Annotated in this window: 415 protein-coding genes, 13 tRNA genes, 9 rRNA genes, 5 pseudogenes and 2 riboswitches (2 of these 444 cut by a window edge); of the genes and pseudogenes, 288 read left to right on the top strand and 154 right to left on the bottom strand. The window is 63.4% G+C overall.

From position 1 onward, the window contains the following. Positions 1-878: the 5' portion of a 4-hydroxyphenylpyruvate dioxygenase gene (gene hppD, locus LDZ24_RS12660; RefSeq protein ID WP_248320651.1), read on the bottom strand. Its footprint begins 223 nt before the window's first position; 878 of the gene's 1,101 nt are visible here — the first part of the coding sequence; it begins with the start codon at positions 876-878; its stop codon lies off the left edge, out of view. Positions 879-1,024: 146 nt separating this feature from the next. On the opposite strand from hppD, the gene LDZ24_RS12655 reads away from it, so the two are divergent. Further along, entirely contained in the window at positions 1,025-1,528 is a 504-nt protein-coding gene (locus LDZ24_RS12655) for an Lrp/AsnC family transcriptional regulator (protein ID WP_175938279.1), read from the top strand. Between the two features lie 82 nt (positions 1,529-1,610). Here the strand turns inward: LDZ24_RS12655 and LDZ24_RS12650 are convergent, their stop codons facing one another. From LDZ24_RS12650 to LDZ24_RS12610, 9 genes are all read right to left on the bottom strand, one after another. Beyond that, the gene (locus LDZ24_RS12650) at positions 1,611-2,276 is read right to left on the bottom strand and encodes a GNAT family N-acetyltransferase (RefSeq protein ID WP_371747420.1); all 666 of its coding nucleotides are present in this window, start codon (positions 2,274-2,276) and stop codon (positions 1,611-1,613) included. Between the two features lie 179 nt (positions 2,277-2,455). Beyond that, the gene (locus LDZ24_RS12645; protein ID WP_206467158.1) at positions 2,456-3,058 is read right to left on the bottom strand and encodes a TetR/AcrR family transcriptional regulator; all 603 of its coding nucleotides are present in this window, start codon (positions 3,056-3,058) and stop codon (positions 2,456-2,458) included. A gap of 22 nt (positions 3,059-3,080) precedes the next feature. After that, entirely contained in the window at positions 3,081-3,899 is an 819-nt protein-coding gene (locus LDZ24_RS12640) for a DUF1835 domain-containing protein (RefSeq protein WP_248320650.1), read from the bottom strand. 96 nt (positions 3,900-3,995) lie between these two features. After that, positions 3,996-5,084 carry a 1,2-phenylacetyl-CoA epoxidase subunit PaaE gene (gene paaE / locus LDZ24_RS12635; RefSeq protein ID WP_248320649.1) on the bottom strand — a complete coding sequence of 363 codons (1,089 nt, stop codon included), beginning with the start codon at positions 5,082-5,084 and terminating at the stop codon, positions 3,996-3,998. A 21-nt stretch (positions 5,085-5,105) separates the two neighbouring features. Further along, positions 5,106-5,609: a 1,2-phenylacetyl-CoA epoxidase subunit PaaD gene (gene paaD, locus LDZ24_RS12630; RefSeq protein ID WP_248320648.1), complete on the bottom strand. Its 504-nt coding sequence runs from the start codon at positions 5,607-5,609 to the stop codon at positions 5,106-5,108. A 2-nt stretch (positions 5,610-5,611) separates the two neighbouring features. After that, on the bottom strand, positions 5,612-6,409 hold the full coding sequence (gene paaC / locus LDZ24_RS12625; protein WP_248320647.1) for a 1,2-phenylacetyl-CoA epoxidase subunit PaaC: 798 nt from the start codon (positions 6,407-6,409) through the stop codon (positions 5,612-5,614). 9 nt (positions 6,410-6,418) lie between these two features. Then, a complete protein-coding gene (paaB, locus tag LDZ24_RS12620; protein WP_159837210.1) occupies positions 6,419-6,703 on the bottom strand; it encodes a 1,2-phenylacetyl-CoA epoxidase subunit PaaB in 285 nt (94 codons plus the stop codon). Between the two features lie 16 nt (positions 6,704-6,719). Then, positions 6,720-7,721 (bottom strand): 1,2-phenylacetyl-CoA epoxidase subunit PaaA, encoded by a 1,002-nt coding sequence (gene paaA, locus LDZ24_RS12615; protein ID WP_248320646.1) that lies wholly within the window; start codon positions 7,719-7,721, stop codon positions 6,720-6,722. Positions 7,722-8,380: 659 nt separating this feature from the next. Continuing rightward, positions 8,381-9,862, bottom strand: a complete 1,482-nt coding sequence (locus LDZ24_RS12610; protein WP_248322353.1) for an MFS transporter — start codon at positions 9,860-9,862, stop codon at positions 8,381-8,383. Between the two features lie 185 nt (positions 9,863-10,047). Here LDZ24_RS12610 and LDZ24_RS12605 point away from each other — a divergent pair, with 185 nt between their 5' ends. Then, a complete protein-coding gene (locus LDZ24_RS12605) occupies positions 10,048-11,310 on the top strand; it encodes a TIGR03862 family flavoprotein (RefSeq protein WP_248320645.1) in 1,263 nt (420 codons plus the stop codon). Positions 11,311-11,567: 257 nt separating this feature from the next. Here LDZ24_RS12605 and LDZ24_RS12600 read toward each other — a convergent pair whose 3' ends face one another. Further along, on the bottom strand, positions 11,568-12,725 hold the full coding sequence (locus LDZ24_RS12600; RefSeq protein ID WP_248320644.1) for a class I SAM-dependent methyltransferase: 1,158 nt from the start codon (positions 12,723-12,725) through the stop codon (positions 11,568-11,570). 145 nt (positions 12,726-12,870) lie between these two features. Here LDZ24_RS12600 and LDZ24_RS12595 point away from each other — a divergent pair, with 145 nt between their 5' ends. The 55 genes from LDZ24_RS12595 to dsbD all read left to right on the top strand — a co-directional run bounded on the left by LDZ24_RS12595 (position 12,871) and on the right by dsbD (position 57,832). Beyond that, on the top strand, positions 12,871-14,157 hold the full coding sequence (locus LDZ24_RS12595; protein WP_248320643.1) for an SGNH/GDSL hydrolase family protein: 1,287 nt from the start codon (positions 12,871-12,873) through the stop codon (positions 14,155-14,157). A 476-nt stretch (positions 14,158-14,633) separates the two neighbouring features. Next, positions 14,634-16,165 (top strand): 16S ribosomal RNA (locus LDZ24_RS12590). 66 nt (positions 16,166-16,231) lie between these two features. Beyond that, positions 16,232-16,308, top strand: a tRNA-Ile gene (locus LDZ24_RS12585). Positions 16,309-16,352: 44 nt separating this feature from the next. Then, positions 16,353-16,428 (top strand) — tRNA-Ala (locus LDZ24_RS12580). A gap of 286 nt (positions 16,429-16,714) precedes the next feature. Beyond that, positions 16,715-19,596 (top strand): 23S ribosomal RNA (locus LDZ24_RS12575). Between the two features lie 178 nt (positions 19,597-19,774). Continuing rightward, positions 19,775-19,888, top strand: a 5S ribosomal RNA gene (gene rrf, locus LDZ24_RS12570). The 16S, 23S and 5S rRNA genes sit together here with 5 tRNA genes alongside, the layout of an rRNA operon. A gap of 149 nt (positions 19,889-20,037) precedes the next feature. Next, positions 20,038-20,123, top strand: a tRNA-Tyr gene (locus LDZ24_RS12565). 30 nt (positions 20,124-20,153) lie between these two features. After that, positions 20,154-20,227 (top strand) — tRNA-Gly (locus tag LDZ24_RS12560). Between the two features lie 16 nt (positions 20,228-20,243). Further along, a tRNA-Thr gene (locus tag LDZ24_RS12555) sits at positions 20,244-20,318 on the top strand. A 62-nt stretch (positions 20,319-20,380) separates the two neighbouring features. After that, positions 20,381-21,571: an elongation factor Tu gene (gene tuf / locus LDZ24_RS12550; RefSeq protein WP_248320639.1), complete on the top strand. Its 1,191-nt coding sequence runs from the start codon at positions 20,381-20,383 to the stop codon at positions 21,569-21,571. Positions 21,572-21,637: 66 nt separating this feature from the next. After that, positions 21,638-21,713, top strand: a tRNA-Trp gene (locus tag LDZ24_RS12545). Positions 21,714-21,747: 34 nt separating this feature from the next. Beyond that, positions 21,748-22,128, top strand: a complete 381-nt coding sequence (gene secE / locus LDZ24_RS12540) for a preprotein translocase subunit SecE (RefSeq protein WP_175946423.1) — start codon at positions 21,748-21,750, stop codon at positions 22,126-22,128. A gap of 1 nt (position 22,129) precedes the next feature. Next, positions 22,130-22,687: a transcription termination/antitermination protein NusG gene (nusG, locus tag LDZ24_RS12535; RefSeq protein ID WP_159837189.1), complete on the top strand. Its 558-nt coding sequence runs from the start codon at positions 22,130-22,132 to the stop codon at positions 22,685-22,687. A gap of 142 nt (positions 22,688-22,829) precedes the next feature. Next, positions 22,830-23,261: a 50S ribosomal protein L11 gene (rplK, locus tag LDZ24_RS12530; protein WP_008343796.1), complete on the top strand. Its 432-nt coding sequence runs from the start codon at positions 22,830-22,832 to the stop codon at positions 23,259-23,261. After that, positions 23,262-23,960, top strand: coding sequence for a 50S ribosomal protein L1 (gene rplA / locus LDZ24_RS12525; protein WP_175946425.1), 699 nt, complete (start codon positions 23,262-23,264; stop codon positions 23,958-23,960). 299 nt (positions 23,961-24,259) lie between these two features. Beyond that, entirely contained in the window at positions 24,260-24,754 is a 495-nt protein-coding gene (rplJ, locus tag LDZ24_RS12520; protein WP_159837187.1) for a 50S ribosomal protein L10, read from the top strand. Positions 24,755-24,831: 77 nt separating this feature from the next. After that, positions 24,832-25,206, top strand: a complete 375-nt coding sequence (gene rplL, locus LDZ24_RS12515; RefSeq protein WP_175946426.1) for a 50S ribosomal protein L7/L12 — start codon at positions 24,832-24,834, stop codon at positions 25,204-25,206. Positions 25,207-25,574: 368 nt separating this feature from the next. Further along, a complete protein-coding gene (rpoB, locus tag LDZ24_RS12510) occupies positions 25,575-29,681 on the top strand; it encodes a DNA-directed RNA polymerase subunit beta (protein ID WP_248320642.1) in 4,107 nt (1,368 codons plus the stop codon). Positions 29,682-29,702: 21 nt separating this feature from the next. Then, entirely contained in the window at positions 29,703-33,944 is a 4,242-nt protein-coding gene (gene rpoC, locus LDZ24_RS12505) for a DNA-directed RNA polymerase subunit beta' (RefSeq protein ID WP_248320641.1), read from the top strand. Positions 33,945-34,122: 178 nt separating this feature from the next. Beyond that, a complete protein-coding gene (gene recQ / locus LDZ24_RS12500; RefSeq protein WP_248320640.1) occupies positions 34,123-35,970 on the top strand; it encodes a DNA helicase RecQ in 1,848 nt (615 codons plus the stop codon). Positions 35,971-36,187: 217 nt separating this feature from the next. Continuing rightward, positions 36,188-36,568 carry a 30S ribosomal protein S12 gene (gene rpsL / locus LDZ24_RS12495; RefSeq protein ID WP_006998493.1) on the top strand — a complete coding sequence of 127 codons (381 nt, stop codon included), beginning with the start codon at positions 36,188-36,190 and terminating at the stop codon, positions 36,566-36,568. 187 nt (positions 36,569-36,755) lie between these two features. Continuing rightward, the gene (gene rpsG, locus LDZ24_RS12490) at positions 36,756-37,226 is read left to right on the top strand and encodes a 30S ribosomal protein S7 (protein WP_006053291.1); all 471 of its coding nucleotides are present in this window, start codon (positions 36,756-36,758) and stop codon (positions 37,224-37,226) included. A gap of 125 nt (positions 37,227-37,351) precedes the next feature. Next, on the top strand, positions 37,352-39,454 hold the full coding sequence (gene fusA / locus LDZ24_RS12485; protein ID WP_206467146.1) for an elongation factor G: 2,103 nt from the start codon (positions 37,352-37,354) through the stop codon (positions 39,452-39,454). 67 nt (positions 39,455-39,521) lie between these two features. Then, a complete protein-coding gene (tuf, locus tag LDZ24_RS12480) occupies positions 39,522-40,712 on the top strand; it encodes an elongation factor Tu (protein WP_248320639.1) in 1,191 nt (396 codons plus the stop codon). Positions 40,713-40,851: 139 nt separating this feature from the next. Further along, positions 40,852-41,163 (top strand): 30S ribosomal protein S10, encoded by a 312-nt coding sequence (gene rpsJ / locus LDZ24_RS12475; RefSeq protein WP_006998489.1) that lies wholly within the window; start codon positions 40,852-40,854, stop codon positions 41,161-41,163. A 185-nt stretch (positions 41,164-41,348) separates the two neighbouring features. After that, a complete protein-coding gene (gene rplC, locus LDZ24_RS12470) occupies positions 41,349-42,008 on the top strand; it encodes a 50S ribosomal protein L3 (protein ID WP_175946437.1) in 660 nt (219 codons plus the stop codon). Beyond that, positions 42,008-42,628 carry a 50S ribosomal protein L4 gene (gene rplD / locus LDZ24_RS12465; RefSeq protein WP_175946439.1) on the top strand — a complete coding sequence of 207 codons (621 nt, stop codon included), beginning with the start codon at positions 42,008-42,010 and terminating at the stop codon, positions 42,626-42,628. Before rplC ends, rplD begins: the two co-directional genes overlap by 1 nt. Beyond that, a complete protein-coding gene (gene rplW, locus LDZ24_RS12460; RefSeq protein ID WP_035967599.1) occupies positions 42,625-42,939 on the top strand; it encodes a 50S ribosomal protein L23 in 315 nt (104 codons plus the stop codon). Before rplD ends, rplW begins: the two co-directional genes overlap by 4 nt. A 2-nt stretch (positions 42,940-42,941) precedes the next feature. After that, positions 42,942-43,769, top strand: coding sequence for a 50S ribosomal protein L2 (rplB, locus tag LDZ24_RS12455; RefSeq protein WP_175946441.1), 828 nt, complete (start codon positions 42,942-42,944; stop codon positions 43,767-43,769). A 10-nt stretch (positions 43,770-43,779) separates the two neighbouring features. Beyond that, entirely contained in the window at positions 43,780-44,055 is a 276-nt protein-coding gene (gene rpsS / locus LDZ24_RS12450) for a 30S ribosomal protein S19 (RefSeq protein WP_008343850.1), read from the top strand. A 12-nt stretch (positions 44,056-44,067) separates the two neighbouring features. Further along, the gene (gene rplV / locus LDZ24_RS12445) at positions 44,068-44,397 is read left to right on the top strand and encodes a 50S ribosomal protein L22 (RefSeq protein ID WP_007730533.1); all 330 of its coding nucleotides are present in this window, start codon (positions 44,068-44,070) and stop codon (positions 44,395-44,397) included. An 11-nt stretch (positions 44,398-44,408) separates the two neighbouring features. Continuing rightward, on the top strand, positions 44,409-45,209 hold the full coding sequence (gene rpsC, locus LDZ24_RS12440) for a 30S ribosomal protein S3 (RefSeq protein ID WP_248320638.1): 801 nt from the start codon (positions 44,409-44,411) through the stop codon (positions 45,207-45,209). Between the two features lie 2 nt (positions 45,210-45,211). Continuing rightward, the gene (gene rplP, locus LDZ24_RS12435; protein WP_035967605.1) at positions 45,212-45,628 is read left to right on the top strand and encodes a 50S ribosomal protein L16; all 417 of its coding nucleotides are present in this window, start codon (positions 45,212-45,214) and stop codon (positions 45,626-45,628) included. Positions 45,629-45,638: 10 nt separating this feature from the next. Next, positions 45,639-45,833: a 50S ribosomal protein L29 gene (rpmC, locus tag LDZ24_RS12430; protein WP_007180130.1), complete on the top strand. Its 195-nt coding sequence runs from the start codon at positions 45,639-45,641 to the stop codon at positions 45,831-45,833. Next, complete coding sequence (gene rpsQ / locus LDZ24_RS12425; RefSeq protein WP_035933074.1) at positions 45,830-46,102, top strand: 30S ribosomal protein S17; 273 nt, start codon at positions 45,830-45,832, stop codon at positions 46,100-46,102. The genes rpmC and rpsQ overlap by 4 nt, the downstream gene beginning before the upstream one ends. Before the next feature lie 293 nt (positions 46,103-46,395). Further along, complete coding sequence (gene rplN / locus LDZ24_RS12420; RefSeq protein WP_006998478.1) at positions 46,396-46,764, top strand: 50S ribosomal protein L14; 369 nt, start codon at positions 46,396-46,398, stop codon at positions 46,762-46,764. 9 nt (positions 46,765-46,773) lie between these two features. Next, positions 46,774-47,082 (top strand): 50S ribosomal protein L24, encoded by a 309-nt coding sequence (rplX, locus tag LDZ24_RS12415; protein WP_175946446.1) that lies wholly within the window; start codon positions 46,774-46,776, stop codon positions 47,080-47,082. A 14-nt stretch (positions 47,083-47,096) separates the two neighbouring features. Further along, complete coding sequence (gene rplE, locus LDZ24_RS12410; protein ID WP_159837176.1) at positions 47,097-47,636, top strand: 50S ribosomal protein L5; 540 nt, start codon at positions 47,097-47,099, stop codon at positions 47,634-47,636. Between the two features lie 7 nt (positions 47,637-47,643). Beyond that, positions 47,644-47,949, top strand: a complete 306-nt coding sequence (gene rpsN, locus LDZ24_RS12405) for a 30S ribosomal protein S14 (RefSeq protein WP_175946448.1) — start codon at positions 47,644-47,646, stop codon at positions 47,947-47,949. A gap of 14 nt (positions 47,950-47,963) precedes the next feature. Further along, positions 47,964-48,359, top strand: a complete 396-nt coding sequence (gene rpsH / locus LDZ24_RS12400; protein ID WP_035967610.1) for a 30S ribosomal protein S8 — start codon at positions 47,964-47,966, stop codon at positions 48,357-48,359. 19 nt (positions 48,360-48,378) lie between these two features. Beyond that, a complete protein-coding gene (gene rplF, locus LDZ24_RS12395; RefSeq protein ID WP_175946450.1) occupies positions 48,379-48,912 on the top strand; it encodes a 50S ribosomal protein L6 in 534 nt (177 codons plus the stop codon). A gap of 12 nt (positions 48,913-48,924) precedes the next feature. Further along, a complete protein-coding gene (gene rplR / locus LDZ24_RS12390; protein WP_035967614.1) occupies positions 48,925-49,290 on the top strand; it encodes a 50S ribosomal protein L18 in 366 nt (121 codons plus the stop codon). A 14-nt stretch (positions 49,291-49,304) separates the two neighbouring features. After that, entirely contained in the window at positions 49,305-49,823 is a 519-nt protein-coding gene (rpsE, locus tag LDZ24_RS12385; protein WP_061170928.1) for a 30S ribosomal protein S5, read from the top strand. 10 nt (positions 49,824-49,833) lie between these two features. Beyond that, positions 49,834-50,016: a 50S ribosomal protein L30 gene (rpmD, locus tag LDZ24_RS12380; protein WP_006400644.1), complete on the top strand. Its 183-nt coding sequence runs from the start codon at positions 49,834-49,836 to the stop codon at positions 50,014-50,016. 30 nt (positions 50,017-50,046) lie between these two features. After that, positions 50,047-50,481: a 50S ribosomal protein L15 gene (gene rplO, locus LDZ24_RS12375; RefSeq protein ID WP_175946452.1), complete on the top strand. Its 435-nt coding sequence runs from the start codon at positions 50,047-50,049 to the stop codon at positions 50,479-50,481. 41 nt (positions 50,482-50,522) lie between these two features. Then, entirely contained in the window at positions 50,523-51,869 is a 1,347-nt protein-coding gene (gene secY / locus LDZ24_RS12370; protein ID WP_175946454.1) for a preprotein translocase subunit SecY, read from the top strand. 9 nt (positions 51,870-51,878) lie between these two features. Then, positions 51,879-52,097 (top strand): translation initiation factor IF-1, encoded by a 219-nt coding sequence (gene infA, locus LDZ24_RS12365; RefSeq protein ID WP_004521905.1) that lies wholly within the window; start codon positions 51,879-51,881, stop codon positions 52,095-52,097. 20 nt (positions 52,098-52,117) lie between these two features. Continuing rightward, complete coding sequence (gene rpmJ, locus LDZ24_RS12360) at positions 52,118-52,234, top strand: 50S ribosomal protein L36 (protein WP_004199844.1); 117 nt, start codon at positions 52,118-52,120, stop codon at positions 52,232-52,234. Between the two features lie 41 nt (positions 52,235-52,275). Beyond that, a complete protein-coding gene (rpsM, locus tag LDZ24_RS12355; RefSeq protein WP_175946456.1) occupies positions 52,276-52,641 on the top strand; it encodes a 30S ribosomal protein S13 in 366 nt (121 codons plus the stop codon). A gap of 28 nt (positions 52,642-52,669) precedes the next feature. Further along, positions 52,670-53,074 carry a 30S ribosomal protein S11 gene (rpsK, locus tag LDZ24_RS12350; protein ID WP_006052224.1) on the top strand — a complete coding sequence of 135 codons (405 nt, stop codon included), beginning with the start codon at positions 52,670-52,672 and terminating at the stop codon, positions 53,072-53,074. 145 nt (positions 53,075-53,219) lie between these two features. Then, the gene (gene rpsD, locus LDZ24_RS12345) at positions 53,220-53,843 is read left to right on the top strand and encodes a 30S ribosomal protein S4 (protein WP_159837171.1); all 624 of its coding nucleotides are present in this window, start codon (positions 53,220-53,222) and stop codon (positions 53,841-53,843) included. Between the two features lie 147 nt (positions 53,844-53,990). After that, positions 53,991-54,968: a DNA-directed RNA polymerase subunit alpha gene (gene rpoA, locus LDZ24_RS12340; protein WP_159837170.1), complete on the top strand. Its 978-nt coding sequence runs from the start codon at positions 53,991-53,993 to the stop codon at positions 54,966-54,968. A gap of 160 nt (positions 54,969-55,128) precedes the next feature. After that, positions 55,129-55,524, top strand: a complete 396-nt coding sequence (rplQ, locus tag LDZ24_RS12335) for a 50S ribosomal protein L17 (protein ID WP_248320637.1) — start codon at positions 55,129-55,131, stop codon at positions 55,522-55,524. Between the two features lie 168 nt (positions 55,525-55,692). Then, positions 55,693-56,004: a divalent-cation tolerance protein CutA gene (gene cutA, locus LDZ24_RS12330; RefSeq protein ID WP_248322352.1), complete on the top strand. Its 312-nt coding sequence runs from the start codon at positions 55,693-55,695 to the stop codon at positions 56,002-56,004. Then, positions 55,997-57,832 carry a protein-disulfide reductase DsbD gene (dsbD, locus tag LDZ24_RS12325; protein WP_248320636.1) on the top strand — a complete coding sequence of 612 codons (1,836 nt, stop codon included), beginning with the start codon at positions 55,997-55,999 and terminating at the stop codon, positions 57,830-57,832. Before cutA ends, dsbD begins: the two co-directional genes overlap by 8 nt. 53 nt (positions 57,833-57,885) lie before the next feature. Here dsbD and hemB read toward each other — a convergent pair whose 3' ends face one another. Next, on the bottom strand, positions 57,886-58,884 hold the full coding sequence (hemB, locus tag LDZ24_RS12320; RefSeq protein WP_248320635.1) for a porphobilinogen synthase: 999 nt from the start codon (positions 58,882-58,884) through the stop codon (positions 57,886-57,888). Between the two features lie 260 nt (positions 58,885-59,144). Then, on the bottom strand, positions 59,145-59,798 hold the full coding sequence (yihA, locus tag LDZ24_RS12315) for a ribosome biogenesis GTP-binding protein YihA/YsxC (RefSeq protein WP_248320634.1): 654 nt from the start codon (positions 59,796-59,798) through the stop codon (positions 59,145-59,147). 308 nt (positions 59,799-60,106) lie between these two features. Between yihA and LDZ24_RS12310 the strand changes: the two genes are divergently transcribed. The 5 genes from LDZ24_RS12310 to msrQ all read left to right on the top strand — a co-directional run bounded on the left by LDZ24_RS12310 (position 60,107) and on the right by msrQ (position 66,183). Beyond that, positions 60,107-60,769, top strand: coding sequence for a cytochrome c (locus LDZ24_RS12310; protein WP_248320633.1), 663 nt, complete (start codon positions 60,107-60,109; stop codon positions 60,767-60,769). Positions 60,770-60,944: 175 nt separating this feature from the next. Next, positions 60,945-63,188 carry a cytochrome c biogenesis protein ResB gene (locus LDZ24_RS12305; RefSeq protein WP_248320632.1) on the top strand — a complete coding sequence of 748 codons (2,244 nt, stop codon included), beginning with the start codon at positions 60,945-60,947 and terminating at the stop codon, positions 63,186-63,188. A gap of 4 nt (positions 63,189-63,192) precedes the next feature. Then, complete coding sequence (gene ccsB, locus LDZ24_RS12300) at positions 63,193-64,395, top strand: c-type cytochrome biogenesis protein CcsB (protein ID WP_248320631.1); 1,203 nt, start codon at positions 63,193-63,195, stop codon at positions 64,393-64,395. A gap of 127 nt (positions 64,396-64,522) precedes the next feature. Next, complete coding sequence (msrP, locus tag LDZ24_RS12295) at positions 64,523-65,512, top strand: protein-methionine-sulfoxide reductase catalytic subunit MsrP (RefSeq protein WP_248320630.1); 990 nt, start codon at positions 64,523-64,525, stop codon at positions 65,510-65,512. A gap of 2 nt (positions 65,513-65,514) precedes the next feature. Continuing rightward, on the top strand, positions 65,515-66,183 hold the full coding sequence (gene msrQ, locus LDZ24_RS12290) for a protein-methionine-sulfoxide reductase heme-binding subunit MsrQ (RefSeq protein WP_248320629.1): 669 nt from the start codon (positions 65,515-65,517) through the stop codon (positions 66,181-66,183). A gap of 49 nt (positions 66,184-66,232) precedes the next feature. On the opposite strand, the gene lysA is transcribed toward msrQ, so the two are convergent. Together lysA and LDZ24_RS12280 are read right to left on the bottom strand one after the other, a co-directional pair. Beyond that, the gene (lysA, locus tag LDZ24_RS12285) at positions 66,233-67,495 is read right to left on the bottom strand and encodes a diaminopimelate decarboxylase (protein WP_248320628.1); all 1,263 of its coding nucleotides are present in this window, start codon (positions 67,493-67,495) and stop codon (positions 66,233-66,235) included. Positions 67,496-67,540: 45 nt separating this feature from the next. Further along, entirely contained in the window at positions 67,541-67,864 is a 324-nt protein-coding gene (locus LDZ24_RS12280; RefSeq protein ID WP_248320627.1) for a lipoprotein, read from the bottom strand. A 35-nt stretch (positions 67,865-67,899) separates the two neighbouring features. Here LDZ24_RS12280 and cyaY point away from each other — a divergent pair, with 35 nt between their 5' ends. Beyond that, the gene (cyaY, locus tag LDZ24_RS12275; RefSeq protein WP_248320626.1) at positions 67,900-68,217 is read left to right on the top strand and encodes an iron donor protein CyaY; all 318 of its coding nucleotides are present in this window, start codon (positions 67,900-67,902) and stop codon (positions 68,215-68,217) included. A 21-nt stretch (positions 68,218-68,238) separates the two neighbouring features. Here the strand turns inward: cyaY and LDZ24_RS12270 are convergent, their stop codons facing one another. Then, positions 68,239-70,650: a penicillin-binding protein 1A gene (locus LDZ24_RS12270; RefSeq protein ID WP_248320625.1), complete on the bottom strand. Its 2,412-nt coding sequence runs from the start codon at positions 70,648-70,650 to the stop codon at positions 68,239-68,241. Positions 70,651-70,901: 251 nt separating this feature from the next. Here LDZ24_RS12270 and pilM point away from each other — a divergent pair, with 251 nt between their 5' ends. The 12 genes from pilM to ugpQ all read left to right on the top strand — a co-directional run bounded on the left by pilM (position 70,902) and on the right by ugpQ (position 83,005). After that, entirely contained in the window at positions 70,902-71,900 is a 999-nt protein-coding gene (pilM, locus tag LDZ24_RS12265) for a pilus assembly protein PilM (protein ID WP_248320624.1), read from the top strand. Next, positions 71,897-72,565 (top strand): fimbrial assembly family protein, encoded by a 669-nt coding sequence (locus tag LDZ24_RS12260; protein ID WP_248320623.1) that lies wholly within the window; start codon positions 71,897-71,899, stop codon positions 72,563-72,565. Before pilM ends, LDZ24_RS12260 begins: the two co-directional genes overlap by 4 nt. Continuing rightward, on the top strand, positions 72,562-73,425 hold the full coding sequence (pilO, locus tag LDZ24_RS12255; RefSeq protein WP_248320622.1) for a type 4a pilus biogenesis protein PilO: 864 nt from the start codon (positions 72,562-72,564) through the stop codon (positions 73,423-73,425). Before LDZ24_RS12260 ends, pilO begins: the two co-directional genes overlap by 4 nt. Further along, a complete protein-coding gene (locus tag LDZ24_RS12250; protein WP_248320621.1) occupies positions 73,422-74,951 on the top strand; it encodes a type IV pilus secretin PilQ in 1,530 nt (509 codons plus the stop codon). The genes pilO and LDZ24_RS12250 overlap by 4 nt, the downstream gene beginning before the upstream one ends. A gap of 161 nt (positions 74,952-75,112) precedes the next feature. Beyond that, positions 75,113-75,619 carry a shikimate kinase gene (locus tag LDZ24_RS12245; RefSeq protein ID WP_371747419.1) on the top strand — a complete coding sequence of 169 codons (507 nt, stop codon included), beginning with the start codon at positions 75,113-75,115 and terminating at the stop codon, positions 75,617-75,619. Further along, positions 75,619-76,716, top strand: coding sequence for a 3-dehydroquinate synthase (gene aroB, locus LDZ24_RS12240; protein ID WP_248320619.1), 1,098 nt, complete (start codon positions 75,619-75,621; stop codon positions 76,714-76,716). Before LDZ24_RS12245 ends, aroB begins: the two co-directional genes overlap by 1 nt. Positions 76,717-76,745: 29 nt before the next feature. Continuing rightward, complete coding sequence (locus tag LDZ24_RS12235; protein WP_284506554.1) at positions 76,746-77,984, top strand: deoxyguanosinetriphosphate triphosphohydrolase; 1,239 nt, start codon at positions 76,746-76,748, stop codon at positions 77,982-77,984. A gap of 47 nt (positions 77,985-78,031) precedes the next feature. After that, positions 78,032-79,357 carry a sn-glycerol-3-phosphate ABC transporter substrate-binding protein UgpB gene (gene ugpB / locus LDZ24_RS12230; RefSeq protein WP_206467133.1) on the top strand — a complete coding sequence of 442 codons (1,326 nt, stop codon included), beginning with the start codon at positions 78,032-78,034 and terminating at the stop codon, positions 79,355-79,357. A 59-nt stretch (positions 79,358-79,416) separates the two neighbouring features. Continuing rightward, positions 79,417-80,301, top strand: a complete 885-nt coding sequence (gene ugpA / locus LDZ24_RS12225; RefSeq protein WP_175946489.1) for a sn-glycerol-3-phosphate ABC transporter permease UgpA — start codon at positions 79,417-79,419, stop codon at positions 80,299-80,301. Beyond that, positions 80,298-81,143, top strand: a complete 846-nt coding sequence (gene ugpE, locus LDZ24_RS12220; protein WP_248320617.1) for a sn-glycerol-3-phosphate ABC transporter permease UgpE — start codon at positions 80,298-80,300, stop codon at positions 81,141-81,143. The genes ugpA and ugpE overlap by 4 nt, the downstream gene beginning before the upstream one ends. 18 nt (positions 81,144-81,161) lie before the next feature. After that, on the top strand, positions 81,162-82,247 hold the full coding sequence (locus tag LDZ24_RS12215; protein ID WP_248320616.1) for a sn-glycerol-3-phosphate import ATP-binding protein UgpC: 1,086 nt from the start codon (positions 81,162-81,164) through the stop codon (positions 82,245-82,247). Between the two features lie 11 nt (positions 82,248-82,258). Beyond that, the gene (gene ugpQ / locus LDZ24_RS12210) at positions 82,259-83,005 is read left to right on the top strand and encodes a glycerophosphodiester phosphodiesterase (RefSeq protein ID WP_248320615.1); all 747 of its coding nucleotides are present in this window, start codon (positions 82,259-82,261) and stop codon (positions 83,003-83,005) included. Between the two features lie 15 nt (positions 83,006-83,020). On the opposite strand, the gene LDZ24_RS12205 is transcribed toward ugpQ, so the two are convergent. Both LDZ24_RS12205 and LDZ24_RS12200 read right to left on the bottom strand, forming a co-directional pair. Further along, positions 83,021-83,398: a DUF883 family protein gene (locus LDZ24_RS12205; RefSeq protein WP_248320614.1), complete on the bottom strand. Its 378-nt coding sequence runs from the start codon at positions 83,396-83,398 to the stop codon at positions 83,021-83,023. A 237-nt stretch (positions 83,399-83,635) separates the two neighbouring features. Beyond that, entirely contained in the window at positions 83,636-84,361 is a 726-nt protein-coding gene (locus tag LDZ24_RS12200; protein ID WP_371747348.1) for an OmpW family protein, read from the bottom strand. Between the two features lie 207 nt (positions 84,362-84,568). Here LDZ24_RS12200 and LDZ24_RS12195 point away from each other — a divergent pair, with 207 nt between their 5' ends. From LDZ24_RS12195 to LDZ24_RS12185, 3 genes are all read left to right on the top strand, one after another. Beyond that, positions 84,569-85,276 (top strand): transposase, encoded by a 708-nt coding sequence (locus LDZ24_RS12195; protein ID WP_248320613.1) that lies wholly within the window; start codon positions 84,569-84,571, stop codon positions 85,274-85,276. A gap of 307 nt (positions 85,277-85,583) precedes the next feature. Beyond that, a complete protein-coding gene (locus LDZ24_RS12190; protein ID WP_248320612.1) occupies positions 85,584-90,287 on the top strand; it encodes a glutamate synthase-related protein in 4,704 nt (1,567 codons plus the stop codon). A gap of 78 nt (positions 90,288-90,365) precedes the next feature. Further along, complete coding sequence (locus LDZ24_RS12185) at positions 90,366-91,832, top strand: glutamate synthase subunit beta (RefSeq protein WP_248320611.1); 1,467 nt, start codon at positions 90,366-90,368, stop codon at positions 91,830-91,832. 68 nt (positions 91,833-91,900) lie between these two features. On the opposite strand, the gene LDZ24_RS12180 is transcribed toward LDZ24_RS12185, so the two are convergent. Then, entirely contained in the window at positions 91,901-93,643 is a 1,743-nt protein-coding gene (locus LDZ24_RS12180) for an ABC transporter ATP-binding protein/permease (RefSeq protein WP_248320610.1), read from the bottom strand. 311 nt (positions 93,644-93,954) lie between these two features. Continuing rightward, a riboswitch (TPP riboswitch) is annotated at positions 93,955-94,077 on the top strand. Positions 94,078-94,268: 191 nt separating this feature from the next. Here LDZ24_RS12180 and LDZ24_RS12175 point away from each other — a divergent pair. The 29 genes from LDZ24_RS12175 (at position 94,269) to tatC (ending at position 115,764) form a co-directional block, all read left to right on the top strand. Then, positions 94,269-95,399 (top strand): FAD-dependent oxidoreductase, encoded by a 1,131-nt coding sequence (locus tag LDZ24_RS12175; RefSeq protein WP_248322350.1) that lies wholly within the window; start codon positions 94,269-94,271, stop codon positions 95,397-95,399. Between the two features lie 20 nt (positions 95,400-95,419). Then, positions 95,420-95,617 carry a sulfur carrier protein ThiS gene (gene thiS / locus LDZ24_RS12170; RefSeq protein WP_159837137.1) on the top strand — a complete coding sequence of 66 codons (198 nt, stop codon included), beginning with the start codon at positions 95,420-95,422 and terminating at the stop codon, positions 95,615-95,617. 19 nt (positions 95,618-95,636) lie between these two features. Next, positions 95,637-96,443, top strand: a complete 807-nt coding sequence (locus LDZ24_RS12165; protein WP_248320609.1) for a thiazole synthase — start codon at positions 95,637-95,639, stop codon at positions 96,441-96,443. After that, positions 96,440-97,522, top strand: coding sequence for a thiamine phosphate synthase (thiE, locus tag LDZ24_RS12160; protein WP_248320608.1), 1,083 nt, complete (start codon positions 96,440-96,442; stop codon positions 97,520-97,522). The genes LDZ24_RS12165 and thiE overlap by 4 nt, the downstream gene beginning before the upstream one ends. 97 nt (positions 97,523-97,619) lie before the next feature. Further along, positions 97,620-98,435 carry an ABC transporter ATP-binding protein gene (locus tag LDZ24_RS12155; RefSeq protein WP_248320607.1) on the top strand — a complete coding sequence of 272 codons (816 nt, stop codon included), beginning with the start codon at positions 97,620-97,622 and terminating at the stop codon, positions 98,433-98,435. Continuing rightward, positions 98,432-99,199: a lipid asymmetry maintenance ABC transporter permease subunit MlaE gene (gene mlaE / locus LDZ24_RS12150; protein WP_248320606.1), complete on the top strand. Its 768-nt coding sequence runs from the start codon at positions 98,432-98,434 to the stop codon at positions 99,197-99,199. The genes LDZ24_RS12155 and mlaE overlap by 4 nt, the downstream gene beginning before the upstream one ends. 93 nt (positions 99,200-99,292) lie before the next feature. Further along, positions 99,293-99,901, top strand: a complete 609-nt coding sequence (gene mlaD, locus LDZ24_RS12145) for an outer membrane lipid asymmetry maintenance protein MlaD (protein WP_244847355.1) — start codon at positions 99,293-99,295, stop codon at positions 99,899-99,901. A gap of 9 nt (positions 99,902-99,910) precedes the next feature. Further along, the gene (locus tag LDZ24_RS12140; protein WP_248320605.1) at positions 99,911-100,864 is read left to right on the top strand and encodes a VacJ family lipoprotein; all 954 of its coding nucleotides are present in this window, start codon (positions 99,911-99,913) and stop codon (positions 100,862-100,864) included. A 124-nt stretch (positions 100,865-100,988) separates the two neighbouring features. Beyond that, entirely contained in the window at positions 100,989-101,621 is a 633-nt protein-coding gene (locus LDZ24_RS12135) for a phospholipid-binding protein MlaC (RefSeq protein ID WP_175946508.1), read from the top strand. Further along, positions 101,618-101,905 (top strand): lipid asymmetry maintenance protein MlaB, encoded by a 288-nt coding sequence (locus LDZ24_RS12130; protein ID WP_175946510.1) that lies wholly within the window; start codon positions 101,618-101,620, stop codon positions 101,903-101,905. Before LDZ24_RS12135 ends, LDZ24_RS12130 begins: the two co-directional genes overlap by 4 nt. Before the next feature lie 211 nt (positions 101,906-102,116). Then, positions 102,117-103,043: an ABC transporter ATP-binding protein gene (locus LDZ24_RS12125; protein WP_175946512.1), complete on the top strand. Its 927-nt coding sequence runs from the start codon at positions 102,117-102,119 to the stop codon at positions 103,041-103,043. Continuing rightward, positions 103,040-103,795: an ABC transporter permease gene (locus LDZ24_RS12120; RefSeq protein WP_244847352.1), complete on the top strand. Its 756-nt coding sequence runs from the start codon at positions 103,040-103,042 to the stop codon at positions 103,793-103,795. Before LDZ24_RS12125 ends, LDZ24_RS12120 begins: the two co-directional genes overlap by 4 nt. Positions 103,796-103,814: 19 nt before the next feature. Next, positions 103,815-104,054, top strand: a complete 240-nt coding sequence (locus tag LDZ24_RS12115) for a BolA family protein (protein ID WP_035506651.1) — start codon at positions 103,815-103,817, stop codon at positions 104,052-104,054. Positions 104,055-104,241: 187 nt separating this feature from the next. After that, on the top strand, positions 104,242-105,513 hold the full coding sequence (gene murA / locus LDZ24_RS12110) for a UDP-N-acetylglucosamine 1-carboxyvinyltransferase (RefSeq protein WP_248320604.1): 1,272 nt from the start codon (positions 104,242-104,244) through the stop codon (positions 105,511-105,513). Next, positions 105,510-106,202 carry an ATP phosphoribosyltransferase gene (gene hisG, locus LDZ24_RS12105; RefSeq protein WP_175946518.1) on the top strand — a complete coding sequence of 231 codons (693 nt, stop codon included), beginning with the start codon at positions 105,510-105,512 and terminating at the stop codon, positions 106,200-106,202. The genes murA and hisG overlap by 4 nt, the downstream gene beginning before the upstream one ends. Positions 106,203-106,248: 46 nt before the next feature. Continuing rightward, a complete protein-coding gene (hisD, locus tag LDZ24_RS12100) occupies positions 106,249-107,571 on the top strand; it encodes a histidinol dehydrogenase (RefSeq protein WP_248320603.1) in 1,323 nt (440 codons plus the stop codon). Between the two features lie 61 nt (positions 107,572-107,632). Continuing rightward, complete coding sequence (gene hisC / locus LDZ24_RS12095; protein ID WP_248320602.1) at positions 107,633-108,706, top strand: histidinol-phosphate transaminase; 1,074 nt, start codon at positions 107,633-107,635, stop codon at positions 108,704-108,706. A 31-nt stretch (positions 108,707-108,737) separates the two neighbouring features. Next, the gene (gene hisB, locus LDZ24_RS12090; protein WP_175946524.1) at positions 108,738-109,325 is read left to right on the top strand and encodes an imidazoleglycerol-phosphate dehydratase HisB; all 588 of its coding nucleotides are present in this window, start codon (positions 108,738-108,740) and stop codon (positions 109,323-109,325) included. Between the two features lie 55 nt (positions 109,326-109,380). Then, complete coding sequence (locus tag LDZ24_RS12085) at positions 109,381-110,001, top strand: YchE family NAAT transporter (RefSeq protein WP_248320601.1); 621 nt, start codon at positions 109,381-109,383, stop codon at positions 109,999-110,001. Beyond that, positions 109,998-110,639, top strand: coding sequence for an imidazole glycerol phosphate synthase subunit HisH (gene hisH, locus LDZ24_RS12080; RefSeq protein WP_206467117.1), 642 nt, complete (start codon positions 109,998-110,000; stop codon positions 110,637-110,639). Before LDZ24_RS12085 ends, hisH begins: the two co-directional genes overlap by 4 nt. A 127-nt stretch (positions 110,640-110,766) precedes the next feature. Next, the gene (hisA, locus tag LDZ24_RS12075; protein WP_175946530.1) at positions 110,767-111,519 is read left to right on the top strand and encodes a 1-(5-phosphoribosyl)-5-[(5-phosphoribosylamino)methylideneamino]imidazole-4-carboxamide isomerase; all 753 of its coding nucleotides are present in this window, start codon (positions 110,767-110,769) and stop codon (positions 111,517-111,519) included. A 91-nt stretch (positions 111,520-111,610) separates the two neighbouring features. Then, positions 111,611-112,384, top strand: a complete 774-nt coding sequence (gene hisF / locus LDZ24_RS12070) for an imidazole glycerol phosphate synthase subunit HisF (RefSeq protein WP_175946532.1) — start codon at positions 111,611-111,613, stop codon at positions 112,382-112,384. A 3-nt stretch (positions 112,385-112,387) separates the two neighbouring features. Next, positions 112,388-112,792 (top strand): phosphoribosyl-AMP cyclohydrolase, encoded by a 405-nt coding sequence (hisI, locus tag LDZ24_RS12065; RefSeq protein WP_248320600.1) that lies wholly within the window; start codon positions 112,388-112,390, stop codon positions 112,790-112,792. Continuing rightward, positions 112,789-113,157 (top strand): phosphoribosyl-ATP diphosphatase, encoded by a 369-nt coding sequence (locus tag LDZ24_RS12060; RefSeq protein ID WP_175946536.1) that lies wholly within the window; start codon positions 112,789-112,791, stop codon positions 113,155-113,157. The genes hisI and LDZ24_RS12060 overlap by 4 nt, the downstream gene beginning before the upstream one ends. 43 nt (positions 113,158-113,200) lie before the next feature. After that, positions 113,201-113,593 carry a hypothetical protein gene (locus LDZ24_RS12055; protein ID WP_175946538.1) on the top strand — a complete coding sequence of 131 codons (393 nt, stop codon included), beginning with the start codon at positions 113,201-113,203 and terminating at the stop codon, positions 113,591-113,593. A gap of 32 nt (positions 113,594-113,625) precedes the next feature. Then, the gene (locus tag LDZ24_RS12050) at positions 113,626-113,988 is read left to right on the top strand and encodes a histidine triad nucleotide-binding protein (protein WP_175946540.1); all 363 of its coding nucleotides are present in this window, start codon (positions 113,626-113,628) and stop codon (positions 113,986-113,988) included. Between the two features lie 151 nt (positions 113,989-114,139). Then, positions 114,140-114,373 carry a Sec-independent protein translocase subunit TatA gene (tatA, locus tag LDZ24_RS12045; RefSeq protein WP_248320599.1) on the top strand — a complete coding sequence of 78 codons (234 nt, stop codon included), beginning with the start codon at positions 114,140-114,142 and terminating at the stop codon, positions 114,371-114,373. 36 nt (positions 114,374-114,409) lie between these two features. Next, positions 114,410-114,943: a Sec-independent protein translocase protein TatB gene (tatB, locus tag LDZ24_RS12040; RefSeq protein WP_248320598.1), complete on the top strand. Its 534-nt coding sequence runs from the start codon at positions 114,410-114,412 to the stop codon at positions 114,941-114,943. Between the two features lie 44 nt (positions 114,944-114,987). Beyond that, positions 114,988-115,764: a twin-arginine translocase subunit TatC gene (gene tatC / locus LDZ24_RS12035; RefSeq protein WP_248320597.1), complete on the top strand. Its 777-nt coding sequence runs from the start codon at positions 114,988-114,990 to the stop codon at positions 115,762-115,764. A 98-nt stretch (positions 115,765-115,862) separates the two neighbouring features. Here the strand turns inward: tatC and LDZ24_RS12030 are convergent, their stop codons facing one another. Next, positions 115,863-117,080 carry a S1C family serine protease gene (locus LDZ24_RS12030; RefSeq protein ID WP_175946549.1) on the bottom strand — a complete coding sequence of 406 codons (1,218 nt, stop codon included), beginning with the start codon at positions 117,078-117,080 and terminating at the stop codon, positions 115,863-115,865. Positions 117,081-117,100: 20 nt separating this feature from the next. On the opposite strand from LDZ24_RS12030, the gene LDZ24_RS12025 reads away from it, so the two are divergent. The 13 genes from LDZ24_RS12025 (at position 117,101) to LDZ24_RS11965 (ending at position 129,661) form a co-directional block, all read left to right on the top strand. Beyond that, positions 117,101-117,847: a Nif3-like dinuclear metal center hexameric protein gene (locus tag LDZ24_RS12025; protein WP_248320596.1), complete on the top strand. Its 747-nt coding sequence runs from the start codon at positions 117,101-117,103 to the stop codon at positions 117,845-117,847. 208 nt (positions 117,848-118,055) lie between these two features. Continuing rightward, positions 118,056-118,676, top strand: coding sequence for a ubiquinol-cytochrome c reductase iron-sulfur subunit (gene petA, locus LDZ24_RS12020; protein WP_175946553.1), 621 nt, complete (start codon positions 118,056-118,058; stop codon positions 118,674-118,676). Beyond that, the gene (locus LDZ24_RS12015) at positions 118,677-120,059 is read left to right on the top strand and encodes a cytochrome bc complex cytochrome b subunit (protein ID WP_248320595.1); all 1,383 of its coding nucleotides are present in this window, start codon (positions 118,677-118,679) and stop codon (positions 120,057-120,059) included. 22 nt (positions 120,060-120,081) lie between these two features. After that, a complete protein-coding gene (locus tag LDZ24_RS12010; RefSeq protein WP_248320594.1) occupies positions 120,082-120,837 on the top strand; it encodes a cytochrome c1 in 756 nt (251 codons plus the stop codon). 90 nt (positions 120,838-120,927) lie between these two features. Further along, entirely contained in the window at positions 120,928-121,539 is a 612-nt protein-coding gene (locus LDZ24_RS12005) for a glutathione S-transferase N-terminal domain-containing protein (RefSeq protein WP_008344155.1), read from the top strand. Positions 121,540-121,602: 63 nt separating this feature from the next. Next, a complete protein-coding gene (locus LDZ24_RS12000) occupies positions 121,603-122,112 on the top strand; it encodes a ClpXP protease specificity-enhancing factor (RefSeq protein WP_248320593.1) in 510 nt (169 codons plus the stop codon). An 18-nt stretch (positions 122,113-122,130) separates the two neighbouring features. After that, positions 122,131-122,206: transfer RNA gene (locus tag LDZ24_RS11995), tRNA-Thr, on the top strand. Between the two features lie 434 nt (positions 122,207-122,640). Further along, positions 122,641-124,172: ribosomal RNA gene (locus LDZ24_RS11990) — 16S ribosomal RNA — on the top strand. Between the two features lie 66 nt (positions 124,173-124,238). Then, a tRNA-Ile gene (locus tag LDZ24_RS11985) sits at positions 124,239-124,315 on the top strand. 44 nt (positions 124,316-124,359) lie between these two features. After that, positions 124,360-124,435, top strand: a tRNA-Ala gene (locus tag LDZ24_RS11980). Between the two features lie 286 nt (positions 124,436-124,721). Then, positions 124,722-127,603: ribosomal RNA gene (locus LDZ24_RS11975) — 23S ribosomal RNA — on the top strand. A gap of 176 nt (positions 127,604-127,779) precedes the next feature. After that, a 5S ribosomal RNA gene (gene rrf, locus LDZ24_RS11970) occupies positions 127,780-127,893 on the top strand. Between the two features lie 133 nt (positions 127,894-128,026). After that, positions 128,027-129,661: an NAD(P)/FAD-dependent oxidoreductase gene (locus tag LDZ24_RS11965; protein WP_248320592.1), complete on the top strand. Its 1,635-nt coding sequence runs from the start codon at positions 128,027-128,029 to the stop codon at positions 129,659-129,661. A 190-nt stretch (positions 129,662-129,851) separates the two neighbouring features. On the opposite strand, the gene LDZ24_RS11960 is transcribed toward LDZ24_RS11965, so the two are convergent. From LDZ24_RS11960 to LDZ24_RS11950, 3 genes are all read right to left on the bottom strand, one after another. Beyond that, positions 129,852-131,393, bottom strand: a complete 1,542-nt coding sequence (locus LDZ24_RS11960) for a UxaA family hydrolase (RefSeq protein WP_248320591.1) — start codon at positions 131,391-131,393, stop codon at positions 129,852-129,854. A gap of 8 nt (positions 131,394-131,401) precedes the next feature. Continuing rightward, entirely contained in the window at positions 131,402-132,682 is a 1,281-nt protein-coding gene (locus tag LDZ24_RS11955) for an MFS transporter (RefSeq protein WP_175946573.1), read from the bottom strand. Positions 132,683-132,805: 123 nt separating this feature from the next. Beyond that, positions 132,806-133,936, bottom strand: a complete 1,131-nt coding sequence (locus LDZ24_RS11950; protein ID WP_248320590.1) for a mannitol dehydrogenase family protein — start codon at positions 133,934-133,936, stop codon at positions 132,806-132,808. A gap of 267 nt (positions 133,937-134,203) precedes the next feature. Here LDZ24_RS11950 and LDZ24_RS11945 point away from each other — a divergent pair, with 267 nt between their 5' ends. Further along, positions 134,204-134,902, top strand: coding sequence for a FadR/GntR family transcriptional regulator (locus LDZ24_RS11945; RefSeq protein WP_305854663.1), 699 nt, complete (start codon positions 134,204-134,206; stop codon positions 134,900-134,902). 48 nt (positions 134,903-134,950) lie between these two features. Here LDZ24_RS11945 and LDZ24_RS11940 read toward each other — a convergent pair whose 3' ends face one another. Further along, a complete protein-coding gene (locus LDZ24_RS11940) occupies positions 134,951-135,271 on the bottom strand; it encodes a hypothetical protein (protein ID WP_061125643.1) in 321 nt (106 codons plus the stop codon). 385 nt (positions 135,272-135,656) lie between these two features. Between LDZ24_RS11940 and LDZ24_RS11935 the strand changes: the two genes are divergently transcribed. Beyond that, positions 135,657-136,526: an SAM-dependent methyltransferase gene (locus LDZ24_RS11935; RefSeq protein ID WP_248320589.1), complete on the top strand. Its 870-nt coding sequence runs from the start codon at positions 135,657-135,659 to the stop codon at positions 136,524-136,526. Here the strand turns inward: LDZ24_RS11935 and LDZ24_RS11930 are convergent, their stop codons facing one another. Further along, complete coding sequence (locus tag LDZ24_RS11930; protein WP_248320588.1) at positions 136,527-137,081, bottom strand: DUF1415 domain-containing protein; 555 nt, start codon at positions 137,079-137,081, stop codon at positions 136,527-136,529. After that, positions 137,078-137,737: a TetR/AcrR family transcriptional regulator gene (locus LDZ24_RS11925; RefSeq protein ID WP_248320587.1), complete on the bottom strand. Its 660-nt coding sequence runs from the start codon at positions 137,735-137,737 to the stop codon at positions 137,078-137,080. Before LDZ24_RS11925 ends, LDZ24_RS11930 begins: the two co-directional genes overlap by 4 nt. A gap of 113 nt (positions 137,738-137,850) precedes the next feature. Between LDZ24_RS11925 and LDZ24_RS11920 the strand changes: the two genes are divergently transcribed. Next, the gene (locus tag LDZ24_RS11920; RefSeq protein ID WP_175946584.1) at positions 137,851-139,134 is read left to right on the top strand and encodes an MFS transporter; all 1,284 of its coding nucleotides are present in this window, start codon (positions 137,851-137,853) and stop codon (positions 139,132-139,134) included. 73 nt (positions 139,135-139,207) lie between these two features. Continuing rightward, on the top strand, positions 139,208-139,804 hold the full coding sequence (locus LDZ24_RS11915; protein WP_248320586.1) for a nitroreductase family protein: 597 nt from the start codon (positions 139,208-139,210) through the stop codon (positions 139,802-139,804). A gap of 247 nt (positions 139,805-140,051) precedes the next feature. Here the strand turns inward: LDZ24_RS11915 and LDZ24_RS11910 are convergent, their stop codons facing one another. Beyond that, complete coding sequence (locus LDZ24_RS11910) at positions 140,052-141,539, bottom strand: MFS transporter (RefSeq protein ID WP_248320585.1); 1,488 nt, start codon at positions 141,537-141,539, stop codon at positions 140,052-140,054. A gap of 186 nt (positions 141,540-141,725) precedes the next feature. Here LDZ24_RS11910 and LDZ24_RS11905 point away from each other — a divergent pair, with 186 nt between their 5' ends. Beyond that, the gene (locus tag LDZ24_RS11905) at positions 141,726-142,976 is read left to right on the top strand and encodes an Hsp70 family protein (protein WP_248320584.1); all 1,251 of its coding nucleotides are present in this window, start codon (positions 141,726-141,728) and stop codon (positions 142,974-142,976) included. Between the two features lie 87 nt (positions 142,977-143,063). Here the strand turns inward: LDZ24_RS11905 and LDZ24_RS11900 are convergent, their stop codons facing one another. Beyond that, a complete protein-coding gene (locus tag LDZ24_RS11900) occupies positions 143,064-143,267 on the bottom strand; it encodes a cold-shock protein (RefSeq protein WP_007000074.1) in 204 nt (67 codons plus the stop codon). A gap of 454 nt (positions 143,268-143,721) precedes the next feature. On the opposite strand from LDZ24_RS11900, the gene LDZ24_RS11895 reads away from it, so the two are divergent. After that, positions 143,722-145,314 (top strand): APC family permease, encoded by a 1,593-nt coding sequence (locus tag LDZ24_RS11895; RefSeq protein ID WP_248320583.1) that lies wholly within the window; start codon positions 143,722-143,724, stop codon positions 145,312-145,314. A 66-nt stretch (positions 145,315-145,380) separates the two neighbouring features. On the opposite strand, the gene LDZ24_RS11890 is transcribed toward LDZ24_RS11895, so the two are convergent. The 7 genes from LDZ24_RS11890 to LDZ24_RS11860 all read right to left on the bottom strand — a co-directional run bounded on the left by LDZ24_RS11890 (position 145,381) and on the right by LDZ24_RS11860 (position 151,574). Further along, a complete protein-coding gene (locus LDZ24_RS11890) occupies positions 145,381-146,166 on the bottom strand; it encodes a class III extradiol ring-cleavage dioxygenase (RefSeq protein ID WP_248320582.1) in 786 nt (261 codons plus the stop codon). Between the two features lie 99 nt (positions 146,167-146,265). Beyond that, positions 146,266-146,865: a UbiX family flavin prenyltransferase gene (locus tag LDZ24_RS11885; protein ID WP_248320581.1), complete on the bottom strand. Its 600-nt coding sequence runs from the start codon at positions 146,863-146,865 to the stop codon at positions 146,266-146,268. A 13-nt stretch (positions 146,866-146,878) separates the two neighbouring features. Continuing rightward, a complete protein-coding gene (gene grxD, locus LDZ24_RS11880) occupies positions 146,879-147,190 on the bottom strand; it encodes a Grx4 family monothiol glutaredoxin (protein WP_175946598.1) in 312 nt (103 codons plus the stop codon). An 87-nt stretch (positions 147,191-147,277) separates the two neighbouring features. Continuing rightward, the gene (gene prmC / locus LDZ24_RS11875; RefSeq protein WP_248320580.1) at positions 147,278-148,114 is read right to left on the bottom strand and encodes a peptide chain release factor N(5)-glutamine methyltransferase; all 837 of its coding nucleotides are present in this window, start codon (positions 148,112-148,114) and stop codon (positions 147,278-147,280) included. Next, positions 148,111-149,193: a peptide chain release factor 1 gene (gene prfA / locus LDZ24_RS11870; protein ID WP_206467097.1), complete on the bottom strand. Its 1,083-nt coding sequence runs from the start codon at positions 149,191-149,193 to the stop codon at positions 148,111-148,113. The genes prmC and prfA overlap by 4 nt, the downstream gene beginning before the upstream one ends. A gap of 99 nt (positions 149,194-149,292) precedes the next feature. Then, positions 149,293-150,591 carry a glutamyl-tRNA reductase gene (hemA, locus tag LDZ24_RS11865; protein WP_248320579.1) on the bottom strand — a complete coding sequence of 433 codons (1,299 nt, stop codon included), beginning with the start codon at positions 150,589-150,591 and terminating at the stop codon, positions 149,293-149,295. A 170-nt stretch (positions 150,592-150,761) separates the two neighbouring features. Next, the gene (locus LDZ24_RS11860; RefSeq protein ID WP_248320578.1) at positions 150,762-151,574 is read right to left on the bottom strand and encodes a galactosyltransferase-related protein; all 813 of its coding nucleotides are present in this window, start codon (positions 151,572-151,574) and stop codon (positions 150,762-150,764) included. A gap of 304 nt (positions 151,575-151,878) precedes the next feature. Between LDZ24_RS11860 and LDZ24_RS11855 the strand changes: the two genes are divergently transcribed. The 4 genes from LDZ24_RS11855 to LDZ24_RS11840 are packed head-to-tail and all read left to right on the top strand — an operon-like array spanning position 151,879 to position 155,197. Beyond that, the gene (locus tag LDZ24_RS11855; protein ID WP_248320577.1) at positions 151,879-152,151 is read left to right on the top strand and encodes a hypothetical protein; all 273 of its coding nucleotides are present in this window, start codon (positions 151,879-151,881) and stop codon (positions 152,149-152,151) included. Positions 152,152-152,191: 40 nt separating this feature from the next. Continuing rightward, positions 152,192-154,021, top strand: a complete 1,830-nt coding sequence (locus LDZ24_RS11850; RefSeq protein ID WP_248320576.1) for an aminopeptidase P family protein — start codon at positions 152,192-152,194, stop codon at positions 154,019-154,021. A gap of 1 nt (position 154,022) precedes the next feature. After that, positions 154,023-154,577 (top strand): cysteine hydrolase family protein, encoded by a 555-nt coding sequence (locus tag LDZ24_RS11845; protein WP_248320575.1) that lies wholly within the window; start codon positions 154,023-154,025, stop codon positions 154,575-154,577. Beyond that, positions 154,574-155,197 carry an HAD family hydrolase gene (locus tag LDZ24_RS11840; RefSeq protein WP_248320574.1) on the top strand — a complete coding sequence of 208 codons (624 nt, stop codon included), beginning with the start codon at positions 154,574-154,576 and terminating at the stop codon, positions 155,195-155,197. The genes LDZ24_RS11845 and LDZ24_RS11840 overlap by 4 nt, the downstream gene beginning before the upstream one ends. 36 nt (positions 155,198-155,233) lie before the next feature. Here LDZ24_RS11840 and LDZ24_RS11835 read toward each other — a convergent pair whose 3' ends face one another. Continuing rightward, a complete protein-coding gene (locus LDZ24_RS11835; protein ID WP_248322348.1) occupies positions 155,234-156,358 on the bottom strand; it encodes a DUF748 domain-containing protein in 1,125 nt (374 codons plus the stop codon). Positions 156,359-156,494: 136 nt separating this feature from the next. Further along, on the bottom strand, positions 156,495-158,162 hold the full coding sequence (ettA, locus tag LDZ24_RS11830) for an energy-dependent translational throttle protein EttA (protein ID WP_206467091.1): 1,668 nt from the start codon (positions 158,160-158,162) through the stop codon (positions 156,495-156,497). A 176-nt stretch (positions 158,163-158,338) separates the two neighbouring features. Here ettA and LDZ24_RS11825 point away from each other — a divergent pair, with 176 nt between their 5' ends. The 10 genes from LDZ24_RS11825 to LDZ24_RS11780 all read left to right on the top strand — a co-directional run bounded on the left by LDZ24_RS11825 (position 158,339) and on the right by LDZ24_RS11780 (position 168,508). Further along, the gene (locus LDZ24_RS11825; RefSeq protein ID WP_248320573.1) at positions 158,339-159,349 is read left to right on the top strand and encodes a LysR substrate-binding domain-containing protein; all 1,011 of its coding nucleotides are present in this window, start codon (positions 158,339-158,341) and stop codon (positions 159,347-159,349) included. A 175-nt stretch (positions 159,350-159,524) separates the two neighbouring features. Continuing rightward, positions 159,525-159,848 (top strand): 2Fe-2S iron-sulfur cluster-binding protein, encoded by a 324-nt coding sequence (locus LDZ24_RS11820; protein ID WP_248320572.1) that lies wholly within the window; start codon positions 159,525-159,527, stop codon positions 159,846-159,848. A gap of 81 nt (positions 159,849-159,929) precedes the next feature. Then, entirely contained in the window at positions 159,930-160,679 is a 750-nt protein-coding gene (locus LDZ24_RS11815) for a hypothetical protein (protein WP_248320571.1), read from the top strand. Positions 160,680-160,693: 14 nt separating this feature from the next. After that, the gene (locus LDZ24_RS11810; protein ID WP_248320570.1) at positions 160,694-162,043 is read left to right on the top strand and encodes an ATP-grasp domain-containing protein; all 1,350 of its coding nucleotides are present in this window, start codon (positions 160,694-160,696) and stop codon (positions 162,041-162,043) included. 25 nt (positions 162,044-162,068) lie between these two features. Beyond that, positions 162,069-163,424 carry an acetyl-CoA carboxylase biotin carboxylase subunit family protein gene (locus tag LDZ24_RS11805; RefSeq protein ID WP_248320569.1) on the top strand — a complete coding sequence of 452 codons (1,356 nt, stop codon included), beginning with the start codon at positions 162,069-162,071 and terminating at the stop codon, positions 163,422-163,424. Between the two features lie 16 nt (positions 163,425-163,440). Continuing rightward, positions 163,441-164,673: an acetyl-CoA carboxylase biotin carboxylase subunit family protein gene (locus tag LDZ24_RS11800; RefSeq protein ID WP_248320568.1), complete on the top strand. Its 1,233-nt coding sequence runs from the start codon at positions 163,441-163,443 to the stop codon at positions 164,671-164,673. Positions 164,674-164,714: 41 nt separating this feature from the next. Then, the gene (locus LDZ24_RS11795) at positions 164,715-165,239 is read left to right on the top strand and encodes a transposase (protein WP_248320380.1); all 525 of its coding nucleotides are present in this window, start codon (positions 164,715-164,717) and stop codon (positions 165,237-165,239) included. Beyond that, positions 165,215-165,568, top strand: coding sequence for an IS66 family insertion sequence element accessory protein TnpB (gene tnpB, locus LDZ24_RS11790; RefSeq protein ID WP_045463971.1), 354 nt, complete (start codon positions 165,215-165,217; stop codon positions 165,566-165,568). Before LDZ24_RS11795 ends, tnpB (LDZ24_RS11790) begins: the two co-directional genes overlap by 25 nt. Positions 165,569-165,598: 30 nt before the next feature. Next, entirely contained in the window at positions 165,599-167,179 is a 1,581-nt protein-coding gene (locus LDZ24_RS11785) for an IS66 family transposase (protein WP_248320381.1), read from the top strand. A 138-nt stretch (positions 167,180-167,317) separates the two neighbouring features. Then, positions 167,318-168,508: an MFS transporter gene (locus tag LDZ24_RS11780; protein WP_248320567.1), complete on the top strand. Its 1,191-nt coding sequence runs from the start codon at positions 167,318-167,320 to the stop codon at positions 168,506-168,508. A gap of 42 nt (positions 168,509-168,550) precedes the next feature. On the opposite strand, the gene LDZ24_RS11775 is transcribed toward LDZ24_RS11780, so the two are convergent. Both LDZ24_RS11775 and ychF read right to left on the bottom strand, forming a co-directional pair. Continuing rightward, positions 168,551-168,850, bottom strand: a complete 300-nt coding sequence (locus LDZ24_RS11775; RefSeq protein WP_371747347.1) for a DUF3761 domain-containing protein — start codon at positions 168,848-168,850, stop codon at positions 168,551-168,553. Positions 168,851-168,971: 121 nt separating this feature from the next. Beyond that, complete coding sequence (gene ychF, locus LDZ24_RS11770) at positions 168,972-170,066, bottom strand: redox-regulated ATPase YchF (protein ID WP_175946619.1); 1,095 nt, start codon at positions 170,064-170,066, stop codon at positions 168,972-168,974. 212 nt (positions 170,067-170,278) lie between these two features. On the opposite strand from ychF, the gene LDZ24_RS11765 reads away from it, so the two are divergent. The 4 genes from LDZ24_RS11765 (at position 170,279) to LDZ24_RS11750 (ending at position 174,935) form a co-directional block, all read left to right on the top strand. Continuing rightward, positions 170,279-171,451, top strand: a complete 1,173-nt coding sequence (locus tag LDZ24_RS11765; RefSeq protein WP_248320566.1) for a UbiH/UbiF family hydroxylase — start codon at positions 170,279-170,281, stop codon at positions 171,449-171,451. 79 nt (positions 171,452-171,530) lie between these two features. Then, positions 171,531-172,262, top strand: a complete 732-nt coding sequence (locus LDZ24_RS11760; protein WP_248320565.1) for a DsbC family protein — start codon at positions 171,531-171,533, stop codon at positions 172,260-172,262. Positions 172,263-172,374: 112 nt separating this feature from the next. Further along, positions 172,375-174,192 carry a PDZ domain-containing protein gene (locus LDZ24_RS11755; protein ID WP_248320564.1) on the top strand — a complete coding sequence of 606 codons (1,818 nt, stop codon included), beginning with the start codon at positions 172,375-172,377 and terminating at the stop codon, positions 174,190-174,192. A gap of 146 nt (positions 174,193-174,338) precedes the next feature. Next, positions 174,339-174,935 carry an FMN-dependent NADH-azoreductase gene (locus tag LDZ24_RS11750; RefSeq protein ID WP_248320563.1) on the top strand — a complete coding sequence of 199 codons (597 nt, stop codon included), beginning with the start codon at positions 174,339-174,341 and terminating at the stop codon, positions 174,933-174,935. A 60-nt stretch (positions 174,936-174,995) separates the two neighbouring features. Here LDZ24_RS11750 and LDZ24_RS11745 read toward each other — a convergent pair whose 3' ends face one another. The 8 genes from LDZ24_RS11745 to rpe all read right to left on the bottom strand — a co-directional run bounded on the left by LDZ24_RS11745 (position 174,996) and on the right by rpe (position 182,189). Beyond that, on the bottom strand, positions 174,996-175,763 hold the full coding sequence (locus LDZ24_RS11745) for a uracil-DNA glycosylase (protein WP_248320562.1): 768 nt from the start codon (positions 175,761-175,763) through the stop codon (positions 174,996-174,998). After that, on the bottom strand, positions 175,760-176,413 hold the full coding sequence (locus LDZ24_RS11740; protein WP_248320561.1) for a CYTH domain-containing protein: 654 nt from the start codon (positions 176,411-176,413) through the stop codon (positions 175,760-175,762). Before LDZ24_RS11740 ends, LDZ24_RS11745 begins: the two co-directional genes overlap by 4 nt. A 12-nt stretch (positions 176,414-176,425) precedes the next feature. Continuing rightward, positions 176,426-177,211 (bottom strand): indole-3-glycerol phosphate synthase TrpC, encoded by a 786-nt coding sequence (gene trpC / locus LDZ24_RS11735; RefSeq protein WP_248320560.1) that lies wholly within the window; start codon positions 177,209-177,211, stop codon positions 176,426-176,428. A gap of 11 nt (positions 177,212-177,222) precedes the next feature. Then, entirely contained in the window at positions 177,223-178,254 is a 1,032-nt protein-coding gene (gene trpD / locus LDZ24_RS11730) for an anthranilate phosphoribosyltransferase (protein WP_248320559.1), read from the bottom strand. Between the two features lie 4 nt (positions 178,255-178,258). After that, on the bottom strand, positions 178,259-178,843 hold the full coding sequence (locus LDZ24_RS11725) for an aminodeoxychorismate/anthranilate synthase component II (protein WP_159837057.1): 585 nt from the start codon (positions 178,841-178,843) through the stop codon (positions 178,259-178,261). A gap of 12 nt (positions 178,844-178,855) precedes the next feature. Continuing rightward, positions 178,856-180,352: an anthranilate synthase component I gene (trpE, locus tag LDZ24_RS11720; protein ID WP_175946637.1), complete on the bottom strand. Its 1,497-nt coding sequence runs from the start codon at positions 180,350-180,352 to the stop codon at positions 178,856-178,858. 410 nt (positions 180,353-180,762) lie between these two features. Further along, positions 180,763-181,503: a phosphoglycolate phosphatase gene (gene gph, locus LDZ24_RS11715; RefSeq protein WP_248320558.1), complete on the bottom strand. Its 741-nt coding sequence runs from the start codon at positions 181,501-181,503 to the stop codon at positions 180,763-180,765. Then, complete coding sequence (rpe, locus tag LDZ24_RS11710; RefSeq protein ID WP_206467084.1) at positions 181,500-182,189, bottom strand: ribulose-phosphate 3-epimerase; 690 nt, start codon at positions 182,187-182,189, stop codon at positions 181,500-181,502. The genes gph and rpe overlap by 4 nt, the downstream gene beginning before the upstream one ends. Positions 182,190-182,451: 262 nt before the next feature. Here rpe and apaG point away from each other — a divergent pair, with 262 nt between their 5' ends. Both apaG and LDZ24_RS11700 read left to right on the top strand, forming a co-directional pair. Continuing rightward, positions 182,452-182,826: a Co2+/Mg2+ efflux protein ApaG gene (gene apaG / locus LDZ24_RS11705; RefSeq protein ID WP_206467083.1), complete on the top strand. Its 375-nt coding sequence runs from the start codon at positions 182,452-182,454 to the stop codon at positions 182,824-182,826. 96 nt (positions 182,827-182,922) lie between these two features. Further along, positions 182,923-184,164 carry a murein transglycosylase A gene (locus LDZ24_RS11700; protein ID WP_248320557.1) on the top strand — a complete coding sequence of 414 codons (1,242 nt, stop codon included), beginning with the start codon at positions 182,923-182,925 and terminating at the stop codon, positions 184,162-184,164. Between the two features lie 12 nt (positions 184,165-184,176). On the opposite strand, the gene paaK is transcribed toward LDZ24_RS11700, so the two are convergent. The 4 genes from paaK to paaN form a co-directional block, all read right to left on the bottom strand. Then, on the bottom strand, positions 184,177-185,481 hold the full coding sequence (gene paaK, locus LDZ24_RS11695; protein ID WP_248320556.1) for a phenylacetate--CoA ligase PaaK: 1,305 nt from the start codon (positions 185,479-185,481) through the stop codon (positions 184,177-184,179). 45 nt (positions 185,482-185,526) lie between these two features. Beyond that, the gene (paaI, locus tag LDZ24_RS11690) at positions 185,527-185,913 is read right to left on the bottom strand and encodes a hydroxyphenylacetyl-CoA thioesterase PaaI (RefSeq protein WP_241269903.1); all 387 of its coding nucleotides are present in this window, start codon (positions 185,911-185,913) and stop codon (positions 185,527-185,529) included. A 66-nt stretch (positions 185,914-185,979) separates the two neighbouring features. Next, complete coding sequence (gene paaG / locus LDZ24_RS11685; RefSeq protein ID WP_248320555.1) at positions 185,980-186,771, bottom strand: 2-(1,2-epoxy-1,2-dihydrophenyl)acetyl-CoA isomerase PaaG; 792 nt, start codon at positions 186,769-186,771, stop codon at positions 185,980-185,982. Between the two features lie 129 nt (positions 186,772-186,900). Further along, a complete protein-coding gene (gene paaN / locus LDZ24_RS11680) occupies positions 186,901-188,610 on the bottom strand; it encodes a phenylacetic acid degradation protein PaaN (RefSeq protein WP_248320554.1) in 1,710 nt (569 codons plus the stop codon). 136 nt (positions 188,611-188,746) lie between these two features. Between paaN and LDZ24_RS11675 the strand changes: the two genes are divergently transcribed. The 6 genes from LDZ24_RS11675 to rrf (LDZ24_RS11650) all read left to right on the top strand — a co-directional run bounded on the left by LDZ24_RS11675 (position 188,747) and on the right by rrf (LDZ24_RS11650) (position 195,263). Next, positions 188,747-189,523 (top strand): enoyl-CoA hydratase, encoded by a 777-nt coding sequence (locus tag LDZ24_RS11675; RefSeq protein WP_248320553.1) that lies wholly within the window; start codon positions 188,747-188,749, stop codon positions 189,521-189,523. 485 nt (positions 189,524-190,008) lie between these two features. Beyond that, positions 190,009-191,540: ribosomal RNA gene (locus LDZ24_RS11670) — 16S ribosomal RNA — on the top strand. A 66-nt stretch (positions 191,541-191,606) separates the two neighbouring features. Further along, positions 191,607-191,683: transfer RNA gene (locus LDZ24_RS11665), tRNA-Ile, on the top strand. A 44-nt stretch (positions 191,684-191,727) separates the two neighbouring features. Then, positions 191,728-191,803 (top strand) — tRNA-Ala (locus LDZ24_RS11660). A gap of 286 nt (positions 191,804-192,089) precedes the next feature. Continuing rightward, positions 192,090-194,971 (top strand): 23S ribosomal RNA (locus tag LDZ24_RS11655). Positions 194,972-195,149: 178 nt separating this feature from the next. Continuing rightward, positions 195,150-195,263, top strand: a 5S ribosomal RNA gene (gene rrf, locus LDZ24_RS11650). A 95-nt stretch (positions 195,264-195,358) separates the two neighbouring features. On the opposite strand, the gene LDZ24_RS11645 is transcribed toward rrf (LDZ24_RS11650), so the two are convergent. Then, the gene (locus LDZ24_RS11645; protein ID WP_248320552.1) at positions 195,359-196,549 is read right to left on the bottom strand and encodes a M20 aminoacylase family protein; all 1,191 of its coding nucleotides are present in this window, start codon (positions 196,547-196,549) and stop codon (positions 195,359-195,361) included. 154 nt (positions 196,550-196,703) lie between these two features. Between LDZ24_RS11645 and LDZ24_RS11640 the strand changes: the two genes are divergently transcribed. Both LDZ24_RS11640 and LDZ24_RS11635 read left to right on the top strand, forming a co-directional pair. Further along, complete coding sequence (locus LDZ24_RS11640; protein ID WP_248320551.1) at positions 196,704-198,785, top strand: molybdopterin-dependent oxidoreductase; 2,082 nt, start codon at positions 196,704-196,706, stop codon at positions 198,783-198,785. Between the two features lie 127 nt (positions 198,786-198,912). Beyond that, positions 198,913-200,586: a long-chain fatty acid--CoA ligase gene (locus tag LDZ24_RS11635; protein ID WP_248320550.1), complete on the top strand. Its 1,674-nt coding sequence runs from the start codon at positions 198,913-198,915 to the stop codon at positions 200,584-200,586. Between the two features lie 137 nt (positions 200,587-200,723). Here the strand turns inward: LDZ24_RS11635 and LDZ24_RS11630 are convergent, their stop codons facing one another. Then, the gene (locus tag LDZ24_RS11630; protein WP_248320549.1) at positions 200,724-201,887 is read right to left on the bottom strand and encodes a porin; all 1,164 of its coding nucleotides are present in this window, start codon (positions 201,885-201,887) and stop codon (positions 200,724-200,726) included. A gap of 349 nt (positions 201,888-202,236) precedes the next feature. Between LDZ24_RS11630 and coq7 the strand changes: the two genes are divergently transcribed. The 18 genes from coq7 to lpxC all read left to right on the top strand — a co-directional run bounded on the left by coq7 (position 202,237) and on the right by lpxC (position 222,649). Further along, positions 202,237-202,890: a 2-polyprenyl-3-methyl-6-methoxy-1,4-benzoquinone monooxygenase gene (gene coq7, locus LDZ24_RS11625; RefSeq protein WP_248320548.1), complete on the top strand. Its 654-nt coding sequence runs from the start codon at positions 202,237-202,239 to the stop codon at positions 202,888-202,890. Between the two features lie 389 nt (positions 202,891-203,279). Continuing rightward, positions 203,280-203,708 (top strand): division/cell wall cluster transcriptional repressor MraZ, encoded by a 429-nt coding sequence (gene mraZ, locus LDZ24_RS11620; RefSeq protein ID WP_035966891.1) that lies wholly within the window; start codon positions 203,280-203,282, stop codon positions 203,706-203,708. Positions 203,709-203,724: 16 nt separating this feature from the next. Further along, a complete protein-coding gene (rsmH, locus tag LDZ24_RS11615) occupies positions 203,725-204,678 on the top strand; it encodes a 16S rRNA (cytosine(1402)-N(4))-methyltransferase RsmH (protein ID WP_244847293.1) in 954 nt (317 codons plus the stop codon). After that, positions 204,675-205,019, top strand: a complete 345-nt coding sequence (ftsL, locus tag LDZ24_RS11610) for a cell division protein FtsL (protein ID WP_175945199.1) — start codon at positions 204,675-204,677, stop codon at positions 205,017-205,019. Before rsmH ends, ftsL begins: the two co-directional genes overlap by 4 nt. Beyond that, positions 205,016-206,878, top strand: coding sequence for a penicillin-binding protein 2 (locus LDZ24_RS11605; protein WP_248320547.1), 1,863 nt, complete (start codon positions 205,016-205,018; stop codon positions 206,876-206,878). Before ftsL ends, LDZ24_RS11605 begins: the two co-directional genes overlap by 4 nt. Further along, positions 206,875-208,416: a UDP-N-acetylmuramoyl-L-alanyl-D-glutamate--2,6-diaminopimelate ligase gene (locus LDZ24_RS11600; RefSeq protein ID WP_248320546.1), complete on the top strand. Its 1,542-nt coding sequence runs from the start codon at positions 206,875-206,877 to the stop codon at positions 208,414-208,416. Before LDZ24_RS11605 ends, LDZ24_RS11600 begins: the two co-directional genes overlap by 4 nt. Continuing rightward, a complete protein-coding gene (gene murF / locus LDZ24_RS11595; protein WP_248320545.1) occupies positions 208,413-209,843 on the top strand; it encodes a UDP-N-acetylmuramoyl-tripeptide--D-alanyl-D-alanine ligase in 1,431 nt (476 codons plus the stop codon). The genes LDZ24_RS11600 and murF overlap by 4 nt, the downstream gene beginning before the upstream one ends. A 23-nt stretch (positions 209,844-209,866) precedes the next feature. Then, positions 209,867-211,036 (top strand): phospho-N-acetylmuramoyl-pentapeptide-transferase, encoded by a 1,170-nt coding sequence (mraY, locus tag LDZ24_RS11590; RefSeq protein WP_159837037.1) that lies wholly within the window; start codon positions 209,867-209,869, stop codon positions 211,034-211,036. Positions 211,037-211,081: 45 nt separating this feature from the next. Beyond that, positions 211,082-212,593, top strand: a complete 1,512-nt coding sequence (gene murD, locus LDZ24_RS11585) for a UDP-N-acetylmuramoyl-L-alanine--D-glutamate ligase (protein ID WP_248320544.1) — start codon at positions 211,082-211,084, stop codon at positions 212,591-212,593. Continuing rightward, the gene (gene ftsW / locus LDZ24_RS11580; protein WP_248320543.1) at positions 212,590-213,852 is read left to right on the top strand and encodes a putative lipid II flippase FtsW; all 1,263 of its coding nucleotides are present in this window, start codon (positions 212,590-212,592) and stop codon (positions 213,850-213,852) included. The genes murD and ftsW overlap by 4 nt, the downstream gene beginning before the upstream one ends. Next, entirely contained in the window at positions 213,849-214,964 is a 1,116-nt protein-coding gene (gene murG / locus LDZ24_RS11575; RefSeq protein WP_248320542.1) for an undecaprenyldiphospho-muramoylpentapeptide beta-N-acetylglucosaminyltransferase, read from the top strand. Before ftsW ends, murG begins: the two co-directional genes overlap by 4 nt. A gap of 3 nt (positions 214,965-214,967) precedes the next feature. Beyond that, positions 214,968-216,362 (top strand): UDP-N-acetylmuramate--L-alanine ligase, encoded by a 1,395-nt coding sequence (gene murC, locus LDZ24_RS11570; protein ID WP_248320541.1) that lies wholly within the window; start codon positions 214,968-214,970, stop codon positions 216,360-216,362. 32 nt (positions 216,363-216,394) lie between these two features. Further along, on the top strand, positions 216,395-217,336 hold the full coding sequence (locus LDZ24_RS11565; protein ID WP_248322346.1) for a D-alanine--D-alanine ligase: 942 nt from the start codon (positions 216,395-216,397) through the stop codon (positions 217,334-217,336). A gap of 12 nt (positions 217,337-217,348) precedes the next feature. Beyond that, complete coding sequence (locus LDZ24_RS11560; protein ID WP_244847283.1) at positions 217,349-218,101, top strand: cell division protein FtsQ/DivIB; 753 nt, start codon at positions 217,349-217,351, stop codon at positions 218,099-218,101. A gap of 26 nt (positions 218,102-218,127) precedes the next feature. Next, positions 218,128-219,360 (top strand): cell division protein FtsA, encoded by a 1,233-nt coding sequence (gene ftsA, locus LDZ24_RS11555; RefSeq protein WP_159837031.1) that lies wholly within the window; start codon positions 218,128-218,130, stop codon positions 219,358-219,360. Positions 219,361-219,503: 143 nt separating this feature from the next. Beyond that, positions 219,504-220,700, top strand: a complete 1,197-nt coding sequence (ftsZ, locus tag LDZ24_RS11550; protein ID WP_175945177.1) for a cell division protein FtsZ — start codon at positions 219,504-219,506, stop codon at positions 220,698-220,700. Between the two features lie 264 nt (positions 220,701-220,964). Beyond that, the gene (locus LDZ24_RS11545; RefSeq protein ID WP_206467070.1) at positions 220,965-221,468 is read left to right on the top strand and encodes a peroxiredoxin; all 504 of its coding nucleotides are present in this window, start codon (positions 220,965-220,967) and stop codon (positions 221,466-221,468) included. Positions 221,469-221,731: 263 nt separating this feature from the next. Beyond that, positions 221,732-222,649 (top strand): UDP-3-O-acyl-N-acetylglucosamine deacetylase, encoded by a 918-nt coding sequence (gene lpxC, locus LDZ24_RS11540; protein WP_175945173.1) that lies wholly within the window; start codon positions 221,732-221,734, stop codon positions 222,647-222,649. Between the two features lie 48 nt (positions 222,650-222,697). Here lpxC and LDZ24_RS11535 read toward each other — a convergent pair whose 3' ends face one another. Further along, positions 222,698-223,192: a DUF721 domain-containing protein gene (locus LDZ24_RS11535; RefSeq protein WP_248320540.1), complete on the bottom strand. Its 495-nt coding sequence runs from the start codon at positions 223,190-223,192 to the stop codon at positions 222,698-222,700. Positions 223,193-223,480: 288 nt separating this feature from the next. On the opposite strand from LDZ24_RS11535, the gene secA reads away from it, so the two are divergent. The 4 genes from secA (at position 223,481) to LDZ24_RS11510 (ending at position 229,064) form a co-directional block, all read left to right on the top strand. Then, positions 223,481-226,294 (top strand): preprotein translocase subunit SecA, encoded by a 2,814-nt coding sequence (gene secA / locus LDZ24_RS11530; RefSeq protein WP_175945169.1) that lies wholly within the window; start codon positions 223,481-223,483, stop codon positions 226,292-226,294. 186 nt (positions 226,295-226,480) lie between these two features. Further along, positions 226,481-227,722, top strand: a complete 1,242-nt coding sequence (argJ, locus tag LDZ24_RS11520) for a bifunctional glutamate N-acetyltransferase/amino-acid acetyltransferase ArgJ (RefSeq protein ID WP_305854662.1) — start codon at positions 226,481-226,483, stop codon at positions 227,720-227,722. Between the two features lie 32 nt (positions 227,723-227,754). Further along, positions 227,755-228,618 (top strand): ATP-binding protein, encoded by an 864-nt coding sequence (locus LDZ24_RS11515; RefSeq protein WP_248320538.1) that lies wholly within the window; start codon positions 227,755-227,757, stop codon positions 228,616-228,618. Then, positions 228,615-229,064 carry an NUDIX domain-containing protein gene (locus LDZ24_RS11510; protein ID WP_256465372.1) on the top strand — a complete coding sequence of 150 codons (450 nt, stop codon included), beginning with the start codon at positions 228,615-228,617 and terminating at the stop codon, positions 229,062-229,064. The genes LDZ24_RS11515 and LDZ24_RS11510 overlap by 4 nt, the downstream gene beginning before the upstream one ends. A gap of 6 nt (positions 229,065-229,070) precedes the next feature. On the opposite strand, the gene LDZ24_RS11505 is transcribed toward LDZ24_RS11510, so the two are convergent. The 9 genes from LDZ24_RS11505 to LDZ24_RS11465 form a co-directional block, all read right to left on the bottom strand. Next, positions 229,071-229,262: a DNA gyrase inhibitor YacG gene (locus LDZ24_RS11505; protein ID WP_175945160.1), complete on the bottom strand. Its 192-nt coding sequence runs from the start codon at positions 229,260-229,262 to the stop codon at positions 229,071-229,073. A 69-nt stretch (positions 229,263-229,331) separates the two neighbouring features. Then, complete coding sequence (gene zapD / locus LDZ24_RS11500; protein WP_175945315.1) at positions 229,332-230,087, bottom strand: cell division protein ZapD; 756 nt, start codon at positions 230,085-230,087, stop codon at positions 229,332-229,334. A 163-nt stretch (positions 230,088-230,250) separates the two neighbouring features. After that, positions 230,251-230,865, bottom strand: coding sequence for a dephospho-CoA kinase (gene coaE, locus LDZ24_RS11495; protein ID WP_248320537.1), 615 nt, complete (start codon positions 230,863-230,865; stop codon positions 230,251-230,253). 16 nt (positions 230,866-230,881) lie between these two features. Next, positions 230,882-231,793: an A24 family peptidase gene (locus LDZ24_RS11490; protein WP_248320536.1), complete on the bottom strand. Its 912-nt coding sequence runs from the start codon at positions 231,791-231,793 to the stop codon at positions 230,882-230,884. A gap of 31 nt (positions 231,794-231,824) precedes the next feature. After that, positions 231,825-233,045: a type II secretion system F family protein gene (locus tag LDZ24_RS11485; RefSeq protein ID WP_248320535.1), complete on the bottom strand. Its 1,221-nt coding sequence runs from the start codon at positions 233,043-233,045 to the stop codon at positions 231,825-231,827. Then, entirely contained in the window at positions 233,045-234,244 is a 1,200-nt protein-coding gene (locus LDZ24_RS11480; protein WP_248320534.1) for a GspE/PulE family protein, read from the bottom strand. Before LDZ24_RS11480 ends, LDZ24_RS11485 begins: the two co-directional genes overlap by 1 nt. A gap of 85 nt (positions 234,245-234,329) precedes the next feature. After that, entirely contained in the window at positions 234,330-235,616 is a 1,287-nt protein-coding gene (locus tag LDZ24_RS11475) for an HlyC/CorC family transporter (RefSeq protein ID WP_248320533.1), read from the bottom strand. A 146-nt stretch (positions 235,617-235,762) separates the two neighbouring features. After that, positions 235,763-235,839: transfer RNA gene (locus LDZ24_RS11470), tRNA-Pro, on the bottom strand. A 38-nt stretch (positions 235,840-235,877) separates the two neighbouring features. After that, entirely contained in the window at positions 235,878-236,870 is a 993-nt protein-coding gene (locus tag LDZ24_RS11465) for a polyprenyl synthetase family protein (protein WP_175945149.1), read from the bottom strand. Positions 236,871-237,105: 235 nt separating this feature from the next. Here LDZ24_RS11465 and rplU point away from each other — a divergent pair, with 235 nt between their 5' ends. From rplU to proB, 4 genes are all read left to right on the top strand, one after another. Beyond that, positions 237,106-237,417: a 50S ribosomal protein L21 gene (rplU, locus tag LDZ24_RS11460; protein ID WP_008342953.1), complete on the top strand. Its 312-nt coding sequence runs from the start codon at positions 237,106-237,108 to the stop codon at positions 237,415-237,417. A gap of 31 nt (positions 237,418-237,448) precedes the next feature. After that, complete coding sequence (gene rpmA / locus LDZ24_RS11455) at positions 237,449-237,712, top strand: 50S ribosomal protein L27 (RefSeq protein ID WP_175945147.1); 264 nt, start codon at positions 237,449-237,451, stop codon at positions 237,710-237,712. 205 nt (positions 237,713-237,917) lie between these two features. Continuing rightward, positions 237,918-239,024, top strand: a complete 1,107-nt coding sequence (gene cgtA / locus LDZ24_RS11450; RefSeq protein WP_248320532.1) for an Obg family GTPase CgtA — start codon at positions 237,918-237,920, stop codon at positions 239,022-239,024. Between the two features lie 19 nt (positions 239,025-239,043). Further along, positions 239,044-240,162, top strand: coding sequence for a glutamate 5-kinase (gene proB / locus LDZ24_RS11445; protein ID WP_248320531.1), 1,119 nt, complete (start codon positions 239,044-239,046; stop codon positions 240,160-240,162). 80 nt (positions 240,163-240,242) lie between these two features. On the opposite strand, the gene LDZ24_RS11440 is transcribed toward proB, so the two are convergent. Beyond that, complete coding sequence (locus tag LDZ24_RS11440; protein ID WP_248322343.1) at positions 240,243-240,767, bottom strand: CNP1-like family protein; 525 nt, start codon at positions 240,765-240,767, stop codon at positions 240,243-240,245. A 177-nt stretch (positions 240,768-240,944) separates the two neighbouring features. Next, positions 240,945-241,595, bottom strand: a complete 651-nt coding sequence (locus LDZ24_RS11435; RefSeq protein WP_175945142.1) for an RNA pyrophosphohydrolase — start codon at positions 241,593-241,595, stop codon at positions 240,945-240,947. A 315-nt stretch (positions 241,596-241,910) separates the two neighbouring features. Here LDZ24_RS11435 and LDZ24_RS11430 point away from each other — a divergent pair, with 315 nt between their 5' ends. Next, positions 241,911-243,647, top strand: a complete 1,737-nt coding sequence (locus tag LDZ24_RS11430; protein ID WP_248320530.1) for a proline--tRNA ligase — start codon at positions 241,911-241,913, stop codon at positions 243,645-243,647. Then, complete coding sequence (locus LDZ24_RS11425) at positions 243,648-244,247, top strand: MarC family protein (RefSeq protein ID WP_175945138.1); 600 nt, start codon at positions 243,648-243,650, stop codon at positions 244,245-244,247. A gap of 46 nt (positions 244,248-244,293) precedes the next feature. On the opposite strand, the gene LDZ24_RS11420 is transcribed toward LDZ24_RS11425, so the two are convergent. Together LDZ24_RS11420 and ffh are read right to left on the bottom strand one after the other, a co-directional pair. Next, positions 244,294-244,845: a hypoxanthine-guanine phosphoribosyltransferase gene (locus tag LDZ24_RS11420; RefSeq protein WP_244847266.1), complete on the bottom strand. Its 552-nt coding sequence runs from the start codon at positions 244,843-244,845 to the stop codon at positions 244,294-244,296. Between the two features lie 118 nt (positions 244,846-244,963). Then, on the bottom strand, positions 244,964-246,331 hold the full coding sequence (gene ffh / locus LDZ24_RS11415) for a signal recognition particle protein (RefSeq protein WP_175945134.1): 1,368 nt from the start codon (positions 246,329-246,331) through the stop codon (positions 244,964-244,966). A 120-nt stretch (positions 246,332-246,451) separates the two neighbouring features. On the opposite strand from ffh, the gene LDZ24_RS11410 reads away from it, so the two are divergent. The 3 genes from LDZ24_RS11410 (at position 246,452) to LDZ24_RS11400 (ending at position 252,192) form a co-directional block, all read left to right on the top strand. Beyond that, complete coding sequence (locus LDZ24_RS11410; RefSeq protein WP_248320529.1) at positions 246,452-247,366, top strand: inner membrane protein YpjD; 915 nt, start codon at positions 246,452-246,454, stop codon at positions 247,364-247,366. A gap of 24 nt (positions 247,367-247,390) precedes the next feature. Further along, positions 247,391-247,711 carry a PP0621 family protein gene (locus tag LDZ24_RS11405; RefSeq protein ID WP_248320528.1) on the top strand — a complete coding sequence of 107 codons (321 nt, stop codon included), beginning with the start codon at positions 247,391-247,393 and terminating at the stop codon, positions 247,709-247,711. Between the two features lie 1,469 nt (positions 247,712-249,180). Then, positions 249,181-252,192 carry a ribonucleoside-diphosphate reductase subunit alpha gene (locus LDZ24_RS11400; RefSeq protein WP_248320527.1) on the top strand — a complete coding sequence of 1,004 codons (3,012 nt, stop codon included), beginning with the start codon at positions 249,181-249,183 and terminating at the stop codon, positions 252,190-252,192. An 844-nt stretch (positions 252,193-253,036) separates the two neighbouring features. On the opposite strand, the gene LDZ24_RS11395 is transcribed toward LDZ24_RS11400, so the two are convergent. Beyond that, the gene (locus LDZ24_RS11395; protein ID WP_248320526.1) at positions 253,037-254,434 is read right to left on the bottom strand and encodes an MFS transporter; all 1,398 of its coding nucleotides are present in this window, start codon (positions 254,432-254,434) and stop codon (positions 253,037-253,039) included. A 118-nt stretch (positions 254,435-254,552) separates the two neighbouring features. Here LDZ24_RS11395 and LDZ24_RS11390 point away from each other — a divergent pair, with 118 nt between their 5' ends. The 4 genes and pseudogenes from LDZ24_RS11390 (at position 254,553) to LDZ24_RS11375 (ending at position 257,724) form a co-directional block, all read left to right on the top strand. Continuing rightward, positions 254,553-254,762, top strand: a complete 210-nt coding sequence (locus LDZ24_RS11390; protein WP_175945125.1) for a DUF3820 family protein — start codon at positions 254,553-254,555, stop codon at positions 254,760-254,762. Between the two features lie 541 nt (positions 254,763-255,303). Beyond that, on the top strand, positions 255,304-256,557 hold the full coding sequence (locus LDZ24_RS11385) for a ribonucleotide-diphosphate reductase subunit beta (protein WP_244847259.1): 1,254 nt from the start codon (positions 255,304-255,306) through the stop codon (positions 256,555-256,557). A gap of 105 nt (positions 256,558-256,662) precedes the next feature. After that, positions 256,663-256,988: pseudogene (locus LDZ24_RS11380) on the top strand (hypothetical protein). Between the two features lie 31 nt (positions 256,989-257,019). Next, entirely contained in the window at positions 257,020-257,724 is a 705-nt protein-coding gene (locus tag LDZ24_RS11375) for a histone H1-like DNA-binding protein (RefSeq protein ID WP_244847258.1), read from the top strand. A 250-nt stretch (positions 257,725-257,974) separates the two neighbouring features. Here the strand turns inward: LDZ24_RS11375 and LDZ24_RS11370 are convergent, their stop codons facing one another. From LDZ24_RS11370 to LDZ24_RS11330, 9 genes are all read right to left on the bottom strand, one after another. Further along, on the bottom strand, positions 257,975-258,454 hold the full coding sequence (locus tag LDZ24_RS11370) for a hypothetical protein (RefSeq protein ID WP_248320525.1): 480 nt from the start codon (positions 258,452-258,454) through the stop codon (positions 257,975-257,977). A gap of 25 nt (positions 258,455-258,479) precedes the next feature. Beyond that, positions 258,480-259,418, bottom strand: coding sequence for a carbohydrate kinase family protein (locus LDZ24_RS11365; protein ID WP_248320524.1), 939 nt, complete (start codon positions 259,416-259,418; stop codon positions 258,480-258,482). A 130-nt stretch (positions 259,419-259,548) separates the two neighbouring features. Then, complete coding sequence (gene tpx, locus LDZ24_RS11360; RefSeq protein WP_248320523.1) at positions 259,549-260,049, bottom strand: thiol peroxidase; 501 nt, start codon at positions 260,047-260,049, stop codon at positions 259,549-259,551. Between the two features lie 102 nt (positions 260,050-260,151). Further along, positions 260,152-261,480, bottom strand: coding sequence for a zinc-ribbon and DUF3426 domain-containing protein (locus tag LDZ24_RS11355; protein ID WP_248320522.1), 1,329 nt, complete (start codon positions 261,478-261,480; stop codon positions 260,152-260,154). A gap of 61 nt (positions 261,481-261,541) precedes the next feature. Then, positions 261,542-262,444 (bottom strand): 50S ribosomal protein L11 methyltransferase, encoded by a 903-nt coding sequence (gene prmA, locus LDZ24_RS11350; RefSeq protein WP_248320521.1) that lies wholly within the window; start codon positions 262,442-262,444, stop codon positions 261,542-261,544. Between the two features lie 23 nt (positions 262,445-262,467). Next, on the bottom strand, positions 262,468-263,835 hold the full coding sequence (accC, locus tag LDZ24_RS11345; RefSeq protein WP_248320520.1) for an acetyl-CoA carboxylase biotin carboxylase subunit: 1,368 nt from the start codon (positions 263,833-263,835) through the stop codon (positions 262,468-262,470). A 151-nt stretch (positions 263,836-263,986) separates the two neighbouring features. Continuing rightward, positions 263,987-264,460 carry an acetyl-CoA carboxylase biotin carboxyl carrier protein gene (gene accB, locus LDZ24_RS11340; RefSeq protein WP_175945107.1) on the bottom strand — a complete coding sequence of 158 codons (474 nt, stop codon included), beginning with the start codon at positions 264,458-264,460 and terminating at the stop codon, positions 263,987-263,989. Positions 264,461-264,909: 449 nt separating this feature from the next. Continuing rightward, positions 264,910-265,449 carry a TlpA disulfide reductase family protein gene (locus tag LDZ24_RS11335; RefSeq protein WP_248320519.1) on the bottom strand — a complete coding sequence of 180 codons (540 nt, stop codon included), beginning with the start codon at positions 265,447-265,449 and terminating at the stop codon, positions 264,910-264,912. A 27-nt stretch (positions 265,450-265,476) separates the two neighbouring features. Beyond that, a complete protein-coding gene (locus LDZ24_RS11330; protein WP_244847249.1) occupies positions 265,477-266,133 on the bottom strand; it encodes a UDP-N-acetylmuramate--alanine ligase in 657 nt (218 codons plus the stop codon). 185 nt (positions 266,134-266,318) lie between these two features. Here LDZ24_RS11330 and mpl point away from each other — a divergent pair, with 185 nt between their 5' ends. From mpl to pyrF, 16 genes are all read left to right on the top strand, one after another. Further along, positions 266,319-267,734, top strand: coding sequence for a UDP-N-acetylmuramate:L-alanyl-gamma-D-glutamyl-meso-diaminopimelate ligase (mpl, locus tag LDZ24_RS11325; RefSeq protein ID WP_248320518.1), 1,416 nt, complete (start codon positions 266,319-266,321; stop codon positions 267,732-267,734). Continuing rightward, on the top strand, positions 267,731-268,330 hold the full coding sequence (locus tag LDZ24_RS11320; RefSeq protein WP_248320517.1) for a YqiA/YcfP family alpha/beta fold hydrolase: 600 nt from the start codon (positions 267,731-267,733) through the stop codon (positions 268,328-268,330). Before mpl ends, LDZ24_RS11320 begins: the two co-directional genes overlap by 4 nt. A 59-nt stretch (positions 268,331-268,389) precedes the next feature. Continuing rightward, entirely contained in the window at positions 268,390-270,441 is a 2,052-nt protein-coding gene (locus LDZ24_RS11315; RefSeq protein ID WP_248320516.1) for a ribonuclease catalytic domain-containing protein, read from the top strand. Then, a complete protein-coding gene (gene aroE, locus LDZ24_RS11310; RefSeq protein ID WP_248320515.1) occupies positions 270,438-271,295 on the top strand; it encodes a shikimate dehydrogenase in 858 nt (285 codons plus the stop codon). Before LDZ24_RS11315 ends, aroE begins: the two co-directional genes overlap by 4 nt. Then, a complete protein-coding gene (gene mtgA, locus LDZ24_RS11305) occupies positions 271,295-272,056 on the top strand; it encodes a monofunctional biosynthetic peptidoglycan transglycosylase (RefSeq protein WP_371747346.1) in 762 nt (253 codons plus the stop codon). Before aroE ends, mtgA begins: the two co-directional genes overlap by 1 nt. A 335-nt stretch (positions 272,057-272,391) precedes the next feature. Continuing rightward, the gene (locus tag LDZ24_RS11300; RefSeq protein ID WP_248320514.1) at positions 272,392-273,306 is read left to right on the top strand and encodes an IclR family transcriptional regulator; all 915 of its coding nucleotides are present in this window, start codon (positions 272,392-272,394) and stop codon (positions 273,304-273,306) included. After that, positions 273,303-274,268, top strand: coding sequence for a 2-dehydro-3-deoxygalactonokinase (locus LDZ24_RS11295; RefSeq protein ID WP_248320513.1), 966 nt, complete (start codon positions 273,303-273,305; stop codon positions 274,266-274,268). Before LDZ24_RS11300 ends, LDZ24_RS11295 begins: the two co-directional genes overlap by 4 nt. A gap of 37 nt (positions 274,269-274,305) precedes the next feature. Further along, complete coding sequence (locus LDZ24_RS11290; RefSeq protein ID WP_248320512.1) at positions 274,306-274,983, top strand: 2-dehydro-3-deoxy-6-phosphogalactonate aldolase; 678 nt, start codon at positions 274,306-274,308, stop codon at positions 274,981-274,983. After that, positions 274,980-275,759 carry an SDR family oxidoreductase gene (locus LDZ24_RS11285; RefSeq protein WP_248320511.1) on the top strand — a complete coding sequence of 260 codons (780 nt, stop codon included), beginning with the start codon at positions 274,980-274,982 and terminating at the stop codon, positions 275,757-275,759. The genes LDZ24_RS11290 and LDZ24_RS11285 overlap by 4 nt, the downstream gene beginning before the upstream one ends. Before the next feature lie 141 nt (positions 275,760-275,900). Then, a complete protein-coding gene (locus tag LDZ24_RS11280) occupies positions 275,901-276,908 on the top strand; it encodes an arabinose ABC transporter substrate-binding protein (protein ID WP_206467033.1) in 1,008 nt (335 codons plus the stop codon). Between the two features lie 57 nt (positions 276,909-276,965). Continuing rightward, the gene (gene araG, locus LDZ24_RS11275) at positions 276,966-278,480 is read left to right on the top strand and encodes an L-arabinose ABC transporter ATP-binding protein AraG (RefSeq protein WP_248320510.1); all 1,515 of its coding nucleotides are present in this window, start codon (positions 276,966-276,968) and stop codon (positions 278,478-278,480) included. Positions 278,481-278,507: 27 nt separating this feature from the next. Continuing rightward, positions 278,508-279,524: an L-arabinose ABC transporter permease AraH gene (gene araH, locus LDZ24_RS11270; RefSeq protein WP_206467031.1), complete on the top strand. Its 1,017-nt coding sequence runs from the start codon at positions 278,508-278,510 to the stop codon at positions 279,522-279,524. A gap of 16 nt (positions 279,525-279,540) precedes the next feature. Beyond that, positions 279,541-280,329: an SDR family NAD(P)-dependent oxidoreductase gene (locus tag LDZ24_RS11265; RefSeq protein WP_248320509.1), complete on the top strand. Its 789-nt coding sequence runs from the start codon at positions 279,541-279,543 to the stop codon at positions 280,327-280,329. After that, the gene (locus tag LDZ24_RS11260; RefSeq protein ID WP_248320508.1) at positions 280,320-281,231 is read left to right on the top strand and encodes an SMP-30/gluconolactonase/LRE family protein; all 912 of its coding nucleotides are present in this window, start codon (positions 280,320-280,322) and stop codon (positions 281,229-281,231) included. Before LDZ24_RS11265 ends, LDZ24_RS11260 begins: the two co-directional genes overlap by 10 nt. Before the next feature lie 91 nt (positions 281,232-281,322). After that, positions 281,323-282,429, top strand: a complete 1,107-nt coding sequence (locus LDZ24_RS11255) for an aldose 1-epimerase (protein WP_248320507.1) — start codon at positions 281,323-281,325, stop codon at positions 282,427-282,429. 96 nt (positions 282,430-282,525) lie between these two features. Further along, positions 282,526-283,338 (top strand): orotidine-5'-phosphate decarboxylase, encoded by an 813-nt coding sequence (gene pyrF, locus LDZ24_RS11250; RefSeq protein WP_248320506.1) that lies wholly within the window; start codon positions 282,526-282,528, stop codon positions 283,336-283,338. A 16-nt stretch (positions 283,339-283,354) separates the two neighbouring features. Here pyrF and LDZ24_RS11245 read toward each other — a convergent pair whose 3' ends face one another. From LDZ24_RS11245 to thiL, 3 genes are read right to left on the bottom strand one after another with little or no spacing between them, the layout of a single operon-like run. Next, positions 283,355-283,855: a CinA family protein gene (locus LDZ24_RS11245; protein WP_175945071.1), complete on the bottom strand. Its 501-nt coding sequence runs from the start codon at positions 283,853-283,855 to the stop codon at positions 283,355-283,357. 31 nt (positions 283,856-283,886) lie between these two features. Further along, complete coding sequence (locus tag LDZ24_RS11240) at positions 283,887-284,432, bottom strand: phosphatidylglycerophosphatase A (protein WP_248320505.1); 546 nt, start codon at positions 284,430-284,432, stop codon at positions 283,887-283,889. Next, positions 284,422-285,411, bottom strand: a complete 990-nt coding sequence (gene thiL / locus LDZ24_RS11235) for a thiamine-phosphate kinase (RefSeq protein ID WP_248320504.1) — start codon at positions 285,409-285,411, stop codon at positions 284,422-284,424. Before thiL ends, LDZ24_RS11240 begins: the two co-directional genes overlap by 11 nt. Positions 285,412-285,661: 250 nt before the next feature. Here thiL and LDZ24_RS11230 point away from each other — a divergent pair, with 250 nt between their 5' ends. From LDZ24_RS11230 to LDZ24_RS11220, 4 genes and pseudogenes are all read left to right on the top strand, one after another. Then, entirely contained in the window at positions 285,662-287,956 is a 2,295-nt protein-coding gene (locus LDZ24_RS11230) for an NADP-dependent malic enzyme (RefSeq protein WP_248320503.1), read from the top strand. Positions 287,957-288,376: 420 nt separating this feature from the next. Continuing rightward, a complete protein-coding gene (locus LDZ24_RS11225; protein ID WP_206468282.1) occupies positions 288,377-288,859 on the top strand; it encodes a ribonuclease domain-containing protein in 483 nt (160 codons plus the stop codon). A 15-nt stretch (positions 288,860-288,874) separates the two neighbouring features. Beyond that, a pseudogene (locus LDZ24_RS28120) lies at positions 288,875-288,982 on the top strand (barnase inhibitor); the annotation flags it as partial. 69 nt (positions 288,983-289,051) lie between these two features. Further along, positions 289,052-289,447 (top strand): annotated as a pseudogene (locus LDZ24_RS11220) (barstar family protein); the annotation flags it as partial. A 77-nt stretch (positions 289,448-289,524) separates the two neighbouring features. Here LDZ24_RS11220 and LDZ24_RS11215 read toward each other — a convergent pair. Both LDZ24_RS11215 and LDZ24_RS11210 read right to left on the bottom strand, forming a co-directional pair. Further along, a complete protein-coding gene (locus tag LDZ24_RS11215) occupies positions 289,525-290,262 on the bottom strand; it encodes a 16S rRNA (uracil(1498)-N(3))-methyltransferase (protein ID WP_248320502.1) in 738 nt (245 codons plus the stop codon). 49 nt (positions 290,263-290,311) lie between these two features. Continuing rightward, the gene (locus LDZ24_RS11210) at positions 290,312-290,725 is read right to left on the bottom strand and encodes a glyoxalase/bleomycin resistance/extradiol dioxygenase family protein (protein WP_248320501.1); all 414 of its coding nucleotides are present in this window, start codon (positions 290,723-290,725) and stop codon (positions 290,312-290,314) included. A gap of 400 nt (positions 290,726-291,125) precedes the next feature. Between LDZ24_RS11210 and tkt the strand changes: the two genes are divergently transcribed. Both tkt and gap read left to right on the top strand, forming a co-directional pair. Beyond that, complete coding sequence (tkt, locus tag LDZ24_RS11205) at positions 291,126-293,177, top strand: transketolase (protein ID WP_248320500.1); 2,052 nt, start codon at positions 291,126-291,128, stop codon at positions 293,175-293,177. Positions 293,178-293,225: 48 nt separating this feature from the next. After that, on the top strand, positions 293,226-294,236 hold the full coding sequence (gap, locus tag LDZ24_RS11200) for a type I glyceraldehyde-3-phosphate dehydrogenase (protein ID WP_175945054.1): 1,011 nt from the start codon (positions 293,226-293,228) through the stop codon (positions 294,234-294,236). 60 nt (positions 294,237-294,296) lie between these two features. On the opposite strand, the gene LDZ24_RS11195 is transcribed toward gap, so the two are convergent. Both LDZ24_RS11195 and fur read right to left on the bottom strand, forming a co-directional pair. Then, positions 294,297-294,686, bottom strand: a complete 390-nt coding sequence (locus LDZ24_RS11195) for a hypothetical protein (protein WP_244847224.1) — start codon at positions 294,684-294,686, stop codon at positions 294,297-294,299. A 259-nt stretch (positions 294,687-294,945) separates the two neighbouring features. Beyond that, a complete protein-coding gene (gene fur, locus LDZ24_RS11190) occupies positions 294,946-295,374 on the bottom strand; it encodes a ferric iron uptake transcriptional regulator (RefSeq protein ID WP_159836963.1) in 429 nt (142 codons plus the stop codon). 239 nt (positions 295,375-295,613) lie between these two features. Here fur and LDZ24_RS11185 point away from each other — a divergent pair, with 239 nt between their 5' ends. The 9 genes from LDZ24_RS11185 to LDZ24_RS11145 all read left to right on the top strand — a co-directional run bounded on the left by LDZ24_RS11185 (position 295,614) and on the right by LDZ24_RS11145 (position 304,906). After that, positions 295,614-296,411, top strand: coding sequence for an outer membrane protein assembly factor BamE (locus LDZ24_RS11185; RefSeq protein WP_248320499.1), 798 nt, complete (start codon positions 295,614-295,616; stop codon positions 296,409-296,411). 126 nt (positions 296,412-296,537) lie between these two features. Continuing rightward, positions 296,538-297,335 carry a 4-hydroxy-tetrahydrodipicolinate reductase gene (gene dapB / locus LDZ24_RS11180; protein WP_248320498.1) on the top strand — a complete coding sequence of 266 codons (798 nt, stop codon included), beginning with the start codon at positions 296,538-296,540 and terminating at the stop codon, positions 297,333-297,335. A 14-nt stretch (positions 297,336-297,349) separates the two neighbouring features. After that, a complete protein-coding gene (locus LDZ24_RS11175; RefSeq protein ID WP_248320497.1) occupies positions 297,350-298,015 on the top strand; it encodes a MotA/TolQ/ExbB proton channel family protein in 666 nt (221 codons plus the stop codon). Between the two features lie 10 nt (positions 298,016-298,025). Then, complete coding sequence (locus tag LDZ24_RS11170; protein ID WP_248320496.1) at positions 298,026-298,448, top strand: biopolymer transporter ExbD; 423 nt, start codon at positions 298,026-298,028, stop codon at positions 298,446-298,448. Positions 298,449-298,779: 331 nt separating this feature from the next. Then, positions 298,780-301,374 carry a leucine--tRNA ligase gene (gene leuS / locus LDZ24_RS11165; protein WP_248320495.1) on the top strand — a complete coding sequence of 865 codons (2,595 nt, stop codon included), beginning with the start codon at positions 298,780-298,782 and terminating at the stop codon, positions 301,372-301,374. 59 nt (positions 301,375-301,433) lie between these two features. Further along, entirely contained in the window at positions 301,434-301,985 is a 552-nt protein-coding gene (gene lptE, locus LDZ24_RS11160) for an LPS assembly lipoprotein LptE (RefSeq protein ID WP_175945307.1), read from the top strand. Between the two features lie 21 nt (positions 301,986-302,006). Further along, a complete protein-coding gene (holA, locus tag LDZ24_RS11155; RefSeq protein WP_248320494.1) occupies positions 302,007-303,089 on the top strand; it encodes a DNA polymerase III subunit delta in 1,083 nt (360 codons plus the stop codon). A 108-nt stretch (positions 303,090-303,197) separates the two neighbouring features. Next, a complete protein-coding gene (locus LDZ24_RS11150; protein WP_248322341.1) occupies positions 303,198-304,469 on the top strand; it encodes a glutamate-5-semialdehyde dehydrogenase in 1,272 nt (423 codons plus the stop codon). A gap of 20 nt (positions 304,470-304,489) precedes the next feature. Continuing rightward, entirely contained in the window at positions 304,490-304,906 is a 417-nt protein-coding gene (locus tag LDZ24_RS11145; RefSeq protein ID WP_248320493.1) for a CopD family protein, read from the top strand. Between the two features lie 27 nt (positions 304,907-304,933). Here the strand turns inward: LDZ24_RS11145 and LDZ24_RS11140 are convergent, their stop codons facing one another. Next, positions 304,934-305,773: a MurR/RpiR family transcriptional regulator gene (locus LDZ24_RS11140; protein WP_248320492.1), complete on the bottom strand. Its 840-nt coding sequence runs from the start codon at positions 305,771-305,773 to the stop codon at positions 304,934-304,936. 299 nt (positions 305,774-306,072) lie between these two features. Between LDZ24_RS11140 and edd the strand changes: the two genes are divergently transcribed. From edd to LDZ24_RS11105, 7 genes are all read left to right on the top strand, one after another. Then, the gene (gene edd / locus LDZ24_RS11135; protein WP_248320491.1) at positions 306,073-307,980 is read left to right on the top strand and encodes a phosphogluconate dehydratase; all 1,908 of its coding nucleotides are present in this window, start codon (positions 306,073-306,075) and stop codon (positions 307,978-307,980) included. Positions 307,981-308,060: 80 nt separating this feature from the next. After that, positions 308,061-308,693 carry a bifunctional 4-hydroxy-2-oxoglutarate aldolase/2-dehydro-3-deoxy-phosphogluconate aldolase gene (gene eda, locus LDZ24_RS11130; RefSeq protein ID WP_248320490.1) on the top strand — a complete coding sequence of 211 codons (633 nt, stop codon included), beginning with the start codon at positions 308,061-308,063 and terminating at the stop codon, positions 308,691-308,693. 536 nt (positions 308,694-309,229) lie between these two features. Beyond that, positions 309,230-309,754 carry a transposase gene (locus tag LDZ24_RS11125; RefSeq protein WP_248320380.1) on the top strand — a complete coding sequence of 175 codons (525 nt, stop codon included), beginning with the start codon at positions 309,230-309,232 and terminating at the stop codon, positions 309,752-309,754. After that, a complete protein-coding gene (tnpB, locus tag LDZ24_RS11120) occupies positions 309,730-310,083 on the top strand; it encodes an IS66 family insertion sequence element accessory protein TnpB (protein WP_045463971.1) in 354 nt (117 codons plus the stop codon). The genes LDZ24_RS11125 and tnpB (LDZ24_RS11120) overlap by 25 nt, the downstream gene beginning before the upstream one ends. Positions 310,084-310,113: 30 nt before the next feature. Continuing rightward, positions 310,114-311,694 (top strand): IS66 family transposase, encoded by a 1,581-nt coding sequence (locus LDZ24_RS11115; protein WP_248320381.1) that lies wholly within the window; start codon positions 310,114-310,116, stop codon positions 311,692-311,694. A gap of 328 nt (positions 311,695-312,022) precedes the next feature. Further along, on the top strand, positions 312,023-313,387 hold the full coding sequence (locus tag LDZ24_RS11110; RefSeq protein ID WP_248320489.1) for a GntP family permease: 1,365 nt from the start codon (positions 312,023-312,025) through the stop codon (positions 313,385-313,387). Between the two features lie 10 nt (positions 313,388-313,397). Beyond that, entirely contained in the window at positions 313,398-313,892 is a 495-nt protein-coding gene (locus tag LDZ24_RS11105; RefSeq protein ID WP_248320488.1) for a gluconokinase, read from the top strand. 68 nt (positions 313,893-313,960) lie between these two features. Here LDZ24_RS11105 and purB read toward each other — a convergent pair whose 3' ends face one another. From purB to LDZ24_RS11090, 3 genes are all read right to left on the bottom strand, one after another. Next, the gene (purB, locus tag LDZ24_RS11100; RefSeq protein ID WP_175945015.1) at positions 313,961-315,349 is read right to left on the bottom strand and encodes an adenylosuccinate lyase; all 1,389 of its coding nucleotides are present in this window, start codon (positions 315,347-315,349) and stop codon (positions 313,961-313,963) included. A gap of 88 nt (positions 315,350-315,437) precedes the next feature. After that, the gene (gene murU, locus LDZ24_RS11095) at positions 315,438-316,139 is read right to left on the bottom strand and encodes an N-acetylmuramate alpha-1-phosphate uridylyltransferase MurU (RefSeq protein WP_248320487.1); all 702 of its coding nucleotides are present in this window, start codon (positions 316,137-316,139) and stop codon (positions 315,438-315,440) included. Between the two features lie 13 nt (positions 316,140-316,152). Continuing rightward, a complete protein-coding gene (locus LDZ24_RS11090; protein WP_248320486.1) occupies positions 316,153-317,178 on the bottom strand; it encodes an aminoglycoside phosphotransferase family protein in 1,026 nt (341 codons plus the stop codon). 246 nt (positions 317,179-317,424) lie between these two features. Between LDZ24_RS11090 and LDZ24_RS11085 the strand changes: the two genes are divergently transcribed. The 4 genes from LDZ24_RS11085 (at position 317,425) to rsmA (ending at position 323,075) form a co-directional block, all read left to right on the top strand. Next, the gene (locus LDZ24_RS11085; RefSeq protein WP_248320485.1) at positions 317,425-319,815 is read left to right on the top strand and encodes an LPS-assembly protein LptD; all 2,391 of its coding nucleotides are present in this window, start codon (positions 317,425-317,427) and stop codon (positions 319,813-319,815) included. Between the two features lie 71 nt (positions 319,816-319,886). Continuing rightward, positions 319,887-321,251, top strand: coding sequence for a peptidylprolyl isomerase (locus tag LDZ24_RS11080; protein WP_371747345.1), 1,365 nt, complete (start codon positions 319,887-319,889; stop codon positions 321,249-321,251). A gap of 5 nt (positions 321,252-321,256) precedes the next feature. Further along, positions 321,257-322,246 (top strand): 4-hydroxythreonine-4-phosphate dehydrogenase PdxA, encoded by a 990-nt coding sequence (pdxA, locus tag LDZ24_RS11075; RefSeq protein WP_248320483.1) that lies wholly within the window; start codon positions 321,257-321,259, stop codon positions 322,244-322,246. A 19-nt stretch (positions 322,247-322,265) separates the two neighbouring features. Then, entirely contained in the window at positions 322,266-323,075 is an 810-nt protein-coding gene (gene rsmA / locus LDZ24_RS11070; protein ID WP_248320482.1) for a 16S rRNA (adenine(1518)-N(6)/adenine(1519)-N(6))-dimethyltransferase RsmA, read from the top strand. Between the two features lie 12 nt (positions 323,076-323,087). Here the strand turns inward: rsmA and LDZ24_RS11065 are convergent, their stop codons facing one another. After that, complete coding sequence (locus LDZ24_RS11065) at positions 323,088-323,309, bottom strand: hypothetical protein (protein ID WP_175945001.1); 222 nt, start codon at positions 323,307-323,309, stop codon at positions 323,088-323,090. Between the two features lie 178 nt (positions 323,310-323,487). Between LDZ24_RS11065 and LDZ24_RS11060 the strand changes: the two genes are divergently transcribed. Both LDZ24_RS11060 and LDZ24_RS11055 read left to right on the top strand, forming a co-directional pair. Continuing rightward, positions 323,488-324,753, top strand: a complete 1,266-nt coding sequence (locus LDZ24_RS11060; protein WP_248320481.1) for a DNA repair exonuclease — start codon at positions 323,488-323,490, stop codon at positions 324,751-324,753. A gap of 4 nt (positions 324,754-324,757) precedes the next feature. Then, positions 324,758-328,222 (top strand): YhaN family protein, encoded by a 3,465-nt coding sequence (locus LDZ24_RS11055; protein ID WP_248320480.1) that lies wholly within the window; start codon positions 324,758-324,760, stop codon positions 328,220-328,222. Positions 328,223-328,236: 14 nt separating this feature from the next. Here the strand turns inward: LDZ24_RS11055 and LDZ24_RS11050 are convergent, their stop codons facing one another. The 3 genes from LDZ24_RS11050 to LDZ24_RS11040 form a co-directional block, all read right to left on the bottom strand. Then, the gene (locus LDZ24_RS11050) at positions 328,237-329,058 is read right to left on the bottom strand and encodes a Sir2 family NAD-dependent protein deacetylase (RefSeq protein WP_248320479.1); all 822 of its coding nucleotides are present in this window, start codon (positions 329,056-329,058) and stop codon (positions 328,237-328,239) included. Continuing rightward, the gene (locus tag LDZ24_RS11045; RefSeq protein ID WP_248320478.1) at positions 329,055-330,155 is read right to left on the bottom strand and encodes a YafY family protein; all 1,101 of its coding nucleotides are present in this window, start codon (positions 330,153-330,155) and stop codon (positions 329,055-329,057) included. Before LDZ24_RS11045 ends, LDZ24_RS11050 begins: the two co-directional genes overlap by 4 nt. An 84-nt stretch (positions 330,156-330,239) precedes the next feature. Continuing rightward, the gene (locus LDZ24_RS11040; protein WP_248320477.1) at positions 330,240-332,966 is read right to left on the bottom strand and encodes a LuxR C-terminal-related transcriptional regulator; all 2,727 of its coding nucleotides are present in this window, start codon (positions 332,964-332,966) and stop codon (positions 330,240-330,242) included. A gap of 15 nt (positions 332,967-332,981) precedes the next feature. Between LDZ24_RS11040 and LDZ24_RS11035 the strand changes: the two are divergent. The 4 genes and pseudogenes from LDZ24_RS11035 to LDZ24_RS11020 form a co-directional block, all read left to right on the top strand. Beyond that, positions 332,982-334,793: pseudogene (locus LDZ24_RS11035) on the top strand (3-hydroxyacyl-CoA dehydrogenase NAD-binding domain-containing protein); the annotation flags it as partial. Positions 334,794-334,803: 10 nt separating this feature from the next. Next, positions 334,804-335,982 carry an acetyl-CoA C-acyltransferase gene (locus tag LDZ24_RS11030; protein WP_248320476.1) on the top strand — a complete coding sequence of 393 codons (1,179 nt, stop codon included), beginning with the start codon at positions 334,804-334,806 and terminating at the stop codon, positions 335,980-335,982. A gap of 14 nt (positions 335,983-335,996) precedes the next feature. Continuing rightward, on the top strand, positions 335,997-337,859 hold the full coding sequence (locus LDZ24_RS11025) for an acyl-CoA dehydrogenase (RefSeq protein ID WP_248320475.1): 1,863 nt from the start codon (positions 335,997-335,999) through the stop codon (positions 337,857-337,859). 8 nt (positions 337,860-337,867) lie between these two features. Beyond that, positions 337,868-338,650, top strand: coding sequence for an SDR family oxidoreductase (locus LDZ24_RS11020; RefSeq protein ID WP_248320474.1), 783 nt, complete (start codon positions 337,868-337,870; stop codon positions 338,648-338,650). Between the two features lie 121 nt (positions 338,651-338,771). Here LDZ24_RS11020 and LDZ24_RS11015 read toward each other — a convergent pair. The 9 genes from LDZ24_RS11015 to LDZ24_RS10975 all read right to left on the bottom strand — a co-directional run bounded on the left by LDZ24_RS11015 (position 338,772) and on the right by LDZ24_RS10975 (position 345,429). Beyond that, positions 338,772-338,847, bottom strand: a tRNA-Lys gene (locus LDZ24_RS11015). 145 nt (positions 338,848-338,992) lie between these two features. Beyond that, positions 338,993-339,742, bottom strand: a complete 750-nt coding sequence (ybgF, locus tag LDZ24_RS11010) for a tol-pal system protein YbgF (RefSeq protein WP_248320473.1) — start codon at positions 339,740-339,742, stop codon at positions 338,993-338,995. A gap of 36 nt (positions 339,743-339,778) precedes the next feature. Then, positions 339,779-340,285, bottom strand: coding sequence for a peptidoglycan-associated lipoprotein Pal (pal, locus tag LDZ24_RS11005; RefSeq protein WP_244847193.1), 507 nt, complete (start codon positions 340,283-340,285; stop codon positions 339,779-339,781). 54 nt (positions 340,286-340,339) lie between these two features. Further along, entirely contained in the window at positions 340,340-341,632 is a 1,293-nt protein-coding gene (gene tolB / locus LDZ24_RS11000) for a Tol-Pal system beta propeller repeat protein TolB (RefSeq protein WP_244847192.1), read from the bottom strand. A 107-nt stretch (positions 341,633-341,739) separates the two neighbouring features. After that, positions 341,740-342,834, bottom strand: a complete 1,095-nt coding sequence (tolA, locus tag LDZ24_RS10995; protein WP_248320472.1) for a cell envelope integrity protein TolA — start codon at positions 342,832-342,834, stop codon at positions 341,740-341,742. Next, the gene (gene tolR, locus LDZ24_RS10990) at positions 342,831-343,274 is read right to left on the bottom strand and encodes a protein TolR (protein WP_175944941.1); all 444 of its coding nucleotides are present in this window, start codon (positions 343,272-343,274) and stop codon (positions 342,831-342,833) included. Before tolR ends, tolA begins: the two co-directional genes overlap by 4 nt. A 12-nt stretch (positions 343,275-343,286) precedes the next feature. Continuing rightward, positions 343,287-343,964, bottom strand: coding sequence for a protein TolQ (tolQ, locus tag LDZ24_RS10985; RefSeq protein WP_175944939.1), 678 nt, complete (start codon positions 343,962-343,964; stop codon positions 343,287-343,289). A 121-nt stretch (positions 343,965-344,085) separates the two neighbouring features. After that, a complete protein-coding gene (gene ybgC, locus LDZ24_RS10980) occupies positions 344,086-344,556 on the bottom strand; it encodes a tol-pal system-associated acyl-CoA thioesterase (RefSeq protein ID WP_175944937.1) in 471 nt (156 codons plus the stop codon). Positions 344,557-344,682: 126 nt separating this feature from the next. Then, positions 344,683-345,429: an SDR family NAD(P)-dependent oxidoreductase gene (locus LDZ24_RS10975; protein WP_248320471.1), complete on the bottom strand. Its 747-nt coding sequence runs from the start codon at positions 345,427-345,429 to the stop codon at positions 344,683-344,685. Positions 345,430-345,650: 221 nt separating this feature from the next. Continuing rightward, positions 345,651-345,749: riboswitch (ZMP/ZTP riboswitch) on the top strand. 148 nt (positions 345,750-345,897) lie between these two features. On the opposite strand from LDZ24_RS10975, the gene glyA reads away from it, so the two are divergent. From glyA to LDZ24_RS10940, 7 genes are all read left to right on the top strand, one after another. Then, on the top strand, positions 345,898-347,145 hold the full coding sequence (gene glyA / locus LDZ24_RS10970) for a serine hydroxymethyltransferase (protein ID WP_248320470.1): 1,248 nt from the start codon (positions 345,898-345,900) through the stop codon (positions 347,143-347,145). A 30-nt stretch (positions 347,146-347,175) separates the two neighbouring features. Next, entirely contained in the window at positions 347,176-347,658 is a 483-nt protein-coding gene (gene nrdR, locus LDZ24_RS10965; protein ID WP_175944931.1) for a transcriptional regulator NrdR, read from the top strand. Positions 347,659-347,810: 152 nt separating this feature from the next. Then, on the top strand, positions 347,811-348,368 hold the full coding sequence (locus tag LDZ24_RS10960) for a GspH/FimT family pseudopilin (protein WP_248320469.1): 558 nt from the start codon (positions 347,811-347,813) through the stop codon (positions 348,366-348,368). Then, positions 348,365-348,748, top strand: coding sequence for a prepilin-type cleavage/methylation domain-containing protein (locus LDZ24_RS10955; protein ID WP_248320468.1), 384 nt, complete (start codon positions 348,365-348,367; stop codon positions 348,746-348,748). Before LDZ24_RS10960 ends, LDZ24_RS10955 begins: the two co-directional genes overlap by 4 nt. Further along, positions 348,745-349,524 (top strand): PilW family protein, encoded by a 780-nt coding sequence (locus LDZ24_RS10950; protein WP_248320467.1) that lies wholly within the window; start codon positions 348,745-348,747, stop codon positions 349,522-349,524. Before LDZ24_RS10955 ends, LDZ24_RS10950 begins: the two co-directional genes overlap by 4 nt. Beyond that, the gene (locus LDZ24_RS10945; protein WP_248320466.1) at positions 349,521-350,021 is read left to right on the top strand and encodes a pilus assembly PilX N-terminal domain-containing protein; all 501 of its coding nucleotides are present in this window, start codon (positions 349,521-349,523) and stop codon (positions 350,019-350,021) included. The genes LDZ24_RS10950 and LDZ24_RS10945 overlap by 4 nt, the downstream gene beginning before the upstream one ends. Positions 350,022-350,033: 12 nt before the next feature. Further along, entirely contained in the window at positions 350,034-350,492 is a 459-nt protein-coding gene (locus LDZ24_RS10940; protein ID WP_248320465.1) for a type IV pilin protein, read from the top strand. A 13-nt stretch (positions 350,493-350,505) separates the two neighbouring features. Here the strand turns inward: LDZ24_RS10940 and LDZ24_RS10935 are convergent, their stop codons facing one another. The 4 genes from LDZ24_RS10935 to LDZ24_RS10920 form a co-directional block, all read right to left on the bottom strand. After that, positions 350,506-351,015 carry a DUF3318 domain-containing protein gene (locus tag LDZ24_RS10935; RefSeq protein ID WP_248320464.1) on the bottom strand — a complete coding sequence of 170 codons (510 nt, stop codon included), beginning with the start codon at positions 351,013-351,015 and terminating at the stop codon, positions 350,506-350,508. Positions 351,016-351,084: 69 nt separating this feature from the next. Next, complete coding sequence (locus tag LDZ24_RS10930; protein WP_175944917.1) at positions 351,085-351,465, bottom strand: phage holin family protein; 381 nt, start codon at positions 351,463-351,465, stop codon at positions 351,085-351,087. A 216-nt stretch (positions 351,466-351,681) separates the two neighbouring features. Then, positions 351,682-351,984, bottom strand: a complete 303-nt coding sequence (locus LDZ24_RS10925) for a YqjD family protein (protein WP_175944915.1) — start codon at positions 351,982-351,984, stop codon at positions 351,682-351,684. Positions 351,985-352,272: 288 nt separating this feature from the next. Beyond that, on the bottom strand, positions 352,273-353,463 hold the full coding sequence (locus tag LDZ24_RS10920; protein WP_248320463.1) for an acyl-CoA dehydrogenase: 1,191 nt from the start codon (positions 353,461-353,463) through the stop codon (positions 352,273-352,275). Positions 353,464-353,564: 101 nt separating this feature from the next. Here LDZ24_RS10920 and LDZ24_RS10915 point away from each other — a divergent pair, with 101 nt between their 5' ends. Next, a complete protein-coding gene (locus tag LDZ24_RS10915) occupies positions 353,565-354,353 on the top strand; it encodes an IclR family transcriptional regulator (protein WP_248320462.1) in 789 nt (262 codons plus the stop codon). 10 nt (positions 354,354-354,363) lie between these two features. On the opposite strand, the gene kynA is transcribed toward LDZ24_RS10915, so the two are convergent. From kynA to kynB, 3 genes are read right to left on the bottom strand one after another with little or no spacing between them, the layout of a single operon-like run. Then, on the bottom strand, positions 354,364-355,239 hold the full coding sequence (gene kynA, locus LDZ24_RS10910; RefSeq protein ID WP_248320461.1) for a tryptophan 2,3-dioxygenase: 876 nt from the start codon (positions 355,237-355,239) through the stop codon (positions 354,364-354,366). An 11-nt stretch (positions 355,240-355,250) separates the two neighbouring features. Continuing rightward, positions 355,251-356,501, bottom strand: coding sequence for a kynureninase (gene kynU, locus LDZ24_RS10905; protein ID WP_248320460.1), 1,251 nt, complete (start codon positions 356,499-356,501; stop codon positions 355,251-355,253). Positions 356,502-356,528: 27 nt separating this feature from the next. Next, complete coding sequence (gene kynB, locus LDZ24_RS10900; protein ID WP_248320459.1) at positions 356,529-357,155, bottom strand: arylformamidase; 627 nt, start codon at positions 357,153-357,155, stop codon at positions 356,529-356,531. A gap of 131 nt (positions 357,156-357,286) precedes the next feature. On the opposite strand from kynB, the gene LDZ24_RS10895 reads away from it, so the two are divergent. Beyond that, positions 357,287-357,784, top strand: a complete 498-nt coding sequence (locus LDZ24_RS10895) for an Lrp/AsnC family transcriptional regulator (protein WP_175944902.1) — start codon at positions 357,287-357,289, stop codon at positions 357,782-357,784. A gap of 7 nt (positions 357,785-357,791) precedes the next feature. Here LDZ24_RS10895 and LDZ24_RS10890 read toward each other — a convergent pair whose 3' ends face one another. Then, positions 357,792-358,304 carry a flavin reductase family protein gene (locus LDZ24_RS10890; RefSeq protein WP_248320458.1) on the bottom strand — a complete coding sequence of 171 codons (513 nt, stop codon included), beginning with the start codon at positions 358,302-358,304 and terminating at the stop codon, positions 357,792-357,794. 282 nt (positions 358,305-358,586) lie between these two features. Here LDZ24_RS10890 and msrA point away from each other — a divergent pair, with 282 nt between their 5' ends. Next, positions 358,587-359,138: a peptide-methionine (S)-S-oxide reductase MsrA gene (msrA, locus tag LDZ24_RS10885; RefSeq protein WP_248320457.1), complete on the top strand. Its 552-nt coding sequence runs from the start codon at positions 358,587-358,589 to the stop codon at positions 359,136-359,138. Here msrA and LDZ24_RS10880 read toward each other — a convergent pair. The 3 genes from LDZ24_RS10880 to pdxH all read right to left on the bottom strand — a co-directional run bounded on the left by LDZ24_RS10880 (position 359,128) and on the right by pdxH (position 362,227). Then, entirely contained in the window at positions 359,128-360,195 is a 1,068-nt protein-coding gene (locus LDZ24_RS10880) for a DUF72 domain-containing protein (protein ID WP_248320456.1), read from the bottom strand. The genes msrA and LDZ24_RS10880 overlap by 11 nt on opposite strands. 8 nt (positions 360,196-360,203) lie before the next feature. Next, entirely contained in the window at positions 360,204-361,418 is a 1,215-nt protein-coding gene (locus LDZ24_RS10875; protein WP_248320455.1) for a cyclopropane-fatty-acyl-phospholipid synthase family protein, read from the bottom strand. Between the two features lie 167 nt (positions 361,419-361,585). Continuing rightward, entirely contained in the window at positions 361,586-362,227 is a 642-nt protein-coding gene (gene pdxH / locus LDZ24_RS10870) for a pyridoxamine 5'-phosphate oxidase (protein WP_175944894.1), read from the bottom strand. A 288-nt stretch (positions 362,228-362,515) separates the two neighbouring features. Between pdxH and LDZ24_RS10865 the strand changes: the two genes are divergently transcribed. Beyond that, positions 362,516-363,355, top strand: coding sequence for a ThiF family adenylyltransferase (locus LDZ24_RS10865; RefSeq protein ID WP_248320454.1), 840 nt, complete (start codon positions 362,516-362,518; stop codon positions 363,353-363,355). 294 nt (positions 363,356-363,649) lie between these two features. On the opposite strand, the gene trxA is transcribed toward LDZ24_RS10865, so the two are convergent. Together trxA and LDZ24_RS10855 are read right to left on the bottom strand one after the other, a co-directional pair. Beyond that, a complete protein-coding gene (trxA, locus tag LDZ24_RS10860; RefSeq protein WP_248320453.1) occupies positions 363,650-364,498 on the bottom strand; it encodes a thioredoxin in 849 nt (282 codons plus the stop codon). A 95-nt stretch (positions 364,499-364,593) separates the two neighbouring features. Further along, complete coding sequence (locus tag LDZ24_RS10855) at positions 364,594-365,493, bottom strand: pirin family protein (RefSeq protein ID WP_248320452.1); 900 nt, start codon at positions 365,491-365,493, stop codon at positions 364,594-364,596. A gap of 195 nt (positions 365,494-365,688) precedes the next feature. Here LDZ24_RS10855 and LDZ24_RS10850 point away from each other — a divergent pair, with 195 nt between their 5' ends. Together LDZ24_RS10850 and LDZ24_RS10845 are read left to right on the top strand one after the other, a co-directional pair. Then, the gene (locus LDZ24_RS10850) at positions 365,689-365,988 is read left to right on the top strand and encodes a hypothetical protein (RefSeq protein WP_248320451.1); all 300 of its coding nucleotides are present in this window, start codon (positions 365,689-365,691) and stop codon (positions 365,986-365,988) included. 181 nt (positions 365,989-366,169) lie between these two features. After that, the gene (locus LDZ24_RS10845; RefSeq protein WP_248320450.1) at positions 366,170-367,051 is read left to right on the top strand and encodes an EamA family transporter; all 882 of its coding nucleotides are present in this window, start codon (positions 366,170-366,172) and stop codon (positions 367,049-367,051) included. 51 nt (positions 367,052-367,102) lie between these two features. On the opposite strand, the gene LDZ24_RS10840 is transcribed toward LDZ24_RS10845, so the two are convergent. After that, the gene (locus LDZ24_RS10840; protein ID WP_248320449.1) at positions 367,103-368,623 is read right to left on the bottom strand and encodes an N-acetylmuramoyl-L-alanine amidase; all 1,521 of its coding nucleotides are present in this window, start codon (positions 368,621-368,623) and stop codon (positions 367,103-367,105) included. Continuing rightward, the gene (tsaE, locus tag LDZ24_RS10835; protein WP_248320448.1) at positions 368,605-369,192 is read right to left on the bottom strand and encodes a tRNA (adenosine(37)-N6)-threonylcarbamoyltransferase complex ATPase subunit type 1 TsaE; all 588 of its coding nucleotides are present in this window, start codon (positions 369,190-369,192) and stop codon (positions 368,605-368,607) included. The genes LDZ24_RS10840 and tsaE overlap by 19 nt, the downstream gene beginning before the upstream one ends. 18 nt (positions 369,193-369,210) lie before the next feature. On the opposite strand from tsaE, the gene queG reads away from it, so the two are divergent. Genes queG through xerD form a run of 3 tightly spaced genes read left to right on the top strand, consistent with a single transcriptional unit; the run spans position 369,211 to position 371,934 of the window. Continuing rightward, on the top strand, positions 369,211-370,470 hold the full coding sequence (gene queG, locus LDZ24_RS10830; RefSeq protein ID WP_248320447.1) for a tRNA epoxyqueuosine(34) reductase QueG: 1,260 nt from the start codon (positions 369,211-369,213) through the stop codon (positions 370,468-370,470). Between the two features lie 46 nt (positions 370,471-370,516). Beyond that, complete coding sequence (locus LDZ24_RS10825; RefSeq protein WP_248322340.1) at positions 370,517-370,999, top strand: methylated-DNA--[protein]-cysteine S-methyltransferase; 483 nt, start codon at positions 370,517-370,519, stop codon at positions 370,997-370,999. Next, positions 370,996-371,934, top strand: a complete 939-nt coding sequence (gene xerD, locus LDZ24_RS10820) for a site-specific tyrosine recombinase XerD (protein ID WP_248320446.1) — start codon at positions 370,996-370,998, stop codon at positions 371,932-371,934. The genes LDZ24_RS10825 and xerD overlap by 4 nt, the downstream gene beginning before the upstream one ends. On the opposite strand, the gene LDZ24_RS10815 is transcribed toward xerD, so the two are convergent. After that, on the bottom strand, positions 371,931-373,082 hold the full coding sequence (locus LDZ24_RS10815; RefSeq protein ID WP_248320445.1) for an acyl-CoA dehydrogenase family protein: 1,152 nt from the start codon (positions 373,080-373,082) through the stop codon (positions 371,931-371,933). The genes xerD and LDZ24_RS10815 overlap by 4 nt on opposite strands. A 107-nt stretch (positions 373,083-373,189) precedes the next feature. Here LDZ24_RS10815 and ybaK point away from each other — a divergent pair, with 107 nt between their 5' ends. Both ybaK and plsY read left to right on the top strand, forming a co-directional pair. Then, positions 373,190-373,681 (top strand): Cys-tRNA(Pro) deacylase, encoded by a 492-nt coding sequence (gene ybaK / locus LDZ24_RS10810; protein ID WP_248320444.1) that lies wholly within the window; start codon positions 373,190-373,192, stop codon positions 373,679-373,681. 48 nt (positions 373,682-373,729) lie between these two features. Then, the gene (gene plsY / locus LDZ24_RS10805) at positions 373,730-374,356 is read left to right on the top strand and encodes a glycerol-3-phosphate 1-O-acyltransferase PlsY (RefSeq protein WP_248320443.1); all 627 of its coding nucleotides are present in this window, start codon (positions 373,730-373,732) and stop codon (positions 374,354-374,356) included. 61 nt (positions 374,357-374,417) lie between these two features. Here the strand turns inward: plsY and LDZ24_RS10800 are convergent, their stop codons facing one another. Then, positions 374,418-374,903, bottom strand: a complete 486-nt coding sequence (locus tag LDZ24_RS10800; protein ID WP_175944867.1) for a YajQ family cyclic di-GMP-binding protein — start codon at positions 374,901-374,903, stop codon at positions 374,418-374,420. A gap of 139 nt (positions 374,904-375,042) precedes the next feature. On the opposite strand from LDZ24_RS10800, the gene murB reads away from it, so the two are divergent. Continuing rightward, the gene (murB, locus tag LDZ24_RS10795) at positions 375,043-376,077 is read left to right on the top strand and encodes a UDP-N-acetylmuramate dehydrogenase (protein WP_248320442.1); all 1,035 of its coding nucleotides are present in this window, start codon (positions 375,043-375,045) and stop codon (positions 376,075-376,077) included. Between the two features lie 161 nt (positions 376,078-376,238). Here murB and argF read toward each other — a convergent pair whose 3' ends face one another. Further along, on the bottom strand, positions 376,239-377,168 hold the full coding sequence (gene argF / locus LDZ24_RS10790) for an ornithine carbamoyltransferase (protein ID WP_244847159.1): 930 nt from the start codon (positions 377,166-377,168) through the stop codon (positions 376,239-376,241). Between the two features lie 468 nt (positions 377,169-377,636). Here argF and LDZ24_RS10785 point away from each other — a divergent pair, with 468 nt between their 5' ends. Then, positions 377,637-377,972 carry a DUF3579 domain-containing protein gene (locus tag LDZ24_RS10785; protein WP_175944861.1) on the top strand — a complete coding sequence of 112 codons (336 nt, stop codon included), beginning with the start codon at positions 377,637-377,639 and terminating at the stop codon, positions 377,970-377,972. 141 nt (positions 377,973-378,113) lie between these two features. Here the strand turns inward: LDZ24_RS10785 and rpsT are convergent, their stop codons facing one another. Then, a complete protein-coding gene (gene rpsT, locus LDZ24_RS10780; protein ID WP_159836876.1) occupies positions 378,114-378,392 on the bottom strand; it encodes a 30S ribosomal protein S20 in 279 nt (92 codons plus the stop codon). Between the two features lie 453 nt (positions 378,393-378,845). On the opposite strand from rpsT, the gene murJ reads away from it, so the two are divergent. Both murJ and LDZ24_RS10770 read left to right on the top strand, forming a co-directional pair. Further along, on the top strand, positions 378,846-380,396 hold the full coding sequence (gene murJ, locus LDZ24_RS10775; protein WP_248320441.1) for a murein biosynthesis integral membrane protein MurJ: 1,551 nt from the start codon (positions 378,846-378,848) through the stop codon (positions 380,394-380,396). Then, positions 380,396-381,241 carry a SirB1 family protein gene (locus tag LDZ24_RS10770; RefSeq protein WP_175944856.1) on the top strand — a complete coding sequence of 282 codons (846 nt, stop codon included), beginning with the start codon at positions 380,396-380,398 and terminating at the stop codon, positions 381,239-381,241. Before murJ ends, LDZ24_RS10770 begins: the two co-directional genes overlap by 1 nt. 21 nt (positions 381,242-381,262) lie before the next feature. Here the strand turns inward: LDZ24_RS10770 and LDZ24_RS10765 are convergent, their stop codons facing one another. The 5 genes from LDZ24_RS10765 to lpxK form a co-directional block, all read right to left on the bottom strand. Then, on the bottom strand, positions 381,263-382,021 hold the full coding sequence (locus LDZ24_RS10765) for a 3-hydroxyacyl-CoA dehydrogenase (RefSeq protein WP_248320440.1): 759 nt from the start codon (positions 382,019-382,021) through the stop codon (positions 381,263-381,265). Positions 382,022-382,141: 120 nt separating this feature from the next. Then, complete coding sequence (gene adk, locus LDZ24_RS10760; RefSeq protein ID WP_175944852.1) at positions 382,142-382,807, bottom strand: adenylate kinase; 666 nt, start codon at positions 382,805-382,807, stop codon at positions 382,142-382,144. Between the two features lie 284 nt (positions 382,808-383,091). Continuing rightward, on the bottom strand, positions 383,092-383,883 hold the full coding sequence (gene kdsB, locus LDZ24_RS10755) for a 3-deoxy-manno-octulosonate cytidylyltransferase (RefSeq protein ID WP_248320439.1): 792 nt from the start codon (positions 383,881-383,883) through the stop codon (positions 383,092-383,094). A gap of 10 nt (positions 383,884-383,893) precedes the next feature. Next, on the bottom strand, positions 383,894-384,100 hold the full coding sequence (locus tag LDZ24_RS10750; protein ID WP_206466865.1) for a Trm112 family protein: 207 nt from the start codon (positions 384,098-384,100) through the stop codon (positions 383,894-383,896). Beyond that, on the bottom strand, positions 384,081-385,097 hold the full coding sequence (lpxK, locus tag LDZ24_RS10745) for a tetraacyldisaccharide 4'-kinase (RefSeq protein ID WP_248320438.1): 1,017 nt from the start codon (positions 385,095-385,097) through the stop codon (positions 384,081-384,083). The genes LDZ24_RS10750 and lpxK overlap by 20 nt, the downstream gene beginning before the upstream one ends. 490 nt (positions 385,098-385,587) lie before the next feature. Here lpxK and xseA point away from each other — a divergent pair, with 490 nt between their 5' ends. The 3 genes from xseA (at position 385,588) to LDZ24_RS10730 (ending at position 388,772) form a co-directional block, all read left to right on the top strand. Then, positions 385,588-386,955, top strand: coding sequence for an exodeoxyribonuclease VII large subunit (gene xseA / locus LDZ24_RS10740; protein ID WP_248320437.1), 1,368 nt, complete (start codon positions 385,588-385,590; stop codon positions 386,953-386,955). A gap of 208 nt (positions 386,956-387,163) precedes the next feature. Next, entirely contained in the window at positions 387,164-387,742 is a 579-nt protein-coding gene (locus LDZ24_RS10735) for a superoxide dismutase (RefSeq protein ID WP_248320436.1), read from the top strand. A 262-nt stretch (positions 387,743-388,004) separates the two neighbouring features. After that, positions 388,005-388,772: a hypothetical protein gene (locus LDZ24_RS10730; RefSeq protein ID WP_248320435.1), complete on the top strand. Its 768-nt coding sequence runs from the start codon at positions 388,005-388,007 to the stop codon at positions 388,770-388,772. Positions 388,773-389,012: 240 nt separating this feature from the next. Here the strand turns inward: LDZ24_RS10730 and LDZ24_RS10725 are convergent, their stop codons facing one another. From LDZ24_RS10725 to LDZ24_RS10695, 7 genes are all read right to left on the bottom strand, one after another. Continuing rightward, the gene (locus tag LDZ24_RS10725; RefSeq protein ID WP_248320434.1) at positions 389,013-390,326 is read right to left on the bottom strand and encodes a glycosyltransferase family 87 protein; all 1,314 of its coding nucleotides are present in this window, start codon (positions 390,324-390,326) and stop codon (positions 389,013-389,015) included. A 43-nt stretch (positions 390,327-390,369) separates the two neighbouring features. After that, positions 390,370-390,732 carry an SMR family transporter gene (locus LDZ24_RS10720; RefSeq protein ID WP_175944835.1) on the bottom strand — a complete coding sequence of 121 codons (363 nt, stop codon included), beginning with the start codon at positions 390,730-390,732 and terminating at the stop codon, positions 390,370-390,372. Between the two features lie 21 nt (positions 390,733-390,753). Next, a complete protein-coding gene (locus tag LDZ24_RS10715) occupies positions 390,754-392,175 on the bottom strand; it encodes a UbiA family prenyltransferase (protein WP_248320433.1) in 1,422 nt (473 codons plus the stop codon). A 230-nt stretch (positions 392,176-392,405) separates the two neighbouring features. Beyond that, positions 392,406-393,680: an EAL domain-containing protein gene (locus LDZ24_RS10710; RefSeq protein WP_248320432.1), complete on the bottom strand. Its 1,275-nt coding sequence runs from the start codon at positions 393,678-393,680 to the stop codon at positions 392,406-392,408. A gap of 224 nt (positions 393,681-393,904) precedes the next feature. Then, on the bottom strand, positions 393,905-395,338 hold the full coding sequence (mdtD, locus tag LDZ24_RS10705) for a multidrug transporter subunit MdtD (RefSeq protein ID WP_248320431.1): 1,434 nt from the start codon (positions 395,336-395,338) through the stop codon (positions 393,905-393,907). Positions 395,339-395,352: 14 nt separating this feature from the next. Further along, positions 395,353-396,099, bottom strand: coding sequence for a GntR family transcriptional regulator (locus LDZ24_RS10700; RefSeq protein ID WP_175944828.1), 747 nt, complete (start codon positions 396,097-396,099; stop codon positions 395,353-395,355). A 112-nt stretch (positions 396,100-396,211) separates the two neighbouring features. Then, positions 396,212-397,432: an MFS transporter gene (locus LDZ24_RS10695; RefSeq protein ID WP_248320430.1), complete on the bottom strand. Its 1,221-nt coding sequence runs from the start codon at positions 397,430-397,432 to the stop codon at positions 396,212-396,214. A 339-nt stretch (positions 397,433-397,771) separates the two neighbouring features. On the opposite strand from LDZ24_RS10695, the gene xdhA reads away from it, so the two are divergent. The 3 genes from xdhA to xdhC are packed head-to-tail and all read left to right on the top strand — an operon-like array spanning position 397,772 to position 402,167. Further along, positions 397,772-399,286: a xanthine dehydrogenase small subunit gene (gene xdhA, locus LDZ24_RS10690; protein WP_248320429.1), complete on the top strand. Its 1,515-nt coding sequence runs from the start codon at positions 397,772-397,774 to the stop codon at positions 399,284-399,286. Between the two features lie 14 nt (positions 399,287-399,300). Further along, positions 399,301-401,664, top strand: coding sequence for a xanthine dehydrogenase molybdopterin binding subunit (gene xdhB, locus LDZ24_RS10685; protein WP_248320428.1), 2,364 nt, complete (start codon positions 399,301-399,303; stop codon positions 401,662-401,664). After that, complete coding sequence (gene xdhC, locus LDZ24_RS10680; RefSeq protein WP_248320427.1) at positions 401,661-402,167, top strand: xanthine dehydrogenase accessory protein XdhC; 507 nt, start codon at positions 401,661-401,663, stop codon at positions 402,165-402,167. Before xdhB ends, xdhC begins: the two co-directional genes overlap by 4 nt. Positions 402,168-402,174: 7 nt before the next feature. Here xdhC and LDZ24_RS10675 read toward each other — a convergent pair whose 3' ends face one another. The 4 genes from LDZ24_RS10675 to LDZ24_RS10660 all read right to left on the bottom strand — a co-directional run bounded on the left by LDZ24_RS10675 (position 402,175) and on the right by LDZ24_RS10660 (position 406,560). After that, positions 402,175-403,092 (bottom strand): AraC family transcriptional regulator, encoded by a 918-nt coding sequence (locus LDZ24_RS10675; RefSeq protein WP_248320426.1) that lies wholly within the window; start codon positions 403,090-403,092, stop codon positions 402,175-402,177. A 12-nt stretch (positions 403,093-403,104) separates the two neighbouring features. After that, positions 403,105-404,073 carry a LysR family transcriptional regulator gene (locus LDZ24_RS10670; RefSeq protein WP_248320425.1) on the bottom strand — a complete coding sequence of 323 codons (969 nt, stop codon included), beginning with the start codon at positions 404,071-404,073 and terminating at the stop codon, positions 403,105-403,107. A 192-nt stretch (positions 404,074-404,265) separates the two neighbouring features. Then, entirely contained in the window at positions 404,266-404,946 is a 681-nt protein-coding gene (locus LDZ24_RS10665) for a 2-hydroxychromene-2-carboxylate isomerase (protein ID WP_248320424.1), read from the bottom strand. Positions 404,947-405,123: 177 nt separating this feature from the next. Further along, a complete protein-coding gene (locus LDZ24_RS10660) occupies positions 405,124-406,560 on the bottom strand; it encodes a TAXI family TRAP transporter solute-binding subunit (protein ID WP_248320423.1) in 1,437 nt (478 codons plus the stop codon). A gap of 534 nt (positions 406,561-407,094) precedes the next feature. On the opposite strand from LDZ24_RS10660, the gene LDZ24_RS10655 reads away from it, so the two are divergent. Continuing rightward, entirely contained in the window at positions 407,095-407,469 is a 375-nt protein-coding gene (locus LDZ24_RS10655; protein WP_248320422.1) for a BON domain-containing protein, read from the top strand. A gap of 363 nt (positions 407,470-407,832) precedes the next feature. Here LDZ24_RS10655 and LDZ24_RS10650 read toward each other — a convergent pair whose 3' ends face one another. Next, positions 407,833-408,603, bottom strand: a complete 771-nt coding sequence (locus LDZ24_RS10650) for a DUF2242 domain-containing protein (protein WP_248320421.1) — start codon at positions 408,601-408,603, stop codon at positions 407,833-407,835. Between the two features lie 211 nt (positions 408,604-408,814). Next, positions 408,815-409,132 (bottom strand): DUF4148 domain-containing protein, encoded by a 318-nt coding sequence (locus LDZ24_RS10645; RefSeq protein ID WP_248320420.1) that lies wholly within the window; start codon positions 409,130-409,132, stop codon positions 408,815-408,817. Between the two features lie 534 nt (positions 409,133-409,666). Here LDZ24_RS10645 and LDZ24_RS10640 point away from each other — a divergent pair. Next, a complete protein-coding gene (locus LDZ24_RS10640; RefSeq protein WP_248320419.1) occupies positions 409,667-411,301 on the top strand; it encodes a hypothetical protein in 1,635 nt (544 codons plus the stop codon). 374 nt (positions 411,302-411,675) lie between these two features. On the opposite strand, the gene LDZ24_RS10635 is transcribed toward LDZ24_RS10640, so the two are convergent. The 4 genes and pseudogenes from LDZ24_RS10635 to LDZ24_RS10620 form a co-directional block, all read right to left on the bottom strand. Beyond that, positions 411,676-412,719 carry a PHB depolymerase family esterase gene (locus LDZ24_RS10635; protein WP_248320418.1) on the bottom strand — a complete coding sequence of 348 codons (1,044 nt, stop codon included), beginning with the start codon at positions 412,717-412,719 and terminating at the stop codon, positions 411,676-411,678. A gap of 39 nt (positions 412,720-412,758) precedes the next feature. Further along, a complete protein-coding gene (locus LDZ24_RS10630; protein WP_248320417.1) occupies positions 412,759-413,181 on the bottom strand; it encodes a CopG family transcriptional regulator in 423 nt (140 codons plus the stop codon). Between the two features lie 73 nt (positions 413,182-413,254). Beyond that, positions 413,255-414,478: pseudogene (locus LDZ24_RS10625) on the bottom strand (ISL3 family transposase). 647 nt (positions 414,479-415,125) lie between these two features. Next, positions 415,126-416,301 carry a glycosyltransferase gene (locus LDZ24_RS10620; protein ID WP_248320416.1) on the bottom strand — a complete coding sequence of 392 codons (1,176 nt, stop codon included), beginning with the start codon at positions 416,299-416,301 and terminating at the stop codon, positions 415,126-415,128. 458 nt (positions 416,302-416,759) lie between these two features. Between LDZ24_RS10620 and groES the strand changes: the two genes are divergently transcribed. Both groES and groL read left to right on the top strand, forming a co-directional pair. Then, positions 416,760-417,053: a co-chaperone GroES gene (gene groES, locus LDZ24_RS10615; protein ID WP_159836846.1), complete on the top strand. Its 294-nt coding sequence runs from the start codon at positions 416,760-416,762 to the stop codon at positions 417,051-417,053. A 77-nt stretch (positions 417,054-417,130) separates the two neighbouring features. Beyond that, on the top strand, positions 417,131-418,771 hold the full coding sequence (gene groL, locus LDZ24_RS10610; protein ID WP_248320415.1) for a chaperonin GroEL: 1,641 nt from the start codon (positions 417,131-417,133) through the stop codon (positions 418,769-418,771). Between the two features lie 104 nt (positions 418,772-418,875). On the opposite strand, the gene LDZ24_RS10605 is transcribed toward groL, so the two are convergent. From LDZ24_RS10605 to LDZ24_RS10595, 3 genes are all read right to left on the bottom strand, one after another. Further along, positions 418,876-419,304: a hypothetical protein gene (locus LDZ24_RS10605; protein WP_371747344.1), complete on the bottom strand. Its 429-nt coding sequence runs from the start codon at positions 419,302-419,304 to the stop codon at positions 418,876-418,878. 43 nt (positions 419,305-419,347) lie between these two features. Beyond that, complete coding sequence (locus LDZ24_RS10600) at positions 419,348-420,130, bottom strand: DUF72 domain-containing protein (protein WP_248320414.1); 783 nt, start codon at positions 420,128-420,130, stop codon at positions 419,348-419,350. Between the two features lie 82 nt (positions 420,131-420,212). Further along, the gene (locus LDZ24_RS10595; protein ID WP_175945287.1) at positions 420,213-421,088 is read right to left on the bottom strand and encodes a hydroxymethylpyrimidine/phosphomethylpyrimidine kinase; all 876 of its coding nucleotides are present in this window, start codon (positions 421,086-421,088) and stop codon (positions 420,213-420,215) included. Between the two features lie 271 nt (positions 421,089-421,359). Between LDZ24_RS10595 and LDZ24_RS10590 the strand changes: the two genes are divergently transcribed. Both LDZ24_RS10590 and LDZ24_RS10585 read left to right on the top strand, forming a co-directional pair. Continuing rightward, a complete protein-coding gene (locus LDZ24_RS10590) occupies positions 421,360-421,530 on the top strand; it encodes a rubredoxin (RefSeq protein ID WP_025527884.1) in 171 nt (56 codons plus the stop codon). Positions 421,531-421,797: 267 nt separating this feature from the next. Then, positions 421,798-423,192 (top strand): hypothetical protein, encoded by a 1,395-nt coding sequence (locus LDZ24_RS10585; protein WP_248320413.1) that lies wholly within the window; start codon positions 421,798-421,800, stop codon positions 423,190-423,192. Here the strand turns inward: LDZ24_RS10585 and LDZ24_RS10580 are convergent. After that, positions 423,182-424,687 (bottom strand): deoxyribodipyrimidine photo-lyase, encoded by a 1,506-nt coding sequence (locus tag LDZ24_RS10580; protein WP_248320412.1) that lies wholly within the window; start codon positions 424,685-424,687, stop codon positions 423,182-423,184. The genes LDZ24_RS10585 and LDZ24_RS10580 overlap by 11 nt on opposite strands. 30 nt (positions 424,688-424,717) lie before the next feature. Between LDZ24_RS10580 and LDZ24_RS10575 the strand changes: the two genes are divergently transcribed. The 6 genes from LDZ24_RS10575 (at position 424,718) to LDZ24_RS10550 (ending at position 429,449) form a co-directional block, all read left to right on the top strand. Continuing rightward, positions 424,718-425,296: a YqgE/AlgH family protein gene (locus LDZ24_RS10575; RefSeq protein WP_175944792.1), complete on the top strand. Its 579-nt coding sequence runs from the start codon at positions 424,718-424,720 to the stop codon at positions 425,294-425,296. Continuing rightward, entirely contained in the window at positions 425,293-425,739 is a 447-nt protein-coding gene (ruvX, locus tag LDZ24_RS10570; protein WP_175944790.1) for a Holliday junction resolvase RuvX, read from the top strand. Before LDZ24_RS10575 ends, ruvX begins: the two co-directional genes overlap by 4 nt. Then, positions 425,726-426,241, top strand: a complete 516-nt coding sequence (gene pyrR / locus LDZ24_RS10565; RefSeq protein WP_248320411.1) for a bifunctional pyr operon transcriptional regulator/uracil phosphoribosyltransferase PyrR — start codon at positions 425,726-425,728, stop codon at positions 426,239-426,241. The genes ruvX and pyrR overlap by 14 nt, the downstream gene beginning before the upstream one ends. Before the next feature lie 75 nt (positions 426,242-426,316). Next, positions 426,317-427,354: an aspartate carbamoyltransferase catalytic subunit gene (locus tag LDZ24_RS10560; protein WP_248320410.1), complete on the top strand. Its 1,038-nt coding sequence runs from the start codon at positions 426,317-426,319 to the stop codon at positions 427,352-427,354. Between the two features lie 10 nt (positions 427,355-427,364). Further along, entirely contained in the window at positions 427,365-428,642 is a 1,278-nt protein-coding gene (locus LDZ24_RS10555) for a dihydroorotase (RefSeq protein ID WP_248320409.1), read from the top strand. 3 nt (positions 428,643-428,645) lie between these two features. Next, a complete protein-coding gene (locus tag LDZ24_RS10550) occupies positions 428,646-429,449 on the top strand; it encodes a 1-acyl-sn-glycerol-3-phosphate acyltransferase (protein WP_248320408.1) in 804 nt (267 codons plus the stop codon). Here LDZ24_RS10550 and LDZ24_RS10545 read toward each other — a convergent pair. Then, on the bottom strand, positions 429,418-430,272 hold the full coding sequence (locus LDZ24_RS10545; protein ID WP_248320407.1) for a symmetrical bis(5'-nucleosyl)-tetraphosphatase: 855 nt from the start codon (positions 430,270-430,272) through the stop codon (positions 429,418-429,420). The two genes, LDZ24_RS10550 and LDZ24_RS10545, sit on opposite strands and share 32 nt — an antisense overlap. A 361-nt stretch (positions 430,273-430,633) precedes the next feature. Between LDZ24_RS10545 and rfbB the strand changes: the two genes are divergently transcribed. The 5 genes from rfbB to LDZ24_RS10520 are packed head-to-tail and all read left to right on the top strand — an operon-like array spanning position 430,634 to position 434,993. After that, entirely contained in the window at positions 430,634-431,695 is a 1,062-nt protein-coding gene (rfbB, locus tag LDZ24_RS10540; RefSeq protein ID WP_248320406.1) for a dTDP-glucose 4,6-dehydratase, read from the top strand. A 10-nt stretch (positions 431,696-431,705) separates the two neighbouring features. Further along, entirely contained in the window at positions 431,706-432,599 is an 894-nt protein-coding gene (gene rfbA, locus LDZ24_RS10535) for a glucose-1-phosphate thymidylyltransferase RfbA (RefSeq protein WP_248320405.1), read from the top strand. Then, positions 432,584-433,135, top strand: coding sequence for a dTDP-4-dehydrorhamnose 3,5-epimerase (gene rfbC / locus LDZ24_RS10530; protein WP_248320404.1), 552 nt, complete (start codon positions 432,584-432,586; stop codon positions 433,133-433,135). The genes rfbA and rfbC overlap by 16 nt, the downstream gene beginning before the upstream one ends. A 29-nt stretch (positions 433,136-433,164) precedes the next feature. Continuing rightward, a complete protein-coding gene (rfbD, locus tag LDZ24_RS10525; protein ID WP_248320403.1) occupies positions 433,165-434,064 on the top strand; it encodes a dTDP-4-dehydrorhamnose reductase in 900 nt (299 codons plus the stop codon). A gap of 53 nt (positions 434,065-434,117) precedes the next feature. Continuing rightward, positions 434,118-434,993, top strand: a complete 876-nt coding sequence (locus LDZ24_RS10520; protein WP_248322338.1) for a glycosyltransferase family 2 protein — start codon at positions 434,118-434,120, stop codon at positions 434,991-434,993. 34 nt (positions 434,994-435,027) lie between these two features. Here the strand turns inward: LDZ24_RS10520 and LDZ24_RS10515 are convergent, their stop codons facing one another. Beyond that, positions 435,028-437,199: a glycosyltransferase gene (locus LDZ24_RS10515; protein ID WP_371747343.1), complete on the bottom strand. Its 2,172-nt coding sequence runs from the start codon at positions 437,197-437,199 to the stop codon at positions 435,028-435,030. Positions 437,200-437,589: 390 nt separating this feature from the next. Between LDZ24_RS10515 and LDZ24_RS10510 the strand changes: the two genes are divergently transcribed. The 6 genes from LDZ24_RS10510 to LDZ24_RS10485 all read left to right on the top strand — a co-directional run bounded on the left by LDZ24_RS10510 (position 437,590) and on the right by LDZ24_RS10485 (position 447,461). Then, complete coding sequence (locus LDZ24_RS10510) at positions 437,590-438,408, top strand: ABC transporter permease (protein ID WP_248320402.1); 819 nt, start codon at positions 437,590-437,592, stop codon at positions 438,406-438,408. A gap of 3 nt (positions 438,409-438,411) precedes the next feature. Next, positions 438,412-439,125: an ABC transporter ATP-binding protein gene (locus tag LDZ24_RS10505; RefSeq protein ID WP_248320401.1), complete on the top strand. Its 714-nt coding sequence runs from the start codon at positions 438,412-438,414 to the stop codon at positions 439,123-439,125. A gap of 141 nt (positions 439,126-439,266) precedes the next feature. Further along, the gene (locus LDZ24_RS10500) at positions 439,267-441,444 is read left to right on the top strand and encodes a glycosyltransferase (RefSeq protein ID WP_248320400.1); all 2,178 of its coding nucleotides are present in this window, start codon (positions 439,267-439,269) and stop codon (positions 441,442-441,444) included. 45 nt (positions 441,445-441,489) lie between these two features. Further along, entirely contained in the window at positions 441,490-443,604 is a 2,115-nt protein-coding gene (locus tag LDZ24_RS10495) for a class I SAM-dependent methyltransferase (RefSeq protein ID WP_248320399.1), read from the top strand. An 82-nt stretch (positions 443,605-443,686) separates the two neighbouring features. Continuing rightward, a complete protein-coding gene (locus LDZ24_RS10490) occupies positions 443,687-445,798 on the top strand; it encodes a glycosyltransferase (protein ID WP_248320398.1) in 2,112 nt (703 codons plus the stop codon). 73 nt (positions 445,799-445,871) lie between these two features. Continuing rightward, the gene (locus LDZ24_RS10485; protein WP_248320397.1) at positions 445,872-447,461 is read left to right on the top strand and encodes a hypothetical protein; all 1,590 of its coding nucleotides are present in this window, start codon (positions 445,872-445,874) and stop codon (positions 447,459-447,461) included. 60 nt (positions 447,462-447,521) lie between these two features. On the opposite strand, the gene LDZ24_RS10480 is transcribed toward LDZ24_RS10485, so the two are convergent. The 6 genes from LDZ24_RS10480 to LDZ24_RS10455 form a co-directional block, all read right to left on the bottom strand. Further along, complete coding sequence (locus tag LDZ24_RS10480) at positions 447,522-447,896, bottom strand: GtrA family protein (RefSeq protein WP_248320396.1); 375 nt, start codon at positions 447,894-447,896, stop codon at positions 447,522-447,524. Between the two features lie 130 nt (positions 447,897-448,026). Continuing rightward, a complete protein-coding gene (locus tag LDZ24_RS10475) occupies positions 448,027-448,764 on the bottom strand; it encodes a glycosyltransferase family 2 protein (RefSeq protein ID WP_248320395.1) in 738 nt (245 codons plus the stop codon). A gap of 2 nt (positions 448,765-448,766) precedes the next feature. Next, a complete protein-coding gene (locus LDZ24_RS10470) occupies positions 448,767-449,141 on the bottom strand; it encodes a capsular biosynthesis protein (protein ID WP_248320394.1) in 375 nt (124 codons plus the stop codon). Positions 449,142-449,175: 34 nt separating this feature from the next. Then, complete coding sequence (locus tag LDZ24_RS10465) at positions 449,176-450,651, bottom strand: capsular biosynthesis protein (protein ID WP_248320393.1); 1,476 nt, start codon at positions 450,649-450,651, stop codon at positions 449,176-449,178. Further along, positions 450,648-451,565: a lysylphosphatidylglycerol synthase domain-containing protein gene (locus LDZ24_RS10460; RefSeq protein WP_248320392.1), complete on the bottom strand. Its 918-nt coding sequence runs from the start codon at positions 451,563-451,565 to the stop codon at positions 450,648-450,650. Before LDZ24_RS10460 ends, LDZ24_RS10465 begins: the two co-directional genes overlap by 4 nt. After that, positions 451,552-451,575 carry the 3' end of a glycosyltransferase family 2 protein gene (locus tag LDZ24_RS10455; RefSeq protein ID WP_248320391.1) on the bottom strand. The gene runs 825 nt beyond the window's last position, so 24 of the gene's 849 nt are visible here — the last part of the coding sequence; its start codon lies off the right edge, out of view — the gene reads right to left on this strand; it ends in the stop codon at positions 451,552-451,554. The genes LDZ24_RS10460 and LDZ24_RS10455 overlap by 14 nt, the downstream gene beginning before the upstream one ends.

Raw genomic sequence — 451,575 nt, 5'->3', positions numbered from 1 at the left:
CCGTGATTCGGCACGCGCCGGTCGACGAGTTCGTAATACGTGTCGATGGTGTCCAGCAGCGCAATGTTCGACGCGCGCAGGCCGTCGACCGTCTCGTAAATGTTGTCCGTGCCGAGCGCGATGTGCTGAATGCCTTCGCCGCGATATGCGTCGAGATATTCCTGAATCTGGCCGGCGTTTTCCGAGCCTTCTTCATTGATCGGAATGCGAATCTTGCCGCACGGCGAGGTCATCGCTTTCGACTTCACCGCCGTCACCTTGCCTTCGATATCGAAATAGCGCACCTCGCGGAAATTGAAGAGGCGCTCGTAGAACTCAGCCCATTCGATCATCCGGCCGCGATGTACGTTGTGCGTCAAATGGTCGATGTAGGTCAGTCCGTGGCCGACCGGATTCGGATTCGCGCCGGGAATCGGCTCGAAGTCGACGTCGTAAATGCTGATATCGCCGATGCTGCCCGGCTCTGCGCCGTTTTTGCCGCGCCAGCGATCCACGAAATAGATCAGCGAATCACCGATGCCCTTGATCGCCGGAATGTTCAGTTCCATCGGGCCGGTCTTGTTGTCGAAGCCCCACGCGCCGAGTTCGAGCGCGCGCTTGTACGCTTTCGCCGCGTCCGCGACGCGAAACGCGATCGCGCAGATCGACGGTCCATGCAGGCGCGCGAAACGTTGCGCGAACGAATCCGGCTCCGCATTCACGATGAAGTTGATCTCGCCCTGCCGGTACAGCGTCACGTTCTTGTGCCGATGCCGCGCGATCGCCGTGAAGCCCATCTGCTCGAATAGCTTGCCGAGCGCCACCGGATCCGGCGCGGTGTATTCGATGAATTCGAAGCCGTCGGTGCCGACGGGGTTCTCCCAGGTGGTAGCGCTCATGCGTGTCTCCCGTTTTCTATGCGGCGCTTTGCCGCGACGTGGAGAGAAGTTTAGCCAGCGAACGGCGGCAAAAACTTGCGAAAGAAATCGCGCGTTCCTAAGATGGCGCACGAAACTGCCACCGATTCGCCGAATGGAGACCGAAAATGGCCGAGCCCGAACTCGATACGATCGACCGAAGAATCCTCGCGATTCTTCAGGAAAACGGGCGCCTGTCGAATCAGGAGATCGCGGATCGCGTGAATCTTTCGCCGAGTCCGTGTTTGCGGCGAATCCGGCGGCTGGAGGAGACGGGCGTGATTCGCGGCTACGTCGCGCTGCTGGACGCGAAGAAGCTCGGTCTCGGCTTGCTGGCTTATGTGAACGTGCGGCTGGAGAAGCGCGGCGGCATGCCCGCGTCGGCCGGCACGCCGAATCCCCCGACGCACGGCGATCTTTTCCGCGAAGCCGTGCGGTCGTGGCCGGAAGTGGTGGCCTGCGACGCGATGACCGGAGAGATGGATTTCCTGCTGCGCGTGCAGGTGCGCGACATGGACCACTTCTCGCGCTTCGTGCAGGATCAACTGCTGCATCACCCTTCGGTGATCGACGTGCGTTCGAGTTTCTCGCTGGAGCGCATCAAGGAGACGACCGCGTTGCCGCTGCGTTGAGCGCATCCGGACAACGAAAAGGGCGGCCTGAGCCGCCCTTCGCATGGTGTCGCTCGCGGCGCCAACCGCGCTGCCGATGAACTCAGGCCGCGTTGGCCGTCGGCATGAACGCCCGGAACACCTGCGACGCGCGATGCGCCTGGCGCTTGATCGCGTAGTCGAACACGGCGGCTTGCTCTTGCAGCATTTCCGCCATGATGCTCGTCTGATCCGCAGGCGGCAGCGAGAGATACGCGTCAGCTTCGCCGTAGGCGTATTCGATCTTCATGCCCGATTTGCGCGCGATGTGCATCATCCGCGCGTTGCGCGACAGGCAGTGCATGTACAGCACGGAAACCTGCGTATTGCGGCTGCGCATGGCGGCGCGCTCGAACAGCTTGCTGCCGATGCCGCGACCGCGCGCGCTTTCGAGCACCGAGACGCCGAATTCGGCAGTGCGCTTCTCGCCTTCCGCCGGCAGATACGCCAGATGACCGACGCCGAGCAGTTCCAGCGAATTGCCGAACACGCCGAACACCGTGTCGTTCGTGAAGTTCAGGTTCTGAACGTAGTTTTCGATGACGTGGTCCGGCACGATCTGCCCGAAGCGGAGCAGGCGGTCGTCTTCGTCAAGCGCGAGGAAATGGGTAAGCAGGCGCTCACGATCGGCGGAGGACAACTCGCGAACGAGAACCGGCAAGCGCGCGGCGTCCGGCAGCGGCCGATCAGCGGCGGCGGCAATCTGCGGCGCGGTGCGGTTGAAGGTCAGTTCCACGGTGTTCTCCTTGTTCGTATGCTGCAAAGCAAAACGAATTTTATCCCTTCCAAGGAAAACGCGTACGGGAAAACCCTTAAAAGTAGTGGAGGAGGCGTTCTAGGTTTGCCTTTTTGTCCGCAGAATCAGGCGGTTAGATGGCAGCGGACAGAGTGACGCAGCGCAGCACAGGCTTAATCGGCGGCGAGTCCGTGCTCGATCATCTCGACGACCTGTTCGGCGAAATCGCGATAGCCGAGCTTGCCGCCCGGCTTCAGCCAGGTGAACGTCCAGTTGATCATGCCGAAGACCATCATCGTGAGCGCGGTCTGGTTCTCTTTTGTCACGCGCTTCGGATAGGCCCGGGCGAGTTGGCGCGTGAACGCCGCGACGATATCCCGCTGACGGTCGAGGACCACTTCGCGCTGCGCGTCTTCGAGATACTTCACGTCGTTCAGTAGCGCCACGTGCCGGCTATGCGACGTCTCGTATTCCGCGAGAAACGCGCGCACGAGCTCCGCGAAGGCTTCGCGCTCGCCCAGGCCGCGCCGCTGGCTCGCGCCTTCCACTTCCGCGATGATCAGCATGAGCCGCTTCGTGTAGCGGTCGAGCAGGTCGAAGAGGATCGCTTCCTTGCTCTCGTAGTAGTGATAGAGCCGCGCCTTCGAGGTGCCGCTCGCGGCGGCGAGGTCCGACATCGACGTGCTCGGATAGCTGGTCTGCGCGAATTTGGCGGCGGCGAGTTCGAGAATCTGTTCGCGTTGCGTGTCGTGGTCAGGCGCTTTGGTGCGGGCCATGTGTCGGAAGCGTTCTTTCGGCTTATTCGGCTTGAGTCGATGAGCGTCGCAATTCGGCGTGAGCCATATCCGACGGCGTGCCGCGTATTTTAAGCCGGCCCGCCGTGACCAGTTCCCGACAGCGCCAGAACGCGACGGAATCGCTCACCAGAAAATCGAAGCGCCGCGCCATCGCGCCCGCGGCGATGCGCGTTGCCGGCTGCCAATCGGACGTGGCGAGTTCGAGCAGCGTTTCATCGACATCCAGCCACGTTCCGGACACCAGCATGTTGTCGCGCAGGCGACGGTTTTCCGCGCTGGAATGCTTCGCCTCCTGCCATTCGAGCGCGAGCCGGCTGATGCGCAGCACGGAGATAGGCGCGGCTGTCGGCAGCTTCGCGAGTAGTTGCCGCGGCGAAAACATGCCGACGGACGTCGCCCGGTCCGCCCGGCGCACGGTTTCGGCATGCGCGTCCGGCGCTTCGATGGCGAGGTCGTCGAAGGTCAGTTTCGCTTCGTTCAGGCGCTGCGGCGCATTGCGCAGGAAGTACGCCACGCGCCGAAGCGTGAGTTGATCCGCCGCGCTTTGGCCGTGCCAGACGACGACCTGTCCGTCGCCGCGCGCAAGCCGTCCGAGCAGCGCAAGCTGGCTCTGCAATTGATCTTCGATATCGGCAGGCGTGTTGGACACCTGACGCCAGAACGCCGCGCGCGCGACAGGCGATTCGTCGATGTCCTGCAACGGCCCGACAGCGAGATCGTCGCGCAGCGCGATCACCTGTTCCGTGCGTTCGGCGAGCCGCAGCGCATTGGTGAGAGCGTCGGCCGCGCAGTCGCCATTGGTGACGTGAATCGTATTCATGGTGTCGGCTTGCCGGAAAGACGAAGGACCGCTCGGGAGGAGCGATCCCCAGTTTAGCCAATCCGGGAACGCGCCGGTGTGGGTTGCCGCGCGGAATCAGCGTTCGTCGAAACTCACGACCACGCGCTCGCTCACCGGATGACACTGGCACGTCAGCACGAAGCCGTCGTCGATTTCGTGCTGCTCCAGCGTGTAGTTCTTGTCCATTTTGACTTCGCCTTCCAGCACTTTCGCGCGACACGTGCAGCAGACGCCGCCCTTGCACGCGTACGGCAGCGCGAGTCCCGCTTTCAGGCCGACGTCGAGCACGCTCACGCCTTCATACGGCAGCCGCAGCTTGCGCTTTTTCCCGTCGATGACAAGTTCCAGATCGGCCGCAGGCGTGTTCTCGGTGATCTCGATTTGCGGCGCGCCCGCCTGCGGCAACGGCGTGCCGAACCGTTCGACGTGAATGCGCTCCGGCGCGACGCCCGCTTCCTTCAGCGCGGCTTCGGCGGCGTCCATCATCGGGCCGGGGCCGCAAATGAACGCTTCGTCGATTTCGCCGGGCGGCAGGAGCGATTCGAGAAACGCCTTGCACTTGGCCTTGTCGAGCACGCCGTTAAAAAGCTCGACGTCCTGCAAATCGTCGGACAACACGTGATACAGCGAGAACCGGCTCATGTAGCGGTTCTTCAGGTCTTCCAGTTCCTCGGCGAACATGATCGCGTCCACGCTGCGGTTGCCGTAGACGAGCGTGAAGCGGCTCGTCGGCTCCATGTCGAGCGTGGTCTTGATGATCGCCAGCACCGGCGTGATGCCCGAGCCGCCGGAAAACGCGACATAATGCTTCGCATGATCCGCGTTCAGATGCGTGAAGAAGCGGCCGTCGGGCGTCATCACGTCGATTTCGTGGCCGGGCTTGAGCGTGTCGAACGCAAAGTTCGAGAAGCGCCCGCCGCGCACGCGCTTGATGCCGATGCGCAGTTCGCCGTCGCGGTCGTAATCTGTCACGCCGACGCAGATGGAATACGAGCGGCGCGTTTCTTCGCCGTCGATATGCGTCTTCAGCGTCACGAACTGGCCCTGCGTGAAACGAAACGCGTCGCGCAGTTCCGGTGGCACGTCGAAGGACACGGTGACCGCGTCGGCCGTCTCGGGGCGCACGTCGCGGATACGCAGCGGGTGAAATTGCGGAGTCGCCATAAGAGTCGTGTCGTGGAGAGGTCAGTACGGCTTGAAGTAATCGAACGGCTCGCGGCAATCGAGGCAGCGATAGAGCGCCTTGCACGCCGTCGAGCCGAATTGCGCGAGCGTCTCCGTGTGCGTGGAGCCGCAGCGCGGACAGGCGATGACTTCCTTCTTGTACGGCACGAACCGCATCGGCTTTTCCGTGCTGCTGCACGCGCCTGCCGGCGGCGCGATGCCGTAGCGGCGCAGCTTGTCGCGCGCTTCGTCCGTGATCCAGTCGGTGGTCCAGGCCGGCGCGAGCACCGTTTCCACGCGGTGCGCGCCGAGTTGCGCGCGCTCGATAGCCTCGGCGATGTCCTCAGCGATCTGCGACATCGCTGGGCAGCCGGAGTACGTCGGCGTGATGACGACTTCGAGCACGCCGTCGTCGCCGTGGCGCACGTCGCGCAGAATGCCGAGTTCGCGGATCGACACCACCGGAATTTCCGGGTCCGGCACGGCTTCGAGCACGGACCACGCGCGTTCTATCGTCGCGTCCATGATTACCAGCTCGCGCCCGGATGCTGCCGCGCGAGGCTTTGCATTTCCGCGAGCAAATAGCCCATGTGCTCGGAATGCTCGCCGAGCTTGCCCGTGCTGACGTGCTTGACCTCGGCGGGCGCTTGCAGCGTGGCTTCGTCGAGCGCGGCTTGCACGTCGTCGCGCCAGACGGCTTCGAAATCGCTCGCGAGCGGCGCGATGCCGGCTTCGGCCACTGCGCGCTCGATCGCGTCCGGGTGAAAGAACTCGCGCGTGTACGGCATCAGATAGTCGAGCGCCGCTTGCGCCCGGCGATGCGATTCCTCGGTGCCGTCGCCGAAACGCACGAGCCAGTCGCGGGCGTGATGCACGTGATACCGCGTTTCCTTGATCGACTTCGCCGCGATCGCCGCGAGCTGCGTGTCCGACGAAGCCTGAAGCGCAGTCCAGACGTGGGCCATGAAAGCCGAGTACAGGAAGTTGCGCACGATCGTCACGGCGTAATCGCGCTCGGTGCGCGCCGTGCCCGCGAGCGGGCCGAAGTGCGGCAACTCCACCAGCGTGTAGTTCGCGAATTCGCGTTCCGTGCGGAAATACGCGTAGTCGTCTTCGGTCTTCGCCTCGCCCGTCAACGCCGACTCGAGCGTCGCCGCATGCGAATACAGCAGCCGCGCCTGCCCGATCAGATCGAGACTGATGTTCGCCAGCGCAATGTCCTCTTCCAGCGCGGGCCCGTGGCTGCACCATTCGGCGTTGCGCTGACCGAGAATCAGCGCGTTATCGGCGAGGCGCAGCACATAAGCGAGGTGTTCGGTGCTCATGTCGCGCGCTCACATATGGTTGATTTCGTCGGGCAGCACGAAAAACGTCGGATGCCGGTAGATCTTGTCGCCTGCCGGTTCGAAGAATTCGCCCTTGTCCGCCGGGTCGGACGCCGTGATTGCCGACGACGGCACAACCCAAATGCTCACGCCTTCCTGGCGCCGCGTGTAGACGTCGCGCGCCATGCGCAGCGCGGTCGCGGCGTCGGCGGCGTGCAGGCTGCCGCAATGCTTGTGATCCAGTCCCTGCTTGCTGCGCACGAAGACTTCCCAGATCGGCCATTCCTTGCTCATATTCGATGTCTCCCGTTCAGGCGGCTTGCTTGTGCGCGCGCGCCTTCTGTTTTTCGGCGTAGGCGAGCGCGGCTTCGCGGACCCAAGCGCCCTCGTCGTGCGCCTTCACGCGCGTGGCGAGACGCTCTTTGTTGCACGGACCGTCGCCGTTGACGACGCGCCAGAATTCTTCCCAGTCGATCTCGCCGTAGTCGTGCGCGCCGCGCGCCGCGTTCCACTTGAGGTCGGGATCGGGCAGCGTGACGCCGAGAATCTTGGCCTGCTCGACGGTGGCATCCACGAACTTCTGGCGCAGGTCGTCGTTCGAAATGCGCTTGATGCCCCACGCGAACGACTGCCCGCTGTGGATCGAATCCTTGTCGCTCGGGCCGAACATCATCAGCACCGGCCACCACCAGCGGTTCACCGCCTGCTGCACGAGGTCCTTCTGCGCCTGCGTGCCTTTCATCATGGCGAGCAGCGCGTCGAAACCTTGGCGTTGGTGAAACGACTCCTCTTTGCAGATGCGGATCATCGCGCGGGCGTACGGTCCGTACGTGCAGCGGCAGAGCGGAATCTGGTTCATGATCGCGGCGCCGTCGACCAGCCAGCCGATCACGCCGACATCGGCCCACGTGGGCGTCGGATAGTTGAAAATGCTCGAATATTTGGCCTTGCCCGCGTGCAGCGCGGCGACGAGTTGGTCGCGCGAGACGCCGAGCGTTTCGGCGGCGCTATATAGATAGAGGCCGTGGCCGCCTTCGTCCTGCACCTTCGCGAGCAGAATCGCCTTGCGCTTGAGACTCGGCGCGCGGCTGATCCAGTTGCCCTCCGGCTGCATGCCGATGATTTCCGAATGCGCGTGCTGCGAAATCTGCCGGATGAGCGTTTTGCGGTAGGCCTCGGGCATCCAGTCCTGCGGCTCGATTTTGCCGTCGGCTTGCATGACCGCGTCGAAGCGTTGCTGCTGCGCGGAGGCGTCGACGGGCGCGTCGGGCGCGGTCGGCTGGCCGGGGAGGTCGAGAGATTGGGTGTACATGGCGGACACTCGCTCGTAGGAAAGTCGCTGTGCGCCGATTATAAACCGACCGGCCGGTCGGTGAATCGCATTTTTCGGGATAGGCGGGTTTTTCCTGAGGCGATCAAGCGGCGCGGCCGTTTTCGGGCGCACCGCTTCGTTGAATGTGGATTTATCCCGTGGTGTTCGCCATATCGGACGCCAACGCGGTTGGCCGATGCATCGAGGCGCGAAAAAAAAGCGGCGCGGCCGTTTCGGGGCGCACCGCTTCCTTATGGCCGGATTGCTCCGAGCGCGTTACTCGACGCGTTCTCCCTCGAAATCTTCGGCGTCCACGTCATAGCCCGACGGTTCCCAGCGCACCGCCATCTATGGGCGCGTTGTCCCTCGAAGCTAACGCGGTCAGCCGATGCATCGAGGCATTACAAAAAAGCGGCGCGGCCGTTTCCGGTCGCACCGCTTCTTAACGGCCAGATTGCTCCGAACGCGTCACTCGACGCGTTGTCCCTCGAAGTGTTCGGCGTCCACGTTATAGCCCGACGGTTCCCAGCGCATCGCCATCTATGGGCGCGTTGTCCCTTGAAGCTAACGCGGTTGGCCGATGCATCGATGCGCTAAAAAAAACGGCGCGGCCGTTCCCGGTCGCACCGCTTTTTCATAGCCAGATTGCTCCGAGCCCGTTACTCGACGCGTTGTCCCTCGAAGTCTTCGGCGTCCACGTCATAGCCCGACGGTTCCCAGCGCACCGCCATCAGCGCGACAAGCCCGGCGAGCGGCGCCACCGCGATGATCCAGAACACTTTCGTTCCGAGCGCCGCCGACAGCACCGGAAACAAGAAGAGCGAAACGGTCGAACTGGCGCGCATCAACGTCTGATTGAAGCCGACACCCACGCCGCGCAGCGACGTCGGATAGCTCAGCGAGGCGAACGTCATGCTGTGCGAGCCCGGCCCGACGCCTTGCCCGAGCAGGAAAGCGGCGAGCAGCGCGATCGCGATGACGACCTGCGCACCCGTCGCTGGTTTGCCGACCACCGCCAGCCCGACCAGCGCCACGAGCTGGAACGCGTAGCCGACGACCGTCAGCTTCCACGCGCCGAACTTCGGCACGGTGCGCACTGCGAACAGCCCGCCGGCAAACGCGAAGCAGAGATTCAGCGCGAGCGAGGCGAGAATCGTCGTGAGCATCGACTGCGCGAGGAAACTCGAGATGATGACCGGCAGACCGAACGCCACCGCGTTGTACGCGAAGGACGACGCAATCGCGATGACCGTCGCCAGCACTGTGCGCCGCAGATACACGCCGCGCAGCAGCGCGCCGTAGTTGCTCCACGTCGCGCCGCGCGGTTTCGCCGCTTTCGATTCCGCGAGCGCGTCCGGATCGACGCGTGCATCGACGCCATACGAGCGTTTCAGGATCGCGGCGGCGGCCGGCAGATCGCCCTGATTCGCGGCCCAGACGGGCGATTCGCTCATATAGCGGCTGCGAATGGCGATGATTGCGATGGCCGGCACCGCGCCGAAGCCGAGAATCAGCCGCCAGAGCCAGCCCGCGTTATGCGCGGGCAGCGCTGCGTACAGACCGAGCACGAGCAAGTACGAAATGCTGATGGCGGCGTACCACGTCGGGCACCACATCGCGACGCGAGCGGCCTTGTTCCCGCGCCCTTGCAGCCGCGAGAATTCCGCGAGGAACGCCATCGCGACGGGCAAGTCGATGCCGACGCCGAGCCCCATCACGAAGCGCGCTCCGCCCAACACCCAGGCGTTCGGCGCGAGCGCGCAGGCGATCGCGGCGACGACGAAAAAGAACATGTCGGCCATGAAGACGCGGTAGCGGCCGATCTTGTCAGTGAGATAGCCGCCGAAGAACGCGCCGATGATCGCGCCGAACGTGATCGCCGAGGCGACGAAACCGGTTCCGGTCGGCGTCAGCGAAAACTCGCGGGCGATGTCCTTGACGCCGAATGCCAGCGCGCCGAGGTCATAGGCATCGAGGAAGATGCCGCCGAGCGCGATGGCGACGACGATGCGCGCATCGCTGCCGATGGCCGCGCCGCGATTGACGAGATTCGAGACGTCGGCGGCGCTGCGAATGACGGGACGCGCATCGGCGGCGCCGGCCCGGGAAGGTGTTCGCTCGGGCGCGATAGATACGGACATGATCGACGGAATGTAGAAAATTTGTGGACGCAAGGAATCGCCGGATCGTATCCGGCTGGCGGGCGGCGACCAAATTCTTTTTTGTTATTTAATGACTTACGGCCGGGCGCACGCCTTCGTCCGCCAGCCAACGAACGCGATGCGACAATGTCGCTCCTCGTTTACTCGTTTCCTCGCGACCTGGCATGACCTCAGTTGAAAACATCGAATCCGTGCAAGTCGCGGTCGTCGGCGGCGGACCGGCCGGGCTCATGGCGGCGGAGGCGCTCGCGGCCGGCGGCGCGAGCGTCGATGTGTTCGACGCGATGCCGTCGGTCGGACGCAAGTTCCTGATGGCGGGCAAGGGCGGGATGAATCTGACGCATTCCGAGCCTGCCGACGCGTTCATCGCGCGCTACGGCAAGCGTCGCGCGGACATTGCGCCGCTGCTCGCGCGCTTCGACGCCGCCGCGTTGCGCGAGTGGGTGCACGGGCTGGGCGTGGAAACCTTCGTGGGAAGCTCGGGCCGCGTGTTTCCGACGGACATGAAAGCCGCGCCGATGCTGCGGGCGTGGCTGCATCGGCTGCGCGCGTCGGGTGTTCGGCTGCATATGCGGCATCGCTGGCTCGGCTGGACCGACGCGGGCGTGGGCGAATCGCGGTTCGCGACGCCCGATGGCGAAAAGCGCGTGCGCCACGATGCGCTCGTGCTGGCGGTCGGCGGCGCGAGCTGGCCGCAACTCGGCTCGGACGGCAGCGCGATGACGCATCTGGCGGCGCGGGGCGTCGACGTGCGGCCGTTTCTGCCGTCGAATTGCGGTTTCGACGTGGACTGGTCGCCGCATTTTCGCGAACGCTTCGCGGGCGAGCCGCTGAAGTCGGTCGCGATCGGGCTGGAACGGGCGGACGGCGCGGTGGACTGGCGGGTCGGGGAATGCTTGCTGACCGAGCATGGCATCGAAGGCAGTCTGATCTACGCGTTGTCGGCGCAGATCCGCGATCGTCTGATGGAGCAAGGCGACGCCGGCGCGCGCATTCTCGTCGATCTCCTTCCGCAGCTGTCGGCCGGGCGCGTCCGGGACGAGGTGCGGCATCCGCGCGGCGCTCGGTCTCTGTCGAGTCATTTGCAGAGCCGGCTGCATCTGGCGGGCGCGAAGGCCGGCCTGTTGCGCGAATGTCTGACGAAAGAGGAATTCGCCGACCTCGACACGCTCGCCGCGTGCATCAAGGCGCTGCCGCTGCGCGTGCGACGTCCGCGGCCGATTGCGGAAGTGATCAGCAGCGCAGGCGGCGTCGCGTTCGAATCGCTCGATCAGCGCTCGATGCTCACCGCGCTGCCCGGCGTATTCGCCGCGGGCGAAATGCTGGACTGGGAAGCGCCGACCGGCGGTTATCTGTTGACGGCGTGCTTTGCGAGCGGGCTCGTCGCGGGGAAGGGCGCGCTTGCGTGGCTTCGCGAGCGAGCGTGACTAGCGGACGCGAGCATGCGCTGCGAGGTGGACGATCAACGTTCGGGCGGTGAAGTGGCTTCTGACGCTCGTTCGGCAACGGCCGCAATGCGTCGAGCCACGTGCAAGAAGCTGCCGGATTTCTGGCGTCGAACCGTCGCGATTCGCCTCCGAGGAACGCAATCTAGCGTCGCGCAGGACCAAGCGCTCGCCGGATGCAACGAGGCCAAGCCGCAAGCGTCATTCAGTAACAAGCCGAATCCCGGCAACCCCGCGCCTCACGCCGCAACCAGCCGCCAAAGCGACGTCACTTCCGCCGATCGCGCCGCGTGCAGCGGGTCCGACTTATCCGTCGCGCGCGGATGATGCGGTTTCACGTCGATGCGGCCATCGACCTTCAACCCGGCAGCGTCAATCCATTCCTGAAGCTGAGCACGCGTGCGCAGCCCGAGATGCTCGGCAAAGTCGGACAAAATGAGCCAGCCTTCTCCGCCGGGCGTCAGATGCGCGGCGAGGCCGCCGAGAAAACCGCGCAGCATGCGGCTTTCCGGATCATAGATTGCGTGTTCGATTGCCGAACTCGGGCGCGCCGGCAGCCACGGCGGATTGCACACGACGAGCGGCGCGCGTCCTTCCGGGAAGAGATCGGCCTCGACGACCTGCACCTGCTTGCGCAGCCCGAGCCGGTCGATGTTCTCTCGAGCGCAGGCGAGAGCGCGCGCATCGACATCCGTGGCCACGACGCGCTCCACGCCGCGCCGCGCCAGCACCGCCGCGAGCACGCCGGTACCGGTGCCGACGTCGAACGCGAGCGATGTCGACGGCAACGGCTGATTCGCGATCAGATCGATGTACTCGCCGCGCACCGGCGAAAAGACGCCGTAGTACGGATGAATGCGGCCGCCCGTCGCCTTGATCTCGACGCCCTTCTTGCGCCACTCGTGCGCGCCGATCAGACCGAGGACCTCGCGCAACGAGACCACGGACGGCTCCTGCGGCGGGCCGTACGCTTCCTCGCACGCTTCGCGCACGTCCGGCGCGCGGCGCAGTGGGATGACGTACTGCTCGTCGAGCGGAAGCACGAGCATCGCGAGGGTGCGCGCCCGCTGCGACTGCGCGAGACGGTGCAGGTTGAAGGTATCGATCGGGGACAGCGGTTTGTCTTTGTCCGACGCCGCTTTCTTTGCCTTGCGCGGCTTGTTGTCGATGCGCCGGGCCATCGCCTGCAGGAGCTGCCGCGCGTTCTGGAAATCGCCGCGCCAGAGAATGGCCGTGCCCTCGCAGGCGAGGCGGTAGGCGTGATCCGCGGTCATTTGATCGTGACCGATGACGAGACGCTTCGGCGGCTGATTACCGCTTTCGGAGCGCCAGCGAGCAGAACGGCTTTCGCCGTCCTCTTCCCAATGGAGTCGGGGCGTGGAGCTTTCGGGTTGCATAGAGGTACGTCGTGAAAAGGATTGGCTGCATTGTGAGGCCAATCGATGCGGGCGGGTCGGTGACGCGCGTTTTCTTCCCGATTCGGCGGCGCGTTCGCTGTGACGATCGGGCACAATTTAGATCTTTTCCGAACGCCACCGCCGAATGAAGCCCAAGTATCTCGCCGCACTGTGCGCGGCCGCGCTTGCTTTCCCGTTCACCGCCGCGTCGCTTGCGGTTGCCGCCGAGACGGCCGGATCGCCCGCCAACGACCATTGGGTCAGCGCCTGGGGCACGGCGCTTCAATCGATTCCGCAACTCGCGAATCTGCCGCCGCTTTATCGCGCGCCGGAAGTCGGGGGCCGAACCGTCCGGCAAGTGATCTATCCGCAGCTTACCGGCAAGCAAATGCGCTTGCGCATCAGCAACGTGTATGGAACCGCGCCGCTCGTTGTCGAGTCGATGAGCGTTGCGCGTGCCGTCAGCGGTAGCAGCCCCGCGATACAGGGCGCCAGCGCCCGGCACGTGCTATTCGCCGGCAACAAGACGGTGACGGTCGCGCCGGGCGGGCAAGCCACGAGTGATCCGCTCGCGTTCGACGTGGCAGCCGGTCAGCCGCTCGCGGTCAGCATGTTCATCGGGAAAGAACAGAAACTCGTCGCGTGGCATCGCGTTGCAAGCCAGGTCAATTACGTTTCGACGCCCGGAGACCGCACGGACGACGCTTCTCCCGCAGCCTTCCGGACTCGCTTCACGCAGTATGCGTGGCTGACGAACGTGTCAGTGGAGAATCCGACGGCGCGGGCAGTCGTCGCGATCGGGGATTCCATTACCGACGGCATGCGCTCGACGCTGAACGCCAATCGGCGCTGGCCGGACGCTCTCGCACGCGAAATCGCTCAGAAAAACGGCGGGCAGGCGGCGGTCGTCAATGTGGGCATCAGCGGAAACCGGCTGCTCAGCAATTCGCCTTGCTATGGCGAGGCGCTGGTGAGCCGCTTCGATCGCGACGCGCTGCGGCAGCCGGGCGTGCGCGCGGTGATCGTGCTGATCGGCATCAACGACATTAATTTCGCTGCGATGCCGGCGCACGGCGGCCTCGACTGCGATGCGCCGCATACCGAGGTCAACGCCGACGCGCTGCTGCGGGGATATCAACGACTCATCGCGCAGGCGCACCAGCGCGGGCTGAAGATCTACGGCGCGACGCTCACGCCGGCGTCGCTGCCACCGGAGCGCGAGGCGATTCGCACGGCGGTCAATACGTCCCTCCGCGCGAGCCGGGCGTTCGATGGCGTCATCGACTTCGATCAGGCGCTGCGCGATCCGTCCCGGCCGAGCGCGCTGCAGCGGCGTTTCGACAGTGGCGATCACATTCACCCGAGCGACGCCGGATACGCCGCGATGGCGGCTGCGGTGCCCCTGGACGTCGTCCTCGGGACGGCGAAATAGGCGTCCGGGAATGGTCCGCAAAAAATCTCGCGTCATCACCTTGTCATTGGCGTTTGCTTGGCCTAGAATTCCGCTCCTCGTCGCAAGATGAGCGCCGCCAAAGAAACAGGCGGTCTCCGAAGTCCTCAGTTTTGAAAGCGAAAGCAGAAAAAAGCTGTTGACAAGGAGAAAAAGATTCTTCATAATCTCGTTTCTCTGCTGCTGATGCAGCGACGCAAGACGAAGCGGTGCCGAGCAAAGTGCTCGATGGCGAAGTGGAAAGTCTTGGCGGATTGCTCTTTAAAAACTAACAGCCGATAAGTGTGGGCGCTTGATGGTAAGTGCGGCCGGTTCTACGGAATTGGTCAAGCAAAAGTATCAAGAGTCTCACACGAAGTATCAGAGGAAGGTTTATCTGTCGAGAGACGGATTAATCATCGTCAGTACGTTGAGTGAGCGACCGGTTGGTAAAACAACCGAAAACAGTAACAGGCATTGAACTGAAGAGTTTGATCCTGGCTCAGATTGAACGCTGGCGGCATGCCTTACACATGCAAGTCGGACGGCAGCGCGGGCTTCGGCCTGGCGGCGAGTGGCGAACGGGTGAGTAATACATCGGAACGTGTCCTGTAGTGGGGGATAGCCCGGCGAAAGCCGGATTAATACCGCATACGATCTACGGAGGAAAGCGGGGGATCTTCGGACCTCGCGCTGTAGGGGCGGCCGATGGCAGATTAGCTAGTTGGTGGGGTAAAGGCCTACCAAGGCGACGATCTGTAGCTGGTCTGAGAGGACGACCAGCCACACTGGGACTGAGACACGGCCCAGACTCCTACGGGAGGCAGCAGTGGGGAATTTTGGACAATGGGGGCAACCCTGATCCAGCAATGCCGCGTGTGTGAAGAAGGCCTTCGGGTTGTAAAGCACTTTTGTCCGGAAAGAAAACTTCGGCCCTAATATGGCTGGAGGATGACGGTACCGGAAGAATAAGCACCGGCTAACTACGTGCCAGCAGCCGCGGTAATACGTAGGGTGCGAGCGTTAATCGGAATTACTGGGCGTAAAGCGTGCGCAGGCGGTCTGTTAAGACCGATGTGAAATCCCCGGGCTTAACCTGGGAACTGCATTGGTGACTGGCAGGCTTTGAGTGTGGCAGAGGGAGGTAGAATTCCACGTGTAGCAGTGAAATGCGTAGAGATGTGGAGGAATACCGATGGCGAAGGCAGCCTCCTGGGCCAACACTGACGCTCATGCACGAAAGCGTGGGGAGCAAACAGGATTAGATACCCTGGTAGTCCACGCCCTAAACGATGTCAACTAGTTGTTGGGGATTCATTTCCTTAGTAACGTAGCTAACGCGTGAAGTTGACCGCCTGGGGAGTACGGTCGCAAGATTAAAACTCAAAGGAATTGACGGGGACCCGCACAAGCGGTGGATGATGTGGATTAATTCGATGCAACGCGAAAAACCTTACCTACCCTTGACATGGTCGGAAGTCTGCTGAGAGGTGGACGTGCTCGAAAGAGAACCGGCGCACAGGTGCTGCATGGCTGTCGTCAGCTCGTGTCGTGAGATGTTGGGTTAAGTCCCGCAACGAGCGCAACCCTTGTCCTTAGTTGCTACGCAAGAGCACTCTAAGGAGACTGCCGGTGACAAACCGGAGGAAGGTGGGGATGACGTCAAGTCCTCATGGCCCTTATGGGTAGGGCTTCACACGTCATACAATGGTCGGAACAGAGGGTTGCCAAGCCGCGAGGTGGAGCCAATCCCAGAAAACCGATCGTAGTCCGGATCGCAGTCTGCAACTCGACTGCGTGAAGCTGGAATCGCTAGTAATCGCGGATCAGCATGCCGCGGTGAATACGTTCCCGGGTCTTGTACACACCGCCCGTCACACCATGGGAGTGGGTTTTACCAGAAGTGGCTAGTCTAACCGCAAGGAGGACGGTCACCACGGTAGGATTCATGACTGGGGTGAAGTCGTAACAAGGTAGCCGTATCGGAAGGTGCGGCTGGATCACCTCCTTTCTCGAGCTTGATGCACGAAGCATTGAAGCGCTCACGCTTATCGGCTGTGGTTTAGAAACAGGCTAAGGGTCTGTAGCTCAGTCGGTTAGAGCACCGTCTTGATAAGGCGGGGGTCGTTGGTTCGAATCCAACCAGACCCACCACCCTAACAAGTGCTGACCGAGCTTCGAACTCGAGTCAGGCACACGGGGGATTAGCTCAGCTGGGAGAGCACCTGCTTTGCAAGCAGGGGGTCGTCGGTTCGATCCCGTCATCCTCCACCATCAATCTTCAATGCAAAACGCTTCATCGCGAAGTTTTTTGCATTGGCGATTGCTAGCCAGTTGATGCTGTGGGTATTGCAAGACACCTATCGGCTAAACGTTCTTTAACAATCAGGAAGAAGTAGTAAAGAGATTATCTGAAAGCACTTAGAGATGGGTGCGAGTAGGGTAGTCAGGGTAGTGATTGTATCGAGTATGAAAAGTGATCTTAATTGATGACTTGGAATACGGCACAACGCGAATACTCAGCCTATGACAGAGGTGTCGCGAGACACACTCGTTATAGGGTCAAGCGAACAAGTGCATGTGGTGGATGCCTTGGCGATCACAGGCGATGAAGGACGCGGTAGCCTGCGAAAAGCTTCGGGGAGCTGGCAAACGAGCATTGATCCGAAGATGTCCGAATGGGGAAACCCACTCCGTATGGAGTATCCATAGCTGAATACATAGGCTATGCGAAGCGAACGCGGTGAACTGAAACATCTAAGTAACCGCAGGAAAAGAAATCAACCGAGATTCCCAAAGTAGTGGCGAGCGAAATGGGAAGAGCCTGTACTCTTTATTTGTATTGTTAGCTGAACGCTCTGGAAAGTGCGGCCATAGCAGGTGATAGCCCTGTAAGCGAAAACAGTATGAAAGAACTAGGGGTACGACAAGTAGGGCGGGACACGTGAAATCCTGTCTGAAGATGGGGGGACCATCCTCCAAGGCTAAATACTCGTGATCGACCGATAGTGAACCAGTACCGTGAGGGAAAGGCGAAAAGAACCCCGGGAGGGGAGTGAAATAGATCCTGAAACCGCATGCATACAAACAGTCGGAGCCTGGAAACGGGTGACGGCGTACCTTTTGTATAATGGGTCAGCGACTTACGTTCAGTAGCGAGCTTAACTGATTAAGGCAGGCGTAGCGAAAGCGAGTCCGAATAGGGCGATCAGTTGCTGGGCGTAGACCCGAAACCAAGTGATCTATCCATGGCCAGGTTGAAGGTGCGGTAACACGTACTGGAGGACCGAACCCACTAACGTTGAAAAGTTAGGGGATGAGCTGTGGATAGGGGTGAAAGGCTAAACAAACTTGGAAATAGCTGGTTCTCTCCGAAAACTATTTAGGTAGTGCCTCGTGTATCACCTTCGGGGGTAGAGCACTGTCATGGTTGTGGGGTCCATTGCGGATTACTACGCCATAGCAAACTCCGAATACCGAAGAGTGCAATCACGGGAGACAGACATCGGGTGCTAACGTCCGGTGTCAAGAGGGAAACAACCCAGACCGCCAGCTAAGGTCCCAAAGATTGGCTAAGTGGGAAACGAAGTGGGAAGGCTAAAACAGTCAGGAGGTTGGCTTAGAAGCAGCCACCCTTTAAAGAAAGCGTAATAGCTCACTGATCGAGTCGTCCTGCGCGGAAGATGTAACGGGGCTCAAGCCAGTCACCGAAGCTGCGGATGCGAGTTTTACTCGCATGGTAGGAGAGCGTTCCGTAAGCCTGCGAAGGTGCGTTGAAAAGCGTGCTGGAGGTATCGGAAGTGCGAATGCTGACATGAGTAGCGATAAAGGGGGTGAAAAGCCCCCTCGCCGTAAGCCCAAGGTTTCCTACGCAACGTTCATCGGCGTAGGGTGAGTCGGCCCCTAAGGCGAGGCAGAAATGCGTAGCTGATGGGAAGCAGGTCAATATTCCTGCACCATTGTTAGATGCGATGGGGGGACGGATCGCGGAAGGTTGTCCGGGTGTTGGACGTCCCGGTCGCTGCATTGGAGAAGGTGCTTAGGCAAATCCGGGCACGTAATTCAAGGGTGTGGCGCGAGTGACTTCGGTCACGAAGCAATTGGAAGTGGTTCCAAGAAAAGCCTCTAAGCTTCAGTCTAACGATGACCGTACCGCAAACCGACACAGGTGGGCGAGATGAGTATTCTAAGGCGCTTGAGAGAACTCGGGAGAAGGAACTCGGCAAATTGGTACCGTAACTTCGGGATAAGGTACGCCCTGGTAGCTTGACTGGCCTGCGCCAGGAGGGTGAAAGGGTTGCAATAAACTGGTGGCTGCGACTGTTTAATAAAAACACAGCACTCTGCAAACACGAAAGTGGACGTATAGGGTGTGACGCCTGCCCGGTGCCGGAAGATTAAATGATGGGGTGCAAGCTCTTGATTGAAGTCCCGGTAAACGGCGGCCGTAACTATAACGGTCCTAAGGTAGCGAAATTCCTTGTCGGGTAAGTTCCGACCTGCACGAATGGCGTAACGATGGCCACACTGTCTCCTCCCGAGACTCAGCGAAGTTGAAGTGTTTGTGATGATGCAATCTCCCCGCGGCTAGACGGAAAGACCCCATGAACCTTTACTGTAGCTTTGCATTGGACTTTGAACCGATCTGTGTAGGATAGGTGGGAGGCTATGAAACCGGAACGCCAGTTTCGGTGGAGCCGTCCTTGAAATACCACCCTGGTTTGTTTGAGGTTCTAACCTTGGTCCGTGATCCGGATCGGGGACAGTGCATGGTAGGCAGTTTGACTGGGGCGGTCTCCTCCCAAAGCGTAACGGAGGAGTACGAAGGTACGCTAGGTACGGTCGGAAATCGTGCTGATAGTGCAATGGCATAAGCGTGCTTAACTGCGAGACCGACAAGTCGAGCAGGTGCGAAAGCAGGTCATAGTGATCCGGTGGTTCTGTATGGAAGGGCCATCGCTCAACGGATAAAAGGTACTCTGGGGATAACAGGCTGATACCGCCCAAGAGTTCATATCGACGGCGGTGTTTGGCACCTCGATGTCGGCTCATCTCATCCTGGGGCTGTAGCCGGTCCCAAGGGTATGGCTGTTCGCCATTTAAAGAGGTACGTGAGCTGGGTTTAAAACGTCGTGAGACAGTTTGGTCCCTATCTGCCGTGGGCGTTGGATATTTGAAGGGGGCTGCTCCTAGTACGAGAGGACCGGAGTGGACGAACCTCTGGTGTACCGGTTGTCACGCCAGTGGCATCGCCGGGTAGCTATGTTCGGAAGAGATAACCGCTGAAAGCATCTAAGCGGGAAACTCGCCTTAAGATGAGATATCCCCGGGGCTTCGAGCCCCTTGAAGGGTCGTTCCAGACCAGGACGTTGATAGGTCAGGTGTGTAAGTGCAGTAATGCATTGAGCTAACTGATACTAATTGCCCGTAAGGCTTGATCCTATAACCAGTGTGTTTTGTCGGTCAAAGTTAGCGCTTCAGCGCTTACTTGGACCCCACCCTCGAAGAGGGCGCCACTGGTCGAGTCACAGCGTGTGCGACAATCGCCACCCGAATTCACTACTACTTCTTCCCCGATTGGTTGTAGCGCCCCCAATGGCGATACAACATCCCCTTAAAGCCTGATGACCATAGCGAGTCGGTCCCACCCCTTCCCATCCCGAACAGGACCGTGAAACGACTCCACGCCGATGATAGTGCGGATTGCCCGTGTGAAAGTAGGTAATCGTCAGGCTCCTCCTTGCCACAAACAAAAACCCCACCCCGCAAAGGTGGGGTTTTTGCGTTTGGGGCGACCGACTATAAGTGAGAGCCTTATCGATTTGCTTCGCAAGAAGCACTTGACAACCGCGTGTTGTTACCCCATAATCGATAGTTCTCTGCGGAGGGGTGCCCGAGTGGCTAAAGGGGGCAGACTGTAAATCTGTTGGCTTACGCCTACGTTGGTTCGAATCCAACCTCCTCCACCAGAATTCAAGCGGTAAGGGAATCCAACCCTCGCGGGTGTAGCTCAATGGTAGAGCAGAAGCCTTCCAAGCTTATGACGAGGGTTCGATTCCCTTCACCCGCTCCAGTGTCGGTTTTGTAGTGCCCATGTGGCTCAGTGGTAGAGCACTCCCTTGGTAAGGGAGAGGTCGGCAGTTCGATCCTGCCCATGGGCACCAGCTGTATCAGTCTAGAAAGTTGCGCGCGGCGCAAGGTGCGAAAATCCTGTTAGGAGTCGAAAATGGCCAAAGGTAAATTCGAGCGGACCAAGCCGCACGTGAACGTGGGCACGATCGGTCACGTTGACCACGGCAAGACCACGCTGACGGCAGCGATCACGACGGTGCTCACGCAGAAGTTCGGCGGCGAAGCCAAGGCGTACGACCAGATCGACGCGGCGCCGGAAGAAAAGGCACGCGGCATTACCATCAACACCGCGCACGTCGAGTACGAAACGGCTAACCGCCACTACGCACACGTCGATTGCCCGGGCCACGCCGACTACGTGAAGAACATGATCACGGGCGCCGCGCAGATGGACGGCGCGATCCTGGTGTGCTCGGCCGCTGACGGCCCGATGCCGCAAACGCGCGAGCACATCCTGCTGGCCCGTCAGGTCGGCGTGCCGTACATCATCGTGTTCCTGAACAAGTGCGACATGGTGGACGACGCCGAACTGCTCGAGCTCGTCGAAATGGAAGTGCGCGAGCTGCTCTCGAAGTACGACTTCCCGGGCGACGACACGCCGATCATCAAGGGTTCGGCCAAGCTCGCGCTGGAAGGCGACAAGGGCGAACTCGGCGAAGTGGCGATCATGAACCTGGCCGACGCGCTGGACACGTACATCCCGACGCCGGAGCGCGCAGTTGACGGCGCCTTCCTGATGCCGGTGGAAGACGTGTTCTCGATCTCGGGTCGTGGCACGGTGGTGACGGGCCGCGTCGAGCGCGGCGTCATCAAGGTCGGCGAGGAAATCGAAATCGTCGGTATCAAGCCGACGGTGAAGACCACCTGCACGGGCGTGGAAATGTTCCGCAAGCTGCTCGACCAGGGTCAGGCGGGCGACAACGTCGGTATCCTGCTGCGCGGCACGAAGCGTGAAGACGTCGAGCGCGGCCAAGTGCTGGCCAAGCCGGGTTCGATCACGCCGCACACGCACTTCACCGCTGAAGTGTACGTGCTGAGCAAGGACGAAGGCGGCCGTCACACGCCGTTCTTCAACAACTACCGTCCGCAGTTCTACTTCCGTACGACGGACGTGACGGGCTCGATCGAGCTGCCGAAGGACAAGGAAATGGTGATGCCGGGCGACAACGTGTCGATCACGGTCAAGCTGATCGCCCCGATCGCCATGGAAGAAGGTCTGCGCTTCGCAATCCGCGAAGGCGGCCGTACCGTCGGCGCAGGTGTCGTTGCGAAGATTATCGAGTAAGAGCCAGAGATCTCTCGGTAGTCTGTAGTTTTCGGGGTCGGCGAAACCGTCGGCCCCAAACGGTTTAGGGGTATAGCTCAACTGGCAGAGCGTCGGTCTCCAAAACCGAAGGTTGGGGGTTCGATTCCCTCTGCCCCTGCCACATTCTCGCGCCAGGTGGCGCTGCTTAAGGTGTTATGGCGAATCCTTCAGTCGAAACTGTAAATACTTCCAGCGATAAGTTGATGTTGGTGGCTGGGGTATTGTTGGTCTTGGCCGGGTTCGTGGGTTTCTTTCTGCTCAGCGGCCAAGAGTGGTATGTCCGCGGTGCGGCGCTTGCTGTCGGTTTGGTTGCTGGTGTCGCTGTCGGCCTTCTGTCTGCGCCTGGGAAGGGCTTCATCGCCTTCGCGAAGGACTCGTACAAAGAAGTGCGAAAGGTCGTTTGGCCTACGCGAAAAGAGGCGACGCAGACCACGCTGGTGGTCTTCGCATTCGTCCTCATCATGGCCATCTTCCTTTGGCTTAGCGACAAGTCAATCGAATGGGTAATTTTCTCGGCGATTCTGGGTTGGAAATGATATGAGCGATACTCCGACATCTCCGAGTGGAAAGCGTTGGTATGTAGTGCACGCCTACTCCGGCATGGAGAAGAGCGTGCAACGTGCGCTTCAGGAGCGCATCGAGCGGGCAGGAATGCAGGACCAATTCGGTCAGATTCTTGTTCCGACCGAGGAAGTAGTGGAAGTCAAGGGTGGCCACAAATCGGTCACCGAGCGTCGTTTCTTCCCGGGCTACGTCCTGGTCGAGATGGAAATGACGGATGAGACCTGGCACCTCGTGAAGAACACGGCGAAGGTCACGGGTTTCGTCGGCGGTGCACGCAATCGGCCGAGCCCGATTTCGCCGCGCGAGGTCGAGAAGATCATGTCGCAGATGCAGGAAGGTGTCGAGAAGCCGCGGCCAAAGACCCTTTTCGAAGTCGGCGAGATGGTGCGTGTGAAGGAAGGCCCGTTCACCGACTTCAACGGCAACGTCGAGGAAGTCAACTACGAGAAGTCCCGCGTTCGCGTTTCAGTCACGATCTTCGGGCGATCGACGCCGGTTGAGCTTGAGTTCGGCCAGGTCGAAAAGGTTTAAGAATACGTCGCGCGAGGTCATCGGCCTCGCGCGATTCGCGCTTACGGCCCGCGTAATGGCCGTTGAGGAGCGTCAGTAGTCGTCAAGTCGAACGCGCGCTATCACTCACCGAACGCTCACGCGTTCAGCAGAGGTTTTCAACATGGCAAAGAAAATCATCGGCTTTATCAAGCTGCAGATTCCTGCAGGTAAAGCCAATCCGTCGCCGCCGGTCGGTCCGGCGCTGGGCCAGCGCGGCCTGAACATCATGGAGTTCTGCAAGGCGTTCAACGCGCAGACTCAGGGCATGGAGCCGGGTCTGCCGGTGCCGGTCGTCATTACGGCATTCGCGGACAAGAGCTTCACGTTCATCATGAAGACGCCGCCGGCTACCGTTCTGATCAAGAAGGCAGCGGCAGTGCAAAAGGGTTCGAGCAAGCCGCACACCGACAAGGTCGGCAACATCACCCGCGCTCAAGCGGAAGAAATCGCGAAGACCAAGATGCCGGACCTTACGGCAGCTGATCTGGACGCAGCCGTGCGCACCATCGCCGGTAGCGCGCGTTCGATGGGTATCACTGTGGAGGGCGTGTAAATGGCTAAGCTTTCGAAGCGCCTTCAGGCATTTGCAAACAAGGTCGATCGTCAGAAGCTGTATCCGATCGACGACGCGCTGAACCTGATCAAGGAATGCGCAAACGCCAAGTTCGACGAGTCGATCGACGTTGCCGTTCAGCTCGGCATCGACGCGAAGAAGTCGGACCAAGTGGTTCGTGGTTCCGTCGTTCTGCCCGCCGGCACCGGCAAGTCGGTTCGCGTTGCAGTGTTCGCGCAAGGCGACAAGGCCGAGCAAGCACGTGCAGCTGGCGCGGACGTGGTCGGCATGGAAGACCTGGCTGAGCAAGTCAAGGCCGGCAATCTGAACTTCGACGTCGTGATCGCTTCGCCGGACACGATGCGCGTGGTCGGTACGTTGGGCCAGATCCTCGGTCCGCGCGGCCTCATGCCGAACCCGAAGGTCGGCACCGTGACACCGGACGTCGCTCAAGCGGTCAAGAATGCCAAGGCTGGTCAGGTGCAATTCCGTGTCGACAAAGCCGGTATCATTCACGGCACGATCGGCCGTGCTTCGTTCGAACCCGCTTCGCTGCGTCAGAACTTGTCGGCGCTGATCGATGCGCTGAACAAGGCTAAGCCGGCGACGAGCAAGGGCGTGTATCTGCGCAAGATCGCGCTGTCGAGCACGATGGGTGTTGGCGTTCGCGTGGACCAAGCCACGCTCGCGCAACAGTAAGAATCTAGACGCGGTCGCTAGACCGCGTTCTCAAGGGCTTTGGGCGGTTGCGCAACAGTCGTTTCGTTGAGCAGCCGGTTGTCAAAGACCGTTGGTGGCGGTGCAGCAGTTGGGCGGCGCCTTAATTCAAGCCAACGCAGATGGCGAACCCGAAACAGTTTTGCAGTGGTTGAAGCCGGTTGTCGATCGTTCTCAGATGGTCACCAACCGCTTGAAATACTCCTAACAGTCGGACGCCGTTGTCGAACGTGGTGCATGAAGGTTGGACACCTGAGTGCATCGAATCTGGAGGTTTAACCGTGCCACTGAACAAAGAAGATAAGCAGGCAGTCGTCGCTGAAGTCGCCGCGCAAGTCGCGAAGGCTCAGACGATGGTGCTCGCTGAGTATCGTGGGATCACGGTTGGCGATCTGACCAAGCTGCGCGCGAAAGCGCGTGAGCAACAGGTGTATCTGCGCGTGTTGAAGAACACGCTGGCGCGTCGCGCCGTCGAAGGTACCCCGTTCGCTCCGCTGGCTGAGCAGATGACCGGTCCTCTGATCTACGGCATCTCGGAAGATGCCATTGCCGCAGCCAAGGTCGTCAACGACTTCGGCAAGAGCAATGACAAGTTGATCATCAAGGCTGGTTCCTACGAAGGCAAGGTGATGGACAAGGCGGGCGTGCAAGCGCTGGCCAACATCCCGAGCCGCGAAGAGCTGCTCTCCAAGCTGTTGTTCGTCATGCAAGCACCTGTTTCCGGCTTCGCGCGCGCTCTCGCCGCGCTGGCAGAGAAGCAAGGCGAAGCTGCATAACGTCACGCTTGAGCCACAGTTGCTCAGTTAGGTAAAGATCGCTAGCTCGATCCGAATTCAATTTAGGAGTATTTCAAATGGCAATCGCAAAAGAAGACATCCTGGAAGCCGTTGGCGCGATGTCGGTTCTGGAACTGAACGAGCTGGTCAAGGCGTTCGAAGAGAAGTTTGGCGTGTCGGCAGCTGCTGTTGCGGTCGCTGGCCCGGCTGCTGGCGGTGCTGCCGCTGCTGCTGAAGAGCAAACCGAATTCACGGTGAACCTGCTCGAAGCCGGCGCGAACAAGGTCTCGGTCATTAAGGCTGTTCGTGAACTGACGGGTCTCGGCCTGAAGGAAGCGAAGGACCTGGTCGACGGCGCACCGAAGCCCATCAAGGAAGCGGTGCCCAAGGCTGCTGCTGAAGAAGCGAAGAAGAAGCTGGAAGACGCAGGCGCGAAGGCTGAAATCAAGTAAGTTTCATTGCGCTGTGCGAAGGCTGGCGGTTTTTCACCGCCGGCCTTTTTGTGCTTTGTGGGGTCCGAGTTTTTATGCGCGTTGGCAAGCATAAACGGCCCCGCAGAAGCCAAAGACAACGGTCGGATCGGCAATATATTCCGGCAGTTGTCTTTGTCTTCTGAAGCGACTGCAGAAGGCAAGTTTGGTCGGGTAGCGGGAAACACAGGCATCCGCTGCCGTCAGCCAGCGGTTGGTAGCGGCCAACCACCAAGCTTCTAGACTCGCGCGTCCTCCCCGGACAGCGGCGCGGGTCTCAGTCGGTGAACACCGGGCCGTGTCGTCGAGGTATCCCGCCTCGGTAACGCCCGCCGTGATTCGGAGATCGTATGCAATATTCCTTCACCGAGAAGAAGCGTATTCGCAAGAGTTTCGCGAAGCGCCCCATCGTTCACCAAGTTCCCTTTTTGCTGGCGACCCAGCTTGAATCATTCCAGACGTTTCTGCAAGCGGAGACGTCTTCTTCGCAGCGCAAGGCAGAAGGCTTGCAAGCTGCGTTCACCTCTGTTTTCCCGATCGTTTCGCACAATGGCTTTGCGCGGCTGGAATTCGTCAGCTACATGCTGTCGCCGCCCGCATTCAACATCAAGGAATGCCAGCAGCGCGGCCTGACCTATTGCTCCGCCCTGCGCGCGAAGGTTCGTCTCGTTCTGCTCGACAAAGAGTCGCCGAGCAAGCCTGTCGTGAAGGAAGTCAAGGAACAGGAAGTGTACATGGGCGAAATTCCGCTCATGACGCCGACTGGTTCTTTCGTCATCAACGGTACTGAGCGCGTGATCGTGTCGCAGCTCCACCGTTCGCCGGGCGTGTTCTTCGAGCACGACAAGGGCAAGACGCATAGCTCCGGCAAGCTGCTGTTCTCGGCGCGCATCATTCCTTACCGCGGTTCGTGGCTCGACTTCGAGTTCGACCCGAAGGACGTGCTGTACTTCCGCGTCGACCGTCGCCGCAAAATGCCGGTCACGATTCTGCTGAAGGCCATCGGCCTGACGCCGGAACAGATCCTCGCGAACTTCTTCGTATTCGACAACTTCGCGCTGATGAGCGAAGGCGCGCAGATGGAATTCGTGCCCGAGCGCCTGCGCGGTGAAGTTGCGCGCTTCGACATTCAGGATCGCGAAGGCAACGTCATCGTCACGAAGGACAAGCGGATCAACGCGAAACACATTCGCGACCTCGAAAACGCCAAGACGAAGTTCATCTCGGTGCCCGAGGAGTATCTGCTCGGCCGCGTGCTCGCGAAGAACGTGATCGATCCCGACACGGGCGAAGTCATTGCGAACGCCAACGAGGAAATCACCGAAACGGTCCTCGAGAAGCTGCGCGAAGCGAAGGTCAAGGAAATCCAGACGCTGTACACGAACGATCTCGACCAGGGTCCGTACATCTCGTCGACGCTGCGTATCGACGAAACCGCGGACAAGATGGCCGCGCGTATCGCGATCTACCGCATGATGCGTCCGGGCGAACCGCCGACCGAAGAAGCGGTCGAGGCGCTGTTTAATCGTCTGTTCTACAGCGAAGACGCGTACGACCTGTCGAAGGTCGGCCGCATGAAGTTCAACCGCCGCGTGGGCCGCGATGAAATCATCGGGCCGATGACGCTGCAGGACGACGACATCCTCGCGACCATCAAGATTCTCGTCGAGCTGCGTAACGGCAAGGGCGAAGTGGACGACATCGACCACTTGGGCAATCGTCGCGTGCGTTGCGTCGGCGAACTCGCGGAGAACCAGTTCCGCGCGGGTCTCGTGCGTGTCGAGCGTGCTGTGAAGGAACGCCTCGGCCAGGCCGAAAGCGAAAACCTGATGCCGCACGACTTGATCAACTCGAAGCCGATTTCGTCGGCGATTCGCGAGTTCTTCGGTTCGTCGCAGCTGTCGCAGTTCATGGACCAGACCAACCCGCTGTCGGAGATCACGCACAAGCGTCGCGTTTCCGCACTCGGCCCGGGCGGTCTGACGCGTGAACGCGCAGGCTTCGAAGTCCGCGACGTGCATCCGACGCACTACGGCCGCGTGTGCCCGATCGAAACGCCGGAAGGTCCGAACATCGGCCTGATCAACTCGCTCGCGCTGTACGCGCACCTGAACGAATACGGCTTCCTCGAAACGCCGTATCGCAAGGTCGTGGACGGCAAGGTGACGGACCAGATCGACTACCTGTCGGCGATCGAAGAAGGCCGTTACGTGATCGCGCAGGCGAACGCCGCAGTGGCCGTAGACGGCACGCTGACCGACGAACTCGTGTCGTCGCGAGAAGCCGGCGAAACGCTGATGGTCACGCCGGACCGCATTCAGTACATGGACGTGGCGCCGTCGCAGATCGTGTCGGTCGCGGCATCGCTGATTCCGTTCCTCGAGCACGACGACGCGAACCGCGCGTTGATGGGCTCGAACATGCAGCGTCAGGCCGTGCCGTGTCTGCGTCCGGAAAAGCCGGTCGTCGGTACGGGCATCGAGCGTACCGTGGCGGTCGACTCGGGCACGACGGTTCAGGCCATGCGTGGCGGTGTCGTGGATTACGTGGACGCGGGCCGTATCGTGATTCGCGTGAACGACGATGAAGCCGTCGCCGGCGATGTCGGCGTGGACATCTACAACCTGATCAAGTACACGCGTTCGAACCAGAACACGAACATCAACCAGCGTCCGATCGTGAAGATGGGCGACAAGGTCTCGCGCGGTGACGTGCTGGCCGACGGCGCCTCGACGGATCTGGGCGAGCTCGCGCTCGGCCAGAACATGCTGGTCGCGTTCATGCCGTGGAACGGCTACAACTTCGAAGACTCGATCCTGATCTCGGAAAAGGTCGTCGCGGACGATCGTTACACGTCGATCCACATCGAAGAACTGAACGTCGTGGCTCGCGACACGAAGCTCGGACCGGAAGAAATCACGCGCGACATTTCGAACCTCGCGGAAGTGCAGCTTGGCCGTCTCGACGAGTCGGGCATCGTGTACATCGGCGCGGAAGTCGAAGCGGGCGACGTGCTGGTCGGCAAGGTCACGCCGAAGGGCGAAACCCAGCTGACGCCGGAAGAAAAGCTGCTGCGCGCGATCTTCGGCGAGAAGGCATCGGACGTGAAGGACACGTCGCTGCGCGTGCCGTCGGGCATGAGCGGCACGGTCATCGACGTGCAGGTGTTCACGCGCGAAGGCATCACGCGCGACAAGCGCGCGCAACAGATCATCGACGATGAACTGAAGCGTTACCGCCTGGACCTGAACGACCAGCTTCGTATCGTGGAAGGCGACGCGTTCTCGCGTCTCGCGCGCATGCTGAACGGCAAGGTCGCGAACGGCGGTCCGAAGAAGCTCGCGAAGGGCACGAAGATCGACCTCGCGTACCTCGAAGACCTCGACCACTACCACTGGTTCGACATCCGCCTCGCGGACGAAGAAGCAGCGGCGCAGCTCGAAGCCATCAAGGACTCGATCGAGCAGAAGCGTCACCAATTCGACCTCGCGTTCGAAGAGAAGCGTAAGAAGCTCACGCAAGGCGACGAACTGCCGCCGGGCGTGCTGAAGATGGTCAAGGTGTATCTCGCCGTGAAGCGTCGCCTGCAGCCTGGCGACAAGATGGCGGGCCGTCACGGTAACAAGGGCGTCGTGTCGAAGATCGTGCCGATCGAAGACATGCCGTACATGGCCGATGGCCGTCCGGCCGACGTCGTGCTGAATCCGCTCGGCGTGCCGTCGCGGATGAACGTGGGTCAGATTCTCGAAGTGCATCTGGGCTGGGCCGCGAAGGGTCTCGGCTGGCGCATCGGCGAAATGATGCAGCGTCAGGCGAAGATCGAAGAACTGCGTCAGTTCCTCACGCAGATCTACAACGAGTCGGGCCGCAAGGAAGAGCTGGAAGGCTTCTCGGACGACGAAATCGTGGAACTGGCGAAGAACCTGCGCGAAGGCGTGCCGTTCGCGACGCCGGTGTTCGACGGCGCGACGGAAGACGAAATGTCGCGCGCGCTGGACCTCGCGTTCCCGGACGACGTGGCGCAGAACCTCGGCATGAACGCGTCGAAGAACCAGGTCACGCTGCACGACGGCCGCACCGGCGAGCCGTTCGAGCGCAAGGTGACGGTCGGCTACATGCATTACCTGAAGCTGCACCACCTGGTCGACGACAAGATGCACGCGCGTTCGACCGGTCCGTACTCGCTCGTCACGCAGCAGCCGCTGGGTGGTAAGGCGCAGTTCGGTGGCCAGCGTTTCGGTGAAATGGAAGTGTGGGCGCTCGAGGCGTATGGCGCATCGTATGTGCTGCAGGAAATGCTGACGGTCAAGTCGGACGACGTGACGGGCCGGACGAAGGTGTATGAGAACCTCGTCAAGGGCGATCACGTGATCGACGCCGGCATGCCGGAATCCTTCAACGTGTTGGTGAAGGAAATCCGCTCGCTCGGTATCGACATCGATCTCGACCGCAACTAATCGGACTACGGAGAGAAAGCAATGAAAGCTCTGCTCGATCTATTCAAGCAAGTCCAACAAGAAGAAGTTTTTGATGCGATCAAGATCGGCCTCGCGTCGCCCGACAAGATCCGTTCGTGGTCGTTCGGCGAAGTGAAGAAGCCGGAGACCATCAACTACCGCACGTTCAAGCCGGAGCGGGATGGTCTGTTTTGCGCGAAGATTTTCGGGCCGATCAAGGACTACGAGTGCCTGTGCGGCAAGTACAAGCGCCTCAAGCACCGTGGCGTGATCTGCGAGAAGTGCGGCGTCGAAGTGACGCTGGCCAAGGTGCGCCGCGAGCGCATGGGCCACATCGAACTCGCTTCGCCGGTCGCGCACATCTGGTTTTTGAAGTCGCTGCCGTCGCGTCTGGGCATGGTGCTCGACATGACGCTGCGCGACATCGAGCGCGTGCTGTACTTCGAAGCGTACGTGGTGATCGATCCGGGCATGACGCCGCTGAAAGCGCGGCAGATCATGACGGAAGAGGATTACTACAACAAGGTCGAAGAGTACGGTGACGAATTCCGTGCCGAAATGGGCGCGGAAGGCGTGCGCGAACTGCTGCGTTCGATCAACATCGACGAGCAGGTCGAACTGCTGCGCACCGAGCTCAAGAACACGGGTTCCGAAGCGAAGATCAAGAAGTACGCGAAGCGCCTGAAGGTGCTCGAGGCTTTCCAGCGTTCGGGCATCAAGCCTGACTGGATGGTGCTCGAAGTGCTGCCGGTGCTGCCGCCGGAACTGCGTCCGCTCGTGCCGCTCGACGGCGGCCGTTTCGCGACGTCGGACCTGAACGACCTGTATCGCCGCGTCATCAACCGTAACAACCGGTTGAAGCGTCTGCTCGAACTGAAGGCGCCTGAAATCATCGTCCGCAACGAAAAGCGGATGCTGCAGGAAGCCGTCGATTCGCTGCTCGACAACGGCCGTCGCGGTAAGGCGATGACCGGCGCGAACAAGCGTCCGCTGAAGTCGCTCGCTGACATGATCAAGGGCAAGGGCGGTCGTTTCCGTCAGAACCTGCTCGGTAAGCGCGTGGACTACTCGGGCCGTTCGGTGATCGTGGTCGGCCCGACGCTCAAGCTGCATCAGTGCGGCCTGCCGAAGCTGATGGCGCTCGAACTGTTCAAGCCGTTCATCTTCAACAAGCTGGAAGTGATGGGTGTCGCTACCACCATCAAGGCTGCGAAGAAGGAAGTCGAGAACCAGACGCCGGTGGTGTGGGACATCCTCGAAGAGGTGATCCGCGAGCATCCGGTCATGCTGAACCGCGCGCCGACGCTGCACCGTCTCGGCATTCAGGCTTTCGAGCCGGTGCTGATCGAAGGTAAGGCAATCCAGCTGCACCCGCTGGTTTGCGCGGCGTTCAACGCCGACTTCGACGGTGACCAGATGGCCGTTCACGTGCCGCTGTCGCTCGAAGCGCAGATGGAAGCGCGCACGCTGATGCTGGCGTCGAACAACGTCCTGTTCCCGGCCAACGGCGATCCGTCGATCGTGCCGTCGCAGGATATCGTGCTCGGCCTGTACTACGCATCGCGTGAAGCGATCAACGGCAAGGGCGAGGGACTCACGTTCACGGGCGTGTCGGAAGTGATCCGCGCGTACGAGAACAAGGAAGTCGAGCTGGCTTCGCGCGTCAACGTGCGTATCACCGAAATGGTGGCGAACGAAGACACGAGCGAAGGTGCGCCGAAGTTCGTGCCGAAGGTCACGCTGTACGCGACGACCGTCGGCCGTTCGATCCTGTCGGAGATTCTGCCGCCGGGCCTGCCGTTCTCGGTGCTGAACAAGCCGCTGAAGAAGAAGGAAATTTCGCGCCTGATCAACACGGCGTTCCGCAAGTGCGGTCTGCGCGAAACGGTGATCTTCGCCGACCAGCTGATGCAGATGGGCTTCCGCCTCGCGACGCGCGCCGGTATCTCGATTTGCGTGGACGACATGCTCGTGCCGCCGCAGAAAGAGACGATCGTCGGCGACGCCGCGAAGAAGGTGAAGGAATACGACCGTCAGTACATGTCGGGTCTCGTCACCGCGCAGGAGCGCTACAACAACGTGGTCGACATCTGGTCGGCAACGTCGGAAAGCGTCGGCAAGGCGATGATGGAGCAGCTCGCAACCGAACCGGTCATCGACCGTGACGGCAACGAGACGAAGCAGGAGTCGTTCAACTCCATCTACATGATGGCCGACTCGGGCGCGCGTGGTTCCGCGGTGCAGATTCGTCAGCTGGCCGGTATGCGCGGCCTGATGGCGAAGCCGGACGGCTCGATTATCGAGACGCCGATTACCGCGAACTTCCGCGAAGGCCTGAACGTGCTGCAGTACTTCATCTCGACGCACGGCGCGCGTAAGGGTCTGGCGGATACGGCACTGAAGACGGCGAACTCGGGTTACCTGACGCGTCGTCTCGTGGACGTGACGCAGGATCTGGTCGTGGTCGAAGACGATTGCGGTACGTCGAACGGCGTGGCGATGAAGGCGTTGGTCGAAGGCGGTGAAGTCGTCGAAGCGCTGCGTGACCGTATTCTCGGTCGCGTCGCGGTGGCGGACGTCGTCAATCCGGAAACGCAGGAAACGCTGTTCGCTTCCGGCGATCTGCTGGACGAAGACGCGGTGGAAGAGATCGAGCGTCTCGGCATCGACGAAGTGCGCGTGCGCACGCCGCTCACCTGCGAAACGCGCTACGGCCTGTGCGCCGCGTGCTACGGCCGCGACCTCGGCCGCGGCTCGCGCGTGAACGTGGGCGAAGCGGTCGGCGTGATCGCGGCGCAGTCGATCGGCGAGCCGGGCACGCAGCTGACCATGCGTACGTTCCACATCGGTGGTGCGGCATCGCGTGCGGCGGTTGCATCGACGGTGGAAGCGAAGAGCAACGGTACGGTGCGTTTCACGGCCACGATGCGCTACGTGACCAACGCGAAGGGCGAGCAGGTCGTCATTTCGCGTTCGGGCGAAGCGATCATCGCGGACGACCTCGGTCGCGAGCGTGAGCGTCACAAGATTCCATACGGCGCGACGCTGCTGCAACTCGACGGCGCAACGATCAAGGCCGGCTCGCAACTCGCGCAATGGGATCCGCTGACGCGTCCGATCATCACCGAGTGGGGCGGTACGGTGAAGTTCGAAAACGTCGAGGAAGGCGTGACGGTCGCCAAGCAGATCGACGACGTGACCGGTCTTTCGACGCTCGTCGTGATCGACGCGAAGCGCCGCGGCTCGCAGGCTGGCAAGAGCGTGCGTCCGCAGGTCAAGCTGCTCGACGCGAACGGCGAGGAAGTGAAGATCCCGAACACCGAGCATTCGGTGCAGATCGGCTTCCAGGTCGGCGCACTGATCACCGTGAAGGATGGTCAGCAAGTGCAGGTCGGTGAAGTGCTGGCGCGTATCCCGGTTGAAGCGCAGAAGACGCGTGACATTACCGGTGGTCTGCCGCGCGTGGCCGAACTGTTCGAAGCGCGCTCGCCGAAGGACGCCGGCATTCTGGCGGAAGTCACGGGTACGACGTCGTTCGGTAAGGACACGAAGGGCAAGCAGCGTCTCGTCATCACGGACCTCGAGGGCAATCAGCACGAGTTCCTGATCGCGAAGGAAAAGCAGGTGCTGGTGCACGATGGTCAGGTCGTCAACAAGGGCGAAATGATCGTCGACGGTCCTGCGGATCCGCACGACATCCTGCGTCTGCAGGGTATCGAGGCGTTGTCGCGCTACATCGTGGACGAAGTGCAGGACGTGTACCGTCTGCAAGGCGTGAAGATCAACGACAAGCACATTGAAGTGATCGTGCGTCAGATGCTGCGCCGCGTGCAGATCGTCGACAACGGCGATACGCGCTTCATTCCGGGCGAACAAGTCGAGCGGTCGGACATGCTCGACGAGAACGACCGCATGATCGCGGAAGACAAGCGTCCGGCGACGTACGAGAACGTGCTGCTCGGTATCACGAAGGCTTCGCTCTCGACCGATTCGTTCATCTCGGCGGCGTCGTTCCAGGAAACGACTCGCGTGCTGACCGAAGCGGCGATCATGGGCAAGCGCGACGATCTGCGCGGTCTGAAGGAAAACGTGATCGTCGGCCGTCTGATTCCGGCCGGTACGGGTCTCGCGTTCCACAAGGCGCGCAAGAGCAAGGAAATGTCGGATCGCGAACGCTTCGACCAGATCGCTGCCGAAGAGGCATTCGATTTCGGTACGCCGGAAGCCCCGGCAACGGAGCAGCAGCCGCATACCAACGAGTAAGCGTCTTTCGCTCGTAGCACCTAGAACCGCCCGGTTTTCGCCGGGCGGTTTTTTTTCGCCGCTTCTTTTCGTTCTCGCGCGTCGGCCGAACGGCTAACGTTGCGATTCACGCGTGGGCGCGCGCGCTCGCGTTGATAGAATTCGTTATCCTCCACGCCGCAGTCCGCGCTTCTTTCCTATGTCCCGTCCGCTCGAAATCCTCAACGAAGTATTCGGCTATCCGGCCTTTCGCGGACAGCAGGCGGAAATCGTCGAACATGTCGCGAACGGCGGCGATTCGCTCGTGTTGATGCCGACGGGCGGCGGAAAGTCGCTGTGCTATCAGATTCCGTCGCTGGTACGCAAAGAGGCTGGCTTCGGCGCGGGCATCGTCGTTTCGCCGCTGATTGCGCTAATGCAGGATCAGGTTGCCGCGCTCACCGAACTGGGCGTGCGCGCGGCGTATCTCAATTCCACGCTTTCGGGCGCGGAAGCCGCCGCGACCGAACGGGCGCTGCGCAACGGCAGCATCGATCTGCTGTACGTCGCGCCAGAGCGTCTCATGACGCCGCGGTTTCTCGACCTGCTCGAAAGCTCGCCTGTTGGACTTTTTGCGATCGACGAGGCGCACTGCGTCTCGCAATGGGGCCACGACTTCCGGCCTGAATACATTCAGCTGTCGGTGCTGCACGAGCGTTTCCCGAACGTGCCGCGCATCGCGCTCACCGCAACGGCGGACGCGATCACGCGCGATGAAATCGTGCACCGCCTTGCGCTCGACGACGCGCGCATCTTCGTGTCGAGCTTCGACCGGCCGAATATCCGCTATCGGATCGTCGAGAAGGACAACGCGCGCTCGCAACTGCTCGACTTCATTCGCGCCGAGCACACGAACAAGGACGGCACGACGGACGCGGGCGTGGTCTATTGCCTCTCGCGCCGGAAGGTGGAGGAAACCGCCGACTGGCTCAAGGGGCAGGGCGTTCGCGCGTTGCCGTACCACGCCGGCATGGAGTTCGAGACGCGCCAGAAGCATCAGGAGATGTTCCAGCGCGAGGAAGGCATCGTGATGTGCGCGACGATCGCGTTCGGCATGGGCATCGACAAGCCGGACGTGCGGTTCGTGGCGCACCTGGATTTGCCGAAGAGCGTCGAAGGCTATTACCAGGAAACCGGGCGCGCGGGCCGCGACGGCCTGCCCGCGAACGCGTGGATGGCGTACGGCCTGGGCGATGTCGTGCAGCAGCGCAAGATGATCGACGAATCCGTCGCTGACGACGCGCACAAGCGCGTGCAGACAGGCAAGCTCGACGCGCTCCTCGGCCTTTGTGAAGCCGCGACGTGCCGCCGCGTGCGCCTGCTCGCCTACTTCGGCGAGACGAGCACGCCGTGCGGCAACTGCGATACGTGTCTGGAACCGCCGGCGTCGTGGGACGCGACGCGCGAGGCGCAGATGGCGCTGTCGTGCGTGTATCGCGCGCAGAAGGCCAGTGGTTTCCATTTCGGCGCGGGGCATCTGATCGACATTCTGCGCGGCACGCGTAGCGAAAAGGTCTTGCAGCGCGGACACGACAAGCTGTCCACCTTCGGCGTCGGCGCGAGCCTGTCGGAGCCGGAGTGGCGCGCGGTTTTCCGGCAACTGGTCGCGTTCGGCTTTCTTGCCGTCGATCATGACGGGTTCGGCGCGCTCGTGCTGACCGACGCCAGCAAGCCCGTGCTGAAGGGCGAAGAGCGCGTCACGCTGCGCAAGTACGTGAAGCCGGTGCGCAACCGGCAGTCGTCAGGCCGAACCGGCGAGCGCGCCGACCCGACCGCAGGCATGTCGCCGCGCGAGAAAGCGCGATGGGATCGCTTGCGGACGTGGCGGGCCGAGACCGCGAAAACCGACGGCGTGCCGGCGTACGTCATCTTCCACGACGCGACGCTTGCCGAAATCGCGCGGAGCGATCCCGATACGATCGACGACTTGCGGCACATTCCGGGCATCGGCGTGCGCAAACTCGAGCGTTTCGGCGACGAACTGCTCGACGTGGTCGGCGCGGACTGACGTCGCGTCGGCGAGTGAGCCAGGATTTCACGCAACGTATTGACCGCATTGGTATTTTCAGAATATCATGCTAGGTTCTCGTTCTTGGCGAGTTTCGGGATCCTGCTTAACGCTGGGTCCGCGCAAGCAAGAGCCATTTACGAGAAGTCAGACGCGCGGTTTCTTCGCTTTGCCCGTTCGGAATCGCGCCGATTTTGTTCATTTTTAGGATTAAACGATGCCAACCATCAATCAACTGGTTCGCAAAGGCCGCGCGTCGGAAACGACGAAGAGCAAGTCGCCGGCCCTGCAGGACTGCCCGCAGCGTCGCGGCGTGTGCACCCGCGTGTACACGACGACGCCGAAGAAGCCGAACTCGGCACTTCGTAAAGTTGCAAAGGTTCGTCTCACGAACGGCTTCGAAGTCATTTCGTACATCGGTGGTGAAGGCCACAACCTGCAGGAACACTCGGTCGTGCTGATTCGCGGCGGTCGTGTGAAGGACTTGCCGGGTGTGCGTTACCACATGGTCCGCGGCTCGCTGGATACCCAGGGCGTCAAGGATCGTAAGCAGGCTCGCTCGAAGTACGGTGCGAAGCGTGCCAAGGCTGGCAAGTAATCGCCGGTTCGAGTAGTCGAAGTAGTTTCAGGTCGCCGCAAGGCGGTTAATGCGGTGGTGCCGGATGTGCCGGCGCTGTCGAGTAAGTGGTCACCCGGCCAAGCTGGTTTAGTCGAGAGATGGATCGGGTTAGTTGGTGGCCGCGGAGCGAAAGAAACGCTCCAACTGAAAAGGTAAAGGAAGAATCATGCCGCGTCGTCGCGAAGTCCCCAAGCGGGAAGTATTGCCGGATCCGAAGTTCGGCAACGTAGATGTAGCCAAGTTCATGAACGTGCTGATGTTGTCCGGCAAGAAGTCGGTTGCCGAACGCATCGTGTACGGCGCTTTTGAACAGATCCAGACCAAGGGTGGCAAGGACCCGCTGGAAGTGTTCACGGTCGCGCTCAACAACGTGAAGCCGGTGGTCGAAGTGAAGAGCCGTCGCGTTGGTGGTGCGAACTATCAAGTTCCGGTCGAAGTGCGTCCCTCGCGTCGTATGGCATTGGCGATGCGTTGGTTGCGCGAAGCCGCGAAGAAGCGCAGCGAAAAGTCGATGGCCCTGCGCCTGGCAGGTGAGCTCTCCGAAGCGGCCGAAGGCCGCGGCGGCGCGATGAAGAAGCGCGACGAAGTTCACCGCATGGCAGAGGCTAACAAGGCATTCTCGCATTTCCGTTTCTAAGCTCCCGCTCATAGGGCAACGGAAAAATCAGGGCGGGTGCGCTAGTTCGGCGCCTCGCCCGTTTGTGTTAGGGCGCTGCCGGCTCATTGACTGAGTCGGCGCGTCGACCGAATAAAGGATCCAAAGTGGCTCGCAAGACACCTATCGAGCGCTACCGCAACATCGGTATTAGCGCTCACATCGACGCCGGCAAAACGACGACGACCGAGCGCATCTTGTTTTACACGGGCGTGAACCACAAGATCGGTGAAGTTCACGACGGCGCAGCAACGATGGACTGGATGGAGCAGGAGCAGGAGCGCGGCATCACCATCACGTCGGCTGCTACCACGGCCTTCTGGAAGGGCATGGGCGGCAACTATCCCGAGCACCGCATCAACATCATCGACACGCCGGGACACGTCGACTTCACGATCGAAGTGGAACGCTCGATGCGCGTGCTCGACGGCGCGTGCATGGTTTACTGCGCAGTGGGCGGCGTGCAGCCGCAGTCGGAAACGGTGTGGCGTCAGGCGAACAAGTACAAGGTTCCCCGTCTCGCGTTCGTCAACAAGATGGACCGCACCGGCGCGAACTTCTTCAAGGTCTACGACCAGCTGAAGACGCGTCTGAAGGCGAATCCGGTGCCCGTCGTCGTGCCGATCGGCTCCGAAGAAAACTTCAAGGGCGTCGTCGATCTGCTGAAGATGAAGGCGATCATTTGGGACGAAGCGTCGCAAGGCACGAAATTCGACTACGTCGACATTCCGGCTGAACTCGTCGACACGTGCAACGAGTGGCGCGAGAAGATGATCGAGTCGGCTGCTGAAGCCAGCGAAGAGCTGATGGAAAAGTACCTCGGCGGCGAAGAACTGTCGGAAGCGGAAGTCGTGAAGGCGATCCGCGACCGGACCATCGCGTGCGAAATCCAGCCGATGCTGTGCGGCACCGCGTTCAAGAACAAGGGCGTGCAGCGCATGCTCGACGCCGTGATCGACTTCCTGCCGTCGCCGGTCGACATTCCGCCGGTTACGGGCGAACTCGAAAGCGGCGAGAAGGCCGAGCGGCGTGCTGCCGACGACGAGAAGTTCTCGGCACTCGCGTTCAAGATCATGACGGACCCGTTCGTCGGTCAGCTGATCTTCTTCCGCGTGTACTCGGGCGTCGTGAATTCGGGTGACACCGTGCTGAACGCGACCAAGGACAAGAAGGAACGTCTGGGTCGTATTCTGCAGATGCACGCGAACCAGCGCGAAGAAATCAAGGAAGTGCGCGCGGGCGACATCGCCGCGGCCGTCGGCCTGAAAGAAGCGACCACGGGCGACACGCTGTGCGATCCGCAGAACCCGATCGTGCTCGAACGCATGATTTTCCCGGAGCCGGTGATTTCGCAGGCTGTCGAGCCGAAGACCAAGGCTGACCAGGAAAAGATGGGCCTGGCGCTGAACCGTCTGGCGCAGGAAGACCCGTCGTTCCGCGTGCAAACGGACGAAGAATCGGGCCAGACCATCATTTCGGGCATGGGCGAGCTCCACCTCGAAATTCTGGTCGACCGCATGAAGCGCGAATTCGGCGTGGAAGCGACCGTCGGCAAGCCGCAGGTTGCTTACCGCGAAACCATTCGCACGACGGCGGCTGACGTCGACGGCAAGTTCGTCAAGCAGTCGGGTGGTCGCGGCCAGTACGGTCACGCGGTCATCACGCTGGAGCCGAACGAGCAGGGCAAGGGCTACGAGTTCCTGGACGAGATCAAGGGCGGCGTGATTCCGCGCGAATACATCCCGGCCGTGGACAAGGGTATCCAGGAAACGCTGAAGTCGGGCGTGCTGGCTGGCTTCCCGGTTGTGGACGTGAAGGTGCACCTGACGTTCGGTTCGTACCACGACGTCGACTCGAACGAAAACGCGTTCCGCATGGCCGGCTCGATGGCCTTCAAGGAAGCAATGCGCAAGGCAAGCCCGGTCATCCTCGAACCGATGATGGCTGTGGAAGTCGAAACGCCGGAAGACTACATGGGCAACGTGATGGGCGATTTGTCCGGCCGTCGCGGTATCGTCCAGGGCATGGAAGACATGGTTGGCGGCGGCAAGATCGTTCGCGCCGAAGTGCCGCTGTCGGAAATGTTTGGCTACTCGACGTCCCTGCGCTCGCTGACGCAAGGCCGTGCAACGTACACGATGGAATTCAAGCACTACGCTGAAGCTCCGCGTAACGTCGCCGACGCGATCATCAACGCCAAGGGTAAGTAATACCCGCAAGTCATTCGGCGCAAGCCACAAGCTTTAACCGATAACCAAACTTTGAAAGAAGGTAATCATGGCAAAAGGTAAATTCGAGCGGACCAAGCCGCACGTGAACGTGGGCACGATCGGTCACGTTGACCACGGCAAGACCACGCTGACGGCAGCGATCACGACGGTGCTCACGCAGAAGTTCGGCGGCGAAGCCAAGGCGTACGACCAGATCGACGCGGCGCCGGAAGAAAAGGCACGCGGCATTACCATCAACACCGCGCACGTCGAGTACGAAACGGCTAACCGCCACTACGCACACGTCGATTGCCCGGGCCACGCCGACTACGTGAAGAACATGATCACGGGCGCCGCGCAGATGGACGGCGCGATCCTGGTGTGCTCGGCCGCTGACGGCCCGATGCCGCAAACGCGCGAGCACATCCTGCTGGCCCGTCAGGTCGGCGTGCCGTACATCATCGTGTTCCTGAACAAGTGCGACATGGTGGACGACGCCGAACTGCTCGAGCTCGTCGAAATGGAAGTGCGCGAGCTGCTCTCGAAGTACGACTTCCCGGGCGACGACACGCCGATCATCAAGGGTTCGGCCAAGCTCGCGCTGGAAGGCGACAAGGGCGAACTCGGCGAAGTGGCGATCATGAACCTGGCCGACGCGCTGGACACGTACATCCCGACGCCGGAGCGCGCAGTTGACGGCGCCTTCCTGATGCCGGTGGAAGATGTGTTCTCGATCTCGGGTCGCGGCACGGTGGTGACGGGTCGCGTCGAGCGCGGCGTCATCAAGGTCGGCGAGGAAATCGAAATCGTCGGTATCAAGCCGACGGTGAAGACGACCTGCACGGGCGTGGAAATGTTCCGCAAGCTGCTCGACCAAGGTCAAGCGGGCGACAACGTCGGTATCCTGCTGCGCGGCACGAAGCGTGAAGACGTCGAGCGCGGCCAAGTGCTGGCCAAGCCGGGTTCGATCACGCCGCACACGCACTTCACCGCTGAAGTGTACGTGCTGAGCAAGGACGAAGGCGGCCGTCACACGCCGTTCTTCAACAACTACCGTCCGCAGTTCTACTTCCGTACGACGGACGTGACGGGCTCGATCGAGCTGCCGAAGGACAAGGAAATGGTGATGCCGGGCGACAACGTGTCGATCACGGTCAAGCTGATCGCCCCGATCGCCATGGAAGAAGGTCTGCGCTTCGCAATCCGCGAAGGCGGCCGTACCGTCGGCGCAGGTGTCGTTGCGAAGATTATCGAGTAAAATCTCGGTCTTCTTTGAAGTCGCTGTACTGAAGTAACGTGACCGGAACCGGGTGTTCGCCCTCAAGCGAATGCCCGGTTCCTCGCTCTTTTGCCCAATCGGCGGCGCAATACCGCCTCGCTCTTTTTAAGGAATCGTCATGCAGAACCAGAAAATCCGCATTCGTCTGAAGGCTTTCGACTATCGCCTGATCGACCAGTCGGCAGCCGAGATCGTCGATACGGCGAAGCGGACTGGCGCGATCGTCCGTGGCCCGGTGCCGCTGCCGACGCGTATTCAGCGTTTTGACATCCTGCGTTCGCCGCACGTCAACAAGACGTCGCGCGACCAGCTCGAAATCCGCACGCACCAGCGCCTGATGGACATCGTCGACCCGACGGACAAGACCGTCGACGCACTGATGAAGCTCGACCTGCCGGCTGGTGTCGACGTCGAAATCAAGCTGCAGTAAGCCTACAAAGCTCCGCCGGCGTCTCGGACGGAGCTAAGTCTTTGATTGCTTGCAGAAAACGAAAAGCCTTGTTATACTCCAAGGCTTTTCGCGCATTTGCGCAAAAAAGTGCGCCTTGTTTCTCGTAGCAGGGCGGACATTTTGAAATCAGCCCCGACCAATCGCAGTCGGGAATGGAGAAAACGATGAGCCTTGGACTCGTAGGTCGCAAGGTTGGCATGACCCGTATCTTCACGCCTGAGGGGGACTCGATCCCCGTCACCGTGCTGGACGTGTCGGACAACCGTGTGACGCAGATCAAGACCGTTGAAACGGATGGTTATACCGCCGTTCAGGTTGCATTCGGTACTCGCCGCGCTTCGCGCGTGACGAAGCCGTTGGCGGGTCACCTCGCCAAAGCCGGCGTTCAAGCTGGTGAAATCCTCCGCGAATTCCATATCGATACCGCCAAGGCAGGTGAACTGTCGAACGGCGCCGTCATCGGTACGGACATTTTCGAAGTCGGCCAGAAGGTCGACGTGCAAGGCACGTCGATCGGTAAGGGCTACGCCGGTACCATCAAGCGCTACAACTTCGCTTCGGGCCGCGCATCGCACGGTAACTCGCGTTCACACAACGTTCCGGGTTCGATCGGTATGGCGCAGGATCCGGGTCGCGTGTTCCCCGGCAAGCGCATGACGGGTCACCTCGGTGACGTGACCGTCACGGTCCAGAATCTCGAAATCGCCCGCATCGACGCTGAGCGCAATCTGCTGCTCGTCCGCGGTGCTGTTCCGGGTGCGAAGGGCGGCAAGGTCTTCGTGACCCCGGCCGTCAAGACCCGTGCTGCGAAAGGAGCGAAATAATGGAACTTAAGCTCCTGAATGCCAATGGTCAGGAAGGCGCTGGCGTGACCGCATCGGACGTCGTGTTCGGTCGCGATTACAACGAAGCCCTGATTCACCAAGTCGTCGTCGCTTATCAGGCGAACGCACGTAGCGGCAACCGCGCTCAGAAGGATCGTGAGCAGGTCAAGCACACCACGAAGAAGCCGTGGCGCCAGAAGGGTACGGGCCGCGCTCGTGCCGGTATGTCGTCGAGCCCGTTGTGGCGTGGCGGTGGTCGCATTTTCCCGAACTCGCCGGAAGAAAACTTCTCGCACAAGGTCAACAAGAAGATGCATCGCGCAGGCCTCTGCTCGATCTTCTCGCAGTTGGCTCGCGAAGGCCGCATCTCGGTGGTCGAGGATCTCGCGCTCGAAGCGCCGAAGACCAAGCTGTTGGCTGATAAATTCAAGGCGATGGGTCTCGATTCCGTGTTGGTCATCACCGATACGGTCGACGAAAACCTGTACCTCGCGTCGCGCAACCTGGCCCACGTGGCGGTTGTCGAGCCGCGTTACGCCGACCCGCTCTCGCTGATCTACTTCAAGAAAGTGCTGATCACGAAGGCTGCGGTCGCTCAGATCGAGGAGTTGCTGTCATGAGCGAAGTTCGCAAAAACGATCATCGTTTGATGCAAGTTCTGCTCGCGCCGGTGATCTCCGAAAAGGCGACGCTGGTTGCCGACAAGAACGAACAAGTCGTGTTCGAAGTCGCGCCGGACGCCACGAAGCAGGAAGTGAAGGCTGCTGTCGAGCTGCTGTTCAAGGTCGAAGTCAATTCCGTCAACGTGCTCGTCACGAAGGGCAAAGCCAAGCGCTTTGGCCGCTTCAACGGCAAGCGCAAGGACGTGAAGAAGGCGTACGTCTGCCTGAAGCCCGGCCAGGAAATCAACTTTGAAGCGGAGGCCAAGTAATCATGGCAATCGTGAAAGTTAAGCCGACCTCGCCGGGTCGCCGCGCGATGGTCAAGATCGTCAACAAGGATCTGCATAAGGGCAAGCCGCATGCTGCGCTGCTCGACTCGCAATCCAAGTCGGCGGGCCGTAACAACAACGGTCGCATCACCACGCGTCACCAAGGTGGCGGTCACAAGCAGCACTACCGTATCGTCGATTTCCGTCGCAACAAGGACGGCATTCCGGCAAAGGTCGAGCGTCTCGAGTACGACCCGAACCGTAGCGCGAACATCGCGCTGGTTCTGTACGCAGACGGCGAGCGTCGCTACATCATCGCGCCGAAGGGCGTGGCGGTCGGCGCGCAGCTGATGTCCGGTTCGGAAGCGCCGATTCGCGCAGGCAACACCCTGCCGATCCGCAACATTCCGGTCGGTACGACGATCCACTGCATCGAAATGCTGCCGGGCAAGGGCGCGCAGATCGCGCGTTCGGCTGGTACGTCGGCCATGCTGCTGGCACGTGAAGGCATCTACGCGCAGGTTCGTCTGCGTTCGGGTGAAATCCGCCGCGTGCACGTCGAGTGCCGTGCAACCATCGGTGAAGTCGGCAACGAAGAGCACAGCCTCCGTCAAATCGGTAAGGCCGGTGCAAACCGCTGGCGCGGTATCCGTCCGACGGTGCGTGGTGTTGCGATGAACCCGATCGATCACCCGCACGGTGGTGGTGAAGGCCGCACGGCTGCAGGTCGCGACCCGGTGAGCCCGTGGGGCACGCCGACGAAGGGCTATCGCACCCGCAGCAATAAGCGCACGACGACGATGATCGTCCAGCGCCGTCACAAGCGTTAAGGAGTAGGCAATGACACGTTCTGCTAAAAAAGGTCCGTTCTGCGACGCTCATTTGCTGAAGAAAGTTGAGGCGGCTGCGTCCACGCGTGACAAGAAGCCGATCAAGACCTGGTCGCGTCGTTCGACGATTCTGCCGGACTTCATCGGTCTGACGATCGCCGTCCACAACGGCCGTCAGCACGTTCCGGTGTACGTCACGGAAAACATGGTCGGCCATAAGCTTGGCGAGTTCGCACTGACCCGTACGTTCAAGGGTCACGCGGCCGACAAGAAGGCCAAGAAATAAGGGGCTATCAAGATGGAAGTGAAAGCAATTCATCGCGGTGCCCGCATCTCGGCGCAGAAAACGCGCCTTGTGGCTGACCAGATTCGTGGTTTGCCGGTCGACAAGGCGCTGAACGTCCTGACGTTCTCGCCGAAGAAGGCGGCGGGTATCGTCAAGAAGGTCGTGCTGTCTGCGATCGCGAATGCGGAACACAACGAAGGCGCCGATATCGACGAGCTCAAGATCACGAGCATCTACGTCGACAAGGCCGCTTCGCTGAAGCGTTTCACCGCACGCGCAAAGGGTCGCGGTAACCGCATCGAGAAGCAATCCTGTCACATCACTGTGACGGTCGGGAATTAAGGAGCCATACGATGGGACAGAAAATTCATCCGACTGGCTTCCGTTTGGCCGTCAGCCGCAATTGGGCTTCGCGCTGGTACGCGAACAACAACAATTTCGCGGCGATGTTGCAGGAAGACATCGGTGTTCGTGAATACCTGAAGAAGAAGCTGAAGAACGCGTCCGTCGGTCGCGTGGTGATCGAGCGTCCTGCAAAGAACGCACGCATCACGATTTTCAGCTCGCGTCCGGGTGTCGTGATCGGCAAGAAGGGCGAAGACATCGAGTCGCTCAAGTCCGAGCTGCAAAAGCGCATGGGCGTTCCGGTTCACGTCAACATCGAAGAAATCCGCAAGCCGGAAACCGACGCTCAACTGATCGCCGATTCCATCACGCAGCAGCTCGAGCGCCGGATCATGTTCCGCCGCGCGATGAAGCGCGCGATGCAAAACGCGATGCGTCTTGGCGCCCAGGGCATCAAGATCATGAGCGCGGGCCGTCTGAACGGTATTGAAATCGCTCGTACCGAGTGGTATCGCGAAGGTCGCGTGCCGCTCCATACGTTGCGGGCCGATATCGACTACGCGACGTCCGAAGCGAAGACCACGTACGGCATCATCGGCGTGAAGGTGTGGGTCTACAAGGGCGACACCCTCGGCCGTAACGAAGCGCCGGTAGTGGAAGAAGTCGCGGAAGAGAAGCGTCCGCGTCGCAACGCACGTCCGGGTGGCGATCGCCGTCCGCGTCGTGACGGTGAAGGTGCGCCGGGTGGTGCACGCCGCGGCGGCCCCCGTCGTGGCGGCGCCGGCGGTGACGCGAAGAGTGGAGAATAACGATGCTGCAACCGAAACGCAGAAAGTATCGCAAAGAGCAGAAGGGTCGTAACACCGGCAAGGCGACGCGCGGCAACGCGGTGTCGTTCGGTGAATATGGCCTGAAGGCTATCGGTCGCGGCCGTTTGACCGCGCGTCAAATCGAAGCGGCGCGTCGTGCCATGACGCGTCACATCAAGCGTGGCGGCCGGATCTGGATCCGCATTTTCCCGGACAAGCCGATTTCGCAAAAGCCGGCAGAAGTGCGTATGGGTAACGGTAAGGGTAACCCGGAGTACTACGTCGCTGAAATTCAACCGGGCAAGATGCTGTACGAAATGGACGGTGTCTCCGAAGAACTGGCGCGCGAAGCGTTCCGTCTGGCTGCAGCCAAGCTGCCGCTGAAGACGAACTTCGTCATCCGCCAGCTCGGCGCCTAAGGAGTAAACGATGAAGGCATCTGAACTTCACCAGAAGGACCAGGCGGCGCTCAACAAAGAGCTGTCGGACCTGCTTAAGGCGCAATTCGGCCTGCGCATGCAACTCGCGACCCAGCAGCTCACGAACACGAGCCAGCTGAAGAAGGTTCGTCGCGACATCGCACGTGTGCGGACTGTCCTGACTGAAAAGGCGAACCAGAAATGAACGATAGCGTAAAAACCTCGCTCAAGCGGACGCTGGTCGGCAAGGTCGTCAGCAACAAGATGGACAAGACGGTTACCGTGCTGGTCGAGCACCGTGTGAAGCACCCGATCTACGGCAAGTACGTCGTGCGCTCGAAGAAGTACCACGCGCACGATGACGCGAACACGTACAACGAGGGCGACCTCGTCGAAATCCAGGAAACCCGTCCGATTTCGAAGACGAAGGCCTGGGTTGTGTCGAAGCTGCTCGAAGCGGCTCGCGTGATCTAAAGCTGAAGTATCGCGATGCAGTAAGTAGTGTCGCAGTAAGTTTCGCTTGCAAGACCGAGATTATTTGTTATAATCTCGGTCTTCCCTCTTTGTGGGAGCCCCGTCGCGGGCGAAATTGGTGGGGGAAGCCGGTTCGGGCGCCAGCCTGTATCGACAGATTCACCGGATTGCGATGGCGGGTTTCGTCTGCCTTCGCTGCCTGTTCTAACCCAAGCAGCCGATTGGCTGACGGGACCAAGACTGACCGGATGTGCCATGGTGGTGCGACCGGATTAAGTTGGGAAAGATAAACCATGATCCAGACCGAAACTCGGCTTGAAGTGGCCGACAACACGGGTGCGCGTGAAGTCATGTGCATCAAGGTGCTCGGCGGCTCGAAGCGTCGTTACGCTAGCATTGGCGACATCATCAAGGTGACCGTCAAGGAAGCGACGCCGCGCGGACGCGTGAAAAAGGGCGAAATCTACAACGCCGTGGTCGTTCGCACGGCCAAGGGCGTGCGTCGCCAGGATGGCTCGCTGATCAAGTTCGACGGCAATGCCGCTGTCCTCTTGAATACCAAGCTCGAGCCGATCGGCACGCGTATTTTCGGGCCGGTGACGCGTGAACTGCGTAGCGAACGATTCATGAAGATCGTTTCGCTCGCGCCGGAAGTGCTGTAAGGAGTCGCGATGAACAAGATTCGCAAGGGTGACGAAGTCATCGTCATCACCGGCAAGGACAAGGGCAAGCGCGGCACCGTGCTGGCCGTTGCGGAAGATCGTGTGACCGTCGAGGGTATCAACCTCGTCAAGAAGCACGTGAAGCCGAACCCGATGAAGGGTACGACGGGCGGTGTGGAAGCCAAGTCGATGCCGCTGCACATTTCGAACGTCGCACTCGTCGACGCGAACGGCAAGGCATCGCGTGTTGGCATCAAGGTCGAAGACGGCAAGAAGGTTCGCTTCTTGAAGTCGACCGGCGCCACGCTCAACGCCTGATGCGGAGTTAAATAATGGCTCGTCTGCAAGAGATTTATAAAGAAACGGTTGTGCCGCAACTCGTCGAAAAGTTCGGCTACAAGTCCATCATGGAAGTGCCGCGCATCACCAAGATCACCCTGAACATGGGCCTTGGCGAAGCCGTCGCTGACAAGAAGATCATCGAAAACGCCGTCGGCGACCTGACGAAGATCGCCGGCCAGAAGCCGGTTATCACGAAGGCGCGTAAGGCAATCGCAGGCTTCAAGATTCGTCAGGGCTACCCGATCGGCGCGATGGTGACGCTGCGCGGTCAAGCGATGTACGAATTCCTGGACCGCTTCGTGACGGTTGCGCTGCCCCGCGTGCGCGACTTCCGCGGCGTGTCGGGCCGTGCATTCGACGGTCGTGGCAACTACAACATCGGTGTGAAAGAGCAGATTATTTTCCCCGAAATCGACTACGACAAGATCGACGCGCTGCGTGGGCTGAACATCAGCATCACGACCACCGCGAAGACTGACGACGAAGCAAAGGCGCTGCTCGCCGGCTTCAAGTTCCCGTTCAGAAACTGAGGTTACCGTGGCTAAACTGGCACTGATCGAACGTGAAAAGAAGCGCGCACGCCTGGCCGCGAAGTACGCTCCGAAGCGTGCTGAACTGAAGGCTGTGATCGAAGACTCGAGCAAGTCGGACGAAGAGCGTTACTTCGCTCGCCTCGCGCTGCAACAACTGCCGCGTAACTCGAACCCGACTCGCAAGCGTAACCGCTGCGCAATCACGGGTCGCCCGCGTGGCACGTTCCGCAAGTTCGGACTTGCGCGTAACAAGATCCGCGAAATCGCATTCCGCGGCGAAATCCCTGGCCTCACCAAGGCGAGCTGGTAATAGGAGAAACATAAATGAGCATGAGTGATCCTATCGCCGATATGCTGACTCGCATCCGCAATGCGCAGATGGTCGAGAAGGTTTCGGTGACTATGCCCTCGTCGAAAGTCAAGGTTGCGATTGCGCAGGTTTTGAAGGACGAAGGTTATATCGACGACTTCGCAGTGAAGGCTGAAGGTGCGAAGACGGAATTGAATATCGCGTTGAAGTACTACGCTGGCCGTCCGGTGATCGAGCGCCTCGAGCGCGTGTCGAAGCCCGGTCTGCGCGTGTACCGCGGTCGCAACGACATCCCGCAGGTCATGAACGGCCTGGGCGTTGCAATCGTGTCGACGCCGAAGGGTGTGATGACCGACCGCAAGGCGCGCCAGAACGGCGTCGGCGGCGAAGTCATCTGCTACGTCGCTTAACGCCGAAGGGAGAAGAAACATGTCTCGTGTAGGTAAAAGCCCGATCGCGCTGCCGCAAGGCGCGGAAGTGGCCGTCAAGGGCGACGTCATCACCGTCAAGGGGCCGCTCGGCACGATCTCGCAAGCGGGCAACCCGCTGGTGACCGTGGCGAACGACAACGGTACGCTGAACTTCGCGCCGGCCAACGAAAGCCGTGAAGCGAATGCGATGTCCGGCACGATGCGCGCCCTGGTGGCGAACATGGTGCACGGCGTCACCAAGGGTTTCGAGCGCAAGCTGACGCTGGTTGGCGTCGGTTATCGTGCGCAAGCGCAAGGCGACAAGCTGAACCTGTCGCTGGGTTTCTCGCACCCCGTGGTGCACCAGATGCCGGAAGGCATCAAGGCTGAAACCCCGTCGCAGACCGAAATCGTGATCAAGGGGATCGACAAGCAGAAAGTCGGACAAGTCGCGGCGGAAGTGCGCGGCTATCGTCCGCCGGAGCCCTACAAGGGCAAGGGCGTGCGCTATTCCGACGAGGTCGTGATCCTCAAAGAAACGAAGAAGAAGTAAGGGTGCGCAATCATGGATAAGACTCAATCTCGCCTGCGCCGCGCTCGTCAGACGCGTATCAAGATCGCCGAGCTGCAGGTCGCGCGTCTCGCCGTGCATCGCACGAATACGCACATCTACGCGCAAGTGTTCTCGGCGTGCGGCACCAAGGTGCTCGCAAGCGCCTCGACGCTCGAAGCCGAAGTGCGCGCAGAGCTGGCCGACAAGTCGGGCAAGGGCGGCAACATCAACGCTGCAACCCTGATCGGCAAGCGTATTGCCGAAAAGGCCAAGGCTGCCGGCATCGAATCCGTCGCCTTTGACCGCTCGGGTTTCCGCTACCACGGCCGCGTGAAGGCGCTGGCTGATGCGGCGCGCGAAGCCGGGCTCAAGTTCTAAGGGAAGAATTCGTCATGGCAAAGATGCAAGCGAAAGTTCAGGCTGACGAACGCGACGACGGCCTGCGCGAAAAGATGATTTCGGTCAACCGCGTGACCAAGGTCGTGAAGGGTGGCCGTATTCTCGGTTTCGCCGCACTGACCGTGGTTGGCGACGGCGATGGCCGCGTCGGCATGGGCAAGGGCAAGGCGAAGGAAGTTCCGGTTGCCGTTCAGAAGGCAATGGAACAAGCCCGCCGCAACATGTTCAAGGTGCCCCTGAAGAATGGCACGTTGCAACACGAAGTTCACGGCAAGCACGGCGCTTCGGCGGTCCTCCTCGCTCCGGCGAAGGACGGTACCGGCGTGATCGCAGGCGGTCCGATGCGCGCAGTGTTCGACGTGATGGGCGTGCAAAACGTTGTGGCCAAGAGCCACGGTTCGACGAACCCGTACAACCTCGTCCGTGCGACGCTGGATGGCCTGCGCAAGCAGTCGACTCCGGCCGACATCGCGGCGAAGCGTGGTAAGTCCGTCGAAGACATTCTGGGCTAAGGTGGGCACCATGTCTGAAAAAACTGTCAAGGTTCAGCTCGTCAAGAGCCTGATCGGGACCCGCGAATCGCACCGCGCAACGGTGCGTGGCCTCGGCCTGCGTCGCCTGAACTCGGTCTCCGAGCTGCAGGACACGCCGGCAGTGCGCGGGATGATCAACAAGGTCTCGTACCTCGTTAAGGTCATCGCCTAAGCGGCCGACCACGGATCCAAGGAGTTGAACATGGAATTGAATAACCTGAAGCCGGCGGAAGGCGCGAAGCACGCAAAGCGTCGCGTCGGTCGCGGGATCGGTTCGGGCCTCGGCAAGACCGCGGGCCGCGGCCACAAGGGTCAGAAATCGCGTTCGGGCGGCTTTCACAAGGTCGGCTTCGAAGGCGGTCAGATGCCTCTGCAGCGTCGTCTGCCGAAGCGCGGCTTTACCTCGCTGACGAAGGAATTCGTCGGTGAAGTGCGCCTCTCGGATCTCGAGAAGCTGCCGGTCGACGAAATCGATCTCTTGGCGCTGAAGCAAGCGGGTCTGGTCGGCGAGCTCATCAAGAGCGCGAAGATCATCAAGACCGGCGAGATCAGTCGCAAGGTCACGGTGAAGGGCCTGACGGCAACGAAGGGCGCCCGTGAGGCAATCGAAGCCGCTGGCGGCTCGTTCGCCGAGTAACGCGCTTTCGCCGTTACTAGCACTAGCATCGGAGAAGGTTCTTGGCTAACAGCCCGAGTCTCGCAAAACCCGGTCGAAGCGCGGCGAAATTCGGCGATCTGCGTCGGCGTGCAGTGTTCCTGCTGCTGGCGCTGATCGTCTACCGCATTGGTGCGCACATTCCGGTTCCCGGCATCGATCCGGATCAACTGGCCAAGCTGTTCCAGAGCCAGTCGGGCGGCATCCTTGGCATGTTCAACATGTTCTCGGGTGGCGCGCTGTCGCGATTCACGATCTTTGCGCTGGGCATCATGCCCTACATTTCGGCGTCGATCATCATGCAGTTGCTGTCGATCGTGTCGCCGCAGATGGAGGCGTTGAAGAAGGAAGGGCAGGCGGGGCAGCGGAAGATCACGCAGTACACGCGTATCTTCACCGTGGTGCTCGCGACCTTCCAGGCGTTCGGTATCGCGGTGGCGCTGGAGAACCAGCCCGCTTTGGTGCTGGACCCCGGCATGGTGTTCCGGCTGACGACGGTCGTCACGCTGGTGACGGGCACAATGTTCCTGATGTGGCTGGGTGAGCAGATCACGGAGCGCGGTCTCGGCAACGGTATCTCGATCATCATCTTCGGTGGTATCGCGGCGGGTTTCCCGAACGCGATCGGCGGTCTGTTCGAGTTGGTCCGCACCGGTTCGATGAGCATCATCTCGGCGATCATCATCGTCGTGCTGATTGCGGCGGTCACGTATCTGGTCGTGTTCATCGAACGCGGTCAGCGCAAGATCCTCGTGAACTACGCGAAGCGCCAGGTCGGTAACAAGATTTACGGCGGACAGTCGTCCCATCTGCCGCTGAAGCTCAACATGTCGGGTGTGATTCCGCCGATCTTCGCGTCGTCGATCATCCTCTTCCCGGCAACCATCCTGAACTGGTTCAGTTCGGGCACGCGCACCAACTGGTTCGCGAACACGCTGCACGGCGTGGCCGAGGCCCTCAAGCCCGGTCAACCGGTGTACGTGCTGCTGTATGCGTTGGCGATCGTTTTCTTCTGCTTCTTCTACACCGCACTGGTGTTCAACAGCCGGGAAACCGCCGACAACTTGAAGAAGAGCGGTGCATTCGTTCCGGGTATCCGTCCGGGCGATCAGACTGCACGGTATATCGACCGCATCCTCACGCGTTTGACGCTGGCCGGTGCGATCTACATTGTGTTCGTGTGCCTGTTGCCTGAGTTCTTGGTGTTGCGCTGGAACGTGCCGTTTTATTTTGGTGGAACGTCGCTGCTGATCATTGTCGTCGTCACGATGGACTTCATGGCTCAGGTGCAGTCGTACGTTATGTCGCAACAATATGAATCGCTGCTCAAGAAGGCAAACTTCAAGGGCGGCAATGTCCCGATGCGTTAATTAAGGACTATGGCCAAAGACGATGTAATCCAGATGCAGGGCGAGGTGATCGAAAACCTGCCCAACGCTACTTTCCGGGTGAAATTGGAAAATGGCCATGTCGTCCTGGGACACATTTCTGGAAAGATGCGGATGCACTACATCCGCATCCTGCCAGGCGACAAGGTTACGGTTGAATTGACGCCTTACGATCTGTCTCGTGCACGGATCGTGTTCCGGGCGAAGTGATTTGAAAAAAGGGTAATATCATGAAAGTGATGGCATCGGTTAAGCGCATTTGCCGCAATTGCAAGATCATCAAGCGCAAGGGCGTTGTGCGCGTGATTTGCAGCTCTGATCCGCGCCACAAACAGCGTCAAGGCTGAACGCCGCGCTTTTGCTTGCGCTTTTTGTTTGAGGAAAAACAATGGCTCGTATCGCAGGGGTTAACATCCCGAATCACCAGCATACCGAGATCGGCCTGACGGCAATCTTCGGCATCGGTCGCACGCGCGCTCGCGGCATTTGCACCGCAGCTGGTGTGGAATTTTCGAAGAAGGTCAAGGACCTCACTGACGCAGACCTCGAAAAGCTGCGTGACGAAGTGGGCAAGTTCATCGTCGAAGGCGACCTGCGCCGTGAAGTGACGATGAACATCAAGCGCCTGATGGACTTGGGTTGCTACCGCGGCATGCGTCACCGCAAGGGCCTGCCCCTGCGTGGCCAGCGCACCCGCACGAATGCCCGTACGCGCAAGGGTCCGCGTCGTGCAGCGCAATCGCTGAAGAAGTAAGCGGAACTGACAGTTACAGGAAAACGTAATGGCTAAGGCTTCGAACAACTCCGCGGCGCAACGCGTTCGCAAGAAGGTTAAGAAGAACGTCGCCGAGGGCGTGGTTCACGTTCACGCGTCGTTCAACAACACCATCATCACGATCACCGATCGTCAAGGTAACGCTCTCGCGTGGGCGACGTCGGGCGGTCAGGGTTTCAAGGGCTCGCGTAAGTCGACGCCGTTTGCAGCTCAGGTCGCAGCCGAATCGGCTGGCCGCGTGGCGATGGAATACGGCGTGAAGAACCTCGAAGTGCGGATCAAGGGCCCCGGTCCTGGCCGTGAATCGGCGGTGCGCGCGCTGCATGGTCTTGGCATCAAGATCACCGCGATCTCCGACGTGACGCCGGTCCCGCACAACGGTTGCCGTCCGCCGAAGCGCCGTCGCATCTAACGCGATGACGCAAACGCATGCTCCTGCTGATGCGAAAGTATCGGCGGGATTCGTGCGTCATGAATTGACTAAGCCCACCGTTCGGCCCAAAGGGTTCGGACTAGCGCGGACGGAAGTTCGCGTGATCAATTTTTAAGGATTCAACGTGGCACGCTATACCGGTCCCAAAGCCAAGCTGTCCCGCCGTGAAGGCACCGATCTGTTCCTGAAGAGCGCGCGTCGCTCGCTCGCCGACAAGTGCAAGCTCGACAGCAAGCCCGGCCAGCACGGCCGCACCTCGGGCGCGCGTACGTCCGACTACGGCACCCAGTTGCGCGAAAAGCAGAAAGTGAAGCGTATCTACGGCGTTCTCGAGCGTCAGTTCCGCCGCTACTTCGCTGAAGCCGACCGCCGCAAGGGCCCGACGGGCGAAAACCTGCTGCAACTGCTCGAGTCGCGTCTCGACAACGTCGTGTATCGCATGGGCTTCGGCTCGACCCGCGCTGAAGCGCGTCAGCTCGTGAGCCACAAGTCGATCATGGTGAACGGCCAGGTCGCCAACATCCCGTCGCTGCAAGTGAAGGCTGGCGATGTCGTCTCCGTGCGCGAACAGTCGCGCAAGCAGGCGCGTATCGTCGAAGCACTGTCGCTGGCAGAGCAAGGCGGCATGCCGAGCTGGGTGTCGGTCGATGCGAAGAAGTTCGAAGGTACGTTCAAGTCGATGCCGGAGCGCAGCGATATCGCTGGCGACATCAACGAAAGCCTGATCGTCGAATTGTATTCGCGTTAATCGCGCGGCCTTCGCGCAGTAACCGGATCTGCAGCCGGGGAGCCTGATTGCTCGTGGCAAAAGGGGCATCCCCGGCTGTGTATTTTCAGGTTGTTACCGGTCAGCCTTATCGGTGTAACGAGCCGAGGGTATTGAAAAGGAAAACCTATGCAAACCAGTTTGTTGAAGCCCAAGATCATTGCAGTTGAATCGCTTGGCGAAAGCCACGCGAAAGTGGTTATGGAGCCGTTCGAACGCGGCTATGGCCACACCTTGGGTAACGCGCTTCGGCGCGTGCTGCTGTCGTCGATGGTGGGCTACGCGCCGACCGAAGTGACGATCGCAGGCGTCGTGCACGAATACTCGACGCTCGATGGTGTGCAAGAGGATGTGGTCAACCTGCTGTTGAACCTGAAGGGCGTCGTCTTCAAGCTGCACAACCGCGACGAAGTCACGGTCACGCTGCGCAAGGAAGGCGAAGGCGTGGTCACTGCCGGCGATATCGAACTCGCGCACGACTGCGAGGTCATCAATCCGGAACACGTGATCGCTCATCTGTCGAAGGGCGGCAAGCTCGACGTTCAGATCAAGATCGAGAAGGGCCGCGGCTACGTGCCGGGCAACGTGCGTCGCTACGGCGAAGATTCGGCGAAGATCATCGGCCGCATCGTGCTGGACGCGTCGTTCTCGCCGGTGCGTCGCGTGAGCTACGCCGTGGAAAGCGCGCGTGTCGAACAGCGTACCGACCTCGACAAGCTCGTGATGAACATCGAAACCAACGGTGTCATCTCGCCGGAAGAAGCGATCCGTCAATCGGCGCGCATTCTGGTGGACCAGTTGTCGGTGTTCGCAGCCCTGGAAGGCACGGAAGCGGCAGCGGAAGCGCCGTCGCGCGCGCCGCAGATCGATCCGATCCTGCTGCGTCCGGTGGACGACCTCGAACTCACGGTTCGCTCCGCGAACTGCCTGAAGGCCGAGAACATCTACTACATCGGCGATCTGATCCAGCGCACGGAAAACGAGCTGCTGAAGACGCCGAACCTGGGCCGCAAGTCGCTGAACGAAATCAAGGAAGTCCTGGCTTCGCGTGGCCTGACGCTCGGCATGAAGCTCGAAAACTGGCCGCCGGCCGGGTTGGACAAGTAAGTCTGCAAGTCATCGCGGACGTCGCGGTGTAACTGGCAAAGACGCGGATTTTGCTTTAAAATCCGCGTCTTGCTTTTTTCTTCGACCGGCCCGTGCGCCTTTTCCGTGAAAGCGGAGCGCAATAGAAGAGCTGGATCAAAACTCGTTAAAGGAACTGAAGATGCGTCACAAGCATGGTCTGCGGAAACTGAACCGCACGAGCAGCCACCGTCTGGCAATGCTCCGTAACATGTCGAACTCGCTGATCGAGCACGAAGTCATCAAGACGACGCTGCCGAAGGCCAAGGAACTGCGCAAGGTTGTCGAGCCGCTGATCACGCTCGGCAAGAAGCCGTCGCTGGCAAATCGCCGTCTCGCGTTCAACCGCCTGCGCGATCGTGATTCCGTCGCGAAGCTGTTCGACGTGCTCGGCCCGCGCTACGCGAACCGTCCGGGTGGCTACCTGAGCATCCTGAAGTTCGGTTTCCGCGTCGGCGACAACGCCCCGATGGCGCTGGTCCAACTGATGGATCGCCCGGAAGTCGGAGAGACCGAAGAAGTTCAGGAAGCTGAATAAGTTTTCGGTAGCAGTCAGCAAAAAGGCCAAGCTCAGCTTGGCCTTTTTGTTTTCGGCGGTACCTTTCCGTAGGCTGGTTCGGTAGTGAGGCGGCGCAGTCCGCGAATGCTACGATATTGGTCGTTACCTGCTTCTTTGGAGCCGCGAGTGAACGTTCCCGTCGTCCTGATGCTGACCACGTTGCCCGACGCCGAATCGGCGAACGCGCTCGTTGAGGGCATTCTCGAAGCGCGTATCGCCGCGTGCGTCACCAAGCTCGGCGCGGTCGAATCGCACTATCACTGGAAGGGCGCGGTGGAGTCGTCGCAGGAAGTGCAGGTGCTGATCAAAACGAGCGTCGCGCGGGCAGATGAGCTTCAGCAATTCGTCGCGCAACGGCATCCGTACGAAACGCCCGAGATCCTTGTCTGGCAGGCGGACGCTTCGTCGGCTTACGGTCAGTGGGTCAATGCAGAAACCCAGCGTTCTATTCATGTTTGAGCTTTTTCGACTCTTCGGGCGTCGCGCGTGGGGAGCCTTGCTGCTGCTGGCCGTGTTCTCCGGTGCGATGGGCGTGGCGCGCGCTGCCGACGATTTCCTTGACCCGGCTGTCGCGTTCAAATTCAGCGCGTCCGAGCAGCCGGGCGAAGTCGACGTGCGATACAAGATCGCCGACGGCTACTACATGTACCGCGAGCGGTTCGCTTTTGCCGTCAAAACCGGCGAGGCGACTATCGGCGCCGCGCAATTGCCGGCCGGCAAAGTCCACTTTGATCAGACGTTCAATAAGGACGTCGAGACGTATCGCGGCGAGTTGCTGATCCGCATTCCCGTCGCGCAGGCCAAGGGCCCGTTCGAACTGGCCGTAACATCGCAAGGTTGCGCCGATCAGGGCATCTGCTACCCGCCGATGGAGCGCACGTACCGCGTGAAAGGCGCCGCGTTGCAGCCTGCGGGCGCTCGGGCGCCGGCTCCGTCCGCGACGGATGCATCGCAATCCTTCTTCGAGCGCGCGACGAGCGCCGACTACGCGCAGTCGATGCTCGAAGGCGGCGGATTCTTCGCCGTCGTCGGTCTGTACTTTCTGGCGGGCATGGTGCTGAGTCTGCTGCCCTGCTCGTATCCCATGATCCCGATTCTCTCGGCAATCATTGTCGGCGAGGGCGCCCGGGTGACGCGGGCGCGCGGCTTCGCGCTGTCCGTTTCTTATGTCGTCGGCATGGCGCTCGTGTACACCGCGCTCGGCGTGGCGGCCGCGCTAATCGGGCAAAGTCTCGGCGCGTGGCTCCAAAACCCGTGGGTGCTCGGCGCGTTCGGCGTCTTGCTCACCGTGTTCGCTGTCACGCTGATCTCGGGCGTCGATATCGCGCTGCCCGAGCGGTGGCAGAGCAGCGTTAATGAGGCATCGCAGAAGCGCAGCGGCGGCAAGTTCGCGGCGGTCGCCGTGATGGGCGCGTTGTCCGCGCTGGTCGTCGGCGCGTGCATGACGGCACCGCTTTTCGCCGTGCTGGCGTTCATCGCGCACACCGGCAACGCGCTGCTCGGCGGTGCGGCGCTGTTCGCAATGGGCATCGGTCTCGGCGTGCCGTTGCTCGTCATCGGGCTCGGCGCCGGTTCAATCCTGCCGAGAGCGGGCGCGTGGATGGACGGTGTGAAAGTCTTTTTCGGCGTCGTGCTGCTGGCGGCGGCGTTGTGGATCGTGTGGCCGGTGATCGGCGGCGTCGCACGCATGCTGCTCGGCGCGCTGTGGCTGTTGATTGCAGCAGCGTCGCTAGGCGTATTCGGCGCGGTCACCGCAGCGCCGGCAACGGTGTGGAAGCGCCTCGGGCGCGGGCTCGGCGCGGTTTGCGTCGTCTGGGCGGCCGCGCTTATCGTCGGTCTCGCGGCGGGATCGACCGATCCGTTGCAGCCGCTCGCCGTTCTGACATCTCGCGCCGATCCGGCCGCTTCTGCCGCCGCGCGGAATCAATCGCCGACTTTTGCGCCGGTGCGGTCCTCGACGGAACTGGACTCGGCCGTCAAAGCCGCCGCCCGCCCCGCGATGCTGGACTTCTACGCGGACTGGTGCGTCTCCTGCAAGGAGATGGAAAACCTGACCTTCTCCGATGCCCGCGTTCAGGCGCGGCTCGCCCAACTGAACCTGCTGCGCGCCGACGTCACCGCGAACAATGCGGACGATCAGGCGCTGCTGAAGCGTTTCAAGCTGTTCGGGCCACCGGGCATCATTTTCTTCGACGCTCAGGGCAATGAGGTCTTGCGGGTCGTCGGCTATGAATCGGCGGACACGTTCCTGAAGCGCCTCGACAAGCTCGGGCCTTCGAACGGCTAAAAGAAAAGGGCGATGCCCGAACGCATCGCCCTTGTTTCGCGTGATCGCGAAGTTTACTTCGACGCGCGCAGAATCCGCGCAGCGTCCAGCGCGAAGTACGTCAGCACGCCATCCGCGCCCGCGCGCTTGAACGCGAGCAGCGATTCCATCATCGCCTTGTCGTGATCGAGCCAGCCGTTCTGCGTCGCGGCCTTGATCATCGCGTATTCGCCGCTGACCTGATACGCATACGTCGGAAAGCGGAACTCGTCCTTCACGCGCCAGACGATATCGAGATACGGCATGCCGGGCTTGACCATCACCATGTCCGCGCCTTCCTCGATATCCATGCGCACTTCGCGCATGGCTTCGTCCGAGTTCGACGGGTCCATCTGATACGTCATCTTGTTACCCTTGCCGAGATTGGCGGCGGAGCCGACCGCGTCGCGGAACGGGCCGTAGAACGCCGACGCGTACTTCGCGGCATACGCCATGATGCGCGTGTGAATGTGGCCGTCGCTTTCCAGCATTTCGCGGATCGCGCCGATACGCCCGTCCATCATGTCCGACGGCGCGACGATATCCACGCCCGCTTCCGCCTGCGTGCGCGCCTGATCGACGAGAATTTCGCTGGTTTCGTCGTTCTTGACGTAGCCTTCTTCGTCGAGCACGCCGTCCTGACCGTGGCTCGTGTACGGGTCGAGCGCGACGTCGGTCAGCACGCCGAGCATCGGGAAGTTCTTCTTCAGTTCACGCACCGCGCGCGGAATCAGACCATCGGGATTGGTCGCCTCGCGGCCGTCGGGCGTCTTGAGCGACGGCTCGATCGCCGGGAAAAGCGAAATCACCGGCACGCCCAACTCGACGCATTGCTCGGCGACCTTCATCAGCAGATCGACCGACGTGCGCTCGACGCCCGGCATCGACGGCACCGCCTGACGCACGTTCGCGCCTTCGACGATGAACACCGGATAAATGAGGTCGTTGGTGGTGAGAATGTTCTCGCGCATCAGACGGCGCGAGAAGTCATCGCGGCGCATGCGGCGCGGGCGATGACGCGGATAAAAACTCATGACTCGACTCGAATTGACGTGCTTCAGGAGGAGATCCAAAACGTGCGCTATATGGCGCAAAGCCATGCTGGACAAGCCGGCGAGCGTTTTGGAGGCGTTTTGAGACAATGGTATATCATAGCCAGCGAGCAAGGCGCTCGCGCCGCGCTCCCCGCTTCTCCTCCCTGAGCGGGTGCCTGTCGTTATTCGATAAGGCTGTTCACCCGCCGTCATGCGGCGGGTTTTTTTATCCCGCTCGCAACTCCGCTGCCACTACGAGATCACTCGGCCGCGTCTTCGGATGCCGCTTCGGCCGGCAGCAGCCAGCTTTCGATCAGTTCGTGCGCCTCTTCGAGGCCCGTGCGCTTGAGCGCGGAAAACAACTGCACGCTCAACTCCCCGCGATACCCCGCCGCCTTGTATTCACCAAACGACTTCTGCGTCGCGCGCAGCGCGTTGGTCATCTCTTGTCGCGTCAATTTGTCGCACTTCGTGAGGAGCGCGTGGATCGGCTTGCCGGTCGGCGCGAACCAGTCGACCATGATGCGGTCGAGTTCCGTCAGCGGACGGCGCGAATCCATCATCAGAATCATGCCGCGTAGTTGCGCGCGGCTCTGAAGGTAGGTCGAGAGCAACTGCTGCCAATGCGCCTTCGCCGCGCCGGGCACTTCGGCGTAGCCATAGCCGGGCAAGTCGACCAGGTGTCCGACCGGCGCGGCTTCCGGCCCGACCGAGAAGTAGTTGATGTGCTGCGTGCGTCCCGGCGTCTTACTGGCGAACGCGAGACGTTTCTGATTGCAGAGCACGTTGATCGCCGTCGACTTTCCGGCGTTCGAGCGACCCGCGAATGCGATTTCCGGCTGCGGCGTCGGCGGAAGGTCGCGCAGGTGATTGACCGTGGTGAAGAAGCGGGCTTGATGGAGCAGAAATGGCATTGGCGGGAGGACAAGAGAGCGCGAAAGAGCGCGAGAGAGAGGCGTCGACTCGAAGCCTAGAGAACCCCGGCGATACTGGGCATGCCCCGACTGGCGTCTTTGCGTGTAGCGGGTTATTGTACAATACGACGGATTTTTAAAGACCCGCATGGGCGCAAGACCCAGGCTGCAGGCGTCACCCATAAAGGAGCGAGACAGTTTCAGGGCATCTTTTGAGCCCTTTCGTTCGGGTACTTGCGGCCATGTCCGGCTGCCGTCGTTTTTTGCAGAACCTAACATTCTCACAAGACGAAAAACAGGGTACGCGAATGAACCGACTGTACAGGTCTCTGGTGGTGCTTCAGGCAGCGGCGGCTCTCGGTGGATTGGCGGTATCGGTTTCAGTGAATGCGGCGGAGGCGGCCCAGCCGGCCAAGCCGGATGCGGCAAGGGGGCAGGCCATCGCGACCCAGGTTTGCGCGGCGTGTCACGCGGCGGACGGCAACAGCGCCGGCGCCGCGTTTCCCAAGCTCGCAGGGCAGCACGCCGACTACATCGTCAAGCAGTTGAAGGATTACAAGACGCAGCCGGGCGCAAAGGCGCCGGCGCGCAACAATCCGATCATGACGGGCATCGCCGGGGCGCTGTCGGATCAGGACATGGTGAACGTGGCGGCGTACTTCGCGTCTCAGCAGATCAAGCCGAATTACGCTCGCGACAAGACCGACGTCGCGCTCGGCCAGAAGATCTATCGCGGCGGGATTGCCGACAAAGGCGTGCCGGCGTGCGCCGCGTGCCACGGCGCAACGGGCATGGGCATTCCGGTGCAGTATCCGCGGCTGTCGTGGCAGTGGGGCGATTACACCGTCGCGCAGCTCAATGCCTTCGCCCAGGGCACGCGCAACAACAGCGAACCGATGCACGCCATCGCGTCGCGCCTGAACGAAGCGGAAATGAAAGCGGTAGCGGATTACGTCGCCGGATTGCATTAAACGCAGCACGAGAGCGTCCAGCGGTTCCCGGCGAAGAGCAAGAACGCGGGGAATCGCCCATACTACGCACGAAGCCGGCCCACAGAGGCGGGCGCGAAAACAAGAAAAAGGGTGGGACGTCGGTCGGTCAGACCGCTTACGTCTCCACCCTTTTTTGCTGTCAGCCGGAGTTTGAATGAGCATCACCACATCGGGATTGCAGTCGAAGTCGAGCCGTCGCGCCATGAAGCATTTCGTCGAGCTCGTGAGTTCGATGCGCTTTGCCATCGCCTTGCTGGTCGTGCTGGCGATCGCGAGCATCATCGGCACGGTGCTGACGCAGGAAGACCCGTATCCCAACTACGTCAACCAGTTCGGCCCGTTCTGGGCGGACATCTTCCGCGGCCTGAGCCTCTACAACGTGTACAGCGCGTGGTGGTTCATGCTGATTCTCGTGTTTCTCGTGATTTCGGTGTCGCTGTGCGTCGTGCGCAATGGCCCGAAGATGGTCGCGGATATCAAGAACTGGAAGGATCGCGTGCACGAGGGCAGTCTGCGCGCGTTCCATCACAAGGGCGAGTTCGTGGTCGGCGCGGACCGCGCTCAAACTGCCGCGGCGCTCGAACGCCTCAGCGCGAAGATGGGCTATCGCTTCGTCCGGCGCGAGACCGACACGGGTGCGACGCTGATCGCCGGCAAGCGCGGCGCGCTCACGAAGCTCGGCTATATCTCGGCGCACCTCGCGATCGTCGTGATCTGCATTGGCGGGCTGCTCGACAGCAATCTGCCGATCAAGCTGCAGATGTGGCTCTTCAACAAGACGCCGGTCGCCACGAACGCGGTCATCAACGACATTCCCGCCGAGCATCGCCTTTCCACGTCGAATCCGACGTTTCGCGGCTACGCGTGGGTGCCGGAAGGGCAGTACGTCGGCACGGCCATTCTGAATCAGCAGGACGGCTCGATCATTCAAGACCTGCCGTTCTCCATTCAGCTCGACAAGTTCATCGTCGATTACTACTCGACCGGCATGCCGAAGCTCTTCGCGAGCGATATCGTCGTGATCGATCACAAGACGGGCAAGCGCATTCCGGCGCGTGTCGAGGTGAACAAGCCGTTCACGTACGACGGCGTGTCGATTTATCAATCGAGCTTTCAGGACGGCGGCTCTAAACTCGAAATGACCGCCTGGCCGATGACGGGCGGCAGCGCCAAGACCGCGCCGTTCAACGGGACGATCGGCGGCACCTCGCCGGTTGCATCGCAGTTCGCGGGCGCGCAGGGCGAAACGGTCGAATTCACGGATTTCCGCGCGATCAACGTCGAGAACATGACGGACGGCAGCGGCGCGCCTGACGCGCGCGGCGTCGGCAAGAAGGAAACACTGCGCGACGCGTTCGACGAGCGCCTCGGTTCCGGCGCGAAGACATCGCGGCCGACGGACCTGCGCAATATCGGCCCGTCGGTGCAGTACAAGGTGCGAGGCACGGACGGCCAGGCGCGCGAATACAGCAACTACATGCTGCCGGTGGATGTCGGCGGTCAGCGAATGTTCCTCGCCGGCATGCGCGTGAGCCCGAACGATCCGTTCCGCTATCTGCGCATTCCTGCCGACGAGCAAGGCTCCGTCAAGCAGTGGATGAACTTGCGCGCTGCGCTGCAAACGCCCGCGACCCGCGCCGCGGCTGCTCACCGATTCGCCATGCGCTCGGTGCCGCAGGAGAACGCCGAGTTGCAGAAGCATCTCGAAGAAAGCGCGTTGCGCGTGCTGAACCTGTTCGCCGGCGCGGACGCAAACGGCGCGACGAGCGCGAATGGTCAGATGAACGGCGGTTTCCAGAGCATCGCCGCATTTATCGACAAATCCGTGCCGAAGGGCGAGCAGGAAAAAGCCGCGGGCCTGCTGATGCGCATGCTGGAAGGCGCGATGTGGGACGTTTGGCAAATGTCGCGCGAGCAGAACGGCGAGCCGGACGCGAAGATCGACGAAAAGAGCACGGCGTTCGTTCAGGCATCCATCAACGCGCTTTCTGACAGCTTTCTGTACGGTTCTCCCGTCTTTCTGCAACTGGATTCGTTCAAGCAGGTGCAAGCCTCGGTATTCCAGTTGACGCGCGCGCCGGGTAAAAAAGTGGTGTATCTTGGCAGCCTTCTGCTGGTCGTCGGCATCTTCTCGATGTTCTATGTTCGTGAACGCCGGCTCTGGTTCTGGCTCAAAGATTCAGAGCAGGGCGGCGCGAGCGTGCTGATGGCCATGTCCACCGCACGCCGGACGCTGGATTTCGAGAAGGAATTCGAGCGCACGCGGGCGTCGGTCGGCGCGACGCTGGGCGCTTCGCCGATCGACCCGGCCGCGCCGCCGACCGCTCAGAATGCGCCGGCGTCCGCCGCGCCGCAATCGCAATCCGAAGCCGCGAGCTCGGAAGTTTCATCACGGTAAGATCATGGACCTCACACAGACTTCCTCCCACGCCTCCGCCAAGACGGAACGTCCGGCATCGAGCCTTCCCGATGTCGCCGTGTTCGACGACCGTCCGTTCTTCCGCAGGCTCGGCGCGCTCGATTGGCTGTTCGCCCTCGCGATGGTCGCGGGCGCGGGTTTCGCGCTCAACCGCTATCACGCGTACATGGACGTGTACGACACGGCGGTGCTGGTCGGCGCGGTGCCGACCTTCGTCGTGCTCGGCTGGCGCTGGAAGCCGGTGCGCTTGCTGATCGCGCTGATCGCGGTCATGTCGCTGCTGTCGATTCAACTTTACCAGCACGATCTGACGCGCGCTGACACCAATTTCTTCCTCAAGTACTTCCTGTCGAGCCAGTCCGCGATTCTGTGGATGAGCGCGCTCTTCGTTCTCGCGACGCTGTTCTACTGGATCGGGCTCGTCACGCGGTCGCAGACGGGCGGCGCGATCGGTTCCCGCATGACGTGGGTCGCGGTGCTGATGGGCTTCACCGGCATGATGGTGCGCTGGTACGAGTCGTACATGATCGGCAGCGACGTCGGCCACATTCCCATTTCGAATCTGTACGAAGTCTTCGTGCTGTTCTGCCTCATCACGTCGCTGTTCTATCTCTACTACGAACAGCATTACGCGACGCGGCAAATGGGCGCGTTTGTGCTGCTCGTGATCAGCGCGGCCGTCGGCTTCCTGATGTGGTATTCGATTGCGCGCGACGCGCAGCAGATTCAGCCGCTCGTGCCTGCGCTGCAAAGCTGGTGGATGAAGATTCACGTGCCGGCGAACTTCATCGGTTACGGCAGTTTCGCGCTATCCGCGATGGTGTCGGTCGCGTATCTCGCCAAGCAGCGCGGCGTGCTGGCGGATCGCCTGCCGTCGCTCGAAGTGCTCGACGACGTCATGTACAAGTCGATCGCGGTCGGTTTCGCGTTCTTCACCATCGCGACGATTCTCGGCGCGCTCTGGGCGGCGGAAGCGTGGGGCGGCTACTGGAGCTGGGACCCGAAGGAAACGTGGGCGCTGATCGTCTGGCTGAACTACGCGGCGTGGCTGCATATGCGGCTGATGAAGGGCTTGCGCGGCGCGGCGGCGGCGTGGTGGGCGCTGACGGGTCTGATCGTGACGACGTTCGCGTTCCTCGGCGTGAACATGTTCCTGTCGGGCTTGCACAGTTACGGCAAGCTGTGAGCCGGCCGGCATAGAAAAAGGAGAAACCGCCATGCGTCGCGCTGGCGGTTTTTTTCGTTTCGGCGTGGAATACGGGCGCTGGTTCTGCTGTTTGCCTGTGTATCGCGAAAGCAAAGGAGTCGGCTCCATGTGGATCAAACGTAATGGCGTGCTTTATGGCGACGACATCCCCAGTCACGAGATCACGCCGCGCGACGTGTTCGAAAACCGCCGCCGCGCGCTGCGTTCGTTGGCCGCGCTCGCGGCCACGGGGCTCGCGGGCGCGAGCAGTCTCGCCCAAGCGACGCTGACTTCGCCCGATGCGAAGGGGCAGAAGCTCGCCGCGAAGACCAACGCGAAGTTCGTCGCGCTCGACAAGCCGACGCCGCTTAAAGACGTCACCACGTACAACAACTTCTACGAGTTCGGCACCGACAAGGGCGATCCGGCCGAGCACGCGGGCACGCTGCGTCCGAGGCCGTGGAAAGTGTCGGTGGAAGGCGAGATCAAGAATCCGAAGGTCTACGACATTGACGAGATCCTGAAGCTCGCGCCGCTGGAAGAGCGCGTCTACCGGCTGCGATGCGTCGAAGGCTGGTCGATGGTCATTCCGTGGATCGGCGTATCGCTGTCCGAGCTGATCAAGCGCGCGGAGCCGACGGGCAACGCGAAGTACGTGCAGTTCATCACGCTCGCGGACCGTTCGCAGATGCCGGGTCTCTCCACGCCGATCCTCGACTGGCCGTATTCCGAAGGCCTGCGCATGGATGAAGCGATGAACCCGCTCACGCTCCTGACTGTCGGCCTTTACGGCGAAGTGCTGCCGAACCAGAACGGCGCGCCGGTGCGTATCGTCGTGCCGTGGAAGTACGGCTTCAAGAGCGCGAAGTCGCTGGTCAAGATCCGCTTCGTGGAAAAGCAGCCGCCGACGAGCTGGAACACCTACGCCCCGAACGAATACGGCTTCTATTCGAACGTGAATCCGAACGTGGACCACCCGCGCTGGAGTCAGGCGACGGAGCGGCGCATCGGCGAGGACGGATTTTTCACGCCCAAACGCAAGACGCTGATGTTCAACGGCTACGGCGATCAGGTGGCGTCGCTGTATCAGGGCATGGACCTCAAGAAGAACTTCTGACCATGCCGACTGCAACCGATATCAAGACGGCGCAGCCGCGGGCGCGCGCGCAGACGGGGCCGCGCTGGATCGTGCCTGCCAAGGTCGCGGTGTTCATTGCCGCGCTGTATCCGCTCGCGCGCCTCGTGCTGCTCGGCGTGACGGGCGTGCATGGCGGGCTGGGCGCGAACCCCATCGAGTTCATCACGCGCTCGACCGGGCTCTGGACGCTCGTCTTCGTGTGCATCACGCTCGCGATCACGCCCGCGAGACGCCTGACCGGCGTGACCGCGCTCGTGCGCTTTCGCCGCATGATCGGGCTCTATGCGTTCTTTTACGCCGCGCTGCATATCACGACGTACTTCTGGTTCGACAAGTGGTTCGACGTCGCCGAGATTCTGAAGGACATCGGCAAACGGCCGTTCATCACAGTCGGATTCGCGGCGTTCGTGTTGCTGATTCCGCTCGCCGTCACATCGCCCAGAGCGATGGTGCGCAAGCTCGGCCGCCGCTGGCAGACGCTGCATCGCGCGATCTATGGCATCGCCGCGCTCGCCATCCTGCATTTCTGGTGGATGAAGGCGGGCAAGCACGATCTGATACTGCCGAAGATCTACGGCGCGATCGTGATTGCGCTGCTCGGCTGGCGTCTGGTTGTGTGGCTGAAGTCGAAAGCCGCGACGCGCGCATAAAAAAAGCGATGCCTCGGCATCGCTTTTTCGGTGTGAGTTCGAGCGAGCGTCAGTCCGGCAGGATCGACTCGCCGGCGAACAACTGCCGTACCTCTTCGCGTTGGCGCACGAGGCGCGCGCGCTCCCCGTCGACCATGATTTCGGCAGCGCGCGGGCGCGTGTTGTAGTTCGAGCTCATCACGAAGCCGTACGCGCCGGCCGAGCAGATGGCGAGCAAGTCGCCCGGCTCGACAGCCAGATCGCGATCGCGCCCGAGCCAGTCGCCGCTTTCGCAGACGGGGCCGACCACGTCGTACTTGTGCGCGGGTGTTTCGCGCTCCACGACCGGCACGATGCGATGAAACGCCTCGTACATCGCGGGGCGCGCGAGGTCGTTCATCGCGGCATCCACGATGGCGAAGCTCTTCTCCTCGCCCGGTTTCAGATACTCGACGCGCGTGAGCAGCACGCCCGCATTACCGACGAGCGAGCGCCCCGGCTCGAAATACACTTCGCGCTGACCGTGGCCGCGCTTTTCGATATGCGCGAGCAGCGCGCGCACGAAATCGCCGATATCGGGCGGCGTCTCGTCGTCGTAAGTGATGCCGAGACCGCCGCCGACGTCCACATGACGAATGGACATGCCGTCCGACTCGATCTGCTCGACGAGATCGAGCAACTTGTCGAGCGCGTCGAGATACGGGCTGATCTCGGTGATCTGCGAGCCGATATGGCAGTCGATGCCGACGACATCGAGATTAGGCATCGCGTGCGCCTCGCGATACGTCGCGCGCGCGTCGCTGAACGCCACGCCGAACTTGTTCGATTTGAGGCCCGTGGAAATGTACGGATGCGTCTTCGCGTCCACGTCCGGGTTCACGCGCAACGAAACCGGCGCGTGCTTGCCGAGCGACTTCGCCACTTCGTTGAGCGCGTGCAGCTCGGGAATCGACTCGACGTTGAAGCACTTGACGCCCGCTTCCAGCGCCTCGCGCATCTCCGCCGCCGACTTCCCGACGCCCGAAAACACCGTGTTCTCCGCCTTGCCGCCCGCTGCGAGCACGCGCGCCAGTTCGCCCGACGACACGATGTCGAAGCCCGCGCCCATGCGCGCGAACACGTTGAGCACCGCGAGATTGCTGTTGGCCTTCACGGCGACGTGCACGACCGCGCGGCGTCCGGCGCACGCATCGGCGTAAGCACGATAGGCGCGCGTCAAGGCATCGCGGGAATAGACGTAGAGCGGCGTGCCGAACTGCTGCGCGAGCGACGCGGTGGAGACGCCTTCGGCGTGCAGCACGCCGTCGACATAATGGAATGCGGAATCACTCATGCGTGCTTGGAATGGAAGATGCGCGGTGCGCGAAGAGCTTGCCGGTCACTCGGCCGACGACGCGGCTTTCGGCGCTGTGGGCGTCGATTTCAGGCTGGTCTCGGGAGCGAGCGAAAGGGGTGCGCCGGACGTGTCGGGCACGTCGCCTGCCGCGTTCGCTCCGGTCTTGCCGGCGCGCGACGCGGTTTCGTCGCTGGGAGTTACGTCGGAAGGCGGCGTATCCTGAAGGTTCTCAGGGCGCTGCGGCATGGGAGGCACGACGGGGAGATAAAGCGGACCGCGTTGCCCGCAACCGCCGAGCGTGAGCGTGGTCGCGGCACAAACGCTGACAGCCGCTACAATCGCGCTCATCCTGAAAACAGCTCGCATGACCGTCCCTGTACATAGAATCGATGGAGTTTAGCATGACAGACCAGGAATACCTGACCTTGGCGGAGGCCGTGCTGACGGCGATCGAGCGGTCCGTCGACGAGGCTGAAGCCGATATCGAATTCGAGCGAAGCGGCAACGTGTTGACGCTCGAATTCGAGAACCGGACGAAGGTGATCGTGAACCTCCAGCCGCCCAAGCACGAGATCTGGCTCGCGGCGAAGGCGGGCGGATTCCACTACAAGTACGTCGACGGCCAGTGGCGCGATACCCGCGACAACAGCGAGTTTTTCGCGGCGCTTTCGCAGCATTCCACCACGCAGGCAGGCGAGCCGGTCAGCTTCAAAGCGTGACCGGCGCGGGGCGCGCAACGCTCATTGCCCCTTGAACAGATTCATGATGTCCTGCTTTTCCTGCTCGCCGACATCCGGCGCGGGCGCGGTCACGCCCGACACGCCGCCTTCCTGCGGCGGCGCCTGACTGACGCCGATGGTCGCGATGAAGCCGTGGCCCGGCGTCATGTCGTCGTAGTACAGCTCGCCGCCGAGCGATTTCACGTCGGGCGGCATCAGCGGCTTGTACTCGGGCACGCCTTGCAGCGCGCGGCTCATGTAGTCCATCCAGACCGGCAGCGCGAGCCCGCCGCCGGTTTCCTTGTCGCCGAGGCTGCGCGGATTGTCGTAGCCGACCCACGCGATGGCCACGAGCGAACGCTGATAGCCGGCGAACCACGCGTCGCGCGAATCGTTGGTCGTGCCGGTCTTCCCGGCCAGATCACTACGCTTGAGCTGATTCGTCTTCGCGGCCGTGCCGTGCTGCGCGACGCTTTGAAGCAGGCTGTTCATCACATACGCGTTGCGCGGCGTGATGGCGAGCGGCGCGGTCTGCTGCGCGACGAGCGGTTGCGGATGCGACACGACCGCGCCGTACGGATCGGTGATATCGGCAATCAGATACGGATTCACGCGATATCCGCCGTTCGCGAACACCGCGTAGCCCGCCGCCATTTGCAGCGGCGTGACGAGACCTGCGCCGAGCGCCATCGGCAGATAGGCGGGATGGCGGTCGGCGTCGAAGCCGAAGCGCGTGATGTACTGCTGTCCGTACTTCGTGCCGATGGTGTTCAGAATGCGGATCGACACCATGTTCTTCGACTTCTGTAGCGCGGTGCGCATGGTCATCGGGCCGTCGAAGCCGCCGCCGTAGTTCTTCGGCTCCCACGCCTGGCCGCCGGTTTCCGCGGCGCTGAAGAAGAGCGGTCCGTCGTTGATGATCGTCGCCGGCGACAAGCCCTTCTCCAGCGACGCCGAGTAAATGAACGGCTTGAAGCTCGAACCCGGCTGACGCCATGCCTGCGTGACGTGGTTGAACTTGTTCTTGTTGAAGTCGAATCCGCCGACGAGCGCGCGAATCGCGCCGTCCTGCGGCACCATCGAAATGAGCGCGCCTTCCACTTGGGGCAGTTGCGTGATGGTCCAGTCGCCGTCGTCGTTCTTCACGAGCCGCACGATGGCGCCCGGACGAATGCGCTGGTTCGGCTGCGCGCGCGGCGAAAGCGCGTTCGCGACGAAGCGCAGATTGCTGCCGCTCACGGTGGCCACGTTACCGTCGATGAAGCTAGCCTTGACTTCCTTCGTGCTCGCCGCCGTCACCACGGCCGCGACGATCTCGCCGTTGTCCGGATGCTCGGCGAGCGCGTCGTCGATAGCCTGTTCGCGGTCGTCCGCGTTCGACGGCAGATCGATGAAACCTTCCGGCCCGCGATAGCCGTGACGCCGCTCGTAGTCCATCAACCCTTTGCGCACGGCGTGGTACGCGGCGTCCTGATCGGCGGAATCGATCGTCGTCACGACGTTGAGGCCGCGCGTGTACGCTTCCTCGCGATACTGCGCGTACATCATCTGGCGCACCATTTCCGCGACGTATTCGGCGTGGACGCTGAACTCGCGCCCCTGGCCCTTCACGACGAGCGGCTGCTTGGCCGCTTTTTCGTACTCGTCCTCGGTGATGAAGCCGAGTTCGCGCATGCGCTGAAGGATGTACTCCTGGCGCACTTTCGCGCGCTTCGGATTGACCACCGGGTTATACGCCGACGGCGCTTTCGGCAGACCGGCGAGCATGGCGGCTTCCGCGAGCGTGATGTCCTTGAGATCCTTGCCGAAATAGACGCGCGCCGCGCTCGCGAACCCGTAGGCGCGCTGCCCGAGATAGATCTGATTCATGTACACCTCGAGAATCTGATCTTTCGTCAACGCGCGCTCGATCTTGTACGCGAGCAGCATTTCGTAAATCTTGCGCGTATAGGTCTTCTCGCTCGACAGGAAGAAGTTGCGCGCGACCTGCATGGTGATCGTGCTCGCGCCCTGCGATGCGTGGCCGTTCGTCAGCGCGACGCTGCCCGCGCGCAGAATGCCCGTCAGGTCGACGCCGCCGTGGTCATAGAAACGCGCGTCCTCGATGGCGAGCACGGCCTTTTTCAGATGATCGGGCACGTCCCGAATGCGCACGACGCTGCGGCGCTCTTCGCCGAATTCGCCGATCAGCACGTGATCCGCCGTATAGATGCGCAGCGGCACCTTCGGACGATAGTCGGTGAGTGCTTCGAGCGACGGCAGGTTTGGCATCGCGACGACGAGCGCATAGCCCAGCACCAGTCCAGCACAGACGATCAGCGCGAAAACGCTGACGAGAAAACCGAGAAACAGCCGTGTGTACCAGGGGCGTGATGCCTTCTTGGGCCGTTCGGGCGGCGTGGCAGGCGGATTGGTCGGGGAAGAGGATTGCATAGCACCACCAAAAACAGTCCCGCGATTATAGCCGTCCGGGTTTCGGGTTTTTCCTAGGGACTCCAGACACCTGACCGATGCATCGCGCTGGCTTTTCCAACTCCAACAATACCCGCGATAGCCCGGCAAAACATCCTGCCACCGCACGCGTTAGCCATTCGGCCGAATGTTCGCCGTGCGCCGCCGTCCCGACAATTCCTTTATTGCATGCGCACGAACGGTTCGGAGCGCGAGTAAGAGAAGGAGTGGTCATGAGAAACGAACATGCCTTGCGCGGCACGATGCTGACGGTCACGCGCCGGTTCGCGGCGGGCATCGACGTGAGCGAGGACGCGGTGCGTATCGCCGTGTTGAGCCGGCGTCTGAAAAGGGACTCGACGGTGTGCGTCGAGCATCTGGATAAAGTGCCGCTCGCGCCGGGCGCGGTGGTGGGCAGCGACTTCATCGACCGTGCCGCCGTCGTCGCCGCGCTGCGAGAAGTGGTCGCGCGCCTGCCGCAGAACGGCGCGTGGCGAGCGCTGCGTTGCGCCATGGGACTGCCGGCGTCCGCGACGCACACCACGCGCGTGCCGCTCGCGCGCCTGATCGAATTGCGCGAGCCCGACATGGCGACCCTCGGCGCGGACCCGTGCGGACTGCTCGAACCTGCGGTGCTCGCCGAAGCCGAGCGCGTGTCGGGCATCGAGCGCAGCGCGCTGGCGGTCGACTGGTCAGTGAGATCGCGCGAGGGCGGCGAGCCGGACGTCGCCATTTCCGCGACGGCGCGTCAGCACGTCGAGGCACGCGTGGAAACGGCGGCGGCGGCGGGCATCGCGTTGTGCGCCATCGACGGCGAGCCCGCCGCCGCGCTGCGCGCGATGCGCCATTCCGGCAGAACCGAGCTGGGTTCCGAGGCGCGCTACGTGGCGTGCTGGCTCGAAGGCGGGGGCTTGCACGGTTGGCTCGTGAACGCGGGCGATGTCGAGCGCGATTTGCTCTATCCGGCGCCGGAGTACGGCAGCGCCCTGGACGCGCTGCGCGATCTGGCGGGCGCCGCGCCGCTCGGCGGCATCTTCGTGGGCGGGCAAGAGCAGTTGCTGAAACAGGCCGGGCTTTCCCTCGAGGCGTTGACCGAGGTCTTCGGCTGTCCGGCGCTGCCGTTCGAGTCCGCGCCGTATTGCCACGGCGCATCCGAAATCGCGGGCGCGCTGAAACATTCGCCGGTCTTCGCGGTGGCCTTCGGTCTCGCACTGCGCGAGGTGCTGCAATGACGAGCGCCGCCATTGTCGAAGGATTCAACCTGCTTCCACATCGAGCGCTGAAACGTCGCTCGGTGCGGCGTCAGCGGATCGCGATTCTCGCTGCTGCCGGACTGGCGGGATGCGCGGCGGTCGGCGGGGTCGTCGGCTGGGACGCGTTCGAGCGGGCGCGTCTCGACCACCGCCGCATTGCGCTCGAAGCGAAGCTGCGCGCATCGAGCGCGCAAATCGACGAGCACGCGCGGCTGCTGCGCGTCGAAGGCGAACGGCGTCGCGCGCGCGAGGCCGCGCAGCCGCTCGCTGCCCCGCGCGATCGCTTTCTCGCGCTTCTCGATGCGCTCGCGGACGGACCGGCTTCGAACGACGTCGCGCTGCAACGCGTCTCGCAACGCGCGGAAGAAGTGGAACTGGCGGCGCTCGCGCCCGACTCGCAGACGGCGGCGCGCTGGCTCAAGCGTCTGGAAGGGCTGCGCGGCGTGCAATCGGTGGAAGTCGTAGAGATGAAGCGGCGCGCCGAAACCGTGTCGCCGGGCAGGCGCGAAGCCGTCGCGCACGCTTCGCCCGTTGCGCCCGCTACCGACCGTTACGAGTTCACGGCGCTCGTGCGCTATGCGCCGGCGGCCGGCAAGCCGATACCGGCGAGCACGAAAGCGTCGATCACGAGGAGGACCCGATGAGCACGATAAGCATGAATTTCCCCACGCGCCTGCGCCAGCCGATTCTTCAGCCGCTCGACCAGTGGTCGAAACGCAGGACCGCGATCACGGCGGTGACGCTTGCATTCGTCGTATTCGCGCTGGCTCTGCAAGGCTGGCGGAACGCCGGCTTGAGTCAGCGCGATGCGAGCCGCGCCGCGCTCGCCGCGACGCAGCGCAAGCTGGACGACGCAGGGCGCGTGGCTGCCGAACTGCCCGATCTGCGAACGCGCGTGGCGGCCAGCGCGATGAAGCCCGAAAACTGGACCGCCAGCGATGCGCTGCACGCCGTCGCCGCGCTCGCCGCCCAGAACGGGCTGCGCGTGACCGAGATCGATCCGCAAGCATCGAAAAGCGGCGTGCCGAAACCGGCGCCGGCGCCCTCCGAACGCGCATTGACGATTCGCGCGGAAGGCGCGTTTCCCGAGATCCGACGCTTTCTGGAGGCGCTTTCGGGACTGCCGCGCCTGGTCGTGCCCGAGGCGGTTCAGATTCGGCGGCAGGCGGGCGCGCTGACCCTCGACGCGACGCTGCGCATCCACGACACATTGCCCGCCGTGCCGCTCGCCGAGCCGCCGCGCATGGATGCGTTTATCGTCGATCCTTTCGCGAAGGACAGCGCCGCCGGCTTTTCGCGCGGCGCGGGCATGCTGCTCGTCGGCACGCTCGTCGGACGGCATCGCGCGATGGCGCTCGTGCAGAGCGCCAAGAGCGTCGAGCATGTCGAGCCGGGCCAGGCAATCGGCGATGAGCGGCTCCAGCGCGTGCAGCCGCGTGTCATCGAACTCGTGAGCGGCGAAGGCGCGTTGCGCAAGTTGACCTTTGCGGAGGATGGCAAGTGAGCGCGGCCGTTTCGATCCTCCGCGCGATCGGCGTCGCTGCGCTCGTCGTCGCAGGCGCGGTGAACGCAGCGGAAATTGGCGATGCCCCGGTTGCGCCGTTGCCGCCGCTGCCCGCATCGTTCGATAACTTGCCGACCGACCAGTTCGCCATCGATACGAGCGTGCCGGCCGCGTCGGCGTCGCCCGTGATCGTGCCGTCGCCGCCTGCGGCCACGTCCGCGCAGCCAGCCGCCACCGCCGACGAGCCGCTCGAAGGCCCGCCGGTGCCGCTGCCGAAGCTGCAACGGCTGAGCGCATCGAATAACGCACGGCCCGCCGACGACGGCAAGCCGATCACGCTCGACCTCAAGAACGCGGACCTGAGCGCCGCGCTGCAGAGCTTCGCGCGCTTCACCGGGCTCAACATCATCGCGAGCGAAAAGGTGCGCGGTCAGGTGTCGATCAACCTGGCCGCAGTGCCGTGGCGGCGCGCGTTCGATACGCTCCTCGACGTCAACGGGCTTGCCATGGAGCAGCACGGCAACGTGATCTGGGTCGCGCCGCTCGCCGAGCTCGCCGCCCGCGAGAAGCTGCGATACGAAGCGCATGCGCGCGCCGCCGATCTCGAACCGCTCGCGAGCCGCACGTTCCTGCTGCGCTATCCGCGCGCCGAAGACGTTCGCAAGCTGCTCACCGGCTCCGGCACGCAGCGCGTGCTGTCCAAGCGCGGTTCCGCGATGGCCGATGCCCGCACCAACCTGCTCTTCGTCACCGACCTCGACGCACGCGTGCAGCAAATCGCCGATCTGATCGCCTCGATCGACAAACCGACGCCGCAAGTCATGATCGAAGCGCGGATCGTGGAGGGCGAGACAGGGTTGTCGCGCAATCTCGGGGTGAAACTGGGCGTCGCGCCGACGGGCGATGCGGCGCGCGGCATCGCGGGCGGCAAGGACGGCGTGGTATACGATCTGTCGGCGCAGCCTCTCAATGGCTTCGACGCGGCGACGGCGGGCCTCACGCTCTTCGCCGCGCAAGCCACGCGGCTGCTGGATATCCAGCTGAGCGCGCTGGAGGCCGAAGGGCGCGGGCAGGTCGTTTCGCGCCCGCGCGTGGTGACGGCGGACCGCGCGAAGGCCATCGTCGAGCAAGGCACGGAGCTGCCGTATCAGGCGAAAGTCGGCAATGGCGTCTCCGGCGTGCAGTTTCGCCGCGCTGCGCTCAAACTGGAGGTCGAGCCGCAGATCACGCCGCACGGTCATGTCGTGCTGGATCTGGATGTGGCTAAGGACAGCGTCGGCGACCAGACGGTGTCGGGGCCCGCCATCAACACGAAGCACGTGCAGACGCGCGTCGAAGTGGAGGATGGCGGCACCGTGGCGATCGGCGGCATCTATTCGGACGACGACCGCGAGGACGTGACGGGCGTGCCGGGACTGATGAGGCTGCCGCTCATCGGCTGGCTTTTTCGTCACGACGGGCGTCGCAGGTCGCACAGCGAGCTCGTCATCCTGATCACGCCGCATGTAATTGCGTCGGACGGATAGGGGCTCGCAGATGGCCGGGTGCGGGGCAAATCGGCGCGGCGGGCGCGACTCGACAAAGCGGGCGGTTTGCCCTTAAGCTGCCGCACGAACAAATTCGATACCGTAAAGGATTGACGTTGCAGGAAGGGCACGCGAACGCGAACATTTTTTTCGTCGGACTCATGGGGGCGGGTAAAACCACCGTGGGCCGCGCGGTTGCGCGCCGTTTGCAGCGCGATTTCATCGACTCGGACCTGGAAATCGAGGCGCGCACGGGCGCGCGTATTCCGGTGATCTGGGAACTGGAAGGCGAGAGCGGGTTTCGTCAGCGCGAAGCCAATGTCATCGACGAGCTGTCGCGAAAGAGCGGCATCGTGCTCGCAACGGGCGGCGGCGCGGTGCTGCGGCCCGAGAACCGGGAACATCTGAAGAATCGCGGCATCGTCATCTATTTGCGCGCCAATCCGCACGATTTGTGGCAGCGCACGCGCCGCGACAAAAACCGGCCGCTTCTGCAGACCGACGACCCGCGCGGCAAGCTCGAAACGCTCTTCCGAACACGCGACCCGCTCTATCACGAGTGCGCGCACTTCGTCGTGGAAACCGGCCGGCCGACCGTCAACGCGCTCGTCAACATGGTCCTGATGCAACTGGAGGTGGCCGGCGTCATCAAGTCGGCTGAGTCATAATGTCCGCCATGATTACCCCAACGATCACCGTCAACGTCGAACTGGGCGAGCGCGCCTATCCCATTCATATCGGCGCGGGTCTGATCGGCCGCACCGAGCTTTTCGCGCCGCATATCAAGGGTTCGTCGGTCGCGATCGTCAGCAATTCCACGGTCGATCCGATCTATGGCGACACCTTGCGCGCCGCGCTCGAACCGCTCGGCAAGAAGGTGACGACGGTGGTTCTGCCCGACGGCGAAGCCCACAAGAACTGGGAAACGCTCAACACCATCTTTGACGCGTTGCTGTCGAATCGCGCCGACCGCAAGACCACGCTGATCGCGTTGGGCGGCGGCGTCGTCGGCGACATGACCGGCTTCGCGGCGGCATGCTACATGCGCGGCGTGCCGTTCATTCAGGTGCCGACCACGCTGCTGGCGCAAGTAGATTCGTCGGTGGGCGGCAAGACCGGCATCAATCATCCGCTCGGCAAGAACATGATCGGCGCGTTTTATCAGCCGCAAGCGGTCATCGCGGATATCGGCGCGCTGCATACGCTGCCCGAGCGCGAACTGGCGGCGGGCATCGCGGAAGTCATCAAGACGGGCGCAATCGCCGACGCCGAATTCTTCGACTGGATCGAAGCGAACATCGGCGCTTTGAACGACCGCGACGAGCGGGCGCTCGCCCACGCCGTCAAGCGGTCGTGCGAGATCAAGGCTTCGGTGGTGGCGTCGGACGAGCGCGAGGGCGGACAGCGCGCCATCCTCAATTTCGGTCACACGTTCGGCCACGCGATCGAAGCCGGCCTCGGCTACGGCGAATGGCTGCACGGCGAGGCCGTCGGCTGCGGCATGGTGATGGCGGCGGATCTTTCCGTGCGCCTCGGCAGGCTCGACGACGCCGCGCGCAAGCGGCTCGTGCGCGTGATCGAAGCGGCGAAGCTGCCCGTCCGCGCGCCGAAGCTCGGCGACGACCGTTACATCGACCTGATGAAGGTCGACAAGAAAGCCGAAGCCGGCGAGATCAAATTCATTCTGCTGACCCGCTTCGGCGCGACGGAAATCACCGGCGCGCCCGATCAGGCCGTGCGCGAGACGCTCGCTGCCAGCGTCTGACCAATCGGGCATCAGCCGGGACCACGACGATGCACGACGAAGCGGAGCCGCCGGTGAGCGAAACAGAAGCTGAATTTGGAGTGCCTTCGTCGCTTGCGCTGGAAGCGCATCTCGCGCCGTACGCGGCGCGGTCGGCGTTGTCGCGCGGGCGCCGGCATGCGGAGCCGCCGCCCGCCGCACGCACGGAGTTTCAGCGCGACCGCGACCGTATCGTGCATTCGACCGCCTTTCGACGGCTCGAATACAAGACGCAGGTCTTCGTCAATCACGAAGGCGATCTCTTTCGCACGCGTCTCACGCATAGTCTGGAAGTCGCGCAGATCGCGCGGTCGGTCGCGCGCAATCTGCGGCTCAACGAAGATCTGGTCGAAGCGATTTCGCTCGCGCACGACCTCGGCCATACGCCGTTCGGTCACGCCGGCCAGGACGCGCTCAACGAATGCATGCGCGATCACGGCGGCTTTGAACACAATCTGCAGAGCCTCGCGGTCGTGGATCAACTCGAAGAGCACTACGGCGCGTTCAATGGCCTGAACCTGTGCTTCGAAACGCGCGAAGGCATTCTCAAGCATTGCTCGCGCGAGAATGCGCGGCAACTCGGTGATCTCGGCGAGCGGTTCCTCACGGGCAAACAGCCTTCGCTCGAAGCACAGATCGCGAATGTCGCCGATGAAATCGCATACAACAATCACGACGTGGACGATGGCCTGCGCTCCGGCCTCATCACGCTCGACCAGCTCGCGGAAGTGAGCTTGTGGCACACGCATTTCGAAGCGGCTCGCGCGGAGTTTCCCGCCATCGAAGGGCGCAGGCTGATCCACGAGACCATTCGGCGGATCATCAACACGCTGATCGTCGATCTGATCGAAGCCACGAGCCGCAATCTCGCGCGCGCCGCGCCCGCCTCGCTCGAGGACGTGCGCAATGCGCCGCCGCTCGTCGCCCATAGCGACGAAGTCGCCGCGCAAGCCGCCACGCTGAAGCGTTTTCTGTTCAAGAACCTCTACCGGCATTATCGCGTCATGCGCATGGCCAATAAGGCAAGGCGCGTCGTGACCGGTCTCTTCGACGCCTTCACCGACGATCCGCGCCTTCTGCCGCCGGCGTATCAGGCGCGCATTGCGGCAGCGGAAGAGTCGGCGAACGATCCCGCCGCGCCCAGTCACAACAGCACGCAGGCGCGGCTCATCGCGCATTACATCGCGGGCATGACGGATCGGTACGCGCTAAAAGAATATCAACGCCTGTTTGTCATCGACAACAACTAACATCGCGCGATTCACGCGCAGACGTTCGACAACCGGAGACTCACTCGATGCGATGCATGCCCTCGTTCCGTTCCCTCTCGGCCGCGGCCATTCTGGCTTTCGGCGCTAGCACGGCGGCTCAGGCCGCGACGGAAATCCAATTCTGGCACGCGATGGAAGCCGCCCTCGGCGAGCGCGTGAACGACATCGCGAACGACTTCAATGCATCGCAGAGCGATTACAAGATCGTGCCGGTATTCAAGGGCACGTATGACCAGACGCTCGCGGCGGGCATCGCGGCGTATCGCAGCGGCAATGCGCCCGCGATCCTGCAAGTCTATGAAGTCGGCACCGCGACGATGATGCAGGCGAAGAAGGCCGTGCTTCCGGTCTACGACGTCTTCAAGCAGGCGGGCGTTCCGCTCGACGAGAAAGCGTTCGTGCCGACCATCTCCGGCTACTACAGCGACGCGAAGACCGGGCATCTGATCTCGATGCCGTTCAACAGTTCCACGCCGGTCCTCTACTACAACAAGGACGCGTTCAAGAAGGCGGGCCTCGATCCGAACCAGCCGCCGAAGACCTGGGCCGATGTCGAAGCCGATGCGAAAAAGCTGAAGGCCGCAGGCTACTCGTGCGGGTATTCGTCGGGCTGGCAGAGCTGGATTCATCTCGAGAACTACAGCGCGTGGCACGCCGCGCCATTCGCATCCAAGAACAACGGCTTCGATGGCCTCGACGCCACGCTCGAATTCAACAAGCCGCTACAGGTCGCGCACATCCAGTTCCTTCAGAACATGGCGAAGGACGGCACGTTCACGTATGTCGGCCGCAAAGACGAACCCGTCTCGAAGTTCTATAGCGGCGACTGCGGGATCATCACGAACTCGTCGGGATCGCGGGCGACCATCCAGAAGTATGCGAAGTTCGAGTACGGCGTCGGCATGATGCCGTACGACGCAAGCGTGAAGGGCGCGCCGCAGAACGCGATCATCGGCGGCGCGAGTCTGTGGGTGCTCTCGGGCAAGGACCCGGCGGTGTACAAGGGCGTCGCGAAGTTCCTCGCGTATCTGTCGTCGCCGAAGGTGGCGGCGAAGTGGCATCAGGACACGGGTTATCTGCCGGTGACGACTGCCGCCTACGAACTCACGCAGAAGCAGGGCTTCTACGACAAGAACCCCGGCGCGGACATCGCCATCAAGCAGATGTTGAACAAGCCGCCGCTTGCCTACACGAAGGGCTTGCGCCTCGGCAACATGCCGCAGATCCGCACGGTCGTCGATGAGGAACTGGAGCAGGTCTGGGCCGGCAAGAAGACGCCGCAGCAGGCGCTCGATTCTTCCGTTCAGCGCGGCGACGAACTTCTGCGCCGCTTCGAAAAGAGCGGCGGCTGAACGAGACGCTCGACGCTTAAGCGCCCGCGACTCGCGCGGGCGCGCTTAAGGACATGTCAATGGAAAAACGGTCTCGTTTCGACGCGAGCGTCTTGCCGTATCTGCTGGTCGCGCCGCAGCTCGCCATTACCGCGCTCTTCTTTCTGTGGCCGGCGGGCGAGGCGCTCTGGCAGGCCACGCAAAGTCAGGACGCATTCGGCACATCGAGCGAATTTGTGGGCTTCGCGAACTTCCGGCAGCTTTTCGCTGACCCGCTCTATCTTTCGTCGTTCAGTACGACGATGATTTTCTGCGCGCTCGTCACCGTGTCGGGCCTCGTGATATCGCTCGTGCTCGCCGCCTGCGCGGATCGCGTGACGCGCGGCGCAAAGGCGTATCAAACGCTGCTCATCTGGCCGTATGCGGTCGCGCCCGCCATCGCTGCGGTGCTGTGGTCGTTTCTGTTCAATCCGAGCATCGGCCTCGTGACGTATGCGCTCGCCAAAGAGGGCATCGTCTGGAATCACGCGCTCAATGGCACGCAGGCGATGTTTCTCGTCGTGCTCGCGTCCGTGTGGAAGCAGGTCAGCTACAACTTCCTGTTCTTCTACGCCGGGCTTCAGGCGATCCCGCAATCGCTGATCGAAGCCGCCGCCATCGACGGCGCCGGTCCCGTGCGACGTTTCTTCGGCATTGCGCTGCCGCTCCTTTCGCCGACGACCTTCTTCCTGCTCGTCGTCAATCTGGTGTACGCGTTCTTCGATACCTTCCCCGTGATCGACGCCGCGACCGGCGGCGGCCCCGCGCAATCGACCAAGACGCTCATCTACAAGATCTTCGCGGAAGGGTTTCAGGGCCTCGACATCGGCAGTTCGGGCGCGCAGTCCGTCGTGCTGATGGTGATCGTCGTGGCGCTGACCATCGTGCAGTTCCGCTTCGTCGAACGCAGGGTGCAATATTCATGATCGAGAATCGCCGCAGCTTCGATATCTTCTGTCATGCGGTGCTGATACTCGGCGTCGCGCTGGTCGTGTTTCCGGTCTACGTCGCGTTCTGCGCGGCCTCGATGAACGCGAAGGAAGTCTTCACCGTGCCGCTTTCGCTCATCCCGAGCACGCATCTGTTCGAGAACGTCGCCCACATCTGGACGCACGGCAGCGGCAACGCCGCCGCGCCTTTCGGGCGCATGCTCGTCAACAGTCTCGTGATGGCGCTCGTCATCTCCATCGGCAAGATCGCGGTGTCCATCATCTCGGCGTATGCCATCGTGTTCTTCCGCTTTCCATTGAAGAACCTCGCGTTCTGGCTGATCTTCGTCACGCTGATGCTGCCAGTCGAAGTGCGCATCTTCCCGACGGTGCAGGTCGTTTCGTCGATGCATCTCGCGAACACGTATGCGGGGCTCACGCTGCCGCTCATCGCCTCGGCGACGGCCACGTTCCTGTTCCGCCAGTTCTTCATGACGCTGCCCGACGAACTGATGGAAGCGGCGCGCATCGACGGCGCGGGGCCGCTGCGCTTCTTCTGGGACGTGGTGCTGCCGCTTTCGAAGACGAACATCGCGGCGCTGTTCGTCATCACGTTCATCTATGGCTGGAATCAGTATCTCTGGCCCATTCTCATCACCAACGAGCAGTCGCTGCAAACGGCGGTGGTCGGCATCAAGAGCATGATCGCCTCGGGCGATACGGCGACCGAGTGGCATCTCGTGATGAGCGCGACGCTGCTCGCGATGCTGCCGCCGCTCGCGGTCGTGTTGACGATGCAGCGGTGGTTCGTGCGCGGCCTCGTCGATGCGGAAAAATAATAAGGAGAACCGGGTTCAATGGCTGCACTGACACTCCAGGGCGTCAAGAAGACTTACGACGGCAAGCAGTACGTACTGCATGGCATCGACGTGGCGGTGAACGACGGCGAGTTCGTCGTGATGGTCGGGCCTTCGGGCTGCGGCAAGTCGACGCTTCTGCGCATGGTCGCGGGCCTCGAAAGCGTGTCGGAAGGCACGATCGAGATCGGCGGGCGCGTGGTGAACAAGCTGGAGCCGAAGGATCGCGATATCGCGATGGTCTTTCAGAATTACGCACTTTATCCGCACATGAGCGTCGCGCAGAATATGGCGTATGCGCTCAAGATCGGCGGCGCGGACCGCGCGACCATCGAGAGCCGCGTCGCGAATGCCGCGCGTATTCTCGAACTCGAACACCTGCTCGCGCGCAAGCCGCGCGAGTTGTCGGGCGGGCAACGTCAGCGCGTGGCAATGGGGCGCGCGATCGTTCGCGAGCCGGCCGTCTTTCTCTTCGACGAGCCGCTCTCGAATCTCGACGCCAAGCTGCGCGTGCAAATGCGCCTCGAAATCCAGCGCCTGCATGCGCGTCTCGCCACCACGAGCCTGTATGTGACGCACGATCAGATCGAAGCCATGACGCTCGCGCAGCGCGTCATCGTGATGAACAAGGGCCGCGCGGAGCAGATCGGCGCGCCGACGGACGTGTACGAGCGTCCCGCGTCGGTGTTCGTCGCAAGCTTCATCGGTTCGCCCGCGATGAATCTGCTCGAAGGCCGCTTGTCGGAAGATGCTTCGGTGTTCGAAGTGGCGCGCGGCGGACCGAAGCTCCCGGTTGCGGGCGCGCAGGGATTGACGCGCGAGATGTGCGGGCGCGAGTGGATCATGGGCATTCGCCCGGAACACATGACGCCCGGCTATATCGAAACGGCTAGCGCCACGCTCGACGTCGATTCAGCCGAATTGCTCGGCGCGGACAATCTGGCGCATGGCAAGTGGGGCAAGCATGACGTGGCGGCGCGCTTGCCGCATGCGCATCGGCCGCAGCGGGGCGAGAAGCTGCTGGTTTCGGTGCCGGCGCGGCAACTGCACTTTTTCGATCCGGCTACCGGATTGCGCGCCAACTGAGGAGAACCGCGATGAGAATCTGGCCGTATCCCGCTATCGTCGCGCATCGCGGCGGCGGCAAGCTCGCGCCGGAGAACACGCTCGAAGGCATCCGGACGGGCGCGCGTCTCGGCCTGAAGATGATTGAATTCGATGCGAAGCTGTCGGCGGACAACGTCGTGTTCTTGCTGCATGACGACGACGTGGACCGCACGTCCAACGGCCACGGCGCGGCGAAGTCGATGACCTACGCGCAGTTGTGCGCGCTCGACGCCGGGTCGTGGTTCAGCGAGGCATTCGCCGGCGCGCACATGCCGACGCTCGCGGAAGTGCGCGAGCTATGCGCGTCGCTGAATCTCGCGGCGAACGTGGAGATCAAGCCGTGTCCGGGGCGCGAAGTCGAAACAGGCGAGCTCGTCGCGCGTGAGGCGGCGCGTCTTTGGAATGGCGCCGAGCCCGCGCCGCTGCTGTCATCGTTTTCTTTCGAGGCGCTGGAAGCCGCGCGCGACGCCGCGCCCGATCTGCCGCGCGGCGTGCTGTACGAGCGCGTGCCGGCGGAGTGGCGCGAGCAGACCGCGGCGCTCGCGTGCGTCTCGCTGCATGCGGACCATCGTTCGCTCGACGAGACGCTCGTGCGCGACATCCGCGACGCGGGCCTGCGCGTGCTCGCCTACACCGTGAACGATCCCGAGCGGGCGCGCCTGCTCGCGCGATGGGGCGTCGATGCGATCTGCACGGACCGCATCGACATCATCGGCGCGGACTTTCTCGACAGCTAGCCGGGCAAAGAAGCCTCAGCGGGCGCGCGCCAGCAGCACGCCCGCGAGCAACGCGAGACCGCCGACCAGCGCGATGGTTCGCCACGGCCGGTCGCGCAAGTAGGCGTCGGCGTCGTCCATGACCGCGGCGGCGCGCTCGCGCACTGCCGCTTGCGAGTCGTTCAGACGGGCGCGGGCCGCGTCCACTTGATCGCTGATGCGCGCGCGCAGCCTTGCGGCATCGGCGGATGCGCCTTCGCCCAAGAGCTCTTCGAGTTCGGAAAGCAGCGCGCGCAGTTCGGTGCCGATATCTTCGGCAGCCTCGCGGCCGTGGCGCGCCATGCGGCGTGCGCGGCGGCTCGTGCTGTTCCATGAATCTCCGATGGCGTCTCGCGTGTTAGGCAGTGCGTTCATGATCGCTCCGTCGATGGATGAATCGTGGATGGATGACACTCCGCTTTCGCGGCGGAAAGTGCCATTGAGCAAGTTGGATGCCGGTGCCAGCGCGCGACGCGCAGGCCGTCGACGCGTAATTACTGCGTGGCACACGCCGCCGCGCAAGTCACATTTACAAGGCGCGTGTAAAAGAAAACGCCGTCATGCTGACTGCACGACGGCGTTCGGACTGCATAGTGAATGCTGCTCACGCGATCAGAATCGATAGCCGACGCGCAGATACGTCACGATCGGATTGATGGTGATCTTCGCCTGCGACTGCACGTTGAGCGTGCCGACCGGCGTTTGCGCCTGCGTGCTCAACTTGGCGGTCGCCTTCAACGGAATGAAGGACACGGAGAACGCCGCGAACCAGTGTTGTGTGAAATTGTACTGAGCGCCCAGATTGAAGACGGGTGCCCACGAACTATCCGTATCGACGGTGGTCGGACCATGCAGCACGGTGCTCTCGAATGCGCTGTTCGTGATGTGCGCGTCGGTGAACCAGGTGCGCGTCACGCCGATGCCGGCGAACGGGCGGAATTTTGCGTCAGGAGCGTTGAAGAAGTATTTGAACAGCAGCGTGGGACTCCACTGCTTGGCGCTGCCGATCTTGCCGTACTGCGAGAGCGTTCCGGTTCCATTGAGGTCGAAGGAGGGCGGAATGCCTATCTCGAACTCGCTGGCAATGTGGTCGGTGATGAAGTAGCCCAGCGTGAAGCCGGCGGTATCAGCGCTTCCGATGCCGGCGCCCGTGCCGGGTACGCTGATATTAACGGGAGATCCGCCTACACTTGTTTCTTTGAGCGGACCGCTGCTGTCTTGCGGTGCAAAGTGAAACCAGCCTGCAGTTGCGTAAATGGATCCAGCCGATTGCGCATGTGCCGCGGTGGACACGCATGCGAGTGCTGCGATCCCCGCCATGACTTGTTTTATTTTCAATTTGTGCTCCTCCTGAAAGCACGCTCATTATGAACACATCATTTCAAAGTCACCATAGCGGCACGGTAGAGCATTTTCCCTAGGGCGAAAGACCGCTTCGGAGTCCCGTTGCACGGCCCTTGCATGCGTCTTGTGTCCCCGCTGCAGCAGCGTCTCCAGTCAGCCCCCGCTTGGGGTAACACAAACGCGACCCATGGAATATCCAGAATGGCACGGCTTGCACGACTCTACGTCCCCGAACAGCCGCAGCATGTCATCCTGCGCGGTCTCGACCAGCAGCCCGCCTTCGTCGACGACCAGGACTACGAGCTTTTCATCGAATGCCTGAGGACGGCCTCACGCGATCATCACCTCGCCATCCACGCTTATGCGCTGATGCCGCAAGCCGTTCATCTGCTCGTCACGCCCCGCGACGAAGCCAGCTTGCCCAAGGCGATGCAGGCGGTCGGCCGGCGTTACGTCGCGCACTTCAACCGGCGTTACACGCGGCGCGGCACATTGTGGGAAGGTCGGTATCGCGCGACGGTCATCGAGGGAGAGCGGTACTTTCTGCTTGCCACGCGCGTCGTGGAGATGGCGCCGGTGCGCGCGCAGCTCGTGGCGTCGCCGCAGGACTACAAGTGGTCGAGCTACCGGCATCACATCGGGCTGACGGTGGATTCGCTGATCACGGACCACTCGCTCTTCTGGCTGCTCGGCAACACGCCGTTCGAGCGCCAGCACGCGTACAAGGAACTGAGCGAGCAACCGCTCGACGAGCGCGAGACGACCCGTCTGCTTCAGGCGACGCTCAAAGGCTGGGTGCTCGGCAGCGATACGTATCGCGAGTGGGCGGCGCGTGCCGCGAACCGCCGCGTGTCGCCGCTGCCGCGCGGCCGGCCGCGCAAGATTCGGGAAACGCCCCAGACGCAGTAAGAGCGCGCCGCGCTGAACCAAACGGTGGCCCGATTTGCGGGACGCCGTTTATTTTCGCTGCTTCGCGATATGGCACCAAATAAATATGGCAGCGATGCACCATTTCGATAATAGGTGACAGACCATCGAATTTAATTTGCCATCTTTTTGATTCGTCGCGTATATTTCGATTTCCGGCGTTTATTGCGATGCAGCGCAAGCTGCGCTATCGGCTCCGCGCCTTGCAGCGCAGCCGAAAGCGCCCGGGCGAGAGATAACAAAACGGTTCAACGGCCGAGTCGGCCCCCACAGTAGAGACGGTGTCCCCATGAACGATCATCAGCAGCCGGCAGTCGGTTCGCTTCCCGCCGCGCAGGGCATGTACGACCCCGCGAATGAACACGACGCGTGCGGCGTCGGCTTCGTCGCCCATATCAAGGGCAAGAAGAGCCACGAGATCATTCAGCAGGGTCTCAAGATTCTCGAGAATCTGGATCACCGGGGCGCGGTCGGCGCAGACCCGCTGATGGGCGACGGCGCGGGCATCCTCATTCAGGTGCCGGACGGTTTCTATCGCGAGGAAATGGCCAAGCAGGGCGTGACGCTGCCGCCGGCTGGCGAATACGGCGTCGGCATGATCTTCCTGCCGAAGGAACACGCGTCGCGCCTCGCGTGCGAGCAGGAACTCGAACGCACCGTGAAGGCCGAGGGACAAGTCGTGCTCGGCTGGCGCGACGTGCCGGTCGACGCCAACATGCCCATTTCGCCCGCCGTGAAGGCGAGCGAGCCGCTGATCCGCCAGATTTTCATCGGACGCGGCAAGGATATCGTCGTGACGGATGCGCTTGAGCGCAAGCTCTACATCATCCGCAAGACGGCGAGCCATCGCATTCAGGCGCTCAAGCTCAAGCACGGCAAGGAATACTTCGTGCCGTCCATGTCGTCGCGCACGGTCGTCTACAAGGGGCTGCTGCTGGCCGGTCAGGTCGGCGTGTACTACCGCGACCTGCAAGACGAGCGCGTCGTGTCCGCGCTCGCGCTCGTGCACCAGCGTTTCTCGACGAACACGTTCCCCGCGTGGGAACTGGCGCACCCGTACCGCATGATCGCGCACAACGGCGAGATCAACACCGTGAAGGGCAACGTCAACTGGCTGAACGCGCGCACCGGCGCGATCGCCTCGTACGTGCTCGGCGACGATCTGCCGAAGCTCTGGCCGCTGATCTATCCGGGCCAGTCGGACACCGCTTCGTTCGACAACTGTCTGGAACTGCTGGTGATGGCCGGCTATCCGCTCGTCCACGCGATGATGATGATGATTCCCGAAGCATGGGAACAGCACACGCTGATGGACGACAACCGCCGCGCGTTCTACGAATACCACGCCGCTATGATGGAGCCGTGGGACGGCCCGGCCGCGATTGCGTTCACGGACGGCCGCCAGATCGGCGCGACGCTCGACCGTAACGGCCTGCGCCCGGCGCGCTACATCGTGACGGACGACGACCTCGTGATCCTCGCGTCGGAATCCGGCGTGCTGCCCATTCCCGAATCGAAGATCGTCAAGAAGTGGCGTCTTCAGCCGGGCAAGATGTTCCTGATCGACATGGAGCAGGGCCGCATCATCGAGGACAAGGAGCTCAAGGACAACCTCGCGAACGCGAAGCCGTACAAGAGCTGGATCGACGCCGTGCGTATCAAGCTCGACGAGATCGAGCCGAAGGCCGAGGACGTGGAAGCGCAGCGCCGCGAGGCCGCCGCGCTGCTCGATCGCCAGCAGGCGTTCGGCTATACGCAAGAAGACCTCAAGTTCCTGATGGCGCCGATGGCGCAATCGGGCGAGGAGGCCGTCGGCTCCATGGGCAACGATTCGCCGCTCGCGGTCATGTCCAGCAAGAACAAGACGCTCTATCACTACTTCAAGCAGTTGTTCGCGCAGGTGACGAACCCGCCGATCGACCCGATCCGCGAGAACATGGTGATGTCGCTCGTCTCGTTCATCGGGCCGAAGCCGAACCTGCTCGACACTATCAACATCAACCCGACGATGCGCCTGGAAGTGTCGCAGCCCGTGCTCGACTTCAAGGACATCGCGAAGATCCGCGCCATCGACACGTACACCGGCGGCAAATTCCGCTCGTACGAACTGAGCATTTGCTATCCGGTCGCGTGGGGCAAGGAAGGCGTGGAAGCGCGCATTGCCTCGCTGTGCGCTGAAGCCGTCGATGCCGTGAAGTCCGGCTACAACATCCTGATCGTGTCGGACCGCAAGATGGACCGCGACAACGTCGCGATTCCGGCGCTGCTCGCCACGTCCGCCATTCACACGCACCTCGTGCAGCACGGCTTGCGCACGAGCACCGGTCTCGTCGTGGAAACGGGTTCGGCGCGCGAGACGCATCACTTCGCGCTGCTCGCGGGCTACGGCGCGGAAGCCGTGCATCCGTATCTCGCGCTGGAAACGCTCGCCAACATGGCCGAAGGGCTGAAGGGCGACCTGTCGGCGGACAAGGCCATCTACAACTTCACGAAGGCAGTCGGCAAGGGCCTGCACAAGGTCATGTCGAAGATGGGCATTTCGACGTACATGTCCTACACCGGCGCGCAGATCTTCGAAGCAGTCGGTCTGTCGTCGGATCTCGTGGAAAAGTATTTCAAGGGCACGGCGTCGAAGGTCGGCGGCATCGGCATCTTCGAAGTGGCCGAGGAAGCCATTCGCCTGCATCGCGATGCGTTCGGCGACAACCCCGTGCTCGCGACCATGCTGGATGCGGGCGGCGAGTACGCGTACCGCGTGCGTGGCGAAGAGCATATGTGGACGCCGGATGCCATCGCCAAGCTGCAACATTCGGCGCGCAGCAATTCGTACCAGACGTACAAGGAATACGCGCACCTTATTAACGACCAGACCAAGCGCCACATGACGTTCCGCGGCCTGTTCGAGTTCAGGCTTGACCCGGCTAAGGCCATTCCGCTCGATGAAGTGGAACCGGCGAAGGAAATCGTCAAGCGTTTTGCGACGGGCGCGATGTCGCTCGGCTCGATCAGCACGGAAGCGCACGCCACACTGGCGGTCGCGATGAACCGCATCGGCGGCAAGTCGAACACGGGCGAAGGCGGCGAAGACGAAACGCGCTATCGCAACGAACTGCGCGGCATTCCGATCAAGAGCGGCGACTCGCTGCAATCGATCATCGGCAAGGAAGTCGTCACCGACATTCCGCTGAAGGACGGCGATTCGCTGCGCTCGAAGATCAAGCAGGTCGCGTCCGGGCGCTTCGGCGTGACGGCGGAATATCTGTCGTCGGCGGATCAGATCCAGATCAAGATGGCGCAGGGCGCGAAGCCCGGCGAAGGCGGCCAGCTGCCCGGCCACAAGGTGTCGGACTACATCGGCAAGCTGCGTTATTCGGTGCCGGGCGTGGGCCTCATCTCGCCGCCGCCGCACCATGACATCTATTCGATCGAAGACCTGGCGCAGCTCATCCACGATCTGAAGAACGTGAATTCGTCGTCGAGCATTTCGGTGAAGCTGGTTTCCGAAGTGGGCGTCGGCACCGTGGCGGCGGGCGTCGCGAAGGCGAAGGCCGATCACGTCGTGATCGCGGGCCATGACGGCGGCACGGGCGCGTCCCCGCTGTCGTCGCTGAAGCATGCCGGCACGCCGTGGGAACTCGGCCTCGCCGAAACGCAGCAGACGCTCGTGCTCAACCGTCTGCGCGGCCGTATCCGCGTTCAGGCCGACGGCCAGATGAAGACCGGCCGCGATGTCGTGATCGGCGCGCTGCTCGGCGCGGACGAGTTCGGCTTCGCGACGGCGCCGCTCGTCGTCGAAGGCTGCATCATGATGCGCAAGTGCCACCTGAACACGTGCCCGGTCGGCGTCGCGACGCAGGATCCGGTGCTGCGAGCGAAGTTCACGGGCCAGCCGGAACACGTCGTCAACTTCTTCTTCTTCGTTGCGGAAGAAGTGCGCGAGATCATGGCGCAGCTCGGCCTGCGCAAGTTCGACGACCTGATCGGCCGCGTCGATCTGCTCGACACGAAGAAGGGCGTCGAGCACTGGAAGGCGAAGGGACTCGACTTCTCGCGCATCTTCTATCAGGTGCCGGTCAGCGAAGAAGTGGCGCGCAAGCATGTGGACGTGCAGGACCACGGTCTCGACAAGGCGCTGGATCACGTGCTGATCGAGAAGTCGAAGGCGGCGATCGAGAAGGGCGAGCACGTCTCGTTCATTCAGCCGGTGCGCAACGTGAATCGCACGGTCGGCGCCATGCTGTCCGGTCTGATCGCGAAGAAGTACGGCCACGACGGCTTGCCGGACGACACCATCCACATTCAGCTGAAGGGCACGGCGGGCCAGAGCTTCGGCGCGTTCCTCGCGAAGGGCGTGACGCTCGATCTCGTCGGCGACGGCAACGACTACGTCGGCAAGGGCTTGTCAGGCGGGCGCATCATCATTCGCCCGACCAACGACTTCCGCGGCAAGTCCGAGGAAAACATCATCTGCGGCAACACGGTGATGTACGGCGCAATCGAAGGCGAATCGTACTTCCGCGGCGTCGCGGGCGAGCGGTTCTGCGTGCGTAACTCGGGCGCGACGGCGGTTGTCGAAGGCACCGGCGACCACGGCTGCGAATACATGACGGGCGGCACGGTGATCGTGCTCGGCGAAACGGGCCGCAACTTCGCGGCGGGTATGTCGGGCGGCATCGCGTTCGTGTACGACCCGGACGGCACGTTCGCCGCAAAGTGCAACAAGTCGATGGTCGCGCTCGATCCGGTGCTGCAACAAGCCGAACAGGAGCGCACGGTGGATCGCGCGCTGTGGCACGCGGGCCAGACCGACGAAGCGCTGCTCAAGGGCCTCGTCGAGCGCCACTTTCAGTTCACCGGCTCGCCGCGTGCGAAGGCGCTGCTCGAAAACTGGGATGCGTCGCGTCGTCAGTTCGTGAAGGTGTTCCCGACCGAATACAAGCGCGCGCTCGGCGAAATCGGCGCGAGAAAGGCGAAGGAAGCACTGGCGGCTTAAGCCCGAAACACAACAAGTCAGGGCTCTCCGATGAAAAGGCATCGGAGAGCGCGATCCTCACTCAATACAGAGAAAGATATGGGCAAGGCAACCGGTTTTCTCGAATTCGAACGCCGCCATGAGGCGTACGAAGCACCGCTGACCCGCGTCAAGCATTACAAGGAATTCGTCGCTGCGCTGACTGACGACGACGCCAAGGTTCAAGGCGCGCGCTGCATGGATTGCGGTATTCCGTTCTGCAACAACGGCTGTCCGGTCAACAACATCATTCCGGACTTCAACGATCTCGTGTTCCGCCAGGACTGGAAGAGCGCGATCGAAGTGCTGCATTCGACCAACAACTTCCCGGAGTTCACGGGCCGCATCTGCCCGGCGCCTTGCGAGGCGGCGTGCACGCTCGGCATCAACGAAGATCCGGTCGGCATCAAGTCGATCGAGCGCAAGATCATCGACAAGGCGTGGGAAGAAGGCTGGGTCGCCCCACAGCCGCCGAAGCACAAGACGGGCAAGAAAGTCGCCGTCGTGGGTTCGGGTCCGGCGGGGCTCGCGGTCGCGCAGCAACTGGCGCGCGCGGGACATGACGTGGTCGTGTTCGAAAAGAATGATCGCATCGGCGGACTGCTGCGCTATGGCATCCCCGACTTCAAGCTGGAGAAGTGGCTGATCGACCGCCGCATGCGCCAGATGGAAGCGGAAGGCGTGTCGTTCCGCACGAACGTGTTCGTCGGCCGCGATGCGATCCCGTCGCACATCGGCAATACGGCGAAGGAAAGCATCACGCCGGAAGAACTGAAAGAGCAGTTCGACGCGGTGGTGGTCGCGGGCGGCTCGGAAACGCCGCGCGACTTGCCGGTGCCGGGGCGCGAGCTGCAAGGCATCCACTTCGCGATGGAGTTTCTCCCGCAGCAGAACAAGGTCAACGCGGGCGACAAGGTCGCGGATCAACTCGTCGCGAAGGGCAAGCATGTCGTCGTGATCGGCGGCGGCGATACGGGCTCGGACTGCGTCGGCACGTCGAACCGTCATGGCGCGAAGAGCGTCACGCAATTTGAACTGCTCGCGCAGCCGCCTGAAGAAGAGAACAAGCCGCTCGTGTGGCCGTACTGGCCGATCAAGCTGCGCACGTCGTCATCGCATGAGGAAGGTTGCGAGCGCGACTGGTCGGTTGCGACCAAGCGCTTTGAAGGCAAGAACGGCAAGGTGGAGAAGCTGATCGCGGCGCGCGTCGAATGGAAGAACGGCAAGATGCAAGAAGTGCCGAATTCCGAATTCGAGATGAAGGCGGATCTGGTTCTGCTCGCGATGGGTTTCACGCAGCCGCTTTCGCCGGTGCTCGAAGCGTTCGGCGTCGACAAGGACGCGCGCGGCAACGTGCGGGCAACGACTGAAGGCGAGAAGGCGTATTACACGTCGGTGGACAAGGTGTTCACGGCGGGCGATATGCGGCGCGGGCAGTCGCTCGTCGTCTGGGCGATTCGCGAAGGGCGTCAGTGCGCGCGGTCGGTGGATGCGTATTTGATGGGGTCGAGTGAGTTGCCGCGGTAATCGTTCGACGCATCGTGAAGCAAAAAGGCCACGCGTTCCGTGGCCTTTTTGCTATCTACGCGAAGAAATCAAGCCTCCACCATCGCCCTTTCGATCTCGATCTTGTAGTCATGGAACATCGCGACCGACTCCCGATGCGCGACGCTTAAGATGGCCGCTTTCGGCAACCGCTCGACCAGCGTGTTGTAGATGTGCAGCTCGTTCTCCGCATCGAGCGCGCTCGTCGCTTCGTCGAGGAACACGAAGTCCGGCTTGTGCAGCAGCACGCGCGCCGCAGCCAGCCGCTGCTGCTCGCCCGGCGACAAGCTGCGCGCCCAGTGCGCGCTTTCATCGAGCCGGTCCGCGTACGCTTCGAGGTTGCAGGCGCGCAAGGCTTCGCGCGATTCTTCGTCGGTGAACGTCGTGGCCGGCGACGGATACGACAGCGCCGCGCGCAACGTCCCGATCGGCAGATAACTCTGCTGCGGCACGAACATCAGCTTCGCATCGACGGGCGCGTCGATGGTGCCGTCGCCGAACGGCCACAGGCCCGCCAGCGCGCGCATCAGCGTGCTCTTGCCCGAACCCGACGGTCCGACGACGAGCCAGCGCGAACCGGGCTCGATCGACACGTCCGCCACGCGCGAAAGCGGCGTGCCATTCGGAAGCGCGAGTGTGAGGCCGGTCGTCGTCAGCGACGGCGTGCTCGTGTAATGCAGATTGATGCCGCCGCGTTCCGTCGCAGGCGACGTTTCCTCGCGGATATGCGTCGAGCGCATCACGCGCTTGAACTCGCGCAGACGGTTGACGGTGGCGCGCCATTCGACCAGCGTCGAATAACTGTTGATGAACCACGAGAAGGAATCGCTGACCGTGCCGAACGCCGATGAAATCTGCATCAGCACGCCGAATGAGAACGCGCCCGCGAAGTAGCGCGGCGCGGCGACCATGATCGGAAAAATGATCGCAATCTGCCCGTAGAAGGACAGCACGAAGGTCATGCGCTTCGTGTACTTCATGATGAGCCACCAGTTGTCGCGAATGCGCTGGAAGATGCTCTTCGCGTTGGCGGTTTCGGTGGCGATGCCGTCGTAGAACGCAATCTGCTCGGCGTTTTCGCGCACGCGAATCAGGCCGAAGCGGAAGTCCGCCTCCACTTTCTGCTGCTGATAGTTGATCGACACGAGCGGATGCCCGACCTTCTGGATGATGAGCGAGCCGAGGATCGCGTAGAGGGCGGCGGCCCACACCATGTAGCCCGGAACGACGAGCGGCTTGCCGAAGAGCGTCAGCGTCAGAGCGCCCGCGAGCGTCCACAAGATAGTGATGAAGGTGACGAGCGTGACGAGCGTCGACAGCAGGTCGAGCGACAGCGTAAGCGTGGTGGTCGCGAAGGATTGCAGGTCGTCGCTGATACGCTGGTCGGGGTTGTCGGCGAGGCGGTCGCGTTCGATGCGGTAGAACGCCTTGTCGCCGAACCATTGTTCGAGATACCGGTTCGTGAGCCATTGCCGCCAGCGGAACGCGAGCATTTGCCGGAGATAGCGGCCGTAGACGGCAAGCAGGATGTACGCGAACGCGAGACCCGTGAAGATCAGCAGCAAGTGCGGAAAGTCGCGCACGTTCTTGTTTTGCAGCGCGTTATAAAAGTCTGCGTTCCAGCTGTTGAGCCGCACGTTGATCCAGACGACCGTCATATTGATCGCGATGATCGCGACCAGAAGGCCCCACGCGATGCCGCGTTCTTCCGAGACCCAGTAAGGTTTGATGAGGCTCCACGCCGATACGTCATCCGCCTTCTGCTGCGTGCTTTCGAGATTCGTGTTGACCATGACCTTGTGTTCGGGTGCGCCGGATCGCCGGCGGGTTGAGACGGTGTCGCTTGCCGTTCGGCGCGCGGCATCGACGTGCGCGCAGCCAGTTCCGGGTTCGCAGATTGTTGTGATGCTGCCTTAACTGTCGCTTAATTCGGCCCGATCGTCCGATGAACCGGTGTTCGGGGCATTGTGCCAGAGTGCCGCCGGCCGCGACCGAAGCGGCACGACGCGGCACGACGCGGCACGACGCGGCACGACGGGAGCGCCACGGCCGCAGCGGGCAATCCCGGTTTGCAGCGGCTTTGCCTTTTATGCTCTAATGATCTGCGACGAAACAGGGGTGCTTCGCGCGACGTCACTGGCAACGGTGGCCGGCGCGGCGAGGCTGAGAGAGACCCTTTGCACCCGATCCGGGTAATACCGGCGAGGGAAGTTTCCGGAGAACGCGCGTTCGCCGCGCCATTCCTCCAGTCTCTTCCGGTCTTCCTTTTCCGCTCGGTGCGTCTGACGGCCGCCGTGCAGGTCTCTCCTCCGCTGATTCGTCACGTTAGTCAATCGGTATGCCGCTTCCTGCGGCGACGCTCGCGTACGTCGAGGCGACGCACGCGACCGGATGAGGAGACATCGGATTGTGAACAGCATGGAACAGGGCGACGCCCGCCGGCCGGATTTCGCCGTGATCGGCGGCGGGCTCGTCGGGCGGCTCGTCGCCTGGCAGCTTGCGGGCGCGGGGCACGGCGTCGCGCTCTACGAGCGTGGCGACGAAGCCGGCTCGCAGTCGGCCGCGTGGGTCGCCGCGGCCATGCTCGCGCCGCTCGCGGAGGCAACGAGCGCGGAGCCGCTCGTCGTCGAACTCGGCGCGGCGTCGCTCGCGCGCTGGCCGGATGTGCTCGCGGCATTGCCCGAGCCGGTCTTCTTTCAGCGCAACGGGACGCTCGTCGTCTGGCACGGCGCGGATCGCGCGGAAGCGCCGCTTTTCGAGCGCCGGCTGCGCGCGAACGCCCCGGTATCGCTACTCGACGGCGGTTTCGTCAAGCTCGCGGGCGCGCAGGTCGCCGAGGCGGAACCGGCGCTCGGGACGCGCTTCGCGCAGGGCTGGCTGCTGCCGCACGAAGGCCAGCTCGACAACCGGCAGGCGCTCAAGGCGCTCGCGGCGGGGCTGGCGGCGCGCGGCGTGCGCACGCACTGGAACACGCCGGTCGATGCCATGCCCGATGCGCGCTGGATCATCGATTGCCGCGGTCTCGGCGCGAAGGCCGCGTGGCCCGCGCTGCGCGGCATTCGCGGCGAAGTGGCGCGGGTGCATGCGCCGGGCATCGGGCTCACGCGGCCGGTGCGCTTGCTGCATCCGCGCTATCCGCTTTACATCGCGCCGAAGCAGAACGACGTCTACGTGATCGGCGCGACGGAAGTCGAGGGCGAGGACATGTCGCCCGTCAGCGTGCGCTCGGCGCTCGAATTGCTGAGCGCGGCCTTCGCCGTGCATCCGGGATTCGGCGAAGCGCGCATTCTCGAACTCAATTCGCAATGCCGGCCGACGCTGCCGGATCATCGTCCGGCCATTGCCTGGGATGGCGCGCAGACGCTGCGCGTGAACGGGCTGTATCGGCACGGCTTCATGATCGCGCCCGAAGTGGCCGATGCCGCGTGCGCGCTCGCCGATGCGCTCATCGGAGGAGCGGTGCGCGACGCCGCTTCGTTCGCGCAGTTCCGCGGCGATGCCGCATGGCCCGAGCTGCTGCACGGCGCGTTCGCGGCCGTGCCCGCGTGACACGATTCAGAGACAGAACCATGAACATCCACATCAATCAGCGCGAGTTCACCTTGCCCGATGCCGCGACCGTGACTGACGCGCTCGCCGCGTTCGGCGCGAAGCCGCCGTTCGCAGTCGCGCTCAACGGCCAGTTCGTCGCGCGCGGCGAGCATGGCACGAAGACGCTCGCGCCGGGCGACAAGCTCGACGTCGTTTCGCCCGTCGCGGGCGGTTGAACACACGAAGGATTCCATCATGACCACACAGACCGCCGATGTGCTCACGCTCTACGGCCAGGCATTTCCGAGCCGCGTGCTGCTCGGCACGTCGCGCTATCCGTCGCTGCAATCGCTGTCCGATTCCATCGATGCCGCGCGCCCCGGCATGGTGACGGTCGCGCTGCGCCGCCAGTCGGAGACGGGCGAAGCCGGCTTCTTCGACGTGCTCAAGCGTCACGGCGTCGCGCTGTTGCCGAACACCGCGGGCTGCCAGAGCGTCGACGAAGCGCTGACAACTGCCTACATGGCGCGGGAAGTCTTCGACACGCCGTGGATCAAGCTCGAACTGATCGGCGACGATTACACGCTCCAGCCCGACCCGATCGGCCTGGTCGAAGCGGCGGCGAAGCTCGTGCGCGACGGCTTCAAGGTGCTGCCGTACTGCACCGAAGATCTGGTGATCGGCCGGCGCCTGCTCGATGCCGGCTGCGAAGCGCTGATGCCGTGGGGCGCGCCCATCGGCACGGGCAAGGGCGTGACGAACCCGTACGGCCTGCGCACGCTGCGCGAGCGGCTGCCGGACGTGCCACTGATCGTCGATGCGGGTCTGGGCGTGCCGTCGCACGCGTGTCAGGTGATGGAGTGGGGCTTCGACGGCGTGCTGCTCAACACGGCGGTGTCGCAGGCCACGTTTCCGCCGCAGATGGCGCGTGCATTTGCGCTGGGCGTCGAAGCGGGCCGCAGCGCGTTCCTCGCCGGTCCGATGGCCGAGCGCGACAGCGCGCAGGCAAGCACGCCGGTCGTCGGCATGCCGTTCTGGCATCAGGACGGAGGTGCGGCATGAGCCTGCTCGGTCGCGAAGTGTTCTGGCCGCCGGCGGACGAACTCCTGGAAGTCGCGGAGCGCATCCGCGCGCGTCTGGGCGACTGGCCCGCCGCGTCGACGCGCTGGCGCATCTGCCTGACCGCGCCCGAATCGGCCGGCGCGCAGGATTTGATCGTGCTCACGGGCCCGCGTGAATCCGATCCCGGCGCGCTTGCCGGCGACGCCGCCCTGCTCGAAGCGCACGGCTCGCGCGTGACGCTGACGCGCAACGGCGCGCGTTTCGTGCTCGACGGCGAGCGCTCCGACGACTGGCTCGCCGCGCTCGCCGCGTTTCTCGACTGCAACTTCGAGCCGCACGATGCACTCGTTCTGGCGCTGGCCTGGCGCACCGGCGACGAGTCGAAAGACGACGCCTGGCCCGTCGATTTCGCGACGTTTCCGCGCGTGAGCGACCTTCCGCCCGCGCCGGAGCCCGCATTCCCCGCATGCCCCGACGCGCTCGGCCTCTATCCCGTTCTGCCGAGCGCGGAATGGGTGGAGCGCGTGCTCGAGCTGGGCGTCGCCACGGCGCAACTGCGCCGCAAAAGCGCGGACGCCGACGATCTTCGACGCGAGATCGAGCGGTCCGTGGCGGCGGGGCGTCGTCATCAGGCGCGGCTCTTCATCAACGATCACTGGCGCGAGGCGATAGCGGCGGGCGCTTACGGCGTGCACCTCGGCCAGGAAGACGTCGAGACCGCCGACCTGAGCGCGATTGCGGGCGCCGGCCTGCGCCTCGGCCTCTCGACGCACGGCTACTATGAAATGCTGCGCGCGCTGCATTTCCGGCCGAGCTATCTCGCGCTCGGCGCCGTCTTCCCGACGACGACGAAGGTCATGCCGACCAAGCCGCAGGGGCTTGCCCGCCTGCGCCGCTACGTGCAGCTTCTGCGCGGCCGGGTGCCGCTCGTCGCGATCGGCGGAATCGACGGCAAAGTGATCGGCGACGTGCTCGCGACGGGCGTGGGCAGCGCGGCGGTCGTGCGCGCGGTGACCGAAGCGCCGGATACTGCTCAGGCGGTCACATTGCTGCAACAAAACTTTGCAGGTCAATGCTGACAGTTCCGAAAAAATTAGGCACCGCGCACTAGGCAAAGCACCGATTGCACGCAGGCCCTATAATGCGGCGTTTTGCGTCAACGGAATTTCTTACCCAGTGCCAGCCTCTTCTGAGACTCTGCTCGAGCTACGCGACGTCGACTTCGGTTACGGCGACCGGCTCGTCCTGTCGAACCTGAACATGCGCTTCACGCGCGGTCAGGTCGTCGCGGTCATGGGCGGCTCGGGCTGCGGCAAGACCACGACGCTTCGGCTGATCGGCGGTCTCGTCAAGGCGAGCCGCGGCCAGGTGCTGTACGGCGGGCAGGACGTGGGCGCGCAGACCCGCGACGGCCTCTACGCGCTGCGCCGGAAGATGGGCATGCTGTTCCAGTTCGGCGCGCTCTTCACGGATCAGACGGTCTTCGAGAACGTCGCGTTTCCGCTGCGCGAGCACACGGATCTGCCCGAAGCGCTTATCCGCGATCTCGTTCTGATGAAGCTCAACGCCGTCGGCCTGCGCGGCGCGCGCGATCTCGCGCCGTCGGAAATCTCGGGCGGCATGGCGCGTCGCGTGGCGCTCGCGCGCGCCATCGCGCTCGATCCCGAACTCATGATGTACGACGAGCCGTTCGCCGGCCTCGATCCCATTTCGCTCGGCATCACCGCGAAGCTCATTCGCACGCTGAACGACGCGCTCGGCGCCACGTCCATTCTCGTCTCGCACGACGTGCCGGAGTCGTTCGCCATCGCCGACTACGTGTACTTCGTGGCCAACGGCGGCATCCATGCGGAAGGCACGCCGGCGCAACTGCGCGCGTCGCAGGACCCGACCGTGCGCCAGTTCATCGACGGCACGCCCGACGGCCCCTTCAAGTTCCACTACGCGAGCCAGAACCTCGCGGCGGATTTCGGCATCGGAGGCAAGGCATGATCAGCGCACTCGGACGCTGGGTGCTCGACGGCTTCGGCACCGCTGGTTACGCGACGCGCATGCTCGTGCGTCTCGTGCTCGAATTCTTCCCGCTGCTGCGCCGCCCGCGGCTTGTCACGAAACAAATCCACTTCGTCGGCAATTATTCGCTCGTGATCATCGCGGTGTCGGGCCTGTTCGTCGGCTTCGTGCTCGGCTTGCAGGGCTACTACACGCTCAACCGCTATGGCTCGGAGCAGGCGCTCGGGCTGCTCGTCGCGCTGTCGCTCGTGCGCGAACTCGGGCCCGTGGTCACGGCGCTGCTCTTCGCCGGGCGCGCTGGCACGTCGCTGACGGCGGAAATCGGCCTCATGAAGGCGGGCGAGCAACTCACGGCAATGGAAATGATGGCCGTCGATCCCATCAAGGTGGTCGTCGCGCCGCGCATGTGGGCGGGCATCATCTCGATGCCGGTGCTCGCGGCCATCTTCAGCGCGGTCGGCGTGATCGGCGGCTATGTGGTCGGCGTGCTGCTGATCGGCGTGGATTCGGGCGCGTTCTGGTCGCAGATGCAGGGCGGCGTGGATGTCTGGCGCGATGTCGGCAACGGCGTCGTGAAAAGCGTTGTGTTCGGTTTCGCGGTGACGTTCATCGCGCTGTTCCAGGGCTATGAAGCCCGGCCGACGCCCGAAGGCGTGTCGCGCGCGACGACGAAAACGGTCGTGTACGCGTCGCTCGCCGTGCTCGGCCTCGACTTCCTGCTGACCGCGTTGATGTTCAGCTAATGGACCACTCGCGGACGCTCGCGAGGGCGTGGGCGTTGTGAAGGGCACAGACCATCACGCGCAACCCGCGACAAGATTCTCTTTGGAAAGACGATGAAAAAGACTGCTCTCGACTTTTGGGTCGGCCTCTTCGTGGTGCTCGGTTTCGTGGCGCTGCTGTTTCTCGCGCTGAAGGCCGGCAACATGAGTTCCCTGTCGTTCCAGCAAACCTACGCCGTTCGGCTCAAGTTCGACAACATCGGCGGCCTGAAGCCGCGCGCGCCCGTTAAAAGCGCGGGCGTGACGGTCGGGCGCGTCGGCTCCATCGGCTTCGACCCGAACGCGTATCAGGCGGTCGTGACCATCGACATCGACAAGCAGTACCAGTTTCCGAAGGATTCGTCCGCGAAGATCCTGACCTCGGGTCTGCTCGGCGAGCAGTACATCGGCCTCGAGCCGGGCGGCGACGATCAGATGCTCAAGAACGGCGACACCATCACGATGACGCAATCGGCTGTCGTGCTCGAAAACCTGATCGGACAGTTCCTCTACAACAAGGCGGCGGATTCGGGCGCGTCGAAGGCAGCAACGCCGGCCGCGCCGGCCGCTGCCGCGCCGGCGTTCCCGGGCGCGGCCAGCGCCATGGGCGCTGCACCCGCACCCGCCGCACCCGCGGCGTCGGGCGCGGCGGCAGCGAGCGCGGCATCGGGCTCGGCTCAATAAGGAGAAGCTATGTACGCGATGGGGCTGCGGCGCGTGCTTGTCTCGGCGGCGGCGGTGACGCTCGCCGGTTGCGCGACGGTGACGACGCCCACGAAGGGCGATCCGTTCGAGAGTTACAACCGGACGATGTTCACCATCAACGACAAGGTGGACCAGTTCGCGCTGAAGCCGGTCGCGAAGGCGTACGTGTGGAGCGTGCCGGAGCCGGTGCGCAACAGCGTCACGAACTTCTTCTCGAATATCGGCGATGTGTACATCGCGGCGAACAATCTGCTGCAGTTGAAGATAGCGGATGGCGTCTCCGACATCATGCGCGTCGCGATCAACACGGTGTTCGGCGTCGGCGGCCTCTTCGACGTGGCGACCGTCGCCAAGTTGCCGAAGCACTCCGGCGACTTCGGCCTAACGCTCGGTCATTACGGCGTGCCGTCGGGTCCGTATCTCGTGCTGCCGCTGCTCGGGCCGAGCACGGTGCGCGATACGAGCGGTCTGGTGGTCGACTATTTCGGCAGTCCGCTGACATACGTGAGTCCGGATTCCGTGAGTTGGGCGCTGTATGGCGTGAACCTCGTCAATACGCGGGCGAATCTGCTCGGCGCGACGGACGTACTCGCCGATGCCGCGCTCGACAAATACTCGTTCGTGCGTAACGCGTACTTGCAGCGTCGGCAGTATCTGATTCACGGCGACACCGACGGCGATACCGGCAGCATGCCGAACTACGACGAAGCGCCGCTGCCGACGTACGCCGAACCGGGCGGCGCGAGCGGCGCGGTGGGCGCATCGGCAACGGCGGTGCCGCCCGCTGCGGCGTCGGCGGCGGAAGGCGCGTCGGGCGCGGCGCCTGCTTCGGGAACCGCAGCCACGCCGAACGCCGCGAGTTCTAGCGGCGCGACCGTGCCGGGCAATCAGTACGTGCCGCCGCGTGCGCCGCCCGGCTTCCCTTCGTTCCGCCTGCGTTGAGCGCATCCACGCTAACGCGCGGTAACATGATTGACAGCGTTTATTACAGATTGGCCGGTGCGCGGCCTGAACTTGGTTCAAGCGGCGCACTCCAATCCAAGCCACTTCTTTTGCAGGGTCTGCGATGAAAAAACTCTTCTTGCTTCCTTTGTTTGCCATGCTGATGGCGTTCTGCGGCGCGGCGTCGGCGCAAACGGTCGATACCAGCTCGCCCGACGGCATGATCAAGACCGTCACGCAGCAGGTTCTCGATCAGATCAAGTCGGACCCGAAGCTTCAGTCGGGCGACGTGCAGCACATCACCGAACTCGTCAACCAGAAGATCCTGCCGTACACGGACTTCACGCGCACCACGCGTCTCGTGATGGGCCGCAACTGGAATTCGGCCACGCCCGAGCAGCAAAAGCAGATCGTCGAGCAATTCAAGATGCTGCTGATCCGCACGTATTCGGGCGCGCTCAGCCAGGTGCGCAATCAGACCATTCAGTACAAGCCGTTCCGCGCATCGCCGGAAGACACCGATGTCGTCGTTCGCTCGGTGGTGATGAACAACGGCCAGCCGGTCGAGCTCGACTATCGCCTGTACAAGACGCCGCAAGGCTGGCGCGTGTATGACATCAACGTGCTCGGCGCATGGTTGATTCAGGCGTATCAGCAGCAGTTCAGCGAGCAGATCTCGCAACACGGCGTCGACGGCCTGCTGCAGTTCCTCACGCAGCGCAACCAGCAACTCGCGAGCGGCAAGGCTTCGTCGTGAGCGCAGTCGGCACCGGCGGCCGTTTCCAGACGGCCGCGTCCTTGACTCACGAAAGCGCGAAGGCCGCGCTCGAAGCCGGCCTTTCGCGCATCGCCGCGGGCGCGACGGAAGTCGATTGCGCGCCGCTTCGGCAGTTCGATTCGTCCGCGCTCGCCGTGCTGCTCGCATGGCAGCGCGCGGCCACTGCGCGCGGCGCCGCGCTCGGTATCGTCAACATTCCCTCCGGGCTTGCCAGTCTTGCGCAAGCCTATGGCGTCGACACGCTGCTCACCTTCCGACATTGATCCTGTCCTGACTCATATGCTCAGGCGCGGCGGCGTTCATCAGCGTGAGCACCGCCGCAAACAGGATCGCTCCGACGTCGGCTCTACCGGCTTTGCCCTATAATCAAACGTTTTTTCGGGCCCGAACCCGGCCCCTTTTGAAGCGAGCCCGGGTCCGTCACGCGTAATCCGCACAATCGAGGCGCGGCCGCACGAGGCGCGCGCACTGTTCATGTCAGCCATAGAAATCCGAAACGTCCGAAAGCGCTACAAGGATCTGCAGGCGCTCAAGGGCGTGAGCCTCACGGTGGAAGAGGGCGAGTTCTTCGGCCTGCTCGGCCCGAACGGCGCGGGCAAGACCACGTTGATCAGCATTCTCGCGGGACTCGCGCGGGCCGATAGCGGCACGATCAGCGTGCGCGGTCATGATGTCGTCAGCGATTTTCGCGCGGCGCGTCGGGCGCTCGGCGTCGTCCCGCAGGAGCTCGTGTTCGATCCGTTCTTTACGGTGCGCGAGTCGCTGCGCATCCAGTCGGGCTATTTCGGCCTGCGGAACAACGACGACTGGATCGACGAGGTCATGGCGAACCTCGATCTCACCGAGAAAGCCGACGTCAACACACGCGCGCTGTCCGGTGGCATGAAGCGCCGCGTGCTGGTGGCGCAGGCGCTGGTGCATCGGCCGCCTGTGATCGTGCTCGACGAACCCACGGCCGGCGTCGACGTCGAGCTTCGGCAGACGCTCTGGAAGTTCATCTCGCGCCTGAATCGCGAGGGACATACCATCGTGCTGACGACGCATTACCTCGAAGAAGCCGAATCGCTGTGCGACCGCCTGGCGATGCTTCGCCGCGGTGAGATCGTCGCGCTTGAGCGCACGAGCGCGCTGTTGCAGCGTTTCGCTGGCATGCAGCTCTATCTGCGCTTTTCGAGCGGCGTGCTGCCCGCCGACCTGCGCTCGTTGGAAGTCGATCCTCAAGCGGTATCCGGCGCGCAGCACCTCCTGCGCTTGTCGAGCTACGACGAAGTCGAGCCGATCCTCGCGAAATGTCGCGCGGCGGGCTGCACGTTCGACGAAATCGAAGTGCGCAAAGCCGATCTCGAAGACGTGTTCCTTCAGGTCATGAACGAGCCGGAAATGGTCGAGGGGCTTTCATGAGCGGTTTCCAGACGTTGTTCTACAAGGAGTTACTGCGCTTCTGGAAGGTGTCGTTTCAGACGGTGCTCGCGCCTATCGTCACCGCGCTGCTTTATCTCACCATCTTCGGTCACGCGCTGACCGGGCATGTGCAGGTCTATCCGGGTGTCGGGTACACGAGCTTTCTCGTGCCCGGCCTCGTGATGATGAGCGTGTTGCAGAACGCATTCGCGAACAGTTCGTCGTCGCTGATTCAGTCGAAGATCACGGGCAATCTCGTGTTCGTGCTGCTGCCGCCCATCGCGCATTGGGAGATGTTCTTCGCGTATGTGCTCGCGTCGGTCGTGCGCGGGTTGTGCGTCGGCTTCGGCGTCTTCATCGTGACGATATGGTTCATCCCGATGTCATTTTCCGCGCCGCTCTACATTATTGCGTTCGCGATGCTCGGCTCGGCGATTCTCGGCACGCTCGGTCTGATCGCCGGCATCTGGGCCGACAAGTTCGATCAATTGGCCGCGTTCCAGAACTTCCTGATCATGCCGCTCACGTTCCTGTCGGGCGTCTTCTATTCGACGCATTCGCTGCCGCCCGTCTGGCGCGCGGTGTCGCATCTGAATCCGTTCTTCTACATGATCGACGGTTTCCGCTACGGCTTTTTCGGCTCGTCGGACGTGAACCCGCTCTTGAGCCTGTGCATCGTCGGCGGCTTTCTGGTCGTGCTCGCGCTCATCGCGGTGCGGCTGCTCGCGAGCGGCTACAAGCTGCGTCACTAAATCTCAAGGAGACAATCCCATGTTGCCGACTCCCGAGCAAGTGAAGGACTACATCGCTGGCGGTCTGTCGTGCCAGCATCTCGAAGTGGAAGGCGACGGCCAGCATTTTTTCGCGACCATCGTGAGCGATGCGTTCGTCGGCAAACGCCTGATCGCGCGTCATCAACTGGTCTACGCGGCGCTCGGCGAGCGCATGCGCGAGGAGATTCATGCGCTCAGCATGAAGACCCTCACTCCCGACGAATGGAAATCGGCCTGAATCCATCCGGCGAAGCCAAACAAGTCACACGCAGGCCACACGCCCAACCCTCAGCAACAGCTAGCAACACCCGGCACGACCGGTAGAAGCAGGCAGAACCAGGCAGCACAGAGTGCGGAACATTCAAGATAACCGCGGCGCCGAATCCGGCTCCGCAGCAGGACGCTCGGTCGAAGGACAAGCAATCATGGACAAACTCGTCATTACGGGGGGCGCGAAGCTCTCCGGCGAAATCACCGTATCGGGCGCCAAGAACGCGGCTTTGCCGATTCTGTGCGCGAGCCTTCTCACCGCCGACGACGTCCATCTGTCGAACGTGCCGAACCTGAAGGACGTGCGCACCACGCTCGAACTGTTGCGTCAGATGGGCGTGCAGTCCGAAGCCATGACCGACGGCCGCGTGACGCTCAACGCGTCGAAGGTGGATAACCTCGTCGCGCCGTACGAGATGGTGAAGACCATGCGCGCGTCGATCCTCGTGCTCGGGCCGCTCGTCGCGCGTTTCGGCGAAGCGAAGGTGTCGCTGCCGGGCGGCTGCGCCATCGGCGCGCGTCCGGTCGATCAGCACATCAAGGGCCTTCAGGCGATGGGCGCCGAGATCAACATCGAGCACGGCTTCATCGAGGCGCGCGCGAAGCGTCTGAAGGGCGCGCGCATCATCACGGACATGATCACTGTGACCGGCACCGAGAATCTGCTGATGGCGGCGGTGCTGGCCGATGGCGAAACGATCATCGAAAACGCGGCGCGCGAGCCGGAAGTGAGCGACCTCGCGAATCTGCTCGTCGCGATGGGCGCGAAGATCGAAGGCATCGGCACGGACCGGCTGGTGATTCAGGGCGTCGAAAAGCTGCATGGCGCGCGTCATGCCGTGGTGCCGGACCGCATCGAAGCGGGTACGTTCCTGTGCGCGGTCGCGGCGGCGGGCGGCGATGTCACGCTGCGTCACGTGAGCCCGTCGCTGCTCGACGCCGTGACGGCCAAGCTGCGCGAAGCGGGCGTTTCCATCGAGGAAGGCGAAGACTGGATGCGCGTGCGCATGAGCAAGCGGCCGGAAGCCGTGAACATTCGCACGTCCGAATATCCCGCGTTCCCGACCGACATGCAGGCGCAGTTCATGGCGCTGAACGCGATTGCAAGCGGCACGTCGCAAGTGGTCGAGACCATCTTCGAGAACCGCTTCATGCACGTGCAGGAGCTGAACCGCCTGGGCGCGAGCATCACGGTCGATGGCAACACGGCGCTCGTGAGCGGCGTCGCGCAACTGTCGGGCGCGAAGGTCATGGCGACCGATCTGCGCGCGTCGGCGAGCCTCGTCATCGCGGCGATGTGCGCGGACGGCGAAACGCTGATCGACCGCATCTACCATCTGGATCGCGGCTATGACCGCATGGAGTCGAAGCTGACGGCGGTCGGCGCGAACGTTCGCCGCATCAAGGGTAGCGGGAGCGAGCAATGAGCTCGTTGCCGCAGACGTCGTCGTCGGTCGAGGCCAGCGCGCCGCTCACGCTCGCGCTCTCGAAAGGGCGTATCTTCGAGGAAACGGTGCCGCTACTCGCGGCAGCCGGCGTGCAGGTCGCCGAAGATCCGGAAAGCTCGCGCAAGCTGATTCTTCCGACCACGAACCCGAACCTGCGCGTGATCATCGTGCGCGCGACCGACGTGCCGACGTACGTCGAATACGGCGCGGCGGATTTCGGCGTGGCGGGCAAGGACGTGCTGATCGAGCATGGCGGCGGCGGTCTGTATCAGCCGGTGGATCTGAACATTGCGCGCTGCCGGATGTCGGTGGCCGTGAAGGCAGGCTTCGACTACGCCAACGCGGTGCGCCAGGGCGCGCGGCTGCGTGTCGCGACGAAGTACACGGAAACGGCGCGCGAACACTTCGCGGCGAAGGGCGTTCACGTCGATCTGATCAAGCTGTACGGATCGATGGAACTCGCGCCGCTCGTCGGCCTCGCGGATGCGATCGTCGATCTGGTGAGCTCCGGCGGCACGCTGCGCGCGAACAACCTGGTCGAGGTCGAAGAAATCATGCAGATTTCGTCGCGACTGGTGGTGAATCAGGCGGCGCTCAAGTTGAAGCGCGCGGCGCTGAAGCCCTATCTCGACGCGTTCGAGCGCGCCTCGGCAGCAACGAACAACTAGGGCGGCCGCTTCGCGCGGGCCGTCCACAGCACAATCGGAAACCAGCATGTCTATCAAGATTCGTAAGCTCGATTCCAGCACCGATGGTTTTCAAAAGGCGCTGCGCGCGGTGCTCGCGTTCGAAGCGAGCGAGGACGAAGCCATCGAGCGCGCCGTCGCGCATATTCTCGCCGACGTGAAAGCGCGCGGCGACGAAGCCGTGCTCGAATACACGAACAAGTTCGATCGCCTGAAAGCGGACAGCGTCGCGGCGCTCGAATTGCCAGCGTCCGAGATGGAAGCCGCGCTGGAAGGTCTCGAGCCGAAGCGCCGTGCGGCGCTCGAAGCGGCGGCGGCGCGCGTGCGCGGCTATCACGAAAAGCAGCGCATCGAATGCGGCAGCCATAGCTGGCAATACACCGAAGCCGACGGCACCGTTCTCGGCCAGAAGGTGACGCCGCTCGACCGCGCGGGCATCTACGTGCCGGGCGGCAAGGCGGCGTATCCGTCGTCGGTGCTGATGAACGCCATTCCGGCGCGCGTCGCGGGCGTGAAGGAAATCGTGATGGTCGTGCCCACGCCCGATGGCGTGAAGAATCCGCTCGTGCTCGCGGCCGCGCTGCTCGGCGGCGTCGATCGCGTGTTCACCATCGGCGGCGCGCAAGCCGTCGGCGCGCTCGCGTACGGCACGCAGACCGTGCCAGCTGTCGACAAGATTTGCGGTCCCGGCAACGCATATGTGGCGTCGGCGAAGCGTCGCGTGTTCGGAACCGTCGGTATCGACATGATCGCGGGGCCATCCGAGATTCTCGTGATCTGCGATGCGACCACCGATCCGCGCTGGGTTGCGATGGACCTGTTCTCGCAAGCCGAACACGACGAACTCGCGCAATCCATTCTGCTGTGCCCGGACGCGGCGTTCATCCAGCGCGTCGAGGACGCTATCGTCGAACTGCTTCCCGCGATGCCGCGGCGCGACGTCATCCAGCGCTCGCTCGAAGACCGCGGCGCGCTCATCAAGGTGAAGGACATGGCCGAAGCCTGCGCCATCGCCAACGACATCGCGCCGGAGCATCTGGAGATTTCCGCGCTCGATCCGCATCAGTGGGCCGCGCAGATTCACAACGCGGGCGCGATGTTCCTCGGCCGCTACACGAGCGAAAGCCTCGGCGACTACTGCGCCGGGCCGAACCACGTGCTGCCGACTTCGCGGACCGCGCGCTTTTCGTCGCCGCTCGGCGTCTACGACTTCATGAAGCGTTCGAGCGTCATCGAAGTGAGTTCGGACGGCGCGCAGACATTGGGCGAAATCGCGGCGGAACTCGCGTATGGCGAGGGGTTGCAGGCGCACGCGAAGAGCGCCGAATACCGGATGAAAAACGTCGGCTGAAGCGGGCCGTTGAACCGAACGAGGCGGCCTCAGAGCCGCCGCCAGCGCCAACAGCGCCACCATGAACACACCGAACGACATCATTCGTCCCGACGTCCTCGCGATGACGAGCTATCCCGTGCCGGAATCCACGGGCCTCATCAAGCTCGACGCGATGGAAAATCCCTACACGCTGCCCGACGCGCTCGCGCAACGGCTCGGCGCGCATCTCGCGGGCGTCGCGCTGAACCGTTATCCGGCGCCGCGCCCGGCTGAACTCATCGCGAAGCTCAAGCGCGCCATGCACGTTCCGCCCGCTTGCGACGTTCTACTCGGCAACGGCTCCGACGAGTTGATCAGCATGATGTCGGTCGCGTGTTCGAAGCCGGGCGCGAAAGTCGTCGCGCCGGTGCCGGGCTTCGTCATGTACCAACTGTCGGCGGCGTTCGCGCATCTCGAATTCATCGGCGTGCCGCTCAATGCCGATTTCACCCTGAACGCCGACGCGCTCATCGCCGCCATCAAGGAACACGCGCCCGCGCTCGTCTATCTCGCGTATCCGAACAATCCGACCGGCACGCTCTACGACGACGCCGATATCGAACGCGTGATCGCAGCGGCGACGAAGAGCCTCGTCGTCATCGACGAGGCGTACCAGCCGTTCGCCGAGAAAACGTGGATGCCGCGCGCCGCGGAGTTCGATAACGTCGTCGTGATGCGCACGGTGTCGAAGCTCGGTCTCGCGGGCATCCGCCTCGGTTACATGGCCGGTTCGCCCGCGTGGATCACGCAATTCGACAAGGTGCGCCCGCCGTACAACATCAACGTGCTGACGCAGGCCACCGCCGACTTCCTGCTCGATCATCTCGACGTGCTGGACGCGCAAGCCGCCGCGCTGCGCGAGGCGCGGGCCGACCTGGCGCGGGAAGTGGCCGCACTGCCGGGCATGACCGTTTATCCGAGCGCGGGCAACTTCCTGCTCGTGCGCGTGCCCGACGCGGCGCTCGCGTTCGAAACCCTGCTGACTTCGCGGGTTTTGGTGAAAAACGTGAGTAAAATGCATCCGTTGCTTACGAATTGCGTGCGTTTGACGGTCGGAACGGCCGACGAGAACGCGCAGATGCTCGCGGCGCTGAGAAAGCTCGCGCCCAACTGAACCCTTCTTCGAAAAGTCTCAAGGAAACACCATGCGCATTGCGGAAGTCGTTCGCAACACCAGCGAAACGCAGATCCGTGTGAAGCTCGATCTGGACGGCACCGGCAAGCAGAAGCTCGCCACCGGCGTGCCGTTTCTCGATCACATGCTCGACCAGATTGCCCGTCACGGCCTGTTCGACCTCGAAATCGAAGCGCATGGCGACCTCCATATCGACGATCACCATACCGTCGAAGACACCGGCATCACGCTCGGGCAAGCGGTGGCGAAGGCCATCGGCGATCGCAAGGGCATTCGCCGCTATGGTCATTCGTACGTGCCGCTCGACGAGGCGCTGTCGCGCGTCGTGATCGACTTTTCGGGGCGGCCGGGGCTCGAATTCCATGTGCCGTTCACGCGTGCGCGCATCGGCACGTTCGATGTCGATCTCACCATCGAATTCTTCCGCGGCTTCGTGAACCACGCGGGCGTGACGCTGCATATCGACAACCTGCGCGGCATCAACGCGCATCATCAGGTCGAGACCGTGTTCAAGGCCTTCGGCCGCGCGCTGCGCATGGCCGTCGAAGTCGACGAACGCGCGGCGGGACAGATTCCATCGACCAAAGGCAGTCTCTGATCAGCCGTTTGCCGATTCGGCGCCGCACAGCGTTCAACTCGGCCGACCATTCGCGATGGATCTTTTCAAGTCGTTCATATCCTTGCTCGCGCTGATCAACCCGATCGGCGCGATACCGTTTTTTCTGAGCCTCACCTCGCAGCAATCGGACGTGGAGAAGCGCAACACCATCCGCGTCGCGTGTATTTCGGTGTTCTGCGTGATCGCCGTAACGGCGCTGCTCGGGCAGCAGATCATCGCGTTCTTCGGTATTTCGGTCGGATCGTTCGAAGTAAGCGGCGGCATCATCATGCTGCTCATGGCGATCAGCATGCTGAACGCGCAAGTGGGCAACGCGCGCTCGACGCCCGAAGAGCGTATGGAAGCGGAAGAGCGCCACAGCATCGCAGTCGTGCCGCTCGCCATTCCGCTGCTCACGGGCCCGGGATCGATCAGCACGGTGATCGTCTATGCTGCAAGTGCGCAGCACTGGTACGACCGCTTCGGGCTCGTCGTGCTGGGCGCGATCATCGCGGCGTTGTGCTTCGGCGCGCTGAATCTCGCGGAGCCGATCGCGCGCTGGGTCGGGCGCACCGGAATCAATATCGGCACGCGTCTCATGGGATTGATGCTGTCCGCGCTGGCGGTGGAATTCATCGTCAACGGCTTGAAGGCCCTGATGCCTACCTTGAAATGAAAACTTCGATTGCGATTGTTGATTACGGAATGGGCAACCTGCGCTCGGTGTATCAGGCGCTGAAGAAGGCCGCGCCCGACGCGGACGTGGCGATCGTCGATCAGCCGCAGGCCATTCACGCGGCCGATCGCATCGTGCTGCCGGGACAGGGCGCGATGCGCGACTGCATGGCGCACCTCGGGCAGTCCGGCCTGCAGGAAGCGGTGATGCAGGCGTCGCGCGAAAAGCCGATGCTCGGCGTGTGCGTCGGCGAGCAGATGCTCTTCGACTGGAGCGAGGAAGGCGACACGCGCGGTCTCGGGCTGTTCCCGGGCAAAGTGGTGCGTTTTCAGCTCGAAGGCCGCGTGCAGGACGACGGCTCGCGCTTCAAAGTGCCGCAGATGGGATGGAACCGCGTGCGTCAGACGCAGGCGCATCCGGTCTGGGACGGCATCGCGGACGGCGCGTTCTTCTACTTCGTGCACAGCTATCACGTCGCGCCGGAGAACCCGGCGCACACATCGGGCGAAACCGTCTACGGCGATGCGTTCACGTCGGCGGTTGCGCGCGACAACATCTTCGCGACCCAGTTTCACCCGGAAAAGAGCGCCGACGCGGGCTTGCGCCTGTACCGCAACTTCGTTCACTGGAACCCGTGAGCGGCGTCGCGCGTTAGCCTGGCGGCCGCGCCTCCGCACGATTGAGTGCCGCGAGACTTGTACTACACTAGCGAGACGGCCCGCGCGGCCGTTTCAATCACTTTCACCCAGAAGATACGCGATACCTATGCTGCTCATTCCGGCCATCGATCTCAAAGACGGTCAGTGCGTGCGCCTGAAGCAAGGCGATATGGACCAGGCGACCATTTTTTCAGAAGATCCGGCGGCGATGGCCCGGCATTGGGTCGACAAGGGCGCGCGCAGACTCCACCTCGTCGATCTGAACGGCGCGTTCGCGGGCAAGCCGAAGAACGGCGACGCCATTCGGGCGATCATCGAAGAAGTGGGCAGCGAGATTCCGGTGCAGCTCGGCGGCGGCATCCGCGACCTGAACACCATCGAACGCTATCTGGACGACGGCCTTTCGTACGTGATCATCGGCACGGCGGCGGTGAAGAATCCCGGTTTCCTGCAAGACGCGTGCAGCGCGTTCGGCGGGCACATCATCGTCGGACTGGACGCGAAAGACGGCAAGGTCGCCACCGACGGCTGGAGCAAGCTGACCGGCCACGAAGTCGTGGACCTCGGCCGCAAGTTCGAGGACTACGGCTGCGAGTCGATCATCTACACGGACATCGGCCGCGACGGCATGCTTCAGGGCATCAACATCGACGCGACCGTCCGGCTCGCGCAAGCGGTCAAGATTCCGGTGATCGCAAGCGGCGGGTTGTCGAGCATCGCGGACATCGAATCGCTCTGCGAAGTCGAGGACGAAGGCATCGAAGGCGTGATCTGCGGTCGCGCGATCTATTCGGGCGACCTCGACTTCAAGGCGGCGCAAACCCGCGCCGACGCGCTGCGCGAAGCAGACGACGCCTGAGCCGCATTTCCGGCTTCTCGCGCGAGCACACTGAAGCGCGCCGGGCGGCGCTGGCCGCCCTCAACCGTACCGAACCGGCAGTAGCTAGAACATGGCTCTCGCAAAACGCATCATCCCCTGTCTCGACGTGACCGCTGGCCGCGTGGTGAAGGGCGTCAACTTCGTCGAACTGCGCGACGCGGGCGATCCCGTCGAAATCGCGCGACGCTACGACGATCAGGGCGCCGACGAACTCACGTTCCTCGACATCACCGCGACGTCCGACCAGCGCGATCTCATTTTGCCGATCATCGAGGCGGTGGCCTCGCAGGTCTTCATTCCGCTCACCGTCGGCGGTGGCGTGCGCGCGGTCGAGGACGTCCGGCGTTTGCTGAACGCGGGCGCGGACAAGATCAGCATGAATTCGTCGGCGGTCGCGAATCCGCAACTCGTGCGCGACGCGTCGGACAAGCACGGCTCGCAGTGCATCGTCGTCGCGATCGACGCGAAGCGCGTGTCGGGCGAAGGCGAGCCGCCGCGCTGGGAAGTGTTCACGCACGGCGGGCGCAAGGCGACCGGCATCGACGCAGTGGAATGGGCGCGCAAGATGGCCGAACTCGGCGCGGGCGAAATCCTGCTGACCAGCATGGATCGCGATGGCACGAAAGCCGGCTTCGATCTGGCGCTGACGCGGGCCGTGTCGGATGCCGTGCCCGTGCCGGTGATCGCGTCGGGCGGCGTCGGGTCGCTGAAGCATCTGGCGGACGGCATCGTCGAAGGGCACGCCGACGCCGTGCTCGCCGCAAGCATCTTCCACTACGGCGAGCATACGGTCGGCGAAGCGAAGCGTTTCATGGCCGATCAAGGCATTTCGGTGAGGATCTGAACCGTGAGCGACCCGACGAATTGGCTCGACAAGGTGAAGTGGGACGCGAACGGCCTCGTGCCCGTCATCGCGCAGGAAGCATCGACCAACGACGTGCTGATGTTCGCGTGGATGAACCGCGAAGCGTTGGCGAAAACCATCGAACTGAAGCGCGCCGTGTACTTCTCGCGCTCGCGACAGCGCCTGTGGTTCAAGGGCGAAGAGTCGGGGCACGTCCAGCACGTGCACGAAGTGCGGCTGGATTGCGATGAAGACGTCGTGCTGCTCAAGGTCGAGCAGGTGTCGGGCATCGCGTGCCATACGGGCCGCCATTCCTGCTTCTTCCAGAAATTCGAGGGAACGGCCGAGGGCGGCGAGTGGGTCGCCGTCGAGCCGGTCCTAAAAGACCCAGAAAGCATCTACAAATGACGCAAGCCACCACGCTGGACACGCTGCTTCGCCTTGCCGCCGTTATCGACAGCCGGAAAGGCGGCGATCCGGAACAATCCTACGTTTCGCGACTCTTTCATAAAGGTGACGACGCGGTCCTGAAGAAGATCGGCGAGGAAGCGACCGAAGTCGTGCTCGCCGCGAAGGACGCGCGCCACGGCGGCGCGCCGAAGGCGCTCGTCGGCGAGGTCGCCGATTTGTGGTTTCATTGTCTCGTGATGTTGTCGCACTTCGACCTGAGTCCCGCCGACGTAGTCGCCGAACTGGAACGGCGCGAAGGCTTGTCGGGCATCGAGGAGAAGGCGCTGCGCAAGTCGCGCGAGCGCGAACAAAACGGCGGCTGACGAGGCGTTCGCCCACTTTCTCGCGCGAGCGAAGGAGGCAAGCATGGCCGGGCTCGATGGACCGTACCCGCCGCCTGTGTATCAGACGCCGGCGGAAGACGAGCGGCTGCGCAGCCTGCGCACGCTCACGCACATCCTTTACGCGCTGTACGCGCTCTATTGGCTGACGGGCGGGCTGACCGTGCTCGTCGCGATCATCATCAATTATCTGAAGCGCGGCGACACGGTGGGCACGCCGTATCAGGCGCACTTTTCCTGGCAAATCCGCACGTTCTGGTGGGCGGTGCTCGGCCATGTGATCGGCGTCGCGTTGTTGTTCGTGGGCGTCGGCTTTCTCATTTTGTCCGCAGTCGGCATCTGGACGCTGTATCGCGTCATCAAGGGCTGGCTGTTTCTCTACGAAAACAAACCGATCGACCCGCAGACGTGGTTCTAGCGGCGATGCCTGGCAACGGAGTACGCACATTCATGAGCCAAGACAACTGCATCTTCTGCAAGATTGCCTCCGGGCAGATTCCCAGCACGAAAGTCTACGAGGACGACGAATTCGTCGCGTTCAACGACATCAACCCGGCCGCGCCGGTTCATGTGCTCGTGATTCCGCGTCAGCACATCGAGACGCTTTCGGACTGTTCCGAAAGCGATGCGCCGCTGCTTGGTAGAATGTTAAGTCTCGTTGGCCGTCTCGCGAAAGATTTGGGCGTTTCCTACACGGGTGGGGATACCGGGTTCCGGACGGTCATCAATACCGGGCCAGGCGGCGGGCAGGAGGTGTATCACATTCATGCGCATCTTCTGGCTGGGGCGCGTCCGTGGCGGCGAATGGGCTGACGCCGGTTTCATCGGCGTTTTGCTTTCCAATGCCATATTGGGCGCGCAAAATCGATACTGATAGCCGAGGCGGCATTGCTTCGGCTCGAGCTGCAGGCCAGCCTTCCGTCGCGGAAAGGCTTTTGCGGCGGAATAAGGAGAGTTTTCATTCATGGGTTCGTTAAGCATTTGGCATTGGTTGATCGTTCTGCTGATCGTGGCGCTCGTCTTCGGCACGAAGAAATTGCGCAATATCGGCGGTGATCTTGGCGGCGCGGTTCGCGGCTTCAAGGAAGGCATGCGTGAGGAAGAGAACCCCGCGTCGACCGATAAGCGCGATCAACTGCCGCGCGACACGGTGGACGTGGAAGCGAAGGACAAGACGCGTTCGGGCGACTACCGCTAATCGAACGGGCGAACGTAACCCTGCACAGTTCCTTCAATGCTCGATCTTGGTCTGACCAAAATGGCGCTCATCGGCGTCGTCGCGCTGGTGGTGCTCGGGCCGGAGCGCTTGCCCGGCGTCGCTCGCACGGCGGGCGCGCTCTTCGGGCGCGCTCAGCGTTACATCAACGACGTGAAGTCGGAGGTGGCGCGCGAGATGGAACTCGACGAACTCAAAAAGATGCGCACGCAGTTCGAGACGGCGGCGTCGAACGTCGAATCGACGATTCACGACAACCTGCGACGCCACGAGTCCGAACTGAACGATGCGTGGAGGGAAGGCACGTCGGTCGAGCCGAGCATCGCGGGAGGCGCTGCGGCGTCGCCTGAAGATGAAAGCGGCGCTTCCGACAAGCCTTGGGTGAACTCGACGTTCGCGCCGGCGAAGCGCAAGAACTGGCGCGTCAAGCAGACGGCGGTTCCTAACTGGTACAAGCGCACCACCGCGCGCCGCACGCGCGTGCAGTCGGGCGCGGCCCGCGTCGCGCGTCATACGCCTGCAAGCTTGCGCCGTCCGACGAAATTCTTCTGACACGGCCGCATTTCTTCCATCGATGATCCAAACCGAGGGCCGGCGTGAGCGACCCGCAATTCAATAAAGACGAGCCCGTCGAAGAGACGTTTATCTCCCATTTGGTGGAACTGCGCGATCGCATCATCCGCGCGGGGGCTTCGGTCATCGTCGTTTTCGTCGGGCTGGTGTATTGGGCGCCGGACATCTTCAAACTGCTCGCGCGTCCGCTGATGCAGAACTTGCCGCGCGACGGCAAGATGATCGTCACCGACGTCACCGGCTCGTTCTTCGTGCCGATGAAAGTGACGATGCTCGTCGCCTTCGTCATCGCGTTGCCGTTCGTGCTGTATCAGATCTGGGCGTTCGTCGCGCCGGGGCTCTATCAGCATGAGAAGAAGCTGGTCGCGCCGCTGGTGTCGAGCAGCTACGCGCTGTTTCTCTGCGGCATGGCGTTCGCGTATTTCGTCGTGTTCCCGACCATTTTCCGCGTGATGGCGCATTACAACGCGCCGCTCGGCGCGGAAATGACGACGGATATCGACAATTACCTGAGTTTCGTGCTCACCATGTTCCTTGCGTTCGGCGTCACATTCGAGGTGCCGATCGTCGTCGTGCTGCTCGCGCGCATGGGCGTGGTGTCGATTCAGAAGCTCAAGCAGATCCGGCCGTATGTAATCGTCGGCGCGTTCATCATCTCGGCGGTGGTGACGCCGCCGGATGTCTTCTCGCAGCTCATTCTGGCGATTCCGCTCATCATCTTGTACGAAGCGGGAATCGTGGCGGCGCGGCTGGTTGTCGGGAAAGAGGCGATCAAGAGCGAAGAGCTCACCGTGAAATAAGAAGCTGCGGCCGATTGTCGCAGCGTCCGTCGGACCGAACGCGTGTTCTCCGCAATAAAAAAGGCAGCCGAGGCTGCCTTTTTTGAGCGCTCGGCGCGTTATTCGTCGCCCTGATCGCCCTGATCTTCGTCCGGCGTCTGCGGCGCCTTGGGCTGCGCGGGCCGTTTGCCGATCATCACGTTCACGTCCAGTTCCTTGTTCTTGCGCATCAGATGCACTTTCACGGACGTACCCGGCTTGATCTGAGCAACCACGTTCAAGAGGCGCGTGGTGTCGGTGATCGTGTCCTCGTTGATGCTGACGAGAATATCGCCGGGCTTGATGCCGGCTTTATCCGCCGGGCCGCCTTGCAGCACGCCCGCGACGATCGCGCCGGATTTCTGATCGAGCCCGAACGATTCCGCGATCTCCGGCGTCACGTCCTGCGGTTCGACGCCGATCCAGCCGCGCGTGACCGTGCCCGTCGTGATGATGCTCTCCAGCACGCTGCGCGCCGTCGACACCGGAATGGCGAAGCCGATGCCCAGCGAGCCGCCGCTACGTGAATAAATGGCGGTGTTGATGCCGAGCAGGTTGCCGTTCACGTCGACGAGCGCACCGCCCGAATTGCCGGGGTTGATCGCCGCGTCGGTCTGAATGAAGTTCTCGAACGTATTGATGCCCAGGTGATTGCGCCCGAGCGCGCTCACGATGCCCATCGTCACCGTCTGGCCGACGCCGAACGGATTGCCGATCGCCAGCACGACATCGCCGACGTGCGTTTGGTCCATTCGCCCGAGCGTGATGCTCGGCAGGTTCGTCAGCGCGATCTTCAGCACGGCGAGGTCCGTTTCGGGATCGACGCCGATCACCTTCGCGCTCGACGTGCGCCCGTCCGCGAGCGCGACTTCGATCTGGTCCGCACCGTCCACGACGTGCTGGTTCGTTAGAATGTAACCTTCCGAGCTGACGATGACGCCTGACCCGAGATTCGACGCGGGAGGCTCGTCGTTCTTGCGTCTGTTCTTGTCGCCGAAGAAGTAGCGGAAAAGCGGGTCTTTGGCTCGCGGGTCCGCCGGCAGATTGCCGTCCTTGCTGGAGAACACGTTCACCACCGCGGGCATCGCCTTTTGCGCGCCGTCCGCATACGACGACTGGAGCGGGCGCGAGCCGATGCTCGGCGCCACTTCCTGTAACGCGACGATCGGCTCGGCGAGTTGCTTGCCGAATTGGCCCTGACGTTGAAGCCACTGCGGTTTCAGGGTCGCGATGATGAACATCAGAGCCAAAAGCACGGTGACCGCTTGGGCAAAAAACAGCCAGAAGCGTCTAAGCATTTGAAGGGATAGAGGATTTCATGGATCGGATCGAACTCGAATTGTATCTGAACAACCTGCTGGAAATCGGCCGCTTCAAGGACTATTGCCCGAACGGCCTACAGGTGGAAGGCACGCGCCGCGTTCAGAAAATCGCGACCGGCGTGACGGCATCGCTCGCCTTCCTGGAAGCCGCGCTGGAGTGGGGCGCGGACACGGTGCTCGTCCATCACGGCTACTTCTGGCGCAACGAGGCGCCGCAGATCACGGGGCGCAAGCATCGGCGGCTGCGCACGCTGGTCGCCAACGACATCAATCTATTCGCGTATCACCTGCCGCTCGACGCGCATCCGGAACTCGGCAACAACGCGCAGATCGGCGCGCGGCTCGGCCTCATTGCCGACGGCCGTTTCGGCGATCAGGACATCGGCTGGGTCGCGCCGATCACCATGCCGCTTTCGCTCGAGCACTTCACCGCGACGGTCGAGAATGCGCTCGGTCGCAAGCCGCTCGTGTTCGGCGACGCCGACCGCGAACTGCGGCGCGTCGCGTGGTGCACGGGCGGCGCGCAGGGCTATTTCGAACAGGCCATCGACGCGGGCGCCGACGTGTATCTGAGCGGCGAGGTGTCCGAGCAGACGATGCACATCGCGGCGGAATCCGGCGTGGCGTATATCGCGGCGGGGCATCACGCGACGGAGCGTTATGGCGTGCAGGCCGTCGGCGCGCACCTGTCCGAAGAGTTCGACATCGAGCATGTGTTTATCGATATCGATAATCCGGTCTGAAGTGGCGATTCTTCGTCGCTCAAGCCCGGCTGGAGCGATGAAAAGACGCTTCACGCGAACGCACGAAAACGTGGGGAAAACCCGGAAGGTTCGTTAAATCCGGGTAATTTTCCCCGAACGGCCCTTGTAAATGGCAACTCCATTCGCGCACACTAGCGGCGGAACACTGATGTGACGGTATAAATCCAACTCAGAAGTGGGGCGTGTGATGCGAGACAAGGACGATAAGCGCGTCGATGGCGGCCGCCGTACCTGGCTGATTACGACGACCGTGGCGGGTGGTGTCGGAGGTGTGGCAACGCTGGTTCCCTTTGTTGGTTCGTTCGCTCCGTCGGAGAAGGCCAAGGCGGCGGGCGCACCCGTCGAGGTCGATATCAGCGGACTCAAGCCGGGCGAAATGATGACGGTCGCCTGGCGCGGCAAGCCGGTGTGGATCGTGAATCGCACGGACGAAATGCTGTCCGACGTGAAGAAGGCCGACAACGAAGTGGCCGATCCGAAGTCCAAAATGGAATTCTCGATGCCGTTGCCGGAGTACTGCAACAACGAGTTCCGCTCCCGCGCCGATCACAAGAACATATTCGTGGCCGTCGCCGTCTGTACGCACCTCGGCTGCACGCCGACGCCGCGCTTCACCGAAGGTCCGCAACCCAATCTTCCCGATAACTGGCCCGGCGGCTTTCTTTGCCCGTGCCACGGCTCGACCTACGACATGGCCGGCCGCGTCTTCAAGAACAAGCCCGCGCCGCAGAATCTGGACGTGCCGCCGTACATGTTCACTTCCGCGACGCAACTCGTGATCGGCAAGGACGAAAAGGGAGAGGCTTAAATGGCGACCGCAGACAAGGATGTGGAAACGACGGGCTTCTTGGGCTGGATAGATCGCCGGTTTCCTTTGACTTCCACCTGGAAGAAACACGTCACCGAATACTACGCGCCGAAGAACTTCAACTTCTGGTATTTCTTCGGCTCGCTTTCAATGCTCGTGCTGGTCATTCAGATCGTCACGGGCATTTTTCTCGTCATGAATTACAAGCCCGATGCGACGCTGGCTTTTGCATCGGTCGAGTACATCATGCGCGAAGTGCCGTGGGGCTGGCTCATTCGGTATATGCATTCCACGGGCGCGTCGATGTTTTTCGTCGTCGTTTATCTGCACATGTTCCGCAGCCTGATGTACGGGTCGTACCGCAAGCCGCGCGAGCTCGTGTGGATTTTCGGTTGCGCCATTTTCCTGTGTCTGATGGCGGAAGCGTTCTTCGGCTATCTGCTGCCCTGGGGGCAGATGTCGTTCTGGGGCGCGCAGGTTATCGTGAATCTGTTCTCGGCGATTCCATTCATTGGCCCGGATCTGTCGCTGTGGATTCGCGGCGATTATGTCGTGTCGGATGTCACGTTGAATCGCTTCTTCTCGTTTCATGTGATCGCGATTCCGCTCGTACTGATCGGGCTCGTTGTTGCGCATCTGGTCGCGCTGCACGAAGTGGGATCGAATAATCCCGATGGCATCGAAATCAAGGCAAAGAAGGACGCGAACGGCATTCCGCTCGACGGTATTCCGTTTCACCCGTATTACTCGGTGCACGACTTCATGGGCGTCTGCATCTTCTTGCTGATTTTCGCGGCGATCATTTTCTTCGCGCCGGAAATGGGCGGCTACTTCCTCGAAGCGAATAACTTCGTGCCGGCCAATCCGCTGCAGACGCCGTCCGAAATCGCGCCCGTCTGGTACTTCACCGCGTTCTACGCGATGCTGCGCGCGACCACGGATCCGTTCAAGATCGTGCTGATGATCATCATCGCGCTGCTCGGGGCGTTCGCGCTTTTGCGCGCGCGCGGAAAATGGCGCATTGGGCTGCCCGTGCTCGCGCTCTTGGTGATCGTGTTCATGGCGCTCACCGAATCCAAGTTCTGGGGCGTGGTCGTGATGGGCACGGCGGTCGTTTCGCTGTTCTTCGTGCCGTGGCTGGATCGCAGTCCGGTGAAGTCGATCCGCTACCGGCCGCTCTTTCACAAAGTCTTCTACGCGATCTTCGTCTTCGCGTTCCTGGTGCTCGGCTTCCTGGGAACGCGTCCGCCATCGCCGGCGGGGACGCTCATCGCGCAAATCTGCGCGCTCATTTATTTCGCGTTTTTCCTCGGCATGCCTTTCTGGACGCCGCGCGGCCGATTCAAGACGCCGCCCGAGCGAGTGAACTACAAATTCCACTAAGCGCCCGTCCGGAGAAGACACAATGAAAAAATGGCTCTCGACTCTCGCGATGATCGGCGCGGCGATGTTTTTGTTCAGCGCGGCGCCAGCGCACGCGGCGGAAGAAGCGGTGCTGGACCGTGCGCCCGATAACGCGGACAATTTTGCGTCCTTGCAGCACGGCGCCCAAATATTTGTAAACTACTGCCTGAACTGCCATAGCGCGAGCCTGATGCGCTACAACCGTCTGACGGACCTCGGGCTCACGCAGAAGCAGATTCAGGACAATCTGCTGTTCACGACGGAGAAGATTGGCAACACCATGAGCATCGCGATGCGCCCGGACGACGCCAAAGCGTGGTTCGGCGCCTCGCCGCCGGATTTGTCGGTGGAGGCGCGAGCGCGCGGCAAGGACTGGCTCTATACGTACTTGCGCAGCTTCTACCGTGATCCGACCCGCCCGACGGGCTGGAATAATCGCGTGTTCGAGAACGTGGGCATGCCGCATGTGCTGTGGACGCTGCAAGGCATCCGCGATGCGCGATTCGAGACGGATACGGACGAGAAAACCGGCGAAAAGACAAAAAGATTCGTGGGTTACACTCAGGTGACGCCTGGCACCATGTCGAACGTGGATTATGATTCAGCTGTGGCCGATCTGGTTTCGTACCTTTCGTGGATGTCCGAACCCGCCCAGCAGACCCGCAAGCGCCTCGGCGTCTGGGTCTTGCTGTTCCTGGCGCTCCTGAGCTTCCTCGCATGGCGTCTGAACGCGGCATACTGGCGAGATATCAAATAGCACGCCATCGACGGCGTGGGTCGGCTCGGCGGCGCTCCCGGAAGGGAGCCCCGCGGCCGGCCTTCGAGTTTACTGAAGGGACTTAAAAACATGATGGTTCTGTATTCCGGCACTACTTGCCCGTTCTCCCAGCGCTGCCGGCTGGTGTTGTTCGAAAAGGGCATGGATTTCGAGATCCGCGACGTCGATCTGTTCAACAAGCCGGAAGACATCGCGGTGATGAACCCGTACGGTCAAGTGCCGATTCTCGTCGAGCGCGACCTGATCCTGTACGAGTCGAACATCATCAACGAGTATATCGACGAGCGTTTCCCGCACCCGCAGCTGATGCCGGCTGATCCGGTGCAGCGTGCGCGCGCGCGTCTGTTCCTGCTGAATTTCGAGAAAGAACTGTTCGTGCACGTCGGCACGCTCGAGAACGAAAAGGGCAAGGCGGCCGAGAAGAACCACGAAAAGGCGCGCAGCGCGATTCGCGACCGCCTCACGCAACTCGCGCCGATCTTCCTGAAGAACAAGTACATGCTGGGCGAGGAATTCTCGATGCTCGACGTCGCGATCGCGCCGCTCTTGTGGCGTCTGGATCACTATGGCATCGAGCTGTCGAAGAACGCCGCGCCGCTGATGAAGTACGCCGAGCGCATTTTCAGCCGCCCGGCTTATATTGAAGCGCTGACGCCTTCCGAAAAGGTGATGCGTCGATAGTTTGCGAGAACGGGGCGCGCCGGGCGCGAGTTCGCGCGACCGTGCTCCGGCAGAGGAAAGTTGATGCAAGAAATTTCCACCAAGCCGTATCTGTTGCGCGCGCTGTACGAATGGTGCACCGATAACGGTTTTACGCCCCATATCGCTGTGCGAGTCGACGGCGCGACGCGCGTGCCGCGGCAGTTCGTGCGCAATGACGAGATCGTGCTCAACATCAGCTTCGAGGCGACGAGCCAGTTGCAGATGGGGAACGAATGGATCGAGTTCAGCGCGCGCTTCTCCGGGAAGTCGCACAAGATCGAGGTCCAGGTCGCCAACGTGCTCGCCATTTACGCTCGCGAAAACGGGCAGGGAATGGCGTTCCCCGTCGAGCCGTCGTCCCATTCCGCGAGCGAGCCCAGTGTATCGGCTGCGCCCCGCTCGGCCGACCGGGAGACTCGTCACGTCGAGTCCCAGGCGGAGGATCAGTCGGGCGCTGGGGCCGCTTCGTCGAGCGAAGATGCGCCGTCAGGTTTGTCGGATGACGACGCTTCGAAATCCTCTGGCCGGTCGCACCTGAAAGTCGTTAAATGAAGTAGAATCTCGTCCTTCGCCGGCTTAGCTCATCTGGTAGAGCAGTTGATTTGTAATCATCAGGTGGCGGGTTCGAGTCCTGCAGCCGGCACCAAGATTTGAGCGTCGACGGGTCGTGCGATGTCCGCACGACCCGTTTGCTTTAAGCGAGCCGATTCGTTCGCAGGTCAGAGTCGAAAGGCGAGTCAAAAAGAAGCTTCAAAAACTTGTTGACACTGACCGAAACGACGTACATAATCTCGTTTCTCTGCTGCTGATGCAGCGACGCAAGACGAAGCGGTTGAGCTAAGTGCTTGATGCGGCGAAGTGAAAGGTCTTGGCGGATTGCTCTTTAAAAACTAACAGCCGATAAGTGTGGGCGCTTGATGGTAAGTGCGGCCGGTTCTACGGAATTGGTCAAGCAAAAGTATCAAGAGTCTCACACGAAGTATCAGAGGAAGGTTTATCTGTCGAGAGACGGATTAATCATCGTCAGTACGTTGAGTGAGCGACCGGTTGGTAAAACAACCGAAAACAGTAACAGGCATTGAACTGAAGAGTTTGATCCTGGCTCAGATTGAACGCTGGCGGCATGCCTTACACATGCAAGTCGGACGGCAGCGCGGGCTTCGGCCTGGCGGCGAGTGGCGAACGGGTGAGTAATACATCGGAACGTGTCCTGTAGTGGGGGATAGCCCGGCGAAAGCCGGATTAATACCGCATACGATCTACGGAGGAAAGCGGGGGATCTTCGGACCTCGCGCTGTAGGGGCGGCCGATGGCAGATTAGCTAGTTGGTGGGGTAAAGGCCTACCAAGGCGACGATCTGTAGCTGGTCTGAGAGGACGACCAGCCACACTGGGACTGAGACACGGCCCAGACTCCTACGGGAGGCAGCAGTGGGGAATTTTGGACAATGGGGGCAACCCTGATCCAGCAATGCCGCGTGTGTGAAGAAGGCCTTCGGGTTGTAAAGCACTTTTGTCCGGAAAGAAAACTTCGGCCCTAATATGGCTGGAGGATGACGGTACCGGAAGAATAAGCACCGGCTAACTACGTGCCAGCAGCCGCGGTAATACGTAGGGTGCGAGCGTTAATCGGAATTACTGGGCGTAAAGCGTGCGCAGGCGGTCTGTTAAGACCGATGTGAAATCCCCGGGCTTAACCTGGGAACTGCATTGGTGACTGGCAGGCTTTGAGTGTGGCAGAGGGAGGTAGAATTCCACGTGTAGCAGTGAAATGCGTAGAGATGTGGAGGAATACCGATGGCGAAGGCAGCCTCCTGGGCCAACACTGACGCTCATGCACGAAAGCGTGGGGAGCAAACAGGATTAGATACCCTGGTAGTCCACGCCCTAAACGATGTCAACTAGTTGTTGGGGATTCATTTCCTTAGTAACGTAGCTAACGCGTGAAGTTGACCGCCTGGGGAGTACGGTCGCAAGATTAAAACTCAAAGGAATTGACGGGGACCCGCACAAGCGGTGGATGATGTGGATTAATTCGATGCAACGCGAAAAACCTTACCTACCCTTGACATGGTCGGAAGTCTGCTGAGAGGTGGACGTGCTCGAAAGAGAACCGGCGCACAGGTGCTGCATGGCTGTCGTCAGCTCGTGTCGTGAGATGTTGGGTTAAGTCCCGCAACGAGCGCAACCCTTGTCCTTAGTTGCTACGCAAGAGCACTCTAAGGAGACTGCCGGTGACAAACCGGAGGAAGGTGGGGATGACGTCAAGTCCTCATGGCCCTTATGGGTAGGGCTTCACACGTCATACAATGGTCGGAACAGAGGGTTGCCAAGCCGCGAGGTGGAGCCAATCCCAGAAAACCGATCGTAGTCCGGATCGCAGTCTGCAACTCGACTGCGTGAAGCTGGAATCGCTAGTAATCGCGGATCAGCATGCCGCGGTGAATACGTTCCCGGGTCTTGTACACACCGCCCGTCACACCATGGGAGTGGGTTTTACCAGAAGTGGCTAGTCTAACCGCAAGGAGGACGGTCACCACGGTAGGATTCATGACTGGGGTGAAGTCGTAACAAGGTAGCCGTATCGGAAGGTGCGGCTGGATCACCTCCTTTCTCGAGCTTGATGCACGAAGCATTGAAGCGCTCACGCTTATCGGCTGTGGTTTAGAAACAGGCTAAGGGTCTGTAGCTCAGTCGGTTAGAGCACCGTCTTGATAAGGCGGGGGTCGTTGGTTCGAATCCAACCAGACCCACCACCCTAACAAGTGCTGACCGAGCTTCGAACTCGAGTCAGGCACACGGGGGATTAGCTCAGCTGGGAGAGCACCTGCTTTGCAAGCAGGGGGTCGTCGGTTCGATCCCGTCATCCTCCACCATCAATCTTCAATGCAAAACGCTTCATCGCGAAGTTTTTTGCATTGGCGATTGCTAGCCAGTTGATGCTGTGGGTATTGCAAGACACCTATCGGCTAAACGTTCTTTAACAATCAGGAAGAAGTAGTAAAGAGATTATCTGAAAGCACTTAGAGATGGGTGCGAGTAGGGTAGTCAGGGTAGTGATTGTATCGAGTATGAAAAGTGATCTTAATTGATGACTTGGAATACGGCACAACGCGAATACTCAGCCTATGACAGAGGTGTCGCGAGACACACTCGTTATAGGGTCAAGCGAACAAGTGCATGTGGTGGATGCCTTGGCGATCACAGGCGATGAAGGACGCGGTAGCCTGCGAAAAGCTTCGGGGAGCTGGCAAACGAGCATTGATCCGAAGATGTCCGAATGGGGAAACCCACTCCGTATGGAGTATCCATAGCTGAATACATAGGCTATGCGAAGCGAACGCGGTGAACTGAAACATCTAAGTAACCGCAGGAAAAGAAATCAACCGAGATTCCCAAAGTAGTGGCGAGCGAAATGGGAAGAGCCTGTACTCTTTATTTGTATTGTTAGCTGAACGCTCTGGAAAGTGCGGCCATAGCAGGTGATAGCCCTGTAAGCGAAAACAGTATGAAAGAACTAGGGGTACGACAAGTAGGGCGGGACACGTGAAATCCTGTCTGAAGATGGGGGGACCATCCTCCAAGGCTAAATACTCGTGATCGACCGATAGTGAACCAGTACCGTGAGGGAAAGGCGAAAAGAACCCCGGGAGGGGAGTGAAATAGATCCTGAAACCGCATGCATACAAACAGTCGGAGCCTGGAAACGGGTGACGGCGTACCTTTTGTATAATGGGTCAGCGACTTACGTTCAGTAGCGAGCTTAACTGATTAAGGCAGGCGTAGCGAAAGCGAGTCCGAATAGGGCGATCAGTTGCTGGGCGTAGACCCGAAACCAAGTGATCTATCCATGGCCAGGTTGAAGGTGCGGTAACACGTACTGGAGGACCGAACCCACTAACGTTGAAAAGTTAGGGGATGAGCTGTGGATAGGGGTGAAAGGCTAAACAAACTTGGAAATAGCTGGTTCTCTCCGAAAACTATTTAGGTAGTGCCTCGTGTATCACCTTCGGGGGTAGAGCACTGTCATGGTTGTGGGGTCCATTGCGGATTACTACGCCATAGCAAACTCCGAATACCGAAGAGTGCAATCACGGGAGACAGACATCGGGTGCTAACGTCCGGTGTCAAGAGGGAAACAACCCAGACCGCCAGCTAAGGTCCCAAAGATTGGCTAAGTGGGAAACGAAGTGGGAAGGCTAAAACAGTCAGGAGGTTGGCTTAGAAGCAGCCACCCTTTAAAGAAAGCGTAATAGCTCACTGATCGAGTCGTCCTGCGCGGAAGATGTAACGGGGCTCAAGCCAGTCACCGAAGCTGCGGATGCGTGTTTTACACGCATGGTAGGAGAGCGTTCCGTAAGCCTGCGAAGGTGCGTTGAAAAGCGTGCTGGAGGTATCGGAAGTGCGAATGCTGACATGAGTAGCGATAAAGGGGGTGAAAAGCCCCCTCGCCGTAAGCCCAAGGTTTCCTACGCAACGTTCATCGGCGTAGGGTGAGTCGGCCCCTAAGGCGAGGCAGAAATGCGTAGCTGATGGGAAGCAGGTCAATATTCCTGCACCATTGTTAGATGCGATGGGGGGACGGATCGCGGAAGGTTGTCCGGGTGTTGGACGTCCCGGTCGCTGCATTGGAGAAGGTGCTTAGGCAAATCCGGGCACGCAATTCAAGGGTGTGGCGCGAGTGACTTCGGTCACGAAGCAATTGGAAGTGGTTCCAAGAAAAGCCTCTAAGCTTCAGTCTAACGATGACCGTACCGCAAACCGACACAGGTGGGCGAGATGAGTATTCTAAGGCGCTTGAGAGAACTCGGGAGAAGGAACTCGGCAAATTGGTACCGTAACTTCGGGATAAGGTACGCCCTGGTAGCTTGACTGGCCTGCGCCAGGAGGGTGAAAGGGTTGCAATAAACTGGTGGCTGCGACTGTTTAATAAAAACACAGCACTCTGCAAACACGAAAGTGGACGTATAGGGTGTGACGCCTGCCCGGTGCCGGAAGATTAAATGATGGGGTGCAAGCTCTTGATTGAAGTCCCGGTAAACGGCGGCCGTAACTATAACGGTCCTAAGGTAGCGAAATTCCTTGTCGGGTAAGTTCCGACCTGCACGAATGGCGTAACGATGGCCACACTGTCTCCTCCCGAGACTCAGCGAAGTTGAAGTGTTTGTGATGATGCAATCTCCCCGCGGCTAGACGGAAAGACCCCATGAACCTTTACTGTAGCTTTGCATTGGACTTTGAACCGATCTGTGTAGGATAGGTGGGAGGCTATGAAACCGGAACGCCAGTTTCGGTGGAGCCGTCCTTGAAATACCACCCTGGTTTGTTTGAGGTTCTAACCTTGGTCCGTGATCCGGATCGGGGACAGTGCATGGTAGGCAGTTTGACTGGGGCGGTCTCCTCCCAAAGCGTAACGGAGGAGTACGAAGGTACGCTAGGTACGGTCGGAAATCGTGCTGATAGTGCAATGGCATAAGCGTGCTTAACTGCGAGACCGACAAGTCGAGCAGGTGCGAAAGCAGGTCATAGTGATCCGGTGGTTCTGTATGGAAGGGCCATCGCTCAACGGATAAAAGGTACTCTGGGGATAACAGGCTGATACCGCCCAAGAGTTCATATCGACGGCGGTGTTTGGCACCTCGATGTCGGCTCATCTCATCCTGGGGCTGTAGCCGGTCCCAAGGGTATGGCTGTTCGCCATTTAAAGAGGTACGTGAGCTGGGTTTAAAACGTCGTGAGACAGTTTGGTCCCTATCTGCCGTGGGCGTTGGATATTTGAAGGGGGCTGCTCCTAGTACGAGAGGACCGGAGTGGACGAACCTCTGGTGTACCGGTTGTCACGCCAGTGGCATCGCCGGGTAGCTATGTTCGGAAGAGATAACCGCTGAAAGCATCTAAGCGGGAAACTCGCCTTAAGATGAGATATCCCCGGGGCTTCGAGCCCCTTGAAGGGTCGTTCCAGACCAGGACGTTGATAGGTCAGGTGTGTAAGTGCAGTAATGCATTGAGCTAACTGATACTAATTGCCCGTAAGGCTTGATCCTATAACCAGTGTGTTTTGTCGGTCAAAGTTAGCGCTTCAGCGCTTACTTGGACCCCACCCTCGAAGAGGGCGCCATTGGTCGAGTCACAGCGTGTGCGACAATCGCCACCCGAATTCACTACTACTTCTTCCCCGATTGGTTGTAGCGCCCAAAGGCGATACAACATCCCCTTAAAGCCTGATGACCATAGCGAGTCGGTCCCACCCCTTCCCATCCCGAACAGGACCGTGAAACGACTCCACGCCGATGATAGTGCGGATTGCCCGTGTGAAAGTAGGTAATCGTCAGGCTCCCCTTGCTCTAAACAAAAACCCCACCCCGCAAAGGTGGGGTTTTTGCGTTTTCTGGCGCTCGCGCGGCGAACCGATGCTGGCGCGCTAAAATCTCCGTCGTATCCCGCATCGTCGTTGTCATCGAGTTCTCATGCTACGTTTAAGCGAAATCAAACTCCCGCTGGATCATCCTGATTCCGCTATCAGGCCGGCCGTCATCGCGCGTCTGGGCGAAGTTGGAATCGCGGCGGAGGAACTCATCGACTTCCATGTTTTCCGTCGCGCACATGATGCTCGCAAACGCGCCGACATCAAGTTGACCTACATCATCGATGTCACGGTGACGGACGAAGCGTCCGCGCTCGATCGCCTCAAAGCACATCCGCATCCCCACTGCGGCGTGACGCCCGACATGACGTACCACTTCGTGACGCGAGCGCCCGAGCGGTCCTCGATGCTGCGACCGGTGGTCATCGGCATGGGGCCTTGCGGGCTATTCGCCGGGCTGATTCTCGCGCAAATGGGTTTTCGGCCGATCATCCTCGAGCGCGGCAAGGCCGTGCGTGAAAGAACGAAGGATACATGGGGACTTTGGCGGCGGAACGAACTCCAGCCGGAGTCCAACGTGCAGTTCGGAGAAGGCGGTGCCGGTACGTTTTCGGACGGAAAACTCTATAGCCAGATCAAGGATCCGAAGCACTACGGCCGCAAGGTTCTCGACGAGTTCGTCAAAGCAGGCGCGCCAGAAGACATTCTCTATCTGAGCCGCCCGCATATCGGCACTTTTAGACTCGTTAGCATGGTCGAGAAGATGCGCGCGACGATCCACCAACTCGGCGGCGAAGTGCGTTTTCAGCAGCGCGTCGAAGACATCGACATCGATAACGGCAAGGTGCGCGGCCTGCGCCTGTCGACCGGTGAAACGCTTCGCTGTGACCATGTCGTGCTGGCCGTCGGCCATAGCGCGCGCGATACCTTCGAGATGCTGCACAAACGCGGCGTTTTCATGGAAGCCAAGCCGTTTTCGCTAGGGTTTCGCATCGAGCATCCGCAGGGCGTCATCGATCGTAGTCGCTTCGGCAAGTTCGCCGGGCATGAGCGCCTGGGCGCTGCCGACTACAAAGTGGTGCATCACTGCAGCAACGGGCGCTCGGTCTACAGCTTTTGCATGTGCCCGGGCGGTACGGTCGTCGCGGCGACCTCCGAGCCGGGGCGTGTCGTCACGAACGGCATGAGCCAGTATTCGCGCGCGGAGCGGAATGCAAACGCGGGCATCGTCGTCGGCATCACGCCGGAGGATTATCCCGGCGGTCCCTTGGCGGGAATCGCGTTTCAGCGAAAGTGGGAAGAGCGAGCTTTCGAACTCGGCGGCGGCGATTACTGCGCGCCTGCACAGCTCGTCGGCGACTTCATTGCCGGCCGTCCGTCGACGTCGCTCGGTTCGGTGATTCCGTCATATAAGCCGGGCGTCAAGCCCACCGATCTGAGCACGGTTTTGCCCGATTACGTCATCGAGGCGATTCGCGAAGCCTTGCCGCAGATCGACAAGAAGCTCCCCGGCTTCGCCATGCACGATGCTGTGCTGACCGGCGTCGAGACGCGCACGTCTTCGCCGTTGCGCGTGCGTCGAAGGGGTGACTATCAGAGCGTGAATGTCGAAGGCTTATACCCGGCAGGCGAGGGCGCGGGCTACGCGGGCGGAATCTACTCGGCGGCGATCGACGGTATTGAAGTCGCCGAGGCCGTTGCTCTGCAGATGATGGCCGAGCATTCCGCGACTGTATAGGCCAACGTTAGCATGGACGTCATCCTGACGCCGAATGCGCCGTTCCGCCCGACGCATTCGGATGAGGTCTCACGAAACCCGACCGCTTCCGCCGAACGATGGCGGAAGCGCAATCAGCGCCCGATCTCAGAGCATTGACGCCCAGGCGGGCGCCGATTGCCCCGCATCAGCTACCCTGCGCTTCAATAAATCAAGTCACCACGCCAACCTGCCACGGCACAAATTCACTCTGCCCGTAGCCATGCTGCTCGCTCTTAGACGGCACGCCTGACGCGCAGTCCAGCATCATCTGGAAAATCTCGTCGCCGAGCTGGTCGATCGTCGCGGTGCCGTCGATCACGCCGCCACAGTTGATATCCATGTCGTCTTCCTGCCGCTCCCACAGCGCCGTGTTGGTCGCGAGCTTGAGCGATGGCGACGGCGCGCAGCCGTAAGCCGAACCGCGGCCCGTGGTGAAGCAGATCAGGTTCGCGCCGGATGCCACCTGGCCGGTCGCGGACATCGGATCGTAGCCGGGCGAATCCATGAAAACGAAGCCCTTCGCGTCGATACGCTGCGCGTACTCGTACACCTCGACAAGATTGGTCGTGCCGCCCTTGGCGACAGCGCCGAGCGACTTTTCGAGAATCGTGGTCAGCCCGCCGACCTTGTTGCCCGCCGACGGGTTGTTGTCCATTGCCGCGCCGTTGCGCTCGCAGTAGCTCTCCCACCACTTGATGCGCGCAAGCAGCTTTTCGCCGACTTCGCGGCTCACCGCGCGCCGCGTCAGCAAGTGCTCCGCGCCGTACACCTCGGGCGTTTCGGAAAGAATCGCCGTGCCGCCGTGCGCAACGAGCTTGTCGACTGCCGCGCCGAGCGCCGGATTCGCCGAGATGCCGGAATAGCCGTCCGAGCCGCCGCACTGCAAGCCGACGATCAGATGCGAAGCAGGCAACGGCTCGCGCTGCACGCGGTTGGCGTCCGCGAGCATCTCCTTCACCATCGCGATGCCGCGTTCGATGGTTTTCCGCGTGCCGCCGCTATCCTGAATGGTGAAGCTGCGCAGCCGCTCGCCGTCCTTCAATCCGGCCGATTCCAGCACGCCGCCGATCTGGTTCGTCTCGCAGCCCAAGCCGACGAACAGCACCGAATGAAAGTTCGGATGCACCGCGTAGCCGGCGAGCGTCCGGCGCAGAATGCCGAGCCCTTCGCCTTGCATGTCAATGCCGCATCCCAGACCGTGCGTGAGCGCGATCACGCCATCGACGTTCGGATAATCCGCCAGCACTTCCGGATGCACGTCGCGCCGGAAATGGTCCGCGATCGCGCGCGCGACCGTCGCCGAGCAGTTCACGCTCGTCAGCACGCCGACGAAATTGCGCGTGGCGACGCGCCCGTCGTCGCGGCGAATACCCATGAACGTGGCCGGCGAGTCGACGAACGGCGTCGGATGCTTGTCGACGCCGAACTCGTGTTCGCGCGCGAAATCGGCCATCGAGAGATTGTGCGTGTGCACGTGCTGGCCGCGCGCAATCGCCTCTTTCGCCACGCCGATGATCTGGTTGTAGCGTTTGACGGGCTCGCCCGCCGCGATCGCGCGGGTGGCGATCTTGTGGCCCGGCGGAATCAGCCCGGTGACGACGAGATCCTCCGACGCAATGCGCGCGCCGGAGAGCAATTGACGTGTCGCGATCACGACGTCGTCTTTCGGATGCAGCCGGATGACCGCATGGTCGTTGGATACGGTGGACATGATCTTTCTTAGATGGTGGAGGGTGCGCGCTTGTCGGCGACGGCGCGTTTGTCCGCTTCATCGAGCGGCTCGATCTTGCCGACGATCACAAGATAGCTGAACGCGCCAAGGAAGCAAAAGCCGCCCGCGACGCACAACGGAATAACGAAGGAGCCCTTGGTGATGGAAAGCATCACGCCGGTGAACGTCGTGATGACGATGCCCGCCAGATTCGACGCGAAGTTCTGAATGCCGCCGATCGACGCAACGTGGTCCGGCGTCGGCGCGACGTCGCTCGGAAGCGACCAGATGCTGGCCGCGGCGAACGCGAGGCTCGCGTAAGCAATGCCGAAGAACGCAAGCATCAGATAGATGTTCGACGTGAACGCCGACAGCGTGATGACCGACGAGAGCAGCATGCCGCCGACCATGCAGGTCTTGCGAGCAGCGGTCAGGCTCCAGCCGCGCTTGAACAGCGAGTCGGAGACGAAGCCGCCGAGCCAGCCGCCCGGAATCGACATCAGCGCGGGGATCGTGCCGAGCGTGCCGAGCGATTTCAGCGAGAAGCCGTGCGCCTGAACGAGATAGCTCGGGAACCACGTGATGAAGAAGTAGATCACGAAGTTCAGGCAGAAGAAGCCGAGCATCATGCCCCACAGCGTGCGGTACTTGAAAAGCGAGGCCCACGACACTTTGTTCTTCGGGGCAACCGGTTGCGGCGGCACATCGACCTCGCCGGTGAGGTCGCCCTTCGACTTGTTCCGGTAGATCGCGAACCAGCCGACAATCCACACGAAGCCGAGCAGGCCGGTGATCACGAACGACGCTTCCCAGCCGAACGAACTGATGATGAGCGCGACGACAGGAATCGACAGCGCCGAGCCGACGCGCGAGCCGCTATCGAAGATGCTGGTCGCGAAGGCGCGCTGCTCTTTCGTGAACCATTGCGACACGAGTTTCGCGCACGACGGATACGCGCCCGCTTCGCCGATGCCGAGCATGAGCCGGCAGCCGAACATGCCGGCGACGCTCGTGGTCACCGCGGTCAGCGCCGTGAACACCGACCACCAGCCGACCGCCAGCGGGAGCGCGATGCGCGCGCCGACGCGATCGACGAACCAGCCGAACGGCATCTGCATGAGCGCGTAAGTCCAGAAGAAGCCGCTCAGGATGAAGCCCATCTCCGCGGGCCCGATGCCGAGCGCCTTCTCGATCTGAGGCGCTGCGACCGCGAGATTGGCCCGGTCGATGTAATTGATGGCGATGGCCAGAAAGGCCAGAAAAATCACTACCCAACGCATCTTGCGCATTTGTTGTCTCCTGCTGGAAGCGGCACTACGTTCGTGTCGGCCGGTCCGCCTTATGCCGTGCGGCGGGCCGTGTTTATGAAATTCATGGCGCTGTCCGCTTCTGCGGCGGACTGGCGTGGTAGATCAGTGTGTCGTCGTTTCCAAGGCCTCGCGCAGTCGTTTTTGCTCGACATCGAGCTTGAGCTCGCGAGCGAGCTCGATGACCGGCTGAAAGCGCCGGGCCTTCTTCTCTTCATGATTCCGGGCGATGTCCGCGAGCCGATGCACGAGAAACGGGTTCTCGAACCGGTCGCGCACGCTCGCGAGATATTCCGTCGCCACGTCGTGCTGGCCGAGCGCGTTGAACACCGGTAACACTTCGTCGCGCCAAACTGTCTCTAGCGGATCGCGGTACGCCGGGTCGCGCATGGCGTCGAGCACGGTCATGTTCGGCGCGCCGTCGCGCGTACGCCAGATTTCAGCAAGCATGGTGTGGCCGAGGTTGAGCAGCAGCAATTTGAGCCGTTCGTAGTGCGCAAGATCGTCGGTCACCACGATATCTTCGTGCTCGCACGGAAGGACCATGCGCGGCTGCCGCTCGATGGCCCACAGCGCGTAAGGCTCGGCAATCGCGCCAACCGGAACGATCGGCTCCGACACGATACGGTCCACCAGCGAGTTGACCCAGATGCAGTCGTTCGTCAGATAGCGGATGAAAGCGTCGTCCAGGCTCCACCCGCGCGCGACGCCGCACACGAGGTCGCGCAGCGTGTCGCCATTGCGGGAAACGAGTTCGCACGGCAGCAGGGTGATCGGCTCGGCGCCCGCGCGGAAGCGCGCATGCAGCAGCACCGCGAGCTTCGCGGCGAAGCCGCGCGGCGTGCGGCGGCCGTCAAGCAGGTCGGCGGTGTCTTCATCGAAAAGTGCGTAGCCGGCATCGGCGGTATTCGAGACGATGACTTTCACGTCGCGCTCGATGCGTTGCAGAAGCAGCGGCCAGTCTTCGTTTGCGTGCAGCGCCTCGGTGATCGAATCGCTCTCGATGGTGACGTCCACAGTCTCGTCGCCGCGACGTCCGCGAATGCGTACCGGATAGCGTCCCGTCGCGCGCAGCGCATCGGTGCGGGCGCGGCTATCCGCGCTCGACGTCGTCTGCACGACCGTGATCTTGCCGAGCGCCTTCGACGGATCGCGCCGCGCCGCTTCGGCGACGAAGAAATCCACGTGCGCTTGCAGAAAGCGGCTCGTGCCGAACTGAAGAATCGGATTGCTCATGATTGCGTCGCTCGCGTCGTGCGGTGCATTCGCCGTGCCCGCGACGGATGACGCATTGGGCTCGGTCGTGTCCGTCTGGAAACGGTTCCAGCGGGATCGAAAAAAAGGTGGCCACGTGGCCTTACCAGATCGCATACTAGTGGCTTGAATCGTGATTGGTCAAGCCACTTGTAAGCAGCGAATGTTCGGTGAACCGCCCGCCTACGGTGCTTCAGCGCCTCGCCTGATTACAATCCACGTTTTCCCCGAGCTTTCAGGAGTCAGCACGTGAGTGTGAAACCACCGGAGACGCGGCGTCTTTATTTGCAGATCGCCGACAAGCTGCGCGGGTTGATCGAACAGAAGGACTTCGCGCCTAACGGCCGACTGCCGTCCGAGCGCGAACTGGCGCAGACGCTCGGCGTGTCGCGGCCGTCCGTGCGCGAGGCGCTGGTTGCGCTCGAACTGGAAGGGCGCGTCGAAATCCGCATGGGTTCGGGCGTCTATACCTGCGCGACGCCGGCTGCGAAGCCGCCGCGCGCCGAAGCCGAGCTCGGCGAGAGTCCCATCGAGATCATGAATGCGCGCAGCGTGATAGAAGGCGCGATTGCCGCGAGCGTCGCGCCGTTCGCGCGGCCCAAGGCGCTGAAGGCGCTGCGTACGGTGTACGAAACGATGGCGCGCGAAGTGGAGAACGGCCTCATCCCAATGAGCGCGGATCGCGCGTTTCATGTCGCGATCGCGCAGATGTCCGGCAACGACGTGCTCGTGCGGACCGTCGGCGCGCTCTACGACGAGCGGCATAGCCCGCTGTCATCGACGCTTCGGGGGCATTTCGAGGGAGAAGAAACGTGGGCGGCCGCGCTGACGGAACATCGCGACATCCTTGAGGCGCTCGAGGCGCGCGACGCGGTTCAGGCTCAGGCCGCGATGCAGCGGCACATGCGCAATTCCGCGGCGCGGCTCATGACAAAACGCAAGGCGTGAAGCCGGCGCGTCCTCGAAGGGCGGGCCGGCTCGGGGCGCAGCGGCGCGTCAGCCCGGGTAGGCTTCATCGACCTTCAAGCCGGCTAGCTTGAAGATCACGCGCAGCGTCTGCGGGGCGATGTCCCGGCGCGACGCGAGCGTCGTCAGCACGAAATCCATCACCTTGGCGTACTTGAGCATGGTCAGGCACGTTTCGATATCGGTGGAGCCGTCGCGCATCGATTCTGCAAGGCGCAGCATCTCCACGGAAATCTCTCGTGCCATTTCCAGTTCGAGCTGCTGCTTTTCGCTCCACGCCGGCATCGCGGTCAGTGCCGCAAGCATCTCCTGAAACTGCTTCTCTGCTTTCTTGTCCGGGATCGCATCCATCGCCGTCCTCTCTTGATCATGGCGCCGGCGAGTCGCATTCGCCGCGCTGTGCGTTAGGTGTTACGTAACAGAGCCACACGCGGCGACAACGTAAGCGTTGCGAAACGCGGCTTTGCTACCCAGCTTGTTGCTCCTGCCTTGTTGCATCGTCGTGCGATCTTCCGGGTCGCATCGTGTGCTGTCTGTATCAATGGCCTCATTGTCAGACGATGCACGATCCGTTCCACGGGCCTCTTCGGGCCGCGTTTGCCCTCCAACCGTCAGGCGGAACAAGAGCGTCTTTGCGCTTTTGGGTAAACTTCCTCTTTTGAGACGGCAGAACCAGCGGTTAGCGCACATTCAGCGCGAACATGCTCCGCTTTTCACACTCCAGTCACTGATTACGATGGCCAAGAAGTCCACTGCCGCGTCGCCCGGCGCGTCCGATTTGCAAACCAAGCACGAAATCCGCCCAGGACAGTCCATCGAGCTGCTGAAGGAACTGCATATCCTCACGCGCGACGGCAAGATGAATCAGGACAGCCGTCGCAAACTGAAGCAGGTCTATCACTTGTTTCAGTTCATCGAACCGCTTCTGGCCGATGTGCATCAGCGGCAAGGATCCGTGTCGCTTGTCGATCACGGAGCAGGGAAGTCTTACCTGGGCTTCATTCTCTACGATCTCTTCTTCAAGACTCTGCGCGATCGGTCACACATCTATGGCATAGAGACGCGCGAGGAGCTGGTAAAAAAGTCGGAAGAATTGGCAGAACGGCTCGGCTTCGATCGCATGTCGTTTCTGAATCTGTCGGTGGCCGAATCGATTCATTCGCAGCAATTGCCGGACTCGGTCGATATCGTCACCGCATTGCATGCATGTAATACCGCAACGGACGACGCCATCCATTTCGCTCTGCAGAAGAAGGCGAAGTACATCGTGGTCGTGCCGTGCTGTCAGGCGGAAGTCGCGTCGGTGTTGCGCAAGAACAAGGGACACGCGCTGTCGAAGAATGTGCTGACCGAAATGTGGCGGCATCCGCTGCACACGCGCGAATTCGGGAGCCAGATCACCAATGTGCTGCGTTGCCTGCAACTCGAATCGCACGGTTATCAGGTCAGCGTGACCGAGCTCGTGGGCTGGGAACATTCGATGAAAAACGAACTGATCATTGCGCAGTTCAAGGACTTGCCGCGCGGCCGTCCGGCGCAGCGGCTTTCGGATGTGCTCGAAACGCTCGGGCTCGACGAGCTTCGCGAGCGTTTCTTTACGCAGTAGTTACCGTTTGTTCATCCACGCCTTGAAGCCGTCGTGCCCGAGGCGGCGCAGTGTTTCGATGTTGCGCTCGTAGATGTCGGAGGCGTCCGGGAACGCGGCGACCGCGCGATCGATGCTCGCTTCGCGCAACAGATGGAAGATGGGAAACGGGGCGCGATTCGTATAGTTGTCGATATCGTCCGGCTCGGTGCCATCGAACTGATACTGCGGATGAAAGCTCGCAATCTGCAACTCGCCCGCCAGCTTGAGTTCGCCGAGCAGACGTTCGGCAAAAAAGAGCGCGTCGTTGTAATCGGTGAAGTCGGCGAAGGCGTCGGGCGTGATGAAAAGCGTCGTGTCGATGGCGTTCGGATCGCTCTCGTGCAACAGGCGCAATTCGTCCGCGAGTTCGACGACCACGTCTTCCACGGTTCGCGCTTCGCTCACCACATAACGAATCTGTCCCTTCACGTGCACGCTCTTGGCGAACGGGCACAAATTGAGGCCGATGACCGCTCGTGTGAGCCAGTGCTCGGTGGCCGCGATGACATCTTCGCGGGTGCTTCGGTGCTTCATGAGCTTTCCTGATTTCCTTGCCGGTGATTGCGCTTCTCGCATGCTGCATCGACTAACGCGCGCGCCACGCGCGACGCCGCGCGCAGCGGCCCCGAGCCGGGACCATAAGTCTGACTGGTTGCGTACACGCCATCCAGAAGCAGCGCCAGCGATTCTGCCAGTTCCACCGGCTGTTCCGCGCCGGCTGCCTGACATTTTTCGATGAAGCGCGTCATCACATAGCGTTTGTTTCGCTCGACCAGTTGCCGCGCCGGATGCGCTGGGTCGCCGAACTCGCACGACACGTTCACGAACGGGCAGCCGCGATAGTCCGGCGCGGACGCGCGCTCGACCAAATCGTCGAACGCCTGCACCAGTTGTTTCGCCGGATCGCCCGGATGCTTGTCGAAGCTCGCTTCTAGCCGTTGCCGGAAGCGGTCGTCCATGCGCTCCAGATACGCGACGACGAGTTCGTCCTTCGACGCGAACCGCCGATACAGACTCATCTTGTTGACGCCGGCCCGCTCCACGACGGCATCGACGCCGACCGCCCGAATGCCTTCGCGATAAAAAAGTGCCTGCGCCGCGTCGAGCAGTTGCTCCTGCGCGGTTGCGCCGTCGGTACGAACCTGACGGCGGGCAGGGGTTTTCGCCGGGGCGGCGGGTGATCGTGTCAAAGTCGGATCCTCGAAAACTGGATTGGTCTTGACATGTTACCGATCAGTAACTAAGCTCGCAACTCCAATGTGACTGATCAGTAACGAAGAACAATCAACCGAGCGGAGCGGCGATGAATTGGGTAGCGAAACGGCTTGACGGCCGCATGCACTACGGATGGGTGACGGTGGGCGTCGTGTTTCTGGTGCTGCTGGCCGCAGCCGGCACGCGCGCCACGCCGAGCGTGATGATGCTGCCGCTCGAAAAGCAACTCGGCTGGTCACGCGGCACGATTTCACTCGCGATTTCCATCAATCTGGCGCTGTACGGCTTGACCGGACCGTTCGCCGCCGCCGCGATGCAGCGTTTCGGCGTGCGTCCGACCTTGCTCGCCGCGCTGGCGACGCTCGCGGCGGGCGTCGGCGCGTCTTCGATGATGACCGCGCCGTGGCAAATGGTGCTGGTCTGGGGCGTGGTGGTCGGCGGTGCGACGGGCGTCGCCGCCCTGACGCTTTCGGCGACGGTCGTGAATCGCTGGTTCACGACGCATCGCGGCCTCGCGATGGGCATTCTCACCGCCAGTTCGGCCACCGGTCAGCTCGTGTTCCTGCCGTTCCTCGCGTCGATTTCCGAACACCACGGCTGGCGGCCGGTCGTGTTCGTGGTCGCTGCTGCCGCGGCCGTGGTGCTGCCGCTCGTCGCGTGGCTGCTCCCCGAGCGTCCGGCCGATGTCGCGCTGCGGCCCGTCGGAGAGGCCGCCGGCACGCCGCCCGCCGCCGCTGCGGCGCATAAGAATCCGATCAAGGTGGCGTTCGGCGCGCTGTCGTCGGCAAGCCGGACGCGGGATTTCTGGCTGCTCTTTTTCAGCTTCTTCGTCTGCGGCGCGAGCACGAACGGCTATGTTGGCACGCATCTGATCGCCATGTGCGCGGATTACGGCATGACGCAGGTGCAGGGCGCGACGCTGCTCGCCGCGATGGGCATCTTCGATCTCTTCGGCACCACGCTTTCGGGCTGGCTTTCCGACCGCTTCAACGCGCGCGTGCTGCTCTTCTGGTACTACGGGCTGCGCGGGCTGTCGCTGATGTATTTGCCGTATGCGTTCGGCATCGACTTTTTCGGCTTGCCGGTCTTCGCGGTGTTTTACGGCCTCGACTGGATTGCCACCGTTCCGCCGACCGTGCGTCTCGCCACCGACGTGTACGGCAAGGAATCCGCGCCGATCGTGTTCGGCTGGATCGTCGCGGGGCACCAGCTCGGCGCGGCGTTCGCGGCGCTCGGCGGCGGCATGCTGCGCTCGAGCCTCGGCAGCTACACCGTCGCGACGATGATCTCCGGCGGACTTTGCCTCGTCGCGGCGGTGGCGGTGCTGCGCATCAACCGGGCGCGGCGTGCTGCCGGCGTGGCCGCGACTTGACGCGAGAGCGGTGTCTGCGTGCTGCGGCGTCCTTGTTTATGCTTGCTCTTTCTCACTGACAAGGAGTCACGCCATGAGTGCAAAGCCCGCTCCGACCGACATCGACATCCACGATCTGCTGGCCGGCCGCTGGAGCCCGCGCGCGTATTCGAACGAGCCGGTCGACCGCGCGCAGTTGCATCGGTTGCTGGAAGCGGCCCGCTGGGCGCCGTCGTCGAGTAATTTGCAGCCGTGGCGATTCCTCGTGTTCGATCGTCATCGCGACGAGGCGGTGTTTCAGCGGGCGTTCGAGACGCTCGTGCCGTTCAACCAGAAGTGGAACGCGAACGTGCCGTTGCTGATCTGCGTGGCGGCGTCCACGCTGACGCCGAAGGGCGAGCCGAATCAGGCAGCCGCCTACGACACCGGCGCGGCGGCGATGGCGCTCGTGCTTCAGGCGCACGCGCTGGACCTCGCGGCGCATCAGATGGGCGGCTTCGATCGCGACGCCTTCCGCGCTGCGTTCTCCGTGCCTGACGATGTCCAGTTGATCGCGATGATTTCGGTCGGGCATCACGGCGACGCGAGTCTGCTGGACGAGACCCTGCGAGAGAGGGAAACCGCGCCGCGCTCGCGTCGGCCGTTGGGCGAAACGGCGTTCGAGGGCGCGTGGGGGAAGGCGTTTGGTTGAGCGAGGGTGTGGGCGCCGGTGAGCGTCGGGCGTCGCGGGGACGCCGGTTCGATTGGCGAAATCCTATTGCGAAGGCGAAACCGCCGCGCGCGCCCGCCGACTCTGCGGCGCGTGTGGCAAGGCGTCCGGCCGAGAATGCGGAGTCAGTGATCGTCGGGCATCACGGCGATGCGAGTCTCCTGGACGAAACGCTGCGCGAGACAGCTTCCGCAAGCGCACCAAACAAGCGTCCGACTGCAGCGAAAACTCAATGATCATTCGCAGCCGACAGCGGCCGAGCCACGTCCTCGAGCGACTTCCGTTCCGCCGCGACGCCCCAGATGCCCGCGACCACCGCCGCCGCGACCATCAGCGCCGAGCCGATCAGATAGCCGATGAACACCGCGCTGCGCTCGTGCGTGTCGATCAAATGCCCGAAAAGCGCCGGTCCGATGATTCCGCCGAGCGCGGTCCCGAACGCATAAAACACGGCGATCGCGAGCGCGCGGATTTCGAGCGGGAACGTCTCGCTCACCGTCAGATACGCCGAACTCGCCGCCGCCGACGCGAAGAAGAAAATGATCATCCACGCGACGGTCTGCGTGGTGACGGTGAGCATGCCTTGCGTGAACATCCACCCGCTGATCGTCAGCAGCACGCCCGAGGTCGCGTACGTGAACGCGATCATCCGGCGGCGGCCGAGCACGTCGAACAGCTTGCCGAGCAGCACGGGCCCCAGAAAATTGCCGGCGGCGAACGGCAGCACGTACCAGCCGATGTGATCGCCCGGTACGTGATAGAAGTCCGTCAGCACCAGCGCGTAGGTGAAAAAGATCGCGTTGTAGAAAAACGCCTGCGCGGTCATCAGCATCAGCCCGACGAGCGAGCGCCGCCGATGCACCTTGAAAAGCGTATCGGCGACTTCGCGCAGCGGCGTGTGTTCGCGGGCGTGCAGCCGCAGCGGCTTGACGGGCGTGTCGGGCACGGTCACGCCGTGCTCGCGGAAATGCGCTTCGATGTCCTCGACCACCTGCCGCGCTTCGTCTTCGCGGTTGTGCGTGATGAGCCAGCGCGGGCTCTCCGGCACCCACATCCGCATGAACAGAATCGTGAGCCCGAGCGCCGCGCCGATCAGAAAGCACCCGCGCCAGCCCCAATCGGGCGGCAGCACGCCCGGATCGAGCAGCACCAGCGACCCCGCCGCGCCGATGCCCGCGCCGACCCAGAACGTGCCGTTGATCGCAAGGTCGGTCCAGCCGCGCAGCCGGGCGGGCGTGAACTCCTGAATCGTCGAATTGATGGCCGTGTATTCCCCGCCGATGCCCGCGCCCGTCAGGAAACGAAAGAGCACGAACGAAGCGAGATTCCACGAAAACGCGGTCGCGGCGGTGGCGGCCACGTAGAGAAACAGCGTGATGAAGAACAGCTTGCGCCGTCCGAGCCGGTCCGTGAGCCAGCCGAATCCGAGCGCGCCCACCACGGCGCCTGCGATATACGCGCTGCCGCCGAAGCCGACGTCCGCGTTCGAGAAGCGCAACACCGGACTGGTTTTTAGCGCGCTCGCGACCGCGCCGGCGAGCGTCACTTCGAGCCCATCCAGCAGCCACGTAATGCCGAGCGCGAAGACGATGAGCGTATGAAAGCGTCCCCACGGCAGACGGTCGAGCCGACCGGGCAAATCGGTTTCGATGATGCCGGATCGCTCGCCTGAGCCGGCTGTCGAACGGGTGTCTTCGGGTGCGGTGGTTTCGTTCATGACGTCCGGCCGTCGGCGGTTGAGCGACGAAAAGGCCGGAGCAAGCTCCATTCCGCTTTTCTCGGGCTAACCGAGCAGGCTAAATTTAGCCCACGAGAGATTGATGATCCTCGCGTCGCCGTGGTACAAACCCCGTCCAAGTTTTTTTGATACGCGGCGTTGCCTCGTAACGCCGCCGCGAATCCCATGACCTATTGCGCGATCGATTTTGGCACGTCGAACTCTGCCGTCGCCCTGCCCGATGGCCTGCGCATGCGGCTCGCGCCCGTCGAGGGCGACGCGACCACGCTGCCGACCGCCGTCTTCTTCAACACCGACGAAAACGAGCAGTCGTACGGCCGAGCGGCGCTGGAGGCGTACATCGACGGCTTCGACGGCCGTCTGATGCGCTCGATGAAGAGCATCCTCGGCTCGCCGCTCGGGGACAACGTCACCGATCTCGGCGACGGCTCGGCGATCAAATACACCGACGTCATCACGCTGTTCCTCCAGCACCTCAAGCAGAAGGCGCAGGCGGTGGCGCCCGAGCCGCTGACCCGCGCCGTGCTGGGCCGGCCGGTATTTTTCGTCGACGACGACCCGCGCGCCGACCGCATGGCGCAGCAGCAACTCGAAGCGTGCGCGCACGCGGTCGGTTTCCGCGAGATCCACTTTCAGTTCGAACCGATTGCCGCGGCCTTCGACTATGAGGCGCGTCTCACGCAAGAAGGACTCGTGCTCGTCGCGGACATCGGCGGCGGCACGTCGGACTTTTCGCTGGTGCGCGTGGGGCCGGAGCGGGCGCGTCATCTGGATCGCAAGAGCGATGTGCTCGCGCATCACGGCGTTCACGTGGCCGGCACGGATTTCGACCGTCGCGTCGAACTCGCGACGATTCTCCGGCAGCTCGGCTATCAGGCGCTCGATCCGCAGGGCCGCGAAGTGCCGAACCGCGTCTACTTCGACCTCGCGACGTGGCATCTCATCAACACCGTCTACACGCCGAAGCGCGTCGGCGAATTGCAGCTGATGCGCCATCTGTACGTCGATCCGCGTCATCACGACCGGCTGATGCGCGTGGTCGATCGCCGGCTGGGGCACGCGCTCACCGCGCACGCCGAAGAAGCGAAGATCGACGTGTCGGCGGGCGGCGCGACCGAGATCGACATGGAGGAAATCGAGGAGGCGCTGCGCGTGCCGTTCGACGAGCAGCAGTTGATCGAGGCGGGAAAAGACGAAACGCGGCGCATCGTGGAAGCGGCGCTGGAGACGGTGAAGCGCGCGGGCGTCGCCGCCGCGGATGTCGGCGCGGTCTATTTCACCGGGGGCACGACCGGCTTGCGCTTTCTCTCGGACGCGCTCGCGGCGGCGTTCCCGGCCGCGCAGCCGGTGTTCGGCGATCGGCTGGCGAGCGTGGCGACCGGTCTGGGCATTTACGCGCAGCGCGTGTTCGGCTGACGCTCAACCGTTACATTTCGCCTGATGTTTTGCACGGCCCAAAGCAAAAACCCCGCGAATGCGGGGTTTTTTTCGATCGAGCGGGTCTTAGACCGGCTTGATGTTTGCAGCTTGCTTGCCCTTCGGGCCGGTCTTGACTTCGTAGCTGACCTTCTGGTTTTCCTGAAGCGTCTTGAAGCCTTCGATGCGGATTTCCGAGAAGTGCGCGAACAGATCTTCGCCGCCGCCATCCGGGGTGATGAAGCCAAAGCCCTTTGCGTCATTGAACCACTTGACGGTACCGGTTTCCATATTACTTATTCCAAAAAATTTGATGATTAAGGCCGAAGCCAGGGGTGCATGAAAATCAAGGAAGGGGCAATGGGACCAACCGGAGTACCGTGATGGCGAACTACGAAAGAACCACTTCACTCGCCACTTGAAATCCTGCAAGAAGGTTTATACGGCGAAACCATTTCGCGGTCAAATAATATCCGACCAGTCTGAAGGGATTTTTTTGAGACACGATCCGGGCGCGTTCGCCCGCGAGTTTCTCCACTGCCAGCAACCCGCCACGCCGCGCAGAAATGCTGAATTCTGCGCCACCCGGCTGCAATCGAAAGGTGCAACCGTTAAACTACGCGCCTCGTCAAGAGGGGTTGCACCAGCGTCGCCGTGTCGCCGGCATTTCATTCCGGCACCCCGGCGAATGCGGCCGCTTAGCCGTGTTCGACCTCGCGTGCGACGCGAGACATTGGAGAAGATCGTGAAGAGTTCGATACAAAGAAATATCGGGCCGTTGGCGTTGATGCTGACCGGCCTGGGATCCATCATCGGTTCGGGCTGGCTGTTCGGGGCGTGGAAAGCGTCGCAGATCGCCGGGCCGGCCGCCATCTGCGCGTGGGTGATCGGCGCGGTCGTCATTCTGGCCATCGCGCTGACGTACGCCGAACTGGGCGCCATGTTCCCGGAATCGGGCGGCATGGTGCGCTACGCGCGCTACTCGCATGGCGCGCTCGTCGGGTTCATCGCGGCGTGGGCCAACTGGATCGCCATCGTTTCGGTGATTCCCATCGAGGCCGAAGCGTCCATTCAGTACATGAGCACGTGGCCGTACGACTGGGCGCACGCGCTCTTCGTCAACGAGACGCTCACCACGAGCGGGCTCGCGCTGTCCGCGCTGCTCGTCATCATCTACTTCATGCTGAATTACTGGGGCGTGAAGGTGTTCGCGCGGGCGAACACGGCCATCACCATCTTCAAGTTCCTGATTCCCGGCGCGACCATCGCGGGCCTCATCTTCGCCGGCTTTCACTCGGAGAACTTCGGCACCACGTCGAGCTTTGCGCCCTACGGCTGGCCTGCCGTGCTGACGGCGGTTGCGACAAGCGGCATCGTGTTCAGCTTCAACGGTTTCCAGAGCCCGGTGAATCTGGCCGGCGAAGCGCGCAATCCCGCGCGCAGCGTGCCGTTCGCCGTGGTCGGGTCCATTCTGATCGCGCTCGTGATCTACGTGCTGCTTCAGATCGCGTACATCGGCGCGGTGAACCCGAGCGACGTGATGCAGGGCTGGAAGCACTTCCACTTCGCGTCGCCGTTCGCGGAACTGGCGATTGCGCTGAACCTGAACTGGCTCGCCGTGTTGCTGTACATCGACGCATTCGTGAGCCCGAGCGGCACCGGCACCACGTACATGGCGACGACCACGCGCATGATCTACGCGATGGAGCGCAACAACACGATGCCGAAGATGTTCGGCAACGTGCATCCGTTCTACGGCGTGCCGCGTCCGGCCATGTGGTTCAACCTGATCGTCGCGTTCATCTTCATGTTTTTCTTCCGCGGCTGGGGCACGCTCGCGGCGGTCATCTCGGTGGCGACGGTCATTTCATATCTCACCGGTCCGATCAGCCTGATGGCGCTGCGCCGTTCCGCGCCGGATCTCGAACGCCCGCTCAAGCTGCCGATGATGGGCGTGATCGCGCCGTTCGCGTTCGTCTGCGCGTCGCTCGTGCTGTATTGGGCGAAGTGGCCGCTGACGGGCCACATCATTCTGCTGATGGTCGTTGCCTTGCCGGTGTATTTCTACTTTCAGGGCAAGACGGGCTTTGCCGGCTGGGGCCGCGATCTGAAGGCGGCGTGGTGGCTGATCGGCTATCTGCCGTCGATGGCCGTGATGTCGCTCATCGGCAGCAAGCAGTTCGGCGGCAGCGGCCTGTTGCCGTATGGCTGGGATATGGCCGTGGTCGCCGTCATGTCGCTGCTGTATTACTACTGGGGCGTGCACACCGGTTATCGCTCGGACTACCTGGACGAGCGCGAAAGCCGCGACGACATCCTGCACGAAATCGGCGCCTAAAGCGTCACCCGCCGCATTGAAACGAAGCCCGCCTGAACAGGCGGGCTTTGTCGTTTCTAGGCCGGATCAAGCGTCCGCGAAAACGTAGTTGGTCATCGCCAGCGCGCGCTGGAAGGTGCCGAGCGACTGGATGCGCAAGTCGTAATCGTCCGCCGCCGCGCCGAGCGCGCCGAACACGGGCAGCAGATGCTCGTCGGTCGGATGCATCAGCGCGGCGTGCGGCGCGCGGGCGCGATAGTCGAGCAGCGCGTCGATGTCCCGCGCTTTCAGCCGCGACTCGAACCAGTCGGTGAACTCGACCACGCGCGGATCGGCGTCTTCCGGCCGCGCGCCGAAATCGGCCATACGCAGATTGTGCGTGATCTGCCCGGAACCGACGATCATCACGCCGTCATCACGCAGATCGCGCAGCGCCCGGCCGACGCGAAAGTGATGCGCGGCGTCGAGGCGCGGCTGGATGGAGAGTTGCGCGACCGGCACGTCGGCGTCCGGAAACATCAGCAGCAGCGGCACCCACGCGCCGTGGTCGAGTCCGTGGACCGTCGTTGCGCTCGGCACGCCGTGAGCGCCGAGCAACGCGGCGGCGCGCTCGGCGACATCCGGCGCGCCGGGCGCTGGATAGCGCAGCTCGTACAGCGCGGGCGGAAAGCCGTAGAAATCGTGGATGGTGTCGGGCCGCGCGGCGACGCTCGCCACGGGCTGCGCCGTGCCCCAATGCGCGGACAGTACGAGAATCGCGCGAGGCTTCGGCAGCGTGGCGGCGAGCGCGGCGAACTCGGCGGAAGGCATGGCCGGGTCGATCGGCAGCGTGGGCGCTCCGTGGGAGATGAAGACAGTCGGGAGTCGGCTCATGGCAGCAGCCTCGGAAGATGTGATGCCACGAATGTATAGCCAACCGCAAGGAAGATAAACGGCGGCCGAGGCAACGGATTATGTCCGCGCCGTTGGCAATCAGTCGCTTGCGCCGCCCATGCCCGACCACGCGGCCGCGCTCGGCTGCGCCATCCCGAACAGGTCGATGACGCGCGCCACGGTGTAATCGACCATTTCGTCGATGCTCGCGGGCTTGTGATAAAACGCCGGCAGCGGCGGAAAGACGATGCCGCCCATCTCGGTGACGGCCGTCATGTTGCGCAGATGCGCGAGATTGAACGGCGTTTCGCGCACGAGCAGCACGAGCCGGCGGCGCTCTTTGAGCACGACATCGGCGGCGCGGGTGACGAGATTGTCGGAGAGACCGTGCGCGATGCTCGCGAGCGTGCGCATCGAGCAGGGCGCGACGATCATGCCGTCCGTCGCGAACGAACCGGAGGCGATGCTCGCGCCGACATCGCGCACGCTATGCACGACGTCCGCGAGCGCGTTGACGGCGGCTTTGTCGAGATCGAGTTCGTGCTGGACGTTGAGCCAGCCCGCGCTCGACACGAGCAAATGCGTCTCGACGCCGCCCAGCCGGCGCAGCGTCTCGAGCAGACGCACGCCGTAGATGGCGCCCGTTGCTCCGGTAATCGCGACGATCAGCCGTCGCTTGGCGGCAGCGGGCGCACTCACTTGCGATACGGCTTTAAGCGGCGGCGAAAAGCTGCTGCAATTCGCCCGACTGATACATCTCCATCATGATGTCCGAGCCGCCGATGAACTCGCCCTTCACGTAAAGCTGCGGAATGGTCGGCCAGTTGGAAAATTCCTTGATGCCCTGGCGGATGGCGTCGTCTTCGAGGACGTTCACCGTCATGATCTGGTCGACGCCGCACGCCTTCAGCACCTGAATGGCGCGGCCCGAGAAGCCGCACATCGGGAATTGCGCGGTGCCTTTCATGAAAAGGACCACCGGATGTTGATCGACGATCTGCTTGATGCGTTCTTGCGTTTCCATGGCGTTCCTGCGCGTGAATGTCGGATGTTTCGGAAGAAGCTGATGAGTCTTGAAATGATAGCGGATTTCGCCTGGCCGGGCTTTCACTCAGGCCGGCGCGAGACCGCCGCTAATTCGTTCGATGTCCGCGAGATCGCGCAACGAACGCACGGCGGTGAAGCCGCGTTCGGACAATAACTGGCGCACGGCTTCGGCCTGATCGTAGCCGTGCTCGATCCACAGGGCGCCGGTGGGCGCGAGCAGCAAAGGCGCTGTCTCGACGATGACGCGGATCGCCGAAAGTCCGTCGGCCTCGTCGGTGAGCGCGCCGCGCGGCTCGAAGCGCAGGTCGCCTTGCGCGAGATGCGGGTCGTCACATGCGATATACGGCGGATTACTGACGATCGCGTCGAAGCGCACCGATGCATCGACGCTCGCAGTCCAGTCGCTTTCGATGAACGTGATCGCGCCGCCCGCGCGTGCCGAATCCAGCAGCCGATCGGCGTTGCGCCGGGCGACATCGAGCGCGGCGGGCGACCGATCCACGGCAAAGACGCGCGCATCGGGCCGCGCGTGGGCGATCGCGATGGCGATGGCGCCGGTTCCGGTGCCGAGATCGAGCACGCGGGCATTCGGCGTCCCGGCGATGGCATCGAGCGCCGTTTCGACGAGCAATTCGGTTTCCGGGCGCGGAATGAGCACGTCGGGCGTCACGTCGAAGTCGAGTCCGAAGAACTCGCGCTTGCCGGTCAGTTGTGCGATCGGTTCGCCCGCGCCGCGCCGCGCCGCGAGCGCTTCGAACCGCGCGACGGCCGTAGCATCGAGCGTATCCGTATCGCGCGTAATCAGCTCGGTGCGCCGCCAGCCCAGCACATGCGTCAGCAGCACGCGCGTCTCCAGCGCCGGCAGCGGCGAGGCGCGCAGCAAGTCCGCCGCGGTCGTCACTCCGCTTCCCCGAGCGCCGCGAGCAGTTCCGCCTGATGCTCGGACACGAGCGCGCCGATCAGTTCGTCCAGATCGCCGTCCATGATGTATTCGAGCTTGTAGAGCGTCAAATTGATGCGGTGATCCGTCATGCGCCCTTGCGGGAAGTTGTACGTGCGAATGCGCTCCGAGCGGTCGCCCGAACCGATCAGGCTCTTGCGCGTCGCGGCTTCCTTCGCGTGCTGCTCGTGATACTGCTTGTCCTTGATGCGCGCGGCGAGCACCTTCAGCGCGCGATCCTTGTTCTTGTGCTGCGAGCGGTCGTCCTGACATTCGACGACGATGCCCGTCGGCAAGTGCGTGACGCGCACGGCCGAATCCGTCTTGTTGATGTGCTGCCCGCCCGCGCCCGACGCGCGGAAGGTGTCGATACGCAAATCCGCAGGATTGATGACGACTTCGCTGATTTCATCGGCTTCGGGCATGACCGCGACCGTGCAGGCGGACGTGTGAATGCGCCCCTGCGTTTCGGTCGCCGGAACGCGCTGCACGCGATGCCCGCCCGATTCGAACTTGAGCCGCGAATACGCGCCTTGTCCCGCGATCCGCACGATCACTTCCTTGTAGCCGCCGAGATCGGAAACGCTTTCCGACATCGTCTCGGCGGTCCAGCGGTTGCGCTCCGCGTAGCGCAGATACATGCGCAGCAGGTCGCCGGCGAAAAGCGCCGATTCGTCGCCGCCCGTGCCCGCGCGGATTTCGATGAAGATATTGCGTTCGTCGTTCGGATCCTTCGGCAGCAGCATCGTCTGCAGATCGCTTTCGATTTTCGCCATGCGCTCGCGAGCCTCGCCGATTTCCTCTTCGGCGAAATCGCGCATCGAAGGGTCGGCGAGCAGATCCTGCGCGGTGGCTTCGTCGGTGAGCGCCTGACGCCAGAGCGCGTACTGCTCGACGATCGGGCTGATTTCCGCGTGCTCACGCGTGAGCTTGCGGTACTGGTCCATGTCGGACGTCACGTCTTCACGGCTCAGCAGTTCGTTGAGATCGACCTGCCGTTTTGCAAGCTGGTCGAGCTTGCTTTGCATGCTGGTTTTCATCGGGCGGGAATGACGCGCTCGGGCGTCAGGAAAAACTGCAATCGGAGAAGCCGCCGCGCCTAAGACGCGGAGCATTTGAGAATAGCAAAGAGACGGCCGCTAACGGCCCGACGAATCGCTGCCGGCGCCGCCGTGTCGGTAGAAGCCGCTCATCAGGTCGATGAGCTGGTCGCGCTCTTCGCGGCTCGCGCGGTTGAGCGCGTGCGTGGGGCCGTGAATGAGCTTGTTCGTGAGGGCTTGCGACAGCGCTTCGAGCACGGCGGCGGGATCGTCGCCACGCGCGAGCATCTTGCGGGCGCGTTCGACTTCGGCGCGGCGCAGCGCGTCGGCCTGCGTGTGCATGTGGCGGATGACCGGCACGATGCTGCGCGCATCCAGCCACTGCATGAAATTGGCGACACGCGTTTCGATGATCGCTTCGGCCTGCGCGACCGCCGCTTGCCGCGACGCATTGCCTTCGCGGACGATGGCGCCGAGGTCATCGACGGTATAGAGGAAGACGTCCTGCAGATTGCCGACTTCCGGCTCGATATCGCGCGGCACGGCGAGATCGACCATAAAAATGGGCCGATGCCGCCGCGCGCGCACCGCGCGCTCGACCGCGCCGAGACCGATGATAGGCAGCGTGGACGCCGTGCACGACACGATGATGTCGAACTCGTGCATGCGCGTGGGCAGTTCCGAGAGCGGAATCGCGCGGCCGTTGAAACGCTCCGCGAGCTTTTCGCCGCGTTCGGCGGTGCGGTTCGCGACGACCAGTTCGCGCGGATTCTGCGCGGCGAAGTGTGTCGCGCAAAGCTCGATCATCTCGCCCGCGCCGATGAACAGCACGCGCTGGCTCGAGATGTCTTCGAAGATGCGCTCGGCGAGACGCACGGCGGCAGCGGCCATCGACACGGACTGCGCGCCGATTTCGGTCGTCGAGCGCACTTCCTTCGCGACCGCGAACGTCCGCTGGAAAAGCTGGTTCAGATACGTGCCGAGCGCGCCCGCTTCCGACGCGGTGCGCACGGCGTCCTTCATCTGGCCGACGATCTGCGTTTCGCCGAGCACCATCGAATCCAGCCCGGACGCGACGCGAAAGGCGTGGCGCACGGCTTCCGATTGCGGCAGCGCGTAGACGTGCGGCGCGAGCTCGGAGACCGGCAGATTGTGATACTTCGACAGCCACTGGATGGCGGCGTCGCGCGCGGCGGTGTCGTCCGTCGCGCAGTAGAGTTCGGTGCGGTTGCAGGTGGACAGAATGGCCGCTTCGGGCGACGCCTTCGCGAGCGGGCCGAGCCAGACGTCCTTCAGCGCGGAAAGGGCGGGCTTGAGCTGTTCGAGCGGAAACGCCACGCGTTCGCGCAAGGCGACAGGCGCAGTGTGGTGGTTGATTCCGATCGTGAGGAGCTGCATGTAGTTATGCGTTGGCCCTAAGCCGTTGGCCTTTCAGATAGCCCAATATTATAGCGTTTTAGGAATTCGTTCATTTATAGGCGGCATTCGGGGACGGACCGCGGACGGCAGCGCGAGGCTCGCGGAAAATGTCGGCGTTATCCGGCGCGACAATCGACCGCAGTGGACGCTTACTCGAAGTATTGCGCGAGTTCGGCGGCGCGCGCTTCTAGTTCGGGAAGCGGCATGGCGTGCGTCTCTGCGGCGGCTTGGCGATTGCGCTGGGCGGCAGCGATCGCGTCCTGGCGCGACGTGGCGTCGTGATGCAGATGGAACAACGCGGCCCGCGATTCGGGAATGGAATGCCAGCGCACGCCGAGGCGCGTCGCACGCGTGAGCAGGTCGTCGTCCTCGCCGCCCCAACCGGTGAAGCGCGGATCGTAACCGCCGACGCGCATGTATTCGGACCGCTTCATCAGCACGATGGCGCCCGGCGTATTTTCGTAGAGCACTTCCATTCCGTCGGGCAAATCCGATTCCAAATATTTTTCCAGTGCCGCGTAATTCCCGGACCGAATAAAGTCGCTTCGATAATCGCCGGTGATATTAATGACGCGAAGAAATGGACATAACGCATCGCTCGCGTTTCCGTCTTTCAATGAATTGAGGCTGAGCGGCAGGTATTCCGGATTGGCGATCATATCGGCGTCGTGGAAACAGATGATATTGCCGGTGCATAAACGCGCGCCGAGATTACACAGTTTTGCTTTCGGAAAAGGTCCGTCGTCGTGAATGAAGATATGGCGGATTTTCTCGTCGCCGAAACCCGACCAGTGAAAGGTTGGCGTCGCGTCCGCTTCGATCAGATAGAGCACGTAATCGCGGTAAGTCAGGTCGAGATGGCGCAGCACGCCGCGCAGGTTCTCCCGCCGCTCCTGCGTCGCGCCGCGGTAAGTCATAATTATTTCGAGACCACCGAGAGATATCGGCTTGTTTTCACTCATGATGCTTCTAACCGTTGATGACCAATCGGCCTTGCAATTCGCACGGCCGGACTGGTTGAAAGAAATGCCGGGCGTATTGATCGATGCAAAGTCGCTGAGTTGATCGCCCTGAATGTATTTCGGAGTTTAGCACTCGCGCGTCGTTTCATTTTTAGGCATATTCGCAGAAACAAATCGCGAAATTGAATGGATATGCGGCCGTCCGAGGGCGCTTGCCTTCGCCAACCCGGCCCCCTAAACTCGTTCGCTTACGTCCGGCGCCGCGCGCCGTTTTCCATCTTTAGAGCAGTGGAGCAGCGTCCCGATGAGCTGGATCGGCTTGGTTTTTCTCGGCGCGGTTATCGGCGTGGCAGGCTGGTGGCTGCATCCGCTGCGGCGGGCGGGGCGCGTCGGTCGGGGCGCGGCAGGTCGCGTGTGGGCCGCAATCGTCGCGGGCATCATTGCCACCGTGGTTGCGCGCATGTTCGGCAATGTCATCGATATTTATCACGATGGCGAGACGCTCGAATGGTTCGCGTGCACGCTCTTCGCGCTCATCGCCGTGACGGCGACCGTCGGACTGGCCGCGCGCCGCTAAAGCTTTCGCATCTTAATTCGCCACTTTCGGCAGGTGATTCATGAACGACCGCATCGCACATTCCGCTGTTCCCGATCCTTCGACATTCGCCGCGCGCGTCGAAACGCTTCGCAGCCGAATGGCAGCGGAGCGCATCGACGCCGTTCTCATTCCGTCCGCCGATCCTCACCTTTCCGAATATCTGCCCGAGCGCTGGCAGGGCCGCCAATGGCTGTCGGGTTTCACCGGCTCGGTCGGCACGCTCGTCGTGACGAAAGACTTCGCGGGCGTCTGGGTCGATAGCCGCTATTGGACGCAGGCGGAAGCGCAACTCGCCGGCACCGGCATCTTGCTCATGAAGATGATGGGCGGGCAGCAGACCGCGCCGCACGTCGAATGGCTCGCGGAGAACGTGCCGTCGGGCGGGGTCGTCGCGGTGGATGGCGCGGTGCTCGGCGTCGCGGCGGCGCGCACGCTGGCCGATGCGCTGACGGCGCGCGGCATCACGCTTCGGACGGACGTGGACGTGCTCGAATCCGTCTGGCCCGAGCGGCCCGGCCTGCCGGATGCGCCGGTGTACGAACACGCCGCGCCGCACGCGAGCGTCGGCCGCGCCGAAAAGCTCGCGCATATCCGCGAAGCCATGCGCGGCAAGGGCGCGCAGTGGCATTTCATTTCGACGCTCGACGATCTGGCGTGGCTCTTCAATCTGCGCGGCGCGGATGTCAGCTACAACCCGGTGTTCGTCGCGCATGCGCTGGTCGGTCTGGACGACGCCACGCTTTTCGTCGCCGAAGGCAAGGTGCCCGACGCGCTGAAGGCGGCGCTCGTCCGCGACAACGTGCGCGTCGCTCCGTACGCGGACGCAATGCAGGCGCTCGCCTCGTTGCCGGCCGGCTCGACGCTGCTCATCGATCCGCGCCGCATCACGCACGGCCTGCTGGAGAAGGTGCCGTCGGCGGTGAATATCGTCGAAGCGGTGAATCCGTCGACGTTTGCGAAATCGCGCAAGACGGCGGCGGAGGCCGAGCATATTCGCGCGACGATGGAGCAGGACGGCGCGGCGCTCGCCGAATTCTTCGCGTGGTTCGAAGACGCGCTGGGCCGCGAGCGCATCACGGAGTTGACCATCGACGAGAAGCTCACGGCGGCGCGCGCACGGCGGCCGGGCTTCGTCACGTTGAGCTTCGGCACGATCGCGGGTTTCAACGCGAATGGCGCGATGCCGCATTATCGCGCGACGGAGGCGTCGCATTCCGTGATCCAAGGCAACGGACTGCTGTTGATCGATTCCGGCGGTCAGTATGTAAGCGGCACGACGGACATCACGCGCGTGGTGCCCGTGGGCGAGATCACGCCCGAGCACAAGCGCGATTTCACGACGGTACTCAAAGGCACGATTGCGCTTTCGCGCGCGCGCTTTCCGCGCGGCATTCGCTCGCCGATGCTGGATTCGATCGCCCGCGCGCCGATCTGGGAAGCGGGCGCGGACTACGGCCACGGCACGGGCCACGGCGTCGGCTACTTCCTGAACGTGCACGAAGGACCGCAAGTCATCTCGCACTACGCGCCCGCCGAGCCGTGGACGGCCATGGAAGAGGGCATGATCACGTCGATCGAGCCGGGCATCTATCGGCCGGGCAAGTGGGGCATCCGCATCGAAAACCTCGTGCTGAACCAGAGCGCGGGCAAAACCGAATTCGGCGATTTCCTCTCGTTCGAAACACTGACGCTATGCCCGATCGACACGCGCTGCATCGACATGTCGCTCATGCGCGAAGACGAACGCGCGTGGCTCAACGCGTATCACGAGACGGTGCGGCGGCGCGTGTCGCCGCATGTGGAGGGCGCGGCGAAGGCGTGGCTCCTCAAACGGACCGAGGCCATTTGATATGGGCAAAGAAACCGCGGTGATCGTGATCGACGTGCAGAACATGTTTTTCGGCGGCGCGAAGCCTGCGCATCGCGCAGCCGAGGTGATCGATGGCATCAACCGGCTGACGGCGACGGCGCGCCGGTCGGAGGCGCCGGTCTTCATCGTGCAGCACGAGAGCGACGCAAACGGCCCGCTCGCGCGTGAGAGCGACGCGTGGCAGTTGCCTTTGTCGCTCGCGCGCGAAGCGGGTGACGCGTCAATCTACAAAACGGTCGGCGATTCGTTTCAGGGCACGCCGCTCGAACAGCGTCTTCGCGAGCGCGGCATCGAAAGCGTCGTGCTGTGCGGTTACGCGACGGAGTTCTGCGTGAACGCCACCGCGCGCCGCGCCGAATTGCTCGGTTTTCGCACGGTTGTCGCGGCGGATCTGCATACGACCGCGGACAAGCCGCATCTCGACGCCGCGAAGATCGTCGAGCATCAGAACTTCGTCTGGACACATTCGTCGATGTCCGGCAACGGCGTCAGCGTTCTGCCTTCCGCCGAGATCCTGCAAAAGGAGTTCGCATGACCATCAAAGCAGTCGTGTTCGATTTCGGCGGCGTGCTGATCGACTGGAATCGGGAATATCTGTACAAGCAGTTGATCCCCGACGAAGCCGAGCGCCGCTGGTTTCTGGACAACGTCTGCAAGATGGAATGGGTCGTGCAGCAGGACGGCGGGCAAAGCATGGAAGAGGGCACGGCCGAACTCGTCGCGCAGTACCCGGAGCACGAGCCGCTGATCCGCGCGTTCTATGCGCGCTGGCACGAAATGGTGGCGGGCGTGCTGGAAGAAGGCGTGGCGCTCGTCGACCGGCTCGATGCCGCAGGCGTGCCGCTTTTCGGGCTGACGAACTGGTCGGCGGAGACGTTCCCGTACGCGTGGGAACGCTTCGACGTGCTGCGGCGCTTCAAGGAAATCGTGGTGTCGGGGCGCGTGGGGCTGGTGAAGCCCGATCCGCAGATTTTCGCGTTGATGCGCGCGGAAATCGAAAAGCATCTGCCGGCCATCCAGCCGCATGAGCTCGTTTTCATCGACGACAACGCGGCCAACGCGCAAGCCGCGACGGATCTCGGCTGGCACGGCGTGCATCACACCGGCGCGCAGGAAACGGAAGCGAAGCTGCGCGCGCTGGGCGTTCCCGTCTAACCCAATCCCGCTCCGAGCGAAGCAAACGGCGGCGCGCTACTGCCCCAGCAGGTTCTTCAGCGCGTTGCCGATTCCCTTCACCGTTTCGCCCGCGCCCTTCGCCACGCCTTCGGCGCTCACGCCGAGCGCCTTCGCGAAGCCGGCCGCGAGCTTCTTCGACAGACTCTCTGAGAGCGAGAACTTCGGATCGCGCAAATCGCCTTCGAGCACGAAATCCAGCTTGATTTCCTGCTTGCGGTCCTTCAGCGCGGCGATCGCTGCTTTCGTCGGAATGGAGAGAAAAGTGTCGAGCGGACTGTCGCCGTCGCTGATCTGCAAGTGATTCAGCGTGAGCGTTCCCGGCGCGTGGATGCGGTAATCGCGGACGTTCGCGTCGATGGTCATGTCGATGGTCCCGCCCGTCACCGCGGCCTTCGCGCCGGCTTTCTTCAGCAGGTACGGATCGAGCGTCGAAATATCGACGCTGCGCAGCATTGCGTGCGTTTGCGAATCCTTGTTCGCGATGACCATCCAGCCGCCCCACGAAATGGCGCCGGTGTGCGACGGACCTTTGATCGAGCCGTTCATCGACAGCGCGGTGCGGTCGGTCAGCGCGGGCAGATGCAAATGGTCGATGGTCGCGCGCGCGTCGCTGATCAGCACGCGATACGGCGGCTGCCGAACGGAGGCATCGAAGAACTCCATCGCGCCGCGCTCGAACGACACGCGGTCGATCAGCTTCTCTTCCTCCGCGTGTTGGGCGGCTTTGTCGCCGGGCTTCGCGTCGGCTTCGCGCGCCGTTTCCTTGAGGCCCGGCAGCACGCGCACGCGGCCATCGGCGGAACGGGCGATCGAAAGGTAATAGTTGTCGACGCTGACATCGCGCAAATGAACGCGGTTCGACAGTGCCGCGCGCATGTCCACGTCGAGCACGATGCGCTCGGCGCGTAACGCGTCGCTTGTCGGCCAGTCATGCGGGCCGCGCAGCCGCACGCGCGAGAGCGTGATGTGTCCGAAGCCGACATCGATCTCATCGACGGAACCGTTCGGCCCGAGCGTCTCGCGAATGCGCTCCTTCATTTGATGCGCGACGAAGAACCAGCCGCCGACCGCCACGACGACGAGCGCCGCGACGATTCCCATTGCCCACCGCGCTCCCCGCTGCGCGCGCCGTCCCGCCATCTGATGCGTCTCCATTTTTGGGCGTTATCGTGCCGCCAAAAACAGAAATGGCGACGGTCGCTAGACGGTCGCCATTTTCGGAGCCGATGTCGGTGCGCGCGCCCGCATTAGGCGCGCTTTGCCGCTTATCGCATGATTAGCGCGTGATCGGCTTGTACCGCAGACGCTTCGGCTTCGCGGCTTCCTCGCCCAGACGCTTGCGCTTGTCGGCCTCGTATTCCTGATAGTTGCCGTCGAAGAATTCGACGTGCGATTCGCCTTCGAACGCGAGAATGTGCGTCGCGATGCGGTCCAGGAACCAGCGGTCGTGCGAGATGACCATGACCGAGCCGGCGAATTCGAGCAGCGCGTCTTCGAGCGCGCGCAGCGTTTCGACGTCGAGGTCGTTCGACGGCTCGTCCAGCAGCAGCACGTTGCCGCCCGCGATCAGCGTCTTGGCGAGATGCAGCCGCCCGCGCTCGCCGCCCGACAAGTTGCCGACCAGCTTCTGCTGATCGCTGCCTTTGAAGTTGAACCGGCCGATATACGCACGCGACGGCGTTTCGTACTTGCCGACCGTCAGCACATCCGCGCCGCCGGAGATTTCCTCGAAGACGGTCTTGTCGGCGGCGAGCGCGTCGCGGCTCTGATCGACATAGGCCAGCTTGACGGTCGGCCCCATGATGATTTCGCCCGAATCCGGCTGCTCGCGGCCGGTCAACATGCGGAACAGCGTCGATTTACCCGCGCCGTTCGGCCCGATGATGCCGACGATCGCGCCCGCCGGAATCTTCATGCTCAGGTTGTCGATGAGCAGACGATCGCCGTACGCCTTGCTCACGTTCTTGAACTCGATGACCTCGTTGCCGAGCCGGTCGCCGACCGGAATGAAGATTTCCTGCGTCTCGTTGCGCTTCTGGTATTCCTGGCTATTGAGTTCCTCGAACCGCGCGATACGCGCCTTCGACTTCGCCTGGCGTCCCTTCGGGTTCTGGCGCACCCACTCCAGTTCCTTCTTGATGGCCTTCTGGCGCGCGGATTCGCTCGCTTCTTCCTGCTTGAGGCGCTCTTCCTTCTGATCGAGCCAGCTCGAATAGTTGCCTTTCCACGGAATGCCGTGGCCGCGGTCGAGTTCGAGAATCCATTCGGCGGCGTTGTCGAGGAAGTAGCGATCGTGCGTGACGGCGACGACGGTGCCGGGATAGCGCGTGAGGAACTGTTCGAGCCATTCGACCGATTCCGCGTCGAGGTGGTTGGTCGGCTCGTCGAGCAGCAGCATGTCGGGCTTTTGCAGCAGGAGCTTGCACAGCGCGACGCGGCGCTTTTCGCCGCCCGACAGATGTTCGATCTTCGCGTCCCACGCGGGCAGGCGCAGCGCGTCGGCGGCGACTTCGAGCTGCTGCTCGGGACTGCCGCCGTCGCTCGTCGCGAGAATGGCTTCGTACTTCGCCTGCTCGGCGGCGAGCTTGTCGAAGTCGGCGTCGGGCTCGGCGTACGCGGCGTAGATTTCGTCGAGCTTCTTTTGTGCCTGGAACACATCGCCGAGACCTTCTTCCACGGCCTGACGCACCGTTTGCTGCGGATCGAGCTGCGGCTCCTGCGGCAGATAGCCGATGTTGAGATTGGGCATCGGCTGCGCTTCGCCTTCGATGTCCTTATCGACGCCCGCCATGATCCGGATGAGCGTGGACTTGCCCGAACCGTTCAGCCCGAGCAGACCGATCTTCGCGCCGGGAAAGAACGAGAGGGAGATGTCTTTCAGAATCTGACGCTTCGGCGGCACGATCTTGCCGACGCGGTTCATGGTGAAGACGTATTGGGCCATTTGGATGGGTGCGATGTATGTGTTGATCGAAGTTGGGGCGTCGCGCACGGGGCAATCGGCGCGTGCGCGATGCTTCCTTGCTCTGTGGCGATCCGGGCGTGAACAGGTTGTGATTGTACTGCGCGGGCGTTCGTCGAGCCGGGCCACTCACGTTCCGCGTGTTGGCGGCGGTTCTCTTGTCTGACGCAATGCAGGATGATATCGGCTCGGTCATGACCCAGCTCTTGACGGACGCCTTCATCGTTCTACTTCACATGCATCACTCCAACGAACCTCTCTCGCATGATCTACCACCTCTACTCACTTTGCGCGTTTTCGAGTCGGTGGCGCGGCATTTAAGCTTTGTTCGCGCCGCTAGCGAACTTGCTGTCTCGCAAAGCGCCGTAAGCCACCAGATCCACAAGCTGGAGCACCACCTGGGCGCGTCGCTTTTCGTGCGCCGGACACGCTCTATCGAATTGACGCCCGATGGCAGCATCTACTACTCGAAGATACGTCGGGCGCTCGAATGGATCGCCGAGGGAACGCGCGAGATGCGCAATAAGCGAGAGTCGCGCGCGCTTCTGCGGGTCAGTCTGCTGTCGTCATTTGCGACGCACTGGCTGGCTCCGCGGCTAGCGGACTTCAGCGCCATGTATCCAGAGATTAATCTTCAACTACTGCCGTCGATCGAGCTGGCAAACGTAGGCGAGGGGGGGCCGGATGTCGCAATCCGTTACGGTGAGGGCGACTGGAAGAACGTCACCGCATCGCTGCTCATGGCGGAGCGCTTGTCACCGGTCTGCAGTCCGGCTTTTCTCGCGGCGCACGGGCCGTTTCTAGATGCTTCGACCATCCGGAAGGGACCGCTGCTTCTGTCCTACGCACAACGTCACTTCGAATGGGAGGCATGGAGCGTCCGCTTTGGATGTGATCTGTCAGGGGTTCCGAGAATTATGCTGCACGATTACAACATTGTGCTTGAAGCTGCTGCTTCTGGGCACGGAATTGCGATGGGCCGCCACCGCTTGATTGAAAGGCGGCTCACTGCGCGGACGCTCGTCGAAGCGGTTCCCGGTTCAGTCTACGAAGGAAGGATCGGCTATTGGCTGGTCACGGCCGAACGTTCGGCGGATGCCACGATCGAGCGATTCGTCGACTGGATAAGGCACGCCGCTGCGGCAGCCGTGCAACGTCGTGACGGATGAGTTATTTCGATAGGTAGGCCGCAAACGTTTGATTGGTCAGCGGTGTAGATGTTAGATAGGATCACTACCAGTTTGGGATTGCAAGTTCGAACCTGACATGCTCTGGAGCGAAGGCGATCGGTGTCGAAGCGCGTCGCTCAATTGCAGGTGTCTGGCCTATCAGGAGAAGTGTCGAATGTTCAAGTTAACGTTGGTGCCGCAGGACGTGGAAGTTCTGCTACCCGCGAATAGCTCGCTGACGGAACTCGAGTTCGAGTTGCATGGTCAGGACGGCATTCCGTTCGGCTGTCGCTCTGGCGCGTGCGGCGCTTGTGTCATAGAGGTGTTGAATGGTCCCGGGGCACTTGGCGCGAAGCACGGCTGCGAGGCGGAGTTCCTCGACCACCTTGGCTTCAAGGGCGAGCGTTTCCGGCTGGCTTGCCAGTGCCGGCTGATCGGTGACGTCACCATCAGCACGGCGGCGCGTCCATATGCAGAAAGCATCGAAGTCGATCAATAAAGAATCGGCCAGTTCCCACCCTGACGAGACAAGTCCGGCGTTCGATCGGCATTTCGTCAAACGTTCCAAGAGGCAAAAGCAGTGAATCGCGTAAAAAACGTTGGACTTGAGCACAGGACGCCGTTCCTGAGCGCGGCAGCATCGATAAACCTTCGCAGCGAAATCGATACGATCATTGATCGTCAGATCGAGCAGTGGTACGAGACCGTCCCGTATGCTGCGCACCTCGAAGGTAAAGCGGTAGATTCGGAGTACTACAAGCGCCATCTCATCGAGACTGCATGGCGAATTCGGCTCCTGCGTGTTTCGGAGTCGAAAGCCCTTGCAGAAATTGCCAAGTGCAGCCCGGAGGCGGCGCAAGTCTGGGCGAACTATGAACGCGAGGAAATGCTCCACGACGAGCTCTTCATACAGGATCTGGCTCGCACGGGTGTGACACGCGAGCAGTTTCTTGCAACGGAGCCGTATCTGTCCACCAAGCTGCTGACCGGCTTCTTCTCGTATCTACTGGATCACGAAGGGCCTCTTGGCGTCGTGGCCTACTCGTACCTGGTCGAATATGTCAATGTGAAGCTCGAGCCGAAGAAGATCGAGGCGCTCAAGCAATCGGTCGGCGAGGCGAATATTGGCGGGCAGGTTTCGCATTCCCATACCGACATCAACGACGATCACCCGGGTGAAGTGTGGCAAACGATCCGCCATCTGATCCGCTCCGACGCTGACGTGCAAAACCTGAAACGTTACCTCGCCGAGCACCAAGCCATCCTTGCGATGTACTTCAAGGAACTCCACGACGACAAAATCCTGGGCGAACGGCGGCAAGCCGCGTGAAGAGGCGCACGACGATGACGAGAACCGGAGTATTGCTTCTTAGCCACCGCGGCTTTTCCTTCATGGAGGACCTGATCGCTGCGCTCGAAGCACGCGGCTTGTGCAGCTTCGTCTTGTCATCGTCGCCTTTGGCGCCTGGCCGGGCAAAGCGGCTACAGGAACTGTCGACGAAAGCGGACGCTCTCTTCTGCACCGAATGCGATGCACTGACGGCGGATGACGTCGAAGCCGCCTTGGATGAGTTGCGGGAACGGGGCGAGCGCGTCGTAGCTTGCGTATCGGTATGGGAAGGCTATCGAGGCCTGATGGCGCTCGGCAATGAAAAGCTCGGTGTCGCCGACTTGAGCTCGTCCCAAGTGAACTTCCTGAGAAACAAGCTCGCAGTTCGAAACCAACTCGCTGCGGCGGGCTTGAGTCATGCTCGCGCCGTAGCACTAACGCGGGACAACCTGGACGTGCTCAAGTGCGAGGCACGTCCTTACTTTATTAAGCCGATCTGTGGGATCGCATCCTATGGCGCCTTCGCGCTTCGTCCGGACACGTCATGGGATTCGATTGAACGCATCGCCCAAGAGGCGCGCATCGACGAAGTCTACCGTTCCGCGTTCGGCGAGGGCCTCGCTTTCATGGCCGAAGACTACATACCTGGACGGGAGTACAGCTTCGAACTGCTTTTGACGAGCGGGCGTGTTCACGTGTTGGCCATTCACGAGAAGTGCGCAGTCACCGAGATGGCGGGAACTGTTCTCGAGGACGCGTGCGCGAGTCCGCCGATATCGATCGACGCAGCGGCGTGTGCGGAAGGAATCGAATGGATCGACCGGGCTTTCCGGCAACTCGGCCTGAAGTGGGGATGCTTTCATGTCGAGGCGCGGCAGGACGGTGCGCGCTGGGATCTGATCGAAATCAATCCGCGCGTCGGCGGCTGTCTGATCTCGCCCAGCGTGAAGGCGCTGAACGGCGAGGACGGCATACTCGAGTTGTGGCTCGACTTGTTGCTCGCGTCGAGCGCACGAAACGAGAGTACGCTCGACGCCTTCGAGGCTCGCCTCGCGTCGCTCTCATTCACTGCGGACGGCGCGCCCCCCTACGAGCACGCGACATTTTTTCGGGCCTACTTCGGACGTACGGGCAAGCTGGACTACGTCGGTGTGCGTGACGTGGACCCGGCGCCGATCTTAAGTCAATTATTCGTCACGGTGGGAACCGAAATCACGCAGGCGTCCCGAGAGGTGTTCCTGGGACAATTGTTGTGGCGCGTCGCCCGTCGGGAACTTGAGGCTTCGTTGCCGAAGCTGATGCGGATCTCCGAACAGGCCGTCGAAGTCCGCTATACGGAGCCGAACGCGGTACGTGCCGCCTGAGAACCCAAGCTAACGAGAGAGCGCTATGACTATAAAGACCTCAGTGTTCCTAATAATCGACTACAACCTAGCTCGTGTCGCCGAAGTCGCGCATATGTCCGACTATGCGCGGCGCCGCTATCACGTCGATACGCTTCTGATTCGTGCGAATCCGGGCGAGCACGACAAACGCCTCTGCGACCATGTGATCGCGCTAGATCCACGTTCCCCCGGTTTTGTCGATGCCGCATTCGAGGCGCTTGCCCCGTGGCGCCACGCTCTGCGCGGCGCCATTGTGTTCTCGGACAATGCAGTATTCAACGGTGCGGCACTGCTGGAACGTCTCGGATTGCCCGCCGACTCCGCCGAACTTGCGCTCGGCGCATTCAGCAAGCTGGAATACCGACGCACGGAGACTCGGTTTCGCGACATATTGGCAGCGCAGCGCATCATGACTCCCGGGTGCCAGGCCGTGGCGACTCTCGAGGACCTGGAGCGCTTCGCCGCTGCCCATCCGGAGGGTTTCGTCATCAAACCATCCTGCGAGGGCAACAATCGTGGCGTCGTGATGCTTCGGTCGGGCGACGACCTGACGAGCGCGCTCAACGAGGTAATGCCCTATCTCGAAAGCGGCGTCATTTGCGAACAACTCATTCCCTATCACCGGGAATTCTCATACGACGGCGTAGGGAGGCTGTCGTTCGTCACTGAAAAAGTCAGTGCGTCAGGTCGTTATCCAGTCGAAGTGGCGCAGGTGGTGCCGGCGCGCCTCGAACAGCACGAAAATGAGACGCTGCGTCGCGCCGGAGAAGCGGCGAATTGGCTCGTGGGCCAGCGCGACGGGCCCTTCCATAATGAGATCAAGCTTAGCGACGACGGCCGGTCCGCCGCCGTAGTTGAGCCAAACCGCCGCCCCGCCGGCATGAAGATCTGGAAGCTCGCGGAGACAGTGTTTCACGTTGACTTTTATAAGTTGTGGATCGATTCAGTGCTCGGCGGCGGCTTCGAAGCATCGGTGCTCGCACCGACGTGTCAAGCAGCGAGCGTGATGCTCGGCGTGGCCGCGGATAGCTGGTTCGCACCGGAGGAGGTAAGACCCGGCGAGGAACTCCTGAATCGGGCGCTTGCAGCGACTCGCCAACGGCACGGCCTCGCCGAAAATGCACTGCGCATTATCGATTTCAACTGGCTTGGGCAAGATCGCAGGTTCGTGCCGGCAGTGCCCCGCGACAACGGCGATTTCGTCGCCTGCGTCTGTATTTCGCTGCACACAGATGCAGTTGATATTCGTGAAGTGGTGGCGAGCGTGCGCGATTGCTGGACGGAGTCGCTGGGGCGCATTACATCGGCCGACGACAAATCCGAGTCACTGGAGCAAGTCGGCGTGCAACTGGCATCCTGACCCCGATGGGACGCTCATGAGAATTCTAATCCTGCACCGCATCCCCTATCAAAAGATCGAGTATCACCGCGCCGTTGATCACGACGTGCACGAGGTGACGTATTTTGGCAAGCGTGAAGCGCTCGACACGCTTCCGGCATCGTTGCGCTGCGCCACCTTCGAACGGCCCGGTGTTGCTAGCGCATTCGAAGAAGCGCGCGTGTGGCTGACGCGCGAGCCGAAACGGTTCGACCGGATCATCTCGCTGTCGGAGTACGAACTTCTCGACGCGGCGCGTCTGCGCGAGTGGCTCGGCGTGCCCGGCCCGGCGCTCGAACAGGTGCGCCTCGCGCGCGACAAGACGCTGATGAAAACCGCGGTGACCGAGGCGGGACTGAGCGCGCCGCGCTTTCTTCTGCTTCCGGACTTCCTTTCGTCGGGGGGGAGGGCGGCGTGGCAGGGCGCCACGGTGCTGAAGCCGCACAGCGGCGCTTCGAGCGAAGAGGTGGTTGTGTTTCCGAGCGTCGCGGATGCGTACACGGCCATCAAAGCACACCGTTCGGGGGTGCCAGGGCTTGATAGCGGGCACCGTGACGCGGCGCAGTACGAGCTAGAAGAGTTCGTCACAGGCGCGATACTGCATTTCGATGGACTCGTGCAAGATGGGCACGTCCTCACAATGACTGCCAGTGAGTATGTTGGTGATTGCCTGCGATTTGCCAATGGCGAACCGCTAGGGTCATTTCACATTCCATTCGATGACACCGCCCGTGCCTGGGTATCAAGCGCACTGAGTGCTACCGGCATCTGCAATGGCAGCTTTCACCTGGAGGCGATCCGACGGCGCGACGAGTTGGTATTTCTCGAGGTTGGCAACCGAGTCGGCGGCGCTGATGTCGTGAGAACGTTTGAATTGGCGACAGGAATACATCTGCCGTCGCAGGAATTGCGCATTTTGCTCGGCGAAGGCGGTGACTTCTGCAGTTGCGAGAAGTCACGCACGAAGTGGCACGGGTGGTTCGTCTACCCGGGGCATCATCTCAGGAATGCGGCCAACTTTGGCGTCGCTGGCGCGGCTGCGTTCAGCCGAAGTCCATACGTCGTTCACTGGCACGAATTGCCTTTCGGTGCGACGTTGCCTCGAAACATCACTTACCAAGCGCACGAGACGCCGCTCGCGGGCGTCATTGCGACTGATTGCGCGAGCCACACCCGCGACTGGATAGAAGTAAGCGGTCCATCTTCGACGTCTGGCAGTGAGCGACAGTAGCGAGGACCATAGGTGTCCACCTATCTTGGAGGTGGACACCTATGACTGGCATGGACTCAGAGTTGGCAGTAGTGCGTCGCAGCAGCGATGGCCGTCGCCGCTATGACGAAAAAAGTAAACGCGCCTTGATTGAAGCAGCACTTCGTCCCGGAGTATCAGTCGCCGGTCTGGCTCAGCAGCACGGCATCAACGCCAATCTGCTGCGCAAGTGGATCGCGAAGTACCTGGTGGAGCGCGAGAATGGCATTTCGCCAGCGTCGCAGCATAATGGCAACGACGAATACAACCCGCCTCAGCCCGACAAGTCGATTAATGACGTGGCCGTCGATCTGCCAGGGTCGCACCAACCCGTCCCGGTCGCGGTAAAGCCGTCTGCGTTCGTGTCGGTCGTTTCAGCGTCGCCGACACAACCGTCCACACCGCCATCGATGACACTTGCCTTGCATGTGCGTCTGTCGAACGGCGTCGAGCTTGAACTTGGCGGGGCAATCGCGACCATCGACGAATTGACGACCATGGTTCAGATTCTGGGGAGGATGCCGTGTTCCGGTTCGACGACGATCTGAAGGTCTATCTGCACCGCGATCCCGTTGATTTCCGCTACGGCATGAATAGCCTGTCGATTCTCGTCGAGCAGTCGATGCGCCTGAATCCGATGGACACTTCCCTATACATCTTCGGAAACCGGCGTCGCGATCGGATAAAAATCCTTGGCTGGGATGGCAGTGGTTTCTGGCTTCTCATAAAGCGATTGGAGAGAAGCCACTTCATCTGGCCCGACAACAAGGCTGAGATCGTGACGATGACCACCAACGTGCTGCACGCGCTACTCGACGGCGATGACATCACCGCGATTCGACGGCATCCCAAGCAGGAATATCATCGCGTGAGCTGAACAGTGAGGCGGCGTGCAGGTCTAACCGCCATGCCGATCAACGTCACGATCACCGCCGAGGAACTGAAGGCGTTGCTTGCCGAGCGCGATGCTGCACGTGCATTGCGAGAGCAACAGGAGGCATTACGCGGCGCCTTGCGGCTCGTGACGGCCGAGCGCGATCTCGCTGAGGAGCGCCTTCGAGCCTATCGTCGCGAACTGTTCGGCGCGAAGAGTGAAGCACGAGATTCTGATCAACCTAGCTTGTTCAACGAAGCCGAGACGCTCGGCGCGAACAGCGCGCCCGCGCAGGAAGACACGCCGGAGACGACGGTCGCCGCGCACAAGCGCAAGAAGCGCGGTCATCGCAAGCCGCTTGATCCGAATCTGCCGCGCGAGGTCGTGCGACACGAACTGCCCGAAGCCGAACGCTTCTGCACGAACGATGGGCACGCGCTCGTCGAGATAGGCGCGGAGATCAGTGAGCAGCTCGATGTGATCCCCGAGCAGCTTCGGGTGATCCAACACCAGCGCATCAAATATGCGTGCCCATGCTGTGACCTCGGCATCAAGGTCACGCCGGCGCCGCCGCGCATCATCGCGCGCGGACTGTTCAGCGAATCAGCGCTTGCATGGATCGCCACCGGCAAGTATCAGTTCGGCATGCCGCTGTATCGTCAGGCTGGTTTGCTGTGTCGCTTCGGCGGTGACATCTCGTCGAACACGATCGCCGCCAGCATGGTTCGCGTTGGCCTCGCGACCCAGCCCGTGATCAACTTGATGCGCGATGCGTTGCTCGAGGCAGAGCTGATCTACTGCGACGAAACAACGTTCCAGGTACTGAAAGAGAAAGGGAGAAAACCACAAACGAAGAGCTACCTCTGGGCGCAGATGACCGGCTCGGGCGTCCCTATCCGCTGCTTCAGCTATACACCTGGACGCGGCGCCAAGCTGGCCGACAAGCTGTTCACGGGCATCCGCAAGGGCGCCGTTCTAGTAACTGACGGCTACGAGCCCTACAACGACATCGCTCAACGCTACGACCTCGTGCACCTCGGATGTTGGGCGCACCTGAGGCGGTACTTCATCAAAGCGGAGGACAACGTGCCCAAAGTCGCCCGTTCGCCCGATCTGCTCGCGACACGCTTCATCACGCTGATCGGCAAGCTGTTCGCTGCAGAGGCCCGCTCTAAGAAATGGAAGCCTGAGCGACGACAGCGATTGCGACGGCGATACAGCACGCGCATCCTCGACGCCATCTACGCCTTGGCGCTCGCGCAGTCGCCCGGCATCGTGCCAAAAAGTCTGCTTGGAAAGGCACTGACCTATCTACGCGAGCAGTGGCCGAAGCTGATCCGCTATGTCGAGAACGGCAGTTGGCCTATCTCGAACAACCCTTGTGAGAACGCGATTCGCCCCTTCGTCGTTGGGCGCCGTTCATGGCTTTTTAGCGACACGGTTGCAGGGGCAAACGCTAGTGCAAACCTCTACAGCCTCATCGAAACGTGCAAAGCCGGCGGCATCGATCCTTATCGTTACCTCCACTGGTTATTCCAGCGCCTTCCGCTGGCGAAGACCGTCGACGACTACGACGCGCTGCTTCCCTGGAAGATGCCCGCAGATCTCCGCTGACCCACTTCGCTATCACGTATCACGGCGCTCTACCACCTTACTCTGAGCGGCGTCGTTCGTGGATCGCTTACGGATAGAAAGCTTGTTTGCGTCTGCGTCGCACCAAACGGTGCCGCACCGTGCGTCCGCGGAGGGAAGATGAACCTCTTCTTACTGGCTACGTTCATCTATCGCTTCGCCAATGGCTTACTGTTTCTCGCAGTCGCCTGGAACCTCGTGACGTCTGCCCACGGCGGCGCGATGCCGCTCGCGGTTTCGGCCATCGGCGGATTTCTCCCCGCGGTCATCGCCGCACCGTTCGCGCGCCGCCTGCTTGAGCGCGTGGATGTCGGCAGACTGACACTTTGGGGCATGGTTGCGTTGTCCGTGTGCGCATTGGCATTCACGCTCTTCTTGCATCTTTCGGTCGCGCTGCTAGTCATCAACTTCGCGGTGTTGTCCATTTTTTTCGTACTTGAAGGCGCGTGGGATGCACTTCTAGCCACGATCGCGAGCAGTCTGACAGAGAGCGTGAGCGACAGACTCAACGCACGGCAAAGCGCCGCCACACAGGCCGGCCTCATGCTCGGCGGACTGCCGCTCGGTTGGCTCGTTCGTCTCGGCGGCAGCGCCACACCCTTCATCGCAGCAGCTGTGCTTTACGTGGCGGCGCTGCTCCTGTTCACTTTGCCCGCGCTACGGCGCATCGTATGGAATGAGCCGCGGCTCCTTGCGACCGAAGCGAACGCGGCGGCGATAACGAAGGCGACTGAGTCGATGCCCTTGACTGAGTGGAGCGTGAAGACGACGCTCGCGCTGGTGTGGCCATGTCTGACGCTCGTCAACATGGTGGTGCCGCTGGTCGCGAACTCGAAAGGGCATGGAACGGTGGAGCACGCGGCCGTTCTCGACGCGGCCATTGGCCTCGGCATGGCGTGCATTGGTGTGGCCTATGAGCGCGTGGCGCGGTTGCCTACCCCAATGCGGCGGGGCTTCGTTGCGGCGGCCGTGTGCTGCGTCCCCTTGCCATTCGTCGTGCTCTTAGCTGCCCCTTATCTGCTTCCCGTGTTGGCGCTTGCATTCTTCGTCTGTGGTATCGGCTTTGGGCTGCTCCGTGTGAGTCTGCGCAGGCAGCTCATCGCGACGCAACCCGCACATCGGGTCGGGCAGACGGTTGCATCGTGCAATGCATACGGATTTCCGGTGCTTACGGTTCTCGCGCTTCTGTACGCGCAGACTTGGGAGCGCGGTGCGTTCGTTCCGTTTGTCGCTTTCTCTGCGATGGCCGTCATCGGCGGAATCGCAACGTTCGATCTGCGACGGGCCACTGCTCGACGCGATGTGGCCTAGCCGCAAATCGGTTAGGCCAAGTGCGCACGACACGTCCCGCCGCTATTCCCAGCGCGCGACGCCCCCATGCCGCGAGCACGTCCCGCTGTGATGCTGGCTGAAGCTGTAGGTTCCGTCGCGGCATTGCGCGCTCGCGCCTTCGGGAACGGCGCCGGAGCGCGAGCGGGCGGGGGAGTGGATCACGTTGCCGTCGTGGTTGCGGTAGTGGCGGTGGGAATCGAGGTCGGATTCGTCGGGTTGCTGCGGGCTGTAGCCGTGGTGGTAGTACGCGTGAGCCGGTGCGCATGCGAGCGCGATCATGCAACCGACGACGAACGCGCCGATTCGTGGCTGTATCTTCATTTTCTGGTCTCTCGTTGTTGTACTCGACGGTCTTGGCCGCCGTCCGCTCATGAAAAAAGCGGAGCGCCATTTTTCAGGCACTCCGCTTTTCGAATCAAGCCGTTGTGACGACTTTTGACGCTCAGACGTTGAACAAGAAATTCATCACATCCCCGTCCTGCACGACGTATTCCTTCCCTTCCGCCCGCATCTTCCCGGCTTCCTTCGCCCCTTGCTCGCCCTTGAACGCGACGTAGTCATCGAACGAGATGGTCTGCGCACGGATGAAGCCGCGCTCGAAGTCCGTGTGGATCGCGCCGGCCGCCTGCGGCGCCGTATCGCCGATATGAATCGTCCACGCCCGGACTTCCTTCACGCCTGCCGTGAAGTACGTCTGCAAGCCGAGCAGCTTGAAACCGGCGCGGATGACGCGGTTCAGCCCCGGCTCATCCATGCCCATGTCGGCGAGGAAATCCTGCTTGTCGGCATCGTCCAGATCGGCGATTTCCGCTTCGATCGCCGCGCACACCGCGACCACCGGCGCGCCCTCGGCTTCCGCGTGCTTGCGCACGGCGTCGAGGTACGGATTGTTCTCGAAGCCGTCTTCCTTCACGTTTGCGACGTACATCGTCGGCTTCGACGTGATGAGGCAGAACGGCTTGATGAGCGCCTGCTCCTCGTCGGTCAGCGAAAGCGCGCGCACCGGCTTTGCCTGATCGAGCTGCGCGCGCACTTTGTCAAGCACCGCGACGAGCTTCGCCGCTTCCTTGTCGTTGCCCGATTTCGCCGCTTTCGAATAGCGGGTAAGCGCCTTTTCGACCGTGGCGAGGTCGGCGAGCGCGAGTTCCGTGTCGATGACTTCGATGTCCGCGAGCGGATCGACCTTGCCCGCGACGTGAATCACGTTTTCGTCTTCGAAGCAGCGCACGACGTGCGTGATGGCGTCCGTTTCGCGGATGTTCGCGAGAAACTGGTTGCCGAGGCCTTCGCCCTTGCTCGCGCCCGCGACGAGACCCGCGATATCGACGAACTCGACGACAGCCGGCAGGATGCGCTCGGGCTTCACGATCTCGGCAAGCGCCTGAAGGCGCGCGTCCGGCACTTCGACGACGCCGACGTTCGGCTCGATGGTGCAGAACGGATAGTTCTCGGCGGCAATCCCCGCCTTGGTCAGTGCATTGAAAAGCGTGGACTTGCCGACGTTAGGCAAGCCGACGATGCCGCATTGGAGGCTCATGGAATCCTTCGAACTGGTGAGACGGCGCTTCGCCGCGCGGGGTTCGTCAAACGATGCGCGCCGGGCGGCGACAAGGGCGTCCGCCAGCGCAGCGGCCGCTCGGGCGGCCGGGCAAACCGCTATTGTACCGCCGGGCCGGGCCGGCGTTTCCGCCGGCTTGTCCTTTGAGCAAGCGCCAAAACCAGCGCAACCCTCGCAGCTATAATGCCCGCATGACTTCGCATCCCCTGACCTTTCACGCGGTCGTCGTCGGTGGCGGGCTCGTCGGCAAGACCGCCGCGCTCGCGCTCGCCCAGTCCGGCCGGCGCGTCGCGCTGCTCGCGCCGCCCGCGGCCGGTTTGCCGCCCGGCGCCGTCTTCGATTCGCGCATCTACGCGCTGTCGTCCAGTTCGGAGACGCTGCTCGAACGGCTGCGCGTGTGGCAGGCGCTCGATCGTTCGCGGCTCGGCCCGGTGTTCGACATGCGCGTGTTCGGCGACACGCACGCGGAACTGCACTTTTCGGCGTTTCAGGCTTCGGTGCCGCAGCTCGCGTGGATCGTCGAATCGACGTTGATCGAACAGGCGCTCGACGCCGCCTTGCGCTTCCAGCCGAGCCTTTCGTGGTTCGAGGCGCGCGCGCAGGGCATGACGATCGACGACGATGCCGCGCACGTCGTGCTGTCGAGCGGCGAAACGCTGCAAACGGACCTGATCGTCGGCGCGGACGGCGCGCATTCGTGGGTGCGCGCGCAGATGGGCGCGAAGATGCATCGCCGCGATTACCGGCAAACGGGCGTCGTCGCGAACTTCAAGGCCGAGCGGCCGCACGGCGAAACTGCATACCAATGGTTCCGCGATACCGAAATCATCGCGCTGTTGCCGCTTCCGGGCGATCACGTGTCGCTCGTCTGGTCGGCGCGCACGGAGCACGCGGACGAACTGCTCGCGCTCGATCCGGCGCAACTGGCCGCGCAAGTCGAAGCGGCCACGCAGAACACGCTCGGCGCGCTGGAATGCGTGACGCCCGCGCAGGGCTTTCCGCTCGGGCTGCAGACGGTGGACCGGCTGATCGCGCCGCGCGTGGCGCTTGTCGGCGATGCCGCGCATCTCATTCATCCGCTGTGCGGGCAGGGCATGAATCTCGGCCTGCGCGACGTCGCCACGCTCGCCGATGTCATCGCGAACAAGGAAGCCTTCCGCGATCTCGGCGATCCGATTCTGCTGCGCCGCTACGAGCGCGCGCGCCGCGAAGACATTCAGAAGCTGACGCTCGTGACGGACGGCATGCAGCGCCTGTTCTCCGCGCCGGGCACCTTCGCGCAGGCCATTCGAAATACCGGCATGGCGCTCGTCGGCGCCCAGCCGCTCGCCAAACGCTGGCTCGTCTCGGCGGCGCTCGGGTGACGCGGCAAGTTCAACGGTCCAACTCACAACACCAAGGCGGGCGCGGTCGTCACGCGTCGCCCCATTATCGGGATACGGCATGAAAACCACTCTTCGCCTTGCTCTCGCCGCGGCAGCCACGCTCGCCGCGACGCTCGGCCTCGGCTGTTCGGCGCAGGCCGATCAAACCACCGACAAGCTCAAGTCCACGCTCGAAGCGCGCATGGGCGAAGTGACCATCAAGAGCATCGACAAGACGCCGATTCCGGGGCTCTACGAAGTGAACCTCGGCACGCAGATCGTCTATAGCGACGCGACCGGCAACTACGTGATGGTCGGCGATCTCGTCGACACGCGCAGCAACAAGAACCTGACCGAAGCGCGGCTCTCCGAGACCAACAAGATCGACTTCGCGAAGCTGCCGTTCGAGAACGCGGTGAAGGTCGTCAAAGGCAACGGCAGCCGCAAGATCGCGGTGTTCTCCGATCCGAACTGTCCGTACTGCAAGCAGCTCGAATCGTCGCTGAAGTCCATCGACAACGTGACCGTGTACACGTTCTTGTATCCGGTGCTTTCGCCGGATTCGACCGAGAAATCGAAGTCGATCTGGTGCTCGAAAGATCGCGCGATGAGCTGGGAGAGCTGGATGCTCGACCGCAAGCCGCCGACCACCGCCGGCACGTGCGACACCGCCGCGATCGACAAGAACCTGAAGCTCGGCCACGCGATGAACGTCTCGGGCACGCCGACCGTGTTTCTCGCGGACGGCCGCCGTCTGCCCGGCGCGGTGCCCGCCGACCGGCTGGAAAAGGAAATCTCGGCCGCGCACTGATCGCGGCCCGATCTGGCAAGAGGAGGCGTGAGGGCGCCTCCTTTCGTTTTACGGCTCGCCATTGCGCATCCGGCGCAATGAAGCAACGCCCAGAACAAGAACAAGGACGACTATGGCAATGACTCCGCTCACGCAACCGGTGCGCTACAGCATCGTTCCGAAGAACCCGGCGGCGCATCTGTTCGAAGTGACGCTGACCGTCGCGCAGCCCGATCCGGCTGGACAGCGGTTTTTGCTGCCGGTGTGGATTCCCGGCAGCTACATGATCCGCGAATTCGCCCGCAATATCGTCACGCTGCAGGCGTTCAACGCGGCCGGCCGGCGCGTCGCCATCGAAAAGACGGACAAGCACGCGTGGCAAGCCGCGCCGGTCGACGGCCCGATCACGCTGCGCTACGAAGTCTATGCGTGGGACATGTCGGTGCGTGCCGCGCATCTGGACGATACGGTCGGATTCTTCAACGGCACCAGCGTCTTTCTCGCGGTGGAAGGGCAGTCGAGCGCGCCGTGCGTCGTCGATATTCAGCCGCCACCGGGCGGCGCGCACCGCAACTGGCGCGTCGCGACGGCGCTCGCCGAATCGCGCGGAACGAAGCGCTACGGCTTCGGCAGCTACGAAGCCGCGAACTACGACGAACTGATCGACCATCCGGTTACGCTCGGCGAATTCGCGCTCGGCAACTTCACCGCGCACGGCGTGAGGCATGACATCGTGATCGCGGGGCGCGTCGTCGCGCTGGACATGCAACGGCTCGCGGCGGACCTGAAGCGCGTGTGCGAAGCGCAGATCGCGCTCTTCGAACCGCGCACGAAGAAAGCGCCGATGGACCGCTACGTGTTCATGACGGTCGCCGTCAGCGATGGTTACGGCGGGCTGGAGCATCGGGCATCGACGGCGCTGATCTGCAATCGCACCGACCTTCCGGTGCAGGGCCGCCCGGAGATGACGGACGGTTATCGCACGTATCTGGGCCTGTGCAGCCACGAGTACTTCCACACGTGGAACGTGAAGCGCATCAAGCCGGCGGCGTTCGCGCCGTACGATCTGTCGCAGGAAAATTACACGTCGCTGCTTTGGCTCTTCGAGGGCTTCACGTCGTATTACGACGATCTGATGCTCGTGCGCAGCGGTCTCATCAGCGCGGGCGATTATTTCTCGCTGCTCGGCAAGACCATCGGGGGCGTGCTGCGGGGCAGCGGGCGGCTCAAGCAATCGGTCGCGCAGAGTTCGTTCGATGCATGGGTCAAGTACTATCGCGCCGACGAGAATGCGGCCAACGCCATCGTCAGCTATTACCAGAAGGGATCGCTGCTCGCGCTGGCGTTCGATTTGTCGATCCGCGCGCAGACCGACAACCGCAGATCGCTCGATGACGTGATGCGGCTACTCTGGCAGCGATACGGCCGCGAGTTCTACAACGGCAAGCCGCGCGGCATCCGCGAAGAAGACGTCGAGGCGCTGTTCGCGGAGGCGACCGGCGCTGACCTGCGCGCGCTCTTTCGCGATGGCGTGCGCGGCACGCGCGATCTGCCGCTCGATGCGCTGCTCGAGCCGTTCGGCATCGCCCTCGCGCCCGACATGCCGACCAACGGCACGGCCGGCAAGCCGTCGCTCGGGGCGCGGGTGCGCGGCGGCGCGGAATGCACGCTCGCGGTCGTTCATGACGGCGGCGCGGCGCAGAAGGCGGGACTGTCGGCCGGCGACGTGCTGGTGGCCATCGACGGCCTGCGCGTCACCGGGTCGAATCTGGACGCGCTGCTGTCGCGCTATTTGCCGGGCGCGAGAATCGAGGTGCATGCGTTCCGCCGCGACGAACTGCGTCGCACCGAGGTCAGGCTCGACGCGCCCGAAGTGTCGCGCTACGTGCTGACCGCGATGGACGGCCGCGGTCCGTCGAAGCAGTGGCGCGAGCGCTGGCTGAAAGGCTGACCTGCAGCGCGGCCGTCGGAGGATTGTTCTACCGATGCAACGATCCTTCACGGCCGCGCCGCTTTTTCCCGAACGTCGAAAATTGAAGAATGCTTCCTAACGCGGGCGCGCTTGCCGTCCGCTCCTCACTCAGGAAGGAAGACATCATGACGACGATTCTGCAAATCAATTCCGCCGCGCGTTCGCAAGGCGCTCAGTCGACGCTGCTCGCCGACGAACTCACCGCGAAACTGCAACAAAGCAATCCGGGCGCGAAGGTCGTTGTGCGCAATCTGCTCGCCGACAACCTGCCGCACCTCGACGACGCCACGCTAGGCGCGTTCTTCACGCCCGCCGACAAGCGCACGCCCGAGCAGGCCGCCATCGATGCGAAGAGCATCGCGCTGATCGAAGAACTGCAAGCGGCGGATATCGTCGTGATCGCGGCGCCGCTGTACAACTTCGGCATTTCGTCGCAACTGAAGGCGTACTTCGACCAGATCGCGCGGTCCGGCATCACGTTCCGCTACACGGCGAACGGTCCAGAAGGTCTCGTGAAGGGCAAGAAGGTGTTCGTGGTGTCGGCGCGCGGCGGCAAGTATGTCGGCACGCCGCATGACTCGCAGACGCCGTATCTGAAGTCGTTCCTCGGCTTCCTCGGCATGACGGATGTCAACTTCATCTACGCCGAAGGCCTGAACATGGGCGCGGACGTGGCCGGCACGGCGCTGGCGCAAGCGCGCGAGGCGATTGCGGCGCTGTAAGCGGCTTCTAGAGCCGCCGATAGTTAAAGCCCGCTGCGTCGTTCGACGCAGCGGGCTTTTTTATGCAGGCGGCAAGCGCCAGTCGATCGGCGCTCGTCCGTGTTCGACGAGATACGCGTTCGCCCGCGCGAAATGCCCGCAGCCGAGAAATCCGCGATGCGCGGAGAGCGGCGACGGATGCGGCGCTTCCAGCACGCAGTGCGCTTTGCCGGTGCCCTCGATCAACCCGCGCTTGGCCTGCGCGTGCGCGCCCCACAACATGAACACGAGGCCGTCGTGCCGCAGCGCCATCTCGTGGATGAGCGTGTCGGTGCATTGCTCCCAGCCGCGCTTCGCGTGACTGCCGGCCTTGTCGCGCTCGACCGTCAAGGACGTGTTCAGAAGCAAGACGCCTTGCTTCGCCCAAGCATCGAGACAACCATGCGACGGCGCCGCGAACCCGAGACTCGCCTGAATCTCCTTGAAGATGTTGCGCAGCGACGGCGGCGGCCGCACCGGCGCGGGCACCGAAAACGCGAGACCGTGCGCTTGCGGCGCGCCCTTGTCTTCGCCGTGATACGGGTCCTGGCCGAGAATGATGACCTTGACGTCGCCGGGGCGCGTCAGACGCAGTGCGCGAAAAACGTCGGCGGGATAGACGGTCTTGCCGGCGGCGCGCTCGGCATCCACGAACGCGCAGAGCGTCGCATAGCGCGGGCTTTCGATGAACGGCATCAAATGCCGCCGCCAGTCGGCGGGCAGCGCATCGAACTGGCTTTCGAGCGTGGTGAACGCGGGCGCGTCCGTCGCGCCTTCCGGCTCCGCAAACAGGGAAGGCTGACGATTCATGCTTCGGCGTCTTGAATACCGCTTTGCGGCTGCTCGCGCAGCCGGTAGCCGCGCTGCGCCTTGCTCAGATCTTCGGGAACGAGTTCCGGAAAAGCGCCGCGCACTTCGGCGGAAAGCGTTTCCAGCGCGTGTTCGTTACCCGACTTCAACTCGAACTCCAGTTCGCTGATTTCCGCGCGACGCGTTTCGCCGTCGACATTTGCTGTCACTTCGCCGAGGTCGAGCGCCACTTCGATCTGCGCGCCCTCGTGCTCGACGTCCCACACGATGCGCCGGTAGTCCGTGCGAAACAGCGCAACCAGTTCCGGCGCGGCGGCTTTGAGCGCCTCGCGGGCGGTTTCGTCGTCGCAGGCGGCGAGCAGCGCGTCGATTTCGAGCGCCTCGCCTTTCACCGGCATTTCCCATTCGTGGCGGCTGTGCATGCCCGCGCGCGATTCGCCGAGCGTCTTGTAGGTTTGCAGCCATTCGTCCGGCGCGCGGCGCAGGCGCAGCGCGGCCTTGGCTTCGGCGAGCGCGAGCTGAGGCGTGTCGAAGTAGACGTTGCCCAGATCGAACGGCCTGCCCGCGCCGGCGCGCTCGTCGAAGAAACGCGCCACGTCGTCGTGTTGCGACGGCGGCAGCGCCAGCTTGATTTCGCGTTCGATTGCCACGATGCAGTCCAATTAGAAGAACATGCGGGCGAGTTCCGCGCCCGGGTCGTCGGCGCGCATGAACGCCTCGCCGACGAGGAAGGTGTTTACGCGCATCGCGCGCAGCCGCTCGACGTCGAGACGCGACAGGATGCCCGATTCCGTCACCACGATACGGTCGTCCGGCATCGATTCGAGCATGCCGATGGTCGTATCGATCGTCGTCTGAAACGTGCGCAGGTTGCGATTGTTGATGCCGATGAGCGGCGTCTTGAGCGTGAGCGCGTCGCGCAGTTCGTCGGTGTCGTGGACTTCGACGAGGACCGCGAGACCGAGCGAATGCGCGTACGCTTCCAGGTCCTGCATCTGCGAGAGCTCCAGTGCTGCTGCGATCAGCAAGATGCAGTCCGCCCCCATCGCGCGAGCTTCGATCACTTGATACGGATCGACGATGAAGTCCTTGCGCAGCACCGGCAGGCTGCACGCGGCGCGCGCCTCTTCCAGATACGCGACGCTGCCTTTGAAGAACTGCACGTCGGTGAGCACGGACAGGCACGCGGCGCCGCCTTTTTCGTACGAACGCGCGATGTCGGCGGGCACGAAGTCCTCGCGTATCACGCCTTTCGACGGGCTCGCCTTCTTGATTTCCGCGATCACCGCGGCTTGCCCGGCGGCGTGCTTCGCGCGCAATGCGCCGACGAAATCGCGCAGGTCCCGCGCGCTCGCTTCGAGCTTCAGCTCTTCGAGCGGCGCGCTCTGTTCGGCGGCGCGAACTTCCTCGCGCTTGACCGCGATGATGCGATCGAGAATGTCGCTCATGATGGGTTCCGTTATTTCGTGAATTGCTGCGTGAAGCGTACCAAGGCCTCGACCTTCTCGCGCGCCGCGCCGCTTTCGATCGCTTCGCGCGCGGCGGCCATGCCTTCGGCGATCGAATCGCACCTGTCGGCGGCATAGAGCGCCGCGCCCGCGTTCAGTATGACGATCTCGCGCGCGACGCCCGCCTTGTTGTTCAGCGCGCCGAGCAGCATGGCCTTCGACTCTTGCGCGTCCTGCACTTTGAGCGAGCGGTTCGAGACCATCTGCAAGCCGAAGTCTTCCGGATGAATCTCGTACTCGCGCACTTCGCCGTGCCTCAGTTCGCCGACTTTCGTCGCCGCGCCGAGCGACACTTCGTCCATGCCGTCCTTGCCATGCACGACGAGCACGTGTTTCGCGCCGAGCCGCTGCATCACGCGAACCTGAATGCCGACGAGGTCTTCGTGGAACACGCCCTGAAGCTGGTTCGGCGCGCTCGCCGGATTCGTGAGCGGCCCGAGGATATTGAAGATGGTTCGCACGCCGAGTTCGCGCCGCACGGCCGCGATGTTCTTCATGGCCGGATGATGATTTGGCGCGAACATGAAGCCCATGCCCGTTTCGGCGATGGAGGCGGCCACTTGCTCCGGCGTCAGGTCGATGTTGACGCCGAGTGCTTCGAGCACGTCCGCGCTGCCCGACTTGCTCGACACGCCGCGATTGCCGTGCTTCGCGACTTTCGCGCCGGCTGCTGCGGTGACGAACATCGACGCCGTGGAGATGTTGAACGTGTGCGAGCCGTCGCCGCCCGTGCCGACGATATCGACGAAATTGGAGTTGTCCGCCACCTCGACGTGATTGGCGAACTCGCGCATGACGGTCGCCGCCGCCGCGATCTCGCCGATGGTTTCCTTCTTCACGCGCAAGCCGGTGATGATCGCGGCGGCCATCACGGGCGACATCTCCGCGCGCATGATCTGGCGCATGAGATGCAGCATTTCGTCGTGGAAGATTTCGCGGTGCTCGATGGTGCGTTGCAGGGCTTCTTGTGCAGTGATCGTCATGTTCTTAAGCCCGCTTGCCGGACGCCGTGTTCTTCACGAAGTTTTCGAGCAGCGCGTGGCCGTGCTCGGAAAGAATGGATTCCGGGTGGAACTGCACGCCTTCGACGGCGAGTTCCTTGTGACGCACGCCCATGATTTCGCCGTCCGCCGTCCACGCCGACACTTCCAGACAGTCCGGCAACGACTCGCGCTCGATGGCGAGCGAGTGATAGCGCGTGACGTTGAAGTGCTTCGGCAGATCGGAGAAGACGCCCTTGCAGTCCGTCTCGATCTGGCTCACCTTGCCGTGCATGATGGTCTGCGCGCGCACGACGCGCCCGCCGAACGCCTCGCCGATCGCCTGATGGCCGAGGCAGACGCCGAGAATCGGCAGCTTGCCGGAGAATTCGCGCAGCACGTCGAGCGTGATGCCCGCGTGCTGCGGGTTGCTCGGCCCGGGCGAGAGACAGATGCGCTCGGGTTGCAGTTCCGCGATCTGGTCGAGCGTGATTTCGTCGTTGCGATACGTGCGCACGTCCTCGCCGAGCTCGCCGAAGTACTGGACCAGGTTATAGGTGAACGAATCGTAGTTGTCGATCATCAGCAGCATGGTCTTGTCTCCTCAGAAGTCGCTGTCGAGGCCGTCTTGCACTTGCTCGGCCGCGCGCAGCACGGCGCGCGCCTTGTTCTCCGTCTCTTGCCATTCGGATTCGGGCACGCTGTCCGCGACGACGCCTGCCGCCGCCTGCACATACAAATTGCCTTTGTGGATGAGGCCGGTGCGAATAGCGATGGCCAAATCCATCTCGCCGCTGAACGACAGATAGCCGACTGCGCCGCCGTACAGCCCGCGCTTGACGGGCTCGAGTTCGTCGATCAGTTCCATCGCGCGGACTTTCGGTGCGCCGGAAAGCGTGCCGGCGGGAAATGTCGCGCGCAGCACGTCGAAATTGTTCATGCCCGGCTTCAATCTGCCTTCGACCGAGCTCACGATATGCTGCACGTGCGAGTACTTCTCGATGACCATCTTGTCCGTCACCGCGACCGAGCCCGTCTCCGCGATACGGCCCACGTCGTTACGCGCGAGGTCGATCAACATGACGTGTTCGGCGATTTCCTTCGGATCGTTCAGCAACTCGGTGGCGAGTTCGGCGTCGCGCTCGGGCGTGTTGCCGCGCGGCCGCGTGCCGGCGAGCGGGCGAATGGTGACGATACGGTCTTCGGCGCGCTTTTCCTGACGCACGAGAATCTCGGGCGATGCGCCGACCACGTGAACGTCGCCGCCGAAGTTGTAGTAGTACATGTACGGCGACGGATTCAGCGACCGCAACGCGCGATACAGCGAAAGCGGATTGTCGCGGAACGGCTTGATCAGCCGCTGGCCGACTTGCACCTGCATGAGTTCGCCCGCCGCGATGTACTCCTTCGCGCGACGAACGGCCTTGAGATAGTCCTCTTTCGCGAACTCGCGATACGTCTCCGTGCGCACGCTCGCCGACGTCACCGGCGGCTGAACCGTGGCGCGCAGACGGCCGCGCAACTCGCGCAGACGGTGCTTCGCCTTCGCGTACGCTTCGGGCTTCGTCGGGTCTGCATAGACGATGAGGTAGAGCTTGCCCGCCAGATTGTCGATAACCGCGACTTCTTCAGTCAGCAGCAACTGGATGTCGGGCAGGTTGAGATCGTCGCGCGGGGCCGTGTCGGCGAGCTTCTTCTCGATGTAGCGGACCGCGTCGTAACCGAAGTACCCGGCGAGACCGCCGCAAAAGCGCGGCAGGCCGGGGCGCATGGCCACTTTGAAGCGTTTCTGGAAGCGTTCGATGAACGCGAGCGGATCGCCTTCGTCGGTCTCGGTGACCGTGCCGTCCGTGACCACTTGCGACACGCCGTTCTGCACGCGCACCGTCGTGCGGGCCGGCAAGCCGATGAACGAATAACGCCCGAACCGCTCGCCGCCGACGACCGATTCCAGCAGGAAAGAGTTCGCGCCATTGCGCTCGCTCTGGGCGAGCTTAAGGTAGAGCGAGAGCGGCGTTTCGAGGTCGGCGAGGGCTTCGGCGATCAGCGGAATGCGGTTGTAACCTTCGTTCGCCAGCGATTGGAATTCGAGTTCGGTCATCTTGCGGTCCTTGAGCGACGCGTTCGTTGTGTCAGGGCGCGTCAAAGGGGATGCTTACGGCGCTGCGAGCAGCCCGTTTGCCGGATTGACGGTCGATGCGGCTTGGCCGCGCGGCATCGAACGAGTTCGATGTCACGTGAGCGGCCTGCACGTACGGCACATGCCGCGCGCAACGCTAGACGGCGCATGCCGAAGCAAGGCTCGATGTACGACCGATGTACGACCAATCAACGGAAACGGCGCGGGAATGCGCAGCGAAACAAAAAACGGTTGCTGAAGCGAGTGAAGCGGAACGCAACGTCACTTCAGCGTACCTCGGGCGAGGTTAGCGCGACCAGCGACGCCAGGGCCAGGCTCCCCGGTCGATGCTGCTCAGACTCCGTTTTCTGTTGAGAAACATGAGAGATGGACTATTCAGTCAGTGTGGTATTCGGCGGCGCAAGCGTGGCGGCAATTGCCGAAGCGGCTGCGCGCAGCGAGGAAACTATACCATCGGATTTCACCGATTGCACGGCTTTCCCATGGTTGTAACCGTAGGGCACCGTGAGCGTCGCCATGCCGGCGGCGCGGCCCGCGAGCGCGTCGTTTTCGGAATCGCCAACGGCCACCGTCTCGCGCGGCAGCACGTCCAGCCGCTCGCATGCGGTGAGCATCGGCAGCGGATCGGGTTTCTTCAACGGCACGGAATCGCCGCCGAGAATGACCTTGAAGTATTGCGCGATGCCGAAGTGCGACAGCAATTCCACCGCGAAGCGATGCGGCTTGTTCGTGACACACGCGAGCGCGATGCCGAGCTCGCGCATGGCTTCGAGCCCTGCCTCGACCTCGGGGAAAAGCGTCGAATGCTTGCCGTTGATCTTCGCGTACTCGCTTTGATACGTGGCCAGGGCGTCGTCGAACTGAGCGGTGGCCTGCGGATGCGGCAGGCGCGCGCCGAGCACGCTGCGGATCAAATTTTCCGAACCCTTGCCGATGTAGCCGACGACTTCTTCGCGCGTGGCGGGCTGATCGATGCCGACGCGCGTCAGCATGCCGTTGAGCGCGGCGACGAAGTCGTCTGCGGTGTCGACCATCGTGCCGTCGAGGTCGATGATCGCGGCGCGGATCGGGCGGTTCGTGAAGGCCTGCGGCGGCGCGATGAGCTCGCTCATTGTTGCGCTCCCGATTTCGCCAGTTCGGCGCGCATGGCGTCGATGACCTGCTTGTAGTCGTGCTTGCCGAAGATGGCCGAGCCCGCGACGAACGTGTCCGCCCCGGCCGCCGCGATTTCCGCGATGTTGTCCACTTTCACGCCGCCGTCGATTTCCAGATGAATCTCGCGGCCCGTGCGCTCGCGGTAGGCGTCGATGCGCGCGCGCGCCTCGCGCAGCTTGTTGAGTGCTTCCGGAATGAACGACTGCCCGCCGAAGCCCGGATTCACCGACATGATCAGCACGAGATCGAGCCGGTCCATCACGTGATCGAGATAATTGAGCGGCGTTGCGGGATTGAAGACGAGACCGGCCTTGCAGCCGTGATCGCGAATGAGCGAAAGCGTGCGGTCGATGTGGTCCGAACCTTCTGGGTGAAAGCTGATCACATTCGCGCCGGCTTTCGCGAAATCGGGCACGATGCGATCCACCGGCCGCACCATCAGATGCACGTCGATAGGCACTTCCGTGTGCGGGCGAATGGCTTCGCACACCATCGGGCCGATCGTGAGATTCGGCACGTAATGGTTGTCCATCACGTCGAAGTGAATCCAGTCGGCTCCCGCGGCGACGACGTTGCGGACTTCCTCGCCGAGCCGGGAGAAGTCGGCGGAAAGGATGCTGGGAGCGATGTGAAATTGCGCCATGGACGTATCCGGTTGGGGCCGCAGGGACCACGAGACTCGATTCGCGCGGCCGAGCGTGCAGCCGACGGTCTGAAGCGCAATTCTAACCCGCGTTGTCTTTAGCGTAAGTCGGCCGGACGGCCAGCTTGACAGAGCCGAAAACGCCCGCGAGGTCCGCTCCGTGTTGCGGGCGCGGGCTGCATCAAGCAGAATGCCTGACCAGTAGCGGCGCACCCGCGCGCTGTTTTTGCGCAGCGCAGCGACGAATTGAATTGGAACGACGATGAGCCAGTACGAATTCACCGTGTCCGTCGAGACGCGATATATGCCCGAGCAGTCCGACCCGGACAGCCGTCAATACGCGTTCGCCTACACGCTGACGATCCGCAATACGGGCCAAGTGACGGCTCAGTTGATTTCGCGCCACTGGATCATCACGGATAGCGACAATCAGGTGCAGGAAGTGAAGGGGCTAGGCGTGGTCGGTCAGCAGCCGTTGCTTGCGCCGGGCGAGCAGTTCGAATATACGAGCTGGGCTGTGATCGCGACGCCGGTGGGCACCATGCGCGGCGAGTATTTCTGCGTGGCGGACGACGGCGAACGCTTCGAAGCGCCCATCGCGGAATTCGCGTTGCACGTGCCGCGCACGCTGCACTGAGCGCGCAGGCAGCGGCCGAGCGCAAATCAACGGCGTTTGGCCGGATCGTTCGCGCGGTTCTGGTGTTTCTTTTTGCCCGAAGCCGTCCACGCGACGATGAAAATCAAGAGCCCGAGCGCCACGAGCGCCTCGAGCGCGAAGATCAGCATTGGATATTCGTCGAACAGATCAGACATGGCGGTTCCCATCAAGAACGAGCATTGTATGCGGTTAGCGCTACGCGCCGCGCAAGGAGCGGCCTGGGCCGCGTCGATTGCAACGGCCGTGCTGCTCGCCTCGTGCGGCGGCGGCAGTTACGTGAAGCCGGGGCCGAGCACGGCGGGCGGCACGCCCATTACCACGGGCCAGCGCGCATCGTCGCGACTGACCGCGGTCAGTTGGCAGCAGGTTCCCGGCTGGCAGGACGATAGCCTGATCGGCGCGACGGCTGCGCTGCGACAAAACTGCAGCCGGCTCGCGCGCCAGCCCGGATGGCAGAAGGCATGCGCGGCGGCACAAAGCCTCGACGATCTGGACATGTCGGCGGCGCGCAGTTTCTTCGAAGCGTATTTCACGCCGTTCCAGCTCGCCAATACCGACGGCACCGTCGACGGCCTCGTGACCGGCTATTACGAGCCGTTGCTGCGCGGCTCGCGCACGCGCCACGGTGCTTATCAGTACGCGTTGTATCGGTGGCCGTATCGGTACAAGCCGGGCTCCGCGCTGCCGGCGCGCGCGCAACTCGAACGCTCCGGCGTGCTGAACGGCAACGAGCTCGTGTGGGTCGACGACCCCATCGAAGCGTTTTTCCTGCAAGTGCAGGGGTCGGGGCGCATCGTGATGGAAGACGGCAGCGTCATGCGCGTGGGTTTCGGCGGGACGAACAACCAGCCGTACCGATCCATCGGCAAGGAATTGCTCGATCGCGGCGAACTCACGCCCGCGCAGGCGACGATGCAGGGCATCAAGGCGTGGGCGAAGGCGAACCCGGCGCGCGTCGATGCGCTGCTCGACGTGAACCCGCGCTTCGTCTTCTTCCGCGAGATGCCCGCGAACGACGTGATGAACGCGAGTCTCGGCGATGGTCCCGTCGGCGCGCTCGGCGTACCGCTCACGCCCGAACGTTCGATTGCCGTCGATCCGTCCGCCATTCCGCTCGGCACGCCCGTATTCCTGCAGACCACGCGGCCGCTCAGCAACCAGCCGATGAACCGCCTCGTCTTCGCGCAGGACACCGGCACGGCGATCAAGGGCGGCGTGCGCGCCGATTATTTTTGGGGCCTCGGCGACGATGCCGGCGATCTCGCCGGACGCATGAAGCAAGGCGGCCGGATGTGGCTGCTAATGCCGAACTCCTGAGCGCAGAGACGCTTACGCGCCTAACTTGCGCTTGTCCACCACGCGCCGCGCCTTGCCGACCGACCGCTCTATGCCATTGACCGCAAGGACGTTCACGACCGCGCTCACGCCGATGAGCGCCTTGATGTCATAGGCGAGCGCGGTCTTCGCGCTTTCCAGCGCGGCTGTATCCGGCGCCGATTCCGGACACGGCTCGCAGTTGAGCGTGAGAACGTCGAGCGGGCCGTCCTTCGTCAGCACGATCTGATAATGCGGCGCGAGCACCGGACGCTTCAGCAACAATTCCTCGATCTGCGTCGGAAAGACGTTGACGCCCCGCACGATCATCATGTCGTCGGAGCGGCCGGTGATCTTCTCCATGCGGCGCATCGTCCGAGCGGTGCCGGGCAAAAGGCGGGTCAGATCGCGTGTGCGATAGCGGATGATCGGCAACGCTTCCTTCGTGAGCGATGTGAACACGAGTTCGCCGAATTCGCCATCGGGCAGGACTTCGCCCGTTTCGGGATCGATGATCTCGGGATAGAAGTGATCTTCCCAGATCGTCGGGCCGTCCTTGGTCTCGGCGCACTCGGACGCTACGCCCGGTCCCATGACCTCCGACAATCCGTAAATGTCCACGGCATCGATACCCATGCGTTGCTCGATGGCACGACGCATGTCGTTCGTCCACGGCTCCGCCCCGAAAATGCCGATTCTCAGTGACGAGTTCGACGGATCCAAGCCTTGCCGCTCCAGCTCGTCCGCAATCGACAGCATGTAGCTCGGCGTGACCATGATGATGTCGGGCCGGAAGTCCTGAATCAGTTGCACCTGCTTCTCGGTTTGCCCGCCGCCGAACGGAATCACGGTCAGCCCCGCGCGTTCGGCGCCGTAGTGCGCGCCGAGCCCGCCGGTGAAAAGGCCGTAGCCATAGCTCACGTGCACCTTGTCGCCGCGCCGCGCGCCCGCTGCGCGAATCGAACGCGCGACGAGATCCGCCCACGTGTCGATATCTTTCGCGGTGTAGCCGACGACCGTCGGCTTGCCCGTGGTTCCCGACGACGCGTGAATACGCGCGACCCGCTCTTGCGGCACGGCGAACATGCCGAACGGATAGTTGTCGCGCAGGTCCTTCTTGGTCGTGAACGGAAACCGCGCGAGATCGGCGAGTGACTGCACTTCGTCGGGATGCACGCCCGCTTCGTCGAACTTGCGCCGGTAGACCGGCGAGTTCTCGTAGGCGTGCTTCAGCGTCCATTTCAGGCGTTGCAGTTGCAACGCGACGAGCTCGTCGCGGCTCGCCTTTTCGATCGGATCGAGCGGCAATGCTGTGGTCATCAGTGTCTCCTTCATGCTCGCTGTCGTGGTGCGCTGGACGGCCCGTCAGACGGGAATCACAGTTCCCTTGATTTGCGCCGACTTGCCGCGAAACATCGCCACCGTTTCGCTGTCGCGGTTGGTCACGCGGATGTCGTAGATGCCCGCGCGTCCGCTCAACGTCTGTTCGACCGCCTCCGCAGTGAGCCGGTCGCCGCCTTGCACGGGCCGCAAAAACTCGATCGAGCAGCCCGCCGCGACCGTGCTGACGTTGTACGAATTGCACGCGAAGGCGAACGCGGAATCCGCGAGCGTGAAGATCAGACCGCCGTGGCAGATCGCGTGACCGTTCAGGAAGTCAGGACGGACGTTCATCTGCAGGCGGGCATAGCCCGGGCGCACTTCGATCAACTCGATACCCAGCGCGCGCGAGCAAGCGTCCGCTTCGTACATGGCCTTGGCGGTGGCTTCCGCAAGCTGTTGAGGCGTCACAGGTCTCTCCGGTAATCGGTAATGGTCTTAAAGGCCTTCGAAGCGCGGCGCGCGCTTCTCCTTGAACGCCGCGACGCCCTCGATATAGTCGCGCGACGCGCCGAGTTCGCGCTGAATGTCGCGTTCGAGGTCGAGCTGAGCGTCGAACGTGTTGTTCGCGCTCGGACGCATCAGTTGTTTGATCGCGGCCACTGCGCGCGCCGGCTGTTGCGCGAGTTGCGCCGCCAATTGCGCGGCGGCCTGCTGCAATCCACTGTCTTCGACGACCCGCCACACGATGCCCCAGGCTTCCGCCTTTTCCGCGCTCAACTTGTCGCCGGTGAGCGCGAGGGCGAGGGCACGCGCTTCGCCGACGCGGCGCGGCAGCAGCCACGTCCCGCCCGAATCGGGCACAAGGCCGATCTTCACGAATGCCTGAATGAAGCTCGCCGAGCGCGCGGCGATGACGAGGTCGCATGCCATCGCCAGATTCGCCCCCGCGCCGGCAGCCGTGCCGTTGACGGCAGCGATGACGGGCAGCGACATCGTCTGCAGGCGACGCACGAGCGGATTGAAGTGCGCGTCGATCAGCTCGCCGAGGTCGGACATCGAACCGGGCGTGAAGTCGAGGTCGGCCAAGTCCTGTCCCGCACAGAAGCCGCGCCCTGCGCCCGTGATGACGACCGCGCGCGCGTTGCTGGCCTCTATCTCCGTGAGCGCGTGGCTGAGATGGCCGTGCATTTCGCGCGTGAAACTGTTCAGCTTGTCCGGGCGGTTCAGCGTGATGGTCGCGACGCGCGTATCGCCGTCGATGTGATACAGGACAGACTTCTCCGACATGGCATCTCCTTGGACAGGTGCCGGCTGCGTTGCTCACTCACCCGCCGATACTAGACGTGCTGCGCGCCGCTTTCCATTCGGCCGAACGGCATAAGCCGATTGCGCACTTTCGCGCGTTGTCGTTTTCGCCTATGCCGTTTGGCCAGCTTCCGCGGGCGTTGCTTTCGGGGCAACATGGACCCGACTCTGAACAACCCGGAAGCGATTCGCGACGAAGGCGGCATCCGCGAGCGCGGCGTTGGCGGCCGGGTTGGCGCCGGTGCCGTGGAAGTCCGAAAACGCGGCCGACTGATTGACGAACACGCCACCGGTCAGATTGATCGAAAGCGCGACGCCGCCGCGTATCGCGGCCTCATGCGCGGAATGAATGACGGCGTCGTCGGTGCTGTAGACGGACAACGTGAGCGCGCCGTGCTCCTGAGCGATCGAGCCGGCGAGGTCGACGGAGTGCGCGGTCGAATCCGTCGCGATGACGAACGAGATAGGGCCGAACCATTCCTTCGTGAACTTCGCTTGGTCGGAGCGGGCGTCCATCTTGAGCAGGAGAGGCGTATGAATGCGCGCGTCGGGGAAGACCGGATGGGCGAGCGTCTGGCTATCGAGCAATACCTCGCCGGTTGCGCGGGCTTCGGCAATGCGCGCGACGACGCCTTCGTTCTGGATTGCGCCGATCAGTTCGACGGCGCGCGCTGCATCCGACGTCAGCTTCTCGACCGCGCCGGCGAGCGATTTCGCGACATCGTCGAAGCTCAAGTGACCGTCCGCGGTACGGATGCCGTCGCGCGGCACATAGATGTTCTGCGGCGCGGTGCACATCTGACCGGAGTAGAGCGCGAGCGAGAACGCGATGTTGCGGGCGGCGGCTTTCATGTCGTCGACGGAATCGATGACGATCTGGTTGACGCCCGCCTTCTCGGTGTAGACCTGAGCCTGATGCGCATTGCGCTCGAGCCAGGTGCCGTTTTGCGTGCTACCCGTGAAGTCGATGAGCTTGATCTCGGGGCGAACCGCGAGCTGCTGCACGAGCGGGCCGTCATTCGGCTCCGTTGCGAGCAGCGTGACGATGTTGGGATCGAAGCCCGCTTCGCGAAGCACCTCTCGGGCAATTCGGACGGTGATTGCCAGCGGCAGGATCGCTCCGGGGTGCGGTTTGACGATGACGGCATTGCCGGTGGCGAGATCGGCAAAGAGGCCGGGGTATCCATTCCACGTCGGAAACGTGCAGCAGCCGAGGACGAGCGCGGTGCCGCGAGGCACGACGGTGTAACGCTTCTTCATGGCGAGCGGCGGATTCTTGCCCTGCGGCTTTTCCCAGTGCGCTTCGGAAGGAATGCGGCGCAGCTGGTCCCAGGCGTAGACCACGGCCTCGAGCGCGCGGTCCTGCGCGTGCGGGCCGCCTGCCTGGAAGGCCATCATGAAAGCCTGTCCGGTGGTGTGCATCACGCTGTAGCCGATCTCGAAGCTCGCGCGATTCAGACGTGACAGGACCTCGAGGCTCACGCCGACCCACGCCTGCGGACCGGCGGCGCGCCATTCGGCTTGCGCTTTCGCAGCGGCGTGAATGAGCGCGTCCGGGTCCGCCTTCGGATAGCGAATATCAAGCGCGATGCCGAAAGGCGATTGCTCTTTGCCGACGGTTTCGCCCGTCGACGGTTGGTCCAGCTCGAACGTCTTGCCCAGGTGTGCCTTGAACGTCGCTTCTCCGTCCGCGTTGGCGGTTTCCCCGTACACTTTGGGACTGGGCATTTCGGCGAACGGGCTCCAGTAGCCGCGGGTTTCGATGGCAGCGAGAGCTTGGTCGAGCATCGCCTCATGCTTCGTGAATAGCGGATGTGTCATGGTCGCGAGAACGGAAGTAAAGGACGGTTCAGCCGATTAATTAACCGACCGGTTGGTTGGTGATGTTAGCATTATCGAGATGACGGACAAGAGGTCTTTTCATTAGGACTTACCTGAAGATCGCTAGGAGGAGCGCATGACTTACGAGAATCTGCTGGTCGAGACACGCGGGCGGGTCGGACTGATCACGCTGAATCGCCCGAAGGCGCTGAACGCGTTGAACGATGCGTTAATGGACGAGCTCGGCGCGGCCCTGAAGTCGTTCGACGCGGACGACGACATCGGTGCGATCGTGCTGACCGGCAGCGAGAAGGCCTTTGCGGCGGGCGCGGACATCGGCATGATGGCCAAGTATTCCTATATGGACGTCTACAAAGGCGACTACATCACGCGGAATTGGGAGACGATCCGGTCCATTCGGAAGCCGATTATCGCGGCGGTGGCGGGGTTCGCGCTCGGCGGCGGCTGCGAGTTGGCCATGATGTGCGACATCGTCATCGCGGCGGACACGGCGAAGTTCGGTCAGCCGGAAATTAAGCTCGGCGTGATTCCCGGCGCGGGCGGCACGCAGCGCCTGCCGCGCGCCGTATCCAAGGCGAAAGCGATGGACATGTGCCTTACGGCGCGAATGATGGACGCCGCCGAAGCCGAGCGTGCGGGACTGGTGTCGCGCGTGGTCGCAGCTGAGCGTCTGCTCGACGAGGCTGTGGAAGCCGCGACCATCATCGCGGGCTTCTCGTTGCCGGCGGTCATGATGGCGAAGGAGTCGGTGAACCGCGCCTATGAGACGACGCTTGCCGAAGGCGTCCACTTCGAGCGGCGCTTGTTCCATTCGCTGTTCGCGACCGAGGATCAGAAGGAGGGAATGTCGGCGTTCGTCGAAAAGCGCAAACCAGTGTTCAAACATCGATAATTTCTTGCGCGGAACCCTTGCGTATTGCCGTGCCGGTAACTAGAATTCCGTTCCTTCGCGATTCAACGAACGCGAAAGAAGCGGGAAGTAGTGGTGTCGTGGTTGCGGCTCGGAAGGTGAGCAGTGTTCCGAGCGTGGTTGACGAGTGAAATGCTTCAAAAAACTTGTTGACACTGACCGAAACGACGTACATAATCTCGTTTCTCTGCTGCTGATGCAGCGACGCAAGACCAAGCGGTTGAGCTAAGTGCTTGATGCGGCGAAGTGAAAGGTCTTGGCGGATTGCTCTTTAAAAACTAACAGCCGATAAGTGTGGGCGCTTGATGGTAAGTGCGGCCGGTTCTACGGAATTGGTCAAGCAAAAGTATCAAGAGTCTCACACGAAGTATCAGAGGAAGGTTTGTCTGTCGAGAGACGGATTAATCATCGTCAGTACGTTGAGTGAGCGACCGGTTTCTTAGAAACCGAAAACAGTAACAGGTATTGAACTGAAGAGTTTGATCCTGGCTCAGATTGAACGCTGGCGGCATGCCTTACACATGCAAGTCGGACGGCAGCGCGGGCTTCGGCCTGGCGGCGAGTGGCGAACGGGTGAGTAATACATCGGAACGTGTCCTGTAGTGGGGGATAGCCCGGCGAAAGCCGGATTAATACCGCATACGATCTACGGAGGAAAGCGGGGGATCTTCGGACCTCGCGCTGTAGGGGCGGCCGATGGCAGATTAGCTAGTTGGTGGGGTAAAGGCCTACCAAGGCGACGATCTGTAGCTGGTCTGAGAGGACGACCAGCCACACTGGGACTGAGACACGGCCCAGACTCCTACGGGAGGCAGCAGTGGGGAATTTTGGACAATGGGGGCAACCCTGATCCAGCAATGCCGCGTGTGTGAAGAAGGCCTTCGGGTTGTAAAGCACTTTTGTCCGGAAAGAAAACTTCGGCCCTAATATGGCTGGAGGATGACGGTACCGGAAGAATAAGCACCGGCTAACTACGTGCCAGCAGCCGCGGTAATACGTAGGGTGCGAGCGTTAATCGGAATTACTGGGCGTAAAGCGTGCGCAGGCGGTCTGTTAAGACCGATGTGAAATCCCCGGGCTTAACCTGGGAACTGCATTGGTGACTGGCAGGCTTTGAGTGTGGCAGAGGGAGGTAGAATTCCACGTGTAGCAGTGAAATGCGTAGAGATGTGGAGGAATACCGATGGCGAAGGCAGCCTCCTGGGCCAACACTGACGCTCATGCACGAAAGCGTGGGGAGCAAACAGGATTAGATACCCTGGTAGTCCACGCCCTAAACGATGTCAACTAGTTGTTGGGGATTCATTTCCTTAGTAACGTAGCTAACGCGTGAAGTTGACCGCCTGGGGAGTACGGTCGCAAGATTAAAACTCAAAGGAATTGACGGGGACCCGCACAAGCGGTGGATGATGTGGATTAATTCGATGCAACGCGAAAAACCTTACCTACCCTTGACATGGTCGGAAGTCTGCTGAGAGGTGGACGTGCTCGAAAGAGAACCGGCGCACAGGTGCTGCATGGCTGTCGTCAGCTCGTGTCGTGAGATGTTGGGTTAAGTCCCGCAACGAGCGCAACCCTTGTCCTTAGTTGCTACGCAAGAGCACTCTAAGGAGACTGCCGGTGACAAACCGGAGGAAGGTGGGGATGACGTCAAGTCCTCATGGCCCTTATGGGTAGGGCTTCACACGTCATACAATGGTCGGAACAGAGGGTTGCCAAGCCGCGAGGTGGAGCCAATCCCAGAAAACCGATCGTAGTCCGGATCGCAGTCTGCAACTCGACTGCGTGAAGCTGGAATCGCTAGTAATCGCGGATCAGCATGCCGCGGTGAATACGTTCCCGGGTCTTGTACACACCGCCCGTCACACCATGGGAGTGGGTTTTACCAGAAGTGGCTAGTCTAACCGCAAGGAGGACGGTCACCACGGTAGGATTCATGACTGGGGTGAAGTCGTAACAAGGTAGCCGTATCGGAAGGTGCGGCTGGATCACCTCCTTTCTCGAGCTTGATGCACGAAGCATTGAAGCGCTCACGCTTATCGGCTGTGGTTTAGAAACAGGCTAAGGGTCTGTAGCTCAGTCGGTTAGAGCACCGTCTTGATAAGGCGGGGGTCGTTGGTTCGAATCCAACCAGACCCACCACCCTAACAAGTGCTGACCGAGCTTCGAACTCGAGTCAGGCACACGGGGGATTAGCTCAGCTGGGAGAGCACCTGCTTTGCAAGCAGGGGGTCGTCGGTTCGATCCCGTCATCCTCCACCATCAATCTTCAATGCAAAACGCTTCATCGCGAAGTTTTTTGCATTGGCGATTGCTAGCCAGTTGATGCTGTGGGTATTGCAAGACACCTATCGGCTAAACGTTCTTTAACAATCAGGAAGAAGTAGTAAAGAGATTATCTGAAAGCACTTAGAGATGGGTGCGAGTAGGGTAGTCAGGGTAGTGATTGTATCGAGTATGAAAAGTGATCTTAATTGATGACTTGGAATACGGCACAACGCGAATACTCAGCCTATGACAGAGGTGTCGCGAGACACACTCGTTATAGGGTCAAGCGAACAAGTGCATGTGGTGGATGCCTTGGCGATCACAGGCGATGAAGGACGCGGTAGCCTGCGAAAAGCTTCGGGGAGCTGGCAAACGAGCATTGATCCGAAGATGTCCGAATGGGGAAACCCACTCCGTATGGAGTATCCATAGCTGAATACATAGGCTATGCGAAGCGAACGCGGTGAACTGAAACATCTAAGTAACCGCAGGAAAAGAAATCAACCGAGATTCCCAAAGTAGTGGCGAGCGAAATGGGAAGAGCCTGTACTCTTTATTTGTATTGTTAGCTGAACGCTCTGGAAAGTGCGGCCATAGCAGGTGATAGCCCTGTAAGCGAAAACAGTATGAAAGAACTAGGGGTACGACAAGTAGGGCGGGACACGTGAAATCCTGTCTGAAGATGGGGGGACCATCCTCCAAGGCTAAATACTCGTGATCGACCGATAGTGAACCAGTACCGTGAGGGAAAGGCGAAAAGAACCCCGGGAGGGGAGTGAAATAGATCCTGAAACCGCATGCATACAAACAGTCGGAGCCTGGAAACGGGTGACGGCGTACCTTTTGTATAATGGGTCAGCGACTTACGTTCAGTAGCGAGCTTAACTGATTAAGGCAGGCGTAGCGAAAGCGAGTCCGAATAGGGCGATCAGTTGCTGGGCGTAGACCCGAAACCAAGTGATCTATCCATGGCCAGGTTGAAGGTGCGGTAACACGTACTGGAGGACCGAACCCACTAACGTTGAAAAGTTAGGGGATGAGCTGTGGATAGGGGTGAAAGGCTAAACAAACTTGGAAATAGCTGGTTCTCTCCGAAAACTATTTAGGTAGTGCCTCGTGTATCACCTTCGGGGGTAGAGCACTGTCATGGTTGTGGGGTCCATTGCGGATTACTACGCCATAGCAAACTCCGAATACCGAAGAGTGCAATCACGGGAGACAGACATCGGGTGCTAACGTCCGGTGTCAAGAGGGAAACAACCCAGACCGCCAGCTAAGGTCCCAAAGATTGGCTAAGTGGGAAACGAAGTGGGAAGGCTAAAACAGTCAGGAGGTTGGCTTAGAAGCAGCCACCCTTTAAAGAAAGCGTAATAGCTCACTGATCGAGTCGTCCTGCGCGGAAGATGTAACGGGGCTCAAGCCAGTCACCGAAGCTGCGGATGCGAGTTTTACTCGCATGGTAGGAGAGCGTTCCGTAAGCCTGCGAAGGTGCGTTGAAAAGCGTGCTGGAGGTATCGGAAGTGCGAATGCTGACATGAGTAGCGATAAAGGGGGTGAAAAGCCCCCTCGCCGTAAGCCCAAGGTTTCCTACGCAACGTTCATCGGCGTAGGGTGAGTCGGCCCCTAAGGCGAGGCAGAAATGCGTAGCTGATGGGAAGCAGGTCAATATTCCTGCACCATTGTTAGATGCGATGGGGGGACGGATCGCGGAAGGTTGTCCGGGTGTTGGACGTCCCGGTCGCTGCATTGGAGAAGGTGCTTAGGCAAATCCGGGCACGTAATTCAAGGGTGTGGCGCGAGTGACTTCGGTCACGAAGCAATTGGAAGTGGTTCCAAGAAAAGCCTCTAAGCTTCAGTCTAACGATGACCGTACCGCAAACCGACACAGGTGGGCGAGATGAGTATTCTAAGGCGCTTGAGAGAACTCGGGAGAAGGAACTCGGCAAATTGGTACCGTAACTTCGGGATAAGGTACGCCCTGGTAGCTTGACTGGCCTGCGCCAGGAGGGTGAAAGGGTTGCAATAAACTGGTGGCTGCGACTGTTTAATAAAAACACAGCACTCTGCAAACACGAAAGTGGACGTATAGGGTGTGACGCCTGCCCGGTGCCGGAAGATTAAATGATGGGGTGCAAGCTCTTGATTGAAGTCCCGGTAAACGGCGGCCGTAACTATAACGGTCCTAAGGTAGCGAAATTCCTTGTCGGGTAAGTTCCGACCTGCACGAATGGCGTAACGATGGCCACACTGTCTCCTCCCGAGACTCAGCGAAGTTGAAGTGTTTGTGATGATGCAATCTCCCCGCGGCTAGACGGAAAGACCCCATGAACCTTTACTGTAGCTTTGCATTGGACTTTGAACCGATCTGTGTAGGATAGGTGGGAGGCTATGAAACCGGAACGCCAGTTTCGGTGGAGCCGTCCTTGAAATACCACCCTGGTTTGTTTGAGGTTCTAACCTTGGTCCGTGATCCGGATCGGGGACAGTGCATGGTAGGCAGTTTGACTGGGGCGGTCTCCTCCCAAAGCGTAACGGAGGAGTACGAAGGTACGCTAGGTACGGTCGGAAATCGTGCTGATAGTGCAATGGCATAAGCGTGCTTAACTGCGAGACCGACAAGTCGAGCAGGTGCGAAAGCAGGTCATAGTGATCCGGTGGTTCTGTATGGAAGGGCCATCGCTCAACGGATAAAAGGTACTCTGGGGATAACAGGCTGATACCGCCCAAGAGTTCATATCGACGGCGGTGTTTGGCACCTCGATGTCGGCTCATCTCATCCTGGGGCTGTAGCCGGTCCCAAGGGTATGGCTGTTCGCCATTTAAAGAGGTACGTGAGCTGGGTTTAAAACGTCGTGAGACAGTTTGGTCCCTATCTGCCGTGGGCGTTGGATATTTGAAGGGGGCTGCTCCTAGTACGAGAGGACCGGAGTGGACGAACCTCTGGTGTACCGGTTGTCACGCCAGTGGCATCGCCGGGTAGCTATGTTCGGAAGAGATAACCGCTGAAAGCATCTAAGCGGGAAACTCGCCTTAAGATGAGATATCCCCGGGGCTTCGAGCCCCTTGAAGGGTCGTTCCAGACCAGGACGTTGATAGGTCAGGTGTGTAAGTGCAGTAATGCATTGAGCTAACTGATACTAATTGCCCGTAAGGCTTGATCCTATAACCAGTGTGTTTTGTCGGTCAAAGTTAGCGCTTCAGCGCTTACTTGGACCCCACCCTCGAAGAGGGCGCCACTGGTCGAGTCACAGCGTGTGCGACAATCGCCACCCGAATTCACTACTACTTCTTCCCCGATTGGTTGTAGCGCCCCCAATGGCGATACAACATCCCCTTAAAGCCTGATGACCATAGCGAGTCGGTCCCACCCCTTCCCATCCCGAACAGGACCGTGAAACGACTCCACGCCGATGATAGTGCGGATTGCCCGTGTGAAAGTAGGTAATCGTCAGGCTCCTCCTTGCCACAAACAAAAACCCCACCCCTCAAAGGTGGGGTTTTTGCATTTGGGCGACTCAAAGCGTCACGTCGCTCGGCTGCGCCCCTAAATCATCGGGCTAAAAACCGCTCAGCGAGCCTAACCCAATACGACGAGCCGACAGACAGTAACGCGTCGTTGAAGTCGTAGCTCGCGTTGTGCAGCATGCACGGGCCTTCACCGTGTCCATGCTCGCGATGCCCTCCATCTCCATTACCCAGAAACGCGTAGCAGCCGGGCTTCTCGAGCAGCATGAAGGAGAAGTCTTCAGCGCCCATCGTCGGTTCGACGGAAGAATCGACGTTCTGCTCGCCGACCACTTCGGCCATTACCTCGGCTGCAAGCTTCGTCTGCGCGGGATCGTTAATCGTCGGCGGATAGTTTCGATGGAAGCAGACTTCGACTTCGCAGTCGTAAGCTGAAGCGGTCGATTCAGCGATTTTCCGCATACGCGCTTCGATCAGGTCGAGCGTTTCCACGGAGAAAGTACGCACCGTCCCGCCCAGCCACGCGTGATCGGGCACCACGTTGACCGCATCGCCCGCATGAATTTGCGTGATCGACAGCACGGCCGTATCGAGCGGCTTCTTGTTGCGCGTGATGATGCTCTGCAGCGCATTGGCGATTTGAACCGCGCTGAAGACGGGATCCCGTCCGTTATGCGGCAAAGCGGCGTGCGACCCAACTCCGCGGACGTTGATACGAAACGCATTGCTCGACGCCATGATCGGCCCTTCCGTCACGCCGAAGTGCCCTGCCGGAATGCCAGGCCAGTTGTGTATGCCGAAAACGGCGTCGACGGGGAAGCGGGTGAAAAGTCCATCGTCGATCATGGCCTTCGCGCCGGCGCCGCCTTCTTCGGCCGGTTGAAAGATGAAAACGACCGTTCCGTCGAACCTTCCGTGTTCCGCGAGATACTTGGCCGCGCCAAGCAACATGGCCGTGTGCCCGTCGTGACCGCACGCGTGCATGCGTCCGGCGTGAGTCGACTTATGGCCGAAGCTGTTGGTTTCCTGAATCGGCAAGGCGTCCATGTCTGCGCGCAGCCCGATAGACGCACCGCCCGTCCCACGCTTCAAAACGCCAACGACGCCTGTCTTCCCCAATCCTCGATGGACCTCGATCCCCCAGCGTTCGAGATTCTCCGCCACCAGTTTTGCAGTCCCTACCTCTTCATAGCGCAGTTCGGGATGAGCGTGGATCGTTCGTCGGAGAGCCTGGATTTCATCGTGAGATGCTTCGATTTCCGGAATCAGATTCATTGAACCGCTCGCTTGTTTGAATTCGGACCAACCGTGTGATGCAGCTCTGGTTCATTCTACGCCGCCACTATTTGAGTCATCGGACGGACGGTCGCATAGCCGGCGTAATAGAATTCTGGCATCTGCCGCCCTTGCCGATTGACCGGACTATCCGATGAACGCCCCAGCCGAGTTTGCCCGAGCCGTTTGCCCGCACGATTGCCCCGACACCTGCGCGATGCGCGTGACCGTAGAGAATGGCAAAGCAGTGAAGGTCAGTGGCGATCCGGATCATCCGCCGACGCAAGGCGTGCTCTGCACGAAAGTCACGCGATACGCCGAGCGGACGCATCACAAGGACCGCCTGCTCACGCCGCTGATTCGTGTCGGGCCGAAGGGCTCCAATCGTTTCGAACGGATCAGTTGGGACGCTGGGCTGCGAATAGCCGCCGAGCGCCTCGGTCCGATCGCGCGCCGTGCGCCGGAAGCGATCCTTCCGTACAGCTACGCCGGAACGATGGGTCTCGTCCAGGGCGAAAGCATTGCCGCGCGTCTTTTCAATGTGCTCGGCGCGTCACGACTCGATCGCACGATTTGCGCGGCAGCCGGTGCGGCGGGGCTGCGCTATACGTATGGCGCGGGCATCGGCATGCACGTCGAGTTCTTCGAGGAAAGCGAGCTGATTCTGATCTGGGGTTCGAACCCGATCGCGTCGAGCCTGCACTTCTGGACGCGCGCGCAGGAGGCGAAGCGGCGCGGCGCCAAATTGATCGCAATCGATCCGTACCGGTCGCTGACCGCCGAGAAATGTCATCAGCACATCGCGCTGCGGCCCGGCACGGATGCCGCGCTCGCGCTCGGCATGATCCACGTGCTGATCCGCGAAAACCTGGTGGATCACGCGTACATCGCAGATCACACCGTCGGTTTCGACGCACTCGCGGCGCGGGCCGCGCAGTATCCGCCGTCGCGCGTGGCGACGATTTGCGGCATCGAGGAACAGACCGTCGTCGATCTGGCGCGCGCATTCGGCTCGACCAAGAAAGCCGCCATCCGCCTGAACTACGGCATGCAACGTGTGCGCGGCGGTGGAAACGCGGTGCGCGCCGTCGCGTGTCTGCCGTCGCTGACGGGCGCGTGGCGCGAGCGGTCGGGCGGTCTATTGTTGTCGTCGTCGGGCTGGGCACCGGTCGACAATGCCGCGCTCGAACGCCCGGACTTGCTGCCGGGCTGGCCGCACAAGCTGCCGCGTAGCATCAATATGAACGCAATCGGCGACGCCTTGCTTCATCCGGGCGATGCCGCGTTCGGGCCCAAAATCGAAGCCTTGATCGTCTACAACTCGAACCCGGTCGCGGTTGCGCCGGACTCGGCGAAAGTTGCGGCTGGCTTCGCGCGTGAGGACTTGTTCACCATCGTGCTGGAGCACTTTCAGACCGATACCGCCGACTACGCCGACCTTATCTTTCCGGCGACCACGCAGCTCGAGCACCTGGACGTCCACAAGTCGTACGGTCACACGCACATCATGGCGAACCTGCCGGCCATACCGCCGGTGGGCGAGTCGCGTCCGAACACCGATTTCTTCCGCGGCCTTGCCCGCGCGATGCAGCTCACCGAGCCTGCCCTCTTCGAAACGGACGAGCAGATTGCGTCGAAAGCCTTTCGCTGGGACGACCCCACGCTGAACGGTCGCGGATGGGAGGCACTAAAGGCGTCGCGCTGGCTCGAACTCGACATTCCCGACGCGCCGCTCGCGCAGGGAGGATTTCGCACGCCATCAGGAAAGTGCGAATTCTTCAGCGAACGTCTCTCACGCGAAGGTCTCGACCCGCTGCCGGACTACCTTCCGCCGTACGAGTCGGCGGAAGCGGCGCCGGAACTCGCCGCGCGCTATCCGCTCGCGATGATCTCGCCGCCCGCGCGCAACTTCCTGAACAGCAGCTTCGTGAACATCGAGAGTCTGCGCGCGACCGAGGCGGAGCCGCATCTCGACATTCACCCGGCGGACGCCGACGCACGCGGTATCGCGGACGGCGCGCAGGTGCGGATCTTCAACGATCGTGGGTCGATGCAGGCGCGTGCGCGTGTCACCGATCGGGCGCGCGAAGGCGTGGTCGTCGGCTTGTCGATCTGGTGGAAGAAGTTGTCCCCCGATGGCTGCAACGCCAATCAAGTAACGAGCCAGGCTTTGACCGATCTGGGGGGATCGGCGACGTTCTACGATTGCCTGGTGGAAGTGGAGTCAGTGCATTGAGAAGTATGGAAAGACCCGACCCGAAGTGGTCTGGAATGCGGCGTCTAACCGGATTGTCGGAACGGAACGGAGCGGCTAGCATCCTGTTTTCGCACGACCATTCGAAAATTAAATAAGGAGACGCCGTATGGAGAAAATCTGGCTGAAATCGTATCCGGCCGGCGTACCTGCGGAGATCGACGTGTCGGCGTACCGGTCGGTCTCGCAGTTGCTTGAAGACAGTTTTCGCAACAACCGCGACCGTCGCGCCTTCCTCTGCATGGGGCAGGCGATCACCTATGGCGAGCTCGACGACATGTCGAAAAAGCTCGCTGCATGGCTGCAGCACAAGGGCTTGAAGCGCGGCGCGCGCGTCGCGCTGATGATGCCGAACGTCCTGCAATACCCGATCGCCATCGCGGCCGTGCTGCGCGCGGGCTATATCGTCGTGAACGTGAACCCGCTCTACACGCCGCGCGAGCTGGAACATCAGCTTCGCGACAGCGGCGCGGAAGCCATCGTCATTCTCGAGAATTTTGCGACCACGCTCGAGGCCGTGATCAAGAACACGGCGATCAAGCATGTCGTCGTCGCGGCAATGGGCGACCTGATGGGCATGAAGGGCCTGCTGGTCAATTTCGTCGTCCGAAAAGTGAAGAAGATGGTGCCTGCGTTCAACTTGCCGGGCAGCATTCGCTTCAACGATGCGATCAGCGAAGGCAGCCGCCACGCGCTGGAGCCGGTCGCGCAGACACCGGACGACGTCGCGTTCCTTCAATACACCGGCGGCACCACCGGCGTGGCGAAGGGCGCGACGCTGACACATCGGAATCTGATTGCCAATGTGCTGCAATCCGAAGTGTGGCTGGAGCCGGCGCGCAGACAGCGGCCCGACATCGACCAGTTCGTGTGCGTCGTCGCGCTCCCGCTGTATCACATCTTCGCGTTGACGGTGTGCGGCATGCTCACCATCCGCACGGGCGGGCTCGGCGTGCTGATTCCGAATCCGCGCGATATCGCGGGCACCATCAAGGAACTGAAGGGCATTCCCATCAACACGTTTCCGGCGGTGAACACGCTCTATAACGCGTTGCTGAATCATCCCGATTTCTCGAAGCTGGATTTTTCCAAGCTCATCGCGGCGAACGGCGGCGGCATGGCGGTCCAGGAGGCGGTCGCAAAGCGCTGGTTCGCGGTGACCGGCGTGCCGATCGTCGAAGGCTACGGGCTGTCGGAGACTTCACCCTGCGTCACGTGCAACCCGGTGACGGCCACCGAGTACACCGGCACCATCGGCTTGCCGTTGCCATCGACCGAAGTCTCCATCCGCGACGACGACAACAACGAAGTGCCGCTCGGGCAGGCCGGCGAGATCTGCATCAAGGGACCGCAGGTGATGGCCGGCTACTGGAATCGCCCGGACGAAACGGCGAAGGTGATGACGCCCGATGGTTTCTTCCGCTCAGGCGATGTCGGCGTGTTCGACGAGCGCGGTTATGTGAAGATTGTCGATCGCAAGAAGGACATGATTCTCGTCTCGGGCTTCAACGTGTATCCGAACGAAATCGAGGATGTCGTGGCGATGTTGCCGGGCGTGTTCGAAGTGGCTGCGGTCGGCGTGAAGGATCAGAATTCGGGCGAGGCGGTGAAGCTCTTCATCGTGCGTAAGGACGACAACCTGACCGAAGCGGACGTGATCGCGTTCTGCAAGGAACGGCTGACGGGCTATAAGCGGCCGCGCATCATCGAGTTTCGCAAGGACTTGCCGAAGAGCAATGTCGGCAAGATTCTTCGCCGCGAGTTGCGCGACGGTACGGTCTGAGCGGATCTCGCTCGCATCTATCGAAGCCTTCGCGTCGCAAGACGCGAGGGCTTTTTTCATGGCGCGTGGCGGGAGGTTGAGACAAAAAAAGGCGCCCGAAGGCGCCTTTCAACAGATCCCGCTTTATTACGAGCTTCTTAGAACTTGTGGCGGATACCGACCAGCGCTGCGACCTGGTTCGACGTCGACGACGGGGACAGGCCGTTGATGTTGGCGACTGCGGCGCCACGCGTCGAGTCCGTGCCCGAAGCGTGTTGATACACGCCGTCGATATACACGTCCGTGCGCTTCGACAGGAAGTAGTCCGCGCCAAGCATGCCTTGGTGGTACTTCGCATTGCCCAGGCCGTAACCCTTCGTGTAGTCGTAGGCAGCGCCAACCAGCAGGGCCGGGGTCAACTGATACTTGAAGTTGATTTCGGCGTTGTGGAACTTGCCCGTGCCGCCCGTGTATCCAGCCGGGTTCAGACCGGTGCCTGCTTCCGTGCCGACATCCTTGAATTGCGTGTTGCTATACGTCGCGCCGACCGTCGCCGCGCCGAACGTGTACGCCGCGCCTGCCGAGATCACTTGCTGCGTATGAGCCGAAGCGTAGCCCGAATACACGCGGCTGCCGGCCATGTTCGAGCCCGTCGTGCTCGACGCCGGCGTGTTGCCGAAGAACGAGTAGTTCGGGTCCTTGACGTTCAGGTAGCCCGCGCCCAATTGCAGCGGACCTTGCGAGTAGCCAAGGCCGACCGACCAAATCTGGTTGCGGTTGAACTGGCCAGCGTTGCCGCCGAGGCTATACAGACCGCCGAACGAGAAACCTGCGTAGTTGGCGCTCGTGAACTTGATCGCGTTGTTCACGCGATTCGAGTTGTTCATGTTGTCGAGGTCGCCCGGGTGCGCGCCGTAGTACGTCGCCCACTGGCTGCCGACTTCGAACGCGCCGGTGAAGTCGACCACGGAGTCATACTGGCGACCCAGCGTGACCGTGCCGAATTGCGCCGTCGACAGACCGACATACGCCTGACGGCCGAACTCCGAGCCGCCTTGACCGAGACGGCCGTTGAACACGTTGAAGCCGTTCTCCAACACGAACAGGGCCTTCAGACCGCCGCCCAGATCTTCCGTGCCACGCAGGCCCCAACGGCTGCCCTGCACGTTGCCGCTGCTCATGGAGTACAGCTTCTGACCGTTGACGTTATTGGAATAGGCGAAACCTGCGTCGATGATGCCGTACAGCGTCACGCTGCTCTGCGCATGTGCGGCGCCAGCGAAGACGCCCAATGCTGCAAGAGCGAGAAGCGACTTTTTCATTGTGTAGATCTCCAAGGAGTGTTTTGCGACTTGTTTGGCAAGGTCACTGTTCTAGCGCCAGTGTGTTGACGGTCCCTGCCGGGGTCTTCTTTGCGAAGTGACACGTAATGTAACAAACACGACTTTTCGCACAAAGGAAAAGGGACCGCGCCCGCGGCTACGTGTGACGTTTACGCAACATGCGCTAAAATCCTGGTTTTGCAGCAGTTTTGCGAGTCGTGTTTGCCCTAATTACAAAAAATGGCGCTCGTCGACGGCCGTTTTCGCATGTCTGACCGGGAGAATAGGGATTGCTAATCGTCCCGTGCGACATTGCGCGAAACGATGACATCAACAACGAGGTGAGAACATGACGCTCGATGAAATCATTGGCGAGTTCGATCGCGGCCTGCGTTCCATGACCGGAGTAAGCCGCATGTCGCGGCCTGTGCCGCAATCGAACATGCCGGTTCTCGTGGAGGGCGGCATGATCGCTGACGCGCCGCAGCTCACTGACGAGGAGAAGGCTCATTCAGCCGGTCTGATGCGCGTGAACCATGTCGGCGAAGTCTGCGCGCAGGCGCTTTATCAGGCGCAGAAGCTCGCGACTCAATCACCGGGCCTGAAGGCGAGCTTCGAGCAGGCCGCCCGCGAAGAGGAGGATCACCTCGCATGGACGTCGCAGCGTCTCAAAGACCTCGACTCGCGCCCGAGCCTTCTGAATCCGCTGTGGTATGCGGGCGCGCTCGCCATCGGTTTCGTCGCGGGCCGTTTTGGCGACCGCGCGAGCCTAGGCTTCATGGCGGAAACTGAACGCCAGGTCGAGCAGCATCTCGACGGCCACATGAAAACGCTGCCTGCCACCGACTACGCTTCTCGCGCGATCGTTGAACAGATGCGCCAGGACGAAAGCGCGCACGCCGCCGCCGCCATCGGCGCGGGTGGATTGGAGATGCCGTTTCCTGTACGTCTCATGATGCGAGCGGCGGCGAAGGTGATGACGCGCACCGCCTACTACGTATAGGCGTCCAAGTGCCGCCGCCAGTTGTTTGTATGAACAATGGAATCCGTCGAGCGCCCGGAGCGCTCGCGGAAACCGTTACATTTCACGCGTCTGCGGCGCAGATGTTCATACTTTACGTTCGCTTCCCTCACTAGTTCTCTAATTTCAAACGATTTTCCCCTTCCTGTCGGCAATAAGTCCCTTCGCTAAGTCCTTGTTCTAGCGAGTAAAAGCTCCCCGAAAAAAAGCCACGCGTCTTGACCGAGGAAATGCGTTCCTCTAAAGTGGGAGACAGTGTGAGAAAGTGGTTGTTTGTGTGATTCAGCGACTACTTTTCGGCAGTTTCAAGGCATGCGCGGCGTCTCGGTGGGCATCGACAGTCAGGCAGCGACAAACGGGGAGAAGGGCGAGTGTTCCAAGGGGCGTCGGCGCTGACGCTCGATGCGAAAGGGCGGATGTCGGTTCCGTCCCGCTATCGGGAGGCGCTGCAAGGGCAGGCAGAAGGCCGGGTGACGCTCACGAAGAGCCCGGATGGATGCCTGTTGCTGTTTCCTCGCCCGGAGTGGGAAGTCTTTCGCGCCAAGGTTGCCGCGCTTCCCATGGAAGCCATGTGGTGGCGGCGCATTTTCCTCGGCAACGCAATGGATGTCGAACTCGATACTGCCGGGCGCGTGCTGGTCTCGCCCGAGCTTCGTGCTGCCGCTTCGCTGGAAAAAGAAGTGACGCTGCTCGGCATGGGCGCTCACTTCGAATTATGGGACTCGCAGACGTACGCGGCGAAGGAAGCCGCAGCCATGGCGCAGGGCATGCCCGACGCGCTAAAGAATTTCACTTTCTGACGCGGCGCTGAAAAACATGGCACCTGCGATGGGAAATGACTTGCAGCATCGCACGGTGCTGTTGAAGGAAGCGGTAGACGGACTGATCACGCGCGCCGACGGTATCTATATAGATGGCACCTTCGGGCGCGGCGGTCATAGCCGGGCGGTATTGCAGCGGCTGGGCGAGGCAGGGCGGCTGATCGCGTTCGACAAGGACCCGCTCGCCATCGCCACGGCGCAACAGATTCAGGATCCGCGCTTTTCGATCGTGCATGACAGCTTCGCCGCGTTGCGAAGCGCGGCGACCGAGCGCGGGATAGAACGGGTGTCGGGCGTGTTGCTGGACCTCGGGGTGTCGTCGCCGCAGGTGGACGATCCCGAGCGCGGTTTCAGTTTCCGCGCGGAAGGTCCGCTCGACATGAGGATGGACCCGACGCGCGGCGAGTCGGCGGCCGAGTGGCTCGCGCGGGCCACGGTGCAGGAAATGACGGAGGTGATCAGAGATTATGGGGAAGAACGGTTTGCTTTTCAGATTGCAAAGGCGCTTGTTGCTCGCCGGGCAGAGTCCGACCGTCTTGGGCCTCTCGTCAGCACGCGCGAGCTTGCCGAAATCGTGGGTCACGTCGTCAAGACCCGTGAAAAGGGCAAGGACCCGGCAACTCGCACCTTTCAAGCTATACGGATTCACATCAATCAAGAGCTTGCGGAGCTGCAAGTAGTTCTTGAATCGGCACTTTCGCTGTTGGAGCAAGGGGGGCGGCTGGTCGTGATCAGCTTTCATTCGCTCGAAGACCGGATCGTCAAGCGGTTCATGCAGGCGCAATCGAGCGCGCCGGCGGTGGACCGTCGCTTGCCGATCCGCGCGGTCGATCTGCCGAGTCCGCCTCTGCGGATCGTCGGCCGCGTGTTTCCGAGCGATGCCGAAGTCGCCGACAACCCGCGCGCCCGGTCCGCGGTCATGCGTATCGCGGAGCGCATCGCGCCATGAACCGCCTCAACATTTTTCTCCTGATCGTCGTGCTCGGGTGCGCGTTGTCGGTCGTCAGCGCCACGAACAAGCAGCGGCAGGTGTTCATCGAATTGCAGCGGGCGCAGTCGCAGGAGCGCCAGCTTCAGCAGGATTACGCGCAGTTCCAGTATCAGCAGAGCGCATTGTCGAAGACTTCGCGCATCGAGCAGTTGGCCACTAACTCACTGAAGATGCAGCCCGTGACAACCGGCCGCACGCAATACCTGACCTACGACCCGGCGACCGCGAAGGCCGCCGAAGCACCCATGCCGCCGCCGTTGCCTGCCTCGGCGCCGTCCGCACGCGGAGTCAAACGATGAAGAAATCCGCGAAGCAGAAGGACGTCGCCTACACGCCCAATCCGATTCTCGCCGTGCGCCTGCCCATGTGGCGCTCGAAGCTCGTCGTGTTCCTGTTGTTCATGGCGTTCGTCGCGCTGGCGGCGCGCGCCTTCTGGATTCAGGGCCCGGGCAACGCTTTCTTCAAGAAACAGGGCGAAAGCCGCTATCAGCGCACGCTGGAAATGCCCGCGACTCGCGGCCAGATTCGCGACCGAAACGGCCTCGTGCTCGCCACGAGCCTGCCGGTTAAGGCAATTTGGGCGATTCCTGAAGCCGTCCCGAACGATCTCGGCGCGGACAAGCTCGCCGAACTCGCGAAGCTGCTCGACATGACGCAGAAAGACCTGCGCGCGAAGCTGTCGATGGACAAGACGTTCGTCTACGTGAAGCGTCAAGTTCCGCTCGAGGTCGCGCAGAAAGTCGCGGCGCTCGACATTCCGGGCATCTATTCGCGCGGCGAATACAAGCGCTTCTATCCGGAAGGCGAAATCACCGCGCACCTGATCGGCTTTACTAATATTGAAGACAAGGGCCAGGAAGGCGTCGAACTCGGCGACCAGAGCGTGCTGGCCGGCACGCCGGGCATGCGTCGCGTCATCAAGGACCGGATGGGGCATATCGTCGAGGACGTCGACGAACAGGTCGTGCCGCATAACGGCCAGGACGTCGAGCTTTCGATCGACAGCAAGATTCAGTACATCGCGTACACGGACCTGAAAGCGGCCGTCGAAAAGACGAAGGCGAAGGCCGGCGCGGCGATGGTGATCGACGTGAAGACGGGCGAAGTGCTCGCGCTCGTCAACTATCCCACCTACAACCCGAACGACCGCTCGCGCATGACCGGCGAGCAGTTGCGCAACCGCATTCTGACGGACACTTTCGAGCCGGGCTCGATCATGAAGCCGTTCACCGTTTCGCTCGCGCTCGATCTGCATCGCGTGACGCCGAATACGCTCGTCGAAACGGGCGGCGGCGTGTTCGTGCTGGACGGCGCGCGCATCACGGACGACTCCGGTTTCGGCACGCTCACCGTCGGCGGCGTGATTCAGAAGTCGAGCAATATCGGTGCGACCAAAATTGCGATGCAATTGCGGCCCGAGGAAATGTGGAACATGTACACGAGCCTGGGTCTCGGTCAGGCGCCGAAAGTCGGTTTTCCCGGCGCAGTCACCGGACGCCTGCGGCCGTGGAAGAGCTGGCGGCGCATCGAGCAGGCGACCATGTCTTATGGCTACGGCTTGTCGGCGTCGCTGTTCCAGCTGGCTCGCGCGTACACCGCCATCGCGCATGACGGCATGATTCTGCCTGTCTCGATTTTCCGCACGCCGGGCGATCAGCCGCCGGCGGGTCAGCAGGTCTTCTCGCCGACCACCGCGCGCGAGGTTCGCGCCATGCTCGAGACGGTCGTGTCGAAAAACGGCACGTCGCCGGATGCGGCGGTGCCGGGCTATCGCGTCGGCGGCAAGAGCGGCACGGCATACAAGCACGCGGGCCGCGGCTACGATCATTCGAAGTACCGCGCGTCGTTCGTCGGCATGGCGCCGATGCCGAATCCGCGCATCGTGGTGGCCGTATCCGTCGACGAACCGACGGCGGGCAGCCACTTCGGCGGGCAGGTATCGGGGCCGGTGTTCTCGGGCATCGTCGGCGACACGCTGCGCGCGCTGAACGTGCCGCCGGACATGCCGGTCAAGCAAATGGTCGTGACGGACGAATCGAATTCCGCCACGCAAGCGTCCGCGCAGCCCGCGAACGCGAACGGTTCGAACAATGCGAACACGGCGAAGAAGGTGGCCGTGTCGAGCAACACGAAGACACATCCGGGAGTCGTGCGATGAGCGCGCCCCGTCAGAGCAAGATGCAGAAGGACGTTTCACATGCCGTTCAATGGCTGCGCGCCCATGCGCGGCCCGAGGCCCATTTGCACGCCGACACGCGCTCGCTCAAAAGCGGCGACGTGTTCCTGGCGTACGCCGTCGATGGCGCGGACAACCGGCCGTATCTGGACGCGGCGCTCGGCGCGGGCGCGGCTGCCGCGCTGTATCAGCCGGAGAACTTCGCGGGCAAGCCGGACGCGTCGAAGGCGTTGGCCGTGCCCGCGCTCAACGAACTGGCGGGTCCGATTGCGTCCGCGTGGTACGGCGAGCCGAGCGCGTCGATGCTCACCGTCGGCGTGACGGGCACCAACGGCAAGACATCGTGCAGCCAGTGGATCGCCACCGCGCTGACCGCGCTCGGTCGGCCGTGCGCGATCATCGGCACGCTCGGCATCGGCATGCCGGGCAAGCTCGCGTCGACGGGCTTCACCACGCCGGATGCGCCGCAGCTTCAGCGCAGCCTCGCGCAACTGAAGGCGCAAGGCGCGGAGGCTGTCGCGATGGAAGTCTCGTCGCATGCGCTGCATCAGGGGCGCGTGAACGGCACGGACTTCGACATCGCCATCTTCACGAATCTCACGCAGGATCATCTCGACTATCACGGCACGTTCGAGGCTTATGAAGCCGCGAAAGCGCGTCTTTTCGCGTGGCCGTCGCTGAAAACGGCCATCGTCAATCGCGATGATGCCGCCGGTCAGCGCCTCATCGAATCGCTGCGCGGCAAGGTTCGCACGATTGCGTACGCCGTCGATATGCCGGCCGATGCCGCGCCGAGCGCCGACGCCGTGCTGCTCGCGAGCCGCGTGCGCGCAACCGCCACGGGCACCGCGTTTCATCTTTCGTCGGACTGGGGCGAGGCCGAAGTCGAAGTGAACACGCTCGGCACGTTCAACGTGAGCAATCTGCTCGCGGTGCTCGGCGTGCTGCTGGAAGTCGGCGTTCCGTTCGATGCCGCGCTCGCGCGCATCTCGAAGCTCGAATCGGTCAACGGTCGCATGGAGCGTCTCGGCGGCCGGCTGCAAAACGATGAACCGCTCGTCGTGATCGACTACGCGCACACGCCCGACGCGCTCGAAAAAACGCTCGCTGCGCTGCGCCCGATCGCTGCCGCGCGCGGCGGCGAGCTCGTCTGCATGTTCGGCTGCGGCGGTGACCGCGACGCGACCAAGCGTCCGCTGATGGGCGAAATCGCCGAACGTCTCGCGGATCAGGTCGTCATCACGAGCGACAATCCGCGCAGCGAAGATCCGCTTGCCATCATCGACCAGATTGCCGCCGGCATGAAGGACGCCTCGAAAGCGCGGCGCATCGAGGATCGCGCGAGCGCCATCCTGCAGGCGCTGCGCTCGGCTGCGCGCGAAGATGTCGTACTGCTCGCCGGAAAAGGACACGAGGCCACGCAGGAAATCATGGGCAAAAAGCGCGCGTTCTCGGATCAGGATCACGCGCGCCTCGCGCTTGCCGCACGCGCCACGCAACAACGCGGAGGCGGCGAATGACGATGTTCACCTTGCGCGAAGCCGCCGCGCTGATTCCCGGCGCGGTCTTTCAGGGCGACGAAGCTATCGCCATCGAACGCGTCGTGACCGACAGCCGCGCCGTGCAGGCGGGCGATCTGTTCGTCGCGGTGAAGGGCGATCGCTTCGATGCGCATGACTTCCTCGATCAGGTGGCGAAGAGTGGCGCGGCCGCCGCGCTCGTCTCGCGCGATGTGCGCAATTCCGATGCCTGGCCGCTGCCAGTCATCAAGGTAAAGGACACGCGTGCGGCGCTCGGTGCGTTGGCGCACGGCTGGCGCAAGCGCTTCACCATGCCGCTCGTGGCCGTCACCGGCAGCAACGGCAAGACGACGGTCAAGGAAATGATCGCGTCGATCTTCGCGGCGGCAGTCGGCGAAGACGCGCGTCTGGCGACCGCGGGCAACTTCAACAACGACATCGGCCTGCCGCTCACGCTGTTTCGACTGGGCGCGGCGCATCGGCTAGCGGTGGTCGAGCTGGGCATGAATCACGCCGGCGAGACGGACGCGCTCGGCAAGATCGCTGCGCCGACTGTGGCCGTCGTGAACAACGCGCAGCGCGAGCATCAGGAGTTCATGGCGACGGTCGAAGCCGTCGCGCTCGAACATGCGTCCGTCATTCACGCGCTCGGCGAGACGGGCACGGCCGTGTTCCCCGCCGACGACCACTACGCGAGCATCTGGCGCGTGGCGGCCACCGGCAATCCAATCATGGATTTCGCGCTGACGGACGACGAATCGAACGCGGCGGTCACGGGCACGGTCGACGGCGCGACGGTTCATGTCCGCACGCCGCACGGCCGCGTCGACATCGCGCTTAACGTGCTCGGCGAACACAACGCGCGCAATGCGCTTGCGGCCACGGCCGCCGCGCTGGCCGCGGGCGTTTCGCTGGACGTCATCAAGCGCGGGCTCGAAGCGTTTCAGCCGGTGAAGGGCCGCTTGCAGGTGAAGCGCGCGGTGACGGGCGCGCTCGCGGGCGCGACCATCATCGACGACACGTACAACTCCAATCCCGATTCCATGCGCGCCGCCATCGACGTGCTCGCGGCGCAGGCCGCGCCGCGCGTGCTCGTGATGGGCGACATGGGCGAAGTCGGTGAAGAAGGGCCGGCGTTTCATCGCGAAGTCGGCGCGTATGCGGCCGAGCGCGGCATCGACGCGTTGTTCGCGCTCGGCGAAGCGAGCCGCGATTCGGTGAACGCATTCCGCGCGGCGGCGTCGAAGCAGACCGCCGTTCATTTCGACGACGTGGCCGCACTCATCGACGCTCTTCAGCAAGCCGGGTTCGGACCCGGCGCAACGTATCTCGCGAAAGGGTCGCGCTTCATGAAGATGGAGCGCGTGGTCGACGCCCTGACGAGCCCACAACAACCCGCGGCGGGCAATGCGCCCGCTGCACACTGACTCACAGAAAGAGAAGGACCAGCATGCTACTCGCACTCGCGCAATGGCTTCAGAATGACGCCAGCTTCATGCGCGTGTTCACCTATATTACGTTCCGCGCGGTGGGCGCCACCGCGACGGCGCTTTTGATCGGTCTCGTCTGCGGCCCGTGGGTCATCCGCAAGCTGACCGCGATGAAAGTCGGTCAGGCGGTGCGCAAAGACGGCCCGCAAACGCACCTCGTCAAGTCGGGCACGCCGACGATGGGCGGTGTGCTGATTCTCATGGGCATTGCGGTTTCGACGCTTCTCTGGGCCGATCTCACGAACCGCTTCGTGTGGATCGTGATGCTCGTCACGTTCGGCTATGGCGTGATCGGCTGGGTGGACGACTATCGCAAGGTCGTGCACAAGGATCCGCGCGGCATGTCGTCGCGCGAGAAGTATTTCTGGCAGTCGGTCATCGGCCTGTTCGCGGCCGTATATCTCGCGTTCAGCGTGTCCGAGGCCAGCAACACGCGCGTGTTCGATCTCTTCATGGCGTGGGTGCGCAGCGGCCTCTCGATGGGCCTGCCCGCGCGCGCCGACCTCATGCTGCCGTTCCTTAAGTCGATCACGTATCCGCTCGGCGTGTGGGGCTTCATCGCGATGACGTACTTCGTGATCGTCGGATCGAGCAATGCGGTGAATCTCACCGATGGCCTCGACGGTCTCGTCATCATGCCGGTCGTGCTGGTCGGCGCGTCGCTCGGGGCGTTCGCCTACGTGATGGGCAGCTCGGTGTATTCGAAGTACCTGCTTTTTCCGCACATTCCCGGCGCGGGCGAACTGCTGATCTTCTGTTCGGCCATGGGCGGCGCGGGCCTCGCGTTCCTCTGGTACAACACGCACCCCGCGCAAGTCTTCATGGGCGATGTCGGCGCGCTCGCGCTCGGCGGCGCGCTCGGCACCATCGCGGTAATCGTTCGTCAGGAAATCGTGCTGTTCATCATGGGCGGCATCTTCGTGGCGGAAACGCTCTCCGTCATGCTGCAAGTCTTCTGGTTCAAGTTCACGAAGCGCCGTTACGGCGAAGGCCGGCGCTTCTTCAAGATGGCGCCGCTCCATCACCACTACGAACTGTCCGGCTGGACGGAAACGCAAGTGGTGGTGCGCTTCTGGATCATCACGTTGATGTTGTGTCTCTTCGGCTTGTCGACGCTCAAGCTGCGTTGATCGTGCACGTCTGCGGTTTCTTCGGTTTCAGGAAAGGGTAAAGCGATGTTTGGCGAGAAGTTTTCCGGTCGGCAAAGTCCGATGGTGCTCGTGCTGGGGCTCGGTGAATCCGGCCTCGCGATGGCGCGCTGGTGCGCCAGGCACGGGTGCCGGCTGCGGATCGCCGATACGCGCGAGAACCCGCCGAATCTGTCGGAACTGGTGATTCACAACATCGACGCGGAGTTCGTCGGCGGCGCGTTCACGACCAGACTGCTCGATGGCGGCATCGAACTGCTTGCCATCAGTCCCGGCCTTTCGCCGCTCGCGCCGGACCTCGCGCCCCTGATCGCGGCGGCGAAGGAGCGCGGCATTCCGGTGTGGGGCGAACTCGAACTTTTCGCGCAGGCGCTCGCCGGTCTTGCCGTGAACGGCTACGAGCCGAAGGTGCTCGCGATCACCGGCACCAACGGCAAGACGACGACCACGGCGCTCACCGGTCTTCTGTGCGAACGCGCGGGCAAGCGCGTGGCGGTCGCGGGCAACATCAGCCCGGCGATGCTCGACAAGCTCGCCGAAGCGATCGATCAAACCGCGCTGCCGGACGTCTGGGTGCTCGAACTCTCCAGCTTCCAGCTCGAAACGTCGCACAGCTTCGCGCCGGATGCGGCTGCCGTGCTGAACATCACGCAGGATCACCTCGACTGGCACGGCGGCCTGGACGCCTACGCCGCCGCGAAGGGCCGCATCTTCGGTCCGCGCACGGTGCGCGTGCTGAATCGCGACGACGCCCGCACGATGGCGCTCGCTGCGAACATCGCGCAGGACCGCGTGGTGACGTTCGGGCTGGATGAGCCGTCTAAGGTCGGCGACTACGGTCTGTTGCGCGACAACGGCATCGCGTGGCTTGCGCAAGGCATCGACCGCGACGCTGCCGACGAACCCGCGCCGTCGCGCCGCCGCAAGCAGGACGTTGCCGCGCCGAACGTCGTTGCCAAACGACTGATGCCTGCCGACGCGCTGCGCATTCGTGGCCTGCACAACGCGGCCAACGCGCTTGCCGCGCTCGCGCTGGCCCGCGCCATCGACTTGCCGCTCGCCGCGCTCTTGCACGGCTTGCGCGAGTATCGCGGCGAACCGCATCGCGTGGAAGTGATCGCGCAGATCGACGGCGTCGATTACGTGGACGACAGCAAGGGCACGAACGTCGGCGCGACGGTCGCCGCGCTGGATGGCCTCGCGCAACGCGTCGTGCTGATCGCGGGCGGCGACGGCAAAGGTCAGGACTTCTCGCCGCTGGAAGCGCCGGTTGCGCGCTGGGCGCGTGCCGTGATGCTGATCGGCCGCGACGCGCCGCGCATTCGGGAGACGCTCGCAGCCACCGGCGTCGCGCTCGAAGATCACGCGACGCTCGAAGCCGCGACGCAGGCGGCATCGCGCATCGCCGAGCCAGGCGACGCCGTGTTGCTGTCGCCCGCGTGCGCGAGCCTCGACATGTTCAAGAACTACGCACACCGCGCCGACGTGTTTCGCAGCGCGGTCGAAGATATCGCCGCCGCGCGGGGAGTGATGCTATGAGCTGGTCGGACCGCTTCGGATCGAAAATCACCGGGCAGCGGAACGCGGTTCCGAACGATTCGCTCGCCGGGCGCTCGGGCGGCATTTCGAGCGCAGTCAACGGCGTGCGTCCCGCGCGCTCGCGCATGCTCGACTACGATCACTCGCTCTTGTGGGTGACGATCGCTTTGCTCGGGCTCGGCATCGTGATGGTGTATTCCGCGTCCATCGCCATGCCGGATTCGCCGAAGTACGCACAGTACCGCGACTATCACTTCCTCGTGCGGCACCTCATTTCCGTCGCGACGGCGCTGGTCGGCGCGGTGATTGCGTTCAAGATTCCGGTGAAGACCTGGGACAAGCTCGCGCCGAAGCTCTTTCTGGTCGCGCTCGTGATGCTCGTCATCGTGCTGATTCCGCACATCGGCAAGGGCGTGAACGGCGCGCGCCGCTGGATTCCGCTCGGCATCACGAACATGCAGCCGTCCGAAATCATGAAGCTCGCGGTGACCATCTACGCCGCGAACTACACGGTGCGCAAGCAAGAGTTCATGCACAGTTTCGGCAAGGGCTTCTTGCCGATGGCCGTGGCGGTCGGCGCGGTCGGCGCGCTGCTGCTGCTCGAACCGGACATGGGCGCGTTCATGGTGATCGCGGCCATTGCAATGGGCGTGCTGTTCCTCGGCGGCGTGAATGGCAAGCTCTTCGGCGGTCTGGTGCTTACTGCGGTCGGCACGTTCACCATGCTCGTGTGGCTCTCGCCGTGGCGTCGCGAGCGGATCTTCGCTTATCTCGATCCGTGGGACGACCGCTACGCGCAGGGCAAGGCGTATCAGCTGACGCACTCGCTGATCGCATTCGGGCGCGGCGAGTGGTTCGGCGTCGGTCTCGGCGGCAGTGTCGAGAAGCTCAACTATCTGCCGGAAGCGCATACGGACTTCATCCTCGCGGTGATCGGCGAGGAACTCGGTTTCGTCGGCGTCATCTGCGTGATTCTGCTGTTTTACTGGATCGTGCGCCGCGCGTTCGAGATCGGCCGTCAGGCACTGGCGCTTGATCGCACGTTCGCGGGGCTGATGGCGAAGGGCGTCGGCATCTGGTTCGGCGCGCAGACGTTCATCAACATGGGCGTGAACCTCGGTCTTCTGCCGACCAAGGGCCTCACGCTGCCGCTCGTCAGCTACGGCGGCTCGGGCATCTTGCTGAACTGCGTCGCGCTCGCGGTGCTGCTGCGCGTCGATTACGAAAATCGCGTGCTCATGCGCGGAGGCAAAGTATGAGCGCGCAATGCCCCACGCTGATGGTCATGGCGGGCGGCACCGGCGGCCACGTGTTTCCGGGGCTCGCGGTCGCGCACTGGATGCAGGCGCGCGGGTGGCGCGTCGTCTGGCTCGGCAACGCGAGCGGCATGGAAGCGACGCTCGTCCCCAAGCACGGCATCCCGATGGAATGCGTGCGCTTCGGCGGCGTGCGCGGCAAGGGCATCAAGACGAAGCTGATGCTGCCGGTGAATCTCATGCGCGCGTGCTCGCAAAGCCTGCGCGTGCTGCGCCAGGTGAAACCCGACGTCGTGCTCGGCATGGGCGGCTACATCACGTTTCCGGCGGGCATCATGACGAAGCTCGCGGGCTGCCCGCTCGTGCTGCACGAACAGAACTCCATCGCGGGTCTCGCGAACAAGGTGCTCGCGCATCTCGCGAAGCGCGTGCTCGTCGCGTTTCCCAATGCTCTGCCAAATGCCGAATGGACCGGCAATCCCATTCGAGCGGAACTTACGTCGACATTGCCGCCCAAAGAACGCTACGCGTCGCGCGCGGGCAAGCTGAACGTCCTCGTCGTCGGCGGGAGTCTGGGCGCGGCCGCGCTGAACGAAACGGTGCCGAAGGCGCTCGCGCTGCTGTCGCCGGAAGAACGGCCGCGCATCGTGCATCAGGCGGGCGCGAAGCATATCGAAGCATTGCAGGCGAACTACGCGACGGCCGGTCTTTCGCGCGGCGAAGACTTGCAGCTCGTGCCGTTCATCGAGGACATGGCGAGCGCGTACGCATCCGCCGATCTCGTGATTTGCCGCTCGGGTGCGATGACGGTGTCCGAGATCGCGGCGGTCGGCGTGGCCGCGCTCTTCGTGCCGTTCCCGTTTGCCGTCGACGATCACCAGACGACCAACGGCGCGTTCCTCGCGAAGAACGGCGCAGCGGAATTGATACAACAGCGCGATTTGTCGGCGGAAAAGCTCGCCGGCTGGTTGCGTGCGCAGACGCGCGACACGCTGGCGGAGATGGCCGCGCGCTCACGCGCCCTGGCGAAACCGGACGCGACCGAACGGGTCGCGACCGTCTGCGCCGACGTCGCCGGCGCGCGTCTTACGGGCCAAGCTCGGGAGGCACATTAAGTCATGAAACACATCGTCAAGCACATTCACTTCGTCGGCATCGGCGGAGCAGGGATGAGCGGCATCGCGGAAGTGCTGCTGAATCTCGGCTATCAGGTCAGCGGCTCGGACCTCTCAAAGAACGCCGTCACCGAGCGGCTGAAGGCACTCGGCGCGCGCGTCGAGATCGGACACAACGAGCAGAACATCGAAGGCGCGAACGCGGTCGTCGTATCGACGGCCGTGCGTCCCGACAATCCCGAAGTGCTGGCCGCGCGCCATCGGCGCGTGCCGATCGTGCCGCGCGCCGTGATGCTCGCCGAGCTCATGCGGCTGAAGCAGGGCATCGCCATTGCCGGCACGCACGGCAAGACCACGACGACATCGCTCGTCGCAAGCGTGCTGGCCGCGGGCGGGCTCGATCCGACGTTCGTGATCGGCGGGCGTCTCATCAGCGCGGGCGCGAACGCGCGGCTCGGCACCGGCGATTTCATCGTCGCCGAAGCGGATGAATCGGACGCGTCGTTCCTCAATCTTTTCCCGGTGATCGAAGTCATCACGAACATCGACGCCGATCACATGGACACCTACGGCCACGACTTCGCGCGGCTCAAGCAGGCGTTCATCGAATTCACGCACCGGCTGCCTTTCTACGGCATCGCGGTGCTGTGCGTCGACGACCCGAACGTGCGCGAGATCCTGCCGTTCGTCTCGAAGCCCATCATCCGCTACGGCATCGGCGCCGACGCGCAGGTGCGCGCGGTGAACGTCGAAGCGCGCGACGGCCGCATGCATTTCACGGCCATGCGCGAAGACGCGCCGCCGCTCGACATCGTGCTGAATCTGCCGGGCCTGCATAACGTGCAGAACGCGCTCGCCGCCATTGCGATTGCGACTGAACTCGAAGTGGCGGATGCCGATATCCAGAGGGCGCTCGCCGAATTCAACGGTGTCGGCCGGCGCTTCCAGCGTTACGGCGACGTGAAGACGAACGACAACGAAGGCGCGTACACGCTGATCGACGACTACGGGCATCACCCGGTGGAAATGGCCGCGACCATCGCGGCGGCGCGCGGCGCATTCCCGGACCGGCGTCTCGTGCTCGCGTTCCAGCCGCATCGCTACACGCGCACGCGCGACTGTTTCGAAGATTTCGTGAAGGTGCTCTCCACCGTGGACGCACTGGTTCTCACCGATGTTTATGCCGCAGGCGAAGCGCCGATCGTCGCCGCCGACGGCCGCGCGCTCGCACGCGCGATCCGCGTGGCGGGCAAGGTGGAGCCGGTATTCGTCGAAACGGTGGATGAAGTGCCCGACGCCGTGACGACGCTCGCGCGCAACGGCGACGTGGTGATCACGATGGGCGCGGGCTCCATCGGCGGTGTATGCGGACGGCTCGCGCAGAGCCAGCCGCAGTGAAGACAGCAACAAACGACGTCATGAGTAACACAGTGAACAACATCGATCCGAAGGTCTTCGGCAAAGTGGCGGTGCTTCTCGGCGGGAATTCCGCCGAGCGCGAAGTCTCGCTCAATTCGGGCCGCCTCGTGCTGGAAGGGCTGCGAGAGGCGGGCGTCGACGCGCATCCGTTCGATCCCGCCGAACGCCCGTTGTCGGATCTGAAGGCGGAAGGCTTCGAGCGCGCGTTCATCGCGCTGCACGGCGGCTATGGCGAGAACGGCCAGTTGCAGGGCGCGCTGGATTTCTACGGCATTCGCTATACCGGCAGCGGCGTGCTCGGCTCGGCGCTCGGCATGGACAAGCTGCGCACCAAGCTCGTGTGGCAGCAGACCGGCATTCCGACGCCGCCGTTCGAAACCGTCTATCGCGGCGACGATTACGCCGGGCGCGCGCAGGAAATCATCGCGAAGCTGGGGCTGCCGCTGTTCGTCAAGCCGGCGAGCGAAGGCTCGAGCGTCGCGGTCATCAAGGTGAAGAGCGCGCAACGGCTCGTGCCGGCGCTGGAAGAAGCCGCGAAGTTCGACAAGATCGTGATCGTCGAGCAGAGCATCGAGGGCGGCGGCGAGTACACGTGCTGCATCGCGGGCGATCTCGATTTGCCGGTCATCAAGATCGTGCCGGCGGGCGAGTTCTACGACTACCACGCGAAGTACGTCGCCGACGACACGAAGTATCTGATTCCCTGCGGTCTGACGGACGCCGAAGAAGCGCGCATGAAGCAACTGACGCAGCGCGCGTTCGACATGCTCGGCTGCACGGACTGGGGCCGCGCCGATTTCATGCTGGACGCCGACGGCCACCCGTACTTCCTCGAAGTGAACACCGCGCCGGGCATGACGGATCACTCGCTGCCGCCGAAAGCGGCGCGTGCGGTCGGCATCAGCTACAAGGATCTGGTTGTGAAGGTGCTGTCTCTCACCCTCAAGAACTGACGAAGCGCAACCATGTGGAACAACGTTCGCCAGATGAATCTCGCCGCCAGCGCGCTCAACGCCATGCTCGTGTTGATGCTGCTGTGCGCGGCGGGCGTCTACGCGATCCAGCGTCCCGAGTTTCGTCTGCGCGAGATTCAGATCGACGGCGATACGACGCACATCAATTCGCCGACGGTGCGGGCGAGCGTCGTGGGACACCTGAAGGGCAACTTCTTCACCGTCGATCTCGACACCGCGCGCACCGCGTTCGAACAGATGCCGTGGGTGCGCCGCGCGAGCGTGCGTCGCGTGTGGCCGAACGCGATCGCCGTGACGCTGGAGGAGTACAAGCCGCTCGGCACGTGGGGCAGCGATCAGTTGGTCAGCGTGGACGGCGAGCTCTTCACCGCGAACCAGGGCGAACTGGACGACGACCTGCCCGCGTTCGATGGTCCGGAGGGCACCGCGAAGGAAGTGGTCGCGCGGTATCACGACTTCCAGAAGTGGTTCGCGCCGCTCGACGCGCAGCCCGAGGAAGTCACGCTGTCGCCGCGTTTCGCGTGGACCGTGAAGCTCTCGAACGGCACGCAGATCGAACTGGGCCGCGAGCGCAATCAGGACACGCTGGATGACCGTTGCAAGCGCTTCGTCGCGTCGTGGGCAGCGGTCACGGGGCGGTGGGGCAAGGACATCGAATATGCGGATTTGCGTTATCCCAACGGCTTCGCGATACGCGCCGCCGGCATGCGCTTCATCAACGACACCGACAAGGCCAAGAAGTAAGCAGACATCACAGGCATGAGCACGCTATGAGCAAAGACTACAAAGACCTGCTGGTTTCCCTCGACATAGGTACGTCGAAGGTGGTCGCGATCGTCGCCGAATTGAAGGGCGAAGGCCACTACGAGGTGATCGGACTCGGTCAGAGCGACTCGAAGGGGTTGAAGAAAGGCGTCGTGGTCAACATCGAGGCAACGGTGCAATCCATTCAGCGCGCGCTTGAAGAAGCCGAGCTGATGGCCGATTGCAAGATCACGAACGTCTTCACCGGCATCGCGGGCAGCCACATTCGCAGCTTCAATTCGAGCGGCATGGTCGCGATCAAGGACAAGGAAGTCACGCAGACGGACGTCGCCCGCGTGATCGAAACGGCCAAGGCGATCAACATTCCGACCGATCAGCAGGTGCTTCACATCCTGACGCAGGAATTCATCATCGACGGTCAGGAAGACGTGCGCGAGCCGATCGGCATGAGCGGCATTCGCCTCGAAGTGAAGGTGCATATCGTCACGGGCGCGGTGAGCGCGGCGCAGAACATCGTGAAGTGCGTGCGCCGCTGCGGGCTCGAAGTGAACGACCTCATCTTGCAGCCGCTCGCGTCGTCGCTGGCGGTGCTGACCGAGGACGAGAAGGAACTGGGCGTCGTGCTCGTCGATATCGGCGGCGGCACCACCGACATCGCCATCTTCAGCGAAGGCGCGATCCGTCATACGGCGGTGATTCCGATTGCCGGCGATCAGATCACGAGCGACGTCGCGATGGCGCTGCGCACGCCGACGCCCGACGCGGAAGACATCAAGGTGACGTACGGCATCGCGAAGCAGGCGCTCGCGGACCCCGACGAGATGATCGAAGTGCCGGGTCTCGGCGAACGCGGTCCGCGCACGCTGTCGCGTCAGGCGCTGGCGGCGGTGGTCGAGCCGCGCGTCGAGGAGCTGTTCTCGCTCGTGCAGCAGGTCGTGCGCGAATCCGGCTACGAAGAGTTGCTGTCGAGCGGCGTCGTGCTGACCGGCGGCGCGGCGATGATGCCCGGCATGGTCGAACTCGGCGAGGACATCTTCCTGAAGCCGGTGCGCATCGGCGTGCCCGAGTACGCCGGCGGTCTCGCGGATGTCGTGCGCAATCCGCGCTATTCGACCGCCATGGGCCTGCTCGCGGAAGGACGCTCGCAGCGCATGCGCGGTCGCAAGGTCGCGGTGCAGAACGGATCGATGGGGCAAGTGCTCACACGAATGAAAGACTGGTTCCTCGGAAACTTCTGAAGCTTGCGTGGAACAGAGCAGTACGAAACAAACGTATTTAAGTAATGAATATAATTCGCGCCGGTACCGGCGGCTAGCGCGCGGCGAGAGGTTGCCCGATCTCTCACCGGATAACGCCGATCTTCATTCTTGACGGAGGCAACATGGATTTCGAAATGCTGGAAACGGAAACCAACGGAACGATCATCAAGGTGGTCGGAGTTGGTGGTGCGGGCGGCAATGCCGTTCAGCACATGATCAACCGGGGTGTGCAGGGCGTCGACTTCATCGTGATGAACACCGACGCACAGGCGCTCGCACGTTCGCGCGCGCCGCAGGTGTTGCAGTTGGGCATGACCGGTCTGGGCGCGGGCGCCAAGCCGGAGAAGGGCAAGGAAGCGGCTGAAGATGCGCGCGAGCGTATCGCCGATGCACTGCGCGGCGCGCACATGGTGTTCATCACCGCGGGCATGGGTGGCGGCACGGGCACGGGCGCGGCGCCGGTGGTCGCGCAGATTGCGAAGGAAATGGGCATTCTGACGGTCGGCGTCGTGAGCAAGCCGTTCGAATTCGAAGGCGGCCGCCGCATGCGCGTGGCGGAAGCCGGCTCGCAGCAACTGGAGGATCACGTCGATTCGCTGATCGTCGTGCTGAACGACAAGCTCTTCGAGGTGATGGGCGACGACGCCGAGATGGACAAGTGCTTCCAGTGCGCGGATGACGTGCTGAACAACGCTGTCGCGGGCATCGCGGAAATCATCAACGTCGACGGTCTCGTGAACGTCGACTTCGAAGACGTGAAGACCGTGATGGGCGAGCAGGGCAAGGCGATGATGGGCACGGCGACCGTCGCCGGCGTCGATCGCGCGCGTCTTGCTGCGGAACAAGCCGTGGCGAGCCCGCTGCTCGAAGGCGTCGATCTGTCGGGTGCGCGTGGCGTGCTGGTCAACATCACGTCGAGCCGTTCGCTGCGTCTGTCGGAAACGCGCGAAGTGATGAACACCATCAAGAGCTACGCCGCCGACGACGCAACCGTGATCTTCGGCGCGGTGTACGACGATGCAATGGGCGACGCCCTGCGCGTGACGGTGGTCGCAACGGGCCTCGGCCGCGCGGCGAAGAAGCAGCAGCAAGCGCCGATGACGCTCCTGCGCACGGGCACCGATAACCAGCCGGTCGCGCACGCGTCGCACAACACGTACGCGCCGCAGCATGGTCAGGCAACGGATTACGGTTCGCTGGACACGCCGGCTGTGTGGCGTTCGTCGCGCGAAACGGCGGCATCGCACGTGCAGGCATTGCAGGAGAAGGGCGTCGATACGTACGACATCCCGGCGTTCCTGCGCAAGCAAGCGGACTGAAGTCGCGCTGTGCTCGTTGCTCGCTAGCTAGCAAGAGCAATGCAGCCACCGCAGGCACGCGCCGAGCATGAGAAGGCGGCGCAGGTTTCGCGTGGGGCGACTGTCCAAGGCCGCGTCAGCATCAGACGCCAGGCCGTGGCCAGCCGACCTCCACGAATTTGCCGACGAGCAAATGAAACCTGAATCGTCGATCAAGCGCGAGGCGAGACTGCGGGACGATGCAATCGCAAGGTGTTTCGAGCACTGACGAGGGAAGGACCGAGCATGATCGAAGTGGGTGAAACGTTGCCTGATGCGCGTCTCTTCGAGTTCATCGAAGTGGCGAGCGAGGGCTGTGCCGTGGGACCGAACGGGTTCGCGGTGCGCGAGCGGACCGCCGGCAAGCGCGTGGTGATCTTCGGATTGCCGGGCGCGTTCACGCCGACGTGTTCCGCCAGACACGTGCCGGGTTATGTCGAGGCGGCGGATGAGTTTCGGGCCGCCGGCATCGACGAAATCTGGTGCGTTTCCGTCAACGACGCGTTCGTCATGAACGCGTGGGGACGCGATCTCCAAGCCGCGGGCAAGGTGAGGATGATGGCGGACGGCAGTGCGCGTTTCACTCAGGCACTCGGACTGGATCAGGATTTATCCGAGCGTGGCATGGGAATCCGTTCCCAGCGTTACGCGATGGTGGTCGACAACGGCGTGGTCAAGACGCTCGCTGTCGAAGCGCCCGGAAAGTTCGAAGTCAGCGACGCTCGCAGCATTCTGGCGACGTTGCGCTGATCGCAGCGGCGTCGCGTTGTCTTTGTACAACGCGTAAAGACGCCCTCGCATTCGGCGACAACTTGGGGCCGATGACCGGAAATGCCTCCATTCCGGCCATCGGCCCGTTCTACTTGACTGGCCCTGCGTCGCGGCGTAACACAGGGAAACAGTTGATACCTCTTCGTTTGGGACGACTTACTCCGAATGGAGTATACTTCGATCTATTAGAATTCAATGAACGATTAATTCTCTTTATTGGGAATTGCTATCGGAAAAAAATCATGTTGAAGCAGCGAACAATCAAGACCGTCGTCAAAACCGTGGGAATCGGGCTTCATTCCGGCCGCAAGGTCGATCTGACGCTGCGCCCGGCACCGGTTGGAACCGGCATCGTGTTTTCTCGGATCGACCTGCCGCAGCCGGTCGACATTCCCGCGTCCGCCATGGCGATCGGCGATACGCGGCTCGCGTCCGTGCTGCAAAAGGACGGCGCGCGCGTGTCGACTATCGAGCACCTGATGTCGGCGTGCGCGGGACTGGGCATCGACAATCTGTACGTCGATGTCACTGCCGAGGAAATCCCGATCATGGACGGCAGCGCGTCTTCGTTCGTGTTTCTCATTCAGTCGGCGGGTATCGAAGAGCAGAACGCGCCGAAGAAATTCATCAAGGTGAAGAAGCCCGTCGAAGTGCGCGATGGCGATAAATTCGCGCGTCTCGAACCGTATTTCGGCTTCAAACTGAGCTTTACCATCGATTTCCGCCATCCGGCAGTCGACAAGACCGGGCAGGCGCTGGAAGTCGATTTCGCGACGACGTCGTATGTGCGCGAAATTGCTCGCGCTCGCACGTTCGGCTTTGCGCATGAAGTGGAAATGATGCGCGAGTTGGGTCTGGCGCGCGGCGGCAGCATGGACAACGCCATCGTGCTCGACGAGTACCGCATCTTGAACAACGACGGCCTGCGCTACGACGACGAGTTCGTGAAGCACAAGATGCTCGACGCCATCGGCGATCTGTACGTGGTGGGTCATCCGCTGCTCGCGTCTTACACCGCGTACAAGGGCGGTCACGCGATGAACAACATGCTGCTGCGCGAACTGCTGGCGAACGAAGAGGCGTTCGAAATCGTCACGTTCGAGGACACGCAGAAAGCGCCGCGCGGTTTCGCATTCGATACGCAGACGGCGTTTGCCTGATCATCGGCAAAAAGCAGGACGAAAGGTGAGCGGCAGCGAAAGCGCCGCTCATTTTTTTTGCCCGCGCCCCTGGTGACGCGCCGCCATGCGCGCGAGCGCTTCCTGTAGCGGCGAAGGCGCGAGCGTCTCGGCGAGGTCGTGCAGCGCGGACGCGCCCGCTGCGGACATGCGCGCCTGCTTCGGTGGCGGCGCTTCCTTCATCGACTGGGGACGCACGCGGATCTTGAGCGAATCCACCGCCCAGCCGCGCTGCTGGAGATCCGACAGAAGCCGCGGCTCGATATGCCGCAAGCGCGCGGCGAGCGCATTGTGCGCGGCGAAAAGCGCCAGCACGCCGTCCTTAATAAAGCCGGGCTCGACATTCGCCGCCAGATAGTCGGGCAGCAGCGCGGTCAGATCGCGCTGGAGCGCCGCCACTTGCTCGACGCCCGCGCGCAGCGCGCGGAACGCGTCGGTGCGATCCAGCACGTCGGCCAGGGCTTGCGGTCGGCGCGGATCGAACCGCCCCGGCGCAGACCTTGAATTTGTAGAAAAGCGGCTCATTTTTTAATCAGCGGACGCGTGATGCGACCGCTCGATTGTACCGCGAGCCTGCCTTCCACTTAGCGTGGACGCCCGCCGCGAAAGCCCGCGCGGCCAAGCTTTCAACGCGTTGACTGTCGCGTGGCGCAAACGCCCGAGCGCCCACGCTGACGCAAGATGTGCTTGACTCGCGTGCTAAAATTCCCGATTCGAATTTCACCCAATGGACTTAAGTCGCCGAGGTTTTCCGAGCCCGGACGCAGCATCGCGCTGCCGCCCATCCGAAGCCGCGACGCAGACACTGATCCAATGACGACCGGTTTCCTTCAGAAGATTTTTGGCAGCCGCAATCAGCGGCTGGTCAAGCAGTACCAAAAGACCGTTGTGGCGATCAATGCCCTCGAGCCGACCGTCGAGAAGTATACGGACGATCAGTTGCGCGCGAAGACGGACGAGTTCCGCAAGCGCGTCGCGGGCGGCGAGTCGCTGGACGTGATTCTTCCGGAGGCGTTCGCCGTCTGCCGCGAAGCGAGCCGGCGCGTGCTGAAAATGCGCCACTTCGACGTCCAGCTGATCGGCGGCATGGTTCTGCACTACGGCAAGATCGCGGAAATGCGCACGGGCGAGGGCAAGACGCTCGTCGCCACGCTCGCCGCGTATCTGAACGCGCTGTCGGGCCGCGGCGTGCATGTGGTGACGGTGAACGACTACCTCGCCCAGCGTGACGCCGAGTGGATGGCGCGCCTCTACAACTTTCTCGGGCTGTCGTGCGGCGTGAATCTGTCGCAGATGGAGCACTCGCAGAAACAGCAGGCGTACGCGGCGGACATCACCTACGGCACGAACAACGAGTTTGGCTTCGACTATCTGCGCGACAACATGGTCTACGAGACCGACGCGCGCGTGCAGCGGCCGCTCAACTTCGCCATCGTCGACGAAGTGGACTCCATCCTGATCGACGAAGCGCGTACACCGCTCATCATTTCCGGTCAGGCTGAAGATCACACCGATCTCTACGTGCGCATGAACGCGCTGCCGCCGCTGCTCGAACAGCAGATCGGCGAGGAAAAGGCGGACGGCACGGGCGTCGAAAAGCCGGGCGACTACACGCTCGACGAGAAAGCGCGTCAGGTTTTCCTCACCGAGTCGGGCCACGAGAAAGCCGAGCGCCTGCTCGCCGAGTGGGGCCTGATCGGCGAAGGCGAGAGCCTGTACGCGCCGCAGAACATCACGCTGATGCACCACATCTATGCCGCCCTGCGCGCGCATACGCTTTTCCATCGCGATCAGCATTACGTGGTGCAGAACGGCGAAGTCGTGATCGTCGACGAATTCACCGGCCGAATGATGACGGGCCGCCGCTGGTCGGACGGCCTGCATCAGGCAGTCGAGGCGAAAGAACACGTGCAGATTCAGGCCGAGAACCAGACGCTCGCCTCCATCACGCTGCAAAACTACTTCCGCATGTACGCGAAGCTGTCCGGCATGACCGGCACGGCGGATACCGAAGCGTACGAGTTCCAGGAAATTTACGGCCTGGAGACGGTCGTCATTCCGACGAACCGTCCGCCGAAGCGCGTCGACAAGCAGGACCAGATCTACAAGACATCGAAGGAACGTTACGACGCCGTCATCCGCGACATTCGCGATTGCGTCGAACGGGGCCAGCCGACGCTCGTCGGCACGACGTCGATCGAAGCGTCCGAACTGCTGTCCGGCATGCTGATGCAGGCCGGCATCAAGCACGAAGTGCTCAACGCGAAGCAGCACGCGCGCGAAGCGGCAATCGTCGCGGAAGCGGGGCGGCCGGGCGTCGTCACCATCGCGACCAACATGGCGGGTCGCGGCACGGACATCGTGCTCGGCGGCAATGTAGAGAAACAGGCGTCGTTCATCGAAGCCGATCTCTCCATTCCCGAGAACGAGAAAGCCGCGCGCATCCAGAAGCTGCATGACGAATGGCAGGCGCTGCACGACCACGTGAAGGCGGCGGGCGGGCTGCATATCATCGGCACCGAGCGTCACGAATCGCGCCGTATCGACAACCAGTTGCGCGGCCGCGCGGGCCGTCAGGGCGATCCGGGCTCGTCGCGCTTCTATCTGTCGCTGGATGATCCGCTTCTGCGCATCTTCGCGGGCGACCGCGTGCGCGCCATCATGGATCGCCTGAAGATGCCGGAAGGCGAGCCGATCGAAGCGGGCATGGTCACGCGGTCCATCGAAGGCGCGCAGCGCAAGGTGGAAGCGCGCAACTTCGACATTCGCAAGCAACTGCTCGAATACGACGACGTCGCGAACGATCAGCGCAAGGTGATCTACCAGCAGCGCAACGAACTGCTCGAAGCGAACGACGTGCAGGAAACGATCGCGGCCATGCGTCATAGCGTGATCACCGACCTCGTGCGCACGTTCGTTCCGGCGGGCAGCATCGAGGAGCAGTGGGACGCGCCCGAGTTGGAGGAAGTGCTGCGCAACGAGTGGTCGCTCGATCTCGCCATTCAGGAGATGATCAACGAGTCGAATTCGATCGACGCCGAGGAAATCTGCGAAGCCGTTCTCGCCGCCGCCGACGAGGCGTACGAGGCGAAGGTCGCGCTCGTGGGCCGCGAATCGTTCAGCGCGTTCGAGCGTTCGATCATGCTTCAGACGCTCGACAGCCGCTGGCGCGAGCATCTGGCGGCGCTGGATCATCTGCGTCAGGGCATCCATCTGCGCGGCTATGCGCAGAAGAACCCGAAGCAGGAATACAAGCGCGAGGCGTTCGAACTGTTCGCCGCCATGCTGGACGCGGTGAAGCAGGAAGTCACGCGCATCGTGATGAACGTGCAGATCCAGTCGCCGGAGCAACTGGAAGAAGCCGCCGAGCAGTACGAAGAAAAGGGCAGCCACGTCGAGAACGTGTCGTTCACGCATGCGGACTACAACGCGGCGGCCGCGCCCGCTGCGCCCGCAGCCGCGGCAGCCACGGCCACCGCGCAGATGATCAGCCAGGCAATGGCTGGCGGCGACGACATCAGCGTGGCCACGCGCCCGGCCGACGACGTGCCGAAGGTCGGCCGCAACGACCCGTGCCCGTGCGGCAGCGGCAAGAAGTACAAGAACTGTCACGGCAAACTCGTATAACGAACTGTCCGTCCGACAAATCTGGCAAGCGACGCAGCAATGCGTCGTTTGTTTTTGCGGGTTCGAGCACGCCTTGTGCTGCGCGCCCGGCGTTTCACGGCGCTCCCGGCCTGCCGGCGGCGTCAGTCTTTCACAGCGTGCCGGCGCATGCGAGCCGGCACTCGCCACCTTCAGCGAGTCGCGAACATGGCTGTCAACTTCCCCTCGATCGATCCCGCCGCGCTTCATCCGGTCACTGGCGTCACGCTAGGCTGGGCCGAAGCGAATATCCGCAAGCCGAATCGCAAGGACGTGCTCGTGATTCGCGTCGATGAAGGCGCGACGGTCGCGGGCGTGTTCACGCAGAACCGCTTCTGCGCGGCGCCCGTGACGGTGTGTCGCGAGCATCTGGACGCGGTGCGCGCGGGCGGCAAGGGCATTCGCGCGCTGGTGGTGAACACGGGCAACGCGAACGCGGGCACGGGGGAGCCCGGCATGGCGCACGCACGCGAGACCTGCGCGGAGCTCGCCCGTCTGGCGGGCGTCGAACCGCAGCAGATTCTGCCGTTCTCGACCGGCGTGATTCTGGAGCCGCTGCCGATCGATCGTCTGAAAGCGGGGCTGCCCGCCGCGCTCGCCAATCAACAGGCCGCGCACTGGTTCGATGCCGCGCAAGCCATCATGACCACCGACACGCTGCCGAAAGCCGCGTCGCGTCAGGTGCAGATCGACGGCCATACGGTGACGCTGTCGGGCATCAGCAAGGGCGCGGGCATGATCAAGCCGAACATGGCGACGATGCTCGGCTTTCTCGCGTTCGATGCCGCGGTCGCGCAGCCGGTCCTCGATGAGCTGGTGAAGCACGTGGCGGATCGCTCGTTCAACTGCATCACCATCGACGGCGATACGTCCACCAACGATTCGTTCATCCTGATCGCGTCGGGCAAGTCGAGCCTGCCCGCCATCACGTCCACGGATTCGCCCGCGTACGCCGCGTTGCGCGACGCGGTCACGTCCGTGGCGCAGGAACTCGCGCAGTTGATCGTGCGCGACGGCGAGGGCGCGACCAAGCTCATGACCATCACGGTCGAAGGCGGCAAGGACGTCGCGGAGTGCCGCCAGATTGCCTATGCAATCGGTCATTCGCCGCTCGTGAAGACGGCGTTTTACGCGTCGGACCCGAATCTCGGCCGCATTCTTGCCGCCATCGGCTATGCGGGCGTGACCGATCTGGACGTCGGCAAGATCGACCTGTATCTCGACGACGTGCTCGTCGCGAAGGCGGGCGGACGCAACCCCGACTACCGCGAAGAAGACGGCCAGCGCGTGATGAAAAAGAGCGAGATCGCCATTCGTGTGTTGCTTGGCCGCGGCCAGCAGCAGGCGACGATCTGGACCTGCGACCTCTCGCACGACTACGTGAGCATCAACGCGGATTACCGCTCGTAACGCGCGCCCGATCGGCGCGCACAGAAATGGACATGGACAAACTCGAACAATTTCTCACGCGCGCGGAGGCGGTTCTGGCGCGCATCGAAGGCATGCTGCCGCCCGCCGCGCCGGAAATCGACTGGGAATCGGCTGTGGCGTTTCGCTGGCGCAAGCGGCAAGGTCGCGGCTTTTTGCAGCCGGTGCCGGCCATCTCGCAGATTGCGCTCGGCGACCTGCAAAACATCGACCGTCAGAAGGCGCTCATCGAGCAGAACACGCGGCAGTTCGTCAACAAGCTGCCGGCCAACAACGTGCTGCTCACGGGCGCGCGCGGCACGGGCAAGTCGTCGCTCATCAAGGCGTGCCTCAATGCGTACGCGAAGGACGGCCTGCGCCTGATCGAAGTCGACAAGGACGATCTGCATGATCTCGGCGATATCGTCGATCTCATCTCGACGCGGCCCGAGCGTTTCATCGTGTTTTGCGACGATCTCTCGTTCGAAGAAGGCGAGTCCGGCTACAAGGCGCTGAAAGTGGCGCTGGACGGCTCGGTCGCGGCGCAGTCGGAAAACGTGCTGATCTACGCGACCTCGAACCGCCGGCATCTGCTGCCGGAGTACATGAGCGACAACGAGACCTACAAGCACACGCCCGATGGCGAGATTCACCCCGGCGAAGTGGTCGAGGAGAAGATTTCGCTGTCCGAACGCTTCGGGCTGTGGGTCAGCTTCTATCCGTTCAAACAGGACGACTATCTGTCGATCGTCGGGCACTGGCTGAAGCATTTCGGCTGCGACGCGAGCGAGATCGAAGCTGCTCGCGGCGATGCGCTCGTCTGGGCGCTGGAGCGTGGATCGCGCTCGGGCCGCGTGGCGTGGCAGTTCGCGCGGGACTGGTCGGGCCGCAAGCAATGAGCGGGGCGTCGGACGTTGTGAACGCTTCGGGTGATCTCGCTCCCGATGGCCGCAAGGTGACCGAAGTGGCCGTCGGCGTGATGGTGCAGCCGGACGGCCGTTATCTGCTCGCGCAGCGCCCCGAAGGCAAGCCGTACGAGGGCTACTGGGAATTCCCGGGCGGCAAGCTGGAGCCGGGCGAAAGCGTCGAAGCGGCGCTCGGGCGCGAATTGCACGAAGAGCTCGGCATCGACGTGACCGCGTGCGAGCTGTGGCGCACGCTCGAGCACGACTATCCGCACGCGTACGTGCGGCTTTTCTTCTGCAAGGTGATGGAGTGGACCGGCACGCCGCTCGGCCGCGAAGGGCAGGCTATCGCGTGGCAGACGCTGCCCGTGGAAGTCGGGCCGCTGTTGCCCGCCGCGATTCCGGTGCTGGAATGGCTCGCGGCGGAAGCGCAGCCATAGTGCGCGTTAGTTGAGGCCGCCGTGCGAGTCGTCGTCCGGCGGCGTTTCCTGGGAGTTACCGGAGATACGGTACTTTTCGGTCGCCCAGGCGCCCAGATCGATTTGCTTGCATCGCTCGGAGCAGAACGGACGAAAGCGGTTTTCCGGGACCCAGCGCACTTCCTTCGCGCAGGTCGGGCATTTGACGACAGTGGTCATGACGGTGAGACGTTTTGGATTGAGCCAGCGTTGATCGACATTCGATCATATAAGGCCGAAGCGCGTGGTTCAAAGACTGCAAAGCGTCAGATGAAAGGGCACGTCGACATCGACGGCGCGCGGTTTCAGGTCGCCGTCCTGCACGGTGAAGCGCACCCAGAGCATGTATTTGTTCGCGCTCGCCTCGGGAATGACGCGCACTTCCGGCGACACGCGCACCTGCATCAACTGATACGTACGCCCGGAAAGCATCTGCTGATAGCTGCCCTGCATGGCCATGACCTTCGACGCCTGACCGGATTCCCGCGCGAGCCGCAGCACGATAGCGGCGGCGTCGCGTAGCGCGAGCATCGGCATGACCCATTTGGCGATGTCCTGACGGCGATCTTCGACGGGCAACTGCTGCCACGCATAATACGACGGCAGATCGAACTTGCAGGTTCCACCGGGAATGATCGTGCGGCTGCGAATGCTCGCGAGCCATTCGTTGTCGGCCAGATGCTGCCCCGTCTTGCCGTGCATGTCGGTGAGCCCGGCAAGCGTCTGCTCGATCTCGCCGAGCACGGCTTCCAGCGCTTCCTGTTCGATGCCCGGATTGCCGCGAAACGGCGCCAGCGTCTGCCGCTGCCGTTCCAGTTCCTTCATCAGATCGGCTTTGAGGTCCGTACGGCCCGCGACTTCCGCGATCTCGAACAGCGTGGTGAGCGCAACGTGATGTTCCCGGGGATCTTCCTGCGTGAGGAAGAACGTGAAGCGCTCGAACAAGTCTTCGAGACGCAGCAGCGTCCGAATCCGCTCGTTGAAGGGATACTCGTAAAGAATCAAGCGCTCGCCTCGGCGTGGGTCGGTTGCTTCCATGAGCGGAAGTCAGGACATTCTAATGCCGCATCTTTACCCTAGCAAATCCGCTCACATTTACGGCGCTTTTGACGCGGTTCGCGGCAATAAATGGAACTTTTCCTGATGTTTCAGGCAAGCAATGCGCTGCTCACGGCTCGGTCCGCGCTGCGAGTTCGAGATATCGCCCGTGCAGCGCCTCGACGTCATGCGCCAGCGATTCGAGCGTGGCTGATTCGTCGTTGACCACGATGTCGTCTGCTGCGGCGAGGCGGGCTTCGCGCGCTGCCTGCTTTGCGATGATCGCCAGCACCTGCTCGCGGGAAAAGCCGTTGCGCCGCATGACGCGCGCGATCTGCGTCTCGACCGGGCAATCGACGACGAGCACCCGCGATACCCGCGACGCCCAGTTGCCCGACTCGACGAGCAGCGGCACCACGACGATGTGGTACGCGCCGCCGGCGGCCGCCCGCTGCCGCTCCGTTTCCGCGCGGATCAGCGGATGAAGGATGGCTTCGAGACGCGCGCGCGCGGTGTCATCGGAGAACACCAGCTCGCGCATCTTCGCGCGATCCAGCGAGCCGTCCGGCGCGACATACGCGCTGCCGAATTCGCTCGCGATCAGCGGCATCGCGACGCCGCCCGGCGCGCTCACCTGATGCGCGATGAGATCCGTATCGACTAGCGGCACGCCGCGCGCCGCGAAGAGGTCGGCGACCGTGCTCTTGCCGCTGCCGATGCCGCCCGTCAAGCCGATGCTGAACATCCGTTGCTCCCTTCGCTCATCCGAACAGTGAATAAAGCGGCGTCCCGATAAAAAGCGTGATCGCGCCGCCCGCCGCGAGAAACGGGCCGAACGGCAAGGGCTCCTCGAAGCGCATGCGTCCGCGCCATGTCGAGAGGATACCGAACAGCGCGCCCGCCACCGCCGAAATCAGCAGCACCTGCGCGAGCGCCGCCCAGCCGAGCCACGCTCCGATGGCCGCCAGCAGCTTGAAATCGCCGTAGCCCATGCCTTCCACGCCGCGCGCCAGTTTGAAGAGCCAGTACACGCACCAGAGAAACAGATAGCCCGCGATCGCGCCGATCACGCCGTCATGCAGCGTCGCAAAGCCGCCATCGCCGAAATTGACGATCAGCCCCGCCCACAGCAGCGGCAACGTGAGCACGTCGGGGAGGTAGCGCGTGTCGTAGTCGATCAGGCCCGCAGCCAACAGCGTTGCGCACAGGCCGAATGCGGCGAGCGCGGGCCAGTCCGGGCCGAACGCATAGAGCGAGAGCGCAGCGAAGGCGCCGGTCACCAGTTCGATCAGCGGATAGCGCGGACTCACGCGCGCGCCGCACGCGGAACAGCGCCCGCGAAGCGCGAGATAGCTGATGACCGGAATGTTCTCCCACGCGCGCAGGACGTGACCGCAATGCGGGCAGGCGCTGCGTGGAACGGCAAGATTGAACCGCGCCGGATAGCCGTCCGACGGTGGCTTCGGCGCATCGGGCAGCGCCGCGTCGAGTTCCGCACGCCACGCGCGTTCGAGCATGACCGGCAGGCGATGCACGACCACGCTCAGAAAGCTCCCGACGATCAGCCCGAACACGATCGCGAACGCGTATTGCGCGGCCACCGGCAACGCGGCGAACGTTGCCAGATATGGGCTCGCGTGATGCGCGGCGGACGTAGTGATCGGAGGCTGCATGGTCGTGGTGCGATGTCTTTGGCCCGCGATGCTACACCACGTTGCCGAGCTGAATGATGGGAAGATACATGGCGATGACGAGTCCGCCGACGAGCGCGCCCAACACCGCGATGACGAGCGGCTCGCACAGGCTCGCGAACGCGCCGATGCGCTCGTCCACCTGACGATCCGCGAGCGCAGCGAGATCGAGCAGCATGGAGTCGAGCGAGCCGGATTCTTCCGCGACGGCGATCGGCTGCACGACGTCTTGCGGAAAGCAGCCGAGCGCGCGCATCGCGGCGGCGAGTCGCTCGCCGTTGCGCAAGCGCGACGCGATCTCGACGGTGGCGCTATCGAACACCGGACTCCCGGTGGCCTGCGAGAGCGAATCGAACGCGTCGGAAAGCGGCGTGCCGGCCGCGAGCAGCGTGCCGAGCGCGCGGCTCCAGCGCGCGACGGCCAGTGACCGTAGCAAGGGACCGGCAATCGGCAACTTCAGTGCGATGCGGTCGGCCGTCTCGCGGGCGTGGGCCGATCGCTTGAGCCAGCGAGCCGCGACGAGCGTCATGCACGCGCATACCGCGATGAACGGCACGCCGTGTCGCGCGACCCCATCGGACAACGCGAGCACGAAGCGCGTCGGTGCGGGCAGCGCGGCGCCGAAGCCGTCGAAGATCGTCTTGAAAGTCGGCACGACGCCGATCAGCAGCCCTGCCGTGATCGCGAGCGACAGCAGCAGCACCATGACCGGATAGGCGAGCGCGGCGCGCAGCTTCGTGCGCTGGGCGCTGGCCCGCTCGCGATCGTCGGCCAGACGCGCGAGCACCGCAGGCAGCGCACCGGCTACTTCTCCGACGGCGACGAGTTGACAGTACAACGCGCCGAACGCCGGATGACGCGCGAGCGCCGCCGAGAACGGCACGCCGCGCGTGATGTCGCGCGCCAACGAACGGACGATGCGCGGCAAACCGCCGCGCCCGCCCGCGTTGCCGAGCAGTTCCAGCGCGCTCGCGAGCGGCAACCCGGCGCGAAGCAACCCGGCGAGTTGGCGCGTGAACACGCCGACTTCCGCCGACGATGCCTTCGGCGGCGGCGCTGCGCCCAACGCGTCGAGTTCCAGCACGGTCACGCCTTCCCGCCGCAACGAGGCGCGCGCCGAAGCGGAATCCGCCGCGATCAGCTTGCCGCGTTTGAACGCGCCTTGCCCGTCGATGCCGCGCCACGCGTAGCGCATCTCGCGCATCTCGCGCATCTCGGATAAGTCGGCGGCCATCACGCGATCTCCGTCGCGTCGGCGGCTTCCGCGACGCTCGTCACGCCTTCGCGCACGCGTGCGAAAGCGGCGTCGCGCAGGGCGGGCATGCCTTCGGATTGCGCAAGCCGCGCAACCGCGTGCGTCGCCGCGCGGCCGACGATCAACTCGCGGATACCATCCGACACCGGCATCAACTGATGCACACCGACGCGCCCGCGATATCCGATGCCGTGACACGCCGGGCAGCCGCGCGGCTCGAACGGACGAAAGCCGTCTGGAAGCGTCAGCGCGGACGGCGCGCGGCACGCGTCGCAGAGCTTGCGCACCAGCCGTTGCGCCGTCACCAGCCGCAACGCCGACGCGAGGTTGTACGGCGCGACGCCGATGTCGATCAGGCGCGCGATGGCGGCGGGCGCGTCGTTGGTGTGGAGCGTGGAGAGAACGAGGTGGCCGGTCTGCGCGGCTTTTACGGCGACGTCGGCGGTTTCGGCATCGCGAATCTCGCCGACCATGATGACGTCCGGGTCCTGCCGCATGAACGCACGCAGCGCGACGGCGAAAGTAAGCCCCGCCTTTTCGCGCACGCTGACCTGATTGATGCCCGCAAGCTGGATCTCGGCAGGATCTTCCACGGCGCAGATGTTGCGCGCTTCGGCGTTGAGCATCTGAAGGAAACAGTACAGCGACAGCGTCTTGCCGCTGCCGGTCGGACCCGTGACGAGCACGAGGCCATGTGGCGCGCGAATGGCGGATTCGACGACGCCGCTTTGCTCGTCGCTGAGGCCGAGCGCGCCGAGCGACAGGTCTCGCGGCAAGGCATCGAGCCGGCGCAGGACCAGCTTCTCGCCGAACAGCGTCGGCAGTGAACTCACGCGATAGTCGCCGGTCTGGCCGCCCGGCAAGGCGAGCCGCAGACGTCCGTCCTGCGGCACGCGACGCTCCGCGATATCCATGCGCGCGAGTACTTTGATTCGCGTGACGAAGGCATCGCGCAAATGCGGCGGCGGACGGCGCAAGACGTGCAGCGCGCCATCGACGCGCAGCCGAATGCGCCATTCGTGCTCGGATGGCTCGACGTGGATGTCCGACGCGCCGCGCTCGGCGGCTTCGCGCAAGGTGTCGGCGAGCAGCGAAACGGCGGGCGAGTGCCCGTCGGACGTTGTTTCGAAGGTGGAGTCGGCCGGGCGTGGGAACGCGGCGGAAGGAACGGAAGTCATCGGCGGTAGCGGATCGGGGGTCGGGATCGGAACGAGATGACCGATCATCCCGCCGTCCCGCGTGCCCGGCTACTCGTCCGAATGGCTAACGCAATGCGCGCTTCGTCGGCGGGGCCGGACGAAAGATCTTGACCGTGCGAACCGCCTGATCGTCGCTGCGCATGACTTCCAGATACACGCCGCCGATTCGCATCGCCACGTCGCCGTCCGGAATGTCTTCGAGCGTTTCGAGGATCAGGCCGTTGAGCGTCTTAGGACCGTCCGTCGGCAGCGTCAGCTTGAGCCAGCGGTTCAGTTCGCGCAGCGGCATGCTGCCCGGCACGATGCACTCGCCGTTCTCGTCCCAGCCGCGCGAGCCCGCGCCGCGCGGAATCGTCGACGTGAATTCGCCGATCAGTTCCTCGATGATGTCTTCCGGCGTGACGAGCCCTTGCAGCTCGCCGTATTCGTCGACGACGATCGCGATGCGGTGACCGCTCTCCTGGAAGTACTGCAACTGTTGGAAGACAGGCGTGCCGGCCGGCACAAAATAAGGCTCGGTCAGCAGTTCGCGCAGCGTGTCGCGCTCGAGTTCCTGGTTATGCAGCGCCGACAGCGTCTTGCGCACATGAAGGACGCCGAGCACGCGGTCGATATCGCCCTGATAAACGACGAGCTTGTTGTGATAGCACGTCTCGAGCTGATGCAGGATGTCGTCGAATGGCGCGTCGAAGTCCAGCGCCTCGATCCGGCGGCGCGGGATCATTACGTCATCGACGGAGATGTTTTCCAGATCGAACAGATTGAGCAGGATGCTGCGGTGCTTGGTCGGCATGAAGCTGCCGGTTTCCAGCACGATGGTGCGCAGTTCTTCGGGCGACAGACGCTGATCGCGGTTGCCCTTCAGGTTGATATGCAGCGCGGCGAGAATCGCGTTGGCGAAAAGGTTGACGAACCACACGAGCGGCCGCGCGATGCGCATGAGCGGCGCGAGCACGAGACTCGCCGGCAACGCGACCTTTTCGGGATACGTCGCGCCCACGATCTTCGGCGCGATTTCCGCGAACACGATGATGAGGAACGCGATCACGCCCGTCGTGACCGAAAGCACGACGTTGTCGTGCCCGAACGTGCGCAGCGCGATGGAGGTGGTCAGGACCGGGATGATCGTGTTGATCAGATTGTTGCCGATCAGGATGACCGAAAGCAGCTGATCCGTCTTGGCGAGCAAACCTTGCGTCGTCCGCGCGCCCAACGAGCCTTGGGTAGCCAGGAACTTCAGCCGATGGCGATTGAGCGCCATCATCGACGTTTCAGAGATGGAGAAAAAACCGGAAAGGAACAGCAGCAGAAAAATGGCGCAGATTTGCGCCCATAAGGGAAGGTTGTCCACGCGGTGATCGAGTAGGGGCGGTGATGGATGGACTATAGCAGACGGCTTTCCCGGGCCGCCGGGGCCCGCCCGCTGGGGCTCGCCCGCGGAGCATCGGCCGAAAAAGAAAAAACCCGCATGGCGAACCATGCGGGTTTTTGCAATTCTGGTCGGGGTGAGAGGATTCGAACCTCCGGCCTCTACGTCCCGAACGTAGCGCTCTACCAGGCTAAGCTACACCCCGAATTCGTTACTTGGACGCTTCCGGCTTGAAAGTCTCTTTCAAGACTGCCTCGACGTCGAGTAAGAGCATAATTCTAGCAGGCTCTCTTTGTAAATGGAAGCGGGGAATGCAGAAATCGCGTTCGCCGCTGCCTGCGCCTCTTTGCGCGCGCATTCGAGCGTATGGTCCAGCGCGCCCGAAGTCGTGATGGCGTGGAAAATCGTGTCGAAGCGATCCGTGCCGCCGTGCTCGATCGCCTCGCGCGCGAGCGCCGCCTGTTCCGCCGTGCCGTGCTCCATCAAGTAGATGAGCGGGAGAGTGGGCTTGCCTTCGCGCAGATCGTCGCCGGCGTTTTTGCCCATGGATTCGGGCGTGCCGGTGTAGTCGAGCCAGTCGTCCATGATCTGGAACGCCGTGCCGATGCGTCGGCCGAACTCCGCCGCCGCCGCTTCCGTGCGCGCGTCGGAACCTGAAAGCACCGCGCCCAGTTGCGCCGCCGCCTCGAAGAGCTTCGCGGTCTTGTAGCGGATGACCTGCATGTAGCGCGCTTCGTCCACATCCGGGTCGTGCATGTTGAGGAGCTGCAGCACTTCGCCTTCGGAGATAATGTTGGTCGCGACCGACAGAATCTCCATCACGCGCATCTTGCCGACGCTCACCATCATCTCGAACGAGCGCGAGTAGAGGAAATCGCCGACGAGCACGCTCGCCGCGTTGCCGAATAGCGCATTGGCCGTCTTGCGGCCGCGGCGCAGGTCGGATTCGTCGACGACGTCGTCGTGCAGAAGCGTGGCCGTGTGAATGAACTCGACCACGGCGGCCAGTTCGTGGCGATGCCCGGTCGTATCGCCCAGCGCGCCCGCCACGAGCAGCAAGAGCGCCGGGCGCAGCCGCTTGCCGCCCGCGCCGATGATGTACTCGGAAATCTGGTTGATGAGCATCACTTCTGATGCCAGGCGCTGCCGGATGACGCGATTGACCTGCTGCATGTCCTCGGCGATCGGGGCAAGCAGTGCGGCGGCGTCGGGGGAGGAAGTGGCGGTGGACGACATGATCGGCAAATGAGGTAATGCGGCGGATTATAAGGCGAATCGGACCCGCGACGAATCACCGGGCGCTTTGGGGCTTGATTCACGGGGCGCTTTGCGGTGGCGATGACGCACGGCGGGCTGCCAAAGCCGCTTGCGCGAAATGTCAATGCCTTTTGACGCGGCGTCTAAGCCTATGTATAATCTCGTGTTTTCCCCGCGCGGTGCGTGGAAAAACGAATTCTGAGTGAGGTTCTCAATGTACGCGGTCATAAAAACCGGCGGCAAGCAGTACAAAGTTGCCGTTGGCGAAAAATTGAAAGTAGAACAGATACCGGCAGACATTGACGCTGAAATCACGCTCGACCAGGTTCTCGCAGTAGGCGAAGGCGAATCGATTCAGTTCGGTACGCCGCTGGTCAGTGGGGCTTCCGTCAAGGCTACCGTCGTGTCGCAAGGTCGTCACAAGAAAGTGACGATCTTCAAGATGCGTCGCCGGAAGCACTACCAAAAGCACGCTGGCCATCGCCAGAACTACACCGAACTGCGCATCGACGCGATCAACGCTTAAGCGTCGCGCAACGGTCAAGGAGCTATAGCAAATGGCACACAAAAAAGCAGGCGGGTCTTCCCGCAACGGCCGCGATTCGGAATCGAAGCGCCTCGGCGTGAAGGTTTACGGCGGCCAGGCAATCAATGCAGGCGGCATCATCGTTCGCCAGCGCGGCACGCGCATGCACCCGGGTGAAAACGTCGGCATCGGCAAGGATCACACCTTGTTCGCGCTGACGGACGGCCACGTCCAGTTCACGACGAAGGGCGCAGCGAAGAAGCACACGGTCGTCGTCGTCCCGGCAGCAGCGTAAGGTTCACTGCACGGGCTTCAGGACCGCAAAAAAGGCCCCGCGAAGTTCGCGGGGCCTTTTTCATTGGCGCGCCGGAAAAAGCGGCGCCCACAGAATCGAAGCATATGAGTGCCCGGCACGCGCCGGTCACGGCAAAATAGCGTGTCGACTGAGCGAGTTCCAACTCGCGGCAGTCATCGCACGGAAACACGGGACGGAGCAACGCATGAAGTTCATTGACGAAGCGAGGATCGAAGTCATCGCCGGCGACGGGGGAGATGGCAGCGCGTCGATGCGCCGCGAAAAGTTCGTCCCCTTCGGCGGGCCGGACGGCGGCGACGGCGGCCGCGGCGGCAGCGTCTACGCGGTCGCGGACCGCAACATCAACACACTGATCGACTACCGGTTCGCGAAGAAGCACCAGGCGCGCAACGGCGAAAACGGGCGCGGTTCGGACTGCTACGGCAAAGGCGGCGACGACATCACGCTGCGCATGCCGGTCGGCACCATCATTTCGGACCAGGAAACGGGCGAGATCATCGCCGACCTGACCGAGCACAATCAACAAGTGCTGATCGCGCAAGGCGGCGCGGGCGGTCTCGGCAACCTGCACTTCAAATCGAGCACGAACCGCGCGCCGCGTCAGAAGACCGACGGCAAGCCGGGCGAGCGCCGCATGCTCAAGCTCGAACTGAAGGTGCTCGCGGATGTCGGCCTGCTCGGCATGCCGAACGCGGGAAAGTCGACGTTCATCGCGTCCGTTTCGAACGCGCGGCCGAAGATTGCCGACTATCCGTTCACGACGCTCGCGCCGAATCTCGGCGTCGTGCGCGTCGGGCCGAGCAAGAGCTTCGTGATCGCGGACATTCCGGGGCTGATCGAAGGCGCGGCGGAAGGCGCGGGCCTCGGTCACCGCTTCCTGCGCCATTTGCAGCGCACGGGCGTCTTGCTGCACCTCGTGGACCTCGCTCCGTTCGATGAAAACGTCGATCCGGTCGCGGAAGCGAAGGCGATCGTCAACGAACTGCGCAAGTACGACGAGTCGCTTTATGAGAAACCGCGCTGGCTCGTGCTGAACAAGCTCGACATGGTGCCGGAAGACGAGCGCGCGTCGCGCGTGAAGGACTTCCTCGACCGCTTCGAGTGGGACGGCCCGGTGTACGAAATTTCGGCGCTGACCGGCCAAGGCTGCGAGGCGCTGGTGTACGCCATCTACGACTACATCTCGGCGCATTCGGACGCGTCGCGTGCGGCGGAAGCGGAAGATCTCGCGGCCGACGTGCGTTTTCGCGATGACATCGCCGGGAATAAAGCGGACGACGAAGACAGATAACCGAGGAGAGAAGCGCACGATGCGTTCGGTCATTGCCGCTGCGAAGCGAATCGTAGTGAAAGTGGGGTCCAGCCTCGTCACCAACGACGGGCGCGGACTGGATCACGCGGCCATTGCCCGGTGGGCGGCGCAGATCGCGGCGCTGCGCGAACAGGGCAAGGAAGTCGTGCTCGTGAGCTCGGGCGCGATTGCAGAAGGCATTCACCGGCTCGGCTGGACCAAGCGCCCGAGCGAAATCGACGAATTGCAGGCCGCCGCCGCCGTCGGGCAAATGGGCCTCGCGCAAGTCTACGAGAGCAGCTTCGGCGCGCACGGCATCCGCACCGCGCAGATTCTGCTCACGCACGCCGACCTCGCCGACCGCGAGCGTTATCTCAACGCGCGCTCCACGCTGCTCACGCTGCTGCGTCTGGGCGCGGTGCCGGTCATCAACGAGAACGACACCGTCATCACCGACGAGATCAAGTTCGGCGACAACGACACGCTCGGCGCGCTCGTCGCCAATCTGATCGAAGGCGACGCGCTCGTCATTCTCACGGATCAGCGCGGGCTTTTTACCGCCGATCCGCGCAAAGATCCGAACGCGACGCTCGTCGAACAGGCCGATGCCGGCACGCCCGAACTCGAAGCAATGGCCGGCGGCGCGGGATCGAGCCTAGGCCGTGGCGGCATGCTGACCAAGATTCTGGCGGCCAAGCGCGCCGCACACAGCGGCGCGAACACGGTGATCGCGAGCGGCCGCGAGGCCGACGTGCTCACGCGCCTCGCGTCGGGCGAACTCATCGGCACGCAGCTTATCGCGCGCACCGCTCGCATGGCTGCGCGCAAGCAGTGGATGGCGGATCACCTGCAGGTGCGCGGGCACGTCGTGATCGACGATGGCGCGGTGCAGAAGCTCACCGCCGACGGCAAGAGCTTGCTGCCGATCGGCGTGGTCGATGTGAAAGGCGCCTTCGGTCGCGGGGAAGTGATCGCGTGCGTCAACGATAACGGGCAAGAAGTTGCGCGCGGCATCACGAATTACAGCAGCGCCGAGGCGCGGCTGATTCATCGGCGGCCGAGCGCGGAGATCGAAGCCGTGCTCGGGTATATGCTGGAGCCGGAACTCATCCATCGCGACAATCTGGTGCTGGTCTGAGGGCGCTCATCCCGCCGAATGAACGAAGCCCGCTGAGCCGAAAGGCCCGCGGGCTTTTTACTGCTACATCGCGAACGCAATCAGCGCAGGTTGATGGAGCGTTGCGTGCGCTCGTACTGAATGTTGTTGACGATCTGCTTCGCGGTGCCGACCGGCAGCTTGCTCGTGCAGAAGTAGTCCTGATACAGCGCTGCCTGATACGCGTTCAGTTCGCCGTTCTCGATGCGCCGGAAGTCGAACGCGACGCCGCGATCCCAGCCGGTGCCGTCTTCGTTGATGCTCGCGTAGCGGCGCCATTCGTACGTGTCGCAGCGAATGCCTTCGTAGTTGACGTTGCGCGCGCCGCTCGGGCTCGTCGCCACGACGACGTAGCGCACGACGCCGTCATCGCCGACCGTGAGCGAGGTCTTGTCGACCGCGAACGTCAGCGGTGTGTTCTGCGAAACATTGAACGGCAGCAGATTCGACGGCTGCGGCAGCGGCGGCAGCGTATCTACTTTGTTCTCCACCCATTCGGTCTTGCGGTCGAGCAGATAGGTGAAGACGCCGTCGTCCTGATTGGACGGGCCCTTGGAACTGGAACAGCCGGCAAGCGCGGCGAGCATGGCGACGAGTACCGCGGATGAGACGATGACTTTCAATTCGATGTTCCCGAATAACGAATGCGCGGACGGCGAATGCCCGGCGCAGCGAGCAGTGCTCGCCGCGCCGGGCTATGAAACGTGCCGAGTGTCAGATTGAACGAAGAATCGCCGCGCTCGACGCCAGGACCGAACGCGAAGTCAGTCGCACGATGAACGCCGCGCGATGATCTGCACTTCTTCGCTGACCGTACATTCTGCCTGAACCGCGGCGCCCGCGGCGGTTACGGCAGGTGTCTCGATCGTCATGGTCTGAATGACGCGCGGGTAACGCGGCCCATGATGCGCGGCGCGCTCACCGCGTTCGCCACGAGTATTGGTTCGCCGCAAGAAGCGGGAAAGCTCGGTGAGAGCCAGTTGATAAACGTCGCGCTTGAACTCGATCACCGCGTCGAGCGGCACCCAGTATTCGTTCCAGCGCCAAGCATCGAATTCCGGATGGTCCGTCGCGCGCAGGCAAATGTCGCAGTCGCGCCCGACCATGCGCAGCAGAAACCAGATCTGTTTCTGACCGCGATAATGACCGCGCACTTCGCGCTTGATGAACTTATCCGGCACCTCATAACGCAGCCAGTCGCGCGTGCGACCGACAACTTTCACGTGCTCAGGAAGCAGGCCGGTTTCTTCGTGTAACTCCCGATACATTGCTTGCACGGGGGTCTCGCCGTATTTGATACCCCCTTGCGGAAACTGCCAGGAATGTTCACGCAGCCGCTTGCCCCAAAACACTTCGTTGCGCGCGTTCAAGAGGATGATGCCGACGTTCGGGCGAAAGCCTTCACGATCCAGCATACAACCACCTTCGAATCCTTTAAAATTGCTTTGATTATAAACAGATAACGGCCCCGGCGCATCCGTTCCAACCCGTGTCGGAGCCCTAATTTCAGGGCTCGCGGTGCGCCTGCCCGCAAGGAATCTTTGCCAGGCAACCCGGAAGTCGGCAGAATCTTCTTTTCCGGCTTCATGCAGGGCAACCGGCCGCAAGTGGCGCGCGAGCGTTTCATTGCGGCCTCGTGCAGAGCCGTCGACCGTTTCGTCGTTCACCCGTTTCGCCAGCCTTCAACCACATGGTTTCGTGGGCGCGCGCCGCTTTTGGAAAATTTCTGAATGAAAGCAATCCGTTTCTTCATCGGCACCCTGAAGGAAGCTCCCGCCGACGCCGAGATCGTCAGCCACAAGCTGATGATGCGCGCCGGCATGATCCGCCGCGTCGCGGGCGGTATCTACGATTACATGCCGATCGGCCTGCGCTCCATCCGCAAGGTCGAAGCCATCGTGCGTGAAGAGATGAATCGCGCGGGCGCGCTCGAACTGCTGATGCCGGCCGTGCAGCCGGCCGAGTTGTGGCAGGAATCGGGACGCTGGGAGCAGTACGGCCCCGAACTGCTGCGCATCAAGGACCGTCACGAACGCGATTTCGTCGTCGGCCCGACGCACGAGGAAGTGGTCACGGACATCGCGCGGCGCGAGATCAAGAGCTACCGCCAGTTGCCGGTCAACTTCTATCAGATCCAGACGAAGTTCCGCGACGAGATTCGTCCGCGCTTCGGCGTCATGCGCGGCCGCGAGTTCATCATGAAGGACGCTTATTCCTTCGATAAGGACACCGCCGGCCTCGCCGAGTCGTACAAGAAGATGTACGACGCCTACGTGCGCATCTTCACGCGCATCGGGCTGGAGTTCCGCGCGGTCGCGGCGGACAACGGGTCGATTGGCGGCAGCGGATCGCACGAGTTTCACGTCATCGCGGAAACGGGCGAAGACGATATCGCGTACTGCCCGGATTCCGACTTCGCCGCGAACGTGGAAGCGGCCGACGCCTTGCCGCTGATCGCCGAGCGCGCCGCGCCCGCCGAGGAGATGAAGAAGACGCCGACGCCCGGCGCGGCCAAGTGCGAAGCCGTCGCGCAGTTGCTCGACATTCCGCTCGAACGCACGATCAAGTCGATCATTCTCGCGACCGACAACGAAGGCGCCGAGCCGACCATTTGGCTCCTGATGCTGCGCGGCGATCATTCGCTGAACGACATCAAGGTGAGCAAGCTGCCGGGGCTGAAGGGTTACCGCTTTGCGACGGAAGCCGAGATCGTCGAATGGTTCGGCACGCCGCCGGGCTATCTCGGTCCCATCGGCACGAAGAAGCCGGTGCGCGTGATCGCGGATCGCACGGTCGCGAACATGAGCGATTTCGTCGTCGGCTCGAACGAGGTCGACTACCACACGACTGGCGTGAACTGGGGCCGCGATCTGCCGGAACCGGAAGTCGCGGATATCCGCAACGTCGTGGCGGGCGATCCCTCGCCGGACGGCCGTGGCAAGCTCGAAATCTGCCGCGGCATTGAAGTGGGACACGTGTTCCAGCTCGGCACGAAGTACTCGGATTCGATGGGCGCCACGTTCCTCGACGAAGGCGGCAAGCCCGCGCCGATGCAGATGGGCTGCTACGGCATCGGCGTGACGCGCGTGCTGGGCGCGGCTATCGAACAGAATTTCGACGACAAGGGCATCATCTGGCCGGAAGCCATTGCGCCGTTCGAAGTCGTGATCTGCCCGATGGGCTACGACCGCAGCGACGCGGTGCGCGAGCAGGCCGACAAACTGTACGCGACGCTGCAGGACGCGGGCATCGACGTGATTCTCGACGATCGCGGCGAGCGCCCCGGCGTGATGTTCGCGGACTGGGAGTTGATCGGCGTGCCGCATCGCATTGTGATCGGCGATCGCGGGCTGAAAGAAGGCAAGCTCGAATATCAGGCGCGTCGCGACACCGAAGCCACGCTGCTGCCGCTGGACGAGGCGGCCGGCGTCGTGACGGCGAAGATTCGGGCCGCGCTCGGGAAGTAAATGCAGTACAACTTCCTGTCGGCGACGATCCTTCTGCTGCTGATCACCGATCCGCTCGGCAACATTCCGATCTTCATCAACGCGCTGCGCGGTGTCGCCACCGAGCGGCGCCGCGTGGTGATCTTGCGCGAAGTGGCGATCGCATTCGGCATTCTGCTCGTCTTCATGCTGGCCGGCGACCGCTTCCTGCGCGCGATGAATCTCACGGATGTGTCGCTGCGCATCGGCGGCGGGATCGTGCTCTTTCTGATCGCGCTTCGGATGATCTTCCCGCATCCGGATGGCCCGATGGGCGGCGACACGCGCGGCGGCGAACCGCTGATCGTGCCGCTCGCGATTCCGGCGCTCGCCGGCCCGTCCGCGCTTGCGACGGTGATGCTGCTAACGTCGCAGGCGCCGGGCAAGATGTTCGAGTGGATCGGCGCGCTCACGGTGACGATGGTCGTCTGCGCCGTCGTGCTGATTCTCGCGGAGAAGATCCAGCAATGGCTAGGCGAGCGCGCGGTCACGGCGTTCGAGCGGCTGATGGGACTGGTGCTCGTCGCGATTTCCGTCGAGATGATTCTCACGGGCATACGCGCGTTCGTGCATCAGTTGTGAAAAAAGCGGCCGAGGCCGCTTTTTCTTTTTCATCGTGCGTGAGCGCTCACGCGCCTTCGGTCAACGCCCGGATAGTCGGCAGATTGCGCCAGTAACCCTTTGCATCCATCCCACAGCCGAACACGTAACGGTCCGGCACTTCGAAGCCGCAGAAATCCGGGCGCAGCGGCTTCGCCTTCGGGATGAGCTTCTCGCACAGCACCGCCGACAGGAATTGCTTCGCGCCCATCGCCATGATGCGGTCGCGAATGGCGGCCATCGTTTCTCCTTCATCGAGGATGTCGTCGAGCACGAGCACCACGCGGTCCTTCACCGATTCGGCCGGCGCCACGCGCCATTGCATCTCGCTGCCGCCCTTAATCGCGTTGCGATAGCGCGTCAAATGGATGTAGTCGAACTCGAGCGGGAAATCGAGGTGCGGCAGCAGCATGCCGGTGAACACGGCCGCGCCGCCCATGACGGAGAGCAGCAACGGGAAGTCGTCCTGCGTCGCGGCCTTGATGTCCGCAGCCATGCGTTTGATCGACGCGTCGACCTGATCGGCACTGACGATCTCTTCGGAGTGGCTGAAAATGTGGAGAGCTTCTTCGCGATTCATAGAGGCAGGCGGGAGAGACGACGACTCAGTGTGGAAAAAACGGCGGCGTGCGCCATATGATAAACCCGCGTTCCTTTCGCGTCGGGCGAACGAAAGCGCGGGTTCCAAGCGGCGCGGATCAGCGCATGCCCGGCATCATGCCTTTCATGCCGCGCATCATCTTCTGCAGGTTGCCGCCTTTGAGCTTCTTCATCATGCCGCGCATCTGCTCGTACTGATTCAGCATGCGGTTGACTTCCTGCACGTGCACGCCCGCGCCCGCGGCGATGCGGCGTTTGCGTGCCGCCTTGATAAGCTCCGGCTTCGCGCGTTCCTGAAGCGTCATCGAATTGATGATGCCTTCCATGCGGCGCATCTGCTTCTCGGCATTGTTCATGTCCGCGCCTTGCGCCGCCTGCTGGAACTGCGCGGGCAGCTTGTCCATCAGAGACGACAGCCCGCCCATCTTCTTCATTTGCGAGAGTTGCGCCTTGAAGTCGTTCAGGTCGAAGTCGCCGCCTTTCTTGACCTTGTCGGCCAGCTTCTGCGCCGCTTGCGTATCGACGCCGCGCTGCGCTTCCTCGACGAGCGCAAGAATGTCGCCCATGCCGAGAATCCGGTTCGCCATGCGATCCGGGTGGAAGACTTCGAGGCCGTCCAGCTTTTCCGCGACGCCGACGAACTTGATCGGCTTGCCGGTGACGTGCCGCACCGAAAGCGCCGCGCCGCCGCGCGAATCGCCGTCGAGCTTCGTGAGCACGACGCCCGTGAGCGGCAGCGCGTCGTTGAACGCCTTCGCGGTGTTCACGGCGTCCTGGCCGAGCATCGCGTCGACGACGAAGAGCGTTTCAGCGGGCTTGAGCAGCGCGTGCAGCTCGCTGATCTCCTTCATCATCGCTTCGTCGATACCGAGGCGACCGGCCGTATCGACGATCACGACATCGTGATAATGACGCTTCGCCCAGTCGATGGCGGCGCGCGCGATGTCCGCCGGCTTCTGGTCGGGCTCGGACGGGAAGAAGTCCGCGCCGACCTGTTCCGTCACCGTTTGCAGTTGGCGGATAGCGGCGGGGCGGTACACGTCGACGGAAACCGTCAACACCTTCTTCTTCTGCTTTTCGCGAAGGAGCTTGGCGAGCTTGCCGGTGGTCGTGGTTTTACCCGCGCCCTGCAAGCCGGCCATGAGGATGACGGCGGGCGGCGTGACGGCGAGATTCAGCTCGGCGGCCTTGCCTTCGTAGTCGCCGCCGATCACGGCGGTCAGCTCGCGCTGCACGACGCCGACGAGCGCCTGACCCGGCGACAGGCTCGAAAGCACTTCTTCGCCGAGCGCCTTTTCCTTCACCTTGGCGATGAACTCGCGCACGACGGGCAGCGCCACGTCGGCTTCGAGCAGCGCGAGGCGCACTTCGCGCAGCATCTCCTGCGTGTTGGCCTCGGTGAGCCGGGCCTCGCCGCGCAGCGTCTTGACGACGCGCGCCATCCGTTGAGTGAGGTTGTCGAGCATGGGAATGTGAGAGTGCGGCCCTGGTTTCCGGCGACGCGCAGGCGGTTTCGCGGCGATGCGCCCTACTTTGGCGCAAGGGGGAAGACGTCGCGGGTTCGGGGCCTAGTGTAAACTTCGAACATGGATATTGTACTGTATGCCCTCACTGCGTTTCTCTACGGCGGACTGGCCGTGGCGGGCTGGCGCGCGCATCGTCATACGGCCGTGGAGCCGGTTCTGGCGGGCGTGCCATCGGGCATCGGCGCCGCGCCGGCGAATCCATCGAAGGCGTCGGGCATGAGCGGCATGGGACGCGCTCTATTATTAATAGCGTTGGTCGTGCACGGCGTTCTCCTGCACATGACCATCTTCCCGCAGAACGCGATGATCTTCGGCTTCGCGTTCGCGTTGTCCGCCATGTTCTGGCTCGGCGCGGGCATCTACTGGATCGAGAGCTTCTTCTTTCCGCTCGACGGCCTGCGCCTGCTCGTGCTGCCGCTCGCCTGCTTGGCTTCGCTGTTGCCGCTCGCGTTCGGCGGCGTGCGCGTGCTGTCGTACTCCGCCGCGCCGATGTTCAAGCTGCATTTTCTGATCGCGAATATCGCGTATGGCCTCTTTGCGATTGCGGCGCTGCATGCCGTGCTGATGCTGATGCTCGAACGACGCCTTCAGCGCATGCGCGGCCTCGCGATGCGTCACAGTGGCGGCAACGGCTGGCTCGCGAGCTGGCTCGACACCTTGCCGCCGCTGCTCACGCTCGAAAAGCTGTTGTTCCGCCTGATCGGCGCGGGCTTCGTGCTGCTGACGCTCACGCTCGTGTCGGGCATCGCGTTCAACGAGCAACTGGTCGATCGGGCGCTGCGTTTCGATCACAAGACCGTCTTCGCCATTCTGTCCTGGCTGATGTTCGGCGGGCTGTTGACTGCGCGCCGCATCTCCGGCTGGCGCGGACGCGCCGCGCTGCGCTGGGTGCTGGCTTCGTTCGTGGCGCTGCTGCTCGCGTATGTCGGCAGCCGCTTCGTGTTCGAAGTGCTGCTGCATCGCGCGGTCGTCTGAGCGCGGTTTTACTTCTTCAAGCCGATGCGAAATTTTCTTCTTCTTATCGTTCTCTTCTTCGTGACGCAATGGCTCCTGAAGAAGCTCCGCCGCGCCAACGAGCGCGAGCAGGCGGGGACGCGTGCTTCCACTAACCGCGCTTCCTCGACGACGGGCGGCGCGGGCGCCCGCAACGGCGCGGCTCGCCGCGATGCGCCGCAGCTTGCCGATCCGCTCATTCGCTGCGCGCAGTGCGGCGTGCATACGCCGACGAGCGAATCCATAGCGGTCGCAGGGCAGCGGTTCTGCTGCGCGGAGCACGCACGGCGTCATGCGGCGCGTCCGGGCGGTCGGGACGCGAGATGAGGGCGCTGGCTGCGGGTATCGAGGCGCACATGCGCTGACGAGTGAAGTAATAGTCGTCGCTTGACAGCACTCCGCTGCGGCACGCGCGCTCTGCGTCGCGCGGCCCGGCGTGTGAGCGATTTGCGACGCCAGGTGAACGCGCCAACTGCGCGATGGCTTCGTTGACGCCCACAGCCGGCTCAGAGGCCCGGCGCGAATGCCGTCCGCCGAGCTTCGAGGCGCGTGTCGACGGCACGACGTCCGAGCTCGTCGGGATCCATAGCTTCGGCCCGCCCGGCGTTTCAAGCACCGATTCGAGCGCGCGCTATTCGCCGACACGCGCGATCATGACGCGACCCCCCGCGCGCAGGCCATCGCTGATGTTCACCGGCCTGACGCTCGCCAACGTGCTTGGTCAGGCGGCGGGCTCGCGCTCGACGTTCTGATCGTGCGTCCGTAAGTTCAATCATCTGCGCCGCATGCGCGTGTCGGCGCATTCCATATTCACCGCGAAGGCGCGTTCGCGGCTGTTCGTCCCCACGATGAACCCGCGAGCCACGCGTTCGAGTCGTCGTTTCAGGAACGCGGGCGTTGCAACCACTAGGCGACAACCAGCGGTTCGACGAGTACGCGGAGCTTGCCGCTCATGTGAATCAACGCGAACCGATATTCGATCGACGCGTTCCCGCTCTTCGTCGCCAGCGATGAACCTGCGAGCCACGCGTTTGTGTGGCCTTTTCGGGAAGGCGAGCGTTGCATCCACTACTCTACAACCTGCGGTTCGACGAATACGTGGAGCTTGCCGCCCGTATGAACTCATCGCGAACCGTTATCCAATCGACGATCGCCCCGACGCCCCCGCTGCGACGACGCGCCGCCGCCACTTCAACGAGTCGCCCGAGCCGACACCTCGACGGTCTCCGACCTCCGCCTACGGTCATTCTCGCTGCGACGCAACAGCGTCGCGCGGGAGCCCTTGCCGCGCTTCGACGCCGCAAAAGTCAACCCCGCGAGGGCGCTTCCGAAGCAAATAAACCTTTTTGAGACCGTGCGAAGTTCCACTATACTTGGTGCCGAAGGACGTGATTTGCACTATATCTTGTGTTGTAGAGGCGGCGCCCGCTCCCACGAGCCGGCGCCGTCGGCTTTCCGGCGTATCTGAAGTTTGGCTGGCCCGGGGCGGTGCGCAAGCGGTTTCATCAAGAGACCCTCAGCGCATCGAGCGCCAGCGCAGCAGCACCGTGAAGAACGTATGCAAGTGAATGCGAGTCGCGTCGACCGACACCGCGCGCCAACGCGGGCACCGCACGCGACGCCATGACAGTGCGGGCCGCCATCGCCGCGACTCGTGTTCAGGGCCTGCTGTCTTCACAGCCCGCCTTACTGCCAAACACCGCGACGCGCGTCCGCGTTATTGACCGGCGACGCACGCGGCATAAGTGATAAATCCGCGGATCATCCGCACCATTCGAACACCAGGAGTTTTGCACATGCAAACCACCGACAACGCCACGACTTCCTACGAAGGCGCATCCGCGCAGCATGCTGGCGGGGCGCACGTTCAGGGCGCGCAATCGCCCGCGTCGAACACGACGTATGCCGACTACAAGGTCATTCGTCGCAACGGGAGCGTGGTGTCGTTCGAGCCGTCCAAGATCGCGATTGCCGTGACGAAGGCGTTCATCGCCGTGAACGGCGGTCAGGGCGCGGCGTCCGCTCGCGTGCGCGAGCAGGTCGAGCAACTGACGCAGGCGGTCGTGCGCGCGCTTCTGCGCAGCCGTCCGCACGGCGGCACGTTCCACATCGAAGACATTCAGGATCAGGTCGAACTGGCGCTCATGCGCGGCGGCGAGCACAACGTCGCGCGCGCCTACGTGCTGTACCGCGAGAAGCGCACGCAGCAGCGCGAGCAGGACCGCAGCCATGCGCAGAATGCGAAGACGCACGAAGGCGTCATCAACGTGACGGACAACGGCATCACGCGCCCGCTCGATCTCGACGCGCTGAAGGCGCTGATCGTCTCGGCCTGCGCGAATCTGGGCGATGCCGTCTCGGCTGATCCGATCGTCGCGGAAACGGTGAAGAATCTGTACGACGGCGTGCCGATGAATCAGGTCTACGATTCGGCCATTCTCGCCGCGCGCACGATGATCGAAAAAGATCCGGCGTACAGCCAGGTCACCGCGCGCATCTTGCTGCACACGATCCGCCGCGAGATTCTCGAAGGCGAAGTGACGCAAGCCGAGATGGGCGAGCGTTACGCCGAGTACTTCCCGCAGTTCATCAAGCGCGGCGTCGAAGCGGGCCTGCTCGACGACAAGCTGCAACAGTTCGACCTGAAGCGTCTCGGCGCCGCGCTCGACGCGAACCGCGACCTGCAGTTCGGCTATCTCGGCCTGCAAACGCTGTACGACCGCTACTTCCTGCACGTGGAGGGCACGCGCATCGAGTTGCCGCAGGCGTTCTTCATGCGCGTGGCGATGGGTCTGTCGCTGAACGAAATCGACCGCGAAGCGCGCGCCATCGAGTTCTACAACGTGCTGTCGTCGTTCGACTTCATGTCGTCGACGCCGACGCTCTTCAACTCGGGCACGCATCGCTCGCAGCTTTCGTCGTGCTATCTGACGACGGTGGCCGACGACCTCGACGGCATCTACGAGGCGCTCAAGGAAAACGCGCTGCTCTCGAAGTTCGCGGGCGGCCTCGGCAACGACTGGACGCGCGTGCGCGCGCTCGGCTCGCATATCAAGGGCACGAACGGCAAGTCGCAAGGCGTCGTGCCGTTCCTGAAGGTGGTGAACGACACGGCCGTCGCGGTGAACCAGGGCGGCAAGCGCAAGGGCGCGGTGTGCGCGTACCTGGAGACGTGGCACCTCGACATCGAAGAATTCCTGGAACTGCGCAAGAACACGGGCGACGACCGCCGCCGCACGCACGACATGAACACGGCGAACTGGATTCCCGACCTGTTCATGAAGCGCGTGATGGAAGGCGGCGAATGGACGCTGTTCTCGCCGTCGACGTGTCCGGACCTGCATGATCTGTTCGGCGCGGACTTCGAGAAGGCGTACGTCGCTTACGAAGAGAAAGCCGCGCGCGGCGAGATCAAGCTCTTCAAGAAGGTGCCGGCGCAGCACTTGTGGCGCAAGATGCTCGGCATGCTGTTCGAAACCGGCCATCCGTGGATCACGTTCAAGGACCCGTGCAACGTGCGTTCGCCGCAGCAGCACGTCGGCGTCGTGCATTCGTCGAACCTGTGCACGGAAATCACGCTGAATACGAGCGACACTGAAATCGCCGTGTGTAACCTCGGCTCGGTGAACCTCGTCGCGCACCTGACGAAGCAGGCCGACGGCACGCTCGCGCTCGACCACGCGAAGCTCAAGCGCACCATCAGCGTCGCGATGCGCATGCTCGACAACGTGATCGACATCAACTACTACGCGGTGCCGAAGGCGCGTAATTCGAACCTGAAGCATCGTCCGGTGGGCATGGGCATCATGGGCTTCCAAGACTGCCTGCACTTGCTGCGCACGCCGTACGCGTCGCAGGAAGCGGTGGAGTTCGCGGATCGTTCGATGGAAGCCGTCTGCTACTACGCGTACTACGCATCGACGGAACTGGCGGAAGAGCGCGGCCGTTATTCGAGCTATCGCGGCTCGCTGTGGGATCGCGGCATCCTCCCGCAAGACACGGTGAAGCTCTTGGCCGAAGCGCGCGGCGGTTATGTGGAAGTGGACACGTCCGAGTCGATGGACTGGTCGACGCTGCGTTCGCGCATCGCGACGCATGGCATGCGCAACTCGAACTGCGTGGCGATTGCGCCGACGGCGACGATCTCGAACATCATCGGCGTGTCGGCGTGTATCGAGCCGACGTTCCAGAACCTGTACGTGAAGTCGAATCTGTCTGGCGAATTCACGGTGGTCAACGACTACCTGGTGCGTGATCTGAAGGCGCGCGGCCTGTGGGACGAAGTGATGGTGTCGGACCTGAAGTACTTCGACGGCACGCTCTCGCGCATCGACCGCGTTCCGGCCGACCTGCGCGCGATCTACGCGACGGCATTCGAAGTGGATCCGAAGTGGCTGGTGGAAGCGGCGTCGCGCCGGCAGAAGTGGATCGATCAGGCGCAGTCGCTGAACATCTACATGGCGGGCGCATCGGGCAAGAAGCTCGACGAGGTGTACAAGCTCGCGTGGCTGCGTGGTCTGAAGACGACGTACTACCTCCGCACGATGGCGGCGACGCACGTCGAGAAGTCGACGGTGGCGCACGGCGCGCTGAACGCGGTGCCGTCGGGTGAGGGCGGTGCGGGTTCGGGCGGTGGCTTCGGTGTATCGTCGGGCGGTGCTGCTTCTGCTGCTGGCGGGGTCGGTGGTGGTTTCAATGCTGCCGCTGCTGCGCCTGCCGTCGAGGCGGCTGCGCCGGAAGCCGACGGTCCCGTCTGCATGATGCGTCCGGGCGATCCGGGGTTCGACGAGTGCGAGGCATGTCAGTGAGGCTTTTTGCTGGCGCCTGAGTAGGGTTCTGCTCGCGGCGAAGGCCGGTGCTGAGTTTCTCGGTGCCGGCTTTTTTGTTTTTGTTGTCTTGTCTTGTCGGTGAACTTGTTTTCGTGTCGGTCTATTGGCTTTGCGCTTGCCGGGCTGACGTATGGCCGTCGTTCCGCCTCTCTGCTTCGTTGTCTCGCGCGGGCGTGAAACTTGTATTCGTGTCGGTGTATTAGCGTTGCCCCTCCCCGGGGCGGGGGTCACTTTCTTTGCTGCTGCAAAGAAAGTAACCAAAGAAAGCAGCTTCTTCGCCCGTGGTATTGAGTGATGGTGCACTCCGCAATACGCCATTGGCACTCAGCTTGAATCAACCCTGAATCACCTTCCACGCCCGCTGACCGCCACGTCCTCCGAGCCCCTTGGCTCGTCAACACCGAGGGTTTGCATGCGTGGACGCCGTTTATCGACCTAAGTCGGGGCGCGAGGGGGCTAGATGTGCACCGGTGCGTGCAGAAACTTATCGATGAGCTACCGACTACCACTTGCCGGAGGCGAAGCGCAAAGCGCGCGCATGGTTTTATCGAGCCAAGGGGCTCGGAGGACGTGGCGCTCAGCGGGCGTGGAGAGCGATTCAAGGCTGCCAATTCACGTAGCGCCACCGCATGTCTGCGAAGTGACCACTCTCTTGCTGCTGCGGGCCAAAAAAAAGCTGCTTTCTTTGGTTACTTTCTTTGCAGCAGCAAAGAAAGTGACCCCCGCCCCGGGGAGGGGCAACACTAATAGACCGACACGAGAACAAGTTCAACGACAAGACAAGCCCAACGAACACCGCCGGCAGGCAACAAACAAGGAACCCTTACCCCCGCGTCCCACGCGAAATCTCAACGCCCGCATTCCGCGACAACCGAGCCGTAACCGGCATGGAAAGAAACGAGAACAGCCCGACGACAACAAACGCAGGCCAGAAGTCCGACCATCGCACGGTCGCATGACCATTCACGTACTGCGTGAGTTCGAGCGTAATGCCCGCCACCGTGACGCCAAGCCCGAGCGACACCTGCTGCACGAAGCTGGCAAGACTCGTCGCTCGTCCGACATCGCGGGTTTCGATCTCCGCGTAGGCGAGCGAATTGAGGCTCGTAAATTGCAGCGCCGGAAAGAAGCCGCCGAGCAGCACCACAGCCCAGATCACCCAGGTGGGCGTGCCGGGAAAGAACGTGCCGCATGCCGCAATCGCCAAGCCCGACAACGCCGCGTTGAAGAGTAGCGTCTGCCGAAAGCCGAATCGATGCAGCACGCGCGACGCAAGCGAGCGCATGAACATGCCGCCGAACGCCGATGCACACGTGATCGCGCCGGACTTGAACGCCGTCATGCCAAGACCTTCCTGCAACGCGAGCGGCAAGAGGAACGGCACCGCGCCGAGCCCGATGCGAAAGAGCGAGCCGCCCAGGACGCTCGCCTGAAACGTCGGCACGCGAAAGAAGCGCAAGTCGAGCAGCGGTCGCGCGGCCCGGCGCGCGTAGAGACAGTAGAGCGCGGCCATCAGCGCGCCGGCCGCGCACATCGCGAACGCAACGCTTTGCGGCACCAGCTCGCCGCCGACGAGCGAAAGCCCGAGCAGCAGCAACACGCCGGCGCCCGCCGAGAGAAAGAAGCCGAGCCAGTCGAGCCGGCCCGGATGTTCTTCGCGCGAGTCGGCGATGTAGCGATTGGTCAGGTAGATGCCCGCAATGCCAATCGGAATATTGATGAAGAAGATCAGCCGCCAGTGCAGATACGTCGTGATGAAGCCGCCGAGCAGCGGGCCGGCGGCCGGGCCGAGCATCGCGGGAACGGAGAGATAGTTCATCGCGCGAATGAACTCGGAGCGGCGCACCGAACGGAAGATGATGATGCGGCCGACCGGGACCATCATCGCGCCGCCCACGCCCTGTATGAACCGCGCGACGGTGAAGGGCCCGAGCGACGTCGATGCCGCGCACAGGATCGAACCGGCCACGAACACGCCGATGGCCGCGCGAAAGACGGCGCGTGCGCCGAAGCGGTCGGCCACCCAGCCGCAGATCGGAATGAAGACGCCTAAGCCGAGCACGTAGCTGGTGACGGCGACCTTGAGTGTGACGGGATCGCGTCCGAAGGCGCGCGCCATTTCAGGGATTGCAGTGACGATGACGTTGGCGTCGACGCTTTCCATGAACATCGCACACGCGACGATGAGAGGAGCGATGAAAGCTTTGACGGCGAGCGGCATCAGAGAATGCGATCGGTCATGGCGGCAAGAGCGGCGATTATGGCACCGATACCACGCGCATGCGATCGCGCGCCAGGCGCGATGCGATGCGATCAACATAACGAGGAGTGAAGACACGATGGACCCGCAAGACCTGCAGCGTCTCGTGACGCAGACCATGCCTTACGGCAAGTACAAGGACAGACTCATCGCCGACTTGCCCGGTCACTATCTCGCGTGGTTCGCGCGTGAGGGTTTTCCTCAAGGCAAGCTCGGTGCGTTGCTCGCGCTCATGCACGAGATCGATCACAACAATCTGCGCTCATTGCTAGACCCTTTGAGGCGTTGACTCCACGCGCTATAGGTAGTAGAGCAGCGCCACAGCGGACACAAGATATAGTGGTAAAGCGAGGCCGCGAATGCTAAACTTCGGCAACGAATTCGAAGCGCGCGAAGGCAACGAAGACACGTCGCTCGGCTGCTGGAGCGTCATCGGGCGAAGCCAGAACGAGCGCGCGCTTTCATCTTCGCTTGCATCGCATCGCATTCGATCAACGGCACTCGCGTCGCTCGCCTCGAACGATCATCGCGGGCTGTCGCCAAGCGTTCGCATGACAGCATCGAAGCATCGACCGAATCATCGATCGAAGCATTGAAGCCACGCAGCCCGATCACACATCGCAACGCTTGAAGAGAGTCGATGAGGACCGCTTCACACATGTCTCTCTCTTGCTCGCATCACGCATGAAAGACCATGCGCAGAGCCAAGTGTTGTATGCAGGTAGCAACGCTGAATCCAAATCGCTAGAAAACGAGAATTTTCATGAGCAAGCTCTTTTATCGCTCATGAAAAGATGGTACAAACCGATCTAAATTGATGGTGAGAATTTATGCTCAACTGGGATGACGAGACCACTGCCGTAACTCCGTCGAGCGGTTCGCAACACAACACGTTGCGCAACGCTCAAGGCACGGCTTTCGGTACGCAGAGCGCAGCGCATGCTGCCCAATCGTTCGATCATCAAGCCGCCCATCAGACTGCTCAGGCGCAGAACATCTTCTCGGATGGCTTCGTGCCTCCCGCAGCCGCCACGCCTTCCGCTGGCGCCATCGCCGCGCAGAGCGAAGCGCGCGTCAACGTCGCCGACAAGCGCATCATCAACGGCAAGACCGACGTCAACCAGCTCGTGCCGTTCAAGTACAAGTGGGCGTGGGAGAAGTACCTCGCCGGTTGCGCGAATCACTGGATGCCGCAGGAAGTGAACATGTCGCGCGACATCGCCCTGTGGAAAGACCCGAACGGTCTGTCCGACGACGAGCGCCGCATCGTCAAGCGCAACCTCGGCTTCTTCGTCACGGCCGACTCGCTCGCCGCGAACAACATCGTGCTCGGCACGTATCGTCATATCACCGCTCCGGAGTGCCGCCAGTTCCTGCTGCGCCAGGCGTTCGAAGAGGCGATCCACACGCATGCGTATCAGTACATCGTCGAATCGCTTGGCCTCGACGAAAGCGAGATCTTCAACGCGTATCACGAGGTCAAGTCGATCCGTGACAAGGACGAGTTCCTGATCCCGTTCATCCAGACGTTGACCGACCCGGCGTTCACCACCGGCACGCTGGAAGCGGACCAGAAATTGCTCAAGTCGTTGATCGTGTTCGCCTGCATCATGGAAGGGCTCTTCTTCTATGTCGGCTTCACGCAGATTCTGGCGCTCGGTCGCCAGAACAAGATGACGGGCGCGGCGGAGCAGTATCAGTACATCCTCCGCGATGAATCGATGCACTGCAACTTCGGCATCGACCTCATCAACCAGATCAAGCTGGAAGAGCCGCAACTGTGGACCGCCGAATTCAAGGCGGAGATTCGCGAACTCTTCAAGCAAGCTGTCGATCTTGAATATCGCTACGCTGAAGACACCATGCCGCGCGGGGTTCTCGGCCTGAACGCGTCGATGTTCAAGAGCTACTTGCGGTTCATCTGCAATCGGCGTTGCCAGCAGATCGGCCTGGACCCGCTCTACCCGAACGAGGAAAACCCGTTCCCGTGGATGAGCGAAATGATCGACTTGAAGAAGGAACGCAACTTCTTCGAGACACGCGTGATTGAGTATCAAACCGGCGGCGCGCTGACCTGGGAATAACAACAAGCCCAGGACGTGTTGCAGACGAAATCGATGGGACGGCTGGGCAGCAGCGTGCGTCATTGCGCGCGCCCCGCCGACAAGGTTTAGGAGAACGGTCGCCTGATGCAAAGTGCGCCTACTGACTTGACGGACCGTGTGGTTCGATTGAAAGACAGGCGTTTTGCGTTCCCTTCAATGGGATGGGCAAACTTCCCCCCGGAAAATGCCGGCGACAAGCTCGCTGGCTCGATCAAGCGATGGCCGGCGCCGTGTATGGGCGCTGACTCAATTTGGCGCGCGGTGCCTCGGGGCACGGCGCGCCTTGCCGTATTCATTAGCGTAAGCAGGTGGGATCAGCGTACGCCGATGAATAATCCGCTTCGTAGCGTGTGCCCTGAGAGCCTCCACGCGAAGAAGCGGGTTTTGACGAAGGGTGTTGTTTGAACTGACTCTCATCTGAAAACCTGAAGGAGAAAAACCATGGCAGTTGCCAAGAAGAAACCCGCCGCGAAAAAGGCTGCAGCAAAGAAAGCCCCCGCCAAAAAAGCCGCCGCTCCGGCGAAGAAGGTAGCCGCGAAGAAGGTCGCTGCGAAGAAGGTTGCAGCGAAGAAAGTCGCCGTGAAGAAGGTCGCGGCGAAGAAGGCTGCGCCGGCCAAGAAGGCAGCAGCAAAGAAGGTCGCAACGAAGAAGGTAGCGGCCAAGAAGGCGCCCGCGAAGAAAGCCGCTGCGAAGAAGGTTGCCACCAAGAAGGTAGCCACGAAGAAGGCCGCAGCCAAGAAGGCGCCTGCGAAGAAGGCCGCAGCGAAGAAGGCGCCTGCGAAGAAGGCCGCCGCCAAGAAGGCGCCCGCGAAGAAAGCGGCGGCGAAGAAGGCCGCTGCGAAGAAAGCGCCCGCGAAGAAGGCTGCCGCGAAGAAGGCTCCTGCGAAGAAGGCGTCGGCGAAAACTGCCGCTGCTCCCGCTGCGCCTGCTGCTTCCGCGCCTGCTCCCGCAGCGAAGAAAGCCGAGCCTGCCGCAAAGAAGGCGCCGGCCAAGAAGGCTGCTGCTGCAAAGAAGACGACGGCTGCGGCTCCCGCAACGACGGCTACCACGGTGTCGACGCCCGCTCCGGCGGCTCCGGCCACTGCGGTCAAGACGGCGCTGAACCCGGCGGCGGCATGGCCGTTCCCGACGGGCAGCCGTCCGTAAGTCGCGACAACAGCAGTCCGAAGCACCGCGGCACACGTCGATGTGCCTTAAGACCGGGTAGGCCTACCCGGCCTCGACCCGTCGCCGGTCAAGTCCGGCGGCGGGTTGTTCGCTTCGGCGCCCGAAGTAACTGCGCGCCGTTTCCAGCCAGCCGCGAACGAAAAAAAGCGCATGCCTCTTTCGATGCATGCGCTTCTTTGTGCCTACCGCAGACTGGCTGCGAATCCTCGGCGGAATAGCTCCGACGGACTTAGTGCGTCACGCGCGTCACGCCGCCGCTCGACAGCAGCCGTACGCGCTCGCCGGCCTGGAACACTTCGCCATTCGACGTCTGCGTGATGGCGCGCAGGTCGCCGTTGTCGAGACGCACGGTGATTTCCAGCCCGTTCTTAGTCGCGACGCTGTTCTCGACCGCGTTGCCCGCGACGGCGCCGGCTAGACCACCGATGATGCCCGCGATGATCGACCCGTTGCCGCCGCCGATTGCGCTGCCCGCCGCGACGCCGCCGAGCGCGCCGCCGCCGATGGCGCCGAGGCCGGTCGGCTGGCCGTTGTTCGAGCTGATCTTCACGCCGCGCACGCTTTCGACGGTCGCCATGCGCACCGTTTCCTCGCGCTGCGCCTGCGACGCCGTGTAGACGTCGGGCGAACTGCTGTTGTAGGCGCAGCCCGTCAGCGCGACTGAGCCGATGAGCGATGCTGCCAGCACGATGCGACTTACCGTTTTCATTCCTTCACTCCCTTCATCCACTCGATCACGACAGGCTGCTTCCGAATGCCTGCTTGAAACGCTCTTCGATTTCGGCGCGCGTCGGCGCATAAGTTTGCGGGCCCTGATGCTCGATCTTCAACGCACCCATCAGACTCGCGAGACGCCCCGTCTTTTCCCAGCCAAGCTTGTTCTCGATGCCGTACAACAGGCCGCCGCGAAATGCGTCGCCGCAGCCGGTCGGGTCCACCACTTGCCGCGCCTTCACGGCCGGCACGTCCATCACGCCGTCTTCATGATAGATCTGCGCGCCGTGTTCGCCGCGCGTGACGACCAGCGCCTCGACCCGGCTCTTGATGTCTTCGATCGACCAGCCGGTCTTGTTGCTCAACAACTTGGCTTCGTAATCGTTGACCGTCACGTATGTGGCAAGTTCAATCATGCGACAAAGCTCTACACCTTCAAGAATGGGCAAACCCTGACCCGGATCGAAGATGAACGGCACGCCCGCCGCCGCGAACTGCTTCGCGTGCTCGCGCATGCCGTCCGCGCCGTCCGGCGCCACGATGCCGAGCGTAATGCCCTGCGCTTCGTCGGCGCGATTCAGGTGCGATTCCATCATCGCGCCGGGGTGGAAGGCCGTGATCTGATTGTTCGCGAGGTCGGTCGTGATGAAGCATTGCGCCGAGTGCTGGCCGGGCAGCACGCGCACGTATTCCTTCGACAATCCGAGCGCGTCGAGCCGGTCGATGTAGAGCTGCGCGTCCGCTTCGCCGAGCGTCGCCATGATCTTCGCATCGCCGCCGAGCAGCTTCAGCGCATACGCGATGTTGCCTGCGCAGCCGCCAAAGTTGCGCCGCATCGTCGGCACCAGGAAGCTGATGTTCAGCATGTGCACCTGGTCCGGCAGGATGTGGTCGCCGAAGCGGCCCTGGAAGGTCATGATGTTGTCGTAGGCGAGCGAGCCGCAGATAAGCGTAGCCAAGGCGAACGTCCTTATTAGTTAGGCGCGAGGAAAGAGTAGCCCATACGGCGCGCGGCGGCGTTGGCATCGGCCGAACCGAAAGACCGCCGCGCCCCGTATGCGGACCGCCACAGCGGTCCGTCGATGCACTTTACTTCAGTGCGGCGAGCGCCGAATCATAGTTCGGCTCGTTTTTGATTTCCGGCACGAGTTCGGCGTGCAGCACCTTGTCGTTTTCGTCCAGCACGACGACCGCGCGCGCTGTCAGCCCTTTGAGCGGGCCGCTCGTCACATCGACGCCGTACGACTGCGCGAACTCGTGGCCGCGGAACGTCGAGGCCGTCACCACGTTGGCCAGGCCTTCGGTCGTGCAGAAACGCTTGGCCGCGAAGGGCAGGTCGCCGGAGACGACGAGCACCACGGTGTTGTCCAGCTTGCCGGCCGCTTCGTTGAACTTGCGCGTCGACGTGGCGCATGTGGGCGTGTCGAGGCTCGGCACGATGTTCAGCACCTTGCGCTTGCCCGCGAAGCTCGCGAGCGTGATATCGCCGAGATCCGCGCCGACGAGCGTGAACGCGGGCGCTTGCTGTCCTTCGCTCGGGAACGTGCCGCTGACTTCGATCGGGTTGCCGCCGAGGGTAACTTGACTCATGTTGCGCTCCAGAGGATGTGTCAGATGCTGACGGGAACTGTGCGACCGGCTCTTGCTGCCGGGTCGCGTCTTGGAAAGCCGGGCGCTCGCGCCGCTATCCGGTTACGGATAGAAGACTTGCACCCGGTAATTCGCGGCGACGGCATCGCCCGTATCGAGCCGGACGACGACCGGTTGCGCGCTTTGCGGCGGAAGGCCGATGGCGAATATCGTACCCGGTCGCGCGTAATCCTGCGGCCACAGCACGCGGCGAATGGCGACGTCGCTCTTGTCGTCGAGCAGGGTGAGTTCGAGCGCCGGATAGGCAAGCGTGACGTCCGAGCGGTTGCGCAGCATGAGCTTCAGTTCGAGCTTGTGCGGGCCGTCCACCTGACGCAAGCCGGAACTCTCGATCTGCAAACCGGAGATGTAACGCGGCGGCGAAATCGTGCAGCCGACCTGGTCGCAGATATTGACGTAGAACGCGTGCGAGCCGGGGACATTCACCATGATCGTTTCGCGTTGCCACCAGGCGAACTGGACCAGCAGCAGCAACGCGAGCAAGACGGCAATGACGATACCGAGCGCACGCAAGCCCTTGCGCGCGGGCTTGCTCGGTTGCGTCGTGTCGATAAGCGGTTCTCGCGAGACCGGAAACGCTTCGTTGGCGCTCGGCGGGTGCGCGGTGCCGAGACCGGCCGGCCGCGCGCCGAGGCCGGGTTCGTCCTCGTCCCATGCGGAAGCCGGCGTCGGTGTCGGAGTCGGGGTAGCGGCTGGGCGCGCGCGCGGCGGTTCGGGCCGGTTTTGCGCCGGGCCGATGAAAGGCTCCGCGCGGTCGTCGAGCGGATCGACGAAGCGCGAGGGCGGCGGCGCGGGTTCGGGACGCCTCGGCGCTTCGCTTCTGGCGGGCGGCGCGGGTGCGTCGTCGTTGAGCGGCGCGCCGGAGACGGCCACCGGCTTCACCCGGCCGAGCGGCACCGGTTCGACGACAGGCTCGGCGTCGGGTTCGTTCGCGGCGTCCTTGCGCGGCACGTTGCGGGGCACATTGCGTTGGGGCGGCGGCGGCATCGGCGCGCCAGCGAACGCCGGCGCGTTCGCATGCACGGTCGGATCGTTGTCTTCTTTCGCCGGGGGCGGCGAGAAGGGCTTCGCGGCCGACTTGTTGCCGAGATCGAGCTGACGCGGCACTGCCAGCGTAGGCGGCACGCTCGTGGCTTCCTTCTTCGACGACGAGAACGTCGAAGGTCCGACCGCGACTTCATCGTCGATCAGCGCGGCGTGCTGCGCTTCGTCGGCTTCGGCCGACTCGTCCGGCAACTCGAACCGATGATGCGCGGCGTCGAAAACTTCCTGGCAATGGCCGCAACGCACCCGCCCGTCATGCGGCGCGAGCAGATGCGGATCGAGCTTGAAGACGGTTTCGCAGTGTGGGCAGCGGGTAGCCAGCGCCATAGGAAGTGCCAGTGGAAAGTGCCAGCGGCCTCACGGCCGAAACGGTGATGATGGCGCTATTCTAAAGGCTTTCGCGCCGCGTTCCGGCAAGGCACACCCAGCCTTCGTGCTCGCGCCAGACGCCGATGTCGATCCACTTCGCGTAGACCGCCGCGACCTCGTCGGCCTGGCGCGCGAGGATGCCCGACAGCGCGATCCGCCCGCCCGGCTTCACCTTCGCGGCGAGCATCGAGGCCATGAGCTTGAGCGGATTCGAGAGGATATTGGCGACCACGATGTCGAACTCGCCGGCGGGGCAGTCGTCGGGGAGGCCGTAGGTGACGTCCGCGTGATTGCGCTCGCTGTTCTGGCGCGCGGACTCGACCGCTTGCGGGTCGATGTCGATGCCATACACCGGATTCGCGCCGCACTTCTTCGCGAGAATGGCGAGGATGCCGGAGCCGCAGCCGTAGTCGAGCAGCGACTGCCCCGGTTTCACCGATTGCTCCAGCCATTCCATGCACAGGCGCGTGGTCGGATGGCTGCCCGTGCCGAACGCGAGGCCCGGATCGAGTTCCAGCACGAGGGCGTCGGGATCGGGCGCGTCGTGCCATGACGGCACGACCCAGATGCGCTCGCCGATGGCGATCGGATCGAACTGCGCCTGCGTCAAACGCACCCAATCTTGCTCCTCGACTTCGCGCACGGAGAACGCGGGCGTCGCTGTCAGGCCGATGTCGTTGGACGCCGCGGCGAGCAGCACGGCCGGGTCCGCGTCCTGGCCGAGCAGCGCGACCACGCGCGAACGCTTCCACGCGCTGCGCTCGGGCGTGAGCCCGGGCTCGCCGAAGAGCGGCTGCTCGTCGGGCGTGTCGGCGTCGGCGTCCTCGACGGACACCGAAAGCGCGCCCATGTCCAGCAGCGCATCCGACAGCGCCTCCGCGTGCTCGCGGTCCAGCTCGGCGATCAGTTCCCGGTAACTCATGCTCGTTTCTCTGCCAAGGCGCTTCAGGACTCTTCGGCCACCGCCGCCTGACGCGCGGCGAGCTTGTTTTCGAGGTAGTGGATGCTCGTGCCGCCTTCGACGAACTTGGCGTCGATCATGAGTTCGCGGTGCAGCGGAATGTTGGTCGAGATGCCTTCCACGACCATTTCCGACAGCGCGATGCGCATGCGGTTGATCGCCTGTTCGCGCGTCGCGCCGTACGAGATCAGCTTGCCGATCATCGAATCGTAGTTCGGCGGGACGAAATAGCCGTTGTACGCGTGCGAGTCGACACGAATGCCCGGGCCGCCCGGCGCGTGCCACGACGTGATGCGTCCCGGCGACGGCGTGAACTTGAACGGATCTTCCGCGTTGATGCGGCATTCGATCGCGTGGCCGCGGAACTGGATGTCCTTCTGGCGCAGCGTGAGCTTCTCGCCAGCGGCAATGCGAATCTGTTCCTGCACGATATCGACGCCCGTGATCAGCTCCGTCACGGGATGCTCGACCTGCACGCGGGTGTTCATCTCGATGAAGTAGAACTCGTTGTTCTCGTACAGGAATTCGAACGTGCCCGCGCCGAGATAGCCCATCTTCTTGCATGCTTCGGCGCAGCGGTCGCCGATGCGGTCGATCAGACGCCGCGCGATGCCCGGCGCCGGCGCTTCTTCGATCACCTTCTGGTGGCGGCGCTGCATGGAGCAGTCGCGCTCGCCGAGCCACAGCGCATTGCGGAACGAATCCGACAGCACCTGAATTTCGATGTGCCGCGGGTTCTCCAGGAACTTCTCCATGTAGACCTGCGGATTGCCGAACGCGCGGCCCGCTTCTTCGCGCGTCATGTTCACCGCGTTGACCAGCGCCGCTTCGGTATGGACCACGCGCATGCCGCGACCGCCGCCGCCGCCCGCCGCCTTGATGATGACGGGATAGCCGACCGCGCGCGCAATTTTCACGATCTCTTTGGGATCTTCCGGCAACGCGCCTTCCGAACCCGGCACGCACGGCACGCCGGTCTTGATCATGGTCTGCTTGGCGGTGACCTTGTCGCCCATCAGGCGAATGGTCTCCGGGCGCGGCCCGATGAACGTGAATCCCGATTGCTCGACGCGCTCGGCGAAATCCGCGTTCTCGGAAAGAAAGCCGTAGCCGGGATGGATGGCTTCGGCGTCGGTGACTTCGGCCGCGCTAATGAGCGCAGGCATGTTCAGATACGACAGATTCGACGGCGCCGGTCCGATGCAGACGGCTTCGTCGGCGAGCTTCACGTACTTCGCTTCCTTGTCGGCCTCTGAATAGACGACGACTGTCTTGACGCCCAGTTCGCGGCACGCGCGCTGGATGCGAAGCGCGATTTCGCCGCGGTTCGCAATGAGAATTTTTTCAAACATGGCAGTGGGTCGGCTCATCAACGGGCACGCGCGAGCGGCCCTCGGGATTCGAATCGGCGGCGCGCGCGCCCGGATGCTTCCGGATCGCGTGCGCCGGCGCGGTGAAGCCGGGCGAACCGGAGCGAAGCGTCCGGCGCGCGGCCCGACGCGCTTAGTCGCCGATCACGAAGAGCGGCTGGCCGTACTCGACCGCCTGACCGTTCTCGACAAGAATTTCCTTCACGACGCCGGACTTGTCCGATTCGATTTCGTTCAGAAGCTTCATGGCTTCGATGATGCACAGCGTCTGGCCTTCCTTGACCGTATCGCCCACTTGCACGAAAGGATCGGCGCCCGGCGACGGCGCGCGGTAGAACGAGCCGACCATCGGCGAGGTCACGACGTGGCCCTGCGGCGCGGCGGCGCTCGCGGCGGCGCCAGCGCTCGCGCCGGCATCGCCCGATGCGGATGCGCTCGGCGCGGCTTGCGCCTGCACTTGCGGCGCGTATTGCTGCGGCGCCTGCATATAGACGGGCGCCGCGTTCTTGACGATGCGAACCTTGCCTTCGCCCTCCGTCACTTCCAGCTCCGAGATGCCGGATTCCGAGACGAGGTCGATCAGCGTTTTCAGTTTACGAAGGTCCATCGAAAAATCCCCTTTCAATACTTGGAGACCGGGACTGCCCGGTGCTTGACTTGATTTGTGGGTGTGTTCTGAGCGTCAGCCGCGCGCCGGCGCGGCCATCATCCGGTGCGCGCGGGCGTGCGGCGCAGCGCGCCCGCGGCGAAACTGGCGGCGGTGCGACCTGTCGTATGGGGCGCGGTGGCTCGGCCAGCGCCGCTTTCGCGGGCGGCTAAACGGGCGGCTACGTGGCCTTGCTGCACCGGCGGAATAGTCATGGTCGCTTCGGGTTGTGCGGAATTCGGCGCACTTTAGCGCCGTTTAGAGAATTTTGTCTAGTTTTACAGCGCGACAGACCGTGCTTGTTCGCGCGTGCGACCCGACATTATCGCAGCCAAACAGAGAAGTTACAGCAAACGTCCGGCAACTTGCTGATTAATTCGGCGAACGTCAGGCGAAGTCGCAGCGAATTTTTACAGCGCGTCGAGCGTGTGGCGCAGTTCCGCTTCGTTGACTTCGCCTAGCTTGGTCGAGTGAACCACGCCCTTGCTGTCGATGACGACGGTGAACGGCAGCCCGCCCGCGTTGTTGCCGAAGCTACGCGCAAGGTCCGCGCCACCGAAGCCGGTGACGTAGACGGGATAGTCGACCGGGACCTTCTTTAAGAAGTCGTTGACGTTCTTCTCGCTGTCGACGCCGAGCCCGATGAACGTGATGCCCTTCTTCTGATATTCGCGCTGTAAGGCCGAAAGCGTCGGCATTTCCTTGACGCACGGTCCACACCACGACGCCCAGAAGTTCACGACGACCGGCTTGCCCTTGTACGCCGCGAGCGGTTGCGATGTGCCGGACGCGGCGGGCGGCGTGATCTTCCAAAGTTGATCGACGGCGTTGCCGCTCGGCTGCGTCGCGGCTTCGGTGTCGCTGCCGGTAAACAGATGACCTGCGTAGAAGCCGCCGACCGTCGCGGCGATGGCGACCGCCAGGGCCGCAAAGATACGTGTGCTGTTCATGGGGTGAGATTGAAAGCGCCTTGCCGTTCACTCGCCGATGTAAAGCGGCGGGCGATCCGGATCGTCGGATTGATCGAGCAGCGCGCGCACGGCGGCGGCGTTCGCGCGGGCGAGCCGGCCGCGTCCGTCGGCGCGCACCGCGCCGCGCAGATCCACGGTGTTGTAGAGCGCGATGTGGACCCCGATCGGCTCCTCGCCGCGCAGGCGATGCAGAAAGCTCAATGTCTCCACATAACCGCGCCCCGCGAAGTGCCGCGTCTCCGAGACGTCGTATTGAATATTGGCGTTGAGCAGGTAGATCGCGACTTCCTTCGGGTTGTCGCAGAAGCATTGCAGATGGATATCCGAATGCTCGCCTGCCGTGCCGTTGAGCACCGCGCCCGTCAGATACGGATCGTAGGGCTTCAGGCGCTCCATCCATTCGAGCGCGGTTTCGCGCATGCGGCGCAGCACGGCGGGCTGGCTGTCGCTCTGGAAAATCGCCTGATATTCGCGGATTTCCTCTTCGATCTGATCGTTGTCGGGCAAAAACTCGCCGCCGATCTTGCTTTCGCCCACCACGAGCCGCGCCGCCTTGCGCTTGGCGGTGGAGTAGTCGAGACCGTCTTCGGCGATCATTCTCGCGGCTGCGATCGCGATTTCCTCGCGCACGCGCTGCGGATCGATATGTGATTTGCGAACCATGGGGGCATCATACTAGATAACGTCTGGGCGTCCGGCGGGGCGGCGGCCGTGGCAGCCTTGGCCTCAGGCCGGCGGGCGCGCTCGGTTACAATATGCGCCTCCGGGCGCACTCCCGCACGGCTTTTATCCGTGGTGCGCCGTTCCAGTTTTCCGCACTCCATCGCCCGCGCGGCGCGACACGCTTTATGCACATCCACATCCTCGGCATCTGCGGCACCTTCATGGGCGGTCTCGCCGTCCTGGCGCGCGAGGCCGGACACAAGGTCACCGGCTGCGACGCCGGCGTCTATCCGCCGATGAGCACCCAGCTCGAAGCACAAGGCATCGAACTGATCGAAGGGTTCGGGGCCGAGCAGATCGAGCTCGCGCCTGACCTCTTCGTCGTCGGCAATGTGGTGTCGCGTGGCAATCCGCTCATGGAAGCCATTCTCGACCGCGGGCTGCCGTACACGTCCGGTCCGCAATGGCTCGGCGAGCATGTGCTCGCGGGGAAATGGGTGCTGGCGGTCGCGGGCACGCACGGCAAGACCACGACGAGTTCCATGCTCGCGTGGCTGCTGGAAGACGCCGGCATGAATCCGGGCTTTCTGATCGGCGGCGTGCCGCTCAACTTCGGCATTTCCGCGCGCCTGACCGATTCCAGCTTCTTCGTGATCGAAGCCGACGAGTACGACACCGCCTTCTTCGACAAGCGTTCGAAGTTCGTCCACTACCGCCCGCGCACGGCGGTGCTCAATAATCTGGAATTCGATCACGCCGATATCTTCCCCGATCTCGCCGCTATCGAGACGCAATTTCATCACCTTGTTCGAACGGTGCCGGGCGTGGGCCGCATCGTCACGAACGGGCGCGAGGCGGCGCTCGAACGCGTGCTCACGCGCGGCTGCTGGTCGGGCGTCGAGCGTTTCGGCGTGGAGGGCGGCTGGCAGGCGCTGCCCGCCGAGGACGGCGCGACGGTCGACGAACAGTTCGCTGTCTACTGGCAAGGCGAGCGTCAGGGCGTGGTCGACTGGCAAGTGCAGGGCGAGCACAATCGCATGAACGCGCTGGCGGCCATCGCGGCGGCGCGCTCGGTCGGCGTGCCGGCGGCGCAGGCTGCGAAGTCGCTCGCGAGCTTTCGCAACGTGAAGCGGCGCATGGAAGTGAAGGGCAGCGTCGACGGCGTGACTGTCTACGACGACTTCGCGCACCATCCGACCGCCATCGAAACGACGGTGGCCGGATTGCGCACGCGCATCGGCGATTCGGGTCACGCGCGCATTCTCGCCGTGCTCGAACCGCGCTCGAACACCATGAAGCTCGGCACGATGAAGGCGCAATTGCCCGCGAGCCTCGCCGGCGCGGACCTCGTCTTCGGCTACGGCGCGCGCGAAGGCCGCGACAAGCTCGGGTGGAATCTTGCCGAGGCGCTGTCCCCGCTCGGCGACAAGGCGCACGCCTTCGACGAAATCGAACCGCTCGTGAAGGCGGTCACTGCCGCCGCGCGCCCCGGCGACCACGTGCTCGTGATGAGCAACGGCGGTTTCGGCGGCGTGCATCAGAAACTGCTCGACGCGCTTTCCGCGCGTCCGTCCGGCACCACGACACGAGGCCCCGCGTGATCCTCTACCTGCACGGCTTTCGCTCGTCTCCCCAATCGTTCAAGGCCCGCGCCATGCGCGCGCGCCTCGCGGAACTTGGCCGGTTGAGCGAATGGCAGTGCCCGGTGTTGCCCGTGTCGCCGTGCGACGCCATCGCGCTGGCGGAAACCATCGCGAGCACGGCGGCGTCGGACGATGTCACCGTCGTCGGCAGCTCGCTCGGCGGCTATTACGCGACCTATCTCGCGGAAAAGCACGGCTGGCGCGCGGTGCTGCTCAATCCCGCCGTGGTGCCGCAATCGGACCTGAGCGCGTACCTGGGCGAACAGCCGTTGTGGCACGGCGGCGGCAGCATCACCGTGTTGCCGCGCCATCTGGACGAACTGCGCGCGCTCGCCGTCGATGCCATCACGCGGCCCGAGCGCTACTTTCTGATTGCCGCGACCGGCGACGAAGTGATCGACTACCGCACGATGCTCGCGCGCTATCCCGGCGTGCGCACCACGTTGATTCAGGGCAGCAACCACGCGATCAGCGACTTCGCGGACTATCTCGGCGACGTGCTCGCGTTCTGCGATCAGTCGCCGCGCGCGGCCGTCGCGCCCGCGGCGGCATGACGCCTCATTCATCCACCGGCGCATGCCGCGTCCGGTCCACCGTCTTACGAGAGTATTGAGTGAACGTTTTCTTCGAGGAATCGGGTAGTTTCAAGGCCGGCTCGGTCTTGTCGAAACAAGGCGACGCGTTCCAGGTCGAGTTGCCGGGCGGACGCCGCGCAAAGGTGCGCGCGAAAGACGTGCTGATCGAATTCGAGAAGCCCGCCGCCGCCGATCTGATGCAGGAAGCCGACGCCATCGCGCAGGACATCGACCTCGATTTCCTGTGGGAATGCGCGCCCGAGGAAGAGTTTCCGTTCACCGCGCTCGGCGCGGACTATTTCGGCGACAAGTTCGGTCCGAGCGAGCGCGCCGCGCTGGTGCTGCGCATGCACGGCGCGCCGGTGTACTTCCGTCGCAAGGGGCGCGGGCAGTATCAGCGCGCGCCGCAGGAGCAGTTGCAAATGGCGCTCGCGTCGCTGGAGCGCAAGCGCCAGCAGGCGCTCGTGCAGGCGGGCTACGAGGAAGAACTGAAGGCGGGCAAGCTGCCCGAGGCGCTGAAGGACAAGGCCATCGGTCTCCTGACGAAGCCGGACAAGAATTCCATCGAATACAAGGCGCTCGAAGCGGCGGCGGCCGCGCGCGGCATTTCGCAGGCGCGGCTCATGCTGGAATGCGGCGGCATTGCGTCCGCGCGCCAGTTGCACGAAGCGCGTTTCCTCGCCGAGTACTTCCCGCACGGCGTCGGCTTCCCGTCCGTGCAGCCCGCGCCGCTGCCCGAAGATCTGCCCGAAGCGGACGTCGAAGCGTTCTCCATCGACGACGTGACGACCACCGAAATCGACGATGCCTTCTCCGTGCAGCATCTGGCGGACGGGCGCGTGCGCATCGGCGTGCATATCGCAGCGCCGGCGCTCGGCATCGCGCGGGGCGACACCATCGATTCGATCGCGCGCAGCCGTCTTTCGACGGTCTACATGCCCGGCGACAAGATCACGATGCTGCCAGACAACGTCGTCGATGTGTTCACGCTCGGCGAGGGCGGACTGCGGCCGGCGCTGTCGCTGTACATCATCGTGAATCGCGAGACGCAGGACATCGTCGCGAGCGAAACGCGCGCCGAGCGCGTGTTCATCAAGTCGAATCTGCGCCACAATCATCTCGACGAGCACGTCACCGAAGAAAGCCTCGCCGCCGGCACGGGCGATTATCCGCACAAGGAAGACATCGCCGTGTTGTGGCCGCTCGCGCAGGCGCTTTTCGAAAAGCGCCAGCAGGCACGCGCGACGTACGGCCTCAAGCGCGAGGTGCAGCGCAATAACGACTTCAACTTCTACGTCGAAGGCGAGCACATCACCATCACGCCGCGCCGCCGCGGATCGCCGCTCGACCTGATCGTGGCGGAACTCGCGATTCTCGCGAATTCGTCGTGGGGCGCGTTTCTCAACGATCACGGCGTGCCGGGCATCTACCGCTCGCAGCGCGGCTTCGGCGGTCCCGGCCCCAAGCGCACGCGCATGCAGACGACGCCCGCGCCGCACGAGGGCCTGGGCGTCGCGCAATATGCGTGGAGCACGTCGCCGCTGCGCCGTTACGTCGATCTGGTCAATCAGTGGCAACTGCTCGCGTGCGTGCAGCACGGCGTGACCGCGAAGCTGGCCGCGCCGTTCAAGCCGAAAGACGCCGACCTGTTCGCCGTCGTGCAAGGCTTCGACGATACGTACACCGCTTACGCGGATCATCAGCGCCGCATGGAGTACTTCTGGTGTCTGCGCTGGCTGAAGCAGGAGAACAAGCGGCAGGTTCCGGCGTCGGTGGTGAAGGACGACCTCGTGCGCTTCGAGGAGATTCCGCTGATCCTGCACGTGCCCGGCCTCGGCGTGCATGCGCGCGGCACGCGGGTCATGCTGGAAGTCGTGTCGATCGATGAACTGACCGTCGAGGCGTCGTGCCGTCTGCTGCACGTGATCGACGCGCCGTCGGCGGCCGCGCCGGTCGAAGAAGACGAAGCCGAGGAAGAACTCATCGAAGCCGACGACCTCAGCGCCGAAAGCGAAGCGGAAGCGCAGGCGGAGGCATCGGCGGATGAATCGGCGGAAGCGTCGCCGCAGCCACAGGAGCCGAACGCATGAACGCGCCGCAGCCGCGCGACCGGTACGCGGTGATCGGCAATCCGGTCGAGCACAGCAAGTCGCCGTGGATTCACGCGCGCTTCGCGGAACAGACCGGCGAAGCGGTCGAATACGGGCGCATTCTGGGACCGCTCGGCGGCTTCGAGCAGGCAGTCGAAGCGTTCATCGCGTCGGGCGGACGCGGCATGAACGTCACCGTGCCGTTCAAGCTCGACGCCCACGCGTTCGCCGACTCGCTGTCGCCGCGCGCGGCGGCAGCCGGCGCAGTCAACACGCTGTCGTTCACCGCAGACGGCGTGCGCGGCGACAACACCGACGGCGTCGGCCTCGTGCGCGACATCGAAGCGAATCTCGGCGTGAGTCTGGAAGGCGCGCGCGTGCTGCTGCTCGGCGCGGGCGGCGCGGCGCGTGGCGTCGTCTTGCCGATCTTCGACCGGCGGCCGGCGTCGCTCGTCATCGTCAATCGCACGGCGGCGAAGGCGCAGCAACTCGTCGGTCAATTCGCGCAGGCCGCGCAGGAGGCGAACGTGCGCCTGTCGGGCGGCGGCGCCCACAGCATCGAAAAGACGCGCTACGACGTGATCGTCAACGCGACGGCCGGCAGCCTCGACGCCGCGCTGCCCGAATGCGACGACGCGGCTTTCGGCGCCGGCACGCTCGCCTACGACATGATGTACGGCCCGAAGCCGACGGTCTTCATGCAGCACGCGGAGCGTCTCGGCGCGCGCGCGGCCGATGGTCTCGGCATGCTGGTCGAACAGGCCGCCGAATCGTTCTTCATCTGGCGCGGCGTACGCCCGGACGGCGGCGCGGTGCTGCGCGAACTGCGTCACACGCTGACGGCAAAAGCCTGATGACCACCGCGCCCGGCCACAGCCGCACGTCGCCGAGCGACCGCCCGATGCGTCGCGCGGTGCGGCTCGGTCCCGCGCGATGGATCGCGTACGGCGTATCCGTCTTCTTCATCGCGATTCTGGCGACGCAGCTTTACTTCTTCCTTCAGATCGGCGTGTGGACGGTGACGAATCCCGGTTCGACCGCCTTCATGCGCGCCGACGCGTGGACGCTCGCGAAGACGCATCCCGGCATCGCGCTGCAACGCACGTGGGTGCCGTACGACCAGATCTCGCGCAATTTGAAGCGCGCGATCATCGCGTCCGAAGATGCGAACTTCGTCAATAACAACGGCTACGAAACCGACGCCATCTTGCAGGCGTGGGAGAAGAACAAGTCGCGCGGAAAGATCGTCGCGGGCGGCTCGACTATCTCGCAGCAACTCGCGCGCAATCTGTTTCTGTCGCGCGAGAAGAGCTATATCCGCAAGGCGCAGGAGTTGGTGATTACGTGGATGCTCGAGTTCTGGTGGACCAAGGAACGCATCTTCGAGGTCTATCTGAATTCGGTGGAGTGGGGCAACGGCGTCTACGGCGCGGAAGCGGCGGCGCGCTACTACTACAAAACGTCGGCGGCCAAGTTGACGGCGGGACAGAGCGCGCGCCTCGCCGTGATGCTGCCGCGTCCGAAGTACTTCGACGACCATCGCAATTCGGCGTATCTGACGATGCGCGCGCGCGTCATCGCGCGGCGAATGGGCGCCGCCGAACTGCCGGAATAGAATTTAGCTCGCGTCGCTAAACTCGATAAAGCCCTGATCCGTCAGGGCTTTTTTGTTGGCGCGTCGCTTTCACTTGTCAGCTAGACTCCCATTATGTGAACAGCGCGGTCACATATTGAAGATTCGAGACAGCCGGAACTACAATCCGTCCAAGCCTTCGACGACACCGCCAGAAGGCACTGCAGAGGCCAAGACGCCTCGCGCCAACAAGAACAAAACCGGAGACACGTCATGCATTCGATCGCCTGCCCGCGCTCGCGGGTCGCGCCGCACGATTCATCCGCCTCACGCGAAAAGCGCGCGCCGTCTTGCTCGCTCATCGAGGGGTGATCGACATGAACAAGCTCCAGCCCGCCGATACGGACAACGGCCTGGCCGCCAACGACGCCCGCGCGCGCGAAACCGGCCGCCGCGACGCCGACGCCATCGCGCTACCGAGCGCGCTCGTCGATGTCACGCCGCAGCAGGCCGGCACGCAGACGCTGCTGCGCGGCCTCGCGATTCTCGAAGCGGCCGCGAACGGCGCGCGCGATCTGCGCTCGTTCAGCGCGGCGCTCGGCACGACGCGCAGCACCACGCACCGGCTCGTGAGCTCGCTCGTGCAGGCGCGGTATCTGCGGCAAGTGCAGGGCGGCTATCTGCTCGGGCCGAAGCTGATCGAACTCGGCACCATCGCGCTGGAACAGATGCCGCTGACGGCGGTCGCGCGTCCGCATCTTCAGGCGCTCGCGCAGCATACGCACGACACGATTCACTTGGGCGTGCGCGACGGCGACGACGTGCTCTACATCGACAAGATTCCCGGCACGCGCGGGCTCGAAATGCGTTCGCGCGTCGGGCACCGCATGCCGCTCGCATCGACGGGCATCGGCAAGGCGATGATGCTCGACCTCGAAGCGAACGCGTGGAAGAAGCTGCTCGACGCGTCGCACCGGGCGCTCGCCCGCACGAGCTTCAAGCCGGAGAACCGCCCGGACGTCGATACGTTTCTTCAGCGCATGACGCGCTATTCGCAAGGCGGTTACACCTTCGACCTCGAAGAGAACGAGGCGTCGATTCGCTGCGTCGCCGCGCCCGTGCGCGATGCGTCGGGCGCGATCGTCGCGGCGCTTTCTGTCGCGAGCACCATCCCTTATATGCCGGACGAACGCATGGAAGAACTGATCCCGGTCGTGCAGCGCGAAGCGCGCTCGATCTCCGAAGAACTCGGCTGGCGCGCGCCGCAGGCCAATCGCAGGATCAAGCGATGACCGCGCCCGCTCTCATTGCGCTCGACTGGGGCACCACGTCGCTGCGCGCCTATCTGCTCGGCGACGACGCTAAGGCGCTCGACACCCGCGCGTCGTCGGCAGGCATCATGAAGCTGCCCGCCGGCGGCTTCGACGAGGCGTTCGAGGAAACCTGCGGCGCGTGGCTCGACGCGCATCCGCGCTTGCCCGTGATCGCGGCGGGCATGATCGGCAGCGCGCAAGGCTGGATCGAAGCGCCGTATGTCGATACGCCCGCCGACGCCGACGCGCTCGTCGCGGGCATCGTCACGGTGACGGCGGCGCGCGGCGTGACCGTGCGCGTGGTGCCGGGCGTGCTCGAACGCGGCGTGCTGCCCAACGTGATGCGCGGCGAGGAAACGCAGATCGTCGGCGCGCTTTCGGCCGACGCGTCGCTGTCCGCGCCGGGCGGCGCGCTGATCGGCCTGCCCGGCACGCATGCGAAATGGGCGTTCGTCGAGGACGGCCGTATCGAGCGTTTCTACACCTTCATGACCGGCGAGACGTTCAGCGCGCTTCGCGACCACACGATTCTCGGCCGCACGATGCAGCACGGCGCGGCCCCCGATGCAGCGGCGTTCATCCGCGGTGTCGATACTGCGCGCGATGCCGGTCATCCCGGCCTGCTCGCGACCATCTTCAGCACGCGCACGCTGGGACTCACCGGGCAACTGACGCCCGAACAGCAGCCGGATTACTTGTCAGGGTTGCTCATCGGCCATGAACTGCGCGGACTGAACGAAGTGCTGGCGCGGGATGCGTCGTCGCTCGCGGGCAGGACGCTGCGCCTGATCGGCAACGATGCGCTCTGCGACCGCTATCGCGCAGCGCTCGCGCGTTTCGACTGCCAGGACGCGCAGACGGTCGCGCATGCCACCGAACACGGCCTTTATCGAATCGCCGCGCAAGCCGGGCTCGTCACCGCGCCCGCGAGCGCCGCCTGACGCAACGCATACGAACGCACACGCAAGGAGCACGACGATGCAACCTCACATCAATCTGCCGGGGCCGTACGAGATGCACGCCGGTCTCGCGAAGGCGTTCGCCCAGTGTCCGCTCATCGCGATCCTGCGCGGCGTCACGCCCGCCGATGCCGCCGAGCACGGCCGCGCGCTGTACGAAGCGGGCTTTCGCATCGTCGAGGTGCCGCTCAATTCGCCGCAGCCGTTCGACAGCATCGCCGCGATCCGGCAGGCGCTGCCGGACGACGCCATCGTCGGGGCGGGCACGGTGCTGCATCCGAGCTACGTGGATAACGTGAAGGACGCGGGCGGCGAACTTATCGTGATGCCGCACAGCGACGGCGATGTCGTGCGGGCCGCGAAGGCGCACGGACTCGCGTGCGCGCCGGGCGTCGCCACGCCGAACGAAGGTTTTCTCGCGCTGAAGAACGGCGCGGACGTGCTGAAAATGTTCCCCGCCGAGCAACTCGGCCCGACGGTGGTGAAGGCGTGGCGGGCGGTCATCGCGAAAGAAGTGCCGCTCGTGCCGGTCGGCGGCATCGCGCCGGACAACATGGGGCCGTTTCTCACGGCGGGCGCGAACGGCTTCGGCTTGGGCTCGGCGCTCTACAAGCCGGGGCAAAGCGTGAGCGTGACGGCATCGCACGCGAAGGCGTTTATCGCTGGGCTTGCTATCGCGAAGGGTGAGAAGCGATGAACCGGCTCGCCGGCAAAGTCGCGATGGTCACCGGCGCGGGCCGCGGCATCGGCGCGGCGATCGCGTTGGCGTTCGCGCGCGAAGGCGCGGCGGTCGCGCTCGCGGAACTGGACATCGAGACGGCGCGCGAGACGGCGAAGCGCATCGCCGACGAAACGCAGTCCGAGCGCGTCATCGCGGTGCAGACCGACGTGACGCAAAGCGCGTCGGTGAAAGACGCCGTCGCGCAAACGGAAGCGAAGTTCGGCGCGCTCGACGTGCTCGTGAACAACGCCGGCATCAACGTGTTCTGCGATCCGCTGACCATGACCGACGACGACTGGCGGCGCTGCTTCGCCGTCGATCTCGACGGCGTGTGGAACGGCTGCCGCGCGGTGCTGCCCGGCATGGTGGAACGCGGCCGGGGCAGCATCGTGAATATCGCCTCGACGCACAGCTTCAAGATCATCCCGGGCTGCTTTCCGTATCCGGTCGCGAAGCACGGCGTGATCGGGCTGACGCGCGCGCTCGGCATCGAATACGCGCCGAACAACGTGCGCGTGAATGCCATCGCGCCGGGTTACATCGAAACGCAACTGACGCTGGACTGGTGGGACTCGCAAGCCGATCCGAAGGCAGCGCGGCAGGCGACGCTCGATCTCCAGCCGATGAAGCGCATCGGCAAGCCGCAGGAAGTCGCGATGACGGCAGTGTTCCTCGCATCGGACGAAGCGCCGTTCATCAACGCAAGCTGTATCACGGTCGATGGAGGCCGTAGCGCGCTCTATCACGACTGAGACGACTGAAGACGTACGAACCAAAAGAAATGACGCACTGGCCGCGGTGCGGCATCCCACGCAGAAAGATACGCGGCCACACGCTTTTTACCGCCCGCACGCGGGTATTTTGAGACAACGGAAAAAGTCGGGAGACACAAGATGAAACGCAGACTGTTCCTCACGCTGATCGCCGCCGCCACGGCCACGAGCGCCACGATGATCGCCGCGCCCGTCGCGCAGGCCGCCGACGACATCAAGATCGGCTTTCTCGTGAAGCAGCCGGAAGAGCCGTGGTTCCAGGACGAATGGAAGTTCGCCGAGACCGCCGCCAAGGAGAAGGGCTTCACGCTCGTGAAGATCGGCGCGCCGTCGGGCGAAAAGGTGATGAGCGCGATCGACAACCTCGCCGCGCAAAAGGCGCAGGGTTTCATCATCTGCACGCCGGACGTGAAGCTCGGGCCGGGCATCGTCGCGAAGGCGAAGGCCGACAAGCTGAAGATGATGACGGTGGATGACCGCCTCGTCGATGGTTCCGGCAAGCCGATCGAGTCGGTGCCGCACATGGGCATTTCGGCCTACAACATCGGCAAGCAGGTGGGCGACGGCATCGCCGCCGAGATCAAGAAGCGCGGCTGGGACATGAAGGATGTCGGCGCGATCGACGTCACTTACGAGCAGTTGCCGACCGCGCATGACCGCACGAGCGGCGCGACGGACGCGCTTCTCGCCGCCGGTTTCCCGAAGGCGAACGTGATTGCCGCGCCGCAAGCGAAGACCGACACGGAGAACGCGTTCAACGCGGCGAACATCGCGCTCACGAAGAACCCGCAGTTCAAGCACTGGGTCGCCTACGGCCTGAACGACGAAGCCGTGCTCGGCGCGGTGCGCGCGGCGGAAGGCCGCGGCTTCAAGGCGGACAACATGATCGGCATCGGCATCGGCGGCTCGGATTCGGCGTTGAACGAGTTCAAGAAGCCGAACCCGACGGGCTTCTTCGGCACGGTCATCATCAGCCCGAAGCGTCACGGCGAAGAGACCTCCGAGCTGATGTACGCGTGGATCAAGGACGGCAAGGCGCCGCCGCCGCTCACGCTCACGACGGGCATGCTCGCCACGCGTGAGAACGTGTCGTCGGTGCGTCAGCAAATGGGCCTGGCGTCGAACTAAATCCATCGAGCAGGCGGGCCGCATGACAGCGCGGCCCGCAGAGAACAAGGAGGCGATGTGTCAGCGACGCTGCGTTTTGACAATATCGGCAAGGTGTTTCCAGGCGTGCGCGCGCTCGACGGCGTGTCGTTCGACGTCAATGCCGGCGAAGTTCACGGTTTGATGGGCGAGAACGGCGCGGGCAAATCGACCTTGCTCAAGATTCTCGGCGGCGAGTATCAGCCCGATTCGGGGCGCGTGCTCATCGACGACCGCGAAGTGCATTTCGGAAGCGCCGCGGCTTCGATTGCATCGGGTATCGCGGTGATTCACCAGGAATTGCAGTACGTGCCGGACCTGACGGTATCCGAGAACCTGCTGCTCGGCGCGCTGCCGAACCGGCTCGGCTGGGTCGACAAGCGCGCGGCGAAAAAGCACGTGCGCGAGCGGCTCACCGCGATGGGCGTCGATCTCGATCCCAACGCGAAGCTGCGCAAGCTCTCCATCGCGCAGCGGCAGATGGTCGAGATCTGCAAGGCGCTCTTGCGCAACGCGCGCGTGATCGCGCTCGACGAGCCGACTTCGTCGCTCTCGCACCGCGAAACCGAAGTCCTGTTCAAGCTCGTGCGCGACCTGAAAGCGGACAAGCGCGCGCTCATCTATATCTCGCACCGCATGGACGAGATCTACGAGCTATGCGACGCCTGCACCATTTTCCGCGACGGCCGCAAGATCGCGTCGCATACGCGCCTGGCCGAAGTGCCGCGCGACACGCTCGTGCAGGAAATGGTCGGCCGGGAGATCTCGGATATCTATAACTATCGTCCGCGCAAACTGGGCGACGTGCGCTTCGCGGTGCAGAACGTGCAGGGCGAGGCGCTTTCCGCGCCGGTGAGCTTCGAGGTGCGGCGCGGCGAGATCGTCGGGTTCTTCGGGTTGGTCGGCGCGGGGCGCAGCGAACTGATGCATCTGATCTACGGCGCGGACAAGAAGAAGGAAGGCACGATCCAGCTCGACGGCCAGCCGATCAAGATTCGCAGCACCGGCGAAGCGATTCGCCACGGCATCGTGCTGTGCCCGGAGGATCGCAAGGAAGAGGGCATCGTCGCGATGGCGACGGTGGCGGAGAACATCAACATTTCGTGCCGCCGTCATTTTCTGCGCGCGGGGCTTTTTCTCGACCGCAAGAAGGAAGCCGAGACGGCGGACCGCTTCATTCAGCTTCTGAAGATCAAGACGCCGAGCCGCCGTCAGCGCATCCGCTTTCTGTCGGGCGGCAATCAGCAGAAAGCGATTCTGTCGCGCTGGCTCGCGGAGCCGGATCTCAAGGTCGTGATTCTCGATGAACCGACGCGCGGCATCGACGTCGGCGCGAAGCATGAAATCTACAACGTGATCTATCAGCTCGCGGAGCGCGGCTGCGCGATCGTGATGATCTCGTCGGAACTGCCGGAAGTGCTCGGCGTGTCCGATCGCATCGTCGTGATGCGGCAAGGGCGCGTCGCGGGCGAATTGCCGCGCGGACAGGCGAACGAACAGTCGGTGCTGAGCCTCGCGCTGCCGCAATCGGAGACGGTCGCCGAAGCCGCGTAAGAGTTAAAGGGGACAAGGGAAGAAATCATGGAAGCCAGAGAAAACATCGTGGGACAGGCTAGCGAAACGGTCGCGAACGCGCTGATCCCGCAGAGAAGCGACAAGCAGAAGTGGTGGCAGCAGATCACGGAATACAGCCTGATCGTGATCTTCATCGTGATGTTCGTCACGATGTCGCTGACCGTCGATCACTTCTTCTCCATTGAGAACATGCTCGGGCTGGCGCTGTCGATCTCGCAGATCGGCATGGTCGCCTGCACGATGATGTTCTGCCTCGCCTCGCGCGACTTCGACTTGTCGGTGGGCTCGACCATCGCGTTCGCGGGCGTGCTCTGCGCGATGGTGCTGAACGCGACGAACAACACCTTCATCGCAATCATCGCGGCGGTGGCGGCAGGCTCGGTGATCGGCTTCGTGAACGGCGCGGTGATCGCGTATCTGCGCATCAACGCGCTGATCACCACGCTCGCGACCATGGAAATCGTGCGCGGGCTCGGCTTTATCGTGTCGCACGGGCAGGCGGTCGGCGTGTCGTCGGATACGTTCATCGAACTCGGCAGCCTCACCATGCTCGGCATTTCTCTGCCGATCTGGGTCACGCTCGCGTGTTTCATCGTGTTCGGCGTGTTGCTGAACCAGACGGTTTATGGCCGCAATACGCTTGCTATCGGCGGCAATCCGGAAGCGTCGCGGCTCGCGGGTATCAATGTCGAACGCACGCGCGTATGGATTTTCCTCGTGCAGGGCGCGGTAACGGCGCTCGCAGGCGTTATCCTTGCGTCTCGGATCACGTCGGGACAGCCGAACGCGGCGCAAGGCTTCGAGCTGAACGTGATTTCGGCGTGCGTGCTCGGCGGCGTCTCGCTGCTCGGCGGCCGCGCGACGATTTCCGGCGTGGTGATCGGCGTGCTCATCATGGGCACGGTCGAGAACGTGATGAACCTGTTGAACATCGACGCGTTCTATCAGTACCTCGTGCGCGGCGCGATTCTGCTCGCTGCCGTGTTGCTAGACCAGTTGAAAAATCGCGGATCGCGCGACTGAAAGGACGGCGAAACATATGACATCCATCGACAAATCCCTCGCGCGCTACCCGAGCCTCGCGGGCAAGACCGTGCTCGTCACGGGCGGCGCGACCGGCATCGGCGCGGCGTTCGTCGAGCATTTCTTCGACCAGGGCGCGAAAGTGGCGTTCTTCGATATCGACACCGAAGCCGGCGAGGCGCTGGCCGACCGGCTCGGCGCGGACCTTGGCGCGGACCGCACGCGCCCGATGTTCCTGCGCGTGGACCTGACGGACATCGACGCATTGCGCCAAGGCATCGCGGATGTGCGCGGCGCGCTCGGGCCGATCGGCGTGCTTGTGAACAACGCGGCCAACGACAAGCGTCATACCATTCAGGAAGTCACGCCCGAATCGTTCGATTGGGGCATCGCGGTGAATATCCGTCACCAGTTCTTCGCGGCGCAGGCGGTCGTCGACGACATGAAGCAACTCGGCGGCGGCTCGATCATCAATCTCGGCTCCGTCAGCTGGATGCTTAAGAACCCGAATCTGCCCGTGTACGTGACGGCAAAATCGGCGGTGCAGGGCTTGACGCGCGGTCTCGCGCGCGACCTCGGCAAGTTCGGCATCCGCGCGAATTCGCTGGTGCCCGGCTGGGTGATGACGGAAAAGCAGAAGCGCCTGTGGCTCGACGAGGCGGGCAAGCTCGCGATCAAGCAGGGACAGTGCATCGACGCCGAAGTGCTGCCGGAGCATCTGGCGCGCGCCGCGCTCTTTCTCGCATCGGACGATAGCAGCATGATGACGGCGCAGGAAATCATCATCGACGGAGGATGGGTCTAATGAATCAAAGCGGCGCAACCGATGCAACCGAGGCACGTCTTCTGATCGACAGCCGGTGCGCGCTCGGCGAGGGCGCGACGTGGTGCGCCGCGAGCGGGCGGTTCTACTGGACGGACATCGAAGGCAAGCGGTTCCTGCGATACGATCCGCGCGACGGATCGACCGAAGCCTTCGACATGCCGGAGCGCCTCGCGTGCTTCGCGCTCTGCGCGGACCCGGACTTCGTGCTGCTCGGGCTTGCGTCGCGGCTCGCGTTCTTCCAGTTTTCGACGGGCAAGATCGAGACGATCACGGAAGTGGAAGCCGGCCTGCCGACGCGCCTGAACGACGGCCGCTGCGACCGAGAAGGACGCTTCGTGTTCGGCACGAAGCACGACGTGGACGACGCAGAGCCGCTCGGCGGTTACTATCGGCTGAACCTGGATTTGTCGCTGGAGCGCCTGCCGCTCGGAAATTGCGCGATCAACAACAGCACCGCGTTCAGTCCGGACGGCACGACGCTCTACTACTGCGACACGCCGACGCGCCGCATTCGCGTCTGCGATTACCCGAGTCTCGCGAACGACCGCGTGTTCGTCGAATTGACGGACGATACCGGCGCGCCCGACGGCTCCACGGTCGACGCGGAAGGCGGCCTGTGGAACGCGCAGTGGGGCGGGCGGCGCGTGGTGCGCTACGCGCCGGACGGCCGCGAGACGGCGCGCATCGAGGTGCCGAGCGCGCAGCCGAGTTGCGTCGCGTTCGGCGGCGACTCGCTCGATACGCTCTTCGTGACGACGGCGCGCATCGGCTTGAGCGAGGACGCACTCAAGACCGACGCCCACGCAGGCGGCATCTTCACCGCGCAGCCCGGCGTGCGCGGCATCGCGGAGCCGGTTTTCGCCGGCAAGCCGCGAGCATAAAAAACCGAGGCGGCGCGCGATCCGACGCGCCGCCCGTTCAGTACCCGGCGCGGCCGCGCCGGGTTTTTCGCCTCTCGATGGAGCACAGGTCATGACGGTTGCGCGCAATGAGCAAAGGGTGAATCCGCCGTCCGCGTCCACGGCGCAGGCGAACGCGCGCCGCTCGCGGCTCGCCGCCGCCGCCGAACCGCCCATTCGCCCGGGGCCGAGCACGGCGGTCGTCGCCATTGGCGGCGCGGCCGTCGAAGGCTGCATCACGCTCGCGAACGCGCACTTGAGGCTCGATGTTGCGCCGGCGCTCGGCGGCGGCGTCACGCGCTTCGACTGGCGTCACGAAGGCGCGCTCGTGCCGATTTTCCGGCCGTGCGCCGAACCGGGCCCGGACACCGATCCGGACCAGCTCGCGTGTTATCCGCTCTTGCCGTATTCGAACCGCATCGGCAACGGGCATTTTCGATTCTCCGGACGCGCCATCGACGTGCCGCGCAATCGCCCGGATGAGCCGCTGCCGCTGCACGGCGACGGCTGGCTCGGCGCGTGGACCGTCGAGGAAGAAGACACGACGCGCGTGCGTCTTGCGTTCGAGCGCAGCGACGGCAAGCCGTACTCGTTTCGCGCGTCGCAGACGTATGCACTCGACGAAGCTACGCTCGTCGTCACGCTCGACGTGCAGAACACCGGCGACGAGGCGCTGCCCTTCGGTCTCGGCCTGCATCCGTTTCTGATGCGCGAAGCCGACACCGAGCTGTCGGCGGCGGCGGGCGGCCTGTGGCTCTGCGGCGACGACTGGCTTCCGGTGCGCCATGTGCCCGCGCCGCCTGCGTGGCAGTTCGGCGTCGCGTATCCGATGCCGTCCGAAATGGTGAACAACGCGTTCACCGGCTGGAGCGGACGCACGAGTGTGCTCTGGCCGAAGCGCCGTCTTTCGCTGACGATTGCCGCCGACACCGATTACTACGTGCTTTACGCGCCGCCCGGCGAAGACTACTTCTGCTTCGAGCCGGTCGATCATCCGATCAACGCGGTGAACCTGCCGGGCGGCGGCGAGGCGAACGGCATGACGGTGCTCGCCCCCGGCGAGCGGCTTTCGCGCGAGTTCCGCTTTACCGTCGAGCGCACCGGCGAGGCCGCGCGCCGTGGCCGGCCGCGCACGCGCGCGGGAGCGAAGGCGCGCGGCCGCGCGGCGCTCGCGCGCTGAACGCGCCAAACGCACCAAACGCACCAAACGCCCGAACCGGAAAGCGTAGTCGCGCACGTTAAAATGCATGGCATCCCTTTCCGCCGGTTTTTCCCCATGTCTTTCATCCAGTCGCTCAACGCCGCGTGGTCGCGCACGCAATCGCTCCTGTGCGTCGGCCTCGATCCCGAGCCGTCGAAGTTTCCCGGCGCGCTCGCGGGCCGCGCCGACGCGATCTTCGAATTCTGCAAGACCATCGTCGATGCCACCGCGCCGTACGCGTCGTCGTTCAAGCCGCAGATCGCGTACTTCGCCGCGCATCGCGCGGAAGATCAGCTCGAAGCGCTGATCGCGCATATCCATGAAAAGCACGCGGGGCTGCCGGTCATTCTCGATGCGAAGCGTGGCGATATCGGCAGCACGGCCGAGCAATACGCGAAGGAAGCGTTCGAGCGTTACAAAGCGGACGCCGTGACGGTGAATCCGTACATGGGTTTCGATTCCATCGAGCCGTATCTCGCGCATGAAGGCAAGGGCGTAATCGTGCTGTGCCGCACGTCGAACGCGGGCGGTTCCGACCTGCAATTCCTGACGACGGACGGCAAGCCGCTGTATCAGGTCGTCGCGCAGTTGGCGGCCGAGAAGTGGAACGCGAGCGGGCAACTGGGGCTCGTCGTCGGCGCGACGTTTCCGAAGGAGATCGAAGCGGTGCGTGGCATTGTCGGCGACATGCCGCTGCTGATTCCGGGCATCGGCGCGCAAGGCGGCGATGTCGAAGCGACCGTGCGCGCGGGCCGCACGGCGAACGGCTCGGGCATGCTGATCAACTCGTCGCGCGCCATCATCTACGCCGGCAAGGGCGACGATTACGCGAACGCGGCGGCCGAAGCCGCGAAGAAGACGCGGGATACGATCAACGCGTATCGGTGATGAGGGCGGCGCGGGCTCACCGCTCGCGCTGTTCCAGAAACTCTAGCAACTTCCTCAAAGCGTGCGCCGCTGCCTGCGTGCGCACCTGCTCGCGGTCGCCTTTGAAATGCTGCGTCTCGAACGCGGTATGCAGGCGATTGCTCCACGCAAAGCAAACGGTGCCGACCGGCTTCGCTTCGCTGCCGCCCGCGGGTCCGGCGACGCCCGTGATCGACACCGAAACCTGCGCGCGGCTGTTGCGCAGCGCGCCTTCGGCCATCGCTTTCGCGACCGGCTCGCTCACCGCGCCGTGCTGCTCGATCAGCGCGGCCGGCACGCCGATCATCTCCGTTTTCGCCAGATTCGAATACGTGACGAAGCCGCGCTCGAACCACGCGCTGCTGCCCGAAATGTCCGTGATCGCGGCCGCCACCATGCCGCCCGTGCACGATTCGGCGGCGGCGAGCATCAGCCGTTCGTCGCGCAGCTTGTTGCCGACGCGGATCGCAAGTTGATGAACGACGGTATCGGTTGGCATGGCGGTGTCTCGCAGACAAAGGAGTGAAACGTCACACGGTCATGCGCCACAGCGCAATCACGAGCAGGCTGAAGAACGCGGCGACGAGATCATCGAACATGATGCCAAAGCCGCCTTTCAGATGGCGGTCGAAATAGCGGATCGGCGGCGGCTTCACCATGTCGAAGAAGCGGAACACGATAAACGCCCACAACTGCCCGGTGAAGGTCGCGGGCGTGACGACCAGCAGCACGAGCCAGAACGCGACGATCTCGTCCCACACCACCGGCGACGGGTCCGCGACGCCCATCTTCTTCGCGGTGAAGCCGCAAAACCAGCATCCGGCGATGAAGCCGACGGCGATCAGCGCGCCCCATTCCGCCACGGTCAAATGCCGGTTGAGCGGCACGAACGACGCCCACGCGAAGAGCGTGCCGACCGTGCCGGGCGCAATGGGCGAAAGGCCGCTGCCGAAACCGAGCGACAGAATGTGCAGCGGATGCGTGAGCATGAAACGCGCGCTCGCCTTGCGCGGTTTGGCGGGGGTGGGCGAACGCGGCGGCGCGGATTCGCTCGCGGCGGTGTGGTCAGTCTGCATGAAAGTGGTCGAAGCCTTGCAACGTCAGGGAAAGCGGCGCGCCCGCGCCGTCGCGCCAGGCGATGGCGGGCGCGCCCGCGGAACCGATTGTACCGATGCGCGTGAGCGCCACGCCCACGCGCTCGCCGATGCGCGCCACCGCATCGCGCGCCTCGCGCGGCGCGGTAAAGCAGAGCTCGTAGTCGTCGCCGCCCGCGAGCGTGCACTGGCGGCGCGCGGTGTCGGGCAGCGCGCGCACCGCGTCGGAACACGGCACGGCGTCGGCATCGACGGTCGCGCTAACGCCCGAGCGCGTGAGGATGTGCATGAGGTCGCCCGCGAGGCCGTCGGAGATATCGAGCGCCGCGTGCGCCACGCCGGCGAGCGCGAGTCCCAGCGTCACGCGCGGCTCCGGCCGTTCGAGCGCCTGCTTCCATGCCGATGCGCTCGCTTCGTCCGGCGCGCGCCATTCGTCGCGCAAGACGCCGAGCCCCGCGCGCGCATCGCCGAGCGCACCCGACACGTAGATGTCGTCGCCCGGATTTGCTGCGTCGCGTCGCAGCGCCGCGCCGTGCGCCACATCGCCGAATACGGTGATGCAGATGTTGAGCGGCCCGCTCGTCGTGTCGCCGCCGACGAGCGCGCAGTCGAAGCGTTCGGCCAATGCGAACATGCCGTCGCTGAACGCGGCGAGCCACGCTTCATCGGCGCGCGGCAAGGCGAGCGCGAGCGTGAACGCGTGCGGCTTCGCGCCCATCGCGGCGAGATCCGACAGATTCACCGCGAGCGCCTTGTGACCGAGCGCGTACGCATCGACATCGGGGAAAAAGTGACGGCCGGCGACGAGCATGTCCGTCGAGATCGCAAGCTGATGGCCGGCGGGCGGCGCGATCAGCGCGCAGTCGTCGCCGATGCCGAGCGGCGCGTCGCCCTGTCTCGGCGAGGGCGCTTTCGCGCGGCGGGCGAAGTATCGATCGATCAGGGAGAACTCGGAAAGCATCGTCGGGGAAGCGGTTATTTGTGCGGTGCAAGAGAAAGACGGCGCGGCAACGGCTGCGCTTTCGAACGCCGCCGCACGTCTCGAAAAAACGGAATGATGTGTCGAAAGCCTTGCCCAGCCGGGCGATCAGGCGTTCTCCGGTCATGGCACTTGTAGCCGAATTGCATGGACTGCGCGTAAAAGCGGGGCTTGATTGGCGCTACAATGCGTTCGAGGTTCCATTCTAATTCCCGCACTGCTAGCCCGCCTTATGACGACTCCCGCCAATACGAAGTTGCGCGAAGCCGCGCTCGATTATCACGAGTTTCCGACGCCCGGCAAAATCGCGATCGCCCCGACCAAGCAGATGATCAACCAGCGCGACCTCGCGCTGGCGTACTCGCCGGGCGTGGCGTTCGCATGCGAAGCGATCGTCGAAGATCCGCTGAACGCCGCGCGCTTCACCGCGCGCAGCAACCTCGTCGGCGTCGTGTCGAACGGCACGGCGGTGCTCGGGCTCGGCAACATCGGGCCGCTCGCCTCCAAGCCGGTCATGGAAGGCAAGGCCGTGCTCTTCAAGAAGTTCGCCGGCATCGACGTGTTCGACATCGAGCTGAACGAAAGCGACCCGCACAAGCTCGTCGATGTAATCGCCGCGCTGGAGCCGACTTTCGGCGGCATCAATCTCGAAGACATCAAGGCGCCGGACTGCTTCATCGTCGAGCGCGAGGCGCGCAAGCGCATGAAGATTCCCGTCTTCCACGACGACCAGCACGGCACGGCCATCGTCGTCGCGGCGGCCATCACGAACGGCCTGAAGGTGGTCGGCAAGAACATCGGCGAAGTGAAGCTCGTCGCATCGGGCGCGGGCGCGGCGGCGCTCGCGTGTCTGGACCTGCTCGTCGATCTCGGCATGAAGCTCGAGAACATCTTCGTGACGGATCTGGCCGGCGTCGTGTACAAGGGTCGCGTCGAACTCATGGACCCGGACAAGGAACGCTTTGCCCGCGAAACTAGCGCGCGCACGCTTGCCGAAGTGATCGAAGGCGCGGACGTGTTCCTCGGCCTCTCGGCGGGCGGCGTGCTGAAGCAGGACATGGTGAAGGGCATGGCCGCGAAGCCGCTGATTCTCGCGCTCGCCAATCCCACGCCGGAAATCCTGCCAGAGCTCGCGCTGGAAGTGCGCCCGGACGCGGTGCTCGCCACGGGCCGCACGGACTACCCGAATCAGGTCAACAACGTGCTGTGCTTTCCGTTCATCTTCCGTGGCGCGCTGGATGCCGGCGCGACGACGATCACGAAGGAAATGGAGATCGCCGCGGTGAACGCGATCGCCGAACTCGCGCGTCAGGAGCAGAGCGATATCGTCGCGACGGCGTATGGGATTCAGGACTTGTCGTTCGGGCCGGAATATCTGATTCCGAAGCCGTTCGATCCGCGTCTCATCGTGAAGATCGCGCCGGCGGTGGCGAAAGCCGCGATGGAATCCGGCGTGGCGACGCGTCCTATCGAAGACATTGACGCGTACGAGCAGCACTTGCAGCAGTTCGTCTACCACAGCGGCACGACGATGAAGCCGGTGTTCCAGCTCGCGCGCAGCGTGGAGCCGGAGAAAAAGCGCATCGTGTTCGCGGAAGGCGAGGAAGAGCGCGTGCTGCGCGCGGTGCAGATCGCCGTGGACGAGAAGATCGCGAAGCCCATTCTCATCGGCCGTCCGGCAGTCATTCAGCAGCGCATCACGAAGTTCGGCCTGCGCCTCACGCCGGGCGTCGACTTCACCGTGGTCGACACGGACCACGACGAGCGTTATCGCGACTTCTGGCAGACCTATTACGCGATGATGGCGCGCAAGGGCATCAGCCAGCAGATGGCGAAGCTGGAAATGCGCCGCCGCACCACGCTGATCGGTTCCATGCTCGTGAAGAAGGGCGAAGCGGACGGCATGATCTGCGGCACGGTGAGCACCACGCATCGGCATCTGCACTTCATCGACCAGGTGATCGGCAAGAAGGACGGCTGCAATGTGTACGCGGCGATGAACGCGCTCGTGCTGCCGGGCCGCCAGATTTTTATCGTCGATACGCACGTGAACGTCGATCCGACGCCGGAGCAGCTCGCCGAAATCACGATCCTCGCGGCGGAAGAAGTGAAGCGCTTCGGCATCATGCCGAAGATCGCGCTTTTGTCGCATTCGAACTTCGGCACGAGCAACGCGCCGACCGCGCAGAAGATGCGCGACGTGCTCGCCATCCTGAAGGAGCGCGCGCCCGATCTCGACGTCGACGGCGAAATGCACGGCGACGTGGCGCTCGATGCCCGTTTGCGCAAGGAAGTGCTGCCCGAATCGACGCTCGAAGGCGACGCGAATCTGCTGATCCTGCCGAACATCGACGCGGCGAACATCTCGTACAACTTGCTGAAGACGGCGGCGGGCAACAACATCGCGATCGGGCCGATTCTGCTTGGCGCGGCGAAGCCGGTGCACGTGCTGACGGCTTCGGCGACCGTGCGGCGCATCGTGAACATGACGGCGTTGCTGGTGGCGGACGCATCGGCGGCGCGCTGATTCTCGCTCGATGTAATCCCGACGCGGCGGATCTTCCCGCCGCGTTTTTTTTTTTGCGCCCAAAAAAAACGTGCCGCGAAGGCGGCACGCCGGGGCAATAGCAAGGGGGAAGTTTGCTGTTCCCTAAAAGCGCAGGGCGTCCGGCATGGAGCGCATGCCGTGAAACTGGCGACAAGTGAGGCGGCTTGTCCAAGGGTTTCGATTCCCAGCGCGTGAAATTATTATCTTGCGCAGTTGAAATGTCTCTCAGATTTGGGCTAGATGTAGCTGCCTTTTCTCCGCAAAACGGTGCATGGGCCCGCGAAGTTGAGAAAAAATTTCCGAAATCCCGCCGAACGTTGCTTCGCTTTGGCATTAGCGATACCCTTACATCTTTCGGGGTTGTCGCATTTTTCGGTTCATCGCGGGGACAATCGTTTCGTGAAGCGCGCTACGGCACTTGCCTGCATCGTCGCACTCGGCGTCTTTCTGGGCGGCTGCGGCAAGGACGAATCCCGAAGCGCGGCAGACACGGTCATGCCCGCGAAGCCGGCGAATCAGGCCGATTCGGCGAAGATCCCGCCGGAGGCCAGCCGGTCGTCCGCAGCGCAGGCCGGCCAAGCGCGCAACGACGACTTCGCGACTGTGACCGTCGCGCAGTTGCCGAAACAGGCGGTCGAGACACTGCAGTTGATCCAGGCGGGCGGGCCTTTCCCTTACGAGAAAGACGGCGTCGTGTTCGGCAACCGCGAACGCTTGCTGCCACGGCGTGCGCGCGGCTACTACCACGAATACACAGTCCCCACGCCGCGAGCGCGGGATCGCGGCGCACGCCGGATCGTATGCGGCGGCCCCAAGCGGCAGATCGACGATTGTTACTACTCGGACGACCACTACGCCAGTTTTAAACGCATTGCGGGATAACGAGGGATTAACGGCATGAGCGACAACATCTACGCGCACGACAACGGCGTCGCGGGTGATTTTTTCGCAACCGGCGACGGCAACCTGTTCCAGCGAGTATTGCGGCTACGCATGACAGAACACGACAACAGACCCGATGACGAGCCGAATCCGAACCTGCATCCGGCGGCGCATCCGCAGGACGAGTCGGAGTCTCTGTTTGCGACGGTGCGGCCGAACATCGTGCAATCCATCCGCGCGTTTCGCGTGCAGGAACTCGCCGACGAGGCCAATCGCCTCGGCCAGCACTTTCTGTATGCGTATCTCGGCCAGGCGCAGAGCAAACAGGAAGTGCTGGAAACCATCGCGACCTCGTTCCTGTTTCCGAAGCACTTCGGCAAGAACTACGACGCGCTCTACGACTGCCTCACCGACCTCGTGCACCGCGCGGGTTCGCAGCCGGGCTTCGTGATCGTGCTGGAGCAATTGCCCATCGCGCAGAAGTTCGACAAAGAAGGGCGCGAAACGCTGCTCGATGTGTTCCGCGATGCCGCCGAATTCTGGGCCGAGCGGCGCGTGGCGTTCCGGGTGTTCTATTCTTTCGTCTGAGTTCGTTCGATCGCGTCAGCGGTTAGCAGGACAGCCCGTCATCGGGCTGTTTGCTTTTGTGGCGGCCGGGCGCGGACTCACCATCCGCCCCAGCGCGCGGCCAGCGCCGCGAGCACCGCGATTCCCGCCGTTTCCGTGCGCAACACGCGCGGTCCGAGACCGAGCGCCGCGAAACCCGCCGCGACGATCTCGCTCTCTTCTCTCGGCGAGAAGCCAGCTTCCGGACCGATCACCAGCGTGACGCAGCCGCGCGGCGGCTCTGCGGGCAGCGCGGCGAACGACACGTCGGCGCGAGGCGAAAGCAGTAGCCGCAGGTCGCCATCCGCAGCGGCTGGCAATGACGCCAGCCACGCGCTCAGGTCGCGCGGCGCGGCCACTTCCGGCACGCGATTGCGCCAGCATTGCTCGCACGCCGCGCGCGCGAGGGCCTGCCAGTGCGCCTGACGCCGCAACGCGCGCTCGCCCGCGAGCCGCACGACGCCGCGCTCGGCCGTGAGCGGCACAATCTGCGCGACGCCCAGTTCCACCGTCTTTTCGATGAGCCAGTCCATCTTGTCGCCGCCCGCGACGCCCTGCGCGAGCGTCACGCGATACGGCGGCTCGGCTTCGCGTTCGCTGTGTGCGTCGATGCGCGCGAGCGCCGCGCGTTTGCCGATTTCGACGAGCACGCCGTGATACTCGCCTCCGGTGCCGTCGAAGAGCGTGACGGCGTCGCCGTTCTGCAAGCGCAGCACGTGCACGTGGCGCACGACGTCGTCGGGAAGAGACATGGTCTGACCCGCCGCGAGCGGGCCGTCAACGAAAAAGCGTGGCATGGAGATCGATCACGGACGCTCGGTCCGCGGATAGCGCCTTGCGGCGAGTTCAACGAAGGTGGCGCGCAATCGCCCAGCGATAGCCGTCCGGGTCTTCGATCTGCGCGAAGCGGTCGCCCCAGAACTGGTCTTGCGGCTCGATGAGCGGCTTTGCGCCGACGGCGAGCGCCTGCGCGAAGGTGGCATCGACATCGTCGACATAGAGATAGAACGACTGCGGCGCCATCTGGCCCGCGCTCTTCGGCGTGCGCGCCTGCGATCCGTACGCGCCCTCCGGCGCGAACATCAGAATCAGTTGCCCGCGATACGTCATCTCGACGTGGATGATGGTGCCGTCGTCGTTCACGCTGTCGCGTACCGCGAAGCCGAACGCCTTCTCGTAGAACCCGATGCTCACGCGCGCATCGCGCACGGTGAGATAGGGCGTGAGCCAGGGGACGTCGGCGGGGCGAGGGTCAGTCATCGAAAGCACTCCTTGAAGCCTTTTGCTCGTACCAGTGAGGGGCATTTTGCCATGAGGCGCGAACCGCCCGCGGCGCGAGCCCGCGTGATGACGCGATGAACGGCTTCGCCCGGCTGCACGGAACATGCCCGCGAACGCCGGAAGCCGCACGTTCGGCGCCGTGTCGCACGCCTGTCGATCGGACCGGTCTGTTAGAATGACCGTCTCCCGATCCTCGTCGTTTCTCGTCGTTCCGGTACTGAAAACGCGGTGTGCCGCGGGTCCGGCGTCCGGTGCGAAGTACCGGTCAGACGCAGCGTCAAGAAGCACCGTGGATCGTTTCAGCACTGCCTCGACGCACTGACCCGACGTACTGCCTCGACGCACTGCCTCACTGCTTCCGTAGCCGCCGACACCCGACATGACGATCCCGACTTCCAGCCCGACCGCCCTCATGGCCAACGCAATTCGCGCGCTCGCCATGGATGCCGTGCAACAAGCCAACTCCGGTCACCCCGGCATGCCCATGGGCATGGCCGAGATCGGCGTCGCGCTGTGGTCGCGCCATCTGAAGCACAACCCGTCGAATCCGCACTGGTTCGACCGCGATCGTTTCGTCCTGTCGAACGGTCACGGCTCCATGTTGCTGTACGCGCTTTTGCACCTCACCGGCTACGACCTGCCGATGAGCGAGATCAAGAACTTCCGCCAGCTGCATTCGAAGACGCCGGGCCATCCCGAAGTGGGCATCACGCCGGGCGTCGAGACGACCACCGGCCCGCTCGGCCAGGGCGTCGCCAACGCGGTCGGCATGGCGCTCGCCGAAGCGCTGCTCGCCGCGGAGTTCAACAAGGCCGACGCGAAGATCGTCGACCACCACACGTACGTGTTCCTCGGCGACGGCTGCCTGATGGAAGGCATCTCCCACGAAGCGTGTTCGCTCGCGGGCACGCTGAAGCTTAACAAGCTGATCGCCCTGTACGACGACAACGGCATTTCCATCGACGGCCACGTCGAGCACTGGTTCCACGACGACACGCCGAAGCGCTTCGAAGCGTACGGCTGGAACGTGATTCGCGCCGTGGACGGCCACGACGTCAACGCAGTCGATGCCGCCATCGCCCAGGCGAAGCAATCCGACAAGCCGACGCTCATTTGCTGCCGCACGGTCATCGGCAAGGGCGCGCCGACGAAGGCGGGCGGCCACGACGCGCACGGCGCGCCGCTCGGCGGCGACGAGATCGCGGCCACGCGCGCGGCCATCGGCTGGCAGTACGAGCCGTTCGTGATTCCGCAGGAAGTCTATGCGGCGTGGGACGCGAAGGAGCAGGGCGCGCGCGTGGAAGGCGAGTGGAACAAGGCGTTCGACGCCTATCGCGCGAAGTACGCCGAACAGGCCGCCGAATTCACGCGCCGCATGAAGGGCGAACTGCCCGCCGACTGGAAAGCGAGCGCCGCGAAGATCATCGAGGACGCGAACCAGCGTGCGGAAACCGTCGCGACGCGCAAGGCATCGCAACAAGCCATTGAAGGCCTCGCCGCCGCGCTGCCGGAACTGCTCGGCGGTTCGGCCGACCTGACCGGCTCGAATCTCACGAACTGGAAGGCGTCGAAAGCCGTGCGCGCCGCCGGCGACGCGGAGAACGTCAACGCGGGCCACGCGGGCATCCAGTGGGGCAATCACATCAATTACGGCGTGCGCGAATTCGGCATGAGCGCGGCCATCAACGGCATTGCGCTGCATGGCGGCTTCCGTCCGTTCGGCGGCACCTTCCTGACGTTCTCCGACTACAGCCGCAACGCGCTGCGCGTCGCCGCGCTGATGAAAGCGCGCTCGATCTTCGTCTTCACGCACGATTCCATCGGCCTCGGCGAAGACGGTCCGACGCACCAGTCGGTCGAGCACGTCTCCAGCCTGCGTCTGATTCCGCAGTTGCAGACGTGGCGTCCGGCGGATACCGTGGAAACGGCCGTCGCGTGGACGCATGCGATCGAACACGAAGGCCCGTCGACGCTCATTTTCAGCCGCCAGAACTTGCAGTTCTCGCCGCGCAACGACATTCAGATCGCGAACATCGCGAAGGGCGGTTACGTGCTCGTCGACTGGAACGACGACATTCCCGCGCGCAAAATCATTCTGATCGCGACGGGTTCGGAAGTGCAGCTCGCGATGCAGGCGGTCGAGGCGCTCGCGAAAGAAGGCATCGGCGCGCGCGTCGTCTCGATGCCCTGCACGAACCTCTTCGACAAGCAAGACGCCGAATACCGTGAGCGCGTGCTGCCGAAGGGCGTGGCGCGCGTAGCGATCGAAGCGGGCGTGACGGATTTCTGGCGCAAGTACGTGGGCCTCGAAGGCGGCGTGGTCGGCATCGACACGTTCGGAGAGTCCGCGCCGGCCGGTGCGCTCTTCAAGCACTTCGGCTTCACGGTGGAGCACGTCGTCGAAACGGCGAAGGCCGTTCTGGCCGCGTAAGCATCCGCGTGCAGCGAAGCAGGTTTTTTTAAGCCAAGGAGATAGACCATGACGATTCGCGTTGCAATCAACGGCTACGGCCGGATCGGCCGCAACACGTTGCGCGCCTTCTACGAGAACGGCAAGAAGCACGACATCGAGATCGTCGCCATCAACGATCTCGGCGATGCCAAGACGAACGCGCACCTGACGCAGTACGACACCGCGCACGGCAAGTTCCCCGGCGACGTGTCCGTGGACGGCGACTACCTCGTCGTGAACGGCGACAAGATTCGCGTGCTGGCGAACCGCAACCCGGCTGAACTTCCGTGGGGCGAGCTGAACGTCGACGTGGTGATGGAGTGCACCGGCTTCTTCACGACGAAGGAAAAGGCGAGCGCGCACATCAAGGGCGGCGCGAAGAAGGTCATCATTTCCGCGCCGGGCGGCAAGGACGTGGACGCGACCATCGTGTACGGCGTGAACCACAACGTGCTGAAGGCATCGGACACGGTCATCTCGAACGCATCGTGCACGACGAACTGCCTCGCGCCGCTCGTCAAGCCGCTGAACGACAAGATCGGCCTCGTCAACGGCCTGATGACCACGATCCACGCCTACACGAACGACCAGGTTCTGACCGACGTGTATCACGAAGACCTGCGCCGCGCGCGCTCGGCCACGCATAGCCAGATTCCGACGAAGACCGGCGCTGCGTCGGCGGTCGGTCTCGTGCTGCCGGAGCTGAACGGCAAGCTGGACGGCTACGCGATCCGCGTGCCGACCATCAACGTGTCGGTGGTGGATCTGTCGTTCATCGCGGCGCGCGACACGACGGTCGAAGAAGTCAACAAGATCATGAAGGAAGCGTCGGAAGGCGAGCTGAAGGGCATTCTCGGCTACAACGACGCGCCGCTGGTGTCGGTCGACTTCAACCACAACCCGGCTTCGTCGACGTTCGACGCAACGCTCACGAAGGTGTCGGGCCGTCTCGTGAAGGTGTCGAGCTGGTACGACAACGAGTGGGGCTTCTCGAACCGCATGCTGGATACGGCGGTCGCGCTCGCGAACGCGAAGTAACGTTCGGTCCGCTGAAATGACAAAGCCGCTCCTCCGAGCGGCTTTGTTTTTTGCGCGGCGTTATGCGAACCGCTGGCGCAGGAACGATATGACGTACGGCGTCGCGGCGGCCGCAACGGTCGACGCAGTGCCCGGGTCCAGGCCCATGCGCGCGCCGATGGATTCCGCGATGCGTCCGGTCAGCACGCCTTCGCCGCCTTCTTCCAGCGACTTGAAGAAGCCGTCGCCGCGCACGAGTCCCGCCGCGAACGCCGCGAAGAAGCTCTTGCCGGGATGGTCGCCCAGCAAGCCCTGGCTCTGCTCTTCGGCGTGCGCGTGCGCCGTTTCCGCAGCCGTACTAAGCATTTGCTGACTGTCTTCCTGGCTGAAGCCCTGATCGGTCAACGCCTGCGTGGCTTGCGCCCCGTGCGACGAAGACAGAAATTCTGATACGAGTTGTTGCACGTCCATTGACGTTACTCCTTTTGACGTTCGCTGATTGCAGGTCCGCGGAAAGCTGATTGAAGCCACGGAGGGCTAGCGATCGCTCGCGGCCGGTGCTATGACCGCGGCTGTCGCGGGAAGTGCCTGCGTCGGCGGAGACGAGCGTCGTTATCGGAATTCGCCGCATAGGGACGAAATGGACGAAACAAAACCGCCGTCCATCGAAGCCGATGGACGGCGGCTCATTTTCGTCACTATGCGTTCGCGCCGCCCCGGGCGCGTTCGCTCAGTGCTTGCGGTGCGGGCAGTTTTCCTTCGTGCAGGCGCCGTAGAGCGCGAGCGCGTGCTCGTGCAGCTTGAAGCCGCGCTCCTTCGCGATGGACTGCTGGCGCCGTTCGATCTCGGCGTCGAAGAACTCTTCGACGCGCCCGCAGTCGATGCAGACGAGGTGATCGTGGTGCGAACCTTCGTTCAGCTCGAACACCGCTTTGCCCGATTCGAAATTGCTTCGCGACAGCAGGCCCGCTTGCTCGAACTGCGTGAGCACGCGGTACACGGTGGCGAGCCCGATATCGAGCTCTTCATTGAGCAGATTGCGATACACGTCTTCAGCGGTCAGGTGACGCACCGGACTATGCTGGAAGATTTCCAGAATCTTGAGGCGGGGCAGGGTCGCCTTGAGCCCGATATTTTTCAGATCGGAGGGATTGGTCATGGCTAGGCATCCCTAGAGTACAATTCAAGGTTCTCATAGTAATGCGTTTTTCCGAATCCTGACATCTCATGCGGAAAGTACGCAAAACCGCGCGGAAGCTACGCAGAAGCCACGCAGTAGTCACGCAGAAGCGCACTGAGAGCGGAACGAGAAGCGCGGCGTTGTCAGTGTCATCGGCGCTGTGCGCGAAAGGTGAAATGATCTCAAAATTTTTATCGAATTGCAGGGAGAGCCGTCGCATGCGGGGAACCATCATCGCAGCAACCCTCGCCGCGCTGCTCGCGGGTTGCTCGACGTACGACAGCGTCACGCAGAAGATCGCGCAGAGCATCACGCCATACCGCATCACGGTCGTGCAGGGCAACTTCGTTTCGCAGGAAGCGGCGAGCCAGATGCAGGTCGGCATGTCGCGCGATCAGGTCAGGCAACTGCTCGGCACGCCGCTGCTCACCGACATGTTCCACGCGGACCGCTGGGACTACGTGTTCTACTTCAAGCGCGGCTCCACCTCCGTCGTGCAGCAGCGCGACTTCATCGTGAACTTCGCGAGCGATCGCGTCGTGAGCTGGTCGGGCGGCGAGAATCTGCCGTCTAACCTCGAACTGCTCGCCGAGATCGACGGCGACCGGGGCCTGAAGGTCGCGAAGGCGCCAACGGCGCCCGCAGCGGTTGCGGCATCGGCATCGGCGGCGTCGGCAAGCACCGTGACCGCGCCGGTCGGCGAGCCGTCCACGCAGCCGAACACCGCGGCAGCCTTCGCGGGCGATGCGAACCAGCAGGCCGCGCAGGCAGCGAATCGCGCGACGGCGCAAGTCGAAATGCCGACTGGCCGCACGCAATCGTCCGTGCGCCCGAACGTGCCGCAAAGCGCGGGCGCGGCGCCCGGCGCGGCCAGCGTGGGCGGCAACTCGCAGATCCAGTTGCAGCGCAAGCCACAGACGATCACGATTCCGGACAGCAGCGCGGTCGGTCCCGCGAGCACGTCGCCGGCTCCGGCCAACGCGGGCGGGCAAGCGCAGTTCAGCATGCCGCAGTAACGCGGCGAAGCATCGTCGGGAAGGCGCGCCGTTCGCGCCTTGCCGGACAGACCGGCGTCGCGGGCGCTCCCGCGTGACGCCGTATCAATCAGCCGCGCTCGCCGCGCGGTTCAACACGAGACAGCCATGAAGATCGCCATCGCCGGGGCGTCAGGCCGCATGGGCCGGATGCTGATCGAAACCGTTCTCAACGACCCCGAGGCGCAACTCGTCGGCGCGCTCGACCGTCCGGGCGTGCCGCAACTCGGGCAGGACGCAGGCGCGTTTCTCGGCAAGACCACCGGCGTCGCGCTCACCGACGACATCGAGCGCGTGTTCGCCGACGCCGACTATCTGATCGACTTCACGCGCCCTGAAGGCACGCTCACGCATCTGGAAGCGGCGCTGCGTCACAACGTGAAGATGGTGATCGGCACCACCGGCTTCTTCGACGAGCAAAAGGCGCAGTTGAAGCAGGCGGGCGACAAGATCGGCGTGGTCTTCGCGCCGAACATGAGCGTCGGCGTGAACGTGACGCTCAAGCTGCTCGAATTCGCCGCGAAACAGTTCGCGCAGGGTTACGACATCGAGATTATCGAGGCGCATCATCGGCATAAGGTGGATGCGCCGTCCGGCACCGCGCTGGCGATGGGCGAAGTCGTGGCCCGCGCGCTCGGCCGGAATCTGAACGACTGCGCCGTCTATGCGCGTGAAGGCGTGACCGGCGAGCGCGATCCGTCGACCATCGGCTTCTCGGCGATACGCGGCGGCGATATCGTCGGCGATCATACGGTGCTGTTCGCGGGCATCGGCGAGCGCATCGAGATCACGCACAAGTCCGCGAGCCGTCTGTCGTACGCGCAGGGCGCGCTGCGCGCGGTGCGCTTCCTCGCCGCGCACGACAAGGGCTTCTTCGACATGCAAGACGTGCTCGGCCTGCGCTGAGGCGTTTACGGACGATGGCGGCAACGGGCGTTATCCACTATCTGCAAAGCGGCGATGCCGTCACGCATGCGGTCGCGGGCGTGCTGCTCGCCATGTCGCTCGCGAGCTGGTGCTTCCTGCTCGTGAAGGCGTGGGTGCTCGCACGCGCAAAATGGCAAGGGCCGCTCGCGCTGCAACGCTTCTGGCAGGCATCGACGCTGAAAGACGGCATCGCCGCGTTGCGCAGCGCGGACCGCGAGCGCGTGTATCTGCCGCTCGCCGAAGCGGCGTGGCGCGCCTCCGAAGCGGAAGTACCCGGCGCGCTGCTCGCCCGCGTCGAGCGCAACGAGCGCGTGTTGCGCGCGCTGCGCCAGGCGTTGCTGCGCTCGCAACGTCGGCTCGAATTCGGACAGGTGTTGCTCGCGTCGGTGGGCAGCACGGCGCCCTTCGTCGGCTTGCTCGGCACGGTCTGGGGCATCTATCACGCGCTCGGCAGCATTGCGGCGAGCGGGCAGGCGATGATCGAAAACGTCGCGGCGCCGGTCGGCGAGGCGCTCATCATGACCGCGTTCGGGCTCGTCGTCGCGATTCCGGCGGTGCTTGCGTACAACGTGCTCGGCCGCTACGTGCGGCAGATCTCTGAGGAACTCGACGGCTTCGCGCACGATCTGCACGCGTTCGTTTGCGGCGAGAAAGAATAGGGAGCGCGCGATGGCCTTCGGCGGACTCGACAACAAGCCCAACGGCTCGCCCATGGCCGACATCAACATGACGCCGCTCATCGACGTCATGCTCGTGTTGCTGGTGATCTTCATCATCACCGCGCCGCTTTTTACGCACGCTATCCGGCTGGATTTGCCGAAGGTCTCGTCGCAGCCTGCGCGCGAGACGCCGCAGACCATCACGCTTTCCATCGACGATACTGGCAAGCTCTATTGGAACGACGCGCCAATCAGCGCCGCTGACATGCGCGCGCGCTTCGCCGCAGCCGGCAAGGCGGCCGACAAGCCGGAACTGCATCTGAGGGCGTCGAGCGCCACGCGATACGAAATCGTCGCGCAGGTGATGGGCGCGGCGCAGCAGGCCGGAATCGAGCGGATCGGTTTCGTGACGCAGCCAGTGCCGGCGCGCTGACACGCTCGGATTCGGCCTATGCCGTTCGGCTGAATTGCCGGACGACCGCGCGCCGCGCAAACTTGCGGCGATTGTTCCAGTGAATGGCCCCGGAATTCGCGCGGCCAGCGGCTTTACGAATCCAGGACACGCGGGGAGCGGACGGTATAATCGCCCTTTGCCCGTCCAACGCGTCCCGCGTCAATCAGAGCAGGCCCGATTCCGCCGTTGCATCGCGCGGGTCGCGCCGGCCGGTCGACCACGCAGCGTCTGGATTCGCCACCGCAAGCCAGCGGCCAAGCCCAACGAAGCTCGCGCCCGTTCACAGCATCAAGCGTAAAGCCACCACACCATGCACGATAAATACGTACCCGCCGACGTCGAATCCGCCGCGCAGAGCAACTGGCGCGCGAACGACGTCTACCGGACGACCGAGACGTCGGCCAAGCCCAAGTTCTACTGCGTCTCGATGCTGCCGTATCCGTCGGGCAAGCTGCACATGGGGCACGTGCGCAACTACACCATCAACGACGTGATGTACCGTTATCTGCGCATGAACGGCCACAACACGCTGATGCCGATGGGCTGGGACGCGTTCGGCATGCCCGCCGAAAATGCCGCGATGGCCAATGGCGTGCCGCCCGCGAAGTGGACGTACGACAACATCGCGTACATGAAGAAGCAGATGCAGTCGATGGGCCTCGCCATCGACTGGTCGCGCGAAGTCGCCACGTGCTCGCCCGAGTACTACAAGTGGAACCAGTGGCTGTTCCTCAAGATGCTGGAAAAGGGCATCGCGTACAAGAAGACGGGCACGGTGAACTGGGACCCGGTCGATCAGACGGTGCTCGCGAACGAACAGGTCATCGACGGGCGCGGCTGGCGCTCGGGCGCGCTCGTGGAGAAGCGCGAGATTCCGATGTACTACCTGCGCATCACCGATTACGCCGATCAACTGCTCGACGATCTCGAAGGCCTCGGCTGGCCCGAGCGCGTGAAGATCATGCAGCAGAACTGGATCGGCAAGAGCTTCGGCGTCAACTTCGGCTTCCCGTATGAGATCGACGGCGAGGCGAAGCTCTTGCGCGTGTTCACGACGCGCGCCGACACCATCATGGGCGTGACGTTCGCGGCGATCGCGGCGGAGCATCCGCTCGCCACGCGCCTTGCGCGCGATAACGTCGGTTTGCAGGCGTTCATCGAGGAATGCAAGCGCGGCGGCGTCGCGGAAGCCGACGTCGCCACGATGGAAAAGAAGGGCATGGCGACCGGCTTTTTCATTACGCATCCGCTGACGGGCGAGAAGGTCGAAGTGTGGATCGGCAACTACGTGTTGATGTCCTACGGCGAAGGCGCCGTGATGGGCGTGCCGGCACACGATGAGCGCGACTTCGCGTTCGCGAAGAAATACGATCTGCCGATCAAGCCGGTGATCGCCGTCGAAGGCAAGACCTACTCCACCGCGGCGTGGGAAGAGTGGTACGGCGACAAGACGGCTGGCCGCCTCGTCAACAGCGGCAAGTACGACGGCTTGACCACCGAGGAAGCGATCGATGCGATCGCCGCCGACCTGAAAGCCAAGGACCTCGGCGACAAGCAGGTCACCTGGCGTCTGCGCGACTGGGGCATCTCGCGCCAGCGTTACTGGGGCACGCCGATCCCGATCATTCACTGCCCGAGCTGCGGCGACGTGCCGGTGCCGGAGAAGGATCTGCCGGTCGTGCTGCCTGAAGACCTCGTGCCGGACGGCACGGGCAATCCGCTCGCGAAGTCCGAAGCGTTCCTGAACTGCTCGTGCCCCAAGTGCGGCGCGGCGGCGAAGCGCGAAACGGACACCATGGACACCTTCGTCGATTCGTCGTGGTACTTCTCGCGCTACAGCGCGCCGGATGCCGCGACGATGGTCGACGAGCGCACCGATTACTGGATGCCGATGGATCAGTACATCGGCGGTATCGAGCACGCCATTCTTCACCTCTTGTATTCGCGCTTCTGGACCAAGGTCATGCGCGACATGGGCCTCGTGAAGTTCGGCGAGCCCGCCAAGAACCTGCTCACGCAGGGCATGGTGCTCAACGAGACGTTCTATCGGGAAGACGCGAGCGGCAAGAAGACCTGGTACAACCCGCTGGAAGTCACCGTGTCGCACGACGACAAGGGCCGTCCGACCGGCGCGACGCTGATCGCCGACGGCCAGCCGGTTGTGCTCGGCGGCGTCGAGAAGATGTCCAAGTCGAAGAATAACGGCGTGGATCCGCAGACGCTCATCGACCAGTACGGCGCTGACACGGCGCGTCTCTTCGTGATGTTCGCGGCGCCGCCGGAGCAATCGCTCGAATGGTCGGGCGCGGGCGTCGAAGGCGCGAGCCGCTTCCTGCGCCGCGTGTGGCACTTCGCGCACGACAACGCGGAGGCGCTGCGCCAGCACCGCAAGCTGAATGCGTCGAACTTGAGCGACGCCGACCGCGCCCTGCGTCGCGACATTTACACCGTGCTGAAGCAAGCCGATTTCGACTATGGCCGCCTGCAGTACAACACGGTCGTGTCTGCCGCGATGAAGATGCTCAACGCGCTCGACAGCGCGAAGAATGCAGGCGAAGGCGTGCTGAACGAGACCTTCGGCGTGCTGCTGCGCGTGCTGTATCCGGTCGTGCCGCACATCACGTTCCAATTGTGGTCGGAACTCGGTTATGCCGACGAGTTCGGCCCGCTGCTCGACGCGCCGTGGCCGAAGGTCGACGAAGCCGCGCTCGAACAAGCGGAAATCGAACTGGTGCTGCAGGTCAACGGCAAGGTGCGCGGCGCCCTGACCGTGGCGAAGGAAGCAACGCGGGAAGCCATCGAACAGGCGGCGCTCGCGCATGAAATGTTCGAAAAGTTCTCGGAAGGCCGCGCGCCGAAGAAGATCGTCGTGGTGCCGGGGCGTCTCGTCAACGTGGTGGTCTGATGGCCAAAACCTGGGGATTCGATGTGAGCGTCAAAGCCGTCGAAAATCGCGCGGCGCGCGTGAGCCGGCGTACTTTCCTCGCGCTCGTGGGCGGCGCGGTCGCGCTGTCCGCGTGCGGCTTTCAGTTGCGCGGCGAGCAGGACTACGCCTTTAAGCGCCTGGCGATCAGCGGCGGCGCGCCGCAGATGGTCGGGCGGCTCGAGCGCATGGTGCAGGGCGGAAGCGATACGGTCATCGTGAAGCCTTCCGAGAAGCCCGACGCGACGCTCTACCTCAACGAAGGCCAAGGTCTCAGCACACTCAGCCTCAATTCGCAGGGCGTGATCCAGGAATACGAGCTCGTCTACAACCTGAGCTATACGCTCGTCGGCGCGGACGGAACGGTGCTGATTCCGCCTAGCGCTATCGCGCTGAATCGCGCGATGACCTATAGCAACCAGTACACGCTCGCGAAGTCGCAGGAAGCCACGCTGCTCTACAACGACATGCGCAACGACGCCGTGGATCAACTGACGCGCCGGCTCGCGGTCGTGCGTTCGCTGCATCCGACGCCGGCCGAGCAGACGCCGGGTATCGCGCCGCGGGCCCCGTTGCCCACGCCGCCGCTGTAACGGGCTACGCGACCGTCCACCATGCAACTGAAGCTCGACGCGCTCGAAGCGCATCTCGCCAAAGGCCTGAAGGCGCTGTACGTCGTCTATGGCGACGAGCATCTGCTCGTGCAGGAGGCGTGCGACCGCATTCGGGCCGCCGCGCGCGCGGGCGGCTTCACGGATCGAACCGTGTTCACGGTGGAGCGCGGGTTCGACTGGAGCGCGCTCATCGGCGCGACGCAGTCGATGTCGCTTTTCGGCGACCGGCAGCTGATCGAGTTGCGGATTCCGACGGGCAAGCCCGGCAAGGAAGGCGGCGAGTCGCTGAAGATGCTCGCCACCGCCGACAATCCCGACGTCGTGACGTTGGTCACGCTGCCGCGCCTCGATTCGGCAGCGCAGAAGTCCGCGTGGTTCACGGCGTTGATCGGCGCGGGTGTCGCGCTGAAGGTCGATCCGGTCGACCGCGCGCAGCTGCCGATGTGGGTCGGCCAGCGGCTCGCGCAGCAAGGCCAGCGCGTCGCGCCGGGCGAAGAGGGGCGGCGCGCGCTCGTTTTCATCGCGGAACGCGTCGAGGGCAATCTGCTTGCCGCGCATCAGGAAATACAGAAGCTGGGGCTGCTTTATCCGCAAGGCGTGCTTACGTTCGAGCAGATTCACGACGCGGTGCTGAACGTCGCGCGCTACGACGTTTTCAAGCTGAACGAGGCGATGCTGATGGGCGACGTCGGCCGTCTTTCGCGCATGCTCGATGGTCTCAAAGGCGAAGGCGAAGCGGCGGTGCTCGTGCTGTGGGCGCTCGTCGACGAGGTGCGCACGCTCCTGCGCATCAAGCGCGGTGTGACGTCGGGCAAGCCGCTCGCCACGCTGCTGCGCGAAAACCGCGTGTGGGGACCGCGCGAGCGGTTGATCGGCCCGGCGCTTTCGCGCGTGACGGAAGACGCGCTCGAACGCGCGCTCTCGCTCGCGGCGCGGCTCGACCGGCAGGTCAAAGGGCTTTCGGGTAGTTCCGGCGCGGGTGCGCGCGGCAGCGAGCCGCCGCCCGATCCGTGGGCCGGCATGTTCGAACTGGCGATGGCCGTGGCGCAAGGCGCGTCGCCAGCGCCGCGACCGCGTCGCTAGTACGCGCCACGGCTTAGAATGATTCTTTGCGCGTCGGGCCATTCAGCCGGACGCGACTCCCATCTCACTGATGCCGCGCTTTCGCAGCCGGCATACGGAATGATCCAGATGAACATCGACCAGTACATGACCGATCTCGGCCGCCGCGCGCGCCTGGCGTCACGCGCGATGGCGCGGGCGTCCACGGCGGCGAAGAACGCGGCGCTCGTCGCGGTGGCGGATGCGATCGAGCGGGAACGCGACGCGCTCAAGGCCGCGAACGCGCGCGATCTGGATCGAGCTCGCGAGAAGGGCTACGACGCGGCGTTCATCGACCGTCTGACGCTCTCCGACAAGGCGCTCCGCACGATGGTCGAAGGGTTGCGGCAAGTCGCGTCGCTGGCCGATCCGATCGGGGAAATCAGCGGACTCAGGTTCCGTCCGACGGGCATTCAGGTCGGGCAGATGCGCGTGCCGCTCGGCGTGATCGGCATCATCTACGAATCGCGGCCGAACGTCACCATCGACGCCGCCGCGCTCTGCCTGAAATCCGGCAACGCGACGATTCTGCGCGGCGGTTCCGAGGCGCTCGATTGCAACACGGCGCTTGCCAGGCTCATCGGCGAGGGACTGCGGGCGGCGGGGCTGCCGCAGGACGCGGTGCAGGTGGTCGAGACGGCGGATCGCGCGGCGGTCGGCAAGCTCATCACCATGACGGAGTTCGTCGACGTGATCGTGCCGCGCGGCGGCAAAAGCCTCATCGCCCGGCTAATGGAAGAATCCCGCGTGCCGATGATCAAGCATCTCGACGGCATCTGCCACGTGTACGTGGACGACCGCGCCGATCTGGCGAAAGCGGCGGCGATCTGCGACAACGCGAAGACGCATCGCTACGGCACCTGCAACACGATGGAAACGCTGCTCGTCGCGCGCGCTGTCGCCGACGCCGCGCTGCCCATGCTCGCGCGTGCGTTTCAGGCGAAAGACGTCGAACTGCGTGTCGACGCGGCGGCGCGCAAGGTGCTCGAAGCGGCGAAAATTGGCGGGCTCGTCGATGCCACCGACGAAGACTGGAGCACCGAGTATCTCGCGCCAATTCTGGCGGTGAAGATTGTCGATGGTCTGGACGAGGCCATCGACCACATCAACACGTACGGCTCGCATCATACGGACGCGATCGTCACCGAAGATCACGACCGCGCCATGCGCTTTCTGCGCGAAGTGGATTCCGCGAGCGTCATGGTCAACGCGTCGACGCGCTTCGCGGATGGCTTCGAGTTCGGGCTCGGCGCGGAAATCGGCATCTCGAACGACAAGCTGCACGCGCGTGGCCCGGTGGGACTGGAAGGCCTGACATCGCTGAAATACGTCGTGCTCGGCCACGGCGAAGTGCGTCAATAAGAACGACCCAAAGACAAACGATGCTCTGGATCAAATCGCTGCATATCGTGCTGGTCGCCTCGTGGTTCGCGGGGCTGTTCTACTTGCCGCGCATTTACGTCAATCTCGCGATGGAGACGGACCCGGCAGCGACCGCGCGCCTGCTGCTGATGGCGCGCAAGCTCTTTCGCTTCATGACGTTCATCGCGGTGCCGGCGCTCGCGTGCGGGCTGTGGCTGTGGCTGGATGTCGGCATCGGGCGCGGACAGGGTTGGTTGCACGCGAAGCTCGGCATCGTCGTGTTGCTGATTGTGTATCACGCGTATTGCGGCGTTTTGCTGCGCACGTTCCAGCGCGGCGAGAACACGCGCACGGACAAGTGGTACCGCATGTACAACGAGCTGCCGGTGCTCGGCTTGCTCGGCGCGACGCTGCTGGTGGTCGTCAAACCGTTCTGATGTCTCTTCCGTGAGCCCGGCGCCGGCTCACGTTCCCACCCGGCGTCCTTCCAGTACGTCCTTCGCCTCGGCGAGCTTCTCCGCCAACTGCGGACCGCGCGCCAGCGCCAATCCCACCGCCAGAATATCGCCGATTGCGAGATGCGAGACGCGCGACGTCATCGGCGAAAAGATATCCGTGTCCTCATCGACATTCGCGAACAGGCCGACGCTCGCCAGTCGCGCGAGCGGCGAATTGCCGTGCGTGATCGCGATGACTTTCGCCCCGCCATTGAGCGCGGATTTGCACGCATCGAGAATGTCCTTCGTGCGGCCGGTGTTCGAGATGGCGACAACCACATCGCCGGGACCGAGCAGCGCCGCCGACGTCGTGTAGGTATGCGGATCGGCGTACGCGACTGACGGCACGCCGAGGCGGAAAAACTTGTGCTGCATGTCGAGCGCGGCGATGCCGGAGCCGCCCGCGCCATAGAACTCGATGCGCCGCGCATCCGAAAGAATCGCGATGGCCGCCGCCACGCTGTCCGACGACAAGCTGTTCCTCACCGCGATCAGCGCGCCGATGGTGCGGTCCAGCACTTTCGCCGCGACGCCGGCTGCGGGCTCGTCGCTGCGGACGTCGCGGTAGACCGTGGGCACATCCCCTGCGACGCTTTGCGCGAGCCGGATCTTGAACTCCCGGAACCCGGAGAAGCCGAGCGCCTGACAAAAACGCGCGATGGTCGGCTGGCTGACGCCGGCACGGGCTGCGAAATCAGTCATCGAAAGGTCGAGAACTTCGCGCGGCGCTTCCAGCACGTAATCGGCGAGCTTGCGCTCGGACGGGCGCAACTGCTCACGCATTGCTTCGACTTGGGAGAGCAACATCGGAAAACTCGCCTATGCTGGAATTTGCCTGCGACTATAGCCGATGAATCGGTTTGTACAAATACTACATGACGTCGACCGCGGTTCTTAGGGAAATCCCTGAGACATCGATCGGTAAAGGCATTGACTTAGGTGTTCGCTGAATTGGCGGGCGCATTCAGTGCATTGTCATCATGTAGTTTTTCTACTAATATGACGCCAAACGGCCAGCCATACAACAACGACGCAGCCGCCGTTCTTCGCGATTGTCCAATCCACAACTCGACGGCACGCGCGCCGCAGTGAGACAAGGAGCTTCGATGGTTTCCCCGCATTCACAACTCAAGAAGGTCACCGACCGCGTGATCGAGCGCAGCAAGTCCACGCGCGCGGCGTATCTCGCGCGCATCGACGCGGCGCACGGCAAGTTCCCGGCGCGCGGCGCGCTGTCCTGCGCAAACCTCGCGCACGGTTTCGCCGGACTCGAAGGCCAGGAGAAGATCGCGATCAAGGCGGTGCGCGAGCCGAACATCGGCATCGTGTCGTCGTACAACGAGATGCTTTCCGCGCACGCGCCGTACAAGAGCTTTCCGGACATCATCAAGCAGGCGGCGCGCGAACACGGCGGCATCGCGCAATTCGCGGGCGGCGTGCCGGCCATGTGCGACGGCATCACGCAGGGCAACGCGGGCATGGAGCTGTCGCTGTTTTCGCGCGAAGTCATCGCGATGAGCACGGCCGTCGCGCTCACGCACAACATGTTCGACGCGGCGCTGTGCCTCGGCGTCTGCGACAAGATCGTGCCGGGCCTGGCCATCGGCGCGCTGCAATTCGGCCATCTGCCGACCATCTTCGTCCCCGCCGGCCCGATGACGAGCGGCCTCACCAACGACGAGAAGGCGAAGGTTCGCCAGGAGTTCGCGACCGGCAAGTGCAATCGCGACGCGTTGCTCGAAGCGGAAGCCGCCGCGTATCACGGTCACGGCACGTGCACGTTCTACGGGACGGCCAACAGCAATCAGATGCTGATGGAAGTGATGGGCCTGCATCTGCCCAGCGCGGCGTTCGTGCACCCGCACACACCGCTGCGCGATGCGCTCACCGCGGAAGCCGCGCGCCGCGTGCTCGATCTCACGCTCGAGCGCGGGAACTACACGCCGATCGGCCATGTGGTCGATGAGAAGGCGATCGTCAACGGCATCGTCGCGCTGCTCGCGACGGGCGGTTCGACCAATCACACGCTGCACCTCGTGGCGATTGCGCGGGCGGCGGGCATCGTGATCGACTGGAACGACTTCGACGAGTTGTCGCAGGTCGTGCCGCTGCTCGCGAAGATCTATCCGAACGGCAAGGCCGACGTGAACCACTTCCACGCGGCGGGCGGCGTGGCGTTTCTCGTGCGCAATCTGCTGGAAGGCGGCTTGCTGCACGAGGACGTGCAGACGGTCGCGGGCCGCGGCTTGTCGCACTACACGAAGGAGCCGAAGCTCATCGACGGCAAGCTGCAATGGGTCGACGGCGCCGCCGAAAGTCACGACACGAAGGTGCTGCGCGGCATTCGCGAGCCGTTCCAGCCGGACGGCGGCTTGCGGCTCATGCAGGGCAAGCTCGGGCGCGGCGTCATCAAGATTTCGGCGGTGGCGCCGGAGCATCGCGTGGTGAAGGCGCCGGCCATCGTCTTCAATTCGCAGGAAGAAGTGCAGGAAGCGTTCGACAAGGGCGAACTGAAGCGCGATTTCGTCGCGGTCGTGCGCTTTCAGGGCGCGCGCGCGAACGGCATGCCGGAACTGCATCGGTTGACGCCGCTTCTCGGCGTGTTGCAGGATCAGGGCTTCCATGTGGCGCTGGTCACCGACGGGCGCATGTCGGGCGCATCGGGGAAGGTGCCCGCCGTGATCCACGTGTCGCCGGAGGCGCTGTTGCACGGGCCGCTCGGCAAGGTGCGCACCGGCGATATGCTCTTGATCGACGCGCCGGCTGGCGTGCTCGACATCGAGATCGATGCACGCGAGTGGGCGTCGCGCGAAGTCGAAGCGCCGGCGAATCAGGCGGAGAACGAGGTGGGCTTCGGGCGCGAGTTGTTCGGCGTGTTCCGCAGCGCGGCGTTGCCGGCCGAGGAGGGCGCGTCGGTGTTCGGGCCGCTGATCGGCGCGAAGGCCGCGTCGACGGATGGCGGCGCGACGGCGACTGCGGGGCAAGCAGATCGTCAGATGGTGCATGGACGCTAGCGAATCGAGCCACAGTTCGAACCTGAAGAAACCCGCGGTCGGACGACAGCGCCGCCGCACACAAGAAGGAGTCGCATCACATGAAGACGGTAAGCGAAATCGTGCGTCTGGGCCCGGTCATTCCGGTGCTCGCATTCGATTCGGTCGAGCAGGGCGAACATGTATCGCGGGCGCTGCATGCGGGCGGCGTGAAGGTGCTCGAAATCACGCTGCGCACGGCGGCGGGCATCGGAGCGATCGAACGCGCGAGTCAACTCGCGGAGGACATCGTCGTCGGCGTTGGCACGATCACGAAGCCGGAGCATTGCGAGCAGGCGAAGAAGGCTGGCGCACAGTTCGGCGTGTCGCCGGGCTTGACGAAAGACATGCACAAGGCCGCGCAGGACGCTGGATTGCCGCTGCTGCCGGGCGTGATGACGCCGAGCGACATCATTACCGCGATGGAACTGGGCTATGAGATCGTGAAGTTCTTCCCCGCGCAGCAGGCGGGCGGCGTTCCGATGTTGCAGGCGTTTTATGGGCCGTTCCCGAATCTGAAGTTCTGCCCGACTGGCGGCATTACTGCGGAGACGGCGTCACTGTTTCTCGCCCAGCCGAATGTGGTCTGTGTCGGGGGATCCTGGCTGACGCCGAAGGCGGCCCTCGCTGCACAGAATTGGGAGGAAGTGACGCGGCTGGCGCGAGCTGCGAGCACGCTCGCGCCGCAGAAGTGAGGTCTTGAAGCGCCGTGCAGAGTCTGGGCCTTTTCGGCGATCGACTGCGACGGGCTCGGGCTTTGAATCCGCGTGACAAGAGCCGAACCGCAGGCGCTGTTTCCCTGGTCAATGCGTTGATGAAAGTCGCCGCTGTAATAGAACAAGGTTCAGCGCCGTTGCGGAACTGGACCTTGTCTGCGGCCGGCCGAGTGCCTGCTGCCCTTGCGGAGGCAGATTTTCCGCGTTTCGATGTTCGCCGTTCGGCGAACCACGCAAAGCGGCCGAATCTGCTGCTTAGCCGCAGAACCTATCGCAAAGAACCGACCCTCCTCCGAGCGTCGGTTTTTGTTTTTGGGCGTCCACATCGCCGAACGTTAGGCCGTCAAAACGTCAACTACTCCCATGCTCGCCTGCGACGAGGCTTATCGAGCAGATCCCTGGACGTCTCGTGCACGCACTTGTTAGATAAACGTAAGCGGTCCATCTTCGACGTCTGGCAGTGAGCGACAGTAGCGAGGACCATAGGTGTCCACCTATCTTGGAGGTGGACACCTATGACTGGCATGGACTCAGAGTTGGCAGTAGTGCGTCGCAGCAGCGATGGCCGTCGCCGCTATGACGAAAAAAGTAAACGCGCCTTGATTGAAGCAGCACTTCGTCCCGGAGTATCAGTCGCCGGTCTGGCTCAGCAGCACGGCATCAACGCCAATCTGCTGCGCAAGTGGATCGCGAAGTACCTGGTGGAGCGCGAGAATGGCATTTCGCCAGCGTCGCAGCATAATGGCAACGACGAATACAACCCGCCTCAGCCCGACAAGTCGATTAATGACGTGGCCGTCGATCTGCCAGGGTCGCACCAACCCGTCCCGGTCGCGGTAAAGCCGTCTGCGTTCGTGTCGGTCGTTTCAGCGTCGCCGACACAACCGTCCACACCGCCATCGATGACACTTGCCTTGCATGTGCGTCTGTCGAACGGCGTCGAGCTTGAACTTGGCGGGGCAATCGCGACCATCGACGAATTGACGACCATGGTTCAGATTCTGGGGAGGATGCCGTGTTCCGGTTCGACGACGATCTGAAGGTCTATCTGCACCGCGATCCCGTTGATTTCCGCTACGGCATGAATAGCCTGTCGATTCTCGTCGAGCAGTCGATGCGCCTGAATCCGATGGACACTTCCCTATACATCTTCGGAAACCGGCGTCGCGATCGGATAAAAATCCTTGGCTGGGATGGCAGTGGTTTCTGGCTTCTCATAAAGCGATTGGAGAGAAGCCACTTCATCTGGCCCGACAACAAGGCTGAGATCGTGACGATGACCACCAACGTGCTGCACGCGCTACTCGACGGCGATGACATCACCGCGATTCGACGGCATCCCAAGCAGGAATATCATCGCGTGAGCTGAACAGTGAGGCGGCGTGCAGGTCTAACCGCCATGCCGATCAACGTCACGATCACCGCCGAGGAACTGAAGGCGTTGCTTGCCGAGCGCGATGCTGCACGTGCATTGCGAGAGCAACAGGAGGCATTACGCGGCGCCTTGCGGCTCGTGACGGCCGAGCGCGATCTCGCTGAGGAGCGCCTTCGAGCCTATCGTCGCGAACTGTTCGGCGCGAAGAGTGAAGCACGAGATTCTGATCAACCTAGCTTGTTCAACGAAGCCGAGACGCTCGGCGCGAACAGCGCGCCCGCGCAGGAAGACACGCCGGAGACGACGGTCGCCGCGCACAAGCGCAAGAAGCGCGGTCATCGCAAGCCGCTTGATCCGAATCTGCCGCGCGAGGTCGTGCGACACGAACTGCCCGAAGCCGAACGCTTCTGCACGAACGATGGGCACGCGCTCGTCGAGATAGGCGCGGAGATCAGTGAGCAGCTCGATGTGATCCCCGAGCAGCTTCGGGTGATCCAACACCAGCGCATCAAATATGCGTGCCCATGCTGTGACCTCGGCATCAAGGTCACGCCGGCGCCGCCGCGCATCATCGCGCGCGGACTGTTCAGCGAATCAGCGCTTGCATGGATCGCCACCGGCAAGTATCAGTTCGGCATGCCGCTGTATCGTCAGGCTGGTTTGCTGTGTCGCTTCGGCGGTGACATCTCGTCGAACACGATCGCCGCCAGCATGGTTCGCGTTGGCCTCGCGACCCAGCCCGTGATCAACTTGATGCGCGATGCGTTGCTCGAGGCAGAGCTGATCTACTGCGACGAAACAACGTTCCAGGTACTGAAAGAGAAAGGGAGAAAACCACAAACGAAGAGCTACCTCTGGGCGCAGATGACCGGCTCGGGCGTCCCTATCCGCTGCTTCAGCTATACACCTGGACGCGGCGCCAAGCTGGCCGACAAGCTGTTCACGGGCATCCGCAAGGGCGCCGTTCTAGTAACTGACGGCTACGAGCCCTACAACGACATCGCTCAACGCTACGACCTCGTGCACCTCGGATGTTGGGCGCACCTGAGGCGGTACTTCATCAAAGCGGAGGACAACGTGCCCAAAGTCGCCCGTTCGCCCGATCTGCTCGCGACACGCTTCATCACGCTGATCGGCAAGCTGTTCGCTGCAGAGGCCCGCTCTAAGAAATGGAAGCCTGAGCGACGACAGCGATTGCGACGGCGATACAGCACGCGCATCCTCGACGCCATCTACGCCTTGGCGCTCGCGCAGTCGCCCGGCATCGTGCCAAAAAGTCTGCTTGGAAAGGCACTGACCTATCTACGCGAGCAGTGGCCGAAGCTGATCCGCTATGTCGAGAACGGCAGTTGGCCTATCTCGAACAACCCTTGTGAGAACGCGATTCGCCCCTTCGTCGTTGGGCGCCGTTCATGGCTTTTTAGCGACACGGTTGCAGGGGCAAACGCTAGTGCAAACCTCTACAGCCTCATCGAAACGTGCAAAGCCGGCGGCATCGATCCTTATCGTTACCTCCACTGGTTATTCCAGCGCCTTCCGCTGGCGAAGACCGTCGACGACTACGACGCGCTGCTTCCCTGGAAGATGCCCGCAGATCTCCGCTGACCCACTTCGCTATCACGTATCACGGCGCTCTACCACCTTACTCTGAGCGGCGTCGTTCGTGGATCGCTTACAGATAAACTGCATATCAAGGTCCACCCTGGCGCTCGAGAACATGGCCATCTCCCGAACGTCGCGAAGGAGAGCAAGGCGACGTTCCACAAACGCAACATTGCGTCGGCTCGCCTCTGACGACGCAATCCTCGCTTACCAGTAGAATTCGGTTCGTCCGCGCCGTGCGTGCGCTTGCCGGACATTGCCCGACGAAGCAGGGCAGCGACGGCAAACGCACGGGCAGCGCAAATAATCTCAACAAAATCAAGGAGGCGTTATGCCAGCCGTCCACGGGAGCATGTTGCTGCTCTACGCGGTGATCGCGATCGCGGTTCTGATCCTGATGATCGCCCGTTTCAAGGTTTACCCATTTCTGGTGCTCATGATTGTGTCCGTGTTGCTGGCCCTCGCGGTCGGCATGCCGATGGACAAAATCGTCAAGTCGTTCGAAACGGGCAACGGCAATACGCTCGGCCATATTGCGGTCGTGGTCGGTCTCGGGACCATGCTCGGCAAGATGATGGCCGAATCCGGCGGCGCCGAGCGCATCGCGAATACGCTCATTAATCTCTTCGGCGAGAAGAACATTCACTGGGCGATGATGGTCGTCGCGATCATCGTCGGCTTGCCGGTTTTCTTCGAAGTCGGTTTCGTGCTGCTTATTCCCATCGCGTTCAACGTCGCGAGACGAACCGGCAAGTCACTGTTGCTGATCGGCCTGCCGATGGTCGCAGGTCTTTCTGTCGTGCACGGTCTGATTCCGCCGCACCCGGCCGCGCTGCTCGCCGTGCAGGCGTACCACGCGGATATCGGCAAGACCATCGCGTACGGCCTGATCGTCGGCGTGCCGACCGCGATCGTCGCCGGTCCGCTTTTCGCGCTCTTGATCCACAAGTACGTCAAGCTGCCGGATGCCAACGCGCTCGCCGATCAGTTCACGCAAAAGCATGGCGACACCGAGAAGAAGCGTGACCTGCCGAGCTTCGGCATCACGTTGTTCACCATTTTGCTGCCGGTCATTCTAATGCTGGTCGGAAGCTGGGCCGATCTGGTCTTCGCGCCGAAGACCTTGCCGAACAATTTGCTGCGCTTCATCGGTCAGTCGGACATGGCGCTCTTGATTGCCGTGCTGGTCAGCTTCTGGACTTTCGGCGCGAAACAGGGCTTCAATCGCGAGCAGATTCAGAAGTTCTGCGGCGAGTGTCTTGCTCCTATCGCGGGCATTACGCTGATCGTGGGCGCGGGCGGCGGTTTCGGCCAGGTTCTGCGCGATAGCGGCATCTCGCAGCAGATCGTTTCCACGGCGTCGTCGGCGAACCTGTCGCCGCTGTTGCTCGGCTGGTTCGTCGCTGCACTCATTCGTCTCGCGACGGGTTCGGCTACAGTTGCCATGACGACCGCGTGCGGCATCGTCGCACCGGTCGCGGCGGCAGCGGGCGGGCATGTCACGCCCGAATTGCTGGTGCTGGCCACGGGCTCGGGCTCGCTCATCTTCTCGCATGTGAACGATGGCGGCTTCTGGCTGATCAAAGAATATTTCGGGATGACGGTCGGACAGACGTTCAAGACCTGGTCGTTGCTGGAAACCATCATTTCCCTGATGGGACTCGGTTTGACCCTCGCACTCGCGACGGTCGTGTAAGGAGTTTTAGATGATTCTCATCGCGATGGGCGTGTCGGGCGCCGGTAAGACCCGAATCGGCGAATTGTTGGCGGAGCGCCTGCACTGTCCGTTCACGGACGGCGACGCTTTTCACAGCGCCGCCAACAAGGAAAAGATGCACCACGGCATTCCTCTGACCGACGAGGACCGCTGGCCCTGGCTCAAGACCATACGCGCGGCCATCGAAGAGAAGCAGCGGGCGGGCGAAACGGCGGTGTTCACGTGCTCGTCGCTCAAGCGCTCGTACCGCGACATCTTGCGCGACGGCGACAAGGACGTGTGCTTCGTCTATCTGCACGGCACCTTCGAGACGCTGCAGGAGCGCCTGCAAACGCGCACCGGGCATTTCTTCGATCCGTCGCTGCTGACGAGCCAGCTCAACACGCTCGAAGAACCGGGTGAGGACGAGGCGATCATCGAGAGCATCGAGAAGACGCCCGAGCAGATCGTCGATGACGTGATCGAGGAGCTCAAAACGCGCTGAACGTGTCGTAAAGAGAAAGCCCCGCGCTCGCGAGAGCGTGGGGCTTCTTTTATTGCGTAGCGGCCGCGTTACGCGATGCGCTTCGCCAGTTCCGCCGCCTTGCCGATATACGACGCCGGCGTCATGTCGAGCAGCAATTGCTTCGCGTCGGCAGGAATTGCGAGACCGCCGATGAACGCTTGCAGCGCCTCGCGCGTGATGCCTTTGCCGCGCGTCAGCTCCTTCAGTTGCTCGTACGGATTTTCGATGCCGTAACGGCGCATCACGGTCTGCACCGGCTCCGCGAGCACTTCCCAGCAGTTGTCGAGGTCTTCGTTCAGGCGCGCGGCGTTCACTTCGAGCTTGTCGAGCCCGCGGATCAGCGCGTCATACGCGAGCAGCGAATAGCCGAACGCGACGCCGATGTTGCGCAGCACGGTCGAATCGGTGAGATCGCGCTGCCAGCGCGAGATCGGCAGCTTGTCGGCGAGGTGGCGCAGCGTCGCGTTCGCGAGACCGAGATTGCCTTCCGAGTTCTCGAAGTCGATCGGATTGACCTTATGCGGCATCGTCGACGAACCGATTTCGCCCGCCTTCGTGCGCTGTTTGAAGTAGCCGAGCGAGATGTAGCCCCAGACGTCGCGGTCGAGGTCCAGCAGGATCGTGTTCGCGCGCGCGACGGCGTCGAACAGTTCGGCCATGTAATCGTGCGGTTCGATCTGGATCGTGTACGGATTGAACGTCAGCTTCAGCCGGTTCTCGACGACATCTTTCGAAAACGCTTCCCAGTCGAACTCCGGATACGCCGACAGATGCGCGTTGTAGTTGCCGACCGCGCCGTTCATCTTGCCGAGCAGCGGCACATGCGCGATACGCTCGATCGCACGCGACAGGCGCGCCGCGACGTTCGCGATTTCCTTGCCGAGCGTCGTCGGGCTGGCGGGCTGGCCGTGCGTGCGCGAGAGCATCGGCTGTTCGGCGTGCGTGTGCGCGAGCTTGACGAGGCGCTCATGCACCGAACGCAGCGCGGGCAGGATCACGTGTTCGCGAGCGCCCGCGAGCATCAGCCCGTGCGACGTGTTGTTGATGTCTTCCGACGTGCAAGCGAAATGGATGAACTCGCTTGCGCGCTCCAGTTCCGGCTGGCCCTTGACCGACTCTTTCAGCCAGTATTCGACCGCCTTCACGTCATGATTCGTGACGCGTTCGATATCCTTGATGCGCGCCGCATCGTGTGCGGTGAAGCGGCTGACGAGGCCCAGCAGAAACTGCTCGGCGGCTTCGGAGAAGCGCGGCACTTCGGCGAAACCCGCACGCGACAGCGCGATCAGCCAATGAATCTCGACCGTCACGCGATGACGCATGAAAGCCGCTTCGGAAAGCCAGTCGCGCAGGGCTTCGGTTTTGGCGGCGTAGCGGCCGTCGAGCGGCGAAAGCGCGGTGAGCGCAAAGAGGGTATCGGGGCGGGTATCGGACATGGTGACGTGTCGGCAGCGGCGTGCGGCTGGAGGGAAAAGACGGAAGAACCGCGCATTTTACCATCGGATGCGTCCCATTCCGGGACGCTCAGCGCGCGCGGAGCGCCTCGTCCAGCGACTGAAGCTGCTCCGGCGTGCCGACGTTCTCCCAGCGGCCTACGTACAGTTCACCGGTCGCGCGTCCTTGCGCGATGGTTTCGCGATAGTAGGGCGTCAGCGCGCGCCGCGTGCCGGGCGCGAGATCGCGGAACTTGCGGGTGTCGTAGAGCCCGATGTTGCCGAACGTGTAGCGCGGCGAGCCATCGAGCGCGAGCTTGCCGTCGATCAGCGCAAAGTCGCCGTTCGGATGAAACGGCGGATTCGGCGTCATCACGAGATGCAGGCCCGGCTGTTCGCTGCGCCGGAGTTCGTCGGCGCGGTCTCGCAGCGTCGCGTAGTCGAAATCGCAGAACACGTCGCCGCTCACCGCGATAAACACGCCTTCGCCGATCAACGGCAGCGCCTTCGCGATGCCGCCCGCCGTTTCCAGCGCCTCGCCCTCGGGCGAGAAACGCAACTCGACGCCCCAACGTGATCCGTCGCCGAGCGCCGCTTCGATCTGCCCGCCGAGCCACGCGTGATTGATGACGATAGTCTCGACCCCCGCCGCCGCGAGCCGCTCGATCTGCCAGACGATGAGCGGCTTGCCGCCCGCTTCGAGCAGGGGCTTCGGGCATGTATCGGTGAGCGGGCGCATGCGCTCGCCGCGGCCGGCGGCGAAGATCATCGCCGTCTTCAGGTGTTGGGTCATGCGGAATCGGGAATCAGAACGTGTAGCCGACTTCGACGGCGCGGCCTTCGAGCGAATCGAGCAGGCGCGCGAACGGCCACAGCGGCGCATAACGCTCCGCGACCTTACGGGCATAACCGATGAAACGCGGCAGATCCGCCAAATAGTGTGACTTGCCGTCGCGATAGTGAATGCGCGCGAAAAGACCGAGCACCTTGATGTGCCGTTGCAGGCCCATCCATTCGAGTTGACGGTAGAACTCGCCGAAGTCTAGATCGACGTCCAGTCCGGCCTTCTTCGCGCGCTCCCAGTAATACGCGATGCAATCCAGCTGAAACTCCTCGTCCCAGCTGATGAACGCGTCGCGCATGAGCGAGGCCACGTCGTACGTGATCGGCCCGTACACCGCGTCCTGAAAATCCAGCACGCCGGGGTTCGGCTCGCTCACGATCAGATTACGCGGCATGAAATCGCGCAGCATGAAGGTCTGCGGCTGCGCGAGCGCGCTTTGTGCGAGCAGCGTGAACGTGTCGTCGAGCGTCTTGCGTTCGTCCGCCGTCACTTCGCGGCCCAGATGGCGGCCGATGAACCACTCGGGCATCAGTTCCATCTCGCGGCGCAGGAACGCTTCGTCGAACGGCGGCAGCACGCCCTCGCGCGCCGTCTTCTGGAAGCGGATCAGGCTGTCGATGGCCGCGCGCATCAAGGGCCGCGCGTTCTTCTCGTCGAGCACGGACATATACGTGGTCGTGCCGAGATCGGTGACGAGCATGAAGCCCGCGTCGAAATCCGTTTGCAGGATCTTCGGCACATGCACGTTCGCCGCCTCCAGCAGGCCCGCGACCTGCACGAACTCGCGGCATTTCTCGGGCGGCGGAGCGTCGACGGCGATCAGCGTCTTGCCGTGCTCGGATTCGCAGTCGAGACGGAAATAGCGGCGGAAACTGGCGTCGGCGGAGGCAGGGGCGAGGCTGTCCAGATTCAGCCGATACGTTTCGGCGAAAGTCTGAAGCCAGGAACGGAGTTGCTCGAAGCGGGTGTCGGCGGGATTGTGCGTCATAAATTCGAGAGGCAAAACATCTTGCCATATAATACCCCACGACTTTTTTAAGCGATCCTTGAGCTATCTGTTCGCGCCTGGCGCCAGGCGCCGACGACCGTGCCGCGTCATCGTTCGATCGAGTGTCGTCCCTGCCTAGCCACGGACCGTCGAATTCACTCCGGCAATGATGCGGGCGAACCGCGGCCGCTCACTTGGCGGCATCGAGCGCGTCCGACGCGAAAGGGATCGAACCGCCACCCATACATGCCGCCACGACAGTTTCCCGCATCGAAGATTCAAGGCGACGCACAGCCACGCCGGCGGCGGCTCGTCGCCGCGCTGCTTTCCGTACCGGGCCTGATGCCCGCTCTCGCGCATGCGCAGCTCGCCGGTCCGGCCGCCGACGCGCAGCCGATCGACGGTCCCGGCAGCCTGCGTCTCGCGCCGCAGTTGCAGGAACGGCCGCTCAAGAGCGGTCAGCAGCCCACGACCTTCCTGCTCGGCGACAAGGCCACCGGCACGTCCGACGAGGACATGGCGGCGAAAGGCTCGGCCGAAGTGCGCCGCACGGTCACGGTCATCAAGGCCGACGCGCTGCATTACGACCAGGATACTGACATGGCCGATGCTTTCGGCCATGTCAGGCTCATCAACAACGGCGTGTCGTTCGTCGGCCCGGAAGCGCATCTGAAAGTGGATTCGAACGAAGGGTTCATGACGAACCCGAAGTACCACTTCAATCTGACGGGCGGCTCGGGCAGCGCGGAGCGCATCGATCTGATCGACAACGAGCGCGCGCGCGTCGATCACGGCACCTACACCGCATGCCAGTGCGACACGAATCCGGCGTGGTACATCAAAGGCTCGTCGTTCGATTTCGATACCGGCTCGGAAGAAGGCATCGCGCATAACGGCGTGCTGTTCTTCCAGGGCGTGCCCGTATTCGCGAGTCCGTGGCTCTCGTTCCCGCTGACGGGCGACCGCCGCAGCGGCTTTCTGCCGCCGACGTTCTCGCTCAGTTCGACGACGGGCTTCGAAGCCACGATTCCGTACTACTTCAACATCGCCCCGAACCGCGATCTGACCGTCACGCCGCGCATCATGTCGCGGCGCGGCGTGCTTGGCGAAGCGAATTATCGCTACCTGTCGCCGACGTACTCGGGCTCGCTCACGGTCGACTATCTGCCGAACGACCGCGAAACGCACACCAACCGTTATGCGATCTTTTGGCAGCATCGGCAGAACTTCGGCGGCGGCTTTGGCGGCTACGTCAATTACAACAAGGTCTCGGACGATCAGTATCCGGAAGACCTGGGCAACGCGTCGAATCAGTTCCTGAACGGCACGCAGTTGCTGTATCAGCAGGAAGCCGGGCTGACGTACAACAACGGGCCGTGGTCCGTGCTCGCCCGCGAGCAACGCTGGCAGACGCTGCAGCCGTCGATTCCGCCGTATGCGCGCGAGCCGCAGTTGAATGTGCAGTACAACAAGTACAACGTCGGCGGCTTCGATTACGGCGCGGAAGCGGACTTCACGCGCTTCACGATCACGCAGGAAGGCGCGACCGACGGTCAGCGCATGTATCTGAACCCGTACGTGAGCTACGGGATCAACGCGCCGGGCTATTTCTTCACGCCGAAGGTTCAGTGGCACTTCGCGTCGTACGACCTGAGCCACATCGCGACCGGCCCGATTCCGGGCCAGCCGCTGACGCCGGCCGGGCAGCCGAAGAATTTCACCGAGTCGATTCCCACGGTCAGTCTCGATACCGGGCTCGTGTTCGACCGTTCGGTCCGGCTCTTCGGGCAGGACTACATTCAGACGCTCGAGCCGCGGCTCTATTACGTCTACACGCCGTATCGCAACCAGAACTTCGCGCCGATCTTCGATACCGCCGAAGCCGACTTCGGGCTCGCGGAAATCTACACGCCGAACACGTTCGTCGGTAACGACCGCATCGCGGATGCGAACCGCCTGACGGCCGGGCTGACCACGCGCTTCATCAACCCGGCGACGGGTGACGAGCGCGCGCGTTTCGTGATCGCGCAGCAATACTATTTCACGAGCCAGCGCGTCACGATCAGCCAGGACCAGCCGATCAACGAGGCCAAGCACTCGGATCTGATCGCCGGCGCGGCCATCAAGCTGGGCGCTGGTTTCGCTTCGGAAACTGCGTTCCAATATAATGTCGACAATAACCAGCTCGTGCGCACGAGCGTCGGCTTCGCGTTCAGTCCGGCGGACCGCAAGGTCATCAACGTCGGCTACCGGTACACGCGCTCGAACCAGACCACGCTCGTCAACGAGCCGATCAACCAGTTGCTGGTGTCCGGCGAATGGCCGCTGACGAACCGTCTCTATGCCGTCGCGCGTGTCAATTATGATCTTGCCGGCCACCGGCTCGTCGACGGCCTCGTGGGCTTCCAGTACGATGCCGACTGCTGGGCGCTCGGCTTCGGCGCGCAGCGTTACGCCAACGGCGTGAACACGAGCGGCCAGCCTTCGTCGGGTACGCGCGTGCTTGCGCAGATCACGTTCAAGGGTTTGTCGAAGGTCGACAACGGTCTCGTCAGCGCGTTCCGCGCGAGCGTTCAGGGCTACCAGCCGCCGCCGCCGTCTGCTCCGCCGCTCGCCCGCTTCAGCGACTACGAGTGACGAGACGTACCACAACGCCAAAGAAGCGCACAGCGCACGAATGGGTCAAGTCAGGATTTGATGGAGTATCTGTGGCAAACATGAAACTGTTTCGATCGACGGCGATGGCCGCGAGCGCGCTGACAGCGGCGCTGATGATGAGTTCGCCGGCCGGTGCGCAGGCGTTGTCGAACCCGAATGTGCAGGTGGCGGATTCCGTCGTCGCGGTGGTGAACGACGGCGTCATCACGCAGCGCGAGCTGGAAGAGCGCACGAGCCTCATCGTGCAGCGGCTCAAGCAGCAGAACGCGCCTGTGCCGCCCATCGAACAGATGCGCCGGCAGGTGCTCGACCAGATGGTGCTCGAACGCATCCAGCTGCAAAAGGCGAAAGAGGACGGCATCGTGATCGACGACGCCACCGTCAATCGCACGCTGCAACGCCTCGCGCAGCAGAATCAAATGACGCTCGACGTCTACCGCTCGCGCATCGAGGCGCAAGGCGTGCCGTGGGCGACGTTCATGCGCGACGCGCGCACCGAACTGACGCTCTCGAAGCTGCGCGAGAAGGAAGTCGACAGCAAGATCACCGTGTCGGACGGCGAAGTGGCGAACTACATCGCCAGCCAGCGCGGGCCGGGCGCCCGTAACGCGAGCGACCTGCATCTGCAGCACATCATGTTCAAGCTCGCGTCGAACGCGCCGGATTCAGAGGTCGCGGCCGTGCAAGCCAAGGCCGACGCCGTGCTCAAACAGGCGCAGGCCGGCGAAGACTTCGCGAAGCTCGCCAAGCAGAACTCGCAGGACACCGACGCCAGCAAGGGCGGCGACCTCGGCTTTCGCGCGCCGGGCACGCTGCCGGCGGGCATCGTCTCGGCGGTGTCGGGGCTGCGTCCGGGCCAGGTCGTGCCGACGCTCCTGCGTACCGACGGCGGCTTCGAGATCGTGAAGCTGGTGGAACGTCGCGCGAGCGAGGGCACCGCGGCCGATGCGCCGAAGCTCGTGCAGACGCATGTGCGCCACATTTTGCTGCGCGTGTCGGACGGCATGTCGGAAGCCAGCGCGCGCCAGAAGCTGCTCGATATCAAGCAGCAAGTGGCCGCGGGCGGAGACTTCGCCAACTTCGCGCGCACGTACTCGCAGGACGGCTCGGCCTCGCAAGGCGGCGATCTCGGCTGGATCAGCCCCGGCGAAACCGTGCCCGAATTCGAACGCGCCATGAACAACCTGCAGGACGGCGCGGTGAGCGATCCGGTGCGCAGCGAATACGGCTATCACCTGATTCAGGTGCTCGGCCGCCGCGACGCGGAAGGGACCGCCACGCAGCAGCTCGACATCGCGCGTCAGGCAATCGGTCAGCGCAAGGCCGAGCAGGCGTACTCCGACTGGCTGCGCGAACTGCGCGACACGGCGTACGTGCAGTACAAGGGCATCGCTGCGCAAGAGGCGCAGCAGTAAGCCGCATGAGCACCGCCGCGCATCCGGACAGGCCGCTTACCGTCGCCATTACGACCGGCGAACCGGCTGGCGTCGGTCCGGAACTGACGGCTGCGGCGCTCGCTCAGGCGCACGCGCGCTGGCCGTCGGTGCGCTTTGTCGTGCTCGGCGACCGTGCGTTGCTCGAAGCGCGCTCGGGCGCCAAGTGGCCTACGAACGGCGACCTCACCGAGATCGAACATCACGCGCTCGCGGCGCCCGCCGAAGCCGGCAAGCTGGACGCGGCAAATGGGCGCTACGTGCTCGATCTGCTCGATGCCGCCATCGACGGCGCGGTGGCGGGCCGTTTCGATGCCATCGTCACCGCACCGCTGCAAAAGAGCACGATCAACGATGCCGGCGTGCCCTTCACCGGCCACACCGAATATCTCGCGGAGCGCACGCACACGCCGCGCGTCGTGATGATGCTCGCGGGCAGCGGCGAGCGCCCGTTGCGCGTCGCGCTCGCGACCACGCATTTGCCGCTGAAGGACGTATCGGCTGCGCTCAGCATCGACGGTATCGTGGAGACATTGCGCATCATCGATCACGATTTGCGCGCGCATTTCGGGCTCGCCGCGCCGCGCATTCTCGTGACCGGTCTCAATCCGCACGCGGGCGAAAACGGCTATCTGGGCCGCGAGGAAATCGATGTGATCGCGCCCGCGCTCGAACGCGCCCGCGCGCTCGGCATCGACGCGCCTGGTCCGTATCCCGCCGACACGCTGTTTCAGCCGCGTTATCTGGAAGACACCGACTGCGTGCTCGCCATGTTCCACGATCAGGGCCTGCCCGTGCTGAAATACGCGACCTTCGGCGAAGGTATCAACGTGACGCTCGGGCTGCCGATCATCCGCACCTCCGTCGATCACGGCACGGCGCTCGATCTCGCGGGCACGGGCCGCGCGGACCCCGGCAGCATGATCGCCGCCATCGACGCCGCCGTGACCATGGCGCGCCACAAACGCAGCGCCTGAGCGCATTCAACGAAAACGTATGTCCACACGACACCAGGGCCATCTGGCGCGCAAACGCTTCGGCCAGAACTTTCTCGTCGATCAGGGCGTGATCGATTCCATCGTCGACGCCATCGCGCCGCAGCGCGGCGAGCGCATGGTCGAGATCGGGCCGGGGCTCGCGGCGCTCACCGAGCCGTTGATCGAGCGGCTCGCCACCCCCGAGTCGCCGCTGCACGCCGTCGAACTGGATCGCGACCTGATCGGGCGGCTGGAAAAGCGCTTCGGCGAGCGGCTCGTCGTGCATTCGGCGGACGCGCTCGAATTCGATTTCGGCACGCTCGCGCTCGCGGGCGACAAGCCGTCGCTGCGCATCGTCGGCAATCTGCCGTACAACATTTCGAGTCCGCTGCTGTTCCATCTGACGACGTTCGCGCCGATGGTGATCGACCAGCACTTCATGCTTCAGGACGAAGTGGTCGAGCGCATGATCGCCGAGCCCGCGAGCAAGGAGTACGGGCGTTTGTCGGTAATGCTGCAATACCGCTACGTGATGGAGAAGCTGATCGACGTGCCGCCCGAATCATTCCAGCCGCCGCCGAAGGTGAACTCCGCGATCGTGCGCATGATTCCGTTCGCGCCGCATGAACTGCCGGCCGTCAATGAAACCGTGTTGAGCGATGTCGTCAAGGCCGCGTTCGCGCAGCGTCGCAAGGTCTTGCGCAACAATCTCGCGGCGTATCGCGACAAGGTCGATTTCGATGCGCTCGGATTCGATCTCGCGCGTCGCGCCGAAGAAGTGCCGGTGGCGGAGTTCGTCGCGCTGGCGCAGGCTCTCGAGCGCAGTTGATTCGTCGGTTCGTCATTGGCATGTCGCCTCGCACGCGTCGGTGGCGAGCAGTTTCATCAGTCGGTCGAGCCGCATGCGCTGATCGCGCTGCAAGCCGCGCGTCGCGCTGACCTGCTGCACGCGCTTGCGCCAGTAAGTCTGGCCGAATAGCGAATTCGCGCCTTCAGCCGACAAGACGCGCTCCAGATGCACGATCGCGGCGTCGACGTTATGAGCGGTGTAGGGACTGGTCATCGGGTTACCTCGCTGCGTGTTGACGTTGACGAATTCTGCGTGCCTGTCGGGACATTTCGCGTCTCTTCAGCGCGGCGAAGCACTGAGTCGAACGGGACGCGAAATGTCCCGAACGTCTGCAAGCATCGTCGTTCGAACACGCGAGAAGCGCGACCACTCATTCAAAGGAGACAGCGCCATGCGCTTCATTCACGCGGCCGATATCCATCTCGACAGCCCGCTGCACGGGCTTTCCGCCTACGCCGACGCGCCCGCCGACATGCTGCGCAACGCCACGCGCGAGGCGTTCTCGAAGCTCGTGTCGGTCGCCATCGACGAACAGGTGGACTTCATGGTCATCGCGGGCGACCTGTACGACGGCACCTGGCGCGATCACAACACCGGCATCTTCTTCTGCAAGGAGATGGGCAAGCTGCGGCGCGCGGGCATTCCCGTGTATCTGCTCTACGGCAATCACGACGCCGAAAGCGAAATGACGAGCCAGCTTCAGTTGCCGGACAACGTCCACACGTTTTCGACGAAGAAGCCGCAGACATATCGCATCGACGCGCTGAAGGTCGCGCTGCACGGCCACAGCTTCAAGGACAAGGCGGTGACGACGAATCTCGTGACCGCGTATCCGCCGCCTGTCGACGGTTATTTCAATATCGGCGTGCTGCACACGGCGCTGGAAGGCGCGGCGATGCATGCGAGCTACGCGCCGTGCACGGTCGCCGAACTGCATGCGCGCGAGTATCACTACTGGGCGCTCGGCCACGTGCATGAATTCGCGATCTGGCAGGAAGCATCGACCATCGTGTTTCCGGGCAACTTGCAGGGGCGCACCATTCGCGAGACGGGCCGGCGCGGCGCGGTGTTGGTCAGCGTGTCCGAGGCGGAGGAGGTTAGCGTCGAGCGGCTCTTCATCGACGTGTTGCGCTGGGAAGCCGTGAATGTCGATGCTTCCGGCCTCGACACGCTCGATGAGGTCGCCCGCGCGGCCGGCCGTGCGCTGGAGGCGCTCGTGGATGCCGCCGAGCGCCCCGTGCCGCACGCGGTGCGCGTGAGCATCACCGGCGCGACGAAGGCGCACGGCGAACTCTTCGCCAACGAGAAACAGCTACGCGCCGAAGTCCTCGCGCAGATCGCGGCGATCAGCCATGACCGCTTGTGGCTCGAAAAGGTGAAAGTCGCGACGCAGCCGATCACGCGCGAACGCACGGCAGCGGATCTTGCCGATGGCGGCGACGCGCTCGCCGATCTTCACGCGCTGCTGATCGAAGCCGAATCCGATCCCGAATTCCTCGCCATGCTCAAAGACAGGCTCATCACGCTCGCGACGCAAGCGCCGAGCGACTTGCAGAAGTCCGTGCCCGAACTCGACTACGTGCGCGACGGCGAACTGGCGAAGCTCGTGAGCGAAGCGCGCTCGGGCCTGATCGCGCAACTCGCGGACGCGGAGTAACGGGATGCGCATCAGCCAGCTCGATCTCATCCGCTTCGGCAAATTCACGGATCACGCCGTCGAGTTTCCGCTGGCGGAGCACGATTTCCATTTCGTCGTCGGCCCGAACGAGGCGGGCAAATCCACCATCAAGACGGCCATTTCCGAACTGCTTTTCGGCATGCCGCATAGCTCGTCGCTCGCGTTTTTGCATCCGCAGAGCGATCTGCGGCTGGGCGCGAAGCTGGAGAAAGACGGCGCGGCGCTCGCCTTTCATCGCACGAAGAGCCGCAAGTCGCCGCTCACGACGCCGAACGGCGACCCGCTCGCCGCCGATGCGCTCGCCCCGTTCCTCGGCACCGCCGACAAGAGCTTCTTCGAGCAGATGTATTGCCTCGATCACACGGCGCTGATTCGCGGCGGCCAGAGCATCCTCGACGCATCGAGCGATGTCGGGCAGGTGCTGTTTCAGTCGGCGGCGGGCATCGCGAGTCTGGGCCAAGTGCGCCAGCGTCTCGCCGATGAAGCCGACAGTCTTTGGGCCAAGCGCAAGTCGGGCGAGCGGGCGTACTACGTCGCGCTGAAGCATTACGAAGAAGCCACCGCCGAACTCAAGGCGGCGAGCGTGCGGACGGCGCAGTGGCGTCGGGCGCACGGCGCGGTGGAGGAGGCGCAGGAGCGCAGCCGCGAGCAGGAAGCGCGTCGCGCGGAACTGGAAGTCATGCGCGCAAAGCTCGAACGCATCCGCCGCGCCGCGCCGTATCTCAACGTCTGGCGGGCGAAGTCGGCGGAACTCGACGCGCTCGGCGATACCGCCGATCTGCCCGCCAACGCCGAAGCGACGCTCCAGAACGCGCTCACGCGGCTGGCGTCGGCGCAGACCGCGCTCGATCTGCACACTGGCGACGTCGAGCAGTTGCAGAAGGACTTGAGCGAGATTCGCATCGATCAGGCGCTGCTCGCGGTCGAAGCGGACATTCGCGCGCTCGAAGGGACGCGGCATCAATGCGCGAATCACGCGAACGAGATCGCGCGACTCGAACAGGAAGTCGCCGTGCGCGTGCGGCAGATTGCGCAGGATTGCGCGCAACTCGGCTGGCCGCAGGACGAAGCAAGCGCGCGGCAGTCGCTGCCCGGACCGCTCGTGCTGCAGACCGTGTCGAGCCTGATGCTGGATCGCGGCGAATTGGAACTTGCGGCCCGCAACGCCGAGCGCGCGGCGCACGAGAGCGTGGAGCGGATCGCGGCGTTGGAGACGCGGCTCGCCGCGCTGTCCGATTGCGACGTCGCGCCTGGCTTGCGCGTGGCGCTGCGGGCGGCGCAGAAGTCTCGCGATACCGCGACGACGCAACGCCGCCTCGACGACGCCCGCCGCGAAGCCGACCACGCCTTGCAGGCGGCGCTCGCGTCGCTCGGCAAGTGGACGCGGCCGCTGCCCGAACTGCGCGCGATGACGCTGCCCGCCGCCGAGCGCATCGCGGTGCTGCGCGACGAACGGCAGGCGCTGGCCTCACGGCTCGCGGTGGCCGGCGATCGGCTGAAGGAAGCGCAAGACGCGCTGCACGCGACACAAACCGAACTGGGCGATTTCGTGCAGACACACGATGTCGTGACGGCCGCCGATGTCCGCGAGGCCCGCGACGCGCGCAACGCCGCGTGGCACGCGATCCGCGCGGGCGAGACGCCGCTCGCGACAGCCGCGCCGCGCTTCGAAACGGCGATGCACGCCGCCGACGGGCTCGCGGATCGTCAACTCGGCTCGGTCGGTCAGGCGACGCAGCTCGTCGCGCTGAAGCGGCGCGTGGCGGTGGAACAGGAAGCCGTCGCACGCCGGGAGCAGGCCGCGCGCGATGCCGCGACGGCGCTCGCTGAATTCGACGCCGCGTGGGCCGCGCTGGCCGCCCAATCGCAGATTGCGGAGATGGCGCTCGACGACGCGCCGTCGTGGCTCGCGCGCCGCGATCAGGCGCTTGCCGCATCGCAGACGCTGGACCGCTACACCGAAGAACTGTCACGCGAATCCGCCGATGCAGACTCGCGTCGCGCCGAACTCGCGCGGCAACTCGCGCAGGCGGGCGTGGCTGCCGATCCGTCCGCCGACCTCGACGCGCTATGCGACATCGCCGAGCGCCATATCAGCGCCGTCGACGAGGCAGCGGTCACGCGGCGTCACGTGAGCGAACAGCTGGACGCAGCGCGTGCCGAGAGCGTCGCGCGCCAACGCGCCGCGAAGACCGCCCGCGACGCGTTCGAGCAGTGGCAGCGCGACTGGTCGGCAGCGGTCGGTCGCGCGGGCCTCGCGGTCGCGGCGGAGTCGCAGGCGGCGGCGGAAACGGCCATCGGCATCGTGAAGAAGATCGGCGATCAACTCGCGCAGATCGACGCCATTCGCTCGCAACAGATCGAACCGATGCGCGCGTCGCTCGCCGCGTTCCAAGCGGACGCGGCGCGGCTCGCCACGCACATCGACCGTGAGCTTGCCGCGCTCGAAGCAAGCGGCATTTCGGCGGAACTGTCGTCGCGGCTGGAGAGCGCGTGCGCGGCGCGCGGCGAAGCGGAGCGCATCCGCCGGGAACTGGCAACCGCCAACGAGCAAGCGAGCGCCGCGAAGGCTGCGCTCGACGAAGCCCGCGCGACGCTGCGCCCGCTCTACGAACTCGCGGGCGTCGATACGCCGGAACTGCTCGCCGCGCGCATCGCCGAGTCGCAACGCAAGCGCGACCTGACCGCCGCCGTGAACGAGGCGCGCGACGCATTCATCAAAGGCGGCGACGGACTCGCGCTCGACGCGCTGATCGCGGAAGTGGACGGCGCGGACATCGCGGACGTGCAGGCGCAACTATCGCTGACGAGCAGCGCGCTCAACGAATCGGTGAAAGTGTCGACAGCGCTGGCCGCCGAACTCGACGCCGCCGAACGCGAACTGAAGGCGATTTCAGGCGAAGCCAACGCGGCGCGCGCCGAGGCGAAGCGTCAGGAAGCGCTCGCCGCCATGGCCGATGCCGCCGAACGCTTTATCAAGGTGGAAACGGCATCGACGCTGCTGAAGTGGGCCATCGACCGTTACCGCGAGCGCCGCCAGGGCCCGATGCTTTCGCGTGCGAGCGCCATCTTCGCGGAATTGACGCTCGGGGCGTTTTCGCGGCTCGTCGTCGATTACGACCGCCAGCCGATGGCGCTCGCCGCCGTGCGCGCGACGAACGGCGCGCATGTCGAAATCGGCGGAATGAGCGAGGGCACGCGCGATCAGCTTTTTCTCGCGCTGCGGCTCGCGGCGCTGGAGGAGCATGGTGAGAAGGCATCGGCGCTGCCGTTCGTCGCGGACGACCTGTTCATCAATTTCGACGATGGCCGCGCGCGCGCCGGCCTGCGCGTGCTGGCGCAGATCGCCAGGCGCACGCAGGTGATCTTTCTGAGCCATCACGATCATCTCGTCGGCATGGTGGGCGAAGTGTTCGGGCCGCAGGTCAACGTGCGGTACATGGGCTGAAGCGCGAGGCGGCATCAGCCGTTCAGCCCGCGATCGAGCCGCAGCAGCGTCTCCTTCGCGCCGCCCGCGATGCCCACGCCCACGCCCGGCGCGATGCCGTGCTCGCGCGGATTGATGCGCACGACGCGCGGGCCGTGCCGTTCGCTGAAGCGCCGCACCGTCGGCAGCGCGCGGCCCGCGCCCAGTTCCACGACGACGAGCCGTTCGACGCTTTCAAGCCAAGCCGCGAGTCGCCGTTCTTCTCGCGCCGATTGCGTGTCGATCCAGCTCCAGTCACCGAACATCAGAATGTTCGGGCGCGCGAGACGGCCGCAATGCGGACAAAGCGGCAACGCGTTGACGAGCTCGCAGCGGCTTTCGTCGACGACCGGCTCGAACGCGTCGGCGGGCCAGATGTGGTTCGTGCAGGCGTCGATGCACTGCATCGCATGGATGGCGCCGTGGCACTGCGCGACGCGCTCGGCGGCGAAACCGGCGCGCTGGAATTGACCGTCGACGTTGCTCGTGAAAACGAACGCGCCGTGACGCAGGCGCGCGCCCCAGCGCCGCAGCACGTCGAAGCCTTCGTGCGGCTGCGTCGCGCGATACAGCGCCAGCCGATGCCCGTAGAAGCCCCACGCAAGGCGTGGATGCCGAACGAAGCCGTCCGGATTCGCCATGTCTTCGAACGAGAAGCCGTGATGCCGCAACGCCGGATACGCGCGCCAGAAGCCTTCCGGGCCGCGAAAGTCAGGGAGGCCCGAATCGACGCCCATGCCCGCGCCCGCGGTAATCAGGAGGCCATCGGCGTCGGCGATCCACGCAGCGGCTTGCTCAATGAGCGCTTCGTCACTCATGCCGCTTCTCCTGCGTGCGCGCTTGCCGTTGCATGCCGATAGCGGTTCGCGAGCTTCAGATAGTCCTGCGCGAACTCGTCGCGCAACGCTTGCGGCGCAAGAATCTCGACGCCCGCGCCGAGCGCGCGCAGCCACCAGCGCAGCTTGAGGCTCGGCGTGACGGTGCCGGTCACTTTCATGCGGCCATCGGGCAGGGTGTCGATTTGCTGATCCTTCGACATCGGCGATTCGCGCAACTGATTGCCCGCGCTGCCTTCGAACGCAAGCTCCAGCTTTACCGCCGGTTCGGGCAGAAAGTCGAATGCCTGCTGCGTCTCGATGTATTTGCGCAGCCGGAAGTCCGCCGGATAGCTGAACGATTCGCCGGACTCCGTCACGGACCGAATGCGGTCCAGCCGATACAGCGCGCGCGCCGATTCCGGCTCGCCTTCGCCGGCGGGAGGCGCGCGGCGCGGGTCCTGCGCGACCATGTACATGACGCCCGCCGATTCGACGAGCGCGAGCGGCCAGAGGCGCTTCGTCTTCGGCGCATCGCTCTTTTCCTTGCTTTCGCTGCGGTACGCGGCGCGATACTGCACCAGCAATTCGCGCTCGAAGAACGTCGCGGTCGCCACCGTGTTGAAAATCTCCGGCCGCAGCTTCGGGCGAATCAGCGTGAACGCGCCATCCACCGAATCGATCTTGTCGGCCCACGCGCGATACATGCGGCTGTCCGCTTTTTCCTGCGACAGCCGCGCTTCCGCCGCCTTGAACAGCGGATCGATGTCTTGCGTGACGGCGGCCGGCAGTTTGTTGCCCGCGAAGCGCTGAAGAATATGGAACGCGACGGCCTCCGACGCGCTCATCAGCCCGACGCCTTCCTGAAGGCCGTGCAGCCACGGCTTGCGCTGCCACAGCAACTCGCGGCCGTTGATCGTGGAGATGACGCGCGACTCGGCTTCCAATGCGGTGAGATGGCGCTGTACCTTCTTCGTGTATCCGACGCGATGCCCGCGCTCTTCGAGCCGGCGGCGCACTTCGGGCGTGGAGAGCCACGAGACGGCGTCCCGCTCCGTCGGCAGCACGCGGAGAATGGCTTCGTCGAGACTGGAGGTCATGGGGCGGTTCCTTGAGGCGTTATCGCCTCATTATAGGAATGACCGGGACATAACGTGTCTCGAACGACATGCCGTCAGCGACGCCTACTGAATCAGCTCCTGCTTACGCGCCCAGACCATCGCGTCGTAACGGCTCGATACGCCCAGCTTCGCGAAAATATTGCGCAGGTTCCATTTCACCGTTTCGAGCGTGATGTTCAGCGTGAGCGCGATGCGCTTGTTCGACATGGCCTGCGCGACGAGCCCGAGTATCTCGACTTCGCGTTGCGTGAGCACGGCGTCCGTCTTCGACGTGTTCGCGCGTCGCAGCATCGACGCGGCGTCGTCCGCGCTGGCGCTATCGGCGAGCTTCGCGACCAGCTCTTCGAGATAGCGCAGGCTGGATGCATCGAGCCGCTTCTCGCGCAACAGAGCGCCGAGCTGCTTGCCGACGATATGCGCTTCATCGACGAACGTCCGCACGAGGCCGAGCTCGCGTCCCGCCTGCACCGCGCGAAGCAGGCATGCGTTCGCGTCGTCCGTCCGCTTCATGTCCGCGAGCACCGCGCCCGACAGCAGATCGACGAGCGCAAGCAAGCGGCTGCGGTTGAAGCCGACGGCATGCGCCCGGACGACGTCGAGCGCGCGCAAGGCTTCGGCCGGATCGTCGTTGCGCAGCACGCGCGCGCGCGTGAGCGCCGCGTTCGCCGCGATTTCATCGGGAAGCTCAGCGCCGTCCGTGTCCTTATCCGTATTCGTATTCGTCTTGGCGCGCGCCAGTTCGTCCAGCAGCGCCGCCGTCTCGCTCGCGCCCGTACGATCGCCTTTGACGAGCAGAACCTTGACCTGTTCGGCGAGCATATAGCTGACGGCACGCCGCTGCCCGAGGCTTTGCAGATGCGAGGTCTGCTGCCGGATGAACGCGAGCGCGGCATCGGCGCCTTCCTGCAATAGATCGAGCCTCGCGCGGCACAGCGATGCCCAGATCGTGACGTCAGGTCCCGACGAATGCAGCAGGCCACGCCGGTTGGCGATCGTCTCGCGGGCGTCGTCGATGCGATCGAGCTCGTAGTACACCTCCACGAGCAGGCCGGCGCACACGTTCGCGCTGATCGAATGATGGCCCGCCGCCTTCACCGATCGCGCGAGCAACGCCGAGCCCAGACGCTCGGCATCGCGCATGCGGCCTTCGAACATGAGATTCGACACCAGCGTCGCCTCGACGACGAGCGCCATGTCGTTGTTGCGATCGGCGTGCGGGACATGATGCGTGTCGAAGAGACGCTTCGCTTCGGCGTAGCGACCGACCGAGCGGTACGCGACGCCCAGTTCCGCGATCAGCATGTAGCGCAGGAACGGGTTCTCGACGGCCGCGTCGCGCACCGGTTCCAGCAGTTCGATCATGCGCGCGGCGTCATCGTTCTGGAACGCGATGGCCGCCTCGACGAGCGGCAGACTGCGCTCGATTTCCGGCGGGACGGTGTGTGCGCCGCTGCGCAGTTGCGCGAGCCACGCCTTCGCCTTCGCGGGACGCGACGTCAGCGAAACCGTCAGGCACGCGAGGAACAACAGGCGCGGGTGACGGAACAGCACTTCTTCCGGCACGCGATCCAGCAGATGCAGCGTCGGGCTGAGATAGTCGAGATTCCACGTCGCGGGCGCGGCGCGCTCGATCATGCCGGTGGCGTATTCGATGTCGTTGCCGAGACTCGCGTGGCGCATGGCATCGGCGAGCAGGCCGTTTTCCGCGAACCAGCGCGCGCCGCGCCTGTGCAGTTCGTTCACGGCGTCGCGGCCGCGCCGCTCCAGACGCGTCGAAAGAAACTCGCCGAAGAGCCGATGCAGGCGATACCAGATCATTTTGTCGTCCGAATCGATTCGGATGGTGAGCAGGTTGTCGTCCTCCATCTTCTTGAGCAGATCCGCCGCGTTCGCCTGACCCGTCACGCTCTGCGCGAGGGACGCGTTGAAGCGCCGGAACACGCACATGCTCTCGGCGAACGCCGTCAGTTCCTCCGGCAGATGCGCGATGATCTCTTCGCTCAGATAGGTCTGCAGATCATTGGAACGCCACACGAGATCCTGCAGCATGCTCCGCGCTTCCGGGCGGTTGCGCAGCATCGTGACGATGAGTTGCAGGCACGACGGCCAGCCGCTCGTGAGCTCGTGAATCAGGCCGAGCTCGTCCGCATTGATCTTGCCGGTGCCGAGGTTTTCGTCGAGAAAATGCCGCGTTTCCGGCAGATCGAACGGCAATTCCGCGCTGTCCACTTCGACGATCTGACCCATCATCCGCAAGCGGCTGAGACTCAGCGGCGGCGTCACGCGCGACGAAATCACGAGGTGCAGATTGCCCGGCCCGTGATCGAGCAGCTTCTGCACGAACTTGTGCGCGGCGGGCGCTTCGACGTGGTGATAGTCGTCGATGATCAGATACACGTCCTTCGGCAGATCGACCGCGCCTTCGACGATGGCCGCGATCGCCGCGTACATTGCGCTCGCGCTCGTGTCGTCGGGCGGCATGTCGGTCTCCACCGAGATGCCCAGGCGCTGCATCGCCGCGAAGAGTTCGGCGCAGAAATCCGCGTAGCCGCCGTCGTCGGCGGTGAGCGAAAGCCATGCGACTTCCGCGCCGGACTTCAGGCAGTTCTGCCGCCATTGCGCGAGCAGCACGGTCTTGCCGTAGCCGGCGCTGCCGGACACGAGCGCGAGTTTCGCCTGATGCACGCGATCCAGTTGCGCGAGCAGGTTCGTGCGAGGGACATGCCGTGCGCCGATGCGCGGCGGCGAAAACTTGGTGGAAACCAGGTGTTTGGTGAAAGGCGTGGGCAAGTCGTCACCTAGTCGATGCTCGCGGCGATTCACTCGGTCGCGATGGGCGGCGGGCTCGAACTCGCGCTCGGCTGCCATTACCGGCTCGCCACGCGGCAAGCGAAGATCGCGCTGCCCGAAGTGAATCTCGGTCTGTTGCCGGGCGCGGGCGGCACGCAGCGCCTGCCGCGCGCAATCGGCCTCCAAGCAGCGCTCAACATGATCGTGTCGGGCAAGACCATGCTCGCCGAACAGTTCGCGGGCACGGGCCTCTTCAACGAGATCGTCGCCGATGATGTCGTCGCGGCCGCCGTGAAATTCGCGCGCGATGTCGCCGGGCGTGCCGGTTCGCATCCCAAGCTGCGCGACGCAAAAGTGCAGCACGCGCACGCCGAAGCGTATCTCGGCTTTGCGCGCAGCACGGTGGCAGCGAGCGCAGGGCCGTATCCCGCGCCGCTGGCCTGCGTGAATGCCGTCGCGGCGTCACTGAAGCCATTCGATGAAGGCCTGAAGGCCGAGCGCGACGGCTTCATGGCGTTGATGAACACGCCGGAATCTCGCGCGCTGCGCCACGCCTTCCTCGGCGAACGCGCGGCGAGCCGCATCCCCGACGTGCCCGCCGACACGCCGACGCGCGCCATCGCGAAGGTGGCCGTTATCGGCGCGGGCACGATGGGCGGCGGCATCGCGATGAACTTTCTGAACGCGGGCGTGCCGGTCACGCTGCTCGAGATGAAAGCGGACGCGCTGGAGCGCGGCGTCGGCGCGATTCGCCGCAACTACGACAACACCGCGAAGAAGGGCAAGCTCACGCAAGACGATGTGGACGCGCGCATGGCGCGGCTTGCGACCACGCTCTCGTACGACGACATCCGCGACGCCGATCTCGTGATCGAAGCCGTGTTCGAAGACCTCGAGGTCAAGAAGAGCGTGTTCCAGCGGCTCGACGAAGTGGCGAAGCGCGGCGCGATCCTCGCATCGAATACGTCGACGCTCGATATCGACGCCATCGCGTCCTTCACGAAGCGCCCGCAAGACGTGATCGGCATGCACTTCTTCAGCCCCGCGAACGTGATGAAGCTGCTGGAAGTGGTGCGCGGCGCGCGGACCGCGAAAGACGTGCTCGCCACGGTGATGCAGCTCGCGAAGAAGATCGGCAAGGTCGCGGTGGTGTCGGGCGTGTGCGACGGCTTCATCGGCAATCGCATGATCGAGCAGTACAGCCGTCAAGCCGGCTTTCTGCTCGACGAAGGCGCGCTGCCGCAGCAAGTGGACCGCGCGATCGAGCGCTTCGGCTTCGCAATGGGCCCGTTCCGCATGATCGACATGGCGGGCAACGACATCAGCTGGGCGATCCGCAAGCGCCGCGCCATCGAGCAGCCCGAGTTCAACTACTCGAAGACGGGCGACCTGCTGTGCGAGATGGGGCGCTTCGGCCAGAAAGCGCAGGCGGGCTGGTACGACTACAAGCCAGGCGATCGCCGGGCGTATCCGAGCGCGGTCGTCGACGAAATGATCGTGCAGCATTCGAAGGATCTCGGCATCGCGCGGCGCAGGATCAGCGACGAGGAAATCGTCGAGCGGCTCGTGTTCGCGCTCGTCAACGAAGGCGCGTTGATCTTGCAGGAAGGCATCGCGTCGAAGGCATCCGATATCGACATGGTCTATCTGCACGGCTACGGCTTTCCGAAGTTCCGCGGCGGGCCGATGCAGTACGCGGACGAGATCGGCCTGTACGCGGTGGCGCAGGCCATCCGCCGCTACGCCAACGGCTACCAGGGCCACGCGTGGACGGTCGCGCCGCTCCTGCAGCGGCTCGCCGATGCCGGCGCGAGCTTCAACGACTAAGGACCGAGACATGAACGAGGCAGTGATCGTATCGACGGCGCGTACCGCGCTGGCCAAAAGCTGGAAGGGCGCGTTCAACATGACGCACGGCGCGACGCTCGGCGCGCACGCGGTCCGGCACGCTATCGCGCGGGCGGGCATCGAGGCTGGCGAAGTCGAAGACGTGCTGATGGGCTGCGCGAACCCCGAAGGCGCGACGGGCGGCAACATCGGCCGTCAGATCGCGTTGCGGGCGGGCTGTCCGGTGACGGTGCCGGGCGCGACCATCAACCGCTTCTGCTCGTCCGGACTGCAAAGCATTGCGATGGCCGCGCAGCGCGTGATGACAGGCGAAGGCGAAATTTACGCGGCGGGCGGCGTCGAAAGCATCTCGTGGACGCAGCGCCAGATGAACATGGAGTACGCGAACGACCCGTGGCTCGCCGCGAACAAGCCCGAGATTTACTGGAGCATGTTGCAGACGGCGGAGCAGGTCGCCAGGCGCTACGGCATTTCGCGCGAGCGGCAGGACGAGTACGGCGTGCGCAGCCAGCAGCGCGCGGCGGCGGCGCGCGAGGCGGGACGCTTCGACGATGAAATCGTGCCGATGACCGTCACGGCGGGCGTCGTCGATCGCGCGACCGGTGATATCGTGAGCCGCGAAGTGACCATCGCCGCCGACGAAGGCATTCGCGCGGACACGACTTTGGAAGGCGTCGCGAAGATTCGCAGCGCGCTGCCGGGCGGCGTCATATCGGCGGGCAACGCGTCGCAGTTCTCCGATGGCGCGTCGGCATGCGTCGTGATGGACGCGCGCGTCGCCGCATCGAAGGGCATCGCGCCGCTCGGCGTGTTCCGCGGCTTCGCGGTGGCGGGCTGCGAGCCGGACGAAATGGGCATCGGACCGGTGTTTGCGGTGCCGAAGCTGTTGAAGAAAGCGGGGCTGACGGTTGACGACATCGGCTTGTGGGAGCTGAATGAGGCTTTCGCCGTGCAGGTCTTGTACTGCGCGGATACGCTCAGCATTCCGATTGAGCGGCTCAACGTGAACGGCGGCGCCATCGCGGTGGGGCATCCGTTCGGCGTGTCGGGCGCGCGGCTCGTCGGACACGCGCTGATCGAAGGCAAGCGCCGCGGCGTGAAGCACGTCGTGGTGACGATGTGCATCGGCGGCGGACAAGGCGCGGCCGGCCTCTTCGAAGTGCTTTGACAAGGACGAGAGACATGTCGTTGATCCTTTCCCGGCGCGATCTGAACTTTCTTCTGTACGAATGGCTGAAGGTCCAGGCGCTCACCGACAACCCGCGCTACGCCGACCATTCGCGCGAAACGTTCGACGCCGCGCTCGATACGTGCGAGAAGATCGCCACCGATCTCTTCGCCACGCATAGCAAGAAAAGCGATCAGCAGGAGCCGCATTTCGACGGCGAGCGCGTGCACGTCATCCCCGAAGTGAAGACGGCGCTCACGGCGTTCAGCGATGCCGGGTTGATGGCTGCCGGACAGGACTTCGATCTGGGCGGCATGCAGTTGCCGGTGGTCGTCGAGAAGGCGGGCTTCGCGTACTTCGTCGCCGCGAATATCGGCACGGCGGCGTTTCCGTTCCTGACCATCGGCAACGCGAACCTGCTGCTCGCGCACGGCACGCAGGAGCAGATCGACACCTTCGTGCGTCCTGAACTGGAAGGCCGCTTTTTCGGCACCATGTGTTTGTCCGAGCCGCAGGCGGGCTCGTCGTTGTCGGATATCACGACGCGCGCCGAGTACGAGGGCGAATCGCCGTTCGGGGCGCAGTATCGGCTGCGCGGCAACAAGATGTGGATCTCGGGCGGCGAGCATGAGCTGTCCGAGAACATCGTCCATCTGGTGCTCGCGAAGATTCCCGGTCCGGACGGCAAGCTGATTCCCGGCGTGAAGGGCATCTCGCTTTTCATCGTGCCCAAGTATCTGGTCGAAGAAGACGGCTCGCTCGGCGAACATAACGATGTAGTGCTCGCCGGGCTCAATCACAAGATGGGCTATCGCGGCGTGACCAACTGCCTGCTCAACTTCGGCGAAGGCGTGCGGCATCGGCCGCTGGGCAAGGCGGGCGCGGTGGGCTATCTCGTCGGCGAGGCGGGGCAGGGGCTCGCCTGCATGTTCCACATGATGAACGAGGCGCGCATCGGCGTCGGGCTCGGCGCGGCGGTGCTCGGTTACACGGGCTATCTGCATGCGCTCGACTATGCGCGCAACCGGCCTCAGGGACGCCCGACGGGACGCGCGGGCAAGGACCCGGCGAGCCCGCAGGTCAAGCTCGTGGAGCACGCCGACGTGCGCCGCATGCTGCTCGCGCAGAAGAGCTACGCGGAGGGCGGCCTCGCGTTGAACCTGTACTGCGCGAAGCTCGTGGACGAAGCGCGCGCCGCCGAAGCCGCCGACGACGCGCAAAAACACGAACGCCTCACGCTCTTGCTCGACATCCTGACGCCGATTGCGAAAAGCTGGCCGTCGCAATGGTGCCTGGAAGCGAACAATCTCGCGATTCAGGTGCACGGCGGCTACGGCTACACGCGCGAGTACAACGTCGAGCAGTTCTATCGCGACAACCGTCTCAACGCGATCCACGAAGGCACGCACGGCATTCAGGCGCTCGATCTGCTCGGCCGCAAGGTAACGATGAAGGACGGCGCGGCGCTGCGGCTGCTCGTGGACCGCATGCATGCGAGCGCGGCGCGCGCGTCCGCGACGGGCGATGCGGCGCTCGTCAAGCACGCTTCCACGTTCGACGAATCGGTGACGCGCCTCATGCACGTCACGCGCATGTTGTGGGCGGCGGGCGATCCGTCGGTCACGCTCGCGAACGCGTCGCTGTACATGGAGGCGTTCGGCCATGTGACCGTTGCGTGGATCTGGCTCGAACAGGCACTTGCGGCGCGCGCGGGGCTCGCCGCCGCCGGCAACGACGACGACGCGGCGTTCTATCGCGGCAAGCTCGCCGCCGCCGATTACTTCTTCAAATGGGAACTGCCGCGCGTCGGACCGCAGTTCGATCTGCTCGTGTCGCTGGACCGCACGACGCTCGACATGCAGGACGCGTGGTTCTAGGAGAGCGAATGCGCACCGTACAACAACTCATCGACCTGAGAGACAAGACCGCGCTCGTGACGGGCGGCTCACGCGGCCTCGGCCTGCAGATTGCCGAGGCATTGGGCGAACAGGGCGCGCGCATCGTGCTGTCCGCGCGCAAGCCGGATGAACTCGATGCCGCCGCGCAGCATCTGCGCTCGCGCGGCGTCGATGCGCGGTGGATCGCGGCGGACGGCGCGCGGGAGGACGAAATCGCCCGCCTCGCCGATGAAGCGCTGGCCGCGCTCGGCCGCGTCGACATTCTGGTGAACAACGCGGGCGCGACATGGGGCGCGCCCGCCGAGGATCATCCGATCGCGGGTTGGGACAAGGTAATGAATCTGAACGTTCGCGGGCTGTTCCTGCTGACGCAGCGCATCGGCAAGCTCTCGATGATTCCACGCCGCTATGGACGCATCATCAACGTGGCGTCCATTTCGGGGCTCGCGGGCAACGGGCCCGGCACGATGGAGACGATCGCCTACAACACGTCCAAAGGCGCGGTCGTGAATTTCACGCGGACGCTCGCGGGCGAGTGGGGCGAGCACGGCATCACGGTGAACGCGCTTGCGCCCGGCTTCTTTCCGTCGAGGATGACGCAGAGCTCGCTCGACCGCTGGGGCATCGAGCGCATGTGCGAGAGCATTCCGCTTCACCGTCTCGGCGACGACGAAGACCTGAAGGGCGCGGCTGTTCTCTTTGCGAGCGATGCGGGCAAGCACATAACCGGGCAGGTGCTGGCCGTGGATGGCGGGGTGACCGCGGTGTAGATTCGGTGTCTCGACTGCGCTGAGTGCCGAAGCGTCCGTTCGTCGAGCGAACTATCGAGCGAACTAATGAGCAGAAACGACAAAGGGTTACAGGCTTGCGCCTGTAACCCTTTGAATTCTTTGGTAGGCCGTGCGGGATTCGAACCTGCGACCAACGGATTAAAAGTCCGCTGCTCTACCAGCTGAGCTAACGACCCGAAAGAGGCAAAATTATAAGCGGCGATCTCGAATACTGTCAACCGTATATCGCCGTTACTCGCTCAAGAAAAACGCCCGCGGCATGCGTGCCCGCGAGCGTTCTTCAACGAGAGGCGCGGAACCGGAGAAGCTCAAGAGCTCCGCTTACTTCACCTGCGACATCTTGCTTTGCGCCGTCTGCGCGACTTCAGTGCCCGAATACTGCGAGATGATCTGTTGGAGCGTCTGCTTCGCAGCCGATTTCTGGCCCTGTTCGATCTGGTTATTCGCGATTGCGAGCAACGCTTCGGGTGCTCGCGGATGCGTGGGGTACGTCTTCACCAGATTCTGCCAGATCGCGGTCGAGCCCTTGTAGTCGCGCTGCGCATACAACGCGTTGCCGAGCCAGTACTGCGCGGTCGGCTGATACGGGCTTTGCGGATACTTCGCGACGAACGCCTTGAACGACGCCGCGGCGCCCTTGTAATCACCGTTACGGAACTCCGTCGACGCTGCGTTGAACGCTTCCGTCTCGCCGGGCTGCACCGAACCCGTCACGCCGTCGATGGTCTGCTGCTGCGGCTCGAACTTCTTCAAGCGCGTATCGAGGTCGGCGTAATAGTCCTTCTGCTGCTTTTGCAGCGTGGCCACCTGGTTCGCCAGGTCCTCGTTCTGCCCGCGAACCGTCGCGAGCTGCTGATTCAGCTGGTCGAGCCGATTCTGCTGATCGAGGATCGTGCGCTGCGCAGCCTGCAACTGATTGGTGAGGCCATCGGTCTTGGTGCGCAGATCGAGCACGGCTTTGCGCGCTTCGTTGTCGTCGAAGACGCCGGCGTGCGCGGGCACGCCGAGCATTGCCGAACCGACTACACACGCGGCTGCGGCAGCGCGCAGCAAGGGAAAGCGATACAACATAGGGCGACTCACCCGTGACTGGTTACGTTAGTTCGATTACTGCTGGTACACGAGATCCGCGCGGCGGTTCTGCGCGTACGACGATTCGTCGTGACCCGTCGCCATCGGCTTTTCCTTGCCGAGGCTCACGGCTTCCATCTGCGAATCGGCCACGCCCATCAGCGACATCGCGCGACGCACGGCTTCCGCGCGCTTCTGGCCGAGCGCGAGGTTGTACTCGCTCGTGCCGCGTTCGTCGGTGTTCCCCTGAATCAGGACGTGACGCTCCGGATGGCTCTTCAGATACGACGAATGTTGTTGCAGCAGCGGCTGATAGTCGTCCTTCACGGCGTAGCTGTCGAAGTCGAAATAGATGCTGCGCTTGGCGAGCGGGCTGTTCGGATCGTTCAGCGGGTCGATGTTGACTTGCTTCACGTCCGTCGGGTTGGGCTGCGTGCTCACCGCACCCTTGTTTGCGCCTTCATCGAGCTTCACGCCCGAATGACACGCGGCCAATGCGCCGACCATTGCAACTGCCAGGCCGATACGGAGTTTCGACATCATGGTACCTCTCCTTGTGTTGTAGCTGAACGTTGTAGGTGAAACGTATTGCTGGACTTATTGCATGAACGGACCCCAGGACGGCTCGCGCACCGCGCCGCCCTGTACGGACAAGACTTGCCGCGTGCGACCATCGGTCGACACGGCTGCCAACACGCCACGTCCGTTCACTTGGGTGGCGTAGAGGATGTACTGACCATTCGCCGCGAAGCTCGGCGATTCGTCATGCGTCGTATCGGTCAGCCCCGTTGCCGTGCCGGACGCGAGGTCCTGCAAATACAGCTTGAAGCCGCCGCCGGTGCGCGAAATGTACGCGAGTTGCTTGCCGTCCGGACTCACGCGCGGGCTCGTGTTGTAGCTGCCCGTGAACGTGACCCGCTGGGCCGCGCCGGCAGATTCCCCCGCCGCCGGCATTCTGTAGATCTGCGGTTGGCCGCCGCGATCGCTCGTGAAATAGATGGAGTTGCCATCGGGCGAGTAGGCCGGCTCGGTATCGATGGAACTGCCTTGTGTCAGACGGCGCAGGCCGGTGCCGTCCGCGTTGACTTCGAAAATCTGCGTATTGCCGGTGCGCGACAGGGCGACCGCGAGCTTGCGGCCGTCAGGCGACCACGCCGGCGCACTGTTGTTGCCCTTCTGATTCGACACGACGATGCGGCGTCCCGTCGGCAGGTCGTGAATGTAGACGACGGGCTTCTTCTTTTCGAAGGACACGTACGCGACCTTCGTGCCGTCCGGCGACCACGCCGGCGAGATGATCGGTTCCGGGCTGGAGAGGGCGATCTTCGCGTCCTGGCCGTCCGAATCCGAAATCTGCAACTGATAGCGCCCGCCCGTCTGGATGACATACGACAGGCGCGTGGCGAACACGCCCCGGCCGCCGAGCAGCTTGGCGTAGATGTAATCCGCAATCTTGTGCGCGCTCATGCGCAGGCCGCTTTCCGCGCTGACGAGCGACAGGCCGCCGAGATTCTGCTGCTTCACCGTGTCATAGAGGCGAAAGCGCACTTCGTACTGGCCGTTCGACAGGCGCGTGACGCTGCCCGACACGAACGCGTCCGCGCCCTTGGCCTTCCACGCGCCGAGATCGACGGATTCGGTTTCCGAAACCGGCGTGCTGCCCGCGTCGATGTTCGTGAACTTGCCGCTCCTCTGCAGATCCTGACGAATGATCGCGCTGATCTGCTGCGGCGAGCTCGCCTCGTTGGCGAAATTGGCCGTCGCGATCGGGAACTGAGTCGAACCGACGCCGGTGACGAGCACGTTCAACTGGGCGTGTGCGGCGGTGCCGGCTGCGATCAGGCAGGATGCGACCAGCGTTCTCAGGCCAAGCTTCGTCATCAAACTCATGCTGTTTAGGTTCCGAAAAAAGCGTTTTCAAGTGTCTGGGGAATGCAGAACAGACCCCCGGTTGCACGATTCGTTCCCAGCGCAAAGCGCCTCGCACGCTGGCCGAATCAGCCTCCAGCCGGCCGCAGCGTGATGGTGAAATGATCGGGCGCCTTGCCGTCGACATCGACGGGCATCGGGTCCGAACGCTGCACCGCGCGAAGCGCCGCCTGATCCCATTGCTCGTTGCCGCTCGACCGGCTGATGTTTGCCGAGAGCAGCGTGCCCGACGGCGAACAACGCACCGACACGACGGTTTCGAGTCCAGCGGTCTCACCGGCCCAGACGATGTTCGGCCGCACGCGCCGCTGCACCTTCTCGGCATAGCCGGGCGATGTCGCGTTGCCGCCCGCGCCCCGGCCCGTGCCGCTCTTCGCGAGCCCTTCGCCGCTCGAACTCGTGCCGCCGCCCAACTGGCCTTGCAACGCGGCGAGCCGCGCCCGGCGCTCGGCGTCGACCTTCGCTTTTGCCTCCGCGTCAGCCCTCGCCTTTGCCTGCGCCTTGGCTTTCGCTTCGGCGTCGGCCTTCGCGCGGGCTTCCTTCTGCGCCTGCTGTTGCTCAGCCTTGAGTTGTTCCGCCTTCTGCGCCTCGGCTTGCTGCTGGCGTTCCTTCTCTTGCTGAGCCTTGGCTTGCTGCTGTTGCTTCTGCAGTTCCGCCTGACGCTGCTTCTCGATCTGCTTCTGCTTGTCCTGCATCGCCTTCTGCGCCGCTGCCGCGGCGGCCGCTTGCGCGGCGAGTTGCTGCTGGCGTTTCGCCTCGGCTTCCTGCTGCGCCTGCTGCTGCTCGCGACGCTGCTCGGCAAGCTGCGCCTCGCGCGCGGCGGCTTCCTGCTGCTTGCGCTTCTTCTCCTGCAACGCGATGTCCGCCTGCTCGTCTCTCGCGGGCGGCGGCGCGGGCTGCGCCTTCGCGGGCGCCGGCGGCGGAGGAGCGGGGCGCGGCGTCGGCGCGGACATGTCGGGGATATCGGTCCAGATTTCCGCTTCTGCGCCGGCCGGCGTGTTGTTCTGCCAGTTGATGCCGTGATAGAGCAGCCAGCCGAGCAGCAAATGCATGACGGCCGCGAGCGCGAACGCCTTGCCCGTGCCTCGCTCGCGCCGCGGACGGATGGGCCGCGCGGAACGCGCGCGCGCCTGCTGGGGCTGGCCGGTGCGACGATCGATCATTGCGATTTGACGAGCAGTCCAACGCGCTTCACGCCGCGCGCTTTCATATCGGACATCACGTCCATGACGACTTCATACTTCACCGTCTTGTCAGCCGCGATCACGACCGGCTGATCCGGATGCGACTCCTGACGATTGAGCACGAATGCGTTGAGATCGCCCTTCGTCATTTTCTGCTCTTGCGTGGCGCCGCCTTCTTCCTTGTAGCGCACGTTCATGCTGCCGTCCGCCTTGATGTTGATGACAAGCGGCGGCTGCTGTTCCTGCGGCTGCGCATTGCCGACGGTCGGCAGATTGATGATCGAAGGCGACACGAGCGGCGCGGTCACCATGAAGATGACGAGCAGCACGAGCATCACGTCGATATACGGCACGACGTTGATGTCGGCCATTGCGCGGCGCGAGCTGCCGCGCATGCTGGAACGGATCGGGCCTGCCATCGCGGACTCCTGTTAGTGCGCCTGACGCTGCAAGATGTTCGAGAACTCTTCGATGAAGGTCTCGAAGCGGATCGCCAGACGGTCGATGTCGTGCGCGTAGCGGTTGTACGCGACCACGGCGGGAATTGCGGCGAACAGGCCGATCGCGGTGGCGACGAGCGCCTCGGCGATGCCCGGCGCGACGTTCGCGAGCGTCGCCTGTTGCACGTTGGCGAGACCCCGGAAGGAATTCATGATGCCCCAGACCGTGCCGAACAAACCGATATACGGACTCACCGAGCCGACCGACGCGAGGAACGCGAGGTTCGCTTCCAGCACATCCATTTCGCGCTGGAACGCGGCGCGCATCGCGCGGCGGGAGCCGTCGAGAATCGCGCTCGGATCGGTGATGCGGCGCTCCTTGCCCTTCAGGAATTCGCGCATGCCCGACTCGAAGATACGCTCGAGCGCGCCGATGGTGTGACGGTTATTCGCCGCGCTCTGATACAGCGCCTGGAGGTCGCCGCCCGACCAGAAATCGCGTTCGAAGCGCTCCGTCTGCGCACGCGCGCGGCGAATGGCGAACCACTTGCGGAAGATGAAGGTCCACGACAGAAGCGACAGAACCAGCAAGAGCGCCATCACGGCCTGCGCGAGCACGCTGGCATGGACGACGAGAGATACGATCGACAGGTCTTGTGTATTGTTCATAAAGGTCCGCTGTTACTTCCCGGAAAACGGCGTCCGGTCGGAGCGTCAGGCTTTCGTGAATGAGATGTGAACGGAACGAAAGCCGCGCCTTTGCCGGCTCTTTCTCGATTGTCTTGCGCTGCTAACCACGGCTGAATCCGCCATGCGGCGCGATGGGTGCATCGGCTGACTGCGCCGCAGGAGGGCCGCGCCGGAGTCCGTCGAGGACGGCTGCCGGAATGCCGGCGGGCCGGATGGATGCGCGATCCACCGACGCCACGCGAATCTCGCCGCTCGCGAGCAGCACGCCGTCGCGCCACGCTTCCTGATGAAAGTCCACCGACGCGCGCCCGAGCCGCTCGATACGGCTGACGACGCGGATCACGTCGTCGAGACGCGCGGGCGCTGAATAATCGACGGACGTCCTTTTCACGACGAACACGATGCCGTCCGATTCCGCGAGGCGTTGCTGGTCGATGCCGCAGGCGCGCAGCCATTCGGTACGCGCGCGCTCGAAGAACTTCAGGTAATTCGCGTAGAAAACGATGCCGCCGGCGTCGGTGTCCTCGTAGTACACGCGAATCGGCCATTCGAAAACGGACGGATTGCTCACCTGCGCGCCGCCCCGCTTGCGCCGGGCCTTCTCAGACCGCTGCGGCTCGCTTTTTGACAGATATTCATCCGCGGCATTTTACCGGAACCCGCTCAGTGCTCGCCAAATCCTCAGGCAGTTTGCCGCTCAGCCGCGGTGAATTTGCAACGGTCCGAACGTCTGCGCGACCGGCATCAGTTCGATCGTGTTGATGTTCACGTGCGCCGGCCGCGTGGCGATCCAGTAGATCGTGTCCGCGATGTCCTCGGCCGTGAGCGGCTGCACGTCCTTGTAGACGGACGCGGCCTTGTCGTCGTCGCCCTTGAAGCGCACGTTGGAGAACTCGGTCCCGCCGCACAAACCGGGCTCGATATCCGTCACGCGCAATGCGGTGCCCGCGAGATCGGCGCGCAGGTTCAGGCTGAACTGCCGCACGAACGCCTTGGTCGCGCCGTAGACGTTGCCGCCTGGATACGGATAAGTACCCGCCACCGAGCCGAGATTGAACACGTGGCCGCGATTGCGCTCGACCATGCCCGGCAGAACGGCATGCGTGACGGCGACGAGACCGGCGCAGTTCGTGTCGATCATGTTCTTCCAGTCGTCGAAGTTCGCGCGTTGCGCGGGCTCGAGACCGAGCGCGAGGCCGGCGTTGTTCACGAGCACGTCGATCTGCGCAAAGCCGTCAGGCAGCGATGCGATCGCGTTTCGCACGGCGCTCTCGTCGCGCACGTCGATTTCGACGGGCAACAAGGCGTCGCCGAGTTCCTTCGACAGCGCGTCGAGGCGTTCCTTGCGACGCGCCGCCGCGACGACGCGATGGCCGCCCTTGACGAAAGCGCGCGCGATGGCGGCGCCGAAGCCGGCTGACGCGCCGGTGACGAAGACGATCATGGTCGAGCTCCGATTGGAGATAAGCGATAGGCCGAACCGGGCGGCGCGCGGGCACGCATCCGGCAACGGCGCAAAGGGTACTTCCATTGATGCCAGGCGGCAAGCGACCGCGCACGCGAACGACCGTGCTTCCGGGCGCAGCCACGCACCGCAAAAGAGGCTCGCGGAGGGCCCCGGAGGCCGGTTGCCTAAAGCCCGGCCGCCCATTAAACTACAACGCTCAAACCCCGCGTGACTGGCGATAGAATCTTCGGATTCAAGGTGGAACGACCCACTAGGAAGCGCGGAGCGTCGTTTTGCCGTTCGCCTGGGCAGCTGAGATCCGCGCGCCGTCGCTGCGTTGCCGGTGGCTGTCCGTTCCGCGAAACCGGATTCTTCCCTCATCCGCCGCGTCTGGACTTCATCGGTGTCCAGCCTTTCGTGCGCCCGCGCGATCCGGTCAACCTGTTTTGATCTCACGGAAAACGTATGTTCGACAGAGCCGAAAGTACCCTTGCCAAAGTCGATCCCGAATTGCTCAAGGCCATCGAGCAGGAAAACCGCCGACAGGAAGAGCACATCGAGCTGATCGCCTCGGAAAACTACACGAGCCCGGCCGTCATGGCCGCGCAGGGTTCGCAACTCACGAACAAATACGCGGAAGGCTACCCGGGCAAGCGCTATTACGGCGGTTGCGAGTACGTGGATATCGTCGAGCAGCTGGCCATCGACCGCGTGAAGCAACTTTTCGGCGCCGAAGCCGCGAACGTGCAGCCGAACTCCGGCTCGCAGGCGAATCAGGGCGTGTTCTTCGCCGTCCTGAAGCCGGGCGACACGATCATGGGCATGAGCCTCGCGGAAGGCGGGCACCTCACGCACGGCTCGCCGGTGAACATGTCGGGCAAGTGGTTCAACGTCGTGAGCTACGGCCTGAACGAAGCCGAAGACATCGATTACGAAAGGACCGAGGCGCTCGCCAAGGAACATAAGCCGAAGCTGATCGTCGCGGGCGCGTCGGCGTTCGCGCTGCGCATCGACTTCGAGCGTCTTTCGAAGATCGCGAAGAGCGTCGGCGCTTACTTCATGGTCGACATGGCGCATTACGCCGGTCTCGTCGCCGCGGGCCTGTATCCGAACCCGGTGCCGCATGCGGACTTCGTCACGACGACCACGCACAAGAGCCTGCGCGGCCCGCGCGGCGGCGTCATCCTGATGAAGGCGGAATTCGAGAAGCAGATCAATTCGGCCATCTTCCCCGGCATTCAGGGCGGCCCGCTGATGCACGTGATCGCCGCCAAGGCCGTCGCATTCAAGGAAGCCCTCGCGCCCGAGTTCAAGGCGTATCAGCAAGCCGTGATCGACAACGCTCGCGTGCTGGCCGAGACGCTCGTCAAGCGCGGACTGCGTATCGTGTCGGGCCGCACCGAAAGCCACGTGATGCTGGTCGACCTGCGCGCGAAGAAGATCACGGGCAAGGCCGCGGAAGCCGCGCTCGGCGCCGCGCACATCACGGTGAACAAGAACGCGATTCCGAACGATCCGGAAAAGCCGTTCGTCACGAGCGGCGTGCGTCTCGGTTCGCCCGCCATGACCACGCGCGGCTTCGGCGTGAAGGAAGCCGAAATCGTCGGCAACCTGATCGCGGACGTGCTGGACAATCCGGAAGACCAGTCGACCATCGAGCGCGTGCGCGCCCAAGTGGCCGATCTGACCAAGCGTTTCCCGGTCTACCGTTAATCCTCTAGCCCAGTCCCGAGACACGCCGCGATGCGCTGCCCGTTCTGCCGACACGAAGACACTCAGGTCGTCGATTCCCGCGTGTCGGAGGACGGCGCGGCCATCCGGCGGCGTCGGCGCTGTCCTGCGTGCGACAAGCGTTTCACCACGTACGAGCGCGTGGAGCTTGCGCTGCCGTCCGTCGTCAAGAAAGACGGCAGCCGCACCGAGTTCGACCGGCGCAAGATCGTCGCCAGCATGAAGCTCGCGCTGCGCAAGCGCCCGGTCGCGGCCGACGCCATCGACGCAGCCGTTGCGCGCATCGAATATCAGCTGCTCGGCAGCGGCGAGCGCGAAGTGCAGAGCGAGCGTCTCGGCGAGCTCGTGATGAACGAATTGCGCCAGCTCGACACCATCGCCTACGTGCGGTTCGCCTCCGTCTACAAACGCTTCGAGGACGTTTCCGAGTTCGAAGACGTGCTCGAGGAATTCCGCCGCGCCGCGCCCAAGAAATCCGCTTCCCGTAAGCGTTGATTCGTTCCGCATTCGCCCTCCGCAAGGTTTTCTCGCATTCCCGCGCCTAGTCTGCCGCCCGAAAAGCGACCTGAACACTAGGCCGTTCGGCTAATGGCGGCGCGCGTCGCTTCCCGATAGATTCAGCATTCTTCAACTCGAATCGTTCAGGGATGCAGATGAATCGCGTTCACTTACCCGGCTTCAGCGGCTTCACGCTGGTCGAACTGTGCGTCGTGCTGGCCGTCATGGCGATCATCGCGACCTTCTCGGCGCCGTCGTTCTTCGCCTGGCAGATGCGCGATCAGGTCGATGCCCGGGCGCGCTCGTTCTTTTCGACGCTTTCGCTCGCGCGGGCCGAAGCACTGCGGCGCGGCGCGCGCGTCACGCTCTGCCGCATCGACGCCGCGCGTCACTGCCTCGCATCCGGCAAAGGCTGTGATGGCGGCATCACGGACTGGTCTTGCGGCTGGGCGCTTTTCGTCGATCGCGACGGCGTTCCGGCGCTGCTGCGCGTTGAACCGGCCATGTCTTCCATCGCCATCGCGGGCGCGGCCACCGATCTTTCGTTCACGCCGCCGTCGGGGCAGGTGATCGGCGGCTTTCGCAGCTTCGACTTTTCCCAGCGCGGCGCCGATCCCGCTGGCAATCCCGCAGCCCGCCGCTGCATTCGCATCGCGGCGGGCGGGCGGCCGCGCATCACGCAGGGCGGCTGCGGAGCATCGGCATGAAGACGACGCAAAGCGGCGATTCGCTGATGGAAGTGATGATCGCGCTGGCGCTCGCTGCCGTGACGGCGCTCGGAATCGTCGCGGTGCAAAGCGCGCTCGCGAGGGGCGAGCGGCTCGCGTTGCTGCGCGAGCGCGCGACGCTCATCGCCGATTCGGTCGCGGAAGGCATTCGCAGCGATGCGGATCGCGCGGCGGTCCTGTCGCAATGGCAGGCGATAGCGTCCTCGACCTTGCCGGATGGCGATGTCGCGGTGCTCGATCGCGCAGACGGCGTGCGTGTCGCGACCGTCAGCTGGCACGCCGACGACCGCGCCGATCCGTGCCCCGAGCCGCAAGCGAAGCCGCTCGCGTCGTGCATTGCCTTGGCGTTCGCGCGATGACGCCGCGTTCTTTTCCCGCGCGCGGCCACACGCTCGTCGAACTCGCGATATCGCTCGCGCTCGGCATGTTGATCGTGCTGGCCATGCTGTCTCTGTATCGCGGTCAGCGCGCGGCGTTCGACCGCGCCACCGACGCCGCGCGCATGCACGACGCCGGCGTGTCCGCGCTCGACCTCATCGCCCAGCAGATGCAGATGGCGGGCTTCGGGGCAACGCGCGCCGATGCCACGCTATTCGGCTGCTCGCAGGCGCGCGTGGTCGGCGCGGATACGGCGGCGTCCTGCGAGTCGCTGACGAGCCGGTCCGACGGCGTGCAGGTGCGCTATGCAGCCGACACGGTTTCGACGTGGCCGACATCGGCGGGCGCCCCGACGGATTGCATCGGCCAGTCGGTGGCGGATGCCTTCGTCGGCAACCGCTTGTATGCGAAGGCCAGCGCCTCAACGGGCGAGCCGGAACTGTATTGCGAGGGCAGTGGCAAGCAGGCGCAGCCGCTGGTCGAAGGCATCGAGCGCATTCGGGTTTTGTACTGGCTGGCGGGCGCGTCGAGCGCGGTGGATGCTTCCGCGATCCCGCGCGACCGTTGGCCCGACGTTCGCGCCGCCGACGTGTGCGTGCTCGTCCGAGGCTTCGCGGCCGCGAGGCAGCGCCGCACGAACTACGTGGATTGCACCGGCGCGCCTGCCGTCGCCGACGATGCGCGCATGCATCAGGCGTTCTGGCGTCGCGTGCAGATTCGCAATGTAGCTTCGGCGAATCAGGGAGGCGCGGCATGAACCGTCGCGCGTTGTCTCGCGGCACGGCGCTGCCCATTGTCCTGCTACTCGCGGCGATCATCCTCGTCACGGCGAGCGCATGGCTGCAAACGTCGCTCGTGGCGGCGCGCACGACCGTCGCGGCGCGCGAGCGCGTGCAGGCGTTCCATGCGGCGGACAGCGCGCTCATCCGATGCAGCCACATGCTGTCGGCGGCGTTGCCGGCGATAGGAGCGGTCGATCAGGAGCCGGCACGCTGGCGGCTGAAAGCGTCGTTCGAAGGCGCGTCGGCGCTCGCAGTCGCGCCGTACGCGTCGTGGCCTTACGCTATGCGTCCGCCCCAATGCCTGATCGAGACGTGGTCGCGCTCCGGTCAGTCGTCGGCGACCTCGTATCTGATCACGGCGCGCGGTTTCGGCGCGACGTCGCAGACCGAAGCCTGGCTGCAACTGCGCATCGATTCGACGAACGGCACCGTCACGCAACAATGGCGGCGCGTCGCGGGGAAACCATTCTAAGGAGGACCAAGGATGAGCAAACTGAGATCAAGCGCGGGCTTCAGCCTGCTAGAACTCATGATCGCGCTAGGCGTCGCGGCGATCATCGCGACGTTCGCCATTCCTGCGTATCAGTCGCATATCGCGAAAGCGCATCGGCTGGACGCGGCTGCCGCGCTGTTCAAGGCGGTGCAGTCCGTGGAAAGCGCGCGGCTGTCCCAGACCGGAGCGGGCACCGTTGCGCTGAGCGCGGGCATCGACCAGGCGCCGTCGGGCGGAACGGCCGTCTACCGGCTCACGCTCTTGCCCGAGTCCGCGACCAACGGCGGTTATACGATCGAAGCGGCACCCGTGTCGCCCGGTCCGATGGAGGCCGACGCATGCGGCGTGTTCACCATCGACGCGACCGGCTCGCGCTCGAATCGGCTGATGGATGGCGCAGCGGCGCTCGACGCGGCCAGATCGGCCGCGTGCTGGACGGGCAAGGGATGATGCGGCTATGCGACTAGAAAACGGTCGGATCGACGGCGTCGGTGGACGTTTCCACGCTCGTGGCTTTCATCTGTTGCCAGATGCGCCAGCCTTCCCATGCGGCCAGCCCGAGACCGCCCCATTTGATGAGCGGCTTCGCGCCGCGCAACAGGCGAGTGCGCACCGGCTTTGTCAACAGCAGCGAAGCGAGCGATCCGACCACCGGATACTGCTTGAACAGGAAGCTGAACTTGCCCGCGCCGCCGCGGCCGAGCAGCGAATCCAGCGCGCCGGCGATGGTGCCACGCGGCGATGTATTGCGGATGCCACGTCGCGCAGGGCGGCTTCCTGGCACCAGCATGCCGATGAGCGGCAGATGCGCGACGTTATCGCGCAATTCGTGCGTGGCCTGCCGCAGTTCCATGCGTTCGACATCCGCGCGCGCAAGCAGCAATTCCTTGCGCAGCGTGCGCATGCCGGGCGTGCGAAGCTGCTGCTGAACTTCCTGCTTGGCTGCGCTGGAGGTGGCGTCGTTATGGCTCATGATCGAACGGGCAAGTGAGTTTCGCGTGGAAAGAATGGGATCGCGTTCAAAGGCGCCGCGCCGCGGCGCTTAGTTGAACATGTCGCGGTCCTTGCGGAACTGGTCGAGCGTGTCGTCGAACAGATGCGGGGCATCGCTCAACTTGCCGCGCGCGCGCAGGCCGCATCCGATGGCGAGCACCGCGTACAGCAGCGTGATGCCGCCGAGCGCCTGCCAACGATAGGTATCCCAAAAGAATATGGCGATGAGCACTGTCAGCGAGATCAGCGCCATCATGGCGAGCAGCATGGCCGCGAGCCCGAGGAAGAGCACGCCGATCAGCCTGACTTTTTCTTCCTGCAACTCGATGCCGATCAGTTCCAGCCGGGTCTCGAAGATGGCGAAGGCGGAACTCACAATGCGGCGCAAGGGTCCGGGGGACGAATCGCGCGGTAGCCGTTCTGTCGTCATGGTTTGGGTGCGAGAGCGCGTTGGGTGCCGCTTGATGATTTCCCGGCCGATGCACGAAGCAAGGAGCCGGCGCGAAAGTCGAGCCGCGCGCCGGATAAATGCGTCGCAGTTCGAACTGATTCGATCCCGGAGGACCGCATCGGTTACGGATTTAGCAAGCCTCGGGCCATTGCGGCGAAAAAAATGCTGCCCGCGCGTGCGGGCAGCATGGAACGACTACTTACGATTGATGAGCAGACCGATCACCATGCCGATGCCCGCCGCGATTCCGATGGACGCCCACGGATGCTCGTGGACGTAATCGTCGGTGGCGCGCGCCGCTTTACGGCCACGCTCGACCACGACGACTTGCGCGTCGGCGGCTTTTTCCTTGGCTTGTTTCAGGCGCGACATGGCGCTTTCGCGCAGCTCGGAAGCGCGCTCGCCCGTGGCGGCAGCGGCTTGCTTGAGCAGGTCTTCGGCGTCAGCGAGAACGGTTTTGATATCCGACATGAATCGCTCCTTATTGGTATCTGACATTGAAAGCTCCATCGGTGGGGCTACGGGCATCGTAACCAAAGATGCCATCGCTGACGAGGAGGCTTTGCTGCAGCGGCTTGCAGATGCAGGTTCCGTTCCAGTCGCTTGCCGCCGTGGCGCTGCGGGCGGGCCGCTCGCTTGTGCCGGCCTCCTGTCCAACATGGAGACGATCTGGCCCGTAAAAGTTTCAGCGGCGCATCGAAAGTTACAAAACGGCTGCGGGCCCGCATCAACGAAAAAGGCCGGTCGTGCCAGGACCGGCCTTGTCGCGAATCGGGGCCTGCGCGTTTAGAAGAACGCCTGAATGCCGGTCTGCGCGCGCCCGAGAATCAGCGCGTGGATGTCGTGCGTGCCTTCATACGTGTTGACCACTTCAAGATTCACGAGATGCCGCGCCACGCCGAACTCGTCCGAAATGCCGTTGCCGCCCAGCATGTCGCGCGCAAGCCGGGCGATCTCTAGCGCCTTGCCACAGGAATTGCGCTTCATGATCGACGTGATCTCGACGGCCGCCGTCCCTTCGTCCTTCATGCGGCCGAGGCGCAGCACGCCTTGCAGCCCGAGCGTGATTTCGGTTTGCATGTCGGCCAGCTTCTTCTGAATCAGCTGATTGGCGGCAAGCGGGCGACCGAACTGCTTGCGATCGAGCGTGTATTGCCGCGCCGTATGCCAGCACGCTTCGGCTGCGCCGAGCGCGCCCCACGAGATGCCGTAGCGCGCCGAGTTGAGACACGTGAAGGGCCCCTTGAGCCCGCGCACGTTCGGCAGCAGGTTGTCCTCCGGCACGAACACGTCGTCCATCACGATTTCGCCGGTGATCGACGCGCGCAGTCCGACCTTGCCGTGAATCGCGGGCGCCGAAAGCCCCTTCCAGCCTTTCTCGAGGATGAAGCCGCGAATCTCATCGCGACCGTCTTCTTCGAGCTTCGCCCAGACGACGAACACGTCCGCGATCGGCGAGTTGGAGATCCACATCTTTGCGCCGGACAGCGAATAGCCGTCGGGCACTTTCTTCGCGCGCGTCGTCATGCTGGCCGGGTCCGAGCCCGCGTTCGGCTCCGTCAGTCCGAAGCAGCCGATCCACTCGCCACGCCCGAGCTTCGGCAGATACTTTTGCTTCTGCGCCTCGCTGCCGAACGCGTGAATCGGCACCATGACGAGCGACGATTGCACCGACATCATCGACCGGTAGCCGGAATCCACGCGCTCGACTTCCCGCGCGATCAGCCCGTAGCTCACGTAGTTGAGCCCCGGCCCGCCGTACTGCTCCGGAATCGTCGGGCCGAGCAGGCCAAGTTCGCCCATCTCGCGAAAGATGGCCGGATCCGTCTTTTCCTCGCGGAACGCCTGCATCACGCGCGGTTGCAACTTGTCCTGCGCGTAAGCGCGCGCCGCGTCGCGCACCATGCGTTCTTCTTCGGTCAATTGCTGATCCAGAAGCAGCGGATCTTCCCAGTTGAAGCGGGCGGCGTCGGCCATCGCGTTCTCCTCAAGTCGTGGAAAGCGCCATCGCGCGGCGCTTGACGTTGGTTCCGCTGTGCGAAACAATGTTCTGAAATGAACTCTCAGTTTAGCATTCGATGCAAGCCGATTCCAACTCATACGCCACTGCAAAAACGCCGCCCGAAGGCATCGACGAGCGGCGGTTCGTGGTCGCGCTCGCACGCGGTCTCGATATGTTGCGCGCGTTTCGGCCGGGCGACACGCTGCTCGCCAACCGCGATTTCGTCGAGCGGACCGGATTGCCGAAGGCGACCGTCAATCGGCTCGCGTACACGCTCGCGACGCTCGGCTATCTGCGTTTCGACGAGGCCGCCGGCAAATACGCGCTCGACACCGGCGTGCTGTCGCTGGGATTCGCGCTGCTCGCGGGCGCGGACACGCTCGAACTTGCGCGGCCGCACATGCGCGCGCTCGCGCGCGAGATCGGCGCGGCGGTGTCGCTTGGCTGCCGCGACGGGCTCGACATGATTTATCTCGAAACGATCCGCAGCGAGACGGCGCTGACGCTCGGGCTTGCGCCCGGCTCGCGCCTTTCGATGCTCACGAGCTCGATGGGCCGCGCCTATCTGGCGGTGCAGGAGCCGGCCGCGCGGGCGGCGTTATTGGAAGAGTTGGGAAGAGCGGAGGGCGCGGCGCGCGTTGCGGCCGCCGAGCGCGCGATCGAGGACTTCGCCCGCGACGGCTGCTGCTACTCGTTCCGCGAATGGCATGACGACGTCAACGCGATCGCCGCGCCGTTTCGCGACGAGCGCAATGGCCGCTGGCTTGTGTTGAGCAGCAGCGGCCCGGCATCGTCGATGGACGAAGCGTATTTCCGCGAAACCATCGGCCCAAAACTGCGGGCGCTGGCCGCGCGGCTCGCGTGAAGGTGAACGCTCAGAGGAGCGTGCGCACGTGCCAAAGCTCCGGAAACAACACGACGTCGAGCATCTTGCGCAGATACGATGCACCCGCCGTGCCGCCCGTGCCCTGCTTGAAGCCGATGATCCGCTCGACCGTGGTCACATGGCGAAAGCGCCACTGACGGAACGCGTCTTCGAGATCGACGAGTTCTTCCGCCATTTCATACAGTTCCCAATGCTTCGACGGCTCGCGATACACCGCGAGCCACGCGGCTTCGACTGACGCGTCGTGCGTGGTCGGCTGCGTCCAGTCGCGTTCGAGGCGCGCGGGATCGATCTCGAAACCGCGTCGCGCGAGCAGGCGAATCACTTCGTCATAAAAAGAGGGCGCTTCGAGCGTCGCCCGCACCTCGCCGAGAATGTCCGGCCGATGCGCGTGGGGCTTGAGCATCTGCGCGTTCTTGTTGCCGAGCATGAACTCGATCTGCCGATACTGATGCGACTGAAACCCCGACGACGCGCCCAGATACGGCCGCATCGCGGTGTACTCTGAAGGCGTCATTGTCGCGAGCACGTTCCACGCTTGCACGAGCTGCTCGAAGATGCGCGACACGCGCGCGAGCATCTTAAACGCGGGCGGCAGTTCATCGCGATGCACCGCGCCGAGCGCCGCGCGCAGTTCGTAGAGCGCGAGCTTCATCCATAGCTCGCTCGTCTGATGCTGCACGATGAACAGCATCTCGTTGTGATCCGGCGAGAGCGGATGCTGCGCGGTCAGAATCGAATCGAGGCCGAGATAGTCGCCATAGCTCATCGAATCCGAGAAATCGAGCCGCGCGTCGTGCCAGCCGTCTTTCTCTTGCGCCGCCGTCGTGCCGTGGCCGAACGGACAACCCTTGGTTTCGCTCATCATCTCAGTCCTCAGGTCACCGACGCGCGTTCGGCGAACTCCGGCGCGCGCCAGCTTTCGGTCGCGAGCACGTCGCGCAGCACCTCGACCGCATCCCACACATCGACGAAACGCGTGTAGAGCGGCGTGAAGCCGAAGCGCAGAATGCCCGGCTCGCGATAGTCGCCGATCACGCCGCGCGCAATCAGCGCCTGCATCACTTCGTAGCCGTGCGGATGCTCGAAGCTCACCTGCGAGCCACGTCGTGCGTGATCGCGCGGCGTCGCGAGCGTGAGCGGAAAGCCGCCGCACCGCGCCTCGACCAGCGCGATGAACGCATCGCCGAGCGCGAGCGACTTGCGCCGCAGCGCCTGCATGTCGGTTTGCAGGAACACGTCGAGCCCGCATTCGACGAGCGCCATCGAAACGATCGGCTGGGTGCCGCACAGAAAGCGGCCGATGCCGTCGTCCGGGCGATACACCGGGTCCATCTCGAACGGCTTCTTATGGCCCCACCAGCCGGAAAGCGGCTGCGAGAACGCGTTCTGGTGACGCTTCGGCACCCAGACGAAGCCGGGCGATCCCGGGCCGCCGTTCAGATACTTGTACGTGCAGCCGACCGCATAGTCCGCGCCGACGCCGTTGAGATCCACCGGCACCGCGCCCGCCGAATGCGCGAGATCCCACACCGCGAGCGCGCCCGCGCGATGAATCGTCTCGGTCAGCGCGGCCATGTCGTGCATGGCGCCGGTGCGGTAGTTGACGTGCGTGATCATCGCGACGGCCGTGTCTTCGTCGATCGCGGCGGGCAGGTCGGCGGCATCGTCGACGAGACGCAGTTCATATCCGCGATCCAGCTGCTCGATCAAACCCTGCGCGATGTACAGATCGCTCGGGAAGTTCGAGCGTTCCGAGACGATCACGCGGCGCTTCGGGTCGCGCTCGTTCGCGAGTTTCAGTGCGGCGGAAAGCACCTTGAAGAGATTCGCGGAAATCGTGTCCGTCACGACGACTTCATCTTCTTCTGCGCCGATCAGCGAACTCAGCTTGTTGCCGAGGCGCTTCGGCAGCGCGAACCAGCCCGCCGTGTTCCAGCTTCGGATCAGCCCATGGCCCCATTCGCTGCCGATCACGCTCGCGGCGCGCGCGGCGGCGGCTTTCGGCGGCACGCCGAGCGAATTGCCGTCGAGATAGATGACACCGTCGGCAAGGGAGAACTGGTCGCGCAGGCGGGCGAGCGGGTCGTCGCGGTCGAGGGCGGCGGCGTCGTCACGAGATTTCATCGAAAAGTCCATGTGTTCGGGGAAGATTCAGGGTAGCGGGCGCAGGACGGCGCGCACGGGGCTTGCATCGAGCGTCGAGAACTTGAGCGGAAGCGCGATCAGTTCGTAGTCGCCGGGCGCGACGGCATCGAGCACGAGTCCTTCGAGAATCGCAATGCCGTGCGCGCGAATGCGGCGGTGCGCGTCCATCGTCTTCGATTCCTGCGGATCGAGCGACGGCGTGTCGATGCCGACGAGCTTCACGCCTTTCGCCGCCAGCAGGTCGATGGTTTGCGGCGCAACGGCGCAAAACGCGCTGTCCCATGCGTCGAGCGGCGCGCGGTCATACGTGCGGATGAGGACGCGCGGCGGCGCGTCGTCGAGGTGCGCCGCGATCATCTCCGGCGTCACGACGGGCGAAGCGCCGATGCAATGCACGACGCGGCACGCGCCGATGTACGTCTCTAGCGCGACCTCGCCGATGGCTGCGCCGTGTTCGTCGTAGTGCAGCGGCGCGTCGGCATGCGCGCCGGTGTGCGGCGAAAGCGTGACGCGCGCGACGTTCACCGGCGAGCCCGCTTCCATCCGCCAGACGCGCTCGATGCCGACAGGCGTGTCGCCCGGCCAGACCGGCGTCGCGGCGGCGATCGGCGGCGAGATGTCGATGAGCGTCATGGCGGCCTAGCAGAGAGCGGGGAGATGCGTCAAATCATAGCCGCGTTATCTTGAAAAGTGATTGCAAAATAACCACCCAAAAGGTTTGTGGCTAGAACATAATTCGAGGAAACGGGCTAGGAGACTCAAAAGTGACCGGATTCACGCTCGATGCAACGGATTGCCGAATTCTGGCGGTGCTGCAGGAAGATGGACGGATCAGCAACCTGGACCTCGCGGAGCGCATTTCGCTGTCGCCTTCCGCGTGCTTGCGGCGCATGCGCCTGCTCGAAGAGGAGGGCGTGATCGCGAGTTATCGCGCGTGTCTGGACCGCGAGCGGCTGGGCATCGAACTGGAGGCGTTCGTGCACGTCTCCATGCGCAACGATCAGGAGAACTGGCACGAGAAGTTTGCAGCGGCGGTACGCGAGTGGCCGGAAGTGGTCGGCGCGTTCGTCGTCACCGGCGACACGCATTACGTGCTGCGCGTGCTGGCGCACAATCTCAAGCACTACTCCGATTTCATTCTGACGAAGCTGTACAAGGCGCCGGGCGTGATCGACATCCGCTCGAATATCGTGCTGCAAACCATGAAGGACGATGCGGGCGTGCCGGTCGCGCTCATCGAGCAGCCGGCGCGCGGCGCCTGAGCCGGCGTTATTCCAGCGGCCCGAGCGAGTGGAAGCGGCCCGCCTGAAAGACGAGCGGCGCAATCTCCGACGCGTCTTCGCGCACGCCGCAGCGTTCCACTTCGCCGACGAAGATCATGTGATCGCCTTCGTCGTAGCGGCTGCGGTTGTGGCATTCGAACCAGGCGAGCGCGCCGTCCAGCACCGGCATGCCGCTGTCGCCCGCCGCGTGCGAGACGCCCGCGAAGCGGTCGCCCTTCACCGTCGCGAAGCGCCGGCACAGGTCCAGTTGCGAAGCGGCCAGCACGTTGATGACGTAGTGACTGTTCGCGCGAAACACGGGCATGGAGGCCGAGCGGGTCGCGAGACTCCACAGCACGAGCGGCGGATCCAGCGAAACGGAATTGAACGAGCTCGCCGTGATGCCGATCAACTGGCCGGAATCCGTGCGCGTGGTGATGACGGTGACGCCTGTCGCAAACTGGCCGAGCGCGGCGCGGAACGCGGTGGGATCGAAGTTCGGAGTTCTGGCGCGTTTCATCGGGCAAGTGGGCGATCGAATAGGTCTTTTGGCACCGAACAGGCCGAGTGTCGTGCTGAATGTCGCGCTCGAGTCGGACGAACCTTTTTTGAAGCCATGTAAAAGCTGGAGATTGACTCGATTCTAGCGGAATCGGCTGCTTCGAGCCGCCATAAGCCAGTACGGGCAATGTGGGCAACGCCGCTTTGCAAAAGCCGGTAAGCTCGGCGGCATTGAATAAGCGGCTTCGCGCATCAATATGGATGGTCCGCGGCGTGGCCGCTGCACTTGAGAGGAGCAGGCATGAACCAGCAAGCGAGACTCGAAACCGCGACGCTCGGCGGCGGTTGTTTCTGGTGCACCGAAGCCGTGTTTCTGGCGGTGGAGGGCGTGCAGTCCGTCGAATCCGGCTACGCGGGCGGCCAGGTGGCGAATCCGTCGTACGAGCAGGTGTGCGACGGCGATACCGGGCACGCGGAAGTCGTGAAGGTCGTGTTCGATCCCGAGGTCATCGGTTATCGCGAGATTCTCGAAATCTTCTTCGCGACGCATGATCCGACGCAGCTCAACCGTCAGGGCAACGACGTCGGCACGCAGTATCGCTCGGCCGTGTTCACGCATTCGGACGAGCAGCGCAGGATCGCGCAGGAAGTCATCGACGAACTGCGGCGCGAAGACGTCTACGGCGGCAAGATCGTGACCGAAGTGACGCCGCTACGCGACGACTACTATCCGGCCGAGGCGTATCACCAGAACTTCTTCGCGCAGCATCCGAATCAGGGTTATTGCGCGGCGGTCGTCGGGCCGAAGGTCGCGAAGTTTCGCAAGAAGTTCGCGCATCGCCTCAAGGCGTGACGGCGCGCGGGCCGGACTGCGCGCGCTCGCAACGCTCTGCGATGCCGCGCGCCAGTTCGAAGCACGTCAACGGGGCGGAGCCTTCCGCCTTGTTGTTCACCGCGATGACCACCGGCTGGCCCGCGAAGGCGTAACGCGCGGCCAGTTCCGCGAGCGCCTCGCGCGTCTCGCGGTCTTCATCGACGATTCTGTCGAACGGTTCGTACTTGGCCTTCGCCTGTTCATAGCGAAAGCCGCTGTGCAAACTCCAGCGCACGACGAGCGGTCCCATTTCTTCCTCATCCAGCAGCGCCAGCGCCTTCGCCTGACGGCGCACGTCCGGCATGCGCGCGTGCACGCCGATGCAGTAGCGCACGTTCGCGTCGCGCAGCGCCCGGATGAAGCGCGGCGTCAGCATGACCGCGTCGCGCAACTCGACCGCATAACACGCTTCGCCTTCTAGCGGCGGCAACGCGGCGAGGAACGACGCGAGCCGCTCGACGAAGCGCGACGGGTCCACGATCATCGCGTCGGGCAGCGGCGGGAACTGGAAGACGAGCGCGCCGGCCTTCGCCCCGAGGCCGCTCAGACACGGCGCGACGAACTCGTCGATGGCTATTTGCGCGTTCAGAAAAGCGGGATTGTCAGCGCCGGGCAAGCCGCGCTCGCCGCGAATAAATGCGTCCGTGACCGAAGCGGGCGCCTTCACGATGAACCGGAAGTGCGCCGGCACCTGCGACGCGTACCGCGCGTATTGCGCGACCGATACCGGACCGTAAAACGACCGGTCGATGGACACGCCACGCAACAGCGGATGCGCGGCGTAGGCGGCGAGGCCATCGCGCGAAAGCGTGCTGTTCGCGTACGCGTCGCCGTACACGATGCCTTGCCAGCCTGGAAACGACCACGTCGACGTGCCGAGATGCACGCTCGCCGGCAGCCGCTTCGCGATGTCTTCGTGTTCGCGCTTCAACGGCGCGGGCAGCACGCCGCGCGGCTTCGAAACGACCGCAGGCTCGGGCGCGCCGAACAGATCGCACTGTTCGTCGTCGCCCGCGCCTGCATCGATGGCGGACACTTCCCGGCTCAGAGCGGCTTCTCGTAGATATAGCGCCGCGACCACGGCAGCGTCTTCGCGCTGCGGCCCGCCTTGCGGCAAATCACCTGATAGAGCGACACGTCGTCGTTCTCGAACGCGTACGCGCAGCCGGCGAGATACACGCGCCAGATGCGGAATTTCTCGTCGTCCACGAGCTTGCGCGCTTCTTCGGCATGCGCCTCGAAGTTCTCGGCCCAGATATCGAGCGTACGCGCGTAATGGCGGCGCAGGCTTTCGACATCGACCGCTTCGAGCCCGCCGCGCTGCATGCTCTCCAGCGCGAGGCTGATATGCGGTAGCTCGCCGTCCGGAAACACGTATTTATCGATGAACTCGCCGCCGCCGAGCGACGTCTCGCCGCTATCCGCATCCGACGACGTGATGCCGTGGTTCATCGCGATGCCGTCATCGACGAGCAGTTCACGCATCTTCGCGAAGTAGCCCGGCAGATTCTTGCGCCCGACGTGCTCGAACATGCCGACGCTCGTGATGCGGTCGAACTGGCCTTCCACGTCGCGATAGTCTTGCAGGCGGATCTCGATCTGGCCTTCCAGGCCGGCGTCCTTCACGCGCTGCGTCGCGAGCTTGAACTGGTTCTCGGAGAGCGTCACGCCCACGCACTTCGCGCCGAATTTCTGCGCCGCGCGAATGACGAGCGCGCCCCAGCCGCAGCCGATGTCGAGCAGCCGATGCCCCGGCTGCACCTGAATCTTCGTGAGAATGTGGTCGATTTTCTTGATCTGCGCGGTGTCGAGGTCTTCATCGCCGTTTTCGAAGTACGCGCAGGAATACACCATGTTCTTGTCGAGCCAGAGCTGGTAGAACTCGTTCGACACGTCGTAGTGATACTGAATGGCCTTCTTGTCCGACGCCTTCGAGTGATTGAAGTAGCGTCGCACGCGGGCGAGCTTGCTCGCATTCGTCACCGTGCTTTTCGCGAGCGAATAGCCGATGTTGATGATGTCCGAGAGCTTGCCCTCGATATCGATCTTGCCTTTGACATACGCCTCGCCCAGATTGTCGAGGCTCGGCTCCAGCAGATACGGCAGCGCGGTCGCGCTTTTCACATGCAGCGTCACGGCAGGCGCGGCAAAGCGGCCGAAGTCGTGTTGCTGTCCGTCCCACAACACGAGGCGCGCGGGCAAGTTGGCTTGCTCGCGGACTTCCTCGACCCACTGCGTCAGCTTCTTCTCCCAGAACATGCTTGTTTCTCCGCGCTAAGAAAATCAAGGTGGAAGGCGTGACGCCTTCATGTTCGTCTGCCGTGTTGCTGCGCCGGCTTATTGTCTGCGCGCCGCGTGAGCGCGGCGCGCTTTACGTTGTGCTTACAATTCGTGCGTGTGTCGTGGTGCGCGAAGCGTGGGGCTCTTTACGGCGCCAGCCGCGTGATGCGCCACGGGGCATCGGCGCCTTCGCGCGTATAAACCATGCGATCGTGCAGCCGCGACGGCCGCCCTTGCCAGAACTCGATGGTGTCCGGCACGAGCCGGTAGCCGCCCCAGTGCGGCGGGCGCGGCGGCGCGTCGCCGAATTTCGCCATCATCTCGCGCTCGCGCGCTTCGAGTGCCTCGCGGCTTGCGAGCGGCTGACTCTGGTCCGACGCCCATGCGCCGATGCGCGAGCCGAGCGGACGCGAGGCGTAGTATGCGTCGCTCTCTTCGGCGCTCGTCTTCACGACCATGCCTTCGATACGCACCTGCCGCTCGAGCTCGATCCAGTGAAAGAGCAGGCTCGCGGCCGGATTGGCGGCCAACTCGCGGCCCTTGCGGCTCTCGTAATTAGTGAAGAACACGAAACCGCGTTCGTCGACACCCTTGATCAGTACGATACGCGCCGACGGACGGCCCTCTGCGTTCACAGTGGCGAGCGTCATCGCGTTGGGTTCGGGCAGCTTCGCGTCGAGCGCCTGGGCGAACCATGCTTCGAACTGGCGCACGGGGTTCGGGTCGATGTCCGCGGCGTCGAGCGCGCCGCGGGAATAGTTTTTACGAAGGTCTGCGAGGGTCGTCATGTTATGCGAACGCTACAGTCGCGTCAGTATAGCCAAGGTGAAACGTTCTTGCCCTGATTAAGGAATTCGCGCAATGACGCGTGTCAAAGCCGGCGCTTTCCAGGTCAGGCAATGATGCGGAGATTCGGCGCGCCTATCACGCCTTCCGTTTCGATAAGGCAGAATACGCAATTCAGCCGGATTTTGCATGAAGGGACTGCCAACTTTTGTGCAACCGACAGCCGCGCGTAAGCCTTGTCGCGCGGTCCTCGCCGGCAAGCCGCTTCGTTTTCATCTGCTCCGAGCGCCATGACCCCAACCGATGCCACCGCCACGCTTCCCGTTGAAGACACCGTCGATCGCGAACGGCGCTTCGGCGGCATCGCGCGTCTCTATGGCCCGAGCGCGCTCGCGGCGTTCCAGCGCGCGCATGTCGCGGTGATCGGCATCGGCGGCGTAGGCTCGTGGGTCGCGGAAGCGCTGGCGCGCAGCGCGGTCGGCACGCTGACGCTGATCGATCTCGACAACGTCGCGGAGAGCAACACCAACCGCCAGATTCACGCGCTCGACGGCAACTACGGCAAGGCGAAAGTCACCGCGATGGCCGAGCGCATCAAGCTCATCGATCCGGCGTGCGACGTCCGGCAGATCGAAGACTTCGTGGAGCCTGGCAATTTCGACGCGACGCTCGGCGGCGGCTTCGACTTCGTGGTAGATGCCATCGACAGCGTGCGCACCAAGACCGCGCTGATTGCGTGGTGCGTCGCGCGCAAGCAGCCGCTCATCACGGTGGGCGGCGCGGGCGGGCAGCTCGATCCGACGCGCATCCGTATCGACGATCTTGCGCTCACCATTCAGGACCCGCTGCTTTCCAAAGTACGCGGCCAGTTGCGCAAGCAGCACGGGTTTCCGCGCGGACCGAAGGCGCGTTTCAAGGTGAGCGCGGTGTATTCGGACGAGCCGCTCATCTACCCCGATTCGCCGGCGTGCGACATCAGCGAGGGCGCGGAGCATCTCGAAACCGCTTCGGGCTACGCCGGCCCGGTCGGTCTCAATTGCGCGGGCTTCGGGTCGAGCGTGTGCGTGACCGCGAGTTTCGGCTTCGCGGCTGCGGCGTTCGTGCTGCGCGAACTGGCGAAAGCTTCCTGATCGAACAAACGATCACGGCTAGATTGCGCGGGGGGGTCAGGTGAAGCGTGTGCGTGACCGCCAGCTTCGGCTTCGCGGCGGCGTTCGTGTTGCGCGAACTGGCGAAGCGTTCCTGATCAAAGAAACGACAACGGCCAGATCGCGCGGGCTTCGGGTAAAGCGTGCGTGACCGCGAGCTTCGGCTTTGCGGCGGCGGCGTTCGTGCTGCGCGAACTGGCGAAGGTTTCCTGATCGAACAAACGACAACGGCCAGCCTTTAGGGGCTGGCCGTTGCGTCTTTCTGCTTCGCTGTTTTCAGTTTATCGCCGCGCTCAACCTGCGTCGCCAGTACGACACGAGATCCGGCTGATTCGACGCAAGCTCGAACACGGAAAGCATCGTCTTGCGGCCGACGTCGTCCATGAAGCTGCGATCGCGCTCGACGATCGCGAGCAAGTGCTCCAGCGCGCCGGCATAGTCGCGCCCCGCGATCAGGCGGTTCGCGAGCGCAAAACGCGCCTCCAGATCGTCGGGGTTCGCGTTCACCGCGTCGATCAGCGCGTCGGCGGGCGGCAGCGCGGCGGCGGCTTCGGCGGCGTCGATCTCGGTCTTCAGCGCGTTGTAGCGCGCGTCGATGCCTTGCGTCGTCTTCGGCGAAAGCAGCTTGTCCTCGGCCTTCGCGTCCTCGATGCGCCGTTCCGCGAGCAGCCATTCGATCAGGTCGAGCCGTGCCTCGTCGTAGCCGGGATCGAGCGCGAGCGCGGCCTTGATGCGGTCGATCGCTTCCTTGCGATTGCCGAGCGCCCACGCGTTATGCGCGGCGCGGCGTTCGGTGTCGGCGCCGCCCGGCACGAGCTTGTCGAGAAAAGCGCGCAACTGGCCTTCGGGCAGCACGCCGATGAACTGGTCGATCGGCCGGCCTTCCGCGAACGCGATCACATGCGGAATGCTGCGCACCTGAAAGTGCTGCGCGAGTTCCTGATTCTCGTCGACGTTCACCTTGACGAGCTTCCACGCGCCGCCGGCTTCCGCTTCGAGGCGTTCGAGCATCGGGCCTAGCGTCTTGCACGGGCCGCACCACGGCGCCCAGAAGTCGACGAGCACGGGGGCGAGCATCGACGCGTTGATGACGTCGTTCTCGAATGTGGCAAGGGTCGTATCCATGCGTTTCTCCTCAAACTTGCGAGCTATCCTGAAATGTCAGATGGGGACGATCCGCGCGTGTCTCAATGCTTGGGTCCGCGTCGGCGCCGCAGGTCTCATGCCTCCGGCGCGCGCTCTTCGCGGCGCGGCGGCGGCAGCGGGATGAATTCGGTTTCGCCCGGCACCTCGCCCATGCGCTGCTCGCTCCACGCGCGCTTCGCGGCTTCTATCTTGTCCCGGGAACTGGACACGAAGTTCCATTCGATGAAGCGCGCGCCGTCGAGCGGTGCGCCGCCGAGCAGCATCACGACGGCGCCGTTCGCGCTCGCGAGCGTCGCGGGAACGCCCGGCGCGAGCACCGCCATCTGCTGCGCGGGCAGGCTTTCGCCGTCGATCGTGAGGTCGCCATCGACGAGATACACGCCGCGTTCCTCGTGCTCCGTATCGAGCGTCAGTTCGCGGCCGGCCGCGAAGTGCGCCGCGACGTAGAGCGTCGGCGAGAACGTTCGGGTCGGGGCGGTCGCGCCGAACGCCGTGCCCGCGATCACGCGCAGCGTGACGCCCGCGCGCTCGATCTGCGGCAGCGTCGCCGCCGCGTGATGCTCGAACGACGGCTCCACTTCCTCGCTCGCGACCGGCAGCGCCACCCACGTCTGAATGCCGTGCATCGTCTGGCCGGCGGCGCGCTCTTCGTCGGGCGTGCGTTCCGAATGCACGATGCCGCGCCCGGCTGTCATCCAGTTCACGTCGCCGGGAACGATCTTCTGCACCGAACCGACGCTATCGCGGTGCATGATCGCGCCGTCGAACAGATACGTGACCGTCGCGAGCCCGATATGCGGATGCGGACGCACGTCGAGGCCCTTGCCGGGCACGAGGGTTGCGGGTCCGATATGGTCGAAAAAAATGAAGGGTCCGACGGTGCGCGCGGCGAGCGCGGGAAGGACGCGTCTCACCATGAGGCCGCCGACGTCGTGTTGATGAGGTTTCAACTGCGCGCGGATCGTCGAGGACATGGCAGGTCACCGGAAGGTAGAGGCGGGCGTCGGAATGGCGCACCAGAACCGCCGATTCTACCGGCGGCCGCAGACAGGCGCTCGTCCGGCGGTTCGGCGCGCGCTCAACCCTTCACCGTTCCGTGCGGTCGCCACCGGCCGCGCATTTTGAAGCATGCGTGCAGCTTTGCGCACTCTTGATAGGAGAGGGAAACAATGAGCAAGAACAAGCTGTTGATCGCCATCGCCGCGGGCCTTTTCACCGCCACTGCCGCTACCGGCGCGCTGGCACAGACTTCGTCGGGCAACTCGTCGGCCGCGATGGGCGGCAATTCGGGCGCGGCCGCACAGGGCGATGCCTCGACCGGCGCAGGCGGCGGCTCCGACATGGGCACGACCACGACCAAGAAGCACCGGTCGCACCGGCATACGGGCCATGCGTCGGCCGGCACTAAGAAGACGCCTGCCGTCGAAACCGGCAACAACGCGGCTGCGGAATCCGGCCAGAGCAAGTAAGCGTCCGGCCGCGGCCTTCGTCAGCCGCCGAGCGCCCACGCCCTCGAAACGGGCGCGGGCGCTTTTTCGTTGTGCGCTTCCTAAAACCACGTTGAGCGCAGTTTTTCACAATCCTTCGCAGATTCGCTTCGCTACACTCGTCCGATCGCTCGCATAGCGTGCACGGAACAGGGGAGCGGCGATGTCGCCAAAGGATTTGCTGATAGCCACGGTGGTTATTTTTGCTTGGGGCGTGAACTTCGTCGTCATCAAGCTCGGGCTGCATGGCGTCCCGCCGATGCTGCTCGGCGCGCTGCGCTTCGCGCTCGCCGCGACGCCCGTGTTCTTCGTCAAGCGCCCGCAGATTCCGCTGCGCTGGCTCTTCGCGTACGGCCTCACTATTTCACTCGGACAGTTCGCGCTGCTGTTCTACGGCATGTATGTCGGCATGCCGGCCGGGCTCGCGTCGCTGGTGCTTCAGGCGCAGGCGTTCTTCACGCTGATCTTCGCCGCGATGTTCCTCGGCGAGCGCATTCGCGCAGCGAACGTCATGGGCTTGCTGATCGCGGCGGCCGGTCTCGCGCTGATCGGCATGCGAGGCGGCCACGCGATGACGCTCACCGGCTTTCTGTTCACGCTCGGCGCGTCCGCGATGTGGGCGCTCGGCAACGTCGCGACCAAGCGCATGGGCAAGGTCGATCTGCTGTCGCTCGTCGTGTGGGCGAGCCTCATTCCGCCGATTCCGTTTCTCGTGCTGTCGCTGATTTTCGAAGGACCGGCGCGCATTGAATCGAGTCTCGCGGCCATTCCGATGGTGTCGGTGCTCGCCGTCTGCTATCTCTCGTTTATTGCGACGATCGTCGGCTACAGCCTGTGGGGCAAGCTGCTCGCGCGGTATCCGGCGGCGCAGGTCGCGCCGTTTTCGCTGCTGGTGCCGGTGATCGGACTGGCGTCGGCCGCGGTGTTTCTCGGCGAGGCGTTGAACGGCACGCAACTGGCGGGCGCGGCGCTCGTCATGGCGGGGCTGGCGGTGAACGTGTTCGGCGGACGGCTCGTGCAGCGGTTCCTGCCCGCGGCGCGCTGACCGAAGCCGCGCGCGCCGTCTCGCCGAACGCTAAAGCTCTGCGCGCGCCGCTTACGTCATGCGGCTCTTTGCGAGCGGCGGATTTGCCGCGAAGTACCGCTTGATGCCTTTCAGGATCGCGTTGGCCATCTTGTCGCGATAGGCGTCGTCGTTCAGGCGCGCTTCTTCGTCCGGATTGCTGATGAACGCGGTTTCCACGAGGATCGACGGAATATCCGGCGCCTTCAGCACGGCGAAGCCCGCCTGCTCGACCGATCCCTTGTGCAGCTTGTTGATGCCGCCGATCTCGTTCAGCACGAAGCTGCCGTAGCGCATCGAATCGCGAATCTGCGCGGTGGTCGACATGTCGAACAGCGCGCGGTTCACGCTCGCGTCCTGCGTCTTCACGTTGATGCCGCCGACCTGATCCGACGAGTTCTCCTTGTTCGCCATCCAGCGCGCCGCCGCGCTCGACGCGCCGTGCTCCGACAGCGCGAACACCGACGAGCCGCGCGCATCAGGCGTCGTGAACGCGTCCGCGTGAATCGACACGAACAGGTCCGCGCCGACGCGCTGCGCCTTCTGCACGCGCACGTTGAGCGGCACAAAGAAGTCGGCGTCGCGCGTCATCATCGCGCGCATGTTGGGCTGGGCGTCGATCTTCGCGCGCAGCTTCTTCGCGATGTCGAGCGCGATGTGCTTCTCGTACGTGCCCGCGCCGCCGATCGCGCCGGGATCTTCGCCGCCGTGACCGGGATCGATCGCCACGGTCAGGAGGCGCGTCGTGGCGGCGCGGTCCTGCTTGGGCGCGGAGAACGCGTAGCGGCTGTCGTCATCGTCGTCGTTCTTCTTCGCGATGACGGGCGGCACGGCGACGGGCGGCACGCGCGGTTTGACTGCGGGCGGTGCTTTCGCGGTGTCGTCCGGAAGATCGTTGCCCGCGTACTTCTGGAAGAAGTCGTCCGTGGAATCGTGCGCGAGCGGCTTTTGCGCCGTGGCCGGGCCCGAGAGCGTGGCGGGCGGCGGCGCGGACGGGTTCGGATTCGCGCGATCGAACGCTTCCTGCTTGTGCTCGGTCTGCGCGAGCAGTTCCATCAGCGGATCGGGCGCGACGGCCGGATACAGATCGAACACGAGCCGATACTTGTAGCTGCCGATCGGCCCGAGCGTGAACACCTGCGGCTTCACCGAGCCCTTGAGGTCGAACACCATGCGCACCACATGCGGCTGATACTGCCCGACGCGCACCGCCTGAATCTGCGGATCGTTCGGCGTGATCTTGGAGACGAGGTCTCGCAGCGCCTGATCTAGATCGATGCCGTTCAGATCGACGACGAGCCGGTCCGGTCCTTGAAGCAGTTGATTGCTGTTCGTGAGCGGCTGGTCGGATTCGATTGTCACGCGCGTGTAGTCGCGCGCCGGCCACACGCGCACGCCGAGCACGGAACTCGCGTGCGCGAGCTTCGGGCCGACGAGCGCCAGCACCAGCGTCGACGCGCCCGCGCGCAGCACCTGACGCCTGCGCCAGTTGTGCGGCGCGCTCGCGCTCGATTCGATCGAGTGGAACGGCTTGATCAGCATCTTTCGAGACATGTCTTTCCTGTTTCGCTAAACGCCCGCGCGGTCAGCACGCGGCCTTCTTCTTCGTTCGTCTGCGTCGTTTCCTTGCCTGCGATGCCTGCATGCGGCAGCGTCAACGCGAACACGAGGTCCGGCACGCCGAGCAAGCCGCCCGCTTGCTGCGGCCATTCGACGAGACACACCGCGCCCCGGTCGAAATATTCGCGAAAGCCGGCATCGGCCCATTCGGCCGGATCGGCAAAGCGGTACAGATCGAAGTGATAGACGTCGAGCGGGCCGCCGGGCGCATCGAGCGAATAGGGCTCGACGAGCGTGTAAGTCGGGCTCTTCACGCGGCCCGCATGACCGAGCGCGCGCAGCGTCGCGCGCACGAGCGTCGTCTTGCCCGCGCCGAGATCGCCGATCAACTGGACCTGCAGGCCGTGGAATGGTTCGGACGAGGCCGTGTTGTGCGTGTATTCGATGGCCCGCGCGAAGCGTTCGCCGAATGCGAGCGTCGCGGCTTCATCGCGCAACTCGAAGCGGCGTTCGATGAGCGCGGCGGGCAGATCGGGCGTCGATGGTGCGGGGTTCTCGGGCATTGCTCGTAAAATAGAGTGATGAACCGTTTGCCGGACCACTCCACTGAAGTCACTGAAATCACGACAGCGACGAGCGCCGCCGCCGTCGAGTCGCGCGCCCTGCATCCGTTAGAGAACGACGAGGCCGCGCTGGCGGAGCTCGCGCGGCGCATCAGGGCGTGGGGGCGCGAGTTGGGATTCGGTGCGGTCGGTATCAGCGATATCGACCTGACGGATGCCGAGGAAGGCCTCGCCAATTGGCTCGAAGCAGGCTATCACGGCGAAATGGATTATATGGCCAAACATGGGATGAAACGCGCAAGGCCGGCCGAGCTTGTGGCCGGCACGCGACGGGTCATCACGGCGCGCATGGCTTATCTTCCCGCTGCGACGCTCGCGCACACGGGCGATGAAAGTGTCGCGACAGCCGATGGTCAGAAGAACGACTGGCGCGCGGTCGAGTGGAAGCGGCTCGGCGATGCTTCGCAGGCCGTGGTGTCCATCTATGCGCGGGGCCGCGATTATCACAAGGTCATGCGCAACCGCTTGCAGCAACTGGCCGAGCGGATAGAAAGCGAGATCGGGCGGTTTGGGCATCGCGCGTTCACGGATTCGGCGCCGGTGCTCGAAGTCGCGCTCGCGCAGAAGGCGGGCAACGGCTGGCGCGGCAAGCACACGCTGCTGCTCGACCGGGATGCCGGATCGCTCTTCTTTCTCGGCGAGATTTACGTCGACGTGCCGTTGCCTGTCGACCCGGAACCCGAGCACGACGGCGCGCATTGCGGCCAGTGCACGCGCTGCGTCGGCGCGTGTCCGACGGGCGCGATCGTTGCGCCGTATCGCGTGGATGCGCGGCGCTGCATTTCGTATCTGACCATCGAATTGCATGGCAGCATTCCCGAGGACATGCGCCCGCTGATCGGCAATCGCGTCTACGGTTGCGACGACTGCCAGCTTGCGTGTCCGTGGAACAAGTTCGCGCAGGCCGCGCCGGTCGCGGACTTCGACGTGCGTCATGGGCTGGATCGCGCAACGCTCGTCGAACTGTTCTCGTGGACCGCCGACGAGTTCGACACGCGCATGCAGGGCAGCGCGATTCGCCGCATCGGGTACGAGCGATGGCTGCGCAATATCGCCGTCGGCATGGGCAATGCGTTGCGCTCGCCGTTGGAAGGCGAGCAACGCGCGGCGATCATCGAAGCATTGCGAGGGCGCGCGGACGATCCATCCGAGATCGTGCGCGAGCATGTCGGCTGGGCGCTGAAGCAAGGAGAGACGCATGAAGAGCATGCTGTCTGAAGGCGGCTTCATCACGGTGGACTCGACCGCACGGCCGAAGCTCAAGATGGCCGCGAGCCGGTTCGACGCCGTCATCGACGCGCCGTTCGGCAAAGTCGGCATCCGCGTGGACGATCACGCCGTGCGCGAGATCGTCTATCTGCCGGCGCATGTCGAAAGCATCGAGGCGCATGCGCCGCTCGTGCAGGAAGCCGCCTATCAGATTCGCCGCTACTTCGAGACGCCGTCGATGCGCTTCGATCTGCCGCTCGCTCTCGGCGGCACCGCGTTCCAACAGCGCGTGTGGCGCGGCATCAGCGGAATCGCGGCGGGGCAAGTGTGGACTTACGGACAACTCGCGCGTGAGATCGGCAGCGTGCCGCGCGCGGTCGGACAGGCGTGCGGCTCCAATCCGCTGCCGATCGTGATACCGTGCCACCGGGTCGTCGCGGCGGGCGGAATCGGCGGATTCGCGCATCATCCGGGCGATGGCTTTTTCCGTGACGTGAAGCGCTGGCTGCTGGCGCATGAAGGTGTATCCATCGCATGACGAGCGCAACGACCGCAACCACAGAGGCACTCGACACGCCCGAACTGACCGCGAGCAGCGACGCCATCGACCTGTTCTGCGATGCGTTGTGGCTCGAACACGGGCTCGCCAAGAATTCGCTCGACGCCTACCGGCGGGACTTGCGGCTCTTCGCCGAATGGCTCGCGAAGACGCGCGGCGCGTCCATCGACGCGGCCACCGAAGCCGACATGAACGGCTACATGGCCGCGCGCCGCAGCGACAAGGCGACCTCCGCGAACCGGCGTCTGTCCGTCTTTCGCCGCTATTACGCGTGGGCGATGCGTGAACATCGCGCGAGCGCCGATCCGACTCTCAAGCTGCGTTCGGCGAAGCAGCCGCCGCGTTTTCCTTCGACGCTCAACGAATCGCAAGTCGAAGCCCTGCTGCACGCGCCCGATATCGAGACGCCGCTCGGCTTGCGCGACCGCACCATGCTCGAACTGATGTACGCGAGCGGCCTGCGCGTGACCGAACTCGTCACGCTGAAGACCGTGGAAGTGGGCCTGAACGAAGGCGTCGTGCGCGTGATGGGCAAGGGCTCCAAGGAGCGCCTCGTTCCGTTCGGCGAAGCGGCGCACGACTGGCTGATGCGCTATCTGCGCGACTCGCGCCCGGCGCTGCTGGGCCCGCGCGCCGCCGATGCGCTCTTCGTCACGGCGCGCGGCGAGGGCATGACGCGCCAGCAGTTCTGGAACATCATCAAGCGTCATGCGCTGAACGGCGGCGTGCACGCGCCGCTCTCGCCGCACACGCTGCGTCACGCGTTTGCCACGCACTTGCTCAATCACGGCGCGGACCTGCGCGTGGTGCAACTGCTGCTCGGCCACTCCGATATTTCGACGACGCAAATCTATACGCACGTCGCGCGTGAACGCCTGCAGAAGCTGCACCGCGAGCATCATCCGCGCGGCTAGATGTCCGCGCCGCGCATGAGTCCGCGCGCGATGATCACCTGCTGAATCTGCGACGTGCCTTCGTAGAGCCGGAAAAGCCGCACGTCGCGATAGAACCGCTCGATGCCGTACTCCGCGATATAGCCCGCGCCGCCGTGCACTTGCACGGCGCGGTCCGCGACGCGCCCGCACATCTCGGTGGCGAAATACTTCGCGGACGACGCTTCGATGGACACGTCGCGGCCCTCGTCGCGACGGCGCGCGGCGTCGAGCACCATGCATTCGGCGGCGTACAACTCGGCTTTGCTGTCGGCGAGCATGCCCTGCACGAGCTGGAATTCCGCGATCGGCTGCCCGAACTGACGACGTTCCATCGCGTAGGCGAGGGCATCGCGCAACATGCGCTTCGCCGCGCCGACCGCGACGGCCGCAATGTGGATGCGGCCTTTGTCGAGCGTTTTCATGGCCGTCTTGAAGCCGACGCCTTCCACGCCGCCGATCAGTTGACTCGCGCTCACGCGGCAGTTCTCGAAAATCACGTCGCTGGTATGCGCGCCGCGCTGGCCCATCTTGCGGTCCGGCTTGCCGAGCGACAAACCCGGCGTATCGCGCTCGACGATGAACGCCGAAATGCCGCTCGCGCCCTTCGCGTCGCTGGTGCGTGCCATCACGGTGTAGATGCCCGCTTCCGGCGCGTTCGTGATGTAGCGCTTGGTGCCGTTGAGCACGTACGCGTCGCCGTCGCGCCGGGCCGTGGTTTTCAGCGACGCCGCGTCCGAGCCGGAATCTGGCTCCGTCAGGCAGAACGAGCCGATCAGTTCGCCTGCCGCGAGCTTCGGCAGATAGTGCGCTTTCTGTTGCTCGGTGCCGTCGAGCAGAATGCCAATCGACCCGATGCCGTTGTTCGTGCCGATCACCGAGCGAAAGGCCGGCGACGTCTGCCCCAATTCGAACGCGACGCGCACTTCCTCTTCCATCGTGAGGCCGAGGCCGCCGTACGCTTCCGGAATGGTAAGCCCGAACATGCCGATCTCGCGCATGGCGTCGATCAGGTCGGAGGGGATGGCGTCGGTTTCGTCGACTTCGGCTTCGCGCGGTACGAGCTTCTCGCGCACGAAGCGGCGAATGGTGTCTTCCAGCAGCGTTTGAGTTTCGGCGTCGCGGATCATGGCAAGGTCCTGTCGTGAGTCGAACGATCGTACGACATCGGGAGACGCTGCACCACTAGGCCGAATGGCCGATGGTGGGCCGCATTCCGCGCCGCTACAATGCGTCCATGTCGAAAATCAAACACGTTTCCGAGACGCCTGCGACGCAATTCCTGCGCCGTCACAAGGTGGCGTTCGGCGAGCATCCGTACGATTACGTCGAGCATGGCGGCACCGAGGAATCGGCGCGGCAGCTCGGCGTGGACGAACATTCCGTCGTCAAGACGCTCGTGATGGAAGACGAGCACGCGAAGCCGCTCATCGTGCTGATGCACGGCGACCGCACCGTGTCCACGAAGAATCTCGCGCGGCAGACGGGCGCGAAACGCATCGAGCCTTGCAAGCCGGAGGTGGCGAACCGGCACTCCGGCTATCTCGTCGGCGGCACGTCGCCGTTCGGCACGAAGAAGGCGATGCCCGTGTACGTCGAATCGAGCATTCTGGAGCTGGACACCATCTATCTGAACGGCGGGCGGCGCGGCTATCTGGTGAGCCTGAATCCCGCCGTGCTGACCGAACTGCTCGGTGCCAAGCCCGTGCAGTGCGCGAGCGTCGATTAGAATGCTGACCGCGCTTTCGCCCCGACTCGTCACGCTTAAAGAGAACACATGATTGATCTGATCGTCGCCGTCGTGTCCTATCTGATCGGCTCGATTTCGTTTGCCGTCGTCGTCAGCGCGGCGATGGGACTCGACGACCCGCGCTCCTACGGCTCCGGCAATCCCGGCGCGACCAACGTGCTGCGCACCGGCAACAAGCGCGCGGCCATCCTGACGCTGATCGGCGATGCCTTCAAAGGCTGGCTGCCCGTATGGCTCGTCGCGCACTTCGGCGCGCGCTTCGGGCTCGATGCGACGGGGCTCGCAACGTGCATCGCGCTCTCGGCCATCGCCGTATTCCTCGGCCATCTGTATCCGATCTTCTTCAGGTTTCAGGGCGGCAAGGGCGTTGCGACAGCCGCGGGCGTGCTGCTCGCGATTCATCCGGTGCTCGGGCTCGCGACGCTGCTGACTTGGCTCATCATCGCGTTCTTCTTCCGGTACTCGTCGCTCGCGGCGCTCGTCGCCGCCGTGTTCGCGCCGTTTTTTCAGGTGTTCCTGTTCGGGCCGAGCCGCATCTCGCTTGCCGTGCTCGCCATGAGCGCGCTCTTGATCTGGCGGCATCGCGCGAATATTTCGAAGCTGCTGGCGGGCAAGGAAAGCCGCATCGGCGACAAGAAAAAGGCAGCGCAGTAAGCAACAAAAAAGCCGTTCCGGCATTGCGCGGAACGGCTTTTTCGCAAGCGACTCGCGAAAATCAGTCGCGGAAGTTGTTGAAGTCGAGCGGCGTATCCGTCACTTCTTTCTTCAGGAGCGCGATGGTGCTCTGCAAATCGTCGCGCTTTGCGCCTTGCACGCGTACCGCATCGCCCTGAATGCTCGCCTGCACCTTGATCTTGCTGTCCTTCACGATCTTCACGACCTTCTTCGCCAGATCGCCCGACACGCCTTTCTTGATGGTGACGACCTGCTTCAGCTTGTCGCCGCCGATCTTTTCCTGCTTGCCGTAGTCCAGAAAGCGCACGTCGACGCCGCGCTTCGCGAGCTTCGACAGCAGCACGTCTTTCACCTGGCCGAGCTTGAAGTCGTCGTCGGCGTAGAGCGTGAGTTCCCGCTCTTTCTGCTCGACGCGTGAATCCGAACCCTTGAAGTCGAAGCGCGTCGAGATTTCCTTGTTGGACTGCTCGATCGCGTTCTTCACTTCGATCATGTTTGCTTCGCTGACGACGTCAAACGATGGCATCTGTCTTCCCCTTCTTCGTTGGGCGAGGGCGGGCGCGGCGCGCGCACTCGCTATAATCACGGACCTGACGTCATTCTACCGACGCGCTTTGGTTTTCCCCAAGGCCGCTTCCATTCCAGCATTCGCCACGCGGTTCCCCATGTCCGACGCCTTCTTTCCCGCGCCCGCGCTCCTCGCGGATTACTCGCTGCGTCCGCACAACACGTTCGGCTTCGATGTTCGCGCGCGTCACGCAATGCAGATCGATAGCGTCGAAGCCGCCGCTGCGCTCGCCGCCGACGCGCGGATCGCCAACGTGCCGCGCCTCGTGCTCGGCGGCGGCAGCAACGTCGTGTTGACGCGCGATTTCGAGGGCGTCGCGCTCGTCGTCGGCATCATGGGCAAGCGCGTGATCGGCGAGGACGACGACGCGTATCTGGTCGAAGCCGGCGCGGGCGAGAACTGGCACGCGTTCGTCGCATGGACGCTTGCACACGACATGCCGGGCCTCGAAAACCTCGCGCTGATTCCCGGCACCGTGGGCGCCGCGCCGATCCAGAACATCGGCGCATACGGACTCGAAATGGGCGAACGCTTCGAGCGGCTTCACGCCGTGGAGCTAGCGACGGGCGCGTTAGCCGAATTTGACCGCGACGCGTGCGCGTTCGGCTACCGCGACAGCTTCTTCAAGCGCGCGGGGCGCGGGCGGTTCCTGATCACGTCAGTCGTATTCCGTCTGCCGAAAGCGTGGACGCCGCGCGCCGATTACGCGGACGTCGCGCGCGCGCTGGAAGGCGCGTCGTCGTGCGACGCGCAGGCCATCTTCGACGCCGTGATCGCCGTGCGTCGCGCGAAGCTGCCGGACTGGACCGTGCTCGGCAACGCGGGCAGCTTCTTCAAGAATCCGGTTGTCAGCGCAGAAGCGTTCGACGCGTTGCGCGCGCGCGAACCCGGCGTCGTCTCGTACGCGCAACCGGACGGCAGCGTGAAGCTCGCGGCGGGCTGGTTGATCGACCAGTGCGGGTGGAAGGGTCGCGGCATCGGCGGGGCGGCGGTGCACGAGCGGCAAGCTCTGGTGTTGGTGAATCGCGGCGGCGCGACCGGCGCGCAAGTGCTCCAGCTCGCGGAAGCGATCAGAAGCGATGTCCTCGCGCGCTTCGGCGTCGAGTTGGAGATGGAGCCGGTCGTCGTCTGAGAAAGCGGACGCCGCCGGATGGCGCATGGGGCGGCGTTTTCGTACTAGGGAGAATGCGCTCGCGCGCTCTGGCGTCGATCTGCAGAAGGGAGCCGGTCGTCATAAACGACAAACGCCGCCGGACGTGAAATCCGGCGGCGTCTTGATGAGAGCAAGCCGCGTCAGTGGTTCAGCTTGCCGAGCAGCAGATATTCCATCAGCGCCTTCTGCACGTGCAGCCGGTTTTCCGCCTCGTCCCACACGACGCTCTGCGGCCCGTCGATCACTTCCGCGCTCACTTCCTCGCCGCGATGCGCCGGCAGGCAGTGCATGAAGAGGGCATCGGCGTTGGCGCGCGCCATCATGTCGGCATCGACGCAATAGTCCGCGAACGCCTTCTTGCGGGCCTCGTTCTCCGCTTCGAAACCCATGCTCGTCCACACGTCCGTGGTGACGAGATCCGCGCCTGCGCAGGCTTCGTTCGGATCGGCGAATTCTTCGTAGAACGGCGCGCTTTCAGGCGCCACCAGCGCGCGATCCAGCTTGTAGCCTTCCGGCGTGGACAGGCGCAGCTTGAAGCCGAGAATCTGCGCGGCTTCGATCCACGTGTACAGCATGTTGTTAGCGTCGCCGACCCACGCGACGGTCTTGCCGTGAATCGGCCCGCGATGCTCGTAATACGTGAAGATGTCCGCCAGCACCTGACACGGATGGTATTCGTTGGTCAGCCCGTTGATGACCGGCACGCGCGAGTTCTCCGCGAATCGCTGGATGATGTCCTGCCCGAACGTGCGGATCATGATGATGTCGACCATGCGCGAAATGACCTGCGCCGCATCCTCGATCGGCTCGCCACGCCCGAGTTGCGTGTCCCGCGTGCTCATGAACACCGCGTGACCGCCCAACTGGAAGATGCCTGCTTCGAACGAAAGGCGCGTGCGCGTCGAGTTCTTCTCGAAGATCATCGCGAGCGTGCGGTCGTGCAGCGGGTGATACGTCTCGTAGTTCTTGAACTTGCGCTTCAGGATGCGGGCGCGTTCCAGCACGTACTCGTAATCGTCGAGCGAAAAATCCTTGAACTGAAGATAGTGGCGAATTTTCTTGGCGGTCATGAAACGCAAGCAGCGGCTTCGAACCGGCTGCGCGACTGCCGGAAGACGTCGCTCGACCGGACGGCGCCGCCATCGGGAGTGGGTTGGCGTTCGAGCATAAAGGATTTTGCGAGGTTTGACGAGGCGGCGGAAAGGCCGATAGACAGGCGCGCGAGCCTGTGTGCGCTGCGGAAAAAGGGGCGCTGCGGTATAATTGCCGGCGCTCGTTTCAACAACTCTGCAACACTCAGTAACGCTCAGCACCGTTTCACGCGCATGGTCGGCGTTGGCTCGCAAGAGTCCGCTCGGCGTTCTTTTGCGCTTGCGATCTCTTCGTGCTGCCGAGTCCGCCATCCAGTCGCGGTCGCGGGCGGTCCTCTTCGGACCGTTGGCCAGGCGCCGCCCGGCGCTCGTGCCGGCCGGCGCGGTCGCCGCGTCAAGCGTGTGCATTCGCCGGTGCCGCCACCGGCCGACAAAAGGTATTGCTACATGGCTGAATCATCCCCTACCGAGTACTTCATACAAGGCATCACCAAGAGCGGGAGGAAGTTTCGGCCGAGCGACTGGTCGGAGCGCCTGTGCGGTGTCATGTCGGGCTTCGGGCCGAAAGCGAAAGGGCCGAACGCGCGCCTGCAATATTCCATCTACGTGCGCCCGACCATGATCGGCGATATCAAAGTCGTGATCGTCGATTCGCGTCTGCGTGACATCGAGCCGATGGCTTTCGACTTCGTGCTGAACTTCGCGAAGGACAACGACCTCGTGGTGACCGAGGCGTGCGAACTGCCGCCGCATCACGGCACGCAGACGCAGCAGCGTCGCTAGACTGAGCCGCACGGTCGGCAGCAGGACGCAAAAAAGCCCGCGCAAGCGGGCTTTTTCGTTACAGCGCAGCGGAAACAGGAAGCCGTTCCGACGAGCGCGCGATTCAAGGAACCGCAAGCGCCCGCCGAAAACGAGCCGGAATTACTGGGCTGCGGGAGCCTGCAGACCCTTGATGGCTGCAGCCAGGCGGCTCTTGTGACGAGCGGCCTTGTTCTTGTGGATGATCTTCTTGTCCGCGATGATGTCCATCGTCTTGACCGACGACTTGAACACTTCGGCGGCCTTGGCCTGATCGCCGGCTTCGATTGCCTTGCGAACTGCCTTGATGGCCGTGCGGAACTTCGAGCGCAGCGCCGAGTTGTGCGAGTTGGCTTTGGCGGCCTGACGGGCGCGCTTGCGAGCTTGTGCGGTATTTGCCATGACGGTTCCTTATCCTGTTTCTGCTGTTACTTGTCGGAGCGGGCTTCACCTTCTGACCCGGCGGGCCGGAAGCGGTGAACGACGCGCGCTGCCTTTGATCTGAAATTCCGGGAAGCGATTGAGCGGGTAAGCCATTCGCCATACGCCCGGAAACCTGAGACGCCCAAGTTGGACGCCTTTGGAACACTGCCGACAGAGCCGGAAGTCGCGAAAAGCACGCCGGCGCTTCAAGTCAGACTTCCCGCCGGATTCCCGTTTCGGGCGCAATTTCGCCAGAACCGGCCGTCGAAACCCGCGATTATAGCAAGCGAAGACGACATATGACAAGCGCGACGGTGCGGGCGGCAGGCCGTGCCCGCGCCGCCACGAATTTGGTGCAATCCGTCATTCTCGCGGCGTTGCGCGCCAGCGTTACCGGAGCGCGTCACCCTCGGCCCGTATAATAAGCGCCCCATGAATCTATTCCGAGCCCTCCTGACGGTCAGCGGCTTCACGCTGCTGTCGCGCGTGACCGGCCTGATCCGCGAAACGCTGATCGCCCGAGCCTTCGGCGCCAGTCTCTACACCGACGCGTTTTACGTCGCGTTCCGCATTCCGAACCTGCTGCGGCGCCTGTCCGCGGAAGGCGCGTTTGCCCAGGCGTTCGTGCCGATCCTCGCCGAGTTCAAGAACAGCAAGGGGCATGATCCGACCAAGGCGCTCGTGGACGCCATGTCGACCGTGCTGACCTGGGGCCTCGTCGTGCTGTCGCTCGTCGGCATGGCGGGCGCGGGCTGGGTCGTGTTCGCGGTCGCGTCGGGACTCAGGCACGACGGCGCGGCGTACGGCCTCGCCGTGGAGATGACGCGGATCATGTTCCCGTACATCATCTTCATCTCGATGACGACGCTCGCCTCGGGCGTCCTCAACACGTACAAGCAGTTCTCGCTGCCCGCGTTCGCGCCGGTGCTGCTCAACGTGGCGTTCATCTTCGCGGCGGTGTTCGTCGCGCCGCACATGAAAGTGCCGGTGTACGCGCTCGCCTACGCAGTGATCGCGGGCGGCCTGCTGCAATTCCTCGTGCAACTGCCCGGCTTGAAGAAGATCGACATGATGCCGGCTGTCGGCGTGAACTTCCGGCGCGCGCTCGCGCATCCGGGCGTTAAACGCGTGCTCGCGAAGATGGTGCCCGCGACCTTCGCGGTGTCGGTCGGGCAATTGAGCCTCATCATCAACACGAATATCGCGTCGAATATCGGGCAGGGCGCGGTGTCGTGGATCAACTACGCCGACCGGCTGATGGAATTCCCGACCGCGCTGCTCGGCGCGGCGCTCGGCACCATTCTCCTGCCGAGTCTGTCGAAAGCGCACGTCGACGCCAACGCCGACGAATATTCGGCGCTCCTCGACTGGGGCTTGCGCATCACGTTCCTGCTGGCCGCGCCGAGCGCCGTCGCGCTCTTTTTCTTTGCGGAGCCGCTCACCGCGACGCTCTTTCACTACGGCAAGTTCGACGGCCATTCCGTCGTGATGGTCGGCCGCGCGCTGTCGGCGTACGGCATCGGGCTCGTCGGGCTGATTCTCATTAAGATTCTCGCGCCCGGTTTCTACGCGAAGCAGGACATCAAGACGCCGGTGAAGATCGCCGTCGGCGTGCTCATCATGACGCAGGTGAGCAATTACATCTTCGTGCCGATTTTCTCGCACGCGGGGTTGACGCTGTCCATCGGCCTCGGCGCGCTCGCCAACGCGCTGCTGCTTTTCATCGGACTGCGCCGCCGCGGCATTTATCAGCCGTCGCCGGGCTGGACGCGCTTTTTCGTGCAGCTGATCGGCGCGTGTCTCGTGCTCGCCGGCGCGATGCACTGGGTGTCGGCCAATTTCGACTGGATTGCCATGCGCGCGACACCCTTCGCACGAATCATGCTGCTCGGAGCTAGCCTGGTTGTGTTCGCGGGACTGTATTTCGGTATGCTTTCCGCAATGGGCTTCAAATACGCTTACTTCAAGAGACGAGCGCATTGATGACGACGACGCGTATCCTCGATTATTTCTCGGCCCTGATGGCCGACGACGAGAGCCTGCCGCTCACGGAGGCCGCGCTGTCGCTCGCGCAGGACGCCTATCCGGACGTCGACATGCAGGCGGTGCTCGCGGAACTGGACGAACTGGTCGTGCGCGCGCGCCGCCGCATGCCGGAGGACGCGGATGTCAAACAGCGCGTCGAGGCGCTCAATCGCTATTTCTTCCGCGAGCTGGGTTTCTCCAGCAACCTGAACGATTACTACGATCCGGACAACAGTTATCTGAACGCGGTGCTGCGCCGTCGGCGCGGCATCCCGATTTCGCTTGCCGTTATCTATCTGGAAATGGCCGAGCAGCTTGGCTTGCCGGTGCAGGGCGTGTCGTTTCCGGGACATTTCCTGTTGCGCGTCGCGACGCCCGGCAGCGATCTCATGCTCGATCCGACCACCGGCCAGTCGCTCTCCGAAGCGCAGATGGTCGAAATGCTGGAGCCGTATGTGCAGCGCGTCGGCGAATCGATCGGCAGCGCGTTGCGCGTGCTGTTGCAGCCCGCGACGCGCCGCGAGATCGTCGCGAGAATGCTGCGCAACCTCAAGAGCATCTATCTTCAGACAGAGCGTTGGCAGCGTCTGCTTGCTGTGCAGCAGCGGTTGGTGATCGCGTTGCCGGACAGCATCGAGGAAGTGCGCGATCGCGGTTTCGCGTACGCGCGGCTCGATTATTTGCGTCCCGCGCTCGAAGACCTTCAGCGCTATCTGGAAGACCGCCCCGACGCGGTGGATGCCACCGTCGTCGAGTCAGAGCTGCACGATCTGCGACTGCGCACGCAGGAAAACGGCGACTGAGCCGAGATTCAACCGGCGCCTTTATTTCGGCTGCATGCGGATGGCGCCGTCGAGGCGGATCACTTCGCCGTTGAGCATCGGGTTGTCGAAAATCTGCTTGACCAGCATCGCGAACTCGTCCGGCTTGCCGAAGCGGGAAGGGAACGGCACCATCGCGCCGAGCGCCGTCTGCACGTCGGGCGGCATGCCGAGCAGCATCGGCGTTTCGAAGATGCCCGGCGCAATCGTCATCACGCGAATGCCGCTGCGCGCGAGATCGCGTGCGATCGGCAGCGTCATGCCCACGACGCCGCTTTTGGACGCCGCATACGCCGCCTGCCCGATTTGCCCGTCGAATGCCGCCACCGACGCCGTATTCACGATCACGCCGCGCTCGCCCGCCACGTTCGGCTCGTTCTTCGACATCGCGTTGGCCGCGAGCCGGATCATGTTGAACGTGCCGATCAGATTGACCGCGACGACCTTGCTGAACAGATCGAGCGGGTGAGGACCGTCGCGCCCGACCGTCTTCGATGCCGGCGCGATGCCCGCGCAGTTCACGAGGCCGCGCAGCGTGCCGAGCTTCGTCGCGGCATTGACGGCGCGTTGTCCGTCGTCTTCGCGGCTCACGTCGCACTTCACGAACACGCCGGACAATTCACGCGCAAGCGCTTCGCCCGCGGCTTCGTTCATGTCGGCGATCACGGGCTTGCCGCCATTGCCCGCGACGACGCGCGCGGTCGCCGCGCCCAGACCCGACGCGCCGCCCGTGATCAATACAACGTTGTCTTTCATCTCCATGTGTCTTCTCCTTGTAGTGTGGCCCTCGCGGGCGACGCGTCGATTGTAGCCAACGCGTTGCCGCGAGCGCGCACAAAAAAACCCGCTCGTTCGGAGCGGGTTTCTTGGATGCTCGGCTGCTTACTTCAGCGCAGCGAACACGCGATCGCGGATTTCATCGACACTGCCGGAACCCGAGATGCGCCGGTATTGCGGCGCCTTCAGGCCGTCTTCGGTCGCGCCCGACTTCGCCCAGTCGTTGTAATACGCGATGAGCGGCTTCGTCTGCGCGTCGTACACGTCGAGACGCTTGCGCACGGTCTCTTCCTTGTCGTCCTCGCGCTGGATGAGCGGCTCGCCGGTCACGTCGTCCACCATGTCGTTCTTCGGCGGATTGAACGTGACGTGATACGTGCGCCCCGACGGCGCATGCACGCGACGCCCGCTCATGCGGGTGATGATCTCGTTGAAGGGCACGTCGATTTCGAGCACGTAGTCGATCACGACGCCGGCGCTCTTCATGGCTTCAGCCTGCGGAATGGTGCGCGGAAAGCCGTCGAACAGATAACCGTTGGTGCAGTCGCTTTCCAGCAGCCGCTCCTTCACCAGATTGATGATGAGCAGGTCCGGCACGAGTTCGCCCGCGTCCATGTAGCGTTTCGCCTCGACGCCGAGCGGGGAGCCGGCTTTCACGGCGGCGCGCAGCATGTCGCCGGTGGAAATCTGCGGAATGCCGAATTTCTCCTTGATGAAGTTTGCCTGGGTGCCCTTGCCCGCGCCGGGTGCGCCCAACAGGATCAACCGCATGGTGATATCTCCGAATCGTCTAGAAACCGCTGGCGCGAGGTTCGTGACATCCGGCGGCGACGCTCGGGCGGCGTCGACGACAGGCGGCGCGGCCGATTCGACAGGCAGCGCGGCACCCGCGGACAGCGGCGCAACGTTGAGCGTGGCGCTGACCGGAAGGCTCGCGCAATCGCTTGATTATGCCACGCCTCATTACGATCGCGGCCCTGATAGCGATTATGGAAACCGCTAAGACGCCCGTCGCGCGGGCGTTTGGCGGGGTATACACCGGTTGCGCGATGCGTTCAGTTCGCGCGTGCGAAGAGCGCCTGCACGCGCGCGAGGTCCGCGGGCGTGTCGACGCCGGGCGGTGGCGCGTCTTGCGTGACAAGCACCGCAATGCGCTCGCCGTGCCACAGCGCGCGCAGTTGTTCGAGCGCTTCGGCCGCTTCGATGGGCGCTTGAGCGAGCGTCGGGAAGTCGCGCAGAAACTTCGCGCGATAGGCGTAGAGGCCGATATGCCGCAGCACGTTGTCCGGCACGGCGGGCAGCGCGGACAGCGAGGCGACGTCCGGCCAGTGCGGCTGCCACGCATCGCGCGACCACGGAATCGGCGCGCGAGAAAAGTAGAGCGCGACGCTTTTCGCATCCAGCGCGACCTTCACCACGTTCGGATTGAAGACGTCGGCGGGATCGTGGATCGGATGCGCAGCCGTGGCGATCGCGCATTCGCCGTGCGCGGAGAGATGCGTGGCGACGTCGCGCACGAGTTGCGGGTCGATCAGCGGTTCGTCGCCCTGCACGTTCACGACGATGGTCTCGTCGCTCCAGTTCAGGCGCGTGGCGACTTCGGCGAGGCGGTCGGTGCCGGTCGGATGATCGCTGCGCGTGAGCATCACCTCGATACCGTGATCGCGCGCTGCTTCGACGACGAGGTGCGAGTCCGTCGCGACGAGCACGTGACTCGCGCCCGACTCGCGCGCCCGCTCGGCGACGCGCACGACCATCGGCTTGCCGCCGAGATCGGCGAGCGGCTTGTTCGGCAGCCGCGTGGACGCGAGACGCGCGGGAATGACGGCGATGAACGGCACGGACATGACGATGACTTCAGAGGTCGCCGACAGGCTTCAGCGGCGTGACGGGCGTGCCTTCGACCGTCTGTCGCGCTTCGTCCACGAGCATCACCGGAATGCCGTCGCGAATGGGATACGCGAGTTTGTCCGCGTTGCAGACGAGCTCCTGTGCCGCGCGGTCGTAGTTGAGCGGGCCCTTGCAGATAGGGCAGACGAGGATTTCAAGCAGACGTGCGTCCACGGAGTTTCTCCACAACGAGAGCGATGAGGCGAGGGCTGAGCACGGCTTGCACGGGAACGACCCAGATGCGCGCGTCGCGCCAGGCTCCGAATTTTACTGCATCCTTTTCCGTGATCAGGATCGCGTCCGCTTCGACCGAGGCGAACGGATTCTCGCGGTACGCGTAGTGATCGGGGAAGGCGCGAGTCGTCGGCGCGATGCCCGCCGCGCGCAGCGTCGCGAAAAAACGCTCGGGCGAGCCGATGCCCGCCGCCGCCACCACTTTCTCGCCGGCGAACTGCGCGAGCGGCCGGCGCACCGAGGGATCGTCGAGCAGCCACGCGTCGCCGGGTTCGAGATCGAGCGCGAACGTGTTCGCCCACGGCGGCAGCGTGCGGTCGTAAGGACTGTTGATGAGCGTGGCATCGCGATGGCGCGACATCGGCTCGCGCAAGGGACCTGCGGGCAGCAGAAAGCCGTTGCCGCCGAGCCGGTCGTCGAACACGACGAGTTCGAACACGCGCGCGAGGCGATAGTGCTGCAGGCCGTCGTCGCTCACGATCACGTCGACATTCGGATGCGCGTTCAGCAAAGCGCGCGCGGCGGCGACGCGGTCCGGGCAGACGAACACCGGCGCATGCGTGCGGCGCGCGATCAGAAGCGGCTCGTCGCCGACTTGGCTCGCGACGCTCGCGGGCGTGACGCTCGTCGGCTCTGCGACCTTTGCGCCGTATCCGCGGGAGACTACGCCCGGCTGGAAGCCCGCCGCCCGCAGCGCCTCGACGAGCGCGATGACGGTCGGCGTCTTGCCTGTGCCGCCGACGGTCACGTTGCCGACGACGACCACCGGCACGCCGACATCGACGCGCTTCATCCAGCCCACGTCGAACAGCGCGCGGCGCGTCGCGGCAATTGCGCCGAACACGCACGCAAACGGCGTCAGCGCCCACGCGACGCCGCCGCGCCGACGCCATTCGCGGGCAAAGAAGTTTTCGATCGGCGGCTTGAAGTCAGACATGGACCGCCTTCGCGCGGACGGCATTCAATGCGCAGTGACGCGGGAACGATGTCGGGTACGGCAGGGCGCGCAACGGCAACTCCTTCGATTTCGGTATGCGTTGTACGGTTCGACCGGCGGTGCGCGCTCAAAGGTCCGAAGCGACCTCGGAACCTCGCGAGCCGGTGCACGACCCGGCACTCTAGCGCGCGAACGCGCTCTTCGCCAGTCGGCGCAGCCGTTCGCGGCGCCGACGCGAACTGTGGATAACTCTGTGAAGAATTTGGCGTTCGAAAAGGCGAAATCCGCTTCAGGAAAGAGTTGCTTCGGGAAATTGCCTGGCTTTCCGAAAGAAAACGCGTCGAATCAAAGACTTGCTACGAACTCATGGGCGTCTGGCGGCCGTCGGGGAGCCGCATCGGTAAGTTCTTCTGTGTGGACACTTGCTACACTGGCGGGGCCTTGCCAGGCGGACCGCGCCGGGCGACGCGCCTTTCATCCGATCCGAACCATGACTCCCGATTCCTTGCCGACGCCAGGCGGCGACGCCGTCATCCCCGTTTCCGTGCTCAACCGTGCGATCGGCACGATGCTGGAGCGGTCGTTTCCGCTCGTCTGGGTATCGGGCGAAGTGTCGAACTTCACGCGCGCCGCGAGCGGCCACTGGTATTTTTCGATCAAGGACGCCAACGCGCAGATGCGCTGCGTGATGTTCCGAAGCCGCGCGCAGTACGCCGAGTTCGTGCCGCGCGAAGGCGACAAGATCGAAGTGCGCGCGCTCGTCGCCATGTACGAGCCGCGCGGCGAATTGCAACTGAGCGTCGAAGCGGTGCGGCGCACGGGGCAGGGGCGCCTATACGAAGCGTTTCTGCGCCTCAAGGCGCAACTGGAGAGCGAAGGCCTCTTCGCCGCCGAGCGCAAGCGCGCGCTGCCGACGCATCCGCGCGGAATCGGCATCGTTACGTCGTTGCAGGCCGCCGCGTTGCGCGACGTGCTGACGACGCTCGCGCGCCGCGCGCCGCATGTGCCGGTGATCGTGTATCCGGGGCCGGTGCAGGGCACGGGCGCCGGCGCGAAACTCGCGGCGATGGTCGAAGCGGCCAACGCGCGGCGCGAAGTCGACGTGCTGATCGTGTGTCGCGGCGGCGGGTCGATCGAAGACTTGTGGGCATTCAACGAGGAAGTGCTCGCTCGTGCGATTGCGGCGAGCGAACTGCCGGTGGTGAGCGGCGTCGGTCACGAGACGGACTTCACCATCGCCGATTTCGCCGCCGATGTCCGCGCGCCCACGCCGACCGGCGCAGCCGAGCTCGTGAGTCCGCAGCGCGTGTTGTTGCTGCGCGAGCTCGATCATCGGCACGCGGCGCTCGCGCGCGCCTTCGGACGCACGATGGAGCGTCGCGCGCAGCAACTCGACTGGCTCGCGCGCAGGCTCGTGAGTCCGGCCGAGCGGCTCGCGCGGCAGCGCGTCCATCTGCGGCAACTGGCAAGCCGTCTTGCAAGTGCCGGCGCGCGGCCCGTGCGCGATGCCCGCTCGCACTTCGCGCTCGTGCGGTATCGCTGGGAGCGCAGGCGGCCGGATGTCGCCGCGCAAGGCGAGCATGTGCTGCGGCTCGCGCAGCGCATGAAAAGCGCGAACGAGCGTCGTCGCGAGCGCGAGAAAGCGTGTGTGTCGGAACTGGCGGCGCGCTTGCAGGTGCTCAGCCCGCAGCGCACGCTGGAACGCGGTTATGCCGCGTTCATCGACACGCAAACGGGCCGAGCGCTGCGCGCGCCGAACGCACTCAAGCCCAAGCGCGCGCTCACGGTGCACCTCGCGCAAGGCTCGGCGGATGTCGTTCTCGCCGACGTTCAGCCGCGTCTGTCCGACGATTTCTGACGCGTTTCGCGCTCGCGTCACGGCGTAATTTCGACGTGGCGCGAAGCGCGGCCGCGAGCACTTTTTACGCCGCTTTTGACGGTACGAAAGCGATCATGCTCATAAAGGCGGGCGGTTTGCGGGGTTATCCCAACTCGCCTACAATCCATTGCTCCACTGCTTCACTCCTCACAGTCCCACAATCCACATAGAAAGGAAGCTCGCAATCATGGAACATACGCTCCCGCCGCTGCCGTTCGACAAGAACGCGCTTGCTCCGCACATGTCGGAAGAAACGCTCGAGTTTCACTATGGCAAGCACCACCAGACCTATGTGACCAAGCTCAACGAGCTGATCAAGGGCACTGAATTCGAGAACATGCAGCTCGAAGAAATCGTGAAGAAGTCGTCGGGCGGCGTGTTCAACAACGCTGCTCAGACGTGGAATCACACGTTCTTCTGGAACAGCCTGTCGCCGAACGGCGGCGCTCCGACCGGCGCGCTGGCCGACGCGATCAACGCGAAATACGGCTCCTTCGACAAGTTCAAGGAAGAGTTCGCGAAAGTCGCCGTGGGCACGTTCGGCTCGGGCTGGACGTGGCTCGTGAAGAAGACGGACGGCTCGCTCGATATCGTCTCGACGAGCAACGCCGCGACGCCGCTGACCACCGACAGCAAGCCGCTCGTCACGCTGGACGTGTGGGAGCATGCGTACTACATCGACTATCGCAATGCGCGTCCGAAGTTCATCGAGGCATTCTGGAACATCGTGAACTGGGACTTCGCTTCGAAGAATTTTGGCGCGTAAATGGATGATGGGTTGTCGCCGAGGTGACAACCGGATGTGCCGGACAGCGAGTCCGGTCAGCGTTCCGAAGATAAAGCCCTCCGTGCGAGGGCTTTTCTTTTGACTCAGGAGATACGACGCGCTGCGCGAAGCGGTGGTGAGCGCGGCATAGACGCTTCGCAAGCTCGCCTGATTAAAGTTTCCCTGCGCGATTCCGTTATTTCATTGTCGGCATCCGTCGAGAGCGGCGGCCTGTGCTCACTCCGAAGACAATGAACTCGCCATGAAACTCGTATCGAAACTCTGCCTGCTCGCTCTGCCCATCCTCGCCGCATGCGGCGGCGGCGGCGACGACAAGACCTGCGTGTCGGATCTCAGCAATCTGACCAAATCCTGCGTTCCGAAAACGTCTCACGCATTGCCCGAAGGCCTCTGGTACGGGTCGGCGAATTCGTCGCAGTCGTTCGCGGCGCAGACCATCGTGCTGGAAACCGGGCAGTACTTCAGCATCTATACGCAGAGCGGCTCGTTCGTCTGGATGATCGAGGGCATCATGACGGCCACCGACGGCGCGTTCTCCGATTCCGCGACGGTCGGCTTCCACAACCTCGGCGCCATTCGCGCAGGCTCCCTGACGGGCAACTTCACGGCGAAGAGCGCACTGACCGCCACCACGAGTCTCTTCGTGAGCCCCGACACGACCGCCACCGCCTTCAACGGCAACTACAACACGACCTACGACACGCCGCTCGCCTTGAGCGATGTCGCGCGTACGTGGACGAGCGGCTCGGGCTTCAACCCCGTCTCGACCATCACCTTCGCGGCCGACGGCACGGCCAACGGCACGCAAAGCGCCTGCACGTTCACGGGCAGCTTCAAGCCACGCGCAACCGGCAAGCATCTGCTCGACGGCACGCTGAACTTCAGCGGCGCGTTGTGCGGTCTCAACAACGTGTCGATGCCCGTCGAAGCGACGGTCGTGAATGGCTTGCTCACCGTGATCGGCGTGACGCCGCAGCGGGATCAGGCGTTCTATCTGGCGGCGCAGTAAGCGTGGTGTCGTTGCGGGCCGAGGGGCGGTGCACGAGAGACCGAAGCCTCGGCTGACGCAATCGAGCGGATGCCATCAGCAACGCCGCAAGCGGCCGTTTCATGCGTTCATCCACGCCCGCCCGATAAAATAGCGGTCTTTTCCTGCACCACCGCTTCATCATGAAACGCTTCGCTGCCCTCTGCGTCGCGGCGTGGACTTCCGCCGCGCTGCTTTACTTCGGACGCCACTCCGCCGCGCTCATCGTGATGTCGGGTGTGCTCGCGCTGGCGGCGTTCGATCTTCTGCGCCCGGAATCGAACGAACGCGCGTGACGCCGCCGGTCGCGAAGTATCGCGCGACGAGCAGCGCGTACAGCAGCCATACCGCGACCGTGTAGCTCGCGCCGCGCGACGCGAACGCCATCACCGCGACCGCCAGGCTCGCGAGCAGCAATTCGACTCGCGGCGCGACCCGCGACAGCCGCGCGCCGGGCCGCTCGAATGCCGTGCCGAACAGAATGCACACCGGGATCAGCGCAACGACCAGATGCACCGGCTCCAGCATCGGGGATGCGACGAGCATCGTCATCGTGGCGAGCGCGAAGTCGATGCGACGGTCCGCGTGGCGCCGCGCCACCAATACCACGGCCAGCGTGCAGACCACCGAGGCGGTGGCAAGCCATACCGCGCCGAGCATCGGCTGAGACGCGCTGAGGCCGGCGCTCTCCATCACCGTTTGCAGGCCGCCGCGCAGCGCAACGTTGATCGGCGCGCCGCCAAGCATGAGGTTCTGCGTGTTGAGGCGCGGCATGTCGGACACGACGTAATGCCAGATCGCATGAAAACCGAGCGCCCACGCAGTGATCGCGGTCAGCACGACGGACGTGACGAACGTGAACAGGGCAGTGCGCCATTCACGTCGCAAGAGCAGAAGGCCCGCAATGGTGATGGGCGTCACCTTCAGCGCGATCGCTGCGCCGAGGAACACGCCCGCGAGCCCGCGATTGCCGCGATCGATGAAGAAGAACGTCGCCGCGAGCAGGAAGAAGAGCAACTCGTTCGACTGGCCCCAGTAGACATCGTCGAAGAAAGGGCGGCTCAAGAGCGCGAGCGCGACGATCAGCAGCACGACGCCGCGATCCGCGCCCCGATACGCGAGCTTCGCGACCATCGCGACGCCCAGCGCGAACAGCACCAGCGATCCGCCGACCCACACGGTCTTCGCCCCGAGCGGCGAGAGCGCGCCGAGCGGCGAGAACAGCCACGCGAATTGCGGCGGATACGCATAAAACACGTCCATGCCGGTATCGCGGGCGCCGATCGAGCGCATGAACGCGACGAGGCCCGCGTGATCGTAGAGCACCGTCGCATCGGCGGGATGGCTGAGCACGGTCGTGAACGCGTACAGGTAGTAATTGAAATCGCTGAACGCATTCGCGGGATCGGCCCGGAACTGCGCGTAGACGTGCGGCACGCGCGCCGCGATCATCGCTAGTGCAACGACGATCAACGTCGTCGAAATCGCGCCGAGACTCGGCGCGGACTTGCCCGTGGCAGTCCGTGAGATCAGCATGACAGTTCCCCGAAACGACTCTTTTATTTGATATTCGCGCCGCTCAGGCCGTGGCCGGAGCGGGCGCGTAAAGCAGCAGAACACTTGCGATCAACAACGTGGCGCCGGCAAGCGTGCGCAGCGACATCGCCTCGCCGAGCACCACGCCGAACAGCATGATTTCGAGTATCGTCACCGCGACCATCAGCGGATACGCCACGCTCAGTTCCACGCGCCGCAGCGCGAGCGCATACAGCACGAAGCCCGCGCCATAAGCGCCGATCGCCCCGAGCCGGTAGATGAGCGCGCGCGGCTCCATGCCGAAGACGAGCGCGTGGCCGCTCGCCGGCAGCGTGCCCGCGAGACGCAGCAGGATACTCGCGAGCGCGCTGCACGTGCCGCTCAGAAGAAGCGTGATGTATTGCATGAAGCGCAGTCAGGTTGGGAGCTAGATCGCCGCGACGATCGTGGCGATGCATAGACAGATGACGAGCAGGCTCAGGCGGTTTTTGATCGCGTAGACGATCGGGTCGTCGTGCATCTCGCCGCGAAACGCGAGCATCCACACGCGACTCACCCAGTACAGCAAGAGCCCGAAGAGCACCCATAGCGCGTGCGGATGCCGATACAGCAGCCGCACGTCCGACGAGTTCAGATACAGCGCCAGCACCAACACGGCGACATAGCCCGACGCGGTGCCGAACGAACGCAGAATGCCGAGATCCTGCGTGACGTAGCCGCGCCCGGCCGCCGACACCTTGCCGTCGCGCAAGAGGGCGTCGAGTTCCGTGTAACGCTTGACCATCGCGAGGCTCAGGAAGATGAGCACCGAGAACATGATGAGCCAGTCCGACAGCAGGATATCGGCCGCCGCGCCGCCCGCGATCACGCGCGACGTATAAAGCGCGGCGAGCGTGAAGACATCCACCAGCATCAGGCGCTTGAGCTTGAACGAATACGCGAGCGTCACGATGAAGTAGCCGCCGAGCACCAGCTGGAAGTTGGGCGCGAGTTGCCCGGCAAGCGCGGCGGATGCGACGAGCAGCGTCAACGTGAGCGCCATGCCGTAGGTCAGCGGCAGCTGGCCGGACGCGAACGGCCGGTTGCGCTTCTTCGCGTGGCGACGGTCCGAGTCGAGATCGAGCATGTCGTTCAGCAGATACACCGCGGAGGCGCAGAAGCTGAACGAGAAGAACGCGAGCGTTTCGTCGAGCAGCATCGCCGGATCGGTGAAGCGGTGCGACGCGAGCAGCGGCACGAAAATCAGCAGGTTCTTCACCCACTGGTACACGCGCATTTCCTTGAGCGTCAGCCGAACGAGCGAGCGCTTTTCTTCGAAGAAGACGATCGTCTTGTTCACCTTCTCCGCCGCCGCCGCGATGTGCCGGTTGCCGACGACGATCGCCTGCCGCGACGCCTTCCAGACCGGCACGTCGGCGAGCGCGTTGCCGCAGTAATCGAAACCGTGCGCGCCGAATTCCTTCGTGAGCGCGCCGGCCTTTTGGCTGCCTTTGAGATTGTGCGCGTGGTCGCTCGCAAGCACGCCCGTGAAGATGCCGAAGTGCTTGGCGATCTGTTCTGCGAACTGTTTGTTCGACGCCGTGCAGAGATAAAGGTCGCGTCCCGATTGACGCTGCTCCCGCAGATATTCGACGAAACGCGCGTTATACGGCAGCACGGACACGTCGATGGCCACGCGCTCGGCGATCTGCGCCTTCAGATAAGCCTTGCCGCGCAAGAGCCAGACGAAACAGTAGAGGATATAGACCGGATTCTTCTTGACGAGCACGAGGAACGATTCGACCAGCAGATCGGTGGCGGTCAGCGTGCCGTCCAGATCGACGCACAGGGGAACGCTAGCTTCGGCCATGATTTCCTCGTTGCGATCATTCGTCGTGAGATTCGGGCGAGCGCCGCCGAACCGTTTGCGTACAGAATAACGAGGGCTCTTTTTCTAGCTCTGTGCGTTAGGGCACTCGTGTCGCGCGCCCGAGACAGTACGGTATCTGTTTCCCTAGGTTTCGTGAATTGTTTGGGACCGCTTGCTTTCGGGGACGGATGCGGCGCTGTTAAGTAAGCGCCGCATGGAAGAAAGGCGTCTCAGCGGCGCTTCGGCACGCCTTCCCAGTTGATGTCGACGCACAGCACCTGGAGCCCGTAAGGCGTTTGCGCCGCGATGGACGCCGTCACGCACAGGTGCGCCTCGTTGATCGACAAATACGGTGCCGTGAGATGCACGCGCCCCGGCGCGCGCAGCGCCTCGATGAAATAGGGCCGGCGTTCCCAACTTGCGCCTTCCGAATGCAGCAGCGGGCTGAAGCGCTTCGCGCGCTGCGACGTGCGCACCACAGGCACGACGTTGTCGCCGATCTGCCGGCCTGCGTGGTCGAGCAGGAAACAGCGCGCGGTGTCGGCCAGTTGCAGCAATTCGCTCGTGGCGGCGGCGAGCGCCTCGCCTTCCATCAGCTTGACGGCGGCGCGTTCCAGTCCGCTCACGTACGGTTCGAGCCGCGCGGCCTGCGCGCGCTCGCGGGCCGCGACCCGTTCGCGCGATGCCGCCGAGAGCGCGTCCATCGTTTTTGCCGCGACTTCGCTGTGCACGGCTTCGACGCTCGGCTGCGCGAAATACGCGCCCTGCACGAAATCGACGTTGCATTCGAGCGCGATGAGCGCGTCGCGTTCGGTGGCGAGGCCGCCCATCAGCACAAGTTGGCCGGATTCGTGAAGCAGCGACACGAGCCGCGGCAACACGCGTTCGATATGGGAATGCTCCGTCGCCTGCTGAAGAATGCAGCGGTCGAGCGAGACGATATCGGGCCGCAACTGCCACACGCGGTCGATGTTCGAATGCTTCACGCCGAAGCCGTCGAGTGCGATCAAAAAGCCCGACTTGCGCAGTGAATCGACGATCTCGGAAAAGCGCGTCGTCTCGCCGCCGGCCTGCTCGGGCACTTCGAGCACCACGCGCTGCGGCGGCAGGCCGATGTCCTTCAGCGCGGCGAGCAGCGCGTCGCCGTAGCTCGTGTCCATCAGCGCGGCCGGATGCAGGCTGAGGAAAAGCCATTCGTCGTGGCTGTCGAACGCATTGAAGTTGCCGAGATGCAGCGATTCGGCGAGCCGGCCAAGTTCCAGCAAGTCGCCGCGCCGGGCCGCCTGCGTGAAGACCTCGTGCGACGGCACATGCCGATGCGTCTCGTCGCGCGCGCGCAGCGACGCGTGATAGCCGATCGCCCGCCGGTGCGACACCGAAAACACCGGCTGAAACACGCTGAACACGGTGTATTCGCCATACAGCACGGTGCGACGCGAGCCGTCGTCGCCGGCAACGGGGCGCGGCGGCTGGAAGCGGGGAGGGTCGAGATCAACCATGCTCATGGTCTGACGGGCGTCGATCGGCTTTATGAGATAGCGGCAGTTTACAAGATCGCATCCGATCATTCGAGCAAGAAGCATGCAAATCGAGCATCGGCGCGGGTTTGCGCAGTGCGGCGCGTGCATTCGTCCGCTCATTGCGGGTCGGGATGACGTCGGGCGTCGCGTCGCGGTGCCGCGCGCACCACTGCGGTGCTGCGCGACGTCGCGATGGGGAGCGCAATCGCTCAGTTCGCTTCCGACGGGTCCGGCTTCTTGCGCCCGCCGCGCACTTCCGGCGCGAGTTGCGCGAAGATCCACGCGGTCGCCGCGGTGATGACGCCCACGCACAGGAAGGTCGCGTGGAACGCAGGCAGCGAATTCGTTTCGGTGACGCGCGGAAGGAGCCCGGTGAAGGTTGAGAGAATCGCGCCCGCGACGGTCACGCCGAGACTCATCGATAGCATCTGCACGAGCGAAAACAAGCTGTTGCCGCTGCTCGCGCCGCCGGTGCCGAGGTCCTTCAGCGTGAGCGTGTTCATCGCGGTGAACTGCATCGAATTGACGGCGCCGAACGCGGCCAGTTGCACGAGCCGCAGCCATAGCGGCTGATGCGCGCTCGTGAGCGCGAAGCTCGCCATCATCAGGCCGACGAGCACGGTGTTCGTCACCAGCACGCGCCGATAACCGACGCGCTCGATCAGCCGCGTGACGAGCCGCTTGCTCGCCATGCCGGCGGCGGCGACGGGCAGCATCATCATGCCCGCCTGAAACGCCGTGTAGCCGAGGCTCACTTGCAGCAAGAGCGGAATGAGATACGGCATGGCGCCGCTGCCGATCCGCGCGAACAGGTTGCCGAGCAAGCCGACGCTGAACGTGTGAATCTTGAAGAGATCGAGCGAGAAGATGGGTTGCGCGGCGCGCGTCGCGTGCAGCCCGTAAGCGACGAAGCAGCCGACGCTCAGAATCAGCAGCACGAGCACGATGGCGTGCTGAAGGCCGAGGTCGGCGAGACCGTCGAGCGAAATGGTCAGCGCCACCATGCCGACCGCGAGCAGCAGATAGCCCGCGAGATCGAAGCGCGCGGTCGCGGGATTGCGGCTGTCGGGCATGTACAGATTCGTCGCGATGCAGCCGATGACGCCGACCGGCACGTTGATCAGGAAGATCCAGTGCCACGACGCGATCTGCACGAGCCAGCCGCCGAGCGTCGGACCGATGAGCGGCCCGATGAGCCCCGGAATCGCGACGAACGCGAGCGCCGAGAGATAGCGTTCCGCCGGAAAGACGCGCAGCACGGCGAGCCGGCCGACCGGCAGCAGCATCGCGCCGCCCACCCCCTGCACCACGCGAAACGCGACGAGCCCGGTGAGCGACTGCGCCTTCGCGCACAACAGCGAGCCGATGGTGAAGATCAGGATCGCGCTGAAAAACACGCGCCGCGTGCCGAGCTTGTCCGCGAGCCAGCCGGAGACCGGGATCATCATCGCCATGGTCAGCGAGTACGCGATCACGACGCCCTGCATGCGCAGCGGCGCTTCGCCGAGGCTTCGCGCCATCGCGGGAAGCGCGGTGTTGACGATCGTCGAGTCGAGCGTCTGCATGAAGAAGCCCGTCGCGACGAGCCACAGCATGATGGTGAGCGATCGGTCGGACGGCTGGACTGTGGCGGTGTCGGTCATGGCGGGCGACGTCGTTATTTGCGAAGCTCGGCGACGAAGTCGTAGTAGTCGTTGCGGCAGTAGGTATCGGTCAGCTCGATCGCGCGCTGGTCCGCCGTGTAGCCGACACGCGTGATGAGCAACAGCGCGTCGTGCGGCGCGATGCCCATCTGTTCAGCAATCTCCGGACTCGCGTTCACGGCGCGAAAGTGCTGCAACGCGCGCACGATGGAAAGGCCGCGCGTGTCGAGATAGCTGTAAAGCGAATCGCCGATGGCGAGCGGATCGGGGATCAGCGCGGCGGGGAAGGTGGAGTTTTCGACGGCCATCACGGTGTCGTCGGCAAGGCGCAGGCGCTTCAAACGCGCGACGGTGGCCGCGGGCGAGAGGCCGAGTTGAATGACTTCTTCGCGATTGGCCGGCTCGATGGTGCGCGAAAGCCACTTCGAGCTCGGCTGAAAACCGCGCCGGCGCAGCATTTCGGAGAAGCTCGACAGACGCGAAAGCGGGTCTTCGTAGCGCGGCCGGATGAAGCTGCCCGCGCCTTGTTCGCGTCGAATGAGCCCTTGCTCGACCAGCAGCGCGATCGCCTTTCTCGACGTGATCCGCGAAACGCCCAGCGCTTCCGAGAGCACGCGCTCCGAGGGCAGCGCTTCGCCCGCGTTCCAGCGGTTGTCGTGAATGGCGTTGGCGAGCTTGCGGGCGAGTTGAAGATAGAGCGGAGTGTCGCTGTCCGGGTCCGGGCGCAGGTCGCGCCAGCGGTCTTCCGTGGTCGAGTTCATAAATCGGACGCTGTGGGGCCAAGCGGCGATTTTAAGACAAAGAGCGGGCAAAATTTCCGGCGTTTGCCTGCTCTTTCGGACGAGAGAGTGGAGCGATCCGCGAATCGACCGTTCACGCGGTTGCCGGGCCGCCCACGCCGCGCCCGGCGCGCATGTAGAGCGCCACCGACAACGCCACCGCCGATGCCGCCGCCAGCGCCGCGAACAGGAACACCGAGCCGTAGCCGAATTCGCCTGCGACATAGCCGGCGAGCGGCCCGGTCAGGCCGAGCGACAAGTCGAGGAACACCGAGTACGCGGAGAGCGCCGCGCCGCGGCTCGCGGGCGGCACGAGGCCGACGGCTTCCACGCCGAGCGCCGGAAACACGAGCGCGAAGCCGCATCCGGTCAACGCCGCGCCGGCCAGCGCGAAGGTGGGCTCGGCGGAGAGCCACAGCATCAGCAGGCCCGCGCATTCCAGCGCGAACGAGACGATGGCGACGCGAAAACCGCCGTAGACCTTGATCGTGTTGGCGAACAAGAGGCGCGCGCCGACGAAGGTCGTGCCGAACACGGTGAGCGAAAGCGCCGCGTTCGGCCAGTGGTGCGCGGCATAGAAGAGCGTGATGAACGTGGCGATCGACCCGAAGCCCGCGGAACCGAGCGCGAGTCCGAGTCCATGCGGCAGCACGCGGAAGAACACGCTGCGATACGACATGCGCTCGCCGTGAACGATAGGCACGCTCGCCATGCGCGTCGCGAGCCAGTAGCCGATGCCGCCCAGCGCGATCACGATGAAGCCGAGCGACGCGAAGCCGAGCGAATGGTCGATGGCCACGCCGAGCGGCGCGCCGATCGCAAGCGCGCCGTACGTCGCGATGCCGTTCCACGAGATCACCTTCGCGTTATGCGCGACGCCCACGCGCCCGATGCCCCACGTGATCGAGCCGGTACCGACCCAGCTTTCGCCGAAGCCGAGCACGAGCCGCGCGATCACGAGCAGCACGAGGCTCACCGCGTGCCATTGCGCCGCGAGCGCGGAGCACAGCAGCAGCACGCCGCTCGCCGCGCAGGCGGCCAGCCCGTACAGCACCGTTCGCTTCGGCCCGAGCGTGTCAGCGGTGCGGCCCGCGAGCGGCCGCGACATCAGTGTGGCGAAGTACTGGACGCTGATCGCCGCGCCCGCCATCACTGAGCCGTAGCCCAAATCCGTATGCACGAAGCCCGGCAGCACCGCGAGCGGAATGCCGATCGTCAGATAGCAGAGGAACGTGTACAGCACGACCGACACGATCCGGAGAGTGACGGCGAAATCGCCTTGCGGCGCGGCGGCGGTGCGGGGCTGGGTGGACATAGGGAAAGTGCGGACTTGAATTCGGCGCGAAGGCGTGATTGTCCCATATGTTGCGGCGCAGCGTCGCAGCCTTTTTTAACCAGATGGATCAAATTCGCCGGGAGCACGGTCGTGCCGGATCGCCGAAAGCCTTGTCGGGTAAGGCGCTGGCGACTTATCGCGGGGCGAATATGTCGCTCATGCAATGTCCGCTATGGGTTCCGCATTTTGGCGGTGATAGCTTTCGAACCATCGAGGCGGTCGGACTATTCCGAAAATACCCGGCCCGAACCTCACCGCCACCGGCTGCGCACCCCGCGCAACCAGCAAGAAGCCATGAAGCCCCGCGAGACACTCGTCATGACCCAGCCGATCCGCTTTTATCACCGCAACGCGATCCGCGAAGTGAGCGGCGCGTCGCCCACGCGCACCGTCCTTCAATATCTGCGCGAAGACGCGCGCTGCACCGGCACCAAAGAAGGCTGCGCCGAGGGCGATTGCGGCGCGTGCACGGTCGTCGTCGGCGAGCCGGACGGCGCGGGCGGCGTCGCGTTTAAGGCGGTCAACGCGTGCGTGCAGTTCCTGCCGACGCTCGACGGCCGCGCACTGTTCACCGTCGAAGACCTGCGCCAGCCCGACGGCTCGCTGCATCCGGTGCAGCAGGCGCTCGTCGATTGCCACGGTTCGCAGTGCGGCTTCTGCACGCCGGGATTCGCCATGTCGATGTTCGCGCTGTATGAGAAGCACGGTCACGCGACCACCGGCTGCGCGCACCGCACGACGCCGTCGCGCGAGGAAATCAGCAACGCGCTGACCGGCAACCTGTGCCGCTGCACGGGCTACCGGCCGATCATCGACGCGGCCGAGCGCATGTTCGATCACGCGCCGCTCTCGCCCGTCGATGTGCAGTCGCTCGCCCGCACGCTCGACACCATCGCCCGCGACGACACGTTCCACTACGAGCACGCCGGCCGCCAGTTCGACGCGCCGCGCACGGTCGAGGCGCTCGCGAAGATCAAGGCCGAGAAGCCGGACGCGCGCATTCTCGCGGGCAGCACGGACGTCGGCCTGTGGGTGACGAAGCAATTGCGCGATATCGGCGACATCGTCTATGTCGGACAGATCGATGCGTTCAGGCGCGTCGAGACGACGGACGAGTGGATCGAGATCGGCGCGGGCGCGAGCGTCGAGCGCGCGTACGCGGAACTCGCGAAGACCTATCCCGAACTGGAAGAGATGTGGCTGCGGTTCGCGTCGCTGCCGATCCGCAACGCCGGCACGCTCGGCGGCAACGTGGCGAACGGCTCGCCCATCGGCGATTCGATGCCCGGACTCATCGCGCTGAGCGCTCGCGTGGTGCTCGGGAGCATCGACGGCACGCGGGAAATGCCGCTCGAAGACCTGTACCTCGCGTATCAGAAGAAGGACATGGCCGAGCATGAGTTCGTCGCGGCGGTGCGCGTGCCGACACGCACGGGAAAACGCGCGAATCTGCGCTTCCGGACTTACAAGCTGTCCAAACGCTTCGATTCCGACATCTCCGCCGTGTGCGCCGCGTTCGCGTATATCGCGGATGGCGACGTGATCCGCGAGCCGCGCATCGCGTTCGGCGGCATGGCCGCGACGCCCAAGCGCGCCGCGCGCGCCGAAGCCGCGCTCGCCGATGCGCAGTGGCACGAAGCCACGGCGCAGGCCGCGATGCGCGCGCTCGGCGAGGACTACGCGCCGCTCACCGACATGCGGGCGAGCAGCGGCTATCGGCTGGAGACGGCGAAGAGCCTGTTGTACCGCTTCTGGCTGGAGACGCGCCCGCACAATCCGCTCGCGAAATCGAAGCTGGATGTGCGCGCGATCGAACTCGTCGAAGCGAAATAAGGACACACACGAACATGAATCAGCAAGCCGAAGCCTTTCTCGCCGACGCGCAGTCCCACGTCAACGACGCCGACGCGTTCAAGCAGGTCCACGTCTCGCGACCGCATGAATCCGCGCATCTGCACGTGAGCGGCCGCGCGAGCTATACCGACGACATTCCGCCCGTCGCGGGCACGCTGCACGCCGCGCTCGGCCTGAGCCCGAAGGCGCACGCGAAGATCGTGTCGATGAACTTCGACGCGGTGCGCGCGACGCCGGGCGTGGTCGCCGTCTTCACCGCCGAGGACATTCCCGGCGTGAACGACTGCGGCCCGATCATCCACGACGATCCGATTCTCGCGCCGGGCGTCGTGCAGTACGTCGGCCAGCCGATGTTCATCGTGGTCGCGACGTCGCACGACACGGCGCGGCTCGCGGCGCGTCGCGCGTCGATCGAATTCGAAGATCTGCCCGCCGTGCTCACCGCCGAAGACGCGCGCCGCGCGGAATCGTACGTGCTCAATCCACTCAAGCTCGCGCGCGGCGATGCAGACAGCGCGACGTCGAAGGCCGCGCATCACGAACGCGGCGCGATGAAGCTCGGCGGCCAGGAGCAGTTCTATCTCGAAGGCCAGATTGCGTACGCGGTGCCGAAGGACGACGACGGCATGCACGTCTACTGCTCGACGCAGCATCCGACGGAAATGCAGCATCTCGTCGCGCATGTGCTCGGCGTGCATTCGCACAACGTGCTCGTCGAATGCCGGCGCATGGGCGGCGGATTCGGCGGCAAGGAATCGCAGTCGGGCATCTTCGCCTGCTGCGCGTCGCTCGCGGCGTGGAAGCTGTTGTGTCCGGTGAAGCTGCGCCCCGACCGCGACGACGACATGATGATTACCGGCAAGCGCCACGATTTCGTGTACGACTTCGAAGTGGGCTATGACGACGAAGGCGTGATCGAGGGCGTGGCCGTCGACATGACTTCGCGCTGCGGCTTTTCCGCCGATCTGTCCGGCCCGGTGATGACGCGCGCCGTCTGTCACTTCGACAACGCGTACTGGCTGCCGAACGTCGCCATCGAAGGCTATTGCGGCAAGACCAACACGCAGTCGAACACCGCGTTTCGCGGCTTCGGCGGGCCGCAGGGCGCGTTCGCGATCGAGTACATCATGGACAACATCGCGCGTTCGGTGGGCCGCGATCCGCTCGATGTCCGCATCGCGAATCTGTACGGCAAGACGGAGAACAACCGCACGCCGTACGGCCAGACGGTCGAGGACAATGTGCTGCACGAGCTCATCGGCGAACTGGCCGCGACCAGCGACTATCGCCGCCGCCGCGAGGCCGTGCGCGAGTTCAACGCGAACAACGAGATTCTGAAGAAGGGACTGGCGCTGACGCCGGTGAAGTTCGGCATCGCGTTCAACGTCACGCACTTCAATCAGGCCGGCGCGCTCGTTCATATCTACACCGATGGCTCGATTCTCGTGAACCACGGCGGCACCGAAATGGGCCAGGGGCTGAACACGAAGGTGGCGCAGGTCGTCGCGCATGAACTGGGCATCGACTTCGGCCGCGTGCGCGTGACGGCGACGGACACGAGCAAAGTGGCGAATACGTCGGCGACGGCGGCATCGACCGGAACGGATTTGAACGGCAAGGCCGCGCAGGACGCCGCGCGCCAGTTGCGCGAGCGGCTCGCGACATTCGCGGCGGAGAAGTTCGGCGCGGGCACGGTGCCGGCGGCGAGCGTGCGCTTTGCCAACGACTGCGTGATCGTCGGCGAAGATGCGATTCCGTTCGGCGAAGTCGTCGCGAAGGCGTATCTCGCGCGCGTGCAACTGTGGTCCGACGGCTTCTACGCGACGCCGAAGCTCTACTGGGATCAGGCGACGATGCAGGGCCGCCCGTTCTTCTATTACTCCTACGGCGCGGCGGTGTCGGAAGTGGTCATCGACACGCTCACCGGCGAAATGCGCGTGCTGCGCGCGGACGCGCTGCATGACGTGGGCGCGTCGCTGAATCCGGCGCTCGACATCGGGCAGGTGGAAGGCGCGTTCGTGCAGGGCATGGGCTGGCTCACGACGGAAGAACTCTGGTGGAACAAGGACGGCAAGCTGATGACGCACGCGCCGTCGACCTATAAGATCCCGACGGTCAACGACATGCCCGCCGATTTCCGCGTGTCGCTCTTCAAGAATCGGAACGCGGAGGACAGCATTCATCGCTCGAAGGCCGTAGGCGAGCCGCCGCTGCTGCTGCCATTTTCGGTGTTCTTCGCGATCCGCGATGCAGTCTCCGCGGTCGGCGATCACAAGGTGAATCCGCCGCTGAACGCTCCGGCGACGTCCGAGGAGATTCTGCGCGCGGTCAATGCAGTGAGGAGCGCGCGGTCATGATGCACGTCGTCGTGTTCGGCGCGGGCCACGTCGGCCATGCGCTCGTGAAGGTGCTGGGCACGCTGCCGTGCGTCGTCCAATGGGTCGATGCTCGCGACGAGCTTTTCCCCGACGAGGTGCCCGCGAACGTGCAGATCGAAGCGACGGATATGCCGGACGCGATCGTCGATGAAGCGCCCGCCGGGGCGTACTTCATCGTGATGACGCACGATCATTCGCTCGACTTCGCGCTCACGCAGCGCATCATGCGGCGCGACGACTTCGCGTATTTCGGGCTCATTGGCTCGAAGACGAAGCGCGTGAAGTTCGAGCGGCGATTGATGGAGCGCGGGTTGGCGGCTGAACGGCTCGTCGACATGACATGCCCGATCGGCGTCGAAGGGATCGTGGATAAAGCGCCGGCGTCGATTGCGCTGGCGGTCGCGGCGCAGGTGTTGCGGGTGCGGGAAGAACGGGCGCGGTCGAATGCTTCGATGCCGGGCGCGCGGCGCGCAATGATCTAAGCGCGCCTCACGCCCCGAACCCCCGCTCCGCCCGAAACTTCCCCGGCGCGACGCCATACACCTCTTTGAACCGCTTGCTGAACGCCGCTTCCGACTGATAGCCGACGTTCGCCGCGACATCCGCGATGCTCTTCTTGGTGTGCGTGAGCATGGTGCTCGCGAGCTGCATGCGCACATGGCCCAACAGCGCGAGCGGCGAGCTTTCCGAATGCGCCGAGAACGCGCGCATGAACGTGGCGCGCGACATTGCCGCTTCCTTTGCGAGCATTTCGAGCGTCCACGGATCGGCGGGGCGTTCGAGCATCGCGATCACGGACGCGCCCAGCCGCCGGTGCGCCAACAGCGCGAGCACGCCCGACAGCGACGGCTGCTCGGCGAGCCACGCGCGCAAGACCATCGCGAAGAGTGCAGTGGAAAGCGCCGCCACGATCGACGGCGCGCCGAGCTGCGCTTCCTCCGCCTCGCGACACATCGCCGCGACCAGCGGGCCGAGATAGGGCGCCGACGCGCGCGTGAACGACACGTGCACCGCGTCCGGCAACACGTCGATGAGAAGCGCGCGCGGCGCATACGTGAAGCGTCCGCACAGCAAATCCACCGCCGGCTGCGCTTCGCCGCAATTACTGCGCACCGTGACCGCGCCGTTGTCGCGCGTCTGCATTTCGCCAGCGCGTGCGTCGCCATCCGCGACGTGAAGCACGTGCGCGTCGCCGCGCGGCAGAAAGAGAATATCGCCTGCTTTCAGGTCGATCGGCGCATGGCCCTTGCGCGACACCGTGCACGCGCCGTCCAGGACGACGTGATACGCCGCCTCGCCGGCCGGCGCGGGCGTGTGATCCACTTCGAGCGGGCCGCGCAAGAGACAACGCAAATCGAGCGTGCCGGAAAGCTGCGCGAGTTGAATCAAGCGATCGAGAGCGTCCATGTCGTGAGCACGTTATTTGGCGACGGCCGCAGCGAACTCATGCACCGGCGCGGTTTTTCGGCCGATGAGCGAGTCCGACACGCGCGACATCAGCGCGCACAGCCACGCCACATCGGTCGATTGGTCCGACTGCGGCCGCGACAGTCGATAGCACTTGATGCGCGGAAACGGCACCGGCGAATCCAGCACCGCGAGCGGCAGCATCGCGGCATAGTGTTGCGCGAAACGCCGCGGCGCGGTGAAGATCAGGTCCGATTGCAGCAGCACCTGCGGCACGAGACCAAAATACGGAATCGTTGTGACAATTCTCCGGCGGATGCCCGCGCGCGCGAGCCCGATGTCGATCGGATGACGCTTCGCGCCGCTGTACGGCGTCGGCGCGAGGTGCGCGGCGAGCGCGTAGCGTTCCACCGTCAGCGGCTCGCGCGCGAGCGGATGGTTCGCGCGCATCAGGCAGACGAAGACGTCGGAGAAGAGGTCCTGTCGCTCGAAGCGCGGCTCGGGCTTCGTCCAGTTGGCGACCATCAGGTCGATCTCGCCTTCGTCGAGCGCGCGCTCGTGATCGCGCATCGGGTTCAGCGATTCGATTTCGAGGCGCGCATGGGGCGCGGCGTCGCGAAACGCGGCGACGAGCGTCGGCATGAAGAAATCGTTCAGATAATCCGGCGCGGCGAGCCGGAAGGTGCGGCGCGAATGGGCGGGATCGAAATCGCCGTGCGGCGTCGCGACGAACTCCACCTCGCGCAGCGCGCGCTGCGCGGGCGCGAGCAGCGTCTCGCCGTATTCGGTCGGCACCATGCCCTGCTTGCCGCGCACGAGAATCGGATCGTTCAGGATCTCGCGCAGGCGGCGCAGCGCCGTGCTGATGGCCGGCTGCGTCTGGTTCAGGCGCTGGGCGGTCTGCGTGACGCTGCGTTCCAGAAGAAGCGTGCGCAGCACGCGGATCAGCCAGATGTCGAGGGAATCGGCGGGTTCGTTCATGGGCTTTGCGTGGGACCGGAGGCCGAAGCGCCGTGTCGGGTGCGGCAACGGTTGCCACAGACGGCGCGGAGACGGCGCGGCGCACGGCCGCAACCGCAGTTAACCCTGTTCCGATTTTTGACGCCATAGCGCATGCCCTATGCGTGGCATAGGCGCGGCATAGGCGAGGGCCGCGAACGCGTTCGCCGTGGTTCAGCCGCCGACTGCCGTCGTGTCGCCGGGATCGGCTTCCGGGCGCGCCATCGGCAAGGTGCTGATGCGCTTGACCTCGGCCGCCTCCAGCCAGTTCGGCGAGCGGGCGACGTAGAGCACCATCGGCAGCGTGTCCTCGCCCCAGAAGATCTGATCGTTCACGACGAAGGTCGGCACGCCGAACACGCCCATCTCGACGGCGCGGTCATTGTTGTCGCGCAGCCTCGCGTTCACGTCCTCGTCGTCGATGCGCGATTCCGCCTCCGGCATGCCCACGTATTCGCAGAGCGCGCGAAAGCCGTCCGGCGACGACGGATCGCGCCCTTCGCGCCAGATGAAACGAAAAATGTCGCGCACGCGCGTCATGTCGCCGTTTGCGAGCACGGCGAGCCGCAGCGCCTTCACCGGATCGAACGGATGCGCGGGCGGCATGCGAAACGGAATGCCGAGTTGTTCGGCCCGAAAGAGCGCGTGGCGATACGTGAACACGCGCTTGGACGGAATGGTGGCCGCGTGCGGCTGCTTCCAGCGGTCGAGCAGCTTGAGCAACTGCACGGGCACGAATTCGAACGGCATGTCGGGCCATTTGTCGTGCTGCTCGAGAAGCAGGTACGAGAACGGCGAGATGAAGTCGAAAAAAAAGTACGGGCGACCGTCGGCGGTCGAATGCGGGGCACTCATGTCGTTTCTCCTTGCTTTTGGCGCGCTCGCGCTGGCCTCGTCGTTCGCTCTACGTGTTCGGTTGCGGCGGCGCTCGCGCGCCCCGGCTTTCGCCGGCTGGCGTCGTGTCCTGCATCCGGTGCGGCGAACGCGCGCCGCGTATCTCCCGACCGCATATCGCGATCGAATCATTCGATATTACGTGCTGCGCTGCTCCGTGTCTTCACGCGACGCGACTTGCCGGCGTGAAGGCGGCTGCGCGTTCGCGCCGGCCTCGGCGGCGAGCCGCTCGCGCACGAAACCGATGTGCTCGCGCAACACGTAGAACTGGTCCGCGAACGCGAGCGGCATCTTCATCCGGTTGACCGCCGATTCGATCGCGTCGATGCGGTCGAGCAGGGCGTCGCGCTGCGCGGTGTCGGGGCGGCTGATCGCCTCCCGTTCGATTGCAATCAGCGCGCCATACCAGCGATAGATGCGCGACTTCACGCGCCAGCGATACAGCCCCGGCACGAGCCGCAGCGCCGGAATGAGCACGACGACGAGCGGGACGAGCACGACGAGAACGCGATCGGCGAGACTCGCGATCCAGAACGGCAGCACGCGGTACAAAAAACTCTTGCCCGACTTGTAATAACGCTCGGCGTCGTCGCTGATGCGGAATTCGTGGGCGAGCGGCGCCGGAAATTCGTTCGCGCGCTGCATCAGGTTGGCGCGGCTGTGGACTTCGCGCGCCGCCTCGATGAGCAGGTCCGAGAGCGCGGGATGCAGGCTGTCGCGGGCGACGAGCTCGACGGTCGGCGCGATCATGTGGACCGGGCGCGGCGGCAGATTGTTGGCGAAATCGAACGCGCCCATCGGCAATTCGATCTCGGTGAGGTAAGGAAAGCGGCGCGCGTAGGCGTCGGCCTGCGCGAAGTCCATGAAGCGCACGCCCGGCGTGCGCAGCAGCTTCGCCATGGTCGGCGGCTGCGCGGAATCGCCCGTCAAAAGCGCGGCGTCGATCTGCCCGCCTTCGAGCGCCTTGGCCGCGGCCTCGCCGGACAGCGGCAGCAACTGCGTGTCGCCGCCGGGCTCGATGCCGTTCGCCTTCAGGAGCGTCAGCGCAAGCGCGCGTGTGCCGCTGCCCTCTGCGCCGATGCCGAGCCGCTTGCCCTTGAACTCCGACAGCCGCGAGACCACCGGCCCGCGATAGAACACGGCGAGCGGCACATACGCGACGCTGCCGAGCGATTCGAGGTCGTCGTGCACCGCGCCCGGCGGCATCATGCCGCCCTGCACGAAACCGACATCGACGCCGGAATCCGGCTTCTCCAGCCGCGTGAGATTGTCGAGCGAGCCTTGGGTCTCCAACACGTTGAGCGTCACGCGGTTGCGCGCGAGGATCGCCTTGTACTTTTGCGCGCTGTTCCAGAACGAACTGCCTTTCGGCCCGGCCGCGATGGTGAGCGTGTTGGGCGGCGCGGGTTGAATGAGCCGCACGGCCAGGTAGAGCGCGGCGATCGCCACGACGAGAATCGGGCCGAACGTCAGCGCGAGGTCGCGCCACGACACCGCGACGAAACGCGCGACGATTTTCGGTTGCGGCCTGCGTCGCGGGCGTTCCTTTTGGGGATTGCCGTCTGATTGAGTCATCTCGGTGCCAACTGTCAACTTCGTGCCCGAGAGCTTACCCGAACGCGCGATGCGAAAGCCCTCGCGACCCGGCTGTCGTCGCGGCGGCGGCATGCGTGTGACAAGCGTGTGTCGCGTGCGGGCGCCTCGCGTTGTTAAATGCTTTGCGCTAATGGCCGCGCTGGGCTAAATTGACGTTCGCCGCCGCACGGCAAGGACTTCCGTCCGAAAACCCGCTATTTGGGTCAGGCGGGCACGCGCCGCAGCCTCGGGCGCCTGTTGAGCGCCGTGCGTCAGGACAACACATAGACGAGCCGACGGGTCATAGCCCGAATAACGGCCGAGTTCGTTTCTTCGCCAGCCTCTCGCAGCATTGCATGACAGCATCCGCGGCACGTCGCCGCCGGTTCGCCGGTCCATCTGGACCGCCGGCCGCGCGGCCACGGGCATGCGCGGTGCCGTACGCCTTAGGCCGGTCCACGCTGTCCGGCTTGAAGTGCAAACGAGCGAAGCAGCAACTGTGCGAAGTCAACAAGCGAAACAAAAGGAGAAACCATGAAAGTTGTCGATATGTTGAAGGCGCTGGGCGTCGTGGTGTGCGTGGCGGTCGCGTCGAGCGCCTATGCCCAGTCCAGCGATGCGGCGGCCACCACCGGCACCGAATCCCCCGCGCCGACCAAGGCGCAGAAGTCCGCGACCAAGAAGACGGATCGCAAGCTCGGCTACGACGTGCGCCGCGCGCTGTCGAAGGCGCAGGGCTTCGATGTGTCGAACGTGTTCGTCCGCGCACGCGGCGGCGCGGTCACGCTGACCGGCACCGTGCCGGAAGGCGCGCAGATCGCTCAGGCCGAAGAAGTGGCGAAGGGCGTGACGGGCGTGCAGTCGGTCTCGAACAAACTCACGCTGAGCCCGCAAAACGGCGGGAAATAAGCGGCGAGCCTCGGCCGTTTCAGGCGAGGCGCGCGAACGGGCTCCGGCTTAGGCCGGAGCCCGTTTTTGTTTTGTGGGACAGCCGGCCGATGAGCCAGCTCGGCGCTGGCAAATCGGCGATATGTGCTGTTCGGTCGCTCGGCTCTGGCGTGGACCGGGGAGTGCGCGCGACGACAAAGGGCCGATGCAGGCCGGCCAAATTCTCAACGCCGCACGAACCGGCGATCGCTAGTGCGTCATCGCCGATGCGGCACGAGTGCGAATGCCGTGACTGCGGTCTTCGCAGCCGGTAGATTGTTGGGGAAGCGGTGCATCGATCGGTGCATCACCGCCGACGCGGCAACCGGCCAACCAACCCATCCATCAATGCGTCACCGCCGACGCCGCAACCGGCGCCGATGCCGCCACAGTACTGGCGGCAGCCTGCGCTTCCTGCTTAGTGACCGCCGCTGCCTCCGGCGTCTGAATCGCGGTCGCGGCTGCGGCGGGCGCCTGCACGACGATCGGCGTCGGCGTCAACTCCGGCGAACTGACGATCAGCGAGGGCGCGAGCGGCTTGCTCTCGACTTCATCGGATGCGATGGGCGAGCTGCGCGGCACTGTCGTCAGATAGTGGCCCATCAAGCCGAAGAAGCGGTCATAGAACTTGCCGGCCGGCACGGTTTCGCTCGAAATCTTGACCATCGCGTCGCTGTTCGAGCGGATGGGCAGCGAAAGCGAGCCGAGCACGCTCAGGCCGACGCTCGCGGACGTATCGCTCTTCTTGAGCGCGTAGCCGTCCTGCACGGCGTTCACATAGGCGATGCTCTGGTTCGTCGCATTCTCGCCCGGCGTGCAGACGACATGGAACGACACGACCACATGCGTCTCGGCGGACGGCTGGAAGTTTTTCGTGGCGTCGACGCTATCGGCCTGCGCCATCGTCGTGAGAAAGCCTTGCGACAGCAACGCGCGGCGCGCGGCTTCGCAGGTTTCCTTCACCGTGGCGTCGAAGTTGTGCGCGTAAGGGCTGGCGCCGGTGTTGAACAACTCCTGCTGATAGCTGGGCGTGGTGGCGGTGCGGCCGCCGCAGGCAGCGAGCGCGAAAAAACCGAGCGTAACGAAAGCGAGGCGCAACGACGACGGGATAGGCATGGCAGGCGGCAGAAACGAAACGTGTGACGAGCAGACACACATTTTAGTGCGGTCTGAGCCTCCAATGAAAAAGCAGAATCCGAAAACGTCGAAAAATCCGAGGCTTACAGCGAGATGACCGTCGTAAGGCGCCTGTCCTGGCGCTCGCGAAAGGCGGACGCGAATGCGAAAAAGCCCGGCGCGGGCCGGGCTTCGCATCGGTCAATACGGCTTACGGACGATTGAAATCGACCGCGTTGACGTCGGCAGCCGCGCGATTCGCGCGTCCGGACAACGACGCGCCGTCCGCCGAGCCGCCGAACGACGTCGCCGCAACGCCTTGCGACTCGTGAATGCGGGCTTCCGCCGCCTGGATCGCGGCCGGGTAGGTCGTCCGGTCGCTGGCGGGGTTGTAACCGGCGCGCTGCAGTTCGACCAGTTGCGCCTTCACTTCGGCGCGGGTCAGGGCGCCGTTTTCGTCCGCGTGGGCGAACGCCGGGGCAGCCAGTGCGGAAGCGACGACGATGGCGGGAACGATTGACTTGAACATGATGAACCTCCGTATCTCGTTGAGCGGGACGCCGCAGGAGCTTGGGGCTCGCACTGCGTTGTCGTTGAGAAGGAGTGTAGCTCTGTCGCGTCTAGGTATAAACCCTGATTCGAAGAAGGCACCATTGATGAACCAGCATTAATCGGTTCAATCGGTTTCGGGAGACCGATTGATTTAATGAGTGAGTTGTGAGGGACGCGGTAGGCTTCACCGAGCGGATGGCGACGCGAGCTTCTGCATATTTTTTGTCGCACCTCGCGTGTTATTGTCGTCTGCGTAGAGCGCCGGCCACTGACCTTTGCGTCTGATGAATCGTTCGGTCTGCTTAGTGATGCGCTCTACGCGCCGAGCAGATGCTTGGCCATCGCAGCTTCAGCCATGAGAAACATCGCCTATGACGACGTTTGAACTCATCTCGCCGCGCATCCGGGCCCTTCGCGCCCGCGCCTCGTCTACACGCCCCCATCCGCACTGCACGCCGACGACTTCTGCCAACGAGGAACCGCGCGCGCGTCCCACCATCGGGGAGACGCCATGAACTTTCCGGTCGATCGCTCCGCGCCGGCGAGCGCGAACCTCGATGCGGCGGCCGCGCACGCGCCGGGCTCGCGCGCCGGCCCGCTAGCCGCGATGCTGCCGCACGTGCTTTTTCTCGCGACCGTGCTGTATGGCGCAGCGTTGTTCTGGATCGCGCCGCGTCCGCCGCTCGCCGATTTGCCGCAGCACGCCGGCCAGGTCATGTTGCTGCGCGATCTGCTCGAACGTGCGTCGCCGTGGCAAAGCCTCGTGCAACTCAATCTGCTCACGCCGTATCTCATCGGCTACGGGCTGGCTTTGCCGCTCACGTATCTGATGCCCGTGGCGGCCGCGCTCAAGTGCCTGATGACGGTCGCGTACCTAGGGTTCGTCGCATCGTGCGTGGGCTTTCGACGTCATCTGCATGGCGATGCGCGGCTCGACTGGCTCTTCGTTCCCGGATGTTTCGGCTTCGCGTTCGGATGGGGCTTCTACACGTTTTTGGTCGCCGCGCCGCTGGGCATTCTGTTCATCTGGCTGACGTACGGTTACGCGACGGCGTTGTCGGTGAAGAAGGGTGTCGCCATCGCGCTGGCCGGCGCGGTGCTGTTCTTCTGCCACGGGCTCGTGTTTCTGTTCGCGTGCGCTGTCGGCGTCGGCTTCGTGCTTTTCAAGCAGAGGCCGCTCGCGCACGGCGTGAGGGCGCTCGAGCCGTTCGTGCCGCTCGGCCTGCTGTGCATTGCGTATGTGCTGCGCAGTCGCGCGACCGATCCGCTGCTCGGGCAAACCGTGCCGGACATCGTCGTATTCAAATGGGGCTGGAATCTGCACCGCGTGCTCTCGCTGCCGGTCTATGTCTGGGGCATGAGCAAGAGCGCCGCCATGTATTTGCCGCTCGTCGCGTTGATGTTCGCGGCGCCGTGGCTTTGGCGCGACAGGATCAACCGGGACCGCGCGGTGATCGTTCCGATGCTGGCCGTCACCTTCATATGGTTCGCCGTGCCCGACGCGGCGCTCAAGACCGGGTATCTGTATCACCGGTTCGCGCTTTTCCTGCTGCCGGCCTATGCGCTGATGTTCTGTCCCGCGCCACGGTCGGCGAGCGATGGGCGCGCATCGGCGTCGGGTTCGGCGTCGGGTTCGCCTTGGACAGCATGGCGAGGCGTCGGCGTGCAGGCCGCGATCATCGCGGGATGCTGGATTTTTCTCACCGATCAGGCGATCCGCCTGCATCGCTTCGCCGCCGAGAACGCGCCGCTCGAAAACCTCCTTGCGCGAGCGGAGCCGGGCCAGCGCGCGCTGAATCTCGTGTTCGATCGAGACAGTCCCGCGTACGGGAGCATTGCCGCTTACATGCATCAGGCGCTGTGGTATCAGGCTGAGAAACACGGGTTCGTCGATTTCAACTTCGCGACGTTCGTGCCGCAGATCGTCCGTTTCAAACCGGGGATGCTGCCGCTGCAGCCTCCGGCGCTCGAAGGCGATCCCCGGCGCTTCGACTGGACGAGAGACAACGGCCGGCAGTATCGATATTTTTTCGTCCACAAGGCCGGGCCCCTGCCGGCGAACTTCTTCGCCAACGAGGAATGCGACGTCGTTCAGGTCGTGCAAGAGGGCGAATGGTCGCTGTATGAGCGGCGCGATTGTCGGTGAGGCGGGGCGCCGAGTCGCGCGATGTGGGGTGCTAGCGCACGGGGTTCGGCTCGCCAATGTACCGTGCGTTGTTGATGGCGTGGGCAGACGACGCACGACGAAGCGACGCGCGATGTTTCGCCTAGGAGATCTGCATTTCTCGGCAGCGCGAGGCCGTGGGTTGCCGCCGAGTCCGTGCTCACGCCGCAGGCGGGTCAGGAACCCTCCGGTCGCGGCCGACGGATGCAGCGACCCCAGCCAATAGGCTCGACGAAGAACAGGCGCCACGCGCGACGGCCGCATGGCGGGCAACCTCGATCCGCGCAAGCGAACGCGGGCAGTTGCCGTGTCGAAGGCGGCGGCGTTTCTTAGAAACTCGCCGCGATGAAACCCTTCTAGTTCTTCGGATGCGCAAAAAAGAAGCGCAGCATCTCTGCGCTGGCGTCCGGCCCGCTCGCGTCGGTGTAAGTGCCGCGCGCGCTGCCGCCGGACCATGCGTGCGGTGCGCCGTGAAGCGTCCACAGTTCCGCGGGCACGCCATCGGGCGATATGAACTGCTGCACCGAATGCTGCCGAGTTCCCGCCACGCCCGCTATGCGGCGCTCCGGCCCGCTCGCGCGGAATCCTTCGACAACTCGGCGCGCGTTGACGTGATTCACGGTGGCGTCCGCATCGCCGTGAAAGACGATCAGCGGGCAACGCGGCGCGCCCGACGCCGCCGCTTTACCTTCGCCGCCGCGCATGAGGGCGAGCGCGGACGGCAGATCGTGCGCGCGTCCGGCAGGCAGCCCTGAGTGAACGCCCGCTGCCGCGTACAAATCGGGGTAGCGTTGCGCCAAGATCGCCGCCATCGCGCCGCCCGCCGACAAACCGGCGATGTAGACGCGCTTCGGATCCACGTTGTGAGTGGCCATGATCTCGCGCGTGATGCCGGCTATCAGCGACGGCTCGCCCGCGTCCCGCTGCTGGTCGGACGGTTTGAACCAGTTCCAGCACTTCGATGCATTCGCGCTTTGCGGCTGAATCGGATAGGCGATGATGCACGGCTGCCGTTCGGCGAGCGCGTTCATTTGCGTGCCGGTCGCGAAGTCGTCGGCGTTCTGCGTGCAGCCGTGCAGCATCACGACGAGCGGCAACGGCTCGTTGCGATAAGCGCTCGGCACATACAGTTTGTAGTCGCGCTGACCGGCGGCATTCGCGTAGCGGCGCGTGCTGAAGTGCCCGCGATCTTCCACTTCGGGCTGCGGTTCGGCGCGCGCGGGCGTCTTGAAGGGTTCGGTAAAGCGAGACGCGCGAGATTCGGGCGCGGGATGCTCCGCGTGGGCAGCGTCTCCGCGCATCGCGCGCTTGACGATTTCAGCGGCGGCGTCGCTATTGCCGTTCTGAAAGAGTTGAAAAGCCTCTTTCATCGAGTCGAGAAAACCTTCATTCAGTTTCATGTCTTGTCCGGTTTCGGATGCGAGGCGGTCGAGCCGCATTCAGCGGATCCGGTCTGCAAGCGCGGCCTTGACGGCCGGCGATGCGTGGAGGGCACCTCGAACCAGAATCGATTCGATGGTGGCAAGCGCGAGTTCGGGGGAAACGTCGGCGGCGATGCTCGCGAGGCCGAGCACCTGAATCTTCAGCCGCTCATTGGCTGCGCGCACCGCTTCCAGGTCCTGTCTGGAGAAATATTGAAGCCCGAGCACGAGCGCACGGCGGGTCGCCGTTTCCTTGACGACGGACGCATGCACCGCGAGCTGGTTGCGGATGGCCGTGCGGATCAGGTCCGTGCGGTTCGAGTAAAAGCCTTCTTCCACGAGCAGGTCGATCTGGCCGAGATCGACGGGGCCGAGGTTGATGGTGATTTTTTCGGTGTCGCCGCCTTTGGGGCGGGTGGGGTCGTTCGGTTGTGCGGGCATGCTGTTCTCCATCCTGACGCCATCTAAATGGATGGGGAGCGGCGGGTTTCAAGAGGTATCGCCTTTTTTTGGTTCATCGAGCTTTTCCGGGGAACGCGGCGCGAATCTTGAGGAAGAAGTATTCTTCGTCGCGGTACCCATAAGCGCGTCGCTTGATGACTTTGATGGTGTTGTTGATGCCCTCGACGACGCTGGTGTTCAGTGGGTGCCGGCACCGCGAGAGTATGCCGTGCAGGTAGCCTTGCAGCCGCTGGGTGAACTGCTTCAAAGCGGCGATACCGCTTTGTTGCGCCTGCTCGAACCATTGCTCCCACGCTTTTTCGGCCCCGGCGAGGCGTCGATAGAACCAGAGTTGCTTGAGTTCGTCGCGCAGTATGTACACGCACGTCAACGGCTGGTTGGCTGCAAGCAATTCGTTTAGATGGATCGACTGCTCGGGTTTGAGGTTGCGACGGTTGCGCAGCAACAGCCAGCGACTCGATTTCAGTACTCGCCGGGCAGGTTTGTCGTGCCGTAACTGATTGGCTTGATCGACCCGCACGCGGTCGATGACCTCGCGTCCGTACTTGGCCACGACATGAAACAGGGTCATAGACCACATCGGCCTGCGGGCAATGCGCCTTGATTTCCAGTTCATAGGCCGTGGTCATATCGATGGCAACGGCTTCAATGCGCGCGGCCACACCCTCGGGGAGTTGCTCGAAGAACGCGCGAGCGGTCTCGCGTGAGCGCCCGGGGCCCATCCAGAGCACCTGACGGTTGATCGGGTCGACCACCACGGTGGCGTAGCGATGCCCTTTATGCAGCGCAAACTCGTCCATTGCGAGGTAGCGTATCGACGACCAGTCCGGCTCGACCAGACGTGCTCGCAAACGCATCTTGTCGATTGATTTGACCGTGTGCCAACCGAGATCGTAGAACTCAGCCACCGCCTGCACGCTGGCGGCCTGCAGCAACTTCTCGCACGCTCGCGCGAACCGCTCGGTCACTCTTTGGTAACGCCCGAGCCACGCCAGCCGCTCTAGTCGCGGGCCGCCGCAGCGATCGCACCACACGCGCCGGCGCGGCACATGCAAAACCACCCGATATTCGAACAGCGGAAGATCGCGAACGCGGCGCGCAGAGCCGTCTCATGAATCTGCGTGCAGCGCGTGCCACATTGCTGGCAGTGCATCACTTTACTGACCGGCTTGAGATACAGCGAGAGCGTGCGATGCTCGCCTTGCGGCCACTCCACACGCTCCAGCCGATAGCCCTTCCAGCAACCCAACGCTTCCAATGCTTTGCGATCCAGCACGTGCGCCTCCAACGTCCGTTTTCAGACGCCAGATTACAAAATCAGCGGTATCGCTCCACGAAATTCTGCGATGAACCTTTTTTTTACGCGCGGTCGGGCTGCGCTGCGGGCAATTGGCGCGCGAGTGCGCATCTTGCGACGAGGGAGAAACTCACTTCTCACGGTGACTAAGCGGTTCTCGCCTCTTTGTGCGGCCAACGGAGGTGTCGGCGCGACGTATGTCGAGATCAGTTGCCAAATGCCAGTTGCATCGCGGCGCAACAAGGCTGTCGACGCGAGGCCCGCATTGCGAGCAGAGGAAATGCTTGTCGGTTGCGGGCCCGTGTGTGGCCGTACACGAAACAACCGGCCGCCAGCGAATGGCACTCGTCAGTTCGGAGACGCATCGCGCAAAACGCTCGTCGCTGACCGCGATACCATATTCCCAGCGTGTTCAAGCGCGCTTCAACGCATGCGATTCCTCAACGCATCGTCGGAAGTCAAGCACTTCGCGCTGGCGAGTTCTCGTCCGCTCCGACCGCGAAGTCAGTTACCAAGCGCCAGTCGCGTGACGGCGCGGCAAGGCTGTCGACGCGAGCCGCATGGCGAGCAGAGGCAATGCTTGTCGGTAGCCCGGCCCATGCGGCCGTACAGAAAACAACCGGCCGCTAGCGCCTCGCACTCGTCAGTTCCGACACGCATCGCGCAAAACGCTCGTTGCTGGCTGCAATGCCGTACTCTTCAGCGCGTTCCAGCGCACGCGCGCGCATGCGATGCATCAACGCTTCGTCAGTGATCAGGTGGCGCATGGCATCGGCGAGTTCGTCGTCCGCTCCGATCGGAAACAGAATCCCGAAGCGGCCGTCGCCGAGAATCTCGCGCGGGCCGGTCGGGCAATCGCTCGCTATCACGGGCGTGCCTAGCGCGAGCGCCTCGAGCAGCACCATCGGCATGCCCTCGTAGCGCGAGCTCAGCACCTGAAGGCGCGCGCCAGCGACCAGCGCGTGCGGGTTGTTGCGATAACCCGCGAAGTGCACGCGCGCGGCGATACCGAGCTCCTCTGCGAGCCCTTCGAGTTCGCCGCGAAAAGCGCCATCGCCGACGATCACCAGATGTTCCGCGATATCGCCGGCACTCACGAGCCGCGCATAAGCCCGCAGCAATGTGCGATGGTCCTTCTGAATTTCATCGAGTCGCGCGACGGATACGATGTACGGCGCATCGCAAAGCGGCGGTTCGGTCGCCAGCGCGTCGGGGCGAATACGCTCGATATCAATGGCATTCGGCAGCACGAACAGTCGCTGCAGCCCGTCGCCGAACATGCGGCGCGCTTCATCGGCCATGTGCTGATTCAGCGCGGCCACGCCGTCGTAACGTGCGAACTGCGCCGCGAGCCGGCGTTTCTTGCGCGGACGGGCGCCCAGCCGCGCATCGAAGCTGAAGTGGTTGACGCCGAGCCACGCCGTGCCGAACTGGCCGGCGAGGCGGCGCAGCGACATGTCGAAATCGACGATCAGCGCATGCCGGCGTGCCAGCGCTTCGATGCGTCGCTTCACATAGGGCCGCACGGCGAGCGTGTTGAAGACGTCGCGCCCCACGCGCCCGAGCTTGCTCAGCTTGCGCGCGTAACGCCGGGTCTGGAAGTAGTTGAGCCATTCTTTGTCAGCGAGGATCTCGATGCCGACATCGGGTGGCACGAGCGTGCGAAACCGGTTTTCGAACGCCGGCGAGGAATGCATCACCGAGAGCGTGACGCTGAAGCGCTCACGGTCGAAGACGCGCAGCCACTGGATAAGCGACGATTCGATCCCGCCGTCGTTGAAGTCGACGATATGGAAAAGCACCGCGACGCGTTCGCCTGCCGGCGGCGGTGCGTTGGTTTCGGAGTCGGCTCGGCTTGCGATTGGGCTTGTGGAAAGAGCGGCAGTCGGCACTGTGGGAACGCGTTCGTCGAAAAGAGAAGGGCGAAGCTGCCATGCTACCGCAGTTGCCGGGAAGCAAAGACGAGAGCGCGCGAGGAAATACTTTCGGCCCGAGGATCGGAACGCGCTCCCTCATAGGCGCCGCCGCCCCGCCACCCGTTGGCACCGAGGCTGTCGCTTATCCAGTTCAGATGTCCTACGAACATAACCGCGCGCACGTGTCGGAGCTGTCTCATCCCCTCCCTCCTTGAAATTGTCAAATCCGGTCCATATAATTGGCACTCACTGCACGAGAGTGCTAACAAGATTTCCGTCCGGCGGGCTCCGCCCAAAAGACGGGCTTTCCCGCGTTTTCAGTCTCATTCAAGAGAGGAGTGTGTATGAACCTTCGTCCTTTGCACGATCGCGTCATCGTCAAACGTCTGGACCAGGAAACCAAGACCGCATCGGGCATCGTGATCCCCGAAGCAGCGGCAGAAAAGCCGGATCAAGGCGAAGTCCTGGCCGTCGGCCCGGGCAAGCGCGATGACAAGGGCACGCAAAACGCCCTCGACGTGAAGGTGGGCGACCGCGTGCTCTTCGGCAAATACGCCGGCCAGACCGTCAAGGTCGACGGGCAGGAACTGCTCGTCATGCGCGAAGAAGACATCATGGCCGTTCTGGTCAACAAGTAAGCATTCTTCCTGTACGCCGGGCTTCGCGCCGAAAGGGCAGCGGGCCGGCACACTGAATCGAATCAAGGAGTCTGGATATGGCAGCTAAAGAAGTCACTTTCGGCGATTCCGCACGCGCCAAGATGGTGGAAGGCGTGAACATCCTGGCCAACGCGGTCAAGGTCACGCTGGGTCCGAAGGGCCGCAATGTCGTGCTCGAGCGTTCGTTCGGCGGCCCGACGGTCACCAAGGACGGTGTCTCGGTCGCGAAGGAAATCGAACTGAAGGACAAGCTCCAGAACATGGGCGCGCAAATGGTCAAGGAAGTCGCTTCCAAGACCAGCGACAACGCAGGTGACGGCACCACGACCGCTACCGTGCTCGCACAGTCCATCGTCCGCGAAGGCATGAAGTACGTCGCATCGGGCATGAACCCGATGGACCTGAAGCGCGGCATCGACAAGGCCGTCGCAGCAGCAATCGAAGAACTGCGCAAGATCAGCAAGCCCTGCACGACGAACAAGGAAATCGCGCAAGTCGGCTCGATCTCGGCGAACAGCGACACCTCCATCGGCGAGCGCATCGCTGAAGCCATGGACAAGGTCGGCAAGGAAGGCGTGATCACCGTCGAAGACGGCAAGTCGCTGCAAGACGAGCTGGACGTCGTGGAAGGCATGCAGTTCGACCGCGGCTACCTGTCGCCGTACTTCATCAACAACCCGGACAAGCAAGTCGCCGTTCTGGAAAACCCGTTCGTGCTGCTGCACGACAAGAAGGTTTCCAACATCCGCGATCTGCTGCCGGTGCTGGAACAAGTCGCGAAGGCCGGCCGTCCGCTGCTCATCATCGCTGAAGACGTCGAAGGCGAAGCTCTGGCAACGCTCGTCGTCAACAACATCCGCGGCATCCTCAAGACCGTCGCTGTGAAGGCTCCGGGCTTCGGCGACCGTCGCAAGGCCATGCTGGAAGACATCGCGATCCTGACCGGCGGTCAGGTCATCGCGGAAGAAACCGGCCTGACGCTGGAAAAGGCGACGCTGCAAGAGCTGGGTCAAGCGAAGCGCATCGAAGTGGGCAAGGAAAACACGACGATCATAGACGGCGCTGGCGAAGCCGTGAACATCGAAGCGCGCGTGAAGCAAGTGCGCAAGCAGATCGAAGAAGCGACGTCGGACTACGACCGTGAAAAGCTGCAAGAGCGCGTGGCCAAGCTGGCCGGCGGCGTGGCAGTGATCAAGGTCGGCGCTGCGACCGAAGTCGAAATGAAGGAAAAGAAGGCACGTGTCGAAGACGCTCTGCACGCCACGCGCGCAGCAGTGGAAGAAGGCATCGTGGCTGGCGGCGGCGTCGCGCTGATCCGTGCTCGCAAGGCTATCGACGGCCTGAAGGGCGCTAATGCCGACCAGGACGCAGGTATCAAGATCGTCCTGCGTGCAATGGAAGAGCCGCTGCGCCAGATCGTCACGAACGGCGGCGAAGAAGCTTCCGTCGTGGTGGCGGCTGTTGCTCAAGGTTCGGGCAACTACGGCTACAACGCGGCAACCGGCGAGTACGGTGACCTGGTGGAAGCCGGTGTCGTCGACCCGACCAAGGTGACGCGCACGGCGCTGCAAAACGCGGCATCGGTGGCAGGCCTGCTGCTGACGACCGACGCAGCCGTCGCCGAGCTGCCGAAGGAAGACGCTCCGATGCCTGGCGGCATGCCCGGCGGCATGGGCGGCATGGGCATGGACATGTAAGACGGCTTCGGCCCGATTACATCGGTGCGAGTCTCGCAAGGGGCTCGCGCCATGCCAGAAAAAAACCTGCAGCGATGCAGGTTTTTTTTTCGCCCATCGACAAGCTATCTGTTCATCTCGTCGCGCAGCTTCTGCGCGGCGGCTTTGTAGTCGTAGGTCGGGTAGAACTCCGTGTGATATCCGCCCCACGCGGTCGTTTCGATCGCGCGATTCACTTCCCGCAGCCTGTCCGCCGGCACGCGCAAGGTCACCACTTGCCCGATGCCCATCATCACGTACCACGACACCACTTCCACGCCCGGCGGCGGAAACGTCTTGAAGTAGCCTTGTTCCTTCAATTGCTGGTTGATCTTCGGCAGCGGCTTGGACTCGTCGTGCTTGAGGAAGATGGTCAGCAGGAAGGTGCCGTCGCCCGCAGGCGTGGCCGGCGGCGGCGATGCCTCCTGCGCATGGACGGGCAGCGCCGCCGAGACAATCGTGGCGAGCATCGTGGCTCGGATCAGGCGAGCGAAGCGTCGTGCCGGCTTGTGCATCAGCGAGTCTCCTTCGGAAGCAATGAGCAGAAGCGGAAAGGCGCTACGCCTTCCGATGATGAAGATGCAGACGCTCCATCACGTGCAGCGCGTTGGGCTGCGCGTGCCCGAGCGTCGTGTTGTCGAAGATGCACCACACCTCGGGCGTTTTTTTCGCGCGGGCTTGCAGCGTGCGCGCGAGATCGTCGAGATACGGGAAGTCGTACGAAGACTTGTAGAGATCCGGCGAGCCGTGCAGCCGCACATAGACGAGCGACGTATCCGCCCGATGCTTGATCTCGCAGTCGTCGGGAATCGGATCGGCGTCCACGTACGCGATGTGATGCGCTTTGAGAAGCGCCGCCGCATCCTTGGTGAACCAGCTCGGATGGCGCGCCTCGCACGCAACCGGCAGCTCGGTGCGCTCGCGCAGCGCCTTGAAGAAGGCATCGGCCAGATCGTGTTCGAACGCGAGGCTCGGCGGCAGTTGCGCGAGGCAGCAGCCGAGCTTGTCGCCCAGCTTGCCGGCGGCGGCCAGAAATTCGTCGATGAGCGCGTTGGTGTCGGCGAGCCGCGCGTCGTGCGTGATCGCCTTGGGCAGCTTCACCGAGAAGCGGAACGAGTCGGGCACGCTCTGCGCCCACTTCTCGTAAGTCTGCTCGCGATGCGGCTTATAGAAGCTGGAGTTGATTTCGACGCACGTCAGCACGCGCGCGTAGCGTTCGAGATGCGTGCCTTCGTCCGGAAAGCTCGACTGGACCGAGCTCGAAAGCGCCCAGCCCGCGCAGCCGACGCGGATAGCGCCTTGCGGGCCGGGCTTGTGCAGATGGGGCAGTCGATACGGCATGCGCTCGCAAAGCCTCCCTTCGTTGGTCTCCGAACTCCGTTCGTGTCGCTTCGTTCACTGCATCGTTGGCGCCCGATTTCGTCTAATGCCGGGCTTCTCCGGGCAATCCGGCCGAATCGTCGGGCAAAGACGCGGCGTCGGTTTCGTCGTCCGCATCGTTGGATCGCGCCCAGAAAAAGCGATCCGGCAGATACGCGCCCATGCCCGGACGAAACGCGGCGCGCGCCGCCTGAAACACGTACTCCTGCGCCTCGCGCGCGGCCTCGGCAGGCTCCTGGCCGTTCGCGAGCAGCGCGGCAACCGCGGCGCCGAGCGTGTCGGTGAGCCCCATCACGCGATGCAGCCCGCGATCCCACAAGTCTTGCCGCACCTGTCCTTCCTCGCTGTACAGCGTGTTCACATGCCGATGCGTGCCCGTTTCCATCGCCAGCACGTACTCGCAGCCCTGCGCGAGAATGTGCGAGATCGCGGAATCGAGCGTCGGCGCTTCCGCGTCGCTGTCCGGCTGCGCAAGCTGCAAAAGCGTCGCGTGATCGGCGATCAGCATGGTCGTCTGCGGCACGAGCAGGTCGGCAAGCGATTCGCGCAGCTCGTCGGCGGACAGCACGTGTTCGTCATCGAGCGTGAAGTCGGGCGCGAGGATCAGCGGAACGTCGTCGTAGTCGGACACCACTTCGGCGATCGCGGAGACTACTTCGGCCCGCGTAGCCGCGCCGATCTTGAATGCGGCGATCGGCATGTCTTCTAGCAACATGCGCGCCTGAGCGGCGACCGCGTCGGGGTCGAGGCCGTTGACTTCATCGCAGGTTGCGGAATCGCGCACGGCGTAGCCGGTGAGCACCGTTGCGCTGTGGCAGCCCATGCTGGCGAGCGTGAGCAAATCGGCTTGCAGGCCCGAGCCGCCCGTTGGGTCCGAGAGCCCGAAAGTCAGAACGATCGGTGGAGAGTCGCCGGTCATGGCAAGAGCGGACATTTTTGATTTGAATTGCACGAGTGAGACGATTCAGTTGCAGCGAACGCGAAAAAAGACGCGCACGCGCCCGGACACGGTTCGATTATGCGGCCTATTGCCGCCCGCCTGCCGTCCGTGCGCACCTTTTTGCAGAGCGGTGACGCACACATCCCGCTATTTGGGGATGCACGTCGGGCCGGTGCCTTGCTAGGCATCCACACGGCAACACGGTACCATCATGGCCTAATTTCAATCGACCAATCGACGCGGCATAAGTATGGAATACAGAAGCTGGATGTGCCTGATCTGCGGCTGGATCTACGACGAAGAGGCGGGATTGCCGGAAGAGGGCATCGCGCCGGGCACCCGCTGGGAGGACGTTCCGATCAACTGGACCTGTCCCGAATGCGGAGCCCGCAAGGAAGATTTCGAGATGGTCCAGATCTGATCCGCATGCTCTACCGCGCCGCATGGCTCACGCCATGCGGCGCGTGTTTTTTGCGGCCTGCGATTCGTGCAGGCGTCGCAGGCGAGTCGGGTCGCGCGTCGGCGCCAATCCGGCAGGAACATTCGTTCCCGCCTGCGCTCGTAAAAGGCATACGCTTTGAGCACGACAGGCCCGGCGGCGCATGACCGCCGCGCTCGTCGATAATGCAGTTCAACCGCGCGTCGAGGCGGCGTCGCCACGCGCGTTTCTGGCTTGTGAGCGCCCGTTATGACATCTCGTCCCGACCTTCCCGTTCCGATCGAAGCCTTGCCGAACCCGCGCGGCGGCTCAGTCCGGCTCGCCGAAATGGCGCTCACGGACGCCATGCACGCGTTCCAGCGGCAGGGCGAGATCGCGCCCGCGCTCAAGCGCGCGATTGCCGCGCTGCATTCGGCCGGATGGCTGCCCGCGCAACGTTTCGCCGAGGCGCTCGCGCTCGTCGCGCCGCTCGGCGACGAATCGGAGGGCACGCACGACCGCATCGCGCTCGCCATGTCCGCGTTCCGCGCGGCCGTCGAGCGCCATAACCTGCGCGAACTTTCGTGTTCGACGGAACTCTTCGATCACTATCGCGGGCTGCACGCGCTTCTGGCCGTGCATACGCGCATCGCGCCGGTTTCCTACGACGACCTCGCGCTCGCCGGACGCGCCATTGCGCCGTCGACGCTGCGCGGCGTCGCGCCGGAAAGGCTCGCGCGGGTCCGGGCGCATTACGAGGCGGCGCTGCTCGCGTTGCTGCGCGCGGGCGCCGACCAGCCGCAAGCCGACATCGACGAAACGTTCTCGCGGCTCGATGCCTGTCTCGCCGAGCTCACCGGCCCGGATCCGTACGACTTCTGGAGGCTCGCGTCGTCCACGGTGCGGGCGCTGCGCGAGCGGGCCGGCCGTCACGCGGACCTTTCCAGCTATGCGGACGCCAAGCGCCTTTACGCCCGCTTCAACCTCGTGCTGGCGGATCAGGCCCACGCGTCGACGTTCGCGCCGCGTTCGCTCGTGCGCGCGACGCTCGCGTTGCTATGGCGCGACTTCGCGCTCTACGGCGCGACGCCTGAAGACGCCGAACACGTCGACGTATTGCGCGACTACGGCCTGACCGTGGCGTGGCACGTGGCGGCGACGCCCGCGTCCGAAGCCGCGTGGGAGCAGGGCGCGGCGCAGGCAAGCGAAGAAAGCACGCGCGAGGCCGTCACGCGCGATCTGGGCGTGCTGCGCGTGAACGCCGCTGCGTACGAAGACTTTCTGCAAAGCGCGGAGGCGTCCATCGAAGGGCTCGTCGAGCGGGGCACGCAGGCGAGCGAAACCGGCACCGTCGATTCCGCCGCCGCGCTGCACGCGGCGAACGCGTCGCATCGGCTGGGCGCGGCGGCGTGCGCGCTCGGGCTCGGGCACGTCTCGCTGCTCGCCGATACGCTCGGTCTCGCCTGGCGGCGCGTCGCGCATCAGGGTGAGGGCGCGGCCGAGAGCGATGCTCGCGGCTTGGACGCCTCCATTCCCGAACGCGCCGCCCAAACGCTGCGCTCGATGCTGCATCAGGCGGCGGCGGGCATCGCGCCGTCGGAAGGACGCGCGTCTATTGCGGCGCTGACCGCAATGATCGAGCGTCCTCCGGCCGTCACGCGATAGCGTCGTCGTCGTCCTCGTCTGGGGACGACGCCCGCTTGGCCGGCCCGCGCACGACGTCGTAACGCAGCAGTGTTCGCTTGCGCGCGGCGTCGTGATCGACGATCGGCGGCGGATAATCCGCGCCCAACGCGATTTTCGCGGCCTTCAGCGCGTCGGGTTTCGCGAGCCACGGCGCATGAATGTCGCGGTCGGACAGCGCCGCCAGCTCCGGCACATAGTGGCGGATGAACTTGCCCGCGGCATCGAATTTCTGCGACTGCGTGACCGGATTGAAGATGCGGAAGTACGGCTGCGCGTCGCATCCGCTGGACGCGGCCCACTGCCAGCCGCCGCTATTCGACGAAAGCTCGAAGTCGTTCAGTTGCGCCTCGAAATACGCCTCGCCGCGCCGCCAGTCGATGCCGAGATCCTTCGTCAGGAAACTCGCCGTCACCATGCGCAGCCGGTTGTGCATGTAGCCCGAGGTGTTGAGTTGGCGCATGGCGGCATCCACGAGCGGATAGCCGGTTTGTCCAGCGCACCACGCGGCGAAATCCGCGTCGGCCGCCTCGCCCGTTTCCCATTGAATGCGGTCGTACTCCGGCTTGAACGCGCGATGATCGCCCGGCATGCCGACGCGCGGGAAATGGTGCAGCACCGCGAAGTAAAAGTCGCGCCAGATGAGCTCCGAAAGCCACGTTTGCGCGCCGCGGTCGCCGTGGCGCTGCGCGTCGTGCGCGACGCGGGCGAGCGCGCGGATCGACACCGTGCCGTGCCGCAGATGCACGCCCATGTAGCTCGGGCCTTTGACTGCCGGGAAGTCGCGCGTGCGGTCGTAATCCGTCATGCGGTCGCGGAAGTCGTCGAAAAGCGCGTACGCGCCGACGGTGCCTGCCGGGAACGCGGGGCCTTCTGCATCGGCGAAACCGAGGGCGGCGAGCGACGGAATGCCCTGATCCGCCTGCGCGGGCGGCTTGCCGAGCGCGTGCAGATTGTCTTCTGACGCATAAGGCTGCAACGCGTCGGGCGTGAGGGTTTCGAGCCACTTGCGCTTGTACGGCGTGAAGACCGTGTACGGCTTGGCGCTGCCCGTCAGCACGTCGTCGCGGTCGAAGATCGCCTGATCCTTGAACTCGAAAAACGCGATGTTCGCGCCCGCGAGCCTTTGCGCGACTGCTTCGTCGCGCGCCTTCGCGGACGGCTCGTAGTCGCGGTTCACGAACACGGCGTTCGCGCCGCACTCGCGGGCGAGCGCGGGAATCGCGTCGAGCGGCATGGCGTGCCGCACCAGCAGCGCGCCGCCGGCCGCCCGAAGCGTGCGGTCCAGCTCGACCACGCTCGCATGAATAAAGGGCACGCGACGGTCGTTTTTAGCGAGCGGAGCGAGGATTTCGCGGTCGAAAACGAACGCGCACAGCACGCGACGGCACCGTGTAAGCGCATGATAGAGTGCAGCATTGTCTGCCGCGCGCAGGTCCCGCCGAAACCAGACCAGCCCCACATCGAAGTCGGCCATCTCGCAGCGCCTTTGTTAAAATCCTGAATTATGTCCAAGACTTCCGATCGCATCAATTTGACGAACCAGTTCCTGATCGCCATGCCCTCCATGGTCGATCCGACGTTTTCCGGAACGGTGGTCTACCTTTGCGATCACACCGATCGCGGTGCGCTGGGTCTCGTCATCAACAGGCCGACCGACATCGACCTGCAATCGCTTTTCAACCGCATCGACCTCAAGCTCGAAATCGAGCCGCTCGTTCACTTGCCCGTGTATTACGGCGGTCCGGTGCAGACGGAGCGCGGCTTTGTCCTGCACGAAGCGGGCGAGGGCGAACCGTATAGCTCGTCCATGAGCGTGCCCGGCGGCCTTGCCATGACCACGTCGAAAGACGTGCTGGAAGCGGTCGCGAGCGGCAAGGGCCCCGAGCGTTTCCTGCTGACGCTCGGCCACGCGGGCTGGGGCGCGGGGCAGCTCGAAGAAGAGATCTCGAAGAACGGCTGGCTCACCGTGGAAGCGGATTCGCGCATCATTTTCGATGTGCCCGCCGAGGACCGTCTAGAAGCGGCGCTGTCGCTGCTCGGCGTGTCGCGCTCCATGCTTTCCGGCGAAGCAGGGCACGCATGAGCCGCGAAGCCACGCTGCTGGCATTCGATTATGGCGAAAAGCGCATCGGTGTCGCCGTCGGCAATACGTTGACGCGCAACGCTCGCGCGCTCGCCGTGCTCGAAAACCGCGACCGCGACTATCGCTTTCAGGAAGTCGGCAAGCTCTTGCAAGAGTGGAAGCCGGACGCCGTGGTCGTCGGCATGCCGATGCATCCGGACGGCACGCCGCACGAAATGAGCGCGCTTGCGAAACGCTTCGGCAATCAGGTGAACGGCCGTTTCAACGTGCCGGTGCAGTGGGTGGACGAGCGATATTCGTCCGTCGATGCGAAAGCCGACTTGCGCGAGCGCGGCGTGCGCCCGAATGCGCGCGGCCGCTTCGACGGCATCGACGCCGAAGCCGCCCGCGTCATCCTCCAACAATATCTCGACGGACTTCCCGACGATCATGAGTTCCATTGACGCAGAGGCGCTGTATCGCGCGCTCGTCGAACAGATTCGCGCGGCCTACGGCGCGTCGCTCGCGGCAGCAGACGGCGTGGCGCTCGCGGGCATCTACAGCGGCGGCGCGTGGCTGGCCGAGCGGCTCGCGAAAGACCTCGGCGCGCCGCATTTCGGCGTGGTGAACGTGGCGCTGCATCGCGACGACTACGCGAAAAAGGGCCTGCACAGTCAGGCGAGCCCGACTTCGTTGCCGTTCGCAGTCGAAGGCCGCCGCATTCTGCTGATCGACGACGTGCTTTCCACCGGCCGCACCGTGCGCGCGGCGATCAACGAACTCTACGATTACGGCCGTCCCGCTTCGATCGACTTTGCCGTGCTCGCCGACCGCGGCGGACGCGAAATGCCGATCGCGGCGCGCTTCACCGGCGGCATGGTGGACGTCGCGGCGAACGAAGACCTCGTCCTCGCGCGCCGCGACGACGGCACCTTCGGCTTCACGACCGAGCCGCGCACGCACTGACGCCCAAGCGGCACGCGTCCCACGCCCAAGCGGCACGCGTCTCACGCCTTTTTTCAAAGCAACGCCTGGATCACCATGAACACCGCCACGCAGAGCGCAGCCGAACCGGGCGCGCAGCAAGCTGACACGACCAGCGACACCTTCCGCTACGGCTTTCTCAAAGGCAACCCGCAGCTCACCAAAAACGGCGAGCTGAAGCACTTGTTGACCATCGAGGGCCTGCCGCGCAGCATCGTCACGCATATTCTCGATACCGCCGAGCAGTTCGTGAGCGTCACCGATCGCGAAGTCAAGAAGGTGCCGCTTCTGCGCGGCAAGTCGGTATTCAACCTGTTCTTCGAGAATTCGACGCGCACGCGCACCACGTTCGAGATCGCGGCCAAGCGCCTTTCGGCGGACGTGCTGAATCTGAACATCAACGCGTCGTCGACGAGCAAGGGCGAGTCGCTGCTCGACACCATCAACAATCTCTCCGCGATGCACGCGGACATGTTCGTCGTGCGTCATGCGTCGAGCGGGGCGCCGTATCTGATCGCCGAGCATTGCGCGCCGCACGTGCACGTGATCAACGCGGGCGATGGCCGTCACGCGCATCCGACGCAGGGCCTGCTCGACATGTACACCATTCGCCACTACAAGCGCGACTTCACGAAGCTGCGCGTGGCGATTGTCGGCGACATTCTGCATTCGCGCGTCGCACGCTCGGACATTCATGCGCTCACGACGTTGGGCGTGCCGGAAGTGCGCGCCATCGGCCCGCGCACGCTGTTGCCGAGCAACCTCGACCAGATGGGCGTGCACGTCTACCACAACCTCGACGAAGGTCTGAAGGGCGTGGACGTCATCATCATGCTGCGGCTGCAAAACGAGCGCATGAGCGGCGCGCTTTTGCCGTCCGCGCAGGAGTACTTCAAGAGCTGGGGCCTCACGCCCGAGCGTCTTGCGCTGGCCGCGCCGGATGCCATCGTGATGCACCCGGGCCCGATGAACCGTGGCGTGGAAATCGATTCGCAAGTGGCCGACGGGCCGCAGTCGGTCATCCTGAATCAGGTGACCTTCGGCATCGCCGTGCGCATGGCGGTGATGGGCATTGTGGCCGGCAACAGCGACTAATCAGAACGACATGAAGATCCAGATTCAAGGCGGCACCATCATCGATCCGGCCGCAGGCACCGAAACGCGTAACGACGTCTTCATCGCGGCCGGACGCATCGTCGCGATCGGCGAGGCGCCCGCCGATTTCAGCGCGGCCAAGATCATCGACGCGAACGGCTTGCATATCGCGCCGGGCTTCGTCGATCTATCGGCGCGTCTGCGCGAGCCGGGCTTCGAGCACAAGGCGACGCTCGAATCCGAAATGGCCGCCGCGATGGCGGGCGGCGTGACGAGCCTCGTCTGTCCGCCCGACACCGATCCGACGCTCGACGAACCGGGCCTCGTCGAAATGCTCAAGTTCCGCGCGCAGAAGCTGCATCAGGCGCACGTGTATCCGCTCGGCGCGCTGACCGTCGGGCTGAAAGGCGAGAGCATCACCGAGATGGTTGAACTGACGGAGGCCGGCTGCATCGGCTTCTCGCAGGCGGACAACCCGATTGTCGATACCCGCACGCTGCTGCGCGCGCTGCAATACGCGACCACTTACGGCTATACCGTGTGGCTGCGCCCGCAGGACGCGTTCATGGCGAAGGGCGGCGTGGCGGCAAGCGGCGCGGTGGCGTCGCGGCTCGGGCTGTCGGGCGTGCCGGTGTCGGCGGAAACCATCGCGCTGCATACCATTTTCGAACTGATGCGCGTGACCGGCGCGCGCGTGCATCTGTCGCACGTGTCGTCGGCGGCGGGCGTGGCGCTCGTGCGCGCGGCCAAAGCCGAAGGCCTCGCCGTTACGTGCGACGTCACGATCAACCACGTGCATTTGACGGATGTGGACATCGGCTATTTCGATTCGCAATTCCGCCTCGATCCGCCGCTGCGCCAGCAACGCGACCGCGAAGCGATTCGCGCGGGTCTGGACGACGGCACGATCGACGCGATCTGCTCGGATCACACGCCGCTCGACGACGACGAGAAGCTCCTGCCCTTCGCCGAAGCGACGCCGGGCGCGACCGGACTGGAACTGCTGCTCTCGCTGACGGTGAAGTGGGCGCGCGAAGCGAACCTGCCGCTCGCGAAGGCGCTCGCGCGCATCACGTCCGCGCCCGCCGATGTGCTGAAGCTGCCGGCGGGGCGCATCGCCGCAGGCGCGCTCGCCGATCTCTGCGTCTTCGATGCGGGTGCTTCGTGGCGCGTCGATCCGCGCAAGCTCAAGAGCCAGGGCCGCAATTCGCCGTTCCTGGGCTACGAACTGCCGGCTCGCGTGCGCGCGACCATCGTCGGCGGCCATCTCGCTTACGAAAGCCGCTGATTCATGAAGTTGATGTTGCGCAAGCTGCGCCTCGCTGCTCATTTGCTGCACGGCGCATGGATCGTGGCGCGGCGTTTTCCCGGCGCCGCCGCAAGCGAGCGCATGGCGATGAACCGCGCGTGGTCGCTGAAGATGCTGCGGCTCGCGGGCATGAAGCTCGTCGTGCATAACGACGAAGCGCGGCTCGATGCGGGCGTGCTCGTCGTCGGCAATCATGTGTCGTGGATCGATATTTGCGTGATCAACGCGTGGCGGCCGACGCCGTTCGTATCGAAAGCCGAGATTCGCCAGTGGCCGGTGGTCGGCTGGCTCGCGCAACAGCTCGGCACCGTGTTCGTGCAGCGCGAGAAGCGCAGCGACGCGAAGCGCATCATGCATGAGCTGGCGGACCGGCTCGTCGCGGGCGAGATGATGTGCGTGTTCCCCGAAGGCACGACGAGCGACGGCGTTTCGCTGCTGCCGTTCCACGCGAACATGTTTCAGGCGGCGGTGTCGGCGTCGAGTCCCGTGCAGCCCATCTGCCTGATGTACGAGGACGCGCGCGGCTTGCAGACGACCGCGCCCGCGTATATCGGCGATATGTCGCTCAGCGATTCGCTCGATGCGCTCTTGCGCGGCGGGCCGATCACCGCGCATCTCTACGTGTGCGATGCGCTCGCGCCGGGCGCGGACCGGCGGCTGCTCGCGAGCGAAGCGCAAGCGGCGGTTCAGGCGGCGCTGGAGCGGATGCGCGGTGCGCCGGCCGTCGTCGTGGAAGCGCCGTTGGCCCAGCCGATCACTTCTTCATCGCACAACTCACCTGCGTGACGACGCGCTGCGCGGGATCTTTCGTCAGCCGCACCGCCGAGAGCTTGTTGCCCCACACGCAGCCCGAATCGAGACACAGCACGTCGTCGCGGATCATGAGGCCGAGCGCGGCCCAGTGTCCGAAGACGATGGTGACGTCCCGCGTGCGGCGGCCCGGAACGTCGAACCAGGGCATGTAGCCGGGCGGCGCGGTGTCCGGGTCGCCGTTGCCGGCGAACTCCATCGCGCCTTCCGCCGTGCAAAAGCGGATGCGCGTGAGCGCGTTGTAGATCACGCGCAGCCGGTCCATGCCCGTCAGGGAATCTTCCCAGCGATGCGGCTCGTTGCCGTAGAGTTCGGCCAGTGTCTCTTTCCAGTTCGGCGCGCGCAGTGCGCTTTCCAGCTCGTGCGCGAGTTCTAGCGTCATCGTGACGTCCCACTGAGGCAAGACGCCCGCGTGAACCATCAGCGCACCGTCCTCGAAATGCGCGACCGGCTTGTGCCGCACCCATTCGATGAGATCGGCGCAGTCGGGCGCGGCGAGAATGTCGTCGAGCGTGTCGCCTTTCTTCGGCTTGCGCAGGCCGGCGGCGACGGACAGCAAGTTCAGATCGTGATTGCCGAGCACGACGGTCGCGCGCGGACCTAGCGCGATGACTTCGCGCAAGGTTTCAAGCGACTTCGGGCCGCGGTTGATCAGGTCGCCGGCGAACCAAAGCGGCGTGTCGGGTTCGGGCGCGGCCTTCTTCAGCAGGCGCTGGAACGGGTCGCAGCAGCCCTGGAGGTCGCCAAAGACGAGGGGGGCGGACGAGACCGCGAGGCTTGCGGAGAGTGCGTCGGTCATTGGGTCGGTGCGGGAATGCGACGCGCTTGTGATCTGCGCGCGCCCGAAGCAGGTTGAGATGCGATTCGAGAAATTATGCCGGTGTTTAGAAGAATGCGATGCGCGCGTCGCCTCTTCCAATCAGGCGTGGTGCCGATCCGCACTGCTGCGAAGGTAAATGACTAGCTGTATCAAGTTGTTAGCCGTGTAGTTTTTGCAGTGCATGGCTTTATAATTGGCGGCTGATCAAAACGAAGACGCGCGCCTACCATCGGTCGCAGTTTCCGCGTTCGGCGCGTCGCGGCGTCGAGTCAGCAAAATCTTTCTACAGATATGCATGTGCCTTGACAGGCGCGCAAGTGAAAGCAGCCAAAGGGCATTTATGATTCTCGTGACGGGCGGCGCCGGTTTCATCGGCGCGAATTTTGTTCTCGACTGGCTGAGAGGCTCCGATGAGCCCGTACTCAACGTCGACAAACTGACGTACGCCGGCAACTTGGGCACGCTGAAGTCGCTCAAGGATGACGCCCGCCATGTGTTCGCGCGTGCCGACATCTGCGACCGCGCGGCAATGGACGAACTGCTCGCCAAGCACAAGCCGCGCGCGATCCTGCATTTCGCGGCGGAAAGTCACGTCGACCGCTCGATTCACGGTCCGGCTGATTTCGTGCAGACGAACGTCGTCGGCACGTTCACCTTGCTCGAAGCCGCGCGCATGTACTGGAGCGCGTTGCCTGAAGCCGAGAAGCAGGCGTTTCGCTTCCTGCACGTATCAACGGACGAAGTCTTCGGCTCGCTCTCCGCCACCGATCCGCAATTCTCCGAAACCACGCCGTATGCGCCGAATAGCCCCTATTCGGCGACTAAAGCCGGTTCCGATCATCTGGTCCGCGCCTATCACCATACATACGGTCTGCCGGTTCTCACGACGAACTGCTCGAACAACTACGGCCCCTATCAGTTTCCCGAGAAGCTCATCCCGCTGATGATCGCGAACGCGCTCGCGGGCAAGCCGCTGCCGGTGTACGGCGACGGTCAGAACGTGCGCGACTGGCTGTACGTCGGCGACCATTGCTCGGCCATCCGCGAAGTGCTGGCCAACGGCAAGCCTGGCGAGACATATAACGTCGGCGGCTGGAACGAGAAGAAGAATCTGGAAGTCGTTCACACGCTCTGCGATCTGCTCGACGAGAAGAAGCCCAGGACGAACGGTTCCTATCGCGATCAGATCACGTATGTGACCGATCGCCCGGGACACGATCGCCGCTACGCCATCGACGCGCGCAAGCTCGAGCGCGAGCTCGGCTGGAAGCCGGCCGAAACGTTCGAGACGGGCCTCGCCAAGACCGTTCAGTGGTATCTAGACAACCAAGAATGGGCGGACGAAGTGGCTTCGGGCGAATACCGGAAGTGGGTCGAGACCAACTACGCGCAGCGGGCGTAAGGAGCGGGACATGGCGCGCAAAGGCATTATTCTGGCCGGCGGATCCGGCACGCGGCTCTATCCGATCACGCATGCTGTTTCGAAGCAGTTGCTGCCCGTGTACGACAAGCCGATGATCTACTATCCGCTGTCAACGTTGATGATTGCGGGCATTCGCGATGTCCTCGTGATTTCGACGCCGCAGGACACGCCGCGCTTCGAATCGATGCTCGGCGACGGCAGCCAGTGGGGCATGAACATTCAGTATGCCGTGCAGCCTTCGCCTGACGGACTGGCGCAGGCTTTCATCATCGGCAAGGAGTTCGTGGGCAACGATCCTTCCGCGCTCATTCTCGGCGACAACATTTTCTACGGTCACGATCTCGCCAAGCAGTTGGCCAGTTCCGACGCGCGTACAGACTGCGCCACCGTGTTTGCGTATCACGTGCATGACCCCGAGCGCTACGGCGTCGTGGAGTTCGATCAAAGCTTTCGAGCGCTGTCAATCGAAGAGAAGCCTCTGAAGCCCCGTTCCAACTACGCGGTGACGGGTCTTTATTTCTACGACAACCAGGTCTGCGACATCGCTGCGGACATCAAGCCGTCCGCGCGCGGCGAACTAGAAATCACGGATGTCAACTCGCGCTATCTTCAGCAGAAGAAGCTGAACGTAGAGATCATGGGACGTGGATACGCGTGGCTCGACACGGGCACGCACGATTCGCTGATCGAGGCGGCTACTTTCATCGCGACGCTGCAGAGACGGCAGGGACTCGTCGTGGCCTGTCCTGAGGAAATAGCGTATCGCAAGCAATGGATCGACGACGAGCAACTGCTCGCGTTGGCGAAGCCGCTCTCGAAGAACGCGTACGGTCAATATCTGCTCAATCTTCCGAAGGACCAAGTCGCATGGCCATCCAGGTAACCGCTACCGCGCTGCCCGAAGTCAAGATAATCGAGCCGAGAGTATTCGGCGACGCGCGCGGCTTCTTTTACGAGAGCTTCAACGCGCGGGATTTCGCCGAGCATGTGCAAGCGGGCGTCGAGTTCGTGCAGGACAACCACTCGCGTTCGGCGAAAGGCGTGCTGCGCGGGCTGCACTATCAGATCGAGCATGCACAGGGCAAGCTCGTGCGCGTGGTCGAAGGCGAAGTCTTCGATGTCGCGGTCGATATCCGCAAGAGTTCGTCCAATTTCGGGAAGTGGGTCGGCGTGACACTCTCGGAGAGGAATCATCGGCAGCTGTGGGTGCCGCCCGGCTTCGCACACGGTTTCGTCGTGCTGTCGGAGACGGCACAGTTCCTCTACAAGACGACGGATTACTGGTATCAGGCGCACGAGCGCAGCATCGTGTGGAACGATCCGGCTATCGGCATCGAATGGCCGATCGACTTTGAACCCGTTCTCGCGGCCAAGGACGCGGCCGGCAAGCGCCTCGAAGAAGCCGAAGTCTTCGCCTGAAAGACGCGCCCGGCGCATTTGGACATCTCATGACGGAAGCAGTCAATCGCACCATTCTCGTCACCGGCGTCAACGGACAAGTCGGTTTCGAATTGCGCCGCGCGTTGCAGGGTCTCGGCCGCATCGTCGCCGCGGATCGCGACGCGCTCGATCTTGCCAGTCCCGCGAGCATCCGCGCCTGTGTCGACGCAGTGCTGCCCGACGTGATCGTCAATCCTGCCGCCTACACAGCAGTCGACCGAGCCGAAGCCGAGCCGGCGGCTGCGCGGGCGATCAACGCGGAAGGTCCCGCCGTGCTTGCCGAAGAAGCGAAGCGGCTCGGCGCGCTCCTCGTTCACTACTCGACCGATTACGTGTTCGACGGCAGGAAAGCCGAAGCGTACTGTGAGACCGACGCCACCAACCCGCAGAACGTGTACGGCGCCACCAAGCTGGCGGGCGAAGAGGCCGTCACCGCTTCGGGCGCGGCGCATCTGATCTTCCGGACGAGCTGGGTGTACGGCCAGCGGGGCCGCAATTTCCTGTTGACGATGCTGAAACTCGCACGCGAACGCGACGAGTTGCGCATCGTCGCCGATCAGTGTGGCGCGCCGACGTGGTCGGCCACGATCGCGTCGCTGACGGCATTGATCATCGCGCAGGCTGTCGGCAGCCGGCTTGCGTGGTCCGAGTGGGCGCGGGAGAAGGGCGGTCTCTATCACCTGACTGCGCGCGATTCCACCTCGTGGGCAGGATTCGCGCAAGCGATATTCGAGGAGTCGGGGCTGCCGACGCCGCCGCGGGTCGTTCCCATCCCGTCTTCCGACTATCCCACGCCCGCGCGACGCCCCGAGAATTCCCGGCTGGACGGCTCCCGGCTGACGCGTGCGTTCGGACTCGTGCCGCCGGATTGGCGGGACGCGCTGCGCCTTTGCCTGGCGTCGAATTGAAGGCGCCGTCGAACGCCGCGCGCGCCGATCCGCGACTGGCGCTGCTCGGGGCCGTGGTCGTGTTCTATAACCCGGACGCCGGTTGTATCGAGCGAGCGAATCGGCTTGCGCAATGGTGCCGCTGCGTCGTCGTGGACAACACGCCGGGACGCGAAGCTAGCGCGCGCATCGGCGCGCAGCTCGACGCGTCTATCGTCTACTTGCCGAATCACGAGAACCTCGGGATCGCCACGGCGCTGAATGTCGGCATCGAATCGCTGATTGCAGATGGCTTTCGGATCGCCATGCTGTTCGATCAGGATAGCGATTCCACGCTCCAACTGATCACCGGATTGGCCGACGTCGCGCAAGCGGCCATCGCGCGCGGCGAGCCGGTCGCGCTCGTCGGACCGGCCTATGAAGACGCGCGCCTGCGCGGGCTCGCCCCGTTCGTTCGCTTTGGCTATTTCCGTCTCCAACGCGTGATCCCGGACGGCGACGTGCCGATCGACGTCGACTTTCTCATCACATCCGGCTCGTGCGTGAATCTCGCGTGCTGGCGTGACATCGGCCCGATGGACGACTCCCTTTTCATCGATTTCGTCGATACCGAGTGGTGCATACGCGCGAAGTCGCGCGGATTTCGCGTCCTAGGCGTGCCCTGGATCGGCATGCGTCACGAACTGGGCGATGAGCCGATCCGCGCGTTCGGGCGTAACTATCCGATGCACAGCGCCGTGCGCCACTATTATCTCTTCAGGAATGCCGTCGCGTTACTCAAGCGCGGCTATGTGCCGTGGACGTGGAAGTCCACCGAGCTCATCAAGCTGCCGGTGCGCATCCTGATCTATGCGTGCTTCACGCCCGACGGCGCCACTCACGTCAAAATGGCGTTCCGCGGCCTCTGGCACGGTCTGGTCGGACGCATGGGGCCGCTGAGGAGCCGCTGAGGAGCCGCTCTCCGCGGCCCGGGCAGACCGCTTTTCAATCGAACTGCGCGAGGCGCGGCTCGTCGGCAAGCGCGAAAGGGTGCTTCGCGGTGTCGAGCGAGAGATTCGGGTTGTAGGCGGGATCGCGCGACAGCATGTGGCCCCAGCGGCTCTCCATGAGGCGCACTTCGCGCTGGAAGCGCTGAAATTTCTCGGGCGCCATGTCGGAGCCGCGCGTGGCCGATTCGTGGTGGTAGAGCTCGGCATGCGGCGTCCACACATTGCGGTAGCCTGCTTCGCGCACGCGAATGCAGAAGTCGACGTCGTTGAATGCGACGGCGAAGTCTTCGTCGAGCCCGCCGACTTCTTCGTAGACCGACTTGCGAATGACGAGGCATGCGGCTGTCACGACGGAAAGATTCTGCGTGGCGACGGCTCGTCCGAAATAGCCGAAGAGCCCGCGCCGCATCTTGTAGTGCATATGACCGGCCACGCCGCCGAGACCGAGCACGACGCCGCCATGCTGCAATGTGTCGTTCGGATACCAGAGACACGCGCCGACGGCCCCGTTGCCGGGTTGCGCGGCGATGGACACCATTTCCTCGAGCCAGTCCGGCGTGATGACTTCGATATCGTTGTTGAGCAGGCAGACGAATTCGCCTTGCGCGAGCGCCACGGCCGCGTTGTTGAGCGCCGAGAAGTTGAACGGGCGGTTGTCGCGCACGACGCGCACGGCGGGCCTTGCCTGCAACGTCTCGAAATAGTCGAGCGTCTCGGGTTTCACGCTGCCGTTGTCGACCACGATGATCTCGAAGTTCGGATACGAGCTCTTGGCAAAAATGCTCTGGATGCATTGGCGCAGCAAGTCGACGCCGTCGCGTGTCGGTATCACGATGGACACGAGCGGCGCAGGCGAGGGTAGCGCATACCGCACGCGCAGAATGCCGATATCGCTCGCGAGTTGTCCGACCGTTGCACGCACGCCGGCGCGCGCGAAATGTTCCTCGACCGCGCGAAGGCCTGCCGTGAGCGCGTAAGGCTTCTCCGTGCCGGCGCCCGCCGTGCTGCCGGGAACGATGCGCCAGTGATAGAGCACATGCGGGATGTGGTGCACTGCTGCCTGACCCGCAATCGCCACGCACCGCAGCGCCAGATCATGGTCCTGGCTGCCTTCGAAACCTTTGCGAAATCCGCCCGCCTGCCGCACGAGCGCCGTTTCGTACACGCCCAAATGCGAGAACAGGTTCTGCACGAGGAAAAGTTCGGGATTCCAGTCGCTCTTGAAGTACGGTTCGGTGCGCTGGCCTTCCGGGGAGAGCTTGTCTTCGTCGCTGTAAAAGAGGCGCGCGGTCGAATGCGCGTTGATCGCCTGCGCGACCATGAACAGCGCGTGCTCGGGCAGCAAGTCGTCGTGATCGAGCAAGGCGACGTATTCGCCGCTCGCGAGCGCAAGCGCACTATTGCTCGCTTCGGAAATGTGGCCGTTCCGCTCCCGCAGCGCGAGCTTGATGCGTTCATCGCTCGACGCATACTCGCGCAGCGTCGCGATGACTTCCGGCCGTGTGGAAGCGTCGTCGGCGATGCAGAGTTCCCAATGCGGATAGATCTGCGCCTGCACCGATTCGATCATCCCGCGAAGCAACGTGACATCGCTGTTGTACGTCGGCACGAGAACGGAAATGAGCGGCTGCTTCGGCAGCGCGCCGGCCCGTGCGCGCAAAGCGACGCGCTTCGCATCGTCGATGGTGTCGTGCTGCGCGATCCAGCGCGCGTACGCTTCCGGGCTGTTGTCGAACTGTTCGCTCGCGAGGATGCGGCGGCCGCGCCGCACGATGCCGTCGATGCCTTCCTTGCGGAAGATCGCATAGTAGTGCGCGAGCGCGGAACGCAGGCCGCCGCGCATGCGCACGGCGCGCATAGCCGACTCGAACGACCGGTTCACCTGCTGCGCCCGGACCGACGCCGCGCGCAGCGGTGCCGTGGCACGCCACGACATGGACGTGCGCAGGGCGGTCAGTTCCGCTTCGAGCAGCGCAATGCTTTTCTGATCGTCCTCGTTCGCCGAAGAGGCACGCCTGGACGACGCGAGCCGGCGCTGCAGGTCCGCGACCGTCGCTTCGAGCGTCGCGATGCGCTCGGCATCCGTCGCGACGCCAGAAGCGTGTTCGTGCGCGGTATCGGTGCTCTGCAGGGACGGCGGCGTGCCGCGCGAAGTGGGTAGCGTCATTCGGGCTGAGGGCGGCGTGCGGCCGGCGAGCGCCGTGCCGTCTTTCCCGCTCGTTTTTCGGACGGATCGAAGATTATATCGGACCTCAGGCGTGCGCCGAGACGGCAAAAGTTGCTTCGAGAAGTAACGCGGATGAACCCGGGTCGCGTACCGGCGGTCGGATGACCGTGCAAGGCAAGCGGCTGCTCACGTTGGAAGTTCGGGGTCTCGACTATTACAATACGGCCTCGATATCGCGGCCAGCCGCCTTTTCGGGCGAACTGGCCACACGGCGCGGCACGCGCCGTTGTGTTCAGCGCGGACAATTTGCGCCGCTTACTCGCTGCGCTCCGAGCTACCATGGCCTGATGGCGGAACCGCCATCCGGAATTACAAGGGTCTATCTTTACAATGCAACGACAACTTACGGTGCGAGGCGGCGAGACGAAAGCGGTCCTCGCCTCGCGCGACGTGCTTGATGGCATTCACGCCTACCCGATCTGGTCCACGCTTGCTTGGCAGGATATCCGCCAGCGCTACCGGCGCTCGGTTCTCGGGCCGTTCTGGATCACGCTCACGATGGTCGTCACCATCGCCGGCATGGGCCCCCTCTACGGCGCGCTGCTCAATATCAGCATGGTGGAGTTCGTGCCTTACCTCGCGCTTGGCATCATCACGTGGGGTCTCATTTCGACGTTGATTCTCGACGGCTGCATGGTGTTCATCGGCTCGGACAGCATCGTGCGGTCGGTGCGCCTGCCCATCACGCTGCATGTTTACCGCACCGTCTATCGCAACGTGCTCTTCTTCGCGCACAACATCCTCGCGTACGTCCCGGTGCTGCTGTACCTGAAGCTCGCCCCGCGGCTCGAATGGCTCATGGCGATTCCCGGGCTCCTCATCATCGTGCTTGCCGCGATCCCGCTCAACATCATTCTCGGCATTTTCTGCGCGCGTTTTCGCGACATGCAGCCGATCGTCGGCAGCGTCGTGCAACTGGCGTTCTTTCTCACGCCGATTTTCTGGAAGCCGTCGGCGCTCGGTCATCGCGCCTATGTCGTGGATTTCAACCCGCTCTACATGTTCGTCGAACTCGTGCGCGGGCCGATGTACGGCGCGGGGCTCAATCCCAAGGTTTATATCGGCGCGGGCATCACGACCCTGATTCTTTACGCGATCGCCATTCCGCTTTTCATTCGCTTCCGTTCTCGCATCGCGTTCTGGATCTAGGTCATGGCATTTCTCAAACTCGAAAACTGCAGTCTGAATCTGCCGGTCTATGGCGCAGGCAATCGGTCACTGAAGCAAATGGTCTTGTCGGCTGCAACGGGCGGTCGAATCGCCGCAGATAGCCGCAAGCTCACCGTCGTCGAAGCTTTGCGCGACGTCAGCCTCGACGTTGCGGCGGGCGACCGTGTGGGCCTCGTCGGGCACAACGGGGCGGGGAAAACCACGCTCCTGCGCCTGCTTGCCGGCATCTACGAACCGAGCGCGGGTTCGTTCTTCTCCGAAGGCCGGGTGACGAGCCTGCTGGACCTGACGCTTGGCCTCGACTACGAGGCGACCGGATACGAGAACATCGTTCTGCGCGGATTGATTCTCGGCGCATCGAAGGCCGAGATGACGCGGCTTACGCCCGCGATCGCCGAATTCTCCGAACTCGGCAACTACCTCAACATGCCGGTGCGCACGTATTCGAGCGGTATGGTGCTGCGGCTCGCATTCGCCATCGTCACAAGCGTCCATGCAGACATTCTGCTGATGGACGAATGGCTCTCCGTCGGTGACGCTTCGTTCGTTCAGAAAGCCGAAAAGCACATGCACGAGTTCGTCGGAAAGGCGGACATACTCGTGCTGGCGTCGCACAACGAAAACATCATCCGCGACTTGTGCAACGTGATCGTCGAACTGGAACACGGCACGGTCAAGGATGTACGGCGGGTTTGAAGCTGCATCGTTACACTTCGTACCCGAAGGGCTCGCGAAGTCCCGCGCAATCTCGTCGTCGGCGAGCGGGCGCAGCGGCTTTCCATGCTCGGCGTCCCAGGAGACAGGAGAAGCCATGAAACCGCGCACGTCAGGGCCCGTATGCCGGGGTTGAGCGTCTTCGTCACCCGCGAACTGTTTCCGTTCACGCCGGGCGGTATCGGCCGGGCATTGGCCAACATGCTGGACGCATCCGATATGCATGGTGACGCCGCCGGCCCGCGCGCGGTCGTCTTTCTCGGAGAGCCGCTCGACGCCGCCGCTTTCGAAGCGCGGTTTCCCGCCGTGCGGCTCGTCAATGCGTCGCCCGAGACTTATGTGCAGCAGGATGGCGAACTGGCCTATCCGCGCGTCGATCACTACACGACACACCGGCTGCATGCCGAATCGGTTCGCGCCATGCAGGCGCTGAAGCGCCTGGAACGCGACGAAGGTCCGCTTGGCTATGTCGAGTTCCCCGACTGGGGCGCCGTGGCGTTCGCTTCGGTGCAGGAAAAGCGTCTCGGGCTGGCATTCCGCGATACGACGCTCGCGGTGCGCCTGCATACGTCGGACAGCATGCTGAGTGCGATGGAGGCGAAGCCTGTCGACCTGGCATCGCTTATTCTGTATGACCTCGAGCGGAAGGCGCTGGCCGATTGCGATCTCGTCATCGGCCAGGTCGAGGGCACGGCGCGCGCTATGCAGTCCTTCTTCGACTTCGATGATGCGGCGTGGCTTCCGCGACTCGCAATCGATCCTCCGCCCGTCGTGCTCGATAGCGGGACGCCGGTGTCGTCGTCGGTTGCTCCGGGTCCTACCACCGCGATCGTATTTTCCTCCAAGATCCAGCGCATCAAGCGTCCCGACGTATTCGTGCGTGGCTGCTGCGACTTTCTGCGCGCGACGCCGGAGTATCGCGGTGTCGTGCATCTGACGGCGATGGCACCGGACGCCGCCTATTTCGACGAAATAAGGGGCCTCGTGCCGCCCGATCTTCTTGCGCGTTTCGCTTTCGACTCCGGTACGGACTCGTCGATGCGACAGGCGATCATTCGCGATTCGGTCTGTGTGTTTCCAGGCACGTTCGAATCGTTCTGCCTGGCTGCCTACGAAGCGTCGCTCGCGGGCGCGGTCTGTGTCGTGAACGGTGCCAATCCGGCGTTCTCGGATGAATCGCCGTGGCGAGATGGCGTGAATTGCACCAAGTTCGATGGATCGCCGGGAGACTTGTCTCAAACGCTGAGCCGCCTATTCGCCACGGGCACGCCGGTCGCCGTTGCCCATGCAACGGCAACCGCCCGGACGCCGGTTCCGCCGCAGACCGCCGGTCACGCCGGTGCCGGCGCCGACACGCACGACCCCTTGCTCGTGAGCGTGCTGGTCCCGCACTACAACCTCGGCGATTACCTCGAGCGTACTGTCGAGAGCGCGCTGGCGTCGACTCATACGAACATCGAAGTCATCGTGGTCGATGACGCGTCCACCGATCCCGCCAGCCGCGAAACCGTAACAAAGCTCGCCAAGCGCGGAGACGCGCGTATCCGCGTGATACAGTCGCGGCAAAACGGCGGACTGGCTGCCACTCGTAACATCGCGCTGAGTCATGCTCGCGGAGCGTTCGCGCTGACGCTGGATGCCGATGATCTGATCGATCCGCGCTTCATTTCTATCGCGGTGCAAGGGCTTCGACGCAATCCGGACATGTCGTTCGTAGTCCCACAAACGGCCTATTTCGACGACACGGATGTGTCCGATCCTTCGTTGACGGCATGGCCGCAGTGCATGACGTTTGTCGGTGAAGCGCGGGCGTCGGGGTTTCTCGTCAACCGGTTTTCGACCGCATGCATCTTTGGAAGAATCGAAGCCTTTCGCGCCTATCCGTACGACGAGTCGCTGAGCGCCTATGAGGATTGGGATATGTACATGCGCGCAGTGATGAACCGTTGCCGGTTCCTCGTGACGAACGCCGTGCATTTCTACTATCGCCGTCGCGCGAGCTCGATGATTCATGGTGAAGCGGCGAAACGCCGTCTGGCGTTCTACTATCACGACCTTCTGCGGGCAAAGACGGTTCGTGCCGGTCGGAACGTGCTGCCAATGTATCTTCTCGAAGCAGTCGGCGGCGGCGCTCAGGGAGAATCGGTGGAGCACCTTCGCGCCAGACTCGCCGCGTATGAAAACAGCTTGTTCGTGCGCGCAGCGCTTGCTTTGCGCGCTCGCGCGAACCGTCTGCCGAGGTGGATGTACGCCGTCTTCCGGCGCGTCGGCAATATGCTTCGGGGCGCCAACCATACATAGGTTAAGCTTTCGCCATTTGCGAAGGAAAATTTCGAGAAAAACGGCATGTCACCAGTTAATCAAGACTACTGGCAGAGCCAGGTCGGCACCGAATATCGGCGTCAGCAGGAATGGCGCAGCGATCTCGGCAATTCCAATTATCGCGAGCAGGAAGCGTGGGTCGTTGCGCATCTCCAGGCACTCAGCGGGAAGCTCGGCAGACCGGTGGACGTCCTTGACTTCGGGTGCGGATTCGGCCGCATGGCGCGCGTGCTTTCGCAATATCCGTTCGTACGCTATCACGGCTACGATTTCTCTGAGGCCATGGCCCGGGAGTTGATCGACACGCCGCCCGCCGGACTCGACGCAGCGCAGGCCGTGCGAATCGCGCCTACGGCTGCGCAAGCGTTTGCCGAACGCCGCTTCGACGTGGTGTTTACCGTCTCCGTGCTCATCCATAACGCGCATGACGAGGCCGCGCGCATACTGGCCGACATGAAGTCGCTGTTGGCGCCCGATGGCTATCTTCTTCTCATCGAGAATCAACTGGTTCCCTTCGAGATCAAGGAGAACAACTGGCATGCCGGGTGTTGGCTCCACGATTACGTCGGCGACCTCGCCAGCGACTTCAACGTGGATGTCATTCACGGTCGCATTCCTAATCACGACGTCTATCTGCTGCGTCCGCTCGCAGACGGTGAACGTAGGGTCACGCTCTTCGACGGCGACGAAGCGGCCCGTCCTCTTTCGGAAGACGAACGGCTGCGTCTGAGTGTTCCGCGCTTGAAGATCGCGCTGAAGGGCTTGGAGAGCGAGCTCGAACATCGTGACTTCGCCACGGTCGAGGCGCGTTTGCATGACTTCGCGGAAAAGAACTCAATTCAGGCGAAGACCCTCGAAGAGCAGCGTCGAACCATCGAAGAGCAGCAGCGCGCGCTGACCGAGCAGAGCCAAAAGCTCAATGAGCAAATCGAGGCTCACCGCGAAGCACAGCGCAGTCTGGAAAAGCTCACCGCCGAATGTGAGGCGCTGCGAAGCGTGCAGCACTTGCGCAAGAGTCTTCAGCAGCAACTGGTGCGCACGCAGGCTGAATCGCCGGCCATTCACGTCGTACCGGACGCGCGCGACGACTCGGCGCTCAAGAGCTTCGAGAGCGCGTTTCCGACGGAGCGGTCGTTCGAATGGCAATCGATACGCGATACGCAATACGCGAATGCCGACTCGCGCTTCGATCAGGTCTGCCACATCTTCAATGTCGACTGGTTAGGCATACGTTCCGCTGTCGGCGCGCTGCCCGGCTGGAAGCTCTCGGTTCCGTCCACTCGGGGCATACCGGTCGCGGATATCGAACGGATCATCGCACTGCTTCAGCAGCACCGCATCCGCAAACTCGTGCTTCATGGCATTTCCGATCCGATGTACGCCTTGTCGCGGGCCTTGTCGCGCGTGGGCTTCGACGATCAGTCTCTGGTGTGGCACGGCACCACCGCGCAGTGGGTCTGGGACGATGAGCGCCGTTTTGCACTTCAAGCCATTCAGATGGCGCGTAATGGCGAAGTTCGCCGCTTCAGCGCGATCCGCCGCGGCCTCGGTCCGGTGATCGGTGAGCGCAACTTCGCGCCGCAGCTCGTGAACATGCCGCCCTTGTTCAAGGAGCAAAGCGTGGCGCGCCGGGTTCCCCGTAACGACAAGTGCAGTGTACTGGCTCCGTCCTGGAACGACCTGCGAAAGAACCTTGCGACGAACGTACTGGCGGCGCAATGCGTCGACCGTGTCGACCAGATCTATGTCGTGGCGAAGACCTTCGATCTGCCGAAATGGCTGGCGTCGAAGGTAACGAAGCTCGCGTATCGGGACCATTCGAGCATGCTCGAGGTCATGGCGTCGATGGACGTGGTGCTGAACGTGACGACGATCGACTGTCATCCCATGGTGGACCTCGAATCGATGTCCGTCGGCACGCCCTGCGTGCGTGGTCCGCTGTTTCTTGACGGACTCGAGGACCATGAGTACGTCCGCGCGACAGCGGTGGACAATCCCATGAGCGTGGAGGACGTCAGACAGCGCATCGACCGTGTGTTGAGCACGGACCATGGCGAGATGCAGGGCATGATGTCCGATTACAAATCAGCACTGTTGGAGTTGTCGCGTCAGCGCTACGTAGAATTCCTGAAACTTTGACGGTTCATTCGACATGAGAGTGTTTGTCACCACCGAATTGTTCCCCTTTACGAACGGGGGCATTGGCCGCTCGATAGCGAACATGCTTTCGGTTTCGACCGAAACCGAGCTTGCGCGCACCGCTCTCGTTTGGGTGGGCGACCATCTCGACAGGGCACGTTTTGCTGCGCTCTATCCGCAGGTCAAGCTGGTCTTGGCGTCGAGGCAGACATACCGGCTCGCCGATGCGAACGGCACGAGCTATCCGCCGGAATGGGCATTCACCGATTCTGAATGGCACTGGCTGTCCGTCAGTGCCATGCAGGGCGTGCGTCAACTCGCGGAGGAAGTCGGCAAGCTGGACTACGTGGAGTTTCCTGACTGGGGAGGCCTCGGCTTCGCGACAATCCAGGAGAAGCTGCTCGGGACGGCGTTCCAGGACACCGTGCTCGCGGTGCGGCTGCACACGGCGGACAGCCTGCTAGCCGATGTCGATCACCGGCCAGCGACGCGGCAGACAGCCGTGATTTTCGACCTCGAACGCAAGGCATTGGCCGATTGCGATCTGATCGTCGCCCAGTTGCCCGAGGTGGCGAACGCCATTCAGACATTCTTCTCATTCTCCGACGAGGAATGGTCCCCGCGGGCGTGCCTTCATGCGTCGCCGGTGCTGCTGGATGTCGGCCCGGTGGCGACGCGGTCCATCGAACCCAGTCTCGACTTGAACATCGTTTTCTCATCGAAGATTCAGCATCTCAAGCGTCCTGAACTCTTCGTCCGTGGATGCTGTGGGTTCCTGAGAGCGACACCTGAGTATCATGGCTCGATCATTTTCGCGGCTCACTCGACGGACGAAAGCGTCGAGCGCATCCGACGCCTGATTCCGGCGGATGTATCGAACCGCTTCCAGTTCCTCGGCACGCTGAGCGCGATGGAACGTCACGCCATCGTGTCTCGCTCCGTGTGCGTGACCGCTTCGTCATTCGAATCGTTTTGCCTGTCGGCGTACGAAGCCTCGCTTTCCGGCGGCATATGCGTGCTGAACGGGACGAATCCGGCGTTCGGCGAGCATTCGCCGTGGCATGAAGGCATCAATTGCGTGAAGTTCGACGGCACCGCCGCCGGCCTCGCCGAGGCGCTGGGACGCGCAGTCAAGGGCGGCGCGCGCGAGGTGGTGACCACGCCTCAGACTCCTGCGCCGTGGACGTTCGCCGTCGCGAAGCGCTCGCCTGTGCGGGGCACGGCGCCGGACCCGCTCGTGTCGGTCGTCGTTCCGCACTACAACCTGGGAGTGTACCTGCATCGAACGATCGACTCGGTGCTAGCCTCGACCTACGCCAACGTCGAGATTATCGTGGTTGACGACTGTTCGACGGACAACTTCAGCCAGATGACGATCGAGCGGCTGGAAGGCGTTCACGAACGCTTGCGCATCGTGCGCAACGAGATGAATCTCGGCCTCGCGGCGACGCGAAACGTCGCGCTAACGCACGTACGCGGCGAGTACGTGTTGACGCTCGACGCCGACGATCTCATCAACCCCAATTTCATCGAACTCGCGGTGCAGGCGCTCAACACCTCGCCGGACCATGATTTCGTGGTGCCGCAGGCGGGTTTCTTCCACGACGCCGAAGAAGGGCAAATTGGCCAGCGGGTCTCGTTTCCCGACTACGCCGTGTTTTACGGCGAAGCCCGTGCGGTCGGCATGCTGGAGAACCGCTTTTCGACGGCGACCTGCATGGCAAGAACGTCCGTCTTGCGCGAACTCAGGTACCGCGAAGAATTGGAGGCTTACGAAGACTGGGATCTCTATATGCGTGCCGTGATGGCCGGAAAGCGCTTCATCGTCACGAACGGCATTCACTTCTTCTATCGCAGACGCGCGGAATCGATGTTCCATTCGGCCGATCGGGTGGCGCGGCATCGAGTGCTTTATCACGATCTGCTGCGCAAAAAGCCGCTGATGCTCGGCCAGTCGAGACTTCCGTTGTACGTGGTGGAGGGCGGCGTGCCGGCCGCAGCCGTGACCGACGCTTCAGTCTCCGAGGAACTGCAAACGGCACGGGCGCGCGTCGAATTCTTCGAGAAAAGCCGCACCGTTTTCCTGGCCATTCGCTTGAACCAGGCTCTGCATCGTGTGGCGCCCTGGACACTCCCAATCCTCTTGCGCGGCGCCAAACTGGCTCGCGCAGTGCGTAGGCGAATCGCCGCGTAGCGACAGCCGATGCTGCGCGAGCAGCATCGGCTGTCGCGCTCCGTCTGTAGGGCACACGTTTATCGAACTCGGGATGCGCTCGACTTCCTCGCTTAAGCATATGAAATGCAAACTCGCTTCTCTTTTTGTCGTTGTTGCGTCGCTTTGCTTGTTCGTCCTGTATCCATTGAGCGTGTGCTCGGCGCAGCTGAAAGTCCGGGTCGGTGTCGCGTTAGTCGGCGCACTCGTTTCGGCTCTGGTGTGCGCTGCGGTTTATCTATTGCTGTCTGAGAGGAGAGCCATCAGCAACGTTGCTGCGTTCGTCACGGCGACCGGTGTTCAGCTTGCGGCAGCGGTTCTTATCCTGACCATTCCCACCATCGGCGCGCTGTATTGGGACACGCATCACACGCTCGAACTGACTGCAATGGCGATCTACAGCGACTGGCGATCCTTTCTCTTCGAGGTGACGAGCGCGTACATTCTGCTGTTCGCCGATCACGTCTATGCCGTTCCGATCGTCGGCGCCATGCTGTGCGCCATAGCGCTCTCGCTGCCGGTCCTGTGGGCGCGCAAACCGTGGCGCATCGCGCTGCTTGCGATCGTGATTGGCGTCTCGCCTTATTACTTGCGCCAGTCGACGCAGTTCTTCACCGATTCCTTCTTCGCTGCCTTCACGGTGTTCGCTTGTCATGCACTGTTGGCCTTCATTCGGCGGAGCGAGGCGCGCCTCGGCGGAACGGTTGCTATTGGCGTTTCGTTCGTGGCGTGCGCCGTGTTCGCGACCTTCACACGTCACAATGGGTTGATCAACGCAGTGGTCTTTCTGGCGGCGCTCATTGTGTTCCCGAAGCGGCGCATGCCGTCTTGGGGAGTGGCCGTCTGCATGCTCATTGCGCTAGCGTCGACGAGCGCTATCAAAGGCTCCGCACTGTACCCCGAAGCACATCCGGACGCATCGACCACGAATCGCAACTTCCAGACCGTGGCATTGCTGCTCAACCCGTGGGGAGCGCTGCTTACCAGTCAGCCGGCATATCGCACGCCATCAAGATCTTTCGATGAGCAAGTGTTGTCGCGCTTTATCGACCCCAAGTTCGTGGTGGCGCATTACACACCGTCCTCGTCGATACCGCTGTGGGAAAAGTTCGCTGATCCGTGGCGGACCATTCCGGATGATCAGACAAAGGCGCTCGTGAAATTGAGCGCTATTCGAATCTTCGAGAACTTGCCGATTATCGTTCGTGATCGCTTTCTGATGTCGTCCGGGGCGATTCTGCATCCACAATTCACACCGGACTTCGATAAGATCTGCGCATTGAGCGCACCGCCCGCATGTCCGACAGCGGGGTCAAAGAACGAATATTATCGGAATCAGGTACGTGGTTTCACGTTGGACTGGCCGCAATGGATCAGTCGCCTCGCTCAGCGATACGACGCCGCTCCGGGCACTTCGGTTGTGCTGCTCGCATCGATTGTCTGGCTTTTTGCAGGCTGGCTTATCAAGCGAAGCAGGGAAGCGTTTCTGTTCTCTGGTCTCGGCTTGTTGAATGCGGCTGCCCTCGTAGCCACCATTCCGACGCCTGAAGCGCGTTACTTCTTCGTGCTCGTGGCGCTGGCTGCCGCGTCGTTTGTTTCTGCGCTTGCGTCGGTCAAAGTACGCACCGCGCCGCCGACCAACTGAGCAGTGTGTATCGCGACATGAGCTGCTGCGGCCTTACCATGAGGCCGCGCGGCTATTCGATCAGCGCATGCGGAGCCTGCCCGTCGTAATCAACGACATGAACTGGAAGTTGCAGTAGAACGTGATCGGCGTGACGACGATCTTCGACACGATCGGCGCGAGCGACAAGTGGTGTGTGAGGAGTTCAATGAGAAACGAAGCGCTCAGGATCGCAATCGCCTGATAGACGATGTAGCAGAGCAACTTGCGCAACAAGTAATGCCCGTGATAACTGAATACACGCCGCACCGAAACAAAGAAAACGAAAAGAACGGCGGCCGTGGCACTCACCGTATTCGATAGCCATACCGGTGCCTTGAGCGCGGTCAGGGTACCGAAAAGGCAAAAGTCGATGAGCCAGCCAAGCCCCGAGACGAAGCCGAATCGCATCAGCATGCTAGACAATCCCCGCAATGTGGGCGTTTGGCAGCGTGGAAGAAGAAAGAATCTGGGCCATGCAAACTTCTCTCGAAATCATTGCTTTGCGGACCGAATAGGTTCTTCTCGGGGAAGTGTTCTCGTTTTCTCAGAGCGACGGCGGATTGGCCCGCAGAAACATGTCGACTTCGGCCGGCGTGCCGAGCGGAATCACGGCTGACTCTGGAACCTCGTGAAGGAAGACGGGCCGGCCCGAGGAAATCAGTTCGTTGTAGAGCGGCGCGATGTATTTCTCACCCTTTTCGATTTTGGACTTGTCGCTGTAATAGGACTGATACGCCTGCAAATACAGCGAGAAGGATGAGAACCAGTACAGCCCGATGGTGGCATGCGGCGATATGCGCACTTTCTCGCGCAGTTCTGTCACGCGCCCGTCGTCATCCGCCGCCGCGAAGCTCCATCCATCGCCCTTGCCCGGAAAGCAGGGCACCCAGCCGTCGCCCCGAACGGCATGCGCCGGCAACGCGTCGGGATGAACGAAGGTGTCGATGTTGTACACGAGCATGGGTTGCGAGGGGTCGAGGATCGCGTCTTTCGCGAGCGTTGCCGTGGTCGCCTGACCGTCGGTCAGGTAGCCGATCTCGATGATACTGCGCTCTTCTATGCCCATCTCTGCCGCCTCGCGCTCGATGAACGCGCGAGCATTGTCTTCCGCGCGAACGATGAAGATGAACCGCGCGCCGGCCTGAACGAAGCTCGAAAGGCTCGCCATCGACCACGTAAACAGTGTCCTTCCATGGGCCACGATTTGGTACTTGGGAATGGCATAGCCGGCATCGCGGAACCGCTTCCCGAGTCCGCCCATCGTCACGATTACGTTGGTCATTGTCATTCTCCGCCGGGTTCTTCACCGACCAGTTTCAGTATTTCGCTATACGACAGTTTGAGAAATTCGTCGGGCCGTATGGCTTTGTCGTCGACATAGAAGCCGCCACGGCCGGGCCAGGGCTTGCCGAGATGCAGTTCGTCGTATGGCACCTGATGTCGATCCAGCCATTCCATCAACTGCTTGCCGGTATTGGCGACGATGCGGCCAATATTCCCGTCATAGGTATTCATGTTGCGCGCCGTGAACAGGATCACGTAGAACCCCTGTTCGCGATATCGGGCGAGTTGCTGCATCATTTCGGGAAATGGCAGCAGGTCGGCATACGATTCGTCTTTGGCCTTCTTAGGACACAACGTTCCGTCGATGTCCAGCACGATGCATTTCTGTTTGCAGAGCATTTTTTCCTCCTCAAAGTTTCCGGTCCAGCGAGTTGAGGATGTCCGCCGCGTTTATCAGGAACGCGATGACTTTCTTCGGCACGTCGATGTGCAGCGGCGCCATGCTGATGAACAGCGATGCTTCGTAGAGCCGTGTGAGTACGGGATCGAAACCGTTTTCGATGAGCTTGCGCTCGAACATATCGGCGGCCCACGGCTTTGGCATCGGATCGATCTGCACGCGGACCTTGAGATCCGAGTCGATGTCGAGCCGGAATAGTCCGTAGTTGATGAAATCGTAGTTGCCGACCACGGAATGCGAAAGCTTGGCGATGTCGTAGTAAGGATTAACGTACAGTTCGTCTTCGGTCTCCGCGCCTTTGGCGTCGATGAAACGCATGAGCCCAGTGGTCTTGCTATACAGAATGTTCGAAAAGCACAGATCGCCGTGACCGATACAAAGACTGTTCTCGATCTGCGCCGGCTTCGCCCGGTCGAGTAACGCCAGATAATGATCGACTAGCGCGCGTACTCCACCGAAGGACGCACGGGCATACGGCTCGATGGCTGCATACGCGGGCAGGGCTTCCAGCTGCTCGATACGCGCAACCAGTTTCGAGCGATAAGCCTCCTCACGCGCACTTTGGGCAGTTGCGCGCGGCACCTCTCGCGTCGGCCGTGATCGCACGAAGAACAGAACCTTGTCGAGAAAGCGTTCGAGATGAAGCTCGTTGAGCGAGCCGTGAATCCACTGAAGCGCCATATCCGGTACGAACAGGCGTTCCATCTTGTAGCTCGCGCCTTGCGCTTCCTGCTGGAAATCGAAAGGCTGCACGAAGAACATCTGCATCGACGCTGGGAGCAGATGATAAAAGTCGTGCTCGCGTTTTAGCTTCACACTTTCGGTCGATCGCTTCAACAACACGAAATCATTGACTGTCTGGACCGAATTGAAGAACCGCGCGTCGAAGTTGCTGGTCAGGTAATCGGTGAACCGCAGTGGATCGCGCAGGTCGATCATGCCCGCGTGATCCGGCACGGACTCGAAACGATCGCCCATTTCCCGAAAAAACGCTTCGGCAGACTCGCCCGACGCAAGGGTTTGCAGGAACGACTGCGCCATGGCGTCGACGAGCACCATGATGTACGGCGAACTCGGATTGAACTGCGCTCTCTCACCGGCCACTCGAAGGTTGTTGCGAGTAAAGCTCAGCTTTTGAAGGAACAGCGAAGCTTCTCTTTCTGCGCAGCCGAACGCGATCCACGCAGGGACGTAGATGACGGTCTGTCGCTCCGAACCCGCGAGTGGAGGCTTCGCCAACGAGTCCGGATAGGCGAGAGCATCGATATCGAGAAAATCGAGTCCCGCCTGTTCGGCCAGGTCCGAGATCCATCGCTCGAGCGAGCGTTTGCGGTAGTAGACATCGGCAAAGCGCTCAATGCCGAATAGGTTACAGACATCACTCGGCGGCGCTTGAGTGTTGTCGTATAGCAGTATCTTCTTCACCTTGCCCATCCTTCACGCTGCGACGCCGAGCCGCGTCGCCAATAACGAAACGCGAACAGCGAGATAAGGCCCGGCATGGCCAGGATCTGAATCTTCCATTGATCGAACAGGGACACCGGTGCGTCGGTGGACGGCCGATGTCCGGCACCATGCGAGATGATGTCCGCGAACTGGCTGACGAGCTGCAACAAGGGATTCCAGCTTCTCAGATCGTGCATGAGCAGGCCGACCGCCAACAGCTCAAAGGCCCAGATAAAAAACGTGATGAGACTGAACGTCAGCACGCGACCGTTCAGTAACGGCCGCGCGAGTTGCGACAGGTCGTTGACCGCTTCCAGAATTCTCAGGACGCGCACTGCTTTCTCATTGCGATAGGTCCGGATGACGTGAAGATTCAGTGCGCCGAGCTGCTCGGGCAGTACGAAGAAGAAGCACAACGTGGCCAGCACGAAAGCGCAGGTCAGCCACAGCACCGGGGCGAGCGAGAAGAGCGCGACATCGGCGTGCGTCACGAGAAGCAGAACGATGGCGCTCACGGCGATCATGTCGAACACCCGCTCGACCCAGACGATGACCAGGCCGCGCGCGTAGCTGCCCGCCTGCTGCCAGGCGAACTCGTTGATGCGGACCAGTTCACCGAGCTTGAACGGAATGAGCGCCGAGCATGCGGCCGTATAGACGTAGAGTCCCAGGAGCTTCCTTAGCCGAATACTTCCCAGGAGCAGGCCCAATCTCAACATACGACCGGCATGCGCCATCACGTAGAGCGCGAGCGGCCCCAACAGAAGGCTCGCCGGAGCCGAGACGAGGCGCGGCCAGGCCAGCGGAAGCCACGACAGCAGTGAGCCTATGAACAGAAGCGCCGACGCGAAGAAGCACCAAAGCGAGAGTCGCCGGTTCTTAGGTTCGCGCATCAGCCTGTCC

The sequence above is a fragment of the Caballeronia sp. Sq4a genome (genome assembly GCF_023170545.1).
GTDB lineage: Bacteria > Pseudomonadota > Gammaproteobacteria > Burkholderiales > Burkholderiaceae > Caballeronia.
Note: the sequence above shows the minus strand (reverse complement) of the source record. Positions and strands in the feature narration are given on the sequence as shown.

Excerpts from the sequence above, each read along its gene's own strand:
- LDZ24_RS10515 (WP_371747343.1), bottom strand. The coding sequence starts at position 437,199 with ATGACGCTACCCACTTCGCGCGGCACGCCGCCGTCCCTGCAGAGCACC.
- LDZ24_RS12195 (WP_248320613.1), top strand. The coding sequence starts at position 84,569 with ATGGCACGGCTTGCACGACTCTACGTCCCCGAACAGCCGCAGCATGTC.
- LDZ24_RS11065 (WP_175945001.1), bottom strand. The coding sequence starts at position 323,309 with ATGACCAGTCCCTACACCGCTCATAACGTCGACGCCGCGATCGTGCAT.
- trpE (WP_175946637.1), bottom strand. The coding sequence starts at position 180,352 with ATGACCGAACTCGAATTCCAATCGCTGGCGAACGAAGGTTACAACCGC.
- LDZ24_RS11355 (WP_248320522.1), bottom strand. The coding sequence starts at position 261,480 with ATGGCGCTGGCTACCCGCTGCCCACACTGCGAAACCGTCTTCAAGCTC.
- LDZ24_RS10925 (WP_175944915.1), bottom strand. The coding sequence starts at position 351,984 with ATGTCAGATACCAATAAGGAGCGATTCATGTCGGATATCAAAACCGTT.
- LDZ24_RS12645 (WP_206467158.1), bottom strand. The coding sequence starts at position 3,058 with ATGGCCCGCACCAAAGCGCCTGACCACGACACGCAACGCGAACAGATT.
- tkt (WP_248320500.1), top strand. The coding sequence starts at position 291,126 with ATGACGATCCCGACTTCCAGCCCGACCGCCCTCATGGCCAACGCAATT.
- LDZ24_RS11765 (WP_248320566.1), top strand. The coding sequence starts at position 170,279 with ATGACTTCGCATCCCCTGACCTTTCACGCGGTCGTCGTCGGTGGCGGG.
- msrA (WP_248320457.1), top strand. The coding sequence starts at position 358,587 with ATGAACCAGCAAGCGAGACTCGAAACCGCGACGCTCGGCGGCGGTTGT.
- rpsJ (WP_006998489.1), top strand. The coding sequence starts at position 40,852 with ATGCAGAACCAGAAAATCCGCATTCGTCTGAAGGCTTTCGACTATCGC.
- rpmC (WP_007180130.1), top strand. The coding sequence starts at position 45,639 with ATGAAGGCATCTGAACTTCACCAGAAGGACCAGGCGGCGCTCAACAAA.
- gph (WP_248320558.1), bottom strand. The coding sequence starts at position 181,503 with ATGAGCGAGCTCATCGCGCCGCCGCAGGCCTTCACGAACCGCCCGATC.
- LDZ24_RS11800 (WP_248320568.1), top strand. The coding sequence starts at position 163,441 with ATGAGAATTCTAATCCTGCACCGCATCCCCTATCAAAAGATCGAGTAT.
- LDZ24_RS11245 (WP_175945071.1), bottom strand. The coding sequence starts at position 283,855 with ATGCCAACCGATACCGTCGTTCATCAACTTGCGATCCGCGTCGGCAAC.
- prmA (WP_248320521.1), bottom strand. The coding sequence starts at position 262,444 with ATGAGTTACCGGGAACTGATCGCCGAGCTGGACCGCGAGCACGCGGAG.
- LDZ24_RS10555 (WP_248320409.1), top strand. The coding sequence starts at position 427,365 with ATGAAGATCCAGATTCAAGGCGGCACCATCATCGATCCGGCCGCAGGC.
- LDZ24_RS10915 (WP_248320462.1), top strand. The coding sequence starts at position 353,565 with ATGCAAGCCGATTCCAACTCATACGCCACTGCAAAAACGCCGCCCGAA.
- tolB (WP_244847192.1), bottom strand. The coding sequence starts at position 341,632 with ATGAGTTTGATGACGAAGCTTGGCCTGAGAACGCTGGTCGCATCCTGC.
- ychF (WP_175946619.1), bottom strand. The coding sequence starts at position 170,066 with ATGAGCCTCCAATGCGGCATCGTCGGCTTGCCTAACGTCGGCAAGTCC.
- LDZ24_RS10480 (WP_248320396.1), bottom strand. The coding sequence starts at position 447,896 with ATGCTGATGCGATTCGGCTTCGTCTCGGGGCTTGGCTGGCTCATCGAC.
- LDZ24_RS12655 (WP_175938279.1), top strand. The coding sequence starts at position 1,025 with ATGGCCGAGCCCGAACTCGATACGATCGACCGAAGAATCCTCGCGATT.
- paaE (WP_248320649.1), bottom strand. The coding sequence starts at position 5,084 with ATGGCGACTCCGCAATTTCACCCGCTGCGTATCCGCGACGTGCGCCCC.
- LDZ24_RS11295 (WP_248320513.1), top strand. The coding sequence starts at position 273,303 with ATGACCGCGCCCGCTCTCATTGCGCTCGACTGGGGCACCACGTCGCTG.
- rplA (WP_175946425.1), top strand. The coding sequence starts at position 23,262 with ATGGCTAAGCTTTCGAAGCGCCTTCAGGCATTTGCAAACAAGGTCGAT.
- LDZ24_RS11845 (WP_248320575.1), top strand. The coding sequence starts at position 154,023 with ATGGGCAAAGAAACCGCGGTGATCGTGATCGACGTGCAGAACATGTTT.
- LDZ24_RS10715 (WP_248320433.1), bottom strand. The coding sequence starts at position 392,175 with ATGGCCGAAGCTAGCGTTCCCCTGTGCGTCGATCTGGACGGCACGCTG.
- xdhA (WP_248320429.1), top strand. The coding sequence starts at position 397,772 with ATGACCCAGCCGATCCGCTTTTATCACCGCAACGCGATCCGCGAAGTG.
- LDZ24_RS11600 (WP_248320546.1), top strand. The coding sequence starts at position 206,875 with ATGAGCGCGCCCCGTCAGAGCAAGATGCAGAAGGACGTTTCACATGCC.
- LDZ24_RS10875 (WP_248320455.1), bottom strand. The coding sequence starts at position 361,418 with ATGTTCTGGGAGAAGAAGCTGACGCAGTGGGTCGAGGAAGTCCGCGAG.
- LDZ24_RS11215 (WP_248320502.1), bottom strand. The coding sequence starts at position 290,262 with ATGCCACGCTTTTTCGTTGACGGCCCGCTCGCGGCGGGTCAGACCATG.
- hisD (WP_248320603.1), top strand. The coding sequence starts at position 106,249 with ATGTCTATCAAGATTCGTAAGCTCGATTCCAGCACCGATGGTTTTCAA.
- LDZ24_RS11510 (WP_256465372.1), top strand. The coding sequence starts at position 228,615 with ATGAGCGGGGCGTCGGACGTTGTGAACGCTTCGGGTGATCTCGCTCCC.
- murJ (WP_248320441.1), top strand. The coding sequence starts at position 378,846 with ATGAATCTATTCCGAGCCCTCCTGACGGTCAGCGGCTTCACGCTGCTG.
- LDZ24_RS11795 (WP_248320380.1), top strand. The coding sequence starts at position 164,715 with ATGACTGGCATGGACTCAGAGTTGGCAGTAGTGCGTCGCAGCAGCGAT.
- LDZ24_RS11955 (WP_175946573.1), bottom strand. The coding sequence starts at position 132,682 with ATGCGCAAGATGCGTTGGGTAGTGATTTTTCTGGCCTTTCTGGCCATC.
- rpmJ (WP_004199844.1), top strand. The coding sequence starts at position 52,118 with ATGAAAGTGATGGCATCGGTTAAGCGCATTTGCCGCAATTGCAAGATC.
- LDZ24_RS11025 (WP_248320475.1), top strand. The coding sequence starts at position 335,997 with ATGTCGTTGATCCTTTCCCGGCGCGATCTGAACTTTCTTCTGTACGAA.
- glyA (WP_248320470.1), top strand. The coding sequence starts at position 345,898 with ATGTTCGACAGAGCCGAAAGTACCCTTGCCAAAGTCGATCCCGAATTG.
- LDZ24_RS12135 (WP_175946508.1), top strand. The coding sequence starts at position 100,989 with ATGAAAAAACTCTTCTTGCTTCCTTTGTTTGCCATGCTGATGGCGTTC.
- LDZ24_RS10840 (WP_248320449.1), bottom strand. The coding sequence starts at position 368,623 with ATGTCTCGAAAGATGCTGATCAAGCCGTTCCACTCGATCGAATCGAGC.
- LDZ24_RS12125 (WP_175946512.1), top strand. The coding sequence starts at position 102,117 with ATGTCAGCCATAGAAATCCGAAACGTCCGAAAGCGCTACAAGGATCTG.
- LDZ24_RS10590 (WP_025527884.1), top strand. The coding sequence starts at position 421,360 with ATGGAATACAGAAGCTGGATGTGCCTGATCTGCGGCTGGATCTACGAC.
- ruvX (WP_175944790.1), top strand. The coding sequence starts at position 425,293 with ATGAGCCGCGAAGCCACGCTGCTGGCATTCGATTATGGCGAAAAGCGC.
- rplX (WP_175946446.1), top strand. The coding sequence starts at position 46,774 with ATGAACAAGATTCGCAAGGGTGACGAAGTCATCGTCATCACCGGCAAG.
- LDZ24_RS11725 (WP_159837057.1), bottom strand. The coding sequence starts at position 178,843 with ATGCTGCTGATGATCGACAACTACGATTCGTTCACCTATAACCTGGTC.
- LDZ24_RS11170 (WP_248320496.1), top strand. The coding sequence starts at position 298,026 with ATGGCCTTCGGCGGACTCGACAACAAGCCCAACGGCTCGCCCATGGCC.
- LDZ24_RS10700 (WP_175944828.1), bottom strand. The coding sequence starts at position 396,099 with ATGAACTCGACCACGGAAGACCGCTGGCGCGACCTGCGCCCGGACCCG.
- LDZ24_RS10635 (WP_248320418.1), bottom strand. The coding sequence starts at position 412,719 with ATGAAACTGAATGAAGGTTTTCTCGACTCGATGAAAGAGGCTTTTCAA.
- LDZ24_RS10485 (WP_248320397.1), top strand. The coding sequence starts at position 445,872 with ATGCGCTCGACTTCCTCGCTTAAGCATATGAAATGCAAACTCGCTTCT.
- LDZ24_RS10710 (WP_248320432.1), bottom strand. The coding sequence starts at position 393,680 with ATGAGCATGGTTGATCTCGACCCTCCCCGCTTCCAGCCGCCGCGCCCC.
- coaE (WP_248320537.1), bottom strand. The coding sequence starts at position 230,865 with ATGTTCAGCATCGGCTTGACGGGCGGCATCGGCAGCGGCAAGAGCACG.
- hemA (WP_248320579.1), bottom strand. The coding sequence starts at position 150,591 with ATGCAGCTCCTCACGATCGGAATCAACCACCACACTGCGCCTGTCGCC.
- hisF (WP_175946532.1), top strand. The coding sequence starts at position 111,611 with ATGGCTCTCGCAAAACGCATCATCCCCTGTCTCGACGTGACCGCTGGC.
- LDZ24_RS11820 (WP_248320572.1), top strand. The coding sequence starts at position 159,525 with ATGTTCAAGTTAACGTTGGTGCCGCAGGACGTGGAAGTTCTGCTACCC.
- tsaE (WP_248320448.1), bottom strand. The coding sequence starts at position 369,192 with ATGCCCGAGAACCCCGCACCATCGACGCCCGATCTGCCCGCCGCGCTC.
- rplD (WP_175946439.1), top strand. The coding sequence starts at position 42,008 with ATGGAACTTAAGCTCCTGAATGCCAATGGTCAGGAAGGCGCTGGCGTG.
- LDZ24_RS12280 (WP_248320627.1), bottom strand. The coding sequence starts at position 67,864 with ATGCGAGCTGTTTTCAGGATGAGCGCGATTGTAGCGGCTGTCAGCGTT.
- ugpQ (WP_248320615.1), top strand. The coding sequence starts at position 82,259 with ATGAGAATCTGGCCGTATCCCGCTATCGTCGCGCATCGCGGCGGCGGC.
- LDZ24_RS11675 (WP_248320553.1), top strand. The coding sequence starts at position 188,747 with ATGACTTACGAGAATCTGCTGGTCGAGACACGCGGGCGGGTCGGACTG.
- LDZ24_RS11085 (WP_248320485.1), top strand. The coding sequence starts at position 317,425 with ATGCCGCCACGACAGTTTCCCGCATCGAAGATTCAAGGCGACGCACAG.
- pdxA (WP_248320483.1), top strand. The coding sequence starts at position 321,257 with ATGAGCACCGCCGCGCATCCGGACAGGCCGCTTACCGTCGCCATTACG.
- accB (WP_175945107.1), bottom strand. The coding sequence starts at position 264,460 with ATGGACCTTCGTAAACTGAAAACGCTGATCGACCTCGTCTCGGAATCC.
- recQ (WP_248320640.1), top strand. The coding sequence starts at position 34,123 with ATGTCCCGTCCGCTCGAAATCCTCAACGAAGTATTCGGCTATCCGGCC.
- LDZ24_RS10785 (WP_175944861.1), top strand. The coding sequence starts at position 377,637 with ATGGCTGAATCATCCCCTACCGAGTACTTCATACAAGGCATCACCAAG.
- mraY (WP_159837037.1), top strand. The coding sequence starts at position 209,867 with ATGCTACTCGCACTCGCGCAATGGCTTCAGAATGACGCCAGCTTCATG.
- LDZ24_RS10595 (WP_175945287.1), bottom strand. The coding sequence starts at position 421,088 with ATGACCGGCGACTCTCCACCGATCGTTCTGACTTTCGGGCTCTCGGAC.
- LDZ24_RS10825 (WP_248322340.1), top strand. The coding sequence starts at position 370,517 with ATGGCCGCGAGCCGGTTCGACGCCGTCATCGACGCGCCGTTCGGCAAA.
- mlaD (WP_244847355.1), top strand. The coding sequence starts at position 99,293 with ATGAAAAAGACTGCTCTCGACTTTTGGGTCGGCCTCTTCGTGGTGCTC.
- LDZ24_RS11150 (WP_248322341.1), top strand. The coding sequence starts at position 303,198 with ATGAACATCGACCAGTACATGACCGATCTCGGCCGCCGCGCGCGCCTG.
- rplO (WP_175946452.1), top strand. The coding sequence starts at position 50,047 with ATGGAATTGAATAACCTGAAGCCGGCGGAAGGCGCGAAGCACGCAAAG.
- groES (WP_159836846.1), top strand. The coding sequence starts at position 416,760 with ATGAACCTTCGTCCTTTGCACGATCGCGTCATCGTCAAACGTCTGGAC.
- LDZ24_RS10935 (WP_248320464.1), bottom strand. The coding sequence starts at position 351,015 with ATGAGCCATAACGACGCCACCTCCAGCGCAGCCAAGCAGGAAGTTCAG.
- LDZ24_RS11050 (WP_248320479.1), bottom strand. The coding sequence starts at position 329,058 with ATGAGTGACGAAGCGCTCATTGAGCAAGCCGCTGCGTGGATCGCCGAC.
- kynB (WP_248320459.1), bottom strand. The coding sequence starts at position 357,155 with ATGACGCTCATCGACATCTCGCCGCCGATCGCCGCCGCGACGCCGGTC.
- LDZ24_RS11950 (WP_248320590.1), bottom strand. The coding sequence starts at position 133,936 with ATGAGCAATCCGATTCTTCAGTTCGGCACGAGCCGCTTTCTGCAAGCG.
- pyrR (WP_248320411.1), top strand. The coding sequence starts at position 425,726 with ATGAGTTCCATTGACGCAGAGGCGCTGTATCGCGCGCTCGTCGAACAG.
- paaK (WP_248320556.1), bottom strand. The coding sequence starts at position 185,481 with ATGACCACAGCATTGCCGCTCGATCCGATCGAAAAGGCGAGCCGCGAC.
- LDZ24_RS12245 (WP_371747419.1), top strand. The coding sequence starts at position 75,113 with ATGGGGGCGGGTAAAACCACCGTGGGCCGCGCGGTTGCGCGCCGTTTG.
- mdtD (WP_248320431.1), bottom strand. The coding sequence starts at position 395,338 with ATGACCGACACCGCCACAGTCCAGCCGTCCGACCGATCGCTCACCATC.
- cutA (WP_248322352.1), top strand. The coding sequence starts at position 55,693 with ATGCTGACCACGTTGCCCGACGCCGAATCGGCGAACGCGCTCGTTGAG.
- LDZ24_RS11055 (WP_248320480.1), top strand. The coding sequence starts at position 324,758 with ATGCGCATCAGCCAGCTCGATCTCATCCGCTTCGGCAAATTCACGGAT.
- LDZ24_RS10730 (WP_248320435.1), top strand. The coding sequence starts at position 388,005 with ATGAAACTCGTATCGAAACTCTGCCTGCTCGCTCTGCCCATCCTCGCC.
- LDZ24_RS10695 (WP_248320430.1), bottom strand. The coding sequence starts at position 397,432 with ATGTCCACCCAGCCCCGCACCGCCGCCGCGCCGCAAGGCGATTTCGCC.
- LDZ24_RS10575 (WP_175944792.1), top strand. The coding sequence starts at position 424,718 with ATGTCCAAGACTTCCGATCGCATCAATTTGACGAACCAGTTCCTGATC.
- LDZ24_RS11045 (WP_248320478.1), bottom strand. The coding sequence starts at position 330,155 with ATGACCTCCAGTCTCGACGAAGCCATTCTCCGCGTGCTGCCGACGGAG.
- LDZ24_RS10655 (WP_248320422.1), top strand. The coding sequence starts at position 407,095 with ATGAAAGTTGTCGATATGTTGAAGGCGCTGGGCGTCGTGGTGTGCGTG.
- LDZ24_RS11140 (WP_248320492.1), bottom strand. The coding sequence starts at position 305,773 with ATGTTGCTCTCCCAAGTCGAAGCAATGCGTGAGCAGTTGCGCCCGTCC.
- LDZ24_RS11960 (WP_248320591.1), bottom strand. The coding sequence starts at position 131,393 with ATGTCCACCGTATCCAACGACCATGCGGTCATCCGGCTGCATCCGAAA.
- LDZ24_RS10505 (WP_248320401.1), top strand. The coding sequence starts at position 438,412 with ATGGCATTTCTCAAACTCGAAAACTGCAGTCTGAATCTGCCGGTCTAT.
- LDZ24_RS10660 (WP_248320423.1), bottom strand. The coding sequence starts at position 406,560 with ATGACTCAATCAGACGGCAATCCCCAAAAGGAACGCCCGCGACGCAGG.
- rpsS (WP_008343850.1), top strand. The coding sequence starts at position 43,780 with ATGACACGTTCTGCTAAAAAAGGTCCGTTCTGCGACGCTCATTTGCTG.
- LDZ24_RS12055 (WP_175946538.1), top strand. The coding sequence starts at position 113,201 with ATGGCCGGGCTCGATGGACCGTACCCGCCGCCTGTGTATCAGACGCCG.
- rfbD (WP_248320403.1), top strand. The coding sequence starts at position 433,165 with ATGACGGAAGCAGTCAATCGCACCATTCTCGTCACCGGCGTCAACGGA.
- LDZ24_RS11900 (WP_007000074.1), bottom strand. The coding sequence starts at position 143,267 with ATGGAAACCGGTACCGTCAAGTGGTTCAATGACGCAAAGGGCTTTGGC.
- LDZ24_RS11750 (WP_248320563.1), top strand. The coding sequence starts at position 174,339 with ATGACGACGATTCTGCAAATCAATTCCGCCGCGCGTTCGCAAGGCGCT.
- mtgA (WP_371747346.1), top strand. The coding sequence starts at position 271,295 with ATGACCACCGCGCCCGGCCACAGCCGCACGTCGCCGAGCGACCGCCCG.
- rpsH (WP_035967610.1), top strand. The coding sequence starts at position 47,964 with ATGAGCATGAGTGATCCTATCGCCGATATGCTGACTCGCATCCGCAAT.
- LDZ24_RS11810 (WP_248320570.1), top strand. The coding sequence starts at position 160,694 with ATGACGAGAACCGGAGTATTGCTTCTTAGCCACCGCGGCTTTTCCTTC.
- LDZ24_RS11935 (WP_248320589.1), top strand. The coding sequence starts at position 135,657 with ATGGCCAAGAAGTCCACTGCCGCGTCGCCCGGCGCGTCCGATTTGCAA.
- LDZ24_RS12305 (WP_248320632.1), top strand. The coding sequence starts at position 60,945 with ATGAGCATCACCACATCGGGATTGCAGTCGAAGTCGAGCCGTCGCGCC.
- LDZ24_RS10765 (WP_248320440.1), bottom strand. The coding sequence starts at position 382,021 with ATGGAGATGAAAGACAACGTTGTATTGATCACGGGCGGCGCGTCGGGT.
- rplB (WP_175946441.1), top strand. The coding sequence starts at position 42,942 with ATGGCAATCGTGAAAGTTAAGCCGACCTCGCCGGGTCGCCGCGCGATG.
- trxA (WP_248320453.1), bottom strand. The coding sequence starts at position 364,498 with ATGGATACGACCCTTGCCACATTCGAGAACGACGTCATCAACGCGTCG.
- kynU (WP_248320460.1), bottom strand. The coding sequence starts at position 356,501 with ATGAAATCTCGTGACGACGCCGCCGCCCTCGACCGCGACGACCCGCTC.
- LDZ24_RS10605 (WP_371747344.1), bottom strand. The coding sequence starts at position 419,304 with ATGCACAAGCCGGCACGACGCTTCGCTCGCCTGATCCGAGCCACGATG.
- tatB (WP_248320598.1), top strand. The coding sequence starts at position 114,410 with ATGCTCGATCTTGGTCTGACCAAAATGGCGCTCATCGGCGTCGTCGCG.
- aroE (WP_248320515.1), top strand. The coding sequence starts at position 270,438 with ATGAACGCGCCGCAGCCGCGCGACCGGTACGCGGTGATCGGCAATCCG.
- LDZ24_RS11390 (WP_175945125.1), top strand. The coding sequence starts at position 254,553 with ATGGACCCGCAAGACCTGCAGCGTCTCGTGACGCAGACCATGCCTTAC.
- ftsW (WP_248320543.1), top strand. The coding sequence starts at position 212,590 with ATGAGCTGGTCGGACCGCTTCGGATCGAAAATCACCGGGCAGCGGAAC.
- LDZ24_RS11375 (WP_244847258.1), top strand. The coding sequence starts at position 257,020 with ATGGCAGTTGCCAAGAAGAAACCCGCCGCGAAAAAGGCTGCAGCAAAG.
- LDZ24_RS10510 (WP_248320402.1), top strand. The coding sequence starts at position 437,590 with ATGCAACGACAACTTACGGTGCGAGGCGGCGAGACGAAAGCGGTCCTC.
- plsY (WP_248320443.1), top strand. The coding sequence starts at position 373,730 with ATGATTGATCTGATCGTCGCCGTCGTGTCCTATCTGATCGGCTCGATT.
- LDZ24_RS12060 (WP_175946536.1), top strand. The coding sequence starts at position 112,789 with ATGACGCAAGCCACCACGCTGGACACGCTGCTTCGCCTTGCCGCCGTT.
- tpx (WP_248320523.1), bottom strand. The coding sequence starts at position 260,049 with ATGAGTCAAGTTACCCTCGGCGGCAACCCGATCGAAGTCAGCGGCACG.
- hisA (WP_175946530.1), top strand. The coding sequence starts at position 110,767 with ATGCTGCTCATTCCGGCCATCGATCTCAAAGACGGTCAGTGCGTGCGC.
- LDZ24_RS12000 (WP_248320593.1), top strand. The coding sequence starts at position 121,603 with ATGCAAGAAATTTCCACCAAGCCGTATCTGTTGCGCGCGCTGTACGAA.
- argF (WP_244847159.1), bottom strand. The coding sequence starts at position 377,168 with ATGACCGCCAAGAAAATTCGCCACTATCTTCAGTTCAAGGATTTTTCG.
- LDZ24_RS11940 (WP_061125643.1), bottom strand. The coding sequence starts at position 135,271 with ATGGATGCGATCCCGGACAAGAAAGCAGAGAAGCAGTTTCAGGAGATG.
- murD (WP_248320544.1), top strand. The coding sequence starts at position 211,082 with ATGTTTGGCGAGAAGTTTTCCGGTCGGCAAAGTCCGATGGTGCTCGTG.
- grxD (WP_175946598.1), bottom strand. The coding sequence starts at position 147,190 with ATGGAAACGCAAGAACGCATCAAGCAGATCGTCGATCAACATCCGGTG.
- cyaY (WP_248320626.1), top strand. The coding sequence starts at position 67,900 with ATGACAGACCAGGAATACCTGACCTTGGCGGAGGCCGTGCTGACGGCG.
- LDZ24_RS10560 (WP_248320410.1), top strand. The coding sequence starts at position 426,317 with ATGAACACCGCCACGCAGAGCGCAGCCGAACCGGGCGCGCAGCAAGCT.
- rplF (WP_175946450.1), top strand. The coding sequence starts at position 48,379 with ATGTCTCGTGTAGGTAAAAGCCCGATCGCGCTGCCGCAAGGCGCGGAA.
- LDZ24_RS12050 (WP_175946540.1), top strand. The coding sequence starts at position 113,626 with ATGAGCCAAGACAACTGCATCTTCTGCAAGATTGCCTCCGGGCAGATT.
- prfA (WP_206467097.1), bottom strand. The coding sequence starts at position 149,193 with ATGAAAACCAGCATGCAAAGCAAGCTCGACCAGCTTGCAAAACGGCAG.
- LDZ24_RS11185 (WP_248320499.1), top strand. The coding sequence starts at position 295,614 with ATGCGGGGAACCATCATCGCAGCAACCCTCGCCGCGCTGCTCGCGGGT.
- LDZ24_RS11370 (WP_248320525.1), bottom strand. The coding sequence starts at position 258,454 with ATGAAAACGGTAAGTCGCATCGTGCTGGCAGCATCGCTCATCGGCTCA.
- paaI (WP_241269903.1), bottom strand. The coding sequence starts at position 185,913 with ATGTACGAAGCGGACGCTTGCTCGCGCGCGCTGGGTATCGAGTTGATC.
- adk (WP_175944852.1), bottom strand. The coding sequence starts at position 382,807 with ATGCGGTTGATCCTGTTGGGCGCACCCGGCGCGGGCAAGGGCACCCAG.
- LDZ24_RS10630 (WP_248320417.1), bottom strand. The coding sequence starts at position 413,181 with ATGCCCGCACAACCGAACGACCCCACCCGCCCCAAAGGCGGCGACACC.
- LDZ24_RS10845 (WP_248320450.1), top strand. The coding sequence starts at position 366,170 with ATGTCGCCAAAGGATTTGCTGATAGCCACGGTGGTTATTTTTGCTTGG.
- LDZ24_RS10865 (WP_248320454.1), top strand. The coding sequence starts at position 362,516 with ATGACCCCAACCGATGCCACCGCCACGCTTCCCGTTGAAGACACCGTC.
- kdsB (WP_248320439.1), bottom strand. The coding sequence starts at position 383,883 with ATGTCCGTGCCGTTCATCGCCGTCATTCCCGCGCGTCTCGCGTCCACG.
- paaG (WP_248320555.1), bottom strand. The coding sequence starts at position 186,771 with ATGTCGGAGAAGTCTGTCCTGTATCACATCGACGGCGATACGCGCGTC.
- paaN (WP_248320554.1), bottom strand. The coding sequence starts at position 188,610 with ATGACACATCCGCTATTCACGAAGCATGAGGCGATGCTCGACCAAGCT.
- paaA (WP_248320646.1), bottom strand. The coding sequence starts at position 7,721 with ATGTACACCCAATCTCTCGACCTCCCCGGCCAGCCGACCGCGCCCGAC.
- LDZ24_RS11910 (WP_248320585.1), bottom strand. The coding sequence starts at position 141,539 with ATGAACGAAACCACCGCACCCGAAGACACCCGTTCGACAGCCGGCTCA.
- LDZ24_RS11640 (WP_248320551.1), top strand. The coding sequence starts at position 196,704 with ATGAACGCCCCAGCCGAGTTTGCCCGAGCCGTTTGCCCGCACGATTGC.
- LDZ24_RS11515 (WP_248320538.1), top strand. The coding sequence starts at position 227,755 with ATGGACAAACTCGAACAATTTCTCACGCGCGCGGAGGCGGTTCTGGCG.
- LDZ24_RS10460 (WP_248320392.1), bottom strand. The coding sequence starts at position 451,565 with ATGCGCGAACCTAAGAACCGGCGACTCTCGCTTTGGTGCTTCTTCGCG.
- LDZ24_RS12140 (WP_248320605.1), top strand. The coding sequence starts at position 99,911 with ATGTACGCGATGGGGCTGCGGCGCGTGCTTGTCTCGGCGGCGGCGGTG.
- LDZ24_RS11930 (WP_248320588.1), bottom strand. The coding sequence starts at position 137,081 with ATGAAGCACCGAAGCACCCGCGAAGATGTCATCGCGGCCACCGAGCAC.
- LDZ24_RS11465 (WP_175945149.1), bottom strand. The coding sequence starts at position 236,870 with ATGTCGTCCACCGCCACTTCCTCCCCCGACGCCGCCGCACTGCTTGCC.
- LDZ24_RS12180 (WP_248320610.1), bottom strand. The coding sequence starts at position 93,643 with ATGGTCAACACGAATCTCGAAAGCACGCAGCAGAAGGCGGATGACGTA.
- LDZ24_RS12005 (WP_008344155.1), top strand. The coding sequence starts at position 120,928 with ATGATGGTTCTGTATTCCGGCACTACTTGCCCGTTCTCCCAGCGCTGC.
- LDZ24_RS12120 (WP_244847352.1), top strand. The coding sequence starts at position 103,040 with ATGAGCGGTTTCCAGACGTTGTTCTACAAGGAGTTACTGCGCTTCTGG.
- LDZ24_RS11335 (WP_248320519.1), bottom strand. The coding sequence starts at position 265,449 with ATGAACAGCACACGTATCTTTGCGGCCCTGGCGGTCGCCATCGCCGCG.
- LDZ24_RS12030 (WP_175946549.1), bottom strand. The coding sequence starts at position 117,080 with ATGCTTAGACGCTTCTGGCTGTTTTTTGCCCAAGCGGTCACCGTGCTT.
- gap (WP_175945054.1), top strand. The coding sequence starts at position 293,226 with ATGACGATTCGCGTTGCAATCAACGGCTACGGCCGGATCGGCCGCAAC.
- LDZ24_RS11330 (WP_244847249.1), bottom strand. The coding sequence starts at position 266,133 with ATGGTTCGCAAATCACATATCGATCCGCAGCGCGTGCGCGAGGAAATC.
- LDZ24_RS11300 (WP_248320514.1), top strand. The coding sequence starts at position 272,392 with ATGAACAAGCTCCAGCCCGCCGATACGGACAACGGCCTGGCCGCCAAC.
- mpl (WP_248320518.1), top strand. The coding sequence starts at position 266,319 with ATGCACATCCACATCCTCGGCATCTGCGGCACCTTCATGGGCGGTCTC.
- LDZ24_RS11490 (WP_248320536.1), bottom strand. The coding sequence starts at position 231,793 with ATGCAGCCTCCGATCACTACGTCCGCCGCGCATCACGCGAGCCCATAT.
- LDZ24_RS11835 (WP_248322348.1), bottom strand. The coding sequence starts at position 156,358 with ATGGCGGGACGGCGCGCGCAGCGGGGAGCGCGGTGGGCAATGGGAATC.
- eda (WP_248320490.1), top strand. The coding sequence starts at position 308,061 with ATGAAGACGGTAAGCGAAATCGTGCGTCTGGGCCCGGTCATTCCGGTG.
- LDZ24_RS11110 (WP_248320489.1), top strand. The coding sequence starts at position 312,023 with ATGCCAGCCGTCCACGGGAGCATGTTGCTGCTCTACGCGGTGATCGCG.
- LDZ24_RS11560 (WP_244847283.1), top strand. The coding sequence starts at position 217,349 with ATGTGGAACAACGTTCGCCAGATGAATCTCGCCGCCAGCGCGCTCAAC.
- ftsZ (WP_175945177.1), top strand. The coding sequence starts at position 219,504 with ATGGATTTCGAAATGCTGGAAACGGAAACCAACGGAACGATCATCAAG.
- LDZ24_RS12175 (WP_248322350.1), top strand. The coding sequence starts at position 94,269 with ATGGAACAGGGCGACGCCCGCCGGCCGGATTTCGCCGTGATCGGCGGC.
- LDZ24_RS11440 (WP_248322343.1), bottom strand. The coding sequence starts at position 240,767 with ATGCTCGCCGCGCTTGCCGGCTGTTCCAGTTCCAAGGGCCCGTCCAAT.
- LDZ24_RS10800 (WP_175944867.1), bottom strand. The coding sequence starts at position 374,903 with ATGCCATCGTTTGACGTCGTCAGCGAAGCAAACATGATCGAAGTGAAG.
- LDZ24_RS10500 (WP_248320400.1), top strand. The coding sequence starts at position 439,267 with ATGCCGGGGTTGAGCGTCTTCGTCACCCGCGAACTGTTTCCGTTCACG.
- LDZ24_RS10585 (WP_248320413.1), top strand. The coding sequence starts at position 421,798 with ATGACATCTCGTCCCGACCTTCCCGTTCCGATCGAAGCCTTGCCGAAC.
- edd (WP_248320491.1), top strand. The coding sequence starts at position 306,073 with ATGGTTTCCCCGCATTCACAACTCAAGAAGGTCACCGACCGCGTGATC.
- lpxK (WP_248320438.1), bottom strand. The coding sequence starts at position 385,097 with ATGTCTGACTTCAAGCCGCCGATCGAAAACTTCTTTGCCCGCGAATGG.
- LDZ24_RS10640 (WP_248320419.1), top strand. The coding sequence starts at position 409,667 with ATGAACTTTCCGGTCGATCGCTCCGCGCCGGCGAGCGCGAACCTCGAT.
- rplK (WP_008343796.1), top strand. The coding sequence starts at position 22,830 with ATGGCAAAGAAAATCATCGGCTTTATCAAGCTGCAGATTCCTGCAGGT.
- rplE (WP_159837176.1), top strand. The coding sequence starts at position 47,097 with ATGGCTCGTCTGCAAGAGATTTATAAAGAAACGGTTGTGCCGCAACTC.
- pal (WP_244847193.1), bottom strand. The coding sequence starts at position 340,285 with ATGATGTCGAAACTCCGTATCGGCCTGGCAGTTGCAATGGTCGGCGCA.
- rpsG (WP_006053291.1), top strand. The coding sequence starts at position 36,756 with ATGCCGCGTCGTCGCGAAGTCCCCAAGCGGGAAGTATTGCCGGATCCG.
- rpmD (WP_006400644.1), top strand. The coding sequence starts at position 49,834 with ATGTCTGAAAAAACTGTCAAGGTTCAGCTCGTCAAGAGCCTGATCGGG.
- lpxC (WP_175945173.1), top strand. The coding sequence starts at position 221,732 with ATGTTGAAGCAGCGAACAATCAAGACCGTCGTCAAAACCGTGGGAATC.
- LDZ24_RS11115 (WP_248320381.1), top strand. The coding sequence starts at position 310,114 with ATGCCGATCAACGTCACGATCACCGCCGAGGAACTGAAGGCGTTGCTT.
- purB (WP_175945015.1), bottom strand. The coding sequence starts at position 315,349 with ATGTCCGATACCCGCCCCGATACCCTCTTTGCGCTCACCGCGCTTTCG.
- lysA (WP_248320628.1), bottom strand. The coding sequence starts at position 67,495 with ATGAGTGATTCCGCATTCCATTATGTCGACGGCGTGCTGCACGCCGAA.
- LDZ24_RS11635 (WP_248320550.1), top strand. The coding sequence starts at position 198,913 with ATGGAGAAAATCTGGCTGAAATCGTATCCGGCCGGCGTACCTGCGGAG.
- mlaE (WP_248320606.1), top strand. The coding sequence starts at position 98,432 with ATGATCAGCGCACTCGGACGCTGGGTGCTCGACGGCTTCGGCACCGCT.
- LDZ24_RS11645 (WP_248320552.1), bottom strand. The coding sequence starts at position 196,549 with ATGAATCTGATTCCGGAAATCGAAGCATCTCACGATGAAATCCAGGCT.
- ugpB (WP_206467133.1), top strand. The coding sequence starts at position 78,032 with ATGCGATGCATGCCCTCGTTCCGTTCCCTCTCGGCCGCGGCCATTCTG.
- LDZ24_RS12085 (WP_248320601.1), top strand. The coding sequence starts at position 109,381 with ATGGATCTTTTCAAGTCGTTCATATCCTTGCTCGCGCTGATCAACCCG.
- LDZ24_RS11395 (WP_248320526.1), bottom strand. The coding sequence starts at position 254,434 with ATGCCGCTCGCCGTCAAAGCTTTCATCGCTCCTCTCATCGTCGCGTGT.
- rplC (WP_175946437.1), top strand. The coding sequence starts at position 41,349 with ATGAGCCTTGGACTCGTAGGTCGCAAGGTTGGCATGACCCGTATCTTC.
- LDZ24_RS12605 (WP_248320645.1), top strand. The coding sequence starts at position 10,048 with ATGACCTCAGTTGAAAACATCGAATCCGTGCAAGTCGCGGTCGTCGGC.
- LDZ24_RS12025 (WP_248320596.1), top strand. The coding sequence starts at position 117,101 with ATGGATCGGATCGAACTCGAATTGTATCTGAACAACCTGCTGGAAATC.
- LDZ24_RS11840 (WP_248320574.1), top strand. The coding sequence starts at position 154,574 with ATGACCATCAAAGCAGTCGTGTTCGATTTCGGCGGCGTGCTGATCGAC.
- ffh (WP_175945134.1), bottom strand. The coding sequence starts at position 246,331 with ATGCTCGACAACCTCACTCAACGGATGGCGCGCGTCGTCAAGACGCTG.
- msrP (WP_248320630.1), top strand. The coding sequence starts at position 64,523 with ATGTGGATCAAACGTAATGGCGTGCTTTATGGCGACGACATCCCCAGT.
- LDZ24_RS10720 (WP_175944835.1), bottom strand. The coding sequence starts at position 390,732 with ATGCAATACATCACGCTTCTTCTGAGCGGCACGTGCAGCGCGCTCGCG.
- LDZ24_RS10580 (WP_248320412.1), bottom strand. The coding sequence starts at position 424,687 with ATGGCCGACTTCGATGTGGGGCTGGTCTGGTTTCGGCGGGACCTGCGC.
- xdhC (WP_248320427.1), top strand. The coding sequence starts at position 401,661 with ATGATGCACGTCGTCGTGTTCGGCGCGGGCCACGTCGGCCATGCGCTC.
- LDZ24_RS11745 (WP_248320562.1), bottom strand. The coding sequence starts at position 175,763 with ATGAATCGTCAGCCTTCCCTGTTTGCGGAGCCGGAAGGCGCGACGGAC.
- LDZ24_RS10955 (WP_248320468.1), top strand. The coding sequence starts at position 348,365 with ATGAAGACGACGCAAAGCGGCGATTCGCTGATGGAAGTGATGATCGCG.
- rpsT (WP_159836876.1), bottom strand. The coding sequence starts at position 378,392 with ATGGCAAATACCGCACAAGCTCGCAAGCGCGCCCGTCAGGCCGCCAAA.
- LDZ24_RS12165 (WP_248320609.1), top strand. The coding sequence starts at position 95,637 with ATGACCACACAGACCGCCGATGTGCTCACGCTCTACGGCCAGGCATTT.
- accC (WP_248320520.1), bottom strand. The coding sequence starts at position 263,835 with ATGTTTGAAAAAATTCTCATTGCGAACCGCGGCGAAATCGCGCTTCGC.
- hisC (WP_248320602.1), top strand. The coding sequence starts at position 107,633 with ATGAACACACCGAACGACATCATTCGTCCCGACGTCCTCGCGATGACG.
- LDZ24_RS11385 (WP_244847259.1), top strand. The coding sequence starts at position 255,304 with ATGCTCAACTGGGATGACGAGACCACTGCCGTAACTCCGTCGAGCGGT.
- kynA (WP_248320461.1), bottom strand. The coding sequence starts at position 355,239 with ATGAGCGAAACCAAGGGTTGTCCGTTCGGCCACGGCACGACGGCGGCG.
- LDZ24_RS11890 (WP_248320582.1), bottom strand. The coding sequence starts at position 146,166 with ATGAGCCGACTCCCGACTGTCTTCATCTCCCACGGAGCGCCCACGCTG.
- aroB (WP_248320619.1), top strand. The coding sequence starts at position 75,619 with ATGTCCGCCATGATTACCCCAACGATCACCGTCAACGTCGAACTGGGC.
- LDZ24_RS11020 (WP_248320474.1), top strand. The coding sequence starts at position 337,868 with ATGCGCACCGTACAACAACTCATCGACCTGAGAGACAAGACCGCGCTC.
- LDZ24_RS11420 (WP_244847266.1), bottom strand. The coding sequence starts at position 244,845 with ATGAATCGCGAAGAAGCTCTCCACATTTTCAGCCACTCCGAAGAGATC.
- LDZ24_RS11480 (WP_248320534.1), bottom strand. The coding sequence starts at position 234,244 with ATGACTTCCGTTCCTTCCGCCGCGTTCCCACGCCCGGCCGACTCCACC.
- LDZ24_RS10975 (WP_248320471.1), bottom strand. The coding sequence starts at position 345,429 with ATGATCGTCTTCGTCACCGGCGCGTCAGCCGGCTTCGGCGCCGCCATC.
- rplL (WP_175946426.1), top strand. The coding sequence starts at position 24,832 with ATGGCAATCGCAAAAGAAGACATCCTGGAAGCCGTTGGCGCGATGTCG.
- LDZ24_RS11630 (WP_248320549.1), bottom strand. The coding sequence starts at position 201,887 with ATGAAAAAGTCGCTTCTCGCTCTTGCAGCATTGGGCGTCTTCGCTGGC.
- LDZ24_RS10855 (WP_248320452.1), bottom strand. The coding sequence starts at position 365,493 with ATGTCCTCGACGATCCGCGCGCAGTTGAAACCTCATCAACACGACGTC.
- LDZ24_RS10735 (WP_248320436.1), top strand. The coding sequence starts at position 387,164 with ATGGAACATACGCTCCCGCCGCTGCCGTTCGACAAGAACGCGCTTGCT.
- queG (WP_248320447.1), top strand. The coding sequence starts at position 369,211 with ATGAACCGTTTGCCGGACCACTCCACTGAAGTCACTGAAATCACGACA.
- petA (WP_175946553.1), top strand. The coding sequence starts at position 118,056 with ATGCGAGACAAGGACGATAAGCGCGTCGATGGCGGCCGCCGTACCTGG.
- LDZ24_RS11175 (WP_248320497.1), top strand. The coding sequence starts at position 297,350 with ATGGCGGCAACGGGCGTTATCCACTATCTGCAAAGCGGCGATGCCGTC.
- murB (WP_248320442.1), top strand. The coding sequence starts at position 375,043 with ATGTCCGACGCCTTCTTTCCCGCGCCCGCGCTCCTCGCGGATTACTCG.
- rsmH (WP_244847293.1), top strand. The coding sequence starts at position 203,725 with ATGGCACCTGCGATGGGAAATGACTTGCAGCATCGCACGGTGCTGTTG.
- LDZ24_RS10495 (WP_248320399.1), top strand. The coding sequence starts at position 441,490 with ATGTCACCAGTTAATCAAGACTACTGGCAGAGCCAGGTCGGCACCGAA.
- rpsL (WP_006998493.1), top strand. The coding sequence starts at position 36,188 with ATGCCAACCATCAATCAACTGGTTCGCAAAGGCCGCGCGTCGGAAACG.
- thiE (WP_248320608.1), top strand. The coding sequence starts at position 96,440 with ATGAGCCTGCTCGGTCGCGAAGTGTTCTGGCCGCCGGCGGACGAACTC.
- dsbD (WP_248320636.1), top strand. The coding sequence starts at position 55,997 with ATGTTTGAGCTTTTTCGACTCTTCGGGCGTCGCGCGTGGGGAGCCTTG.
- rpoB (WP_248320642.1), top strand. The coding sequence starts at position 25,575 with ATGCAATATTCCTTCACCGAGAAGAAGCGTATTCGCAAGAGTTTCGCG.
- LDZ24_RS12595 (WP_248320643.1), top strand. The coding sequence starts at position 12,871 with ATGAAGCCCAAGTATCTCGCCGCACTGTGCGCGGCCGCGCTTGCTTTC.
- LDZ24_RS12205 (WP_248320614.1), bottom strand. The coding sequence starts at position 83,398 with ATGAACGCACTGCCTAACACGCGAGACGCCATCGGAGATTCATGGAAC.
- LDZ24_RS11405 (WP_248320528.1), top strand. The coding sequence starts at position 247,391 with ATGCGAAATTTTCTTCTTCTTATCGTTCTCTTCTTCGTGACGCAATGG.
- LDZ24_RS11425 (WP_175945138.1), top strand. The coding sequence starts at position 243,648 with ATGCAGTACAACTTCCTGTCGGCGACGATCCTTCTGCTGCTGATCACC.
- LDZ24_RS12235 (WP_284506554.1), top strand. The coding sequence starts at position 76,746 with ATGCACGACGAAGCGGAGCCGCCGGTGAGCGAAACAGAAGCTGAATTT.
- LDZ24_RS11030 (WP_248320476.1), top strand. The coding sequence starts at position 334,804 with ATGAACGAGGCAGTGATCGTATCGACGGCGCGTACCGCGCTGGCCAAA.
- secA (WP_175945169.1), top strand. The coding sequence starts at position 223,481 with ATGACGACCGGTTTCCTTCAGAAGATTTTTGGCAGCCGCAATCAGCGG.
- LDZ24_RS11210 (WP_248320501.1), bottom strand. The coding sequence starts at position 290,725 with ATGACTGACCCTCGCCCCGCCGACGTCCCCTGGCTCACGCCCTATCTC.
- murC (WP_248320541.1), top strand. The coding sequence starts at position 214,968 with ATGAAACACATCGTCAAGCACATTCACTTCGTCGGCATCGGCGGAGCA.
- tolQ (WP_175944939.1), bottom strand. The coding sequence starts at position 343,964 with ATGAACAATACACAAGACCTGTCGATCGTATCTCTCGTCGTCCATGCC.
- LDZ24_RS10725 (WP_248320434.1), bottom strand. The coding sequence starts at position 390,326 with ATGCTGATCTCACGGACTGCCACGGGCAAGTCCGCGCCGAGTCTCGGC.
- paaD (WP_248320648.1), bottom strand. The coding sequence starts at position 5,609 with ATGGACGCGACGATAGAACGCGCGTGGTCCGTGCTCGAAGCCGTGCCG.
- LDZ24_RS12610 (WP_248322353.1), bottom strand. The coding sequence starts at position 9,862 with ATGTCCGTATCTATCGCGCCCGAGCGAACACCTTCCCGGGCCGGCGCC.
- LDZ24_RS11915 (WP_248320586.1), top strand. The coding sequence starts at position 139,208 with ATGAGTGCAAAGCCCGCTCCGACCGACATCGACATCCACGATCTGCTG.
- LDZ24_RS11855 (WP_248320577.1), top strand. The coding sequence starts at position 151,879 with ATGAGCTGGATCGGCTTGGTTTTTCTCGGCGCGGTTATCGGCGTGGCA.
- LDZ24_RS10645 (WP_248320420.1), bottom strand. The coding sequence starts at position 409,132 with ATGTTCAAGTCAATCGTTCCCGCCATCGTCGTCGCTTCCGCACTGGCT.
- LDZ24_RS11545 (WP_206467070.1), top strand. The coding sequence starts at position 220,965 with ATGATCGAAGTGGGTGAAACGTTGCCTGATGCGCGTCTCTTCGAGTTC.
- tatA (WP_248320599.1), top strand. The coding sequence starts at position 114,140 with ATGGGTTCGTTAAGCATTTGGCATTGGTTGATCGTTCTGCTGATCGTG.
- LDZ24_RS11920 (WP_175946584.1), top strand. The coding sequence starts at position 137,851 with ATGAATTGGGTAGCGAAACGGCTTGACGGCCGCATGCACTACGGATGG.
- murU (WP_248320487.1), bottom strand. The coding sequence starts at position 316,139 with ATGACCCAACACCTGAAGACGGCGATGATCTTCGCCGCCGGCCGCGGC.
- coq7 (WP_248320548.1), top strand. The coding sequence starts at position 202,237 with ATGACGCTCGATGAAATCATTGGCGAGTTCGATCGCGGCCTGCGTTCC.
- rplP (WP_035967605.1), top strand. The coding sequence starts at position 45,212 with ATGCTGCAACCGAAACGCAGAAAGTATCGCAAAGAGCAGAAGGGTCGT.
- tuf (WP_248320639.1), top strand. The coding sequence starts at position 20,381 with ATGGCCAAAGGTAAATTCGAGCGGACCAAGCCGCACGTGAACGTGGGC.
- paaC (WP_248320647.1), bottom strand. The coding sequence starts at position 6,409 with ATGAGCACCGAACACCTCGCTTATGTGCTGCGCCTCGCCGATAACGCG.
- hisB (WP_175946524.1), top strand. The coding sequence starts at position 108,738 with ATGCGCATTGCGGAAGTCGTTCGCAACACCAGCGAAACGCAGATCCGT.
- LDZ24_RS11145 (WP_248320493.1), top strand. The coding sequence starts at position 304,490 with ATGCTCTGGATCAAATCGCTGCATATCGTGCTGGTCGCCTCGTGGTTC.
- rfbB (WP_248320406.1), top strand. The coding sequence starts at position 430,634 with ATGATTCTCGTGACGGGCGGCGCCGGTTTCATCGGCGCGAATTTTGTT.
- LDZ24_RS12600 (WP_248320644.1), bottom strand. The coding sequence starts at position 12,725 with ATGCAACCCGAAAGCTCCACGCCCCGACTCCATTGGGAAGAGGACGGC.
- rpsC (WP_248320638.1), top strand. The coding sequence starts at position 44,409 with ATGGGACAGAAAATTCATCCGACTGGCTTCCGTTTGGCCGTCAGCCGC.
- trpC (WP_248320560.1), bottom strand. The coding sequence starts at position 177,211 with ATGAGCGACATTCTCGATCGCATCATCGCGGTCAAGCGCGAGGAAGTT.
- LDZ24_RS11285 (WP_248320511.1), top strand. The coding sequence starts at position 274,980 with ATGAACCGGCTCGCCGGCAAAGTCGCGATGGTCACCGGCGCGGGCCGC.
- LDZ24_RS11605 (WP_248320547.1), top strand. The coding sequence starts at position 205,016 with ATGAAGAAATCCGCGAAGCAGAAGGACGTCGCCTACACGCCCAATCCG.
- ugpA (WP_175946489.1), top strand. The coding sequence starts at position 79,417 with ATGGAAAAACGGTCTCGTTTCGACGCGAGCGTCTTGCCGTATCTGCTG.
- LDZ24_RS12185 (WP_248320611.1), top strand. The coding sequence starts at position 90,366 with ATGGGCAAGGCAACCGGTTTTCTCGAATTCGAACGCCGCCATGAGGCG.
- LDZ24_RS10670 (WP_248320425.1), bottom strand. The coding sequence starts at position 404,073 with ATGAACGAACCCGCCGATTCCCTCGACATCTGGCTGATCCGCGTGCTG.
- LDZ24_RS12010 (WP_248320594.1), top strand. The coding sequence starts at position 120,082 with ATGAAAAAATGGCTCTCGACTCTCGCGATGATCGGCGCGGCGATGTTT.
- ccsB (WP_248320631.1), top strand. The coding sequence starts at position 63,193 with ATGGACCTCACACAGACTTCCTCCCACGCCTCCGCCAAGACGGAACGT.
- LDZ24_RS11230 (WP_248320503.1), top strand. The coding sequence starts at position 285,662 with ATGACGACTCCCGCCAATACGAAGTTGCGCGAAGCCGCGCTCGATTAT.
- fur (WP_159836963.1), bottom strand. The coding sequence starts at position 295,374 with ATGACCAATCCCTCCGATCTGAAAAATATCGGGCTCAAGGCGACCCTG.
- rpmA (WP_175945147.1), top strand. The coding sequence starts at position 237,449 with ATGGCACACAAAAAAGCAGGCGGGTCTTCCCGCAACGGCCGCGATTCG.
- LDZ24_RS11435 (WP_175945142.1), bottom strand. The coding sequence starts at position 241,595 with ATGCTGGATCGTGAAGGCTTTCGCCCGAACGTCGGCATCATCCTCTTG.
- LDZ24_RS11195 (WP_244847224.1), bottom strand. The coding sequence starts at position 294,686 with ATGGACGTGCAACAACTCGTATCAGAATTTCTGTCTTCGTCGCACGGG.
- rfbA (WP_248320405.1), top strand. The coding sequence starts at position 431,706 with ATGGCGCGCAAAGGCATTATTCTGGCCGGCGGATCCGGCACGCGGCTC.
- rplQ (WP_248320637.1), top strand. The coding sequence starts at position 55,129 with ATGCGTCACAAGCATGGTCTGCGGAAACTGAACCGCACGAGCAGCCAC.
- LDZ24_RS12215 (WP_248320616.1), top strand. The coding sequence starts at position 81,162 with ATGGCTGCACTGACACTCCAGGGCGTCAAGAAGACTTACGACGGCAAG.
- LDZ24_RS10950 (WP_248320467.1), top strand. The coding sequence starts at position 348,745 with ATGACGCCGCGTTCTTTTCCCGCGCGCGGCCACACGCTCGTCGAACTC.
- LDZ24_RS11255 (WP_248320507.1), top strand. The coding sequence starts at position 281,323 with ATGACGGTTGCGCGCAATGAGCAAAGGGTGAATCCGCCGTCCGCGTCC.
- tuf (WP_248320639.1), top strand. The coding sequence starts at position 39,522 with ATGGCAAAAGGTAAATTCGAGCGGACCAAGCCGCACGTGAACGTGGGC.
- LDZ24_RS11400 (WP_248320527.1), top strand. The coding sequence starts at position 249,181 with ATGCAAACCACCGACAACGCCACGACTTCCTACGAAGGCGCATCCGCG.
- LDZ24_RS11755 (WP_248320564.1), top strand. The coding sequence starts at position 172,375 with ATGGCAATGACTCCGCTCACGCAACCGGTGCGCTACAGCATCGTTCCG.
- rpsE (WP_061170928.1), top strand. The coding sequence starts at position 49,305 with ATGGCAAAGATGCAAGCGAAAGTTCAGGCTGACGAACGCGACGACGGC.
- LDZ24_RS10650 (WP_248320421.1), bottom strand. The coding sequence starts at position 408,603 with ATGCCTATCCCGTCGTCGTTGCGCCTCGCTTTCGTTACGCTCGGTTTT.
- groL (WP_248320415.1), top strand. The coding sequence starts at position 417,131 with ATGGCAGCTAAAGAAGTCACTTTCGGCGATTCCGCACGCGCCAAGATG.
- LDZ24_RS11760 (WP_248320565.1), top strand. The coding sequence starts at position 171,531 with ATGAAAACCACTCTTCGCCTTGCTCTCGCCGCGGCAGCCACGCTCGCC.
- xseA (WP_248320437.1), top strand. The coding sequence starts at position 385,588 with ATGACTCCCGATTCCTTGCCGACGCCAGGCGGCGACGCCGTCATCCCC.
- LDZ24_RS11850 (WP_248320576.1), top strand. The coding sequence starts at position 152,192 with ATGAACGACCGCATCGCACATTCCGCTGTTCCCGATCCTTCGACATTC.
- tolA (WP_248320472.1), bottom strand. The coding sequence starts at position 342,834 with ATGATCGATCGTCGCACCGGCCAGCCCCAGCAGGCGCGCGCGCGTTCC.
- LDZ24_RS11485 (WP_248320535.1), bottom strand. The coding sequence starts at position 233,045 with ATGGCCGCCGACTTATCCGAGATGCGCGAGATGCGCGAGATGCGCTAC.
- ftsA (WP_159837031.1), top strand. The coding sequence starts at position 218,128 with ATGAGCAAAGACTACAAAGACCTGCTGGTTTCCCTCGACATAGGTACG.
- rpsK (WP_006052224.1), top strand. The coding sequence starts at position 52,670 with ATGGCTAAGGCTTCGAACAACTCCGCGGCGCAACGCGTTCGCAAGAAG.
- LDZ24_RS10940 (WP_248320465.1), top strand. The coding sequence starts at position 350,034 with ATGAGCAAACTGAGATCAAGCGCGGGCTTCAGCCTGCTAGAACTCATG.
- nrdR (WP_175944931.1), top strand. The coding sequence starts at position 347,176 with ATGCGCTGCCCGTTCTGCCGACACGAAGACACTCAGGTCGTCGATTCC.
- LDZ24_RS11410 (WP_248320529.1), top strand. The coding sequence starts at position 246,452 with ATGGATATTGTACTGTATGCCCTCACTGCGTTTCTCTACGGCGGACTG.
- thiS (WP_159837137.1), top strand. The coding sequence starts at position 95,420 with ATGAACATCCACATCAATCAGCGCGAGTTCACCTTGCCCGATGCCGCG.
- pdxH (WP_175944894.1), bottom strand. The coding sequence starts at position 362,227 with ATGACGACCCTCGCAGACCTTCGTAAAAACTATTCCCGCGGCGCGCTC.
- LDZ24_RS10850 (WP_248320451.1), top strand. The coding sequence starts at position 365,689 with ATGAGCAAGAACAAGCTGTTGATCGCCATCGCCGCGGGCCTTTTCACC.
- argJ (WP_305854662.1), top strand. The coding sequence starts at position 226,481 with ATGGCTGTCAACTTCCCCTCGATCGATCCCGCCGCGCTTCATCCGGTC.
- cgtA (WP_248320532.1), top strand. The coding sequence starts at position 237,918 with ATGAAGTTCATTGACGAAGCGAGGATCGAAGTCATCGCCGGCGACGGG.
- proB (WP_248320531.1), top strand. The coding sequence starts at position 239,044 with ATGCGTTCGGTCATTGCCGCTGCGAAGCGAATCGTAGTGAAAGTGGGG.
- rpoC (WP_248320641.1), top strand. The coding sequence starts at position 29,703 with ATGAAAGCTCTGCTCGATCTATTCAAGCAAGTCCAACAAGAAGAAGTT.
- ugpE (WP_248320617.1), top strand. The coding sequence starts at position 80,298 with ATGATCGAGAATCGCCGCAGCTTCGATATCTTCTGTCATGCGGTGCTG.
- ybaK (WP_248320444.1), top strand. The coding sequence starts at position 373,190 with ATGTCGAAAATCAAACACGTTTCCGAGACGCCTGCGACGCAATTCCTG.
- LDZ24_RS11965 (WP_248320592.1), top strand. The coding sequence starts at position 128,027 with ATGCTACGTTTAAGCGAAATCAAACTCCCGCTGGATCATCCTGATTCC.
- LDZ24_RS11860 (WP_248320578.1), bottom strand. The coding sequence starts at position 151,574 with ATGAGTGAAAACAAGCCGATATCTCTCGGTGGTCTCGAAATAATTATG.
- yihA (WP_248320634.1), bottom strand. The coding sequence starts at position 59,798 with ATGCCATTTCTGCTCCATCAAGCCCGCTTCTTCACCACGGTCAATCAC.
- LDZ24_RS10675 (WP_248320426.1), bottom strand. The coding sequence starts at position 403,092 with ATGGACGCTCTCGATCGCTTGATTCAACTCGCGCAGCTTTCCGGCACG.
- LDZ24_RS10475 (WP_248320395.1), bottom strand. The coding sequence starts at position 448,764 with ATGACCAACGTAATCGTGACGATGGGCGGACTCGGGAAGCGGTTCCGC.
- pilM (WP_248320624.1), top strand. The coding sequence starts at position 70,902 with ATGAGAAACGAACATGCCTTGCGCGGCACGATGCTGACGGTCACGCGC.
- xerD (WP_248320446.1), top strand. The coding sequence starts at position 370,996 with ATGACGAGCGCAACGACCGCAACCACAGAGGCACTCGACACGCCCGAA.
- murA (WP_248320604.1), top strand. The coding sequence starts at position 104,242 with ATGGACAAACTCGTCATTACGGGGGGCGCGAAGCTCTCCGGCGAAATC.
- LDZ24_RS11505 (WP_175945160.1), bottom strand. The coding sequence starts at position 229,262 with ATGACCACTGTCGTCAAATGCCCGACCTGCGCGAAGGAAGTGCGCTGG.
- pilO (WP_248320622.1), top strand. The coding sequence starts at position 72,562 with ATGAGCACGATAAGCATGAATTTCCCCACGCGCCTGCGCCAGCCGATT.
- infA (WP_004521905.1), top strand. The coding sequence starts at position 51,879 with ATGGCCAAAGACGATGTAATCCAGATGCAGGGCGAGGTGATCGAAAAC.
- LDZ24_RS11260 (WP_248320508.1), top strand. The coding sequence starts at position 280,320 with ATGGGTCTAATGAATCAAAGCGGCGCAACCGATGCAACCGAGGCACGT.
- LDZ24_RS10770 (WP_175944856.1), top strand. The coding sequence starts at position 380,396 with ATGACGACGACGCGTATCCTCGATTATTTCTCGGCCCTGATGGCCGAC.
- murG (WP_248320542.1), top strand. The coding sequence starts at position 213,849 with ATGAGCGCGCAATGCCCCACGCTGATGGTCATGGCGGGCGGCACCGGC.
- secE (WP_175946423.1), top strand. The coding sequence starts at position 21,748 with ATGGCGAATCCTTCAGTCGAAACTGTAAATACTTCCAGCGATAAGTTG.
- ftsL (WP_175945199.1), top strand. The coding sequence starts at position 204,675 with ATGAACCGCCTCAACATTTTTCTCCTGATCGTCGTGCTCGGGTGCGCG.
- LDZ24_RS11535 (WP_248320540.1), bottom strand. The coding sequence starts at position 223,192 with ATGAGCCGCTTTTCTACAAATTCAAGGTCTGCGCCGGGGCGGTTCGAT.
- dapB (WP_248320498.1), top strand. The coding sequence starts at position 296,538 with ATGAAGATCGCCATCGCCGGGGCGTCAGGCCGCATGGGCCGGATGCTG.
- trpD (WP_248320559.1), bottom strand. The coding sequence starts at position 178,254 with ATGACGATCACTGCACAAGAAGCCCTGCAACGCACCATCGAGCACCGC.
- LDZ24_RS10545 (WP_248320407.1), bottom strand. The coding sequence starts at position 430,272 with ATGACCGACGCACTCTCCGCAAGCCTCGCGGTCTCGTCCGCCCCCCTC.
- LDZ24_RS10490 (WP_248320398.1), top strand. The coding sequence starts at position 443,687 with ATGCTTTCGGTTTCGACCGAAACCGAGCTTGCGCGCACCGCTCTCGTT.
- thiL (WP_248320504.1), bottom strand. The coding sequence starts at position 285,411 with ATGCTTTCCGAGTTCTCCCTGATCGATCGATACTTCGCCCGCCGCGCG.
- rplU (WP_008342953.1), top strand. The coding sequence starts at position 237,106 with ATGTACGCGGTCATAAAAACCGGCGGCAAGCAGTACAAAGTTGCCGTT.
- LDZ24_RS12310 (WP_248320633.1), top strand. The coding sequence starts at position 60,107 with ATGAACCGACTGTACAGGTCTCTGGTGGTGCTTCAGGCAGCGGCGGCT.
- LDZ24_RS11785 (WP_248320381.1), top strand. The coding sequence starts at position 165,599 with ATGCCGATCAACGTCACGATCACCGCCGAGGAACTGAAGGCGTTGCTT.
- rplR (WP_035967614.1), top strand. The coding sequence starts at position 48,925 with ATGGATAAGACTCAATCTCGCCTGCGCCGCGCTCGTCAGACGCGTATC.
- ettA (WP_206467091.1), bottom strand. The coding sequence starts at position 158,162 with ATGGCCCAATACGTCTTCACCATGAACCGCGTCGGCAAGATCGTGCCG.
- LDZ24_RS10930 (WP_175944917.1), bottom strand. The coding sequence starts at position 351,465 with ATGACGACAGAACGGCTACCGCGCGATTCGTCCCCCGGACCCTTGCGC.
- LDZ24_RS10665 (WP_248320424.1), bottom strand. The coding sequence starts at position 404,946 with ATGAGTGCCCCGCATTCGACCGCCGACGGTCGCCCGTACTTTTTTTTC.
- rpsM (WP_175946456.1), top strand. The coding sequence starts at position 52,276 with ATGGCTCGTATCGCAGGGGTTAACATCCCGAATCACCAGCATACCGAG.
- LDZ24_RS12190 (WP_248320612.1), top strand. The coding sequence starts at position 85,584 with ATGAACGATCATCAGCAGCCGGCAGTCGGTTCGCTTCCCGCCGCGCAG.
- LDZ24_RS10890 (WP_248320458.1), bottom strand. The coding sequence starts at position 358,304 with ATGAAACGCGCCAGAACTCCGAACTTCGATCCCACCGCGTTCCGCGCC.
- LDZ24_RS11240 (WP_248320505.1), bottom strand. The coding sequence starts at position 284,432 with ATGCAGACTGACCACACCGCCGCGAGCGAATCCGCGCCGCCGCGTTCG.
- holA (WP_248320494.1), top strand. The coding sequence starts at position 302,007 with ATGCAACTGAAGCTCGACGCGCTCGAAGCGCATCTCGCCAAAGGCCTG.
- rpoA (WP_159837170.1), top strand. The coding sequence starts at position 53,991 with ATGCAAACCAGTTTGTTGAAGCCCAAGATCATTGCAGTTGAATCGCTT.
- LDZ24_RS11265 (WP_248320509.1), top strand. The coding sequence starts at position 279,541 with ATGACATCCATCGACAAATCCCTCGCGCGCTACCCGAGCCTCGCGGGC.
- nusG (WP_159837189.1), top strand. The coding sequence starts at position 22,130 with ATGAGCGATACTCCGACATCTCCGAGTGGAAAGCGTTGGTATGTAGTG.
- hemB (WP_248320635.1), bottom strand. The coding sequence starts at position 58,884 with ATGAGTTTTTATCCGCGTCATCGCCCGCGCCGCATGCGCCGCGATGAC.
- LDZ24_RS10815 (WP_248320445.1), bottom strand. The coding sequence starts at position 373,082 with ATGATCCGCGACGCCGAAACTCAAACGCTGCTGGAAGACACCATTCGC.
- LDZ24_RS11060 (WP_248320481.1), top strand. The coding sequence starts at position 323,488 with ATGCGCTTCATTCACGCGGCCGATATCCATCTCGACAGCCCGCTGCAC.
- LDZ24_RS11105 (WP_248320488.1), top strand. The coding sequence starts at position 313,398 with ATGATTCTCATCGCGATGGGCGTGTCGGGCGCCGGTAAGACCCGAATC.
- rplV (WP_007730533.1), top strand. The coding sequence starts at position 44,068 with ATGGAAGTGAAAGCAATTCATCGCGGTGCCCGCATCTCGGCGCAGAAA.
- araH (WP_206467031.1), top strand. The coding sequence starts at position 278,508 with ATGGAAGCCAGAGAAAACATCGTGGGACAGGCTAGCGAAACGGTCGCG.
- LDZ24_RS10960 (WP_248320469.1), top strand. The coding sequence starts at position 347,811 with ATGCAGATGAATCGCGTTCACTTACCCGGCTTCAGCGGCTTCACGCTG.
- LDZ24_RS11280 (WP_206467033.1), top strand. The coding sequence starts at position 275,901 with ATGAAACGCAGACTGTTCCTCACGCTGATCGCCGCCGCCACGGCCACG.
- rpe (WP_206467084.1), bottom strand. The coding sequence starts at position 182,189 with ATGGCGCAATTTCACATCGCTCCCAGCATCCTTTCCGCCGACTTCTCC.
- ybgF (WP_248320473.1), bottom strand. The coding sequence starts at position 339,742 with ATGTTGTATCGCTTTCCCTTGCTGCGCGCTGCCGCAGCCGCGTGTGTA.
- LDZ24_RS11430 (WP_248320530.1), top strand. The coding sequence starts at position 241,911 with ATGAAAGCAATCCGTTTCTTCATCGGCACCCTGAAGGAAGCTCCCGCC.
- paaB (WP_159837210.1), bottom strand. The coding sequence starts at position 6,703 with ATGAGCAAGGAATGGCCGATCTGGGAAGTCTTCGTGCGCAGCAAGCAG.
- LDZ24_RS11775 (WP_371747347.1), bottom strand. The coding sequence starts at position 168,850 with ATGAAGATACAGCCACGAATCGGCGCGTTCGTCGTCGGTTGCATGATC.
- hisG (WP_175946518.1), top strand. The coding sequence starts at position 105,510 with ATGAGCTCGTTGCCGCAGACGTCGTCGTCGGTCGAGGCCAGCGCGCCG.
- LDZ24_RS11905 (WP_248320584.1), top strand. The coding sequence starts at position 141,726 with ATGACCTATTGCGCGATCGATTTTGGCACGTCGAACTCTGCCGTCGCC.
- rplN (WP_006998478.1), top strand. The coding sequence starts at position 46,396 with ATGATCCAGACCGAAACTCGGCTTGAAGTGGCCGACAACACGGGTGCG.
- LDZ24_RS11805 (WP_248320569.1), top strand. The coding sequence starts at position 162,069 with ATGACTATAAAGACCTCAGTGTTCCTAATAATCGACTACAACCTAGCT.
- LDZ24_RS11290 (WP_248320512.1), top strand. The coding sequence starts at position 274,306 with ATGCAACCTCACATCAATCTGCCGGGGCCGTACGAGATGCACGCCGGT.
- LDZ24_RS12260 (WP_248320623.1), top strand. The coding sequence starts at position 71,897 with ATGACGAGCGCCGCCATTGTCGAAGGATTCAACCTGCTTCCACATCGA.
- msrQ (WP_248320629.1), top strand. The coding sequence starts at position 65,515 with ATGCCGACTGCAACCGATATCAAGACGGCGCAGCCGCGGGCGCGCGCG.
- LDZ24_RS10945 (WP_248320466.1), top strand. The coding sequence starts at position 349,521 with ATGAACCGTCGCGCGTTGTCTCGCGGCACGGCGCTGCCCATTGTCCTG.
- LDZ24_RS11780 (WP_248320567.1), top strand. The coding sequence starts at position 167,318 with ATGAACCTCTTCTTACTGGCTACGTTCATCTATCGCTTCGCCAATGGC.
- LDZ24_RS10920 (WP_248320463.1), bottom strand. The coding sequence starts at position 353,463 with ATGGCCGACGCCGCCCGCTTCAACTGGGAAGATCCGCTGCTTCTGGAT.
- pyrF (WP_248320506.1), top strand. The coding sequence starts at position 282,526 with ATGTCTTTCATCCAGTCGCTCAACGCCGCGTGGTCGCGCACGCAATCG.
- LDZ24_RS10550 (WP_248320408.1), top strand. The coding sequence starts at position 428,646 with ATGAAGTTGATGTTGCGCAAGCTGCGCCTCGCTGCTCATTTGCTGCAC.
- LDZ24_RS12115 (WP_035506651.1), top strand. The coding sequence starts at position 103,815 with ATGTTGCCGACTCCCGAGCAAGTGAAGGACTACATCGCTGGCGGTCTG.
- xdhB (WP_248320428.1), top strand. The coding sequence starts at position 399,301 with ATGAATCAGCAAGCCGAAGCCTTTCTCGCCGACGCGCAGTCCCACGTC.
- tolR (WP_175944941.1), bottom strand. The coding sequence starts at position 343,274 with ATGGCAGGCCCGATCCGTTCCAGCATGCGCGGCAGCTCGCGCCGCGCA.
- rfbC (WP_248320404.1), top strand. The coding sequence starts at position 432,584 with ATGGCCATCCAGGTAACCGCTACCGCGCTGCCCGAAGTCAAGATAATC.
- murF (WP_248320545.1), top strand. The coding sequence starts at position 208,413 with ATGACGATGTTCACCTTGCGCGAAGCCGCCGCGCTGATTCCCGGCGCG.
- LDZ24_RS11125 (WP_248320380.1), top strand. The coding sequence starts at position 309,230 with ATGACTGGCATGGACTCAGAGTTGGCAGTAGTGCGTCGCAGCAGCGAT.
- rpsQ (WP_035933074.1), top strand. The coding sequence starts at position 45,830 with ATGAACGATAGCGTAAAAACCTCGCTCAAGCGGACGCTGGTCGGCAAG.
- LDZ24_RS12270 (WP_248320625.1), bottom strand. The coding sequence starts at position 70,650 with ATGCAATCCTCTTCCCCGACCAATCCGCCTGCCACGCCGCCCGAACGG.
- LDZ24_RS12640 (WP_248320650.1), bottom strand. The coding sequence starts at position 3,899 with ATGAATACGATTCACGTCACCAATGGCGACTGCGCGGCCGACGCTCTC.
- apaG (WP_206467083.1), top strand. The coding sequence starts at position 182,452 with ATGAGCCAGTACGAATTCACCGTGTCCGTCGAGACGCGATATATGCCC.
- LDZ24_RS11090 (WP_248320486.1), bottom strand. The coding sequence starts at position 317,178 with ATGACGCACAATCCCGCCGACACCCGCTTCGAGCAACTCCGTTCCTGG.
- LDZ24_RS10600 (WP_248320414.1), bottom strand. The coding sequence starts at position 420,130 with ATGCCGTATCGACTGCCCCATCTGCACAAGCCCGGCCCGCAAGGCGCT.
- rsmA (WP_248320482.1), top strand. The coding sequence starts at position 322,266 with ATGTCCACACGACACCAGGGCCATCTGGCGCGCAAACGCTTCGGCCAG.
- hisH (WP_206467117.1), top strand. The coding sequence starts at position 109,998 with ATGAAAACTTCGATTGCGATTGTTGATTACGGAATGGGCAACCTGCGC.
- LDZ24_RS12015 (WP_248320595.1), top strand. The coding sequence starts at position 118,677 with ATGGCGACCGCAGACAAGGATGTGGAAACGACGGGCTTCTTGGGCTGG.
- leuS (WP_248320495.1), top strand. The coding sequence starts at position 298,780 with ATGCACGATAAATACGTACCCGCCGACGTCGAATCCGCCGCGCAGAGC.
- rplW (WP_035967599.1), top strand. The coding sequence starts at position 42,625 with ATGAGCGAAGTTCGCAAAAACGATCATCGTTTGATGCAAGTTCTGCTC.
- LDZ24_RS11700 (WP_248320557.1), top strand. The coding sequence starts at position 182,923 with ATGAAAATCAAGAGCCCGAGCGCCACGAGCGCCTCGAGCGCGAAGATC.